General features: G+C 73.8%; 396 protein-coding genes, 1 tRNA gene, 14 pseudogenes and 1 riboswitch. Of the genes and pseudogenes, 185 read left to right on the top strand and 226 right to left on the bottom strand.

Annotation, left to right across the window (positions count from 1 at the left end; genetic code table 11):
• Positions 1–414 precede the first annotated feature (414 nt).
• From BS73_RS39180 to BS73_RS04295, 4 genes are all read left to right on the top strand, one after another.
• Positions 415–1,155: a peptidase dimerization domain-containing protein gene (locus BS73_RS39180; RefSeq protein WP_235215302.1), complete on the top strand. Its 741-nt coding sequence runs from the start codon at positions 415–417 to the stop codon at positions 1,153–1,155.
• Between the two features lie 98 nt (positions 1,156–1,253).
• The gene (locus BS73_RS04290; protein ID WP_051938932.1) at positions 1,254–1,760 is read left to right on the top strand and encodes a flavodoxin family protein; all 507 of its coding nucleotides are present in this window, start codon (positions 1,254–1,256) and stop codon (positions 1,758–1,760) included.
• Between the two features lie 156 nt (positions 1,761–1,916).
• Complete coding sequence (locus BS73_RS38090) at positions 1,917–2,078, top strand: YqaE/Pmp3 family membrane protein (protein WP_161789609.1); 162 nt, start codon at positions 1,917–1,919, stop codon at positions 2,076–2,078.
• A gap of 131 nt (positions 2,079–2,209) precedes the next feature.
• On the top strand, positions 2,210–2,434 hold the full coding sequence (locus tag BS73_RS04295) for a CsbD family protein (RefSeq protein ID WP_037568349.1): 225 nt from the start codon (positions 2,210–2,212) through the stop codon (positions 2,432–2,434).
• A 123-nt stretch (positions 2,435–2,557) separates the two neighbouring features.
• Here BS73_RS04295 and BS73_RS04300 read toward each other — a convergent pair whose 3' ends face one another.
• Together BS73_RS04300 and BS73_RS04305 are read right to left on the bottom strand one after the other, a co-directional pair.
• Positions 2,558–2,947, bottom strand: coding sequence for a hypothetical protein (locus BS73_RS04300; protein ID WP_037569852.1), 390 nt, complete (start codon positions 2,945–2,947; stop codon positions 2,558–2,560).
• 114 nt (positions 2,948–3,061) lie between these two features.
• Entirely contained in the window at positions 3,062–4,705 is a 1,644-nt protein-coding gene (locus BS73_RS04305) for a GxGYxYP domain-containing protein (RefSeq protein WP_084704573.1), read from the bottom strand.
• Positions 4,706–4,890: 185 nt separating this feature from the next.
• Between BS73_RS04305 and BS73_RS04310 the strand changes: the two genes are divergently transcribed.
• Positions 4,891–5,157, top strand: a complete 267-nt coding sequence (locus BS73_RS04310) for a hypothetical protein (protein ID WP_037569853.1) — start codon at positions 4,891–4,893, stop codon at positions 5,155–5,157.
• Between the two features lie 44 nt (positions 5,158–5,201).
• Here BS73_RS04310 and BS73_RS04315 read toward each other — a convergent pair whose 3' ends face one another.
• From BS73_RS04315 to BS73_RS04335, 5 genes are all read right to left on the bottom strand, one after another.
• Complete coding sequence (locus BS73_RS04315) at positions 5,202–6,194, bottom strand: DUF5914 domain-containing protein (protein WP_037569855.1); 993 nt, start codon at positions 6,192–6,194, stop codon at positions 5,202–5,204.
• Entirely contained in the window at positions 6,191–7,189 is a 999-nt protein-coding gene (locus BS73_RS04320) for a phytoene/squalene synthase family protein (protein WP_037569856.1), read from the bottom strand. The genes BS73_RS04315 and BS73_RS04320 overlap by 4 nt, the downstream gene beginning before the upstream one ends.
• Positions 7,186–8,727 (bottom strand): phytoene desaturase family protein, encoded by a 1,542-nt coding sequence (gene crtI / locus BS73_RS04325; RefSeq protein ID WP_037569857.1) that lies wholly within the window; start codon positions 8,725–8,727, stop codon positions 7,186–7,188. The genes BS73_RS04320 and crtI overlap by 4 nt, the downstream gene beginning before the upstream one ends.
• Complete coding sequence (locus BS73_RS04330) at positions 8,724–9,971, bottom strand: polyprenyl synthetase family protein (protein ID WP_063836912.1); 1,248 nt, start codon at positions 9,969–9,971, stop codon at positions 8,724–8,726. Before BS73_RS04330 ends, crtI begins: the two co-directional genes overlap by 4 nt.
• A 160-nt stretch (positions 9,972–10,131) precedes the next feature.
• A complete protein-coding gene (locus BS73_RS04335) occupies positions 10,132–10,779 on the bottom strand; it encodes an RNA polymerase sigma factor (protein ID WP_084704574.1) in 648 nt (215 codons plus the stop codon).
• 98 nt (positions 10,780–10,877) lie between these two features.
• On the opposite strand from BS73_RS04335, the gene BS73_RS04340 reads away from it, so the two are divergent.
• The gene (locus BS73_RS04340) at positions 10,878–11,930 is read left to right on the top strand and encodes a MerR family transcriptional regulator (protein WP_051939416.1); all 1,053 of its coding nucleotides are present in this window, start codon (positions 10,878–10,880) and stop codon (positions 11,928–11,930) included.
• A 151-nt stretch (positions 11,931–12,081) separates the two neighbouring features.
• On the opposite strand, the gene BS73_RS04345 is transcribed toward BS73_RS04340, so the two are convergent.
• The 4 genes from BS73_RS04345 to BS73_RS04365 form a co-directional block, all read right to left on the bottom strand.
• Positions 12,082–13,701 carry an NAD(P)/FAD-dependent oxidoreductase gene (locus BS73_RS04345; protein WP_037569860.1) on the bottom strand — a complete coding sequence of 540 codons (1,620 nt, stop codon included), beginning with the start codon at positions 13,699–13,701 and terminating at the stop codon, positions 12,082–12,084.
• 26 nt (positions 13,702–13,727) lie between these two features.
• Complete coding sequence (locus BS73_RS04350; protein ID WP_037569862.1) at positions 13,728–14,954, bottom strand: lycopene cyclase family protein; 1,227 nt, start codon at positions 14,952–14,954, stop codon at positions 13,728–13,730.
• 62 nt (positions 14,955–15,016) lie between these two features.
• Positions 15,017–15,418 carry a hypothetical protein gene (locus BS73_RS04355; RefSeq protein WP_037569865.1) on the bottom strand — a complete coding sequence of 134 codons (402 nt, stop codon included), beginning with the start codon at positions 15,416–15,418 and terminating at the stop codon, positions 15,017–15,019.
• Positions 15,419–15,723: 305 nt separating this feature from the next.
• On the bottom strand, positions 15,724–17,682 hold the full coding sequence (locus BS73_RS04365) for a hypothetical protein (protein ID WP_051939418.1): 1,959 nt from the start codon (positions 17,680–17,682) through the stop codon (positions 15,724–15,726).
• Between the two features lie 152 nt (positions 17,683–17,834).
• On the opposite strand from BS73_RS04365, the gene BS73_RS04370 reads away from it, so the two are divergent.
• On the top strand, positions 17,835–18,065 hold the full coding sequence (locus BS73_RS04370) for a hypothetical protein (protein ID WP_037569869.1): 231 nt from the start codon (positions 17,835–17,837) through the stop codon (positions 18,063–18,065).
• A gap of 58 nt (positions 18,066–18,123) precedes the next feature.
• Here BS73_RS04370 and BS73_RS04375 read toward each other — a convergent pair whose 3' ends face one another.
• The 3 genes from BS73_RS04375 to BS73_RS04385 form a co-directional block, all read right to left on the bottom strand.
• Entirely contained in the window at positions 18,124–18,519 is a 396-nt protein-coding gene (locus tag BS73_RS04375) for a hypothetical protein (RefSeq protein WP_152617518.1), read from the bottom strand.
• A 318-nt stretch (positions 18,520–18,837) separates the two neighbouring features.
• Positions 18,838–20,391: an SDR family oxidoreductase gene (locus tag BS73_RS04380; RefSeq protein ID WP_051939422.1), complete on the bottom strand. Its 1,554-nt coding sequence runs from the start codon at positions 20,389–20,391 to the stop codon at positions 18,838–18,840.
• A 148-nt stretch (positions 20,392–20,539) separates the two neighbouring features.
• Positions 20,540–23,197 (bottom strand): SpoIIE family protein phosphatase, encoded by a 2,658-nt coding sequence (locus tag BS73_RS04385; RefSeq protein WP_084703790.1) that lies wholly within the window; start codon positions 23,195–23,197, stop codon positions 20,540–20,542.
• Positions 23,198–23,545: 348 nt separating this feature from the next.
• Between BS73_RS04385 and BS73_RS04390 the strand changes: the two genes are divergently transcribed.
• The 5 genes from BS73_RS04390 to BS73_RS04410 all read left to right on the top strand — a co-directional run bounded on the left by BS73_RS04390 (position 23,546) and on the right by BS73_RS04410 (position 27,333).
• The gene (locus BS73_RS04390) at positions 23,546–24,175 is read left to right on the top strand and encodes a DUF1707 SHOCT-like domain-containing protein (protein WP_037569870.1); all 630 of its coding nucleotides are present in this window, start codon (positions 23,546–23,548) and stop codon (positions 24,173–24,175) included.
• A 90-nt stretch (positions 24,176–24,265) separates the two neighbouring features.
• Positions 24,266–24,589, top strand: a complete 324-nt coding sequence (locus tag BS73_RS04395) for a DMT family transporter (RefSeq protein WP_037569872.1) — start codon at positions 24,266–24,268, stop codon at positions 24,587–24,589.
• 220 nt (positions 24,590–24,809) lie between these two features.
• Positions 24,810–26,426 carry a phytoene desaturase family protein gene (locus BS73_RS04400; protein WP_051939424.1) on the top strand — a complete coding sequence of 539 codons (1,617 nt, stop codon included), beginning with the start codon at positions 24,810–24,812 and terminating at the stop codon, positions 26,424–26,426.
• A gap of 119 nt (positions 26,427–26,545) precedes the next feature.
• Positions 26,546–26,941 (top strand): hypothetical protein, encoded by a 396-nt coding sequence (locus BS73_RS34395; protein ID WP_051939425.1) that lies wholly within the window; start codon positions 26,546–26,548, stop codon positions 26,939–26,941.
• 23 nt (positions 26,942–26,964) lie between these two features.
• Positions 26,965–27,333 carry a bleomycin resistance protein gene (locus tag BS73_RS04410; protein WP_037569874.1) on the top strand — a complete coding sequence of 123 codons (369 nt, stop codon included), beginning with the start codon at positions 26,965–26,967 and terminating at the stop codon, positions 27,331–27,333.
• 21 nt (positions 27,334–27,354) lie between these two features.
• On the opposite strand, the gene BS73_RS04415 is transcribed toward BS73_RS04410, so the two are convergent.
• Complete coding sequence (locus BS73_RS04415) at positions 27,355–27,705, bottom strand: hypothetical protein (protein ID WP_037569876.1); 351 nt, start codon at positions 27,703–27,705, stop codon at positions 27,355–27,357.
• Between the two features lie 168 nt (positions 27,706–27,873).
• Here BS73_RS04415 and BS73_RS04420 point away from each other — a divergent pair, with 168 nt between their 5' ends.
• Positions 27,874–28,479, top strand: a complete 606-nt coding sequence (locus BS73_RS04420; protein ID WP_037569878.1) for a TetR/AcrR family transcriptional regulator — start codon at positions 27,874–27,876, stop codon at positions 28,477–28,479.
• Positions 28,480–28,486: 7 nt separating this feature from the next.
• Here the strand turns inward: BS73_RS04420 and BS73_RS04425 are convergent, their stop codons facing one another.
• Complete coding sequence (locus BS73_RS04425) at positions 28,487–29,608, bottom strand: baeRF2 domain-containing protein (protein WP_037569880.1); 1,122 nt, start codon at positions 29,606–29,608, stop codon at positions 28,487–28,489.
• Positions 29,609–29,707: 99 nt separating this feature from the next.
• A complete protein-coding gene (locus BS73_RS04430; protein ID WP_161789644.1) occupies positions 29,708–32,827 on the bottom strand; it encodes a DUF7507 domain-containing protein in 3,120 nt (1,039 codons plus the stop codon).
• 238 nt (positions 32,828–33,065) lie between these two features.
• On the opposite strand from BS73_RS04430, the gene BS73_RS39185 reads away from it, so the two are divergent.
• The gene (locus BS73_RS39185; RefSeq protein ID WP_235215304.1) at positions 33,066–33,326 is read left to right on the top strand and encodes a Rho termination factor N-terminal domain-containing protein; all 261 of its coding nucleotides are present in this window, start codon (positions 33,066–33,068) and stop codon (positions 33,324–33,326) included.
• A gap of 67 nt (positions 33,327–33,393) precedes the next feature.
• Here the strand turns inward: BS73_RS39185 and BS73_RS04440 are convergent, their stop codons facing one another.
• Both BS73_RS04440 and BS73_RS04445 read right to left on the bottom strand, forming a co-directional pair.
• Positions 33,394–35,433, bottom strand: a complete 2,040-nt coding sequence (locus BS73_RS04440; protein WP_152617520.1) for a DUF7507 domain-containing protein — start codon at positions 35,431–35,433, stop codon at positions 33,394–33,396.
• A gap of 258 nt (positions 35,434–35,691) precedes the next feature.
• Positions 35,692–36,234 carry an SH3 domain-containing protein gene (locus BS73_RS04445; protein WP_051939426.1) on the bottom strand — a complete coding sequence of 181 codons (543 nt, stop codon included), beginning with the start codon at positions 36,232–36,234 and terminating at the stop codon, positions 35,692–35,694.
• A 342-nt stretch (positions 36,235–36,576) separates the two neighbouring features.
• Between BS73_RS04445 and BS73_RS04450 the strand changes: the two genes are divergently transcribed.
• Positions 36,577–38,445, top strand: coding sequence for an N-acetylmuramoyl-L-alanine amidase (locus tag BS73_RS04450; RefSeq protein WP_084703792.1), 1,869 nt, complete (start codon positions 36,577–36,579; stop codon positions 38,443–38,445).
• A gap of 96 nt (positions 38,446–38,541) precedes the next feature.
• On the opposite strand, the gene BS73_RS04455 is transcribed toward BS73_RS04450, so the two are convergent.
• From BS73_RS04455 to BS73_RS04465, 3 genes are all read right to left on the bottom strand, one after another.
• Complete coding sequence (locus BS73_RS04455) at positions 38,542–39,072, bottom strand: cupin domain-containing protein (protein WP_037569891.1); 531 nt, start codon at positions 39,070–39,072, stop codon at positions 38,542–38,544.
• A gap of 251 nt (positions 39,073–39,323) precedes the next feature.
• Positions 39,324–39,695, bottom strand: a complete 372-nt coding sequence (locus tag BS73_RS04460) for an antitoxin (protein ID WP_037569900.1) — start codon at positions 39,693–39,695, stop codon at positions 39,324–39,326.
• 277 nt (positions 39,696–39,972) lie between these two features.
• On the bottom strand, positions 39,973–41,829 hold the full coding sequence (locus BS73_RS04465; protein WP_037569902.1) for a glycoside hydrolase family 15 protein: 1,857 nt from the start codon (positions 41,827–41,829) through the stop codon (positions 39,973–39,975).
• Positions 41,830–42,045: 216 nt separating this feature from the next.
• Here BS73_RS04465 and BS73_RS38095 point away from each other — a divergent pair, with 216 nt between their 5' ends.
• From BS73_RS38095 to BS73_RS04480, 3 genes are all read left to right on the top strand, one after another.
• A complete protein-coding gene (locus BS73_RS38095) occupies positions 42,046–43,068 on the top strand; it encodes a hypothetical protein (RefSeq protein ID WP_161789645.1) in 1,023 nt (340 codons plus the stop codon).
• Between the two features lie 382 nt (positions 43,069–43,450).
• Positions 43,451–45,994: a carbohydrate-binding protein gene (locus tag BS73_RS04475; RefSeq protein ID WP_037569904.1), complete on the top strand. Its 2,544-nt coding sequence runs from the start codon at positions 43,451–43,453 to the stop codon at positions 45,992–45,994.
• Between the two features lie 78 nt (positions 45,995–46,072).
• On the top strand, positions 46,073–46,861 hold the full coding sequence (locus tag BS73_RS04480; protein ID WP_037569906.1) for a thioesterase family protein: 789 nt from the start codon (positions 46,073–46,075) through the stop codon (positions 46,859–46,861).
• A gap of 176 nt (positions 46,862–47,037) precedes the next feature.
• Here BS73_RS04480 and BS73_RS04485 read toward each other — a convergent pair whose 3' ends face one another.
• Complete coding sequence (locus BS73_RS04485) at positions 47,038–47,655, bottom strand: TetR/AcrR family transcriptional regulator (RefSeq protein ID WP_051939427.1); 618 nt, start codon at positions 47,653–47,655, stop codon at positions 47,038–47,040.
• Between the two features lie 75 nt (positions 47,656–47,730).
• Between BS73_RS04485 and BS73_RS04490 the strand changes: the two genes are divergently transcribed.
• Together BS73_RS04490 and BS73_RS04495 are read left to right on the top strand one after the other, a co-directional pair.
• Positions 47,731–48,780, top strand: coding sequence for a zinc-binding dehydrogenase (locus BS73_RS04490; RefSeq protein WP_037569907.1), 1,050 nt, complete (start codon positions 47,731–47,733; stop codon positions 48,778–48,780).
• Positions 48,781–48,849: 69 nt separating this feature from the next.
• Positions 48,850–50,280, top strand: coding sequence for a mycothione reductase (locus tag BS73_RS04495; protein ID WP_037569908.1), 1,431 nt, complete (start codon positions 48,850–48,852; stop codon positions 50,278–50,280).
• A gap of 193 nt (positions 50,281–50,473) precedes the next feature.
• On the opposite strand, the gene BS73_RS04500 is transcribed toward BS73_RS04495, so the two are convergent.
• The 3 genes and pseudogenes from BS73_RS04500 to BS73_RS04510 form a co-directional block, all read right to left on the bottom strand.
• A complete protein-coding gene (locus BS73_RS04500) occupies positions 50,474–50,905 on the bottom strand; it encodes a hypothetical protein (protein ID WP_037569911.1) in 432 nt (143 codons plus the stop codon).
• A 176-nt stretch (positions 50,906–51,081) separates the two neighbouring features.
• A pseudogene (locus BS73_RS04505) lies at positions 51,082–51,755 on the bottom strand (class F sortase).
• Positions 51,756–51,827: 72 nt separating this feature from the next.
• Complete coding sequence (locus BS73_RS04510; RefSeq protein WP_037569914.1) at positions 51,828–52,499, bottom strand: TetR/AcrR family transcriptional regulator; 672 nt, start codon at positions 52,497–52,499, stop codon at positions 51,828–51,830.
• 110 nt (positions 52,500–52,609) lie between these two features.
• Between BS73_RS04510 and BS73_RS04515 the strand changes: the two genes are divergently transcribed.
• Both BS73_RS04515 and BS73_RS04520 read left to right on the top strand, forming a co-directional pair.
• The gene (locus BS73_RS04515) at positions 52,610–53,746 is read left to right on the top strand and encodes an FAD-dependent oxidoreductase (RefSeq protein ID WP_037569917.1); all 1,137 of its coding nucleotides are present in this window, start codon (positions 52,610–52,612) and stop codon (positions 53,744–53,746) included.
• A 536-nt stretch (positions 53,747–54,282) separates the two neighbouring features.
• Complete coding sequence (locus BS73_RS04520; RefSeq protein WP_037569919.1) at positions 54,283–54,567, top strand: hypothetical protein; 285 nt, start codon at positions 54,283–54,285, stop codon at positions 54,565–54,567.
• An 87-nt stretch (positions 54,568–54,654) separates the two neighbouring features.
• Here BS73_RS04520 and BS73_RS04525 read toward each other — a convergent pair whose 3' ends face one another.
• Entirely contained in the window at positions 54,655–56,415 is a 1,761-nt protein-coding gene (locus BS73_RS04525) for a bifunctional 3'-5' exonuclease/DNA polymerase (RefSeq protein ID WP_084703793.1), read from the bottom strand.
• A gap of 812 nt (positions 56,416–57,227) precedes the next feature.
• Between BS73_RS04525 and BS73_RS41090 the strand changes: the two genes are divergently transcribed.
• Together BS73_RS41090 and BS73_RS34405 are read left to right on the top strand one after the other, a co-directional pair.
• Positions 57,228–57,623 carry an aggregation-promoting factor C-terminal-like domain-containing protein gene (locus BS73_RS41090; RefSeq protein ID WP_051941322.1) on the top strand — a complete coding sequence of 132 codons (396 nt, stop codon included), beginning with the start codon at positions 57,228–57,230 and terminating at the stop codon, positions 57,621–57,623.
• Between the two features lie 205 nt (positions 57,624–57,828).
• On the top strand, positions 57,829–58,236 hold the full coding sequence (locus tag BS73_RS34405; RefSeq protein WP_051939431.1) for an STAS domain-containing protein: 408 nt from the start codon (positions 57,829–57,831) through the stop codon (positions 58,234–58,236).
• Between the two features lie 53 nt (positions 58,237–58,289).
• Here BS73_RS34405 and BS73_RS04540 read toward each other — a convergent pair whose 3' ends face one another.
• From BS73_RS04540 to BS73_RS04555, 4 genes are all read right to left on the bottom strand, one after another.
• Entirely contained in the window at positions 58,290–58,904 is a 615-nt protein-coding gene (locus tag BS73_RS04540) for a DUF4230 domain-containing protein (protein WP_037569923.1), read from the bottom strand.
• 167 nt (positions 58,905–59,071) lie between these two features.
• Entirely contained in the window at positions 59,072–59,653 is a 582-nt protein-coding gene (locus tag BS73_RS04545) for a hypothetical protein (protein ID WP_037569925.1), read from the bottom strand.
• Positions 59,654–59,657: 4 nt separating this feature from the next.
• A complete protein-coding gene (locus tag BS73_RS04550) occupies positions 59,658–61,310 on the bottom strand; it encodes a helix-turn-helix domain-containing protein (protein WP_407674961.1) in 1,653 nt (550 codons plus the stop codon).
• Positions 61,294–61,656, bottom strand: coding sequence for a PadR family transcriptional regulator (locus BS73_RS04555; protein ID WP_200886643.1), 363 nt, complete (start codon positions 61,654–61,656; stop codon positions 61,294–61,296). Before BS73_RS04555 ends, BS73_RS04550 begins: the two co-directional genes overlap by 17 nt.
• An 85-nt stretch (positions 61,657–61,741) precedes the next feature.
• Between BS73_RS04555 and BS73_RS04560 the strand changes: the two genes are divergently transcribed.
• Positions 61,742–62,494, top strand: a complete 753-nt coding sequence (locus tag BS73_RS04560) for a leucine-rich repeat domain-containing protein (protein ID WP_322987241.1) — start codon at positions 61,742–61,744, stop codon at positions 62,492–62,494.
• A gap of 73 nt (positions 62,495–62,567) precedes the next feature.
• Positions 62,568–62,960 carry a hypothetical protein gene (locus BS73_RS04565; RefSeq protein WP_037569927.1) on the top strand — a complete coding sequence of 131 codons (393 nt, stop codon included), beginning with the start codon at positions 62,568–62,570 and terminating at the stop codon, positions 62,958–62,960.
• Positions 62,961–63,036: 76 nt separating this feature from the next.
• Here the strand turns inward: BS73_RS04565 and BS73_RS04570 are convergent, their stop codons facing one another.
• Positions 63,037–63,234 (bottom strand): hypothetical protein, encoded by a 198-nt coding sequence (locus tag BS73_RS04570; protein WP_152617521.1) that lies wholly within the window; start codon positions 63,232–63,234, stop codon positions 63,037–63,039.
• 164 nt (positions 63,235–63,398) lie between these two features.
• Here BS73_RS04570 and BS73_RS04575 point away from each other — a divergent pair, with 164 nt between their 5' ends.
• The 5 genes from BS73_RS04575 to BS73_RS04595 all read left to right on the top strand — a co-directional run bounded on the left by BS73_RS04575 (position 63,399) and on the right by BS73_RS04595 (position 68,161).
• Complete coding sequence (locus tag BS73_RS04575) at positions 63,399–64,292, top strand: hypothetical protein (RefSeq protein WP_152617522.1); 894 nt, start codon at positions 63,399–63,401, stop codon at positions 64,290–64,292.
• A 67-nt stretch (positions 64,293–64,359) separates the two neighbouring features.
• On the top strand, positions 64,360–65,019 hold the full coding sequence (locus BS73_RS04580; protein WP_051939435.1) for a TetR family transcriptional regulator: 660 nt from the start codon (positions 64,360–64,362) through the stop codon (positions 65,017–65,019).
• Positions 65,016–65,792, top strand: a complete 777-nt coding sequence (locus BS73_RS04585) for an SDR family NAD(P)-dependent oxidoreductase (RefSeq protein WP_037569935.1) — start codon at positions 65,016–65,018, stop codon at positions 65,790–65,792. The genes BS73_RS04580 and BS73_RS04585 overlap by 4 nt, the downstream gene beginning before the upstream one ends.
• A 93-nt stretch (positions 65,793–65,885) precedes the next feature.
• Positions 65,886–66,671, top strand: coding sequence for a crotonase/enoyl-CoA hydratase family protein (locus BS73_RS04590; protein ID WP_037569937.1), 786 nt, complete (start codon positions 65,886–65,888; stop codon positions 66,669–66,671).
• Positions 66,672–66,865: 194 nt separating this feature from the next.
• Positions 66,866–68,161 (top strand): MFS transporter, encoded by a 1,296-nt coding sequence (locus tag BS73_RS04595; protein WP_037569940.1) that lies wholly within the window; start codon positions 66,866–66,868, stop codon positions 68,159–68,161.
• Positions 68,162–68,180: 19 nt separating this feature from the next.
• On the opposite strand, the gene BS73_RS04600 is transcribed toward BS73_RS04595, so the two are convergent.
• The gene (locus tag BS73_RS04600) at positions 68,181–69,635 is read right to left on the bottom strand and encodes a carboxylesterase/lipase family protein (RefSeq protein ID WP_051939437.1); all 1,455 of its coding nucleotides are present in this window, start codon (positions 69,633–69,635) and stop codon (positions 68,181–68,183) included.
• A gap of 51 nt (positions 69,636–69,686) precedes the next feature.
• A complete protein-coding gene (locus BS73_RS04605) occupies positions 69,687–71,186 on the bottom strand; it encodes an MFS transporter (protein ID WP_084703794.1) in 1,500 nt (499 codons plus the stop codon).
• A 191-nt stretch (positions 71,187–71,377) separates the two neighbouring features.
• Here BS73_RS04605 and BS73_RS04610 point away from each other — a divergent pair, with 191 nt between their 5' ends.
• Positions 71,378–71,956, top strand: coding sequence for a TetR/AcrR family transcriptional regulator (locus BS73_RS04610; RefSeq protein WP_037569943.1), 579 nt, complete (start codon positions 71,378–71,380; stop codon positions 71,954–71,956).
• On the opposite strand, the gene BS73_RS04615 is transcribed toward BS73_RS04610, so the two are convergent.
• The 6 genes from BS73_RS04615 to BS73_RS04640 all read right to left on the bottom strand — a co-directional run bounded on the left by BS73_RS04615 (position 71,953) and on the right by BS73_RS04640 (position 80,064).
• Positions 71,953–72,975, bottom strand: a complete 1,023-nt coding sequence (locus BS73_RS04615; RefSeq protein WP_037569946.1) for a LacI family DNA-binding transcriptional regulator — start codon at positions 72,973–72,975, stop codon at positions 71,953–71,955. The two genes, BS73_RS04610 and BS73_RS04615, sit on opposite strands and share 4 nt — an antisense overlap.
• A 144-nt stretch (positions 72,976–73,119) precedes the next feature.
• Positions 73,120–74,817, bottom strand: a complete 1,698-nt coding sequence (locus BS73_RS04620; RefSeq protein ID WP_037569949.1) for a glycoside hydrolase family 13 protein — start codon at positions 74,815–74,817, stop codon at positions 73,120–73,122.
• 127 nt (positions 74,818–74,944) lie between these two features.
• Positions 74,945–75,874, bottom strand: a complete 930-nt coding sequence (locus BS73_RS04625; protein ID WP_037569951.1) for a sugar ABC transporter permease — start codon at positions 75,872–75,874, stop codon at positions 74,945–74,947.
• Positions 75,871–76,851, bottom strand: a complete 981-nt coding sequence (locus BS73_RS04630) for a carbohydrate ABC transporter permease (RefSeq protein ID WP_037569953.1) — start codon at positions 76,849–76,851, stop codon at positions 75,871–75,873. Before BS73_RS04630 ends, BS73_RS04625 begins: the two co-directional genes overlap by 4 nt.
• Before the next feature lie 3 nt (positions 76,852–76,854).
• The gene (locus tag BS73_RS04635) at positions 76,855–78,144 is read right to left on the bottom strand and encodes an extracellular solute-binding protein (RefSeq protein ID WP_037569955.1); all 1,290 of its coding nucleotides are present in this window, start codon (positions 78,142–78,144) and stop codon (positions 76,855–76,857) included.
• A 291-nt stretch (positions 78,145–78,435) separates the two neighbouring features.
• On the bottom strand, positions 78,436–80,064 hold the full coding sequence (locus BS73_RS04640; protein WP_235215306.1) for a CocE/NonD family hydrolase: 1,629 nt from the start codon (positions 80,062–80,064) through the stop codon (positions 78,436–78,438).
• Between the two features lie 192 nt (positions 80,065–80,256).
• On the opposite strand from BS73_RS04640, the gene BS73_RS04645 reads away from it, so the two are divergent.
• Positions 80,257–80,772: a DUF4234 domain-containing protein gene (locus BS73_RS04645; RefSeq protein ID WP_084703795.1), complete on the top strand. Its 516-nt coding sequence runs from the start codon at positions 80,257–80,259 to the stop codon at positions 80,770–80,772.
• Between the two features lie 33 nt (positions 80,773–80,805).
• Here the strand turns inward: BS73_RS04645 and BS73_RS35860 are convergent, their stop codons facing one another.
• From BS73_RS35860 to BS73_RS04655, 3 genes are read right to left on the bottom strand one after another with little or no spacing between them, the layout of a single operon-like run.
• Positions 80,806–81,021: an STAS domain-containing protein gene (locus tag BS73_RS35860; RefSeq protein WP_084703796.1), complete on the bottom strand. Its 216-nt coding sequence runs from the start codon at positions 81,019–81,021 to the stop codon at positions 80,806–80,808.
• On the bottom strand, positions 80,964–81,179 hold the full coding sequence (locus BS73_RS04650; protein WP_037569956.1) for a hypothetical protein: 216 nt from the start codon (positions 81,177–81,179) through the stop codon (positions 80,964–80,966). The genes BS73_RS35860 and BS73_RS04650 overlap by 58 nt, the downstream gene beginning before the upstream one ends.
• Positions 81,172–82,029 carry a SigB/SigF/SigG family RNA polymerase sigma factor gene (locus tag BS73_RS04655; RefSeq protein ID WP_051939442.1) on the bottom strand — a complete coding sequence of 286 codons (858 nt, stop codon included), beginning with the start codon at positions 82,027–82,029 and terminating at the stop codon, positions 81,172–81,174. Before BS73_RS04655 ends, BS73_RS04650 begins: the two co-directional genes overlap by 8 nt.
• Before the next feature lie 149 nt (positions 82,030–82,178).
• Between BS73_RS04655 and BS73_RS35865 the strand changes: the two genes are divergently transcribed.
• Positions 82,179–82,562 (top strand): helix-turn-helix transcriptional regulator, encoded by a 384-nt coding sequence (locus BS73_RS35865; RefSeq protein ID WP_235215307.1) that lies wholly within the window; start codon positions 82,179–82,181, stop codon positions 82,560–82,562.
• 9 nt (positions 82,563–82,571) lie between these two features.
• Here BS73_RS35865 and BS73_RS04665 read toward each other — a convergent pair whose 3' ends face one another.
• The gene (locus BS73_RS04665; RefSeq protein ID WP_037569958.1) at positions 82,572–82,817 is read right to left on the bottom strand and encodes a hypothetical protein; all 246 of its coding nucleotides are present in this window, start codon (positions 82,815–82,817) and stop codon (positions 82,572–82,574) included.
• A 322-nt stretch (positions 82,818–83,139) separates the two neighbouring features.
• On the opposite strand from BS73_RS04665, the gene BS73_RS04675 reads away from it, so the two are divergent.
• A complete protein-coding gene (locus BS73_RS04675; RefSeq protein WP_037569961.1) occupies positions 83,140–83,970 on the top strand; it encodes an acyl-CoA thioesterase in 831 nt (276 codons plus the stop codon).
• On the opposite strand, the gene BS73_RS04680 is transcribed toward BS73_RS04675, so the two are convergent.
• From BS73_RS04680 to BS73_RS04690, 3 genes are all read right to left on the bottom strand, one after another.
• Positions 83,957–84,727 (bottom strand): copper homeostasis protein CutC, encoded by a 771-nt coding sequence (locus BS73_RS04680; RefSeq protein ID WP_037569963.1) that lies wholly within the window; start codon positions 84,725–84,727, stop codon positions 83,957–83,959. The two genes, BS73_RS04675 and BS73_RS04680, sit on opposite strands and share 14 nt — an antisense overlap.
• Positions 84,724–86,241: a M81 family metallopeptidase gene (locus BS73_RS04685; protein ID WP_037569965.1), complete on the bottom strand. Its 1,518-nt coding sequence runs from the start codon at positions 86,239–86,241 to the stop codon at positions 84,724–84,726. The genes BS73_RS04680 and BS73_RS04685 overlap by 4 nt, the downstream gene beginning before the upstream one ends.
• Before the next feature lie 68 nt (positions 86,242–86,309).
• Complete coding sequence (locus BS73_RS04690) at positions 86,310–87,491, bottom strand: ROK family transcriptional regulator (RefSeq protein ID WP_037569968.1); 1,182 nt, start codon at positions 87,489–87,491, stop codon at positions 86,310–86,312.
• Positions 87,492–87,746: 255 nt separating this feature from the next.
• Here BS73_RS04690 and BS73_RS04695 point away from each other — a divergent pair, with 255 nt between their 5' ends.
• The 6 genes from BS73_RS04695 to BS73_RS04720 all read left to right on the top strand — a co-directional run bounded on the left by BS73_RS04695 (position 87,747) and on the right by BS73_RS04720 (position 95,894).
• Entirely contained in the window at positions 87,747–89,567 is a 1,821-nt protein-coding gene (locus BS73_RS04695; protein ID WP_037569969.1) for a peptide ABC transporter substrate-binding protein, read from the top strand.
• A gap of 8 nt (positions 89,568–89,575) precedes the next feature.
• Positions 89,576–90,535 carry an ABC transporter permease gene (locus BS73_RS04700; RefSeq protein ID WP_037569971.1) on the top strand — a complete coding sequence of 320 codons (960 nt, stop codon included), beginning with the start codon at positions 89,576–89,578 and terminating at the stop codon, positions 90,533–90,535.
• Between the two features lie 94 nt (positions 90,536–90,629).
• Positions 90,630–91,457 (top strand): ABC transporter permease, encoded by an 828-nt coding sequence (locus tag BS73_RS04705; protein ID WP_084703797.1) that lies wholly within the window; start codon positions 90,630–90,632, stop codon positions 91,455–91,457.
• Complete coding sequence (locus tag BS73_RS04710) at positions 91,454–93,250, top strand: ABC transporter ATP-binding protein (RefSeq protein ID WP_084703798.1); 1,797 nt, start codon at positions 91,454–91,456, stop codon at positions 93,248–93,250. The genes BS73_RS04705 and BS73_RS04710 overlap by 4 nt, the downstream gene beginning before the upstream one ends.
• 41 nt (positions 93,251–93,291) lie before the next feature.
• The gene (locus tag BS73_RS04715) at positions 93,292–94,260 is read left to right on the top strand and encodes an ROK family protein (protein WP_037578217.1); all 969 of its coding nucleotides are present in this window, start codon (positions 93,292–93,294) and stop codon (positions 94,258–94,260) included.
• A gap of 368 nt (positions 94,261–94,628) precedes the next feature.
• The gene (locus BS73_RS04720) at positions 94,629–95,894 is read left to right on the top strand and encodes a YeeE/YedE family protein (RefSeq protein WP_037569972.1); all 1,266 of its coding nucleotides are present in this window, start codon (positions 94,629–94,631) and stop codon (positions 95,892–95,894) included.
• Position 95,895: 1 nt separating this feature from the next.
• Here the strand turns inward: BS73_RS04720 and BS73_RS04725 are convergent, their stop codons facing one another.
• Positions 95,896–96,795: an IclR family transcriptional regulator gene (locus tag BS73_RS04725; protein WP_084703799.1), complete on the bottom strand. Its 900-nt coding sequence runs from the start codon at positions 96,793–96,795 to the stop codon at positions 95,896–95,898.
• 128 nt (positions 96,796–96,923) lie between these two features.
• Here BS73_RS04725 and BS73_RS04730 point away from each other — a divergent pair, with 128 nt between their 5' ends.
• The 3 genes from BS73_RS04730 to BS73_RS04740 are packed head-to-tail and all read left to right on the top strand — an operon-like array spanning position 96,924 to position 100,263.
• Positions 96,924–98,258 (top strand): MFS transporter, encoded by a 1,335-nt coding sequence (locus tag BS73_RS04730; protein ID WP_051939444.1) that lies wholly within the window; start codon positions 96,924–96,926, stop codon positions 98,256–98,258.
• Positions 98,255–99,130: a creatininase family protein gene (locus tag BS73_RS04735; protein WP_084703801.1), complete on the top strand. Its 876-nt coding sequence runs from the start codon at positions 98,255–98,257 to the stop codon at positions 99,128–99,130. Before BS73_RS04730 ends, BS73_RS04735 begins: the two co-directional genes overlap by 4 nt.
• Positions 99,127–100,263, top strand: a complete 1,137-nt coding sequence (locus BS73_RS04740; RefSeq protein ID WP_037569974.1) for a mandelate racemase/muconate lactonizing enzyme family protein — start codon at positions 99,127–99,129, stop codon at positions 100,261–100,263. Before BS73_RS04735 ends, BS73_RS04740 begins: the two co-directional genes overlap by 4 nt.
• A gap of 17 nt (positions 100,264–100,280) precedes the next feature.
• On the opposite strand, the gene BS73_RS04745 is transcribed toward BS73_RS04740, so the two are convergent.
• The gene (locus tag BS73_RS04745) at positions 100,281–101,174 is read right to left on the bottom strand and encodes an amidohydrolase family protein (RefSeq protein ID WP_037569976.1); all 894 of its coding nucleotides are present in this window, start codon (positions 101,172–101,174) and stop codon (positions 100,281–100,283) included.
• 113 nt (positions 101,175–101,287) lie between these two features.
• On the opposite strand from BS73_RS04745, the gene BS73_RS04750 reads away from it, so the two are divergent.
• Complete coding sequence (locus tag BS73_RS04750; RefSeq protein WP_037569977.1) at positions 101,288–102,688, top strand: FAD-binding oxidoreductase; 1,401 nt, start codon at positions 101,288–101,290, stop codon at positions 102,686–102,688.
• Positions 102,689–103,061: 373 nt separating this feature from the next.
• Here BS73_RS04750 and BS73_RS04755 read toward each other — a convergent pair whose 3' ends face one another.
• The gene (locus BS73_RS04755) at positions 103,062–103,256 is read right to left on the bottom strand and encodes a ferredoxin (RefSeq protein WP_037569979.1); all 195 of its coding nucleotides are present in this window, start codon (positions 103,254–103,256) and stop codon (positions 103,062–103,064) included.
• Positions 103,257–103,284: 28 nt separating this feature from the next.
• Entirely contained in the window at positions 103,285–104,484 is a 1,200-nt protein-coding gene (locus BS73_RS04760; RefSeq protein ID WP_037578222.1) for a cytochrome P450, read from the bottom strand.
• A 369-nt stretch (positions 104,485–104,853) separates the two neighbouring features.
• Between BS73_RS04760 and BS73_RS04765 the strand changes: the two genes are divergently transcribed.
• Positions 104,854–106,107, top strand: coding sequence for a S53 family peptidase (locus tag BS73_RS04765; RefSeq protein WP_037569980.1), 1,254 nt, complete (start codon positions 104,854–104,856; stop codon positions 106,105–106,107).
• A gap of 458 nt (positions 106,108–106,565) precedes the next feature.
• Here the strand turns inward: BS73_RS04765 and BS73_RS39195 are convergent, their stop codons facing one another.
• Positions 106,566–106,823 (bottom strand): hypothetical protein, encoded by a 258-nt coding sequence (locus BS73_RS39195; RefSeq protein WP_235215309.1) that lies wholly within the window; start codon positions 106,821–106,823, stop codon positions 106,566–106,568.
• Between BS73_RS39195 and BS73_RS39200 the strand changes: the two are divergent.
• Positions 106,767–106,970 (top strand): annotated as a pseudogene (locus BS73_RS39200) (styrene monooxygenase/indole monooxygenase family protein); the annotation flags it as partial. The gene BS73_RS39195 and the pseudogene BS73_RS39200 sit on opposite strands and share 57 nt — an antisense overlap.
• Entirely contained in the window at positions 106,925–107,521 is a 597-nt protein-coding gene (locus BS73_RS39205) for a hypothetical protein (protein WP_235215310.1), read from the top strand. The pseudogene BS73_RS39200 and the gene BS73_RS39205, both read left to right, overlap by 46 nt.
• 105 nt (positions 107,522–107,626) lie before the next feature.
• Here BS73_RS39205 and BS73_RS04775 read toward each other — a convergent pair whose 3' ends face one another.
• The 5 genes from BS73_RS04775 to BS73_RS04795 form a co-directional block, all read right to left on the bottom strand.
• On the bottom strand, positions 107,627–108,388 hold the full coding sequence (locus tag BS73_RS04775) for a succinate dehydrogenase/fumarate reductase iron-sulfur subunit (protein WP_037569981.1): 762 nt from the start codon (positions 108,386–108,388) through the stop codon (positions 107,627–107,629).
• Positions 108,385–110,352, bottom strand: coding sequence for a fumarate reductase/succinate dehydrogenase flavoprotein subunit (locus BS73_RS04780; protein WP_037569983.1), 1,968 nt, complete (start codon positions 110,350–110,352; stop codon positions 108,385–108,387). Before BS73_RS04780 ends, BS73_RS04775 begins: the two co-directional genes overlap by 4 nt.
• 3 nt (positions 110,353–110,355) lie before the next feature.
• On the bottom strand, positions 110,356–111,060 hold the full coding sequence (locus BS73_RS04785) for a succinate dehydrogenase cytochrome b subunit (RefSeq protein ID WP_084703803.1): 705 nt from the start codon (positions 111,058–111,060) through the stop codon (positions 110,356–110,358).
• A 232-nt stretch (positions 111,061–111,292) separates the two neighbouring features.
• On the bottom strand, positions 111,293–111,973 hold the full coding sequence (locus BS73_RS04790; RefSeq protein ID WP_037569985.1) for a TetR/AcrR family transcriptional regulator: 681 nt from the start codon (positions 111,971–111,973) through the stop codon (positions 111,293–111,295).
• Positions 111,974–111,998: 25 nt separating this feature from the next.
• Positions 111,999–112,484, bottom strand: a complete 486-nt coding sequence (locus tag BS73_RS04795; RefSeq protein WP_037569987.1) for a hypothetical protein — start codon at positions 112,482–112,484, stop codon at positions 111,999–112,001.
• Positions 112,485–112,667: 183 nt separating this feature from the next.
• Between BS73_RS04795 and BS73_RS04800 the strand changes: the two genes are divergently transcribed.
• Entirely contained in the window at positions 112,668–113,657 is a 990-nt protein-coding gene (locus BS73_RS04800; RefSeq protein ID WP_037569990.1) for a YsnF/AvaK domain-containing protein, read from the top strand.
• A gap of 103 nt (positions 113,658–113,760) precedes the next feature.
• Here BS73_RS04800 and BS73_RS04805 read toward each other — a convergent pair whose 3' ends face one another.
• The 4 genes from BS73_RS04805 to BS73_RS04820 all read right to left on the bottom strand — a co-directional run bounded on the left by BS73_RS04805 (position 113,761) and on the right by BS73_RS04820 (position 117,797).
• Entirely contained in the window at positions 113,761–114,927 is a 1,167-nt protein-coding gene (locus BS73_RS04805) for an L-talarate/galactarate dehydratase (protein ID WP_235215311.1), read from the bottom strand.
• A gap of 123 nt (positions 114,928–115,050) precedes the next feature.
• Positions 115,051–116,073 carry a bifunctional helix-turn-helix transcriptional regulator/GNAT family N-acetyltransferase gene (locus tag BS73_RS04810; RefSeq protein ID WP_051939446.1) on the bottom strand — a complete coding sequence of 341 codons (1,023 nt, stop codon included), beginning with the start codon at positions 116,071–116,073 and terminating at the stop codon, positions 115,051–115,053.
• 138 nt (positions 116,074–116,211) lie between these two features.
• On the bottom strand, positions 116,212–117,156 hold the full coding sequence (locus BS73_RS04815; protein ID WP_200886644.1) for a spermidine synthase: 945 nt from the start codon (positions 117,154–117,156) through the stop codon (positions 116,212–116,214).
• A 56-nt stretch (positions 117,157–117,212) separates the two neighbouring features.
• Entirely contained in the window at positions 117,213–117,797 is a 585-nt protein-coding gene (locus BS73_RS04820) for a helix-turn-helix domain-containing protein (RefSeq protein ID WP_037569992.1), read from the bottom strand.
• Between the two features lie 126 nt (positions 117,798–117,923).
• Between BS73_RS04820 and BS73_RS04825 the strand changes: the two genes are divergently transcribed.
• The 4 genes from BS73_RS04825 (at position 117,924) to BS73_RS04840 (ending at position 120,772) form a co-directional block, all read left to right on the top strand.
• Entirely contained in the window at positions 117,924–118,940 is a 1,017-nt protein-coding gene (locus BS73_RS04825) for a DMT family transporter (protein WP_037569993.1), read from the top strand.
• 100 nt (positions 118,941–119,040) lie between these two features.
• Positions 119,041–119,853, top strand: a complete 813-nt coding sequence (locus tag BS73_RS04830; RefSeq protein WP_037569995.1) for a rhomboid family intramembrane serine protease — start codon at positions 119,041–119,043, stop codon at positions 119,851–119,853.
• A gap of 23 nt (positions 119,854–119,876) precedes the next feature.
• Positions 119,877–120,245 carry a nuclear transport factor 2 family protein gene (locus BS73_RS04835; RefSeq protein WP_037569998.1) on the top strand — a complete coding sequence of 123 codons (369 nt, stop codon included), beginning with the start codon at positions 119,877–119,879 and terminating at the stop codon, positions 120,243–120,245.
• Complete coding sequence (locus tag BS73_RS04840; protein ID WP_051939448.1) at positions 120,242–120,772, top strand: GNAT family N-acetyltransferase; 531 nt, start codon at positions 120,242–120,244, stop codon at positions 120,770–120,772. Before BS73_RS04835 ends, BS73_RS04840 begins: the two co-directional genes overlap by 4 nt.
• A 34-nt stretch (positions 120,773–120,806) precedes the next feature.
• Here the strand turns inward: BS73_RS04840 and BS73_RS04845 are convergent, their stop codons facing one another.
• Both BS73_RS04845 and BS73_RS04850 read right to left on the bottom strand, forming a co-directional pair.
• A complete protein-coding gene (locus tag BS73_RS04845; RefSeq protein WP_037570000.1) occupies positions 120,807–121,565 on the bottom strand; it encodes a bestrophin-like domain in 759 nt (252 codons plus the stop codon).
• Positions 121,566–121,577: 12 nt separating this feature from the next.
• Positions 121,578–123,020: a family 2B encapsulin nanocompartment shell protein gene (locus BS73_RS04850; RefSeq protein WP_037570002.1), complete on the bottom strand. Its 1,443-nt coding sequence runs from the start codon at positions 123,018–123,020 to the stop codon at positions 121,578–121,580.
• A gap of 284 nt (positions 123,021–123,304) precedes the next feature.
• Between BS73_RS04850 and BS73_RS04855 the strand changes: the two genes are divergently transcribed.
• Complete coding sequence (locus BS73_RS04855; protein ID WP_037570006.1) at positions 123,305–123,787, top strand: helix-turn-helix domain-containing protein; 483 nt, start codon at positions 123,305–123,307, stop codon at positions 123,785–123,787.
• Between the two features lie 116 nt (positions 123,788–123,903).
• On the opposite strand, the gene BS73_RS04860 is transcribed toward BS73_RS04855, so the two are convergent.
• Together BS73_RS04860 and BS73_RS04865 are read right to left on the bottom strand one after the other, a co-directional pair.
• The gene (locus BS73_RS04860) at positions 123,904–124,506 is read right to left on the bottom strand and encodes a ClpP family protease (protein ID WP_037570009.1); all 603 of its coding nucleotides are present in this window, start codon (positions 124,504–124,506) and stop codon (positions 123,904–123,906) included.
• A 1-nt stretch (position 124,507) separates the two neighbouring features.
• On the bottom strand, positions 124,508–125,146 hold the full coding sequence (locus tag BS73_RS04865; protein WP_037570012.1) for an ATP-dependent Clp protease proteolytic subunit: 639 nt from the start codon (positions 125,144–125,146) through the stop codon (positions 124,508–124,510).
• 305 nt (positions 125,147–125,451) lie between these two features.
• Here BS73_RS04865 and BS73_RS04870 point away from each other — a divergent pair, with 305 nt between their 5' ends.
• Positions 125,452–127,047 (top strand): MFS transporter, encoded by a 1,596-nt coding sequence (locus tag BS73_RS04870; protein WP_051939450.1) that lies wholly within the window; start codon positions 125,452–125,454, stop codon positions 127,045–127,047.
• A gap of 7 nt (positions 127,048–127,054) precedes the next feature.
• Here BS73_RS04870 and BS73_RS38640 read toward each other — a convergent pair whose 3' ends face one another.
• The gene (locus BS73_RS38640) at positions 127,055–127,636 is read right to left on the bottom strand and encodes a winged helix-turn-helix domain-containing protein (protein ID WP_200886762.1); all 582 of its coding nucleotides are present in this window, start codon (positions 127,634–127,636) and stop codon (positions 127,055–127,057) included.
• A 208-nt stretch (positions 127,637–127,844) separates the two neighbouring features.
• The gene (locus tag BS73_RS40280; protein WP_265736850.1) at positions 127,845–127,967 is read right to left on the bottom strand and encodes a hypothetical protein; all 123 of its coding nucleotides are present in this window, start codon (positions 127,965–127,967) and stop codon (positions 127,845–127,847) included.
• Between the two features lie 99 nt (positions 127,968–128,066).
• On the opposite strand from BS73_RS40280, the gene BS73_RS40285 reads away from it, so the two are divergent.
• Positions 128,067–130,337, top strand: coding sequence for an FUSC family protein (locus BS73_RS40285; protein WP_051939452.1), 2,271 nt, complete (start codon positions 128,067–128,069; stop codon positions 130,335–130,337).
• A gap of 218 nt (positions 130,338–130,555) precedes the next feature.
• Here the strand turns inward: BS73_RS40285 and BS73_RS04885 are convergent, their stop codons facing one another.
• The gene (locus BS73_RS04885; protein WP_051939454.1) at positions 130,556–131,833 is read right to left on the bottom strand and encodes an acyl-CoA dehydrogenase family protein; all 1,278 of its coding nucleotides are present in this window, start codon (positions 131,831–131,833) and stop codon (positions 130,556–130,558) included.
• 167 nt (positions 131,834–132,000) lie between these two features.
• Here BS73_RS04885 and BS73_RS04890 point away from each other — a divergent pair, with 167 nt between their 5' ends.
• From BS73_RS04890 to BS73_RS04915, 6 genes are all read left to right on the top strand, one after another.
• On the top strand, positions 132,001–132,669 hold the full coding sequence (locus BS73_RS04890; RefSeq protein WP_051941325.1) for a TetR family transcriptional regulator: 669 nt from the start codon (positions 132,001–132,003) through the stop codon (positions 132,667–132,669).
• A 201-nt stretch (positions 132,670–132,870) separates the two neighbouring features.
• Positions 132,871–134,133, top strand: a complete 1,263-nt coding sequence (locus BS73_RS04895) for a MurT ligase domain-containing protein (RefSeq protein WP_037570019.1) — start codon at positions 132,871–132,873, stop codon at positions 134,131–134,133.
• Positions 134,134–134,190: 57 nt separating this feature from the next.
• Positions 134,191–134,937, top strand: coding sequence for a type 1 glutamine amidotransferase (locus tag BS73_RS04900; protein ID WP_037570021.1), 747 nt, complete (start codon positions 134,191–134,193; stop codon positions 134,935–134,937).
• Between the two features lie 220 nt (positions 134,938–135,157).
• Complete coding sequence (locus BS73_RS04905) at positions 135,158–136,183, top strand: 6-phosphofructokinase (protein ID WP_037570022.1); 1,026 nt, start codon at positions 135,158–135,160, stop codon at positions 136,181–136,183.
• Between the two features lie 166 nt (positions 136,184–136,349).
• Positions 136,350–137,366 (top strand): 2-hydroxyacid dehydrogenase, encoded by a 1,017-nt coding sequence (locus BS73_RS04910; RefSeq protein WP_037570024.1) that lies wholly within the window; start codon positions 136,350–136,352, stop codon positions 137,364–137,366.
• Between the two features lie 151 nt (positions 137,367–137,517).
• Positions 137,518–138,525, top strand: a complete 1,008-nt coding sequence (locus tag BS73_RS04915; RefSeq protein ID WP_407674962.1) for a cytochrome c oxidase assembly protein — start codon at positions 137,518–137,520, stop codon at positions 138,523–138,525.
• 99 nt (positions 138,526–138,624) lie between these two features.
• Here the strand turns inward: BS73_RS04915 and BS73_RS04920 are convergent, their stop codons facing one another.
• On the bottom strand, positions 138,625–139,305 hold the full coding sequence (locus tag BS73_RS04920) for a DUF1707 SHOCT-like domain-containing protein (RefSeq protein WP_084703806.1): 681 nt from the start codon (positions 139,303–139,305) through the stop codon (positions 138,625–138,627).
• Between the two features lie 63 nt (positions 139,306–139,368).
• Positions 139,369–140,151 (bottom strand): TetR/AcrR family transcriptional regulator C-terminal domain-containing protein, encoded by a 783-nt coding sequence (locus tag BS73_RS04925; protein ID WP_037570028.1) that lies wholly within the window; start codon positions 140,149–140,151, stop codon positions 139,369–139,371.
• A 238-nt stretch (positions 140,152–140,389) separates the two neighbouring features.
• Between BS73_RS04925 and BS73_RS04930 the strand changes: the two genes are divergently transcribed.
• Genes BS73_RS04930 through BS73_RS04940 form a run of 3 tightly spaced genes read left to right on the top strand, consistent with a single transcriptional unit; the run spans position 140,390 to position 145,550 of the window.
• Complete coding sequence (locus BS73_RS04930) at positions 140,390–141,382, top strand: ABC transporter ATP-binding protein (protein ID WP_051939458.1); 993 nt, start codon at positions 140,390–140,392, stop codon at positions 141,380–141,382.
• The gene (locus BS73_RS04935) at positions 141,382–142,770 is read left to right on the top strand and encodes an ABC transporter permease (RefSeq protein ID WP_037570031.1); all 1,389 of its coding nucleotides are present in this window, start codon (positions 141,382–141,384) and stop codon (positions 142,768–142,770) included. Before BS73_RS04930 ends, BS73_RS04935 begins: the two co-directional genes overlap by 1 nt.
• 5 nt (positions 142,771–142,775) lie before the next feature.
• Entirely contained in the window at positions 142,776–145,550 is a 2,775-nt protein-coding gene (locus BS73_RS04940) for a bifunctional YncE family protein/alkaline phosphatase family protein (RefSeq protein ID WP_037570032.1), read from the top strand.
• Between the two features lie 52 nt (positions 145,551–145,602).
• Here the strand turns inward: BS73_RS04940 and BS73_RS04945 are convergent, their stop codons facing one another.
• From BS73_RS04945 to BS73_RS04980, 8 genes are all read right to left on the bottom strand, one after another.
• Positions 145,603–146,502, bottom strand: coding sequence for an SAM-dependent methyltransferase (locus tag BS73_RS04945; protein ID WP_051939460.1), 900 nt, complete (start codon positions 146,500–146,502; stop codon positions 145,603–145,605).
• A complete protein-coding gene (locus BS73_RS04950) occupies positions 146,499–147,410 on the bottom strand; it encodes an urease accessory protein UreD (RefSeq protein ID WP_152617524.1) in 912 nt (303 codons plus the stop codon). Before BS73_RS04950 ends, BS73_RS04945 begins: the two co-directional genes overlap by 4 nt.
• Positions 147,407–148,093: an urease accessory protein UreG gene (gene ureG, locus BS73_RS04955; protein ID WP_037570034.1), complete on the bottom strand. Its 687-nt coding sequence runs from the start codon at positions 148,091–148,093 to the stop codon at positions 147,407–147,409. The genes BS73_RS04950 and ureG overlap by 4 nt, the downstream gene beginning before the upstream one ends.
• A 26-nt stretch (positions 148,094–148,119) precedes the next feature.
• Positions 148,120–148,818, bottom strand: coding sequence for an urease accessory protein UreF (locus tag BS73_RS04960; RefSeq protein WP_037570037.1), 699 nt, complete (start codon positions 148,816–148,818; stop codon positions 148,120–148,122).
• Positions 148,818–150,569: an urease subunit alpha gene (locus BS73_RS04965; protein ID WP_037570039.1), complete on the bottom strand. Its 1,752-nt coding sequence runs from the start codon at positions 150,567–150,569 to the stop codon at positions 148,818–148,820. The genes BS73_RS04960 and BS73_RS04965 overlap by 1 nt, the downstream gene beginning before the upstream one ends.
• A complete protein-coding gene (locus BS73_RS04970) occupies positions 150,562–150,939 on the bottom strand; it encodes an urease subunit beta (protein WP_084703808.1) in 378 nt (125 codons plus the stop codon). Before BS73_RS04970 ends, BS73_RS04965 begins: the two co-directional genes overlap by 8 nt.
• A gap of 8 nt (positions 150,940–150,947) precedes the next feature.
• Positions 150,948–151,250 (bottom strand): urease subunit gamma, encoded by a 303-nt coding sequence (locus BS73_RS04975; protein ID WP_037570042.1) that lies wholly within the window; start codon positions 151,248–151,250, stop codon positions 150,948–150,950.
• Positions 151,251–151,368: 118 nt separating this feature from the next.
• Positions 151,369–151,755: a type II toxin-antitoxin system Phd/YefM family antitoxin gene (locus BS73_RS04980; protein WP_063836914.1), complete on the bottom strand. Its 387-nt coding sequence runs from the start codon at positions 151,753–151,755 to the stop codon at positions 151,369–151,371.
• Positions 151,756–151,878: 123 nt separating this feature from the next.
• Here BS73_RS04980 and BS73_RS04985 point away from each other — a divergent pair, with 123 nt between their 5' ends.
• The 3 genes from BS73_RS04985 to BS73_RS04995 all read left to right on the top strand — a co-directional run bounded on the left by BS73_RS04985 (position 151,879) and on the right by BS73_RS04995 (position 154,093).
• The gene (locus tag BS73_RS04985; protein WP_063836915.1) at positions 151,879–152,529 is read left to right on the top strand and encodes an ATP-dependent Clp protease proteolytic subunit; all 651 of its coding nucleotides are present in this window, start codon (positions 151,879–151,881) and stop codon (positions 152,527–152,529) included.
• Positions 152,530–152,536: 7 nt separating this feature from the next.
• Positions 152,537–152,848: a hypothetical protein gene (locus tag BS73_RS04990; RefSeq protein WP_037570045.1), complete on the top strand. Its 312-nt coding sequence runs from the start codon at positions 152,537–152,539 to the stop codon at positions 152,846–152,848.
• Between the two features lie 207 nt (positions 152,849–153,055).
• Complete coding sequence (locus BS73_RS04995) at positions 153,056–154,093, top strand: hypothetical protein (protein ID WP_051939461.1); 1,038 nt, start codon at positions 153,056–153,058, stop codon at positions 154,091–154,093.
• Positions 154,094–154,123: 30 nt separating this feature from the next.
• Here BS73_RS04995 and BS73_RS05000 read toward each other — a convergent pair whose 3' ends face one another.
• Complete coding sequence (locus BS73_RS05000) at positions 154,124–155,527, bottom strand: SAM-dependent methyltransferase (protein ID WP_037570047.1); 1,404 nt, start codon at positions 155,525–155,527, stop codon at positions 154,124–154,126.
• A gap of 349 nt (positions 155,528–155,876) precedes the next feature.
• On the opposite strand from BS73_RS05000, the gene BS73_RS05005 reads away from it, so the two are divergent.
• Entirely contained in the window at positions 155,877–158,132 is a 2,256-nt protein-coding gene (locus tag BS73_RS05005) for a glycosyltransferase family 39 protein (RefSeq protein WP_051939462.1), read from the top strand.
• Positions 158,133–158,183: 51 nt separating this feature from the next.
• On the opposite strand, the gene BS73_RS40630 is transcribed toward BS73_RS05005, so the two are convergent.
• The 5 genes from BS73_RS40630 to BS73_RS05030 all read right to left on the bottom strand — a co-directional run bounded on the left by BS73_RS40630 (position 158,184) and on the right by BS73_RS05030 (position 161,269).
• A complete protein-coding gene (locus BS73_RS40630; protein WP_037570050.1) occupies positions 158,184–158,435 on the bottom strand; it encodes a hypothetical protein in 252 nt (83 codons plus the stop codon).
• Positions 158,436–158,487: 52 nt separating this feature from the next.
• Positions 158,488–159,126: a hypothetical protein gene (locus BS73_RS05015; protein WP_037570051.1), complete on the bottom strand. Its 639-nt coding sequence runs from the start codon at positions 159,124–159,126 to the stop codon at positions 158,488–158,490.
• 553 nt (positions 159,127–159,679) lie between these two features.
• On the bottom strand, positions 159,680–160,021 hold the full coding sequence (locus BS73_RS05020; RefSeq protein WP_037570053.1) for a hypothetical protein: 342 nt from the start codon (positions 160,019–160,021) through the stop codon (positions 159,680–159,682).
• Positions 160,022–160,148: 127 nt separating this feature from the next.
• Positions 160,149–160,601, bottom strand: a complete 453-nt coding sequence (locus BS73_RS05025) for a GNAT family N-acetyltransferase (protein WP_037570054.1) — start codon at positions 160,599–160,601, stop codon at positions 160,149–160,151.
• Positions 160,598–161,269, bottom strand: coding sequence for a TetR/AcrR family transcriptional regulator (locus BS73_RS05030; protein WP_037570055.1), 672 nt, complete (start codon positions 161,267–161,269; stop codon positions 160,598–160,600). The genes BS73_RS05025 and BS73_RS05030 overlap by 4 nt, the downstream gene beginning before the upstream one ends.
• A gap of 175 nt (positions 161,270–161,444) precedes the next feature.
• On the opposite strand from BS73_RS05030, the gene BS73_RS05035 reads away from it, so the two are divergent.
• Complete coding sequence (locus BS73_RS05035; RefSeq protein ID WP_037570058.1) at positions 161,445–162,086, top strand: NAD(P)-dependent oxidoreductase; 642 nt, start codon at positions 161,445–161,447, stop codon at positions 162,084–162,086.
• A gap of 127 nt (positions 162,087–162,213) precedes the next feature.
• Positions 162,214–163,524 carry a type ISP restriction/modification enzyme gene (locus BS73_RS05040; RefSeq protein ID WP_051939464.1) on the top strand — a complete coding sequence of 437 codons (1,311 nt, stop codon included), beginning with the start codon at positions 162,214–162,216 and terminating at the stop codon, positions 163,522–163,524.
• An 87-nt stretch (positions 163,525–163,611) separates the two neighbouring features.
• Here BS73_RS05040 and BS73_RS05045 read toward each other — a convergent pair whose 3' ends face one another.
• Complete coding sequence (locus BS73_RS05045; RefSeq protein ID WP_063836916.1) at positions 163,612–164,637, bottom strand: DMT family transporter; 1,026 nt, start codon at positions 164,635–164,637, stop codon at positions 163,612–163,614.
• 46 nt (positions 164,638–164,683) lie between these two features.
• Between BS73_RS05045 and pdxR the strand changes: the two genes are divergently transcribed.
• The 4 genes from pdxR (at position 164,684) to BS73_RS05065 (ending at position 169,139) form a co-directional block, all read left to right on the top strand.
• Positions 164,684–166,309, top strand: a complete 1,626-nt coding sequence (pdxR, locus tag BS73_RS05050) for a MocR-like pyridoxine biosynthesis transcription factor PdxR (protein ID WP_063836917.1) — start codon at positions 164,684–164,686, stop codon at positions 166,307–166,309.
• A 79-nt stretch (positions 166,310–166,388) separates the two neighbouring features.
• On the top strand, positions 166,389–167,540 hold the full coding sequence (locus BS73_RS05055) for an ROK family transcriptional regulator (protein WP_037570060.1): 1,152 nt from the start codon (positions 166,389–166,391) through the stop codon (positions 167,538–167,540).
• 112 nt (positions 167,541–167,652) lie between these two features.
• Positions 167,653–168,243 carry a TetR/AcrR family transcriptional regulator gene (locus BS73_RS05060; RefSeq protein ID WP_037570062.1) on the top strand — a complete coding sequence of 197 codons (591 nt, stop codon included), beginning with the start codon at positions 167,653–167,655 and terminating at the stop codon, positions 168,241–168,243.
• A 38-nt stretch (positions 168,244–168,281) separates the two neighbouring features.
• Positions 168,282–169,139 carry an SDR family oxidoreductase gene (locus tag BS73_RS05065; protein ID WP_037570064.1) on the top strand — a complete coding sequence of 286 codons (858 nt, stop codon included), beginning with the start codon at positions 168,282–168,284 and terminating at the stop codon, positions 169,137–169,139.
• A gap of 60 nt (positions 169,140–169,199) precedes the next feature.
• Here the strand turns inward: BS73_RS05065 and BS73_RS05070 are convergent, their stop codons facing one another.
• The 3 genes from BS73_RS05070 to BS73_RS05080 all read right to left on the bottom strand — a co-directional run bounded on the left by BS73_RS05070 (position 169,200) and on the right by BS73_RS05080 (position 171,499).
• Positions 169,200–169,937, bottom strand: coding sequence for a GntR family transcriptional regulator (locus BS73_RS05070; protein WP_407674963.1), 738 nt, complete (start codon positions 169,935–169,937; stop codon positions 169,200–169,202).
• A 196-nt stretch (positions 169,938–170,133) separates the two neighbouring features.
• Positions 170,134–170,940, bottom strand: a complete 807-nt coding sequence (locus tag BS73_RS05075; RefSeq protein WP_037578261.1) for an SDR family NAD(P)-dependent oxidoreductase — start codon at positions 170,938–170,940, stop codon at positions 170,134–170,136.
• 85 nt (positions 170,941–171,025) lie between these two features.
• Positions 171,026–171,499, bottom strand: coding sequence for an SRPBCC family protein (locus tag BS73_RS05080; RefSeq protein ID WP_037570065.1), 474 nt, complete (start codon positions 171,497–171,499; stop codon positions 171,026–171,028).
• 99 nt (positions 171,500–171,598) lie between these two features.
• Here BS73_RS05080 and BS73_RS05085 point away from each other — a divergent pair, with 99 nt between their 5' ends.
• Both BS73_RS05085 and BS73_RS05090 read left to right on the top strand, forming a co-directional pair.
• Positions 171,599–172,090, top strand: coding sequence for a PPOX class F420-dependent oxidoreductase (locus tag BS73_RS05085; protein ID WP_037570069.1), 492 nt, complete (start codon positions 171,599–171,601; stop codon positions 172,088–172,090).
• A 7-nt stretch (positions 172,091–172,097) separates the two neighbouring features.
• Positions 172,098–173,051, top strand: a complete 954-nt coding sequence (locus tag BS73_RS05090; protein ID WP_037570071.1) for an oxidoreductase — start codon at positions 172,098–172,100, stop codon at positions 173,049–173,051.
• A gap of 37 nt (positions 173,052–173,088) precedes the next feature.
• On the opposite strand, the gene BS73_RS05095 is transcribed toward BS73_RS05090, so the two are convergent.
• The 5 genes from BS73_RS05095 to BS73_RS05115 form a co-directional block, all read right to left on the bottom strand.
• Entirely contained in the window at positions 173,089–173,346 is a 258-nt protein-coding gene (locus tag BS73_RS05095; protein ID WP_037570073.1) for a CBU_0592 family membrane protein, read from the bottom strand.
• Between the two features lie 35 nt (positions 173,347–173,381).
• Positions 173,382–173,445: riboswitch (guanidine-III (ykkC-III) riboswitch) on the bottom strand.
• A 38-nt stretch (positions 173,446–173,483) separates the two neighbouring features.
• Entirely contained in the window at positions 173,484–175,721 is a 2,238-nt protein-coding gene (locus tag BS73_RS05100) for a xanthine dehydrogenase family protein molybdopterin-binding subunit (protein ID WP_063837127.1), read from the bottom strand.
• Positions 175,722–175,726: 5 nt separating this feature from the next.
• Positions 175,727–176,767: an FAD binding domain-containing protein gene (locus BS73_RS05105; protein ID WP_037570074.1), complete on the bottom strand. Its 1,041-nt coding sequence runs from the start codon at positions 176,765–176,767 to the stop codon at positions 175,727–175,729.
• Positions 176,760–177,323 (bottom strand): (2Fe-2S)-binding protein, encoded by a 564-nt coding sequence (locus tag BS73_RS05110; RefSeq protein ID WP_084703810.1) that lies wholly within the window; start codon positions 177,321–177,323, stop codon positions 176,760–176,762. The genes BS73_RS05105 and BS73_RS05110 overlap by 8 nt, the downstream gene beginning before the upstream one ends.
• A gap of 178 nt (positions 177,324–177,501) precedes the next feature.
• Positions 177,502–178,893, bottom strand: a complete 1,392-nt coding sequence (locus tag BS73_RS05115) for a S1C family serine protease (RefSeq protein ID WP_051939471.1) — start codon at positions 178,891–178,893, stop codon at positions 177,502–177,504.
• Positions 178,894–179,094: 201 nt separating this feature from the next.
• Between BS73_RS05115 and BS73_RS05120 the strand changes: the two genes are divergently transcribed.
• Positions 179,095–179,628, top strand: a complete 534-nt coding sequence (locus BS73_RS05120) for a GNAT family N-acetyltransferase (protein WP_051939473.1) — start codon at positions 179,095–179,097, stop codon at positions 179,626–179,628.
• 24 nt (positions 179,629–179,652) lie between these two features.
• On the opposite strand, the gene glmS is transcribed toward BS73_RS05120, so the two are convergent.
• The 3 genes from glmS to lnt all read right to left on the bottom strand — a co-directional run bounded on the left by glmS (position 179,653) and on the right by lnt (position 183,505).
• Positions 179,653–181,548, bottom strand: a complete 1,896-nt coding sequence (gene glmS / locus BS73_RS05125; RefSeq protein ID WP_037570075.1) for a glutamine--fructose-6-phosphate transaminase (isomerizing) — start codon at positions 181,546–181,548, stop codon at positions 179,653–179,655.
• A gap of 34 nt (positions 181,549–181,582) precedes the next feature.
• Entirely contained in the window at positions 181,583–181,858 is a 276-nt protein-coding gene (locus BS73_RS05130) for a hypothetical protein (protein ID WP_037570077.1), read from the bottom strand.
• 69 nt (positions 181,859–181,927) lie between these two features.
• Entirely contained in the window at positions 181,928–183,505 is a 1,578-nt protein-coding gene (gene lnt, locus BS73_RS05135; RefSeq protein ID WP_407674964.1) for an apolipoprotein N-acyltransferase, read from the bottom strand.
• Between the two features lie 148 nt (positions 183,506–183,653).
• On the opposite strand from lnt, the gene BS73_RS05140 reads away from it, so the two are divergent.
• A complete protein-coding gene (locus tag BS73_RS05140; RefSeq protein WP_037570080.1) occupies positions 183,654–185,102 on the top strand; it encodes a pyridoxal phosphate-dependent decarboxylase family protein in 1,449 nt (482 codons plus the stop codon).
• Between the two features lie 24 nt (positions 185,103–185,126).
• Here BS73_RS05140 and BS73_RS05145 read toward each other — a convergent pair.
• Positions 185,127–187,185: pseudogene (locus BS73_RS05145) on the bottom strand (prolyl oligopeptidase family serine peptidase).
• Between the two features lie 101 nt (positions 187,186–187,286).
• Between BS73_RS05145 and BS73_RS05150 the strand changes: the two are divergent.
• Positions 187,287–189,092 carry an FUSC family protein gene (locus BS73_RS05150; protein ID WP_051939475.1) on the top strand — a complete coding sequence of 602 codons (1,806 nt, stop codon included), beginning with the start codon at positions 187,287–187,289 and terminating at the stop codon, positions 189,090–189,092.
• 85 nt (positions 189,093–189,177) lie between these two features.
• Positions 189,178–189,699: a MarR family winged helix-turn-helix transcriptional regulator gene (locus BS73_RS05155; protein ID WP_037578273.1), complete on the top strand. Its 522-nt coding sequence runs from the start codon at positions 189,178–189,180 to the stop codon at positions 189,697–189,699.
• Between the two features lie 138 nt (positions 189,700–189,837).
• On the opposite strand, the gene BS73_RS05160 is transcribed toward BS73_RS05155, so the two are convergent.
• From BS73_RS05160 to BS73_RS05170, 3 genes are all read right to left on the bottom strand, one after another.
• Positions 189,838–190,224 (bottom strand): cytochrome c oxidase subunit 4, encoded by a 387-nt coding sequence (locus BS73_RS05160; protein ID WP_037570082.1) that lies wholly within the window; start codon positions 190,222–190,224, stop codon positions 189,838–189,840.
• Positions 190,221–191,927: an aa3-type cytochrome oxidase subunit I gene (ctaD, locus tag BS73_RS05165; RefSeq protein WP_051941328.1), complete on the bottom strand. Its 1,707-nt coding sequence runs from the start codon at positions 191,925–191,927 to the stop codon at positions 190,221–190,223. The genes BS73_RS05160 and ctaD overlap by 4 nt, the downstream gene beginning before the upstream one ends.
• 180 nt (positions 191,928–192,107) lie before the next feature.
• The gene (locus BS73_RS05170) at positions 192,108–193,742 is read right to left on the bottom strand and encodes a carboxylesterase/lipase family protein (protein ID WP_063836919.1); all 1,635 of its coding nucleotides are present in this window, start codon (positions 193,740–193,742) and stop codon (positions 192,108–192,110) included.
• Positions 193,743–193,891: 149 nt separating this feature from the next.
• Here BS73_RS05170 and BS73_RS05175 point away from each other — a divergent pair, with 149 nt between their 5' ends.
• From BS73_RS05175 to BS73_RS05185, 3 genes are all read left to right on the top strand, one after another.
• A complete protein-coding gene (locus BS73_RS05175) occupies positions 193,892–194,827 on the top strand; it encodes a LysR family transcriptional regulator (protein WP_037570084.1) in 936 nt (311 codons plus the stop codon).
• Positions 194,828–194,930: 103 nt separating this feature from the next.
• On the top strand, positions 194,931–195,149 hold the full coding sequence (locus BS73_RS38645; RefSeq protein ID WP_051939476.1) for a hypothetical protein: 219 nt from the start codon (positions 194,931–194,933) through the stop codon (positions 195,147–195,149).
• A 76-nt stretch (positions 195,150–195,225) separates the two neighbouring features.
• Positions 195,226–195,573: a DUF6204 family protein gene (locus tag BS73_RS05185; protein WP_037570087.1), complete on the top strand. Its 348-nt coding sequence runs from the start codon at positions 195,226–195,228 to the stop codon at positions 195,571–195,573.
• Positions 195,574–195,617: 44 nt separating this feature from the next.
• On the opposite strand, the gene BS73_RS05190 is transcribed toward BS73_RS05185, so the two are convergent.
• A complete protein-coding gene (locus tag BS73_RS05190) occupies positions 195,618–197,009 on the bottom strand; it encodes an amino acid permease (RefSeq protein ID WP_037570089.1) in 1,392 nt (463 codons plus the stop codon).
• A gap of 727 nt (positions 197,010–197,736) precedes the next feature.
• Entirely contained in the window at positions 197,737–201,486 is a 3,750-nt protein-coding gene (locus BS73_RS05195; RefSeq protein WP_051939478.1) for a glycoside hydrolase family 38 N-terminal domain-containing protein, read from the bottom strand.
• 230 nt (positions 201,487–201,716) lie between these two features.
• Between BS73_RS05195 and htpX (BS73_RS05200) the strand changes: the two genes are divergently transcribed.
• The 3 genes from htpX (BS73_RS05200) (at position 201,717) to BS73_RS05210 (ending at position 204,626) form a co-directional block, all read left to right on the top strand.
• Positions 201,717–202,619 carry a zinc metalloprotease HtpX gene (gene htpX / locus BS73_RS05200; RefSeq protein WP_037570092.1) on the top strand — a complete coding sequence of 301 codons (903 nt, stop codon included), beginning with the start codon at positions 201,717–201,719 and terminating at the stop codon, positions 202,617–202,619.
• 93 nt (positions 202,620–202,712) lie between these two features.
• Entirely contained in the window at positions 202,713–203,588 is an 876-nt protein-coding gene (gene lgt / locus BS73_RS05205) for a prolipoprotein diacylglyceryl transferase (RefSeq protein WP_037570095.1), read from the top strand.
• A gap of 189 nt (positions 203,589–203,777) precedes the next feature.
• Positions 203,778–204,626, top strand: coding sequence for a lysozyme (locus tag BS73_RS05210; RefSeq protein WP_152617526.1), 849 nt, complete (start codon positions 203,778–203,780; stop codon positions 204,624–204,626).
• Positions 204,627–204,677: 51 nt separating this feature from the next.
• Here BS73_RS05210 and pgi read toward each other — a convergent pair whose 3' ends face one another.
• Both pgi and BS73_RS05220 read right to left on the bottom strand, forming a co-directional pair.
• Positions 204,678–206,342, bottom strand: coding sequence for a glucose-6-phosphate isomerase (pgi, locus tag BS73_RS05215; RefSeq protein WP_037570098.1), 1,665 nt, complete (start codon positions 206,340–206,342; stop codon positions 204,678–204,680).
• A gap of 97 nt (positions 206,343–206,439) precedes the next feature.
• Positions 206,440–207,861, bottom strand: a complete 1,422-nt coding sequence (locus tag BS73_RS05220; RefSeq protein ID WP_051939480.1) for an outer membrane protein assembly factor BamB family protein — start codon at positions 207,859–207,861, stop codon at positions 206,440–206,442.
• A gap of 563 nt (positions 207,862–208,424) precedes the next feature.
• Between BS73_RS05220 and BS73_RS05225 the strand changes: the two genes are divergently transcribed.
• Complete coding sequence (locus BS73_RS05225; protein ID WP_235215312.1) at positions 208,425–209,102, top strand: GntR family transcriptional regulator; 678 nt, start codon at positions 208,425–208,427, stop codon at positions 209,100–209,102.
• A gap of 85 nt (positions 209,103–209,187) precedes the next feature.
• Positions 209,188–210,594 carry a flavin-containing monooxygenase gene (locus BS73_RS05230; protein ID WP_084703812.1) on the top strand — a complete coding sequence of 469 codons (1,407 nt, stop codon included), beginning with the start codon at positions 209,188–209,190 and terminating at the stop codon, positions 210,592–210,594.
• A 7-nt stretch (positions 210,595–210,601) separates the two neighbouring features.
• Here BS73_RS05230 and BS73_RS05235 read toward each other — a convergent pair whose 3' ends face one another.
• Together BS73_RS05235 and BS73_RS05240 are read right to left on the bottom strand one after the other, a co-directional pair.
• Entirely contained in the window at positions 210,602–211,066 is a 465-nt protein-coding gene (locus tag BS73_RS05235) for a universal stress protein (RefSeq protein WP_037570100.1), read from the bottom strand.
• A 49-nt stretch (positions 211,067–211,115) separates the two neighbouring features.
• Complete coding sequence (locus BS73_RS05240; protein WP_200886646.1) at positions 211,116–212,138, bottom strand: DMT family transporter; 1,023 nt, start codon at positions 212,136–212,138, stop codon at positions 211,116–211,118.
• A 317-nt stretch (positions 212,139–212,455) separates the two neighbouring features.
• Between BS73_RS05240 and BS73_RS05245 the strand changes: the two genes are divergently transcribed.
• Together BS73_RS05245 and BS73_RS39215 are read left to right on the top strand one after the other, a co-directional pair.
• Complete coding sequence (locus BS73_RS05245; protein WP_037570102.1) at positions 212,456–212,875, top strand: ArsR/SmtB family transcription factor; 420 nt, start codon at positions 212,456–212,458, stop codon at positions 212,873–212,875.
• A gap of 69 nt (positions 212,876–212,944) precedes the next feature.
• The gene (locus BS73_RS39215; protein ID WP_063836922.1) at positions 212,945–213,916 is read left to right on the top strand and encodes a VTT domain-containing protein; all 972 of its coding nucleotides are present in this window, start codon (positions 212,945–212,947) and stop codon (positions 213,914–213,916) included.
• A gap of 24 nt (positions 213,917–213,940) precedes the next feature.
• On the opposite strand, the gene BS73_RS05255 is transcribed toward BS73_RS39215, so the two are convergent.
• On the bottom strand, positions 213,941–214,591 hold the full coding sequence (locus BS73_RS05255) for a TetR/AcrR family transcriptional regulator (protein WP_037570104.1): 651 nt from the start codon (positions 214,589–214,591) through the stop codon (positions 213,941–213,943).
• A gap of 83 nt (positions 214,592–214,674) precedes the next feature.
• On the opposite strand from BS73_RS05255, the gene hpnH (BS73_RS05260) reads away from it, so the two are divergent.
• The 4 genes from hpnH (BS73_RS05260) (at position 214,675) to BS73_RS05275 (ending at position 218,820) form a co-directional block, all read left to right on the top strand.
• Positions 214,675–215,676, top strand: coding sequence for an adenosyl-hopene transferase HpnH (gene hpnH, locus BS73_RS05260; RefSeq protein WP_037570105.1), 1,002 nt, complete (start codon positions 214,675–214,677; stop codon positions 215,674–215,676).
• 190 nt (positions 215,677–215,866) lie between these two features.
• Positions 215,867–216,697, top strand: coding sequence for a hypothetical protein (locus tag BS73_RS05265; protein WP_037570107.1), 831 nt, complete (start codon positions 215,867–215,869; stop codon positions 216,695–216,697).
• A 91-nt stretch (positions 216,698–216,788) separates the two neighbouring features.
• Positions 216,789–217,823, top strand: a complete 1,035-nt coding sequence (locus BS73_RS05270) for a hypothetical protein (protein ID WP_084703813.1) — start codon at positions 216,789–216,791, stop codon at positions 217,821–217,823.
• A 151-nt stretch (positions 217,824–217,974) separates the two neighbouring features.
• A complete protein-coding gene (locus BS73_RS05275; RefSeq protein WP_037570110.1) occupies positions 217,975–218,820 on the top strand; it encodes a TrmB family transcriptional regulator in 846 nt (281 codons plus the stop codon).
• A 130-nt stretch (positions 218,821–218,950) separates the two neighbouring features.
• On the opposite strand, the gene BS73_RS39220 is transcribed toward BS73_RS05275, so the two are convergent.
• Together BS73_RS39220 and BS73_RS40895 are read right to left on the bottom strand one after the other, a co-directional pair.
• Positions 218,951–219,586: an aggregation-promoting factor C-terminal-like domain-containing protein gene (locus BS73_RS39220; RefSeq protein WP_235215313.1), complete on the bottom strand. Its 636-nt coding sequence runs from the start codon at positions 219,584–219,586 to the stop codon at positions 218,951–218,953.
• A 635-nt stretch (positions 219,587–220,221) separates the two neighbouring features.
• Positions 220,222–220,332: pseudogene (locus BS73_RS40895) on the bottom strand (hypothetical protein); the annotation flags it as partial.
• 302 nt (positions 220,333–220,634) lie between these two features.
• Between BS73_RS40895 and BS73_RS05285 the strand changes: the two are divergent.
• Positions 220,635–222,455: a gamma-glutamyltransferase family protein gene (locus BS73_RS05285; protein WP_037570114.1), complete on the top strand. Its 1,821-nt coding sequence runs from the start codon at positions 220,635–220,637 to the stop codon at positions 222,453–222,455.
• Between the two features lie 101 nt (positions 222,456–222,556).
• Here the strand turns inward: BS73_RS05285 and BS73_RS40635 are convergent, their stop codons facing one another.
• The 3 genes from BS73_RS40635 to BS73_RS05305 all read right to left on the bottom strand — a co-directional run bounded on the left by BS73_RS40635 (position 222,557) and on the right by BS73_RS05305 (position 225,271).
• Positions 222,557–223,555 (bottom strand): MarR family winged helix-turn-helix transcriptional regulator, encoded by a 999-nt coding sequence (locus BS73_RS40635; protein WP_051939482.1) that lies wholly within the window; start codon positions 223,553–223,555, stop codon positions 222,557–222,559.
• A 188-nt stretch (positions 223,556–223,743) separates the two neighbouring features.
• Positions 223,744–224,328, bottom strand: coding sequence for a TetR/AcrR family transcriptional regulator (locus tag BS73_RS05300; RefSeq protein ID WP_037570117.1), 585 nt, complete (start codon positions 224,326–224,328; stop codon positions 223,744–223,746).
• A gap of 82 nt (positions 224,329–224,410) precedes the next feature.
• A complete protein-coding gene (locus tag BS73_RS05305) occupies positions 224,411–225,271 on the bottom strand; it encodes an SIS domain-containing protein (RefSeq protein ID WP_265736851.1) in 861 nt (286 codons plus the stop codon).
• A gap of 192 nt (positions 225,272–225,463) precedes the next feature.
• On the opposite strand from BS73_RS05305, the gene BS73_RS05310 reads away from it, so the two are divergent.
• From BS73_RS05310 to BS73_RS05345, 8 genes and pseudogenes are all read left to right on the top strand, one after another.
• The gene (locus tag BS73_RS05310) at positions 225,464–226,516 is read left to right on the top strand and encodes a phosphotransferase family protein (protein ID WP_051939483.1); all 1,053 of its coding nucleotides are present in this window, start codon (positions 225,464–225,466) and stop codon (positions 226,514–226,516) included.
• Between the two features lie 10 nt (positions 226,517–226,526).
• A complete protein-coding gene (locus BS73_RS05315; protein ID WP_037570121.1) occupies positions 226,527–227,744 on the top strand; it encodes an acyl-CoA dehydrogenase family protein in 1,218 nt (405 codons plus the stop codon).
• 78 nt (positions 227,745–227,822) lie between these two features.
• Complete coding sequence (gene fabG, locus BS73_RS05320) at positions 227,823–228,584, top strand: 3-oxoacyl-ACP reductase FabG (RefSeq protein ID WP_037570122.1); 762 nt, start codon at positions 227,823–227,825, stop codon at positions 228,582–228,584.
• A gap of 175 nt (positions 228,585–228,759) precedes the next feature.
• Entirely contained in the window at positions 228,760–229,959 is a 1,200-nt protein-coding gene (locus tag BS73_RS05325; RefSeq protein ID WP_037570124.1) for an acyl-CoA dehydrogenase family protein, read from the top strand.
• Positions 229,956–231,118, top strand: a pseudogene (locus tag BS73_RS05330) (acyl-CoA dehydrogenase family protein). Before BS73_RS05325 ends, BS73_RS05330 begins: the two are co-directional and overlap by 4 nt.
• A gap of 68 nt (positions 231,119–231,186) precedes the next feature.
• Complete coding sequence (locus BS73_RS05335) at positions 231,187–231,942, top strand: SDR family oxidoreductase (protein ID WP_037570126.1); 756 nt, start codon at positions 231,187–231,189, stop codon at positions 231,940–231,942.
• Positions 231,943–232,350: 408 nt separating this feature from the next.
• Complete coding sequence (locus BS73_RS34420) at positions 232,351–233,451, top strand: phosphatase PAP2 family protein (protein ID WP_235215314.1); 1,101 nt, start codon at positions 232,351–232,353, stop codon at positions 233,449–233,451.
• Positions 233,452–234,075: 624 nt separating this feature from the next.
• The gene (locus BS73_RS05345) at positions 234,076–234,450 is read left to right on the top strand and encodes a roadblock/LC7 domain-containing protein (protein ID WP_037570127.1); all 375 of its coding nucleotides are present in this window, start codon (positions 234,076–234,078) and stop codon (positions 234,448–234,450) included.
• Between the two features lie 31 nt (positions 234,451–234,481).
• Here the strand turns inward: BS73_RS05345 and BS73_RS05350 are convergent, their stop codons facing one another.
• From BS73_RS05350 to BS73_RS05425, 16 genes and pseudogenes are all read right to left on the bottom strand, one after another.
• Positions 234,482–235,114 (bottom strand): GntR family transcriptional regulator, encoded by a 633-nt coding sequence (locus BS73_RS05350; RefSeq protein ID WP_037578304.1) that lies wholly within the window; start codon positions 235,112–235,114, stop codon positions 234,482–234,484.
• Positions 235,115–235,216: 102 nt separating this feature from the next.
• Positions 235,217–236,587, bottom strand: coding sequence for an aspartate aminotransferase family protein (locus BS73_RS05355; protein ID WP_037578305.1), 1,371 nt, complete (start codon positions 236,585–236,587; stop codon positions 235,217–235,219).
• A 76-nt stretch (positions 236,588–236,663) separates the two neighbouring features.
• Positions 236,664–238,712 (bottom strand): 1-deoxy-D-xylulose-5-phosphate synthase, encoded by a 2,049-nt coding sequence (gene dxs, locus BS73_RS05360; RefSeq protein WP_084703819.1) that lies wholly within the window; start codon positions 238,710–238,712, stop codon positions 236,664–236,666.
• A gap of 96 nt (positions 238,713–238,808) precedes the next feature.
• Positions 238,809–239,962 (bottom strand): annotated as a pseudogene (gene ispG / locus BS73_RS05365) (flavodoxin-dependent (E)-4-hydroxy-3-methylbut-2-enyl-diphosphate synthase).
• An 80-nt stretch (positions 239,963–240,042) separates the two neighbouring features.
• Positions 240,043–241,068, bottom strand: coding sequence for an adenosyl-hopene transferase HpnH (gene hpnH, locus BS73_RS05370; protein ID WP_037570128.1), 1,026 nt, complete (start codon positions 241,066–241,068; stop codon positions 240,043–240,045).
• A 12-nt stretch (positions 241,069–241,080) separates the two neighbouring features.
• Positions 241,081–241,770 carry a phosphorylase family protein gene (locus BS73_RS35455; RefSeq protein ID WP_063836923.1) on the bottom strand — a complete coding sequence of 230 codons (690 nt, stop codon included), beginning with the start codon at positions 241,768–241,770 and terminating at the stop codon, positions 241,081–241,083.
• On the bottom strand, positions 241,767–243,851 hold the full coding sequence (gene shc / locus BS73_RS05380; RefSeq protein WP_084703820.1) for a squalene--hopene cyclase: 2,085 nt from the start codon (positions 243,849–243,851) through the stop codon (positions 241,767–241,769). Before shc ends, BS73_RS35455 begins: the two co-directional genes overlap by 4 nt.
• 3 nt (positions 243,852–243,854) lie before the next feature.
• Positions 243,855–244,867, bottom strand: a pseudogene (locus BS73_RS05385) (polyprenyl synthetase family protein).
• 231 nt (positions 244,868–245,098) lie between these two features.
• A complete protein-coding gene (hpnE, locus tag BS73_RS05390) occupies positions 245,099–246,607 on the bottom strand; it encodes a hydroxysqualene dehydroxylase HpnE (protein ID WP_051939490.1) in 1,509 nt (502 codons plus the stop codon).
• Positions 246,608–246,812: 205 nt separating this feature from the next.
• Positions 246,813–247,730 (bottom strand): presqualene diphosphate synthase HpnD, encoded by a 918-nt coding sequence (hpnD, locus tag BS73_RS05395; protein ID WP_407674966.1) that lies wholly within the window; start codon positions 247,728–247,730, stop codon positions 246,813–246,815.
• Positions 247,727–248,698, bottom strand: coding sequence for a squalene synthase HpnC (gene hpnC, locus BS73_RS05400; protein WP_407675125.1), 972 nt, complete (start codon positions 248,696–248,698; stop codon positions 247,727–247,729). Before hpnC ends, hpnD begins: the two co-directional genes overlap by 4 nt.
• A 425-nt stretch (positions 248,699–249,123) precedes the next feature.
• Complete coding sequence (locus BS73_RS05405; RefSeq protein WP_037570130.1) at positions 249,124–250,083, bottom strand: ABC transporter permease; 960 nt, start codon at positions 250,081–250,083, stop codon at positions 249,124–249,126.
• Between the two features lie 186 nt (positions 250,084–250,269).
• Positions 250,270–251,142: a glycosyltransferase family 2 protein gene (locus tag BS73_RS05410; RefSeq protein ID WP_037578316.1), complete on the bottom strand. Its 873-nt coding sequence runs from the start codon at positions 251,140–251,142 to the stop codon at positions 250,270–250,272.
• 91 nt (positions 251,143–251,233) lie between these two features.
• Positions 251,234–251,962 (bottom strand): CDP-alcohol phosphatidyltransferase family protein, encoded by a 729-nt coding sequence (locus BS73_RS05415; RefSeq protein ID WP_037570131.1) that lies wholly within the window; start codon positions 251,960–251,962, stop codon positions 251,234–251,236.
• A gap of 127 nt (positions 251,963–252,089) precedes the next feature.
• Positions 252,090–253,166: an iron-containing alcohol dehydrogenase family protein gene (locus tag BS73_RS05420; RefSeq protein ID WP_037570133.1), complete on the bottom strand. Its 1,077-nt coding sequence runs from the start codon at positions 253,164–253,166 to the stop codon at positions 252,090–252,092.
• Positions 253,154–253,912, bottom strand: a complete 759-nt coding sequence (locus BS73_RS05425; protein ID WP_037570135.1) for a phosphocholine cytidylyltransferase family protein — start codon at positions 253,910–253,912, stop codon at positions 253,154–253,156. The genes BS73_RS05420 and BS73_RS05425 overlap by 13 nt, the downstream gene beginning before the upstream one ends.
• A 595-nt stretch (positions 253,913–254,507) precedes the next feature.
• Between BS73_RS05425 and idi the strand changes: the two genes are divergently transcribed.
• Positions 254,508–255,149 carry an isopentenyl-diphosphate Delta-isomerase gene (gene idi / locus BS73_RS05430; RefSeq protein WP_084703822.1) on the top strand — a complete coding sequence of 214 codons (642 nt, stop codon included), beginning with the start codon at positions 254,508–254,510 and terminating at the stop codon, positions 255,147–255,149.
• Positions 255,150–255,256: 107 nt separating this feature from the next.
• Here idi and BS73_RS37080 read toward each other — a convergent pair whose 3' ends face one another.
• The gene (locus tag BS73_RS37080; protein ID WP_037578319.1) at positions 255,257–255,712 is read right to left on the bottom strand and encodes an ATP-binding protein; all 456 of its coding nucleotides are present in this window, start codon (positions 255,710–255,712) and stop codon (positions 255,257–255,259) included.
• Positions 255,713–256,423: 711 nt separating this feature from the next.
• On the opposite strand from BS73_RS37080, the gene BS73_RS05440 reads away from it, so the two are divergent.
• Positions 256,424–256,508, top strand: a tRNA-Leu gene (locus BS73_RS05440).
• Between the two features lie 107 nt (positions 256,509–256,615).
• Here BS73_RS05440 and BS73_RS05445 read toward each other — a convergent pair.
• Both BS73_RS05445 and BS73_RS05450 read right to left on the bottom strand, forming a co-directional pair.
• On the bottom strand, positions 256,616–257,221 hold the full coding sequence (locus BS73_RS05445) for a dihydrofolate reductase family protein (protein WP_037570136.1): 606 nt from the start codon (positions 257,219–257,221) through the stop codon (positions 256,616–256,618).
• 152 nt (positions 257,222–257,373) lie between these two features.
• Positions 257,374–258,189 (bottom strand): SGNH/GDSL hydrolase family protein, encoded by an 816-nt coding sequence (locus BS73_RS05450; protein ID WP_322987242.1) that lies wholly within the window; start codon positions 258,187–258,189, stop codon positions 257,374–257,376.
• Between the two features lie 484 nt (positions 258,190–258,673).
• On the opposite strand from BS73_RS05450, the gene BS73_RS05455 reads away from it, so the two are divergent.
• Together BS73_RS05455 and BS73_RS05460 are read left to right on the top strand one after the other, a co-directional pair.
• Positions 258,674–260,164, top strand: a complete 1,491-nt coding sequence (locus BS73_RS05455; RefSeq protein ID WP_037570137.1) for a sulfatase family protein — start codon at positions 258,674–258,676, stop codon at positions 260,162–260,164.
• Positions 260,161–260,820 carry an N-acetylmuramoyl-L-alanine amidase gene (locus tag BS73_RS05460; protein ID WP_051939495.1) on the top strand — a complete coding sequence of 220 codons (660 nt, stop codon included), beginning with the start codon at positions 260,161–260,163 and terminating at the stop codon, positions 260,818–260,820. The genes BS73_RS05455 and BS73_RS05460 overlap by 4 nt, the downstream gene beginning before the upstream one ends.
• A 68-nt stretch (positions 260,821–260,888) precedes the next feature.
• On the opposite strand, the gene BS73_RS05465 is transcribed toward BS73_RS05460, so the two are convergent.
• From BS73_RS05465 to BS73_RS05490, 6 genes are all read right to left on the bottom strand, one after another.
• The gene (locus BS73_RS05465) at positions 260,889–263,342 is read right to left on the bottom strand and encodes a family 43 glycosylhydrolase (RefSeq protein ID WP_037570138.1); all 2,454 of its coding nucleotides are present in this window, start codon (positions 263,340–263,342) and stop codon (positions 260,889–260,891) included.
• 62 nt (positions 263,343–263,404) lie between these two features.
• The gene (locus tag BS73_RS05470; RefSeq protein WP_037570139.1) at positions 263,405–264,871 is read right to left on the bottom strand and encodes a sulfatase-like hydrolase/transferase; all 1,467 of its coding nucleotides are present in this window, start codon (positions 264,869–264,871) and stop codon (positions 263,405–263,407) included.
• Positions 264,868–265,848, bottom strand: coding sequence for an aliphatic sulfonate ABC transporter substrate-binding protein (locus BS73_RS05475; RefSeq protein WP_051939497.1), 981 nt, complete (start codon positions 265,846–265,848; stop codon positions 264,868–264,870). Before BS73_RS05475 ends, BS73_RS05470 begins: the two co-directional genes overlap by 4 nt.
• Positions 265,849–265,984: 136 nt before the next feature.
• Positions 265,985–266,770, bottom strand: a complete 786-nt coding sequence (locus BS73_RS05480) for an ABC transporter ATP-binding protein (RefSeq protein ID WP_037570140.1) — start codon at positions 266,768–266,770, stop codon at positions 265,985–265,987.
• Entirely contained in the window at positions 266,767–267,579 is an 813-nt protein-coding gene (locus BS73_RS05485; RefSeq protein WP_037570142.1) for an ABC transporter permease, read from the bottom strand. The genes BS73_RS05480 and BS73_RS05485 overlap by 4 nt, the downstream gene beginning before the upstream one ends.
• Before the next feature lie 34 nt (positions 267,580–267,613).
• Positions 267,614–268,816 carry an ROK family transcriptional regulator gene (locus BS73_RS05490; RefSeq protein WP_037570143.1) on the bottom strand — a complete coding sequence of 401 codons (1,203 nt, stop codon included), beginning with the start codon at positions 268,814–268,816 and terminating at the stop codon, positions 267,614–267,616.
• A gap of 258 nt (positions 268,817–269,074) precedes the next feature.
• Here BS73_RS05490 and BS73_RS05495 point away from each other — a divergent pair, with 258 nt between their 5' ends.
• Together BS73_RS05495 and BS73_RS05500 are read left to right on the top strand one after the other, a co-directional pair.
• On the top strand, positions 269,075–270,418 hold the full coding sequence (locus tag BS73_RS05495) for a family 43 glycosylhydrolase (protein ID WP_037570144.1): 1,344 nt from the start codon (positions 269,075–269,077) through the stop codon (positions 270,416–270,418).
• A gap of 192 nt (positions 270,419–270,610) precedes the next feature.
• The gene (locus BS73_RS05500; protein WP_051939499.1) at positions 270,611–271,888 is read left to right on the top strand and encodes a hypothetical protein; all 1,278 of its coding nucleotides are present in this window, start codon (positions 270,611–270,613) and stop codon (positions 271,886–271,888) included.
• 187 nt (positions 271,889–272,075) lie between these two features.
• Here BS73_RS05500 and BS73_RS05505 read toward each other — a convergent pair whose 3' ends face one another.
• Positions 272,076–273,998: a glycoside hydrolase family 2 protein gene (locus BS73_RS05505; RefSeq protein ID WP_037570148.1), complete on the bottom strand. Its 1,923-nt coding sequence runs from the start codon at positions 273,996–273,998 to the stop codon at positions 272,076–272,078.
• A gap of 172 nt (positions 273,999–274,170) precedes the next feature.
• Here BS73_RS05505 and BS73_RS05510 point away from each other — a divergent pair, with 172 nt between their 5' ends.
• From BS73_RS05510 to BS73_RS05525, 4 genes are all read left to right on the top strand, one after another.
• Positions 274,171–275,283, top strand: a complete 1,113-nt coding sequence (locus BS73_RS05510; RefSeq protein WP_235215315.1) for a LacI family DNA-binding transcriptional regulator — start codon at positions 274,171–274,173, stop codon at positions 275,281–275,283.
• Positions 275,284–275,540: 257 nt separating this feature from the next.
• A complete protein-coding gene (locus tag BS73_RS05515; RefSeq protein ID WP_235215316.1) occupies positions 275,541–276,881 on the top strand; it encodes an extracellular solute-binding protein in 1,341 nt (446 codons plus the stop codon).
• An 11-nt stretch (positions 276,882–276,892) separates the two neighbouring features.
• The gene (locus BS73_RS05520; RefSeq protein WP_037570150.1) at positions 276,893–277,837 is read left to right on the top strand and encodes a carbohydrate ABC transporter permease; all 945 of its coding nucleotides are present in this window, start codon (positions 276,893–276,895) and stop codon (positions 277,835–277,837) included.
• Between the two features lie 12 nt (positions 277,838–277,849).
• The gene (locus BS73_RS05525; RefSeq protein ID WP_037570151.1) at positions 277,850–278,740 is read left to right on the top strand and encodes a carbohydrate ABC transporter permease; all 891 of its coding nucleotides are present in this window, start codon (positions 277,850–277,852) and stop codon (positions 278,738–278,740) included.
• Between the two features lie 49 nt (positions 278,741–278,789).
• On the opposite strand, the gene BS73_RS05530 is transcribed toward BS73_RS05525, so the two are convergent.
• The 4 genes from BS73_RS05530 to BS73_RS05545 all read right to left on the bottom strand — a co-directional run bounded on the left by BS73_RS05530 (position 278,790) and on the right by BS73_RS05545 (position 284,001).
• Positions 278,790–279,215, bottom strand: a complete 426-nt coding sequence (locus BS73_RS05530) for a GlcG/HbpS family heme-binding protein (protein WP_037570152.1) — start codon at positions 279,213–279,215, stop codon at positions 278,790–278,792.
• Between the two features lie 82 nt (positions 279,216–279,297).
• On the bottom strand, positions 279,298–280,503 hold the full coding sequence (locus BS73_RS05535) for an MFS transporter (protein WP_037570153.1): 1,206 nt from the start codon (positions 280,501–280,503) through the stop codon (positions 279,298–279,300).
• 131 nt (positions 280,504–280,634) lie between these two features.
• On the bottom strand, positions 280,635–281,120 hold the full coding sequence (locus tag BS73_RS05540) for a MarR family winged helix-turn-helix transcriptional regulator (RefSeq protein ID WP_037570154.1): 486 nt from the start codon (positions 281,118–281,120) through the stop codon (positions 280,635–280,637).
• Between the two features lie 214 nt (positions 281,121–281,334).
• Positions 281,335–284,001 (bottom strand): glycoside hydrolase family 2, encoded by a 2,667-nt coding sequence (locus tag BS73_RS05545; RefSeq protein WP_037570157.1) that lies wholly within the window; start codon positions 283,999–284,001, stop codon positions 281,335–281,337.
• A gap of 367 nt (positions 284,002–284,368) precedes the next feature.
• Between BS73_RS05545 and BS73_RS38100 the strand changes: the two genes are divergently transcribed.
• Positions 284,369–284,908, top strand: a complete 540-nt coding sequence (locus BS73_RS38100) for a hypothetical protein (RefSeq protein ID WP_051939501.1) — start codon at positions 284,369–284,371, stop codon at positions 284,906–284,908.
• A gap of 60 nt (positions 284,909–284,968) precedes the next feature.
• On the opposite strand, the gene BS73_RS05555 is transcribed toward BS73_RS38100, so the two are convergent.
• From BS73_RS05555 to BS73_RS05585, 7 genes are all read right to left on the bottom strand, one after another.
• A complete protein-coding gene (locus BS73_RS05555; RefSeq protein ID WP_051941330.1) occupies positions 284,969–285,721 on the bottom strand; it encodes an SDR family NAD(P)-dependent oxidoreductase in 753 nt (250 codons plus the stop codon).
• Positions 285,718–287,058, bottom strand: a complete 1,341-nt coding sequence (locus BS73_RS05560) for an FAD-binding protein (protein ID WP_037570162.1) — start codon at positions 287,056–287,058, stop codon at positions 285,718–285,720. The genes BS73_RS05555 and BS73_RS05560 overlap by 4 nt, the downstream gene beginning before the upstream one ends.
• Positions 287,059–287,180: 122 nt before the next feature.
• Complete coding sequence (locus BS73_RS05565) at positions 287,181–288,110, bottom strand: decaprenyl-phosphate phosphoribosyltransferase (RefSeq protein ID WP_051939503.1); 930 nt, start codon at positions 288,108–288,110, stop codon at positions 287,181–287,183.
• Positions 288,107–289,336, bottom strand: a complete 1,230-nt coding sequence (locus tag BS73_RS05570; protein WP_037570163.1) for a phosphodiester glycosidase family protein — start codon at positions 289,334–289,336, stop codon at positions 288,107–288,109. The genes BS73_RS05565 and BS73_RS05570 overlap by 4 nt, the downstream gene beginning before the upstream one ends.
• A 290-nt stretch (positions 289,337–289,626) precedes the next feature.
• Positions 289,627–291,768, bottom strand: a complete 2,142-nt coding sequence (locus BS73_RS05575; RefSeq protein WP_037570165.1) for a xanthine dehydrogenase family protein molybdopterin-binding subunit — start codon at positions 291,766–291,768, stop codon at positions 289,627–289,629.
• A complete protein-coding gene (locus BS73_RS05580) occupies positions 291,765–292,757 on the bottom strand; it encodes an FAD binding domain-containing protein (protein WP_037570166.1) in 993 nt (330 codons plus the stop codon). Before BS73_RS05580 ends, BS73_RS05575 begins: the two co-directional genes overlap by 4 nt.
• Positions 292,754–293,305, bottom strand: a complete 552-nt coding sequence (locus tag BS73_RS05585; RefSeq protein ID WP_037570167.1) for a (2Fe-2S)-binding protein — start codon at positions 293,303–293,305, stop codon at positions 292,754–292,756. Before BS73_RS05585 ends, BS73_RS05580 begins: the two co-directional genes overlap by 4 nt.
• Positions 293,306–293,503: 198 nt before the next feature.
• On the opposite strand from BS73_RS05585, the gene BS73_RS05590 reads away from it, so the two are divergent.
• Positions 293,504–294,121, top strand: coding sequence for a TetR/AcrR family transcriptional regulator (locus tag BS73_RS05590; protein ID WP_037570168.1), 618 nt, complete (start codon positions 293,504–293,506; stop codon positions 294,119–294,121).
• A gap of 19 nt (positions 294,122–294,140) precedes the next feature.
• Here BS73_RS05590 and abc-f read toward each other — a convergent pair whose 3' ends face one another.
• From abc-f to BS73_RS05620, 6 genes are all read right to left on the bottom strand, one after another.
• A complete protein-coding gene (gene abc-f / locus BS73_RS05595; protein WP_037570170.1) occupies positions 294,141–295,775 on the bottom strand; it encodes a ribosomal protection-like ABC-F family protein in 1,635 nt (544 codons plus the stop codon).
• A 312-nt stretch (positions 295,776–296,087) separates the two neighbouring features.
• Positions 296,088–296,768, bottom strand: a complete 681-nt coding sequence (locus BS73_RS05600) for a haloacid dehalogenase type II (protein WP_037570172.1) — start codon at positions 296,766–296,768, stop codon at positions 296,088–296,090.
• A gap of 51 nt (positions 296,769–296,819) precedes the next feature.
• On the bottom strand, positions 296,820–298,472 hold the full coding sequence (locus tag BS73_RS05605; protein ID WP_235215317.1) for a flavin-containing monooxygenase: 1,653 nt from the start codon (positions 298,470–298,472) through the stop codon (positions 296,820–296,822).
• Between the two features lie 3 nt (positions 298,473–298,475).
• A complete protein-coding gene (locus tag BS73_RS05610; RefSeq protein WP_037570176.1) occupies positions 298,476–299,438 on the bottom strand; it encodes an alpha/beta hydrolase in 963 nt (320 codons plus the stop codon).
• Positions 299,439–299,489: 51 nt separating this feature from the next.
• Positions 299,490–300,023 carry a hypothetical protein gene (locus BS73_RS05615; protein ID WP_037570179.1) on the bottom strand — a complete coding sequence of 178 codons (534 nt, stop codon included), beginning with the start codon at positions 300,021–300,023 and terminating at the stop codon, positions 299,490–299,492.
• Between the two features lie 132 nt (positions 300,024–300,155).
• Entirely contained in the window at positions 300,156–300,776 is a 621-nt protein-coding gene (locus tag BS73_RS05620) for an L-threonylcarbamoyladenylate synthase (protein ID WP_037570182.1), read from the bottom strand.
• A gap of 149 nt (positions 300,777–300,925) precedes the next feature.
• On the opposite strand from BS73_RS05620, the gene BS73_RS05625 reads away from it, so the two are divergent.
• On the top strand, positions 300,926–301,255 hold the full coding sequence (locus BS73_RS05625; RefSeq protein WP_407675127.1) for a hypothetical protein: 330 nt from the start codon (positions 300,926–300,928) through the stop codon (positions 301,253–301,255).
• Here BS73_RS05625 and uriT read toward each other — a convergent pair.
• Positions 301,188–302,618, bottom strand: a complete 1,431-nt coding sequence (gene uriT, locus BS73_RS05630; protein WP_235215318.1) for a uridine transporter UriT — start codon at positions 302,616–302,618, stop codon at positions 301,188–301,190. The two genes, BS73_RS05625 and uriT, sit on opposite strands and share 68 nt — an antisense overlap.
• Positions 302,615–303,640, bottom strand: a complete 1,026-nt coding sequence (gene uriH, locus BS73_RS05635) for a uridine-preferring nucleoside hydrolase UriH (RefSeq protein WP_051939508.1) — start codon at positions 303,638–303,640, stop codon at positions 302,615–302,617. The genes uriT and uriH overlap by 4 nt, the downstream gene beginning before the upstream one ends.
• A gap of 173 nt (positions 303,641–303,813) precedes the next feature.
• Here uriH and BS73_RS05640 point away from each other — a divergent pair, with 173 nt between their 5' ends.
• A complete protein-coding gene (locus BS73_RS05640) occupies positions 303,814–304,899 on the top strand; it encodes a LacI family DNA-binding transcriptional regulator (RefSeq protein ID WP_051939509.1) in 1,086 nt (361 codons plus the stop codon).
• A gap of 89 nt (positions 304,900–304,988) precedes the next feature.
• Here the strand turns inward: BS73_RS05640 and BS73_RS05645 are convergent, their stop codons facing one another.
• Positions 304,989–305,336 (bottom strand): DUF1330 domain-containing protein, encoded by a 348-nt coding sequence (locus BS73_RS05645; RefSeq protein WP_037570189.1) that lies wholly within the window; start codon positions 305,334–305,336, stop codon positions 304,989–304,991.
• 273 nt (positions 305,337–305,609) lie between these two features.
• Between BS73_RS05645 and BS73_RS05650 the strand changes: the two genes are divergently transcribed.
• Positions 305,610–306,359: an enoyl-CoA hydratase-related protein gene (locus BS73_RS05650; RefSeq protein WP_037570191.1), complete on the top strand. Its 750-nt coding sequence runs from the start codon at positions 305,610–305,612 to the stop codon at positions 306,357–306,359.
• A gap of 38 nt (positions 306,360–306,397) precedes the next feature.
• On the opposite strand, the gene BS73_RS39235 is transcribed toward BS73_RS05650, so the two are convergent.
• Positions 306,398–308,101 (bottom strand): AMP-binding protein, encoded by a 1,704-nt coding sequence (locus BS73_RS39235; protein ID WP_037578337.1) that lies wholly within the window; start codon positions 308,099–308,101, stop codon positions 306,398–306,400.
• A gap of 258 nt (positions 308,102–308,359) precedes the next feature.
• Positions 308,360–309,142, bottom strand: a pseudogene (locus tag BS73_RS39240) (helix-turn-helix domain-containing protein); the annotation flags it as partial.
• 168 nt (positions 309,143–309,310) lie between these two features.
• On the opposite strand from BS73_RS39240, the gene BS73_RS05660 reads away from it, so the two are divergent.
• Positions 309,311–310,072 carry an SDR family oxidoreductase gene (locus BS73_RS05660; RefSeq protein ID WP_037570193.1) on the top strand — a complete coding sequence of 254 codons (762 nt, stop codon included), beginning with the start codon at positions 309,311–309,313 and terminating at the stop codon, positions 310,070–310,072.
• 146 nt (positions 310,073–310,218) lie between these two features.
• Complete coding sequence (locus BS73_RS05665; RefSeq protein WP_037578339.1) at positions 310,219–312,534, top strand: heavy metal translocating P-type ATPase; 2,316 nt, start codon at positions 310,219–310,221, stop codon at positions 312,532–312,534.
• A gap of 9 nt (positions 312,535–312,543) precedes the next feature.
• Here the strand turns inward: BS73_RS05665 and BS73_RS05670 are convergent, their stop codons facing one another.
• Positions 312,544–313,209, bottom strand: coding sequence for an SDR family NAD(P)-dependent oxidoreductase (locus BS73_RS05670; RefSeq protein ID WP_037570194.1), 666 nt, complete (start codon positions 313,207–313,209; stop codon positions 312,544–312,546).
• Positions 313,210–313,429: 220 nt separating this feature from the next.
• Here BS73_RS05670 and BS73_RS05675 point away from each other — a divergent pair, with 220 nt between their 5' ends.
• From BS73_RS05675 to BS73_RS05690, 4 genes are read left to right on the top strand one after another with little or no spacing between them, the layout of a single operon-like run.
• The gene (locus BS73_RS05675) at positions 313,430–314,746 is read left to right on the top strand and encodes an MFS transporter (protein ID WP_037570195.1); all 1,317 of its coding nucleotides are present in this window, start codon (positions 313,430–313,432) and stop codon (positions 314,744–314,746) included.
• Between the two features lie 10 nt (positions 314,747–314,756).
• Entirely contained in the window at positions 314,757–315,629 is an 873-nt protein-coding gene (locus BS73_RS05680) for a shikimate dehydrogenase (RefSeq protein ID WP_037570196.1), read from the top strand.
• A gap of 23 nt (positions 315,630–315,652) precedes the next feature.
• Positions 315,653–317,674, top strand: a complete 2,022-nt coding sequence (locus BS73_RS05685; RefSeq protein ID WP_037570197.1) for a bifunctional sugar phosphate isomerase/epimerase/4-hydroxyphenylpyruvate dioxygenase family protein — start codon at positions 315,653–315,655, stop codon at positions 317,672–317,674.
• 32 nt (positions 317,675–317,706) lie between these two features.
• Positions 317,707–318,381: a TetR/AcrR family transcriptional regulator gene (locus BS73_RS05690; RefSeq protein WP_037570198.1), complete on the top strand. Its 675-nt coding sequence runs from the start codon at positions 317,707–317,709 to the stop codon at positions 318,379–318,381.
• Positions 318,382–318,401: 20 nt separating this feature from the next.
• Here the strand turns inward: BS73_RS05690 and BS73_RS05695 are convergent, their stop codons facing one another.
• Positions 318,402–319,859 (bottom strand): MFS transporter, encoded by a 1,458-nt coding sequence (locus BS73_RS05695; RefSeq protein WP_152617528.1) that lies wholly within the window; start codon positions 319,857–319,859, stop codon positions 318,402–318,404.
• Between the two features lie 123 nt (positions 319,860–319,982).
• Here BS73_RS05695 and BS73_RS05700 point away from each other — a divergent pair, with 123 nt between their 5' ends.
• The 4 genes from BS73_RS05700 to BS73_RS05715 all read left to right on the top strand — a co-directional run bounded on the left by BS73_RS05700 (position 319,983) and on the right by BS73_RS05715 (position 328,122).
• A complete protein-coding gene (locus BS73_RS05700; RefSeq protein ID WP_322987243.1) occupies positions 319,983–320,924 on the top strand; it encodes a LysR substrate-binding domain-containing protein in 942 nt (313 codons plus the stop codon).
• 257 nt (positions 320,925–321,181) lie between these two features.
• A complete protein-coding gene (locus BS73_RS05705) occupies positions 321,182–322,876 on the top strand; it encodes a hypothetical protein (protein WP_037570200.1) in 1,695 nt (564 codons plus the stop codon).
• A gap of 65 nt (positions 322,877–322,941) precedes the next feature.
• Entirely contained in the window at positions 322,942–326,442 is a 3,501-nt protein-coding gene (locus BS73_RS05710; protein ID WP_037570201.1) for a hypothetical protein, read from the top strand.
• A 90-nt stretch (positions 326,443–326,532) separates the two neighbouring features.
• Complete coding sequence (locus BS73_RS05715) at positions 326,533–328,122, top strand: FMN-binding glutamate synthase family protein (RefSeq protein WP_037570203.1); 1,590 nt, start codon at positions 326,533–326,535, stop codon at positions 328,120–328,122.
• Positions 328,123–328,147: 25 nt separating this feature from the next.
• Here BS73_RS05715 and BS73_RS05720 read toward each other — a convergent pair whose 3' ends face one another.
• The 4 genes from BS73_RS05720 to BS73_RS05735 all read right to left on the bottom strand — a co-directional run bounded on the left by BS73_RS05720 (position 328,148) and on the right by BS73_RS05735 (position 331,080).
• Complete coding sequence (locus BS73_RS05720) at positions 328,148–328,645, bottom strand: hypothetical protein (protein WP_037578346.1); 498 nt, start codon at positions 328,643–328,645, stop codon at positions 328,148–328,150.
• Positions 328,646–328,758: 113 nt separating this feature from the next.
• Entirely contained in the window at positions 328,759–329,436 is a 678-nt protein-coding gene (locus tag BS73_RS05725) for a RipA family octameric membrane protein (RefSeq protein WP_235215319.1), read from the bottom strand.
• Complete coding sequence (locus tag BS73_RS05730) at positions 329,414–330,484, bottom strand: hypothetical protein (protein WP_051939514.1); 1,071 nt, start codon at positions 330,482–330,484, stop codon at positions 329,414–329,416. Before BS73_RS05730 ends, BS73_RS05725 begins: the two co-directional genes overlap by 23 nt.
• A gap of 113 nt (positions 330,485–330,597) precedes the next feature.
• A complete protein-coding gene (locus tag BS73_RS05735) occupies positions 330,598–331,080 on the bottom strand; it encodes a MarR family winged helix-turn-helix transcriptional regulator (protein ID WP_200886647.1) in 483 nt (160 codons plus the stop codon).
• 120 nt (positions 331,081–331,200) lie between these two features.
• On the opposite strand from BS73_RS05735, the gene BS73_RS05740 reads away from it, so the two are divergent.
• Positions 331,201–331,614: an organic hydroperoxide resistance protein gene (locus BS73_RS05740; RefSeq protein ID WP_037570207.1), complete on the top strand. Its 414-nt coding sequence runs from the start codon at positions 331,201–331,203 to the stop codon at positions 331,612–331,614.
• A 31-nt stretch (positions 331,615–331,645) separates the two neighbouring features.
• On the opposite strand, the gene BS73_RS05750 is transcribed toward BS73_RS05740, so the two are convergent.
• Positions 331,646–332,683 carry a phosphotransferase family protein gene (locus tag BS73_RS05750; protein WP_051939516.1) on the bottom strand — a complete coding sequence of 346 codons (1,038 nt, stop codon included), beginning with the start codon at positions 332,681–332,683 and terminating at the stop codon, positions 331,646–331,648.
• Between the two features lie 250 nt (positions 332,684–332,933).
• On the opposite strand from BS73_RS05750, the gene BS73_RS05755 reads away from it, so the two are divergent.
• From BS73_RS05755 to BS73_RS05780, 6 genes are all read left to right on the top strand, one after another.
• Positions 332,934–333,752 carry a sigma-70 family RNA polymerase sigma factor gene (locus BS73_RS05755; RefSeq protein WP_051939518.1) on the top strand — a complete coding sequence of 273 codons (819 nt, stop codon included), beginning with the start codon at positions 332,934–332,936 and terminating at the stop codon, positions 333,750–333,752.
• Between the two features lie 115 nt (positions 333,753–333,867).
• Positions 333,868–335,118 carry an ANTAR domain-containing protein gene (locus tag BS73_RS34430; protein WP_051939520.1) on the top strand — a complete coding sequence of 417 codons (1,251 nt, stop codon included), beginning with the start codon at positions 333,868–333,870 and terminating at the stop codon, positions 335,116–335,118.
• 43 nt (positions 335,119–335,161) lie between these two features.
• Positions 335,162–336,118, top strand: coding sequence for an LLM class F420-dependent oxidoreductase (locus BS73_RS05765; protein WP_037570210.1), 957 nt, complete (start codon positions 335,162–335,164; stop codon positions 336,116–336,118).
• A gap of 71 nt (positions 336,119–336,189) precedes the next feature.
• On the top strand, positions 336,190–337,083 hold the full coding sequence (locus tag BS73_RS05770) for a Rieske 2Fe-2S domain-containing protein (RefSeq protein WP_084703826.1): 894 nt from the start codon (positions 336,190–336,192) through the stop codon (positions 337,081–337,083).
• Positions 337,084–337,110: 27 nt separating this feature from the next.
• Positions 337,111–337,560, top strand: coding sequence for a DUF6343 family protein (locus BS73_RS39245; protein WP_235215320.1), 450 nt, complete (start codon positions 337,111–337,113; stop codon positions 337,558–337,560).
• 4 nt (positions 337,561–337,564) lie between these two features.
• Positions 337,565–338,620, top strand: coding sequence for an iron-containing redox enzyme family protein (locus BS73_RS05780; protein WP_051939522.1), 1,056 nt, complete (start codon positions 337,565–337,567; stop codon positions 338,618–338,620).
• A 35-nt stretch (positions 338,621–338,655) separates the two neighbouring features.
• Here the strand turns inward: BS73_RS05780 and BS73_RS39250 are convergent.
• The 4 genes and pseudogenes from BS73_RS39250 to BS73_RS05795 all read right to left on the bottom strand — a co-directional run.
• Positions 338,656–338,793, bottom strand: a pseudogene (locus BS73_RS39250) (CDGSH iron-sulfur domain-containing protein); the annotation flags it as partial.
• A gap of 19 nt (positions 338,794–338,812) precedes the next feature.
• Positions 338,813–339,466: a HemK2/MTQ2 family protein methyltransferase gene (locus BS73_RS05785; protein ID WP_037570211.1), complete on the bottom strand. Its 654-nt coding sequence runs from the start codon at positions 339,464–339,466 to the stop codon at positions 338,813–338,815.
• A gap of 87 nt (positions 339,467–339,553) precedes the next feature.
• Positions 339,554–341,017: an aminotransferase class I/II-fold pyridoxal phosphate-dependent enzyme gene (locus tag BS73_RS05790; protein WP_037570212.1), complete on the bottom strand. Its 1,464-nt coding sequence runs from the start codon at positions 341,015–341,017 to the stop codon at positions 339,554–339,556.
• Between the two features lie 73 nt (positions 341,018–341,090).
• The gene (locus BS73_RS05795; RefSeq protein ID WP_161789647.1) at positions 341,091–341,330 is read right to left on the bottom strand and encodes a DUF6479 family protein; all 240 of its coding nucleotides are present in this window, start codon (positions 341,328–341,330) and stop codon (positions 341,091–341,093) included.
• A gap of 148 nt (positions 341,331–341,478) precedes the next feature.
• On the opposite strand from BS73_RS05795, the gene BS73_RS05800 reads away from it, so the two are divergent.
• The gene (locus BS73_RS05800; protein ID WP_037570216.1) at positions 341,479–342,741 is read left to right on the top strand and encodes an aromatic acid exporter family protein; all 1,263 of its coding nucleotides are present in this window, start codon (positions 341,479–341,481) and stop codon (positions 342,739–342,741) included.
• 11 nt (positions 342,742–342,752) lie between these two features.
• Here BS73_RS05800 and BS73_RS05805 read toward each other — a convergent pair whose 3' ends face one another.
• Positions 342,753–342,950: a DUF2795 domain-containing protein gene (locus tag BS73_RS05805; RefSeq protein WP_037570218.1), complete on the bottom strand. Its 198-nt coding sequence runs from the start codon at positions 342,948–342,950 to the stop codon at positions 342,753–342,755.
• Between the two features lie 310 nt (positions 342,951–343,260).
• Here BS73_RS05805 and BS73_RS05810 point away from each other — a divergent pair, with 310 nt between their 5' ends.
• The 12 genes and pseudogenes from BS73_RS05810 (at position 343,261) to BS73_RS05865 (ending at position 355,408) form a co-directional block, all read left to right on the top strand.
• Positions 343,261–344,256 (top strand): NAD-dependent epimerase/dehydratase family protein, encoded by a 996-nt coding sequence (locus BS73_RS05810; protein WP_051939523.1) that lies wholly within the window; start codon positions 343,261–343,263, stop codon positions 344,254–344,256.
• Positions 344,257–344,289: 33 nt separating this feature from the next.
• Positions 344,290–345,926: pseudogene (locus tag BS73_RS05815) on the top strand (carbamoyltransferase family protein).
• Positions 345,923–346,927, top strand: a complete 1,005-nt coding sequence (locus BS73_RS05820; protein WP_037570220.1) for a glycosyltransferase family 2 protein — start codon at positions 345,923–345,925, stop codon at positions 346,925–346,927. Before BS73_RS05815 ends, BS73_RS05820 begins: the two are co-directional and overlap by 4 nt.
• Entirely contained in the window at positions 346,924–347,475 is a 552-nt protein-coding gene (locus BS73_RS05825; protein ID WP_037570221.1) for a D-glycero-alpha-D-manno-heptose-1,7-bisphosphate 7-phosphatase, read from the top strand. Before BS73_RS05820 ends, BS73_RS05825 begins: the two co-directional genes overlap by 4 nt.
• A pseudogene (locus BS73_RS05830) lies at positions 347,475–348,481 on the top strand (glycosyltransferase family 9 protein). The gene BS73_RS05825 and the pseudogene BS73_RS05830 overlap by 1 nt, the downstream one beginning before the upstream one ends.
• Positions 348,478–349,424 (top strand): annotated as a pseudogene (locus tag BS73_RS05835) (glycosyltransferase). Before BS73_RS05830 ends, BS73_RS05835 begins: the two co-directional pseudogenes overlap by 4 nt.
• An 11-nt stretch (positions 349,425–349,435) precedes the next feature.
• On the top strand, positions 349,436–350,650 hold the full coding sequence (locus tag BS73_RS05840; protein WP_407675128.1) for a glycosyltransferase: 1,215 nt from the start codon (positions 349,436–349,438) through the stop codon (positions 350,648–350,650).
• Positions 350,647–351,222, top strand: a complete 576-nt coding sequence (locus tag BS73_RS05845) for a D-sedoheptulose-7-phosphate isomerase (protein WP_037570223.1) — start codon at positions 350,647–350,649, stop codon at positions 351,220–351,222. The genes BS73_RS05840 and BS73_RS05845 overlap by 4 nt, the downstream gene beginning before the upstream one ends.
• A 67-nt stretch (positions 351,223–351,289) precedes the next feature.
• Positions 351,290–352,652: pseudogene (locus BS73_RS05850) on the top strand (PfkB family carbohydrate kinase).
• A gap of 64 nt (positions 352,653–352,716) precedes the next feature.
• Positions 352,717–353,643: a glycosyltransferase family 9 protein gene (locus BS73_RS05855; RefSeq protein WP_037570225.1), complete on the top strand. Its 927-nt coding sequence runs from the start codon at positions 352,717–352,719 to the stop codon at positions 353,641–353,643.
• Positions 353,640–354,515, top strand: a complete 876-nt coding sequence (locus BS73_RS05860) for a glycosyltransferase family 2 protein (RefSeq protein ID WP_037570226.1) — start codon at positions 353,640–353,642, stop codon at positions 354,513–354,515. Before BS73_RS05855 ends, BS73_RS05860 begins: the two co-directional genes overlap by 4 nt.
• Positions 354,512–355,408: a glycosyltransferase family 2 protein gene (locus BS73_RS05865; RefSeq protein WP_037570227.1), complete on the top strand. Its 897-nt coding sequence runs from the start codon at positions 354,512–354,514 to the stop codon at positions 355,406–355,408. The genes BS73_RS05860 and BS73_RS05865 overlap by 4 nt, the downstream gene beginning before the upstream one ends.
• Positions 355,409–355,436: 28 nt before the next feature.
• On the opposite strand, the gene BS73_RS05870 is transcribed toward BS73_RS05865, so the two are convergent.
• A complete protein-coding gene (locus BS73_RS05870) occupies positions 355,437–356,129 on the bottom strand; it encodes an HAD family hydrolase (RefSeq protein WP_037570228.1) in 693 nt (230 codons plus the stop codon).
• Positions 356,126–356,746: a hypothetical protein gene (locus BS73_RS05875; protein ID WP_051939527.1), complete on the bottom strand. Its 621-nt coding sequence runs from the start codon at positions 356,744–356,746 to the stop codon at positions 356,126–356,128. Before BS73_RS05875 ends, BS73_RS05870 begins: the two co-directional genes overlap by 4 nt.
• Before the next feature lie 210 nt (positions 356,747–356,956).
• On the opposite strand from BS73_RS05875, the gene BS73_RS05880 reads away from it, so the two are divergent.
• Positions 356,957–357,844 carry a SigB/SigF/SigG family RNA polymerase sigma factor gene (locus tag BS73_RS05880; protein WP_235215321.1) on the top strand — a complete coding sequence of 296 codons (888 nt, stop codon included), beginning with the start codon at positions 356,957–356,959 and terminating at the stop codon, positions 357,842–357,844.
• Positions 357,845–357,904: 60 nt separating this feature from the next.
• Here BS73_RS05880 and BS73_RS05885 read toward each other — a convergent pair whose 3' ends face one another.
• On the bottom strand, positions 357,905–358,822 hold the full coding sequence (locus BS73_RS05885) for a polysaccharide pyruvyl transferase family protein (protein ID WP_037570229.1): 918 nt from the start codon (positions 358,820–358,822) through the stop codon (positions 357,905–357,907).
• Between the two features lie 213 nt (positions 358,823–359,035).
• Complete coding sequence (locus tag BS73_RS05890; protein ID WP_037570230.1) at positions 359,036–359,674, bottom strand: alpha-ketoglutarate-dependent dioxygenase AlkB; 639 nt, start codon at positions 359,672–359,674, stop codon at positions 359,036–359,038.
• Positions 359,675–359,759: 85 nt separating this feature from the next.
• Here BS73_RS05890 and BS73_RS05895 point away from each other — a divergent pair, with 85 nt between their 5' ends.
• Both BS73_RS05895 and BS73_RS38650 read left to right on the top strand, forming a co-directional pair.
• The gene (locus BS73_RS05895) at positions 359,760–360,326 is read left to right on the top strand and encodes a cysteine hydrolase family protein (protein WP_037578367.1); all 567 of its coding nucleotides are present in this window, start codon (positions 359,760–359,762) and stop codon (positions 360,324–360,326) included.
• A gap of 116 nt (positions 360,327–360,442) precedes the next feature.
• Positions 360,443–360,817 (top strand): hypothetical protein, encoded by a 375-nt coding sequence (locus tag BS73_RS38650; RefSeq protein ID WP_037570232.1) that lies wholly within the window; start codon positions 360,443–360,445, stop codon positions 360,815–360,817.
• Positions 360,818–360,932: 115 nt separating this feature from the next.
• Here BS73_RS38650 and BS73_RS05905 read toward each other — a convergent pair whose 3' ends face one another.
• Positions 360,933–362,147, bottom strand: a complete 1,215-nt coding sequence (locus tag BS73_RS05905; protein ID WP_037570234.1) for a MalY/PatB family protein — start codon at positions 362,145–362,147, stop codon at positions 360,933–360,935.
• A gap of 139 nt (positions 362,148–362,286) precedes the next feature.
• Between BS73_RS05905 and BS73_RS05910 the strand changes: the two genes are divergently transcribed.
• Positions 362,287–362,988, top strand: coding sequence for a GNAT family N-acetyltransferase (locus BS73_RS05910; protein ID WP_037578369.1), 702 nt, complete (start codon positions 362,287–362,289; stop codon positions 362,986–362,988).
• 9 nt (positions 362,989–362,997) lie between these two features.
• Here the strand turns inward: BS73_RS05910 and BS73_RS05915 are convergent, their stop codons facing one another.
• Entirely contained in the window at positions 362,998–363,240 is a 243-nt protein-coding gene (locus BS73_RS05915; RefSeq protein ID WP_037570236.1) for a DUF5302 domain-containing protein, read from the bottom strand.
• Between the two features lie 150 nt (positions 363,241–363,390).
• Here BS73_RS05915 and BS73_RS05920 point away from each other — a divergent pair, with 150 nt between their 5' ends.
• The 3 genes from BS73_RS05920 to BS73_RS05930 all read left to right on the top strand — a co-directional run bounded on the left by BS73_RS05920 (position 363,391) and on the right by BS73_RS05930 (position 365,951).
• Positions 363,391–363,612 carry a hypothetical protein gene (locus tag BS73_RS05920; protein WP_037570238.1) on the top strand — a complete coding sequence of 74 codons (222 nt, stop codon included), beginning with the start codon at positions 363,391–363,393 and terminating at the stop codon, positions 363,610–363,612.
• A 223-nt stretch (positions 363,613–363,835) separates the two neighbouring features.
• The gene (locus tag BS73_RS05925) at positions 363,836–364,039 is read left to right on the top strand and encodes a cold-shock protein (protein WP_037570240.1); all 204 of its coding nucleotides are present in this window, start codon (positions 363,836–363,838) and stop codon (positions 364,037–364,039) included.
• A gap of 268 nt (positions 364,040–364,307) precedes the next feature.
• On the top strand, positions 364,308–365,951 hold the full coding sequence (locus BS73_RS05930) for a carboxylesterase/lipase family protein (RefSeq protein WP_161789648.1): 1,644 nt from the start codon (positions 364,308–364,310) through the stop codon (positions 365,949–365,951).
• A gap of 335 nt (positions 365,952–366,286) precedes the next feature.
• On the opposite strand, the gene BS73_RS05935 is transcribed toward BS73_RS05930, so the two are convergent.
• Positions 366,287–366,988: a type 1 glutamine amidotransferase domain-containing protein gene (locus tag BS73_RS05935; RefSeq protein WP_037570242.1), complete on the bottom strand. Its 702-nt coding sequence runs from the start codon at positions 366,986–366,988 to the stop codon at positions 366,287–366,289.
• A 197-nt stretch (positions 366,989–367,185) separates the two neighbouring features.
• Here BS73_RS05935 and BS73_RS05940 point away from each other — a divergent pair, with 197 nt between their 5' ends.
• Both BS73_RS05940 and BS73_RS05945 read left to right on the top strand, forming a co-directional pair.
• Positions 367,186–368,748 (top strand): alpha-L-arabinofuranosidase B, encoded by a 1,563-nt coding sequence (locus BS73_RS05940; RefSeq protein WP_037570243.1) that lies wholly within the window; start codon positions 367,186–367,188, stop codon positions 368,746–368,748.
• A gap of 32 nt (positions 368,749–368,780) precedes the next feature.
• On the top strand, positions 368,781–369,194 hold the full coding sequence (locus BS73_RS05945; protein ID WP_051939533.1) for a VOC family protein: 414 nt from the start codon (positions 368,781–368,783) through the stop codon (positions 369,192–369,194).
• 47 nt (positions 369,195–369,241) lie between these two features.
• Here BS73_RS05945 and BS73_RS05950 read toward each other — a convergent pair whose 3' ends face one another.
• The 9 genes from BS73_RS05950 to BS73_RS05990 all read right to left on the bottom strand — a co-directional run bounded on the left by BS73_RS05950 (position 369,242) and on the right by BS73_RS05990 (position 379,485).
• The gene (locus tag BS73_RS05950; protein ID WP_037570245.1) at positions 369,242–370,675 is read right to left on the bottom strand and encodes an MFS transporter; all 1,434 of its coding nucleotides are present in this window, start codon (positions 370,673–370,675) and stop codon (positions 369,242–369,244) included.
• 46 nt (positions 370,676–370,721) lie between these two features.
• Complete coding sequence (locus tag BS73_RS05955; RefSeq protein WP_084703831.1) at positions 370,722–371,219, bottom strand: MarR family winged helix-turn-helix transcriptional regulator; 498 nt, start codon at positions 371,217–371,219, stop codon at positions 370,722–370,724.
• A 174-nt stretch (positions 371,220–371,393) separates the two neighbouring features.
• Positions 371,394–372,437: an ABC transporter ATP-binding protein gene (locus BS73_RS05960; RefSeq protein WP_084703832.1), complete on the bottom strand. Its 1,044-nt coding sequence runs from the start codon at positions 372,435–372,437 to the stop codon at positions 371,394–371,396.
• Positions 372,430–373,512: an ABC transporter ATP-binding protein gene (locus BS73_RS05965; protein WP_063836924.1), complete on the bottom strand. Its 1,083-nt coding sequence runs from the start codon at positions 373,510–373,512 to the stop codon at positions 372,430–372,432. The genes BS73_RS05960 and BS73_RS05965 overlap by 8 nt, the downstream gene beginning before the upstream one ends.
• The gene (locus BS73_RS05970; RefSeq protein ID WP_051939536.1) at positions 373,493–374,461 is read right to left on the bottom strand and encodes an ABC transporter permease; all 969 of its coding nucleotides are present in this window, start codon (positions 374,459–374,461) and stop codon (positions 373,493–373,495) included. The genes BS73_RS05965 and BS73_RS05970 overlap by 20 nt, the downstream gene beginning before the upstream one ends.
• Positions 374,462–374,468: 7 nt before the next feature.
• Complete coding sequence (locus BS73_RS05975; RefSeq protein ID WP_037570246.1) at positions 374,469–375,458, bottom strand: ABC transporter permease; 990 nt, start codon at positions 375,456–375,458, stop codon at positions 374,469–374,471.
• 42 nt (positions 375,459–375,500) lie between these two features.
• Positions 375,501–377,201, bottom strand: coding sequence for an ABC transporter substrate-binding protein (locus tag BS73_RS05980; RefSeq protein ID WP_037570247.1), 1,701 nt, complete (start codon positions 377,199–377,201; stop codon positions 375,501–375,503).
• Positions 377,202–377,215: 14 nt separating this feature from the next.
• Positions 377,216–378,160, bottom strand: a complete 945-nt coding sequence (locus BS73_RS05985) for an ROK family protein (protein ID WP_051939538.1) — start codon at positions 378,158–378,160, stop codon at positions 377,216–377,218.
• Between the two features lie 113 nt (positions 378,161–378,273).
• Positions 378,274–379,485: an ROK family protein gene (locus BS73_RS05990; RefSeq protein ID WP_037570248.1), complete on the bottom strand. Its 1,212-nt coding sequence runs from the start codon at positions 379,483–379,485 to the stop codon at positions 378,274–378,276.
• A 199-nt stretch (positions 379,486–379,684) separates the two neighbouring features.
• Between BS73_RS05990 and BS73_RS05995 the strand changes: the two genes are divergently transcribed.
• On the top strand, positions 379,685–380,134 hold the full coding sequence (locus tag BS73_RS05995) for a hypothetical protein (protein ID WP_037570250.1): 450 nt from the start codon (positions 379,685–379,687) through the stop codon (positions 380,132–380,134).
• A gap of 7 nt (positions 380,135–380,141) precedes the next feature.
• On the opposite strand, the gene BS73_RS06000 is transcribed toward BS73_RS05995, so the two are convergent.
• From BS73_RS06000 to BS73_RS35905, 5 genes are all read right to left on the bottom strand, one after another.
• Positions 380,142–381,614 (bottom strand): beta-N-acetylhexosaminidase, encoded by a 1,473-nt coding sequence (locus tag BS73_RS06000; RefSeq protein WP_037570252.1) that lies wholly within the window; start codon positions 381,612–381,614, stop codon positions 380,142–380,144.
• Positions 381,611–382,510, bottom strand: coding sequence for a carbohydrate ABC transporter permease (locus BS73_RS06005; RefSeq protein WP_084703833.1), 900 nt, complete (start codon positions 382,508–382,510; stop codon positions 381,611–381,613). Before BS73_RS06005 ends, BS73_RS06000 begins: the two co-directional genes overlap by 4 nt.
• Before the next feature lie 28 nt (positions 382,511–382,538).
• Positions 382,539–383,429: a carbohydrate ABC transporter permease gene (locus BS73_RS06010; protein ID WP_037570254.1), complete on the bottom strand. Its 891-nt coding sequence runs from the start codon at positions 383,427–383,429 to the stop codon at positions 382,539–382,541.
• Between the two features lie 154 nt (positions 383,430–383,583).
• Positions 383,584–384,969, bottom strand: coding sequence for an ABC transporter substrate-binding protein (locus BS73_RS06015; protein ID WP_037570255.1), 1,386 nt, complete (start codon positions 384,967–384,969; stop codon positions 383,584–383,586).
• Positions 384,970–384,993: 24 nt separating this feature from the next.
• Positions 384,994–386,205: an ROK family transcriptional regulator gene (locus tag BS73_RS35905; RefSeq protein ID WP_161789649.1), complete on the bottom strand. Its 1,212-nt coding sequence runs from the start codon at positions 386,203–386,205 to the stop codon at positions 384,994–384,996.
• A 601-nt stretch (positions 386,206–386,806) separates the two neighbouring features.
• Between BS73_RS35905 and BS73_RS06025 the strand changes: the two genes are divergently transcribed.
• Positions 386,807–388,066 (top strand): 6-phospho-beta-glucosidase, encoded by a 1,260-nt coding sequence (locus tag BS73_RS06025; RefSeq protein WP_037570260.1) that lies wholly within the window; start codon positions 386,807–386,809, stop codon positions 388,064–388,066.
• A 32-nt stretch (positions 388,067–388,098) separates the two neighbouring features.
• Positions 388,099–389,184 (top strand): BadF/BadG/BcrA/BcrD ATPase family protein, encoded by a 1,086-nt coding sequence (locus BS73_RS06030; protein WP_051939542.1) that lies wholly within the window; start codon positions 388,099–388,101, stop codon positions 389,182–389,184.
• 231 nt (positions 389,185–389,415) lie between these two features.
• Here the strand turns inward: BS73_RS06030 and BS73_RS06035 are convergent, their stop codons facing one another.
• Entirely contained in the window at positions 389,416–390,489 is a 1,074-nt protein-coding gene (locus tag BS73_RS06035; RefSeq protein WP_037570263.1) for an alkene reductase, read from the bottom strand.
• A gap of 429 nt (positions 390,490–390,918) precedes the next feature.
• On the opposite strand from BS73_RS06035, the gene BS73_RS06040 reads away from it, so the two are divergent.
• Complete coding sequence (locus BS73_RS06040) at positions 390,919–391,341, top strand: MarR family winged helix-turn-helix transcriptional regulator (protein ID WP_051939544.1); 423 nt, start codon at positions 390,919–390,921, stop codon at positions 391,339–391,341.
• A gap of 122 nt (positions 391,342–391,463) precedes the next feature.
• On the top strand, positions 391,464–392,525 hold the full coding sequence (locus BS73_RS06045) for a trypsin-like serine peptidase (RefSeq protein WP_051939547.1): 1,062 nt from the start codon (positions 391,464–391,466) through the stop codon (positions 392,523–392,525).
• A gap of 28 nt (positions 392,526–392,553) precedes the next feature.
• Here BS73_RS06045 and BS73_RS06050 read toward each other — a convergent pair whose 3' ends face one another.
• On the bottom strand, positions 392,554–393,180 hold the full coding sequence (locus BS73_RS06050) for a TIGR03086 family metal-binding protein (RefSeq protein ID WP_051939549.1): 627 nt from the start codon (positions 393,178–393,180) through the stop codon (positions 392,554–392,556).
• 91 nt (positions 393,181–393,271) lie between these two features.
• Between BS73_RS06050 and BS73_RS06055 the strand changes: the two genes are divergently transcribed.
• The gene (locus tag BS73_RS06055; protein ID WP_037570269.1) at positions 393,272–394,333 is read left to right on the top strand and encodes a helix-turn-helix transcriptional regulator; all 1,062 of its coding nucleotides are present in this window, start codon (positions 393,272–393,274) and stop codon (positions 394,331–394,333) included.
• On the opposite strand, the pseudogene BS73_RS06060 reads toward BS73_RS06055, so the two are convergent.
• The 4 genes and pseudogenes from BS73_RS06060 to BS73_RS06075 form a co-directional block, all read right to left on the bottom strand.
• Positions 394,318–394,962: pseudogene (locus tag BS73_RS06060) on the bottom strand (dienelactone hydrolase family protein); the annotation flags it as partial. The gene BS73_RS06055 and the pseudogene BS73_RS06060 overlap by 16 nt on opposite strands.
• Positions 394,963–395,119: 157 nt before the next feature.
• Entirely contained in the window at positions 395,120–395,482 is a 363-nt protein-coding gene (locus BS73_RS06065) for a hypothetical protein (RefSeq protein ID WP_037570272.1), read from the bottom strand.
• A 118-nt stretch (positions 395,483–395,600) separates the two neighbouring features.
• Complete coding sequence (htpX, locus tag BS73_RS06070) at positions 395,601–396,605, bottom strand: zinc metalloprotease HtpX (RefSeq protein WP_084703837.1); 1,005 nt, start codon at positions 396,603–396,605, stop codon at positions 395,601–395,603.
• 1 nt (position 396,606) lies between these two features.
• On the bottom strand, positions 396,607–396,903 hold the full coding sequence (locus BS73_RS06075; RefSeq protein ID WP_037570274.1) for an SHOCT domain-containing protein: 297 nt from the start codon (positions 396,901–396,903) through the stop codon (positions 396,607–396,609).
• A gap of 221 nt (positions 396,904–397,124) precedes the next feature.
• On the opposite strand from BS73_RS06075, the gene BS73_RS06080 reads away from it, so the two are divergent.
• Both BS73_RS06080 and BS73_RS06085 read left to right on the top strand, forming a co-directional pair.
• Positions 397,125–397,613 carry a hypothetical protein gene (locus tag BS73_RS06080; RefSeq protein ID WP_152617529.1) on the top strand — a complete coding sequence of 163 codons (489 nt, stop codon included), beginning with the start codon at positions 397,125–397,127 and terminating at the stop codon, positions 397,611–397,613.
• A 129-nt stretch (positions 397,614–397,742) separates the two neighbouring features.
• Positions 397,743–399,416, top strand: coding sequence for a multicopper oxidase family protein (locus tag BS73_RS06085; protein WP_037570287.1), 1,674 nt, complete (start codon positions 397,743–397,745; stop codon positions 399,414–399,416).
• A gap of 36 nt (positions 399,417–399,452) precedes the next feature.
• Here BS73_RS06085 and BS73_RS06090 read toward each other — a convergent pair whose 3' ends face one another.
• Positions 399,453–400,160, bottom strand: coding sequence for a B3/B4 domain-containing protein (locus tag BS73_RS06090; RefSeq protein WP_037578403.1), 708 nt, complete (start codon positions 400,158–400,160; stop codon positions 399,453–399,455).
• A gap of 225 nt (positions 400,161–400,385) precedes the next feature.
• On the opposite strand from BS73_RS06090, the gene BS73_RS06095 reads away from it, so the two are divergent.
• Positions 400,386–400,973 carry a helix-turn-helix domain-containing protein gene (locus BS73_RS06095; RefSeq protein ID WP_037570289.1) on the top strand — a complete coding sequence of 196 codons (588 nt, stop codon included), beginning with the start codon at positions 400,386–400,388 and terminating at the stop codon, positions 400,971–400,973.
• 22 nt (positions 400,974–400,995) lie between these two features.
• Here BS73_RS06095 and BS73_RS06100 read toward each other — a convergent pair whose 3' ends face one another.
• Entirely contained in the window at positions 400,996–401,877 is an 882-nt protein-coding gene (locus BS73_RS06100) for a LysR family transcriptional regulator (protein ID WP_051939550.1), read from the bottom strand.
• Between the two features lie 238 nt (positions 401,878–402,115).
• On the opposite strand from BS73_RS06100, the gene BS73_RS06105 reads away from it, so the two are divergent.
• Together BS73_RS06105 and BS73_RS06110 are read left to right on the top strand one after the other, a co-directional pair.
• A complete protein-coding gene (locus BS73_RS06105; protein ID WP_037570291.1) occupies positions 402,116–403,579 on the top strand; it encodes a cytochrome P450 in 1,464 nt (487 codons plus the stop codon).
• Between the two features lie 13 nt (positions 403,580–403,592).
• A complete protein-coding gene (locus tag BS73_RS06110) occupies positions 403,593–404,597 on the top strand; it encodes a terpene synthase family protein (RefSeq protein ID WP_152617530.1) in 1,005 nt (334 codons plus the stop codon).
• 42 nt (positions 404,598–404,639) lie between these two features.
• On the opposite strand, the gene BS73_RS06115 is transcribed toward BS73_RS06110, so the two are convergent.
• Positions 404,640–405,323, bottom strand: coding sequence for a TetR/AcrR family transcriptional regulator (locus tag BS73_RS06115; protein WP_037570296.1), 684 nt, complete (start codon positions 405,321–405,323; stop codon positions 404,640–404,642).
• Positions 405,324–405,450: 127 nt separating this feature from the next.
• Between BS73_RS06115 and BS73_RS06120 the strand changes: the two genes are divergently transcribed.
• Both BS73_RS06120 and BS73_RS06125 read left to right on the top strand, forming a co-directional pair.
• Positions 405,451–406,008 carry an NAD(P)H-dependent oxidoreductase gene (locus BS73_RS06120; protein WP_037570298.1) on the top strand — a complete coding sequence of 186 codons (558 nt, stop codon included), beginning with the start codon at positions 405,451–405,453 and terminating at the stop codon, positions 406,006–406,008.
• Between the two features lie 206 nt (positions 406,009–406,214).
• Positions 406,215–407,018, top strand: a complete 804-nt coding sequence (locus tag BS73_RS06125) for a DUF4389 domain-containing protein (RefSeq protein ID WP_051939552.1) — start codon at positions 406,215–406,217, stop codon at positions 407,016–407,018.
• Positions 407,019–407,022: 4 nt separating this feature from the next.
• On the opposite strand, the gene BS73_RS06130 is transcribed toward BS73_RS06125, so the two are convergent.
• A complete protein-coding gene (locus tag BS73_RS06130; protein WP_200886649.1) occupies positions 407,023–407,697 on the bottom strand; it encodes a transcriptional regulator in 675 nt (224 codons plus the stop codon).
• A gap of 34 nt (positions 407,698–407,731) precedes the next feature.
• Complete coding sequence (locus BS73_RS06135) at positions 407,732–409,015, bottom strand: MFS transporter (RefSeq protein ID WP_084703838.1); 1,284 nt, start codon at positions 409,013–409,015, stop codon at positions 407,732–407,734.
• Between the two features lie 201 nt (positions 409,016–409,216).
• Here BS73_RS06135 and BS73_RS06140 point away from each other — a divergent pair, with 201 nt between their 5' ends.
• Positions 409,217–410,203: an NAD(P)-dependent oxidoreductase gene (locus BS73_RS06140; protein WP_235215322.1), complete on the top strand. Its 987-nt coding sequence runs from the start codon at positions 409,217–409,219 to the stop codon at positions 410,201–410,203.
• A 195-nt stretch (positions 410,204–410,398) separates the two neighbouring features.
• Complete coding sequence (locus BS73_RS06145; RefSeq protein ID WP_152617531.1) at positions 410,399–410,695, top strand: hypothetical protein; 297 nt, start codon at positions 410,399–410,401, stop codon at positions 410,693–410,695.
• 9 nt (positions 410,696–410,704) lie between these two features.
• On the opposite strand, the gene BS73_RS06150 is transcribed toward BS73_RS06145, so the two are convergent.
• The 3 genes from BS73_RS06150 to BS73_RS06160 are packed head-to-tail and all read right to left on the bottom strand — an operon-like array spanning position 410,705 to position 415,537.
• Positions 410,705–412,123, bottom strand: a complete 1,419-nt coding sequence (locus tag BS73_RS06150) for a threonine/serine exporter family protein (RefSeq protein ID WP_084703839.1) — start codon at positions 412,121–412,123, stop codon at positions 410,705–410,707.
• Between the two features lie 38 nt (positions 412,124–412,161).
• The gene (locus BS73_RS06155; protein WP_084703840.1) at positions 412,162–413,547 is read right to left on the bottom strand and encodes an MFS transporter; all 1,386 of its coding nucleotides are present in this window, start codon (positions 413,545–413,547) and stop codon (positions 412,162–412,164) included.
• Positions 413,548–413,551: 4 nt separating this feature from the next.
• Positions 413,552–415,537, bottom strand: a complete 1,986-nt coding sequence (locus BS73_RS06160; protein ID WP_037570303.1) for an aconitate hydratase — start codon at positions 415,535–415,537, stop codon at positions 413,552–413,554.
• Between the two features lie 153 nt (positions 415,538–415,690).
• Between BS73_RS06160 and BS73_RS40900 the strand changes: the two genes are divergently transcribed.
• The 5 genes from BS73_RS40900 (at position 415,691) to BS73_RS06180 (ending at position 421,436) form a co-directional block, all read left to right on the top strand.
• A complete protein-coding gene (locus tag BS73_RS40900) occupies positions 415,691–415,783 on the top strand; it encodes an Ms4533A family Cys-rich leader peptide (protein WP_407674968.1) in 93 nt (30 codons plus the stop codon).
• Positions 415,784–415,886: 103 nt separating this feature from the next.
• Positions 415,887–417,602, top strand: coding sequence for an ABC transporter substrate-binding protein (locus tag BS73_RS06165; protein WP_037570305.1), 1,716 nt, complete (start codon positions 415,887–415,889; stop codon positions 417,600–417,602).
• 17 nt (positions 417,603–417,619) lie between these two features.
• A complete protein-coding gene (locus tag BS73_RS06170) occupies positions 417,620–418,651 on the top strand; it encodes an ABC transporter permease (RefSeq protein WP_037570308.1) in 1,032 nt (343 codons plus the stop codon).
• Positions 418,648–419,637: an ABC transporter permease gene (locus BS73_RS06175; RefSeq protein WP_037570311.1), complete on the top strand. Its 990-nt coding sequence runs from the start codon at positions 418,648–418,650 to the stop codon at positions 419,635–419,637. The genes BS73_RS06170 and BS73_RS06175 overlap by 4 nt, the downstream gene beginning before the upstream one ends.
• On the top strand, positions 419,634–421,436 hold the full coding sequence (locus tag BS73_RS06180) for a dipeptide ABC transporter ATP-binding protein (protein ID WP_051939555.1): 1,803 nt from the start codon (positions 419,634–419,636) through the stop codon (positions 421,434–421,436). Before BS73_RS06175 ends, BS73_RS06180 begins: the two co-directional genes overlap by 4 nt.
• 13 nt (positions 421,437–421,449) lie before the next feature.
• On the opposite strand, the gene BS73_RS06185 is transcribed toward BS73_RS06180, so the two are convergent.
• The 4 genes from BS73_RS06185 to BS73_RS06200 all read right to left on the bottom strand — a co-directional run bounded on the left by BS73_RS06185 (position 421,450) and on the right by BS73_RS06200 (position 424,555).
• Positions 421,450–421,899, bottom strand: a complete 450-nt coding sequence (locus BS73_RS06185) for a GNAT family N-acetyltransferase (RefSeq protein WP_037570313.1) — start codon at positions 421,897–421,899, stop codon at positions 421,450–421,452.
• A 95-nt stretch (positions 421,900–421,994) separates the two neighbouring features.
• On the bottom strand, positions 421,995–422,732 hold the full coding sequence (locus BS73_RS06190; protein WP_037570314.1) for a class II aldolase/adducin family protein: 738 nt from the start codon (positions 422,730–422,732) through the stop codon (positions 421,995–421,997).
• Between the two features lie 147 nt (positions 422,733–422,879).
• Positions 422,880–424,082 carry a thiolase family protein gene (locus BS73_RS06195; RefSeq protein WP_200886650.1) on the bottom strand — a complete coding sequence of 401 codons (1,203 nt, stop codon included), beginning with the start codon at positions 424,080–424,082 and terminating at the stop codon, positions 422,880–422,882.
• Positions 424,082–424,555, bottom strand: a complete 474-nt coding sequence (locus tag BS73_RS06200) for a Zn-ribbon domain-containing OB-fold protein (protein ID WP_200886651.1) — start codon at positions 424,553–424,555, stop codon at positions 424,082–424,084. The genes BS73_RS06195 and BS73_RS06200 overlap by 1 nt, the downstream gene beginning before the upstream one ends.
• Positions 424,556–424,692: 137 nt before the next feature.
• On the opposite strand from BS73_RS06200, the gene BS73_RS06205 reads away from it, so the two are divergent.
• The 3 genes from BS73_RS06205 to BS73_RS06215 all read left to right on the top strand — a co-directional run bounded on the left by BS73_RS06205 (position 424,693) and on the right by BS73_RS06215 (position 427,690).
• Positions 424,693–425,892: an amidohydrolase family protein gene (locus BS73_RS06205; protein ID WP_037570317.1), complete on the top strand. Its 1,200-nt coding sequence runs from the start codon at positions 424,693–424,695 to the stop codon at positions 425,890–425,892.
• A 57-nt stretch (positions 425,893–425,949) separates the two neighbouring features.
• On the top strand, positions 425,950–426,714 hold the full coding sequence (locus BS73_RS06210; RefSeq protein WP_037570320.1) for a class I SAM-dependent methyltransferase: 765 nt from the start codon (positions 425,950–425,952) through the stop codon (positions 426,712–426,714).
• A 91-nt stretch (positions 426,715–426,805) separates the two neighbouring features.
• On the top strand, positions 426,806–427,690 hold the full coding sequence (locus tag BS73_RS06215; RefSeq protein WP_200886652.1) for an MBL fold metallo-hydrolase: 885 nt from the start codon (positions 426,806–426,808) through the stop codon (positions 427,688–427,690).
• Here BS73_RS06215 and BS73_RS06220 read toward each other — a convergent pair whose 3' ends face one another.
• Positions 427,691–428,344 carry a class I SAM-dependent DNA methyltransferase gene (locus tag BS73_RS06220; protein ID WP_037570321.1) on the bottom strand — a complete coding sequence of 218 codons (654 nt, stop codon included), beginning with the start codon at positions 428,342–428,344 and terminating at the stop codon, positions 427,691–427,693.
• Between the two features lie 187 nt (positions 428,345–428,531).
• On the opposite strand from BS73_RS06220, the gene BS73_RS06225 reads away from it, so the two are divergent.
• Entirely contained in the window at positions 428,532–429,428 is an 897-nt protein-coding gene (locus BS73_RS06225; RefSeq protein ID WP_037570323.1) for a LysR family transcriptional regulator, read from the top strand.
• 3 nt (positions 429,429–429,431) lie between these two features.
• Here the strand turns inward: BS73_RS06225 and BS73_RS06230 are convergent, their stop codons facing one another.
• The 4 genes from BS73_RS06230 to BS73_RS06245 all read right to left on the bottom strand — a co-directional run bounded on the left by BS73_RS06230 (position 429,432) and on the right by BS73_RS06245 (position 434,866).
• On the bottom strand, positions 429,432–430,202 hold the full coding sequence (locus tag BS73_RS06230) for an SDR family oxidoreductase (RefSeq protein WP_037570326.1): 771 nt from the start codon (positions 430,200–430,202) through the stop codon (positions 429,432–429,434).
• Between the two features lie 144 nt (positions 430,203–430,346).
• Positions 430,347–432,026: an MFS transporter gene (locus tag BS73_RS06235; protein ID WP_051939557.1), complete on the bottom strand. Its 1,680-nt coding sequence runs from the start codon at positions 432,024–432,026 to the stop codon at positions 430,347–430,349.
• 438 nt (positions 432,027–432,464) lie between these two features.
• The gene (locus BS73_RS06240) at positions 432,465–433,577 is read right to left on the bottom strand and encodes a hypothetical protein (RefSeq protein WP_235215323.1); all 1,113 of its coding nucleotides are present in this window, start codon (positions 433,575–433,577) and stop codon (positions 432,465–432,467) included.
• Entirely contained in the window at positions 433,577–434,866 is a 1,290-nt protein-coding gene (locus BS73_RS06245; RefSeq protein ID WP_063836926.1) for a phosphotransferase family protein, read from the bottom strand. The genes BS73_RS06240 and BS73_RS06245 overlap by 1 nt, the downstream gene beginning before the upstream one ends.
• A 178-nt stretch (positions 434,867–435,044) precedes the next feature.
• Here BS73_RS06245 and BS73_RS06250 point away from each other — a divergent pair, with 178 nt between their 5' ends.
• A complete protein-coding gene (locus BS73_RS06250; protein WP_037570328.1) occupies positions 435,045–435,758 on the top strand; it encodes an alpha/beta hydrolase in 714 nt (237 codons plus the stop codon).
• 14 nt (positions 435,759–435,772) lie between these two features.
• Here BS73_RS06250 and BS73_RS06255 read toward each other — a convergent pair whose 3' ends face one another.
• From BS73_RS06255 to BS73_RS06270, 4 genes are all read right to left on the bottom strand, one after another.
• On the bottom strand, positions 435,773–436,795 hold the full coding sequence (locus tag BS73_RS06255) for a sucrase ferredoxin (RefSeq protein WP_037570330.1): 1,023 nt from the start codon (positions 436,793–436,795) through the stop codon (positions 435,773–435,775).
• Positions 436,796–436,883: 88 nt separating this feature from the next.
• Positions 436,884–437,855, bottom strand: a complete 972-nt coding sequence (locus BS73_RS06260; protein ID WP_037570332.1) for an NAD-dependent epimerase/dehydratase family protein — start codon at positions 437,853–437,855, stop codon at positions 436,884–436,886.
• Positions 437,856–437,903: 48 nt separating this feature from the next.
• Complete coding sequence (locus tag BS73_RS06265) at positions 437,904–438,146, bottom strand: hypothetical protein (RefSeq protein WP_051939559.1); 243 nt, start codon at positions 438,144–438,146, stop codon at positions 437,904–437,906.
• A 157-nt stretch (positions 438,147–438,303) separates the two neighbouring features.
• Positions 438,304–439,734, bottom strand: a complete 1,431-nt coding sequence (locus BS73_RS06270) for a sugar porter family MFS transporter (RefSeq protein ID WP_037570334.1) — start codon at positions 439,732–439,734, stop codon at positions 438,304–438,306.
• Positions 439,735–439,848: 114 nt separating this feature from the next.
• Between BS73_RS06270 and BS73_RS06275 the strand changes: the two genes are divergently transcribed.
• On the top strand, positions 439,849–441,864 hold the full coding sequence (locus BS73_RS06275) for a transketolase (protein WP_084703841.1): 2,016 nt from the start codon (positions 439,849–439,851) through the stop codon (positions 441,862–441,864).
• Here BS73_RS06275 and BS73_RS06280 read toward each other — a convergent pair.
• Genes BS73_RS06280 through BS73_RS06290 form a run of 3 tightly spaced genes read right to left on the bottom strand, consistent with a single transcriptional unit; the run spans position 441,861 to position 445,563 of the window.
• Positions 441,861–443,993: a xanthine dehydrogenase family protein molybdopterin-binding subunit gene (locus tag BS73_RS06280; RefSeq protein WP_037570336.1), complete on the bottom strand. Its 2,133-nt coding sequence runs from the start codon at positions 443,991–443,993 to the stop codon at positions 441,861–441,863. The two genes, BS73_RS06275 and BS73_RS06280, sit on opposite strands and share 4 nt — an antisense overlap.
• Entirely contained in the window at positions 443,990–445,021 is a 1,032-nt protein-coding gene (locus BS73_RS06285) for an FAD binding domain-containing protein (protein ID WP_037570345.1), read from the bottom strand. The genes BS73_RS06280 and BS73_RS06285 overlap by 4 nt, the downstream gene beginning before the upstream one ends.
• Positions 445,018–445,563, bottom strand: coding sequence for a (2Fe-2S)-binding protein (locus tag BS73_RS06290; RefSeq protein ID WP_051939561.1), 546 nt, complete (start codon positions 445,561–445,563; stop codon positions 445,018–445,020). The genes BS73_RS06285 and BS73_RS06290 overlap by 4 nt, the downstream gene beginning before the upstream one ends.
• Positions 445,564–445,638: 75 nt before the next feature.
• Here BS73_RS06290 and BS73_RS06295 point away from each other — a divergent pair, with 75 nt between their 5' ends.
• Positions 445,639–446,484 (top strand): endonuclease/exonuclease/phosphatase family protein, encoded by an 846-nt coding sequence (locus tag BS73_RS06295; protein WP_037570347.1) that lies wholly within the window; start codon positions 445,639–445,641, stop codon positions 446,482–446,484.
• A 2-nt stretch (positions 446,485–446,486) separates the two neighbouring features.
• Here the strand turns inward: BS73_RS06295 and BS73_RS06300 are convergent, their stop codons facing one another.
• The 3 genes from BS73_RS06300 to BS73_RS06310 are packed head-to-tail and all read right to left on the bottom strand — an operon-like array spanning position 446,487 to position 448,982.
• Positions 446,487–447,479, bottom strand: coding sequence for a lysophospholipid acyltransferase family protein (locus BS73_RS06300; protein ID WP_037570349.1), 993 nt, complete (start codon positions 447,477–447,479; stop codon positions 446,487–446,489).
• Positions 447,476–448,408 (bottom strand): patatin-like phospholipase family protein, encoded by a 933-nt coding sequence (locus BS73_RS06305; protein ID WP_051939564.1) that lies wholly within the window; start codon positions 448,406–448,408, stop codon positions 447,476–447,478. The genes BS73_RS06300 and BS73_RS06305 overlap by 4 nt, the downstream gene beginning before the upstream one ends.
• Before the next feature lie 52 nt (positions 448,409–448,460).
• Positions 448,461–448,982 carry a hypothetical protein gene (locus BS73_RS06310; protein ID WP_200886654.1) on the bottom strand — a complete coding sequence of 174 codons (522 nt, stop codon included), beginning with the start codon at positions 448,980–448,982 and terminating at the stop codon, positions 448,461–448,463.
• Positions 448,983–449,422 lie beyond the last annotated feature (440 nt).

Consider the following 449,422-nt stretch of genomic DNA (forward strand, 5'->3'; position numbering starts at 1 on the left):
GCGCGCGGACCGGGGCGCTGGACGGACGGAAGGCGCGCCCGTGCGCGGGTCGAGCGGCACGCGGAGGAGCTGATCGCACTGTCCGAGCGGCTGCACGCCGACCCGGAGACCGCCTGGGAGGAGCACGGGCCGCGGCCGCGGTCCCCGAACTCCTCGACCGGCGGCTTCGCGGTGACCGCGCTACCTCGGCCTGGACACGGCCTTCCATGCGCGCTTCGGCCAGGGCCCCCGTCCGCATCGCGCTGTGCGCCGAGTACGACGCGCTGCCGGGCCTCGGGCACGCCTGCGGCACGACCTGATCGCGGCAAGCGCGGTCGGCGCCGCCCTCGGCCTGGCCGCCGTCGCCGACGAGGCCGGGATCACCGTGGAGGTCTACGGCACCCCGCGGAGGAGGGCGGCGGCGGCAAGATCGAGATGCTCGACCGCGGCGCCTTCACCGGGGCCGACCTGGCCATGATGGTCCACCCGGCGCCGGTGGACGTCGCCGAGGCCCGGCCGTTCGCGGTGAGCCACTCGCGGATCTCCTACACCGGCAGGTCCGCGCACGCCGCCGCCTACCCGGAGGCCGGCGTCAACGCCGCCGACGCGTTCACCGTGGCGCAGGTCGCGATCGGCCTGCTCCGCCAGCAACTGCCGCCCACCACCCGCGTCCACGGCATCGTCACCCACGCGGGCGACGCCCCGAACGCCATCCCGGAGCGGGCCGAGGGCCGCTGGTACGTCCGCGCGGAGACGCTGGCCGAGCTGGAGCGGCTGGAACCACGGGTACTGCGCGCCTTCGAGGCCGGCGCCCTGGCCACCGGCTGCGAGCTGGACGTCGAACCGGAGAGCAAGCCGTACGCGGAGTTCCGGGCCGACGAGACCGCCCTCGCGGACTACCGGGCGAACGCCGTCGCCCTCGGCCGGCGGTTCGCCCCGGCGGAGACCGCCGCGCGGATGAACCGCGCCTCGACGGACATGGGCAACGTCTCGCAGGTGGTGCCCGCCATCCACCCGTACATCGGTATCGGCTCCCTGCCGGCCACCAACCACCAGCGCGAGTTCGCCGCCTTCTGCGTCGGCCAGGCGGCCCGGCGGGCGCTGCTGGACGGGGCGGTGGCCCTGGCCTGGACGGCGGTGGACCGGGCGGCGCGGGGGCCGTCGGCGAAGCCCTGAACCGAACACCCACCGACCGGGGCATGTCACATTTCCCGCTGCTGTGATGTCCTCCCTGGGCAAGGTCAGAACGATCTCCACCTGAGGGAGCGTCACCGATGAAGGCCGTCATCGTCTGCGTCTCGGAATCCCACGGCAACACCAGGCGGGTCGCCCAGGCCATGGGCGAGGTGCTGGACGCGCCCGTGGTCGACCCCGCCGAGCTCGACCCGGCCGCGCTCGCCGGCTACGACCTGGTGGGGTTCGGCTCCGGGATCTTCCAGATGAACTTCCACCGGCGGCTGCGGGACTTCGTGGACGCGCTCCCGCACGCGCCGGAGGGCCGGTCGACCCGCGCCTTCCTCCTGGCCACCAGCGGCCTGCCGGAACCCCGCCCGGTCCGGTACGTGCGGCGGCTGACCCGGAGGGTGGAGGCGAAGGGCCTCCCCGTGCTGGACGCCTTCACCTGCCGCGGCTTCGACACCTGGGCCCCCTTCAAGCCGTTCGGCGGCCTCCACAAGGACCGTCCGCACGCCGGGGACCTGGCCGCCGCCCAGGCCTTCGCCCAGGGGCTGCGGAAACTCCAGGAGCCCCCGGCGCGGGCCGGCCGCCGCACGGCATTCTGAGCCGCCCCCGCCCCCGGGCCCGCTCCCGCCCCGGGCCGGCGCCCCGCGTTGCGCTGTTCGGGGCCGCCGCTGATTGAGCGGACGGGGTCCGGGGAGAAGCTGTTCCGGCACGCGGGGAACCCGCGGCCACCGGAGTCCGCACAGGAGGAGGCGATCGTGTTCAAGGTGCTGCTGGTTCTGCTGTGCCTGGTGCTGCCCTGGCTGGCAGTGCTGATCAAGGAGGGGCCGAGTCTGCGGGTGCTGTGGGCCTTCCTCCTCCAGCTCTGCGGCCATGTGCCCGGCGTGGTCTACGGGATCTACCGGGTGGTCAACGACTGACGGGCGCCGTCCCCCGGCCTGCCCGCCGAACGGGTGAGCCGCCCCTCTCGACATGCGCGACCCGGCCCGTCCGCCCAGGCTGGACAGCGATCCCGGCGAGGGCCGCCGGGAAACGCACCGAAAGGGTGGCCATGGGCACCGACGACATGCAGCGCAAGGCGGACGAGGCTCTCGGCAAGGCCAAGGAGAAGGCCGGTGAGCTCAAGGGGGACGAGCGGATGCGGGGCGAGGGCCAGGGCGACCAGGCCGAGGCGAAGGCGGGCCGGCTCGGCGACAAGGCGCAGGACGCGACCGACCAGGCCAAGGAGAAGGCCGAGGGCCTCGCGGACCGCGCCAAGGGGATGCTCGACCGCTGAGGGCCCCGCTGAGGCCCCGCCCGGAGCCCCGCCCCGGGACACCCGCGGCGTCGGCCCCCGACCCGCTCCGCCGGACGGCGTCTCACCGTGCCGGCGGGCGCGTCGGAGGCGAGGCCAGAGGGCTCAGTGCCGGCGGTGGAGGATCCCGCGGCGGGTGCCCTTGAGGGCGTCCTCCCGCCCCTGCGCCTGCGGGCTGGGCTGGGTGCGGCCCACCAGGGCGTCGCGCTCGTCGGCGAGCCGGTCGCGCTCGGCCTCCAGGCGGTCGCGCTGGCGCCGGTGCTCGGCGGCCCGCCGCGTCTTGCGGCGGGCGGAGCCGACCAGCATCGCCAGTCCCAGCAGGATCGCCGCCCCGACGAGGGCACCGATCACGAAGAGGACCCAGCCACTGGTGACCCCCAGACTCTGTCCGAAGATCGTGGGCGCCGGGGAGATCCTCGCGGAACTGTTCTCGATGAGCAGATCGATGCCGAAGACCGCGGCGGCGGCGATGAGCAGGAGCCCGAGGATGATCATTTCGATCTCCCCTTTCCCATCTCTTCGGCGGCCCGCAGGCAGCCGATCGAGCATCCACACGATCGATTATCCGGCGGTGGCCGCGCCCTCGCCGCCCGGGAAGCCCGCTCCCCCTCAGGCCGGCGGGAGGCCCAGCGCCCGGCGTGCCAGCCGGAAGTACTGGTCGCCGCGGACCACCCGGTACCGGGTGTCCAGCGAGCCGGCGATCGTCGCGACGTCGGCCGGCACCAGGTTCCAGGCCAGGGTTCCGATGGACAGGAAGAGCGGGGCGGATCCGTCCCACCCGGCGGACTCCTGCGCTATCGCGTCCTTCGCCTCCTGCACCGAGCTGGTGAGCCGGCTGACCGACAGCGGCACCCGGCCCTCCAGCGCGGTGGTCCGGGTGTAGTCGGTCCAGTGCTGGAGGAGCCCCAGCGGCCGGATGTCGGCCAGGTACTGGAGCGCCTTGGCGTCGGGCAGCGGGACGTCCGCCCCGGAGACCCGGTTGAGGATCACCGCGCTGTCCAGCCCGGTGCGGCGCATATAGCGGGCGGAGAGCTGCGAGTAGACCGGGAAGCTGTCGTCCGGCCAGGGCGTCGGGTACGCGTAGCCGGCGCCCGAGGGGCCGGCCATCAGGTAGTCCCAGGCGGTGCCGGTGCGCTGGTAGTAGGAGAGGAAAGCCGGAGCGGCGTCGGCGAGCAGCGGGTTGGTGGTCCAGTTGATCGGCACGCTGCCGCGCGCCGGGTCGTCCCAGATCTTCCGCATCCGGTGCTGGCCGTACTGGAGGTTGTCGCCCTCGGTCATGGTGAAGGTGACGTAGATCCGGTTCTCCAGGCGCGGGGTCGGCAGGGCGGGCTGCCGTGCCGAGAGCCCGGCCGGCACTCCCCCGAAGACGGTGAGGTTCTGCGACCAGTCCGCGGCCAGCACCACGAGCCCGTGCTGCGACGTGAGTTCGGTGCCGTCGCTCTCGCCGCCGACCCCCGCCGGCCACCATCCGAGGTACGGGGAGCCGGGCGCCATCTGCGACATCACCTGGTCGCCCAGCGCCCGGGAGTCCGCCTGGTCGGGGTGGATCCAGAGCACCAGGGCTCTGGTGGCCACCGCGTAGTCGCGGAGGTAGGCCCCGATGGTGGGGTCGAGCCCGACCAGCAGGCGGTGGCTGGTCCGCGGCCACAGCTCGTCCACCGCCCAGCGGTAGGCGGCCAGTTCGTCGGTGAAGCGGCCACGCAGGTCCTCCAGTACCTCCAGCCGGTAGGGCGCGGCGGTCAGTGCCGGGAGCTGTTCCGGCGAGACCGCCACCGCGTCGCGCAGCCCGGCCAGGGTGGTGGCCAGGTTGACGGTGGCCGGCTGGGCCGGATCGGTCACGATGAGGCCGCGGATCTCCGCGCGGTACTTCGCCAGCAGTGACCGTGGGTCGCCGACCGTGCGGCTGGGCACGCCGATGCCGTCCAGCCAGGTGGTCTCCCCCTCGTCGGCGGGCCGCAGCAGGGCGATCCGGGGCCGAGCGCGGTTCACCACCCCCTGCAGCGTCGCGAACAGCAGCTGATCGGCGGTGCTCGCGGTGGTCAGATCGACCACGTCCAGGGCCGCGGGCGCGGCGAACGAGGGCAGCGCCTGGCCCTGCGGCCAGCGCAGTCCGCCGGCCGGCGACGGCGCCGCGGCCGCCGTGGCCGTGGCCGCGAGCGCCGTACCGGAGAGCCCGGTGCTGAGCGCGGCGCCGGCGCCGGCCGCGCCGAGCAGACCGAGCAGGCGGCGGCGGCTGGGGTGGGAAGGGGACATGATCGAGACCTCCACGGGAACGGCTGTCCGAACAAGCGGGACAACGTTGTCAGGAAGCTCACGGAGGAGTCAATGCCCCGTCGGACAATCGCCGCCCCCGGCCAAACACCCGGTTCCGCATGCCCCACGCGGCCCTGGGCAGGTGAGCTGGCGTACCGCCACCGGAAGCCAGGAGGAAGCCAGTCATGGGCTCGTTCACCGTCACCACCACGACCGAGGTCGACAAGGAGCTGTCCGCCTACAGCGAGGAGCGGCGGCAGGTGCTGCTCGAGGCCCTGGACCGCCTCTCGGACGAATCCACGCTCCTGGAGGGCGAACCCGATACCGCCGGCGCGCATGCCGAACTGGCGCCGGGGGTGGTCTTCAACTGGGTGGTCGTGGTCCCGGCCCGGCTGGTGATCGTCTGGCAGCTGGGCGTCCGCGACCAGGAGCTCTCCACGCTGGGCGGGTGACCGCAGGACTGCCGCGGACCCCCCGGGGCAGTCCGCGCGACTCCTCAGGGCAGCGGGCCGCCACCGGGGAAGCGGCCTTCGGCCCGCAGTTGCCAGCGGCGTTCCGCGTAGGCGAGGTCGTCCCGCCACAGCCGGGCGGCGGTGGCACGCAGCACGGCCCGCAGCACGGGGGCGGCCCGGCGGGCCGCGGCGAACCCGCGGCGCCCCGAGGACGCGATGACGGCCTCGACCACCGCTGTCCGGGGGGCGGTGGCCGAGCGGCGGACGGGGACGGCATGGGTCTCCACCACCGAGCCGGTGCCCTCCCCCTCGGTGATCCGCATGACGACGGTGCGCGGTTCGGGCGCGGTGAACCGGGCCCGGACCGGGACGACGAGCCCCCCGGCCACCTTGAAGGCCACGTCGACGTCCAGGACGTCCCCGTCGCCCGCGGGCGGCCGGACGGTGAGGTCGACGAAGGAGTACGGGTGGAACCAGGCCCCGTGCCAGGGGTCGAGCCGGTTGGCGACCACGTCCTCCGGCTCGCAGCGGCCCTCGACGGTGTAGACCGCGGCCACGCCCTCGCCCGGCGGCGGACGCTCGGGAAGGTACGGAGCCGCCGTCGGTGCCTCTCCCCCGGCGCCGTCCAGGCGGACCCAGAGCAGAACCCCGTCGTCGTGCGCGGGGAACGGCCGCCATCCGGCGTGCGGCCGGCCGGTGAGACGGAGGCCGTGCCAGTGGCAGAGGAGGGTTCCGCAGGCGGTGCGGGCGTCCTTGAGGGGGGCGCCCAGGTGGGGGCAGGCGCCGGGCCCGGCCAGCACCGCGCCGTTCGGCCCGCGCCAGGCCACGACCTCCTGGTCGGCGATGGTGCGGCCGAGGGGCGGGCCGTCCGGGCGCAGCTCGCGGGAGGGGGCCAGGACGTACCAGTTGCCCGAGGGGCGGGCGGTGCAGCGTTCCAGGGCGCGGGCGATCAGGGCCCGGGAGGCCTGCCGCCAGGTGGGCGGCTGGTCCTGCCAGCGGGTGCGGCCGCGGCGACGGCTGAGGGGCAGGGACCTCACGCGGCCCTCCGGGTGTCCGTGCGGGCCAGGGAGCCCTCGGCCGCCGGACCGCCGGCGCCTCCCCGGTGGCGGAGGCGGGCGGCGGCGAGGTGGCGGAGACCGTCTGCGGCCACGGCGATCCGGCGCCGGCGCGACACGGCGGACCTGCGGTGGAGGACGTCGTAGCGGTCGGCGGCGATCGCCCGGAGGATGTCGCCGTAGAGGATGAACGCGGTCCTGACGCAGGGCCGGGAGACAGGGTCGAGCATCTCGATCCCGGGGGCGGCCAGCCGGTACACCCCCCGGGTCAGATCGGCCCCGGCCGCGATCGCGGCCCGGACCCGCCGGTCCCGGGCGCCGGTGCGCCGGCACCACTGCAGGAGCTCGCGGTCCACCCCGTGCGCCCGCAGCAGATCGGCGGGCAGGTAGACCCGGCCGCGGTCGAGGTCCTCGCCGACGTCCCGGAGGAAGTTGGTGAGCTGGAAGGCCACACCGAGGGCGGCGGCGTGTGGAGCGGCCTCCTCGCGGGGGGCGACGGTGCCGAGCACCGGGAGCATCTGGAGCCCGATGACGGCCGCCGAGCCATGGATATAGGAGCGCAGCGCGGTGTAGTCCGGATAGTCGGTGACGTCCAGGTCGCTGCGCATGGCGGCCAGGAAGTCCGCGAAGTGCCGGGCCGGGATCGCGTAGCGGGCGGCGGTGTCGGCCAGGGCCCGCACCACCGGCTGGGCGGCGGAACCTCCGCCGAGGGCGGTGTCCACCTCGCGGGCGAGCCGGTCCAGTGCCCTCTCCCGCTGGGTGCGGTCGGCGGTGCTGTGGAGGTCGTCGACGATCTCGTCGGCCCAGCGGGCGAAGCCGTACAGGGCGTGCACCGCCGGGCGCCGCTCGGTGGTGAGCAGCCGGGTGGCGAGGAAGTAGGTCTTGCCGTGGCGGGCGTTCAGCCGGCGGCACAGCTCGTAGTCCCGGCGCAGCGCGGCATCGGTGATGCCGGCGGCGTCGAGTTCTCGGCCGGTCATGGGGTGGCCTTTCCGGTGGGCGGCACGAGGGCGCGGCGGCGGGCACGGGCGGGACGGCCGCCGGCGCCGGTGATCCGGGCGGCGGCGAGCTTGCCGGAGATCAGCACGGTGGGGACGCCGACGCCGGGGGTGGTGCCGCAGCCGGCCAGGACCGCGTTGGCGGTGCCGCGCACCAGGTTCCGGGGGCGGAAGGGCCCGGTCTGGGCGAAGGTGTGGGCGGCCGAGAAGGGGGTGCCGGCGGCATGGCCCTGAGCGGCCCAGTCGGCCGGGGTGACCAGCGTCTCGGCCTCCACCGACGCGGCCAGCCCGGACAGGCCCCGATGCTCCAGCTCGCGCAGCAGGCTGTCGCGGTAGCGGGGGCCGAGGGACTCCCAGGCCGCGGCCGTCGGGCCGATCTCCGTGTTGGGACAGGGGGCGAGGACGTAGTGGAGCTCGCGTCCGGGCGGGGCCAGGCCGGGGTCGCTGGCGGTGGGCCGGGTGATCAGCAGCGAGGGGTCGCTCATCAGCTCGCCGGTACGGGTGAGCTGGTCGAAGGTGCTCCGCCAGGCCCGGCCGAAGGACAGCGTGTGGTGGCCGAGCCCCGGCCAGCTGCGGGTGGTCCCCAGATGGAGGACGACGGCCGAGGGCGAGTGCCGCAGCGGCAGCGGGCGGCGCGGGCGGCGGCCCAGCAGCCGGTAGGAGAGCGGCAGTTCGGGGGTGAGCACCACCGCGTCGCAGGCGATCCGGCCCTGGTCGGTGCGGACGGCGGTGACCCGGTCGCCGCTGCGCTCCAGCGCGGTGACGGTGTGGCGGTAGCGCAGATCGGCTCCGGCGGCCGCGGCGGCCTCGGCCATGGCGGCCGGCAGGGCGTGCATTCCGCCGCGGGGGAAGTAGACGCCGGCCACGGTGTCCATATAGGCGATCACCGCGTAGGCCGCCAGCGCCCGGGCCGGTGGGACGCCCGCGTACAGGGCCTGGAAGGAGAAGACCCGTTGCAGGCGCTCGTCGGTGAGGAACCGGGCGATCCGCCGGTCCAGCCGGCCGAAGCCGCCGAGCGCCGCCAACCGGGCCAGGTCGGGGGTGAGGAGCTGGAGCGGCGAGTCGAAGTTGGCGTCGATGAAGCGGCTCTTCTGGGCCCGGTAGAGGTGTTCCAGCCAGCCGCGCAGCTCGCGGTAGCCGCGCGCCTGGCCGGGGCCGGCGAACCGCTGGACGGCGTCCTCCATGGCCTCCGCGTCGGTGTGGACGTCCAGCGTGCTGCCGTCCGCGAAGCGGGCGTGGTAGGCGGGGGTGAGCGGGAGGAGTTCGAGGTGCGCCCCCAGGCTGTCGCCGACCGCGGCGAAGGCCTCCTCGGCCAGGTCGGGCATGGTGAGGACGGTCGGCCCGGTGTCGATCCGGTAGCCGCCGCTCTCCAGCCGCCCGGCCCGCCCTCCGGGCAGCGCTCCGCGCTCGACGACGGTCACCCGGCGGCCCGCGCCGAGGAGATGGAGGGCGGCGGAGAGGCCGGCCAGTCCGGCGCCGACGACCACCACATGGTCGCTTCGGTGCAGCGGGTTCCTCACGGGCGGGCTCCTTGGACGGTCAGCGCGGGGCGGCGGGCGGGGATGGCGCCCGCCTCGCCGATGCGGGCGCCGGCGGGGAGGCCGGCGCGGGTCTCGGCGCCCCGGCCGACCGCCCGGTCCAGCAGTGCGGTGAGCCGGGGGCCGGCGACCGGGTCCAGGGCGGCGCGGGAGAGGTGGAGCCGGCATTCCTCGGACAGGTCGGCGATCTTGGCCTGGACGGCCGAGCGCGCCCCGGTCGACTCCAGGACCTCCTGCACGCGGTGGAGGTCACTCGGTGTCAGGTCCGGGTCGCCCAGATGGCGTTGGAGTACGGCCCGCGCCGCCGCGGCCCCGTGGGGCCTGGTGCGGGCGAAGGCCAGAGCGGCCAGATAGGTGGCCTTGCCGGCCCGGATGTCGTCGCCGACCGGCTTGCCGGTCCGCGCAGGATCACCGAAAGCGCCCAGCAGGTCGTCGCGCAGCTGGAAGGCGATACCGGCGCAGCGCCCGGCCGAGCGCAGCAGCCCCAGCGTGTCCGGGTCCACATCGGTGAGCAGGGCGCCGAGCGCGAGGGGATGCTCCACCGAGTACCGCGCGGTCTTCAGATAGGCGATCCGGAGGGCCTGCTCGGCGTCCTGCCGGGCGAGCGCCTGGGCGCGCAGGTCCAGATACTGGCCGGCCACCATCTCGCAGCGCATCTGCCGCCAGGCGGAGCGCACCCCGGCCCGGACGGGGTGTTCCAGCGCGGCCTCGGCGAAGGCGTCGTCCGCCCAGGCCAGGGCGAGATCACCGGCCAGTATGGCGGCGGACTGCCGGAACGGCGGGGCTCCCGGCGGGTCCGGACGGGTGACCGGATACTGCCGGCCCAGCGCGCTGTGCAGGGCCGGTGCGCCGCGCCGCAGTGCGGAGCCGTCCATGACGTCGTCGTGCACCAGTGCGCAGCTCTGCAGCAGTTCCACCGCGCAGGCCACCGTGAGGAGTGCGCGGGCCTGCTCAGGACCGGGAGTGGCGCCACCGGACCTGGCGGCCCACCACAGCAGGTGGGCCCGCATCCGGCTGCCGCCGACCAGGGTGAAGCGGGCCACCCGGTGGGCGATGTCGCGGGCGAACCGCGGGTCTGCGTCGGCGGCGGTGGCCAGCCATTCGTCGAGCATCGGGGCGAGGCGGCGCCGGACGGCGGCCGTCACGTCCTCGTCGATGCCGCGGAGCTCGCTCGAGATGCCGACGGCCGGACCGTTCCGGGCGGGGGGTGAGGACTGGCCGCTCATGGCCGCTCCTTCGGTTCGGGGCTGGGGTCCATCCAACGGCGCCCGTGGGTCGATTCCGCGGAGGCGGGCAGCGAGTCGCCGCGGCCGAACGGGGGACCGAACGGTGAGCCGGATGCCTCGACGTTCGACCGGCGCGGCGTCCGGACGCATCCCGCATCGTTTACGCAGCGTTTCTCTCGGCACCCGCCGCGCTTCCGGCGCTCGCCGGGTGCTCCGCGCCGCCCGCCGCGGCCTCCCGGGCCCGGAACTGCGGGGCCAGGCCGTCCCGCAGCCGCCGCATCGCGCGGCGCGAGTGGCTCTTGACGGTGCCCAGCGGCAGTCCGGTCCGCTCGGCGATCTGGACGTGGCTCAGGTCGGCGTAGAACGCCAGCTGCAGCACCTGCCGCTGGCGGAAGGGCAGCAGGGCGAGCGCGTCGGTCATCGCCAGGCGGTCGAGCACCTCCTCCGGCTCGGCCGGCGGCCGGCCCGAGAGCTCCGGGGAGCGCCGGGCCGCCAGGGACAGCGCGGCGCGCCGGCTGCGCGCCTGCAGGGCGTCGGCGATCTTGCGGCGGGTGATCCCCACCAGCCAGGACCCCAGGGAGCCGCGCTGCGGCCGGTAGCCGGCCCGGCCCCGCCAGGCGGCGACGAAGACCTGCTGGGTGACGTCCTCGGCCTCCCCCTCGTCGCCCAGCGAACGGCGGGCGAGCGCCTGCACCAGGGGCTCCCAGCGGCGGAAGAGCGCGTCGAGGCAGTCCTCGTCACCGCGGCGGAAGGCCTCGGCGAGGGCCGCGTCCGCGCAGCTCCGCTCGGTGGCCGAACGTCCAGCCATGGGCTCCTCCTTCGGATGCGGGACGCCGGTGATCACGTCCGCCCCCTCAGCATGCGACCACAGGCCCGGGGATTAAACTCGCACTGTTTCTGCACCGAATGGAGCCGACAGTGACAGCGGACGAGGGAACCGCCGCCGGGCCGGGTCTGACCACCGGCGCGCTGGCACGCCGCCTCGGCGTCTCCCCCGAGACCCTGCGCAGCTGGGACAGGCGGTACGGCCTGGGCCCCTCGCAGCACCAGGGCGGGCGGCACCGTCGCTGGCTGCCGCCGGACGTGGCCGTGGTCGAGGAGATGTGCCGGCTGACCGCCGAGGGCTATCCGCCCAGCGAGGCGGCCCGGGTGGCCAGATCCCGGGCCTCCGCACCCTCGACCTCCAAGTCCCCGCCCGCCCCAGCCTCGCCCGCCGCCGCCCTGGCCGCCGCTGCGCCGGCCGCCGGCCCGGAGCGGCCGCCGCGCCCCGTCGGCCCGGGCGGCGCCCTGCCGGTCGGCGACGCCCGCCAGGAGGCCCGGGGCCTGGCCCGGGCCGCGGTGCGCCTGGACGGGCCGGCCGTCCAGCGCGCCCTGGAGAGGGTGGTGGCCGGCTGCGGGGTCCTCACCGCCTGGCAGGAGGTGATGATGCCGGTCCTCCACGCGGTCGGACGGAGATGGGAGTCGTCCGGCGACCGATACGTCGAGGTGGAGCATCTGCTCTCCTGGCACATCTCCTCGACACTGCGGCGGATGCCGCAGGCCCGCGAGGCGACCGGCCGGGCCCCGGTGATCGCCGCCTGCATGCCCGGCGAGCAGCACACCCTCGCCCTGGAGGCGCTGGTCGCCGCCCTGGCCGAACGGGCGCTGCCCACCCGGATGTTCGGGGCGGCGGTACCGGCCACGGCCCTGGAGGCCGCGGCGCGGCGGACCGGACCGGCCGCCGTCGTGCTGTGGGCGCAGACCCGGTCCACCGCCAATCTGCCGCTGGCCCGCCATCTGGCCCAGATGGAGTGGGGGGTCCGGGGCGCCCGGAGCGGAGCGGCGGTGCTGCTGGCCGGTCCCGGCTGGTCCGGCCGCGCTCTCCCGGGCCTGCGGCGCCCCTCGGGCCTGCCGGAGGCCGTGCTGGCACTGGAGGAGATCTGCGGAGACCCTCCCGGCCACCGCGACGAGGGGGTCTGAGGCCGGCGCCCGACCGGCAGGACCGCCCATCCCGCCGCTCAACTGCCGGCGTGGGCCCGCCGAAAGCGCGCCGCCGCCGACCGGAGGTCGACGAGCGGCCAAGCCGGAGGTGAACACCGCGTCGGAGAGGGTCATGACGCGGCTCCTGCCGCTAGTGCGGGGACGCTTCACCCCCGATTCCGCCGCCGCCCCCGCCGCGGTTGCAGGGCGTCCCGCCCAGGGCGCGCGCCAGGGCGGAGAGCGCCGGAACCCGGCCGCGGTTCGGCACCGACCACACGGTCTCCCCTGCCACTCCCCAGCGGTGGAGGAGGGTGTCGGCGGCCAGGAAGCCGGTGGACGCGGCCCGCTCCATCAGCGCCGAGGGGAACGGGGTGCGGACGATGTCGCCGGCCATCACCAGCGCCGGATCGGGGGTGACGACCTCCGGGCGTCCGTCGAAGCCGCCGACCGGGAAGAGCGGGCAGTCCGCATGCCATTCGTGCCGTACGTCCACGACCCGCGCCTGGCGGGTCTCCGGGTAGACCCGATGGAGCTGGGCGAGGAGCCCCGCCTCCACCCTCCCGCGGTCGGCGTCCGGGGCGACCGCGTAGCCGTGGAGCTCCAGTACGGAGCCGCCGGTGCGACCGGCCCAGCGGCGGGCCTGGCCCTCCCAGCGGTCCAGGACGCTGATGTTGTCCAGGCCGCCGAAGGCGCTGGTGCCAAGGAACCCCGGTCGGTCCTCGGCCACCGGGCGGTCCAGCCACAGCCGGGAGACCAGGAAGGGCGGGGCCGTGCGCAGGGCGCCGATCCGCTCCCGCCAGGCGGCGTCGCCGAGTTCGGGTGACGCTCCGACCAGCGACCGCAGCCCCGCCACGTCCAGGGCCAGCACCACGGCGTCGCAGGGGTGCGCCTCGGTGCCGGTGGCCACGGCGAAGCCCCCGCCGCGCCCGCGGCCCACCGACTCGACCCGGGTGGCCGTGCGCACCTCCACCCCGTGCGAGGAGAGGTAGCCGCCCAGCGGGTTCCACAGCGCCTGCGGGAAGGGCTCGTCGGGCACGTCGAAGAGGAGGCCCTCGCTCGAACCCAGGAAGTAGATGTGGAACATGACGGCGAGCTCGGCGGCGGACAGCCGGCCCGGGTCGGCGAAGAAACTCCGGGAGAAGACCTCGAAGGCGAGGTGGTGGGCGGCCTCGGGGAAGCCGATCCGGTCGAGGAGGTGCCGTGCGCTGATCCCGTCCAGCTCGGCGTAGACCCGGGGGACGGAGACGTCCAGCAGCCGCATCGCCGGGCCGGGCGACATCCCGAGGAGATCGCGCCAGCGGAAGCTGGGGCTGCGGGCGACGAACCCGAGGGCGTTCCACGGCGGCGTGCGGGGGATCTCGGCGAAGCTGTCGAGCATTCCCCCGCTGTGCACCAGGGGGTAGTCGGGCAGTGGGCGGAGCATTCCCAGCTCCGGATCCACCCGGCGGAGCAGCGCGCGAAGGTTGTAGTACTGGCGGAAGAAGGCGTGGAACCCCCGGCTCATGGTGACCGTGCTGCCGTCCCGCAGCGTCACCGGCCATCCCCGGAGGCGGCCGCCCAGCTCCGTCTCCCGTTCGAACACGGTCACCCGCGCGCCCGCCTCCGCGAGGACGGTGGCCGCGGCCAGCCCCGCGATGCCGCCGCCGAGCACCGCCACCGAGGGCGGGTCGTCCTCGAAGCGGGGCGCCCCGGCGGGGCCCGGGAACCTCCAGGCCCGGCGGTCCCGCGGCGGTCCGCTGACGGGCCTCGCGGCAGGGGTGGCCGGCGGCATCGGGGTCCTCTCCCGGACAGGGCGGTTCACGCGTCGGCCCCGTGGGCCGGACGCACGGGCGGCCGACGGCCGGCGGGGCGTTTGGGCAGCAGCGGCAGCCGGGCCAGAGCGCCGGCCATCGGGCCGATCGGCACCCGGAGGCCGATGGCGAGGTCCTGCCGCCAGCCGGTCTCCCCGTCCAGAAAGCGCAGCAGCCGGGGGGCCGGCACGGTACGAAACAGGTCGGTGAAGAACCGCGGGCCGTCCAGCCGCCCGCTGTCCAGGGCGTGCAGCATCACCGCGTCCAGCAGCCGTGCCCTGGCCGGGTACGCGGCCGGCGGCCGGGGCGTCCCGCCGCGCCGGAGCGCCGCGGCGATCGCCCGGGACTGCCGCTGCACCGCGGCGAAGGTGTAGCCGGTCGAGGGCCGGGTCGCTCCCCCGGCCGTGCCGATCCGGAAGACCCGTGCGCCGGCCTGGCCGGGGAACCGGCCGTCGGTCATCGGGATCACCCCGCTCTCGGTGCTGCCGATCTCGAAGTCCGTCAGTCCGTACGCGCCTCGCAGGTGGCTGCGGAGGGCACGCCGATACGCCTCCGCGGGCAGCGGATCCGCCGAGAAGAGGGTGTACTCGACCAGGGCCTCCCGGTCGCTGAGCGGCAGCGCGTAGACGAACGCCAGCCCCCGGGCCGGCTGCGGGCAGTGGAAGTCCATCAGGTCGGCGGTGGCGGGGTCGAAGACCGGGCGCTCGGAGCGGACGAACCAGCCGCGGAAGTGCTGGAGGAGATGGGTGCGGGCGTCCGGCAGCCGCCGGACCGGACGCGAGTCGAAGACCCAGCGCGCCCGCAGCGCCAGGCGGCCGCCGTCGGCACGTGCCGCGCGGACCTCGGCCCCGTCGGCGGTGTCCCGGACCTCGTCCACGGCGGCCTCGAACCGCCGCACCGAGCGTCCGCGGAAACCGTCCGCCACGAACCGCTCGAAGGCGCCGGAACGCAGCATCTTGTACCGGTACGGCCCGAGGTCCAGGGGGAACGGCGTGCCCTCCCGGTCCTTCACCCGCAGCCGGCTCCAGCGGGCGCTGAGCACCTCGTCGTAACGGCCCGGTCCCTCCTCCCAGAAGCACCAGGTCCGCTCGGGCGGCCGCAGCGGACCCGGCGGTGCCTCGATCAGGGCGATGTCCGGGGCACCTGCGCCGGCCGCGAGGAGGTGGTGGGCGAGCGAGAGACCGGCCGCGCCGGCCCCGATGATGGCGACCTCGGCCTCGGTTCGATCAACCAACGTCCCGTCCGCTCCCTTCGGCCCCGGCCGTCCCGCCGAGGTGACCGGTGTGCTCACGGACGCTATTCGGCCGGTCCGGGGCGTTCGGATGCACCACGGCGGGGGCGGAGCGCCAGTCCGAGGACGGAGAGCGACCCCCAGCCGACCGAGACCGCGACGGCCATCATCCGCCGGCGCCGGCCGGGCAGGGTGGCGCCCAACATGACCGCGTCACCGAGGTCGGCGGCGATCCGCACGGCGCACGCCGTGGCCAGCGCCGGCCCCGCCGGTGCGAGCACCATGGCGGCGCCGCTGGCCGCGTCCCGCCAGCCGACCGGCCGCAGCGCGACCGAGGTGCCCTCCGGCACGCCCCCCGCCTCGTCGGCCAGGCCCGACGGGCGGGCCAGCAGCTCCGGTCTCAGCGCGACCGCGATCCCGTACAGCGACGTGGCGGCGCCGATCGCCCGCAAGACTCCGATACGCATCCCCGCATCATCCTCCCTGAGCGGCTCACCGGTGGTTCGGCGCGGCGCGTACGGCGGATTGCCGGCGGGTCGGGCGATGGGCGGGGCAGGGGTCCGGCTCGTCGAACAGTGCCAGGACGCAGTCCGGGCAGTCGCCGAGGATCACCCGCCGCACCCGGGCGGCGTACCGGCGGCACTGCGGGCAGTCGCCTTCTCCTTCTCCGGCCGGGACGGCGGGGCGCCGGGCAGGGCGTCGGGCAAGGCGCCGGGCGCCGGGTTCGTCGGAGCCATCTGCGGCCTTCCGTCCAGTGCTGGGTGGGCAGGGTTCACCGCGGGCCGCCGGCCGGCGGCAGGGGCGTGATCCACTCCCCCGTGTCGAGCCGGGCGACGAGCCGGTACGGGCCCGGGGCCGCCGCCCTGAGGGCGACGGCGTGGCCGGCGCCCGGGGCACCGGAGTAGCTGACGGCGCCGCTCAGCTGGAGGGACGCCAGGTGCCGACTGCCCGCGGCGAGGAGGTAGTGGACGCCCGCGGGCGAGCTCCACCAGGTGGCGGCGACGGTGTACTGCTGGAAGCGGCTGCAGGCGCGCCCCTCCTGCTCGGCCGCGGTGATCCGGGCGGGGGCGCCGCTGCCCGGCGCCGGGCCCAGGAAGGCCGTCCAGGCGCTGCCGGTGCCGTCCCAGCGGTCCGCCCGGGCGCACACCCACTGGGCCTGGCCGGCGTTCTCCGGCAGCTGCTGGCCGGCGAAGTCCCAGGCGTTGACGGCCTTGACCCCACTGCCGCGCAGCGACCGGAGGGAGCAGCCGAGATGCGACCACAGCTCCAGGGCGTCACTGCCGGTCGCCTCCCGCGGATAGTTCGCCGGGCCGTGCTGCGGCGGCGGCAGATAGGTGAGGTGGGCCGGGACCATCCCGCCGAGGTCGGTGAGGAGGAAGGCGTGGTGCTCGGCGATCACCGGCGAGGAGCGCAGCTGCAGGACGGGCAGCGAGCGGCAGCCACCGGTGGGCGCCGGCAGCGCCGCTGTGAGGCCCTGGTCGGCGGCGACGTCCCGGCTCGGGCTGTCCGGCGCCAGGAGGTCGCGCTGCTGGACGGTGGCGACCCAGGGCGCGAGGAGGAAGCGATCGCCCGAGGGGCCGCGCGAGAGGATGACGGCGCCGGCGGTGGTGACGTCGGACTGGTCCGCGCGGGCGATCTCCAGCCGCGGTGTGGCGTCCGCGGTCACGGCGTACCGGACGAGGCGGCTCCCGTCGTACAGGAGGACCAGGCCGGTGCCGTCCACCTCGCCCGCGAAGAGCAGTTGGGGCCGCTGCTCGGGCGGGCCGGCCCAGGCGCCCGGGTCGATGTCTCGGCGTACCGGCCCCTCGCCCGACCAGGCCCGCAAGGCCCGGTCGATCAGCGCCGCGTCGCCGGTGCGGTCGCCGCGCGCGGGCCAAGCGCTGAAGTCGATGCGGGCGGTGTGCCGCCACAGGTCCGGGGCGGCCCGCAGGACCGTGGTCGGCACTGCGGCGTCGCCGGACACGGCGGAGACGGCCGGGCGCCCGGCTCCGGCCCCCAGGCCGAAGGCCAGCAGCGCGGCGGCGACGGCCCCGGCCGCCGCCGGGACCATGACAGCGCGCCGGCGACGGGTCGGGATGTCGCTGGAGCGGGCGCGCAGGGTGCAGGGGTCGAACTCGGTCGAGCGCGCGGCGACCTCGGCGGTGGCACTGACGGCCGGCTCCGCCACCGCTGCCAGGGCGGCCACCACCTCCTCGTGGCCGAGACCCAGCTCGACGAGGACCGCCCCGGCCTCGTCGGCGCCCAGCCCCTCGACGTGGCGCAGCCCGTAGGCGACCCGGGCCGGGGCGTCCAGCGCGCCCAGCAGCTCCTCCAGGGCCAGTTCGGGTGAGCCGCCCGGCGGCGGGAAGACCCGCATCCCCCACACCCTCGGCAGTGACCAGGGGCGGCGGCGCGGCTCGGCCAGCACGGTCAGCAGCGTCCGGCGCCGCAACTCGTGGTAGATCTCCTGGTGTTCGGCCGCGCGCTCCCCCGCGGTGGCGGGGGGCCGCTCCTTCGACCGCTCCGGCGTCCGGGGGCCCGCGCCCAGCGGCAGGGCGTGCTGCACGGCGTGGTGCGCCCGCAGGACGCGCCGGTGGCGCTCCATCCCGACCGGCAGCGCGAGATAGGCCAGCCGCGTCAGCCGCGGGTAGCAGGCCAGGAGGACGTCCTCGGCGGCGGCCCGCTCCACCCGCCGCCGACCGGAGCGCCCGCCGAGCAACGCGGATCCGTGCCGCAGACCGGTGATCCCCATGACCCCCACTCACCCTCCGCTGTTCACCCGTTCGGAGCACTTTCACGGGGTCAACGACGGATCGCCGCGATGGTCACTGCCGCGGTGCCGCGGCGCGCGCGAGGGGCGCGGCCTCCGGGCGGGGGCGCCGGGGGCGGGGTAGGTTCCGCGGCATGGACAAGGATTCGCCGGGAGCCCCGGAGACCACCACCTGCGAGCTGGACCCGGTCACCTGGGACGCGCTGGTGTCCGCGATGCAGCGGCATGGCGTGGCCGCCGAGGTGGTCGCCAAGGTCTGCCACGACGCTCTGGAAGAGATCAACACGACGCCGGTCGCCGAGCGGGACCGGCGGCTCGCCGAGGCCGACGCCTACTTCGCACGGCGGCAGGCCGGGCTGCTCTGAGCCCGCGGCCGCTCCGACCCGGCGGTCGCTCCGGGCCCGCGGCCGCCCGGGCCGCCGCTCAGGCCAGGAGGGACAGGCCCAGGTACGGCAGCGGGATCAGCAGCATCCCGAGCAGCCACGGGCGGAGCCGCCGGCCGCGGCCGCGCGGCAGGACGACGTCCACCAGCAGGACCAGCCCGAGCAGCAGACATCCGGTGAGCGCCAGCAGCAGCATCATCGGCCCCGCGTGGTCGAGGGTGGTGTGGTCGCAGTCGGCCAGACCGGGGCGGACCACGTCACGTGGGCTGCGGCAGTCCATCGGCAGGTACTCGGTGATCAGCCAGCGCGCGGCCCACAGCGGCACCACCGCCGGGATCCCGAGCAGCAGGTTGACCGGCACCGGCCCCACCGGCGCCCGCCCATGGGCGGTGCTCCCCCGCCCCTCCTCCGCCACCACGCCTCGCCCCTCCCACACGTCCCGCACGATTCGCGGAGTGGGACGGCCACGACGGGCCGGCGGTTGCGCGACGCAGCGGACCGCCTCGGCGGGCCCCACGGGGGAAGGGCACCGGCCGAGGCGGTCACCGATTCAACTACCGGGCCCCGCCGCAGAGTTCCCGGGGGCGGCCGGCGGGCCCGCAGATGACTCTCGCGGCCGCGGGCCCACCGTTGTGTCCCCACACCCGGACAGGATCGTTCGCCCGCGGGCGCTCCGGCAATGCCGGTCCGGGCGGTTCAGAGGAAACCCTGAGGCAGGAGGGGCCGTCGGCCGCCGGGAGCCGGCGCGCGGTCATCAGCCTGGCCGGTCGCCGTCCCGGCCCCGGGCCCGGCCCCGACGCGGTGCGGGTTCGACGCGCCCCGCGGCCCTGGCGATGTTGCGGGCCATGCCGCCGAAGACCGCGGAGTGGAAGGGGGCGACGCTCCACCAGTAGGCGTGCCCGAAGAGCCCGCGCGGATGGAACACCGCCCGCTGCCGGTAGACCGAGCCGTCCGGGCCTGCGGCCTCGGCGCGCATCTCCAGCCAGGCCAGACCCGGCAGCCGCATCTCGGCGCGCAGCCGCAGCAGCCGGCCGGGCTCGATCTCCTCGACCCGCCAGAAGTCCAGCGAGTCCCCGACCCGCAGATGCTGCGCGTCGCGGCGTCCCCGGCGCAGCCCCACCCCGCCGACCAGCCGGTCCAGCCAGCCGCGCACCGCCCAGGCGAGCGGGAAGGAGTACCAGCCGTGCTCTCCGCCGATCCCCTCGATCACCCGCCACAGCCGCTCGCCGGGGGCGGCCACCGCCTGCTCCCGGCAGTCGGTGTACAGGCTGCCGCCGGCCCAGTCGGGGTCGGTCGGCAGCGGGTCGCTGGGGGCGCCCGGGGTCGCCGCCGAGGACCAGCGGGTGGCCACCTGGGCGTCCCGCACCCGCTGCAGCGCCAGCCCGAGCGCCCGATCGAAGCCGAGCGGCCGGTCCGGACCGTCGGGCAGGTACCGGGCGATGTCGTGCTCGTCGCAGACCACCTCGTGCCGCAGGGACTCGGTGAGCGGCCGGGCCACGGCCCGGGGCACCGGGGTGACCAGCCCCACCCAGTGGCTGGACAGCCGGGGCGTCAGCATCGGGACGGGGAGGATGAGCCGGGGGCGGAGCCCGGCGGAGGCCGCGTACCGCGTCATCATCTCCCGGTAGGTGAGGACGTCCGGGCCGCCGACGTCGAAGGCCCGGTTCACCTCCTCGGGGATCCCGGCGCAGCCGACCAGGTAGCGGAGGACGTCCCGGACGGCGATCGGCTGGATCCGGGTGTGCACCCAGCTGGGGGTGACCATCACGGGGAGCCGCTCGGTGAGGTAGCGGAGCATCTCGAAGGAGGCCGATCCGGAGCCGATGATGACCGCCGCGCGCAGCACCACGGCGGGCACCGGGCCTGCCAGCAGGATGCGGCCCACCTCCGCGCGGGACCGCAGATGACGGGAGAGCTCCGCCTCCTCCTCGCCCTTGGGGAGCAGTCCGCCCAGGTAGACGATCCGGCGGAGGCCCGCGGCGGCGGCCTCCTCGGCGAAGGTCCGGGCCGCCTCGCGGTCTGTCCGCTCGAAGCCGGAACCCGAGGAGAGCGAGTGGACCAGGTAGTAGGCGGTGTCCACGCCGGCGAAGGCGCGGCGGAGTGCCGCCGGGTCGGTGACGTCCCCGCCGGCCACCTCGACGCGGTCCGCCCAGGGGTGGTCGCGCAGCTTCCCGGGCGTACGGGCCAGGCAGCGGACCCTGTACCCGGCCGCCAGCAGCTCGGGAACCAGGCGCCCGCCGATATAGCCGGTGGCGCCGGTCACCAGCGTTGTGCGGCCGTCCGTGCGCTGTTCCTCGGTGGTGGTCATGGCCCGCCTCCCGTGCCGTGCCTGCGGTGTCCCCTGGTTGTTTCCGCGGAACCGGGGCCTGCGGATGCGAACGGCGGCCGAAGGGACGGCCCTGTGGGAGACCGCCGGCCGGCCCAGGCCGGCGCGGGCCGACATGGGTCAGCACGGGTCAGGGCGGCCCCGGCCGGTCCGGCGGGGAAGGGCGGAGGGCGAGGAGGGCGATGTCGTCGTCGCTTTCCGCGCCCAGCCGGATGATCAGTTCGTCGCAGAGCGTGTCGAGGGGCGCTCCGCCCAGTTCGGCGGCGTACGCGCGCAGCCGGGCCAGGCCCCGGTCGAGGGACTCGCCCCGGCGTTCGATCAGGCCGTCGGTGTAGAGGAGGACGGTGGCGTGGGCGGGCAGCGGGTCGCAGGCGGTGGCCCGCCGGCGTTCCGGGTCCATGCCGATCAGCAGGCCGGCGCCGTCTTCGAGGTAGCGGGTCTTGCCCTCGGCGGTGATCAGCAGCGGCGGCGGGTGGCCCGCCGAGGCGTGCTCAAGCCGCCACGGGCCGCCCTCCGGTCCCTTGATCAGGCAGTAGACGCAGGTCGCCGTGGCGTCCGGGGAGAGGGTGCGACTGGCCAGGTCCAGGCGGCGGAGCACCTCCCCCGGGGGCTCCTGGCGGTCGACGGCGATGCCGCGCAGCATGTTGCGCAGGGTGCTCATGGCGACGGCGGCCTTCAGGTCGTGGCCGGAGACGTCGCCGATCACCAGGACGGTGTTGCCGTTGGGCAGGACGAACGCGTCGTACCAGTCGCCGCCCACCTTGGCGGTGGTGCTGGAGGGGGCGTAGCGGGCGACCAGGCGGAGGTGGTCGGGCTGGGGCAGGTCGGGCAGCAGGACGTGCTGGAGCTGCTCGGCGGTGTTGTGGACCTCGGTGTTCAGCCGGGCGTGGTCCACGCCCAGCGCGATGCCCCGGGCCAGTTCGGTGATCAGCGGCAGGTCCTGCTTGGTGAACGGATGCTCCCCGCTCACCCGGGCCAGCGTCAGCGCGCCGAGGACCTCCCGGCCGGCCCGCAGCGGGGCCAGCACGGCGCTGTGCGCGCCCAGCCTGTCGAACAGCTCCAGCTGGCGCTGGTTGAGGGCACTGTTGGCCACCTCCGGCGGGGGGATGTCGGTGCACAGCAGCGGGCCCGCGCCGCGCAGCACCCGGGGCAGCGGGCCGCGCGCCCCCTCGGACACCGGCGGCAGCGCGCCGGTGAAGGCGCGTGGATCGAGGGCGGTGGGCTCGCGGTGGACCACGCAGACCCGTTCCACCTGGCCCTGCTCGTCCAGCAGGTCCACCACGCACCAGTCGGCCAGCTGCTGGGCCAGGATCCGGCACGCCCGGCGCAGTCCCTCCTCCAGGTTGGGGGCGCTGTTCAGGGCGCTCTGGGTGTCGGCAAGCAGCGGCAGCCGCTCCACCGCCCGCCCACCCGCCGGACCGCCGGTCGGCTCGCCGGCGGCCTGCCGGGCCGTCCCGGGGAGGCTGAGGGCGTGCGGGACGTCGGGCACCCGCATGGCCGCGTACCGGTGCTCCGCGGGCGGGCTGACCTGGGTGGTGCGGGGCGCGAGTTGGGCGACGAACATGGTGCGGCCGTCGGCCGACTCCTGGGTCTGGATGTCCAGGCGGACCGGGATGTGCCGGCCGTCGCGGTGGAGCGCGGGCAGCGGGATCGAGCGACCCAGGAGCCGCGGCCGGCCGGTGAGCAGCAGGGAGGCGAACGCGGCCCGGTGCCGCCGGCGCAGGTGCTCGGGGATCACCACGGTCAGCGGGCGGCCGACGAGCTCCTCCGGCCGCCAGCCCAGCAGCTCCGCCGCGGGTTCGTTGACCGCGATGATCCGGTTCCAGTCGTCGGCGGCGATCATCGGGACCCGGCTCTCGTGGAGGGCCGCGTCCTCCCACGAGGACAGCTCGAGCGGCCGGGCCCCGGGCTCGCCGGTCACCAGCGTCCAGGCGGTCGGCGGGCCGCCCGCCAGCTGGTCGGCGAGCTGGTCGAGCAGCCAGCGGCGCAGCGCCCGGATCTGCGGCAGGGCGGGGAGGGTGAGGAGGGACGCGTGCTGGGCGGCGGCCTCGGCCCGTTCCAGCACCCGGTGGAGGGTGCGGACCTGGACCGCGGCCTCCACGGGGAAGGTCACCATCAGGGAGAGGGTGTCCGGGGGGCGGGGCTCCCCCTCCAGTGCGGTGGTCATGCAGGCGCCGACCATGTTGCTGGTGTCGTGGGCGACGGCGACCTCCTCCGGGCCCACACCGAGCCGCTCGCCGACCGACGGGGCCAGGGTGAGCTCACGGATCAGGGCCTCCCAGTGCTGCTGCGTCGCGACGTACAGCGCGTAGGGCAGGTCGATCAGCGCCACCGTGGCCGTGTCGCCCCGGCAGGACTCGGTGGTCCAGGCGGAGGGCGGCGGCCTGACGGACGCCTCGGGGCGCCTCATCTCGCACCACACCGTCTTGCGGTCGCCGTCGGCCTCCACACCGTGGCGAAAGGCCAGCTCCTCCACCACGGCCAGCCCCCATTCGGTGGAGGAGTACGGGTGGCGCGCCAGCGGCGGGACCACCGGCCGGTCCGGGCGGTGGTCGGCGACTCGCACCCGCACCGCGTCCCCGTCGGCCTGGACCTCCACCTCCAGCTCCGTGCGGGCGTGCAGCGCTCCGTTCGTCACCAGCTCGCTGACCAGCAGCTCCGCGTCGGCCACCGTCTCGGGATCGGCGTCGCCGAGCACCGACCGCACGAAGCGCCGCGCCAGCCGGACGCTCTCCGGCTGCGGCGGAAACCGCCGGTACCGCGCCCCCGACGCCCTGGAACCGACCATGACGGGCGTATATACCCTGGCCGTCCTTCAAAACGGGCCGGATCACGGGCGCCGGGCGTGCCGGCGGTGCACCGCCGGGCAGCCGGGGCCCTCGGGGTGCTGGGCCGGGAAAGCCGGCGCCGGGTTCGTCCGGCGGGGCTTCCTGGTCGCCGCCGGAGCGACCGCGGCCGCCGTCCACCCGGACCTCGACCCGTGCGATGTCACGGTGGAGCCGGCCGGCGGCTCACCGCGGTGGCCACCGACCCCGTACTGCTGCTCCCGGTGGGCACCTGACGCCCCGTCGGACTCGTCAGGCAGGCGCCGCGAAGGTCGGTCGCGGCAGGCCGAAGGCTGTTTATCCTCTTCGGCATGAGCGATGCCGAGCCCGTTCGCAGGAGATCCGCACAGCCGCCGGCCGACCGTCGGGCCGAAGCCGGGCTCAGGGCCGCCCACGCCGACCGGGAGGCCGTCGCCGAGCGGCTGCGGGAGGCCGCCGGGGACGGGCGGCTGACCATGGAGGAGTTCGAGGAACGGCTGGAGCGCGCGCTCACCGCGAAGACCTACGGCGAGCTCGAACCGCTGGTCGCGGACCTCCCGGAGACCGCGACCGCACCGCGCCGGCCGGAGGACCGGCCGCTGGTCCTCCGCACCGGGGCCAGCAACCTGCGGCAGGACGGCTACTGGCGGGTGCCCTCGCGCATCGACGCCACGGTGGGCATGGGCAACATCCGGATCGACTTCACCCGCGCCGACTGCCCGCACCGCGAGGTCGTCCTCAAGGTGAAGGTGGGGATGGGCAACATCGTGGTCCTGGTGCCGCGCGGCTGGGAGGTCCGCAGCGAGGGGACGGTGACCGGGATGGGCAATGTGGTCAACCGGGTGCGCGAGCGGCCCGATCCCGGTGCCCCGGTACTGCGGCTGACCGGCCGGGTGCTGATGGGCAATGTGAAGGTGCGGCATCCCAGCCGCTTCGAGGTCTGGTGGCAGCGCCACGGTTGACCCCGCGGCTGAACCGGCCGGGCCGACCGGCCCCTCCCCGCCGTGAGCCGTTCGCGGTGGAATGGCAGAGGGAGGGAACGGAGGCCTGCCATGGCCTGGTTCTTGGTCGTGCTGGCCGGTCTGTTCGAGACCGGCTTCGCCGTGCTGCTCAAGCAGAGCAACAGCTTCTCCCGGCCGTGGCCCACCGCCGGCTTCGCGGCCTGCGCGCTGATCAGCTTCGGGTTGCTGACCCTCGCCCTGCGGCATCTGGAGGTCGGTCCGGCGTACGCCGCCTGGACGGGCATCGGGGCGGCCGGGGCCGCGCTGGTCGGCATCTGGCTGCTGGCGGAGTCCGCCTCGCCGGTCAAGCTCCTCGCGATCGCCCTCATCCTGACCGGGGTCGTCCTCCTCTATCTCGGGGGCGTCACGCCGTGAGCGGACCGACCGGCCGGGCGTCGGCTCGGCTGTCCGGCTGCCATGCTGCTCGGCGGGTATTGCCCGGAGATCGCTCCGATGTTAGAAAGTGCCGGTGACCAGGATCCCCGAACCGCACTGGCAGACCGGGCTGTAGCCGGCCCGCTTCCCGCTGAGGGAAGCGCGTGCGCCGTTCCCCGTCCGTACCGCCTCGCCGTGCGTCAGATCCCGGAGATCACCGATGTCCCCGTCCTCCCCCCATGCCCAGCCCGCCCGGCCCTCCCGGCCCTCCCGCGCCTCCTACGACGCGGTGATCGTGGGCGGTGGCCACAACGGCCTGGTGGCCGCCGCGTACCTGGCCCGCGCCGGGCGCAGTGTCCTGGTCCTGGAGCGGCAGGACCACACCGGCGGCGCGGCCGTCTCGGCCCAGGCCTTCGCGGGGCTGGACGCCCGGCTCTCCCGCTACTCGTACCTGGTCAGCCTGCTGCCGGACACCATCGTCGAGGATCTCGGCCTGCGGTTCCGTACGCAGCGGCGCCGGATCGCCTCGTACACCCCCGCCGTGGTGGACGGCCGGGCGACCGGCCTGCTGGTGGGCGCCGACGAGGCGGGCACCCGTCGGTCCTTCCGCGAACTCACCGGCTCGGACCGGGAGTTCGACGCCTGGCAGCGCTTCTACGGGATGATCCAGCGGGTCGCCGCCCGGATCGCCCCCACCCTCACCGGACCGCTGCCGGGGCGGGCCGAGCTGGAGCGGATCGTCGACGACCGGGAGGCCTGGGAGGCGCTCTTCCAGCGACCGCTCGGCGAGGCCGTCGAGGCGCGCTTCTCGCACGACCTGGTGCGGGGCGTGGTCCTGACCGATGCGCTGATCGGCACCTTCACCCACGCCCACGACGAGTCGCTGCGGCAGAACCGCTGCTTCCTCTACCACGTGATCGGCAACGGCACCGGGGAGTGGAACGTCCCGGTCGGCGGGATGGGCGCGCTCACCGGCGCGCTGGCCGAGGCCGCGCGGGCGGCGGGCGCCGAGATCCTGGTGGGCCACGAGGTGGCGGGGATCGCCACCGACGGCGCCGCCGCCGAGGTGCGCTACCGCGCTCAGGACGGTGACGAGCGGGTGGTGGGCGCGGCCTCGGTGCTGGCGAACGTCGCCCCGAGCACCCTCGCCCGGCTGCTGGGCGAGGAGCCGCACCCGGACCGGCCGGCTCCGGAGGGGGCGCAGCTGAAGGTCAACATGCTGCTGCGCCGCCTGCCGCGCCTGCGCGACCGGGCGGTCGACCCCCGGGACGCCTTCGCCGGCACCTTCCATATCGCCGAGTCCTACCAGCAGTTGGAGGCCGCCTACCGGGAGGCAGCGGCGGGCCGGATCCCGGGGACGGCGCCGTCCGAGATCTACTGCCATTCGCTCACCGATCCGTCGATCCTCGGACCGGACCTGGTGGCGAAGGGGTACCACACCCTCACCCTCTTCGGACTGCACATGCCCGCCCGGCTCTTCGCGGGCCGGGAGGGACGGGAGGCCGACTCGGCGCGCGAGGAGGCGCTGCGCGCCGCCCTGGCCCCGCTGGACGCCTGCCTGGAGGAGCCGATCGCGGACTGCCTGGCGCTGGACGCCGACGGCCGCCCCTGCATCGAGGCGAAGACCCCGCTGGACCTGGAGGCCGCTCTCGGCCTGCCCGCCGGCCACATCTTCCACCGCGACCTCTCCTTTCCCTACGGCGGCGAGGGGAGTGGCCGCTGGGGTGTGGAGACCGCCCACCCGAACGTCCTGCTGTGCGGCGCGGGCGCGATCCGGGGCGGCGGGGTGAGCGGCATCCCCGGCCACAACGCGGCCATGGCACTCCTCGGCCGCTGAGCGGGCGAGCGTACGGCGTACGGCGCGGGGGGCAGGGCGGGCGGCGCGCGGGCCGCGGTGATTCGAACGGGTGACCCTGCGGCGTGGGGAGCTGCGCGCAGGGGCGCCGGGTCGCTTCGATGACGGGGAGCCGTTCCTTCGCCGTCCCGGAGCATCCGATGCAGCGTCAACTCCGTCCCCGCCCTCGCCTCCGCCCCCGCACCGCCCTGGCGGCGGCCGGCCTGGCCCTGACCGCCTGGATCGTTCTGGCCGCGCAGGCCGCTCCATCGCACGCGGCCGCGCTGTGCGGGTTCGTGCGCACCTCGCACGCGGCGTACTGGGAGAACTGCACCGGCGGCCCGCAGCATGTGCTCCAGCAGCGCTCCGACGGCAGCCGGTCTCCCGAGTGCGACGCCGCCGGGGAGACCTGGCTGGGACCCGCCGACGCCGTGTCCGACGCCTCGACGACCGGGCCCTGCGCGCCCGGCGAGCCGGTCTCCGGCGGGGGCCCTCTGGACTCCTTCGAACAGGGCTGAGCCCCGGCTGCCAGACTGACGCCATGTCAGGAATCGACTTCACCAGCGTCTCCCCCGTCGTCCCCGTTCGGGACCTCGACGCCGCCCTGGACCGGTACCGGCGGCTGGGCTTCGCGGCCAACGCCTACCAGGGCCCGGAGCGCTACGGCTTCGTCGAGCGGGACGCGGTCGCGCTCCACCTCACCGAATGGGCGGAGCACGACCCGCTCCGCACCGGCTCGGTGGTCTACCTCTATGTGACCGACGCGGACGCCGTGTACGCCGAGTGGACCGCCGCCGGCGTCGACGGGCGTTTCTCCGCACCCGCCGACACCCCCTACGGCCTGCGGGAGTTCGCCTACGTCGACACCGACGGCACGGCCCATCGGGTCGGTTCGCCCGCACCCGCCTGAGCCGGCCCGGGGCGGCTGCTCCTAGCCGGTCTCGGCGGACAGGCCCCGGGTCGCGTCCCTGGCCGACTCGAGGGCCTCGGCCATCATCTGGGCCAGGGCGCTGGCCTCGCCCAGGGCGTGGCTGGAGGTGACGACCAACTCGGTGGGGTGCCCCTCTGCGGCCGTCAACTGGCCGGCCTGGTCGAAGGAGAGCAGGAAGGCGTTCACCAGGTGGAGGGCGTGCGGCAGGCGCTGGGCCATCTCCGTCAGCGAGCACAGCACCGCGTAGGCGTGCTCGGGCCGGGACCAGTCTCCGGTGCCGTCGATGGCCCGATAGCTCAGCCGCCGGATCGCCTCACTCGCGGCGTCCGCCGCCTCCTGCGGTTCGCGCACCGGCGGTCTCCTGACGTGTTCGTGGCTCAACCGTTTTGTATGTTCCCGGATCTGTGGTCCAGTCCAACAGCGTCTCCGCAGATCATTGACGAGGTGTTGGCGGAAACTTTTAGAAGCTCGGTTTTCGCTGGCCGCCAGCACCCCGCCCGGCGCTCTAGGGTGTGGCGCATGCCAGCACGCGGGCCCTACCGGAAGGGCGAAGCCAAGCGAGCCGAAATCCTTCGAACAGCGCTTGAGGTGTTCGCCAACGAGGGCTACCCCGGCACCTCGCTGAGCAAGGTGGCCGCCCGCTGCAACCTGAGCCTGCCGGGCCTGCTCCACTACTTCGCCTCCAAGGAGGACCTCCTCACCGAGGTGCTCAGAGCCAGCGACCGGGCCGCGCTCGCCCGCTTCCCCGACCACTGGATCACCGAGCACGCGGTCGAGGCGATGCGCGCCGACGGCGGTACGCCCGGCCTGGTCGCGCTGTTCCTCGCGATGGCCGCGAGCGCGGGCGACCCCGACCACCCCGCCCACTCCTTCTTCCCGCCGCGCTACGAGCGGCTGCGCGAGGCGGCCCGCCGCCATCTGCGGGCCGGCCAGGAGGCGGGCGAGGTCCGCTCCGACCTCTCGGCCGAGCAGTTGGCGACGCTGATGATCGCGGTGGCGGACGGCTCACAGCTGCAGTGGCTCGCCGACCCCTCCCTCGACAGGGGCGAGATCCTCGCCGCGTTCGTCCGCCTCGTCCGCCTCGACCGCCGCCCCGCCGACGAGAGCGCGGGGTGCGGGCCCTAGCGGGTGGTCAGCCGGCGTACCGGAGGATGGCCGCACAGCCGTCCTGGGCCACAGCGGCGGCGCCGTCAGCGGCGTCCGGCAGGAGTTCGCCGAAGGTGGCACCGGTGAGCACCGCGGCCCGCAGCAGGAGATCGGCGGCGGGCGCGGTGAAGGCGTCCTCGGCGTGCTCCCCCAGCGCCTCGCGGGCGGTGCCCACCATCCGCGGGTCCGCGAAGGTGCCCCACAGCAGCGGGTCCAGGTCGCGATCCGCGCTGAGCATCAGCGCGCTCACCCCGCCCCGCGCGAAGGCCTCGCAGACCTGGGTGATGCCCTGAACGGCCAGCCCCTGCCCGAGCGCCTGGCGGTACTCGTCCATCGCGCGCAGATGGCTCGCCCGGGACTCCTCGGCCAGCGCCCGGTCCACCGACGCCCGCAGCGAGGACTCGGCGTCGCCGCCGCCCCGCCCGCCGGCCACCTCCACCATCCGCACCGGGAGGGAGACCCGCTCGAAGGCGAGGCGGAGGACGCCCACGGCCTTGGGGTCGCCGCCGACGAGGACCAGTCGCGCGCCGACCTCCTCCGCCGCCTCGGCGATCTCGGCCGCGACACCGGCCGCGTTCTCGCTCCAGACGTTCTTGGCCCGGCGGTGGTAGGAGGCCATCGAGTTGCCCCCGGCCCGCACCCGGGTGAGATGCAGGGTGCTCCCGTCGTAGGTACGGCTGGTGGCCGGGTCGAAGGCGCCCGCCGGATAGGCGTCGATGTCCCCGCCCGCGCGGTCCAGCGCCACCACGACGTAGGGCTCCTGGTGGTCGAGGTCGAGGACGGTGTCCAGCGGGTCCGCCACCGCGCCGAGGGCGACCCGGCTGGCGGCCGGCGGGACGGAGAGGGTGAACGCGCCCAGCAGCCTGCCCTCGGCGGCGAACAGCGACTCGCCCTGCGGCCCCACCACGTGCGGGGAGCCGCCGACCGCCTCGTCGAGGACGGCCAGCGTCTCCGCGTCCACCCCCTTCTCCCCCAGGACACCGCGCAGCTCACGCCAGGTCACCTCCAGGCGCTTGTCGGCGTCCTGGTCCTCCCGACTGGTGTCCAGATGCACCGATGCCACCGTGGCCTCCCCGGCGTACAGCGGCCGCAGCAGGTCGAGTTCCATGGGTGCCTCCAGAGGCCTTCGGGGACTGGCCCGTCCACGTTAGGCAGGGGGACGGGCGAAGTGCCTCGCCCGGCTACTCCCCCGGGGCCGCTTCGGCCCTCATGTCCTTCGCCTCCGGGCGGCGGTGGCGCTGACGACGCCCGCGGCCGCGAGCACGGCGCCGGCCTCGGCGGCCAGGACGACCCAGGCGCCGGCGCCGGAGCCGGTGGCGGCCAGCGCGCCGGTGTGCGGCCGGGCCGCGGCTCCCGGGACGGCGACCTCCGCGGTGGACCGGGCCGCGGTGCCCGGGCGGGCACCGGGCGGAACGGTCCCGGTGGCCGTCGCGATGTTCTCGAAGCCGCCGCTCCGGATGTCCTCCGCGGTGACCGTGTAGACCGCAGTGCAGCTGACGGCCTCTCCTGGGGCCAGCCGCTCGGCACCGGCCGGGCAGGAGATCCCCGAGAGGGTGCCGGTACCGCCGAAGTGGAGCTCCTCCGGTCGGACGTCGGTGACCGTGACGTTGCCGGTGTTGGTGATGGTGAAGTGGTAGACCACCCGCTGCCCGGCCGCCGAGACCGTGGAAGGCTCCACGGTCTTGTCCAGCGCGAGCCGCCACAGCTGCGGGATCACCACCTGCGCCGAGGAGGGCCCGGACGCGGTGCCGGTGCCGTCCGGCGCGGTGCCGACCGCCTCGGCCGTGTTGTCGACGGCTCCGCGGTCGACGTCCGCCTGGGTCGCCGTGTACCGCGCCGTGCAGGTCAGGCTCTCCCCCGGGTCCAGGGTGCGGTGGGGGCAGTCGACGGTGGGCGGCGGACCGCCGGAGAAGGCGGTCTCCCGCACGGCCACCGAGTCCAGCGGTACGGCGCCGGTGTTGGTCACCCGGAAGGTGTACTCGACCTGCTCCCCGGCCGCCGTCAGCCGCGTCGGGCTCGCGCTCTTCGCCAGTTCCAGCGTGGCCGGCTCGGAGCCGGCCAGGGCCTCGGCGGAGGCGCTCGGCACCGGGGCGCCCTGCGGATCGGTCCCCTCGGCGGTGATCGTGTCATGGATGGTCCGCCGGTCCAGGTCGCCCTGCTGGACGCGGTAGGTCCCGGTGCAGGTGATCTCCGCGCCGGGGGCCAGCGCGGAGGTGTCGCCGACGCAGTGGACGGCGGGGGCGCCGCCGGAGGCGGTGGTGTCGTCGCTGATCCGCACACCGTGGACGGTGGTGTTGCCGGTGTTGACCACGTGGAAGGTGTACCGCAGGAGACCGCCCACCGCGCTGTACATGGTCGGGGCGACGATCTTGGTGGCGGTCAGCTCGGGCGTGCGCATCGCCTCGACGACCGCCGAGTCCGGGGCGCTGGCGACCGGCCCGGAGTCGAAGTCGCCGGTGGCCTCGGCGGTGTTGTGGACCGCCCCCGAGTCGATGTCGGCCTGGGTCACCGTGTAGCTCGCGGTGCAGTCCACCGCCTGCCCCGGCGCCAGGGTGGTCTCCGGACAGTGGACGACCGGTGCGGTGCCGGAGCCCGTGAAGGCGGTCTCCGCGACCGCGACGCCGGTGACGGTGACGTTGCCGGTGTTGGTGACCCGGTAGGTGTACTCGACGGTGTCGCCGTGGCGCTCCACGGCGTCCGGATCGGGGGACTTGTCGAGTCGCAGCGCCGGGTCCGGGGTGACGTCCGTGGAGGTGCTGTCCACCGCGGTGACCGGTCCGCGGCTGGGCGCCGTCCCGGAGGCGGTGGCGGTGTTGGTGACCCCGCCGGCGTCGACGTCGGCCTGGGTGAGGGTGTAGGTCGCCCGGCAGAGCATCTGCTCGCCGGGCGCCAGCGAAGCGGTCACGGGGCAGTCGACGGCCGGGGGCGTGCCGGTGCCGCTGAAGGCGAGGTCCTGGACGGTGACATCGGTCAGCGGCACATTGCCGGTGTTGGTCACCACGAAGGTGTAGTCGACGGTGGCGCCGGCGTGCTGGCCGTCCGGCTCGCTGGCGGTCTTCACCAGCGTCAGGTCGGGCACGGGGGTGCCGGTGTTCGTCACCGTGCACACCAGGTCCTCGCCGGCGTCCGGGGGGATCGACACCGTCCACACCTGGCCCCTGGCCCCCACTCTGTGCACCGTCACTCCCCCCGTACAGCTCAGCGAGGTCGGGTAGGCGCCCGCGGCGGAGGGAGAGCCGGCGGCGAGGTTGTCGGTGATCCCGTAGCTCCCGCCCGGGGTGACGGGCCAGCGCTGGGTGCTGGCGGTGGTCTCGCTGCCGGTGGTGGTGGCCGAGGTGATCGGCGTGCCGTCCGCGTGGTTCAGGCCGACGGTGAACTGGTCATCGGGCTGCAGGCGTTCTCCCGTGAGCTGCTTGACCACCCGCAGCGTGACGGTCCGGTCGTCGTAGCAGCGGGCGCCGTCGGTGTAGGCGGCGGTGGACGTGGTGGAGAGGAGGTCCGCCCGCATGGTCTGCGGGTCGATCCGGTACACCCGGCCGGTCGCGGAGTCCGCGACGAACAGGAAGCCGCTGGCGTCGGACCAGGAGGCGCCGTAGGTGCCCACCGGCAGCCCGCTGACCGTGCCCATGTTGGACAGCACCGTCGTGGCCCCGAAGTCGAAGCGGACCAGTGTCTGACCGGTTCCGTTGCTGAGCGGCGCCACCCCGAACATGCCGGTGCCGACGCCCGGTTGGGAGAGGTAGGACCAGTCGCCGGGGTAGACCGAGGTACCCAGCGCCGGGCTGACCTGGCCGGTGCGTAGCAGTGTCGCGGTGGGCGCGCTGCCCCCGGAGAAGGCGAGCTCGATCCACCGGCCCTCGGTCGACATCTGCCAGAGATGGCCGGACTGGTCGAAGTCGCCGACCCGGTAGTTGTCGTTCGGCATGCCGGGCGGGCGGGAGATGTGGTTGAGCGAGAGGTCGCCGTTGAGCCGCACCAGCGCACTCGTCGTGCGGCTCCAGCCGTACACGTAGTCGTCCTGGGTGTTGTAGCCCAGGCCGTCCAGCGAGCCGGCAGCGGGGCCGGCCGCCCAGGTCTGTCCGGTCGCCTTGTCCAGGTGCTCCACCGCGGTGTTGGTGCCGTCGCTGCGGAACAGCAAGCTCGCCTGCTGGCAGCTCCACGGCGGTTCGGCCCGCGGCGCCGGTGCCGCGGCGGCGCCCGGAGCGGCCATCGAGGGCAGCAGCACGGCGGCGAGGAGAGCGACCAGGACGGTCAGGCTCCCCCAGAGGAGCCGCCCGCCCGCTCGCTGCTGGGACCCGGATCCGAACGCACGAGTTCCTTGATGCACCACTCTCCCGGGGGTTGCCGCCGCCCCTCGGTACCGGGGCTCTTCCTCGGCTTCCGACAGTAGGGAGGACATCCACCGATACGTCATATTGTGTCCGCGTGTCGCGGCCGCGGACCCGGAATGCCCGTCCGGCCGTCACCCGTCCGGACCGAGCCGCCAGGACGGGAGCGGCGAGCGCGAGAAGGATCGCAGCATGCCGGTTCTGAACCAGAACCGGCGAACACAAAGGAGTGACACCGTGCAGAAGCGTTCCGGCCCGATACGGCCGCACAAGTCCCGCACCGGCGCGAAGACGAGGACCACGGCCCGCCCGAGTGGGCGCCGCACCTCGACGGCGGCACCCCGGGCTGCACACAGGAGCCCGTCCCGCCCCGCGCAGCGCACCACCACCCGCAGCGCGATGACCTTCGACCAGCTCTACGCCGAAGCGCAGCGCCGCCGGGTGCCGGGGCGCTCCTCCATGCGCAAGGCCGAGCTGATCCGCGCCCTCAGCCGCTGAGGCTGAGTTCCGCCCCGTGGGGGCGGCCCGTCGACAGGGCGGGCGCCATCGACGCCGGGAACACCGCTCACTCGGTGTTCCCGGCGTCGCCGTGCCTGCGGGTCCTGCGGCGGCGCGCCCTGAGGGTGAGGGCCGCCGCCCCCGCCGCGCAGAGCGCCGCCGCGGCGCCGGTGACCGGGCCGGGGTCGAAGCCGGTGGCGGCCAGCGGACGGCCGCCGGGGCCGGTGGGGCGGGCAGCGCCGGCGGGCCGGAACGGGCTCGCGGAGGGGCGGGCGCCGGGCGCACGGCTCGGCGAGGGCTTCGCGGCGGGCGAGGAGGGCTGGGTCGGGGTGGGCGTCGGGACGGGATGGGCGACCCGGATTGTGGCTGAGTCGGGCGGGGAGAGGACGTTGGCGCCGCCGTCCCCGGTTCCCCTGGCGTGGGCGTTGTTGGTGGTCGAGCCGGCTTCGGCGTCCGCGGCGGTGACGGTGTAGGTGCCTGTGCACCGGGTGGCCGCGCCGGGGGTGTTCACCGGGGTGAGGGTGGTGGACTCGCAGGTCACATCGGTCAGATGGTCGTCCAGGACGGTCAGGTCGTGGATGGTCTGGTCGGTGGTGTTGGCCACGTCGAAGGTGTACCGGGCCGACTCGCCCGCGTGGTAGGTGCGGGAGTCGTCGACCTCCTTGGTCAGCCGCAGGCCGAAGACGCGGTCGAGCGGCAACTGGACCTTGGACTCCGGGGAGGCGACCTCCGTGCCGCCGCTCCTGCCCTTGGCGGTGGCGGCGTTGTCCACATAGCCGCGCAGCAGGTCCTGCTCGGTGATGGTGTGGCTGCCGGTGCAGGTGGTGGTCTCCCCCACGGCGAGGGTGCTGACCGGGCAGCTGACCCGGCCGACCACCGGGTCGTCGACGGCCAGGTCCGCGATCGGGGTACTGCCGCCGTTGGTGGCCACGAACTCGTACCGGACGACGGTGCCGACGGTGACCGGGTCGGGCAGCGGGGTGGTCTGGTCGATCTGCTTGACCAGGTTCAGCGCCGGCAGCGGCTGGTCGCTGGTGGCGACGACATGGCGTAGCAGGTGGACGTCGGTGAAGTAGCCGGTGGAGGAGCCGAAGCCGAACTTGTAGGTGGCGGGCTCCGGTTGCGGCGCCGGGGTGCTGAGCACCTGCTGCGGCCCCTGCCCGTCGTGGAAGTCCACGGTCACCGTCACCACCGGGTCCGGCACGGGGGTGACGCGCACCCGGATCGTCCGGCGGGAGGCCTCCAGCTGGCTCTCCGCGGTGACCGGATCGCTCGACACGGCGGAGGTCGGGCCCTGCAACTGCCCGCGCAGGGTGCTGGGCCACGGGCGGGCGCTGGTGAAGTTGGTGGTGGAGGCGGTCAGGAAGCAGTAGCCCTCGGTGCCGTCCCCGGGGCCGCGCAGGGTGACCATGTTGCCCGCGTCCGGCGCCGACCAGGTGGTGCTGCCGGCCGGCGAGTGGGTGGCGCAGCCGTAGCCGCGGCGCTCGTAGTCGCCGAAGTAGTTGCCGAGGGTGTCCAGGCCGACGCCGAGGTAGCCCTTGGCCACTCCGGGGATGAAGGTCTGCGCGGGGTCGTTGTCCGGGAGCTTCTGGGCGTAGCCGAGGCTGCCGCCGAAGGCTCCGGGGCGCTCCAGGTCGGCGGCGCCGTCGACGAGGAAGAAGGAGATCCCGTCCGCCGGGTAGCTGGTGCCGCCGTACTGCCACTGGTCGAAGGAGACGTCCACCCCCTCGTTGGCCGGCAGTGGGGAGTTGTAGAGGACCGAGGCCGTACGGTCGTTGCCCGCGTCGGTGAGGCGGAGGTAGCCGTGCGGGGCCGCGTTGTTCGGCGGCACCGGGCCGGTGCCGATCGGGCAGCCGGTCAGGGTCCGGTCGTCCGGCTCGGGATTGGGGTCGGTGGGGGCTCCGGTGAGGCAGGCGGTGCCGAGCGCGTGGAAGCGGGCGTCGGCCGTCGCACCGGTGAAGTCCTCGTTCACCAGGACGGTGCTGGAGGTGGTGGCCGCCCGCACCGGCGCCGTACCGGCCAGCGCGCTGCCGGCCAGGCCGGCGGCCCCCAGCAGGACCCACGTCCGAGCTCTGCCCGACCGTCTGCGACTCGTGCCAGTGCCCATCCCTACCTCACGACCCCTCTGCCCAGGAGTGAATATGACAACAACACCGACAACCTAGAAGCCGCCGGGCCGCCCGGCCGCCACGGTCCGTCGCGACACACCTGCCGCCACCCGAACGGCAGGGTGTTCCGGGGGCCCGGCGATCCGCTCGTACGGCCGGGCCTCGCAGTGGCGGGCAGGACGACTCGCGCCAGTGGCCCGCCGGCGCCCGGTCGGGGCGGCGGCGGGCCACTGGGGGCGACCTCGGTCAGCCGAGGGTCAGCACCACGGCGGGACCTGGCCGATGTTGGCGATGTAGCGCGCCGAGGCCCAGGCGTAGGTGCCGTTGGAGAGCTTGTACCAGCGCGGGTTGCCGGCCACGACCTGGCCCTTCACCTTGCAGCTGATGCCCACCTTCTGGTGGTACCGCAGCGAGCCGATGACCTGCGCCTTGGTGGTGGGGCCGTTGCGCACCAGCAGGCCGAGGCGGGAGATCACCAGGCCCTGGTACGGGGCCTTGGCGGTCACCGGCGCGAGCACCGGCGCCATCACCGCCTCCTCCTCCAGCGTGAACGCCCCCTGCGGCTTCACCGCCGGAGCCTGAGCCGAGGCCGGAGCCGCCGGGTGGGCAGGGGTGAGAGCCGAGGCCGGGGCGGGCACCGCCGGGTGCGCCGGGACGGGCGCCGACGCCGGGACCGGAGTCGCCGGGCGCACCGGGGCCGGCACCGCGGCGGCCTGGGCCGGGAGCACACCGGCCGCGGCGGCGACCGCGCCGGACACGGCCACCAGGGCCGACCTGCGCAGCCAAGTCTTGAACATCATCGAGTTGCCTCCATATCCGCAAGGGCTTGGGACGGTCGCTAGATGTATGGCCGCGTTGCGGACGGCCGCCCCGAACGGGCCCCGGGTTCACCCGACCGGCCCCGCCGGATACCTCCCACCGGCGCAACACCCGAGCGGCGGTCGGGTTCGGTGAGGATTCCGTGATCTTCTGCGCCAGCTGAGCCGAAACGCGGCTTCCGGGGTGCGAGTGCTGCTTAGCGTGCCCTCGGGGGGCACGGTGAGACCTGCCCCGGCCTCCGGCGGCACCGTCGCCGAGTCAACGGTTTCGAGAGGTGTAGATACATCGTGCACAGGCGCAAGTCACGGCGCTCAGTGATCGCAATGGCGGCCGGGGGCGCACTCGCCGTCGGCTGCCTGGCGCTGGTCCCGGCGGTCAGCCAGGCCGCGTGGGGCGGGTCCTCGGGGGACGGAGCGAACGCGGAGCAGTCCCAGTTCGCCGACGCCGCCTCGGAGTTCCACGTCCCCGAGGCCGTTCTGATGGCGGTCGCCTACCAGGAGTCGGCGTGGGAGGCGCATCCCGGGCAGTACAACACCTCCGGCGGGTACGGGCCGATGAACCTCACGGACGTCACCTCGCGGATGCTGGACGGCGGTGAGGTGGGCGCGGCCGGCCGGCACGACCTCTCACCGCTGCTGAGCTCTCCCTCCCTCCACACCCTGACCACCGCCGCCCGGCTCACCGGCGCGAGCGCCGATCAGCTGCGCCAGGACACCGCGCAGAACATCCGCGGCGGCGCGGCCCTCCTCGCCTCCTACGAGAAGCGGCTCACCGGCTCGACCCCGAGCGACCCGGCCGCCTGGTACGGCGCGGTGGCGCGGTACAGCCAGGCCTCGGACCGGAAGTCGGCCGGCCTCTTCGCCGACCGGGTCTTCAGCACCCTGAAGTCGGGGGCCAGCCGCACCACCCAGCAGGACGCCAAGCTGCGGCTGGACGCCCTCCCCTCGCTGAAGCCCCTGATCGACCAGCTGGCCAAGCTGGGCCTGAAGGCCGGCGACAGCGGCGGCGCCGAGTGCCCGCCGGACGTGGACTGCTCGGTGCTGGCCGCGAACGCGGCCGACCTGCAGGTCGCGAACCGCCCCTCGGACGGCGTGGCCATCAGGTACATCGTCCTCCACGACACCGAGTCCTCGTACGACGCGGCGATCAAGACCTTCCAGCAGCCGGGCGGCGACGCCGCGCAGTACGTCATGCGCTCCTCGGACGGCGCGGTGACCCAGATGGTGCCGAACGAGGACATCGCCTTCCACGCCGGCAACTACTGGTTCAACATGCACTCGATCGGCATCGAGCACGAGGGCTTCGCCGCGCAGGGCGCCACCTGGTACTCGCAGACCCAGTACGAGGCCACCGCCGACCTGGTGCGCTACCTCGCCCTCCGGTACGGGATCCCGCTGGACCGCCAGCACATCATCGGCCACGACGACGTCCCCGGTCCCGCGGACAGCTATGTCGCCGGGATGCACTGGGACCCGGGCCCGTACTGGGACTGGAACAGGTTCATGGAGCTGGTGGGCGCGCCCACCGACGCCGGACCGCACGGCGTCGGCCCGGTCGGCACCGCGGTGACCATCTCACCGGACTTCCCGGCCAACAGCCAGACCGTCAAGGTCTGCCCCGCGGACGACCCCAGCGGGAACACCCCCGCCTGCACCGAGCGCACCGAGAACGCCAACTTCCTCCCGGTCCGCACCGCTCCGAGCGCCGACGCGCCGCTCTTCGGCGACCAGGCCGTCCACCCCAAGGGCGGCAGCGGCACCGACGAGATCAGCGACTGGGGCAGCACGGTCCAGGCGGGCCAGCAGTTCGTGGTCGCCGGGCGCAGCGGCGACTGGACGGCGATCTGGTTCAGCGGCGCCAAGGTGTGGTTCTACAACCCGGGCGGCGGGAACACCACCCTCAGCCTCGGCGCCCGGGTGCTGCACACCACCGGCGGCCCGGCCCAGCTGTACGGCTCCGGCTACCCGCAGGCGGACGAGTACCCGGCAGGGCTGAAGGCCTCCACCCAGTCCCCGTACACGGTCTACTCGTTCCCGGCCGGCCAGGCGTACGTGGCCACCCGGGCGGCCGTCCCCGCGGACGACTTCTTCACCGACGGCGACAAGCACGTCAGCGGCAGCGAGAGGTACTACACCATCCAGTTCAACCACCGCCTGGCGCTGGTGAACTCGGCTGCGGTGACGGCCGGCTGACGCCGTGTCGACCCGCGTGGCCCGGGGGCAGCCAAGGGCCGCGCGGGGGCCCGCCTCCGCAACGGGCGCCCGCGGTCGTCCGGCTCGTCGACGAGCTCAGGGACGGCGTTCGGTCTCCGCCGGAAGGGCGTAGAGGCCGGGCAGGTTGACCACGATCGCCTCCTGGGTGCTGCGGGCGATGACGACCACGGCCTCGTCCTCGGGGTCCGGATTCTCCTCGCGATGCGGGACGTACGGGGGAACGAAGATGTAGTCCCCGGGGCCGGTGCGGAGGCGGATCTCCCGGCGCTCGCCGTCCCGCTCCTCCAGGAAGACGAACTCCGGGTGCCCGCTGACGATGTAGATCCCGGTCTCCGACTCGCCGTGGTGGTGGTCGGCGGAGGCGGTGGCCGGGGCCACGTGGGTCTGCCCCATCCACATCCGCTCGGAGCCCACCCGGTCGCCGCTGATCGCCGCGAACCGGCGCATGCCGCCGCTCTGCGCGGTCGAGCCGTCCAGGGAGCCGGCGGGGACGTGGTGGACCCGCGTCGCCGTCTCGGGGAGCGGGCCCGCCGGGCCGCCGGTGCCGAGATCGGGGTGGAAACCGTCGCGGGGCGACTCTGAGGCGGGGGGCGGCTGTGCGGTCATGAGGTGTCTGGTCCCGATCGTGCGAGGGAGGGCGGCGGCGGGGGAACCGATCGCTCGGACGAGGGGACGATAAGAGCCTCCGAGGAGGGTGTCAAAGGGCGGCGGAGCCGGGGCCTCCACCGACGATCCGCCGCTGGAGGCCCCGGCGGCAGGCAGTGCGACGCTGGGCGCGGGCTGCGCGCAAGACCGCACTGCCTGGTGCCGGGTGCCGGGCTCCCGGGCCGCCGGGCCGCCGGGCCGCCGGGCCGGAACTACTGCCAGCCGTCCTGCTGCTGGCCACTCTGGTAGCCGTTGTCCTGCTGGCCCTGGTAGCCCCCGTTGTCCTGGGCACCGTAGCCGTTGTCCTGCTGCCGGTCCTGGGAAGCGTTGTCCTGGTAGCCGTTCTCCTGGGAGCCGTAGCCCTCGGACCGGTCGCCGCCGTCCTGCCGGCCCTGCTGCTCCTGGCCGTCGCCGGTGAAGCGGTTGGCGAGCTGGTCGGCGCCCGCACTGATCTGGTCGTCGAAGCGGTGTCCGGTCTGGTCCTGTGCGAAGGCCTCCGCCCGGTCGATGCCCTTGCGCGCGATCTCCGGGTTGTCCTCGGCCCACTCCTCCGCCTTGCGCGCGAAGTCGCCCAGTCCACTCATGGTTCTCTCCCTCTCGGATTGCGGCACGGCATCCCCGTGTATGCCGTGCCCACAGACGGTCGTGCGCCCGTTCTGTGCAATTGCCACCTTTTGCGGTGCTTTGCGTCGCCGAATATAGCCCCGTCGAGTGAACGGAAGGCCCCGTCCTGCATGACGTCACAAACCGCTCACAGGAACCGCCGGGCCCGACCTCAAGGCCGGTCGGCGACGCACTGGAGAGACTCCGCGGACCCCCCTGCCCTTACGCGACTTCTCGGAGGAATTCATGTGACCTGGGTCACACTCGACCGGCCCCGGTCCCGCCCATCGCCCTGGCGCGCGCGAGGTTGACGCCGCTGGAGATGACCCCGATATGACTGAAGGCCTGCGGGAAGTTCCCGATGAAGGCGCCCGTCGACGGGTCGATCTGCTCCGGCAGCAGTCCCAGCGGCCCGGCCCGGCCGCACAGCGACTCGTACAGCTCCTCCGCCTCGTCCAGCCGCCCCTGCTTCACCAGGTTGTCCACCAGCCAGAAGCTGCACAGCAGGAAGGCGCCCTCGTCACCCGGGAGCCCGTCCGGGGTGTCCTGGTGGAGGTAGCGGTAGAGCAACCCGCCGCCCGCGGAGAGCCGTTCGGCGATCGCCCGGGTCGTGGCGGCCATCCGCGGGTGGTCCGCCGGCAGGACGCCGCGCAGCGGTAGCGCGAGGAGGCTGGCGTCGAGCAGTCCCCCGCCGTCCAGGTGGGCGCTGAGGGTCTGGGCCGACTCGTCCCAGGCCTCCTCCAGGATTCGCCGGCGAAGTCCCTCCGCCTCCGTCCGCCACTTCGCGGTGCGGCCCGGCAGCCCGTGGCGCTCGCTGATCCGCGCCGCCCGGTCGAGGGCGACCTGGCACATCGCCGCCGAGTAGGTGAAGATCCGCCCCGCGCTGCGTACCTCCCAGATCCCCTGGTCCGGCTCGCGCCAGGCGGTGCCGGCGGTGTCCGCGAGGCCGGCCAGCTGGGCCCAGAGGCCCTCCGGCACCGAGCCGCCGGATTCCAGCCACTGGTACGCGCAGTCCAGCACCTCGCCGTAGACGTCGTGCTGGAGCTGGTCGGCGGCGCCGTTGCCCCAGCGGACCGGGGCGGAGCCGCGGTAGCCGGCCAGTTCGGGATCCTCCACCTCGTCCGGGATCGGCCCGCCGTCCAGGGCGTACATGATGCGCGCGCTGCCGCTCCGCTCGAAGGCGTCCAGCACCCAGCCGAGGAAGGCGCCGGCCTCGTGGTCGTAGCCGAGCCGGCGCAGGGCGAACACGGCGTAGGCGGCGTCGCGGACCCAGGTGTAGCGGTAGTCCCAGTTCCGCACCCCGCCGACGGGGGCGGGCAGGGAGGAGGTGGGGGCGGCGACCAGGGAGCCGTTCACCCAGTGATCGCACAGTTTCAGCGTGACGGCGGAGCGGCGCACCAGCTCCCGCTGCGGGCCCCGGTAGTCGCAGGTGCCCAGCCAGCGCCGCCAGGCCTCGGCGGTGTCCGCGAGGAGGGCCGGCGCGTCCAGCCGGTGGTGGCGGTGGACGCGGCACCAGCCGAGGACCACGTCGAGCCGGTCTCCCGCCGCCAGTTCGTGGACGGTGCGCAGCCCTTGCAGCGGCCGGTCGGCGCGGAGGTGGAGGCGCGGGCCGCCGCGGCCCGGGACCCGCACCTCCAGGCCGTCGCTGAGCGGGCGGGCCTGCGCGCCTCCGCGCGGGGCCAGTTCCAGCCGCAGGCGCAGCCGCCCGGACAGCACCTGGGCCGAGCGCACCAGTTCGCAGCGGTCGGCGGGGGCGTCGTCGGTGAGGTCGGCGCCGGGCCGCAGGGCCAGGGCGTCGGTGATCCGCACCAGGCCGGCGGCCGTGCGGATCTCCGTCACCAGCACGGCGGTGTCCGGCTGGTAGTACTGCCGGGCCTGCGGCGACTCGTCCGGCTCGGTCTCGGGGGCGAGGGTGAAGTGCCCGCCGCGGGCGTGGTCGAGGAGGCCGCACAGCAGCGGAGCGTCGTCGAACCGCGGCAGGCACAGCCACCGGATCGACCCGTCCAGACCGACCAGGCCCGCCGTGGCACCGTCACCGATCAGCCCGAGGTCCTCCAGCGGCGGATACCCGCCCTCGCTGCGGACGGGCCGGAACGGCGGATCGGGATCGAGCATCGAGGCAGGCCTCCCAGTGGCGACGGTCGCACCCTTCCACGGTGGCGGTCCCCGGCCCGCGCGGCGACATGGGGCGGCCCCGGCACGGCCCGGCGGGTGACGTCGGAGCGAACGGACGACCGGCGACGGCCGAGTGCGGACCGCTTGCGCTGACACTCCATCAGGTGATCTGATCCACAGCTGTTCGACACGGAATCCACCGAGGGAAGTCACAACATGAGACCTTCGCGCTTGCCGACCGGGTCGCGGACGGTCGCGACCGCCGCCGTCACCGCGGCCACCGTCTCCGCGGTTCTCGGGCTCGCCGTCGCCCCGGCGCAGGCCACCGGCCCGGCGCAGGGCGCCGCCACGGCACAGGCAGCGGGCCCGGCCGTGGCGACGCTGGCGACGCCCACCACTGCTCCGGCCGCGAAGGGCGATACGCCGGCCCCCACGCCCACCCCCTCCAGCACGGCGGGCAGTGCCCGGGCCGCGGCCTCGCCGACCGCCACCGACCAAGTCGACGACGTCGCCGCGGTCGGCGGCCAGGACGTGACGATCGAGCCGGGGAGCAAGCCCGAGCTCACGGTCGGGATCGAGAACCGCGGCACCGCCCCCACCAAGGCGATACCCGCCGCCCCGCCGGGCACGACGGCGGTACTGGTGGTCTACCTCCCCGGCGACGGCCCCGGGGTCGGCACCGCCCCCGCGGCCTGCAAGCCGATGCAGGTCTGGGACGACGCCACCGACTACATGGACTACATCTACCAGGGGCTGCGGCAGGACTCGGGGGCGTTCGCCGGGCAGATGAGCGGCCTGGGGATGCCCTTCGTCTGCGGCGTCGATCATGTGCTCCAGCCCGGCCAGCGCGCCGAGTTCACCTTCGGCCTGACCGCCGCCGCGGCCTACGACGGGCGCACCCGCGGGGCCGTCGCGATGAGCTCGCCGGACGAGACCAAGACCGCCGACAACGCCGTGACCTTCAAGGTCAGCACCGGCAGTGGTCCGACCCCCACCGCCCCCGCGGGCGGCGGCCCCAGCGCTTCGGCCACGGCGACGGCCACCCCGACGGCCACCCCGACCGTCGGCGCCGCGTCCGGCACCCCGGCGCCGTCCGCGAGCCCGACCGCGCAGAGCGGCGCGCTCGCCGACACCGGCGGCGGCGAGGACACCCTGCCACTGCTCGGCGCGGGCGCCGCTGCCGTCCTCCTCGGCGCCGGAGCGGTGGGACTGGCCCGCCGCCGGGGTCGTCCCGAGTGAACAGTGAACCCGGAGGGCACGTGCCCTCGCGCACCCGCGCGAGGGCGTCCGGGTCTGCGCCGATCCTGGACACGTACATGAACACCGATCAGCTTGCTGAACCGTGACGGGGCAAAACGCTAAGGCTGACGAAGCATCAGGTCAACCCCGCCACACAGCCGCATGTTGAGAACTGGTGTCTTGTCATGAACCTTGACCGCAAAAGCCACTCAACAGCACACTGTTCCCCAAGGCACCCTCGTTGGGTGCCGGGCACCTCCGCGTACCGGCAGGCACGGCCGCGTACCGGAGAGCGCCCGTCCCCGGTCGTACCGGCTGCTCCGTGACGAGCGGCGGAGCACTGCCCGGCTCCGCCGCGCCGCTACGAGACGTAGGAGCCCCCATGACCGGTCTCAACCGTCGCGACTTCCTCAAGGCCGCCGGCGTCGGCTCGGCCGCCCTCGCACTGCCCCTCGCCGGAGCGGCCGGCCGGGCCAGTGCCGGCACGCTGCCGCCCGGGCCGATGCGGGCGACGGTCAGTCCCTCGGGTGCCTGGCGGGTCACCGTCGACGGCCTCGGCTGGAGTTTCAGCGGATGGGTCGGCTCGGCGGCCACCGGCATCTCCACCCATACCGGAAGGGACGCCGTCGGCCCGTTCACCGAGACCGTCTTCGACCACCACGCGGGCGCGCGGAAGGGCGGCATCCGGGTCTACCCCGCCACCGCCTCGGTCGTCTTCACCGACACCTACGTCCAGGCCGGGGCGAACGGCAGCCCCTTCCCGACCTTCACCGGCTATCCGGGGCTCCCCCACCACCTCAGCCACAGCGACTGCTTCGCCCGCTTCCAGTTCAACACCTTCGCCGGCGCCTCGGACAGCCCGTGGGTGTTCTTCGACGACCACGGCGACACCTTCATCCTGTCCGCGGCGGACCGCTTCCAGGAGGCGCAGACCTCACAGGCCGCGGACGGCTCGATCGCCGCGGGCGTGCTGGACTCGATCGGCACCCTGCCGGCCGGCTACACCCGGCGGACCATCGTCACCGCCCGGCCCGGGATCGCCGCCGCCCACCGCGCCTGGGGCAGCACCCTCACCCGGCTCGCCGGCAAGCCGCTGCCGCCCAACGACCGCGGAGTCATCCTCAACACCCTCGGCTACTGGACCGACAACGGCGCCGACTACTACTACAAGTTCGACCAGAGCAAGGGCTACACCGGCACCCTGCTGGCCGTCCGCGACGAGTGGGCCGCCCACCGGCTCCCGATGGGCTACCTGCAACTCGACAGCTGGTGGTATCCGAAGGGTCCGAACGCCGACTGGAACGACCTGCCCGACGGCACCTACCTCTACGAGGCGGACAAGGACCTCTTCCCCGACGGCCTCCCCGCCTTCCAGAAGCAGCTGGACAAGCCGCTGATCACCCACGCCCGCTGGATGGACGGGTCCAGCCCGTACCACGGGCAGTACTCCTTCTCCGACAACGTGATCACCGACCCGGCGTTCTGGCAGAAGACCATGGACTACCTCAAGGAGGCCGGGGTCGTCGTCTACGAGCAGGACTGGCTCTGCAGCCACGCCCAGCCCGCCGAGAACCTCACCGACGCCGACGCCTTCTTCGACTCGATGGCCCGGTCCGCGGCCGGCGACGGCCTCGACCTCCAGTACTGCATGGCGCTGCCGCGCGACTACCTGCAGAGCGTCCACTACCCCAACCTCACCACGATCCGGGTCAGCGACGACCGCTTCGACCGCCCGAAGTGGGACATGTTCCTCTACGACTCCCAGTTCGCCGGCGCGCTCGGCGTGTGGCCGTGGGTGGACGTCTTCATGAGCGGCGAGATCGACAACCTCCTGCTGGCCAACCTGTCCGCGGGCCCGGTCGGCGTGGGGGACGCGCTGGGGAAGGTCGACGCCGGCCACCTGTTCCAGGCGGTCCGCTCGGACGGCGTCATCGTCAAGCCAGACGTGCCGATCGTGCCCACCGACGCCACCTACATCGCCGAGGCGGGGGCGGCGGCCGGGAGCCCGCCGCCGATGGTCGCCGCCACCCACGTCGCCCACGAGGGCCTGACCTACCGTTACGTCTTCGCCTACGCCCGGAGCTTCGCCACCCCGCAGCAGCTCTACCAGGCGGAGGACGCCCGGCTCTCGGGCGCGGTCGTCGGGACCGGCGAAGCCGGCTACACCGGCAGCGGCTACGCGGACTACCAGCACGACAGCGGCGACTACGTCGAGTGGACGGTGGAGGCGCCCGCCGCCGGCACCTACACCCTGCAGTTCCGCTACGCCAACGCCTCGTTCACCGACCGCCCGCTGGCGGTCTCGGTCAACGGCGGCGAGGCACGGACCCTGTCCTTCCCCTCCACCGGCTGGTGGACCACCTGGAGCGTGGTGGGGCTGACCGCCGAGCTCACCGCGGGCGCCAACACCGTACGCGCGACGGCGACCGGCGCCGGCGGCGGCAACATCGACTGGCTCGGCGTGACCCGGGGCTCCGTCCCCACCGGCATGGTCCAGCAGGCCTCCTTCGCCCCGGCCGAGCTCGGCCTGACCGGTCCCGCCTACGCCTACGACTACTTCGCCGGGACCGGCGCCCTGGTCGGGCCCGGCGGCCGGGTCAGCGCGAGGGTCACCGGCGGGACGTACTGGATCGTGGCCCCGGTGGGCCCGTCCGGCATCGCCTTCCTCGGCGACGCCGGGAAGTTCGTGGCGCACGGCGCCAAGCGCATCGAGCGCCTGAGCGACGACGGGGTGGTGCACGCCACGGTCGCCTTCGCCGCCGGAGAGGGCCCCGTCACCCTCCACGGCTACGCCCCGCGCAAGCCCACCGCCACCGCCGGCACGGGCGGCGTGGGCCCCGTCTCCTACGACGCCGCGACCAGGCGGTTCAGCGTCACCGTCCACGCCGGGGCGGGTGATCGCGCGGTCATCGCCGTCAAGCCCTGACCCCCGCCCGGCGCACCCGCGCCGCCGGGTACAGTCCTGGGCGGGAACAGATCAACCGTGCGAGAGGTACCCGCCTTGTTGAGCTTCGGCAGCTACTACGAACCGGCGGGCGAGAACCGCTACAAGCCCACCTCGCACGCCGGGGGCGCCTGGGACCCGGAGGAGCTGCACTTCAGCCCGCTCGGCGGACTCGTCGTCCACGCGATCGAGCGGTACCGGGCGGCGGAGCGGCCGGGCAGCCCGCTGGTGCTGGGCCGGATCAGCTACGACATCCTCGGGCGCCTGGCGCTCGAGGAGTGCGAGATCGCGGTCGAGACGCTGCGGCCGGGGCGCACCATCGAGCTGGTGGAGGCCGTGGTGCTGATCGGCGGCCGGGCCGCAGTCCGGGCCCGGGCCTGGTACCTCAGCACGGAGGACACGGAGGCGGTGGCCGGCGGCGCCGAGCCCCGGCTGCCCGCTCCGGAAACGCTGGAGAGCTGGGACCTGGGAGCGGTCTGGCCCGGCGGCTACATCGCCTCGCTGGACGTCCGGCCGGTCGGGCCGCCGCGGCCCGGCCGGACCACGGCGTGGGTGCGCAGCGGTCTCGACCTGGTCGCCGGGGAGCCCTGCAGCCCGCTGGCCTCCTTCGTGACGCTGATCGACACCGCCAACGGCATCGCCGTCCGCGAGTCGCCGACCGAGTGGATGTTCCCGAACCTCGACCTCACCGTCCACCTCCACCGCTCCCCGGAGGGCGGGTGGACGGGACTGGAGACCACGGTGGCCTTCGGCCCCACCGGCCAGGGCATCACCAGCACGGTGCTCCACGACGTCTCCGGCCCGGTCGGCCGCGCCGAGCAGATCCTCACCGTCCGCCCCGCGAACTGAACCGATCCGACCCCCTCCGCCCCGCACAGCTTCGCCGAAGCGCACCCGGGCGGGGCTCGGGTGCGGGCGGGACATGGCGGGCCTCGCCCGCACCCCAATGGAGCGGTCTGCGAGAAGCGACCGGTCCCCACCGGTCGCACGCTCTTCCTCCCCGCATTGCGCACATGTTTTCACGGCTAGAACACATTTGAGGAGGGGCGTGCAGCGCCGCGCCCACCTCGTCCAGGGGACGGCACGGCACCTCGGACCAGCGCCCGGGCCAGTTCGGCGGTGTCCGAGAGGGTGTCGATCCGAAGCGGCCGGGTGGCGAGAACGCCCTCGTGGAGGACGAGAAGCCGGGTGGCGAGGGCGCCCGATTCCGGGCAGCCCGCCGCGTCCGCGAGCCCCCGGAACAGATCGCGCAGCCACAGCTTCTGGTCGACCGCGATCCGGTGGCCGGGATGGGCCGGATCCGGAAGCTCCGCGAGGGCGTTGACGAACGCGCAGCCCCGCCCGCTCCCCTCACCCCACTCCCGCAGCACCTCGAACGGCGCGGTGACGGCCTCGACGGGATCCGCACAGCCCTCGACGGCGGCGCGGACCAGCGACCGCCACCGCTCGTCCCGCTCCGCGAGGTACGCCGCGACCAGCCGATCCTTGGAGCCGAACCGGTTGTACAGGGTCCGCTTCGTCACCCCCGACCGCTCGGCGATCAGGTCCACCCCCACCGCCGTGATCCCGCGTTCGTAGAACAGCTCCTCGGCGGCGAGCAGGATGCGTCGGCCGGCCGCCGACACGGGCCGTGACTCCGGCATCGGACACCCCCTTCACCGATCGGTGTAGCATGGCCAGAAGTTCACAGATCAGTATACCTACCGGAGGTGCGGACGATGACCACCGTCGAGACCATGCGCGCGATGCGGATCACCAGGCACGGAGGGCCGGAGGTCCTGGAGGCGGCGACGGTGCCCGTGCCCGCCCCCCAGGCCGGTGAGGTGCTGGTCCGGGTCGCCGCCGTGGCGCTCAACAACACCGACCTGTGGACCCGGGAGGGCGCCTACGGAAACCCGGAGGACCCGCAGGCGCTGTCCGGCTGGCGCGGTCCGATCGACTTCCCCCGCGTCCAGGGCGCGGACGTCTCTGGCCGCGTCGCGGCGGTCGGCCCCGGCGTGGACGGGGACCTCGTCGGCCGCCGGGTGGTGGTCGACCCGGCGATCTACGACTCCGGCGGACCGGACGCCAACCCGGTGGGCCTGATGGGCAGCGAGCGTGACGGCGGCTACGCGGAGTATGTGACGGCGCCGGCCGAGCTCGTCCACGACATGACGGACTCCCCGCTGACGTTCGATCAACTCGCCGCGCTGCCCACCGCCTACGGCACCGCGCTGGGCATGATCGAGCGGGGACGTCTCCAGGATGGCGAGACCGCCCTGGTGACCGGCGCCTCCGGCGGGGTGGGTCTCGCACTGATCCAGATCGCCCGGGCCCGCGGCGCCCGGGTGATCGCCGTCAGCAGCGCGGCCAAGATCGAGGCGGTGCGCGAGGCGGGGGCGCACGAGGTCCTCGACCGCGCCCGGGACCTCGCGGGGCAGATCCGCGCGGCCGCACCGGAGGGCGTGGACGTCGCCCTCGACGTGGTCGCCGGCGACCTCCTCGCCGACGGGCTGCCGCTGCTGCGCGAGGGCGGCCGATGGGTCGTCGCCGGCGCCCTCGGCGGCTACGGCGCGGCCTTCGACGTCCGCCGCCTCTACCTCCACAACGCCCAGGTGATCGGCTCCGCGATGCACACCCCCCGGCACTTCGGACTGCTGATGGACCTCGCCAGGCGAGCCGCGATCCGGCCCGTCGTCTCCGCCGGCCTCCCTCTGGAGCGGGCCGCGGAGGCGCAGGAGGAGCTCGCCCGCAGGCGGCATGTGGGCAAGCTGGTCCTCCATCCGTGAGGCCCCGCTCCGGTGAGGGTTGAGGCCCCGCTCCGGTGAGGGCCGGGTGTGGGCGGTGATACTGCTGGCATGGAGCAGCATTTCGATCTCGTCGTGATCGGCTCGGGCTCGGGCAACTCGATCGTCGACCACCGGTTCGCCGGACTGCGGGTGGCCCTCGTCGAGAAGGGGGTCGGCTCGCAGGACAGCTTCGGCGGCACCTGCCTGAACGTCGGGTGCATCCCGACCAAGATGTTCGTCCACACCGCGGACGTGGCCCGCGGCGCGGAGCACGGCGCCCGGCTGGGCGTGGACCTGGAGCTGCGCGGCGTGGACTGGCCGGCCGTCCGGGACCGGATCTTCGGGCGCATCGACCCGATCGCCGAGGGCGGCGAGCGCTACCGCGCGGAGGGCAGCCGGCACGTCACCCTGTACCGGGGAACCGCCTCGTTCATCGGCGAACGCCGGCTGCTGGTGCGGACGGCGGAGGGCGAGACCGTCCTCACCGCCGACCAGATCGTGGTCGCCGCGGGCAGCCGCCCGGTCCTGCCGGAGGTCCCCGGCCTGGACGAGTCGCTCGGCTTCCACACCAGCGACAGCATCATGCGGCTGGAGCGTCTGCCGCGCCGCCTGGCGGTCCTCGGCTCCGGCTTCGTCGGCGTCGAACTCGCCCACGTCTTCGCCTCGTTCGGCGTCGAGGTGACCGTGATCGCCCGCAGCGGCCTGCTGCTGCGGCACGAGGACACGGACATCGCCGAGCGGTTCACCGAGACGGCCCGGCGGCACTGGGACGTCCGGCTGGACCGCAAACTGGTCCGCGCCCGGCGGCAGGGCGAGACCGTCCTCCTCGACCTGGAGGGCCCGGCGGGCCAGGAGACGCTGGAGGCCGACACGCTGCTGGTCGCGGTCGGGCGCAGGCCCAACTCGGACCTGGTGGACGCGGTGGCCGGAGGCCTCGCCCTGCACCCCGACGGCCGGATCATGGTCGACGAGCGGCAGGCCACCTCGGTGCCCGGGGTGTGGGCACTCGGCGACATCTCCTCTCCCTGGCAGCTCAAGCACGTCGCCAACCTGGAGGCCCGGACCGTCGCCCACAACCTCCTCCACCCGGACGACCAGCGGACCTCCGACCACCGCTTCGTTCCCCACGCGGTCTTCACCGACCCCCGGATCGCCTCCGTCGGCCTGACCGAGCAGCAGGCCCGGGCCGACGGCGTACGGTACGTGGCGGCCACCCGCAGATACGCCGACATCGCCTACGGCTGGGCGATGGAGGACACCACCGGCTTCGCCAAGGTGCTCGCCGACCCGGCCACCGGGCGACTGCTCGGCGCCCACATCATCGGCCCCGAAGCGCCCACCCTGATCCAGCCGCTGGTGCAGGCGATGTCCTTCGGCCTGGACGCCCGCGCGATGGCCAGGGGCCAGTACTGGATCCACCCGGCGATGCCCGAACTCATCGAGAACGCCCTTCTCGGCCTGGAACTCGACCCCGACCCCGCCGATCCCGTCCGCGACTGACCCCGGCCGCGACTGACCCCGTCTGCGATCCCCGGGGCCCGGAGCAGGCAGCAGCGGGCAGCAGGGGGCGGGTGGGCGGCGCCGGACCGCCGGCCGGGGTGCCGGTGCGCCCCGCCTCCGGGCTCTCCGGCGGCGGGGCGCACCCGGCGCGCCTCGGCGGTGCGCCCGTGGTCGCGGGGGCCAGGCGCGGTGGTCAGACGCGGGCGGCCGGGCGGCGGCGGCCCAGGGCCAGTGCGGTGCCGATGCCGCCGAGGGCCAGCAGGGCGACGCCGCCGGCGACGTCGGCCGAGTCGACGCCCCGGGTGGCCCCGCCGACACCGGTGTGGACGGCGCCGCTGGGGGTGACCGGGCAGTCCCTGGCGGCGTCCGAGGTCGCCAGGTTGGCCGCGTTCTCCAGCATCGACAGGTTCTGCTGCTCCGCCGTCCCCGGGTGGCCGCCGGCGGCGACCTGCTGCTTGTAGGAGGCGAGCGCGGCCTGGTAGGCGGCCTCCGCCTTCTGCTCCATGGCGAGGGCGCGGGAGCAGCCCGCGCTGACGGCCGGAGCGGTCGCCGCCTGGGCGGGCACCGCGAACAGCACGCTGGCACCGATGACGGCGGAGCCGACGAGTACACGGACAGAACGCATGTCGTTCCTTTCAACGGCAGGAGGGCGGCGGTCGCGCCGCGGGAACTCCTGCACACCGCGCGGAACACTCCCCTCCGGGCTCGCGCCCGGCACCCGGCGGGCGGGCGGAACAGCGCGCCCCACCCCGTGTGCCCGGACGTTTCCGCAGCTCACCCGGGGCAAACGGGCGTTCGGGTTCATTGCCGGGAAATCACCCTTGCGGCCGTGAGGTGGGCGTAGACGACCACGTTGCCGAGGTAGCCGCTGGTCCGCGAGAAGCCGCCGCCGCAGGTGATCAGCCTCAACTCCGGCCGCGTGGCGGCGCCGTAGACCTTCGCCGAGGGGAACGCCGTCTTGGCATAGACCTCCACGGCGTCGACGGTGAAGACCGCCGTACGGCCGTCGGCGCGGGCGACGTCGATGTGATCCCCCTTGTGGAGGGCCCCGAGGCCGTAGAAGACCGCCGGGCCGCGCTCGGTGTCGACGTGGCCGGCGATGACGGCGGTGCCGACCGAACCGGGAGCCGTTCCGGCCGCGTACCAGCCCGCCAGGTTGCGGTCGCCGACCGGCGGCGCGGCCAGCGTCCGGTCCCGGTTCAGGGCGAGGCGGACGAGCGGCGCGGAGACGTGCAGCACGGGGATGACGATCCGTCTGGGCACAGACGGCGGCAAGGCGCCCGGACTGCTGGGCGCGGCAGGGGCCGGCGCGGCAGGCGCCGGCGAGGCGGGGCCGGGCTCGCCGCGCTGAACGCGTCCGCGCGGTCGGGCTGCGGCGGCGCATGGGTGGCCAGCCCCTCGTGGAGCAGCCACGCGCCGCTCAGCAGCGCCAGCGCCGGCAGCACGCCGGCCTTCGTCTTCGGGGCGATCGGCACAGCTGCGACTGATCCCCGCGGCGCCGCTGCGGCGAACCCTCCCGGCGCCGGTCTCCCGCTATCGGCCCACGGCTATCGCCCGGCCGTGATCCCGGCGAGGATGAGGTCGATCCCGGCGAGGAACTCCGCCCGGTCGTCGTGCCCGGGCAGTCGGTCGGCGATGCCCCGGACGAACGCGTACCGCCCGGGGTCGAGCTCCGCCCACTCGGCCGCGACCGCGCCGAGGAACGCACTGCGGTCGGTGCCGGGCTCCACCGCCCGGGCGTTCACCGCGTTCTGGCCGGCCACGCCGAGGATGTAGTTGAGCAGCGCGGAGGCCGCGGTGAACCGGGCGTGCTCGGGCACGCCTAGCGCCTCCACCTGCCGTCCCAGGTGCTCGAAGACGCGCAGCAACGGCGGCTTCCAGGAGGCGCGGGCCAGTTGCGCGCCGGCCCAGGGGTGGGCGTCCAGGGCGTCGAAGACGCCGAGGGCGAGGGCGCGGACTGCCTCCGACGGGGCCGGGTCGGCGTCCTCCGCGGGGAGGGCGGCGAGCACCACGGACTCGGTGGCGGCCGCGAGGAGCTCCGCCTTGCCGGTGAGGTGCCAGTAGATCGCCCCCGGCCCGGTCGCGAGGCGCTCGGCCAGGGCGCGGAAGGTGAGTCCGCCCTCCCCCACCGTGTCGAGGAGTTCGACGGCGGCGCTGACGATCCGCTCCCGGGAGAGGGACCCCTGCCGTCGTTCCGGTCGGCGCGTGCTGCTTGGCATACCCCCAGACTAGCAGCCATGGAACATTGTTCCAGCTTGACAAGCCATGGAACGACGTTCCACTCTGGAGGCTCTGGAACGGCGTTCCAGAGCTATGAGAGGAGACCGCCATGACCACCGACCCCACCCCCGTCACGATCATCGGCGCAGGCCTCGGCGGGCTGACCCTGGCCCGCGTCCTGCACGTCCATGGAATCCCGGCCGCCGTCTACGAGGCCGAGCCCTCCCCCGCCTCCCGCGCCCAGGGCGGGATGCTCGACATCCACCAGCGGACCGGCCAACGCGCCCTGGCCGCGGCCGGCCTGACCGAGGAGTTCCGCGCGCTCATCCTGGAGGGCCACGAGGCGACGCGGATCATGGACCGGGGCGGAACCGTCCTGCTGGACGAACCGGACGACGGCTCCCACCGGCGCCCCGAGGTCCAGCGCGGCGAACTGCGGCGGCTGCTGCTGGAATCCCTGCCGCCCGGCACCGTCCACTGGGGGCGCAAGGCCACCGGCGTCCGCCCGCTCGGCGCCGGCCGCCACGAGGTGGCCTTCGCCGACGGCGGCACCGTCGAGACCGGCCTGCTGGTCGGCGCAGACGGCGCCTGGTCGCGGGTCAGGCCGCTGCTCTCCGACGCGAGGCCCGGGTACCTCGGCCGGTCCTACGTCGAGTGCTACCTCTTCGACTCCGACAGCCGGCACCCGGCCGCCGCGAAGGCCGTCGGCGCCGGCTCGCTGACGGCCCTCGCCCCCGGCAAGGGCATCCAGGCGCACCGGGAGGCCGACGGGCGGCTGCACACCTATGTGGCGCTCTCCCGCGACCTGGACTGGTTCGCCGGCGTCGACTTCACCGACCCGGCCGCGGCCACCGCCCGGATCGTGCGCGAATTCGACGGCTGGGCGCCGGAGTTGACGGCACTGATCACCGAGGCCGACACCGCACCCGTGCTGCGCCCGCTGCACGCCCTGCCGACCGGCCACCGGTGGGAGCGGGTGCCGGGCGTGACGCTGATCGGCGACGCCGCCCATCTCTCGGCCCCGAACGGCGAGGGCGCCAACCTCGCCATGTACGACGGCGCGGAGCTCGCCGAGGCCCTCGCCGCCCACTCCGACGCCCCCGAGCGCGCCCTCGCCGAGTACGAACGGGCCATGTTCCCCCGCAGCGCGAAGGCCGCGGCCGACGGCACCGAACTCCACGACCTGATGTTCGGCTCCGCCGCGCCCGAGAGCCTGGTCGCCATGTTCACCGGTCAGGCCGGCTGACCGGCCCGACCGCCGCGGGGCCTCCGCCTCACTCCGCCGGCGTCCGCCCCGGCGACCGGCGGGCGGCGAGGAGGGCGCAGGCCGCCAGCGGGATCCGCAGCGGCAGGCGGCCGTAGGCGAGCGCCCGGTGGGCGGAGGAGCGGTGCCGCCAGTCTCAGGCCGTCTGCACATTGGCCGGGAAGACCGCGGCGATCAGCGCGGCGCCGCTGGCATAGGTGTACGCACGGGCCGGCGTACTTACCGATGGGTAGCCATGCGAAGCGCAGGCGGAGAGTGCAGGCCCCGGGCTTCCGCGTCGAGGGGGGCGAGCGGAAGGCCCGGGGCCTGGCGGGCCGTATGGGAGACGGCCTCGGCTCTCGCCTGTCCGGGGATACCGCGGCCAAACCCCGACCCCCCTTGACGGAGGGGGCAGTTGGGGCGCGGCGCCCGAACGGGTGAGTGTGCCGTACGGTGCCGCGGGCAGGCGGGGCACTGACCGGAAGGGCCGGCGGAGACCGTGCGGTCCACCGACGCAAGGAGACAGGGAGGCACCTGGCATGCTCCTCGACAGCGAGCAGCAGGCGATCACCATGACCATCAAGGACCGCAGTTCCGCCTTCGTGGACGACCACGCGGACGTCTGGGTGACCGGGGAGGACGGCGGTGTGCTGGTCCTCGCCGCGGACGACTGCTCCCTGCTGTTCGACGCCGCCGCGGACTGGCTGCGCGAGGAACCGGAGCTGCACGTCATCGATGCGCAGTGGCAGCTCGGCCCGGTCCCGCCGCGCCATCTGATGCGCCTGCGGCTGCGGCCCAAGCCGGCGGCGGACTCCGTCGGCTGAGTCCTGCGGCCGGGCCGGCGGGGCCGGCGGGGCCGGCGACCGGGCCGGCGGGTGGACCGGCGACCGGGTCCGGCGCCGCGGCCCGGTTCAGACCGCGCCCTCCTCGGCCTCCTCTACGGGCCCGGCCGACTCCGCCTCCTTGGCATCGGCGTAGGAGTCGACCGGCACGGCGTCCATCGGGAAGGGGACCGGGCAGGAGGGGCCGAAGAGGAGGGCCCCGGCCTCCTCCGCGGAGGCCGCGATCGCCGCCAGCACCCCGGGCACCAGCGGCTCCGCGGCATGCACCACCACCTCGTCGTGCTGGAAGAAGACCAGTCGCGGCGGGTCGCCCCCGGCCGCGCCGCCGAGTTCGGCGAGTCGGCGGCGCAGGGAGACCAGCAGCACCAGGGCCCATTCCGCGGCGGTGGCCTGGATCACGAAGTTCCGGGTGAACCGGCCCCAGGCGCGGGCGGAGCCGCTGACCGGGACCGGATCGCCGTCCTCGCCGAACTCCCGGGCGCCCTCCCCGTCTCCGAGCACCGGGGAGACCCGGCCGAGGAGCGAGCGCACCGAGCCGCCGGACTCCCCCGTGCGGGCGGCGGCCTCCACCAGCTCCATGGCGCGCGGGAAGCGGTGCCGCAGCACGTTCACCAGCTGGCCGCCCTCGCCGCCGGTCTGCCCGTACATCGCGGCGAGGAGGGCGATCTTGGCCCGGGCCCGGTCGCCGCCGAAGGCCTCGGCGGCCAGCCCGGCGTAGAGGTCGCCACGGGCCGCCGCCCGGGCCAGCCCGGGATCGCGGGACATCGCCGCGAGGATCCGCGGCTCCAGCTGACCGGCGTCCGCCACCACCAGCCGGTGCCCCGGGTCGGCCACCACCGCCCCGCGCAGCACCCGGGGGATCTGCAGCGCCCCGCCGCCGCGCGAGGCCCAGCGGCCGGAGACCACGCCGCCGACCACATACTCGGGGCGGAACCGGCCGTCGCGCACCCAGCGGTCCTGCCAGGCCCAGCCGTGGGCGGTGTGGATCCTGGCCAGCTCGCGATAGCGGACCACCAGCGGCGCGGCCGGATGGTCCAGAGCCCGCAGCTGGTGCATCCGCAGCGAGGGCAGGCTGATCCCCTGCTCGGCGAAGGCCCGCAGCAGCTGGGCCGGCGAGTCGGGGTTGAGCCGCGGGCTGCGCAGGGCGCGCTGGATCTCCTGGCCGAGGGCGGCCAGCGCGGGCGGCAGCGCCCCACCGGAGGCCGCGGAGGCACGGGGGCGCGGGCCGAGGAGCTCGACCAGCAGGCGGTCGTGCAGCTCGGTGCGCCAGGGCAGCCCGTCGAAGCCCAGCTCGGCGGCGGCCAGCGCGCCGGCGGACTCGGCGGCGGCGAGGAGGGTGAGCTCGCGGCCGGCGGCCCGCAGCCGGCGCAACTGGTCGGCGTGCACCTCGACCAGCGCGGCCAGCGGGTCGACGCCTGGCGGCAGGTTGCTGCGATCGGCGACCACGCTGAACAGGGCGTCCTGGTCCTCGTGCGCGGCGTGGTGGGGTTCCGCGTCGGGCGGCTCGGGGTGGCCGTGCAGCCGGGCCCAGGCGGCGCCGAGCGACCGGGGGCGGCCCAGCGCGCCCTCGGAGCCCAGCAGCAGCCGTTCGGTCAGGGCGACGTCATGGCAGCGGCCGAGCCGGGCGCGGCGACCGGTCAGCTGCGGCAGCAGCCTCGGATAGAGCTCGTCGGTGTCGGCCCAGACCCAGCGGGGATGCCCCTCCCGCTCCACCTCGGCCACGGCGACGGCGAGGTCGGGCACTCGGCGCGGTGCCCCCAGGGCGCGCCCGTCGTCCGCGAGCCACTGGAGCACTCCCCCGGCGCCGTCCAGGTCCGCCACCAGCGCCATTCGCGCCCCTGCCACCACTCCCACCCGGCCGAAGCTATCACCAGGGTCCGACAACGCCGGGCCGACCGGCGGCGCCGCCCCGTCCGCGGGGCCCGGAGGGCGGAAGGCGTGAATCCGACTCCCAAGGACTCCGTAATGCGCCCGTGATTGTGAGCTGGATCGCCCGTATTGTTTTTGCCTCTTTTGCCGGGTTGCGGTAGCCGCGGCCGGGTGGCGGAGTGCGCCAGGTCACTTTCCGGAGCCATTTCCGGGGCCTTGGAGGTGAGGCCGCCCACAGGGCCGCGGGGAACACGAATCGGGATAGTCGAAGGCGCAGGCCCCAGCAGGCCTGGGGAGCGAAGCCGATCGGGTCTGACTACGGAGCTCTCCGTAGATGGGGCATTTGGGCCGGTCCGGGTTCTCTGGCTATCAATGACTCATCGCAATCGCCGCGGTGGAAACGAACCGCGGTCCTGTTCCGCAGGGCACCGATCCCACGGTGTGCCCCGGCGCCCGGAAATCCGATGGCCGCCGACGAAGCGGCCGCCGGCAGAAAAACTTCCGGCGCCCCGACTACCGATTGAGGTTTCGCCCGTATGTCTCGTTCCACCCGCACCACCGCCCGTCTCCGTCTTCCCGCCGCGATCGTCGCCGGCGCCGCCGGCCTCACCGCCCTCGGCGGGCTGACCTCGGTCGCCAGCGCCGCGACCCCGGGGCAGGCGAGTGCGCAGGTGTCCGCGCACCAGCAGCACGTCGCACACCAGGCCCACCTGAACCACCTGAACCGCTCGGTCGCAGGCACCTCCACCGGCGCCTCCGCCCACCAGGCTCACCTGAACCACCTCGCCCACAGCAGCCACGCCGCTGCCGCCGCCGCGCCGGCCGCGACCGCGTCCACCGGTGTGAGCACCCGGGCCGTGAGCGCCACCACCTCGGCCCCCTCCGGCTCCCCGCAGCAGATCGCCGCGCAGTTGGTGCCGGCCGACCAGCTGGCCTCCTTCGAGCAGATCATCTCCCACGAGAGCGGCTGGAACGTCCACGCCACCAACGCCTCCTCCGGCGCCTACGGCCTGGGCCAGGCCCTGCCCGGCTCCAAGATGGCCTCCGCCGGCGCCGACTGGCAGAACAGCGCCGCCACCCAGATCAAGTGGGCCCTGTCCTACATGAACGACCGCTACGGCTCCCCCAACGCCGCCTGGGCCTCCTGGCAGGCCAACGGCTGGTACTAAAACCCCAGCCAACCCCGGCACACGGCCCGCCACCGACCCCCACCAGGGGGATCGGCGGCGGGCCGCCGGCATTCCCGGCCGTCGGCGGTTCCCAGGCTTTTTTCACGGATAACCGCTGGGATCTACCCGCGTCGCCATGGCACCGTAAGAGGCAGCCACTCTCCCTGATCGGGGAGGCCCCGCTCCGGCACCCTGCGAGGGCATCATGACGCTCCATCTCGCCCCCTCGAAGCAGTCCCCCTGGCCCTACGGCGACCCCACCATCCACGTCCGCCGACTGGATTCCGACGCCGTCGCGGTGCTGCTCTCCGGAGAGATCGACATCGCCTGCGCCAACCGCGTCCGCGAAGCGCTCGGCCGGATCGCGAGCGTCACCCGGGACACCGTGGTCGACCTGAGCGCGGCCACCTTCCTCGACGCCACCGGGCTCGGCCTCCTCTGCCACGCCCGCAACGCGGCCCGGGCGCACGCCGGACGGCTGGCCACGGTCTGCCCGGCCGGCCAGCCGCTGCGGGTCCTGCGCACCGCCGACATGGCACGGACGCTCCTGGTCAGGCCGACCCTCGCGGAGGCCCTGGCGGCGATCCGGGGCCTCCCCGGCCTCGCCGCATAGGGCCCCCACCGGCTCGCGGCCGCGGGTCCGGCGGCCGGCACGCGCCCCCGGGTTCAGTGCCCGTCGCCGAAGTCCACGGTGACGTCGGTGTAGCCCAGGGAGTGCAGGAGACCCTGGAGCATCCCGCGGGTGTTCTGCTCGGCCCGCCCGGTCAGGCCGGACGAGGCGGCGGCCTGCTGGATCTTCTGCGCGGCCAGCTCCTGCACCTGCTGCTGGGTGGTGTCGGGCGACGAGGAGAACAGCGAGCCCAGCGCGCTGAAGACACCGCGCTCCTGCGCGAAGACATAGGAGTGCTTGGGGTCCAGCACCGTTCCGCCGAGACGGGCGTGCGGCAGCAGCACCGTCACGGTGTGCGGGCCCGAGACCTTGACGTCGCCGCGGCCGATCCCGCCCAGGTCCACATACGCGTCCACGCTGCCCGCGCCCACGTACAGCGTGCGCGTGCCGACCAGGGCCGACGGCAGGTAGCGGGCCTCCTTGGCCAGGTCCACCACCACCTGGTAGCCGCCCTCCGCCGCGTCGTAGCGGCTCATGTCCTGGATCGAGCGGAGCACAGCGGGACCCGAGCGGTCCACCGTGTGCTCCGCGAAGGGGTTCACCAGTGCGGGCACCCAGCGCAGCGCAGCCGCGCCGAGGAAGAGCGCGGCCGCCAGTGGGACGGCCACCATGACACCCAGCCACCACCTCGGCCGGCGCACGACCCTGAGCCTGCGCCCGTCCTCGTCCACGACTGAGGTAACTCGCCTTGTCTCCATGCCAGAAGACCCCCGATCCGGTCGTCTTCCCTCACCCCCCGTCTTCCCCCGCCGGGCGGTGAACATGGCATGGCGGACCGTCAGGCGGCGAATCCGATGCCGGAGCAGTACTCGTAGCCGCCCCAGTCCGAGCCGAGGTCTTCCAGGACGGCGTCCTGCCACTCCGCCGCGAGTTCCGCCTCGTCGCCCTCGGCCCAGGACTCGACGATGCCCTCCCAGTGCCGGACGTTGACGCTGCGGTGGGTGGTGACGTTGCCGCGCCGGCGCGCGCCCTGGACCTGGGACTGGTCGTGGGGATGGATCTCCACCCTGGTGCCGCGGCCCCGGTTGTTCAGCCGGCGGATCAGGTATTCGGCGACGTTGCGGCGGCGGAGGGCGAGGTAGGCGGCGTCCACCCGGTCCCGGTTGGCGCGGCTGGGGCCGGCTTTGCCCGTCTGCCAGCGCCTGAGGGTGCGTGCGGTGACGGTGACGCCGGCCGCGCGCAGCGCCTGGTCGCCGCCCTTGTGCCGGGCGAGGTAGTTCAGGCGGGCGGTCAGGCCGCGCCGGGAGGTGACGGGTGAGGCGATGCCGTGGGCGATCTCGTCCAGCCGCCGCCCGGCCAGGCGCCAGCCGGGCTCGCCGCGCATGCCGTACAGGTGGGGCTGGAGGTTGTTGTACGGCATCGGCTCAGCCCCTGCCCTCGATCAGGTACTCGTCCTTGACCTTCACCTCGGCCACCCCGCGGCCCTCGGTGAACACCTGCCGCCAGTCTCCGCCGGTGAGGTGGAGCTCGTCGGTGCCCGTCATCCGTACCACGGTCAGGCCGTGGCCGTGCGCCTTGTGGGCCTTCACCCACAGGTTGGCGAAGGCCTGGGAGCGGATGATGTGCATCCAGTCCGGGCGGTGGATCTCCCGGTTGTAGGTCGATTCGCCCATGGTGGAGACGAACTTGGCGTACATCGACTTCACGTACTCCAGCGTCAGGTCGTCCCCGTCGGCGATCGCCCTGTCGCGGGCGTCGCGCAGGGTGGCGCGGAAGCGCTCCAGGATGTTCTCCGAGGAGACCGCGGTCCAGGACTCCAGGATCTGCGGCGGCTCGCACAGCGCGCCGTAGCGCTCGGTGGCGCAGCGCTCCAGCAGGCGCAGGGTGGGGTCGGTGATCCACAGCGGGCCGGGCTCCTCCCGCGCCCCCAGCGGGTTGGGCAGGTCCTCGCAGGTCCACTCCGGCGGGTCGACCAGGTAGATGCCGGAGCGGCGGCGCTTGCGGCCACCGGGGCCGTCCCGGTCGTCCAGCACGTCGCCGGCGCGGTGCTCCAGGGGGCCGATCGGCAGGTGGGCCTTGAGGGCGGAGAGGTAGGCCGCGTTCATGTCCAGCGCCACCACCTCGTGGGTGCCCTTCCCCAGGGCGCGGTTGCGCCACTTCGGGCGGGCCTCCCACACCTCGTCGGCGTCCTGCTTGGAGCGCTTGCGCAGCAGGTCCGGCAGCGGCGGGAAGAAGGTGTTGTCATAGCGGGCGCCGGTGCGGGAGGCCTTGAACAGGGCCATCGCGTCCGGGATGGCCCGCCGGTCCAGCGCGGTGGCGGCCGCCTCGACGTCGCCCTCGGCGGTGGCCAGCTCCTCCGCCACCGCCTGCGGGATCATCTCCTCCAGCTCCATGCCGGGCTGGACCAGCCGGGCGTCCGCGCGGGCGCCGCCAGGACGGCCGGCGGGGGCGGGCGCCGCGTCGGCGGGCCGGGGCGGGCGTTCTGATGCCGTGGCGGGCTCGGCGGCGGGCTCGGGCTTGGTCGCGGGCCCCGGGGCGGCGGCAGGCGGCCGGCCTGCGGATGCGGGCGCCGGTGCCGGTACGGGTACGGGTGCGGACGCGGACGGCGGGTTCGGGGCCGCGGGTCGGCAGAAGTTGCCCAGGTGGCGCGGGCGTCCCGCCGACCGGTACGGAGTGGGCTGCCCGCAGACCAGGCAGGGCCCCGGCGGACCGGTGACCAGTTCGCCGGCGGCGTCCCGGTCCATCGCCGGCAGTGCGTCCGGGCCCTCATGCGGATCGGGCCGCGGGCCCGGCTCGGCGTCCGCCGGCGGCGGCGAGGCGGCGGCGAGGCGCTCGGCCAGCCCCTCCAGCAACCGAAGGTACGCGGCCCGCTTGGCGGTCGGCGGCTCGGTGCGCCCGGCCTCCCAGCCGGCCAGCGTGCTGGGGTGGATCCCCAGGGCGCCCGCGACCTGGGGGCGGCTCAGTCCGGCGTCCTCGCGCAGTTGCCGGCGCACTGCCGGGGGCGGCAGCTCCACCGGCGGCGCGACGCCGGCCAGCAGCGCGTCCACCGCGGCGAAGGGGTCATCGGCCATCGCCATCGTCCTTGCTCCTCGGCGCCTTCGGCCCGGTCGGCCCGGTCGGGTCGCTGGGGTCGCTGGGGTCGCTGGGCGACCAGTACACGGCGGCGGCCGCCGCCAGGGCGCGCGGCGCCGCGTCGGCGCCGCGCGGGGTGAGGGTGTAGTAGCTGCGCACGGGGCGGCCCGCGGCCGAGGGGTCGACGTCCTCGCGCTGACGCGCCAGCCACCCGGCGCCCGCCAGCCGCGCCAGGATCGGGTAGAGCGAGCCCGAGCGCAGGCCCGTCAGCTCCATCAGCTCCATGCCGTACCGGGGCGTGCCCGGCTGGGCGAGCAGGGCGTTGAGCACCCGGGCCGTGGCCGGCGTCATCCGCACCTCCGCACCCCCTATGTACTGGACTCTACAGAGGGAGAACCTATCAGGATCCGGACCCGGGAGGTGGCCCGGCGCGGGGTTGTCGACGGCCCGATCGCCGGAAATCCGAGAAATGCGACCGACACTCGACCTCTGGCGCGCGCACCTCGGCGAAGTGCCCGAATGGGTTTGGCTGCGCACCGAACTCCAGGTGCTGATCCTGGCGGAGAACGACCTCACCGACCTCTCACCCCGGATCTCCCGGCTGAGCCGGCTCACCACCCTGGACCTCGGCCACAACCGGCTCACCTCGCTGCCCCCGGCTTTGGGCGAGCTGACCGGCCTGAGCGACTTCCTCTATCTCCACGACAACGCGCTGTCCCGGCTCCCCGGGGAGATCGGCGGGCTGACCCGGCTGCGCTATCTCAACATCGGGGAGAATCCGCTGACCGCCCTGCCCGAGAGCATCGGCCGGATGGCCGGACTGATCGAGCTGCGGGCCCGGCACCTGCGGCTCACCGCGCTGCCCTCCGGCATCGGCGGGCTCCGCGCACTTCGCGAGCTCCGGCTTCGGGGGAACCGGCTCGCATTCCTGCCCGGGTCGCTCTCCGGTCTGCGCGAATTGCGCCACCTCGAACTGCGGGAAAACCTCTTCGCAGAGGTTCCGGATATAGTGGCCGGACTCCCCCGGCTGCGCAGCCTCGACCTGCGCGCCAATCGCATCGGCCGCATTCCCGATTGGGTCGCGGGCATGCCCGCGCTGGAGAAACTGGATCTCCGCTGGAATCCCTGCGAACCCGCGCCGTCTCTGCTCGCGGCGCTGGACCGGCGGGGCTGCGCGGTACTGCTGTGACGTCCCTCCCAACGCGGGGAGAAACCGGGGCTGCGGGCGCTCGGCCCTTGCCGACCCCGTACGATCGGTGACTATGCGAGTTTCGACCCAATTCGCGGACACCGACGCAGTCCGCGACTACGCGACAGGCCTCACCTTCCAGCAGCTGCAGTGCCGGGACTTCGGCCACAACTGGCGCCCGCACACCGCGATGCGCCGCGACGACGGCGGTTTCGACCGCACCCTGGTGTGCAAGTGCAAGGCCCGCCGCGTGCAGGTCCTGGACTCCTACGGGCGCATCGTCGCCACCCACTACGAATACCCCGACGGCTACCAGATGCCCAAGGGCTCCGGCCGGATCAGCAGCGACGACAAGGGCATCCTCCGGATTGCCAGCATCGAGCAGGACGTCGCCAACCGCGAGGAGCGTTCGGCCGCCCGCCGCAAGGCCCCCAGCAAGACCGCCACCCGCAGGCGCAGCCGCTGACACCGTCAGACCGTCCCCCCAGTGGTCCTTGGCCCCGGTCGGAGAGTTCTCCGGCCGGGGCCACTGTCATGTCGGTTCACACAGAGCTGCCCGCCCGCATCGCCTCGGCCAGCGCCGAGAAGCAGGAGAGGCAGTAGCGGTCATCGTCGGTACGGCAGTCGAGCTCAGCGGGCGGCTCGACCGCGACCAGAGACGACGACAGCGTGCGTCCGCACAGGGATTGCCCGTTCCCTTCATCCAGCACATGCCACAACTGGTCGGTGTCGACTCGCATATGACGCATATGACGCCCGTTCTCCATGACGATCCGGTCTCGCCCGATCCTTGCCGGACATCGGACCGGCCGCATCCCGGCCGTCACCCGAGTGGCAGAAGCCGGGGCCGCGGCCAGGCATTCCGCCCGGGTCGCGGCGGGGCGGCTCGGATAGGGTCGAGACCATGGCCAGCCTGGGGATGCGGTTGATGAGCCGGCGGTTGCGTGCGCACATGGCTCGCGGCGAACGGCTGCTGGAGCACGACGTCGGCGCCCTGCCGGACGGCACCACGGCGGCCCTGCTGGCCAGTGACCGCGCGCTCTACGTCTGCACCACCCGGGGGCGGCAGTTCGAGGCCAGCCGGATCTCGCTGGCCGCGATCGGCTCGCTCCTCGACGCGGGCGCCCTCGACCTGGCCACCAGCGACGAGCGGCGGATGACGGTGGCCGCCGGCGGGGGCACCACGGGGGCGGTGCGGGAGGCGGCCCGGCGGCGGCTGCTGGCGATGCCCGGCTACCGGCGGGACTCGGTCGTCGACGACAGCACGTTCACCGTCAGCTACCGCCCCTGGCGGCCCGGCGCCCGCGCGAGCTGGATCGTGGAGGCGCCGCCCGGCTCCGCCGGCCATGAGGAGGAGGCCGCGGAGCTGGTGGAGTCGGCCGAGCGGGAGGTGGAGGCGCTGGCCGCGGACCCCGCCGGTCCTGCGCCGGACGGGGTGGTGCTGACCCCGCTGTCCGCGGAGGCCGTGGTCGCCGACGCACGGGCGGCCTGGGCCCACGAGCTGGGCGTGCGGCCGGCGGACGTCCTCCTGACCCGGCGCGCCGGCGAGGCCGCCCGGAGCCCGCGGGTCACCTTCCTGGTCCTCGACGAGGCGCGGGTGTGGCTGGCCGAGGCCGACCTCGCCGCCATGGAGCACCCGCGCCTCCACTCCGTACCGCTGGACCAGGTGCGGGTGGTGCGGGCCGACGGCGGCGACTGCGTCGAGGTCGGCGCCGGGCGGCCCGAGGACCGGCGGGTGCCGGGCGCCGCCGAGGACCTCGCGGGCTGGCGGGAGCGGCTGCGGGCGCTCAAGGACTGACCCCTCGCCGACTGTCCCGGTACGCCAACTGTCGCACTGCGACATTTTCCGGAGTACGGTCGGAGCCATGGGCACGACCGAGGGACGACGACAGCGGAAGGTCCGGCACACCCGGGCGGCACTCGCGTCCACCGCGCTGCGGCTGGTGCTGGAGCGCGGTCTCGCGGCGGTCTCCGTGGAGGACGTCACCGAGCAGGTGGACGTCTCCCGGCGCACCTTCAACCGCTACTTCTCCAGCAAGGAGGACGCGGTGCTGGACGGCTGGCGGGCGGACTGCGAGCGGATCAACGCGGCACTCGCCCGGCGCCCGGCCGCCGAGCGGCCGCTGGACGCCTACCGGTCCGCGCTGCGGGCCTGGCTCGCCGACGAGGCCTCCCCGGCACTGCACCGGCGGCCGGAGGGCCGGGCGCTGTTCCGGCTCGCCGCCGAGGAACCGGCGCTGACCGCGGTGCTGCGGAGGATCAACGTCGGCGCCGAGGAGGAGTCGATCGGGATCGTCGCCGCGCGCCTGGGTCTCGATCCGGCCCGGGACCTGCGCCCGGCCGTCGCGGTGGGGGCCGGAGCGGCCGTGCTGATGGCCGCGGTCCGGGCGTGGGTACGCGCCGAGGGCGCGGCCGGCCTGCCGGAACTGGTCGAGTCCGCCTTCCGGGCGCTCGCCGCCGAACCGCCGCCCAGCCCGGACGGCAGGCCCATCCCACCCATTTCAGAACGAAAGGACCCGTCATGACCACCACCCAGAACACCGGCCACGCCCAGGAGTTCACCGGCCGGAACGCCCTCGTCACCGGCGGGGCCTCGGGGATCGGCCTGGCCGTCGCCGCCCGGCTGGCGGCCGGCGGCGCCGCGGTGGCGATCGCCGACTACAACGAGGAGGCCGCTCACAAGGCGGCCGCCGACCTGGCGGCGGGCGGGGTCCGCGCGACGGCTCTGCGGATGGACGTGACCGATCCCGAGTCGGTGCGCGCCGGCACCGAGGCCGCGGCCGAGGCGCTGGGCGGCCTCCACCTGGCCGTGAACAACGCCGGGATCAGCGGGGAGGCGGCGCCCACCGGCGAGTACCCGGTCGAGGTCTGGCGGCGGGTGCTCGCCACCAATCTGGACGGCGTCTTCTACTCCCTGCGCTACGAACTGCCCCTGATACTGGCCGCGGGCGGGGGCGCGGTGGTCAACATGGCCTCGATCCTCGGCACCAACGGCTTCGCCGGGGCGCCGGCCTATGTGGCCGCCAAGCACGGGGTGGTCGGGCTCACCAAGACCGCCGCCCTGGAGTACGCGGGGCAGGGCGTCCGGATCAACGCCGCGGGGCCGGGGTTCATCGACACCCCGCTGCTCTCCGGCATGGACCGGGCCGCCCACGACGCCCTGGTCACCCTCCACCCCCAGGGCCGCCTCGGCCGCGCCGAGGAGGTCGCCGAGCTCACCGCCTTCCTGCTGTCCCACCGCGCCTCCTTCATCAACGGCAGCTACCACCTGATCGACGGCGGCTACTCGGCCCGTTGACAGCCGCTGGACGCTCGACGGCCGGCGGCCGGGCGTAACAGACTGGCCGGGCGTAACAGACGGGCCGAAGCCGGGCGAGTGGGAGGAGCGGCTGTGGGGCGGACGGACGGCGGGCACGAGTCGATTCGGGTGGAGACCCGCGATCGGGTGACGACCGTGGTGCTGGACCGGGCCGAGCGGCGGAACGCCGTGGACGGCCCGATGGCGGCCCGACTCGCCCGCGCCTTCCGGGAGTTCGACCGCGATCCGGAGGCCGACGCGGCGGTGCTGTGGGGTGCGGGCGGACACTTCTGCGCCGGCGCCGACCTCAAGGCGATCGGGACCGAGCGGTCCAACACGGTGGCCGAGTCCGGGGACGGGCCGATGGGCCCGACCAGGCTGCGGCTCGGCAAGCCGGTGATCGCGGCCGTGGAGGGCTACGCCGTGGCCGGCGGGCTGGAGTTGGCGCTCTGGTGCGACCTGCGGGTGGCCGCCGAGGACGCCGTCTTCGGCGTGTTCTGCCGGCGCTGGGGAGTCCCGCTGGTCGACGGCGGAACGGTCCGGCTGCCCCGGCTGATCGGCACCAGCCGGGCGATGGGCATGATCCTCACCGGCCGCCCGGTGGCCGCGCCGGAGGCCGCCGGGTTCGGCCTGGTGAACCGGCTCGTCCCGGCGGGCACCGCGCGCGCGGCGGCGGAGGAGCTGGCCCGGGAGATCGCCGCCTTCCCGCAGACCTGCCTGCGCAACGACCTGCGGTCGACACACCAGCAGGAGGGCCTCTCCGAGGCGGAGGCACTCCGCTACGAGACGGCGGTCGGAGTCGACTCCCTGCGTGCGGACGGCACTTCGGGCGCGGCCCGCTTCTCGGCGGGGGCCGGCCGACACGGCGAGTTCGACTGAGGACGGGCGGACCGCGCGGGCGCGCTGGTGGCCGGAGCCGTTTACCCGCTCGGTGCGCGGCTGTTCGGGGGGCGGGCTTTGGGGGCGCGGGGGGTGGGTGACGAGACGGCGGTGGAGGCGGTGGCTCCGGCTGGGGAGTAGTGGCGGGGAAAAGGCGTTGCGCGGGGGGCCGGGATCAGGCATCACTTACGATCATGGTCGACTCACCCGCCTCGCGCCCGTCCGCGCCCGGCTCGCTCTGGCGCAACCGGGACTTCCTGCTGCTCTGGTCCGGCCAGGGCGCGGGGACGCTGGGACCGCAGGTCGCGCTGGTGGTGCTGCCGCTGCTGGCGCTCGACCAGCTGCACGCCTCCTCCTTCCAGGTCTCCCTCCTCACCTCCCTGGGCTGGCTGCCGTACCTCCTCTTCTCGCTGCCCGCCGGGGTGCTGGTGGACCGGCTGGACCAGCGCCGGCTGATGATCGCCTGCGACCTCGGGCGGATGCTGCTGCTCGCCTCCGTGCCCCTCCTCGCGCTGGCCGGCCGGCTGAGCCTGGGCTGGCTGTACGCCGTGGTCGGCCTCGCCGGGGTGCTCACCGTCGTCTTCACCGTGGCCTACCGCAGCCGGCTGCCGCAGATCGTCAGCCCCGATCAACTGGTGGACGCGAACGGCAAGTTGGGCTTGTGCGAGTCGCTGGCGGAGATCGCCGGGCCCGGGCTGGGCGGCATGCTGACGGGCGCGGTCGGAGCCTCCCGGTCGCTCCTCGCCAACGTGCTGACCTATGCGCTGAGCGCCACCACGCTGGGGCTGATGCGCAGTCCCCGGAAGCCCTCCCCCGCCGTGCCGCCGGCCACCCGCCGGCCGCCGGTGCGGGCGGAGCTCAGGCAGGGGCTGGACTTCGTCCGCCGCGAGCCGGTGCTGCTGCGCCTGCTGCTCACCACCAGCGCGTCCAACTTCTTCGTGACGGCGCAGGGCGCGGTGGCGGTGACCTTCATGGTCCGGGAGCTGCGGGCGCCGTCCTCGGCCGTCGGCCTGGTCTTCGCCCTGGGGTCGGTCGGCGGGCTGCTCTCCGGTCTCCTCGCCCGGCGGATCGCCGACCGCTTCGGCAGCGCACGGATCATCTGGCTGTCGATGCTGCTCCCGGGGCCGCTGTACTTCCTGATGCCGCTGGCCGGCCACGGCTGGGGGGTGCTGTGGTACTCGGTGGGCCTGTCGGCGCTCTCCGCCAACGCCACCCTGTTCAACACCGCCTCGCTCTCCTACCGCCAGCGGGTGACCCCGGCGGCGCTGCTGAGCCGGGTCAACGCGGTCTACCTGTGGATCGCCTACGGGGTGATCCCGCTCGGCTCGCTCACCGGCGGGGTGCTCGCGACGGCGATCGGCCTGCGGGCCGCCCTCTGGGTGTGCGCCCTCGGCATGTGGTCGGGCGCCCTGTTCGTGGTCTTCTCACCGCTGCGCCGGATGCGGGACACGCCCCTTGCGGCGGCGGCCGGGGTCCCGGAGCCCGCCTAGGAGCGGGCCGGGGCACGGTTCACCGCCGGCGCAGCCGGGCCGGCGTGCGGCTCAGGGCGTCAGGGACCTCGCGTATCTCCTCGTCGAAGACCATGGCACGGCGGTCGGCGGGGTCGTAGGCGGTCCAGCCGGGATCGCCGTCGCGGGCGAAGCCCACCAGGGCGCCGTGGAGGGCGTCCGCCAGGTGAGCGGGGGCGTCGGGGCCCAGGAGGCCGGCGGCGCCGGGGGCGTCGAGGTGGTCGAAGACGAAGGGGAGATCGGCGCAGTGGGCCGCGCCCAAGCCGGGGGCGGCCCAGGCGAACTGGTAGGCGTAGGTGGGGATGCCCGCCCGAGCGGCGCCTTCGGCGATACCGCGGGCGGGTTCCCGGAAGGTGCGGTCGGAGAGGGCCTGGGCGAGCGCGTGGCCGGGGTTGTCGGTCTCCAGGGCGTGGAGATAGCGGGTCAGGTCCCGGCCGGTGAGGCCGAGGTTGGCGAATCCCTGGCGGCAGGCCTCGATCGACGGGGCGGGGTCCACCGGGCCGAGGACGAAGTTCCACTCCTCGACGGTGGTGCCGATCATCAGGGCGTCCACGGTTCCCGGCTCGGCCAGCGCGTCCTGCGGCGAGGCGGTGAGGACGCTGCCGTCCAGCGTCGGCTGCCAGCGCAGGGAGCCGCGCCGGGCGCACCGGGCCCGGTCGTCCGGCTCTGCCGCCGGGCCCTGGACCTCCCTCGGCAGCCACGCGGCCTCCAGCTCCAGGCGCTTCCGCGCCGGGACGGCGGCGAGGGCGGCAGCGCTGCGTGGGGTACCGAGGAGGGCGGCGAAATCCTCGGAGAGGGCCTCGGCGCGGGGGAGGGAGGACAGGAGCGGGGTGCCGGCACTCATCGCGGCCAGGCGGTGGAACAGCCCCCGGGCCCCGGGGCAGCCGGAGAGGGCGAGGGCGGCCATCGCGCCGGCGGACTGCCCGGCGACGGTGACATTGCCGGGGTCGCCGCCGAAGGCCGCGATTTCGCCCTGGACCCATCGCAGTGCCGCGGTGATGTCGAGGAGGGCCCGATTGGCGAGGCCGTCGTCGAGGACCATGAAGCCCTCGGCGGCGAGGCGGTAGTTGGGGACGACGAGGACGACTCCGTCCCGGGCGAAGGACTCCCCGCTGTACCAGGGTCCGGCGTTGCCCCCGCTGAAGAACCCGCCGCCGGGCAGCCACACCAGGACCGGATGGGGGCCGGCGGAGTGGGCGGGGGCGTACACGTTGAGGTTCAGGGGGTTGCGGCCCTCGACGACGGGATCGGGGAAGAGCTGCTGGGCGACGTGGGGATGCGCCGCCGTCGCCCCCGGCACGGTGGCGTCGAGGATTCCGTCCCAGGGCTCGGGCGGACGGGGCGGGGCGAAGGCGTGGTCCGGGTAGGGGGCGGCCGCGTAGGGGATGCCGAGGAATTCCGCGCATTCCCCGCGTACTCGTCCCCGGATCCGGCCGTTCGCCGTGGGTACCTGCATGTTTCGTCTCCTTCGGGCGGTGGCGGGTGTCGGGGGGAGGACTGGCGCGGTTCAGTCCTGGGGCTCCCGTGCGGGGACCTTCAGCAGCAGTGCGAGGAGGGCGGTGACCGTGCTCATCGCTGCCAGGCCGTAGAACGCGACGCGGTAGCCGTCGACGACCGCCGCGGAGCCGGTGGCGGTGCTGTGGTGGGTGACCGTGGCGGCGACGGTGACCAGGGCGGCCAGGCCGAGTGCCGCGCCGAGCTGGCGGCACATGTTGATCAGACCGGAGGCGACGCCGGCGTCGCGCGGGGCCACACCGGCGGTGGCGGCGACGACCGCCGGCATCATCGTCACGCTCGTGCCGGCACCGACGACCACAGTGGGGAGCAGTACGTGGCCGACATAGTCGGGGTGGGCGGGCAGCCGGGCCAGCCACAGCAGGCCCGCGGCGGCGACCAGGCCGCCGGCCAGCACCAGGCGGCGCGGGCCGATCACCGGGATCAGCCGCTGCGAGAGGAGGACCCCGACGCTGATCACGGACACCATGGGCAGCAGCGACAGTCCGGTGCGCAGCGCGCTCTCGCCGAGGACCTGCTGCAGATACAGCGAGAGGAAGAACAGCGGAGCGGTGATCACCGCGCCCATCCACAGCGTCAGCACGTTGCCGACCCGCAGGTTGTGGAGGGCGAAGACGGCCGGCGGGATGAGCGGTTCACGGGTGCGGCGTTCGATCGCCACGAAGGCGGCGAGCAGCACGAGTCCACCGATCAGCAGGGCGAGGACCTGCCCGGAGCCCCAGCCGTGGTCGGGGGCGATCGAGACCCCGTAGGCGAGCGCGGCGGCGGCCAGGGTGACGGTCGCGGCGCCGGGGGCGTCGATCCGGGCGCGGTCCCGGGCGGGCGCGGTGGGCCGCAGCAGGAGCAGGCCTGCGGCGAGGAGGCCGGCGCCGATCGGCACATTGACCAGCATCACCCAGCGCCAGCTGAACGAGGCGGTCAGCAGGCCGCCGAGGACGATGCCGGCCGCGCCGGCGCTGGAGGCGGCCACTCCCCACCAGGTCATCGCGCGGGTGCGGCGGCCCGGATCGGCGTGGCTAGCGGTGATCAGGCTGAGGCTGGAGGGGGCGAGGGCGGCCGCGCCCGCGCCCTGGACCACCCGGGCCGCCAGCAGCATCCAGCCGTCGGTGGCCAGCCCGCCGAAGAGACTCGCGGCGCTGAAGACGGCGAGGCCGAGCTGGAAGACACGGCGGCGGCCGAAGAGGTCGCTCGCGCGGGCGGCGAGCAGCAGCAGGCCGCCGAAGGCGATGAGATAGCCGTTGACCACCCACTGCTGCGCGGTGGCGGAGAGGCCCAGCCCCGCCTTCATGGACGGCAGGGCAACGTTCACGATGCTGGAGTCGAGCACCACCATGAACTGGGCGACGCAGGCGATGGCGGCGACGGCCGCCAGGGGGACGCCCGGTTTGGCGACCTGTGGTGCGGAGTGGGTGTCGGACGAGGACGGGGACGGGGACGAAGACGCGGACGCGGACGGCGTGGCGGTTGCCCCGCCGGGATGTTCGTGTGGCATGGCCAGCTCTCCTCTGCGAAGTGGCGCACGGCCCTCCGGGCACGCTCGGCCCGATGGCGGATAGGCTGTCCGCCAACTGTAGAGGATTGCCGGATAGGCTGTCCACCAAGGAGGGCGCACGGCCGGAAGCCGAGCCGGGCAACCCGGCGCAGTCGGGGCGACCCGGCGCAGTCAGGGATCGGAGAGGTGCAGTGAGCACGGACAAGACGGCGTTCCCGGCCAGGCGGGCGGCCGCCGAGCGCAATCGGGACAGGATCCTGGCGGCGGCCCAGGCCGCCTTCGCCGACGGCGACACGGACATCTCCATGGCCGAGGTGGCACGGCGGGCAGGCGTGGGGATGGCCACCCTCTACCGCAACTTCCCCGGCCGCCGCGAGCTGCTCGAGGCCCTGTACGCGGGAGAGGTGGACGCCGTCTGCGAGGCCGCGGTGATCAAGCCCGGGCAGAGTCCGGGCGCGGCGCTCGACGCCTGGCTGCGCCTGCAGTTCGACTTCATCCCCCACAAGCGCCTGATCGTCTCCGAGCTGCTGGTCCACACGGACGAGGAGGGCCTGCGCAGCCGCCGCGAGCAGGCGCTGGCGGCCGGCCGCCCGCTGCTGGCCGCCGCGCAGGAGGCCGGCGAGGTGCGCGACGACCTCGGGCTGGAGCAGATCTTCGACCTGATCGTGGCCATCGCCCGGATCCCCGGCCCGCCGGCCTACCTGGAACCGATCGTCCACACCATGCTCGACGGCCTCCGCCGACCGGCTGAGGGCGTGGTCTCCCCCTAGGAGGCCGGCGCCGCCGCGGTGGAGCCGCGGGCGACCAGCTCGGGCTGGAAGACGAACTCGGTGCGCTGGGCCGGGTTGCCGCGCAGCTCCTCCAGCAGCGCGTCGACCGCCGCCGCGCCCATCGCCTCGACCGGCTGGCGGACGGTGGTCAGCGGCGGGTCGGCGAAGGCGATCAGCGGGGAGTCGTCGAAGCCGACCACCGACACGTCCTCCGGCACCCGCAGCCCGCGCTGCCGGACGGCCCGGATCACGCCGAAGGCCATCAGGTCGCTGCCGCAGACGAAGCCGGTGCAGCCGCGGTCGAGCAGCGGCCCCGCCGCGGCCTGGCCGCCCTCCACCGAGAAGAGCGAGTGCTGCACCAGCTTCTCCGCCTCGTCCGGCGGCAGGTCGAGCAGCGTCCGCATCGCCTCCACGAAGCCCTCGACCTTGCGCTGCACGGGGACGAAGCGGTTGGGGCCGACCGTCATGCCGATCCGCCGGTGGCCGAGTTCGGCCAGGTGCTGGACCGCCATCCGGGCCGCCGCGCGGTCGTCCGGAGAGACGAAGGGCGCGGCGATCTTCGCGTTGTACCCGTTGATCAGCACATACGGCACTCCCCGGCCGGCCAGCCGGGCGTACCGCTCGGTGTCCGCGGTGAGGTCGGCGTGGAGGCCCGAGATGAAGACGATCCCGGTGACCCCGCGCTCCACCAGCAGCTCCACCAGCTCGTCCTCGGTGGAGCCGCCCGGCGTCTGGGTGCAGAGCACCGGGGTGTAGCCGTAGCGGGTCAGGACCTGCTCGATGACCTGGGTGAAGGCCGGGAAGATGGGGTTGTTGAGCTCGGGGGTGATCAGGCCGATCAGCCCCGCGCTGCGCCGGCGGAGCCGGGCGGGCCGCTCGTAGCCGAGGATGTCGAGCGCCGCGAGGACGGCCTGACGCGTCTTCGGCGACACCCCCGCCTTGCCGTTCAGCACCCGTGAGACGGTGGCCTCGCTCACCCCCGCCTGCTCTGCGATGTCAGCCAACCGCGCAACGCTCATGGAACGGAAGCCTATTGCACCTGCCGGGCTTTGGACGGCGGTGCGTGGGCGCCGGCCCGCGCCGCCCGGACCGGGGCCCCGGGCCGAGGAACGCGGCCGGGCGGACGGGATCTCCATCGATCTCCTTCGATCGCTCTGCGACGGTCAGCTGGTCCACCACGCGGTGGTGTCCCGGGCCAGCGGGAATGCCCCCTCGGCGGGGGCGTCGGCCTCCGCGGAGGCCAGCAGCAGGCGGCCGGGGGCGTCGATCAGCACCGTCTCCGCACCGGTGTTGGCGGTGCAGGTGAGGACGGTGCCGTCGGGGGCGGTCCGCCGGAAGGCGAGGACGCCCTCCGGGGCGGGGAGCCATTCGACCGCGTCGCCGGCGCCGAGCGCCGGGTGCCGCCGGCGCACGGCCAGCGCGCTGCGGTAGAACTCCAGCGTGGAGGTGGGGTCCCCGGTCTGCGCCTCCACGGTGTACGCGGCCCAGTCGGCCGGCTGCGGCAGCCAGGTCGGGCTCTCGGGGTCGGGGCCGAAGCCGTACGGCGGCGCGCTGCCGGACCAGGGCAGCGGGACCCGGCAGCCGTCCCGCATGCCGTCCTGCCCCTCGGCGTCGCCGCCGGCCCGCGAGCGGCGGAAGGCGGGGTCCTGGCGGGCCTCGTCGGGGAGTTCGAGCACCTCCGGAAGCCCCAGCTCCTCGCCCTGGTAGAGGTAGGCGGAGCCGGGGAGGGCGAGCATCAGCAGGGTGGCCGCGCGGGCCCGGCGCAGACCGTCCTCGCCCTCCCCGCCGAGGCGGGTGCGGTGCCGTACCACGTCGTGGTTGGAGAGCACCCAGGTCGCCGGGGCGTCGACCGGGCGCATCGCGGCCAGCGAGCGGTCGATCACCTCGCGCAGCTCCTCGGCCCGCCAATCCGCTTGCAGGTACTGGAAGTTGAAGGCCTGGTGCAGCTCGTCGCGGCGGAGGTAGAGCGCGGTGCGCTCCACGGTCGGGGTCCAGGCCTCGGCGACGCCGATCCGGTGGCCGCCCGGGCCCCCGGAGTACTCGTCCAGGATGCGCCGCCACTCGCGGTAGACCTGGTGGACGCCGTCCTGGTCGAAGAAGGGCAGGACGGCGTTGCCGAGCAGCCGGATCTGGTCGCCGTGGCCGATGTCGGGCAGCCCGGGCGCCTTGACCAGCCCGTGCGCCACGTCGATCCGGAAGCCGTCCACGCCGAGGTCGAGCCAGAAGCGGAGGATGGAGCGGAACTCGTCGGCGACGGCCGGGTCGTCCCAGTTGAAGTCGGGCTGCTCGGGCGCGAACAGGTGGAGGTACCACTCCCCCGGTGTGCCGTCCGGGTCGGTGGTGCGGGTCCAGGCGGGTCCGCCGAAGATGGACTCCCAGTCGTTGGGGGGCAGTTCGCCGTCGGCGCCCTTGCCGGGGCGGAAGTGGAAGCGGCCGCGCAGCGGGGAGCCAGGACCCTCGCGGAGCGCCCGCTGGAACCACGGGTGCTGGTCGGAGCAGTGGTTGGGAACCAGGTCGACGATGATCCGCAGGCCCAGCCGATGGGCGTCGGCGATCAGCGCGTCGGCGTCCGGGAGGTCGCCGAACATCGGGTCGACGGCCCGGTAGTCGGCTACGTCGTAGCCCGCGTCCGACTGCGGGGAAGCGTAGAAGGGCGAGAGCCACACGGCGTCCACGCCCAGGTCGCGAAGGTAGCCGAGGCGGCTGCGCACGCCGGCGAGGTCGCCCATGCCGTCGCCGTTCGCGTCGGCGAAGCTGCGCGGGTAGACCTGGTAGATCACCGCGTCCCGCCACCAGTCGGCGGGGGCCGGGGCGGTGGCGGATGCGGGGGCGGTGGCCGGGGTGGCCAGATGCTGCGTCATGGAGTCCCTAGGGTGCGGGGGCGGTCATGGGTACGTAGCGGAGGCGGTGCGAGAGGCGGTGCGAGAGGCGGTGCGGGAGCGTGGTCCGGGAACGTGGTGCGGGATCGGCGCAGGGCCGGTACGGGGCTCAGCCCTTGGTGCTGCCGGCGGTGAGTCCCGAGGCCAGGTGGCGCTGGATCAGGAAGAAGACGACGGCGGCCGGGATGAGGATGATCATCGCGGCCGGTGTCACCAGGTTCCAGTCGGCGCGCTCGGCCGTGGCGAAGGTCTGGATGCCCACCGGGAGGGTGTACTTGTCGCTGCTCATGAAGAGGTTGGCGTAGGCGAACTCGCCCCAGGCGGTGAGGAAGCCGTAGAAGGCGGCGACCGCGATGCCCGGGCGGGACAGCGGCAGGACCAGCCGCCAGAACGTGCCGAACGGGGTCAGCCCGTCCACCCGGCCCGCCTCGTCGATCTCCACCGGCACGGTGTCGAAGTACCCCTTCAGCATCCAGGCGCTGAACGGCACCGAGACCGTGCAGTACACCAGCACCAGGCCCTGGTAGGTGTCCAGCAGGTTCAGCGCCGCCAGGATGTTGTAGAGCGGCACGATCAGCACCGCCGCCGGGAACATCTGGGTGACCAGGAACATCCACATCAGCGGGCGGTGGCCGGGGAAGCGCATCCGGGAGACGGCGTACCCGGCGCTGGCCGAGAGGAGCAGCCCGACCACCGTGGTGGCCACGGCGACCAGCAGCGAACTGCCCATCCAGTGGAGGAACTCGTGGCCGCCGCCGGTGAGCAACGCGCGGTAGTTGCCGAAGCCGAGGTGGCCGAGGATCAGGCCGGGGTCCTGCCAGGCGTTCTTCGGCCCGAGCGAGATCAGCAGCACCCAGGCCACCGGGAAGACGGCCACGGCGGCGGCCAGTACCAGCCCGCCGTGGAGCAGCAGCGAGGCGAGCGGTCCGCGCTCCCCCCGGGGGCGGGGACGGCCGGTCGCGCGGGCGCCACGGGCGGCGCCGGCGGACGGCTGCGCGGGCGCGGTCTCGATCGCGGAGGCCGCCGATGAGATCGTCATGAGACCGCCTCGCCTCGGTTGATCTGCTTGCGGTAGTAGGTGGAGAAGGCCAGCAGCACGGCGAGGATCAGCACGCCGTACGCGGCGGCTCCGGCGTAGTCCGAGACGCCGCTGCCGATCAGCCGGTAGGCCGCGGTGACCAGGATGTCCGCGCTGTCGTCGGTGGTCTGACCGAGCATCAGCCAGATCACCGGGAACTGGTTGAAGGTCCAGATCGTGCCGAGCATCACCACGGTCGCCGTCACCGGGCGCAGCCCGGGCAGGGTCACGCCGGTGAAGCGCTGCCACGGGCTCGCGCCGTCCATCTCGGCCGCCTCGTAGAGCTCGCGCGGGATGGCCTGCAGGCCGCCGAGCATCGCGACCATGTTGAACGGGATGCCGATCCAGACGTTGACGATCACCACCGCGACCTTCATCGCCGTCGGCGAGCCCAGCCAGTCCTGGGCCGGCAGACCGAGGTGGGTGAGGACGGAGTTGAAGACGCCGTACTGGGAGTTGAGCATCAGCCGCCAGGCGAAGACGCTGACGAAGGCGGGCACCGCCCAGGGCACGATCAGCAGCGCCCGGTAGACCGCGCGGCCGCGCACCCTGCGGTTGAGCATCACGGCCAGCGCCATGCCGAGGGAGACCTGGAGGGTGACGCAGCAGACCGTCCAGACCACCGTCCACACCAGGCGGCCCCAGAAGTAGCCGTCGGAGAGGATGTCGGCGTAGTTCTTGAACCAGACCATGTGGTAGGTCGCCGGGATGTGGTTCATCCCGATGTGCCGGGCCACGTTGGACTCGTTGGCGTCGGTCAGCGAGTAGTAGATCCCCTTGCCCAGCGGGTAGAGCACCAGCACGGCCATCACGATGACCACCGGCAGGACCATCGCCCAGCCGTACCAGTGGCGGTCCAGGGCCCGGCGGAGGCGGCGGAGGGGGGACGCCGGGCGGGAGGCCGGCGGGCGGGTCGCGGAGAGAGCGTCAGCGGCCATCGGTCACCCCACGCTGTAGCCGGGCAGCAGGCTCTTGAAGCCCTTGGCCGCGTCGTCCGCGCCCTGCTGCGGTGTCTCGGTGCCCTGCAGCACCTTGATGTAGGCGGTGGCCAGCGGCGTGAACAGGCTGCCGACCTGGGCGACCTGGGCGCGCGGGCGGGCGGTGTCGAGCACCGGGCGGAATCCGGCGATGGACGGGTCGGCCAGCACCTTGGCGGTGTAGGCGGAGCTGCGGGCCGGCAGGGTGCCGTTCTTCAGCGCGATCTGCTGCTCTGCCGCCGTCGAGGTCATGAACTCGGTGAACAGCTCGCTGGCGGCCAGCTGGCCACTGCCCGCGTAGACCACCAGGTCGTGCCCGCCGGTGGGGGCCGAGGCGTGGCCGGTGCTGCCGGCCGGGACGGGGGCGATGCCGAGGTTGGACTTGTCGGCGAAGGCGCTGCCGGTGAAGTCGTCCGCGGTCGACCACGGTCCCTGGACGAGCATGGCGACCTTGCCGGTCTTGAAGGCGGTCTGCATGTTGTCGTAGGCGTTGGCGAAGTCCACCTTCATGGAGGAGGTGTCGTAGACCTTCTTCGCCTCGGCGAGGGCGGCCACCGCCTGCGGCCGGCTGATGGTGATCTTCTTGCTCGCCGGGTCCACCATGTCCGCGCCCTCGCCGTAGAGGAAGGGCAGCAGGAAGTAGCTGTCGGGGTTGAGGTAGGTGCCGTAGGCGCCGGTCTTCTGCTTGATGACCGCGGAGTCGCTGATCAGCTCCTGCCAGGTCTTCGGCGGGGCGGCGATGCCGGCCTTCTTGAAGAGCGCCTTGTTGTAGAGGAGGCCCAGGGTGTCGGTGACCGAGGGGACGCCGTAGGTCTTGCCGTTGACCTTCGCGGTCTGCTCGGGGCCCTTGAGGAAGTCGGCGGGGGTGTCCGCGACCGCGCGGGTGCCGTCCAGCGGGGCGAGGTAGCCGAGGGTGGCGTACTCGTCGACCAGGCCGACGTCGGCGCGCATCACGTCCGGTGCGCCCTTGCCGCTCTGCGCCGCCGTCTTGAACTTCTGCTCGACGTTGGCGAAGGGCACGTTGACGTAGTTGACGTGGATCTTCGGGTACTTGGCCTCGAACTGCTTGATCAGGGCCTGGTAGGCGGGCGCCTCGGCGGTGGCGTCCGAGGTGTCCCAGTAGGTGATGGTGCCGGCGATCGCGGAGGGGTCGCCGGAGGCGCTCTGCCCGTGGCCGCCGCCGCTGCTGCCGCAGGCGGACGCGGCGAGGGCGATCGCCACGGCGAGGGCGGATGCGGCTATGCGACGTTGCATGTGCACTCCTTCGTGGGTGGGCCCCGGCAGGGGGGTGGTGCGCCCGCCGGGTCGAGGAGGAAGGTAGCAGCGGGCGGAGCCGTTTGAAAGGTCTTGCAGCAAACTTCCAACGCGAATTGCCGGGACGGGCGGCGTACCGCACCCGGGAGGAACTCGCGGAAGGCCAACTCACCAGGGCAGAAAGCGCGTTCGGCGCGGCTCTGGCGGCTCGTGCGGCCGGCGCCTGCAAGACCTCCCCGGGAGGTCCCCACCAAGGCTGCAAGTTCTTGCAGGCCCGGCCGGGACGGGCGCTCAGTCCGCCCGGCGGATCGGCAGGATGATCGCGGACGGGTGCTCCGGGTCGTGGAGCACCCGCTGCTCGGCGGCGCGGAGGGTGGTGGCGGAGGCCCGGGGCTCGCCGGTGCCGGGGTTGCGGTTGTAGCGCGGGAAGGCGCCGCTGGAGACCTGCACCCGGATCCGGTGGCCGCGCCGGAACCGGTGCGCCGTCGGCCAGAGCCGGACCTCCGCGCAGACCGTGCGGTCCGCGCCGGCCAGGCTGACCAGCCCGTCGCAGACGTTCACCGAGCGTCCCCGCGGATCGACGTCGCAGAGCCGGACGAAGACGTCGGCGTGGCGCAGGCTGGACCGGAAGTACACCTCGGCTCGCACGTCCCCGACGGCCTCGACGTCCTCGGTCAGCACCGGGGTGGTGTAGGAGAGGACATCCCGCCGGGCTTCGAGGGCGGTGTTGTCCACCCCGCCGGCCCTGGTCAGCATCGCCATCCGGACGCCGCCGGCGGCGGGGGTGGGGTCGGCCGGGTCGTAGCGGTACCGGTCCGGCGGCGCACCGGCCGCCGGCGGCTCGGGGCCGAGCACCCCGCCGGGGTGGAGATGGAAGCGCTGCGGCGAGTAGCCGGGCGGCGGCCAGCACGGGAAGTCCCGCCACCGGTCCTCCCCCATCACGAACAGCCGCACCGGGGCGCGCTCCGGCGGCTCGTCGCCGCGGGCCAGCGCCAGCCCGAAGCCGAGCGCCTCCCGGGCCGCCGCCTCGCCCCAGCCGGACGAGATGTGCGCCCAGGGGCCGACCGTCAGCCGCGGCCGCCGGCCGGCGTCCTGCAGCACCCGGAAGTCCCTGAGCTGCCCCGGAAGGAAGATGTCGTACCACCCGGCCACCAGGCTCGCCGGCACGGTGACGTCGGCGACCTTGGCCCGGTGGTCGGCCGGCGCCCAGTACGGGTCGTCCCGGTCGTGCTCCAGGACGCTCTGGATGTACGCCGACCTGCGCCCCGTGGCCGCCGTGTCCGCATCGCTCAACGGCAGGGTGCGCAGGGCGCGTTGGGCCTTCCGCTCGCCGAGGAACTGGCGCAGCATGGCGGCGCGCCGCTCCTGCCCGGCGATCTGCACCCCCCACAGGAACGGCACCTCCAGGGAGAAGCCGTCCCGGCGGAGGAACTCCAGGGTGATCGCCGACTCGGTGACCACCGGGATGATCGCCTTCACCTGCGGAGGCAGCGCGTCGGCCACCGCCCACTGGACGTAGCCGAGGTAGCTGGCGCCGTAGAGCACCATCGAGTCGCCGAACCAGGGCTGCTCGACCGTCCAGGCCAGGGTGTCCAGGCCGTCCTCGCGCTCGTTCCGCAGCGGGTCGAAGTCCCCCGCCGAGCCGAAGGTGCCCCGGGTGCTCTGCACCAGGGCCTGGAAGCCGCGCTCGACCAGCGGCCGGACGATCTGCGTGACGAACATCCCGCCCCTGCCGTACGGGGTGCGGATGAGCACGGCCGGCAGGCCCTGTCCGCCGCTGCGGGGCTCCCACCGGTCGGCGAGGAGCACCGCGCCGTCCCGCATCGGCACCGGGAGGCCGCGCCGCACCGTCAGCTCGCGGGTCAGCGGCGGCGGCAGATGCTGGGCGAGCTCGATGGACCGGCTGGCGATCTGGAACACGGCTGCCTCCTTGGCCCGGTGCCAACCGCGTTCCCCGCCAAGCCTTCTGACGGGACGTCGGCCGAAGACGAATCTAGCCCGGAACCCCGCACTCCCGACTTCCCGCGAACCGAAATTACAGAATGATAAACAGACTCACCGAACTCTCACATAACTGCCACGCTCTGCCTGCAATCGACAAATCATCGACCCATGGAGCACCGCGTGGACGAGTTCCACCCCGTCTCGGCCCAGAGCCACCCCAACGTCGGCACGGCCTCCGGCGCCGTGGTCCCCAACGTGACCGTGACGGTGCCGGTCGGCCGGCTCACCGGCCTCGCCATGAAGCGCCGCGGCTCGGTGGCGGTCTGGCTCGGCCTGCCGCTCATCACCCTCGGGATCTACCACCTCGTCTGGTACTTCAAGATCCACAAGGAGCTGCAGGAGTACGACCGCCGCCGGGTGCTCAGCCCCGGCGGCAGCCTGGCCGTGATGATCTTCCTCGGCTGGACGGTGATCGCCCCGCTGGTCTCGTACCACAACACCGGCAAGGCGATCGCCGACGCCCAGCGCGCCGCCGGCCTGCCGGTCACCTGCAGCCCGGCCGTCTGCACCTGGCTGGCCCTCGTCTTCGGGCTGAACCTCTGGTACATCCAGCGGCAGCTCAACCTGGTGGTGGAGGCCTACCCGGGCGCCGCCCCCGGCACCGAGGTGCCGCTGGCCGCCTGAGTCCGGTCCGGTGTCCTCCGCCGCCTTCGATCGTCAGGCGGAGGACATCGGCGCCGCCGGCAGCGCCTCCTCCAGGGTGGCCACCGTCGTCAGCCCCCTGGTTATCCCGACCAGTTCGAGGAGCCCGCGGACGAAGCCGGGCGGGCAGACCAGGCGGACGGTGCCGTGCTGCCGGCGCACGTGCGCCTCGATCAGGTGCAGCAGCCGGATCCCGGAGGCGTCGAAGAAGGAGACGCCGCTGAGGTCGATGACGACCCAACGGGCGGGCCCCGGACGGCCCTCTCCATCTGCGGCAGCAGGGTGTCCAGCGCGGCCAGGTCGATCTCCCCGTGCAGTTCCAGCACGGTGAAGTCGTCACCGGTGCGCCGGCGGAGACGGCAGAGCGGGAGCGGATCGATCTCAGTCACGGCACATCACCACCGACTCGGCCAGCGCCCCGCGAAGCGCGTCGCAGGTGCGGGTCAGAATGCGGGACACCTGCATCTGCGACACTCCGATCCGGTCGGCGATCTCTGCCTGGGTCAACTCGGCGCCGAAGCGCAGGGCGAGCACCGTCCGCTCGCGCTCGGGGAGGCCGGCGAGGAGCGGCCGGAGCGACTCCACGGTCTCCACCCGCTCGATCCCGTCGTCCGGCGCGGCCAGCCGCTCGGAGAGCGCCGCCCCGGCGTCCGCCTCCCCGAAGACCGCGTCCAGGGACACGCCGTCATAGGCGTTGACGGCCTCAAGACCGAGCAGCGTCTCCCGCTCGTCCGCGCCCAGCGCCTCCGCCAGTTCGGCGACGGTGGGCTCGCGGCCCGTCCGCTGCTGGAGCTCGTCGGTGCACCGGGCGATCCGCAGCCGGAGCTCCTGCAGCCTCCGCGGCACCCGTACGCACCAACTCGCGTCCCGGAAGAAGCACTTGATCTCACCCTCGATGGTGGGCACGGCGAAGGTGGAGAACTCCACGCCCCGGTCGACCTGGAACCGGTCCACGGCGTGGATCAGGCCGATGCAGCCGACCTGGAGGAGCTCCTCGCTCGACTCGCTGCGCGCCCGGAACCTCCGGACCACGTGGCGGACCAGCGAGAGGTTCAACTCCACCAGCACACCCCGGAGATAGGCGTGCTCGGGGGTGCCGGAGGGCAGTCCGCGCAGCCTGTGCAGCAGGGGCCTGGTGACCGCTCGGGCCCGGGCCGGCGAGGCCGCGGAGGGGGGCGACGGGATCTCGGGGAGATCCCCGGTGGCAGCGGTGCCCTGGGCGAAGGACTCGGCGACCATGGTGTTCCTAGACGGGAGCGTACCGGGCACGGGCGGAAGGGGTCTTGCTGCCCTCCAGAGTGCTCGGGCGACTGATACCTGTCAACTGTTACACGAAAAGTGTGTCGCGTTTTTGTCCACGCGGAGTGATCCGCCCTACGATGACCAGCATGGATCAGAGGCCGGGAGGACGGGACAGCTGGACGTTCCTGACCAATCACGCACGGGTGCTGGCGGCGATCGCCCGGAACCCGGACAGCCGGGTCAGGGACATCGCACAGCACTGCCTGCTCACCGAACGGGCGGTGCAGCGCATCATCGTGGACCTCGAAGAGGGCGGGTACCTGGCCCACACCCGCTCCGGCCGCACCAACATCTACCGGCTCTCCGTCGATTCGGAGCTCCGCCACCCGGCGGACGCCGGCGCCAGGGTGGCCGACCTCCTCAACATCCTCAACACCCATGAGCAGGAGAGCACGCAGACGCTTGACCGCGTGGACGGCGGCGGCCCCGGGGGCGCTCGCGAGTCGCGGGCGCCCCAAGTGGAGCCCTAGCCGGGGCGGTCAGCGGCGCCGCTCCTCCTCACGCCGCTCGCGGCCCCGGGCAGCGCCGAAGTAGTGGCGCTCCTCGATGACGGAGCCGTTCTCCCCCGGCAGCCTGCGCGGTTTGAAGGGGTTGTCCAGGGCGCCGATGATGATCAGCAGCCCGAGGGGGACGGCGAGCCAGGGCAGGACGGCGTTGCCCGGTCCCAGGATCTTTATCGCCCCCCACACCACCAGTCCCGCTCCCACCAGCAGCCCGATCCACACAGCGGCCTCCCCCGGTCGGTTTCCTTCGGACAGTCCGTGCCGTCTTCAACGTCCCACCGCCACAAGGCCCCGACTGATGCCGAACGGCCCGCCATTGGGCCCCGGGGCCCCGCTCCTGGCCGCCCGGGCGAAGACCCCGGCTGAGCTGGGGCTCGGCAGCCCGCGGCGGAGGTGGCCCCATTGACAGGCGGTGCTCCCGACGGCGACTGTGGCCCCGTTCGAGGACTCCGCAGAGGAGTCCGTGGCGTACCACTGAGGGCGGGGGCGGGGCAGCGTGCCGCGGACGAACACGGGCAGGATCGCCGGGTCGGAGGCCGGGGCGATGGCGTCGGTCACCCCGATGCGTTCCGTGCCGGACCATCTGACGCTGCCTCGGCTGCTGGAACTGGAGCAGCTGGACCGCGACCTGTACCGGGGCGACACCGTCTTCGAGGAGCCGCACTCCCTCTACGGCGGGCAGGTCGCCGCGCAGGCGCTGATGGCCGCCGGCCGCACGGTCGCCCCGGACCGGCCGCCGCACTCGCTGCACGGCTACTTCCTGCGCGCCGGGGACGCCGGACGGCCGACCGTCTTCCGGGTCGACCGCGACCGGGACGGCCGGACCTTCTCCGCCCGCCGGGTGGCCGCCGTCCAGGACGGCGAGGTGATCTTCTCCCTCTCCGCCTCCTTCCAGGTCGAGGAGGAGGGCCGGGAACACGTCACCGAGGACCTGCCGGACGCCCCGGGACCCGAGGGGCTGCCGCCGACCCCCGTGCCCCGGCTGTTCTCCTTCGAGGCCCGGCTGCCGCCGCAGCCCTACCCGGACTCCAGGTGGCCGACCCGCTTCTGGGCCCGCTGCGACGCCGGACTCGGCGACGACCGGCTGCTCCACTCCGCGGTGCTGACCTATCTCTCGGACGTCTTCAGCGGGTTGTCGCCGCTGGCCGACCAGGAGTGGTCCTCGCAGTCCAGCCTCGACCACGCGCTGTGGTTCCACCGGCCGGCCCGGCTGGACGACTGGGTGCTGCTCGACATGGTGCCCCGCACCACCGGCGGCGGCCGGGGGTGGTACACCGGGACCATCACCTCGCCCGAGGGCGGACTGCTGGCCAGCCTCGCCCAGGAGACCCTCTTCCGCCGGCGCCGGAGCGCGCGGGGCGTCACCTCGACCTGAGGGCGTCCAATGCCGTGCGGGTCGCGCGGACCAGCGCCTGGTCGGTGACGAAGTGGGTGTCCTCCTCGGCCTCGGCGGTCCCCGCGCCCAGGGGCACCCAGCCACCCGTACGGCGTGCGGGGGCCCGGCGCTTGGCGGAGAGGTGGAGGGCGGCGACGCCGGTGGCCGCCAGCGCGGGCGCCTGCTCGGGAGCCACCCCCGCCCCCGCCATCACCTGGACTCCGGGGGCCGCCCGGACGATGCGGGCCAGTGTCCCGGCGCCCGCCAGCGCCGTCGGCGCGCCGCCGGAGGTGAGCACCCGGTCCACGCCGAGGGCGGGGAGCCGCCCGGCGGCGCGTACCGGGTCGGCGGACTGGTCGACGGCCCGGTGGAGAGTGAGTTCCACCGGACGGCCCGCCTCGGCCCCCGCTTCCCTCGCCGCCGCGGCGAACCGGCGCATCGCGTCGGCGTCCAACTCGCCCTCGGCGGTGAGGGCGCCGACGACCACGCCCGCCGCGCCGGCCGCGACCACCGCGCGGATCTCGGCGGTCATCAGTCCGATCTCCTCCTCGTCGTAGACGAAGTCGCCCGGGCGGCAGCGGATCAGGGCCTGGACGGGAAGGCCGGTGGCGGCCGTCGCCGCGACGGCCGGCCCGCTCGGGGTGAGACCGCCGAGTTCCAGGCCGGTGCAGAGCTCCACCCGGTCCGCTCCCCCGGCCCGCGCGGCCCGGGCGCCCGCCGGGCCGGTCACGGCGATCTCCAGGGCGAGGGACGTCACTCGTCCACCCCGTCCAGCGGCCGGTCGGAGGCGGGGATGAGGCGGGCGCGGAGGTCCGGCTCGGCCATGTCGGGGTCGAAGGGGAACATCGGGCGGCGGATCCGCTCGTGCCCCAGCCGGACCAGGTCCTGGTCGACGCCGCCGGGGCTGAGCGCCAGCTTCCAGTCGGCGGCCATGTCGAAGAGCTCCGGCTCCAGATACCCGATCTTGACCAGCACCAGGTCCGCCGAGCGCGGATCGAGGTCCAGATCGGTGAAGTCGTGCTCGTGGTGGTACGGCTTGCGCAGCCGGGTGATGATCACGCGGACGCTGCCGACCCGGAGCACCACCTCGGTCTCCGCGTCCCGGTCGCCGTGCCGGATCGCGTGGACGGTGCCGGTCATGGTGATCGGTCCGGCGTGCCGGTCGTCCACCTCGGCGCCGGCGGTGACCGTGACGGTCGCGCCGATCCCAGCCTTCTCCGCGGCCTCGACCGCTTCGGGGCCGGGGACGGAGGCGTAGATCACCGTCGGGCCCTCGGGATCGGCGAACTCCGGGCGGGCCAGCACCCGGTGGAGCCCCCAGGTGACGTCGCCGGCGCCGCCCGCGGTGGGGTTGTCCCCGCTGTCACTGATGAAGTACGGACGGGCGGCGCCCGGCGACAGCGCCGCGTCCAGGCAGGCGTCGAGGGTGCCGGTGGGGGCGACGAAGTCGAAGTCGCGGCGCGCCGCCCAGAAGCCGCGGGCCAGCCGCTCGGCACCGGCGGCGGCCGCCGCCTCGTCCGGTCCGGTCACCACCACGGCCGCCCGGTTGCGCGGCTCGTCGGCCCAGGCGTAGCCGACCCAGATGGCGGCGTCGGTGACCCCCGGCATCGCCTCGACCTCGTCCACGGCGGCGTAGACGCTGCGGGCGGGCTCGATCCGGGTGGAGGTCTGCTCGCCGGCCAGGAGCACCGGCACCGGGACCCAGGCCTTGGCCGGCCGGGGAGCGCCGGAGGCCAGCAGCTCGACCAGGTTGCGGGCGGCCCGCTCCTTGGTCTCCATGTGGTCCTCGTGCGGGGCCTTGCGGTAGCAGGTGATCAGATCGCTCTGGTGGACGAGCCCGCGGGAGACGTTGCCGTGGAGGTCCATCGAGGTGGAGACGAGCACGTCCGGGCCGACGACCTCGCGGATCCAGCCGAGGAGGACGGTCTCGGCGTCGTCCAGGCCCTCGACGGTCATCGCGCCGTGGATGTCGTACCAGAGGCCGTCCGGGCGCGGCAGCGCGCTCAGCCGCTCCAGCAGCTCCTCGGAGAGCGCGGCGAAGGCCTCGGCGGTGACGATCCCGCCGGGCAGGGACTTGCCGACCAGCGCGCCCCGCCAGTCGGCGGCCTCGCGCAGCGGCTGCCCGGGGGCGAGGAAGGGGTAGCGGGTCAGCACCTCCTCCCCGCGCTGCGGGTGGAAGGCGGCCGCGTGGGTGCGGGCCGGGGAGAAGGTGGAGGACTCGATGCCGAGTCCGGCGACGGCGATCACGGGGGATGCGGCGGGCGGGGTCAAGGCTGCTCCTGGTCGAGGGGCGGACGATGGGTCGGGTGGGGGCGCCGGTACGCGGCCGGGCGGTGGGTTCACATCCCCTGGGGCTCGGCCACCTCCCGCAGTGCCAGCTCCAGCGCCTGCTGGAGGGCGAACAGACCGGCCCCCACCAGGCCCGCGTCGGCGCCCAGTTGGGCCCGGTCGATCACCAGGTGCTTGGTGACCAGCGGATGGCAGCCCTCGTAGAGGCGGCTGCGGACCGCCGCGACGAAGGGCTCCAGGGTGGAGAGGATGCCGCCGAGGTAGACCGCGTCCGGGTTGAAGAAGTTGACGTTGGCCGCGAGCACCGTGCCGAGGTGGCCGCCGGCCTGCCGGACCGCCCGGGTGGCCGCCGGGTCGGCGTCCTCCACGAGCCGGACGATGTCCTCGGTGGTGTCCGCCTCGGCGCCGGTCTCGCGCAGGATCCGCACCAGCGCGGCGCCGGAGGCGACGGTCTCCAGGCATCCGGTGTTGCCGCAGGAGCAGGGGTGGTCGGCGGCGCCGTCGATGCGGACGTGGGTGATGTCCCCGGCCGCGCCGGTGGCGCCGCGGTAGAGCCGGCCGTCGGCGATGATGCCGGCGCCGATCGCCGAGCCGATCTTCACGGTGACGGACTGGCGGAGGCCGGCCGGCCGCACCGTGTGCTCGCCGAAGGCCATGCAGTTGGCGTCGTTCTCGACGGCTCCCGGCACTCCGAAGCGCTCCCGCAGCCAGTCCCTGACCGGGAACTCGTTCCAGCCGGGCATCCGGGAGGGCAGGGTGACCCGGCCGGCCGCGGTGTCCACCGGGCCGGGCAGCGAGAGGCCGACCCCGCGCAGCCTGCCGGTCTTCCGCTGCTCCGCCAACTGCTCCAGGGAACCGGCGAGTTGGGCGAGGGCGGCCTCCGGCCCCGCGGCGATGTCCAGGGGCAGGGTGGCGACGCCGTCGAGTCCGCCGCCGGGCAGCACCACCCCGATCCGGGCATGCCGGCCGCCGACGTCCGCGGCCACCGCGAAGTCCTCCGCGCCGCCGATCCGCAGCACCTTGCGCGGGCGGCCGCCGGTCGAGGAGGCCGTGCCGCCCTCGGCCACCAGCCCGCGGTCCACCAGCTGCGAGACGGTCAGCGAGATGGTGGAGGGCGCGGCGCCCAGCAGGGCGGAGAGCTCGGTGCGGGACGCCGCCTGTCCGGAGGCGATCAGGTCGAGCACCCGCGCGGCGAGCGGCGCGGATCGCGTCGCCGGACTTTTTTCGTGCATGGAGAAAGTGGCTCCCGGGGTGGCGGATGTGGCGCCGAGATTACGCCCGATCCCCGATTACGGGAAGGCTCGTCCACTCGGATCGGATACGGACCATCGTCTACGAAGCACATTGTTTCGGCAGGCCAGTGCCGCAGCGGCAAGGATTCGGGAGTTTTTTCAGATCGGCAGAAACCGACTTGTTACAGAAAGTTGGCTGTTTTTTCGGGCGATCAGGCCTTTGACTGTCACCGCCACGTCAGCCCGAGGAGAGCCATGCCCCCTGTCCGCACCGCGGCACCCCGCCGCCGATTGCTCGCCGCCGGCGCCGCCCTCGCCGCGGGCGCGCTGCTGGCCGGGTGCGCCAACGGATCGACGAGCTCGTCGTCCGCGGCCACCGACAGCATCGACTACGCCCTGCCGGCGAGCTTCACGCCGAACTGGATCCTCCCCATCGGCACCGCCTCGCACCTCAACACCAACAACGTCTCCATCGCCGAGACCATGTGGGAGCCGCTGGTCGCCTACGACGGCTCGACCGGCGCCGTCGCCTGGAACAAGAAGTCCTCGGTCGCCACCGCCGCCGACTTCGCCAAGGACGACCGGAGCGTCACCGTCACCCTCGGCGACCGGCACTGGAGCGACGGCAAGCCCGTCACCAGCCGGGACGTGGAGTTCTGGTACAACGTCATCAAGGCGAACAAGGCCCAGTGGGCGGGCTACAGCGAAGGCAAGGCCCCGGACGACTGGACCTCCTTCAAGACGATCGACGCCCACCACTTCACCCTCACCTTCGACAAGGCCTACAGCCCGCAGTGGATGCTGGCCAACCAGCTCTCGCTGATCCACCCGCTCCCCCAGCACGCCTGGGACCGGTCCGGAGCCTCCGCCCCGGTCGGCGACCTGGACCGCACGCCGGCCGGCGCCCAGAAGGTCTGGAACTTCCTCAACACCGCCGCGGGGAACATCTCCGGCTACGCCACCGACCCGCTCTGGAAGGTGGTGGACGGCCCCTACACCGTGAAGTCCTTCTCCACCTCGGGCCGGGTGACACTGACCGCCGACCCGCACTACGACGGCGGCGACAGGCCCGGCATCCGCACCGTGAACCTGCTGCCCTTCACCACCCCGGCCGCCGAGGAGAACGCGCTGCGCTCCGGGCAGGTGGACTACGGCTACCTGGACACCGGCGACCTCGGGCTGAAGAGCTACTTCACCGACCACGGCTTCGACGTCAAGCCGTGGACCGGCTGGGCCGTGACCTACATGCCGTACAACTTCCAGAACCCGGCCATGGGCCCGGTGTTCCGGCAGCTGTACGCCCGGCAGGCGATCCAGTACGCGATCGACCAGCCGACCCTCTCCAAGGTCATCTTCAACGGGACCGCGGTGCCGACCTACGGCCCCGTCCCGCAGGCCCAGGTCTCCCAGTTCGTCTCGCCGACGCAGCGCCGAAACCCGTACCCGTACTCGCCGGACAAGGCCAGGGCGCTGCTCGCCGAGCACGGCTGGACCGAGCGGGGCGGGGTGCTCCGCTGCACCGCCCCGGGCAGCGGGGCCCACCAGTGCGGCGCCGGAGTGGCCGCCGGCACCGAGTTCCGGATGCAGGTCCTCTCGCAGTCCGGGTCGACGGTGACGGACAACATGATGGCGGCCATCCAGTCCTCGCTGGACGAGGTCGGCATCAAGTTCGACATCAAGACCGCACCGGTCAACTCCGTTCTGGCGCAGACCCCGCAGTGCAAGCCGAGCGACGCCGTCTGCAAGTGGCAGCTCTCCTTCTTCGGCACCGCGGGCAGCTGGTACTTCCCGGCCTATGCCACCGGCGACGCCCTCTTCCAGAGCGGCGGCGGCTCCAACTTCGGCCAGTACGCCGACCCGGCCGTAGACAAGCTGATCAGCGCCACCACCACCTCCGACTCCACGCAGGCGATGCTCGACTACAGCGCCGCGCTGGCGAAGGAGCTGCCGGTGGTCTGGCTGCCCGAGCCCGACTACCAGATCTCCGTCATCCGCAAGGGCCTCGGCGGGTTCGCCCAGGACTCGCTGGCCAACTTCCACCCGGCGATGTGGAAGTGGACGGGGGCCGGAAAGTGACGACATCCATGAGCACCCTTCTCTACCTGGTGAGACGGATCCTCCAGGCCGCCGTGGTGATCCTGCTGGTGACGGTCGTGGTCTTCCTGCTGCTGCACGCGCTGCCCGGCGGCCCCGCGCGCGGCATCCTGGGGCCGGCCGCCACCCCGCAGCAGATCGCCGAGTTCAACCGCGCGCAGGGGCTGACCAAGCCGCTGCCGGTGCAGTACGTGATGTACCTGAAGCAGCTGCTGCACGGCGACCTCGGCACCTCCTACACCCTCAACGAGCCGGTGAGCGACCTGATCGTGCAGCGGCTGCCGAAGACGCTGGTGCTCACCGTGCTGTCGGCGGCGGTCGGCCTGCTGCTCGCGGTGCCGCTCGGGATGTGGCAGGCGCTGCGCCGCAACCGCCCGTTCGACTACGTGGTCACCACCCTCAGCTTCGTCGCCTACGCGACCCCGGTGTACTTCCTCGGGATCATGCTGATCCTGGTCTTCAGCCAGGTGCTGCCGTGGTTCCCGCCGCAGGCCCCGCAGGGCGACACCCTCGGGGCGGTCTTCTCCGACCCGGCCGGGATGGTGCTGCCGGTGGTCGCCGGGGCGGCCTCGATGGTGGCGGTCTTCAGCCGCTATATGCGCGCGGCCACCCTGGAGAACCTCGGCGAGGACTACGTCCGGACCGCCCGGGCCGGCGGTTCCCGCACCGGCGCCCTCCTGTGGCGGCACGTCTTCCGCAACTCGCTGACCCCGCTGGTGGCCATGCTCGGCTACTACGTGCCGGTCATCTTCGGCGGCGCCCTCGTCGTCGAGCAGCTCTTCAACTACCCCGGCATGGGGCTGCTGTTCTGGACCGCCGCCCAGTCCTCGGACTACCCGGTGCTGCTCGGCTGCGTGCTGGTGATCTCGATCGCCACGGTGATCGGCACCCTCCTCGCGGACATCGCGCAGCGGTTCATCGACCCTCGAGTGAAGGCAGGTCGCGCATGAGCGCCGTGCTGCAACCGGGCACCACGCCCGGCTACCCCGGGCGCCGGCCGGCCCCGCGGCCGGCCCCGGAGGCCGCCAGGCCACCGGCACCCGGCTGGCCCTGCGCCGGTTCGCGCGCAACCGGCTGGCCGTGGTCGGCCTCGCGGTGGTCGTCCTCTTCGTCCTGTTCTGCTTCGTCGGCCCGTTCCTCTACTCCACGGACCAGACCCATGTGGCCCTCCACCAGGTCAACCAGGGCCCCAGCGCCGGGCATTGGCTGGGCACGGACGCCCTCGGCCACGACGAGCTCGGCCGGCTGATGTTCGGCGGCAAGGTCTCGCTGCTGGTCGGCCTCGCCGCCGGGCTGCTGGCCACCGTCATCGGCACCCTGTGGGGGGCCGCCGCCGGGTACGCCGGCGGTTGGGTGGACGCGGTGATGATGCGGGTGGTGGACGCGGGGATCGCCATCCCGGCGCTCTTCATCCTGCTGGTGATCTCGGCGATCTGGACCCCCGGGGTGCCCGGGCTGATCCTGATCCTGGGGGTGGTCTCCTGGCTGGTGCCGTCCCGGCTGATCCGGGCCGAGACGCTGACCCTGAAGAACCGCGACTACGTGCTGACCCTGCGGGCCATCGGCGGCGGGCACGGCCGGGCGATCACCCGGCATGTGCTGCCCAACTCGGTGTCCACCATCGCCGTCGCCGCCACCTTCCAGGTGGCCGACGCGATCCTGCTGGTCGCCTATGTCTCCTACCTCGGCCTGGGCGTGCAGCCCCCGTCCACGGACTGGGGCGGGATGCTCTCGGCCGGGCTGAGCGCCGCGTACTCCGGCCGCTGGTGGCTGATCGTGCCGCCGGGCCTTGCCGTCATCCTGGTGGTCTGCGCCTTCAACGCGATCGGCGACGGGCTGCGGGACGCCTTCGACGTGAGGGGGCGCGGATGAGCGCCGAGCAGAACCCGAGCCGGCAGAAGCCGACCGGGCAGAAGCCGAGCCGGCAGACGCCGACCGATCCGATCCTGCGCCTGAGCGAGCTCGGCGTGGTCTTCCGCACCGAGACCGGCGAGGTGCCGGCCGTCCGCGGGGTCTCCCTGGAGGTCTGGCCCGGCGAGACGCTGGCGCTGGTGGGCGAGTCCGGTTCGGGCAAGTCCACGGTGGCGCTGGCCTCGATGGGACTGCTGTCCTCCAACGCGCGGACCACCGGCAGCGCGGAGGTGGCCGGCACCCAGGTGGTGGGCGCCTCGGAGGGCGAGCTCGCGCGGCTGCGCGGCTCGGCGGTCTCGATGGTCTTCCAGGAGCCGGCCACCGCGCTGGATCCGCTGAAGCGGGTCGGCGCCCAGATCGCGGAGGTGCTGCGGAACCACGGCGAGCTGTCCAGGGCGGAGGCCCGGGCCGAGGCGGTGGAGCTGCTCCGCAGGGTCGGCATCCCCGAGCCGGAGCGGCGGGTCTCGGCCTTCCCGTTCCAGCTGTCCGGCGGCCAGCGGCAGCGGGTGGTGATCGCGATGGCGATCGCCAACCGGCCCGGTCTGCTGATCGCCGACGAGCCCACCACCGCGCTGGACGTCACCGTCCAGGCCGAGATCCTGGACCTGCTGCGGCGCCTCGCCGTCGACTCGGGGACGGGCGTGCTGCTGGTCACCCACAACATGGGAGTGGTGGCCGACTTCGCCGACCGGGTCGCGGTGATGCTGAGCGGCGAGGTCGTCGAGACCGGACCGGTCGAGGAGGTGCTGCTGCGGCCCGTCCACGAGTACACCAAGCGGCTGCTGGCCGCGGTGCCGCGGCTGGCCGTCGCGGAGGCGGGCGCTGACGCCGGGTCCGCCGGGGAGGGAGACGCGTCGGCAACCCCGGCCTCGGCCCCGGCCCCGGCCTCGGAGCCCGTGGTCCGGCTCGAAGGCGTCAGCGTGGTCTTCGGCCGCGGGCCGCGAGCGGTCCGCGCGCTGGACGACGTGTCGCTGAGCGTGCGGCCGGGCGAGACGGTGGGCCTGGTCGGCGAGTCGGGCTCGGGCAAGTCCACCGCGGCCCGGGTCGGCCTCGGTCTGATCGCGCCGTCCTCCGGGCGGGTCACCCTCTTCGGCTCCGACCTGGCCCGGACGAGGGGCCGGCAGCGGCGGGCGCTGCGGGCCGGGATCGGCGTGGTCCTCCAGGACCCGGTGGCCTCGCTGGACGCCCGGATGAGCGTCGGCGAGTGCGTGGCCGAGCCGCTGCGGGTGCACCGGCGCGGGATGTCCGGGGCCGAGCGCCGGGAACGGGTCGCCGAGGTCCTCGAACAGGTGCGGCTGCCCGCCGAGTTGGCGGACCGGGCGCCCCGCGAGCTGTCCGGCGGGCAGCGCCAGCGGGTCAGCCTGGCCCGGGCGCTGGTGCTGGAGCCCCGGCTGCTGGTGGCCGACGAGCCGACCAGCGCGCTGGACGTCAGCGTGCAGCAGACGGTGCTCGAGGTGATCTCCGAGCTGCAGGACCGGCTCGGCTTCGCCTGCCTCTTCGTCTCCCACGACCTCGCGGTGGTGCAGCGCTTCGCCCAGCGGGTGGTCGTCATGCGCGCGGGACGGGTCGAGGAGCACGGGCCGACCGCGAGCGCGCTGCTGCATCCGCGCACCGACTACACCCGGCGGCTGCTGGCCGCCGTCCCGGTGCCGGACCCCGTGCTGCAGCGCCGCCGCCGGGAGAGCCGGCTCGCCGCGGTCGGCGGTACGGCCGGCGGTACGACCGGCGGAACACTCACGGAGGACAAGGCGTGATCTCAGCGGTACCCGGCCGGCGGCCCTCCTGGGCGGAGGGCCTGCTGGCCGGCGTGGACATCGGCGGCACCACCACCCAAGTGGTGCTCTGCGACCCGGAGTTGAACGTCCTCGAACGCATCGGGACGCCGACCCCGGCGGCCGCCGGAGGCCCGGCGATGCTCAGGGCCGTGCAGGACGCCCTCGGCGCCCTGCTGCACCGGCGCGCGCAGAGCCGCGCCCGGTCCGGCTCCCCCCGCCCCGAGCGGCTGCTCGCGGTCGGCGTCGGCGCGGCCGGGGTGGTGGATCCGGTCGCCGGGCGGGTACTGGTCGCGAGCGACTCCTTCGACTCCACCTGGTCCGGCTTCCCGGTGGCGGCTGAGCTCACCGCGGCGATGGGCGTCCCGGCCTTCCTGGACAACGACGTCAACGCCTTCCTCCGCGGCGAGGCCACCCGCGGGGCCGCGGCCGGCGAGCCTGACGTGCTGGGGATGACCCTGGGCACCGGCGTCGGCGGCGCGCTGTGGGTGGGCGGCGAGCTCTACGAGGGGCCGCACGCGGCCGCCGGCGAGATCGGCCACCTCCCGGGCTTCGGCGAACTCCCCTGCACCTGCGGGGGCCGCGGCCATCTGGAGACCCTGGCCTCAGGCCGCTCGCTCGCCGCCCGCTACGCCGAGCGCACCGGGCGGCGGGTCGGCGCCGAGGAGGTCGCGACGGCGGCCGAGGGAGGCGACCGGGAGGCCCGCGCGGTCCTCGCCGCCGCCGGCCGCGGCATCGCCCGGGCGGTGCTCATCACGGCGGGACTGCTGGACATCACCACGGTGGTGATCGGCGGCGGGGTCGCCCGCGCCTGGCACCTCCTCCATCCGGAGATCGCCGCGGCCCTGGCCGACGAGCCCCCGGTCAGCGGCCACCCGGTACGCCTGCTGCGGAGCTCCCTCGGCGAGGACGCGGTCGCGGTCGGCGCGGCGGCCCGCGCCCGCGCGGAACTCGCCGCCGCCCGGCGGCTGCCGGACTCCGGCACGGGGTGAGCCGGGCTTCAGGCGGCGGTGCCCCGTCCCGGGAAACACCGGTGCCCCCGTCCCACTCCCTGGGACGGGGCACCGGCGTCGCTTGACGCTCGGGTAAGGAGCGGGTTTCAATGCGGACGAGTCAATCGTTCGACTCCGGACGAACGGCAGGAGAGGAGGAACGACCCGTGCGCATCACCGCTTTCCGCACCGTCTTCCTCGTCAGCCGCCGTGTCGTGGACTACCGGCGGATCACCGCCAGCAGCTGTCGAACCCGCTGATCCCGCCTGGTCGCCGCCCCCAGGTCACTGATCCCCCAGGTCACTGATCCCACCAGGCCGACCACCCGTCAGCCCAGCTGTTCCCGTCCACACCCGGAAAGCACCTCCATGGCCCTCTCCACCCTGCCGGAGCGCCTCACCCGCACGGCCGGCCGTACCGCCGCGCCCGCTCCGGAGTCGCCGGCCGCGCCCTCGCCCAAGCCCTGGGTCCTCACCGCGGCGCTGCTCCTCTTCGCCGCCCTGGCGGTCTGGACCTTCGCCGCGCACGGCGCCAAGCCGGGCGTCCTGCTGCTGCTCGGCGGCGGACTCGGCTTCACCCTCTTCCACTCCCGATTCGGATTCACCGGCGCCTGGCGGCAGTTGGTGGGCGTCGGCAACGGCGCCGGGCTGCGCGCCCACGCGCTGCTCCTCGGCACCACCGCCACCCTCTTCGCCCTGATCATCGGCACCGGCACCGGCCTCTTCGGCAGCAAGCCGGCGCCCACCGCCGGGCCGCTCGGGGTCGCGCTGGTCCTCGGCGCCTTCCTCTTCGGCGTCGGCATGCAGCTCGGCGGCGCCTGCGCCTCGGGCACCCTCTTCGCGGTCGGCTCCGGCCAGGTCCCGGTGCTGCTCACCCTCGTCGGCTTCGTCGTCGGCGGCACCCTCTACACCTGGCAGTACCCGCTCGTGGAGCACCTCCCCTCGTTCGCGCCCGTGCTCCTCTCCGACCATGTGGGCTGGTGGGGCTCCTGGGCGATCACCATCGCGGCGCTGGGTGCGGTGGTGTGGATCTCCCTGGCCGTGCAGAAGCGCCGCAACCCGCCGCCGGTCGGCGCGGTCCCGACCAGCCGCGGGCTGCTGCGCGCGGTACGCGGCTCCTGGCCGCTGTGGGTCGGCGCGCTCCTCCTCTCCGCGCTGGGCGCCGGCGTCCTGCTGGTCTCCGGCGGGGCCTGGGGGGTGACCAGCGCGTTCAGCCTCTGGGGAGCCAAGCTGCTGCAGGCGCTCGGCGCCCACCCGGAGCACTGGGCGTACTGGCGGGACCCCAAGCAGGCGGCCGCCCTGGCCGGCCCCGTGCTGACCGACAAGACCAGCCTCACCGACATCGGGATCATGGTGGGCGCGGCGGCGGCCGCGGCCGCGGGCGGGGTGTGGACCCTCCACCGCCGGCTGCCCTGGCGCACGGTGGCCGCCTCGCTGCTGGGCGGCATCCTGCTGGGCATCGGCTCCCGGCTGGCGGCCGGCTGCAACATCGGCGCCTACCTGGCCGGCGTCGCCTCCGGCAGTCTCTCCGGCTGGGTCTGGGGCGCCGCCGCACTCCTCGGCACCTGGGTCGGCCTCCGCCTCCGGCCGCTCTTCGGGCTGCCCAACCCCCGCCCGACGGACAGCATCTGCTGACCTAACGCGGGTCCCCCGGCCGTTCCGCCGGCGCGGCCGCGCCCAGCCGCTCGGAGACCGCCCGCGCCGTCTCCCGGACCAGGGCGCCCAGTTCGGCGAGGCGCTCGCGCGGCACCCGCATCGTCGGCCCCGAGACGCTGACCGCGGCCCGGACCGCGCCGGTGTGGTCGAAGACCGGCGCGGCGGCGCAGCGGACCCCCTCCTCGTTCTCGACGTCGTCGGCGGCCCAGCCGCGCTCGCGCACCCGCTGGAGCTCGGCACGGAGGGCGGCCCCGTCGGCGAGGGTGTGCTCGGTACGCCGCTCCAGGCCCGCCCCGATGACCTCGGCGACCACCTCCTCGCCCAGGTGCGCCAGGAAGACCTTGCCGGTGGCGGTGGAGTGGGCCGGCATCCGCTTGCCGATCTCGGAGTGCATCCGCACCGGGCTCGGGCTCTCCAGCTTGTCCACGTAGACCACCTCGGGGTGGTCGTAGATCACCAGGTGGGCGGTCTCCTGGGAGGCGTCCACCAGCCGCCGCAGCTCCGGCCGGGCGGCGCCGCGCAGGTCGAGCCGGGAGAGGAAGGCCTGGCCCAGGGTGGCCGCCCGGGGGCCCAGGTCGAACCGGCCGGACACCGGCTCCTGGACCACCAGGCCGAACTCCCGGAGAGGCTCGAGGAGGCGGAGCGCGGTGCTCTTGTTCAGGCCGAGCCCGGCGGAGATCTCGGCCAGGGTCACGCCGCCGCCGTCCGGCCCGCCGGCCTCGACGTATCCGAGGAGGGCGAGCGCGCGGCGGACGGACTGCGAGCGGTTGCGGCCGGCGGGTCCTGGCGCGGCGGACTCGTCGGCGGCGGCCTCGGTCGCTGCGGCGGCCTCGGTCGCTGCGGCGGTGGCGGCGTTGGCGGCGGCGTCGGTGGGGGTCATCCGGTCTTCTCTTCTCCAGCGGCTCTTGACGGGTGATCACGGTATCCCTAGGTTGACGCACACCAAGATGCAAATCAACGTTTTGCAATGCAAAACTTGGACGGTGGGCGATGGCGGAAGGCTCGACGGTGAGCCCGGCACAGAGCGGCTCCAGCACTGCGGTCGGCGGCAGAGCCGGCGGCAATCTCAGATGGGGCATCGCGGGGCTGCTGGGCACCGGGATTCTGATCAACTACTTCGACCGCGTGAACCTCTCAGTGGCCGGCACGGACCTGCAGCACACACTGCACCTCAGCTCCGGTGAACTGGGCATCCTGTTCTCGGCGTTCACCTGGTCCTACGGCCTGGCCCAGATACCGGTGGGCCTGCTGCTCGACCGGATCGGCGTGACCTGGGTGGTGCGGATCGCCACCCTGCTGTGGTCGGCCGCCACCTTCCTCACCGCCGCGGTCAGCGGGCTCGGACTGATCCTGGTGACCCGGCTGCTGCTCGGCATCGCCGAGGCCCCCGGCATCGTCTCCTCGCAGAAGACCACCAGCTACTGGTTTCCCCGGCACGAGCGCGGGCTGTGCACCTCGGCCTTCGACGGGGCCGCGAAGTTCTCCAACGTGGTCGGCGTCCCACTGATGTCGCTGATCGTCGCCTCCCTCGGCTGGCGGGCCGCGTTCTGGTTCAGCGGCTCGCTCAGCCTGGCCTTCGCCATCGCCTACTGGCTGCTCTACCGCAACCCGCGCCGGCTGCGGGAGACGGGGCGGCTGAGCGAGAGCGAGTACCGGTACATCACCGAGGGCGGGGCGCAGGACGAACGGTCCGTTCCCGAGCGGCAGTTCGCCCACTTCGGGCGGCTGCTGAGGAACCGCAAGGTGTGGGGCCTCTCGCTCGGCTTCGCCTGCTACAACTACGCCTTCTTCATGCTGCTGACCTGGCTTCCCGGCTACCTGGAGGACCAGCTCCACATGTCCGTCCTCACCGGCGGGCTGTACGCGGCGGTGCCGTGGATCGTGGCCACCCTCTCCGATCTGCTGATCGGCGGGCTGCTGGTGGACCGGCTGATCGCGGCCGGGCGGAACCCGGACCGGGTCCGCCGATCGGTGCTGATCGGCGGGATGGTGGTGGGGCTCTTCGTCCTCGGCGGGGCGACCACCCACAGCCCCGTGCTTGCGGTGACCTTCCTCTCGCTGGGCCTCGGCGGACTCTCCGCCTCCGCGCCGGTCGGCTCCAGCTGCGTCGCGCTGATCGCCCCCGAGGGCGCCGTCGGCGCCGTGGGCGGGATCCTCAACTTCCTCAGCCAGCTGTTCGTGGCGGCGGCGCCGATCGTCACCGGCTTCCTGGTCGACAGCACCGGCAGCTTCGCCTGGGGCTTCGTCATCGCCGCCGTGATGGTCGCCCTCGGAGTCGCCTGCTACCTCCTCGTCCTCGGCCGCATCGAGCAAGTTCCGGACTCGGAGGTGGCCGTCGCATGACCGGGCAGACACCGCTCACCCCCCTCGCCCCGCCCACCACGCCCACCACGCCCACCCCGCTCCACCGGCTCGACGAGATGACCCGCGAGGAGCTCGCCGCCGAGGCGCCGGGCAGCGTACTGGTGCTGCCGATCGGCGCCGTCGAGCAGCACGGGCCGCATCTCGCGCTCGGCACCGACACCCTGCTGGCGCGGACCGTCGCCGAACGCGCGGCCGAGCGCGCGGGGGCCGACGGGGTGCCGGTGGTACTCGCCCCGGCACTGCCGTACGGGCACTCCGAGCACCATGTCTTCCCCGGTGCGGGCGCCGCCTCGCTCAGCGCCGACACCCTGGCCGCGGTGCTCCGCGACCTCCTCTCCGCCCTCCACCGCTCCGGCTTCCGCCGCTTTCTTCTCGTCAACGGCCACGGCGGCAACGACGAGACGGCCCGGATGGTGAGCAAGACCGCGGTGCTGGGACTGCCGGTCGCGGTGGGGACGGTGAACTACTGGCAGGCCGGACCGGCCACCGAGCCGGCGCCGGAGGGCGCCGACGTCCCCGGGCACGCGGGCTGGTGGGAGACCAGCCTGGTGCTGGCGGTCCGCCCGGAGCTGGTCCGGCCGGACCGGGCGGCGACCGAACTCCCGGGCCCGCGCGGGCTGTTCTCCTACGAGGCGGTCCCCGGGCTGAACCTCCAGCGGCACGGCGAGTGGCAGCGCTCGGGCGGCACCACCGACCCGGCGGCGGGCGCGGACGCCGCGGCCGGCGCCCGCATCCTCGGCGAGCGGGTCGCCGGCGTCGCCGACGCCCTCCGCCGCTTCCACGAACTGACGGCGGAACCGACCACAGAACCGACGGCAGCACCGACCGAAGAAGGCACCCCCGCGCGATGAGACTCGACGACCTGACGGTCTGGACCGTCAACGTCCCCTACGCCCGCCCCTTCACCAGCTCCTTCGAGACCCGCACCGGCACCACCCGGACGATCCTCCGGCTGCGCACCGACGACGGCCTGGAGGGCTGGGGCGAGACCATGCACGGCAGCCCCACCGCCGCCATCATCGAGAAGATCTACCCGCAGATCCGCGGCACCGACCCGCACCGGCTCCAGCAGGCCGCCGAAACCTTCCACATGGTCCCGTACTTCTACGGCTACCTGGGCGCGGCGGCTCTCGCTGGGATCGAGATGGCCTGCTGGGACCTGATCGGCAAGGCCGCCGGGCGCCCACTCGCCGACCTCCTCGGCGGCCCGGTCCGGGACCGGGTGCCGGTCACCGCGGTGCTCACCCCGGGCCTGGTCGGCGAGCCCACCGGGGCGGTGGCCCTGGCCGACGCCCTCTCCGAGGAGATCCTCCGCGTCCAGGCGAACGAGGGCGCCGGAGCCTTCAAGATCAAGGGCTCCACCGACCCCCTCCACGACGTGGTCCTCCTCGAACGCATCCGGGAGCGCCTCGGCCGCGAGCTGCCCCTGCGGGTCGACCCCAACGCCCACTGGACGGTCCCGCGCACCCTCGAACTCGCCCGGCGGATCGAGGATCTGGGCCTGGAGTACCTGGAGGACCCCGTCCCTGGGATCGCCGGCATGGCCGCCGTCCGCCGGGACCTCCGCGTCCCCCTCTGCACCAACATGTGCGTCACCGAGTTCGACCACGTCGCCCCGGCGATCCGGCTCGGCGCGGTGGACGTGGTGCACGGCGACGTCCACCGCTGGGCCGGCATCTCCCCCACCCGCCGCCTGGCCGGCGTCCTGGAGACCCACGGCCTCGGCATGAACCTCCACAGCGGCGGCGAGATCGGCCTCTCCACCGCGGCCCACCTCCACCTCACCAGCGCCACCCCGCAGATCGGGTACGCCATCGACACCGTGTACCAGTACCTGGAACACGACGTCGTCACCCGCCCCTTCGAGATCCGCGACGGCGCCATGACCCCGCCGGCCGGCCCCGGCCTCGGCGTGGAGGTGGACCCGGAGGCCCTGGCCTCGGCGGCCCGGGCCCACGAGCGGGACGGCGACCTGCTGCTCTGATCCGGGCTCGGCCGCGCTCAGTCCAGCTCGAACAGGCGGGCCGCGTTGTCGTGGCAGACCGCGCGGAGCCAGGCCTCGCCGAGGTCCAGGCGTTCCAGAGCGCGCAGCTGATGGACGTAGGGGTAGGGGATGTTGGGGAAGTCGGAGCCGAGGAGGACGCGGTCGGCGAGGGCCGCCAGCCGGGGCAGGGCGCGGCCGGGGAAGGGCATCAGGTTCTCGGTGAAGTCGGTGAAGACCATCGTGGTGTCCAGCCGGACCTCGGGGTGGCGCTCGGCGAGGGCGAGGAAGTCCTCGTACTCCGGCATCCCCAGGTGGGCGATGACCAGGCGGAGGCGGGGGTGGCGGGCCAGCACCCGGGCGATCGGCTCGGGGCCGGTGTGCTTGCCCGGGGCGGGCCCCGAGCCACAGTGGATCACCACCGGGATCCCGGCCTCGGCCAGCAGGCCCCAGGCCGGGTCGAGCAGCGGGTCGGCCGGGTCGTAACCGCCCACCTGGACATGGGCCTTGAAGACGCGGGCACCGGACTCCACGGCCTCCCGGACGTAGGAACCGACGCCGGGCTCGGGGAAGAGGGTGGCGGTGTGGAGGCAGTCCGGGGTGGCGCGGGCGAAGCCGACCGCCCAGCCGTTCAGCCAGCGGGCCATCCCGGGCTTGTGCGGGTAGAGCATCGCGGTGAAGGCGCGCAGGCCGAACTCCCTGAGCAGGGCGGTGCGTTCGGCCTCCTCCGCACGGTAGGAGATCGGCCACTCCAGACCGCCGGTGAGCGGCCCGAGGGCGTCGAAGTAGCCCCACACCTTGTGCAGCACCCGTTCGGGCATGAAGTGGGTGTGGACGTCGACGAGCCCGGGCAGGCCGAGCCGGCCCCAGAACTCCCGGACCTCGGCGGCCTCCCGCAGTCGATCACCGTTCATGGGCCTACCATCCGCCCTCGGCGGCCGCCTCCGCCATGCCCGCGCGCGAAGCCGCGCTGAGAGATCCGTCACCGGTTCCGCGCTGGTGAGGCCGGTGCGGCTAGGGTCCTTCCATGGACGACGAGGCGCGGCTGGGCGAGCTGATCGGGGATCTGGAGCGGGGACTTCCGGAGGGCCGGCTGGTCTCCGACCCCGAGGTGGCCCGGGGCTACGCCCACGACGAGGCCGAGTGGGCGCCGTACGGGACGCCGGCCGCGGTGGTCCGGCCGCGTACCGCCGAGGAGGTCCGGCACGTGGTCCGGGTCTGCCTGCGGCACGGCGCCCCGGTGGTGCCGCGAGGCGCCGGCACCGGGCTCTCCGGCGGGGCGAACGCCATCGAGCGCGGGGTGGTGCTCTCCACCGAGGCGATGACCCGGATCAAGGAGATCGACGCCCGGGAGCGGCTGGCCGTGGTCGAGCCGGGGGTGGTCAACGACCATCTCCGCGCGGCCTGCGCCGAGCACGGCCTGTGGTACCCGCCGGACCCGGCGAGCGCCCCGTGGTCGACCATCGGCGGCAATGTCGCGACCAACGCGGGCGGGCTGTGCTGCGTGAAGTACGGCGTCACCCGCGACTACGTGCTGGGCCTGCAGTTCGTCACCGGGACGGGTGAGCTGGTCCGGGTCGGCCGCCGCACCGCGAAGGGCGTCGCCGGCTACGACCTGACCGGTCTGCTGGTCGGCTCCGAGGGCACCCTCGGCGTGATCACCGAGGTTACGGTGAAGCTCCGGCCGGCCCGGGCGCCCGAGCACACGGTGGCCGGCTACTTCGACTCGACGGTGGCGGCCGGCCGCGCGGTCGCCGCCGTCGCCGAGGCCGGACTCGAGCCCTCCGCGCTGGAGCTGATCGACCGTCACTGCCTGGCCGCCGTCGACGCCTGGCGCAACATGGGGCTCTCCACCGAGGCGAACGTCGTGCTGCTGGGCCGCACCGACAGCCCGGGCCCGGCCGGCGAGCGGGAGGCCGAGGCGCTGCTCGCCTGCTTCGAGAAGGCCGGCGCGACCTTCGCCGTACGCTCCACCGACCAGCAGGAGGCGGACGCCCTCTTCGAGGCGCGGCGGCTGGCCTATCCGGCGCTGGAGCGGCTCGGCCCGGTGCTGACCGAGGACGTCTGCGTGCCGAAGGCGGCGGTCCCCGAGATGCTCGCCCGGATCGACCGGGCCGCCGAGCGGCACGACACGCAGATCGCCAACATCGCCCACGCCGGGGACGGCAACCTCCATCCGCTGCTGATCACCAAGCCCGGCGACGAGGCCGCGCGGAAGCGCGCGGAGGCGGCCTTCGACGAGATCATCGCCGCCGCGATCGAACTGGGCGGGACGGTGACCGGCGAGCACGGCGTCGGACTCCTCAAGCGGGCCGGCCTGCGCACCGAGGCGGGGCCGGCGGTGCTGGCCCTGCACCGGTCGGTCAAGGACGCCCTCGACCCACAGGGCATCCTCAACCCCGGCAAGATCTTCGCCCGCGAGGAGTGACCGCGCCGGCCGCCTGGCCGCCGGATCTTCAGGCGCCCCAGGTGACCGGCGGCTCGTCACCAAGCAGGCGACCTTGGTGACGAGTCCCAGCACCAACGCCACGGACCCCGATGCGGCGCGAGCCGTGTTCCGGGCCGAGGTGCTGGAGCGTACCCGCGAGCTGGCGATGCCCTGGCGGATGAACGGCCACGCCGCCATCATGATCAAAGACGGCTGGGCGACTCCCGAGGAGATGCTCGGCTATGTCGACGCGCTGGCGCGGTTCGCCTCCTACCTCCCGGAGGCCGCGCCCGATCGGCGCGGTCTTCCTCATTGCCCGGCTGTTGTACGCGGCACGGCTCCGTCCGTGTGCTGCACCAAGGCAACGGCTCGTTCACTCGGCGAGGGAGAGCGCCTGCCCGGGGCAGAGCCGCACCGCCTCGTGGGCGTGCTCCAGCCGCTCCCCCGCCGGCTCCCCGTCCAGCACGAGGACCGTCCCGTCCTCCTCGTCCTGGTCGAAGAGGTCCGGGTCGGTGAGCACACACTGTCCGGCCCCGACGCAGCGCGAGGTGTCGGCGATCAGGCGCATCCGAGAAGTCCCTTCGGTCCCGCGGCCCTCAGTCCCAGGTGACCGGGAGCTCATGGAGACCATAGACGTGGGCGTCGTCCTTGTACGGCAGCTCGTCCGGGTCCACGGCCAGGCGGAGGCCCGGGACCCGGCGGATCAGCGTGTCGAAGACGGTACGCAGCTCCTGCCGGGCCAGGTTCTGGCCCAGGCACTGGTGGATCCCGAAGCCGAAGGCGAGATGGTGGCGGGCGCCCCGGTCGAAGTCCAGCGCGGCCGGCTCGGGGAAGACCTCGGGGTCGTGGTCGGCGACGCTGCTCAGCGCCACCACGCCCTCCCCCTCGCGGATCAGCACCCCGGCGAGCTCGACGTCCTCGGTGGCCACCCGGGCGTTCACGAACTCGGCGATGGTGAAGATCCGCAGCATCTCCTCGACCGCCGCCGGGGTGCGCGAGGGGTCGGCCCGCAGGGCCGCGAGCTGATCCGGCCGGCTGAGCAGGGCCATCACACCGAGCGAGATCATGTTCGCGGTGGTCTCGTGCCCGGCCACCAGCAGCAGGAAGCCGAGGGCGATCAGCGCCTCGCGGTCGACACCGCCGGACTCGGCCTTCTGCCGGGCGATCTGACGACCCATCAGGTCGTCTCCCGGGTCCTCCGCCGCCGCCTTGGCGTCGATCAGCCGGCCGAGGTACCCCCACAGCTCGCCGCGGGCCTGATTCCGCTCCTCCACGGTCGGCACGCGGCTCAGCAGCAGCCCGGACCTGGTCTGGAAGAAGTCGTGGTCGGCGTAGGGGACGCCGAGGAGCTCGCAGATCACCATCGAGGGCACCGGCAGCGCCAGCGCCTCCACCAGGTCCACCGGCCGCGGCCCGGCCAGCATCCGGTCCACATGCTCGTCGACGATCTGCTGCACCCGCGGCTGCAGGGCCTCCAGCCGCTTGACGGTGAACTCGCCGACCACGGCCCGCCGGGCCCGGCTGTGCTCGGGCGGGTCCATCCCGATCAGCGAGATCCGCGCCGGGGCGTGCGCGCTGGGCTGGGTCGGGGCGAAGAACGGGTACTGCGGAAGCCTGCGGTCCGAGCTGAACCGCGGATCGCCGAGGACGGCCCGGACGTCGGCGTGCCTGGTCAGCGCCCAGGCGGTGCTGCCGGTCGGCATCCGCACCCGCACCGCCCGGCCTGCGTCGCGCAGCCGGAGGTACTCGTCCGGTGGAGCGAACGGGCAGCTCCTGACGGCCGGCAGGGTCGGCAGCCCGCCGTCTGCGTCGGCCTCGGCGACGGCCTCGGCACCGGTCTCCGCGACGGCTTCGGCACCGGCCTCGGCGTCGGTCCGCGTGTCGGTCACGCCCTCACCCCCATCGGGGCCGCCGGCGGTGCCCGCGACCACAGGTTCTGGTAGCCGGAGCCTAACCATCGTTGCTGAACAGACGTCAAGTGGCGGATCAGCCGCGTTGTTCGGCGAACAAGCGGAATGCCGTTTAACAAAAACGTCACACCTCCATCTTGTTGACCAGGACACGCCTGGCTACGCTCATCGCGGGCTGCCACCCCAATGAGGGGAGGCAGACCACTGCACGTCGCACGTCACTTCCCCGTTGGCTCCTGTTCAGGAGGCAGTACGTTGCGCACCAGACACGTCCCCCTCGCCGTGGCCGGCGTCGCCGCCCTCGCGATCTCCGGTCTCGCCGCCGCGGTCCCCGCCGGCGCGGCCACCTCCGCCACCACCCCCGCCCTGGTGGCGGCCCCCAACACCGGCGTCTCGCACGGAGTCGCCTGGGCCCGCGCCTGCGCCTCGACCACCAGCGCCGACGCGATGTCCTGCAACGCCCTGCGGGTCACCGGCCGGATCTCGAACGGCAAGACCGCGAAGCCGAACGCCTCCAGCCCGTCCGGCTACGGCCCGTCCAACCTCCTCAGCGCCTACAAGCTAGCCTCCGGCGGCGGCGCCGGCCAGACGGTGGCCATCGTCGACGCCTACGACGACCCCAACGCCGAGGCCGACATGGCGACCTACCGCAGCTACTACGGGCTGCCCGCCTGCACCTCGGCCAGCGGCTGCTTCAAGAAGGTCGGCCAGACCGGCGGCTCGGTCCCGCGGGCCAACGCCAGCTGGGCGGAGGAGATATCCCTCGACCTCGACATGGTGTCGGCGATCGCCCCCAACGCCCACATCGTCCTGGTCGAGGCCAGCAGTGCCAGCATGACCAACCTCGGCACCGCCGTGAACGAGGCCGTCAAGCTGGGCGCCACCGAGGTCTCCAACAGCTACGGCGGCGGCGAGTCCTCCTCGGACACCGGCTACGACAGCACGTACTTCAACCACCCGGGCGTCCCGATCACCGTCTCCTCCGGTGACAGCGGCTACGGCGTGGAGTACCCGGCCGCGTCCCCGAACGTGACCGCGGTCGGCGGCACCAGCCTCAAGACGGCCTCCAACACCCGCGGTTGGACCGAGTCGGTCTGGTCCACCAGCTCCACCGAGGGCGCCGGCTCGGGCTGCTCCGCCTATGAGCCCAAGCCGTCCTGGCAGACCGACAGCGGCTGCTCCAAGCGCACCGTCGCCGACGTCTCCGCGGTCGCCGACCCGGCCACCGGCGTGTCGGTGTACGACTCCTACGGCAGCGTGGGCGGCTGGGCCACCTTCGGCGGCACCAGCGTCGCGGCCCCGCTGATCGCCTCGGTCTACGCGGACGCCGGCAGCCACTCCACCAGCGTCCCGGCCTCCGTGGCCTACTCCCACAGCTCCTCGCTCTTCGACGTGACCAGCGGCTCGACCACCAGCTGCTCCCCGGCGTACCTGTGCACCGCCGAGAGCGGCTACGACGGCCCGACCGGCCTGGGCACGCCCAACGGCACGGCGGCCTTCACCGGCTGACCCGACGGCAGCACCCTCGGACGCCTGGCCCGGACTTCCCCCCGGTCCAGGCGTTCGCCGTCTCCGCGGGCCGGTGCGGATTCCGGCCTGCCCGCTCTGTACACCAGGCACGGGAGTTGGTAAGACCGGAGCGGCGACGGAGGGGGAATCCGATGCGGCGGATCGCGATCGTGGGGGCCGGACAGGCGGGGCTCCAGCTGGCACTGGGGCTCCAGGAGCGGGGCTATCCGGTGACGCTCGTCAGCGAGCGCACCCCGGAGGAACTGCGGGCCGGGCCGGTGCTCTCCACCCAGGTGATGTTCGGCCCGGCACTGGCCCTGGAACGGGAGACGGCACCGGACATCGTGCCGAAGGAGTGGACCGTGGAGGCCCCGGGCGCGGTCGGCCAGACGGTGACGGTGGCCGCTCCCCCGCCGGCGGCGGACGGCCCGATCGCCCTCGCCGTCCGCTACCCGTTCTCAGAACCGGCCCGCGCGATCGACCAGCGACTCAAGCACGCCCACTGGCTGGAACTCGCCGCGGAACGCGGAGTCCAGGTCGAGTACCGGGCGGTGGACCGGGCCGGACTGGCCGCACTGGCCGGTGAGCACGAGCTGACGCTGGTCGCGGTCGGCCGCGGTGAACTCTCCGGGCTCTTCCCGCGCGACCCCGAGCGCTCGGTGGCCGACGCCCCGCAGCGCGAGCTGTCCTGCCTCTACCTCCACGGCCTGCGGCATCCGGACGGCGAGACCCTGGTGCGGATCAACGCGGTGCCGGGGGTCGGCGAGCTGATCGTGATGCCCGGCCTGACCCTCTCCGGCCCCTGCGACATGCTGCTGTGGGAAGCCGTCCCCGGCGGGCCGCTGGACTGCTGGGGCGACCGGCCGGGTCCGGACGAACAGCTGGAGCGCACCCGGGAGTTGGCGGCCCGGGTGGCCCCTGGTTCGCCCCCGCGCTGGCGTCCGCGGAGCCGACCGATCCGCGGGCCTCGCTGTACGGGCGGATCACCCCGGTGGTCCGCCGGCCGGTCGCCGAGGCCGCCCCGGGGAGGCCGGTGCTGGGGATGGCCGACGCGGTGGTGCTCAACGACCCGGTGGCCGGCCAGGGCGCCAACACCGCCGCCCGCTGCGCCGCCGTCTACCTCCGGGCGGTGCTGGAACGCGGCGAGGACGGGCCGTTCGACGAGGACTGGATGCGGGACGCCTTCGAGCGCTTCTGGTCCGACCACGCCCGGCACGCCACCGCCTACACCCACGCCCTCCTCGGCCCGCCCACCGAGCACGCGCTGCGCGCGATGGCCGCGGCCGGCCGCCACCCGGAGGTGGCCCGGCGGCTCGGGGCCGGGCAGGAGGACCCGTCGACCCTCGCCGACTGGTGGTATTCGGCGGAGGCCACCGACGCATACCTGGCGGAGGTCAGCGGGGGCGGCCGGTGACCCGGGGGGCGATGCCGGGCCGGCCGGCGGCCGGCCCGGTCACCGGAGTACCGGAAGCGGGCGGAGACCCGGGCGGACGCCCCTGACCTGCCTGCCGTGCGGCCGTCAGCCGCGGCGCGCCGCGCCCGGCGCCTTGCGGGCCGCGCGGAGGAACTCGCGGTTCATGGTGGCGATGGAGGTCAGCGGGATCCCCTTGGGGCAGGCCGTCGCGCAGGCACCGGTGTTGGTGCAGCCGCCGAACCCCTCCGCGTCCATCGTCGCGACCATGTCCAGCACCCGGGACTCGCGTTCCGGCGCGCCCTGCGGCAGCGTGTTGAGGTGGGTGATCTTCGCCGAGGTGAAGAGCATCGCCGACCCGTTCGGGCAGGCGGCCACGCACGCCCCGCAGCCGATGCACTCGGCGTGCTCGAAGGCGAGGTCCGCGTCCGCCTTCGGCACCGGAGTGGAGTGGGCCTCCGGCGCCGCGCCGGTCGGGGCGGTGATGTACCCGCCGGCCTGGATGATCCGGTCGAACGCGGACCGGTCCACCACGAGGTCCTTGACCACCGGGAAGGCCGAGGCCCGCCAGGGCTCGATGTCGATGGTCTGGCCGTCGCTGAAGTGCCGCATGTGGAGCTGGCAGGTGGTGGTCCGCTCGGGGCCGTGCGCCTGGCCGTTGATGACCAGGGAGCACATCCCGCAGATGCCCTCCCGGCAGTCGTGGTCGAAGGCGACCGGCTCCTCCCCGCGGGAGATGAGGTCCTCGTTGAGGACGTCGAGCATCTCCAGGAACGACATGTCCGGCGAGACGTCCTGGACCTGGTAGGTGACCATGGCCCCGGGCACGTCCGGGTTCTTCTGGCGCCAGATGCGCAGGGTGAGGTTCACGCGTAGCTCCGCTGGGTGGGGTGGACGTACTCGAAGACCAGGTCTTCCCTGTGCAGCACCGGGGGCTCGCCGGTGCCGGTGAACTCCCAGGCGGCGGCGTAGGAGAACTCGTCGTCCTTGCGGGCGGCCTCGCCGTCGGGGGTCTGCGACTCCTCGCGGAAGTGGCCGCCGCAGGACTCGCTGCGGTGGAGGGCGTCCAGGCAGAGCAGTTCGGCCAGCTCCAGATAGTCCACGACCCGGTTGGCCTTCTCCAGCGACTGGTTGAGCTCGCTGCCCTCGCCGGGGACCCGGATCCGCCGCCAGAACTCCTCGCGGATCTCCGGGATCCGGGCCAGCGCCTTGCGCAGCCCGGCCTCGTTGCGGGCCATCCCGCAGTACTCCCAGAGGAGTTCGCCGATCTCCCGGTGGAAGGAGTCGGGGCTGCGGTCGCCGTCGTTGCCGAGCAGCCGCTCCAGCCGCTCGGTGGTCTCCTCCACCACCGAGACCACCTCGGGGGCGTCCTCGGCGACCTCCGGCAGCTTGGGGTTGCGGCCGAGGTAGTCGTTGAGGGTGGCCGGGATGACGAAGTAGCCGTCGGAGAGGCCCTGCATCAGCGCCGAGGCGCCCAGCCGGTTGGCCCCGTGGTCGGAGAAGTTGGCCTCACCGATGGCGAACAGCCCCGGAATGGTGGTCTGCAGGTCGTAGTCGACCCAGAGGCCGCCCATCGTGTAGTGGATCGCCGGGTAGATCCGCATCGGCACCCGGTACGGGTCCTCGCCGGTGATCCGCTCGTACATGTCGAAGAGGTTGCCGTACTTCTCCTCGACCGCCTTGCGGCCCATCCGCTGGATCGCGTCCGCGAAGTCCAGGTAGACGCCGAGCCCGCCCGGGCCGACGCCGCGTCCCTCGTCGCAGACGTTCTTGGCGGCCCGGGAGGCGATGTCGCGGGGCACCAGGTTGCCGAAGGCCGGGTAGATCCGCTCCAGGTAGTAGTCGCGCTCGTCCTCGGGGATCTGCTCCGGACTGCGGGTGTCGCCCTTGGTCTTCGGCACCCAGATCCGGCCGTCGTTCCGCAGCGACTCGCTCATCAGGGTGAGCTTGGACTGGTGGTCGCCGGAACGCGGGATGCAGGTCGGGTGGATCTGGGTGAAGCACGGGTTGGCGAAGTAGGCGCCGCGCCGGTGGGCCCGCCAGGCGGCGGTGGCGTTGGAGTTCTTCGCGTTGGTGGAGAGGTAGAAGACGTTGCCGTAGCCGCCGGAGGCGAGGACGACGGCGTCCGCGAGATAGGTCGAGATCTCGCCGGTGATCAGGTCGCGGGCGACGATGCCGCGGGCGCGGCCGTCGACCACGATCAGGTCGAGCATCTCGGTGCGGGCGTGCATCTCCACATTGCCGGCCGCGATCTGCCGGGACAGCGCCTGGTAGGCGCCGAGCAGCAGCTGCTGGCCGGTCTGGCCCCGGGCGTAGAAGGTCCGCTGCACCTGGACGCCGCCGAAGGAGCGGGTGTCCAGCAGGCCGCCGTACTCGCGGGCGAAGGGCACCCCCTGGGCCACGCACTGGTCGATGATCTGCACCGAGATCTCGGCCAGCCGATGGACGTTGGACTCCCGGGCCCGGAAGTCGCCGCCCTTCACGGTGTCGTAGAAGAGGCGGTAGGCACTGTCGCCGTCGTTGCGGTAGTTCTTCGCGGCGTTGATGCCGCCCTGGGCGGCGATCGAGTGGGCGCGCCGCGGGGAGTCCTGGAAGCAGAACTGGATGACGTGGTAGCCCTGCTCGGCCAGGGTGGCGCCGGCCGAGCCGCCGGCCAGCCCGGTGCCGACCACGATCACCTTGTGCTTGCGCCGGTTGGCAGGGTTGACCAGCTTGGCCTCGAACTTGCGCCTCTCCCAGCGGCCCTCGATCGGGCCGTCCGGAGCCGCGCCGTCGACGACCGGCTCTCCCACGGTGTAGGCGGTGTAGTCGCGGTACTCGTTGAGTTCAGCCATCGGTCAGCTCACTGCTCCGGTCATGACGGCGACGGGAATGGTGACGAAGCCCGCCCAGAGGACGACGGCCAGCACCCAGCTGGCGGTCTTGAAGATCGGGCCACTGCGCTGCCCGTTGGCGCCGAGGGTCTGGGCGGCGCTCCAGAAGCCGTGCCGGATGTGCAGGCCCAGGGCGCACATCGCGACGATGTAGATGACGTCCGCCCACCAGTTCCGGAAGTCGGCGACCACGTTCTCGTACGGGTGGCCGGCCTCGCCCAGCGGGTTCACGGTGCCGGTGGTGAGGTCGAGGATGTGCCAGACGATGAAGAGGGCCAGGATGATCCCGCCCCAGCGCATGGTGCGGGTGGCGAAGGACGGTCCGCTCGGCTGGGCGTGCTGGTAACCGGTGCGCCGCGCCCTGATGTCACGCCGGCTCAACTGCCAGGCGGAGACGGCATGGAGGACCACGCACAGGACGAGGACCACGCGCTGGATCCACAGGTACCAGGAGTGGTGGAGCACCGGCTCACCGATGGTGCGCATCCAGGCCGCGTAGTCGTCGAACGCCGCGGCCCCGAAGAAGATCTTCAGATTGCCGTACATGTGCACGACCAGGAACAGGAGCATGACCACGCCGGTGACCGCCATCACGGCCTTCTTGCCGATGGTGGAGGACCACAGCGTCCTGAGGGTTGACGGCCTAACCGTCCGTATCGCGACTGCCACGTCATAGGACGTTAGGCCCGGGCCGATCGACAGGTCAAAGACATGATCCCGGTGGTTTCCATAGTCGATAACTATGGTTGATCGACCGGCTGTCGCCTCCGTCGGTTGTCATGGCAGGTCAAACCCGTATCCGGGGCCTCGACGACCCTCGGACGGAGGCCGGTTATCCGGGAACGAATTCTCAGTTCGGCCGAGTTCTCCGTTCGGCCGGGTTCTCCGTTCGGCCGAGTTCTCAGTCCGGGGTGGACCGGAGGGCGGCCAGCAGCGCCGTCGACAGGTGGTCGGTGACCCGGCGGTCGCTCCAGCCCTCGGTCAGCAGCAGGTCGCAGAACAGCCGCTCGTCGAACAGGGTGCACCAGAGGAGCACCGCGTAGTCCACCGGCACCGAGGGCGGCAGCTCGCCCTCCGCCGCCAGCGCGGTGATCAGCGCGCCCAGCCGGTCCCGGACCAGGGCGGCCAGGGCGTCGCCGGCCGCCAGCCGGGCGATCAGCCCGTACCGGTCGCGCGGGCGCACCGCCGCCGGGGCGTACTCGGCCGCCCGGCGCACCCACAGCGCGCAGGCCCGGTGGTAGCGCTCCCGCGCCGTCCCGCTCTCGGGCCCGGTCTCCGTCCCGATCTCCTCGAAGAGCGCCTCGACCAGCTCGCGGTGGCAGGCCTCCCGGGCCGCCTCCGCGTCCGCGAAGTGCCGGTAGGCGGTGGCCACCGAGACGCCCGCCCGCTCGGCGAGTCGGGGGAGCTCGAAAGGCTCCTCGGGCACCCGCGGGTCCCAGGGCCGCTCGGCGAGCAGCCCCCGCACCGCGTCCAGCAGCGCGCGGCGGCTGGCCACGGCGTCGCTGCGGGGCCTGCGCCGGCGCGCGGGCTCCTGCCCCGCCGTGGCAGCGGCGGCGGGGCGGGCCGGGGACCGCCGGTTCATCCTCTCCCCGCAAGGACGGAGGGACTCAGGCGGGGACGTGCCACCAGTTGCACTCCTCGCAGAGGTACGGCTCGTCCGCGGGCAGGGTGCGCGCGCGGGCCTGCTGATAGGTCTCGTGCATGATCCGTCCGCTCGGGCAGCGCTCGCGGCGGGTGTCCCGCATGGCGGTGCGCTCCCGGGCGGCCCGCCCGGACTGGACGAGCACCTCGGGGCGGGCGACCAGGGTCTCACCCGGGCGCTTGGGCACGGGGATGCGCAGGTAGTCGGTGCCGCGGGCGTCGAGGGCGGCGAGCACCTCTGCGAGGTACGCCTCCGGCGTCCGCTCACCGGCGTCGGTGCCGCTGATGCTCACCCGGAGCGCGGGGGTGGCGTCGAGCGCCTCGACCAGCGCCTGCGCGCAGGCCTCGGGCGCCGAGCGCCAGGGCGGATAGAACGTGTCGGTCTGGAGTTCTCCGCGCTGAAGGGCCGACTTGAGCAGGGCGCGGCTGGTGCTGTCGGTCTGGTCCGCCATGGGCGCAAGTATGGCGGACGACAAATCTGGACGAAGCGTGGTTTCTCGTGACGAGTTCGGGCAGAACGACAGTGTGCCCGCGTGCGGGCCGCTCGGCGCGGCCCTATACGTATCCCGGGCACGGAACCTCACGGAGAGTAGCCCGAGCGCACTTTCCCTCAGCCTCGGGCCGGGAGGACAGACATGATCACCCGAGAGCAGAGCAGTGCGGTACTGGACCACCCCGTCCTGGACAGCTCCGGTCAGCGGATCGGCAGCGCCGCGCACGTCTTCCTGGACGACGCGACCGGCGCGCCGTCCTGGGTCGGCGTGAAGGCCGGCCTCTTCGGCGGCGGCGAGACGCTCATCCCGGTGGACAAGGCCCGGATGGACGGCGAGAACCTGGCCGTGCCGTACAGCAAGCAGAAGGTCAAGGACGCTCCGCACGTCCACGCGGACGCCCGCGGCCACATCTCCCCCGACCAGGAACGTCAACTGCACGACTACTACGCCGGAGCGATGGCCGCGGGTATGGCGGCCGGCACGGCGGACGCCGGGACGGCCAGCGCCGGAACCGCGACCGACACCGGACTCGGGACCGACACCGAAACCGACACCGACGCCGGCATGGCGAGCGCCGACGAGACGGTGGCCCTGCCGGACCGCGACCTCGCGGGCGGCGAGCCCCGCACGACGGCGGACGCCGGCATGGCCTCCGGCACGGCCAGGGCCGGCATGGACCCCTCGGCCGGACGGTCCGAGGACTGGTCGGGCCGGGCGGACGACCGCGGAACGGTGATGACCCGCTCCGAGGAGCAGATGCACGTCCACACCGAGCGCCGCGAGGCCGGACACGCGGGGCTGCACCGGCACGTGGTCGTCGAGGAGGTCGAGCGCACCGTCCCGCTGCACCATGAGCACGCCCGGCTGGTGCGCGAGCCGATCGCCGACGGCGACCGGTCCGCCGCGCTGGCCCAGCAGGGGACCGAACTGGCCGACGCCGACTACGAGTTGACCCTGTGGGACGAGTCCCCTGTGGTCGAGAAGGAGGTCGTCCCGGTCGAGCGGGTGCGGCTGGTCGCCGAGGACGAGGTGACCGAGGAGACCGTGCGGGCCCGTGTCCGGCACGAGGAGATCGAGATCGACGGCGACATCGACCAAGGCGTCGAGGGGGACGCCGGCCGGCGGATATAGCTCCGCCGGCCCCTGGGAGCCGGTGGGTTCCCAGAGGGCGGTCGCGGCGGCCGGCCGCGGGATCCCGGTGATCCGGGCCCTGCGGCCAGCCGCCGCCGTGCGGTCAGCGGGCGTCGGCCGCGCTTCCGTAGCCGCTGGACTCCACGGTCCAGGCACGGGCCTGCTCGCTGAGGCTGAGGCCGAGCCCGGGGCGGTCCGGCACCACCATCCGGCCGTTGTCCAGCGTCTGGCGCTCGTTGAAGAGCGGCTCCAGCCAGTCGAAGTGCTCGACCCAGGCGGTGCGGGGGTAGGCGGCGGCCAGATGGACGTGGATCTCCATGGCGAAGTGCGGGGCCAGCGAGAGCCCGTGGTGGTCGGCGAGGCCGATCACCTTCAGGAACGGGGTGATGCCGCCGACCCGGGGGGCGTCCGGCTGGATGAAGTCGCAGGCGCCCAGCTCGATCAGGCGGGCGTGCTCGGCGGCCGAGGTGAGCATCTCGCCGGTGGCGATCGGGGTGTCCAGGGAGGCGGCGAGGGCCGCGTGGCCGGCGGCGTCCTGGGAGTCCAGCGGCTCCTCGATCCACACCAGCCCGAACCGCTCCAGCGCGCGGCCCATCCGCTGCGCGGTGGCCCGGTCCCACTGCTGGTTGGCGTCGACCATCAGCGGGACGGACTCGCCGAGGTGGCTGCGGACCTTCTCCAGGCGGGCCAGGTCGCCGGCGGTGTCCGGCTGGCCGACCTTGATCTTGATGCCGCCGATCCCGCGCGCCAGCGCCTGGCTGCTGTTCTCCAGCACCTGGTCGATCGGGGTGGAGAGGAAGCCGCCGGAGGTGTTGTAGCAGGGCACGGCGTCCCGGTGGGCGCCGAGCAGCTTGGCCAGCGGCAGCCCGGCGCGGCGGGCCTTCAGGTCCCACAGGGCGACGTCGAAGGCGGCGATGGCCTGGACGGCGAGGCCGGAGCGGCCCATCGAGGCGCCGGCCCAGGCCAGCTTCTCCCAGATCCGCCCGATGTCGCTGGGGTCCTCGCCGATCAACTCGGGGGCGATCTCTGCGGCGTGGGCGTAGAGCCCCGGGCCGCCGGCGCGCTTGGAGTAGCTGAAGCCGAGGCCCCGGGCGCCGGACTCGGCGGTGATCTCGGCGAAGAGGAACGCCACCTCGGTGAGCGGCTTCTGACGCCCCGTCAGCACCTTGGCGTCGCTGATCGGGGTGGCCAGCGGGAGGACTGACCGGGAGAGCCGGACGGAGGTGATGCGGTCAGCGGTGGCGCGGGCGGCGGGGGGCGTGGGGGGCACGGGCAGGACCTCGGCTCTCATATCTCATATATGACGTGCGGACGCAGGTTATGGCCCGGTGTGAGGGCACGTCAATGGAGCGGGCCGGCCGCGAGGGCCGGTCCGCTCCTCTCCCGCTCGGCGTCAGCGGAGGTCGAGCCGCCAGGTCTGGCCGACGAGGTCGTGGCCGAAGCTGTGGTGGGGGCTGCTCTCGACCAGGGTGAAGCCGGCCCGTTGGTAGATCCGGCGGGCGCTGGTGAGGATGTCGTTGGTCCACAGGACCATCTCGCGGTAGCCGGTGCGCCGGGCGAACTCCAGGCACTGGTCGACCAGTCGGGCGCCGACGCCGTGGCCGCGGGCGGCGGGCTCGACCAGGAGGAGGCGGAGCCGGGCCGTACCGGGCGGCTCCGCGCCGTCCGCGTTGTCCGCGCCGTCCGCGCCGTCCGCCGCGCCGTCCTCCTCGGCCTCCTTCGGCCGGTCGCGCACGCAGAACACCGCGCCGACCGGCTCGCCGTCCAACTCGGCGATCCAGCAGGCCTCGTGGCGCGGATCGCGGTGCTCCGCGTAGTCCGCGACGATCCGGGCGACCAGCGTCTCGTACTCCTCGTTCCAGCCGAACTCCTCGGCGTAGAGGACGGCGTTGCGCTGGATCACCCAGCCGAGGTCGCCGGGCGCGGGCGGGCGCAGCCGGACCTCCCCGCCCTTCGGCCCGGCCTCCTCGTCCAGCAGCCGGCGCACCGTGCGCAGGGCCGCGCGCAGCCTCGGGCGCTCACTCGCGGGCACCCGCCGCAGGACGGCCTCGATGGAGTCCGAGGCGCGGGCGTCGAGGAGGGCGGCGGCGTGCTTGCCGGGCTCGGTGAGGGTGAGCTGCCGGCGTCGGGCGTCGGCCGGGTCCGGGCCGCGCCGGATCAGTCCGTCCTGCTCGGCGCCGGCCAGCAGCCGGCTGAAGTAGCCGGGATCCAGGCCGAGTTCCTTGCGCAGGGCGGAGGCCTCGGCGGTGCCGCGGCGGCGCAGTTCGTAGAGCACCCGGGCCTGGGCCAGCGGATGCCGGGTGTTGAGGTGGCCCTCGTAGTCGAGGGCGCCGACCAGCCGGGTGAAGAAGCGGCTGAAGGCCCGCAGCTCGTCGACGTCCGAGCTGGTGCGGGTGGTGGCTGATCCACGGGTCATGGCGGTCTCCCCGGCCCGGCCGGGGCCGGGCCTACTGCTTCCGGTGCCGTTGCCGGCTACCGCTCGGGCATCCAGCCTATGACCGCGTCATTGACTTGGTCAATGATTTAGGAGGTTTCCGAGGCCGCTCCGGGCCGCTCAGGAGACGGTGAAGGCGCCGCTCGGCGGGGGCGGGGAGGGCCGGGCATCCGCGTCGGTGACCGGCGCCGCGTCGCCGATCAGGGCGGTGAGCGCCGCGCCGTGGACCACCCGGGCCGGGAAGGGGTCGGCGGCGGCCCGGCGGGAGAGCGCGGGCACCGGGAGCTCAGCACGGGAGGCGACCAGGACCAGGTTGCCGTACCGGCGACCGCGCAGCACCGAGGGCTCGGCGATCAGGCACAGCTGGGGGAAGACCGTCGCCGCGGTGGCGAGTTGACCGCGGGCGAAGGCCAGCGCGCCGCCGTCCGCGAGATTGGCGGCGTAGAGGCCGTCCGGGCGCAGCACCCGGGCGGCGGCCCGGAGGAACTCGACCGTGGTGAGGTGGGCGGGTATCCGGTCGCCGCCGAAGACGTCGGCCACAACGAGGTCGCGGGAGGCGGCGGGGGCCGCCTCGGTGGCCTCGCGGGCGTCCGCCACCACCACCTCGGGGCGCGGCTCCGGGCCGGCCCAGGGCAGTTCTGCGGCGATCAGCTCGGCCAGCGGCCCGTCGTACTCGACCGCGGTCTGCCGGGAACCCGGGCGGGTGGCGGCCAGATAGCGGGGCAGGGCGAGCGCGCCGGCGCCCAGATGGAGGGCGTCCAGGGGCTCGCCCGGGCCTGCCGCCGGCGCCAGGTCGGCGGCGTGGGCGATCCGGCGGGCGTACTCGAACTCCAGATGGGTCGGGTCGTCCAGGTCGACGTGGGACTGCGGGGCGCCGTCGAGGATGAGCAGCCAGGCGTTCGGCCGGTCCAGGTCCGGGATGAGCCGGGCCTCGCCGGTGGCGGTGCGGCGGATCCGCGGGACGCGCTCGGGCTCCGCCGCCGGGCCGGACCCGGCCGGACTGTCAGTGCCCGGTGCTTCGATGGACGGGTGGTCCTCGGCGGGCGGCTGGGGGGTGTCGGACATGGCGGGGCTCCGGAGGAGGCAGGGCGGGCCGGGCGGGGCAGGCGAGGCGGCGCCGGTCAGCGGCGGGCGGTGGACGGAGGCGGGACCGAGACGACCATGGTCAGCAGGACGGAGGTGGTGCCGAGGTTGCGATAGGCGTGCGGATGGTCGCCGGGGAAGGAGGCGCTGCTGCCGGCCGGCACGGAGTGCTCCGTGCCGTTCAGGGCCAGGGTGAGGGTGCCCTCGACCACGTGGAGGAGTTCGACCGTGCCGGGCGGATGTGCCTCGCTCTCATGGGCGTCGCCCGGTTCCAGACGCCATTGCCACAGTTCCAGCGGTCCGGGGCTCTCGACACCGGTGAGCAGCGTGCCGGAGCCGCCGGCCGGCGTGGTCCAGAGGGCGGTCGCGCGCTCGGCGGGGTCGATCCGGACGGCGGGGCCGTCCTGGTAGTCGAGCAGCCGGGCGATGCTCAGGCCGAGGGCGTCGGCGATCCGGGCCACGGTCCCGACGCTGGGGTTGGTCCGGCCCTGCTCGATCTGGATCAGCATGGTGCGGCTGACCCCGGAGCGGCCGGCCAGGGCGTCCAGGGAGAGGCCGGCGGTGGCCCGCTGCTTCTTGAGATTGGCCGCGAGAGCGGCGTTGACACGCTCGGGGTCGGACACCCGGGGCCTCCTGTGCGCCGGCTGGGCGCGACTGCTGGTGGAATAAAGCGTTGTGTTCGGTGCGGCATAGTGCACTACGGTGTATGCGACCGTTCGGTTTGCCACAGTGTACTGCGAGGTCGTTCAGTGACTGCTCTCTTCGCCCTGCTCACCAGCCTGATGTGGGGTCTGGCGGACTTCGGCGGCGGGCTGCTGACCCGACGTCTGCCCGGACTAGCGGTGATCGTGATCTCGCAGACGGCGGCGGCGCTGCTGCTGGTGGTCGCGGTCACGGCCTCCGGCGGCTGGGGGGACGGCGGCGTCCGGCTGTGGTTCGCGGTCGGCGCCGGGGTGGTCGGGCCGGTCGCGATGCTGGCCTTCTACCGGGCACTGGCACTCGGGCCGATGGGCGTCGTCTCACCGCTGTCGAGCACGGCGGTACTGGTGCCGATCTCGGTCGGGCTGGCGCTCGGCGAGCGGCCCGGCACCGTGCAGCTCACCGGGATCGGGGTGGCGGGGCTCGGGATCCTGCTGGCCGGCGGTCCCCAACTGGGCGGCGGGCAGCCGGTCCACCGGCAGACGGTGCTGCTGGCGCTGGTCGCCGCGGCCGGGTTCGGCACGGTCCTGGCGCTGATCTCGCACGCCACCGACCCGGCGGCGGGCACCGGGACGGCGGCCCTGCCGGGGCTCTTCCTGGCCCTGCTGGTGCAGCGGGCCTGCAATATCGCCGTCGGCGGAGCGGCGCTGGCGGTGTCGCTGAGGCGGGGCCGTACGGCGGCGGGCGCGGTGACCGAGGGCGCCGGACCGGCCGCTTCGGCCGGACAGGCCTTGCAGGCCGGGCAAGCCGGGCAGGCCGGCCCGGCCGAAGCGCCGGCCGCCGACGTCCTCCCCGCCGGCCGCCCGCTCCGGGCGCTCCGGGCGATCCGGCACCCCAAACTGGCCCCCGCCCTGCTGCTGGTCGGCGCCGGCGACGTGGCCGCCAACGGCACCTATGTGCTGGCGACCCAGAGCGGCCCGGTCGCCGTGGCCGCCGTGCTGGCCTCGCTCTTCCCGGTGGTGACGGCGCTGGCGGCCCGGCTCGTGCTGCGCGAGCGCCTGCGTCCGGTGCAGGCGGCCGGCGCCGGCCTCGCGGTGATCGGGACCGTGCTCCTCGCGGCGCACTGAGCCCGGGTCCTGACGATCCGTGAGCCGCCCCGGGGCCCGAACGGCTCGCCTCCGCCGTCGGTGCGGGCGGCGGCGCGGCCGGTGCGCCATACTCCCTGGTGTGGTCATCCCGGTACACGACGTCAATCCGATCCGGCGCACGCCCTGGGTCACCTACGCGCTCCTCGCCGCGAACGTGGTGGTCTTCCTCCTCACGCCGAGCGCACCGGAATCGGTGACGGGTGCCGCCTCCCTGGCGCAGACCTGCCATCTGGAGGCGTTCATGGAGCACTGGGGCGCCGTACCGCGGGAGTTGATCCACGGTCAGCTGCCGCGGCTGGTGCCGAGCGGGCAGACCGGGGTGGGCGTCTCCGGCCCCGGTTGCGTCCTCGCCCCGCCGGACTACCACAAGTACCCGCCGCTCTCCGTCCTCACCGCCATGTTCGTCCACGGGAGCTGGACGCATCTGCTGGGCAACATGCTCTTCCTGTGGATCTTCGGCAACAACGTGGAGGACCGCCTGGGCCGGATCCGCTACCTCCTCTTCTACCTCTTCTGCGGATACGCGGCCGGCTACGGCTACGCCCTCGTCGAGTCCTCCTCCGCGCAGCCGCTGATCGGGGCCTCCGGGGCGATCGCCGGCGTGCTGGGGGCCTACCTGCTGCTGTGGCCCAAGGCGCGGGTGTGGGTACTCGTGCCGTTCCTGTTCTTCATCCCGCTCCGGCTGCCCGCGTGGATCGTGCTGGGCCTGTGGTTCGTGCTGCAGGCCTTCTACGCCGCCGGGTACGGGGTGAGCGACGCCGGCACGGTCGCCTATCCGGCGCATGTGGTGGGCTTCGCGGTCGGGCTGCTGCTCGCGCTGCCGCTGCGGTCCAGCACTCCCCCGCTCGCCAACCCGCCGCCGCCCAACCGGAACTACGCCCGCTGGGGCTGAACGCGGCACTAGGCTGTCCCGCCATGACGATCGACCACGAGTTCGGACGGCGCTTCGCCGAGCGCTGGGCCGCCGCCTGGAACGCCCACGACCTGGAGGCGGTGCTCGCCCACTTCGCCGAGGACGTGGAGTTCTCCTCGCCGATGATCGCGGTGCTGACCGGCCGCTCCGAGGGCACCCTCCACGGCAGGGCGGCCCTGCGGGAGTACTGGACCGAGGGCCTGGCCAAGCTCCCCGACCTCCACTTCACGGTGGAGGACGTCCGGGTCGGCACGGACACCGTGGTGGTCAACTACCGCAACGAGCGCGGGCGGCAGGTGGCCGAGCTGCTCACCTTCGGCCGGGACGGTCTGGTGGTGCGCGGCCAGGGCGCCTACGGTCCGCCGGCGTGACCGCCTGGGTGGTGCGCCCCGCCCCGGCGGCCGGTGAGCTCGGCGGGCGGCTGCTGGCGGAGTACCTGGACCACGTCGGCCGGCGCTGGTTCCTCGACCGCCTCGGGCGGCCGGCCACCGACCGGGAGCTCGCCGAGGCGCTGTCCGCGGACGCCCTGGAGGACCCGGCCGCCGGGCTCACGCCCCCTCAGGGCGCGTTCTTCGTCGGCTGGCCCGGTGATGACGGCCAGGGGGAAGACGGGAAGGAGCCCGGCGGTTGCGTCGGTGTCCGGCTCCTGGACGCGGGCACCGCCGAGCTCAAGCGGCTCTACGTCCGCCCCGCCGCCCGGCGTACCGGCGGCGGCACCGCGCTCCTCGGCGCGGCCGAGCGCTGGGCGCGGGAATCCGGCGCCCAGCGCATCGTCCTCGACACCCGCCGGGACCTCGGCGAGGCCGTCGCCCTCTACCGCCGGGCGGGCTTCGCCGAGATCCCGGCCTACGGCTCAGGCCCCTACCGCGAGGTCTGGCTGGGCAAGGAGCTCGGCTGACGCCACCTCCGACGCCTCCTCAGCCGAGGCCTCCTCAGCGGGGTGGTGGCAGGCGTTGCAGGAAGACGTCGAAGGCCGTCGGGTCGACCTTGGTGACGCCGGTGAACGGATAGTCCATCTCCTTGATCACCACCAGGCTGATCGCGACCAGCGCGGTGAGGGTGAGCACCATCAGCATGTGGGCCGTCGTGTTCGGCAGCCCGAACAGGAAGGTGAAGCCCACGGTGAGCACCCCGCCCGCGATCAGCACGATCCAGAGCAGCGGCGGCACCTCGTCCTGCACCTCGTTGAGCCGGCTGCGCCGCTCCGAGGCGAGGTCCTCGACATGGGTGACCGCGTGCTCGTAGAGGACCCGCTGCCGCTCCCCCACCGGGTCGAAGTTCAGCACCGCCTGCCGGATCGCGTAGACCTGGTCGGTGGCCGCGGGGCTGGACCTGTGCCCGGCCATCAGCGGCCACTCCTGCTCCAGCACGGTGTGGGCGTACTGGAGGGCGCCCCGCTCTATGGCGGGCCCCGCCGGGGCGGGCAGCTCCCGGGCCACCCAGTAGACCCCGGCCAGGGCGTCGGCCTCCTTGAACGTGGTCTGCCGGGCCTGGTCGACACCGCCCCACACGGTGAGGACGGCGAAGCCGACCAGCATCGCGTACATCACGCCGACGGCCGCGTAGACGAAGCCGGCCACCTCGTTGTGCTGTGCGCGCAGCCCGTGCGGGACGACATGCTGCACCAGATGGGTGCCGACCCCGACGGCGAGCAGCGAGCCCAGCACGATGGCCAGGTCGACCCAGCTCATCCCCCCGGCCCCTCAGCTCCGGTCCCTGGCGATCTCGACGTTCTCCAGCACACCCAGCGCGTCCGGCACCAGCACCGCCGCCGAGTAGTACGTCGAGACCAGGTAGGAGATGACGGCCTTCTCATCGATGCCCATGAAGCGGACGGAGAGCCCCGGCTCGTACTCGTCCGGCAGGCCGGTCTGGTGGAGGCCGACCACGCCCTGGTCGGACTCGCCGGTGCGCATCACCATGATCGAGGTGGTGCCGTGCTCGCTGACCGGGATCTTGTTGCAGGGGAAGATCGGGACGCCCCGCCAGGCCGGCACCGCGTTGCCGTGGACGTCCACGGTGTCCGGGTAGAGGCCGCGCTTGCTGCACTCCCGGCCGAAGGCGGCGATCGCCTTGGGGTGGGCCAGGAAGAACTTGGACTTCCGCCGGCGGGAGAGCAGTTCGTCCAGGTCGTCCGGGGTCGGCGGGCCGCCGTGGGTGTGCACCCGCTGCTCGTAGTCGGCATTGGCGAGCAGGCCGAACTCGGGGTTGTTGACCAGCTCGTGCTCCTGGCGCTCGCGCAGTGCCTCGATGGTCAGCCGCAACTGCTGCTCGGTCTGGTTCATCGGCTGGTTGTAGAGGTCGGCGACCCGGCTGTGCACCCTCAGCACGGTCTGCGCGACGGCCAACTCGTATTCGCGGGGGGCGAGTTCGTAGTCGACGAAGGTGCCAGGCAGCTCCAGCTCGCCACTGTGTCCTGAGGCCAGCTCGATGTCGGCCTCGCCGTGCTTGTTGGCCGACTTGGCCGGGCCGGCGGCGTATGCGGCGAGCTGCTCGCGCAGTGCCGCGGACAGGCCGACCAGTTCGCGGAAGGACTGCCGGGGCAGGATCAGCGCCGTGCCGGCGGTGACCGTGCGCAGTGTCTCCGTCCAGCGGGCCTCCTGGCCGCCGAGGGCCTCGTCGCCGTAGTGCTCACCGTCGGCCAGCACCCCGAGGACGGTGGTGTGGCCGTACTTGCCGTCGCCGAGCCGCTGGGCCTTGCCGTGGGCGATCAGCACCAGGCTCTCGGCGGCCTCGCCCGAGGTCACCAGCTCCTCGCCCGGCTCGAAGTCGCGCTGCTCGAACCGCTCGGCCAGGGCGTTCAGCACCGCGGTGTCCCTGAAGCCGCGCAGCTGCGGGAGCTCGGCGAGGCTCGGTGGGACGACCCGGACCTCGGCGCCGGTCTTGGCGAAGCTCACCCTGCCCCGGCCGACCGCGTAGCTGAGCCTGCGGTTGACCCGGTAGGTGCCGCCGGAGACCTCCACCCAGGGCAGCGTGCGAAGCAGCCACCGCGAGGTGATGCCCTGCATCTGAGGTGCGGTCTTGGTGGTGGTGGCCAGATTCCGCGCGGCGGCGGTGGCCAGGCTGGTCTGCGAGGAACTCGGATCACCGGGGCCGTTGGGCTCCGCTCCCGGCTGCTCCGCTTCGATCCCCGAGTCGACCGTCATCGAGACGCCTCCCTGTGGTGCCTGCGTGAACCGTCGGCGCGCGCCAAGGACGCGGCGCCGCCGACGTGATCCATCGTGACGCAGTGGAGGCGCGCCGAGCCATGACTCGAAAGCGTGAGACTGCCCCGCCATGGCCGACACCGCCCCGAACGCCTGATGGAGACCGGGTGCCCGGACCCGCGCCCGGGCCGCCCGGGCCGCCCGGGCCGCCCGGGCCGCCCGGCTTCACCCAGGGCAGAACGCCGCTCCCTTCCCTGGGCGCCGCGAATCCCTAGGCTGAGGGGGTGAGCACACAGCCGTCGAACGAAGCCCGCGTCATCCCGCTACGCCCGCAGGCCTCGCCGCCGCCCGGCTCCGGTGCGGCGCCCCGCGCCCCGCAGCGGCCGGCCGCCGCACCTGGCGCCCCCGGCTTGCCGGGGGCCCCCGCCGTACCGGGGACGCCCGCCGCGCCGCCGGAGCCCCTGCTGCGCGATCTGGTCGGAGACGTGCTGCGCCGCGAACGGCTGGCCCAGCGGCGCACGTTGAAGGACGTCTCGGAGACGGCCCGGATCTCGATGCCGTACCTCTCGGAGCTGGAGCGCGGGCGCAAGGAGGGCTCGTCCGAGGTGCTCGCGGCCGCCGCCCGGGCGCTCGGCCTCGGGCTCGGCGACCTCCTCTCGCTGGCGCAGGACGAGCTGGCCCGTTACGCCCCGAGCGTCGGCGGCCGGGCCGGCCACGGCCGCACCACGCCCACCGCGCGGTACGACGGGCTCTGCCTCGCCGCCTGAGAGCCGGCCCGAGCATCGCGGCCGAGGGCTCTTCGCCCGAGCACTTGTCACCCAAGAGCCGCCGCCCGAGGGCGCCGAAGGCCGGCCGGCCTTCGGCGCCGCCTGCCCTCCGCCGGTCAGACGAAGGCGAGCCGCCGGCTCAGCACCTCGTCGGCGAGGCCGTAGGCGACGGCCTCCTCTGCGGTGAGCACCTTCTCCCGGTCCATGTCCGCGCGCAGCGTCGCCACGTCGTGGTGGGTGTGCCGGGAGAGCACCTCCTCCACCTGCGAGCGGATCCGGATCATCTCCTTGGCCGCGAGGCTCAGGTCGGAGACCGTCCCCTGCCGCCCGGCGCTGGCCGGCTGGCCGAGGAGCACCCGGGCGTGCTGGAGGACGAACCGCCGGCCCGGGTCACCGCCGGCCAGCAGCACCGCCGCCGTCGAGGCGGCCTGGCCGACGCAGAAGGTGGAGATCGGGGCCTGCACGAAGGACATCGTGTCGTAGATGGCCATCAGCGAGGTGAAGGATCCGCCGGGCGAGTTGAGGTAGATCGAGATCTCCCGCTCGGGGTTCGCCGACTCCAGGTGGAGGAGCTGGGCGATCACCACGTTGGCGACCCCGTCGTCGATCTCGGTGCCGAGGAAGATGATCCGCTCGTTGAGCAGCCGGCTGAAGACGTCGTAGGACCGCTCGCCCTGCGCGGTCCGCTCGATGACGTAGGGAACCGTGTAAGAGCTCATGTCACAACCCCATCCGCCGGCGGGACGCGGCCGGGCGGATGTCGGCGAGCGACTCCACCACCCGGTCCACGATCCCGTACTCCCTGGCCTGCTCGGCGGTGAACCAGCGGTCCCGGTCGCCGTCCCGGGCGATGGCCTCCTGGCTCTGGCCGGTGTGCTCGGCGGTGATCCGCTCGATGGCCTCCTTGGTGAACTGGAGGTTCTCCGCCTGGATCTCGATGTCCGCGGTGGTGCCGCCGATCCCCGCGGAGGGCTGGTGCATCATGATCCGCGCGTTCGGCAGCGCGAACCGCTTTCCGGGCGCGCCCACACTGAGCAGGAACTGGCCCATGCTGGCCGCGAAGCCCATCGCCAGTGTGGAGACGTCGTTGGGGATCAGCCGCATGGTGTCGTAGATGGCGAGCCCGGCGGTGACCGAGCCGCCGGGGCTGTTGATGTACAGGCTGATGTCGCTGCGCGGCTCCTCCGCGGACAGCAGCAGGAGCTGCGCGCAGACCCGGTTCGCCGACACCTCGTCCACCTGGGTGCCCAGGAGGACGATCCGCTGGCCGAGCAGCTGGGCCGCGAGGTGGTCGTCGAAGCGGGTGGCCGCGGTGTCGCCCTCCTCCGCCCGGGGCGAGAGGGTGCTGAGTGGAGTCATCTGGTCTCCTGGTCGAGCCGGAAATCCCGTCGGTTCCACTGTCGGCCAGGTCGGCCGCCCGGATCCCGGTTCTCTGCCTCCCGCAGATTCGCTGCGGGCAGAACGGCTCCGGCGGAGCGGACCGCCTCGCCCCTCGGCCCCCGTGGTCCGCCGTACTCACCGCGTCATCTGTCTTCCCAAGTTTCTGACGGTGCGTTAGAAACACCGGCATGGATGCGCCGTGGGGATCGGAAACGGAATCGAAACGACCGCCCGGAGACGGCGAAGGAGGCTCCGGGCGGCTGGACGGGGCCTCCCCCGCGCGGGTGTACACGGTCATCGCGATCGTGGTGCTGTTCGCCGAGATCGCCGCCCTGCAGTACACCATGGTGGCGTCCGCGGTGAGCCGGATCGCCCCCTCGTTCCCCGGCACGGGCGCCGGGATCAGCTGGATGATCATCATCTTCGGCCTGGTCGGCGGCGCCACCACGCCGGTCCTCGGCAAGCTCTCCGACCTCTGGGGCAAGCGCCGGGTGATGCTGCTCAGCGCGGTCAGCTTCGCGGTGGGCACACTGATCTGCGCCCTCACCTCCAGTTGGGGCCTGTTCCTCCTCGGCCGCGGCCTGGAGGCGGTGGCGATCTGCGCGCCCAATGTGGCCTACGGGCTCTTCCGGGACGTCCTGCCGCGGCGCCACATCCCCGCGGCGGTGGGGATGGTGGCCACCGGGCTCGGGCTCTCCGCGGTGGCGGCGCCGCTGCTCGGCGGGTGGATGCTGGACCACTTCTCCTGGCGGGCCATCTTCTGGTTCCTGCTGGCCTTCGTATGCGTGATGATCCCGCTGCTGGTGCTGGTGGTGCCGGAGTCCCGGCTGCGGGTGCGGCAGCGCCTGGACGTGGCCGGCGCCGTCCTCCTCTCCGGCGGTGTGGCGCTGGTGCTGATGTACCTCTCCAACGGCGCCGAGTGGGGCTGGTCCAGGCCGTCCGCGCTGGCCTGGCTGATCGGCGGCGCGCTGGCGCTGGCGGTCTTCGTCGCCTGGGAGCGGCGGGTGGCCGAGCCGCTGATCGACCTCGGCCTCCTCTTCTCGCCGCGGCTGGGCCTGGCGCTGCTGGCGGCACTGCTCGGCAGCGTCACGATCGGCGTCCAGGGCTACGCCGTCCCCTACATGATGCAGACGCCCAAGCGGGCGGAGCTGGCGCACGCCGTCGCCCAGCAGCTGGCGGCGGCCTCGGGCGGGAAACTCACCCCGGCCCGACTGCCGCTGGTGCACATCGACTTCAACGCCGCCCTCGGCTACGGGCTCGGCGCCACACTGCTCGGCTACGGGCTCGCCTCGGCGATCTTCTCCGGCGGCCTGGGCATGATCGGCGGGGCCGGCACCGGTGAGTGGGCCCGCTGGGCCGGACCGCGCCGGCCGCTGCTGCTGGCCATGGCCTCGTTCACCGTCGCACCCCTCCTCTACGCCTTCTTCTCGCACTCCACCTGGCAGTACGTGCTGTGCGCCTGCGTCTTCGGCGTCGGGTACGGGGCGTTCTACTCCTCCGTCCCCAACCTGGTGGTGGAGGCGGTGCCGGCCAGCCGGCAGGGGATCAGCTCGGCGATGTTCGGCGTGGTGACGGCGCTGGCGACCTCGGTGGGCACGGCGGTGCTCTCGGCCTTCCTCTCCGCGCACCCCGCCCGCTTCCAGGTCCGCCTGCCGGGGGTGCCGGCGTCGGCGTCCGGCGGCTGGCATCCGCTGCCGGGGGTGTACGCCGACGCCGGCTACCGCTGGGGGCTGCTCTTCGGCGCGGCCGCCGGACTGCTGGGGCTGGTCGTCGCGCTGCTCATGCGGCACGGCCGGGCGCCGGCGACCGGCGGCCGGGCCCAGCCGGAGCCGGACGACGCGGCCCGCACGGAGGGCTCCGAGGCCGCCTCGGCGGCCTGAGGACCGGTCAGCTCGTCCCGGCCCCGGGCGCGTACTTGTAGCCGACCCGGCGGACGGTGACGATGCTGCCGCGGTGCCGGGGACCGAGCTTGCGGCGCAGCCGGGCCACATGGACGTCGACCGTCCGCCCGTCGCCGACGTGGCCGTAGCCCCACACCGCGGTCACCAGGCTGTCCCGGGTGTGCACCCGCTGCGGATGGGCGGTGAGGTGGGCGAGGAGCTCGAACTCCAGGTAGGTGAGGTCGAGGGGGCGGCCGTCGACGTGGGCCGTGCGGCGCTCGCGGTCCAGCCTGATGCCGTCGGCGCCGTCCGGCTCGGCGGCCTGCTCCAGGGCCGGCCCGGCGGGCACCAGCACCAGATAGCCCGCCATCGGCGACTCGCCACCGAGGCCGGCGCCGGCGCCGACGCCCTGCCCGTAGGCACGCAGCAGTTCCTCCGGCAGCGCCCCGGGCGGCCAGGCGACGAGGACGGCCGCCCCCTCGGGCAGCGGCACGGCCGGCCGCTCGGGCGGCGTCCCGGCCGGCCGCTGAGGCGGCGTCCCGGACCGCGGCGCCTCCCCCGGCGCGGGGAGGGCCCGCAGCCGGGCCACGGAAGGAGCGGGGGCGGGGGCAGGGGCGGGCGCCGGCGCGCCGGTCCGGCGCGGGCTGGTGAACGGGGTGCTCTGGGACACGACGGGATTCCTCCGCGCGAAGGGCGACGAGTCCCGGCTTCTGGCGCCGGAGCCGGAGAGGACACGGCTCGGCCAGGGCCGGGGGGTTGACGGGTCGTCTGCGCGCCCGAACGGTCGCGGGCTGAGCTCAGCCGCGGGCGGGCGCGCCGAGAGCGCGGCGACAGATCTGGTCGAAGTGGTGCGAGCGGCGGGACGGCCAGAACGGTTCGAGGTCGGTGCGCCCCTGGGTGCCGTCCGGCCTGGTGTCCATACCCCCATTGAAGCAGATCCGGACCGGGTGGGGATCAACGCGGGCGACACGTCGCCCTTCTGATGATTCCTCACTACTTGTCCCCCCTATGCTCGGCGGGTGTCCTGGTTGTCCGCTCTGAAGAAGACCGCGGTGCAGGGCCTGCACCTGGAGCGGGCCGTCAACGAGCCGCTCACGGTGGTGCGCGGGGGCAGCGGAATGGCCCTGGTGCTCTTCTTCTCCCTCGGCGTCGGCACCCCGGAGCTGGCCACCTCGGCCACCATGGGCGCCTTCAACTCCGGGCTCTCCACCTTCCAGAGCAGCTTCCGGCCGCGCCCGCTGCTGGCCCTGGTGAGCGCGGTCGGGCTGGGCGCCAGCACCTTCGTGGGGTATCTGGCCTCGACGCAGCCCGCCGTCTTCGTCCTCGTCCTGGCGCTGTGGACGTTCGCCGCCGGCATGGCCTGGGCACTCGGCCCCACCAGCGGGATGATCGCCGCGCAGACGGTGGCCTCGATGCTGGTGGTCGTCTCCCTGCCGGTGAGCGTGCTCAGCGCGGTGGACCACGCGCTGGTGATCCTCGCCGCCGGGCTGGCGCAGGCCCTGCTGGTGCTGGTCTGGCCGATCCGCACCTGGGGCCGGCAGCGGGACGCGCTGGCGGACGCCTTCGCCTCGGTGGCGGACTACGCGCGGCGGCTGCGCGAGGACCCGGTGGCGCCGTTCGACCCTGAGCCGCTGATGGTGGCGCGGATGGCGTCCGCCCTCAACCGGCCCGACTCGCTGCGCACCCGGCCCGCCCAACTCGGCGGCGGGCGGGGGCCGGTGGAGCGGGTCCGGCCGGTGCTCGCCGCGCTGGCCGACCCGCGGGTGGGGGCGCCGGAGTTCGGTCCGCAGCGCGACCGGGCCCGGGCCCTGCTGGACGCCACCGCCAGGGTGCTGGACGCCCTGGCCTCCGCGGTCCGCCGGGCCCGCGACCCGCGCGTCCCGGACGTGGTCTACTCCACCCTCGCCCCGATCGACGAGGACGACGAGCAGGACGCCCACGCGGCCGCGGCCGGCAACCAGCCCGCGCCGCCCCCCGCCCGAGGCGGCACCGCCTCCATCACGGCCGGAGCGGGCGAGGGGGAGGCCGAAGAAGGGCCCGAGTCCGAGGAGGCGTCCGAGGCCGAGGAGGCCCCCGAGTCCGAGGAGGCGCCCCTGCGCGGGGCCGCCCGCCGCGCCGAGCGGCGGCTGGTGCGGCTGCTCGGCGAGGCCGTGGACTCGGTCGACCGGAACTCCACCGAGGGGAACGGCACCGGGGGCGGCACCGACCGCCGCTCGCTGCTGCGGCGCAGACCGGCGCCGGAGTACTTCCCGATGGCGGCCCACCTCCTCCGCCGCAATCTCCGCTGGGACTCGCCCGTCTTCCGGCACGCGGTGCGGACCGCCTCGGTCGCCGCCCTCGGCGACGCGACCGCGCGGGCGCTGCACTGGAGCCACGGCTACTGGGCCCCGCTCACCGCGGTGATGGTGATGCGGCCGGACTTCGCCCGCACCTACGGCCGCGGAACGGCCCGGCTGGTCGGCACGGTCGCCGGGGTGGTGGTGGCCACCGTCGTGGTGGTGCTCACCCGTCCGGGGCCGTGGTTCTGCGCCGGGCTCGTGGTGGTCAGCCTGGCCGGCGCCTTCCTCACCATGCGGTCCGGCTATCTGGCGACCAGCGCCTGCACCGCCGCGTATGTGGTCTTCCTGCTGTCCATGACGGGGAGCGAGGCGCTGCTCACCGGCGAGCAGCGGGTGGTGATGACCCTGCTCGGCGGCGGTCTGGCGCTCTCCGCCTACGCCGTCTTCCCCACCTGGGAGACCTCGCGGCTGGCCGACCGGCTGGCGGCCTATCTGATGGCCTGCGGCGAGTTCGCCGGCACCGCGCTGGACGCCTTCGCGGACCCCGGGCGGGACCACAGCCGCCCGGTCCGGGAGGCGCTGCTCGACCTCCGCTCGGCGGGGGCCGCGCTGGCCGAGGCGGAGGCGCGGGCGCAGATGGAGCCGGTCCGGGCGCGCGGGGTGGACATCGCCCAGGCCGCCCGCGCCCGCTCGGCGCTGAACGCGATGGGACGCGGGACGATGCTGATGGAGGCGCACCTCCCGGCGCGGGACGCACTGCCGGTGCCGGGCGCGGCCGACTTCGCGCGGACCCTGCGTGAGGGCACGCGGCGAGCCGCGGACCTGGTCCGCAACGGCCGTCCGATCGGCGATCCGGTCGCCGAGGTGCGCCGGGCCTACCGCGTCTGGCGCCGCACCTTCGGCCCGGCCGACGAGGCGCACCGGCTCCCCGGCCCGGACCGGATCGCCCTGGAGGGAGCCGGCTTCACCGTCGACGCGCTGGTGGACGCGGCGGCGGCGCTGAGTCGCTGAAGGGGTGTCAACGGGCGGCGAGGGACGGCGCCCGCGGGCCTGTGGTCGGCCGGGCGGGCAGTTACCCGAGCCCCTTGACCTGCGGCGCACATTGCGGGGCTCGCCGGATTCGCGGCCCGAAGGGCCAGGCGACTCAGGGGCGCGGGGAACTGCGCGACCGGCCGACCACGGACCCGCGGGCGCCGACGAACCGTCGGCCGCGCCCGCGGCCCGCGCGACTACCGGATCGGCAGCCCCGAGATGCGGCGCGCGATGACCAGGCGCTGGATCTCCGAGGTGCCCTCGAAGATGGTGTAGATCGCCGCGTCCCGGTGCATCCGCTCCACCGGGTACTCCCGGGTGTAGCCGTTGCCGCCGAGGATCTGGATCGCGTTGGCGGTGACCCACTTCGCCGTCTCACCGGCGTAGAGCTTGGACATCGAGCCCTCGGCCGCCTCGAACGGCTTGCGGGCGGCGGCCATCCAGGACGCCCGCCACACCAGCAGCCGGGAGGCGTCGATCCGGGTCTTCATGTCGGCCAGGGTGAAGGCCACGCCCTGGTTGTCGATGATCGGCCGGCCGAACTGCTCACGGGTCTTGGCGTACTCCAGGGCCACCTCGTACGCGGCCCGGGCGATGCCGACCGCCTGCGCGCCGACCGCCGGGCGGGACGCCTCGAAGGTGGCCATCGCCGCGTTCTTCACCTTGGCCTTGGACTCGCCGCGGGCCTCCGCCGCCGCCCGCTCGCGGGACCGGGCCAGCCGCTCGTCCAGCTTCTCCTTGCCGCCGAGGAGGCAGGAGCCGGGGATCCGCACGTCGTCGAGGACGACCTCGGCGGTGTGCGAGGCGCGGATGCCGTGCTTCTGGAACTTCTGGCCCTGGCTGAGCCCGGGGGTGTTCGGCGGGATGATGAAGGAGGCCTGGCCGCGCGCGCCCAGGTCGGGGTCGACCGAGGCGACCACGACGTGGACGTTGGCGATGCCGCCGTTGGTGGCCCAGGTCTTGGTGCCGTTGAGCACCCACTCGTCCTTGGCCTCGTCGTAGACGGCCCTGGTCTTCATCGAGGCGACGTCGGAGCCGGCGTTGGGCTCGGACGAGCAGAAGGCGGCGACCTTGACGTCGTCGGGGGTGCCGAACATCTGCGGCACCCAGGTGCCGATCTGCTCCTCGGTGCCGTTGGCCAGCACGCCGACCGCCGCGAGGGTGGTGCCCACGATGGAGAGGCCGATCCCGGCGTCGCCCCAGAACAGCTCCTCCATCACGACCGGGATGGTCAGGCCGGTCGGGTCGAAGAAGCCCTGGGCGTAGAAGTCGAGCGAGTAGATGCCGAGCTTGGCGGCCTCCTGGATGATCGGCCAGGGGGTCTCCTCCCGCTCGTCCCATTCGGCGGCGGCCGGGCGGATGGTGTCGGCGGCGAATCCGTGCAGCCAGTCCCGGACGGTGGTCTGGTCCTCGTTCAGTTCGAGGTTGAAGTTCGTCGACTGCACAGTCGTCTCGCCGGCTGCTGAGTTGGCCATGGTGTTCGTGATCTCCCCTGGTGTTACCTTGGGTAACTGGCTTCTGCGCCGAGTATGGTTACCGAGGAGTAAGAATGTCAACGCCCTCGCCTCGAACGGCTGTCGAAAAGCCCGCCGAGGAGACCGAGGGGACCCCCGAGCGCACCACCGAGGGGATCCCCGAGGGGATCGAACAGGCCGAGCAGACGGAGCAGGTCGAGCAGACCTCGGCCGAACGGCGGCGGGCCGAGCTGCTGGACGCGGCGGAGCGCGTGGTACGGCGCCTGGGGCCGGGCGCCAGCATGAACGCGATCGCCGCCGAGGCGGGCATCACCAAGCCGATCCTCTACCGGCACTTCCGCGACAAGAGCGGGCTCTACCAGGCGCTCGCGCAGCGCCACACCTCCGGCCTGCAGGCCAACGTCCGTGCGACGCTGGGCCTGCCGCTGGAGCGTCGGGACCTGGTCGAGGCCGTGCTCGACACCTACTTCACCGCGATCGAGGCGCGGCCGCAGGTGTACCGCTTCCTCACCCACCCCGAGCCGGCCGGCGCGCCGACCGGGCCGGCCACCGGCGGGCCGCTGGCGCCGGCGCTGCGGGCGATCGCCGAGGAGCTCGCCCGCGCGATCCGCGCCCAGGTGGACCTGGGGCCCGAGACCGATCTCCTGGCCGAGGTCTGGGCACACGGCATCACCGGGATGGTGCTGGCCGCCGGCGACTGGTGGATGGAGTATCCGGGGATCTCCCGTGAGCGGATGGTGCGGGCGCTGGCGGACCTGCTGTGGGGACGGCTGGCCGCGGCGGAGCAGCGCCCGCTTCCGGCGAGGCGCCAGGCCGAGCACCCACCGGAGGACTAGCCCCGGCAGCGCCCTGGCAGCGCCCCTGGCAGGCCCGGCGCCCGGGGGCCGATCCCGGCCCGGGATCCGGGCCGCCGACCGCCCCCCGCCTGCCGACGCTCTGTCAGCTCCCGCCCCATCGGCCGACCACCAGGGCAAAGCGCCGAGCGCGGAGCCGGTACGCTGATCCCGGCCGCCGAACGCGAGGAGGAAGCAACCACGATGTCTGGCAATCCCGGGACCACCGGTCTCTCCGCGCGCGAACCGCTGCCCGCGCGGGCCAAGCTCGCGGTCACCGCGGGCCGGGTCACCGCGGCGGTCTCCCGGCGCGCCGGGCGCGGCAGCGGCTCGGTGATCGGCGGCAAGGTATCGCTCCGGGTCGACCCCGACCTCCTCCGTACCCTCGCCAAGGACCTGGACGTCGTCCTGGTCTCCGCGACCAACGGCAAGACCACCACCACCCGGCTGATCGCCGAGGCCCTGCGCGCCTCGGGCCCGGTGGTCTCCAACGCGCTGGGCGCCAACATGCCGGCGGGCATCACCTCCGCCCTGGCCGGCGGCGCCGAGGCCAAGTACGGCGTCATCGAGGTGGACGAGAAGTACCTGGTCGCCGTCGCCAAGGACACCCGGCCGAAGGCGATCGCGCTGCTCAACCTCTCCCGCGACCAGCTCGACCGGGCCGCCGAGACCCGGATGCTCGCCGAGCACTGGCGCACCGGCCTGCAGGGCACCGACGCCGTGGTGATCGCCAACGCGGACGACCCGCTGGTCACCTGGGCGGCCTCGTCCTGCCCCCAGGTGGTCTGGGTGGCCGCCGGCCAGAGCTACAAGGAGGACGCCTGGTCCTGCCCGAGCTGCGGCGGCGTGCTGCAGCGCCCGGGCGTCGACTGGTTCTGCGCGCAGTGCGGATTCCGCCGGCCGCAGCCGCACTGGGCGCTCCAGGGCGACCACACCATCGACCCGCAGGGCGGCGCCTGGCCGATCCAGCTCCAGCTCCCGGGCCGGGCCAACCTGGCGAACGCCACCTCCTCCGCCGCGGTGGCCGCGGTCTTCGGCGTCCACCCGCAGGTCGCCCTGCAGCGGATGTACGCGGTGACCGCGGTGGCCGGCCGGTACGACGTGGTGCAGTTCCGCGGGCGGGACATCCGGCTGCTGCTGGCCAAGAACCCGGCCGGCTGGCTGGAGACCTTCACGCTGATCGACCAGCCCCCGGCGCCGGTGATCCTCTCGGTGAACGCCCTCTCCGCGGACGGCACCGACACCTCCTGGCTGTGGGACGTGGACTACGAGAAGCTGCGCGGCCACCCGGTGCTGGTGATGGGCCAGCGCAAGCTGGACCTGGCGGTCCGTCTCGAGGTCGCGGGCGTGGACTTCCGGGTGGTGGACACCCTGGAACAGGCGGTGGCGATGGCGCCGCCGGGCCGGATCGAGGCGATCGCCAACTACACCGCGTTCCAGGCGCTCCGCCGCGATGTGCGGGCGTGACCTGCCTGGCCGGCTGACTGGCCGACGGACCATCAACAGCGTTACGGGAGTCTTGAGTTGACGAACGAGAGCAGCCTCAGGCTGGTCTGGGTCTACCCGGACCTGCTGAGCACCTACGGGGACCGCGGCAACGTCCTGGTGGTGCAGCGCCGGGCGGAGCAGCGCGGTCTGCGGGTCGAGCGATACGACGTCCGCTCGGACCAGGCGGTGCCCACCGCCGGCGACATCTACCTGATCGGCGGCGGGGAGGACCGGCCGCAGCGGCTGGCCGGCGAGCGCCTCCGGCAGGACCCGGGGCTCGGCCGCGCGGTGGAGAACGGCGCGATCGTCTTCGGCGTCTGCGCCGGCTACCAGATCATGGGCCGCGAGTTCGTCGACGACCTCGGCCAGCGCACCCCCGGCCTGGGCCTGCTGGACGTGTGGTCGACGCGCGGCGAGAGCGCCCGCTCGGTCGGCGACATCACGGCGGACGTCGACCCGCGGCTCGGCCTGCCGCCGCTCAGCGGATTCGAGAACCACCAGGGCGTCACCCATCTGGGCGCGGGCGCCTCGCCGCTGGCCCGGGTCACCGTCGGCAAGGGCAACGGCACCGGCGACGGCACCGAGGGCGCCTGGAACGACACCGTCTTCGGCACCTACCTCCACGGTCCCGTGATGGCCAGGAACCCGGCCGTCGCGGACATGCTGATCAAGCTGGCGCTGGACGTCAACGCCCTTCCGCCGGCCGACGACACCTGGTACAACGCGCTCCGGGAGGAGCGCTTCGCGGCGGCCCGGGCGAACGCCGCGAGCCAGTCCGCGTAGCGGCGGCGGACCGGTCCCACCGACCGACGAGTTCGAGAAAGGCGCGGCGGCCCCGCCCGGCCGCCCGCTACCGCGCTTCGCGCGGGGGTCCCGAGGACGCGGCTCCCGTGGACGATCCTGCAGGGCCGGACGCAGGATCGGTAAGATCGCGCCTCGGGCCGGGCAGGCTCGCGGGACGCGGGAGTCCGGCCGTCCGGTTCTGCTCGGGAGTTGCTGAGATATGCGTATTGGAGTGCTGACCAGTGGCGGGGACTGCCCCGGCCTGAACGCGGTCATCCGCTCGGTGGTGCACCGCGGGGTGGTGGACCACGGAGACGAGATCATCGGCTTCGAGGACGGCTGGCGGGGGCTGCTCGACGGCCGCTACCGGGACCTCACGCTGGACTCGGTGAGCGGCATCCTGGCCCAGGGCGGCACCATCCTGGGGTCCACCCGGGTGGAGAAGTCGCATCTGCGGGACGGCATCGAGACCGCCCGGGAGCACGTCGCCAAGCTGGGCCTGGACGCCGTCATCCCGATCGGCGGCGAGGGCACCCTGAAGGCGGCCCGCCTCTTCTCCGACGCCGGGCTGCCGATCGTGGGCGTGCCCAAGACCATCGACAACGACATCGCCTGCACCGACGTCACCTTCGGCTTCGACACCGCGGTCTCGGTGGCCACCGAGGCGCTGGACCGGCTGAAGACCACCGCCGAGTCGCACCAGCGGGTGATGGTGGTCGAGCTGATGGGCCGGCACACCGGCTGGATCGCGCTGCACGCCGGGATGGCGGCGGGCGCCCACGCCATCGTGGTCCCGGAGCGGCCCTTCCACATCGACCGGCTGACCGAGGTCGTGCGGGAGCGCTTCGAGCGCGGCAAGAAGTTCGCCATCGTGGTGGTCGCCGAGGGCGCCAAGCCGGAGCCCGGCAGCATGCACTGGGAGGAGGGCACCATCGACATCTACGGTCATGAGCGCTTCTCCGGGGTCGCCAACCAGCTCTCCCGGGAGCTGGAGCACCGCCTGGGCAAGGAGGCCAGGCCGGTGATCCTCGGCCACGTCCAGCGCGGCGGGACGCCGACCTCCTACGACCGGGTGCTCGCCACCCGCTTCGGCTGGCACGCCGTGGAGGCCGCCCACAAGGGCGCCTTCGGCCACCTCACCGCACTGCAGGGCACGGACATCGAGCTGGTCCCGCTGGCCGAGGCGGTCGCCGACCTGAAGACCGTCCCCGCCGAGCGCTACGCCGAGGCCGAGACCGTCATCTGACGGCTCGTCAGGGGTGCTGGGAGGAAGGGCCGTCCGGGCGGCGGCCCTTCGGGAACCGGGCCGGGCAGCCGGTGCCACGGCGTGCCCGACCGTGCCGAGCCGACGGTGCCGGGCCAACTGTGCCGATATATCCGTTTTGCCGGGTGATTGCGGCTAGCGTGTCCGCATGGAGATCCTCGCCTACGGTGTGCAGACGGACGAGCGCCCCCTGCTGGAAGCGGCGTTCGGGGAGAACGAGACGGGCTCCGGCCGGCACCGGGTGCGCTGCCTGGAGGTGTTCCTCAACGCGGACACCGCTCCGCTGGCCCACGGCCACGAGGTGATCAGCACCAGCGTCAACGCCCGCCTGGACGAGCCGGCGCTGCGGGAGCTCGCGGCCGGCGGCACCCGGATGATCGCCCAGCGCTCCACCGGCTTCAACAACATCGACCTGGACGTGGCCGCCTCGCTGGGCCTCACCATCGCCCGGGTCTCCTACTACTCCCCCTACTCGGTGGCCGAGTTCGCCTGGACGCTGGCGCTCGCGGTCGGCCGCAGGGTGATCCGCGCGGCCAACCGGACCCGGGAGTTCGACTTCCGGCTGGACGGGCTGATGGGCCGGGACGTCCACGGCCAGACGGTGGGCGTGGTCGGCACCGGGAAGATCGGCGAGTGCTTCAGCCGGATCGCCCACGGCTTCGGCACCCGGCTGCTCGGCTGGGACATCGCGGAGAACCCGGAATGCCTCGCGCTGGGCATGCGGTATGTGCCGCTGGACCAGCTCCTCGCCGAGTCCGACCTGATCAGCCTGCATGTGCCGCTGCTCCCGGACACCCACCACCTGATCGACGCGGACGCGCTGGCCCGGATGAAGGCGGACGCGGTACTGGTCAACTCCAGCCGCGGCGGACTCGTCGACACCGGGGCCCTGGTGGAGGCGCTGCGCGCGGGCCGGCTCGGCGGGGTGGGCCTGGACGTGTACGAGGAGGAGACCGGTCTCTTCTTCTTCGACAAGTCGCTGGAGACCGTCACCGACGACGTGCTGGCCCGGCTGATGACCTTCCCCAAGGTCCTGGTGACCTCCCATCAGGCGTACTTCACCGCCGAGGCGGTGGGCCAGATCATCGCCACCACGGTCCGCAACGTGGAGGACTACCTGGCCGGGCGGGGCAACGAGAACACCCTGGTGCCGCGCCCGAGCTGACGACCCGCCCGGCGGACGGCCGCCGGGCCGGGCCGGGGCCGGGTGCGGCGGCCGGCAGGGCCGGTTCTACGCTTGTCCGGGGCGCGAACCGCCCCGAACGCAGCGCAACCGCACCGCAACCGCACCGCCGAATCCGAAAGCAGGGCCGCCGATGGGTCACGACATGATCGCGATGTCGGGAATGCCGGGCATGGGCGGGATGGCACATGACCTGGCCCCCTGGAGCGTCGGCCGGCTGCTCGCCGTCCACCCGGCGACGAGCTGGTTCTTCCTCGCGGTCTGCGTCCTCGCCGAGGCCGCCTACCTCACCGGCTGGCTCCGGCTGGTCCGGCGCGGGGACCGGTGGCCGGTCCACCGGCCGATCGTGTGGACGGCGGGCATCCTCACCGTCTTCCTCACCACCTGCACCGGGACGAACGAGTACGGGATGGTGATGTTCAGCGTCCACATGGTGCAGCACATGGTGCTGTCCATGCTGTCGCCGATCCTGCTGCTCCTCGGCGCGCCGATCACGCTCAGCCTGCGGGCGCTGCGTCCCGCCCCCCGCGGGCGGCGGGGTCCCCGCGAACTGCTGGTAGCGCTCCTCCACTCGCGCTACGTCCGGGTGATCTCGTTCCCCGCGGTGACCATCCCGCTCTTCGTGGCCAGCCTCTACGGCCTGTACTTCACGCCGCTCTTCGACTGGCTGATGCGGTACGGCTGGGGCCACACCCTGATGATGGTCCACTTCATCCTGGTGGGCCTGCTCTTCTTCTGGCCGATCATGGGCGTGGACCCGGGGCCGCACCGGCCGGGTTATGTGATGCGGATCCTGGAGCTGTTCGCCGGGATGCCGTTCCACGCCTTCTTCGGCATCGCGATCATGATGTCCCGCTCGGTGATGGTGCACACCTTCGCCCATCCAGCCGCCTCGCTGGGCGTCGACGCCCTCGGCGACCAGCATGCGGCGGGCGGGCTGGCCTGGGCGTTCAGCGAGATCCCCAGCGTCATCGTGCTGATCGCCCTCACCTCGCAGTGGGCGAAGTCGGAACGCCGGGTGGCCAAGCGGGAGGACCGCAAGGCGGACCGGGACGGGGACGCCGAACTGAACGCCTACAACGCGTACCTGGCCTCGCTGGAGGCCAGGTCGCAGGGGCGGGCGCAGGGCTCCGCGTCGTAGCTCAGGGTGCGGGCTCCGCGTCGTAGCTCAGGGTGCGGGCTCCGCGTCATGGCTCCGGGTGCGGGCTCGGCGCGGGGCCGTCAGCCGCCGACGGGGGCGTCAGTCGCCGAGCCCCCAGGGCAGCAGATGCGCCCACGGCGCCTCGCCGGCCCGGGTCACCAGGAGCTTGCCGAGGACGGACCGGCCGGTGAACCGGATCACCGGCCCCTCGCCCTGCGAGCGGCGGCCGGACACCGCGCGCTTGCCCATCAGCGCGGAGCCCTCGTCCTGCACCTGCGCCCCGGCCGGGACGATCACGTGGATCTTCCCGCAGAACGAGCCGGCCTCGATGACCACCTCGCGCCGGGTGAAGACGGCGTGCCGCAGATCCAGGATGATCGCGCCGAACCGCGAGCGGACCACGGTGTGCGGGGCGACCTGGCACTGGCCGCCGCGGCGGATCTTGCTGAGGGTGGCGACCACCGGCTCGCTGCGCGGCTCGGGCACCTCCGGCGCGGCGCCGGCGTCCTGCGGCAGGTCCGCGGTGAGCGGCGCCAGTTCGACCAGGGTGCGGGCGGCGTAGGCCGCCTCCAGGCGCTCGGCGTGCTCCGCCGGCTCGAGCCGGCCGGTGGCGACGGCGTCGGCGAGGACGGCGGCGATCCGGTCGCGGTCGGCGTCCGAGGCGCGCAGCGGCGGCTGGGACCGCGCGGGCTCACCGGGCTTCCCGGGGGTCCCAGAAGCCCCAGGGGTCCCGGTATCAGCGGGTTTCGCGGGTTCGGCGGGGACGGCTGCCAGGGACATGTCTGCTCCGAGTCCGGTCCTCAACTCTGACCCGACTCACGCTATATCGCGACTGTCGCGGCGTCAATCGCCGTCGCGGCGGCCCCGCACGGCGGCGCGGCTGGCCAGCCCGCCGAGGATGACGTCCAGACCGAACTGGAAGCGCTCGTCGCCGACGTTGCGCACCATCGGGTCCGCCATGGTGCGCAGGATGGGGTAGCGCTCGGCGGGCAGCGAGGCGTAGTAGTCGCGGACCCGCTCCCGGTACTCCTCGTTGGTCTCGTCGCCCTCGGCGTTCACCGCGGTCGCCGGACTCGGGCCCCCGTCGGCGCTCCCGCGCAGGCCGAGGGCGCGCTCCACGGCGTCGGCCACGGTGTAGAGGGCGAGGAGGTCCATCGCGTAGGCGGCCTCCTGGCGCTCCACTCCCCCGGCGCGCAGGATGCCGAGCATCGCCTCGGTCACCCGCAGCGCGTTGGGCAGGGTGACCGAGCCGCCGCGCAGCGCCGCGCGGGCCAGGTCGCCGTGCCCGGCCAGGTTGTCCCGGCTGGCCGTCAGCAAAGCCTTGGCCTGCTCCCGCCAGCGGGCCGGATCGGGCGCACCCGGCAGCGCGAGCTCGCCGTAGACCTGGTTGAGGAGGAGTTCGAGGAGCTCCTCCTTGCCGCTGATGTGGGCGTAGAGGGAGGCCGGCCCGGTCCCCAGGCGCTGGGCGACCCGCCGCATGCTGAGCGCGTCCAGGCCCTCCTCGTCCACGATCTCCAGCGCCGCGTCGACGATCGCCTGCTGGTTGAGCACCCGTCTGGGCGGCGCACCCGCGGGCCCCTTGGGACGTCGCGGACTCGGCCAGCCCGGACCGGATGCACGTGCCACGCGCGACTCCTTCCGAATGTGCTCGGATGATCATAGTTCACACGAACCGCGTTCCCTTGCCCGAACAGTGTTCGAAGACGATGAACCACGTTTGCCGCGAGTGACCGGAATTCCCCCGAGGGAAGGATGTCGCCGCTGAGCAGCCCGTCGACTGGCGTTTCTCGAACGTTCAACCGGAAGCCCCTGCTTGGGTTGTGGCGGGGCCCTAGGTTTCCTGAGGGATTTTCGAGAAGGGCTTATGGACACTCAACTCGCGGTGCGCGCACGAGGCTTGACGAAGAGCTTCGGCGACGTGGTGGCGCTGGACGGGGTCGATCTGGATCTGGACGCCGGGCGGATCCATGGCCTGGTCGGGCCGAACGGAGCCGGCAAGACGACTCTCCTCGGCCTGCTGCTCGGCCTCGCCGTCGCCGACTTCGGACTGCTGGAGGTGCTGGGCGCGCCCGGCGGCCGGGCCCTCGCGGCGCCCCCCGGGGTGGCCGGCTTCGTCGACGGGCCCGGGCTCTACCCGACCCTGACCGCCCGTCAGAACCTCGCCGCCCTCGCCGCGCTGCGCGGGCAGGACGCCAGGAGCGGCCGGATCGACCGGGCGCTGCACGAGGTGGGCCTCGCCGAGGTCGCCGACGACCGGACGCGCGGCTTCTCGCTCGGCATGCGCCAGCGGCTCGGCCTGGCCGCCGCGCTGCTCACCGATCCCCGCCTGCTGGTCCTCGACGAGCCCGCCAACGGCCTCGACCCGGCCGGCAAGCAGCAGGTGCACGAGGTCCTCACCCGCCTGGCCGCCGGGGGCACCACCGTCCTCCTCTCCAGCCACCGGATGGACGACATCGAGGCGCTCTGCTCCGAGGTCACCATCCTGGCCACCGGCCGGGTCCGCTTCACCGGCCCGCTGGACAAACTGGCGGCCGAGAACACCGAGCTCGACTACCGGCTCCTCACCTCGGACCCCGCGGCCGCCCGGACGCTCGCCGCCGAGGCGGACGGGATACGGGTGACCGAGCCGGCCCGGTCCTGGCGCGGGGCCGAGGCGCTGGTCGTCCGGGCGCAGCTGCCCGCGCTGGACGGGCTGGTGGCCGAGCTGGCGCGGGCGGAGGTCGCGGTGCGCGAGCTCGCCCCGGTGAGGTCGCCGCTGGAGGCCGCCTTCCTCGCCCTCACCGAGAGCGCCGAGACCTCGGAGAGCGACGCAGGCACCCAGAGCGCCCAGAGCACCGAGACGCAGGAGGCCGAGTGATGTCCGCGACCGTCGCCGACGAGGGCACCGCCCCCGCCGGGACCCGGACCGAAGCCGTCCAGGCGCTCCGCGTGCCGGTCTCCCGCAGCTACCGCTTCGAGCTGGTCAAGCTGGTCTCCCAGTGGCGGATCCGGCTGCTGATGCTGGTCTGCTGGCTGGTGCCCGGGCTCTTCGTGGCCGCGGTGAGCCTGCAGAGCACCCTCCCCACCGACACCCTCTTCGGCCGCTGGATGCACGCCAGCGGCTGGGCGGGGCCGCTGGTGGTGCTCGGCTTCGCCGGGTCCTGGGCGCTGCCGCTGCTCACCTCGGTGGTCGCGGGCGACGTCTTCGCGGCCGAGGACCGGCTCGGCACCTGGCGGCATCTGCTGGTCGCGGTCCGCTCCCCGCGCCGGATCTTCGCCGCCAAGGCGCTGGCCGGGCTCACCGTCATCCTGGCGATGGTCGCCGGCCTGGTGGCCTCCAGCGCCGTCGGCGGCTTGCTCTCGGTGGGCGACCAGCCGCTGGTCGGCCTGGACGGCCATCCGCTGGCCTCCTCGGACGCCGCCGGGCACGTGCTGCTGGCCTGGCTCTGCGTGCTGGCGCCCACGCTGGCCCTGGCCGGCATCGGGCTGCTCGGCTCGGTGGTGCTCGGCCGCTCCCCGATCGGCCTGCTGCTGCCCGCACTGCTCGCGGTCGCCATGCAGCTGGCGCAGATGCTGCCGCTGCCGGTGGCGCTGCGGCTGGCACTGCCCGGCTACGCCTTCATCGCCTGGAACGGCCTCTTCGCCGCCCCCGCCCAGCTGGGCGAACTGCTGATCGCGGTCGCGGTCAGCCTGGCCTGGGCGGTGGCCGCCACCGTCTCCGCGTATCTGCTCTTCGTACGCCGGGACTTCACCAATGCCACCGACGACGGACTCGGCCGGCGGGCGCTGTGGGTCGGACTGCTGCCGCCGGTCGGACTGCTCGCACTGGGCTTCGGCGCGGTGGCCGCGGCCGCCCCCTCGACAACCGGCTCGGGGATCACCCAGGCGAAGGTGGAGCGCTCGGTGGCCACCTCCTTCGCCCACCTCTACCGGCTGCAGACCGAGCAGCTCCACCGCCCCGCGGTGACCGAGGCGCAGCTGCGGACCACCGCGACCTGCGACCGCAGCGACGGCCAGGTCGACCCGACCGGTCCCGGCAACGACTGGCGCTGCGTGGTCACCTGGCACCTCCCCGGCGCCGCCGCCCCGGGGAACGCCGTCTACCAGCTCGACGTCGCCTCGGACGGCCGTATCGAGGCCGACGGCGACGGACCGAAGGAAGTCAACGGCTACTTCCTGGTGCGCTCCGCCCACGCGGACGCGCCGAACCCGCTCTGGCAGTTCGACGGCGACGTCGAGCTGCTGCCCACCTCCCCGAAGGGATGACCCCCATGCAGGTGACTCGCCGCCGACGAAGCGCTGAGCACGACGGGCTCGCCGAGAAGCGGCAGCTCGTGGTGCTCGGCCGGCGAGTGGGCCGGCGGGCGGCACTGCTGACCGCCTGCGTCACCGCCGTCGCACTCGCGACCGGCACCGCCATCGCCCAGACCAACCAGTTCGGCACCCAGCAGGTCGGCCAGACCACCGCGAAGGGCGAGGTGATATCGAGCGACCAGTACCTCGCGCCGTACGGCGACCGGACGGTCATCGACGACGGCAAGATCATGTCCTCCACCGTCAGCCCGGACGGCTCGCACCTGGCGGCGGCGGTGACCGACGGCGACGCCGCGCTGGTCATCATGGACCTCAAGACCGGGAAGGTGCTGCAGAAGGTCGGCAGTGCCGCCGGCACCGACCTCCACATCAGCAGCAGCGCCGTCGGCCAGGAGGGCCCGACCTACTCGCCGGACGGCAAGCAGCTGTGGCTCGGTCAGGCCGACGGCTACACCAAGTTCACCGTGAACCCGGACGGCACCCTCGCCGACCCGGTCAGCGTCCCGATCGCCGCCCAGGGCAGCGAGCACGCACTGGTGGCCGGCGCGGTCTTCTCCGCCGACGGATCCACGGTGTACTCGGCGGTCAACGGCCAGAACCGGGTGGTCGCCATCGACGCGGCGACCGGCGCGATCAAGCAGAGCTGGAACGTCGGCAACGCCCCGCGCGGGATGGTCCAGGTCGGCAGCAAGCTCTACATCAGCAACGAGGGCGGCCGTCCGGCCCGGTCCGGCGACTCCACCCTCAACTCCTACGGCACGCAGGTGCCGGCGAACCCCGAGACCGGCGCCACCACCACCGGCACGGTCAGCGTGATCGACCTGGCCCACCCGTCCGCCACGCCGGCGACCATCGAGGTGGGGCTCCACCCGACCGCGGTCTACGCCAAGAAGGGCGCGGTCTTCGTCACCGACACCGCCTCCAACGACGTCGCGGTGATCGACACCACCCGGGACAAGGTCGTCCAGACGATCTCCACCAAGCCCTGGCCGGAGGCCTCGGTCGGCTACGAGCCGGACGCGGTGACCCTCACCGACGACGGCCATCTCCTGGTCACCCTGGGCCGGGCGAACGCGGTCGCGGTCTACCGCTACACCAGCCCGCAGGCCCCGGTCAGCTACGTCGGGCTGCTGCCGACCGACTACTTCCCGGCGGAGATCACCACCGCCGGCGGCAAGGTGGTCGTCTCCAACACCCGCGGCATCGACGCCCGCCGGCCCACCACCGCGGCCGGGCACGGCACCCACGACACCACCTCCAGCCTGACCCAGTTCACGCTGCCCAGCGACGGCGTGATCCGGGCCCAGACCGCCAAGGTCTTCCAGCAGAACGGCTGGACGCCGAACGCCGTGGCGATGGCGAACAAGCACAGCACGGCCCGGCCGGTGCCGGTCCCGGCGCGGATCGGCGACCCGTCGACGATCAAGCACGTCTTCCTCATCGTCAAGGAGAACCGCACCTACGACCAGCTCTTCGGGGACATCTCCAAGGGCAACGGCGACCCGGCGCTGGCCGAGTTCGGCGAGAACGTGACGCCCAATCAGCACGCCCTGGCGAACCAGTTCGGCCTCTACGACAACACCTACGACATCGGCACCAACTCCGCCGAGGGCCACAACTGGCTGATGCAGGCGGACAACCCGGAGTACACCGAGTCCTCGGCCGGCGAGTACACCCGCAGCTACGACACCGAAGACGACGCCCTCGGCCACCAGGAGTCCGGCTTCCTGTGGACCGGGGCCCAGGCGGCCGGCAAGTCGGTCCGGGACTTCGGCGAGTTCCAGCAGTTCCTGACCAAGCCCACCGGGGCCAGCTGGCAGAACCTCTACTGCGACGCCAAGAACATGGACGCGACCGGTTCCCAGACGGCGTACACGCTGAACTCCTCCTCGCCGATCCCGTCGCTGAACAGCGTCTCGGTCTCGGGCTTCCCGAAGTTCGACACCAGCGTGCCGGACCAGTACCGGTACCAGATCTGGAAGCAGGACTTCGAGAAGAACGGTCCCGCGAACCTGAACATGTTCTGGCTCTCCAGCGACCACACCGGCGGCCCGGCCAGCCCGGCCGCCCAGGTCGCCGACAACGACCTGGCCACCGGCAAGATCGTGGACCAGATCTCGCACAGCAAGTACTGGAAGGACTCGGCGATCTTCGTCGTCGAGGACGACTCCCAGGCCGGCCTGGACCATGTGGACGGCCACCGGGCGCCGATCCAGATCATCAGCCCCTGGGCGCAGCACGGCACGGTCGACGACCGCTACTACACCCAGATCACGATGATCCGGACCATCGAGCAGATCCTCGGGATCAAGCCGATGAACCAGAAGGACTCCGCGGCCACCCCGATGACCACGGCCTTCACCTCCAAGCCGAACTACACCCCGTTCACCGCGGTGCCCAACCGCACCTCGCTGACCGACGGCCTGGCCACCCAGCCCAGCTGCGGCCCGGACACCCCGGCGGCGCAGGACACCAAGGCCGCGGTGGTGCCCTCCACCACGGCCGTCCCGGCGGCGCAGCGGACCGTGGCCGCCGAGTGGGCCAAGTGGAAGTCGCAGCAGCGGCTGACCGGCCCGAACGCCGTGCCGGACTACGCCAACCCGGCCCAGATGAACCATCTGACCTGGTACGAGCGGTACAACTGGACCAAGCCGTACCCGGGTGAGAGCAAGATCTACGCCCCGGGCAGCGTGCCCGGCGCGTACATCCCGTCCTCGGACACCGACGGCTGACGCCGATCCGCCGGGCGGCTCCGCCCGGCACGTCCGCGGCCCCGGGCCGGCCTCAGCGCCGGGCCGGGGCCGCGGCCGTACGCGGGGCGCGCTCGGCGATCAGGAAGGTGGTGCCGGCCGAGGCGATCTCGGGACGGGCGGCCGCGTAGGCGACCTCCAGCTCCGGGCGGTCGAAGCGGCGGACGGCCCAGCCGCGGTTCTCCAGCCAGTCGGCGGCGTCGGTGCCGAGGCCGCCGCGCCAGAGCGAGCTGGCGCCGCGGCCGGCTCGGGCGTCCGCGCCGCGGTTGGCGGCGAGGGTCTTCCGCATGCCGCCGCGGACCAGGGCCAGCCGGCTGCCCGGGGCGGAGAGCCGGCCGACCGTGTTCAGCAGGGCCGCCGAGCGCTCCGGGCCCAGGTAGATCAGCAGGCCCTCGATCAGCCAGGCGGTCGGCCGGTCCGGATCGAAGCCGGCGCCGGTCAGCGGAGTGGTCCAGTCGTCGTTCAGGTCCGCCGGGACCACGGCACGGCGGGCCGTCGGCCGGGCGTCCGGGAGATCGGCCAGGACGCGCTCCTTGAACGCGATCGACTCCGGCAGGTCGAGCTCGAAGACCTGCTGCCCGGCCGGCCAGTCCAGGCGGAAGGCCCGGGTGTCCAGTCCGGCCGCGAGCAGCACGGTCTGGCGGATGCCGTCCGCGGCGGCCCGCAGCAGGTAGTCGTCGAAGAAGCGGGTGCGCAGCACGATGTGACGGGCCATCGCCGCCCTGGCCTCGCGGTCCTCGGGCGGGCGCGGCGCCCCGGACCCCGGATCGGGGGAGGCCGGCGGCCGGTCGGCGGCGGCCACGAAGGCCTGCGCGTACGGATCGTCGAAGAGCCGGTCCTCCCGGGCGCTCTCCTGGGCGCGGACTACGGCGACTCCGAGCGCGGTGCGCCCGACGCCGCCGGGGACTGAGGCGGGTTCACTGCTGCTGCTCACAGCAGAACCATATGGGGTGGTCCGGACAGCGCGCGGCGCAGGTCCAGTCCGTTCGCCGCGAGGGCGGTGCGCAGGGTGAGTCCGCAGTCGCCGGGGAGGGCCAGATCGGCGGACTCGGCGGACCCGGCGGAGGCGGTGGCCTCGGCCGCGAACTCGGCCGCGAACTCGCCCGCCCGCCCGGCGGCTTGGACCGGCGGGCCCGGCGACTCCGTGGTGAGGAGCTGGCCGAGGGCCCGGTGCGGGCCGAGGACCGCCGGCCCGTCCCAGGCGGGGCTGCCCGGGCCGAGGTCGGTCTCCTGGTCGAGCAGCAGCCTCCCGGGACCGCCGTCGGCGGCGGTCCGACGGACCGTCAGGCGGCTGGCCAGCCGCCCGGGTTGGGGATCGGTCGCGCGGCCGAGCACCTGCTCCTCGCGGAGCACCAGGCGGGCGCCGGGTGCCAGCCGGACCCGGGTGTGCTGGCGGAGGTGGCTGCCGGCGGCGGCGATCACCGGTTCGGGCAGCCACTCCAGGATCCCCCCGTCGGCGATGTGGAACTCCAGCTCGTAGCGGGCGGGTTCGAGGGCGGGGGCACCGGGCCCGGTACGGCCGGGGAGGCTGACGGTGGCGGCCGCGCTGGTCACCCGCAGCCGGGCGGCCGGCCCCACGCGGACGGTGATCCGCAGATGGTCGCCGGTGAGCGGGGCGGCCATCGCGCCCACCACGGTGGCCTGGGCGGCGTCCGGGTCCTCCGGGTGGCGGGTGCGGCGGAGCGCCAGCGGGCCGTCCGAGACCAGCTCGCTGAGGACCGTCCGCGCCCCCGGGTACGCGGCCTCGGCGCGCAACCGCGCGTGGGCGCGCAGGCCCGGGCGCGGGGCCGCCACGGGCGCCTCACCGGCGTCCGGACCCGCCTCCGCGGCGGTCGTCCTCACGCACTCCTCCAGGCGGCCAGCCGCTCCCGTACCCAGGCGGCGATCGGCCGCACCCCGTCCGGCGACCTCACCGCGACCAGCAGGGTGGGCAGTTCGCCGCGCTGCCTGCCGGCGTCCCTGGCCATCCCCTCCAGGTCCACCCCGACGTAGGGGGCCAGGTCGGTCTTGTTGATGACCAGCAGGTCGGAGGCGGTCACCCCTGGGCCGCCCTTGCGCGGGACGTCGTCGCCGCCGGCCACGTCGATGACGAAGATCTGATGGTCCACCAGTCCGCGGGAGAAGGTCGCGGTGAGGTTGTCTCCGCCGGACTCGACCAGCACCAGGTCCAGCGGGCCGACCCGCTCCTCCAGATCCTCGACGGCCTCCAGGTTGGCCGAGATGTCGTCCCGGATCGCGGTGTGCGGGCAGGCCCCGGTCTCCACCGCGGCGATCCGCTCCTCCGGCAGCACGGCCTCACGCAGCAGGAAGTCGGCGTCCTCGCGGGTGTAGATGTCGTTGGTCACCACGGCCAGCGAGAGCTCCTCGCGCAGGGTGCGGCAGAGCGCCGCCACGGTCGCGGTCTTGCCCGAGCCGACCGGGCCGCCGAGGCCGATCCGCAGCGCGCGCCGGCTGCCGTCCGGCCGGCGGGTGGTGGGGACGGGCGCCCCCGGCGCCACCGGCGGGTGGTCGTGGTCGAGGTGCATGGTGAGGCCTCCTGGCTGGTACCGGTTCAGGACGCGAAGAGCCGCGGCTGGAGTCCCGCGTGTCGCTCCGCGTAGAGGTCGAGCAGCGGGGACGAGGCGGCGGGCAGCGCGTCCGGCCCCTCGACCACCGCGCGCAGCCCGGCGGCTGACGCCTCGTCGGCCACCGCGTCCAGCTCGGCGGCGAGCCGGGCGAGGACGCCGGTGGCCGCGAACGGATCGAGCCCGAGCAGCCGCACGCAGGCGGTGGCGGGCCCGGAGACCGTCTCGTAGGCGACCGCCGAGGCCGCGTCGGCCGGTCCGAGCCCGGCCGTCCGGGCGGCCAGGCCGAGGACGACCGGCTGGTGCGCCCCGCGCGGCCGGGCCGCGGCCAGCCGCTCCAGCTCGGCCGAGGGCCAGCAGGCCCGGACCGCCCTGACCAGCTGCCTGCCCAGCCTGCGGGCGGCCGCCCGCTGGGCAGGCGAGGGCGTACGGGCGTCCGCGGCCTCGTCGAGCACCAGCGGGTCGACCCCGGCGGCCGCCGCCGCGGCCAGCGCCGCGGCGGTGCGCCCGGCGGTGTGGAGGCGTCCCCGGCAGTACCCGGCCAGCTCCTCGACGCCGGTGATCCGGCCGGCCCGCACCGCCGCCTCGGCGCCGCCGGAGTGGGCGTGGGTGCCGGCCGGGAAGCGGCCGTCGGCCAGCACCAGCAGCGCGGCCCGGCGCGCCGGGCCCTCCGTCCACTCGCCCATCAGAACAGGAAGTAGCGCTGCGCCATGGGCAGTTCCTCGGCCGGGGCCGGTTCCACCACCTCGCCGTCGATCCGCACGGTGAAGGTGTCCGGCTCGACGGTCACCGACGGGCGGGCGGCGTTCTCCCGCAGGTCGTCCTTGGTCACCCGGCGGGTGTCCGCGGTCGCGGTGAACGGCTTGGCCAGGCCCAGGCGTTCGGCCAGGCCGTCGTCCAGGGCCCAGTGGCTGACGAAGTTGACCGAGTTGGACGCCGGGGCCCGCCCGGTGCCGCCGAACATCGGCCGCGGCAGCACCGGCTGCGGGGTGGGGATGGAGGCGTTGGCGTCGCCCATCTGCGCCCAGGCGATCTGGCCGCCCTTGATCACCAGGTCCGGCTTGACCCCGAAGAACGCCGGGGTCCACAGCACCAGGTCGGCCAGCTTCCCGCGCTCCACCGAGCCGATCTCCCGGTCCATGCCCTGGGCGACGGCGGGGTTGATGGTGTACTTGGCGACGTAGCGGCGGGCCCGCCGGTTGTCCGCCCGGGTGTCCCCCGGCAGGCTGCCGCGCCTGCGCTTCATCACATGGGCCGTCTGCCAGGTGCGCAGGACGACCTCGCCGATCCTGCCCATCGCCTGCGAGTCCGAGGAGATGATGGAGATCGCCCCCAGGTCGTGGAGGACGTCCTCGGCGGCGATGGTGGACGGCCGGATCCGGGACTCGGCGAAGGCCAGGTCCTCGGGCACGTTGGGGCTCAGGTGGTGGCAGACCATCAGCATGTCGAGGTGCTCGTCGACGGTGTTGCGGGTGTGCGGCCGGGTCGGATTGGTCGAGGACGGCAGCACGTTGGGCTCGCTCACCACGGTGATGATGTCCGGGGCGTGCCCGCCGCCCGCGCCCTCGGTGTGGTAGGCGTGGATGCCCCGGCCGGCGATCGCGGCCAGGGTGTCCTGGACGAATCCGGCCTCGTTGAGGGTGTCGGTGTGGATGGCCAGCTGGGCGCCGCTCTCCTCGCAGACGTTCAGGCAGGCGTCGATCACCGCCGGGGTGGCGCCCCAGTCCTCGTGGATCTTGAACCCGACCGCCCCGGCCCGCAGTTGGGCTCGCATCGAGTCGGCGGAGACGGTGTTGCCCTTGCCCAGCAGGCCGATGTTGAGCGGCGTGCCCTCCATCGACTCGAACATCCTGGCCAGGTGCCAGGCGCCGGGGGTGACGGTGGTGGCCTTGGAGCCCTCGGCGGGCCCGGTGCCGCCGCCGACCAGGGTGGTGATCCCGGCCGAGAGCGCCTCCTCGGCGAGTTGCGGGCAGATGAAGTGGACGTGGGCGTCGATCGCGCCCGCCGTGAGGATCCTCCCCTGCCCGGCGATCACCTCGGTCTCCGGTCCGATCACCAGGTCCGGGTGGACGCCGTTCATGGTGTCCGGGTTCCCCGCCTTGCCCAGCGCGGTGATCCGGCCGTCCCGGATGCCCACGTCGGCCTTGACCACGCCCCAGTGGTCGAGCACCACCACCCCGGTGATCACGGTGTCCGGGGCGCCCTCCGCACGGGAGGCGCGGGACTGGCCCATGGACTCCCGGATCACCTTTCCGCCGCCGAAGACCGCCTCGTCGCCGCCGGCGGCGAGATCCTCCTCGATCTCGATCAGCAGGTCGGTGTCGGCGAGCCGGACCCGGTCGCCCGCGGTGGGACCGTAGAGCTCGGCGTAGCGGCGGCGGGAGAGGGTGAGGGCGGGGGCGGGGCGCGGGGTGTCCGGGCCGGCGGACTCAGCCATCGAGCGGCCCTCCCGTCTCTCCACGCAACCCGGCCACCACGCGCCGGCCGCCGATCGGGATCAGCTCCACCTCGACCGGCAGCCCCGGCTCGAAGCGGACGGCGGTGCCCGCCGCGATGTTCAGCCGCCGGCCGCGGGCGGCCGAACGGTCGAACTCCAGACCGGGGTTGGCCTCCGCGAAGTGGTAGTGGGAGCCGACCTGCACCGGCCGGTCGGCGCGGTTGAGCACGGTCAGCCGGAGCGGGTCGGCGCCGTGGTTGAGCCCCACGGCGCCCTCGGCGAGGAGGAGTTCGCCGGGTACGACGACGGGGCCGGGGCCGGGGCGGGACGCGCCCGCGGCGCCCTCGGGTGTCTGCCTCTGCTGGGTCACCGGCGGCCTCAGGCGATCGGGTCGTGGACGGTGACCAGCTTGGTGCCGTCCGGGAAGGTGGCCTCGACCTGGACGTCCGGGATCATCTCCGGCACGCCGTCCATCACGTCCGCCCGGCCGAGCACCTTGCGCCCGGACTCCATCAGCTCGGCGACGGTGCGCCCGTCCCGGGCGCCCTCCAGGATGTGGGCGGTGATCAGCGCCGTGGCCTCGGGGTGGTTGAGCCGCAGCCCGCGCTCCCGCCGGGCCCGCGCCACATCCGCGGCGACGTGGACGAGCAGGCGCTCCTGCTCATGCGGTGTCAGTCTCATCGGCACACACCTCTTGCTCTTCGGCTCTCGTCCCGGGTGCTGGGACCTCACCGTAGCGCGGGCCTTCGCCGCTGGTCAGAGGGGGTGGAGGCGGGTTACCTCGATTTAACACGAACGGTCAGCGGCGGCCCGGGGGCTCCCGCCGGGCGGCGGTGACGCCGAACCGCTCGGCGGCAGCGGCGGCCGGGGCCGGGGCCGGGGCCGGTGCCGGCGCCGGTGGGCGGGGCGCCGGGGTGATGCCGAACTCCGACACCGCCCGGGCCACGGCGGGCGCCTCCGGCCGGGCGTCCCGCTCCGGCCGCCGCTCCTGCCCAGCCCGGCGCTCCAGCTCCTCCAGCCGCTCCAGCTCCTCCAGCCGCTCCAGGTCCTCGGCCGGCACCAGCGCGGCGAGCGGGCGGCCGTGACGGGTCATCACGATCCGCTCCCCGCCGTACCGCACCCGGTTGACCAGCTCGGCGAGGGCGGCGCGGGCCTGCGTGACGGGGACCTCGTCGTGAGCGCTCATGGCACCACGGTAGAGCCTCTCCGGGCCGAAAGACCTGTGCGCGGGCGGCCGGGAGGCGTACCGTGCCGAGCAGAGAGGTTCTGTACGTATCCGACGTTCTGTACGGAACGGAGGCGGTCGGCCATGACCATGCGCCCCGGCTTCCCGGGTTCCCCCGCGGACGCCGACTCCCCGCCCTACGGGCGCCTCCTCGCCGAACGGGTGGCGGTGCTCGGCGGCCCGCTGGACGACGAGGCGGCCGGCTCGCTCACCGCGCAGCTGATCATGCTTCAGCGAGCCGACGGAGAACGCGGGTTGAGCCTGTACATCAACTCACCCGGGGGCCGGTTCCCGGCCTTCGCCGCACTCCACGACACCCTGCGCGCGGTGGCCGCGGACCAGCCGGTGGAGACGGTCTGCTTCGGCCGGGCCGAGGGCACCGCCGCCGCGCTGCTGGCCGCGGGGACGCCCGGACAGCGGCTGATACTGCCCAGCGCCCTCGCGGTGCTGCGCCAACCCGAGTACGGGGAGGAGGACTTCGCCCGTCCCCGGGAGGCGGAGAGCGGCGCCCGCCGGGTCGCCGCCGAGCACGACCGCCTGGTCGGCCTCCTCGCCGAGTACACCGGCCGGACGGTCGAGCGGGTGCGGGTCGACCTGGAGCGCCCGCTGCCGATGGAGGCCTCCGCGGCGGTGGGCTACGGTCTGGCCGACCGGATCGCCCACCGCCTCCGGCCGATCCCGGGCCGCCCCGCCGGCCGGCCGGGGAGCCAGGGGAGCCCGGGGACGGGGTGGTGAGCGACGGATGGACCGCGAGGGGACACCGCCGCTGGAACCGCTGCCGGCCCTGACCGCGGCCGAGGGCGGGCTGCTGGACGCCTATCTCGCGGCGGCCGAGGCGCTGGGCCGGGCCAACCCGGCCCGGGTCGAGCAGACCTACTCCGCCCTGGTCGCCGCGCAGGCGCTGGCCGCGCGGGCCGCCGAACTCCGGGACGCGCTGGAGCTGATGTACCGGCGCGGTGAGCGGGAGCTCCACCAGCGCACCCTGGCCCGGGCGCTGCGGCTGCTGGACGGCGAACGGCGGGCCGGCCGGGTGGCCCTGCCGCCGGCGGACTGACGGCGGACCGACGGCGATCGACGGCGGACCGGCCGCGTCCCGTCCCGACCTCGGCTGGCCCACCCCCGCCGATTCCCTTCCTCGGGCAAGGAGTTGGGCCCCAGGCCGTGCCGTGGGCGGCGTTCAGGCGTTAGCGCAGGGCAGACGACAGCATGCGCCCGCCGAGTCCCCGCCCGGGTCGGGTGCCCGCCCGGAAGGCCGCCTCCCATGACCGGAAGCCCGCTCAGACCAGCCCCGCAATCCCTCGAACCCACCGGACGCGCCGCCGCCCGGCGCACCACGCGGACCTGGGCGGGGGCCTGCGTCCTCGGCGCCGGGCTGCTACTGGCGACGGGCTGCACGGCGCGGACGGCTGCCGACGCCCACCGCTCCCCCGGCCCGGACGCGGTGGCCGGCGGCGCGGTCTCCCCCACCGCCCTGCCCGGCACCCCGGCCGCCGCCGCCCAGGCCGCGGCAGCCGCCCGGGCCGCCTCGGGCCGGCCCGAGTACGGCCTCTCCGACCAGTACGGCGGCTTCCGCCTGGACGCGGACACCGACACCCCGGCGGAGAGCCCGGACGCCCGCTACACCTTCCGCATCCTGGCGCCGGACGGCACCCCGGTCACCTCGTTCCTGCCGCAGCGCGGCGAGCCGATGCGGGTCTACGCGGTCAGCGACGACCTCCAGTACGTCCGCTACCTGGTGCCGGCCATGGACCAGGACGGCACCTGGAGCACCGAGCTCGGCCGGCTCGCCCCCGGCGACTGGCGGCTCTACGCCTCCTTCACCCCCAACGGCCGCCCCGGCGACGGCCGCGCCCAGCTCCCCGCGGAGGTCCTCAGCCGTCCGTTCACCGTGGCCGGGAGCGTGGCCGGCGCCTCGCTCGCCCCGGCGACCGACACCGCCGTGGTCGACGACTCGGTGCTGACCGTGAAGGGCGCGCTCACCGCCGGCCGGCCGTCCGCGTTCACCGTGGACTTCGCCCAGCGGGTGCCCACCCCCCAGGGCGAGCAGCAGGCCTGGCAGAACCGCCCGCTCAGCGGACTGCAGAGGTACGACGGCCTCTCCGCCGTGCCGGTGGCCTTCCGCTCCGGCGACCAGGCCTTCGCCCGGATCGACCCGGTGGACGCGAGCTCGGGCGGCCCCCGGCTCGGCTATCGGGGGGTCTTCCCGGAGGCCGGCGACTGGCGGATGTTCATCCGGTTCCGGGTCGGCGGGCAGGAGCGCACGGCGGCGCTCACCCTCCACGTCTCCCCGGCCGGCTGACCGGGTGGCGCCGGCCGCGGGCGCCGGGCCTCAGCTCGCCCGCGCGAAGCCGCCCCGGCGCAGCCGCAGGCCGGAGACGCCGGCCGGCGTGGTGCGCACCGCCAGCAGCTGGTTGACCCCGATCCGGTTGCGCTCGAAGGCCAGCGCGGACGCGGCCATGTACAGCCGCCAGACCCTGGCCCGTCCCGCCGAGACCAGCCGCAGCGCCTCGGACCAGCCGGACTCCAGGTTGGCCACCCACTGACGGAGCGTCAGCGCGTAGTGCTCGCGCAGCGCCTCCTGGTCGCGGACCTCGAAGCCGGCCTGCTCCAGGATGGACACCGTGGTCCCGACCGGCTGCAGTTCACCGTCCGGGAAGACGTAGCGGTCGATGAACTCGTCCACCCGGTACCCGCGCTCCTCGGCCTCGCCGCCGAGCGGGCGCCGGGCGATCTGGTGGTTGAGCAGCCGCCCGCCCTCGCGGAGCAGGGCGTACAGCCGGTCGGCGTACTCCCGGTACCGGACCGCGCCGACGTGCTCGGCCATGCCGATCGAGGAGATGGCGTCGAACGGGCCGTCCACCTCCGGGTCCAGCTCCCGGTAGTCCTGCACCCGGATGTCGATCCGGTCCTCCAGTCCGGCGTCCGCGACCCGCTTGCGAGCGTACGCGGCCTGCTCCCGGGAGAGGGTGACGCCGACCACCGAGACGCCGTACTCCTTGGCCGCGTGGAGCGCCATGGAGCCCCAGCCGCAGCCGACGTCGAGCAGCCGCTGCCCCGGCTTCAGGTCGAGCTTGCGGCAGACCAGGTCCAGCTTGGCGAACTGGGCGCGCTCCAGGTCGGCCCGCCCGTCGCCGGTCCGCGCCTCCGGCTCCTCCCAGTAGGCGCAGGAGTAGACCATGGACGCGCCGAGGACCAGCTCGTAGAAGCGGTTGCCGACGTCGTAGTGGTGGCTGATGGCGCTGCGGTCGCGCCCGAGGGTGTGCCGGATCCCGTGCTGCGGGCGGGCCTCCTCGGCCGGCGGGCGCGGGGGCAGGCCGATTCCGGTCAGCCCGGCCACCTCGCGCAGCTGGGCCCGGAACCGGGGCTCGCGGAGCATTCCCGCCATCCTGGCGGCGCCGCGCAGCCGCCGGAGCGGGGCCGCCACGGCCGATCCGGCGGACCGCGCCTCCGGGGCGGGTTCGTCGCGCTCCCAGATCAGTCCGGCCAGGCGGTCCAGCGCGGCGTAGAGGTCGCCCTCGACGTTCAGCTCACCGGCCACCCAGGCCCGGGCCAGGCCCAGCTCGCCCGGGCGGTAGAGGATCCGGCGCAGCGCCCGCCGGTCGGCGATGACCAGCACCGGGCCGCCGTCCTGCGGCCCCGCCTCGCTGCCGTCCCACGCTCGGATCCGGATCGGCAACGGGGCTCCGAGGAACTGTTCGGCGAGTGCGGCTAGGCGGCCGGCGGCACTGGACATGGCATCCCTCTCGGTCTGAGGCGTCCCGGATCTCTTGGCGAACTCTTGTATCTGATCATCGAACAGACCGTCAGGTCGAGACTATTCCGGGCTTCTCCGGTCGAACAGCGGACCTCGGCCGACCCGGTAACCCGGCACCGGGCCGCTCACCGGGGGTCGCTCACCGGGGGTGACGCACAGCCTGCTGACAGCCTCTCCGCCGTGCCCTGACAGGTACCGCGCCTAGCTTGTGGGGGCAGAACCACCCCCGACCCCAGGAGACCCCCGCATGGCCACCTCACTCTCGGAGCCGCTCCCCCCGAGCGCCGCGAGTCATCGCCTGGCGGACGCCGGCGGTCCAGGACAGCCCGTGCACGGATGGCGCCGGCTCCTCTTCGGCCCCGGTACGCAGCCGCGCTGGGCGCGCCCGGCGCTCTGGGCGCTGCTGCTGGTCACCGCCGTTCTCTACCTGTACGGACTCGGGGCCTCCGGGAACGCCAACTCCTTCTACGCGGCGGCGGTCTGGGCCGGCACCAAGAGCTGGAAGGCGCTGTTCTTCGGGGCCCTCGACCCCGGCAACGCGATCACGGTGGACAAGCCCCCGGCGTCGCTGTGGGTGATGGCGCTCTCGGGCCGGATCTTCGGCTTCGGCAGCTGGAGCATGCTGGTGCCGCAGGCGCTCGAGGGCGTCCTCTCGGTCGGGCTGCTGTACTCGGCGGTACGCCGCTGGTTCGGCCCGGCGGCCGGGCTGCTCGGCGGCTTCGCGCTGGCCTTCACCCCGGTCGCGGCGCTGATGTTCCGGTTCGACAACCCGGACGCGATGCTGGTGCTGCTGATGGTGCTGGCCTGCTGGGCGATGGTCCGGGCGCTCGACGCGGACACCGCGGGACGGGTTCGCTGGGTGGTGCTGGCCGGTATCGCCGTGGGCTTCGCCTTCCTGGCGAAGATGATGCAGGGCTACGTCATCATCCCGGCCCTGGCGCTGACCTATCTGTGGGCGGCGCCGGTCTCGCTGGGCAAGCGGTTCCTCCACCTCCTCTGGGGCGCGCTGGCGATCGTCGTCTCCACCGGCTGGTTCGTGCTGGCCGTCGCGCTCTGGCCGGCCTCGGCCCGGCCGTTCATCGGCGGCTCCACCAACAACAGCGAGTGGGAGCTGGCCCTCGGCTACAACGGCCTCGGCCGGGTCTTCGGCGGCGACGGCAACCCGGGCGGGACCGGCGGGGGCCCAGGCGGCGGGGCCGGCGGGGGCGGGATGTTCGGCGGCGCCACCGGCATCACCCGGATGTTCGGCTCCACCTTCGGCGGCGAGATCTCCTGGCTGCTGCCGACCGCGCTGATCGCGCTGATCGCCCTGCTGGTTTTCACCTGGCGGGCCCCGCGTACGGACCGGACCCGGGCGGCGGCGCTGCTCTGGGGCGGCTGGCTGGTCGTCAACGGGGTGCTGTTCAGCTTCATGAGCGGGATCATCCACCCGTACTACACGGTGGCGCTGGCCCCGCCGATCGCGGCGCTGGTCGGCATCGGCGCGGCCGCGATGTGGCGGCGGCGCGCCGTGCCGTGGGCGCGGATGGTGCTGGCGCTGATGACGGCGGCGGCCGGGATCTGGGCCTTCTTCCTCCTCGGCCGGGACGCGAGCTGGCTGCCGTGGCTGCGCTGGGCGCTGCTGGTACCGGCCTTGGCCGGCGCCATGGCGCTGGTCGTGGCGGCGCAGGCGCGGCGGGCGGTCGCGGTGACCGCAGCCGTGGTCTCGCTGGTCGGCGGTCTCGGCGGGTCCACCGCCTGGGCGGTGGCCACCGCCTCCCAGCCGCACACCGGCTCCATTCCGACCTCCGGGCCGAGCGGCGCGAGCGGTGGGAGGGGCGGCTTCGGCGGCGGGATGCCGGGCGGCGGCCGGACCGGGGCCTCCTCGGAGATGCGCGCATACTTCGAGAAGATGTTCGGCGACCGCGGCGCCGCCGGCTCGGGCCCGGCCCGCGCGGCCGGCGGCGGGACGGGCGGCCCGGACGGCGGCACCGCCGACTCCGCTCTGGTCAAGCTGCTGCAGAAGACGAACACCCGCTGGGCGGCGGCCGTCACCGGCTCGCAGCAGGCGGCCGCGCTTGAGCTCAGCGGCCACAAGTCCGTGATGGCGATGGGCGGCTTCAGCGGCAGCGACGACTCGCCGACCCTGGCCCAGTTCAAGGCGTACGTCGCCAAGGGCGAGATCCACTACCTGATCGCCGGCGGCGGGATGGGCGGCATGGGCGGCATGAGCGGCGACGGCAGGGGGGCGTCCGGCTCGACGGGCTCCTCGGGCTCGGCCGGCAGCGGAATGCCGGGCATCCCCGGCGGCTCGGGCTCCGGCTCGGCCCCGGGCTCGGGCTCGGGCGGCGGCTCCACCGGCCGGATGCCGGGCGGCATGGGAGGGATGCCCGGAACGACCGAGGGCGGCGCCCCCGGTGGCACCGGCGAGATGCCCTCGGGCGGCTCCCCCCGCGGAGAGCGCGCGGGCGGCGGCTTCGGCGGCGGATTCGGCGGCGGGACCGGTAACGAGATCAGCCAGATCGAGTCCTGGGCCAAGGCCCACTACAAGACGATCACCGTGGGCGGTGAGACGGTCTACGACCTGACCCAGCCCAAGAGCTGACCCCGCGTCCCCCAGAGGCCGGCCCGCGCCCACCCTGCGCGGGCCGGCCTCTCACGCGCTCAACTCCCGTTCGCCGCGCGGAGACGCGGGATGACAGGCCGCCCCCACCGCCGGATACTGGGCGAAGAAGCGCTGGCCGCGCAGCCCGACGGCGCTGCGGGCGGCCCTGGCCCGGTCGTTCACGGCACGCAGCACGGCCGCCTCCTCCGGCCCGGCGAAGCCCAGCACCAGTGCGCCGACGCCGAGTTGGGCCGGCCGGGGCAGCACCGGGTGAGGGGCGATGTCGAGAACCGGCGCGCTCACGTGGGCGTACGCGTACCAGCGAAGGGCGTGGTGCTCGACCGCCCAGGTCCGGTCAGAACCAGAGCACCGCGCGGCCCACCGCGAAGGAGACGTCCCTGGTCGGCGTGGACAGCGCGGCGTCCGCCTGGTGCCCGTCCGCGTAGGCGGAGACGGTGACGGTGACGAACCGGCCGACCGTCTCGACCTTGCCGTCGTACGTGCTCTCCGCGGCCTGCGGGGTCATCGCCGGCAGCCCGCCGCCCGGCTGGACGAAGGCGACGTCGGAGTACTGGATCCGGGCCGCGGCCTTCCGCGCGGCCGCCCGGCTGGGGTAGCCGAGCACCGTCACCGAGGTGTAGACGGCGTCCCCGGCGGAGACGTAGTCGCCGCGCACATACCCCTGGCAGGCCGAGCCCGGCGCCGCCGCCGGGCCGATGCCGGCCGCCCGCACCTGGTCGCAGGCGGTGCCGTCCTGCGCGGTGCTGCGGGTGCCCTTGTAGCCGCTGGCGGTGATCGCGGTGTCGGTGAGGATCTCGTCGGCCTTGATCACCGACGCCGCGTCACCGGCCGTCGGCACCGGAGCCGCGCTCGCGCTCGGGTCACCGGACGGGGTGGCGGTGTCCTGGGAGGCGGTGCCGATCTGCGCGGTGGCGTGGTGGCCCCCGGTCAGGGCCAGCTCGCTCCAGGTGCCGGCGACGCCGACGGCCAGCACCAGCGCGGCCAGTCCGGCGATCCGCGGCCCTTTGCCGTGCGCCGAGCCGAACCGCTGCCCCGCGGCGGCCCCGGCGGCCCGGCCGCCGGCATCCAGGTCGGCGGCACCGGCCCCGGCCGCCGCCTCGGGCTCACGCTCGGGCTCGGCGGCACCGGCGCGTACTCGCGGTCGCGGTGCTCGGTGCTCGGGAATGGCGGGTCACCCCTTGTCCTGATCTGGAGTCGGCACGGCCCCGTGGGCGTAACGGGAGTGTATTCCGCCCCGCTGTGCGCACCGCCGCCGGGACCGCACGTGTGACCGTATCCCGACCTGCCCGTCACAGCGATCGCCGTTCCGGAACGTGGAGTTGGGCGCCGGCCGCCATCCGACTCGTCACCCTTCGTCGGGTTTCCTCCCACCCGGCGGCGGGGCCGGGTGAAGAGCGTGGACGAGGTGCACGGAGCCGGTACGGATCCGGTCGACGCGTCCCGAACCCGCGCGCGGGCGGCGCTCGGCCCGCTCCTCGGGCCCTCTCCGGCCCGAGGTCAGCCGTCCTGACCTCGCCGGCCCGAGGTCAGCCGCCGGCCAGGCCGCGCAGCCGGTGCAGCGCCTGGGCGGCGGGGGCCAGCGCCGCGTCGGCCCGCTCCGGAAGCCCGCCGGGCGCCGGATCCTCCCCGTCGATCAGCGGCAGCAGCACCTCGGCGGCGTCCCGCAGCGGCGCCACCGCCTCCTCCGGCAGCCGGGCGCGGGCCCCCTCGCGGAGGAGTTCCAGCAGCTCGGCGGCGCAGGCCCGGGCCTCGGGCAGCCGTTCGTCCGCGCGCACCGGGTCGTCGTCCGCCAGCGACTCGAGCGCCGCGCAGGCGGCGGCCACCCGGGCGGTCAATCCGGCGAGCTGGGCGGCCCGTATGCCGTGCATGGGTGCGTTCCCCCTCGGGGCGTCCGGCGGTGCCCGGCCGGTCCCCGGCGCCGGCGCCCTGGTGCGTCGTGCGATCCTCGATCGGCCCGACACTACGCCCGGGGTACGACAATCCGCCGTCGCTCCGTCAGTTCTCCTGCGCAGTCCGGCCGGTGAGCGGCTTGGTCCAGCGCGTCCACTGCGGTTCCGGGGCGTAGCCGGCGGCCCGCCAGGCGCTGCGGCCCAGCTCGTTCCGGTCCAGCACCATGGCGTCGCCCCGGCGCCCGCCCAGCGCGCGGAACCGCTCCTCGGCGGCGTCCAGCAGCGCCCGGGCGATCCCCCGGCGGCGCAACCCGGGGTCGACGGCCAGCCGGTAGAGGTGCGAGCGCCAGCCGTCCCAGCCCGCGATGACCGTGCCCACCAGCCCTCCCTCCCCCGGGAGTTCGGCGACCAGCAGGGCCTCCGGATCGCGCTCCAGGAGCCGGGCGACGCCGGCCCGGTCGTCACTGATGCTGGTGCCCTCGGCGGCCCGCCGCCAGAAGTCCAGCACCGCGTCGATCTCGTCCGGGCGGGCCCGGCGGATGGTGGGGCGATCACTCATGCCGAGGATCCTGTCAGGCCGTCGAGCAGCGTCCGAACGATTTTCCGGGCGTACTCCGCGTCCCCCGCCTCGCCCAGACCGCCGAGGTCCGCCGGGGCCTCGGGCTCCGCGGGATCGGTGAGGAAGCTGCTCAGGAACGCCCGCTGATAGGCGGAGCCGATCAGCAGCGCGGCTGCCGCCTCCGGGTCGGCGGACGGGTCGATCCGCCCGAGCCGCTGCTCGGTCCGCAGGTATCCGGCGAGCCACTCGGCGGGCTTCTGCGGGCCGTCGCCGCTGCCGCGCAGCTGGTCGCGGTGGGCGGCGAGCAGCTTGGGCTGGGCGTAGAGCGAGGCGGCCATCGGCACGCTCCGCCGGTAGAAGCGCAGCGCCGTGCGCACCGTCTCGACCAGGTGCTCCTCGACGGTGGCCGTCCCGGCCCGCTCGGGCAGCGCTCTGAGCAGCCCGGCAAGCCGGGGCAGGCGCTCGGTGAGCACATGGACGAAGATGTCGGTCTTGTCCCGGAAGTACTTGTAGAGCGCCGCCTCCGAGCAGCCGGCCTCGCGGGCGATCTCCTTGGTGGTGGCGCGGACCAGCCCGTCCCGCTCCATCACCCGCGCCGCCGCGTCGACGATCCGCTCCCTGGTACGGGCGCCGGCTCCGCCACGCGCCGCGGACTGCTCGGGCGTCATCCGCCGCCGCCTCCGATCGGTTCCTCCAGACCCCTCGTCCCGCCGGGACCCCCGCGCTGACCGGCGCGGCTTGACGAGGAGTGAGTACTTACCCACCCTAGTGGAAGGACGGGGTGAGTGAGTACTCACCCACTCCACGCGACCCGTCCCGCATCCCACGAGGGAGACCACCACCATGCGCATCACCGTGCTCGGCGCCACCGGGGGAATCGGCGGCGCTTTCGTCCAGCAGGCCCTCGACCAGGGCCACGAGGTGACCGCCGTGGTCCGCGACCCGGCCCGGCTCACCACCCGCCACCCCCGGCTGTCGGTCCGCCGGGGCGACGTCACCGACCCCGGCTCGCTCAAGGAGGCGGTCGCCGGCGCGGACGCGGTCGTCTCCGCCCTCGGCCCGCGCGGCCTCCGCGGCGACATGACCGTCAACTCCCGCGGCGCCCACGCGGCACTCACCGCCATGCGGGCGGCCGGGGTCGAGCGGATCGCCGTGGTGAGCGCCGGAGCGGTGCAGCCCGCGGGTCCGGGCGAGGGCCCGGCCACCCGCTACCTCGTCCGGCCGCTGCTGTGGGCGCTGCTCGGCCGGCACTACCGCGATCTGCGGGCGATGGAACGGGAGTTGCGGGAGAGCGGCACCGACTGGACCGTCGTCCGCCCGCCGAGGCTCACCAACGGCCCGCACACCGGCCGCTACCGCACCGCGGTCGACGGCGCCGCCCTGCCGCGCGCCCGCACCCTCTCCCGGGCCGACGTGGCCGACGCCCTGCTGCACGCCCTCGGCGACGCCGCGACCCGGCGGCGCGCGATCGCCGTCGGCTACTGACCCTTGCCGATCCGGTGATCGCCCCCGCGCGGCCGCCCACCGTCCGCCCCGGTCGCTACCATGCCGGAGACGGCGGATGCCGGGACGGACGGCAGCGGACGCGCAAGGCGAAGGGGAGGCAGGGCCGGTGGCGGCGATTCACGGGGCCGACCGGACGACCTCGGCGGGCGCCCCCGCCCGCGGGCTGCCCGGCGCGGACGCCCAACGGCCCCCGTCCCTCGGCGAGTTGATGCCCTGGGCGGCGCCGCTCCCGCGCACCGGCCGGGAGTGGGTGCTGGCCCCCGACCCCTCCGTGCTGCGTCGCCGCTGGGAGCGGCTGACCGCCGCCGGCCCCGAGGAGCGCCGGCAGCTCTTCGCGCCCACCCGGGCTCGTACCGCCGACTCGGCCGCGGCCCAGCTCCCCGGCCGGGACTCGCCGACCGGCCCGGTCGCCCGCGAGCCCGGCCCCTGCCCCGCGCCGGTACGGGTACGCCGTGGCGGCTTCGACCGCCCCTGGCTGCTGGCCGACCAGCGGCTGCTGGACACCCCCCGGCCGGAGCTGTGGCGGGTCGCCGACGGGGAGCACCAGATGTTTCTGACCGTCAGCGCCCAGGGCCCGTCCGGCGTCGCCCTCTCCTGGTCGGCGGAGCTCCCGGTGGCCGCGGAGCCGCAGGGGCGCGGGACGGCCCTGGTACGCCCGCTGTTCCGGCGCCCGGAAGGGCGGGAGCCCAACCTCGCCCCGGGACTGACCGAGCTGATCGCCGCCCGGCTGACGGAGTCCGGCGGCGGTTCGGTCCCGCCGGTCACGGCACTGGACGTGGCCGCCTGGACGGCGGCGCTGACGCTGGGCGCCGCGCCCCAGGAGGGCGGAGCGGGCGGCGAGGCCGCCGACGATCCGCCCGTCCCGCTCACCGCGGACCCCGCGCTGTGGCAGCGCGGGCTCGCCCTCGGCCGGCGACTCCTCTGGCTGCACACCTTCGGCGCCCGCTGCGCGGATCCGCAGGAGGACCGGCCGCCCGGCCCGCCCCGCCTCCCGGGCGGCCGCCGCCCGTATGTCCGCCAGGCCGTACGCGGGATGCCGGACACCCTCACCTTCGACCCCGAGGCCGGGGCGCTGCTGCTCGGGCCGGAGGGCCGGATCTCCCCCGTCCCGGCGGCCGCCTGGGAGCCGCGCACCGGCGACGGGGAACGAGTCCTGGAGTCCTGGTTCGCCGCCCGCGGCGGCGCCGCGGCCGGCTCCGGGCCCCGCCGCCGCCCGGCCTCCCCCGGCAGCGCCCCCCGCGACCCGCGCGCGCCTCGCGCACCTCCCCCGGCCAGCCCGAGCTCCTGGCGGTCTCCCCCACCGGGCGGGGCGCCGAGCCGCCTGCCCCGCCTCCGGCCGACCCGGCCCCGCCTGGGCTGGCCGCCCTCGTCCCGTCCCGCCCGGGCACCTGGCCCCGGGAGTGGACCAGCGAGCTGACCGAGCTGGTCTCGGTGCTGGTGCTGCTCGCCGAGCTCGCCCCCGAGGCCCGCGACCTCGCCGTACGGGTCGCCGCGGCACCGCAGATCACCGCTGCCGAACTGACCGCCGCCGGCGTCCTCCCGGCACCGGAGCGCAGCCGCCGCCCGGCCTCGGTGCTGGGGACCCGCGAGGAGGGGCCGGAGGGCCAGTACGCCCTGCTCTGAGCCGCCGCCCGGCGGTACTCCGCCCGGCGGTCCGCCGCCCGCTCCCCCGCCCCGCCAGCACGCCGGCGGTCACCCCGGCCGCCACCAGTCCACTCCCGGCCAGCTGCCCCGGCCCCAGCGCCCCCGTCCCGGCCATCGGCGCGAACAGCGCCGCCGCCACCGGGATCACCCCCGAGAACAGTGCCGCCCGCTCCGGCCCCAACCGCCCCACCGCGTAGTACCAGCAGCAGAAGCCCACCACCGTCACCACCAGCAGCCAGGCCAGCGCCGCCGCCTGGCGTCCGCTCGGCGGCGGCAGCACCCCTCCCCAGCCGTCCGCGACCACCCCCGCCGCCAGGGCCTCGACCCCGGCCAACGCGCAGGCCCCGGCCGACAGCGCCACCGGGCCCAGCGGCCCCCGCGGCGCCACCAGCGGCACGGCGACCAGGCCGAAGGCCGCCTCCCCGGCGAGCGCGAGCAGCGAGTAGCCGAGCCCCGCCGCGTCCGTCCGCCCGAAGCCCTGCACCACCGCGGCCCCGGCCACCACCAGCACGGCCGCCCCGGCCGGCCGCTCCGACGGCCGCCGCCGGTCCAGCAGCGGAGCGGCGATCGCCACCACCAGCGGGGCACAGCCCACCAGCACCCCGGGCACGGCCGGTTCTGCCGTCCGCTCGGCGCACAGCACGGCGACGCTGAAGCCGACCATGCCGCTGCCCGCGAGCACCGCCAGCCGCCCCCACTGACGCGGCGTCAGCGAGCCGAGGGCGCTTAGCCCGCGCCGCCCGGCGAGCGCGGCCAGCAGCAGCGCGGAGAGGAGATAGCGCGCCCCCTGCCCGCCGAGGAAGGGGTAGTGCGTCAGGACGCTCCCGGCCACGAAGGAGGTGCCGACCAGAGTCGCGGCCAGCGCGGCCGCCAGTACGGGTTTCACCCGTTCAGGCTGGACGCGCGGGCGGTCCCGGTTAAGGTCCAATCCCATGGCGCTCTCCCGGACCAATCGGGCCGCCGGCAGCGGCGGCGGCCCGCCCTGGGAGCTGCTCTACTCCGCCGCGGCCGCGCCCCCGCGCCGGCGCACCCGGGCGCTCGCCGACGCGCTGCGCGGCGCCGTCCGCGAGGGGCTCCTCGCCCCCGGCACCCGACTGCCCTCCAGCCGGGATCTGGCCGGTGACCTGGGAGTCTCCCGGGGACTTGTCACCGAGGTCTACCAACGCCTGCTCGCCGAGGGCTGCCTGATCAGCCGTCAGGGCGCGGGCACCTGGGTGGCGGCACTGCCCCGGCCGCCTGCCACCGCGCCCGCGGTCGCGACCGGAGCCGCCGGCCCCGCCGAGGCCGCGGCCCCCGCCGCCGGCGCCGAGGCCGCGTCCACCGACTTCCGCCCCGGCCTCCCCGACCTCTCCCTCTTCCCGCGCGCCGCCTGGGCCGCCGCCCAGCGCGACGCCCTGGCCGCGCTCCCGCACGCGGTGCTGGACTACCCGGACCCGCGCGGCCTGCCCGCCCTGCGCACCGCCCTCGCCGAGCTCCTCGCCCGCCGGCGGAACGTCGCGGTCGGCCCGGACAGCGTCGTGGTGGTCTTCGGCGTGGCCCAGGCGCTCACCCTGATCGGCAGGGTGCTGCGGGCCCGCGGCCATCGGACGGTCGCCGTCGAGGAGCCGGGCAGCCCGCAGGAGAACGCGCTGCTCCGCCAGTCCGGCCTGGACATCGCCGCACTGCCGGTGGACGCCGAGGGACCGGACGTCGCCGCCCTGCGCCGCTCCGGCGCCCGCGCCGCCGTGGTCACCCCGGCCCACCAGTTCCCCACCGGCGTCGCCTGCGCCCCCGGCCGCCGGGCCGAACTCCTGAGCTGGGCGCGGTCGGTGGACGGCCTGCTGATCGAGGACGACTACGACGGGGACTTCCGCTACGACCGCGCGCCGGTCGGGGCCCTGCAGGGCCTGGCGCCCGAACTCGTCGCCTACACCGGCTCGGTGAGCAAGTCGCTGGCCCCCGGCCTGCGGCTGGGCTGGCTGGTGCCGCCGCCCGGTCTGCTGGCCGAGGTGGTGGAGGCCAAGCGGGTGGCGGACCTCGGAAACCCGGTCCCGGAGCAGGCCGCCCTCGCCGAGTTCGTCCGCAGCGGCCGCTACGACCGGCAGCTGCGCCGCTGCGGCCGCACCTACCGGGAGCGCCGGGACGCCCTGATCTCCGCTCTGGAGGCCGGCTTCCCCGGCGTGCGGATCACCGGGATCGCCGCCGGCCTCCATCTGATCGCCGAACTGCCCGCGCCCGTCCCACCGGCCGTCGCGGCCCGGGCCGGCGTACGGCTGCATCCGCTCGCCGAGTACCGCCGGCTCCCCGAGCCCGAACGCCGGCCCGGCGGGCCCGGTCCGGCCGCCCTCGACCGCCGCTACGTCTTCGGGTATCCCCATCTCACCCCGCGCGAGATCACCGCGGCCGTCGCCCGCCTGGCAGCCGAGGCCACGGCCGAGGCCGGAGCCGAGGCCGCAACCGAGCGGGCGTTGTCCGCGCGCCACGTTCACCCCGCCGACCCCGGCCGCACGATCTCCGTTTCATACCGATCCCCCCGCCCGTCCCCGCCGACCTCCCGCGCTCCCGACCGCCCCGGCTAGCATCACCGCACGTGCGCGGGGAGCGGGCGGCGACGCGAAAAGCGCTGGCAGCGCGGACGCGGGCAAGGAGGCAACGGCGTTGACACGGCTCACCGGAGGCGACACCTCGCTCCTGCGGCGGATCAACTCCGCGGTGACCCTGGAGGCCATGCGCGGGGGCACGCCCACCACGCTGACCCAACTGGTCGGCGACACCGGCCTGTCCCGTCCCACCGTCGAAGGGGTGATCGAGGACCTGGTGGCCGGCGGCCTGGTCGCCGAGGTGGACCAGGAGGCCTGCACCCCCCGCGGCCGCGGCCAGCGCGGCCGCCCCGCCCGCCACTTCCGGTTCCGCGCCGAGGCCGGGCACACCCTCGGCATCGAGATCGGCACCCACGGCTGCCGTGCCCTCCTCGCCGACCTCACCGGCCGCACCCTGGACTCCTACGAGCGCCCGATACCGGACGCCACCCCCGCCGAGGAGCGGCTGACCCTGGTCCGCGGCACGGTCGCCGAACTCCTCCGCCGGAGCGGGGTCGCCCGGGACAGCCTGTGGGCGGTCGGCGTCGGCACCCCGGGGGTGGTGGACGCCGAGGGCGTCGTCCAGCTCGGCACGGCACTCCCCGGCTGGACCGGGCTGGACCTGGCCGGCCGGCTGCGCCGCTCGTTCCGCTGCCCGGTCTTCGTCGAGAACGACGCCAACCTGGCCGCGATCGGCGAGCACTGGCAGGGCGCCGCCCGCGGGATGGGCGACGTGGTCTTCGTCCTCGCCGGGCTGAGCCCAGGCGCCGGCTCGCTGATCGACGGGCGGCTGCACCGGGGCTTCGGCGGGGCGGCCGGGGAGATCGGCGCCCTCCACCTCCTCGGCCAGGAGGACGCTCCCGAACAGCTGCTCGCCCCCGGCGACGAGCCGCTCACCCCCCTGGACGAGGACGCCGTCTCCCGGCTGCTGCTGGACGCCAGGGCCGGCGACTCGACCGCCCTCGCCCTCCGCGGGCGGTTCCTCAACCGCCTGGTGCGGGACGTGGCCGCGCTGGTGGTGGCGATCGACCCGCGGATCGTGGTGGTCGGCGGCTGGGCGGCCGGACTGGACGGCGTTCTGGAGCCCCTGCGCGACCGGCTCAGCCGGGCCTGCCTCCGTCCGCCGGAGGTCACCCTGACCGAGCTGGGCGCGGAGGCGATCGCCACCGGCGCCCTCCGGCTCGCCGTCGACCACGTCGAGCAGCGACTCTTCCAGGTCGAGCAACCCTAAATATCAACTTTAGGGTCAGACTTCAGCGCAGAACCCCTCCCCTAGCCGCGGAATCATCCGCCTCTACTTTCGATACGCTACAGTAGCGTATCGAAAGGAAGGATCGCCGCCGATGAGCACACCACCCGGCACGACCGGCCGACCCAGGGACGCCGGCCGCGACCTCGCCATCCTGGACGCGACCCTGCGGCTGCTCACCGAGGTGGGCTACGACCAGCTCTCCATGGAGGGGGTGGCCGCCCGCGCCGGGGTCGCCAAGACCACCGTCTACCGCCGCTACCGCGACAAGGCCGCCCTGGTGGCCGCCGCCGTGGACCGCAGAGCGGGCGGCACCCCGCCGGAGACCGACGCGGGAGACCTCCGTACGCAGCTGCTGGTCCAGGTGCGGTGGCTGGCGCGGCAGATCGCCGAGCAGGAGATCGGCCTCCTCGGCGCGCTCTTCGCCGGCATGCGCGGCGATCCGGCGCTGGCCGCCGAGATGCGGCGGATCCGCCGACGGGACGAGGCGGCGATGACCGACCAGCCGCTGCGGCGGGCGGCCGAACACGGCGAGCGGCTGGCCCCGGCGGCCGCCGAGCTGTTCGCCGAGGTCGCCCCGGCCGTCATCGTCCACCGGATCGTCTTCACCGACCTGAGCTGCGACGAGCCCTTCGTCGAGCACCTGGTCGACGACATCCTCCTGCCGCTGCTGCGCGGCCGCTGACGCCCCCCGCCACCCTCCTCGACCCGAAGGGACATCGCATGATCGTCATCACCGGCGCCACCGGCAGCCTCAACGGCGCCACCGTCGAACACCTGCTGAAGCGCGTCCCCGCCGAGCGGATCGCCGTCAGCGTCCGCGACCCCGCCAAGGCGCGGCACCTCGCCGACCGGGGGGTCCGGGTGCGCCAGGGCAGCTACCAGGACCCGGCCGCGCTCCGGCACTCCTTCGAGGGCGCCGAGCAGGTCCTGCTGGTCTCCTCCAACGATCCGCACGCGGACGCGGTCGCCCTCCACCGGGCCGGCATCGAGGCCGCGGTCGCGGCGGGCGCCCAGCGCATCCTCTACACCAGCCACCAGGGCGCCGACGCCGACAGCCCCTTCCCCCCGGCCCGCGACCACGCGGCCACCGAGCGGCTGCTCGCCGAGTCCGGCGTCGCCTGGACGGCGCTGCGCAACGGCTTCTACGCGCACAGCCTGGGCTGGCTCCTCGGCCCCTGGCGGCAGACCGGCGTGATCGCCGCCCCGGCCGACGGGCCGGTCTCCTGGACCGACCGTGCGGACGCCGCCGAGGCGGCCGCGGTCATCCTGGCCGGCGACCGGCCCTTCGACGGCCCGGTGACCCTCACCGCCCGCCGGGCCGTGACCTTCGCCGACATCGCCGCCCTGGCCACCGAGATCACCGGCCGCGAGGTGCGGCGGCTGGTGCTGGACGACGAGCGCTGGGTCGCGGACCAGGTCGCCGCCGGCACCCCGGAGGAGTTGGCCCGGATGGTCCCGCCCACGTTCCAGGCCGCCCGCGAGGGCCGTCTCGCCGGGGTCGACCCGCTGCTGGCGCAGCTCCTCGGCCGGGAACCGCGCAGCGTCGCCGACCAGCTCACGGAGAGCGACGATGCCTGACGAACGAGAGCGGCGACGCCTGAGGAAAGAGAGCGCCGCCGCCTGACGAACGGTGGGCACTCAGGCGCTGCGGGCCACCTCGACCGGCTCCTGTCCGGCGGCCCCGAAGGTCAGCCGGCAGGTGTCGGCGCGGTAGGTGGAGACGGCGACCGCGCCGGTCCGGCCGTCGCCACCGCCGTAGCGGGTGGTGACCACCAGCACCGGGCTGCCCGGCGGGCGCTCCAGAAGGCGCGCCTCGGCGTCCTCGGCCACCCCCAGCTCCACGGCCCGGGACTCCGGCCCGGAGCGGGCCGCTTCCGGGTCGACCGCGCGCGGCACATACAGCGTCTCGGTGCCGACGGCCCTGCCGTCCACCACCCGCAGCCGCCGCACCGCGTGGACCGAGTCCCCGGCGGCCAGCCCCAGTTCGGAGGCGACCGCGGCCGGCGCCCCGGCCGGGCCGGACTCGACCACCCGCCAGACGTCCCGTTGCCCGTCGTCCACCGCGGCCGGGTCCGCCGTCGCGGCCGGCCCCACCGGGACGCCCATCCGCGGAGCGGCGATCACCGTGCCGATCCCGCGCCGGCGCACCAGCCTGCCCTCCAGCTCCAGCTGGTCCAGGGCCTGACGGAGCGTCGCCCGCGCGACGCCGAACCGGGCGGCCAGTTCGCGCTCGTTGGGCAGCGCGTCGCCGGGTCCGAACTCGGTGTCGATGGTGCGCACCAGCACGGTCCGCAGATACCAGTACTTGGGCTCCTGCGCGGCCGGCACGGCCGCCGGCCTCGCCGCCGGCGCCTCCGCGAGCTGTGTGGTCCCCACCCTGCGCCCTCCGACCGGGAGCGGACGCTTTTTGCGTCCTTCTTTATTAAAGGTCCCTGTACTAAACACGGACCTTAGGCCGATGCCGGGGACTTGGTCAATACCAATGCAGCGCCCCCTCATCCGGTGGCCGACCGTGGCCGGCCGCCGGATGAGGGGGCGTCAACTCGCCGTGGGGGCCTTCGCGACGGCCGGTTCAGATCCCGTATCCGCCGTCGACGTCGAGCTTCTGACCGGAGATGAAGCCGGCCCGCTCCGAGGCCAGGAAGCAGACCGCCTCGGCGACGTCCGCCGCCGCCCCGAACCTCCGCAGGGCGATGTTGCCGCGGGCCACCGCCAGCGCCCGTTCGTCCAGGTCGCCGGTGGAGATCAGCTGCCCGCCCATCCCGTCGGTGAGCATCCCGGGGCCGACGCAGTTGGCCCGCACCCCGTACCTCCCCTCCTCGGCGGCGAGGGCGCGCACCACCTGTTCGACCGCCCCCTTCGGTCCCGAGGAGAGGCCGTCCCGGACCGGGAAGCGGGCGGTGGCCGCCGTGGTGACGGCGACCAGACTGCCGCGCGAGCGGCGCAACGCGGGCAGCGCGGCATGCGCGACATTGAAGAACCCGGCCGCGTCCGCGGTGAGTTGGCGGGCGAAGTCGTCCGGGTCGACGGTGCTGAGGTGGACCATCGGGACGTGCGGCCCGGCCGCGTGGACGACCGTGTGGATCCCGCCGAGCTCCTCCTCGAACGCGCGGACCACCTCGCGGCAGCGCTGAGCGTCCGTCACCTCCAGCTGCCGGACGGCGATCCGCGGCCGCCCGCCGGCCCCTTCCCCGAGCCCGGACCGCTCGGCGGCCTCCGCGGCGGCCGCGACGACCGGTTCGACCCTGCCGCGGGCGCCGCGGTGGGTGAGGCCCAGCCGGCTGCCGCGCTCGGCGAGGAGCGCGGCGACGGCCGCCCCGATCCCGCCGGTGGCTCCGATGACCAGCGCGCCCCCGGGGCGTGAGGAGAAGTCGTCCATGGTCGCGTACGGTACCAAACGCTTGTTAGGCACACGGCCCGACGGATCCCGGAACTCCCTTGCGGGGCAAGCCCGCTGAGCCCGCTCAGCGGGCGGTGGCGAGCAACCGGCCGAGGCCGTTCCGGCCGTGACGCATCATCAGCCAGTGGTTGGCCCGGAAGAACGGCCGCCCGGGCAGCGCGAAGGCCCGCATCAGCGGCTTGCGGACCACCACGTCCTGCTGGAAGACGGCCACGGTGGCGCCGTCCCCGCGGCTGGTGACCGTCCACCGCGCGCTCCCCTCCAGATCCCCGCGCATCGCCGCCTCCAGCACGCCCTCCGCCGGATCCTCGCGCACCGCCGTGGCGACCACCACCAGGTCGTACGGCAGCGCGGAGCGGAAGCGCAGCACGCCGGTGCGCTCGTCGACCTGGCGCACCTCGCGGACCTCCGGCCACCAGTGCGGCCAGCGGCGCGGATCGCGCAGCTCCTGGTAGACCCGGCCGGGCGGCGCCGGGAGGTCCCACAGGCTGAGGAAGCGGTAGCGGTGCGGGTCCCAGGCACCCCCGTCGGGATTCATGCCGATCAGGGTAAACGCGCGTCGAACGGCCGGTAAGAACCGGCGCGGCCCGCCGCGGTCGGTGGTTCCCGGTCAGCCGGGGCACGTACCCTCTGGCGCATGAGTCGACGCATCGCCACCAACACCTCCGTGGACCAGAAGGCCCTGCTGGATTTCGTCCGCCCGCGCAACCGAGCCATCCTCATGACCACCCGGGCCGACGGCCGCCCGCAGGCCTCCCCGGTGACCTGCGGGGTGGACGACTCCGGCCGGATCGTCGTCTCCAGCTACCCCCAGCGCGCCAAGGTGCGCAACGCCCGCCGCGACCCGCGGGTCAGCGTGCTGGTCCTCTCCGAGGAGTTCGACGACCCGTGGGTGCAGGTGGACGGCACGGCCGAGGTGGTGGACGCCACCGAGGACACCGACCCGTTCGTCGAGTACTTCCGCAACATCGCCGGCGAGCACCCGGACTGGGACGAGTACCGCGAGGCGATGGTCAAGCAGGGCAAGTCTCTCCTCCGGATCACCCCGGAGCGCTGGGGCCCGATCGCCACCGGCGGCTTCCCGCCGGAGGCCGCCGGTCCCGAGGACACCTCGGACGAGGGGGCCTGACCAGCAGATGTCCCCCACCACGGCTGCCCGAGAGCGCTGGACCGTCCTCCACATGCCCGACCTCTCCGGACGGACCGCCCTGGTCACCGGCGCGAACAGCGGAATCGGCTGGCAGACCGCGCTGGAGCTGGCCAGACGCGGGGCCCGGGTGCTGCTCGCGGTCCGCGACCAGGAGCGCGGCGCTCGGGCGCTGACCGAGCTGCGCGGGCGCCTTCCGGGCGCCGTGGTGGAGACCGTTCCGCTGGACCTGGCCGACCTGGAGAGCGTCCGGTCCGCGGCCGAGGAGGTCGGCGACCGCCTGGACACCCTCGACCTGCTGGTCAACAACGCGGGGGTGATGGCCGTGCCGCAGCGCAGGACCACCGCCCAGGGCCTGGAACTCCAGATGGCCACCAACCACTTCGGGCACTTCGCCCTCACCGGACGGCTGCTGCCGCTGCTGCTGAAGCGGCCGGGCAGCCGGGTGGTGACGGTCTCCAGCTCGATGCACCGGCTGGGCCGCCTCGATCTGGCCGACCTCCAGCAGGAGCGCTCCTACCGGCCGTGGCGGGCCTACAACGCGGCCAAGCTGGCCAACGCGATGTTCACCCTGGAGCTCCAGCGCCGACTGGCGGCGGCGGACGCCAGAACCGCCAGTCTGGGCGCCCACCCCGGCTTCTCCGCCACCTCGCTGGTCGCCAACGGCCCGGCGGGCAGCGGTGGCCCGCTCGCCCCGATCACCGTCTGGGGCGCCCGGCTGGTCGGCCAGCCCGCCCACCAGGGCGCGCTGCCGACCCTCCGCGCCGCCACCGATCCGGCCGCCCGCGGCGGCGAGTACTACGGACCGGGCGGCTTCCAGGAGATGCGCGGCGCCCCGGTCCGGGTCGAGTACGCCCGGCGGGCGCACGACCGCGAGACCGCACGCCGGCTGTGGGAGGCCTCGGAGGAGCTGACCGGGGTGGTGCCGGCGCTGGGCGGCTGACGCCCCGCCCGGAGGCGCCCCCGCCGCTCCCCGGCGGTCAGTGGCCCGACGCGCGGGGCGACCGTCCGCGCAGCACCTGCGCCAGCCCCAGCGCGGAGACGATCGCCCACGCCCCCTCAAGCAGCAGGAAGCCCCACTGGAAGGTGATCAGGGCGTCCACCGCCATCGCCCCCGAACCGATCAGGTTGAGGACCAGGTAGACCTTGGACCTGGTGTTCATCCGGTCCGCCTGGGCCAGCATGAAGGGGATCAGGACCAGCAGGGAACCGAGGATCTGCACGAGTTGCTCAGCCATCGCGGCGCGCGCTCCTTCGTAGAACTGCGAAGAGTCACGCGCCGTCTTTTCCTGCCGGGTACGGCGCACCTCGTCCGGAGCACGCGGACCGGTGTCCCGTGCCGCCTCCATCCTCGCACAGCCTCAGCCGCGCATCCTCAGCCGCGCATCGCCTCCAGCAGCGCCTCCGGCGCGATCGGCAGCTCGCGTACCCGCACCCCCGTGGCGTGGAAGACCGCGTTGGCGATCGCCGGGCCGATGCCGACCGAGCCGAGCTCGCCGATGCCGCGCCCGCCGACCGGCCCGGCCAGCGGATCGCGCTCCTCCACGAAGGACAGGTCGAGCTCCGGCACGTCGGCGTTGACCGGGAGGAGGTAGCCGGCGAGGTTCTTGGAGACGAACCGGCCCAACCGCGGGTCGGTCTCGGTGTGTTCGAGGAGCGCCTGCCCGATCCCCCAGCTGATCCCGCCGATCATCTGGCTGCGCGCGGTCAGCGGGTTGACGATCCGGCCGGCGCTGTAGACGCCGGTGACCCGGCTCACCCGGGGGATCGCCAGCTCCGCGTCCACCCGCACCTCGACGAAGACCGCGCCGAAGGCGTGGAAGGCGTGGTCCTGGTGGGCCGGGTCCCAGTGCCCGAGCACCGCGAGCCGGCCCTCCGCCTGGGCGGCCTCCCCCGCCTCGGCGAGCAGCGCCGCCAGCGGCAGCCGCTTCCCGCCGTCCAGCACGGCGTCCGCCCCGTCGATGCCGGTGACCGGGCCGTCCCCGCCGGCCAGCTCGCCGAGCCGCTCGCGCAGCCGCGCGCAGGCGTCCAGCACCGCGGAGCCGACGCTGAGGGTGGTGGTGGAGCCGTAGGTCCCGGGCGCCTGCGGCAGTTCGGTGTCGCCCATCTCCAGCTCCACCGCGTCCGGGTCCGCGCCCAGCGCCTCGGCGGCGAGCTGCGGGAGGACGGTGCGCACCCCGTTGCCGATCTCCTGGACGGCGGCCGCGACCACCACCCTGCCGTCCGGGCCGACCGCCACCAGGGCGTCCGAGGGGTTGCGGAAGCTGTCCATCATGCAGCTCGCCACCCCCCACCCGACCAGGTCCCGGCCGTCCCGCAGGGAGCGCGGGGCCATCGGCCGGTCCGCCCAGCCGAAGCGCCGGGCACCCTCGGCGTAGCAGGCCAGAAGCTCCTTGGAGGAGAACGGCATTCCGCTGGTGGGATGGCGGTCGGCGTGGTTGAGGACGCGGAGGTCCAGCGGATCGATGCCCAGCTCGTAGGCCAGCTCGTCGACCGCGCCCTCCAGCGCCACCAGGCCCGGGCCGTCGATCGGCGAGCGCATCGCGGTGGGCAGCACGGTGTGCACCCGGGCCAGCGCGTGCGAGGTCTCGATGGCCGGAGCGGCATACAGGGTGCGGCTGCAGGAGGCCGCCAGCTCCACGTAGTCGGCGTGGGTGGCACAGGAGTTGACGGAGTGGTGGCGGACCGCGGTGAGCCTGCCGTCCCGGGTCGCGCCGAGGGTGATGGTCTGCCGGGTGGGCGGCTGGTAGCCGTGGGCGGTGAAGGCGTCGGCCCGGCTGAGCACCAGCCGCACCGGCCGTCCGAGCGCCTTGGCCGCCATCGGGGCGATCAGCTGGTGCGGCCAGACGAAGCCCTTGCAGCCGAAGGCGCCGCCGGTGAACCGGCACACCACCCGCACCTTCGCCGGCTCCAGCCGGAAGGCGGCGGCCAGCACGTCCCGTACCGCCAGCACGTTCTGCACCGTGTCGTGCACCAGCAGCCCGCCGTCCGGCCGCCATTCGGCGAGGGTCGCGGAGGGCTCGATCGGCGAGTGGTGGCGCAGCGCGGTGGCGTACTCCCGGTGGACCACCGCGTCCGCCCGGGCCAGCCCGGCGTCCACGTCGCCGACCAGGGTCCGGGACGGCGCCCAGGCGACGTCGGGGGCGGGTTCGGCCTCGGCCAGGGCGGAGTCGATGTCGGTCCGCACCGGGCGCCCGTCCCGGCCCGCCGTCCCGCTGTACTCGGCGCGGACCAGCCAGGCCGCCTGCCGCGCCTCCTCCAGCCGTTCGGCGAGGACCACCGCGATCGGCTGCCCCTCGTACCAGACGGTGTCCTCCTGGAGCGGGAGGTATCCGCCGGGGGCGTAGGTGAGGCCGGGCTCCTCGATCCGCGGGGCGTTGCGGTGGGTCAGCACCGCGACGACCCCGGGGGCCCGCTCCGCCTCTGCGGTGTCCAGGGACGCGATCCGCCCGGCCGGCACCGAGGAGGTGACCAGCACGGCGTGCAGCTGTCCCGGCGCCGACAGGTCACCCGTGTAGCGGGCCGCGCCGGTGACCTTCTGCCAGGCGTCCGCGCGGGGCCGCGCGCCCGCCCCGGAGACCGGTGATCCGTTCGAACTCGCGCTGGCGGTCATGGAGTTCACCGTCCTTCCGAGGTTCCGGCCCGGTCGAGGTCCCGCTCGCCGAGCACGGTCTCGACCAGCACACGGGCGGCGGCCCGCCTGGCCAGGTCGAGCTTGAAGACGTTGCCGGGCAGCGGAGCGGCCTCCGCCAGATCCTCCTCCAGGCCGTCGGCGACGGCGTTGCGCAGCACCGCCTCGTCCGCGAACACGCCGGCCAGCGCCCGCTCGGTGGCCGGCAGCCGCCACGGCCGGGCGGCCACCGCGCCCAGCGCCAGCCGGGCCCCGACCACCGTCTCGTCGTCCAGCTCCACCGCCGCCGCGGCCGAGACCAGGGCGAACTCGTAGGAGGCCCGCTCGCGGACCTTGAGGTAGCGGGAGCGGGCGGTGTCCGGGGCGGCCGGCACGGTGAGCCCGGTGATCAGCTCCCCCGGGGCCAGCACATGGTCCTCCTCGGGCCGGTCGCCGGGCAGCCGGTGGAGGTCGCGCACCGGCAACTCCCGCGCCCCGTCCGCCCCCAGGACCTGGACGACGGCGTCCAGCGCGGCCAGCGCCACCGCCAGGTCCGAGGGGTGGGCGGCGACGCAGCGGTGCTCCGGCCCGGTGCCGATGATCGCCGCCGTCCGGTGCTCGCCCTCCCTGGCACTGCAGCCGCTGCCGGGCCGGCGCTTCTCGCAGGGCAGTTCGCGCTCGGCCCGGAAGTACGGGCAGCGGGTGCGCTGCAGGAGGTTGCCGCCCATGGTGGCCATGTTGCGCAGCTGCGGGGAGGCGCTCAGCTCCAGCGCCTGGGCGATCGCCGGGTAGTGCCGGCGCACCGCGGGGTGGGCGGCGACGTCGCTCATCCTGGCCAGGGCGCCGATCCGGAGCCCCTCCGGACCGGCCTCGATCCCGGTGAGCGGCAGCCGCGAGATGTCCACCAGCAGCGCGGGCTCGGCGATGTGCTCCTTCATCAGGTTGACCAGCTCGGTGCCGCCGGCGATCAGCCGGGCCCCGGGCTCGGCGGCCAGCGCGGCGACCGCCCCGGCGGGTTCGCTGACCCGCAGATAGTCGACGTCACGCACCGGCCGTCTCCTCCGCCCGCTGCCGCCCCCGCTGCCCGGCTCCCACCGCGGTCTCGCCGGCGGCCGCCGCGGTCTCCCCGGCCGCCGCCCGGACCGCCCGCACGATGTGCTCGTAGGCGGCACAGCGGCAGATGTTGCCGCTCATCCACTCGCGGATCTCCGCGTCACTGCCGGCGTGCCCCTCGGCGATGCAGGCGGCCGCGGACATCAGCTGGCCGGGCGTGCAGTATCCGCACTGGAAGGCGTCGTGTTCGACGAAGGCGCGCTGCACCGGAGCCGGCGCGCCGGCACTGCCGAGGCCCTCGACGGTGGTGATCTCGCGCCCGTCCTGCATCAGGGCCAGCGTCAGGCAGGAGTTGACCCGCCGGCCGTCCAGATGCACGGTGCAGGCCCCGCACTCGCCGCGGTCGCAGCCCTTCTTCGTGCCGGTCAGGCCGAGGGTCTCTCTCAGGACGTCGAGGAGGGTCTGCCGCGGCTCGACCTCGATCCGGTGGTCCGTACCGTTGACCCGCAAAGTCAGCGGGCGACCGTGCTCCGTCCCGGTGCTACCAGGCATGGCTGCCGCTCTCCGTCACTCATCGGTGGTTCTCGGCGATGGGATCGTGCGATCGTGCCGACGCGCTCGGAACGCACTCAGCATCCCCCGCCGGGCCCGGTGCGCTCAAGCGGCTTCGGGCAACCCATCGGGCTGATCGGGAGAACGGCAGGTGGTGGGGTTCTCGGGCGGTGGCGGCTCAGTCCGGCGGCCCGGAGGCCAGAGTGACGGTTCCGGAGTGGGCGGCTCCGTTGGCGTCGGTCCACTGCACCGCCACCCTGTCCCCCGGGTGGTGGACCGAGACCAGGTCGGTGAGGGTGCTGGGGTCGCTGACACCGTGCCCGTCGAAGCCGGTGATCACGTCTCCCGAGGTGATCCCGGCCGATCCGGCGGGACCACCCGGGATCAGCCCCTCGACCAGCGCGCCGGACTGCGCCCCGGCCCCCGGACCGCCGCCGGAGCCCGAGCCCGAGCCCGAGCCCGACCCGGAGCCGCCCGCGCTCGGCGTGCTGACCTGGACGCCGAGCATCGCGGTCGCCCCGATGTGGACGCCGCCGGACTCGTGCCCGCTGTCGATCCTGGCGCGGGTCTGCACCGCCGTGTCGATCGGTACGGCGAAGCCCTGGCCGGAGCCGCTGGAGCCGCCGCCCATCTGGAAGCCGGCCGAGGCCGCGGTGTCCACCCCGACCACCCGGCCCTGGGAGTCCACCAGCGGCCCGCCCGAGTCGCCGGGCTGGACGTCCGCGTCGACCTCGATCAGGTCGCGGAGCTCCTCGCTGGAGCCGGTGGCCTCGTCCCGTGCGGTGATCGCCTGGTGGAGTGCGGTGACGCTGCCCGGCGCGGCCTGGGCGGCCCCCTGGCCGCCGGCGTTGCCTATCGCCGTGACCTGGTCGCCGACGCCCACTCCCGAGGAGCTGCCGACGTTGGCCGCGGTCAGCCCGGAGGCGTTCCGCAGCCGCAGTACGGCCAGGTCGTGGCCGCGGTCGTAGCCGACCACGTCGGCGGTGTAGCTGCGGTGGTTGCCCAGATCGGTGGCCTTGATCCGGGTCGCCCCGTCGATCACGTGGTTGTTGGTCAGCACTTCGCCCGAAGAGGTGAGGACGATCCCGGTGCCCTCCGCCTGGATGCCCTGGTAGCCCAGGGTGGTGGTGATGTCCACCAGCGACGGGGCGACCGAGGCGGCGACCCCGCTGAGGGTGCCGCCGGGCGAGGCGCTCGGGTTGCGCTGCGGATTCTGCGGGTTCTGGCTGGCGGGCGCGGTCGGCATCCCGGAGGGCTGACCGGCGGGCGGGGCCGCGGAGGCTCCCGAACCGCCCCATACGGCGTGGCCGATGCCTATCCCGGCGCCGACCGCCACGCCGGTCGCGACCAGTGCGGCGAGGGTGTTGCGGGCTCGGTGCCGGCGCCGCGGCCGCTCGTTCCACGGCCCCTGCGGCGGTGGCCAGGACGGATCCGGGTGGAACCACCCCCCGTCCTGTCCGCCGCCCTGACCGGCGGCCCACCGGCCCTCGGACGGGTACCCCTGGTCGCCTTCCGGCCCGGGACCGCGGCCTTCGCCGTGGTCGCCACCGCTTCCGTAACCCTGGCTCATCTCGTCACGCCTCCGAGAGGTCGGCCTCTCACGGCCCTCCTGGCCATCATGCGCGCGGCCCGGTTAAGCCGGGAGTCAAGGCTGACGCGCATGCCGGACCCATCCTCCGGGCAAAGGGGATATTCCGCCACCAATGCATCTTTACCTGGCAGTCACCCGGCGTTCGTGATCGTGAAACACCTGAGGACGACGATAGTCGGCATGGATACCCTGCGCCCGCTGAGGCTCCGTCAAACCACCGCGGCGGACACCCTGTTCATGGTCCGCGCGGCCGACCGGCGGGATCTGGACGCCGCCCGCGAGCTGCACGGCCGCTGCTCGGCACGCAGCCTGCGCAGCCGATACCACGGTCCGCTCCGGGACGCCGACCGATATCTCGACCATCTGCTGGACCGCCGGTTCGGCCGCAGCCTGGGCGTGTGGGCCGACGGCCGGCTGATCGCCCTCGGCCATCTCCTCCGGGACCCGGCCGAACCGGCGGCCGCCGAGCTCGCCCTGCTGGTGGAGGACGCCTGGCAGCACCGCGGCGTCGGCGCCGCGCTGGCCCGCGAGCTCCTGGCGGACGCCCACGACCAGGGGCTGCGCGAGGTCTGGGCACTGGCCCAGACCGCCAACGACGCGATGCTCGCCACCATGCGCGGCCTGGGCCTCCCGCTGGACTACGAGGTCGCGGACGGGACCATCACCGTCACGGCCTCGGTCGGCTCGACGGAGGCGGTGGAGGCCCTGGCCTGACCACCGCCCACGCCCGCCGCCGTGCTACTCCACCGTGACGGACTTCGCCAGGTTCCGCGGCTTGTCCACGTCCCGGCCCAGCGCCACCGCCGCGTGGTAGGCGAGCAGCTGGAGCGGGATGCCGAGGAGGATCGGGTCCAGTTCCGGCTCGTTCCGCGGCACCAGAACGGTGTCCTCGGCGAGCTTGACGTCCGGGGCGGTGTGCCCCACCATCAGCACCCGGCCGCGCCGAGCCCGGATCTCCCCCAGGGTGGTGAGGTTCTTCTCCAGCAGCTCGTCGTCCGGCACCACCGCCACGGTCGGCAGCTCCGGCCCGATCAGCGCCAGCGGCCCGTGCTTGAGCTCGCTCGCCGGGTAGGCCTCGGCGTGGACGTACGAGACCTCCTTGAGCTTCTGGGCGCCCTCCCGGGCCACCGGCCAGCCGCGCACCCGGCCGACGAACATCATCCCGGGGTGGTCGGCGTACCGCTTGGCCAGCTCGGCGATCTGACCGGTCTTCTTCTCGTGGTCGAGGATCTGCCGGATCTGGTCCGGCAGCGCCTTCAGTCCGGCGCAGATCCGCCGCCCGTCGGCCGGCGAGAGGTCGTGCACCCGGCCGAAGTGCAGCGCGATCAGCGCGAAGGCCACCACCGTCGAGGTGAAGGCCTTGGTGGAGGCCACCGAGATCTCCGGGCCGGCGTGGAGGTACAGCCCGCCGTCGCACTCCCGGGCGATCGCCGAGCCCACGGTGTTGACCACGCCGAGCACCCGCCCGCCCTTGCGCTTGATCTCCTGCACCGCCGCCAGCGTGTCGTAGGTCTCGCCGGACTGGCTGACCGCGATGTAGAGGGTGTCGGCCTCGATCACCGGGTTGCGGTAGCGGAACTCGGAGGCCGGCTCGGCGTGGGCGGGCACCCGGGAGAGCTCCTCGATCAGCTGCGCGCCCAGCTCGCCCGCGTAGTACGCGGAGCCGCAGCCGAGGACCTTCACCCGGCGGAAGGCCCGCGCCTCCCGCGGGTCCAGGTTGAGACCGCCCAGGTGGGCGGTGGCGAACCGGTCGTCGATCCGGCCGCTCAGGGTGCGCTCGACGGCGGCCGGCTGCTCGTGGATCTCCTTGGCGAGGAAGTGCTCGTACTCGCCGGTGTCGAAGGAGCCGACCTCCCAGTCCACCGTGGAGGGCTGCTTGGCGGTGGCCCGGGCGTCCTCGGTGAAGGTGCGGAAGCCGTCCGCGCGGACCACGGCGAGTTCGCCGTCGTCCAGGTGGACGACCTGGCGGGTGTAGCGGACCAGCGCGGCCACGTCGGAGGCGGCGAACATCTCCTTCTCGCCGATGCCCAGCACGATCGGGCTGCCGTTGCGGGCGACCACGATCCGGTCCGGCTGCTCGGCGTCCAGCACGGCGACCCCGTAGGTGCCGACGACCTGCTGGAGGCTGCGGCGGACCGCCTCCTCCAGGTCCCCGTCCGCCTCGGCCAGCTGGGCGGAGACCAGGTGGGCGAGCACCTCGGTGTCGGTCTCCGAGAGGAACTCGGCGCCCTCGTCCCGCAGCCGGGCGCGCAGTTCGTCCGCGTTCTCCAGGATGCCGTTGTGGACCACCGCGATCCGCCCGGCGCGGTCGGTGTGGGGGTGGGCGTTGGCGTCCGAGGGCTCGCCGTGGGTGGCCCAGCGGGTGTGGCCGATCCCGGCGCCGCCCTTGAAGCGGGCCGGCACGGTCTCGGCGAGGTCGGCGACCCTGCCCTTGGTCTTGCGCACCCGCAGCTCGCGCGGGGCGTCCTGGTGCGCGCCCCGGGCGCCCTTGGCCGCCTTGGCGCCCTTGGCGCCCGCCGGGGGCGCGACGGCGATACCGGCCGAGTCGTAGCCCCGGTACTCCAGCCGCTGCAGTCCCTCCAGCAGGATGGGCGCGGCGTCCCGCGGGCCGATGTAGGCGACGATCCCGCACATGGGCGGTCTCCTTCCGTTCGGACTCTCCGGTAGGTCACCCGTAGACGAGGCGACGCAGTTGACGCACCGACAGTTCCGGTGCGGCGACGCGGTGGGCGGGCAGCTCGGCCGCGAGGCGGTCGAAGATCTGCGTGTTGGTCAGACCCCGCGCCTGCAGCTCCGCATGGCGCCGGCGGACGTACTCCTCGGTGGTCTCGGAGAAGTACGCGAGGACGTCGGCCACCACCCGGGCGGCCTCGCCGGGACCGAGATGGGTGGTCCGGGTGAGATACGCGATCAGGTCCTCATGGGCCGGGCGGGAGCTGGGCATGGCCAGAGACCCTACGGATTCTCGGAGGGAAGTCAAAGAATCCTGCCCGATATCGGGCAGGATTACGCTCTACCGGCCGTGCGGCAGCCCTATTCGCCGGCCCTGGCGCCGCCTCAGCACCCCGGCGAGCCCCAGCAGCGTGGCCAGCGCGAGGACGGCCTCGCCGCCGTGCGGAACCCAGTCGCCCCAGCGGTCGTAGAGGGTGCCGCCGGTGGCCAGCGGCACCCGGTAGACGGTGGACCCGCTCGTCGAGGTGGACAGCCACTGGCCGACCGGCCGGCCCAGCGGGTCGTAGGCCGCGCTGACCCCGGTGAGGGTGCCCTGCACCACCGAGCGCCCGGTCTCCGCGGCCCGCAGCGCCGCCAGCGAGGCGTGCTGCTCGGGAGCCCAGGTGTGCTGGAAGGTCGCCGTCGAGGACTGCACCACCAGCACCTGGGCACCGCGGCCGGCCAGCGTCCGGCTCATGTCGGGGAAGGCCGACTCGAAGCAGATCAGCGGACCGACCACCAGTCTCGGGGTCCGGATCAGCACCGGCCCTGCGCCCCGCATCCGGTCCTCCCCGGCCGCCTTGGACATCCCGGCCACCCAGCCGAGCAGCGGCCGCAGCGGCACGTACTCGCCGAACGGCACCAGCCGGATCTTGTCGTACCGCTGGCCGGTCAGGCCGGACGGGGAGAGCAGCACCGAGCTCTTGTAGATCCCCGGCCGCGGGCCGCCCCGCCGCGCGTCCACGTTGACCAGCAGGTCCGCGCCGACCGCGGCCGAGTCCCGGGAGAGCCGGGCGAGCTCGGCGGGGTGCCGGGCCAGATCGGAGTCGATGCTGCTCTCGCCCCAGACCACCAGGTCCGGGCGGTAGACGGTGAGCATCCGGGTGAGCACCTCGGCCCGGGCGGTGCGCTCGCGCGCGGAGTCCCCCAGCCCCGGCTGGACCACGCCGACGGCGGCCGTGCCGCGCAGCCGCGGCTGCGGGGCCCAGGCCGCCGCGTTCCCGGCCGTCAGGACCACCGCGACCAGCGCCAGCCAGCCGACCGGCCCCCGTCCGCGCCGGATCACCAGCAGCGCGACCGCGGTGTTCACCGCCAGCAGCAGCCAGCTCACCAGCCAGACCCCGCCGATCGAGGCGAGCGCCAGGGCGGGCCGGAACCGCCACTGGCTGGCCCCCATCAGCCCCCACGGTCCGCCCAGGTACTGCCAGGAGCGCACGGTCTCGATCAGCAGCCAGCCGGAGGGCAGCAGCACCAGCGCCGCCGCCGAGCGCCCCGCCTCGGGCCGCCCGGCCAGCAGCCGCCAGACCAGCCAGCCCCAGGGCGCCCAGAGGAGCCCGAGGAGGGCGGCCAGGCCCAGGATGAAGACGCCCAGGCTGGGCGCCAGCCAGCTCATCACGCCGAGGAGGAAGCCGGTCCCGGCGTACCAGCCGCGCCGGGCGGCCTGCCGGGCGGTCCCGGCCGAGCGCAGTACGAGGATCGCGGGCACCAGCGCGACGCCGGCCAGCCACCACTGACCGGGGTCCGGGAAGCAGAGCAGCGGCAGCGCGCCGGCGGCGACGGTGGCCGCGGGTGCGGCAGCGCGCCGGCCCAGCCGCCCGATCCCGTCCGCCAGTCCGCGCCGGGCCCCGCGCGGTTCTTCGCCGACGACGAGCTCCGTCACCTGCCGCACCCCCTCAGCCGAGTCCATGCATGCCCCGATGAACCGATTCTGACCCGCTGTCAGCGGTCCCGCAGTCGCGGTGCCCGGGGCGCGGGGCCGCTGCGGGCCTCCCGAACGGCCCGCCGGATGCGCCCGTTACCCTGTCGGCATGCTCGAATCCGCAGTTCAGGACAGCTTTCGCGAAGCCGCGGCGCAGGCCGCGGAACTCGTCGCCGACTATCTCGCCGACCTGCCGGACCGCCCGGTCTGGCAGCCGATGCCGGAGGAGGCCCGCGCCGCCCTGGCCGACCAGCCGCTGCCGGCCGCCGGCCTGGCGCTGCCCGAACTGCTGGCGGCCGCGGAACGCACGGTGCTGCCGTACCCGATGGGCAACGGCCATCCCCGCTTCTTCGGCTGGGTGAACGCGGCCCCCGCCCCGGCGGGCATCCTCGGCTCCTTCCTGGCCTCCGCGATGAACCCCAGCTCGGCCGGCGGCGACCACGCCGACATCCACCTGGAGCGCACGGTGGTGCGCTGGATAGCCGAGCTGGTCGGCTTCCCCCACCCGCCCGGGGCCGGGCTGCTGACCTCGGGCGCCTCGATGGCGACCATCGTGGCCCTGGGCGCCGCCCGGCGGCGGGCCGCCGAGCGGGCGGGGCACGACGTCCGCGCGGACGGCCTCTCCGGCCTCCCCCCGCTGGTCGGCTACGCCACCGGGGAGACCCACTCCTGCGTCACCAAGGCCGTGGAGCTCCTCGGCATCGGCAGCCGCAACCTCCGCACCCTGCCGACCGGCCCGGACGGCCGCTTCGACCCGGCCGCGCTGCGCGCCGCGGTGGCCGAGGACCGCGCGGCCGGCCGGCTGCCCTGCTTCGCCGCGGCCTCGGCCGGCACGGTCAACGCCGGCACCGTCGACCCGCTGGCCGAGATCGCCGACGTCTGCGCCGAGCTCGGCCTGTGGCTGCACGTGGACGGCGCGTACGGAGCCTTCGGCGCCCTCGACCCGGAGCTGGGCGAGCGCTACCGCGGCCTGGAGCGGGCCGACTCGCTGGCGCTCGACCCGCACAAGTGGCTGAGCGTCCCGGTGGACTGCGGCTGCCTGCTGGTCCGCGACCCGGAGCAGCTGCGCGGCACCTTCTCCCTGGTCCCTCCGTATCTGCGGGACGACAGCGACCCGTTGGGCTGGTTCTCCGAGTACGGGATCGAGCAGACCCGCCCGTTCCGCTCGCTCAAGGTCTGGGCCACCCTGGCGCACGCCGGCCGGGACGGGCTGCGGGAGCGGATCACGACCTGCACCCGGCTGGCCCGCCGACTGGGCGAGCTCGTCGCCGAGGCCCCTGATCTGGAGCTCCTCGCCCCGGTCGAGACCTCGATCGCCGCCTACCGCTTCGCCCCTGCGGACCCGGCCGTCCCGGCCGACCTGCTGGACAAGGTCAACCACGCGCTGCCGCTGCGGGTGCAGCAGCGCGGCCGCGCCTTCGTCACCGGCACCGTGCTGCGCGGCCGGGAGGCGTCCCGGGCCTGCCTGCTGAACGCCGCCACCACGGAGGAGGACCTTCGGGTGCTGGTCGAGGAGACCCTCGCGGCCGGCCGGGAGCTGCTCGCCGAGCTCGCCTGAGCGGCCCGGCGAGCGCCCTCCGCGCTACGACCGCCAGTCGATCTCGCCCGGCTCCGCCGCCTCTCCGGGGTCGGCCGGCTGGAAGCCGAACACCCTTGAGTAGAGGGCGAGTTCGGTACGCAGACAGGCGACGGTGGTCTCCGCCCGGCGGAAGCCGTGGCCCTCGCCCTCGAAGGCCAGGTAGGCGTGCGGGACGCCGCGCCCGGCCATGCGGGCGAGGAAGCGCTCGCACTGCACGGGCGGGCAGATCACGTCGTCGAGGCCCTGGAGGAGGACGAACGGGGCCTCGACCCGGTCGGCGTGGTTGACCGGGGAGCGGTCCCGGTAGCGCTGCTCGCTCTCCGGCAGCGGGCCGACCAGGCTCTCCAGATAGCGCGACTCGAAGTCGTGGGTCTCGTTCGCCGACCAGCCGCCCAGATCGAAGATCGGGAAGTAGATGGCGGCGCAGGCGTAGGTGTCCGGGCTGAAGACGATCGACGCGCCGCTGGTCCAGCCGCCCGCGCTGCCGCCGCGGATGCCGAGCCGGCGCCGGTCCGCGGCGCCCTCGGCGGCCAGGCCCAGCGCGGCGGCCGCGCAGTCCTCGACGTCCACCACGCCCCAGTTCTCCCGCAGCCGGTTGCGGTACTCCCGCCCGTAGCCGGTGGAGCCGCCGTAGTCGACCTCGACCACGCCCAGCCCGCGGCTGGTGAACCAGGCGGTCTCCAGGTCGGGCACCAGCCGCCGCCGGCTGGTGGGCCCGCCGTGCACCACCACGACATAGGGCGGCAGCTCGCCCTCCGGGGCGGTGAACGCGGGGTTGCGCGGGGGATAGACGACCGCGTGGACCTCCCGTCCGCCGGGGCCGGAGAAGGTCCTGGCCTGCGGCTGCGGCAGATAGCCGGGCTCCACCGCGTCCCGGTGCGGACGTCCGACCACCCGGGCGCTCGGCGCCCCCGAGGCCGGCACGGTCACCTCGACCACCTCGAAGTCGGTGGTCGGCGAGGCGGCCACGCCGACCAGCCGCACGCCGCCGTCCGCGACCTGCGCCGACTCCAGGTGCTCGGCCCACTCGGTCCACCGGCCGGGCACCTCCTCCAGCGTCCCCGGGCGGGGTCGAGGAGGCCGAGCCGGGCCTCGCCGCGCCCGTGGAGCACGGCGATCCTGCCGCCGGCGGCCTCGCCGAGGGGGCGAACCAGCGGAGGCCGAGGTTCCACAGCGGGCCGCCGAACTCCTCCGCCCGGAACGCCTCGGGGACCAGCGGACGCGGCTCCACGCTGCCCTCGGCGCCCGGTTCGAGAGCGGCGGCGGGCAGCAGCTCCAGGTTCCACCAACCACTGCGGTCGGTGGAGAGGAGCAGTCCTGAGCCGTCCGGCGCCCACTCCACCTGGCAGACCGACTCCTCGGGCCCGCCGGCCACCGTCCGCGGCTCGCCGAGGCCGCCGTCCGGCAGCACCTCGGCGACCCGCACCTCGGTACCGTCCCAGGGCATCGCCGGGTGCTCCCAGGCGATCCAGGCGGCCCGCCGGCCGTCCGGGGAGGGCTTGGGCTCGGTGACGAACCAGCGGTCGGCCCGCAGCACCCGCACCCGCGAGGGGTCCTCGGCCGCGGAGCCGTCCAGGGGGATCGAGACCAGGTCGCGGCGCAGCTCGTCGGGGGCGGTGCCGTGGAACGCCTCCCGGATGCACCAGACCCGCTCCCCGACCAGGACCGGGGCGGCGTAGCGGAGGCCGGCCGGCAGCCCGGGCACGGGGGTGAGCGGCTCGGGGCGGGCGTCCGGGGCGTCCGGGCGGTGGCGGTAGAGCCGCTGGTCGGCGAAGTCCGTGAAGACCACAAGCGGTCCATCGTCCAGCATCCGCGCCGTCCAGGCCCGGCCGCCGTACTCGTGCACCCGGTTGCGGACGTTCCACGGCGCGGGCAGCACGTCGGCGGACTCGCCGTCGCGGAGGCGGACCAGTGCCGTGCGGCCGGCCTCCGCCGGGCGGGGCTCGGTCCACCACACCTCGTCGCCGACGGGGGCGGCCCAGCCGGGCCTGCCGCCGTGCTCCGCCGCGTCCTCGGCGCGAATCGGGGACTTCCAGCTGCCGTAGGGGGCGGTTGCGGGCATGCGGCCTCCCGGTCCGTGATCTGACGTTTCGCCAGACGCTACCGCCCCGCTCCCGCGAAGTCATTTCATTTACTTGTAAAACACCTGCTAAACTTATCCCCATGTCGACCACCGCGGCCCAGCTGCCCCGCCCCCGCCGCACCCGGATACGCCCGCTGCCGCTGCGCGGGCTCTTCCGGCTCCGGCCGACCTCCGACACCTGGTACAAGCAGGGACTGAGCGCCGCCCTGACGCTGGCGATGATCACCGTGCCGCTGCTCGCGCTCGACCGGCTGAACCTCGCCGTCTACGCCACCGCCGGCGGCCTCGCCGCCATGTACGGCCACGGCCTGCCCTACCCGGCGCGGGCCAGGAGCGTCCTCGGGGTGGGCCTCGGGATGTTCCTCGCCGCCGCGGCCGCGACCACCACCGCCGCGCTGACCGGGAACGGCTGGATCCGGGTCGCCGTGGTGGCGGTGATCGCCGCCTGCCAGAAGGCCGGCTGCGACGCCTCCCGGATCGGCCCGCCCGGGCCCGTCGTGATGACCTTCCTCTCCTGTGGACTGGCCTTCCTGCCGGGGCGCCTCTCCGACCTGCCGCAACATTTGGCGCTCACCGCCATGGGCGCGGCGCTGGCCTGGCTGGTCTGCATGGCGCCGGCGCTGGTGCGGCCGCACGGGCCGGAGCGGATCGCGGTGGCCCGGGCGCTGGAGGCCGCCGCCCCGCTGGCCTCCGAGGCCCCCTCGACCGCCCAGCGGCACGCCGCCGGCGGGCTGCTGCTGGCCGCCTGGCAGACGCTCGGCCGGATGTCCGCCCGCGGACCGCGGCCGGCCGCCCTCCGGCACTCGCTGGAGCAGTTGCTGCTGCGCGCCGAGACGGTGCTGGCCGCGGCGGACGCGCCGGACGGGCCGGCTCCGGCGGCCACCGCCGAGCAGCTTCGGCGCTGGGCCGCGGACCTGCGCTCCGACCGGCCGCTCCCCCGGTGGGCGGCCGCCGGCGAGCTGCCGCCGCATCCGGTGCCGGCGCCGCCGTCGGTTCGGGCGAAGCTGCGCTCGCTGGCCCCCGGCTCCCCGCTGCTTCCGGTGGTGGCCCGGGTCGCGGTGGGCTCCGCCGCCGGCGGCTGGATCTCGCTGGCGCTCGGGGTGGGCCACCCGTACTGGGGGGTGATCACTGCCGCCGCCGTCTTCACCGGGAACGCCGTGCAGGGCTGGACCCGGGCGGTGAACCGGGTCGCCGGCAGCCTGGCCGGGCTGCTGATCTTCACCGCCCTCCAGCCGGTGCTGCACCTGGGCGGGGCCGTCCTGGTGGCGGTCGCCCTGGTCTGCATGCTCTGCGCCGAACTCGCCATGCCCAAGGGCTACTGGCTGGGCGTCACCTTCGTGACCCCGCTGGCGCTGGTGATGAACGAGTTCGGTGGTCCTCTGCCGACCGGGCAGCTGGTCTCCCAGCGCTGGATCGACACCTGCGTGGGCGCCGCGGTCGGGCTCCTCGGCTGCCTGCTGGTGCCCAACCGGCGGGCCACCCGCCGGGTCCACCGGGCGCTCGGCGCGCTGTCCGCGGCCGACCGCGCGGCCCGCCGGCGGCTCGCCGAACTGCCCGCCCCCGGCGGCCTCTCCGTCGAGCGGCGGCTCCGCGCCCAGCACGCGCTGGGCGACGCCCGGCACACCGTCTCGGCGGCGCTGGTCGAGCTCAGGGCCGCGCTGGAGGCCGCCGCGGGAGAGTGGTGGCAGCCCGCGGGGCCGGCCGAGGACCCCGGCGACGCCCAGGACCGGGCCCGGCTGCTGCTCGCCGAACTCACCCGCAGGCGGGCGGCGCTGGCCTTCGAGCGGCCGGTGGCCTCGGCCGTCCGGGTGCGGATCCCCGAGCCCTCCGAGGGGCCGGTCGCGATCGAGCTCCCGCTGACCGTGCCGGCCGAAGCGGACGCATAGGATCGACCGACGACAGCGAGAGGCTCCGGCGGGCGGAACGCCCGGCCGGCGACCGGAGGTGGACAGCGTGACCGGGGACGACAGCATGCGGGCCGGCGCCCGCGGCCCCGACCTGGTCGCCGGGCAGATCCGGCAGTGGCTCGCGATCCATCCGGACCTGGACACCTCCGGGATGGCCGTGATCGGCCGGATCAACCGGGCCGCCGTCCTCCTGCAGCAGGTCGAGGACGCCTCCCTGGTCGAGGCCGGGGTCTCCCGCCCGGAGTTCGTCACGCTGGCCGCGCTGCGCCGGACCGGCCGCCCGATCACCCCCGGCCAGCTGGCCCGCGAGACCTCCTCCTCGGGCGCGGCCGTCACCAAGCGGATCCGTGCGATGGAGCAGCGCGGACTGCTCCGGCGGCGCAGCGACGACCGTGACCGCCGGATCGCCTGGGTCTCCCTGAGCGAGGAGGGCCGGTCGCTGATCGACCTCCTGCTGCCCGAGCAGACCGGCTACGAGAGCGAACTCCTCTCCGGTCTGGGTCCGGAGAGGATCGCCGAGCTGTCCGCCCTCCTCGGCGACCTCCTCGCCCACCTGGAGGGCGCCCTGCCCAACCGGTCCCTCTGAGCACGCCTCAGGTGGTGGCGGGCCCCTGGTCCACGGCGAACTCGTCCACGCGGTACGGCTGACGGCCTAGCTGGACGCCCACTTCCGGGCCCGGCCTCTCCGTTCGGCCCGGCCCAACTCCCGGCCGTGCTTTGACCCTCAGCCCCGGGAGTACTGGATCACCAGGAAGGCCACCGAGGGCACCAGGATCCCGGCGCCGATCAGCATCAGCCAGACGCCGAACGCCACCCCGGCCGCGACCAGCATCGCGCCGAAGGCGATGGCGATCGGCCAGCCGCTGGTCGGCGCGAAGAAGCCGAGCTCGCCCGCGCCCTCCACCACCTGCGCGTCCTTGCGGTCGGAGGGCCGGCCGCCGGCTCCCCTGCGGTGCTGGACCAGCAGGAAGAAGGTGATCAGCCCGGCCATCCCGAAGGAGATCCCGAGCACCGCGGTGCCCGCCGGATCGTGCGAGAAGTAGCCGTAGACCGGGGTCACGCAGGCGAAGAAGAGGGCGATCGCGCCGAACAGCCAGGTCTCGGTCTTCACGGCCGCCCCCCGGTGTCCCCGGGCGGCAGCCCCTGCGGCGCCGTCCCCCAGTCCGGCACCTCCGGATGGTGGAGGTCGAAGGCCGGGGACTCGGAGCGGATCCGCGGCATCGCGGTGAAGTTGTGCTGCGGCGGCGGGCAGGAGGTCGCCCACTCCAGGGACCTGCCCCACCCCCACGGATCGTCCTCGGTCACCCTGGGCGCGTGTCTGGCGGTGTGCCAGACGTTGTAGAGGAAGGGCAGGGTGGAGGCGCCGAGGAGGAACGCGCCCGCGGTGGAGAGGGTGTTGAGGGCGGTGAAGCCGTCCGAGGGGAGGTAGTCGGCGTACCGGCGGGGCATCCCCTCGGCCCCCAGCCAGTGCTGCACCAGGAAGGTCAGGTGGAAGCCGACGAAGAGCAGCCAGAAGTGCGCCTTGCCGAGGCGCTCGTCGAGCATCTTCCCGGTGAACTTCGGCCACCAGAAGTAGAAGCCGGCGAAGGTCGCGAAGACCACCGTGCCGAAGACCACGTAGTGGAGGTGGGCCACCACGAAGTAGCTGTCGGTGACGTGGAAGTCGATCGGCGGCGAGGCCAGCAGGACTCCGGTGAGCCCGCCGAAGACGAAGGTCACCAGGAAGCCGACGCACCACAGCATCGGGGTCTCGAAGGAGACCGAGCCGCGCCACATCGTCCCGATCCAGTTGAAGAACTTCACCCCGGTCGGCACCGCGATCAGGAAGGACATCAGCGAGAAGAACGGCAGCAGCACCGCGCCGGTGGCGAACATGTGGTGCGCCCACACCGACATCGACAGCGCGGTGATCGCGGTGGAGGCGGCGATCAGCGAGGTGTAGCCGAACATCGGTTTGCGGCTGAAGACCGGGATGATCTCCGAGACGATGCCGAAGAACGGCAGCGCGATGATGTAGACCTCCGGATGCCCGAAGAACCAGAAGAGGTGCTGCCAGAGGATCGGCCCCCCGGTGCCGGCGTCGAAGACCACCGCGCCCAGCCTGCGGTCCGCCTCCAGCACCAGCAGCGCCGCGGTCAGCACCGGGAAGGCGAGCAGTGCCAGGATCGAGGTGAAGAGGACGTTCCAGGTGAAGATCGGCATCCGGAACATGGTCATCCCGGGCGCGCGCAGACAGATGATCGTGGTGACGAAGTTGACCGAGCCGAGGACGGTGCTGAGGCCGGCCATCACCAGCCCCATCGACCACAGGTCGGCCCCCGCGGTGGCGCTGTGGAGCTCCCCGTTGAGCGGAGCGTATGCCGTCCAGCCGAAGTCGGCGGCGCCCTGCGGGGTGAGGAAGCCGAAGAGGGTGAGCACCCCGCCGAACAGGTACAGCCAGTAGGAGAGGGCGTTGAGCCGCGGGAACGCCATGTCCGGGGCGCCGATCTGGAGCGGCATCACCGCGTTCGCGAAGCCGGCGAAGGTCGGGGTGGCGAAGAGCAGCAGCATGATCGTGCCGTGCATGGTGAAGAGCTGGTTGTACTGGTCCTCGGTGACCAACTGGAGCCCCGGACGGGCCAGTTCGGCCCGCATCAGCAGCGCCATCACCCCGCCGACCAGGAAGAAGCCGAAGGCGGTGGTCAGGTAGAGGTTGCCGATGGTCTTGTGGTTGGTCCCGGTGAGGATCGGCACCAGGCGCCGGCCTCCGGCGCGCCTCGGCCGGGACGGCGCTGGGCCGCCGTCGGGCGCCTCCCCCGACTCCTCGCTCCACAGCGTGGTCACCGACCGCCACCCCTCCCCTGGACGACCTGGCTCGGCTGACGTACCGCGTGCGCAGCGCCCACCTTCCTCCGCCCGCGCGGCCGGTGTCCAGGGGGCGTACGGCGCTGCGCCGCCCCCACGGGGAGGGCGGCGCAGGCGAGTTGACGGCGCGTCAGGACATGCTGACAGCCGTCAGGAGAGGTTCTGGGTGACCGGCATGGTGTCCCAGAACGCGCACTGGTGCTCGGCGGCGAACCGGGCGGCGGAGATGTCGGTGCTCTGCCCGCCGGCCCGCAGGGAGATCATCCGCCCGGCGCCCGCCCGGTACGAGGGCCACGGGGCCTGGCCCCCGACCTGCGGGCGCCCGTGGGCGGTGAAGGCCCCCCAGTACCGGGTCATCTCCCGGGAGAGCTGCCGCTCGGCCGCGTTGAAGAGCGGGGCGATCGGCGTGCCGTTGTCGAAGCTCGGCCAGATGTAGGCGAGTTCGGCGGCGTGCCCGGCGCCCCAGACGTAGCCGGGGATCTGGGTGAGACCCGGGCCGGTGCGGTGGTCGAACTCGTAGGAGTAGGTGGTGGTGTGGCGGGCGAGGTCCTCCACGGTCGCCTGGAGGCCGCAGCCGCCGATCCCGGCCACCACCCCGGAGTCGGTCATGATCGCGCCGATCAGGTAGGCGGCGGTGAACCTGTCCGGGTTCGCCGGCCAGGGGTAGCGGGCGAGGACCTCGTCGGCGCGGTCGCCGGCGATGCCGTCGACGAAGGAGGTGTAGGCGTCCTCCCCGGCCCCGATGTAGCCGGCCGCGAAGGTCCTCCCCTCGTCCCGGTTGGCGCCGACCAGGACCGGCACCCGGGCGAAGGCCCCGGTGTCCAGCGCCTGCCGGTTGCCGATCGGGAAGGTCGGCGTGCCGTGGACGAAGGCGGGCGAGAACGAGCCGCTCGCGTCGAGGAGATGTCCGGCCGGTTCGGCGCGCAGGCAGGCGAGGAGGGCGCTCTGCTCGGTCTGGGCACAGCCGGCCTGCTCGGCGTAGGCGGCGCCGTTGGACTCGGCCTGGCTGAGCGGGATGGAGTGGCAGGAGCCGCTCTGGATCATCGCCCGGGAGAAGAGCCCGCGCGAACCCGGGGCGACCAGATGCCCGCAGACCGACCAGCCGCCGGCCGACTCGCCGTCGATGGTGACCTGCCGGGGGTCCCCGCCGAAGGCGGCGATGTTGCGCTGCACCCAGCGGAGGGCGGCCTGCTGGTCCTGGAAGCCGTAGTCGCCGGTGTCCCCGCCGCCCTCGGCGGCGAGTCCGGGCAGTCCGAGGAAGCCGAAGACGCCCAGCCGGTAGTTGAGCGAGACGCCGATCACCCCGGTCTGCCGGACCAGGCTGGACTCGTCCATCTGCGTGCCGCTGCCGTTGACCAGGCCGCCGCCGTGGATGAAGACGTGCACCGGCAGCGGCCGCTCCCCCGCGGACGCCCCCGCGGGCCGCCAGACGTTGACGAAGAGGCAGTCCTCGTCCTCACTGCGCGGACCGTTGGTGCTCGCCAGTGCCGGGCAGGAGCTGCCGAACGCGGTGGCGTCCCGCACACCGGGCCAGGGCCGGGCCGGCTGCGGCGGCCGCCACCGCAGTGCCCCGGTCGGCGGCGCCGCGTAGGGGATCCCGAGGAACCGCTCGACGCCGTCGGAGGCCGCGCCGCCCACCGCGCCCCTGTCCGTCCGTACCACCGGCGTACCGCCGGCCGCGCCCGTACCGCCGCTCGCCGCGTACGCGCTCGCCGGCAGCAGCCCCAGGGCGGCGGTGGCGAGCGCCAGCAGCGCGCCCAGCAGAAGCCGAACCTTACGTCTCACGAGAACGCTCCTCTCAAGCGAAGCCCACCGCGCATCATCCGCAGCCGCGGCCCCCGGCGGAAGGGGGCGCGCAGGCTCCGGATCGTCCACGAGACCCGACCGGTTCCAGGGGGCAACATCAATGCCGGTTGGCCCTATGCTCTGGGCGCATGAATCTGACCCTGCGTGAGCTGGAGGTCTTCGCGGCCGTCGGCAGAGCCGGCAGTTTCACCTCGGCGGCGGGGCGGCTGCGGGTCTCCCAGTCCGCGCTGAGCCGGACGGTCGCCGCGATCGAGCACCGGCTGCACGTCCGTCTGCTGGACCGCACCACCCGCACGGTCGCCCTCACTCCGGAGGGGCAGGAGGTGCTGGTGGTGGCCGAGCGGATCCTCGCCGCCCACCGGGCCGGGATGCACGAGATCGGCGAGTTCCTCGCCCAGGAGCACGGCACGGTCACCGTCGCCGCGCTGCCCTCGGTGGCGGCGGTGCTGCTGCCCAGCGTGGTCGCCGCCTTCCACGAGCGGTACCCGGGCGTCGAGGTGCGGATCCGGGACGGTTCGGCTGCCGCGGTGTCGCGCCGGCTCGCGCAGGGCGAGGCCGATCTGGCCATCACGGTGCCGCAGAGCCTGCCGCCGGACGTGCGGCACGAGCCACTGGTCCGGGACGAGTTCCTCGCCGCGCTGCCGCCCGGCCATCCGCTGGCCGAGCTGCCGTCGGTGACCTGGAGCCGGCTCGCCGAGGAGCGGTTCGTGGCGTTCGGCCGGGACTCCAGCCTGCGGATGCTCACCGACCTGGCCTTCACCGCCGCCGGCGTCTCGGCGGACGAGGTGGTCGAGGCCGGCAGTGAGGCGGGGAGTGTGGCCACGGTGGGCGGGATGGTGGCCGCCGGCCTGGGCGTCACCGCGCTTCCGGCCATGGTCGGCTTCCTCACCAGCTTCGCGGACCTCCGCTATCTGCCGGTCACCGAACCGGCCATCCACCGCCGCCTGGACATCGTCCGCCCGCTCCACGCGCAGCTCACCCCGGCCGCCGCGCGCTTCCTGAAGCTGCTCACCGAGCTCCGGACGACGGCCGGGCCGCCGGCTCCGGGAACCCACTGGGCCTGAGCGGGGCGGAGCGGACGTCAAGGTTGCCTTGACAGGCAGGAGACCGTCAAGGCAGCCTTGACATCACTCACCGAACCGGTCCTCACCCAGCGGAGCCCCACCCATGTCCTACTGGCGCGTGATGCGCTGCCCCGACGGGCACCTCTTCGAGACGCCCTTCCTCCCGATGGTGTCCCTCAAGGCCGTCCGCACCCCCGGCGGCCGCTACCAGCGCTGCCCGGTGGACGGGCGCTGGCGCCTGATGGACCTCCAGATCACCTCGGAGCTGAGCCCGGAGCAGCGGGCGGAGGCCCGCCGGCACCGCACCACCCCGATCCCCTGAGCCCATACGCCCTGACCAGCGGGAAGGCGGCGAAATCGGGTTGAGGCCGAGCGGTCGGCGCCCCTAGCCTCCCACCATGTCCACCCGTACCTTCCGGATCACCGTGCGCGGCGCCTTCGAGGGCCTGACCGCCGGGCAGCGCGCCGAACTCCAGGCGGACGCCGACGAGCACAGCTACCTCTTCGCCGCCTACACCCCCGAGGGCCACCTCAGCTACGACATCGCGGCCCGCCCGGCGTTCACCTTCCGCTACCTGGACAGCGGGGAGGACGAGGAGGACATCCTCCTCGCCACCGAACGCGCCGAGGAGGCCGCCCGCGCCTGGCTCGACGAGCGCGGCTACGGCTACAAGGGCCTTCGCAGCCAGGCCGAGGACCGCACCGCTCCCCCGCTGGGCAAGCGCGGCCGCCGCTCGCAGGGCTGACGGATCCGAGCGGGGCCGCCGCGCCGCCGCCGGGGCCGGGGCGCTCAGCCCCGCTCCGGCTCCAGCGCCTCCTCGGCCAGCTCGCGGGTGGCCTCGCGGCGGGCCTTCAGCCAGACGAAGACCGCGATGCCCAGGAAGAGGAAGATGCAGCCCTGGTAGACCGCCGAGTAGCCGGCGCCCGCCATCAGCCACATCGAGAAGGCGAAGGACAGCACGGCGACCAGCAGGTCGCGCACCAGCCGGCCGGTCCGCACCCGCTCCCGGGCGCCCTTCAGCAGCCAGTACACCTGCGAGGCGGCGGAGAGGACGTACGGCACGGTGCCGGTGAAGGTGGTGATCAGCACCAGGTCGGCGAAGGCCGTGTTGGTCCCGCCGGCGTAGTCGACCAGGATCAGCAGGCTGCCCAGCACGCAGGAGGCGATCACCCCGAAGACCGGCGTCCCGCCCCGGCCCTCGCGGACGAAGGCGGTCGGGAAGAGCCCGTCCCGGGCCGCCGCGTAGGGCATCTGAGCGCTCATCAGCACCCAGCCGTTCAGCGCGCCGAGGCTGGAGACCAGCGCCGCCACCGCGATCAGCACCCCGCCGCCGCTGCCCAGCATCGCGTCCACCGCCAGCGAGAACGGCGCGTCCGCGCCGACCAGCCGGTCGTGCGGGACGGTGCCGAACACCGACAGTGTTCCCAGCAGGTAGACCACCGCGGCCACCAGCGTGCCGAGCACACTGGCCCGCCCGACGTTGCGGCCGGGATCGCGGACCTCGCCGGCCGACACCGCCGCCGACTCCACCCCGAGATAGCTGTAGAGCAGCAGTGCCGAGGCCGCACTGACCGCCCCGATCGGGTCTCCGCCGTGGGCGTTGAAGGGCCCGAAGTTCTCCGGCCTGATGAAGAACAGCCCGCCGATCGCCACCAGCAGCAGCGGCACCAGCTTGAGCACGGTGGAGACCACCTGCACCAGGCCCACCCAGCGGGTGCCGAGGAGGTTGGGGACGGCCGGCAGCCACAGCACCGCCATCGCCAGCAGCGCCTCCGGCACCCGCCCGTGCACCGGCATCAGCACGGTGAGATAGCCGACCGCGGCCACCGCCAGCGCCGCGTTGCTGACCCAGGTCATCATCCAGTACGACCACGCCGAGAGGAATCCGGCGAAGTCGCCGAAGGCGTCCCGGGGGTAGACGTACAGCCCGCCGGTGACCGGGGCGCGCTGGGCCAGCCGGCCGAAGAGGAGGGCCAGCAGCACCGCGCCGACGCTGAGCACCCCGAACGCCACCAGGCTGATCGTGCCGTAGGGGGCGACGCTGGCCGGCAGCGCGAAGATTCCGCCGCCGATGATGTTGCCGGCGACCAGGGCCGTCGCGGTGGCGAGGCCGAAGCTGCGCCGATGCGGTGCGGGGGTCGCCCCGTCGGGTTCGCCGGGGACGGCCTCAGCCTCCGTCATGCGGTCACTCCTGCACTGGACACGTCCGCTTGGCGCGGATTGACGCGGATCACCTGGTTCGGCCCCATCCGGGGCGATCACCCATTATGAGGCCCCGGAGTGAATGCTCCCGGACGCCGCTCCGCTCATCCCTCCGCGGCCGCCACCTCCAGCGGCACGGTCACCGCATAGTGCACCGAGCCGTACGCGGCCACCCGGACCAGCGCCCAGATCCGGGTCCCGGGCCGGGCGGTGGGCGGGGCCGCGACCGTCCAGCGGAGCTCCGCGGGAGCCTCCGGGCCGGCCTCGAACCCCTGCGTCCACGGGCCGACCAGCAGGTCCGCGCCGGGGCCCCAGGTGCCGAAGGGGCTGCACAGCTGGGCCTCACCGTGGACCGGGGAGCCGGTCGGGACGGTGATCCGCAGCCGGAACGAGCCGCGGCCGCCTGGGGCGACCCGCAGCGGCCCGGACCCCGTCCCCGCGCCCTCCACCAGGAACGGCGCCCCCGCCGTGTTCGCACCGAACCCCAGCACGTCCTCCAGCGTCTGGCCGAGCGGATCGCCGATCCGCGCCGCCAGGTGGTAGGGGCCGCCGGGCCGGGTGACGCCCACCCGCAGCGCGAACTCGGCGTGGCCGCCGGGCGGAAGGTCGAAGCCGAGCGGGGCGGCGTCCCGGTCGAGGAGCTCAAGCCCGTCCGGCACGGCGAGCTCGACCGTGCCGGCGGCGGGCTCGGCGGAGGCCGCGACCGTCAGCCGTACCGCGTGCACCCGGCCGTCGCCCGCGTCCCCTCCGCCCTCGGCATGCGAGAGGTGGACGCCCACCGGGAGGTTGCCCAGCGGCGCCGGGCCCCGGTTGTGCAGCCAGTAGCGGGTCGGCACGGGCTGGACCGGCTCGACGGCCGGCCCCAGCGCCGCCGGCCGCGCCCCGGTCGCAGCGCCCCGGCCGGGGTCAGCGCGACCGTGGCCACCTCGGCCGGTCCGAGCGGCAGTTCGGCGCCGCCCTCCCGGTCCACGGTCAGCTCCTCCCGCCGCTCCTCCTCCAGCAGATCGGTCCTGGCCGCCGCGGCGATCCCCGGCCGCAGCCGGAGCCGGGCGCGGACCGGCTGCCCGGTGGACTCGTAGACCCGGGCGGTGAGTTCCACGGGGTCCGCCGCCCCCGGGTCCTCCTCCGCGGTGCGCCCGGTGGCGTACGGATTGCCGCGCGCCTTGAGGGCGCTGAGCACCGCGCTCTCCGGCTCGACCGAGGCCAGGCTCGCCACCGGCGGCAGTCCGCCGCCGCCCGCCGGCTCCACCGCACGGGCGATCAGCCGGTGGTTGTACTCCTGCCCGGCCCGCACGAAGCCGGCCGCCCGCCAGTCCGGGCCGCCCGCGACCAGGGCGTACTCGAAGGTGTGCGACCAGTGCTGGAGCTGGAATCCGCTGCCGTCCGGCGCGGTCCGCCGCTCCCCGTCCAGCCACACCCCGCTCGGCCAGGAGGTGCAGGAGCGCATCAGGCTGAGGCAGAGGGTGCCGTCCACCTCCGCGACGTGGCTCGGCGTCCCCCGGTTGAGCAGCGCCACCGACGCCCCGGCGAAGGGCTCCCGGCTGCCGGGCAGCTCGCCCTGGCGGACCTCGATCACCGCGTCCGCCAGGTCGGCGCAGAGCCGTTCCACCGGGTCGGCCACGATCAGCAGCGGCAGGTCCCGGACTCCGGTCTGCTCGGCGTCCGGCTGCCAGCCGTCCCGCTGGGGGCGCCCGGCGGCCACGAACACCCGGCCGTTCTCGGCCAGCGCCTTGGTGTACGCCGGGTCGAGGTCGCGCAGGACGGCGGCGGTGTAGCCGCTGCGCTCCGGCCCGCCCAGGGCGATCCGCAGGTCGGGGAGGTTGGAGTCGAGATCGGGGGCGCCGTAGCGGGGACCGTCCGGGAGGGTGCCGGTGGCCGTGACGCCCTGCGCGGCAAGCGCCGCCAGCAGGGCCCGGACCTCCGCGGAGGCGTCGTCGCCGGTCTCGGCGTCGCCGTCCGGGTGGACCACCTCGGCGACGCCCACCGCGTGCTCCTCGACCACCCGGTCCGGGCGGTGGAGGGCGATCCGGACGGTGGCGCCGAGCCCGGCCCAGGTGTGCGCGGGGTTGTCCAGCGTCCAGGGATGCGGCCCGGAGTCGGCGTCCGGGAAGCCGAAGGGCCGGCCGATGGCCGCGTATCCGACCTCGTGCACCGGCTTGGCGCCGGGCAGGTCGAGGCCGAAGCGAACGCGGAGCAGCCGGTCGGAGCCGATCGAGCCGTCGACGTGGGTGCGGAAGTCGATCTGCTCGGCCCCGGCCCGCAGGGTCACCTCCTGGGTGACGTCCAGTCCGGCCAGGCGGACCGTCGAGAGCACCCGCCGGCCCAGCGCCGACTCCTCCGCCCGGACCTCGCCGACCAGCTCGCCGTCGGTGCCGCCGCGCAGTCCCGGACCCTTGGGCAGCAGATGCCAGGGCCCCTCGCCCCACCGCGGGTGCCCGGCGTACTCCTCCTGGAGGGTGAGCTCGGCGCCCAGCGCGTCCGGGCGCAGCAGCTCGCGGCCGGAACGGAGGTCGCGGATCGAGCTCAGCGCGCCCCCGCGGACCGGATCGGCCTGCACCAGGAAGCGCTCGTTGCCCGCGGCCGCGCCCTCCACCCGCCGCCAGGGTTCGGGCAGGGTGTCCGCGTCCACCACCCGGTAGAGCCGGTATCCCAGGGCGGGGACCTCGCGGGCGGTCCAGCGCAGGGTGGTCTCGGCCAGGCTGCCGTCCGGATGGCGCCGGGTCGCCTCGCTCACGGCCGGTACCGGCACCCCGTCGTGGGTGAGGACGGCCGCACCGCGCGCTCCGCCGGCCGCGGCCCGGCGGAGGGTCAGCAGGACCTCTCCGTCCCGCGCCCAGGAGAGGGTGTTGAAGGCCAGTACGGGCCTCCCTCCGGGCGGGCCGCCGTCCCCGGTGTCCACCAGCGCCGCCAGTAGGTCGGCCGCCGCCGTCCGCACCTCCTCGCCCAGCTCGTACGCCTCCCGCCAGCCGGCCAGCAGGTCGAGGTAGACCTGGTCGGACTCGCTGCCGGTGACGGCGTCGTGGTGGGCCCCGTAGGCCAGCAGCCGCCAGGCCTTGTCCAGGGCGGCGTGCGGATAGCGGCCGCCGGTGAGGGTGGCCAGCGCGGCCAGCCGCTCGGCGTCCAGGACGGCGGTCTCGGCCGCCCGCTGGGCCTGCTTGGTGTCGGTGTAGGAGACGTCCTTGCCGGTGTAGACCGGGTTCATGTCCCGGGTCTGCGGCCGGAACGGGCGGTCGCCGCGCTCCTCGCGGACGGCGTCCAGGTACTCGCGCGGCAGCGCGACCCGGAACCGCGGCCACACGTACCGCTCGGCCCAGCCCCGGTGGATCCCGGTGGACCAGCGGGAGGGCACCACATGGTCGCCGCCGACCGGCAGCATGAGGTTCCGGGTGGCCGCGGCCGGCTTGAGCTGGGCGTACTGCAGATACGCCTGCTCCATCGCCTCGTCGAGGGTCCCGGCCTGCTGCTCGATGGCCCAGCCGGCCGAGTAGTGGTTGGGCATGTAGCTAGTCAGCAGGCCGCGGCCGCTGGGCGAGATCCACTCGAACTCGGCCGGGAACTGCATCCGCGCGTTGTCCCCGACGTGGGTGCGCGGCCCCCACTGGTGGAAGGGGCCGCGGGCCCAGGAGGAGGCGGTCAGCCCGGCGTCGGCCATCAGCCCCGGATAGGCGGGGTCGTGGCCGAACACGTCCAGCATCCAGCCGGTGCGCGGGTCCCCGCCGAGCACCTCGCGCTGGTAGCCGACGCCCAGGACGGCGTTGCGGGCGGTGGACTCGGGGTGGGTCAGGTTGGTGTTGGGCTCGTTGTAGGTCCCGCCGACCAGCTCCACCCGCCCCTCGCGGAGGAAGCGGGCCAGATCGGCCCGGTCCTCGGGGCGGGCGTCCCAGTACGGCTTCAGATAGTCCAGCTCGGCCAGCACGAACTTGTAGTCCGGATCGTGCCGGGCCGCGTCCAGATGGGCCCGCACCAGGTCGAAGGCGGTACGGACGATCTCCTTCGGCCGGCGCTCCTCGGCCGCCGGGATGTCGTACCAGGTGGCGGTGAAGGCGGCCTGGGTGGCCCACCAGACGGGGTCGTAGTGGAAGTGCGAGACCAGGAACATGGTCCAGCCGGGGACGGCCGCGGTGATCCGCTCCTCGGCCTGCGCCGCCCGCTGCCCCTCCGCGGTCTCCGCGATCACCGTCACCGGGCGGGTCGCGCCCTCCAGCACCGGCGCGGCGAGCTCCACGCCGACCTCCGCGGTGCGCTCCTCCCCCGGCGCCGGCGCCGGGACCTCGGCGGGCTCGGGGGTGCGGACCGCGGGGCCCTCGATCCGCAGCCGTACCGGCTCGCCCACCCGCTGCCCGGGCCCGCCGCCGTCGCCCGCCGGGCCGCCTGTCAGGGTCACCCTGACGACCTGGCGCGGAGCGGCGGCGGTGCCGACGAAGAGATCGGTGGCCTCGATGGCGGTGATGCGCATGCGGCTCCAGACGTGCCGAGGTGGTCCGAACGAGCGGGAACAACCGGCCCGGACCTGGCGCTCCTCATCCTGTACGGGCGCTGAAAGACCGTCAAGAATCCGCGGATCGGGTCGCCCGCCCGGCACGGCGTCCCCGGCGACCCCCGATTTCCCAGCCGACTCATACCCGTGCAGCCTGTTGTTCCGGGCCCCGGGGAGTCACCATGGATGCGAGGAACGGAGGTCCTACGGTGAAGACCCGATTCCAGCCGGACCGCAAGCTGAGCGTGCGGATGGGCACGACCCTGTTTCTGCTCGGCCTGCTCTACGTGGGTTTCGCCGCCGCCCTGATCGTGCTGCTCAAGTCGGTGGCCGCGGTCGTGGTGATCCTCGGTGCCCTGCTCTTCGCCCAGTTCTGGTTCTCGGACCGGGTCGCCCTCTTCGCCATGAAGGCCCGCGAGGTGACGCCCGAGGAGGAACCGGACCTCCACGCGCTGATCGACCGGCTGTGCGCGACCGCCGACATGCCCAAGCCCAAGGTCGCCATCTCCGAGCTCGGCCTGCCCAACGCCTTCGCCACCGGCCGCAACGCCGAGCACTCGGTGATCTGCGTGACCAGGGGCCTGATCCGGCGACTCGACGACGAGGAGCTCAAGGGCGTGCTGGCGCACGAGCTCTCGCATGTGGCGCACCGCGACGTCGCGGTGATCACCATCGCCTCGTTCCTGGGCGTGCTGGCCGGCCTGCTGGTCCGGGTCACCATGTACAGCAGCATGTTCGGCGGCCGGGGCCGCAAGGACCAGAACACGATGATGATCCTGCTGGCGGTGATGGCGGTCTCGATCGCGGTCTACTCGCTGAGCTTCGTGCTGATCCGGGCCCTCTCCCGGTACCGCGAGCTGGCCGCGGACCGCTCGGCGGCGCTGCTCACCGCGAAGCCGTCGGCGCTGGCCTCCGCGCTGACCAAGCTCTCCAGCGACATCTCCCGGATCCCCAGCGAGGACCTCCGCACCGCCGGGGCGTTCAACGCCTTCTTCTTCACCCCGGCCGCGGCCGAGCGCGGCGCCTCCGGCGGCGGGCTCTTCTCCACCCACCCCTCGCTGGAGAAGCGGCTGGAACAACTCGCCCGGATCTCGCGGGAACTGGGCGAATGACCCGGCGCTGAGCGGAGGCGGACGCGCGGTACTGTGGAGCCCCTCGCGGCGGAGGGCCCGCCGTGATCAGCGCCCGGATGGATGGCAGCTCGGATGGAATTGGCCTACCTCCCCAGCCCGTCGCAGGGCGTGTGGCACGTCGGGCCGGTCCCGATCCGCGCCTACGCGCTGTGCATCATCGCCGGGATCGTGGTGGCGGTCTGGCTCACCCAGCGGCGCTGGGCGGCACGCGGCGGCAACCGCGAGGACGTCTTCGACATCGCCCTGTGGGCGGTGCCGTTCGGCATCGTCGGAGGCCGGCTCTACCACGTCATCACCGATCCCGAGCTGTACTTCACCCGCGGTGAGCAGCCGATCCGGGCGCTGTACATCTGGGACGGCGGCCTCGGCATCTGGGGCGCGGTGGCGCTGGGCGCGGTCGGCGCCTGGATCGGCTGCCGCCGCAAGAACATCCGGCTCTCCGCGTTCGCGGACGCGCTGGCGCCGGGCCTGATCCTGGCCCAGGCGATCGGCCGCTGGGGGAACTACTTCAACCAGGAGCTGTACGGCGACCCGACGAAGCTGCCGTGGGGCCTGGAGATCCACAAGGCCATGCCGGACGGCACCGTCGTCCACGGGGTCTTCCAGCCGACCTTCCTCTACGAGTCGCTGTGGGACGCGGCGGCGTGCGTCGCGCTGCTGCTGATCGACCGCAGGTTCCGGCTCCACTCGGCCCGGCTCTTCGCGCTGTACGCGGCGATCTACACGGCCGGGCGGGGGTGGATCGAGGCCCTCCGCAGCGACCACGCCAACCACTTCCTCGGCCTCCGGCTGAACGACTGGACCTCGCTGGTCGTCTTCCTCGCCGCGATCGCCTTCTTCCTGGCCACCCGCAAGCGCCCGGTGCCGGAACACGGCCTCCGGCTCCGCGCGCCCTCGGAGCCGGACCCCGAGCCGCAGCAGGCGACCGCGGCCGCGCCGAGCTCCTGACCCCTCAGCGGCAATACGGCACGTGGCAGCGGCCACCGGGCTCCCACCCGGTGGCCGCTGCCATGTGTGGCGCCGTCGCCCGACGCACTCTTGTGATCACGCGTTGAATCGTCGCACTCTGAACACCGCACCCCAACGCGCCTCTCACCCCTCGTCCACCCCACGGGTGGCCACCCAACGGAGGAACTCTTGAGCGCGATTTGTCATGCCCATGGCATTTGGCGCACCATTGCCAAGCCGCTCGCCCTCGCCGCGCTTGCGGCCTCCACCGTGCTGGGGTTCGCCGGCACGCCGTCCAGCGCGGCCCCCGCGAACCACATCACCCACCCCCAGCTGGACTGGGCGGGCTCCCAGGTCGCCAAGCACCAGCCGGCCGCCGTGTCCGCCCCGCCCGCGGTCAGCCCGTTCGCGACCCAGACCCCCGGTCTGGACGTCAGCGCCTACCAGGGGAACGTCGCCTGGTCGACGGTGGCCGCCGACGGCGCCAGGTTCGCCTACGTCAAGGCGACCGAGTCCACCAGCTACACCAACCCGTACTTCTCGCAGCAGTACACCGGCTCCTACAACGCCGGGATCATCCGCGGGGCCTACCACTTCGCCACCCCGGACACCTCCTCCGGCGCCACCCAGGCGGACTACTTCGTCGCCCACGGCGGCGGCTGGTCGGGCGACGGGAAGACCCTCCCCGGCATGCTCGACCTGGAGTGGAACCCGTACGGCGCGACCTGCTACGGGCTCTCCGCCTCCGGGATGGTCAACTGGGTGCTCTCGTTCAGCAACGAGTACCACGCCAAGACCGGGCGCTGGCCGGTGATCTACACCGCGACCAGCTGGTGGAGCCAGTGCACCGGCAACCTGGGGGCGTTCGCCTCCACCAACCCGCTCTTCATCGCGAACTACAACGGCAGCCCCGGCACCATGCCGTACAACTGGACCTACCAGACCATCTGGCAGTGGGCCGACTCCGGCACCTTCCCCGGCGACCAGGACCGGTTCAACGGCGACTACAGCCGCGTCCAGGCCCTGGCCAACGGGTGACCGCAGGGCGCGGGGCCGCCGACCGCGGCTCCGCGCCCGACCCGACCGGCCTCAGCCGCGGCCGCGCAGCCGGCGGTACTCCCCCACCAGGTTCGCCGTGGAGGCGTCGAGACCTGGCACCTCGGCGCCCTCGGTCAGGGCCGGCTCGACCCGCTTGGCCAGCACCTTGCCCAGCTCGACTCCCCACTGGTCGAAGGAGTCGATGTTCCAGACCGCGCCCTGGGTGAACACCTTGTGCTCGTAGAGCGCGACCAGCTGGCCGAGCACCGAGGGGGTGAGCGACTCCGCCAGGACGGTGGTGGTCGGGTGGTTGCCGTGGAAGGTCCGCGCGGTGACCTGGTGCTCGGGCACGCCCTCGGCCCGCACCTCCTCCGCGGTCTTGCCGAAGGCCAGCGCCTGGCCCTGCGCGAAGAGGTTGGCCATCAGCAGGTCGTGCTGGTCCTTGAGCATCGGCTCCAGCTCGGCGACCGGCTGGGCGAAGCCGATCAGGTCCGCCGGGATCACCTTGGTGCCCTGGTGGATCAGCTGGTAGTAGGCGTGCTGGCCGTTGGTGCCCGGGGTGCCCCAGACCACCGGGCCGGTGGTCCAGTGCACCGGCTCGCCCTGGCGGGTGACCGACTTCCCGTTGGACTCCATGTCCAGCTGCTGGAGGTACGCGGTGAACTTGGACAGGTAGTGGGAGTACGGCAGCACCGCGTGCGACTGGGCGTCGAAGAAGGCGCCGTACCAGATGCCGAGGAGGCCGAGGAGCATCGGCGCGTTGCGCTCCGGCGGGGCGGTGCGGAAGTGCTCGTCGACGGTGTGGAAGCCCTCCAGCATCTCCCGGAACCGGTCCGGACCGATGGCGATCATCAGCGAGAGGCCGATCGCCGAGTCGTAGGAGTAGCGGCCACCGACCCAGTCCCAGAAGACGAACATGTTCTCCGGGTCGATGCCGAACTCGGAGACCTTCTCGGTGTTGGTGGAGAGCGCCACGAAGTGCTTGGCCACCGCCTCCTGGCCGGCGCCCAGGCCGTCCAGCAGCCACTTCCGGGCGGAGGAGGCGTTGGTCATGGTCTCGATGGTGGTGAAGGTCTTGGACGCGACCAGGAAGAGGGTCTCGGCCGGGTCGAGGCCCTGCAGAGCCTCGTGGAGGTCGGCGCCGTCGACATTGGAGACGAAGAAGAAGTTCAGGTTGCGGTCGGAGTACGGCCGCAGCGCCTCGTAGGCCATCGCGGGGCCGAGGTCCGAGCCGCCGATGCCGATGTTGACGACGTTGCGGATCCGCCTGCCGGTGGAGCCCTTCCACTCGCCGCTGCGCACCCGCGTGCTGAACTCGGCCATCTTGTCCAGGACTTGGTGCACCTCGGGGACCACGTTGACCCCGTCGACCTCGATCACCTCCTCCGGGTGGGAGCGGAGGGCGACGTGCAGCACCGCGCGGTCCTCGGTGACGTTGATCTTCTCCCCGCGGAACATCGCGTCCCGCAGCTCGGCGACCCGGCGGACCGCCGCCAGCCGGCGCAGCAGCTCCAGCGTCTCATCGGTGACGAGCTGCTTGGAGTAGTCGATGTACAGGTCCCCGACCCTCAGGGTGTACCGCTCGGCGCGGTCCGGGTCGGCGGCGAACAGCTCGCGCAGATGGGTGTCGCCCAGCGCCTCGCGGTGCTTGCCCAGCGCCTCCCATTCCGGCAGCTTGTCCAGCCGGGCCTGGGCCTGCGCAGTGGATTCCGACACGGTTCACTCCTCGTGCGTCCAAGTGGTGCGGTCGTGCGGGTCGTACCGGTCGTACGACGCACCCCACACTCTGCCACTCGGGTCTGACGGCTGCTGCTCATGCCCCGCCGATCGCGGTGACCCCGGCCGTGGTACCGACGTAGGCGCGGCCGCCGGCCAGCACCGGCGAGACGAAGTGCGGCAGCGTTCCCAGCGCGAGGGAGGCGAGTTGCCGGCCGGTCGCCGCGTCCAGCACGTGGAGTGTCCCGGTCCCCCAGTCCGCGACCCAGACCGCGCCGCCGTGCCCGCCGGGGCCCGGTCCGAGGACCGGCGAGCCGCCCTGGCCGAGGGGGAATCGCCAGCCGGTGCGCAGGGTGCCGTCCGCGCCGACGGTGATCTGCTGGAGGCCGCTGCGGCAGGGCAGATACACCGTCAGGCCCCGGACGGCGGCGGCGCCGTAGGCCGGGCAGGACTGGATGCCGGCGAGCTGACCGCCGATCCCGCCGAGGTGGCGGGCGTCCAGCAGGTAGACCGTTCCCGACTTCCCGGCCTGGAGGAGGAACCGGCCGACCCGCACGGGGGTGAGCGAACCGAGGTCGGAGTCCGAGGCGTTGTCCTTGGCCCAGTCCGCCGGGGCGAAGGCGCCGACCCGGCGCAGGGTGGGCGTGGCGAGCGCGGTGACCGAGTCCGAGCCGTCCCAACTCCCGCCGGTGGCGGCGCCGTTGCCGACCGCCACATAGAGCAGGGAACCGTCCGCCACCGGGCCGCCGGGCGCCCAGATGCCGCCCTCCCGGGAGGTGGGGACGGTGAAGGAGTAGACCGGGCCGCCGCCGGTGACCGGCACCGAGAGGACCGAGCCGAGGTACCGCCCGCAGTCCCCGTTGAGGCCGCCGTAGGCGATGTACACCCGGCCGCGGGAGACGGCGAGCGCCGCCCGCTGCTGTTCGGCGGTGCGGTCGCCGTGCGGCGGCTCGACCTCCCGGCTGAGCCGCAGGGCGCCCGACCCGGCGTCGAGGCCGAGGAGCCAGTGCCGGGCCCCGGTGGTCTCGGCGACCACCAGCACCATGCCGGTGGCCGGGTCGTAGGCGGGGGTGCCGGTGATCCCGAGCGGGTCGATGCTGCCGCAGGGCAGCTCGGAGAGCGGGACGGGGGTGCCCAGGTGGCGGCGCCACAGGACGTGGCCGGTGGCCGGGTCGAGGGCGTAGACCGAATCGTTCTCGGTGGCGGCCAGCACCCGGCCGCGGATCAGCAGCGGCTGGCCGTAGACGGTGCCGTCCAGATGGGCGGTCCAGTCGGTACGGAGCCCGGCCGCCGGCGCGGGCCCGGCGGCGGCGCCGGTGCGCAGGGGGTCCCTGTGGTAGACCGGCCAGTCCCCGGGGGCGGCGGGCCGCGGGGGGCCGAGGGCCGAGGCGCCCGGCGTCAGCGGAGTGGGCTGGGCGCCGGCGGTGCTCCCGGCCTCGCAGCCGGTCAGTGCGGACAGCCCGACCAGCAGCAGGACCAGGGCGAGCAGCCCGACGCCGCGCCTCGTGCGATGGCCCATGCCCGTGCCGCCCCCTCCCGGCGCTCCTCAGAAGATGATGCGGGGAGAAGGTGACGGGACGTCAAGTCGCGGGTGCCGAACGGGGGCGGGGACGGGCGGCCTCGATCTGGAGAGCGGTCCCGGCGCCGCCTCCGGATCGCCGGGCAGGGGCCCGGGCAGGCGCCTCACTCAGGGGGTCCGCCGCGACGCGGCGGTCAGCCGCACCGTCCGGACGTGGGTCGCGGTGGTCGCCGCCGAGGCCGAGCCCTTCGTTTCCATGGTCGAATGCGGCTCCGCCTTCGAGACCGCGGGTGGGCCGTCGAGAAGTCCCCGAACAGCCGGTGGGCGCGACCCTCCGCTGTCCGCCGGACGGGCGGGGGTGGTGATCCGGCCCGCCCGCACCGCCCGGACCTGGGCGTCCGCCCTTTCGAACCTTCTGAGATGATGCGTTCGCACGGCGACAGCGCGTCAACACTCGGCTGCACGCTGGCGTTCCCGTGCTGGTCACCCGCGGGTCCAGGTTGCATACTGGCCGCCCGGGGGCCAGAGCCCGAGGTAACGGACCTGATGGAGAAGGTGATCTGATGGGCGGTCGGCCCTCGGCGATGGAAGGCGCGCCCACGCTCACCCGCAGCTCGCTGCGCGAGCAGGTGCGAGAACTCCTCCTGGAGGGGCTCCTCTCCGGCCGGTGGCAGCCCGGTGAGCGGATCGTGGAGCGGCGGGTCGCGGCCGAGCTGATGGTGAGCCAGGCGCCGGTGCGCGAGGCCCTGCGCGAGCTGGAGACCCTCCGGCTGATCGAGACGGTGCCCGGTAAGGGCGCCCGGGTCCGCAACTTCACCCCCGAGGATCTGGCCGAGACCTTCCCGGTACGGGCCGGCCTGGAGCGGGTCGCCGCCGAGCTGGGCGCGGACCGTCTGGCCGAGGACCCCAAGCAGCTGGAGGAGCACGTCGAGGCGATGCGGCACTCGGTGTCGATCGGCGACACCGACGCCGAGCAGCGCGAGGTGCTGGCCTTCCACCGGGCCATCGTGGAGGCCTCCGGCAACAGGGTCCTGGTCTACTCCTGGGAGTCCCTGGGCATCGAGGTGTGGAGCGCCCTCTCGCTGCGCTGGTTCCGCCCGCACACCCATGACAACGCCGCCGAGCACCAGCCGCTGATCGACGCCTTCCGGCGCCGCGACCCGGACGTGGCCGACCAGGTCTACCAGCACGTCCTGAACTGCTCCCCGGCCGTCCCCGGCACCTCGCCCGCCGAGGACTGACCGGCCCGGAGACGCCGGGCCCGACCGGCCCGGAGACGCCGGGCGCCCCGGGAAGACGGCCGCTCCCGGCGGTGTTGTCGCCGATATGAAGGTTGCGGATTCAACGACTTCCGGGTCGTCCACCCCACCGCTGGAGACCGTGGTCGTCGGCGCCGGCCAGGGCGGGCTCTCCGCCGCCTACCATCTGGCCCGGCGCGGCCTGGCCCGCTGGACCGAGCTCCTGGTCCTGGACGCGGACGCCGCTCCGGGCGGCGCCTGGGCCCACCGGACGCCGTCACTGACCATGCGGGACGTCAACGGGCTCCATCCGCTGCCCGGCGCCCCCGTTCCCGCCTTCGCCGAGGACGCCCCGGCCCGGGACGTCGTCCCCGCCTACTTCGCCGACTACGAGCGGCGGTTCGCCCTCCCGGTACTCCGGCCCGCCCCGGTCGCCTCGGTCACCGACGGCCCCGGCGCACTGCTGACCGTGCGGACGGCCGACGGCCGCAGCTGGACCACCCGCACCCTGGTCAGCGCGACCGGCACCTGGACCCGCCCGTTCCTCCCCCACTACCCCGGCACGGAGCTCTTCCGTGGCCGGCGGCTGCACAGCGCCGAGTACCGCGGCCCGGAGACCTTCGCCGGCCGGCGGGTCCTGGTCGTCGGCGGGGGACTCTCGGCGATCCAGGTCCTGGCCGAGATCCGGGAGTTCGCCCCCGGCGCCGAGACGATCTGGACCACTCGCACCCCGCCCCGGTTCCGCCCGGAGCACGACGGGTTCACCCCCGAGGACGGCCGGGCCGCGGTCGCCCTGGTCGAGCAGCGGGTGCGGGCCGGCCTGCCGCCGCAGCCGGTGGTCGCGGTCACCGGCCTGCCGCTCACCAGCTATCTGCGCCGGGCCCGTGAACTGGGCGTGCTGAACCGGCGGGAGATGTTCCACCACCTCACAGAGGACTCCGCGGTCTGGGCCGACGGCCGCCGGGAGCGGATCGACGCGATCGTCTGGGCCACCGGCTTCCGCCCGGCCGTCGGCCACCTCGCGCCGCTGGGCCTCCGCGGTCCCGGCGGCGGCATCCGCCTGGACGGGGACGGGGACACCCGGGCGGCCGCCGACCACCGCGTCCATCTGATCGGCTACGGCCCCTCGGCCTCCACCATCGGCGCCAACCGGGCCGGCCGGGCCGCCGCGGCCGGCGTACTGCGCAGCCTGGGACGGAGCGGGCCGCGCACCCGGGACGGGGTCGCGGCCTCCGCTACCGCTGATCCGGGCCGCCGTGCGGACGGCCCGGTCGGCCCGGTCGGCCCGGACGACCTGGTTCGGCCGCACCCGGGCCGGATATCGGCAGGTTCCACAGCACGCCCGGCGTCCCCGTCTCCGACTGCGGTCGCGGCCGCAGCAGCCGCTCCCACAGGCGCACCCGCAGCCGGCGCAGCGCCCGATGGGTCCGCCGCAGCTCGGCCGCGGACCGCCGGGCGGCTCGCAGCAGCCAGCTCGGCGGTCCCGGCGGGCTGAACCCTCTTCAAGGGACGACCGTCACCGGCCACCGGCCGTGCTTCACCAGGCGCACCGCGACCGAGCCCACCAGCCGGTGGCCGGCCTGCTCGGAGGCACCGATCACCACCGCGTCCGCCCGCATCTGGTCGGCCGCCTGGGCGATGCCGGTGTACGCCTCGCCGGGGAAGGTGTGGAACTCCCAGCGCAGCTGCCGGGACCACCCCGACCGCTCGGCCGCCTCCCGCACCTCCCGCTCCAGCTGCTCGGCGAGCTGCTGGCCACTCGCCACCGCCGCGGCACCCACCCCGGGGGCGACCGACCCGGACAGCGGCTGCACATACACCAGGGCCAGCAGGGCGTTCTGACGGCGGGCCAGCCCGGCCGCATACGCGGCGGCCCGCCAGGACGACTCGGACCCGTCCAAGCCCGCCACGATCACCCGTGGTCCGTCCGTACCCAGTTCGAAGCCGTGTTCCCGTTCCGCGCTCACGGCCCAAGAGGCTAGCGACCTGCGGCTTCCTTGGACACCTGAACGAAGATCACGTCTCGGTGTCGACGGTCTGCCGAGGCCGTACGGGCGACTCCTCGGGACGCTCAGAACGCTCCCCGCGGGACTGCGGGCCCGGCCGCGGCCCCGGCTCCTGGACCGGCGGCGGGCTTCCGGCGGCCACCGTCCTGGACTCCGAACCCGCCTGCGTCATCAGCGACTTCATGCTGGGCATCCGGGACAGCGCGATCGCCCCGAAGAGCACCAGACCGGCACCGATGATCTCCGGCACCAGGAACCAGCCGGTGCGCACGGTCTCCGAGTAGAGGGTCACGCCCAGGGAGAGGGAGATCAGCGCGTCGCCCAGGGTCAGCGCCGGCTGCGAGGCCACCAGCGGCCCCGACTGCATCGCGTTCTCCAGCAGGAAGAGCCCCAGCACCCCGACGGCCGCGAAGGCGTAGGTCTGCCAGGCCTCGAAGAAGGCGGCCACGCCGTGCCGGTCCAGGGTGTCGGTGGCGGACTTCATCAGCGCCGCGGTCAGCGCGTAGGCGATGGCCGTGGCCAGTCCCAGGCAGGCCGCCCGGGCGGGACCGAAGGGGCGCCGCAGGGCGGCGACGCAGAGCACGAAGACCGCGCCCAGGCAGCAGACCAGCGACAGTATCCAGAGCGGCATCGGCGCCTGCGGCGTGCCGCCGGTCGGCCGCGCCGCCACCAGCGCCATGGCCAGCCCCGCCACGATGCAGGCCACCGGGACCCACACCTGACGGGTCATCGACTTCCGCCACACCAGGCCGGCGATGAACAGCGCGCAGGGCAGTTCGAGCACGAATATCGGCTGGACCACCGCCAGCGGGCCGGTGGCCAGCGCCGCGGCCTGGAAGAGCGCGGCGAAGATCACCGCCAGGATGCCGCCCAGCCACACCGGATGCTTGACCAGGTCGATCATCAGCCGCAACCGGAAGCTGTCCGCGGACGGCACGGTGAGGGCCGCCCGGCGCTGCAGCACCGTGCCTGCCGCGTTGCTCCCCGCGGCGAGCAGCGCGAACACCACGGACAGAGCGGATGTAACGGACACCCGGTGTCCCCTCCCGTTCCCGATTCCGATCCAGAGCGACGACCCGTGGCCCGGGACGTCTGCGCCCCCGGAACGCCCAACCCAGGTCAACCGCCGGGCGCTCAGGTTTCTTCCGCCGTATTTACCCGGCTCTTAGCTTCCCCGCTCACAGCGTCCCACACGGGTCCGACAGAAGCGGTAGGGGTATCCCCCGTCGTGCGCCGGGGGGCCACCGCCCGTGCGCAGGTCACGGCCTGACGGTGGGTCTACCGGATCCCTCCCTCCGTTCCGGGCGGATGTATGAACGCGCGTTCAAGCCCCCTGGGTACGATGGCCGCATGGGCCATGCGAACGCGACGGGCGGTGCGGAATCCGCCCCCGCCACCGAGGAGAGCCGCCGACGGCTGGACGCGGCCAGCGCCGCCACCGTCGCGACCACCCTGCAGGCCCTCGCCACGCCCTCCCGGCTGCTGATCCTCTCCCGCCTCCGCGAGGGGCCGTGCGCGGCCACCGAGCTCGCCGCCGAGGTCGGCATGGAGCAGTCCGCCTGCTCCCACCAGCTGCGGCTGCTGCGGAACCTCGGGATGGTGACCGGGGAGCGCCACGGGCGCAGCGTCGTCTACGCCCTGTACGACGACCATGTCGCCGAGCTGCTCGACCAGGCGGTCTACCACGTGGAGCACCTGCGCCTCGGCCTGCGGGACACGCCGCGCCCGACCGGCCCGGATAAGGCGGAAGCGGCGGTCGCCACCCCATAGGGTTGGGAACCACACCAGCCGCACCGGGAGTTCGCACTACGCCCGGCAAGCGACGGACCGAGGACGGCGATGGGTTCGATCACCGAATGGCTGCGGAGCCTCTCCGGCCCCGTCGTGTACGCGGTCGTCGCGATGCTGGTCTTCGCGGAGGACGCGCTCTTCGTCGGCTTCGTGCTGCCGGGCGAGACGGCCGCGGTCCTCGGCGGCGTGATCGCCAGCACCGGCGGCGGGGTGAGCATCTGGCTGATGGTCCCGGTGGTGGTCTTCTCGGCGATCGCCGGCGACTCGGTCGGATACGAGGTGGGGCGGCACTTCGGGCCGAAGATCTTCCAGTCGCGGATCGCGCTGAAGCACGAGGTGCGGATCGAGAAGGCCCGGGGGTTCATGCGCCGGCGCGGCCCGGCGGCGGTCTTCCTCGGCCGGTTCGTGGCGCTCTTCCGCGCGCTGGTGCCGACCATGGCCGGCGCCTCGCTGCTCCCCTACCGCACCTTCCTGCTCTTCAACGCGCTCGGCGGGCTCGTCTGGGGCGTGGGCTTCACCATGCTGGGTTACGCCGCGGGCAACGCGTACGCCAGGGTGGAGAAGGTCGCCGGGCGGGTGGGCGCGGTGGTCGTCGCGGTGATCGTGATCCTCGCGCTGATCGTCTGGTCGGTCCGCCGCCATCGCGCGGGCGACCAGCCGGAGAAGGCCTCCGAGGACTCCAGGGCAGGCGGAGCCCGGAACGGGAGCGGCAGGACCAAGGCCGCCGTCGCGGCCGACCCGCATCCGCCGGAGCGCGAAGCGACCGCGACACGCCCGGAGCGTCCCTCCGACCCGCCGGATTCCGACCGGCCCTCGTACAACGGCTCCACGGCCGCCGACCCGACTCGACTCGCCGAGCCCGGTGGCCCTAACGAGCCCGGTGGCTCCAACGCGCCCGGTGGCTCCGCCGGGCGCAACGGCTCCAACGCTTCCGCCGGGGGCAACGGTGCCGCCGGGGCCAGCAACTCCGCCGAAGGCGGCGCTCCCGCCGAGCGCCGGCGCGGCGATGACGGCGGCTGAGCGGTTCTCCGCCGGCCCCCGTGCTCAGCCCTGCTGCGCGGGGATGCGCTGGGGCTCGGCGCCGAGGCCGGCCAGCAGCCGGTCCAGCACGGCGCCGGCGTCCGCGCGCGCCTTGCCGGTGTCCTCGGCCCGCGCGATATAGAGGCTGGCCTCGGAGATCAGCGAGGCCAGCATCCGGGTGAGGGGGGCGACCGGCAGCGGTTCGATTCGGCCTTCCTGGATGGATTCGGTCAGCGCCTCGGCGAGCAGCACATAGCCGTGCTCCTCGACCAGCTTGTCCCAGGCGTCGTGCCCCAGCACGGCGGGCCCCTCGACCAGGACGATCCGCTGGAAGTCGTGGTCCGTACAGGCGTCCAGGAAGGACTGGAAGCCATCCCTCAGCAACTGCCAGGAATCGCCCGGATGCTGCTCGGCACGCCGGATCTCCTGGGCCACCAGGCGCTCCGCCATCTCCTGGGCGGACTCCGTCATCACCGCGCGGAACAGGTCGGCCTTGTCCTTGAAGTGGTGGTACAGCGCACCGCGCGTGACCCGCGCAGCAGCGACGATGTCCTCGGTCCCGGTCGCCGAGTAGCCCCGGTCCGCGAAGAGCTCGCGGGCCGCCTGCACCAGCGCGGAGCGGGTATCCGCGACGTGATCGTCCCTGCGGCGCCGAGTGGCGCGAATCCGAGCCATACCCTCATCCTGTTCCATACAGCGTGTATGTTTGTCGATTGTAAGGCCATCCTGTACAGCTATCCGTACTGGAGTTATGGATCATGGGACTCCCGCTCAATCTCACCGTCAAGATGGGCAGCTACCTGGTCAAGCAGAAGCTGCTGCGCCGGGAGAAGTTCCCGCTCATCGTGGAGGTCGAACCCCTCTTCGCCTGCAACCTGAAGTGTGAGGGGTGCGGGAAGATCCAGCACCCGGCAGGCGTGCTCAAGCAGCGGATGCCGGTCGCCCAGGCCATCGGCGCCGTCGAGGAGTGCGGCGCGCCCATGGTGTCGCTGGCCGGCGGCGAGCCGCTGATGCACCCTCAGATCCACACCATCACCGAGGAACTGCTCAAGCGGGGCAAGTTCGTGGTGCTGTGCACCAACGCCGTCCTCCTCCCCAGGCACCTCCACAAGTTCAAGGCGCACCGCAACTTCGCCTGGATGGTGCACATCGACGGGCTGCGCGAGCGGCACGACGAGTCGGTCGCCAAGGAAGGCGTCTTCGACCAGGCGGTGGAGGCCATCAAGATGGCCAAGGCGGCCGGCTTCGCCGTCTACACCAACTCGACCTTCTTCACCCACGACACCCCGCAGGACATCATCGAGGTCCTCGAGTACCTCAACGACGACCTCAAGGTCGACCGGATGGAGATCTCCCCGGCCTACGCCTACGAGAAGGCGCCGGACCAGGAGCACTTCCTCGGCGTGAAGCAGACCCGCGAGCTCTTCTCCAAGGCCTTCGCCGAGGGCCGGCGCAAGAAGTGGCGGCTCAACCACTCCGAGCTGTACCTCGACTTCCTCGAGGGCAAGGCCGACTTCGAGTGCACCCCGTGGGCGATCCCCTCGTACTCGCTCTTCGGCTGGCAGCGCCCCTGCTACCTGATGGCCGACGGCTACGCCGCGACCTACAAGGAGCTGCTGGAGGAGACCGACTGGTCGAAGTACGGCCGCGGCAACGACCCCCGGTGCGAGAACTGCATGGCGCACTGCGGCTACGAGCCGACCGCTGTGATGGCCACCATGGGCTCCCTGAAGGAGAGCCTGCGCGCCGTCACCGGCTGAGGCCCCGGCCGGCCCGACCGCCGGCACCGCCGCGGCCGCCGTCCGGCCTGTGGCTTCGGCTCCCCGCACCGCCCGGGAGTCGGTAGTCTGACCCGGCATTCGAACAGTCATCGGCACGGAGGGTCCGCCCCCGCCCGCCCCCACGGCGGCGGTACGGTCCCTGCGCGCCGCCGGGGAGGAGAGCAGCGCGGTGTCGGAACCCAGCAGCGATGAACACCAGGACACGGAAGACGCCTTCTATGTACTGACCGCAACGCTTCTGACCCCGGGTCAGTTCCCCAGCGTGCTGGGCGACGACTACGAGGAGGCGTGCGCGGTACTCGGCCTGGAGCCGTGGAGCTCCGGTTACGGGCTGCTCTTCGGCCAGGACCGGGCGGGCGCCCGCTGGACCGTGGTCTCCAACGACGCGGCCCTGGTGGCCGGGGCGATAGCCGCCTGGGACTGCGGCCTGCCCTACGACCTGGCCCCGCCGGACAAGACCGTGGTGGAGTCGCTGCCCGGCTGGCCCCTTCCGCTGGCCACGCAGTCCCCCGACCTGCCGGATCCGCACGACCCCCGCCCGGAGCCGAGCGGGCGTCCCCCGCTCACCCCGCCCGACCCCAACGGCTGGGGCCCGGCGCAGCGCCGGCTCGGCGCCGACGAGGTGGCCCGGGAGTGGCACACCTGGCGGGCCCGGGTCTCCGAGAGCGTCACCTTTAACCAGCAGGACGGAAACCCGGGCCCGGAGGGCGCCGGGGCCAGGCGGTCCGGGCCCGCCGGGCCGGTGGGCCGGGTGCTGGAGGAGGCCCGCGGCTACCTCTCGGAGCCGCCGCCGGCCGGCCGGATCCGCTCCGCCCCGGCGGGCGGCGACGCCCGCGCCATCCGGGCGGACGGCCCCGGCTGGTCGCTGGTCGCCCGCACCGACGACATCGCTCTGGTGCTCCTCGACGAGGCCCCCGGCCAGGTGCTGCCGATCGGCCGGGGCAGCGAGCTGCCGGCCCTGCTGGAGTCCCTGGACCGGATGGCCCGCCAGTCGTTGTAGGCCGCAGGCCCCGGCGGCCGAGGGGCCGCAGGCCCGGCTCCGGCGTTTCGCCGTTGACGTCCGATGGGCCCGGGGCGGGACACTGGCAGGCATGACACCGCGTCAGAACGCCGTTCACCGTCCCGGGTTGACGCGCAGGGCGGTGCTGGCCGGCGCCACCGGCGGTCTCCTCGCCGCATGCGGAGGCAACGGCGGCGAGGGCGGCCGTGGCACCCCGGCCGCCGGGGCCTCCCCCGGCTCCGCCGCCGCGTCCGGGCGGCCCTCCCCGTCCCCGTCCTCGTCCCCGTCCCGGGGCTCCTCGCTGCCCGTCACCACGCCCTGGCGGGCCGGCCCCGGGGAGATCCAGCCGCAGGTCAAGGCGCGGGCCACGCAGATCGTGGAGGCGCTCGGCGGCTGGGCGTCCGGGCACGGCGGCCGCGCCGAGGCGAGAGCCCGGCTGAGCGCGCTCGGCGTCGATCCGGCACTCGCCGACCAGGCGGGCGGCCTCCGCCCGGCCGCCGACAGCGCGGCGCTCGCGGTGGTGGACGCGCAGTACGGAGGGATCCTCCCGGACTCGGCCTCGGTGCTCGTCGTCTGCCGGCAGTGGACCAGCTCCTCGCCGGGCGCCCCGGTCACCGCCGGAGGCACCACCGTCGACGTCCGGCTCACCGCCGCCTCCCCCGCCTGGCGGGTGACCGCCCTCCATCCCGCCGTCCCCGGCCCTCCGCTGGCCGCGCCGCCGGCACTGGTCCGCGAGGTGCTGGCGAACCGCAGGATCCTGCTGCCGCCGGACGGGGTGGCGGATCTTCGCAGCGGACGCATTCACGACAGCGTGCTGACCGCGATGCTCACTCTCTCCCGCCGCTACACCCTTGAGGTGAGCGTGGTCCGATCCGGCCATCCGATCGACGTCTTCGGCACCTCGCGGCCGAGCGACCACCCGCGCGGGCGGGCCTTCGACACCTGGCGGATCGACGGCCGCGCGGTGGTCGACCCGGCCACCCCGAAGTCCCTGGTCGACGGCTATATGCGGGCGGCGGCCGCGGCCGGTTCGTACAACGTGGGCGGCCCGCGGCTGCTGAGCGGGTCTCAGTTCTTCTCTGACGACACCCATCACGACCACGTCCACGCCGGCTTCCTCACCTGAGTTGTGGTCAGATCATCGGGCCGCAGTCCGCCCGGTCCGTGCCACTTGCCGTATTCCGTGGTGTTTCCGCAGTTCAGGGATGGGTCACGGGCTGGTGCCAACCCGTCGGGGACCGTAGCACCGCCGACCCCCACGGCACTACGGTGCAGTCATGCAGACGGACGACAGACGTGCGGCGGAACTGGAAGAGCTGGGGCTGACGAACTACGAGGCGCGGGTCTACCTCGCGCTGATCCGCCGTGACGTCTACACGGCGGCGGAAGTCGCCCGCGAGGCCAGGGTCCCCCGGCAACGGGTGTACGACGTTCTCGACGGCCTGACCCGGCGTCAGCTCGCGGTCCTCCACCCCGGCCGAGTGGCCGGATACTCCGCCGTCGCCCCCGAGATCGCCATGGACCGCCTGGTCGAGCAGCAGCGCCGGTCGCTCTCCAGACTGGAGCGGCTCTCCGGCGACCTCGCCCGGGAGCTCCTGCCGACCTGGAACAGCGGGCGCACCCACACCGACCCGCTGGACTACGTGGAGGTGCTGCGCGACCGGGAGACCATCAACGAGCGGTTCGCCAAGCTCCAGCAGGAGGCCGAGCGGGAGATCCTCACCTTCACCCGGCCGCCCTACTTCGGCGACCCGGACGAGAACGAGGCCGGTGTGGACGCGACGGCACGGGTGGCCGCCGGCGGCGGCACCGTCCGCAGCCTCTACACGCCGGAAGCGCTGGAGGACGCGGGGATGCGGGAGCACATCCGCCGCTTCCAGCAGGCCGGTGAGGACGCCCGGGTCGCCGGCGAGCTCCCGCTGAAGCTGGTGATCGTGGACGGCTCGCTGGTGCTCTGCGACATGCCGGACCCGGTCGCGGGCACCGGCGCCACCACCTCGCTGGTGATCCGCCACCCCTCGCTGGCCGAGACGCTGCGGCTGGCCTTCCAGTCGGTCTGGGACAGCGCCCGGCCGATCCCCGAGGTGGAGGCCGAGCAGGCGCTCGCGGCCGAGGCCGACTGAGCCGCGTCGGCGGGGAACGGGCGAAACCCGGCGGGGCCGGTGCGCGAGGTGCGCACCGGCCCCGCCGGGTTCATGCCGGCTCAACCGATACCGGGGTGATCGGGGGCTGCGTATCCGCAGCGAGGGCCGATCAGTACCAGTTGTTGGCCTGCCAGAAGGACCAGGCGGCGTTCGGGGAGCCGTAGCGGTCGTTCATGTAGGAGAGCGCCCACTTGATCTGGGTGGCGGCGCTGGTCTGCCAGTCCGAGCCGGCCGAGGCCATCTTGGAGCCGGGCAGGGCCTGGCCCAGGCCGTAGGCGCCGGAGGAGGCGTTGGTCGCGTAGACGTTCCAGCCGCTCTCGTGCGAGATGATCTGGTCGAAGGAGGCCAGCTGGTCGGCCGGCACCAGCTGCGCGGCGATCTGCTGCGGCGAGCCGGAGGGGGCCGAGGTGGAGTACGCGACGTCCTGGGTCTGGACCGAGGAGCTCGCGGAGGCGTTCACGTGGGCCAGGTGAGCGGCGTGCGAGGCGTGCGCCGCGCTCGCCAGGTGGGCCAGGTGCTGCTCGTGCGCGAGGTGGCCCTCGTGCGCCAGGTGCGCCAGGTGCTCCTCGTGGGCGAGGTGCTGCTCGTGGGCCACGGCCTGCACGTGGGCCACGTGCTGCTGGTGGGCGCTCGAGGTGGCGGCGGACGCGGAACCGGCGGCGGCGACGGAACCCAGGGTGGCAAGGCCGACGGCGCCAAGCGCCACAGCGGCGGTCTTGCGCAGGCCAGAGGTGGTGTTCGACATGGAGAGAAGACCTCAATCGGTTGGCTCGGCAGCTTCGGACCGGCTGCGGGGTTCCGCACTGCCGGACAGGGGTCAGGCGGATCAGCCGTGCCGAAGCGTTGGGCACCCCCGGTTTCGGTAGGTGGTGCCGGGAGGGGACGTTCCGGGATCTGCCCGGTCCGCCGTTCGACGTCGGCAATTCTTAGCGAGCCATCTCGGAGCTGACAAAGGTCCCAATTACGACGCATCGTCGTAGCCGAACGACGTTCGCAAACCGCTCCCCGAGCCGTGGGAGCCTGCGCCGCCGACCGTCGCCGGGGGATTTTCACAACTCGCCACGGACCTTCTCATGGCGCTCTCATCCCCGTGCCGGAGCGAGCGAGGGACGCTCCGGGCCTTCGGCCGCCCCCCTTCGACGGAGGGCGGTCATCCTGAAGTAGGAGACCGCCCCCGAGGCCGAAAGGATCAACTACGGGGCATCGTGGACCCCTCGGGGCCTGTGAGCGGCCTCACCGAGCGGCCCCGTTTACCGGGGCGAAATGTCCGATTCCCCAAGGCGTGACAAGTCTCCGGCCGCCTACCCGGGGTAGGCCGGAAACACTCCTCCCGGACGGCCGAACGGCCTGAACCGGTGTGGTTTAGACCGATTTGCCCGCTTAATACGAGCCTCCTCGTAGGCCGGGCCGTGCGGTGGTCCGGCCCGCGGCCCTGTCGCCGGTGAAGTAGGAGAGCGGGTGGCCGCTATAGGTCACCTGGCGGCCGCCGTCGGCTCCCGCTGAGGTGCGGAAACCGCATGGTGCTCTCCCCCTCCGTCAGCACGGCCGACCGCCGGCCCGCCCGCACGGCGGAGGGGTTCGGCGACCACCCGTGCAGACGCGCCTATATATAGGGGAGCGCCACCGGTCCCAGGAGGCCGCCCGCCCCGCGCTCTTCCCAGCGGACATCAGCCGATGAATCATCGGTTGTCACGCGTCGCACCACGGCCGTGGGCCCCGCCCTCTCCCGCCGGGCCCCCTTCTGGCCTTACGCTCCCGACACGGCTCAAGATCGACGATCAAGGAGTGCGCGGATGTTCACCTCCAGGCCCACCCTCCAGGGGACCTTCGGGATGGCGGCCTCGACCCACTGGCTGGCCTCGCAGAGCGCGATGGCCGTACTGGAGGGCGGCGGCAACGCCTTCGACGCGGCGGTGGCGGCCGGCTTCGTCCTCCACGTCGTCGAACCGCACCTGAACGGCCCGGCCGGCGAGGTGCCGATCATCCTCGCCCCGGCCGGCGGCGAGGTGCGGGTGCTCTGCGGGCAGGGCCCGGCCCCGGCCGGCGCCTCCGCGGCGCACTACTCGGGCCTCGGCCTCGACCTGGTCCCCGGCACCGGCCCGCTGGCCGCCGCGGTGCCCGGGGCCTTCGACGCCTGGATGCTGCTGCTGCGCGACCACGGCACCCGCTCGCTGCGCGAGGTGCTGCAGTACGCCATCGGCTACGCGGAACAGGGCCACCCGCCGGTCGAGCGGATACGCGCCACCGTGGAGAGCGTCCGGGAGCTCTTCGAGACCGAGTGGACCAGCTCGGCCGCCCTCTACCTGCCCGCCGCCGAGCCGGGGGCCCTGCTGCGCAACGAGGCGCTCGCCGCGACCTGGCGCCGGCTGCTCGCCGAGGCCGAGCCGGCCGGCGACCGGGAGGCGCAGATCGAGGCGGCCCGCCGGATCTGGTCCTCCGGCTTCATCGCCGAGGCGATGGTCCGGGCCTCCGGTCAGCCCACCATGGACACCTCCGGCGAGCGCCACCGCGGCACCCTCACCGGCGACGACCTGGCCGCCTTCCGCGCCGGTTACGAGGAGCCGGTCCGCCACGACTGGAACGGCTGGACGGTCTGCAAGGCCGGCGCGTGGAGCCAGGGCCCCTCCTTCCTCCAGCAGCTCGCCCTCCTCCCCGAGGACTTCGGGAAGCCGGGCGGGGCCGAGTACGGCTCCGCCGACTACATCCACACCGTGGTCGAGGGCTGCAAGCTGGCCATGGCCGACCGGGAGGCCTGGTACGGCGACGCCGACCTGGACTCCGTGCCGCTGGCCGAGCTGCTCTCCGGGCCCTACACGGAGGAGCGGCGGAAGCTGGTCGACAGCGGCTCCGCCTCGCGCGAGCTGCGACCGGGCTCCCCCGGCGGGCGGACGCCCCGGCTGCCGAAGTACGCCGAGCGGGCGGAGGAGGCGGCGCGGCTCGCGGCGGCCGGCTTCGACTCGATGTCGACGGCGGGCGCCGGAGAGCCGACGGTCGCGAAGGACGGCGGGACCCGGGGCGACACCTGCCATGTGGACGTGGTGGACCGCTGGGGGAACATGGTCTCGGCCACTCCGAGCGGCGGCTGGCTCCAGTCCAACCCGGTCATCCCCGAGTTGGGCTTCCCGCTCGGCACCCGGCTGCAGATGACCTGGCTGGAGCCGGGCCTGCCGAACACCCTCACCCCCGGGCGGCGCCCGCGGACCACCCTCACCCCCTCGCTGGCGCTGCGGGACGGCGAGGCGGTGCTGGCCTTCGGCACTCCGGGCGGGGACCAGCAGGACCAGTGGAGCCTCAACTTCTTCCTGGCGGTGGCGCTGCGCGGGAAGGTGCGCGACACCTGGGACCTCCAGGGCGCGATCGACGCGCCGAACTGGCACACCGACGCCTTCCCCTCCTCCTTCTACCCGCGCGGTATGCGGCCGGGCAGCCTGGTCATCGAGGACCGGACGGACCCGGCGGTGATCGCCGACCTGCGCCGGCGCGGCCATCAGGTGGAACTCGCGGACCCCTGGTCCGAGGGCCGCCTGAGCGCCGTCGCGCGGGATCCGCGGACCGGGGTGCTCAGCGCGGCGGCCAACCCGCGCGGGATGCAGGGGTACGCCGTGGGCCGCTGACCGGGCCCCCGCGGGGAGCCCGCCCTGCGGGGGCTCCCCGCGCCCGGACGTGCGCCTGCGGCGCTGCCTCCGGGCGCGGGGCCGGGGCACGCCGCCCGGGATCACTCGGTCAGGCGGGCCGCTCGGCGCAGCAGCGACATCGCGTCCTCCCGCGCCGACGGCGGGACGCCGTCCAGGACCCGTTCCTGGACCTCCCGCACGCCCGGCCCCACACGGCGCAGCAGCTCGGCCCCCGCCGGCGAGGGCGCGAGCAGATTGCGGCGCCCGTCGGCCGGGTCGCGCCGCCGCAGCACCAGCCCCCGCCGCACCAGCCGTCCGATCAGCTCGGCCATCGTCGCCTTGTCCAGGGAGGCCCGCTCGCCCAGCGTCCGCTGGTCCATCCCCGGCTCCTCGGCCAGCGCGACCAGCACGGCGTACTGCGGGGCCGTCAGCTCGCCCGGCACCAGCTCGGTCCACAAACGGGTGTGGACCTGCTGGGCCACCCGGATCAGGTGCCCGACGGTGCGGGAGCGCATCGCCGACTCGTCGACGGCCGCGTCCTCCCTCCCGTCCTCGCCCGGCTCCGTCCCCGCCTCGGCGGACTCCTCGGCGGACTCCGCCATCGCCCGCAGGGCCTCCAGCAGCCGTCCCCGCTCCTCCTCAGTGAGCGGGGCCAGCAGGAGTTCCTGCACCTCCTCCACGGTGGCCGCGGCCTGCCGCAGCATCGTGGCGCCCTGCGGCGAGAGGGAGAGCAGCTTGCGCCGGCCGTCCACCGGGTCCCGGCGGCGCAGCAGCAGGCCGCGCTGGACCAGCCGGACCACCATCTCGGCCATCGTGGCCTTGTCCAGGGAGGCCAGCCGGCCGACCGTGCGCTGGTCGGCGCCGGGCTGCTGGGCGAGCGCGCTGAGCGCGGAGAACTGGGGGGCGGTCAGCTCGACGGTGACCCGCTCCGCCCAGAGCCGGGTGTGCACCTGCTGGAAGACCCGGAGGAGGTGCCCGGGGGCGGTGGCGAGTTCTATCAGGTCGGCGTCCGGTACGGCGGGGTCCGCGCTCCCCCGGCCGTTCCCGGACTCGTGTCTGCTCTGGGACTGTCGGGGTATCGCCCCTTGTATACGCAGCATCATCCCGTCCCCGGTGGTACGCCCGTGCGTGGTCCCGGAGCGGGCACACGGGCGGCGCTTCGGCGGCGGGAGAGGCTCCGCCGAGCAGCCGTCGGCTCGACTGCTGGCGGACACTATACAAACGCGGCGGCCCGCTGCCGCCCCGCTCCGCGAACTCGGTCCGCACCGCCTCCGGGGCGCGCCCCCGCTCAGCGCGGTTCGAGCCCGCGCAGCAGCAGATCGGCGTAGGTGTCCCCGATCTGAGTCGGGGTCAGTTCGCCGTCCGAGTGATACCAGCTGCCCAAGTGGTGTACGCCGCCGAAGAACTGATGGACCGCCAGGTCCGCGTGGGCGTCCTTGCGGAAGACCCCGGTGCGCTGGCCCTCCTCGATCAGGCCGCGAAAGCGCTCGTGGTAGCGGCGGCGGTCGGCGCGGATCTCGGCCCGCCGGTCGGCCGGCAGCATGTGCATCGACTGGAAGACGACCACCGCCTGGTCGAGGTGCTCGAGCGTGGTGACCACGACGTCGGCGGCGGCCTGGTAGAGCCGCTCGCGGACCGGCAGGTCGAGGTCGGCGATGGTCTCCAGCCGGGCCGCCTGCAGGGACAGCAGCTGGGCGTAGATCTGCTGGAGGAGCTCGTCCTTGGAGCCGTAGTAGTGGTACATCGCGCCCTTGGTGACGCCGGCTCGCTCGACGATCTCCTGGACGGACGTGGGGGCGAATCCCCGTTCGGCGAAGAGCCGGGTGGCGGCGGCGAGCAGCCTGTCCCGAACCGGGGCGGTTGGTGCGGCCACGTGCTTCGTCTCCTTCGGGGGCCTTCGGGATCGCTGACCGAGCACCAGGGTAGTGCCCGCACCGACCGGTCGGTCTGCCGCCTCAGCCGACCGCGGTACGGTGCAGCCGCCCCTCGTAGCGCCGCTCCAGCAGCAGATTGCGCTCGAACCCGCCCGGGACGTTCGCCGACGCGTACACCGGGGCCGGGATCCCGCGCTCGACGAGCCGGCCGATCGCCTCGGCGACCACCATCTGCACCAGCAGGGCGCTGGTGAGCGAGGATATCCCGCAGACCGCGGGGGGCTGCGCCGCGCCGGGGTCCCCGTCCTCCGGGCCGCCGCCCGCCGCCATCGGCAGGACGGCGTCGCCCAGCGGCGCGCCGTTGTCCAGCACCACGTCGGCGAGGTCGGCCAGCCGCCGCCCGCTGGGGTGGCGCGGCTCGACGGCCCTGGTGTGGGCGAGCGAGGTGAGGGCGATCAGCCGGTGGCCGCGCTCCCTGGCGAGCAGGGCCATGTCCACCACGGCACCGTTCACTCCGGAGCTGGAGACGATGAAGAAGAGATCGCCCGCCCTGACCCCGGCCAGTTCGTAGAGCCGCGCGGCCAGGCCCGGGCGCCGCTCGAGCAGCGGGTCGGCCAGCGCGTCGCGGTCGTCGCCGCCGCGCAGCACCAGGTCGGCGAGGGAGATCCGATTGCTGGGGACGAGGCCGCCGGCCCGGCCGGCCAGCTCCAGGGCGGCGGCCTGCGAATGGCCGGTGCCGAAGGCCTGCAGCACCCCGTCCGCGGCCACGCAGTCGGCGACCAGTCCGGCCGCCCGGCGGACCGGGTCCGCGTTCCGCGCGGCGACCAGGTCCAGCACCGACCTGGCCCGCCCGAGGAAGGCCGCCGCGCTGGGCACCTCGGCCGCTGCCGATGACGCGTCAGATCCGTTGTCCGGCACGGCGGACGGGGACGGTTCGGGCACGCGCCCTCCCGAGCGACTGGGATTGGTCGAGACCATTCGGCGATCAAGGCTGCCGTCTTCCCGACGACCCGTCAAGGTCCGCTTCCGGACGCTTCGGCGCGGGCGTGATCCACGTCTCTCTAGCCCGCATACCTACCAGTCGGTATGGTGGCGCTGTTCGATGCACCGCCGGGCACGAGGAAGGGAACCCGCATGGCCGATCAGCCACCCGGGCTGGATTTGGACCGGATCCGCCGGCACCTCGACGCGGTCGACCCGGATCTGCTGGCCGGGCCGCTCTCCGCCGAGCTGATCAGCGGCGGCAAGTCCAACCTCACCTACCGGCTGACCGACGGCTCGCGCCGGCTGGTGCTCCGCCGCCCTCCGCTCGGCCATGTCCTGGCCACCGCCCACGACATGGGCCGCGAGTACCAGGTGATGAGCGCCCTGGCCGGGACCCCCGTGCCGGTCCCCCGCACCCGGCTGCTCTGCCGGGACGAGGAGGTGGTGGGCGCGACCTTCTACCTGATGGACGAGGTGGAGGGCCGGGTCTACCGGGACGCCGCGGACACCGCCGACCTGGGCCCGGAGCGGGCGCAGGCCATCTCCCGCCGGCTGATCGACGTACTGGCCGAGTTGCACGCCGTCGACCCGGCCTCGGTCGGGCTGGAGAAGTTCGGCCGCCCGGAGGGCTATCTGGAGCGCCAGGTCGCGCGCTGGCACCGGCAGTTCGAGTCCAGCCGGAGCCGGGAGATCCCGGGCGTCGAGGAGCTGCAGCGGCGGCTCACCGAGGGCGTCCCGGTCAGCCAGCGGGCCACCATCGTCCACGGCGACTACCGCCTGGACAACACCGTGGTCGGCGCCGACGACGAGATCGCCGCCGTCCTGGACTGGGAGATGGCCACCCTCGGCGACCCGCTGGCCGATCTCGGGCTGATGAAGATCTACTGGGAGATGGGCGAGCAGCAGCCGGAGAACCCGGTGGCGCACGGCGTCAGCCCGCGCGCCGGCTTCCCGCCGATGGCCGAGATCGAGACCCGCTACGCCGAGCGCACCGGCCTCGACCTCACGCCCATGCCCTGGTACACCGCGTTCGCGCGCTACAAACTGGCGGTGATCGCGGAGGGCATCTACTACCGCTACCTCCAGGGCAAGACCGTCGGCGACGGTTTCGAGCAGATGGGCCGGATCGTTCCCGGCCTGATCGCCGCCGCCCTGGAGACCCTGCTGGGCAACGCACCTGACAGCCAGTCAACCGGCGACTGAGGGAGAGACGATGGAGTTCTCGTACGACGCCCGGACCCTGGAGCTGAGGGAGAAGCTTCAGGCGTTCCTGGACGAGAGGGTCTACCCGGCCGAGGCGGTCCTGGCCGAGCAGGTCGCCGATCCCGGCTACCAGCAGTGGACCCGCCCGCCGATCATCGACGAGCTCAAGGCCGAGGCCCGCAGCCGCGGTCTGTGGAACCTCTTCCTCCCGGACCAGCGCTTCGGCGCCGGCCTGACCAATCTGCAGTACGCGCCGCTGGCCGAGCTCACCGGGCGCAGCCCCGCGCTGGCCCCGGAGGCGCTGAACTGCGCGGCCCCGGACACCGGGAACATGGAGGTCCTCTCCGAGTTCGGCACCCCCGAGCAGCAGGACCGCTGGCTGAAGCCGCTGCTGGAGGGCGAGATCCGGTCGGCCTTCTGCATGACCGAGCCGGACGTGGCCTCCTCGGACGCGAGCAACATCAGGACGCGGATCCAGAGGGACGGCTCGGACTACGTCATCAACGGCCGCAAGTGGTGGTCCAGCGGCGCGATGGACCCCCGCTGCAAGATCTTCATCGTGATGGGGCAGACCGACCCGGAGGCGCCCAAGCACCGCCGGCAGAGCCAGATCCTGGTCCCCCGGGACACCCCGGGCGTCGAGATCAAGCGCGGGATGAACGTCTTCGGGTACACCGACGGCACCCACGGCGGCCACGCCGAGATCGTCTTCCGGGACGTCCGGGTGCCGGCCGCGAACCTGATCTCCGGTGAGGGCGAGGGCTTCGCCATCGCCCAGGCCCGGCTCGGTCCGGGCCGGATCCACCACTGCATGCGGCTGATCGGGATGGCCGAGCGGGCCCTCGAACTGACCTGCCGCCGGGCCCTGGAGCGGGAGCCCTTCGGCAAGCCGCTGGCCGAGCAGGGCGTGGTGCAGGAGTGGATCGCCGAGGCCCGGGTCCGCATCGAGCAGCTGCGGCTGCTGGTGCTGAAGACCGCCTGGCTGATGGACACCGTGGGCAACAAGGGCGCCCACACCGAGATCCAGTCCATCAAGATCGCCACCCCGGAGACCGTGCAGTGGATCCTGGACAAGGCGATCCAGGCGCACGGCGCCGGCGGCGTCTCACAGGACTTCCCGCTCGCCCAGCTCTGGTCCTCGGCGCGTACGCTGCGGCTGGCGGACGGCCCGGACGAGGTCCACCGCCGCTCGCTGGCCCGCCGCGAGCTGAGGCAGTACCAGAAGTAGCACCCCGCTCAGCGGTTCACCGATCCACCCGGCACCCCCGAGCAAGCCCCACCCCCAAGAAAGAGAGCTGTGGAAGACATGAGCGAGCAGACCCCCCGCGTAGCGGTCGTCACCGGCGCCGCCCGCGGCATCGGCGCCGCCACCGCCGTCCGCCTGGCCGCCGACGGCTACGCGGTGGCCGTCGTGGACCTGGAGGAGTCAGCCGGCAAGGACACCGTCGAGAAGATCACCGCGGCCGGCGGCAAGGCCATCGCGGTGGGCGCGGACGTCTCCAACGCCGACCAGGTGGCCGCGGCCTTCGAGCGGATCGCGGCCGAGCTCGGCGGGCCGACCATCCTGGTGAACAACGCCGGGGTGCTCCGCGACAACCTGCTCTTCAAGATGTCCGAGTCGGACTGGGACACCGTCCTCGACGTCCACCTCAAGGGCGCCTTCCTGATGTCCCGGGCGGCGCAGAAGTACATGGTGGACGCCGGCTACGGCCGGATCGTCAACCTGTCCTCCTCCTCCGCGCTGGGCAACCGCGGCCAGGCCAACTACTCGGCGGCCAAGGCCGGCATGCAGGGCTTCACCAAGACCCTCGCCAAGGAGCTGGGCAAGTTCGGCATCACCGCCAACGCGGTGGCCCCGGGCTTCATCGCCACCGACATGACCGCGGCCACCGCGAAGCGGGTTGGGATGGACTTCGAGGACTTCAAGAAGGCCGCCGCCACGGCCATCCCGGTCCAGCGGGTCGGTACCCCCGAGGACATCGCCCACACCGTGTCCTTCCTGGTGAGCGAGGGCGCCGGCTTCGTCTCCGGCCAGGTCGTCTACGTCGCGGGCGGACCGCTCGACTAGTCCTGGGCCATGGCCCGACCAGGGGGCGCGGGGAACCGCCCGGTTCCCCGCGCCCCCTGACGCTCCCTCACCCCACCCCGTGGGGCCCCGCGCCGTGGGAAACCACCTCGTGGAAACCACCCCGTGGGGACCCAGCAAGGCCGGAACCCGTCTCACCGTCGAGAGGGACTCTCGCATGAGCAACGCCCCCGCCCCGGACGCGGACGCCCTGCGCCGCCGCGTCCGCGACTTCCTCGCCGCCCACGATCCCGCGACCACCCCGCCCACCGAGTTCCTCGGCGCCCGCTTCGACGCGGGGCTCGCCTGGGTGCACTTCCCGGAGGGGGACGGCGGCCTCGGCGCCCCCCGCGCGCTGCAGCAGGTGGTGAACGAGGAGTTCGCCGCCGCCGAGGCGCCCGAGCCGCCCGCCCACGCGGTGATCGGCCTGGGCATGGCCGCCCCGACCATCCTCGCCTTCGGCACCGAGGAGCAGCGCAGGCGCTACCTGCGCCCGCTCTTCTCCGCCGAGGAGATCTGGTGCCAGCTCTTCAGCGAGCCCGGCGCCGGCTCGGACCTGGCCGCCGTCGCGACCCGGGCGGTGCACGACCCGGAGACCGACGTCTGGACCGTGGACGGCCAGAAGGTGTGGACCTCCTTCGCCCACATGGCCGACTTCGCGATCCTGGTCGCGCGCACCGACCCGGACGTGCCCAAGCATCGCGGGCTCTCCTACTTCGTGCTGGACATCCACGATCCCGGCGTGGAGGTCCGCCCGCTGCGGCAGGCCACCGGCGAGGCCGAGTTCAACGAGGTCTTCATCTCCGGCGCCCGGATCCCGGACGCCGACCGGCTCGGCGGGGTCGGCGAGGGCTGGAAGGTCGCCAACACCACGCTGATGAACGAGCGGGTGGCGATCGGCGGCCGGGCGATGCCCCGGGAGGGCGGGATGCTCGCCCCCGTCACCGCCGCCTGGCGGGAGCGCCCCGAACTGCGCACCCCCGGCCTGCAGGACGACCTCCTCCGGCTGTGGGTGGACACCGAGGCGGCCAGGCTCACCGGGGAGCGGCTGCGCCAGCAGCTCGCCGTCGGCGCCCCGGGGCCCGAGGGCTCCGCGGTCAAGCTGGCCTTCGCCGTGCTCAACCAGCGCACCACCGGCCTGGAGCTGGAACTCCTCGGCGACGAGGGACTGCGCTACGACGACTGGACGTTCCGGCGCCCGGACGGCACCGGCTGGAACGAGCGGGCCGCCGGCTTCCGCTACCTGCGGGCCAAGGGCAACTCGATCGAGGGCGGCACCTCCGAGGTGCTCCGCAACATCATCGCCGAGCGGGTCCTCGGCCTTCCGCAGGAGATCCGCGTGGACAAGGACGTCCCCTGGAAGGAGCTCCCCCGATGAGCACGGAAACCGCCCCCGCGGCCGCCCCAGCGGCGACGGAGCCGAGCCTGCTGTCCACCGAGGTCGAGGACGAGCTGCGGGCCAACGTCCGGGCCCTGCTGGCGGCCCGCTGCGACTGGAAGTCGGTGCTGGACCGCACCGAGTCGGACGCCCAGGTGGACGCCGGGCTCTGGCAGGCCCTGGTGGGCGAGCTGGGGGTGACCGCGCTGCCGGTCCCCGAGGAGCTCGGCGGGGCCGGTGCGAGCTGGCGCGAGGCGGCCGTGGTGATCGAGGAGCTGGGCCGTGCGGTCGCCCCGGTGCCCTTCCTGGGCAGCGCGGTGCTCTCCACGGCCGCCCTGCTGGCGCTCGCCGAGGCCGCCCCGAGGCGGCGGAGGTCCTCGGCGCGCTGGCCCGGGGCGAGCGTACGGCGGCCCTCGCCCTCCCCTTCGCCACCGCCCCCGGCGCCCCCTTCCCGTCCGCGGTGACCGCGGACGCCTCGGGCGCGCTCACCGGTGCGGTGAACGGCGTGGGCGACGCGCGGATCGCGGACCTGCTGCTGGTCCCGGCCACCGAGCCGGACGGCGGCCCGGCGCTGTACGCGGTGGAGCTGCCGAGCGCCGGCGCCGAGCTCACTCCGGTGGTCTCGCTCGACTCCACCCGCCCGCTCACCGACCTGGTGCTCTCCGCCGTGCCCGGCCGCCGGCTGGCCGCCGGGGCCCCGGCCGCGGCGGCGCTCGGCGCGGCCCTCCGCACCGGCGCCGCCCTCCTCGCCTCCGAGCAGCTCGGCACCGCCGACTGGGCGCTGGCGACGACGGTGGCCTACGTCAAGGAGCGCCACCAGTTCGGCCGGGCGATCGGCTCCTTCCAGGCGGTCAAGCATCGGCTGGCCGATCTGTGGGTCTCGGTGGCGCAGCTCCGCGCGGTGGCGCTGGCCGCCGCGGACTCGCTGGCCACCGGCTCGTCCGAGGCGGGCCTCAACGCCGCCCTGGCCCAGGCCTTCGCGTCCCCGGTCGCGGTGACCGCCGCCGAGGAGGCCGTACAGCTGCACGGCGGAATCGGCTTCACCTGGGAGCACCCGGCGCACCTCTACCTCAAGCGGGCCAAGAGCGCCTCGATCGCCCTGGGCACCGCCGACCGGCACCGGGCGGCGATCGCCGGGATGGTCGGCCTGGGGCTCTGAGTTCCGGCCGCTCTCCCCCACCCGATTTCATTCGCAGTTACGCAGTCACGACGAAGGAGTTGACGCTGATGACGGCCGAGAGCAGCAAGGTGGCCCTGGTCACCGGCGCCAGCCGGGGCATCGGCCTGGCGATCGCCCGCGCCCTGGTGGGCCGCGGCGAGCGCGTGGTGATCACCGGCCGCGACAAGGGCAGCCTGGACGAGGCGGTGGCCGCCCTCGGCGGCCCCGACCACGCGCTGGGCGTGCCGGGCAAGAGCCACGACGCCGGCCATCGCGAGGAGGCGGTCGGCCAGGCCATGGAGCGATTCGGCCGGATCGACCACCTGGTGAACAACGTGGGCACCAACCCGGTGTTCGGTTCGATCACCGACGTCGACCTGGACGCCGCCCGCAAGATCTTCGAGATCAACGTGGTCTCCACGCTGGGCTGGGTCCAGCTGGTGCACAAGGCCTGGCTGGCCGAGCACGGCGGGGCGATCGTCAACGTCTCCTCGGTCGGCGGCCTCGGCCCGGCGCTGGGCATCGGGATGTACGGGGCGAGCAAGGCCGCGATGATCCAGATGACCCAGCAGATGGCGCACGAGCTGGCGCCCTCGGTGCGGGTGAACGCGGTGGCCCCGGCGGTGGTGAAGACGAGGTTCGCGGAGGCGCTCTACGTCGACCACGAGGAGGAGGTGGCCGCGCACTACCCGCTGAAGCGGCTCGGCGTGCCCGAGGACGTCGGCGGGGCGGTGGCCTTCCTCCTCTCCGACGAGGCCTCCTGGATCACCGGCCAGACCCTTGTTCTGGACGGCGGCGCGACGCTCGGCCGCGGGCTCGGCTGATCCGGCGAGGGCCATGGGAGTTCGCGGAGGCCCCCCGGGGTTTTCCGCGAACTCCCGAGCAGTCCCGGAATTACACCGTGAATTCGATCACACCGAAGCGGGGCTGACCGAACGGTAATTCCGGGCCACCGGACGGAAATGCCCTCTCCCAAGTGGACGCGCCGCATTCATCGAACTCTTACCGGCCGGTCATTGGGAATCCATCCCTTCTACCCCCTCCACCTGCGCTTCATCCCTCAGGATCCGGACAATCCCGGCGCTTCGCACGAGGGCTTCACATCTCCTGCCGACGGCCCCCCGGCGAGCCCGCCGGATTGATATCGAATGCGTAATCCAACAGGTCACATCGTCATTACGAAGGCCGTTCGGCAGCCGGAGCACTCTGTCACACGCTGTAACGTCGAAAGGGTGCGTAGTCAGAGGAATGAGGGAGCGGTACTGGACCGCCCCGCTTCGGGGAGGAACCAGCGGCCGCCGTCTCCGGAGTTGCGGTGGCCGCCGCTGAGCCGCACCCACAAGATCCTCTTCGCCGTGACCATCGCCTGCTACCTGGCGATCACGGTCGCGGTGCTGACCACGTCCTCCCTGGTCGCGCTGGACTGGCAGCTCTTCACCCTGAAGCCCTTCGAGCGCTTCCCGCAGTACTTCGACTTCTTCAACACCTACGTGATCCTGGGCCAGCGCGGCCCGACCGCGATCCTCGCCTTCGCCTGGCTCTTCTGGCGCGCCTGGCGCACCCGCAGCTGGCGTCCGCCGCTGGTGATGGCGGTGACCCTGCTGCTGGTCAACGTCACGGCGGGGGCGGTCAAGATAGGCATAGGGCGCCTGGGCCCGCACTACGCCCATGTGGTCGGATCGGCCGCGCTCTTCCAGGGCGGCGACATCTTCCCGTCCGGGCACACCGCCAACGCCGTCGCCACCTGGGGCGCGCTGGCGTACCTGGCCGTCCGGTGGCGGCGGATCGGCGGGGTGATCGCCGGCTTCCTCGGCGTGACCATCGGCCTGACCACGGTGTACCTCGGCACCCACTGGTTCAGCGACGTCCTCGCGGGCTGGGCGGACGGTGCCCTGGTGCTCCTGCTGCTGCCGCTCTTCGAGCCGATCGTCTCCAGCACCGATGAACGGCTGCAGGACTGGTGGCGGCGGAGAGCCGAACTGCGGGCCACGGCCCTGCGCAAGCTGGGCGGACAGCCGGCCGCGGCGGCAGCCGGGGCTCGCGCTGGGGCCCGCACCGGGACGGCGCCGGCCGGGCGGGTTCCCGGCCCGGCGGGCGCCGGTCGCCGGACCGGGGCCGCGGGCGCCTCGGAGGCACCACGCCCGGCCGGACCCACCGCCGCCCACCACGGCCGCGGCGCCGGCGGCGCGACGCACGGAGCTGCGCAGGGCGGCTCGGCGCAGGGTCGCGGGCACCACAGACCCGAGATCCCCGGCCACGAGGGGGCCTCCGCCCACCCCGGGAGCCGGCGGCAGCGACCTCCGCGGCCGCGCGACCATAGCGGACATTCGTGACTTTGGTCATGTAACGCCCAGCTCGACGGTTCACCCATCCGGGTGGTCTCGCTCACAAGCCAGACCCTTCACCCAAATGTGGAGATTCCGTGTAATAGCGGCTCTCACGGAGTGACTTTCGGCGCTCCCGCCGCCCTTCCCGGCAATAGGCCACTCGGCGCACTCCGGGCGAAATTCGCCACCCCCGCGGAGTAGGCCGTCTCGGTCGCCGGAGATTTTCCGCGGCCCCTCCCTTACCCTCCCCTTGCCCGCCGGCCGGCATCCTGCCCGTATCCGGTCGGCATTATCCGCACTCGTACGGCGCAATCCCGGTTGAATCCCGTCGCCTTGTCGACCTGTCGGCCTCCACCGGGCGCCCCATCCGGCGGCCGGCGGCGGGGTTCGCCCCGTCCGCCCCTCCGCGCAGCCGCGGGCGGCGCGAGGACGACGATCAGGTCCGAGCCGGATGTCGGCAGATGCGGTCCGGCTGCGGCGGGAAGGCTTTGATCCACTGATCAGAACCGGTCATCCGGCTCGGTCCGCGGTCCCCCGCGCCTACCGTCGTGACATGTGGCAGTCCCAACCTGTCCGCATATGACCGCCCGATCGCCATCCACCGGTGCCTCATTGGAGGAGTACTTCCGTATGCCGAACCTGGAGACCGCGCTCAAGGACGCCCTGGCCATCGACGGCGCCTTCGGCGTCGCCCTGGTCGACTACAACAGCGGCCTCGCCCTCGGTTCACTCGGCAACTCGCCCGATTTCGACCTGAACATCGCCGCCGCCGCCATCACCGACGTCGTCCGGGCGAAGCTGCGCGCCCTGGAGATGCTCAGCCTCCACCAGGAGGCACTGGAGGACATGCTGATCACCCTGTCCGGCCAGTACCACGTGGTCCGGCCGATGACCGCGCAGTCCGGCCAGGGCATCTTCCTCTACCTGGCCCTGGACCGGGCCCGGGCCAATCTCGCGCTGGCCCGCCACCAGATGAAGCTCATCGAGCAGTCGCTGGAGCTCTGAGGCGCTGAGCCCGGCCCGGAGGCCTCCCGGATCACTCCACGTGCTCGGCGAAGGCCGCGATATGGCGGCGCAGCAGCTCCCCGGCCCGGTCGGCGGCGCCGGCCCGGGCCGCGTCCAGGATCTCCCGGTGCTCGGCCGCGTCCCGGTCCCATCCGGGGTGGGTCTCTCTGGCCGCGAGGGAGACCAGTGCCGCCTGGTCGCGCAGATCGTCCAGCATCCGCACCAGCAGCGGGTTGCCGCAGGGGAGGTAGAGCGCGCGATGGAAGTCCCGGTTCGCCTGGCTGCGGTCGGCGGGGTCGACCGCGACGTCGGCCGCCAGCAGGGCCTCCTCGGCGGCCGCCCACTCGACGCCGGCCAGCACCGTGCGGCGCAGCGCCTCCGGCTCCAGCAGCTGGCGGACGTCGCAGACGGACTGGGCCAGCGCCGCGTCCACCACCCGCACCTGCGCGCCCTTGTACTGGCTCATGGTGACCAGACCGGTGCCGGCCAGGGTCTTGAGCGCCTCCCGGACGGGGGTCTTGGACACCCCGAGTCGGGCCGCCAGCTCCGTCTCGACCAGCGGCTGCCCCTGCACCAGACGCCCGGTGAGGATCGCGTGCTTGATGGATTCCAGCACCACCACCGTCCGCGAGGGAAGGGGGCCGGAGGACGGCCCCAGGCTCAGGGGCAGCGGCTCTGTGGTATCGCTGGGCACGGGCTGGACCCTAAGCCGCCCCTCCGCGGCGCGTCAACTCCCGCCCTGCTCAGGGCGGGTTCTGACGCAGCGTCAGCCGCGGTTCGCCACCGCCTGCTTGATCAGCGTGCGGCCGAAGTCGCGCATCAGTCCGGTGCCGGCGTGGGCCTCGTCCATGATGCTCGTGAAGGCGTCGACGAAGCGGTCTGCCTCCTTCTCCCCCACGATCAGCGGCGGGATCAGCTTGATGACCTCGATGTTGTCCCCGGAGACCTGGGTGAGGATGCGGTGCCGCTGGAGCAGCGGGACCACCACCATCTGCGCGAACAGCCCCTTGCGGGCGGCCTGCAGGGCGGTCCAGCCGGTGCGCAGCTTCAGCGACTTGGGGCGGCCGAACTCGATGCCGATCATCAGCCCGCGGCCGCGGACGTCGGCCAGCATCTCGTAGCGGTCCTTGAGCGCCGCGAGCCGGCCGCGGAAGTAGTCGCCGGTGCGGCGGACGTGCTCGGTGATCCCCTCGTTCTCGATCACGGTGAGCGCGGCCAGCCCCGCCGCCATCGCCTGGGCGTTGGAACCGAAGCTGGCCGAGTGGACCAGCACCCGGTCCATCGAGGAGTAGACCTTCTGGAAGATCCAGTCCTTGCCCAGGGTGGCGCCGACCGGGATGTAGCCGCCGGAGAGTGCCTTGGCCGCGCAGACCAGGTCGGGCTCGACGCCCTCCTCGTGCTCGTAGGCCCAGAAGTCGCCGGTGCGGGCGATACCGGTCTGCACCTCGTCGGCGATCAGCAGCGCCTTATGCTTGTGCAGCAGGTCCTGGGCAGCCCGGAGGTAGCCGTCGGGGGCGATGTGGACGCCGTGGCCCTGGATCGGCTCCACGATCAGCGCGGCCACGTCGCCCCGGCGCAGTTCGCGTTCGAGCGCGTCCAGGTCGCCGAGGGGGACGGCGGTGTCCGGCAGCAGCGGGCTGAAGCCCTTGCGGAAGCTGTCGTCGCCGTTGACCGAGAGCGAGCCGGTGGTCAGGCCGTGGAAGGAGTGGGTGTTGTAGAGGATGCGGCTTTTGCCGGTGGCGCAGCGGGCGAACTTCAGGGCGGTCTCCACCGCCTCGGTGCCGCTGTTGCCGAAGAACACCCGGTCCAGGTGGGGGGCGTGGGAGAGGAGCTTCTCGGCGAGCAGCCCGGGCAGCGCCTCGCAGTGGAAGCGGGTGAGGTTGGGCAGGTCCAGCTCCATGACGTCCTCGATGGCCTTGCGCACCACCGGGTGGTGCCGGCCGAGGGCGAAGATCCCGAAACCGGCCAGCATGTCGAGGTAGTCGTTGCCCTCGGCGTCGTAGAAGTGCGCGCCCTCGGCCCGGGTGTAGGTCTTGTCGAAGCCGATGGTGTGCAGCATCCGCGGCAGCTGGTGGTTGAGGTACTTCGCGTGCAGCTGGTAGGCCTCCCCGCCGCGCGCCGCCAGCAGCGCCCCGATGTCGAAGCCGCCGGAGGCGCGGTCGCCGGTGGCCGGCGGGACCTCGGTCCCGGCGGGCGCTGCGGGAGCGGCCTGGTCAGATGCCACGGGAGGGGTCTCCTTCTTCGATCGGGGCGGCGGCCGCGGACCGGGCGAGGGTCTCGGCACGGGCGGAGCGGCGGGCGGCGGCGCGCTTGCGGGCGGCCGCCCGGCCGGCCGCGGCCCGCCGCTGTTCGCGCAGCAGGTCCGCGGTGGCGGAGGCGATCCCCGGGCCGGTGAGCCCGGCCTGCTCCAGGATCTCGTTCCGCGAGGCGTGGATCAGGAACTCCTGCGGGAGCCCCAGGTCGCGGGCGGGGGTGCGGACGCCGGCGTCGCGGATCGCCTGGGCGACGGCCGCGCCGGTGCCGGAGGCCCGGCCGCTGTCCTCGACGGTGACCACCATCCGGTGCCTGGCGGCGAGTTCGGGGATGGCGGGGTCGACGGGTTTGACCCAGCGGGGGTCGACGACGGTGCAGCCGACGCCGTCCACGGCAAGCCGCTCGGCGGCGTCCAGGCAGGCCTCGGCGGTGGTGCCGACCGCGACCAGCAGCACGTCGGCGTCCAGGCCGTCCGCCGGCGCGGACCCGGACGCGGACGCCTTCGCCGGCGCCGCCGTACGGGCCAGCACATCCACGCCGCCGACCCGGTCGATCGCGGGGATGGCCGGGCCCACGGTGGCCTTGGGGTAGCGGAGCACGGTCGGGGCGTCGTCCACCTCCACCGCCTCGCGCAGCTCGGCGCGCAGCTGGTCGGCGTCGCGCGGGGCGGCGATCCGCAGCCCGGGGACGACCCGCAGGATGGAGAGGTCCCACATGCCGTTGTGGCTGGGCCCGTCGCTGCCGGTGGTGCCGGCACGGTCCAGGACGAAGGTGACGCCCAGCCGGTGCAGGGCAACGTCCATCAGCACCTGGTCGAAGGCCCGGTTGAGGAAGGTCGAGTAGACCGCGAAGACCGGGTGGAGCCCGCCGGTGGCCAGTCCTGCGGCGGAGACCGTGGCGTGCTGCTCGGCGATGCCGACGTCGTAGAAGCGGTCCGGGAACTCCTCGGCGAACCTGGTGAGCCCGAGCGGTCCCGGCATGGCCGCGGTGAGCGCGACGATGTCCTCCCGCTCGCGGGCCAGGGCTAGGAGCTCGCCGCCGAGCACCGAGGTCCAGGAGGTCCCGGAGGAGGCGGAGAGCGGCTTGCCGGTCTCCGGGTCGATCGCGCCGACCTGGTGGAAGTGGTCGGCCTGGTCCTCCTCGGCGGGTCGGTAGCCGCGGCCCTTCTCGGTGATGCAGTGGACGATCACCGGGCCGCCGAACCCCTTGGCCCGGCGCAGCGCCGACTCCACCGCCTGCTCGTCGTGGCCGTCCACCGGGCCGACGTACTTCAGCCCGAGGTCCTCGAACATCCCCTGCGGGGTGACCGCGTCCTTGTAGCCCTTCTTGGCCCCGTGGAGGGCGTCGTAGAGCGGGCCGCCGAGCAGCGGCGTGCGCTGGAGCTGCTCCTTCCCCCAGGAGAGGAAGCGCTCGTAGCCGCGGGAGGTGCGCAGGGTGGCGAGGTGGTCGGCGAGACCGCCGATGGTCGGCGAGTACGAGCGCTCGTTGTCGTTGACCACGATCACCACCGGGCGGTCCTCGGCCTCGGCGATGTTGTTGATCGCCTCCCAGGCCATCCCGCCGGTCAGCGCCCCGTCGCCGATCACCGCGACCACCGCGCGGTCGGTCCGGCCGCGCAGCTTGTTGGCCTTGGCCAGGCCGTCGGCGTAACCGAGGACGGTGGAGGCGTGGGAGTTCTCGATCACGTCGTGCTCGGACTCGGCGCGGGACGGGTAGCCGGAGAGGCCGCCGGACTTCTTCAGCCGGGAGAAGTCCTGCCGCCCGGTCAGCAGCTTGTGCACATAGCACTGGTGGCCGGTGTCGAAGAGGATCCGGTCCTGCGGGGACTCGAAGACCCGGTGGAGGGCGATGGTCAGCTCGACCACCCCGAGGTTGGGGCCGAGGTGGCCGCCGGTCTTGGCCACCTCGCTGATCAGGAAGGACCGGATCTCCTCGGCGAGGTCGGGCAGTCGGTCCGCGGGAAGAGCGCGCAGGTCCTTGGGGCCGGTGATGGCGGGGAGGAGTGACACGGACTCACCTTCGTTCAGAGAGGTTGCGCGACTTCTTGTCGACGGGAGGGGGGCTGACGGGCCGCGGCCCCTGCCGCGCGGCTCGCGGGGCGGTGGTCAGGCGACGGGGGTGACGACGGGTTCGCCCTCGGCGTCGACGCCCATCTCCTCGGCCAGCTTCATCGCCTCGTCGATCAACGTCTCCACGATCTTCGACTCCGGCACCGTCTTGATCACCTCACCGCGCACGAAGATCTGCCCCTTGCCGTTCCCCGACGCCACCCCCAGATCCGCCTCACGCGCCTCACCCGGCCCGTTCACCACACACCCCATCACCGCCACCCGCAACGGCACCTTCAACCCGTCCAGGCCGGCGGTGACCTCCTCCGCCAACTTGTACACATCCACCTGCGCCCGCCCGCACGACGGACACGACACGATCTCAAGCCCCCGCTGCCGCAACCCCAACGACTCCAGGATCTGCGACCCGACCTTCACCTCCTCCACCGGAGGCGCCGACAAAGACACCCGGATCGTGTCCCCGATCCCCTCCGCCAGCAACGCCCCGAACGCCACCGCCGACTTGATCGTCCCCTGGAACGCCGGACCCGCCTCCGTCACCCCCAGATGCAACGGATAATCACACGCCGCCGCCAACTGCCGATACGCATTGATCATCACCACCGGATCGTTGTGCTTCACCGAGATCTTGATATCCCGGAACCCGTGCTCCTCGAAGAGCGAGCACTCCCACAACGCCGACTCCACCAACGCCTCCGGCGTGGCCCGCCCGTACTTCTCCAGCAACCGCTTGTCCAACGACCCCGCGTTCACCCCGATCCGGATCGGCACCCCCGCCCCCGACGCCGCCCTCGCGATCTCCCGCACCTTGTCGTCGAACTGCCGGATGTTCCCCGGATTCACCCGCACCGCCGCACACCCGCATCGATCGCGGCGAACACGTACTTCGGCTGGAAATGAATATCCGCGATCACCGGAATCGGCGACTTCCGCGCGATCGCCGGCAACGCCTCCGCATCATCCTGCGACGGCACCGCCACCCGCACGATCTGACACCCCGACGCCGTCAACTCCGCGATCTGCTGCAACGTCGCATTCACATCCGTCGTCGGCGTCGTGGTCATCGACTGCACCGACACCGGCGCACCCCCACCCACCGGCACCGAACCCACCATGATCTGACGACTCAACCGCCGCTCAGCCAACGGCTGCGGCGGGACGGACGGCATTCCGAGGGATACAGCGGTCATGGCAGGACACCTCAATCAAGCGGTCGTACGCGGAACTCGGGTGCGGGGGGGGCGAGGGGCGGCGCGGGATCGGCCGCTCGTCAGACGCGGTTGGCGAGGACGGTCTCCTTGGCGCTGCGGATGGTGTCCCGCAGCGAGCCCATGGTGGCCAGGACCGCCGTCGGCTCGTAGCCGCAGTGCGCCATGCAGTTCTCGCACCGCGGGTCCTTGCCCCGGCCGTACTTGGACCAGTCGGTCTCCTCGACCAGTTCCCGGTAGGTCGGGACGTAGCCGTCCGCCATCAGGTAGCAGGGGCGCTGCCAGCCGAAGAGGGAGTAGTTGGGGATCCCCCAGGCGGTGCACTCGTAGTCCACCTTGCCCTCGAGGAAGTCCAGGAAGAGCGGCGAGTGGTTGAGCCGCCACTTCTTCCGGCGACCGTCGGCGAAGGACTTCTTGAACAGCTCGCGGGTCTGCTGGACGCCGAGGAAGTGCTCCTGGTCGGGGGCCTTCTCATAGGCGTAGCCGGGCGAGATCATCATCTCGTCGACCTTGAGCTCGTCGTTGAGGTAGTCCAGCACCTCGATGACGGTCTGCGGGGTGTCGGTGTTGAAGAAGGTCGAGTTGGTGGTGACCCGGAAGCCCCGCCGCTTGGCCTCCTTGATGGCCTCCACCGCCTCGTCGAAGGTGCCCTCCTTGGCCACCGAGGCGTCGTGCCGCTCGCGCAGGCCGTCGATGTGGACGGTGAAGGCGAAGTACGGCGACGGGGTGAACTTGTCCAGCTTCTTCCGCATCAGCAGCGCGTTGGTGCAGAGGAAGACGTACTTCTTCTTCTCCACCAGCTGCCGGACGATCTCGTCGATCTGCGGGTGCATCAGCGGCTCTCCGCCGGCGATGGAGACCATCGGCGCGCCGGACTCCAGCACCGCGCCGACCGCCTGGGCGACCGGCATCCGCTGCTTGAGTACTCCGGCCGGGTGCTGGATCTTTCCGCAGCCCTCGCACTTCAGGTTGCAGGCAAAAAGCGGTTCGAGCTCCACCAGCAGTGGAAACTTCTCGCGCCGCTTCAGCAGTTTCTGCTGCATCAGGTAGGTGCCGATCCGCATGGACTGGCGCAGCGGCATGGCCATCAGGCGTGCTCCTTAGGAAGGACGTTCAAGTAGAGGTGAGGGCAGGGGATGCGGGTCGCGGTACCAGGCGCCGAGCGCGGGCCCCAGCCGGCGCAGCACCCGCCAGGCGCGCAGGCCGCCGGTGAGGGTGGCCGGCCGGAGGAGCTCGCGCTCGGGGGTGTCGACCACCACGCGCAGCGCCGCGACGGGGAGTTCGGGCCGCAGGTTCCGGGCGGCCCGCAGGGCGGCGGCGGTCTCCATGTCGACGCCGAGCACCCCGCGCTCGGACAGCGCGGAGCGCGCGTCGCCGCGCACCACCCGGTCCGCGGAGTAGAGCGGGCCCGTGTGCACGGTGCACCCGGCCCTCTCCAGGGCGTCGACGAGCGACTTCACGCCACTCGTCGCACCAGCCGTACCGTCCGCATCCTCCACCTCATCGGCAACCAGGACGTCACCCGGCCGTACTCCCGGCCGGACGGCCGCCCCGAATCCCACGAAAGCCAGTGCGCCATACGGGAGTTGACGCGTCGTCAACTCCGCGCGCACGGACCGGCCGCTGCGCTGGGGACCCATCCCGGTGCACAGCAGCCGTACCTCGGGGCCCGGCCCCGGCCCGTCGCCGCCCGGCGCCCCGTCCGCACGGGCGACCGCCCGCGCGACGGGGCGCAGCGCCACGCGCTCCGCGGAGAGCGCGCAGGCCAGCAGCAACGGACCGGCGGTCATGCCGGGTTCGCCCCCGCGGTGGCACGGTGCTCGCCGACGGCTCCCAGGGGGGTGCCGTGGACGTAGCGGCCGAGCGCGGTGAGCGGCCAGACCAGGCGGTAGAGGTGGTAGTTGAGGGAGAAGTCCCACGGGAACCCGGTCCCGGTGAACTCCGGCTCGTCCCAGCCGCCGTCGGCCCGCTGGGTGCGGCTCAGCCAGTCGACGCCGCGGTCCACGACCTCCCCCTTCTCCCCCGCGGCCAGCAGGGCCATCAGGGCCCAACCGGTCTGCGAGGCGGTGGAGTTGCCGCGCCCGGCCCAGGACCGGTCGACGTAGGAGCGCATGTCCTCCCCCCAGCCGCCGTCCTCGTTCTGGTGCTCGCGCACCCAGCGCACCGCGCGCCGGACGGCGATGTGGTCCCGCGGCACACCTGCCGCGACAAGGGCGGGTACCACCGAGCCGGTGCCGTACACGTAGTTGGTGCCCCAGCGGCCGAACCAGGAGCCGTCCGGCTCCTGCTCGCGCAGCAGCCAGTCCACCGCCCGCCGGGTGCGCGGGTCGTCGGCCAGGCCGACCTCCGCGAGGAGTTCGACGATGTGCGCGGTGACGTCCGCGGAGGGCGGGTCGATGACCTCGCCGAAGTCGCAGAACGGCGGCTTCGTCGGCAGGGTGTTGGTGTTGTCCACGTCGAAGGCGCCCCAGGCGCCGTTCTTGGACTGCATCGCCCACAGCCACTCGACCCCGCGCCGGATCGCCGCGTCCCGCCGCTCCGGGTCGCTCACCAGCACCCGGCGCAGCGCCAGCATGACCTCGGCGGAGTCGTCGGTGTCCGGGTAGTTGTCGTTGTCGAACTCGAAGGCCCAGCCGCCGGCCGCGGCCCCGGGCCGCTGCACCGCCCAGTCGCTGCGCTTGGTGATCTCCTCGTCGAGCATCCAGTCCGCCGCCTTGACCAGCTGCGGGTGGTCGGCCGGAAGGCCGGCGTCGGCGAGGGCGATGGTGGCCAGACAGGTGTCCCAGACCGGGGACTGGCAGGCCTCGATCATCCGCCGGGTGCTGCCGTCCTCGGAGGCGTAGTGGATCGAGTAGCGCTCCAGCGAGGCCAGGCCCTTGACGATGACCGGGTGGTTCAGCGAGTAGCCCATCAGATGGAGGGCCATGATCGAGTACACCGTCGGCGGCTGGATCCCGCCCCAGCAGCCGTCCGCCTCCTGCCGCTCCACGATCCAGGCCGCGGACTGGCGCATCGCCAGCCGGCGCAGCGGGCGGACCGCCCGGTGGTGGTAGAGGTGGAGCACCCGGTCCAGGCGCTCGAAGAAGCCGTCCCAGGTGTTGGCCGGAGAGAACGGTTTCCTCGGAAACGGATTCGACGGGTCCGTGTGCAGCTCGCTGAGCGGGAACGGCCCCGGCCGCACCGGCCGGAACGCGGAGACGATGGTCAGCGGGACGATGGTGCCCCGCGCCCAGCTGGCGAACGAGTAGATGTTCAGCGGGATCTGCTTGGGCAGCAGGATGACCTCGGGCGGCAGCTCGGGCAGCCGGTCCCACGGGTACCAGCCGAAGAGCGCCAGCCAGATCCGGGTGAAGACCCGGGTGGCGGCGATCCCGCCCTGCTCCCGGATCCACTCCGCGGCCTTCTTCATGTGCTCGTCGTCCGGATCGTCACCGGCCAGCTTGAGCGCGGTGTACGCCTCCACCGTCGCGGAGAGCTCCGGCGGTCCGCCGTAGAAGGTGTTCCAGGTACCGTCCGGCTGCTGCTGCGAGCGGATCCAGTTGGCCGCCGTCTCGGTGACCTCCGGCGTGCGGATCCCCAGGAACTCCCGGAGCAGCAGGTCCTCGGCGTCCATGGTGACGTTGGTCTCCAGGTCGCCCTTCCACCAGCCGGTCTCGTCCTGCAGCGAGAGCAGGTACTCGCCGGCCCGGCGCAGCGTCTCCGCGGCGTCCGGGACCGGTGTCCCCCCCTTGGTTTCAGAAGCCTCGTCGGCGGCCTCGTCGGCGGCCGCCGGCACTGTGGACGAAGCGCCCGCCCCGGCGTCCGGCGTCGCGTCCACGGTCGAATCGGCTTCGTTCCGGGAGTCGAGTCGGCCGTCCGCAGTTGATGTCATTCTTCACCTCTCCCGTACTACGACGAATTCGGCGAGCGCGGCGAACCTGTCCCGCACCTCGGGGGACATGTTCACCTCGTCCAGCGCGGCCAGCGCGGTCTCGTGCTGCCGCCGGGCCTCGGCCTGGGTCCAGTCCCGGCCCCCGCCTCCACGATCAGCGCGGCACGCGCGGCCAGCTGCTCCTCGTCCTCGTCACCGCGGCCCGACGGGTCGGCGAGGAGGTCGGCGAGCTTGCGTGAGGCGGCCCCGCCCTCGGCGAGGGCCGCGGAGACCGGCAGGGACTTCTTCCGCTGCCGCAGGTCGCCCCAGTGCGGCTTGCCGGTCACCTCGGTGGCGCCCCAGATGCCCAGCAGGTCGTCCACCGCCTGGAAGGCCAGGCCGAGGTGGTAGCCGAAGCGCTCCAGGGCGTCCGCCTCGGCGTCCCCGATCCCGGCCAGCACGGCCCCGATCGAGGAGGAGGCGGCCAGCAGGGCGCCGGTCTTGTTGCCCTCCATCTCCAGGCACTCCTCGACCGTGACCCGGTCGCGCTGCTCGAAGGAGAGGTCCTGGGCCTGACCGTCGATCAGCTTCCGGGTGGCCAGGGTGAGCCGGCGCACCGCGCGCCCGCAGTCCACCGGCGCGAAGGTGCCGGGGCGGAGCTCGTCCGCCGCCTCCAGCAGCACCTCGTTGGCGAGCGCGAAGAGGGCGTCCCCGACCAGGATGGCCTGCTCGGAGCCGAAGACCGTCCAGACGGTCGCCCGGTGCCGCCGGGTCTCGTCACCGTCCATCAGGTCGTCGTGCAGCAGCGAGAAGTTGTGCACCAGTTCGACGGCCGCGCCGCCGGGGATGCCCGCCTCGGGCGGCGCGCCGGCGGCCTCCGCGGAGAGCAGCGCCAGCGCCGGGCGGACCGCCTTGCCGGCGTCCGCCTGGACCGGCTTGCCGTCCGCGTCGATCCAGCCGAAGTGGTACGCCGCCACCTTGTCCATGGGCGGGGCCAGTCGGGCGCAGGCCTCCCGCAGGAGGGGGGTGCACAGCATGCGTCCCCGGTCGAGCAGGGCGCGGACGTCCACTGCCTCGCCGGCGGTTACCTGATCAGAGCGCGCAACCACGCTTGCTCCCTCTCCGTTCGCGTCGTCGACTTCCCGGGGCTTTCCGACGACCGGCACGGCCGCCCACGGTGTCTGCTGGGTCTGGGTCTGAGGTGCGGTCCGGGCCCGGTCCTGCCGGGTCTCCGGTTCCGCCGCGGTCCTCGGGGGTCCTCGGGCCCGTCACGGCCTGCTCCCCTCAGTCCACCGGGCTCCCTCCGCCGCCCCCCTCGGCGCCTCCCGCGAGCCCCCGGAGAGTGCCTGGTCGGCGGCGGCGTGACCGCTGCGGACGGCGCCCTCCATGGTCGCGGGCCACCCGGTGGCGGTCCACGCCCCGGCCAGGTAGAGGTCCGGGATCCGGGTGCGCGGCCGCGCCCTGAGCGGCGCCGAGCCGGGGACGGGTGCGAAGGTCGCCTTGCGCTCCCGGGTGACGAAGAACTCCGTGACCCGGGCGGTCCGCGCGGCCGGCAGCAGCCGCTCCAGCTCCGGCAGATAGCGCCGGCGCAGCTCGCCGACCGGGAGGTCGATCTCGTCCTGCGCGGCCGACTGGGAGAGCGCCAGGTACTGGCCCCCGCCGGCGAGACCGGAGTGCTCGGTGCGGTCGAAGACCCACTGCACCGAGGAGCCGAGGGCGGCGAAGAACGGCCGCCGCAGCACCTTGCGGTCGTACAGCACGTGGACGTTGAGGATCGGCGCGGTGCCGAGGGCGTCCAGCCGCTCGGGGTGTTCGAGGGCTCCGGGCGGAAGCAGCTCCCTGGCGGTGTCCTGCGGAACCGCAAGCACCACGGTGTCCGCCTCCAGCCGCTCCGATCCGCCGGGAAGGCGCTCGCCGGTCAGCAGCAGACTGTGCGAACGCCCTTCCGAACGGCGATCATAACGCTGTTCGTGTGTGGGCGAACTGTAGGGGGTGGCTTCCGAGGACTTGAGCTCCTCGACCCGGGTCCGGAGGAGGACCCGCACCCCGGCCCGGTCCAGCGCGGCCCCCGCCGCGTCGTGGTGGATGGCGCCCAGCGGGACCCGGGACCAGCCGATGTCCGCCGCCCCCGGCTCGCTCAGCAGCCCGGTCTTGAAGACCATCGCCGCCAGCGCGAGCGACACGTCGTCGGCCCGGGCGTTCAGCGTGGCCACTCCGACCAGGTCCCAGAGCGCCGCGACGGCCCCCGGGGACTGCCGCTGCTCGCGCAGCCAGTCACCGAAGGAACGCTCGTCCAGCGCGGGGTCGTCCAGGTCCAGCGTTCGAAGCGCGAGGGCGGCGCGCGCCACCATCGCCCGCTCCCCCACGCTGAGGTGCGGATAGCGCGAGAGGGAGCCGCTGAGATGCAGCGGAACCGGCAGACCGGACCGGCGCAGCCGGCCCAGCCGCAGCGGGGAGTCGGCCGCGCTCTCGCCCCGCTCGCGCAGCGCCAGCACCGGAACGTCCAGCCTGCGCTGCAGATGCACCAGGCCGGTCGCGTCGAGACGCTGCAGCAGCCCGCGGTACGCGGTGCAGCAGCGGAGGAAGACGTGCTGGCCGTTGTCCACCCACAGATCGCCCGCGGCCGAACCGCGGCGGAAGGAGAAGGCCAGGCCGCCCAGCCTGGGCCGGCCCTCCACGAGCGTCACCGACAAGCCCGCGTCGGCCAGCCGCAGCGCGGCCGTGATCCCGGCCAGGCCGCCGCCGACGACCACGGCCGTACGTTGACGGTCCGTCATACCGGCCACCCCCTCGGCGTACTGGCCGTACCCGCCATACCGGTTGTACTTGACGTACTACCCGTCCGAGAAGCCGTCAGTGCCGGGGACGCGAGAAAACCGCGAGTGGTTCCACGATCACCCATGGTGATCGCCGGATCATCACACCCGTCCGCCGGTTCCGCCCCCGCGGTGCCCGCCGTGCCGTCGCCGCATGGTCCGCACCTCAAGAGGCACGACCCCCGACCAGCCCGGAGACCGCCACATAAGCCTTCTCCCACGGCGGCAGGGAGACCCGGCCGCGCAGCACGCCGCCCGGGTCCTCGGCGATCCGCTCCAGCAGCCGGTGGTAGATGCCGGCCATCGCCGCCACGCAGGCGCGGCTGCGCCGGTCCAGCATCGGCAGCAGGCGGAGCCCCTCGTCGAAGTACTCCTGGGCGCGGCGCGCCTCGAAGGAGACCAGGCCGGCGAAGTCGGCGCCGGGCGAGGGGACGGCGGCGCCGAAGCCCTCCTGGCAGCCGAACCGGGCCAGGTCCTCGGCGGGCAGGTAGGTGCGGCCGTTGCCGGCGTCCTCCCGCACGTCCCGCAGGATGTTGGTGAGCTGAAGGGCGAGGCCGAGGCTGTCCGCGTACTCGTCCGCCTGCTTGGGGTCGGAGGAGCCGAACACGCCGAGCGACAGCCGGCCGATGGTCCCGGCCACGCAGCGGCAGTAGGTGCGCAGCTCGTCGAAGGTGCGGTACTCGGCGCCTCGCACATCCATCTCGACGCCGTCAATCAGTTCGTCGAACGCGTCGATGGGGATGTCGAAGCGGGCCACCGAGTCGGCCAGCGCGACCTTCACCGGATCGATGTCGTCCGGGTCGACGCTGCGCGACCGGAGCTCGTCCAGCAGCCGGCGGGTGGCCAGCAGCTGCTCGGCCTTGCGGTCGTCGTCCCAGCCGCCGTCCCCGATGTCGTCGATCCGCCGGGCCAGGGCGTAGACCGCCTGCATCGCCCGGCGCTTGGGGCCGGGAAGAAGCCTGATCCCGTAGGAGAAGTTGCGAGCCTGGTGGCTCGTCACCGCCTCACAGTACTTGTAGGCGGCCATCACCTGAGGGATGGCCTGAGGGAATGCCGGAGATGGTCCCTCCACTGCCCGGCTCACCTTCCTCTCACCAGTGTCACCGCCGCCTGCCGCAGCAGACGGCCCTTGCCCGCCTTGGGCGCCCCGGCGAGCACGTCGTACCCGGCCGCGGCCACGGCGTCGAGCGCCGCGTACCCGCCGGCCGCGAAGCCGGCCAGCAGCACCCGCAGCCGTCCCGACACCGAGCCGACCAGCGGGGCCCCCTCGTCGAGCAGCGCCCGGGCGCGGCGCGCCTCGAACGCGATCAGCTCGCGAAGCGGCCCCGACGCGGTACGGGCCGCGAGGTCGCGCTCGGTGACGCCGAACTTCTCCAGGTCCTCGGCCGGAAGGTAGATCCGGTCGCGGGCCAGGTCCTCGGCGACGTCCTGCAGGTGCTCCACGATCTGCAGCGCCGTGCAGATCGCGTCCGACCAGGCCACCCGCTGGGGGTCGGCCCGGTCGGCGAGTTCCAGCACGATCCGACCGACCGGGTTGGCGGAGAGCTCGCAGTAGTCCAGGAGCTGCTGGTAGTCCTGGTAGCGGGCGATCCGCTGATCGACTCGGTTGGCCTCGATCAGATTACGAAAAGGATCAATCGAGAGCCCGCGATTTACGATCACCGGCCGGAGGGCCTGAAGCAGAGGATGCCGGGGGGACCCGGTCACGGAAGAGGGACCATCGACCGCACAGGCGCGTCGAAGGTCCTCCTCGAGAGCATCGAGCAGAGCCGAGCGGAAGGCGGGCTCGGCGTCCCCGGCCGCGGAGTCGAACTCCTCGCGCGGCGGCGCGCCCAGCACCCGCGCGGTCTCCGCGGGGTCGGCGAGATCGCCGTCCCCTATGTCGTCGACCAGGCGGGCGAAGCCGTAGACGGCCATCAGGCCGTCCCGCAGCGAGGTCGGCAGGAAGAACGGGGCGACCGGGAAGTTCTCCAGGTCCGCCTGGTCCAGCACGGCTCCGGTCTGGGCTGCGCCCCGGGCCTCGGAAGCCTCGCTCTGCAAGGTCACCTTCACCGCCACACCCCCCGTTCTACACCGATCATGACAGCGTACCCACAGCGGACACGCCCGTTTGTTCCCTTCGGGCCGGGCCTGCGACCCGGCCCCCCGAACGGCCCCCTCGGAACCCCTCGGGACCCGGCGGCGGGCTCAAGCCTTCCACCCGCCGGTGCGGCTCCGCAGCCGAGAAGGACACGATTCGGTTGCGCGTCGCCACCGTCCCCCCGGCCTGGCGGGCCGAGGATCTTGCCGCCAACTTTATGCTGTCCTTACTCCGATCGTGTAAGGGGGGTGCCAGTTGAGGCGTCCGGAGTCGCGAGAGGAGCCAACGCTCGATGTCCGCGGATGATTCCACCCGCATGTGAAAAGATCATGAGCGTGCCGGACGCCCCCTCAGGGAGCGGTGTGCACCGGCTTTGTGACGCCCCCTCAGTCCTCTGTCAGCCGCGCCCGTACTCCTCCTCGGAACGCCAGAAGAAGACGTAGCCGCCCACCCCGACCACCAGCGCCCAGGCCAGGGCGAGCGGCCAGACATGGGGCGGGAGGGTGTTCGCGGTCTGCGACTCGATCAGCGCGTAACGGATCAGTGAGATGTAGACCAGCGCCGGGTTGGCGTTGAGCACCGTGGAGACCCAGTGCGGGGCGTGCTCGGTGAAGACGTTGAGGTTGTAGAAGACGCCGGAGATGTACATCCAGGTCCGCATCACGAAGGGCATCAGCTGCGCGGTGTCCGTGGTCTTCGCGCCGACCCTGGCCATCAGGAGGGCGAGCCCGGTGTTGAAGACGAACTGCAGCAGCAGCGCGGGCAGCAGCAGGAACCAGCGCAGGGTGAACGGCTCCCCGGTGAGCAGCACGATCACGCCCAGGACGAACATCGAGAAGATCAGCTGCTGGAGCTGAATGACCGTCATGGCGATCGGCAGGCAGGCCCGCGGGAAGTGCAGCGCCCGGATCAGCCCCAGGTTGTCCGCGATGGACCGGGTGCCGGCCAGCACCGCCGACTGGGTGAACTGGAAGACGAAGATGCCGGTGCAGAGGTAGGCGATGAAGTTGGGGATGCCCCGGTTGGTCTTCAGCAGCAGGCCGAAGATCAGGTAGTACACGCCCGCGTTCAGCAGCGGGGTCGCCACCTGCCAGACCTGGCCCAGCTTGGCCGTGGTGTACATGGCGGTCAGCCGGGCGGTGGCGTAGGCGAGGATGAACGAGCGCCGCGACCACAACTGACGGGTGTAATCGGCCAGACTGGGGCGCGCGCCGGAGACCGCGAGCCCGTAGCGGGCGGCCAGCTCGGCCGGGGCCAGTCCGGCGTCCGGATCCTGCGCTTCTGCCGTCGTCACCACCGGCGCGGAGCCGAACTCGGCGCCACCGGACGGCTGCTGCTGGTTCGTCACACAAGCCATCCTGGGGCAGGACGGCGCGCGCCGCAGGGAGGACAGGCCGTCCGGCTGCCCCCCGATGCGGCCGGACGGAGCGGCGGACCGGCCGCCGTAACCCGGCGCCCCCTGCTCAGCGGGCGTCGGGGCCTGCGGGACAGGGGGCGTCGGAAGCGGCCCGGAACAGGTTCGGTGCGGGCTCGCGGAACGGGTTCAGATCACCGGCGGGCGGCCGAGCCGGGTGAGTCGCCACACGGTGCGCCAGCTCATCGGACGGCGCGGGCCGCAGGGCTTGCGCCACCCCTCGCGGAAGCCGCCGATCCAGGCCCGCAGCGCGTCCTTGGACGGCCGGCGGGCCAGGGTGAGCAGCACCCAGGTGCCGAGATAGAGGGGCACCAGCGGGGCGGGGAGGTTCCGCCGGGCCAGCCAGACCCGGTTCCGGGCCACCATCCGGTGGTAGACCGCGTGCCGGCTGGGCGAGGTCTTCGGATGGTGGAGGACGATGTCCGCGCGGTAGTCGATCGCCCAGCCGCCGTCCAGGGCGCGCCAGGCCAGGTCGGTCTCCTCGTGGGCGTAGAAGAACTCCCCGGGGAGCTCCCCGACCTGCTCGAAGACCTTGCTGCGGACCGCCGAGGCGCCACCGAGGAAGGTGGTCACCCGGGAGGAGCGCAGCGGGTCCGAGGCGCGCAGCCGCGGCACGTGCCGGCGCTGGGTCTCGCCGGTCTCCGGATCGGCGATCCGGAAGCTGACGATGCCCAGGCCCGGGTCGGCCGCGAAGGCCTCGCGGAGCTTCTCGGCGGCGTCGTCCTGCGGCAGCAGTCCGTCGTCGTCCAGGAAGAGCACCACGTCGACGTCCGAACCGTGCTCCCCGAAGGCCTCGATGCCGACGTTGCGGCCGCCGGGGATGCCCAGGTTGTCGTCCAGCTCGATCCCTCGCACCCCGGGCGGGAGCTCGGGCAGCGGGGCGCCGTTGCCGACTACCACGACGTCGACCGCCGGGCCGCGCTGCACGGCCACCGACTCCAGCAGGGCGTTGAGCTCCACGGGGCGGTTTCCCATGGTCAGCACCACGGCGCCGAGGCGCAGCGCGCCGGTGGACGCCGCGGCGTCCGCGCCCTCCGCTCCCCGCAGGCCGTCCATCCGGTCCGCCCGGTCCAGGTTCGCCGTCACCCCCGCCTCACCTCAGCCTGCTGGAGAGGACGATGCTGAGCAGGTGGAGCAGCGTCTGCACGACCGCGATCGCGGCCAGCACGCACACCGCCACCCGGGTGGCGAGGAGGTCGCCGCGCGCCACATCCACGATTCCGGCCGCCAGCATCACCAGTGAGGCCTCGACCCCGCCGATCAGCCGGTGGAACTTGAAGGCCGCGGCCAGCCTGCGGGCCCTGGCCACCCCGGTCGCCCGCGGCACCGAGGCCTCGTCGTCCACGGCCGGCAGGCCCTTGCGGATCCGGGCCACGTCGACCAGGTCGGTCTCGGACTTGATCAGGATCGCGCCCAGCGCGGAGACGGTGCCGATGAAGGCCCACTGCCAGGCCGGGCCGCCATGCCGTCCGAAGACGTCAGCCGCCCGCACGCCGAAGCCGGTCAGCAGGGCCGCCTCGGAGACGTAGTGGCCGACCCGGTCCAGGTAGACCCCGGTGATCGAGGTCTGCCGACGCCAGCGCGCCAGCTCGCCGTCCACGCAGTCCAGGCCCAGGTAGACCTGGATCAGCAGGGCCCCGAGGATCGCCCCCCAGATCCCGGGGACGATGAGCACGGCTCCGGCCGCCACCCCGGCCACCATCATCAGATAGGTGAAGCCGTTGGCGGAGAGCGGGAAGTCGATCAGGTGCCGGCTGATCCGGGAGGAGACGCGGCGCATGTAGAGCCGCCCCGCCCAGTGCTCGCCGCTGCGCCGGTCCATGAGGCCGGCGGGGTGGGCCACCGCGCGGTACTGCGCGATGGTCGGCCGCGCCGGTCGCTCGCCGGGGAAGGGATCGGCGGCGTCCGGCTGGGGGCTTGGCTCTTCGTGCCGCCCGGCGGCGTTCTGGTCAGCCGGCGAGGCCGGCGGTGATGTCTTTGACATAGTCCGAGTACGCGTCCCGAATGGCGTGGGGGTCGAGGTCGAGGTGTTCCAAGATGGTGAACCGGCCTGGCCGGGTCTGTGGAGCGTACTGCACGGCCTCCGCGAACTCTTCCGCGGAGAACCCGAGTTGAGCGGCCGTCACCGGGAGCCCGTGCCGGTGGAGGGTGGTCGCTATCTGACCGGCCACCTCCCGCTCCCCGCGGAGGAAGCTGGCGAAGGCGGCGCCGAAGCCGCACTGCTCCCCGTGCTCCCGGCTGCGCTCCGGATAGAGGAGGTCCAGCGCGTGGCTCATCTCGTGGCAGGCACCGCTGGACGGCCGGGTGCTGCCGGTGATGTTCATCGAGATCCCGGAGAGGACCAGCGCCTCGGCCAGCGCCACCAGCAGCCCGTCCTCCTTGATGGTGCCGGGGTGGCGCAGCAGGGTCTCGCCCGCGCTGCGGGCCATCGCCACCGCCAGGCCGTCCACCGGCTCCCCGGTCTCGCGGTGGGAGAGCTCCCAGTCCGCGCAGGCCGAGATGTTGGAGAGGACGTCACCGATGCCGGAGGCCACGAAGCGGTCCGGGGCCTCCCGGATCACGTCCAGGTCGATCACGATGCCGATCGGGCTGGGCACCCCGTAGGAGCCGCGCCCGGCGTCGTTGTCCAGCGTGGAGACCGGGGAGCAGAGGCCGTCGTGGGCGAGGTTGGTGGCGGCGGCCACCACCGGCAGACCGACTCGCGCGGCCGCGTACTTGGCCACGTCGATGATCTTCCCGCCACCGAGGCCGATCAGCGCGTCGTAGCTGCCGCCCTTCTTGATCTGGTCGGCCAGCGTGACGGCGGCGTCCAGGGTGCCGTCCGGCACGGTGTACCAGTCGGCGCCGGGCAGCTGCGGACTGAGCCGCTCCCGCAGCCGGGCGCCGGAGCCGGCGCTAGCCGCCACGGCGATCCGGCCGTTGGCGGAGAGCCGCTGGTCGGCGAGGACGGCGCCGAGGTCCTGGAGGGCGCCCGCCCGGATGTCGACGACCAGGGGCGACGGGACGAGTCGGGTCAGTACCGGCACGCGATCTCCTTGCCCCTGGCCAGGTCGTCCAGATTGTCGATCTCGACCCACTCGATGTCGCCGACCGGCTGGACGTCGATCCGGTGGCCGCGGTCGACCATCTCCTGGTAGCCGTCCTCGTAGTACTTCTGCGGGTCGCGCTCCCAGACCGCCTGCAGGGCGTCGGCCAGCTCGGGGCCGGCAGACGGGTTGATCAGGGTGAGGCCGATGTACTCACCGGAGGCCTCGGCCGGGTCCATCAGCTTGGTGATCTTCCGCATCCCCTTCTCGGGGTCCACGATCACCTTCATCTCCTCGTCCGCCAGCTTCTTGACGGTGTCGAGGGCGAGGAGGACGCCGGGGGTGCGGCCCTCGGCGGTCATCCGCTCGTTCGCGGCGATCAGGTCCTGCTCGACCGAGACCGGGTGGACGGTGTCGCTGTTGGCCAGGATCACCGACTCCGAGGAGAAGACCTCGCGGGCGCACCAGAGCGAGTACACGTTGTTCCAGCGCTCGGCCTTGGGGTTGTCGACGATGTGCAGCTTGACGCCGTACGCCCGCTCCAGCTTCTCCTTGCGCTCGAACACCGCCTCCTTGCAGTACCCGACCACGATCGCCGCATCGGTCAGCCCCACCTCGGCGAAGTTGCGGAGGGTGAGGTCGAGCACGGCGCGGTCGCCGTCCACCGGCACCAGGGCCTTGGGCAGCGTCTCGGTGTACGGGCGGAGGCGGCTGCCTGCGCCGGCGGCCAGAACGAGGCCGATCATCGGTGTCTCCTGTGGTCATGGGGCCCGCTGGACCCGCGGCTGTGCGTGGTGGCCCGCGGGGGACGGCGAGTCCGGCTGTACTGCCGGCGCGCCGGCACGACACGTGCCGTTGGCCTGGGGGTGGCCTGGTCGAGGCCTGCTCGCAGCCTGCCTGCCTTGCGATCGTAGGCGAAAGCCGCCTTCCTACCACAAGCAGCTCGGACGGGCCGAGGGATCGGACCGCGAGAACCCGCAACCGCGAGAACGGTGCACCCGGTATACCGGAAGCCTCCGACAGCGCTCCAGCCGGGGCCTGCCGGGACCTGGGCCTGACGAGGCCTGGGCGTGCCGGGGCCTGGGCGTGCCGAGGCCTGCCGAATGTCGATCATCATGGCGGACCCGCCCGCCGCGAACAAACCCGTGCAGCGACCCGTGGCCCTTCCGGTCCGTTCCAGACCCGGCGGGGAGCCGGTTCGATCGGGCTCGAAACCGCACGCAATTGCCCGCATGCCTTCCTTCGCCTGCAATCGGCGGGCGCCGCTGCGATCTTGTCCGTCCGGTACGGCAGACTGGTCGCCGCAACCAGCACCACGCAACCACACGCTCAAGGGGTTCCATGTCGACGCCGACCAGTAGCTCACAGTCCTCGTCCCCCGCTGCCGCCGCCACCGCCGCTGCCGCTGCCGCTGCCGCTGCGGACGCTGAGCAGGCCCGGCCCGCGGAGATCCTGCTGGAGCTGGTGGACGAGCAGGGGAACACGATCGGCGTCGCGGAGAAGCTCTCGGCCCACCAGCCGCCGGCCCGCCTTCACCGCGCCTTCTCGGTCTTCCTCTTCGACGCGCAGGGCCGGATGCTCGTCCAGCAGCGCGCCCTGAGCAAGTACCACTCCCCCGGCGTGTGGTCGAACACCGCCTGCGGGCACCCGTACCCCGACGAGCCCCCGTTCGTGGCCGCGGCCCGGCGCACCGGCGAGGAGCTGGGCGTCGCGCCGGCCCTGATGACCGAGGCCGGGACGGTCACCTACGACCTGCCGGACGAGGCCTCCGGACTGGTGGAGAAGGAGTTCAACCACCTCTTCGTCGGCCGCGTGGACGCCGCGCCGAACCCGGACCCGGCGGAGGTCGGCGCCACCCGCTTCCTGACCCCGGCGGAGCTGGCCGAGCTGCGCGCGGAGAAGCCGTTCTCGGTCTGGTTCCAGACCGTCCTGGACGCGGTCCTGCCGACCGTCCGGCGGCTCTTCCCGGAGGCCGGCTGGTAAGCGGTCATCGGGTACCGGGTACTCGGTACCGCTGCCGCCACCGCTCCACCGAAGCGGGGTGGAGCGGCGCGGGCCGCTGCCGCCGCCCGCGCTGCTCGGCTGCTCGGCTACCAGGCCTGCCCGGGGAGCGGCAGCGCGGCCCAGATGACCTTCCCACCGGCGACCGTGCGCTCGACGTCGCAGCTCCCACCGGCCTCCTCGGCCATCGTCTTGACCAGCAGCAGTCCTCGGCCGTTCGTCCGGCCGAAGTCGTTCTGCAGGGCGGTCGGGCGGTAGGGGTGGCTGTCCTCGACCGAGACCCGCAGCCATCCTCCGCCGATCACCACCTCGATCACGATCTGCGGCGAGAGCACCGCTGCGTGCCGCACCGCGTTGGTGACCAGCTCCGAGACGATCAGCAGCACGCTCGCCACGAAGTCCGCGTGCTGCGCCCGGCCGCCGCCGATGCCCTGGGCGGCGAGGAGATCGCGCACGGCGTGCCGGGAACGCGGCACCCACACCTCGGTGGCCGGCGCGGCGAACCGCCACACGCCCTCCACCGGCTCCCGCCAGCCGCCGGGCAGTCCGTCGACGTCCGCCGCGCCGTCGGGGCCCGTGCCGAGGAGGCCCAGGGCGGCGGCCCCGGGACCGGCCCCCACGACGTAACCGTCCAGCTCGTCCAGGCTGCCGAAGCCGGCGACGTCACCCAGGCCGTCCGCGCCGTCCGCGCCACCCCCGCGGCCGAGGCCGTGGCCGAGATGGAGGTTGTGGCCCTCCGAGCCGTCGGACCGCTCGGCGCCGTCGCACGGCCCGTCGAAAGCGTCGTCGCCGACCATCCCGACCACCTCGCCGCCCGAGTTCTCGCTGCCGGTGCCGGTAGCGGTGCCGGCGCCGTCGACAGCCGGGCCGGCGAATCGCCAGGCCCGCGGCCGGGTCGTCCCCGGTCCGTTTCCACTCATGTGCATCCCCGTCGCCACCTCCTGGCCGCGGTCGCACACCACCCGCGACTGCCTGTCCCCACGCCACGGGCCGTAACCCGCTGTGCCGAGCCTATGACCGGCCTGCGACGCGGCCGAGCATCTGAGCGCAACTCGTCGCATCCCGATCACCGCGGCGTCCTCTGCGTCCGAATCCGTCCGCCGATGACCGCCCCGCCACCCCTTCCGGCTGCGCCACCCACCCCCACCTCGCGCGATGCCTCAGCCCGCCCACCTGGCGGCTGGTGAAGCACTGGCTGATTTCTTGGTATGGTTGTCCACGTCGCCGCAGGGAGACCCGCGTGCAGACGACACCTCGTCCGGGTGGCGGAATGGCAGACGCGCTAGCTTGAGGTGCTAGTGCCCTTTATCGGGCGTGGGGGTTCAAGTCCCCCTCCGGACACACATCAGAAAGCCCCTGACCAGGGGCTTTCGTCGTTTTCCTGCTCGGCCGGTGCCGGCCGCCCGACCCGGTCCACGCCGGTCGCGCCCCGGAGCGGAGGAGCACGCCTAGTAACTGTCATAGCTGGGCCTGCCGTTCGGCCGGTAGACGCCGACGACGGTGCCGCCCTTCGTCGTCGAGACGCTGACCGGCTCCAGCGCGGTGGGGATCGCTCCGTCGGCGAAGAGCCGCTTGCCACTGCCGATGATCACCGGATGGACGGTCAGCCGGAACTCGTCGACGAGGCCGTTCCGCATGAGGGTCTGGGCGAGGTCGCCACTGCCCACGACGTTGATACCGCCGCCGTCGGACGCCTTCAACTCCCTTACGGCATCGACGACATCGCCCTCTAACAGCGTGGAGTTCCGCCACTCGACGGAGGACAGGGTGCGCGAGGCCACGTACTTGCGCATGCCGTTCATCCGCGCGGTGAACGGGTTGCCGGGATCGGCGTTCGGCCAGTACGAGGCGAAGAGTTCGTAGGTCTTGCGGCCGAGCAGCATCGCGTCGGACTGCTCGTACCAGCCGGCGATGGCCGCCCCGACCTCGTCATCGGACACCGCCTTCTGCCAGCCGCCGTGCTCGAAGCCGCCCTCGGCGTCCTCGTCCGGCGCACCCGGCGCCTGCATGACACCGTCCAACGTCAGAAACGTGCAAATGATGATCTCGCGCACGATGCGCTCCCTTCGTCGACCGGTAGACCTCGCGGCCGCCGGAGACTCATCGGGGTAGCGCGCCGGACGCGTGATCCCCGAGTCATCCATCCTGACGCGTCGGGGATACCCCCGCGGCGGCTGGCGGAGCAATGCCGGGCGCCCCGCGGCGCTCAGACGCCGGCCTCCAGGCCCGGCAGGTAGGCGTTCGCCTGCCCGGCCGCGCTCGGGTGGTAGGCCCCGCCGAAGTCGTACCAGTTGTTGATCCAGGGGGTGGAGTCGCAGATCTCGTGTCCTGCGAAGCGGGAGCGGACGTCCTCGTAGGTGAAGCCGGAGTACTTGGCCACCTCGGTCTGGATCACGTTGTCGAGCAGGTCGGACCCATTGTCCAGGGCGGTGCGCTTGGTGGCGTCCATGGTGTCGGAGCAGGAGCTCTGGCCGCGGTCGTAGAACTCGGGGTAGCCGAGGATCACGACGTGGGCGTTGGGCGCGGCCTGGCGGATGTCGGAGTAGGTGGTGTCCAGCTTTGCCGGCAGCTGGTTCTGGGCCGTGCTCTCGGCGGTGGCGACCGCGCTCAGGCAGGTCGCGTCGGAGGAGAGGAGGCAGGTCTGCATGACGTTGGAGAAGCCGACGTCGTTTCCGCCGATGGTCATGCTCACCAGCGCGGTCGAGGAGTTGAGGCCGCCCAGCTGGTTGTCGATGACGTCGGTGGTGACGGCCCCGGCGCAGGCCGCGAAGTCGAAGCTGCTCGGGGAGGTGGCCTGGGCGTAGAGGTAGCCGTAGGCCGCGGTGCTGGTGTCGCAGGTGCTGTCGATGTAGGTGCTGCTGGCACCGTAGCCGGAGGAGTACGAGTCGCCGAGGGCCGCGTACGCGCCACCGCTCGCGTTCGCGGAGGCGGCGGAAGCGGAGGCGGCACCGAACAGTGTCGCCAGCAGTGCCACGACCGTCAGGGCGAGGCCGCGAAGTCGAAGCAGTCGGATGGGGTTCACTGGAGCATCCTTCCCCTTTGGGCATGTACAGGTCATCAACCTGGACACACGTGATCGTCGAGCGGGGATGTGCTGTGCTCACTGCGCTGCGCGCTCGGATGCGTCTCGCCGCCGTCGCGGCGGGCTCTGGGGAGATTGAAGGTTCTCAGTGGGAAAGAACCACATTCGTTATAGCGCCGGGTACCGGCCGGTAGCAATACTCGTGACGCTTCAGCGCACGTCCCCATCCGCGGAGAGCCCCCAGCCCGGCCCCGCGCCCTCCTCGGTCCCGAGCAACCGGGTGGTCCGGATTAATTATCCGGCCTGTTGACGATAATCGCTCAGGTTTCCCATGCTGAGCTCAGCGCATCAGAGACCCCGCGCCGACACAGCCCTGTCCGAACGTGCCACCGCCGGCTGCCCCCGCCCCTGCCGCATTGCTCCGCTCCGCAGGGGTTCGACTTCTCCCCTGCCAGAAGGTCGGGGAATCCTCCAAGGAGATTCGGTGACCTGCCCGACCGCTCCGAACATCGTCTTCGCCATGTCCGACCAGGTCCGCGCCGATTTCACCGCGGGCATGGGCTTCGAGCTGGACACGATGCCCTTTCTCGACTCCCTCGCCGCCGAGGGCACCCGCTTCCGACGGGCCTACACCACCGCCCCCGCCTGCGTCCCGGCGCGGACCAGTCTGCTCACCGGCAGATGGCCCAGCACCCACCGGATACGGCAGAACTCCAACACCAGCCCCACGCTGGTGTCCCGCGGCGACGACCTGATCGATGTGCTGCGCGGTGCCGGCTACCAGCTGTTCTACTCCGGCAAGACGCACATGTACCGGAACAGCCCGGCGGACTACGACGCCTTCTCCGAGTACGGGCACACCTTCGGGCCGGACACCACCGACGAGCAGCGCGCCTTCACCGCCTATCTGAACTCCATCGACATGGGCCCGACGACCGAGGCCACCCCGTTCCCGGCCGAGCAGCAATACCCGTACCGGATCGTCTCCGACGCCATCCGGCAGATAGACGGCCGCGACCCCGCCAAGCCCTTCTTCGCCTTCGTCTCCACGCCCGAGCCGCACAACCCGTACCAGGTGTCGGAGCCGTACTTCTCGATGTTCGCCGAGGAAAGGATCCCCAGTCGGCTCTGCGGCCCCGAGGCCGCGGAGGCCAAGGGCGGTGCCTACAAGTGGCTGCGCGACCTGGTGGAACAGAAACGTCCCGGCTATGACGGCCTCGCGCAGCGCTACCGCGCCACCTACTGCGGCATGCTCCGGCTCATCGACGACCAGTGGCGCCGACTCGTCGACCACCTCAAGGCCGAGGGCCTGTGGGAGAACACCCTGGTGTTCTTCCTCGCCGACCACGGCGACTACGCCGCCGAGTACGGCCTCCAGCGCAAGGGGGCCGGCATCGCCGAGGTCCTGGCGCACGTCCCGATGATCGTGCACGGTCCCTGCATCGCGACCAGGGACAACAGGACGGACTTCGTCTCGATCGCCGACATCCTGCCCACCGTGTGCGAGGCGATCGGCCGCCCGATCCCCCTGGGTGTCCAGGGCCGCAGCCTGTGGCAGATGCTCACCGGTGCCGACTACCCGACCGCGGAGTTCGAGGACATCGTCACCGAGCGCGGCTTCGGCGGCCTCCCCTATCCCGACGACGCCCGGCCACCGCTGCACTTCCCCTACCCGGGCACCAGGTACGACGAGCTGAACAGCGTGACCCAGAGCGGCTCCTCGCGGATGCTCCGGCACGACCACTACAAGCTCTACGAGCATGTCTCCGACGGCTGTGAGCTCTACGACCTCGACAAGGACCCGATGGAGCTGGACAACCTCTGGGACGAGCCGAGGATGCGCAAGGTCCAGGCCGATCTCGCACAGCGGCTGCAGCGGTGGTCGGTCCGGCTCACCGACGATCTCCCCAAAGGCGTCTACAACGCCAACCTCGCCCCCCACAACTGGTACCGGACCACGGAGGAGGACGCATGACCCCGCCGGTTCCCCGCGGCGACGACGACCGGCGACCCCTCCCCTCGCGACGTACCGTCCTGCGTGGCGCCGCCGCCGTCACCGCGGGCACGGCGATCACCACCGCGGTCGCGACCGGAACCGCTTCCGCGGCCGAGGCCACCCCCTCCCCCGCGATCGTCGACCATCCGGGGGCGCACTGGCTGCCGGCCGACCCCGCCAACTACCGCACCGCTCAGCGCCCTCGCAGCCATCCGATCGAGTACGTGGTCATCCACGTCACTCAGCAGCACTTCGACGACGCCGTCGCCGTCTTTCGGAACCCCGCCCGGGGCACCTCGGCGCACTATCTGGTCCGCTCGGCGGACGGCCGCATAGGCCAGTGCGTCCGGGAGAAGGACATCGCCCGGCACACCGGTGATCCGGACTTCGACAGCCGCAGCATCGGCATCACCCACGAGGGCTGGGTCCATTCCACCGCCTGGCTGACCGAGGCGATGTACGCCTCGTCCGCGGCGCTCACCGCGGCCGTGTGCGCACGCCATGCGATCCCGGTGGACCGTGCCTACATCCTGGGTCACCACGAGCTGCCCGGCGCCACCCACACCGACCCCGGGGCCAACTGGGACTGGGGACGCTTTCTCACGCTGGTGCGGAAGGCGAGAACGCCGGCCTGAGAGCCGTCCGCCCGCTGGGCCCCGGACTCCCGGGGCCCAGCGGGCGACTGCGAGCGAACGGCCGCCGTTCAGTCGCGGTAGACGTGGACGTAGTCGAAGCGCGCGACCGCACCGGCCGTGTTCATGGAGACCAGGCCGATCCTGAGCGGTCCCGTGATCGGCAGGGTCCAGACACCGGTGTCGACCCAGTGGCTGCCGTCCGTGCTCGTCGCGGCGCTCACGTCGTTCTGGTCGCGGGCGGCGTCCGCGTGGTACGTCAGGCGCAGCCACATGGTGTCCGCGGTCGGACCGCCGAACATCCGGCCGTAGGCGACGGGTTGCGGCGGCGTGTAGGTCGGGCGCTCGCCCTCCTTCCCGAATTCGGTGACGTCCACCTGAGCGCCGTTGCCGTCGTTGAGCGGCAGGGCGGTGTGGGTGAGCTTGAAGTAGCGATCGTCGTTCTGGTAGAGCACCAGACCGGCCTGCTGGGCCGCCTTCGTCGGGGCGAAGTGGATCTCCGTCTCGACCGTGTAGTCACCCGGGGGCGCGGGCCGGGTCAGGACGGAGGCGTTGTCGGTGGTGAGGTTGAGGTCCCCGTTCTGCGTCGGCCAGGAGAGTGCGCCGTCCGCCATGGAGACGCCCGCCGCGGGGCCCCGCACCCAGCTCCACGGCGAGTCCGGCGTGGTCCCTGGCACCGTGCCGCCGGTGAAGTCGTCGCTGTAGGCGGGCAGCAGGTGTTCCGGTCGCCGGGTGGGCACCCGGGAGGTGACGGGGGTGAACAGCTTGACCGCGCCCACGTTGTCCGAGGCCGTCGTGCCGCCGCGGGAGGCGGTGCCCACCGCTCCGGGCCGCGCCGCCGCGGGAGGAAGCCGACGCGTCTGGTCGGTCACGGCGTCGTTCAGCCGGTCCGCGCTGACCTCGGTGGTCATCACGCCGCCGCGCACCTCGACGGACACGTTCTGCCAGGTGTCCCACGAGAAGTCCGCCGGAAGAGCGGAGGACTCCCGGTGGTGGACGCCGTTGACGACCGCGTCGGTCACCAGGGCGCCCGCCGGCCTGTCCAGCCACGCGGCGACGTAGTCGTCGGCGTCCCTGTAGTCGACGGTCAGTCCGGCGGCTCCGGAGGCCGAGGGTACTTCGAGATCGGCTTCGGCCCGCAGGTCCGCGGACGTGGAGGTGGACGTGGACGTAGACGCGTGGGCGGAGGAGACGAGGAAGGCCGGGGCGGCGTCCGTTCCGGTGTGGGTGACGTACCGCCCGGCGTCGGGTCCGGTCGTCAGTGACCATCCGCCGGGCTCCGTCCCGGTCGGCCGCCAGCCGGAGAGCGAGCCGTCGTTGAACGTGCTGCCCGCGTCCCACCCGGTGACCGGTGCGGTCTGCCTGCCCTGCGAGGGGCCGGCGCCGGCCCGGACCGTGGGCCAGCCGTCGATCCAGTCGAGCCGGTCGATGAGCATCGGCCGCCTGGTGAGCTCCAGTGTCCCGTTGTCGGCGGGCTTGAGGTCGGGGTCGTCGGAGGGGATGGCGTGGTAGACGAGCCAGTCCTGTCCCGAGAGGTCGGTCGCGACGGACATATGGCCGGGGCCGATCCATCCGTTGCCGTTGGCGGTGACCACGATGCCGCCCTTGCTGGTCAGGTCCATCAGGCCGACGCCCTGGGGGTCGGTGAACGGGCCCGTCGGGCTGGTGGAACGGCCGACCTTGACCTGATAGCCGCTGTAGGCGCCGTCGCAGCAGTTGGCGTCGGAGTAGAAGAGGTAGTAGTAGTCGCCCCGCCGGACGACGTAACCGCCTTCCATCCTGCGGCCCCGCGCCACCTGGGTGACGGCGCCCACGACGCGGGTGCGGTCGGCGTTCATCCGGGCGACGCAGATGGTGTCGTAACTCCCCCAGTACATATAGGGGGTGCCGCCCTTGTCGGTGAACTGGGCCTCATCGATGTTGCCGGTGGGACAGCCGCTCGGGCTGGGCAGCACCTGGCCGCCGTCGGTCCAGGGGCCGGTCGGCGTGGGACCGGTGGCCACCGCGACGGTGTTGAGGCCGGGCACCGCGTAGTACAGGACGTAGTGGCCGTCGACGTAGCGGATGTCCGGTGCCCACAGCCGGGAGCCCTTCTCCCAGGCGGGCTGCGTCTGGGGGGTGAACGCCTGGCCCGCGTAGGTCCAGTGCACCATGTCGGGCGAGCGCAGGATCGGCAGGATCCGCTCGCCGTCCTCGCCCTTGCTCTGGAACACCGGGTTCTGGGTTCCGTAGGCGTACCACATGCCGTCCTTGCCGCGGATCATGGACGGGTCCGGGAACGTGTCGACCACCCCGGCGGTCACCGGGTTGGTGAAGGTGCCCGCGGACGTGCCGGCCGCTGAGGTGCCGGCCGCTGAGGTGCCGGCCGTCGACGTGACGGCCGCGTCCGGCTCCGCTGCCGCCTGCGCGGTGGGCGACATGCCGGTCTGGGGCAGGACGGCGGCGGCGAGTGCGCATACCAGGGCCGTGATGCCGAGCAGGGGTGACCGCAGGCGTCTCAGCCTGCGGCCGGGTATCCGGTTCATCGGCGTCTCCTTGTGGGCCGGGAGATTGCGGATGGTGCTGCGGGTGGCGCGGACGGCGCGGTTCAGGCGGTGCCGCTCTGCTCGAAGGAGCTCAGGGTGACGTCGTAGTCGGAGGCGCCGATCTCGTACATCGAGGTCATCCAGTGGTAGAAGTTGTCGCCCCGCTCGCGCAGCAGGTCGTACAGCCGGCGCATGAGGCGGCCGCGCACCTGCCGCATCTCCGGATGCCGGTAGCGGTTGTGGAGTTCGTGCGGGTCCTCGACGAGGTCGTACAGCTCGTTGACCGACTCGGGGTTCACCACCAGCTTGTAGCGCTCGTCGCGCAGCATCCGCTGCGGGTAAGGGAAGTGGTGCCCGTGGAACTCGGCGACGAGTTCGTCGGGCCACTCCGGGCTCTCCCCCCGGACCAGCGGCACCAGGCTGCGGCTGTCGACGGCCGGCGCGGTGTCGCAGCCGGCCAGTTCCAGGATGGTCGCCGTGCAGTCGGTGAGGGAGACGAACTCCTCGCGCACCTGCGGAGGCGCGCCGGGGATCCGGACGATACCGGGGATGCGGTAGATGTCCTCGTACATCGCCGGGCCCTTGTCGTGCAGCCGGTGGGCGCCGGTGAACTCGCCGTGGTCGGCGGTGAAGAGGACCGAGGTGGAGTCGGTCAGCCCGAGTTCGTCCATCCGGTCCAGGATGCGGCCGATCTGCTCGTCGATCAGGGTGACATAGCCCCAGTAGACGGCGATGAGCTTGCGGGTGACCTCGATCGGCATGGTGTCGAAGGTCCAGTGGGCACTGTAGTTGCGCTGGACCGGGGGCTTGCCCTCGAAGGTCTCGGCGATGGACGGCGGCAGCTCGACCAGGTCGGGGTCGTACATGTCGAAGTACTCGTCGGGCAGCAGGTACGGCAGGTGCGGTCCGAAGAAGTGGGTGGCCAGGAAGAAGGGCCGGCCGTCCGCGGCGTACTTCTCCAGCTGCTCGATGGCCCGGGTGGCCAGGTAGTGCTCGAAGGTCGCCTCCACGGGCTGGTGGAGCCGCGCCGCCAGCAGGTTGCCCGGGTTCCCGTTGGGGGTCGTCCCGCGGATCAACTCGGAGATCTCGTACGGGGGCAGGCCTCGCTCCTCGAGGAAGGCGAGGTAGTCGGGGTGGTCGACGGGGTTGTGCCAGCCGGGCAGGTCGGGCCCGTCGAATCCGTACGAGGCCGCGTTGCGGTGGGTGCCGCCGTGCCACTTGCCGATGAGGCCGAGCTGGTAGTCGCGTTCCGCGAGGGCACCGGGGAAGGTGAAGGCGTCGTCCCGCAGGTCCTCCAGGTAGCCGACGTTCCGCTCGTAGTTGGCGAGCAGCCGGTGGCGGAAGGGGGCCTGTCCGGTGAGGAGGCTGGCCCGGGCGGGGGTGCAGATGGCCGTCGGGGTGTAGAAGCGGTCGAAGCGGGTGCCGGTCGCGGCGAGCCGGTCCAGGTTCGGCGTGGCGACGTGCGGATTCCCGTAGCAACCGAGGGTGTCGACCCGGTGCTGATCGGTCATCAGGAAGAGGAGGTTCACCGGGTGTAGGCCTTCGTGTAGAGGTCGCCTTCGTAGTACGTCGACGCGGCGGGCGCCTGCTTGAGCTGGCCGCTCTGCACGAAGAAGCCGGAGAGGCTGTCGAGCCACTTGCCGACCGTGCCGTCCTTCGTGGCGGCGACCAGCTGGGCGGTGGTCATCGTCTTCACGTTGGCGGCGTCCCGCGTGGTCTCGGCGGTGCTGACGTGCAGCATGGCGGCCGCGAGGCTGATCGACTGCGCGGGGTGGGCGGAGCGCCAGTCGTTGGCCTCCTGGAGGACCTTCTCCACCTTCGACACCAGCTTGGGGTCGGTCTTGTTGCCCGCGACGAAGGCGGTCGGGAAGGAGTCCTGGGGGAAGTCCGTGTCGCTGGCGATCTCGTGGAGACCCGGCCGGTTCTTCTTGATCGTGTCCAGCAGCGGATACCAGATGCCGGCGCCGTCGATCTTCCCCGCGTCGAACGCCGAGACGATGGTCGAGGCGTCCATGGGGATCACCTGGAGGTCCTTCTCGGTCATCCCGGCCTTCTTGAGCGCCAGGTCCAGGACCATCTCGCCGGAGGTGCCCTGCACGACGCCGACCTTCTTGCCCTTGAGCGCCTGTATCGAGTCGATGCCCGGCTGGCCGATGACGCGGTCGGCCGTGGTCAGCGTGTCGATGGCGATGACCTTCGACTTGCCGGAGGCGGGCAGCCACATCGCGCCGGGGCCGATGTAGCCGAAGTCGAGGTCGCCGGCGCCGAGCGCCTGGATCTGGATCGGGCCGTTGTTGAACACCTTGACGTCGGGCTTCAGCCCGGCCTTCTTCCACAGCCCCTCCTTGTCCGCTATCGCGAGGAGGCTGGAGCCGTTGTAGTCGCCGATGTATCCGAACCGCACAGTGCCGTCGTTGCCGGAACCGCCGGAGCAGGCCGTGAGGGACAGTGGGAGCAGCAGGGCGGCGGCGCACAGCAGAGCGGTGCGGCGAGCTCTTCTTCTCATGACGGGGACCTTTCTGGACCGCGCGACGGAGTCGCGGAGGACGGGTGGGTTCGCGGCGGCGTGCCAGGGGGCGGCGCGGCGGAGCGCCGCGCCGGTGGGGTGGTGCCTTCGGCATCCCCGTGCCGCCGGCGGCGGGTCAGGCGGTGGCGTTGGAGGGCGTCGGCGTCTGGTGGTAGACCGCGTGCCAGACGTCGTTGCGGATGGCGCTGAACTCGGGCGAGAGCCGGATCTCCTCCGTCCTCGGGTACGGCAGGTCCACGTCGATGACCGAGTGGATCCGGCCCGGGCGGGCGGCCATCACCACGACCCGCCGGGCGAGGTAGACCGCCTCGTCGACGTCGTGGGTGATGAACATGATCGTGCGGCGTTCCCGGTTCCAGGTGTCGAGCAGCTGGTCCTGAAGCTGCACCCGGGTCAGCGCGTCCAGGGCCCCGAACGGCTCGTCCATCAGCAGCACTTCCGGGTCCACCGCGTAGGCGCGGGCGATCGCGCAGCGCTGCTTCATGCCGCCGGAGAGCGTCTTGGGCAGCGCGTCCGCGAAGTCGGAGAGGCCGACCAGGTCGATGGCCCGCTCGGCGCGCCGCCGGCGTTCCTCGGCCGGCATCGACGACAGTCTCAGCCCGAACTCGACGTTGCGGCGCACGGTGAGCCAGGGGAAGAGGGCGTACTGCTGGAAGATGACGCCGCGCTCCGGGCCGGGTCCGCGTACCGGGACGCCGTCCACCAGCGTCTCGCCCGAGTCGGGGTGGACGAGTCCGGCGGCCATGTTCAGCAGCGTGCTCTTGCCGCAGCCGGAGGGGCCGACCACGGTGACGAACTCCCGGTCGTCGATGTCGAGCGACACCCGGTCCAGCGCGGTGAAGGTGGTGTCCTTCATCGGGTAGGTCTTCACGACCTCGCGGAACGAGATCTTGGCGGTCATCGGCGCTCCTGCCAACGGGTGAGCCGCCGCTCGGCCAGGAGCAGCAGCCGGTCCATGACCAGGCCGAGCACCCCGATGGTGATCAGCCCCACGAAGATGGTGGTGAGGTCGTAGTAGGTCTCGGCGTGCTGCATCTCGTATCCGAGGCCCTGCTGGGCGGCGATGAGCTCGGCGGCGACCAGGGTCGCCCACGCGGAGCCGAGCCCGATCCGCATGCCGACCAGGATGAACGGCGTCGAGGCGGGGATGACCACCTTCAGGAAGATGGTCCAGTCCGAGGCGCCGAGCACCCGGGCCGCGTTGATCAGTGTCCGGTCGACGTCCACCACGCCCTGGAAGGTCGCGACGACGCAGGAGAGGAACGCGGCCAGGAAGATGACGAAGATCTTCGGCGTCTCCCCGATGCCCATCAGCACGATCGCGAGCGGGATGATGGCCAGCGGCGGGATGGTGCGGAAGAACTGGATGTACGGCTCCAGCAGTCCTCGCGCGACGGAGTACCAGCCCATCAGGAAGCCGACCGGGACGGCGAGGGCCGTGCCCAGGACGAAGCCGATCAGCACGCGGCGGAGGCTGGCGAGGGCGTCGGCGGGCAGGGTTCCGTCGCCGATCATCTGGCCCGCGCGGGAGACGACGGAGACCGGTCCCGGCAGGCTCTGCACGCCGAGGGCGGCGAGGAGGGCCCAGATGCCCACCCCCACCACCACGGCCACCAGGTTGAGTACGAGCGGGTGGGTGACCCGGCGCCGCCCGGCACGTTTGGCGTCCGACTGAGCCGCCGTCTTCTCGGTAGTGGTCATCACGGCCATGAATGCCTCGATCCGGTCATGCCTCTCGTGCCTCTCATGCCTTCTCCTCGGGTTTGGACTCGGCCGGGTAGTGGGTCAGTAGGGGGGACTCGTGGAGCACCAGTGCGATACCGCCGAGGGCCGCGCCGGCCTCGCCGAGCTCCGCCGGACGCAGGCTCATCCGCCACCGGGACACCGGCAGGATGTTCGCGCTCAGCGCGCGTTCGACCGGCTCGGTCAACGCCCGTCCCAGTGCCGCGAGTTCGCCGCCGACGACGATCACCGCCGGTCCGATGGCATTGCACACCGCGGCGAGCACGGAGCCGACCCGGGCGCCGGCCTCGCTCACCACGGAGCTCGCCCGGGCGTCACCGGACGCGATCGCCTCGATCAGCGCCGGTACGTCGTCCGCCCGACCGCCCTGGGCGCGATAGGCGCCGAGGACGGCCCCGACGGAGGCCACCGTCTCCAGGCAGCCGGTGCCGCCGCAGCCGCACGGCGCGCCCTCCGGGTCCACGGTGATGTGGCCGAACTCGCCCGAGAGCCCCTCGGCGCCGCGGTGGAGTGCGCCGCCGACGACAAGGCCGCCGCCGACGCCATGGGAGAGCCGCAGATAGAGGACGTCCTGCTCACCCGTGGCCGCGCCCCAGGTCGACTCGGCGAGAGCGGCCAGCCGGGTGTTGTTGTCCACGAGCACGGGGACCTCGAAGCGCTCGCGGACGAGCGCGGCCAGCGTGTCCCCGTTGTGCCCGAGACCGGCCTCCTCGCCCGGCCGGCCCACCGGTCCGACCACGCCCACGCCGATGGCGCCCAGCGCGCCGAGGCGCAGCGCTCCGCCGGTGAGCCTGCCGACCAGGCGCTGGGCGACGTCGACCCGCTTGTCCTCGGACATCTCCGAGCCGTGGGTCTCGCTCGCCGTCCCGACGATCTCGTGCGCCACGTTGACCACCGCGACGTGGACCGCCCGTCGTGCGAAGTCGATGCCGATCGCCTGCCCTGCCTGCGGGTTGAGGGTGAGCCGCTCCACCGGGCGCCCCCGCCCGCGGTGGGCGGACTGGGGTACCGACGTGACCACGGCACCGCTCGCTACCAGGGCACTGATGATGTCGTAGAGAGTCGTACGGGAGAGCCCGCACAGGCCTCCCAGCTCGCCCCTGGTCATCGGCCCCTGCTTGCGCAGGAGGTCCAGGACGAGGCGCTCGTGATCTCTGCGCAGCCGCGACAGAGGACCCTCGTTCTGTTGCATGGCGAACAGCATGGGACCGCCGGTAATTTTCGTCAACGCTACGGAAAAATAAATTTCGCCGAGCCGCGGATCGCGGACACCGCCGCCTCGACGGGCACGCGGGCGCGCGTCGGGGCGTGGCCGAAACGCGGCGGACCACCGCGCCGGCCGCCGTTACCCGATCGTGACTCCGAAGGTCCGGATTAATTATCCGGATGGTTGACGAAAATAACCGCCCCTTCACATGCTGTCCAAGCACCGGCGCCAGGACGACGAAGGAGAGCGTGATCCATGACCAGCACCGAGAGCGGGTTCCCCCGGCGGTCCCTGTTGGCCGGCGTCGCCGGCCTGGGCGTGGCCGCGGCCCTGCCCGCGGCCGCCGCGCAGGCAGCGCCCGCACCGACGTCGAGCGCGTCGCCGAAGGCCTACCCGGCCAACTGGCCCGACCTCCAGCCGTACGGCCTCGCCGACACCCGGGTGGACCTGTGGCCGCGCAGGGACGACTCCTTCGTCCTCCCACTCGAACTGCGGCCTCGTGACAAGGCACTCGGCCGGGTATGGGTCCGGGACTTCTACGTCAACTGCTTCGTGGTCGACAACCGCCCGGTCTATGTCGCCACGGCCACCACTCGCGTGCCCGGGCTCACCGCTGCCGCGCCCTGGAACGACGGCATCTTCCTCTGGGTCTCCCCCTCTCTCAAGGGCCCCTGGAAGCTGGTCGACACGACCAAGATCCGGCCCGGCGCCGAGAAGGGCAAGGTGTGGTCGCCCGAGTTCGTGGACGAGAACAGGCCGGGACGCACCGTCGTCGCTCCGTGGCAGGAGTACTGGTACGACGACCAGTTCGGCAAGCGCGGTGAGGTCTGGGCCCCCGAGGTGCACTACTTCCAGGGCAGGTGGTACATCGTCGCGTGCATGGGCGACCACTCCACCAAGGTGGGGTCTTTCATGATCGTGAGCGAGGGCGGGCTCGAGGGGCCGTACCGGCTCATCGAGGGCAACGTCGACAAGCCCTTCGGCGACTCGCTCACCGGAGGGCCGGCGTTCATCAAGCCCGGCGCCTACTACCACATCGACGGCAGCTTCTTCTCCGAGGGCGACAGGGCCCGGCTCGTGCTGCACAACGACCTGTACGCCGAGTTCCGGGACGACATGGAGGACATCGTCCCGGCCACCGGCCTGCCGACGTTCCAGCAGACGCCCTACTCCCCCGAGCCCTACCGGGAAGGCGTCTACGTGTTCAAGTACGGCGGCAAGTACTTCCTCTCCCAGGCCACCTGGGACTGGAAGTCGACGAACCCCGACGGCACACCGCGCTACGCCTACGACACCCCCGGGGCGGGCCGCGTCCAGTACCAGTACGACTCGGTCCTCGCCGTCTCGGACACCTTCGAGGGCCCGTACTCCGCGCGGTACACCGCAGGCGTATCGGCCGGCCACAACAACTACTTCGAGGACCACCACGGCGGCCTGTGGGCGACGTTCTTCAACAACGGGAACGCCGGCTACTGGTCCGATCCGTCGCGCGTCGCCCAGGCGTCCGTGGCCGGCGTCGCGCGGGTGGAGTGGACCGGCCCGGCGGGGAACCGCCTGTATTTCCAGCGCCGGAGCCCCGGGCAGTCGAAGACCGGCTGACAGCGCGGTGCGCGGCGGCCGGACACCTCCGCCCCCGGAGGACCGACCGCCGCCACCCCCAGCGCCCCAGAACACGGCCCGCTCAGCCAGACGGGCTTCGAGAACCGACGCAACGTGCCCCGAGACACCGCAGCCCCGCACGGGTGAGGGCTGTCTTCGCTGATGAGACCCGACGGAAGGGCAGGCACACCCATGCAGGAGAAAGGTCCGGAACTCGGCGGCGGGCCGCAGCGCGGGACGACGACCCGGCGCCGGTTGCTCAGCCTGTCCGCGGGCGCCGCACTCGCGGCGGCCGGGCTGGTGACCCGCGGCGCCGACCCGGCGTACGCCGGCAGCGCCGGGGCCCATCCCCGCGGCGCCTCGGAGTCCGCGCCGTCCGGCACGGTCCTGAACCAGGTGACCGCGCCCCCCGCCGCCAACGTCCTCGCCGCCAACGTCAACGAATCCCTGGACATGATCGACTACGCCGAACTGGGGGCGGTCTCCGCCACCTGGATCCGCGGCTTCTACCTGATGTCCGACGCCGACCAGAGCGACCCGGCGACCCAGACCGGGATGGCCAAGCTCCTGCAGGCCTCCGCCGACGGCTACGGCACCGTGCTCTCCACGAAGTTCCAGTACCAGAACACGACGATCCCCGTGCCCGGCACCGCGGCCATGGACACCGCCCTGACCCGGCTCGACAAGGTCCTGGCCGCGGTGCTCGACAAGGTCGACCTCCTCACCATCGGCAACGAACCGTTCTACGAGACGAGCCCGCAGGACCGCACCACCTCCGCCATCAACGACTTCTACGAGGCACTGGCCAAACACGCCATCCAGTACCGGACGGCGAACTTCGGGACGACCTGCAAGACAGCCTTCTACATGGGGGCACTCAACGGCCTGGAAGACCCCGCGAACCAGAACACCCAAACCGAGCGCTGGATGACCTTCGTCGCCGGCAATGCCGGCATCGCCGGTGTGGACATCCACCCCCACGTGGCGGGCATCGACGCGGCACAGAAGTACACCGACTTCATCCTGCCGTACCTCCGCCCGGACCAGACGTTCCTCGCCACCGAGTTCTCCCTGATCAAGCTCTGGGAGGAGCATATGAGCGACCCGGTGGACCCCTCCTACGCGAGCGCCTACGGCGTCCCGGCCGGCACCCTGGTGTGGCAGGTCATCCACGACGCCGCCAACAACCCCTTCACCGAGCAGAAGTGGAACGACTTCCTGCTCTCCAACACGTGGTTCGCCAACCACTCCACCTTCATCACCAACGAGATGGCCGACCTGCGCAACACCGGCAAGCTCGCGGTGGCGGGCTACGGCATCACCGAAGGCGCGCCGATCCCCGACTTCGGCGCGAGCAGCCCGCCCTGGGTGCTCAACAGCATCTTCTGCCCCTACGTGTGCCAGATCGGAACGGGAGGCCTGCCCGGCCGCGACCGCACCTGGGCCGCCTCGTTCCGGGCCGCACAGTAGAGCGGCAGGACGCCTCCAGCCACGCCGCGCGGCCGGGTCGGTCCAGCCGGCGGCGCTGGGAGCGGCATCCCGGGATCGCGACCTGATCCGGCTGCGTCGGGGGGACGGGGCAGCCGGATCAGCTTCTGCACGCCCTGTCCGCCCCGCCGCAGTCGACCCGCCGCAGTCGCCCCGCCGCAGTCGACCCTTACTGCCGAGGGCGGGTGCCGGTGACGATCTCGTGGATGGTGTCCATCGGGAGCTTCGGCGTCCCGTCGTCGAAGAGGAGTCCGTTGGTCTCCTGGGCGGTGTCCATGAACTGGGTGTAGCAGAACCCGGCGACCAGCGGGCTGTCCCGGAGCGCGGCGAACAGACCGCGCAGCAGCTCGCGGTACTGCTCGTCCGAGCCGGTGCGGGTGTAGGAGAAGGCGTCGTCCTCCGCGCGGAGCGAGAGTCCGCCGAACTCGGTGACCATGAGCGGTGCTTCGCCGGCCGCGTACCGTTCGGTCTGCGCGCGGGTGACCGAGAGCCGCCGGCCCTGCGGTCCGGGACCGGCCAGCAGGCGGTCGAACGCGGCCGGGTCCCCGTACCGGGCGGCGAGTACGGCCGGGTCGCCGCTGTAGTCGTGGACGCCGAGGATGTCGCTGTCCGCGTGCTCCCAGCCCTCGTTCGAGACCACCGGGCGGCTGGGGTCGACGGCCCGGGTCAGGTTGGCCAGGGCCACGGTGTAGTCGCGCTGCGCCGGGTCGGCGGGGATGTCCGAGGCTCCCCAGCTCTCGTTGACGGGGACCCAGGTGACGAGGGAGGGGTGGCCGCGGTCGCGGCGCACCAGGTCCAGCCATTCGCGGGTGAGGAGCTCCACCGCGTGCGCGCCGAACTCGTAGGCCGCGCCGGTCTCCCCCCACACCAGCAGGCCGAGGCGGTCGGCCCAGTAGAGGAAGCGCGGATCCTCCGCCTTCTGGTGGATACGGACCGCGTTGAAGCCCATCTCCTTGATCAGCTCGACCTCGCGGCGCAGTTCGTCGGTGCCGCGGTTGGCCAGCAGGGTCGCGGGGCGGTAGCCCTGGTTGAGGACCGAACGCACGAAGTAGGGGCGGTCGTTGAGGAGGAAGGCGCCCTTGCCGACGCCGGCGCTGCGCAGGCCGACGTAGCTGTCCACCGCGTCCAGGGTGCCGTCGCCGCCGTCGCCACCGTCGCCGCCGGTACCGTTCGCATCACGCAGGACGACCCTGGCGTCCAGCAGGGTCGGGGTCTCCGGGCGCCACAGCAGTTCCTCGCGGTCGATGCCGTTGGCGAGGGCCGGAATCAGCACCTCGATCCGGGCGCGCGGAGTGGCGGTGACCGCGCCGGCGCGGGCGAGGAGCCGTTCGCCGTGCCGCAGGGAGATCTCGATCTCCACCGGCTCCTCAGGGACCCGGGCGAGGGTGATCTCGGCCAGCACCCCGCGCTTCGGGTCGGGCGTCCACTGCAGTTCGGCGATGCGCTGGGCGGGCACGGTCTCGACCCAGACGGTCTGCCAGATTCCGGTGGTGCGCTCGTACCAGACGGCGTGCGGGCGCTCCTGCCAGTCCTGCTTGCCGCGCGGCTGGGCCAGGTCGGCGGGGTCGTCCTCGGCGCGCACCACGAGCAAGTGCTCCTCGGCGCCGGGCGCCAGGACGTCGGTGACGTCCGCGCTGAACGGGCTCTGGCCGCCGACGTGTTCGGCCACCAGTCGCCCGTCGAGCCAGACCCGCGCGCGGTGGTCGACGGCGCCGAAGTGGATCAGCGTCCGCTCCCCCGAGCCGCCGGTCTCGCCCGGCAATGCGGCCAGCACGGAGTGCGGCACCCGGCGGCGGTACCAGACGACGCGGTGCGGCGCGGTCTCGCCGATGCCGGAGGCCGGGGCCTCGGGCGGGAAGGGCACGGTGATCTCGCGGTCGAAGGGCTTGCCCGCGACACCGGGTCCGCCGGGTTCGCCGAGTCCGCCGGGTTCGCTGGATTCCCCCGACTCGCCGGGGAGCGCGTACCAGGCTTCGCGCTCCCCGACGTCGGCGTCGTCGTAGCCGAACTCCCACACGCCGTCCAGGCTGGTCCAGTCCTCCCGGCGCAGCATCGGGCGCGGATAGCCGCCGTCCTGCTGGCTCGCGTTCATGTGTGCCTCCTCCTGCCGAACCGGCAGACGCCTTCGGGGATACGGATCAAGGGGGATCGGCAGGCGTGCTCGTATAGGATGAGACGCCGCTGGTGATGAGCAGTGGGTTCATCATGAGCGATCGTTTGCAACGATGCAAGAGCCGCTTCGTCGGGCAGGAGGTGGGGCGCTGGTGGCCAAGGTGCGAATGCGGGACGTGGCGGAGCACGCCGGCGTCTCGGTGCGGACGGTGTCCAACGTGGTCAGCGGCTATGCGCACGTCAGCGCCGCCACCCGGGCCAAGGTGCAGCGCTCGCTGGACGAACTCGGCTACCAGATGGACTACCTGGCCCGCGGTCTTCGCTCCGGCCGCACCGGGTTCATCGCCCTGGCCGTGCCCTTCCTGGCCGAACCGTACTTCGCCGAGCTGGCCCAGGCGGTCGTCCGGGCCGCGGCCCGCCGGGGTCTGACCGTGCTGGTGGAGTCCACCGACGGCGACGCCGAGGTGGAGCGCAGGATCATCGCCGGCGGGTTGACCAACGTGGCCGACGGGGTGCTGCTCAGCGCGCTGACCGTGCCCGAGGACGCGGCTTCCGGCTCCTCCTCCGCCCCCGACTTCCCGCTGGTCCTCCTCGGCGAGCACGGCGTCGGCGACCGGTTCCCCCGGGTCGGCATCGACAACGTCGCCGCCGCCCGCACGGTGGTGGACCACCTGCTGGAGCAGGGCTGCCGCCGGATCGTGGCGCTGGGCAGCAACGGCAGCGAGAACGGGCGGCAGCGCACCGAGGGCTACCGGGAGGCCATGGCGGCCGCCCGGATCCGCCCGGCGAACCAGCTGATCGTCCCCGTCCAGGACTGGACCCGCCGGCAGGGCCACGAGACGGTCCGCAAGCTGCTGGACGGAGAGGGCGGACCGCTGCCGGACGGCGTCTTCGCCTACAACGACGCGCTGGCCATCGGCGCCCTGCGGGCCCTGGACGCGGTCGGGGTGCGGGTCCCGGAGGAGATCGCGGTGGCCTCGATCGACGACGTGCAGGAGGCGGCCTACGCCCACCCGCCGCTCACCTCGGTCGCCCCTGACCTGGACGTCATCGCGGAGCGGGCGCTCACCCTGCTGGAGGAGCAGGCCGGACGCCATGGTGCGCCCGGCGGCGGGACCGGCGGGGCGGGCAACGCCGGCCAGGCGGCCCAGGCGGCCCAGGCGGCCGAGACGACCGAGGCCGAGCGGATCGGCAGCGCGCAGACGCCGGCGCCGTTCCGGCTGGTCGTCCGCGAATCCTCGCGGCACGCACGCCGGCAGGACTGAACGGAACGCCCGGGGCGCGCGGCCGAGCCTCCCCTGCTCCCACGCGGCCACCGACACCGCGACACCCTGCCGCCCCCACCCCGCCACCGCGCGAACCCTCGCTTCCGCCCCCTCCCCCGCAGCCCTGCGCCCAGCCGCCGCCCTCCCCCTCGATATCAGCTGTTACACGGTTCCTTCTCGGCTATTGCATCGATGCAAACTGTGTGCCAATGTTCCCGCCATCCGGTTCACATCGCAGTAACGAGGTGGATGCCCCCATGAGCGGAACCATGGCGCGGCGGCGGTTCCTGGGCCTAGGCGGCGGCCTCGCGCTGACCGCCGGGCTGGCGGCGTGCTCGACACCGCTGGCCTCCGGCCTGGTCGGCGCCCAGCCGAACACCGCGGATGTCATCTTCTGGAACCTGTTCACCGGCGGCGACGGCGCCAACATGGTGCTGATGGAGCAGGACTTCCGCAGGACCCACCCGGGTGTCACCGTCGAGGCCACCATCCTCGGCTGGGGCAACCCGTACTACACCAAGCTCGCACTGGCGACGGCCAGCGGCACACCGCCCGACGTGGGCATCACCCACCTCTCCCGGCTGCCCCTCCTCGCCGCCTCCGGTCTCCTCACCCCCATCGACCGGACCGGCCTGCCCGAACTCGGCGTCACCGCGGACCACTTCACCCCGGCCGCCTGGCAGAAGGCCACCCTCGACGGCACCGTCTACGCCGCCCCGCTGGACACCCACCCCTTCGTCCTCTTCTACAACGCCGATCTGGCCCGCAAGGCCGGCCTGCTCAACGCCGCCGGCGACGGGCTGAAGCCGATGAAGGGCGCCGCGCAGTTCCTGGACGCGGTCAAGGCGATGAAGGAGGCCAGCGGCCAGTACGGCGCGGTCATGTCGATCACCGCGGACCCCTCCACCGCCTGGCGGTACTTCAGCATGGTCTACTCCGGCCTGGCCGGACCGATCGTCACCGACTCGGGCACACGGATCTCCATCGACGACGCGGCCATGGAGGAGTCCTTCGCCTTCGTCCAGAGCCTGACCAAGGCCGGCCTGATGCCCAAGGAGCTCAACGGCTCCGGCGCCAACGCCCTGTTCAGCACGGGGAAGGCGGGCTTCCTCTTCGACGGAGAATGGCAGATCCCCTCCTACCGGCTGGTGAAGGGCCTGAACTTCAACGTCGTCCCCTTCCCCGCGCTCCTCGGCCCCCGGCCGGTGGCCTACGCCGACTCCCACGCCCTGGTGATCCCGCACGACCCCCAGCGCTCGGCGGCCCGCACCGCCAACGCCGCCCGGTTCATCAAGAGCCTCCTCGACGACAGCGCCGTGTGGGCGCACGGCGGGCACGTCCCGGCCTGGCTGCCGACCCAGCGCAGCAAGGCGTTCCTGAGCCAGTCGCCGCAACGCAACTACGTGCAGGCCGCCTTCAACGCCCAGTACGACCCGTCCGCGTGGTACACCGGCGCGGGCTCGGACTTCCAGAACACCGTGGGAGCCACCATCATCGAGGCCCTCGGCGGCGGGATCAGTCCCCGGCACGCCACCGCCGCGATCCGCGCGGACCTCAAGCGCTACACCACCGCCCGACCGCCGGTCACGATGAAGTAGGAGGCTGACCCATGACGACCGTCGCCGTACCGCGATCGGCCCCCGAACCCCTCGTGCGCAGTGGACCGGCCCGGACGCCGAGATCCGAACGGCGGGCCGGGGTGCTGCTCAGCGCACCCTTCATGATCGTCTACCTGCTCTTCCTGGTCGGCCCGCTGCTGGTCGGCATCGTGCTGAGCTTCTTCAACACCACCACGGTCAAGAACGGCCTGGGCTCCTTCGTCGGCTGGTCCAACTACGCCAAGGTGTGCCAGGATCCGCTGTTCTGGCAGGCCATGTGGCACTCGGTGCTCTTCACCCTGTTCACCACCCCGCCGCTGGTCGTCCTGGCGCTGGCCGCGGCGGTGCTGGCCGGACGGATGCGGCGCGGCCGGGTCTTCTACCGGATCGCGTTCTTCGCGCCGTACGTCGTCCCCTCGTCCGTGGTCGCGCTGATCTTCCTGTGGATGTACACCCCGCAGATCGGCCTCTTCCCCAAGGTCTTCTCGGCGCTGGGACTGCCGGTGCCCGACTTCCTCGGCAGCACCCCCGGCGGCTGGACCGCCGTGGTGCTGATGACCCTCTGGTGGACCTTCGGCTTCAACTTCGTGCTGTACACCGCGGCCCTCCAGGACATCCCCGGCGACCTCTACGAGGCTGCCGCCCTGGACGGGGCGGGGCCCTGGCAGCAGATCCGGATGATCACCGTGCCGATGCTGGCGCCGACCACCAGCCTGGTGCTGATCCTGCAGATCCTGGCCTCGCTCAAGGTCTTCGACCAGATCTACCTGCTGCTCGGCGGCGGTCCCAACCAGTCCACCCGGCCGGTCATCGAGTACATCTACGACACCGGCTTCACCTCCTACCGCGGCGGCTACGGCGCCGCGGCGACCCTCGTCTACTTCCTCATCATCGTCGCCGTCAGCGCAGCCTGGTACGGGCTGCGCAAGTGGCGCACGACCAGCAGTGCGGCCTGAGCGGAGGACAGCGTGACCACCACCTACACCACCGCGCCGGGCGTCGGGGCCCAGCAGGTCCAGGCCCCGCGCAGAGGCGGCGTCGACGGAGCGAAGCTCTTCAACCGCCTGTGCGCGGTCTGCCTGACGCTGTTCGCCCTGATCTGGCTGGTGCCGTTCTTCTGGGCGCTCGCCACCTCGCTGCGCTCGGACGGCTCGATCACCCAGAACCCCACCTCCCCCTTCGCCGGCGGCTGGTCCTTCCACGCGTACTCGTTCGCGGTGGGCAACTACCCGATCGGCTGGTGGTATCTGAACAGCCTGATCATCGCGACCCTCGCGGTGGTCCTCACCGTCGGCTTCTGCTCGATGGCCGGCTTCGCGCTGGTCTTCCTCCGCTTCCGCGGCCGCTCGGTGATCCTGGCGCTGGTCACGGCCGGGCTGATGCTGCCGACCGAGGCGCTGGTGCTGCCGCAGTTCGTCGAGTTCCGCGCGCTCCACCTGCTCGGCACCTACTGGGCGCTGGTGCTGCCCACGGTCGCGGCACCGGTGTCGGTCTTCGTCTTCCACGCCTTCTTCCGGTCCATCCCGACCCCGCTGATCGAGGCGGCCCGGATCGACGGGGCGAGCTGGTGGAAGGTCTACGCCTCGGTCTGCATGCCGATCAGCCGGCCCGCCGCGGCGACGGTGGCCATCCTGACCTTCATCAGCTCCTGGAACGCCTTCCTGTGGCCGCTGCTGGCGCTCAACCAGACCAAGTCGCAGACCATCCCGGTCGGCCTGGCCTCCCTGGTGAACAACAGCAACATCCAGTACGCCGAGGTGATGGCCTCCTCTGTGCTCGGGTTCCTGCCGCTGATCGCCGTCTTCCTGATCTTCCAGCGCCAGATCACCCAGGGGGTGGCCACCACCGGCATCCGCTGAGCGGCGGGCCTCCGGCCGCCGCCGCCCCGCCACCGGCATACGGCTCGCGTCAGGAGCCGCCGAGCTCCTCGACGGCCGCGCGCGCGAAACCGTCGTCCTGAGCGGGCGTCCCGCCGCCTACGCCGACCGCGCCGATCAGGCGGCCGTCGCGATGGAGCGGGCGTCCGCCGGCGATGAACAGCAGCGGGCGGTCGAGCGCGGTGGGCAGGGAGTGGAACGGTCCGTCCGGCTTGACCAGGTCGACCAGGTCGGCCGTCGGCGCGTCCAGCTGCAGGGCGGTGTAGGCCTTGCGGGTGCTGGTCTCCCCGGAGATCAGGACGGCGCGGTCGTCGCGGCGGAAGGCGAGGAGGTTCCCGCCGGCGTCCAGGACGGTGACGCTCACCGGGACCCCGGCCGTCTCGGCGGCCCGGCGGGCGGCTTCGATCAGTGCTTCGGCGTCGGCGGTGGCGAGGGGGGTGGTCGCGGTGGTGCTCATGGCGGCGCTTCTCCTGTGTGGCTGGCAGAGGCAGGTGCAGGGGTAGAGGTAGGAGTGTGCAGGGGCAGGGGCCTCCTGCGGATCAGTGGTGGGCGGGGACGCGGACCTCGCCCTCGGAGACGTCCGGCACCGCCGCGCTTCCGGCGGCGCGCCGCTCGAGCGCGGCGGACCAGAGGGCCAGGACGAGAGCGGCCGCGGCGAGGACCGCGCCCACCCAGTTCGGCGAGGTGTAGCCGAACCCCGCGGCGATCACCATGCCGCCGAGCCACGCGGACAGCGCGTTCCCGAGGTTGAAGGCACCGATGTTGACCGCCGAGGCCAGCGTCGGCGCACCGTGCGCCTGGTCGAGCACCCGCTTCTGCAGCGGCGGCACGGTGGCGAACCCCAGTGCCCCGATGAGCGGGACGGTGGCCGCGGCGAGGATCTTGTCGTGAGCGGTCAGGCTGAACAGGACCAGAACGACCGCCAGTCCGCCGAGGGCGGTGAACAGCATCGGCATCAGCCTGCGGTCGGCGAACCGCCCGCCGACCAGGTTGCCCAGGAACATCCCGACCCCGAACAGCACCAGCAGCCAGGTGACGGCCCCGTCCGAGTAGCCCGCGACATGCGTCATCATCGGCGCGATATAGGTGATCGCGGCGAACACCCCGCCGAAGCCGAGGACCGTCATCGCCATCGCCAGCACCACCTGCGGATTGCGGAAGGCGCTGAGCTCCCGCCGCAGATGAGCCCCCTCGGGCCGGGGCATCGGCGGGACCAGTCTGGCGATGCCCAGCAACCCGAGGACGCCGAGTCCGGCGACGATGAAGAAGGTCGTGCGCCAGCCGGCGGCCTGCCCGACGAAGGTACCCAGCGGCACACCGACGATGTTGGCGACGGTCAGTCCGGTGAACATCAGGGCGATGGCCCCGGCCTTCTTCTGCGGTGCGACCAGCCCGGCGGCGACCACGGACCCGATCCCGAAGAACGCGCCGTGGGCGAGGGAGGCGATCACCCGGCCGGCCAGCATCAGGCCGAAGTTCGGGGCGAGAGCGGAGACCACGTTGCCGAGGATGAACAGACCCATCAGCAGCATCAGCATCCGCTTGCGGCCGACCCTGGTGCCGAGCACGGTCATCAGCGGCGCCCCGACGACCACACCGAGCGCGTAGCCGCTGACCAGCAGTCCGGCGGTGGGGATGGAGACGCCGAAGTCACCGGCGATCTGCGGCAGCAGCCCCATGATCACGAATTCGGTGGTCCCGATCCCGAAGGCTCCGATGGCCAGAGCCAGGAGTGCGAGAGGCATGGGCTCGACCCTTCTTTCCTTGCTTGAGCGTGTTCGAGCTTGCTCTCACAATAGTTGCAGACGCGCTATACATGCAAGCGCGCACTAAACCTGCCCGCACAGGTTGGGTCGGGGCGCGCCCCTCCGGGCCATCACCGCCGCGCCGGGGCGGCCTCCACCGCTTCAACCGCCTCCACCGCTTCAACCGCCCTGACCAGCGGGGCCAGCGCGGGATTCCGGGCGGCCTCGTCGAGGGCCTCGTGGAGCGCGGCCTCATTGGTCGGCCGGGCCTCGGCGAGGAGCCGGCGCCCGGCCTCGGTGACGTCGGCGTAGATCCCGCGGCGATCCGTCGGGCACAGGTAGCGGGAGAGGAGACCGCGGTCTTCGAGGCGGGTGACCAGGCGGGTGGTCGCGCTCTGGCTGAGCACGACCGCGTCGGCCGCCTGCTTCATCTGCAGATGGCCGCCCTCCCCGTCGTGCTGCCGGCCGAGCACGTCAAGCAGCGCGTACTCGCGGACGCTGAGCCCGTGGCGGGACTGCAGGGCGCGCTCGACATGGGTCTCGATCCTGTCGTGCAGCAGAGAGAGGGCGCTCCAGCCGTTGGCGAAGGCGGTCAGCGCAGGATCCGTGGCGGTCATGGCCCCGGCCTCCTTTCTGGATGTCTGCCCTTCAGGTTAGTCCACTGGGTAAACTATCGGCGTATGCATATATAACGCCCCCGCAAGCACTGGGATGAGAGCGCGACCGTAGCCGGCGTCGGCGTCCGCCTCGCCGGACATCGGAAACGGCTCGCGCCCACCGCCCGGTGTGCCGGGGCGGTGGGCGCGAGCCGTGGGCGCGGGTGAGTCCGCGTCAGCTTCCGCCGGCCGCGGCTCCCGCCGCGATCACCTTGCGGTTGATGTCCCGCACGGGGCCGGGTTCGACCTTCATCACCGCCCTGTCGTACGTCAGCAGGCCGTTGAGCTCGCCCTCGACGTCGCTGAGCTGGGTGAAGACCGAGCCGGAGAGGGTGGTGGCGGCGTTCGGCAGCAGAAGGCTCGTGTTGTCCACGTAGGCCTGCGTCATCTCGGCGATGCTGCCGGGCCCGTCACCGTAGTCCTGGCCGCCCGCCGTGCCGGCGATGTGGCCGGGGACGGTCAGCGAGTAGCCGCCGTGCTCGCCGTCGACGGCGGCGCGGGTGGCGTCCGGCTGCGGGTTCGCCGGCCCGTGGTAGACATGCCAGTCGATCACATCGCCCCGGCCCGAATCGCCGTGCGACGCACAGCAGTTGACACCGGAGTGGGCGTCGACCAGGCGCGACGGGTCCTGCGCCTTGACGGAGTCGGCGAGTGCGCCGGTGGCCTCCTTGCTCTGCTCGCCCCAGCCCTCGTTCATCATGTTCCACATGACGATGGAGGGGCTGCTGAGGTGCTGGTCCACGATCTCGTGGACCTCCTTGTCGAACTCCGCGTCGTCGGCGGCGCTCGCCGGGGCGGCGTTGCGACTGGGCATGTCCTGCCAGACCATCAGCCCGAGCCTGTCCGCCCAGTAGTACCAGCGGGCCGGCTCGACCTTGATGTGCTTGCGGACGGTGTTGAAGCCGAGCTCCTTGTCCGCCTGCAGGTCGGACTTCAGGGCCGCGTCGGTGGGCGCGGTGTAGATGCCGTCCGGCCAGAAGCCCTGGTCGAGGTTGGCCAGCAGGAAGGTCGGCTTGCCGTTGAGCTCGATCTTCTCGACGCCGCCGACCTTGGCGAGCGAGATCGACCGCATGCCGAAGTAGGAGCCGACGCTGTCGTGCGAGGCGCCGTCGTTCAGGGTGACCTTCAGGTCGTAGAGGAAGGGGTGGTCCGGGCTCCACAGCTCGGGGTGCGGGACCGCCAGCCGGAGCGCGGTGCCGGCGGCGCCGGTCACCGAGCCGATCGGCCGCCCGTCCCGGTACGCCGTGGCGGTCACCCGCGCGGAGGCCCTCGTGCCGGCGCTGGGGCGCGCCGTAACGGCGACCGAGTCGTCCTTGAGGTTCGGGGTGAGCACCAGGGAGTCGATGCTCTCCTCGGGGACCGGCTCCATCCACACCGTCTGCCAGATGCCCGAGGTGGAGGTGTACCAGATGCCGCTCGGGTCCGAGGACTGCTTCCCGGTCGCCTGCGAGGGGCCGGTGGTGTCCTTGACCTTCAGCAGCACGGTCTGGGTGCCGCGGCCCTTGACGGCCTCGGTGATGTCGGCGGTGAACGCCTGGTAGCCGCCCAGGTGGTGGGCCACCGGCCGGCCGTTGACATAGACCCAGGCCTCGTAGTCCACCGCGCCGAAGTTGAGGTGAAGGCGGTTGCCCGAGCCGATCCGCCAGCTCCGCGGGACCTGGAAGGTGCGCTGGTAGAGCGACCAGTCGTGGTGCTCGGCGACGCCGGAGAGGGGCGCCTCCATCGGGTAGGGGACGAGGATCCTGCCGTCCAGCCTGCTCTTGGGGAGCGCGGCGTCCTGCGTGGTGGCCTGGAACTGCCAGGTGCCGTTCAGGTTGGCCCACTGCCTGCGGGTCTGCTGCGGACGCGGGTAGTCCGGCAGGGCGTTGGACGGGGAGACGTCCTTGGCCCACTTGGTGGCGAAATACCAGGTGGATTCGTTCTGGGCGATGCTGGAGAAGACGTCGAGCGGGCCGGCGGAGGTGGCCAGGCCGTCCAGGCCGTCATAGCCGATCCGCACCTTCGCCTTCATGGCGGCCGGGATGTCCGAGGCCGCGGCGGTGAGGACCAGCTTGGAACGGTCTGCCGGGTCCAGTGCCGCGGTCGGCGACCAGCGGTGGTCACCGGCGATCACCGAGACGTGCTTGGTGAGGTCGGCGGGGAGGGAGTCCACCGGGCCGGGGAGGTCCACAACGGCCTTGCGGCCGGTGGTGTCCACGGTGCTCGGCAGCATGAGGGGCGCGTACCCGTCGGGAAGGTGGAGGGCGGAGTCCGGCACGGGCTGCCGGGCGATGCCGGGGCCCGACCACTCCGTCTGGATCGAGGCGCCCCCGCTCTCCTGGTTGTAGTCGAAGGCCAGCCGGTGCGGACCGGCGGTCAGGGTCACCGGCTGGGACTGGGTCTGCACGTCCCAGTCGGTGGTCCAGTGGTCGATGACGGAGGCCCCGTCCAGCGACATCCGGAAGCCGTTGTCGCCCTTGATGTAGAACGTGTACGCGCCGTCGGCCGGGACGTCCAGGAGGCCGGTCCAGTGGACGGCCACGTTGGTGGTGGTGCCGGCGCACTCGCGGAGTGCCGGGACGAGGTCTGCCACGTTCAGTGAGGGCTGCACCGTGGTTCCGCCGTAGGTGGCGAAGTCCATCGCGGTCCCGTTGGAGCTGAGGTAGCAGTCACTGCGCAGGCCTTGGGCGGTGGTCGCGGCGCTGGTCGCGGCGGTGGAGGCGGCGCGGGCCGCGACGGCCGCCGGTGCGGCAGCCTCCGCCTGGGCGATCGCGGCCGGCGCCAGGAGAGCGCCCCCGAGGAGGATCGGAACCGCGGTCGCCAGTCCTCGGAGGAGGGTTCTGCGATGCCTTCGGGTACTCACCAGGGGTTCACCTTTCGTCGGAGCCCGTCGGTGCGAGGGTGGAGGAGAAGCTGCTGACAACGTTGGAAACGAAAGCAGCCACATGACAGCACGCCTCTGACAACGCTGTCCACCCCCTGTGCGCACCCTGATCGGGCTGGCCGAACTCGGCCTCCTCAGGGCGGTTTCGGCCACGCCACGGTGGATCGGGGAGCCCGAAGACCATGGCCTCGTGCCCACAGTGGAGGGCCGGTGGGCCGGCCTTTGCGCCCCTGCGCCACCCGCCGATTTTCCAACGTTGTAACGACCCGCCAGGACGATAAACGGCGACATATCATGGCAGTACGCTCGCGCGGGCGCATGGGACCACACCCCCAGGGGGTACCTCATGAATCTCCGAACCGGCCTCTCCGTCGGCGCCACCGCGGCAGCACTCCTCCTCGGCGCGACCGCCTGCGGCTCCGCCGCGACACAGCACAACGCGGCTCCCCCGAGCACGACGACCGCCCCGGCCACGTCCCGGCCGAGCTCCCCACCCGCCACCACGGTGACGCCCACCCCGCGCCCCACCGTGACCGTGACGGCGCCGCCGGCGACCGGCCCGCCGGCCGCCGCCACCACACCGGCGCCGGCCAACATCAACGCCGGCGCGGTGGTGGAGCAGTACTACCAGGACATCAACGACCAGAACTACGCGGCGGCGTGGGCGCTCGGCGGGAAGAACATCGCCGGGACCTCATACTCCGACTACGTGGCCGGCTTCGCCACCACCGCGAGCGTCAGCCTCGGCACGACCAACGACTTCGGCTCCGACCAGGTCTCCGCCGTCCTGTACGCCACCCAGACCGACGGATCGGTCAAGGTCTACCAGGGCACCTACACCGTGGTGCAGGGGGTGATAGTCGCCGCGGACATCAAGCAGGAGTGACGCTCCCGGGGAGCACACCCGAGAGACCTCCCGAGAGACCTCCCGATGGGCCCGGCGGGCTCACCGCGGCAGGCGGCGCCAGAGCGGCCGTGGCAGCAGCCGCATGGCCAGGGCCAGCAGGGCCAGCCGGCGGGGGATCCAGAGGGTGCCGGTCCGGCGGGTGAGGGCGGTGGCCACCGCCGCGCCGACCTGGGCGGGGGTGACGGACAGCGGGGCGGGCCGCATCCCCCGGGTCATCCGGCCGGTCACGAAACCGGGGCGGACCAGCAGTAGCCGGACGCCGCTGCCGTGGAGGCTGTCCCGCAGTCCCCGCGCGAAGGCGTCCAGTCCGGCCTTGGCCGCGCCGTAGACGTAGTTGGCGCGGCGGGGCCGGACGGCGGCGACCGAGGACAGCACCACCAGGACGCCGTGCCGGCCGGCGCGCATCCGGCGGGCCAGCGCGAGCAGCACGCTGACATGGCCGGTCAGATTGGTGGTCACCAGGAGTGCGGCGGCGGCCGGGTCGGCGTCGAGGTCCGGCTGGGGCAGGAGGACGCCGGCCGCGGAGACGGCCACGTCCAGCGGCGCCGCGGCGAAGACCTCCTCGGCGAGCCGGTCGTGGGCCGCCGGGTCGGCGGCGTCGTAGGGGAGCACCGTGACCCGGCACGGCAGCTCCGCGCCGGCCTGGACCAGCCGCTCCGGATCGCGCCCGGCCAGCAGCGCCTCGTCCTCGGGGCCGAGCGCGAGGGCGCGCAGGACCGCGAGGCCGATCTCGCTGGTTCCGCCCAGCAGGAGCACTCGGCGCGGTGGCCGCCGAAGCGGAGTCGCGCTCATCCGCACAGCCCGAGACGCCGGCCGAGGTCGGAGCGGAAGACCCCGTGCGGGTCGAGTTCCGCACGGGCCTCCTGGAAGTCCTCCAGGGGGCCGTACATGTCGCGGAGGCAGCCGCGGTCCATCCGCGCGTCCTTGGCCAGGTAGACCCGGCCGCCCGCGGCGGCGACCTGCCGGTCGAAGTGGTCGAGCAGCTCGGCGGTATGGCGGCGCCCGGCGGGCATGTCGAGCGCCAGCGACCAGCCCGCACGGGGGAAGGAGAGCGGATGCCCGTCCCCGGCGCCGAACCGCTTGAGGGTCCCCAGGAAGGTCGCCGCGCCCGCCCGGCGCAGCCCCTCGACCACCTGGGCCAGCAGCGGCGCAGAGGCGTCCGGGACGACGAACTGGTACTGCCAGATTCCGGCCGGGCCGAGGGCGCGGCTCCAGTGGGCGACCGCGTCGAGCCGGTGGAAGAAGGCGGACGCGGTGACGGTGCCCTCCCGGCGGGGCGGCGCCTTGCGATACCACAGGGCGTTGAACGCCCGGGCGGTGAGCGGGCGGACCGGGCTGAACGGCAGCCGGGGCGCGGGGAGGACCGGGCCCGGGGCGTACCGGATCCCGGCGGGCTCGCGGCGCGGATCGGGGGCCGGCAGGTGATCGCCGGCCTCGACGATGCCGCGTCCCAGCGACCGGCCGCCGGCCGTGCCGTCGATCCAGCCGACCGCGTAGCGGTGGCGCTCGGCGGCCTCGGCCAGCCCGGCGAGGAGGGCGTCCAGGTCGGCGGCTCGCTCGGTGGTCACCCGCAGCAGGGCGCTGCGGATCGGCAGCAGCCGCAGGGTCGCGCCCAGGACGACCCCGGTCAGGCCCATTCCGCCGACGGTGGCCCGGAACGCCGCCGGTTCCCGGTCGGGGGTGAGGGAGCGGACCGTACCGGTGCCGTCCAGCAGTTCGACCGCGGTCAGCCCGCTCGCCAGGGCGCCCTCCCGGTACTGGTTCTTGCCGTGGACGTCCGCGGCGACCGCGCCGCCGACCGTCAGATGGCGGGTCCCGGGGAGCACCGGAGGCAGCCAGCCGTGCGGGACGGTGTGCGCCAGCAGTTCGGCGAAGGTGACCGAAGCGCAGGCCCGGACGGTGCCGGCGGCCGCGTCCAGCGCGATCCGGGGCGCCTCGGGGCTCGGGACCGGCGCCACCACCAGACCGCCCGTGTTCAGGGCCGCGTCCCCGTAGCTGAGGCCCGCACCCCGGGCCAGCAGGCCCGCCGCGGGCTTGCCGGCGATCAGTGCCCGCAGCTCCTCGGCGCCGGACGGGGCGACCAGGCGGGAGCGGCCCGCCGTGCTCCGGCCCCAGCCGGTGAGGAGCACCTCTCCGGTGTGCGAGGGACGTGGCGCTCGCCGCGCTTCGCCTGGTCGTCGCGGGCCCGGTGATCCCAGTCGGCCCAGCGACCCCAGCGGGCCCTGCCGCCCAAGCCCTCGCACGGCCCCCCTCACAGCGCCGGCCCGAGGAAGGCGGCCAGCCACACCAGTTCGGCCGCGACCATCAGACGATCCGTCACCATCAAGTCCTCCACCCGGGCGCCGGGACGGCGCGAGGCGAGCCGGTCGAAGCGTAGCAAGGCGAGAAGGAGGGGGAGGACGCTCAGCAGGTGCCAGATCCGGAGGGGCGTCGCGGCCGCCCCGAGCGCCCAGCCGAGGTAGGCGGCCGGCACCGCCGCGATCAGGCATCTGCGGGCCGCCGGCAACCACCCGCCGCGGTACCAGCGGAGCACCGGCCGGTGCGCGGCGGCGGCCGCGCCGAGCAGTGCGACCTCCGCGCCGCGCTTCTCGACCGCCATCAGCAGCGCCCCCAGGCTGCACACCAGCACGAACCAGGCCGAGGGCGGCACCCCGGCGGCCGCCCCTCCCCCCACTGCCCGCAGCACGAAACCCGAGGCGAGGACCACTAGTTCCAGGCCCGGGACGTGCTTGAGCAGGACCGAGTAACCCAGGCTGAGCAGGAGGTAGCAGCTCAGCACAGCCGAGAACGCCACCCGCCCGGTGGCCACCCCGAACAGTTCGCCGGCCAGGACGCAGCCCGCTCCGCAGGCCAGTGCCGCTCGCGCACTCAGGGCGCCCGAGGGCAGCGGGCGCAGCCGTTTGACCGGGTGCCGGCGGTCCCGCTCCAGGTCGACCAGGTCGTTGACGAAGTACAGCGCGGAGGCGACGCAGACGAACGCGGCGACGGCCAGCGCCAGTTCGCCCGCCGCGAGCCGGCCCCGGCCGGCCGCCCACGCCGCCAGCGGCGCCGCGAGGACCAGCAGGTTCTTGCTCCACTGCCGGGGGCGGGCGGTCCGCACGGCCGCCACGGCGGTCGTGCGGAACCGTGCCCCCGCACGGGCCTGTGCGTCGGCGGCGACCGTGCGCAGTGCCGCGGTCATCGGGCGAACACTGCGACGAAATCGCGGCTGGTGGGCGTGTAGTAGCGGTCGGCGGGACGCTGCTGCCCGGCGAGCAGTTTGACCGGCACCGGATCGGCCGCCCCCACCGGCGGCCGGTAGTACATGAAGGACATCCAGGCCGGGTTGATGTCCAGCTGCATCGCCTCCACGCAGCCCGCCCGCTGCAGCAGGTCGGCGAGGGTGCGTACGGACAGCGCGGGGCCGTAGACGAAGACCACCCGGCCGTCGGCGGTGACCCCCACGCCCGAGCGCCACACGAAGTACTTCCCGCCGATGGTCAGCCCCCACCCGGACTCGATGTCGCTGTTCACGCCGGAGGGCACCCGGCCGTGGTCGACGACCAGCCGCAGGTTCTGCCGCACACCGACCACCTGCGGGGACATCGAGACCTCCGACCCCCAGGTGCCCACCGCGACCCTGCCGTCGCGGTAGAAGACCAGGGAGGCCGCGCCGGGCTTGAGGGCGCCCTTGGTGACCCCGCCCAGGAGGAAGCCGCCGCCGGACTGGTTGATCTTGAAACCGCCGTTGAAGGTGGCCACCAGGCCGGAGCGCGAGGCCGGCGGCACCGAGTAGGGCACGCCCCAGTTCGCCGGGCCCGGGTCCGCGGTGCCCGGATGGAGCTCGAAGCGGACCAGTGCGGGGTCCATGGAGGCGACCGCGGCGACGTAGGAGGTGTGGGTGGCGTCCGGCCGCAGATAGGCGCCGATCACGGCGGGCCTGCCGTGGACCGTGCGCAGCACCTGCCAGGCGCCCTCGCCGGGCAGTGCCGGGCGGGCGGGAGAGACCAGCCGGGGCGGCAGCGCGACGGCGGCCGCCGAGTGCGCCGAGTGCGGCGAGGGCGCTGAGGCCGTGCCGGGGGCAGTGCCGCCATCGGGACGCAGAGCTATCGACGGGGTGCCGCCGGTCTTAGGCGGATGGAGGTTGTACTGGGCCGTCTCCAGCCAGGCCACTACCACGCCCAGATGGTGATCGCGCCCCCACTCGGCCACCCGGGCGGCCACGCTGTCGTCACCGGGCGCGGCCAGTGCCCGCCCCATCGACCAGCAGAACCAGGCGAGGAAGACCCCGAAGAGCGCCAGCGACACCCGCATCCAGCGCCGCCGCAGCAGCCGGCGAAGCCGTCCCGGGCCGCCGCGCCGGCGCCCGGGCGGGGCCGCCTTGGAGCCGCTCGCCGTTCGCCGCCCTCGTCCCAGCAGTTCCGACATCCGCCCACCTCAGGTCGCGCCAGTCCTGTACGACGCCGACCTCAAGTCTTGGACGGCAAATCTTCAAATCTCTACCGCCGACTTCTTCAGAAACCTTTAAGGCCGGCCCGGTGGGGCGGAGTCGCCGTCCGCCGGCAGACCGTAGCCGTGGCGGTGGGCCCGGGCGACGGCCTCGGCGCGGGTGCGGACGCCGAGCCTGGTATCGAGGTGGTCGAGATGGCTGTCCCAGCCCGAGCGACCTCACACCCGGGGCCCTCGGGCGGGTCCGGGTGTGAGGTCGCTCGGCCCTGTCAGGCGTCCGGCAGCGCGGTGCCCGCCTGGAGGACGCGGTCCGGGCGGATGGGGAGGTGGCGGTAGCGTACGCCGGTCGCGTGCCAGACCGCGTTGGCGATCGCGGCGGCCGCGCCCACGATGCCGATCTCGCCGACGCCCTTGATGCCGACCGGGTCCTCCGGGTCCTCGTCCGCCACCCAGTCCGCCTCGATGGGCGGGATGTCGGCGTGCGCGGCCACATGGTAGCCGGCCAGGTCGGGGCCGTAGAGCCCGCCGCTGGCGCGGTCCCGCACGGCCTCCTCGTGGAGGGCCATGGAGAGCCCCCAGGCCATCCCGCCGGCCAGCTGGTTGCGGGCGGTGAGCGGGTTGACGATGCGGCCGGCCGCGAAGATGCCGAGCATCCGGCGGACCCGCACCTCCCCGGTGGCCGGGTCCACCGCCACCTCGGCGAACTGGGCGCCGAAGGAGTGCCGCTCCTTGGGCGCCAGGGAGCCGACGGCCTGGGTGGTGTCCGAGCGGACGGTGATCCCCTCCGGCGGGATGTCGGCGCCGAGGGCGAGCCGCTCGCGCAGCTCCGCGGCCGCGACCGTGATCGCCCAGGCCCAGGAGCGAGTGCCCATCGAGCCGCCGGCGATCGAGGCCGGGCCGAAGTCGCTGTCGCCGATGTGCACCCGGACCCGGTCCGGGGTGGTGTCCAGCGCGTCCGCCGCGATCAGGGTGAGCGCCGTACGGGCGCCGGTGCCGATGTCCGCGGCGCCGATCCGCACCGTGAACCCGCCGTCCGCCTCGGCTGTGACGGCCGCGGTGGACGGCAGCGCGCCCGCGTGGAAGGAGGCCGCGGCGGTGCCGGTGCCGAGCAGCCAGCGGCCGTCCCGGCGGACGCCCGGGCGCGGGTCACGGTCGGCCCAGCCGAACCTGCGGGAGCCCTCCCGGAAGCAGGCGAGGAGGTTGCGGCTGCCGAAGGGCAGTCCGGAGACCGGGGCCCGCTCGGGCTCGTTGCGGACGCGCAGCTCGACCGGGTCGATCCCGCACTTCTCGGCCAGCTCGTCGAGCGCCGACTCCAGCGCGAAGGACCCCGGGGCCTCCCCCGGCGCCCGCATGAAGGTGGGCGTCGGGACGTCGAGCCGCAGGACGCGGTTGGCCGTGCGGTGGGCGTCGGCGTCGTACATCACCCGGGCGACCCCGGCGCTGGGCTCGATGAACTGGTGGACGGTGGAGGTGAGGCTCAGCGAGTCGTGCTCCAGCGCGCGCAGCCGCCCGTCGGCGTCGGCGCCCAGCCTGACCCGCTGCACGGTGGGGCTGCGGTAGCCGGTGAGCGAGAAGACCTGACGGCGGGTCAGCACCACCCGGACCGGCCGCTGGAGGACGGTCGCGCCCATCGCGGCGGCGACCTGGTGGGCGCGCAGGCCCTTGCTGCCGAAGCCGCCGCCGACGTGCTCGGAGCGCACCCGGACCGAGGAGAGGTCGAGCGAGAACATCTTGGCGAGCTCGTCGGCGACCCAGATCGCGCTCTGGTTGGAGTCGACCAGGTCCAGCCGGCCGTCCTCCCAGCGGGCGGTCGCGGCGTGCGGCTCCATGGAGCTGTGGTGCTCCTCCGGAGTGGTGTACTCCTCGTCCACGACCACGGCGGAGGCGGCGAGTTCGGCCGCCTGGTCGCCCTTCTCGGTGATCGCGGGCATGAAGCCGTCGACCGGGTACGCGTCCGGGCGCCCGGCGGAGAACTCGACGTCGTGCGGTTCCGTCCGGTACCGCACGACCAGGGACTCGGCGGCCTCCCTGGCCTGCTCCGGAGTCTCGGCCACCACCATCGCCACCGGCCAGCCCAGATGCGGCACCCGGTCGTGCTGGAAGACGGCGGCGGTCGGGTCGGGGGGGCCGACCATCCCGGCGTAGTCGGTGTCCACCCGGGGGGCGTTGCCGTGGTGGAGGACCGTGATCACCCCGGGCATCTCCAGGACCGGCCCGGTCTCGACCGACTGGATCCGGCCCCGGGCCACCGTGGACAGCACCAGCCAGCCGTAGGCGAGTTCGGTGAAGGGGATGTCGGCCGCGTAGCGGGCCGCGCCGGTCACCTTGTCCCGGCCCTCCACCCGGGTGTGGGCGGTGCCGACGGCCCGGTTGGCCGAGGGGGCCGCGGCGCCGGTCGTGGTGGTGGTCATCGGGTGGCCTCCTGGGTGAGTTCGGTCAGGACGGCGACCATGAGGTTGTGGAGGAGGGTGACCTTGTAGCCGTTGTGGGGCAGGGGTGCGGCGGTGGCCAGTTCGGCCTCGGCGGCGGCCGTGAAGGAGGCGGGGGTGGCCGGGCGGCCGGTCAGCGCCGCCTCGGCGGCCCGGGCCCGCCAGGGGTGGGAGGCGACCGCGCCCAGGGCCAGGCGCACCTGCCGCACCGTGCCCCCCTCGACCGCCAGGGCGGCCGCCACCGAGCCGATCGCGAAGGCGTAGGAGGCGCGCTCGCGGACCTTGCGGTAGCGCGAGTGGGCGGCGACCGGGGCCGGCGGCAGGACCACACCGGTGATCAGGGCGCCCGGCGGCAGCGCGGTCTCCCGGTGCGGGGAGTCCCCGACCGGGAGGTAGAAGTCGGTGAGCGGCAGCCGCCCCTCGCCCTGCGCGGTGCGGTAGGTCACCACGGCGTCCAGCGCGGCCAGCGCCACCCCCATGTCGGAGGGGTGGACGGCCACGCAGTGCGGGGAGGCGCCCAGGATGGCGTGGTTGTGGTGCTCGCCCTGGATGGCCGGGCAGCCGCTGCCCGGGACCCGCTTGTTGCACGGGCGGCTGACGTCGGTGAAGTAGCCGCAGCGGGTGCGCTGCAGCAGGTTGCCGCCGACCGTGGCCATGTTGCGCAGCTGGCCCGAGGCCCCGGCCAGCACCGCCTGCGCCAGCAGCGGATAGCGCCGCCGCACCTCCCCATCTGCGGCCAGGTCGCTGTTGCTGACCGTGGCCCCGATCCGCAGCCCGCCCTCCGCGGTCGACTCGATCCCGCCCAACGGCAGTTCCCGCACATCCACCAGCAGCGACGGCCGCTCCACCCCGGACTTCATCAAATCCACCAGATTGGTCCCCCCACCGAGGAACCGCGCCCCGGGATCGCCGTCGAGCAGTGCGACCGCGCCGGAGACGTCAGTGGCGCGTCGGTATCCGAACTCCTTCATCGGGCCGCCTCCTCGGTGCGGGCGCCGGCCGCGCGGCCGATCGCCTGGACGATCGACACATAGGCGGCGCAGCGGCACAGGTTGCCGCTCATCCGCTCGCGGATCTCCTCAGGGGTGAGCGGCGGAGGTCCGGCCTCCGGGCTGAGGTCCCGGGTGGCGGCGCTCGGCCAGCCGGCCGCGTGCTCCTCCAGCATCGCCACGGCGGAGCAGATCTGCCCCGGCGTGCAGTAGCCGCACTGGTATCCGTCCAGATCGAGGAAGGCCTGCTGCACCGGGTGGAGCTGTCCGCTCTCCTCGGCGATGCCTTCGATGGTGGCGATCTCGCGGCCCTCGGCCGCCACCGCCAGCTGCAGGCAGGACAGGGCCCTGCGGCCGTCGACGAGGACCGTGCAGGCGCCGCACTGGCCCTGGTCGCAGCCCTTCTTGGTACCGGTCAGATCGAGGCGCTCGCGCAACAGGTCGAGCACAGTGGTGCGGTGGTCGACGGGCAGTGTGTGCTTCTCGCCATTGATGTGGAGAGTGATATCGCTGGACGTCGAAGAGTCCATGCTCGGCCTTCTTTCAGGCATCCGGAAGACGACGAGATAAGACGAGGCAGGAGGTGGTGGAGGCGGCTGCGGAAGGGGCCGCTAGAGTGGGCTCGAAGTGGACAACTGTCCGACTCCGAGAGAAGCTAGTGGACAATTGTCCGCTTGGCAAGGGCGACCCGACCGGCTCCGGAAGCGGGACGGGTACGGGAGAAGAAGGTGGACGACAAGAAGGCCTCCGCCCCGCAGCGCTCGGACGCGCTGCGGAACCGCCGGCGCATCCTGGAGGTCGCGCTGGCCGAGCTGACGCGCTCGGACCAGGTCCCGCTGAGCGCGATCGCCCGGAAGGCGGGCGTCGGCCAGGGCACCTTCTACCGCAACTTCCCCAGCCGGGAGGCGCTCGTCCTGGAGGTGTACCGCTACGAGGCCCAGCAGGTGGCCGAGAGCGCGGACCAGCTGCTGGCGACCAGGGAGCCGGACCGGGCGCTGCGCGAGTGGATGGACCGGCTCGCCCGGTTCGCCGCCGCCAAGGCCGGCCTGGCCGACGCGATCCGCCAGGCCACCAGCGGCGCCGGGGAGGTCAAGGAGCAGGGCTACGCGGCGATGACGGCCGCGGCGGAGCGCCTCCTCCGCGCCTGCGAGGAGGCCGGGGCCGTCCGCCCCGGGCTGACCGCCGAGGACTTCTTCCTCCTCATCGCCGGCCTGTGGCAGCTGGCCGGCCAGGAGAACGCGCAGCCGCAGCTCACCCGGCTGCTCGACCTGATCATGGACGGCCTGCGGGCCGGTGCGGCGGCCGGCGGGACCGCCCCGTCCGCACCGGCCGCACCAGCGAGTTGAGCCGCTGCCGCGTGGCGGCTCACCGCCCCGGGGCGCCCGCCTCCTCCAGGACTCCGTCGGTCAGCCGCAGCCACCGGTCGACCCCGATGCCGGCCAGGAACCGTTCGTCGTGGCTCACCACCACGAACGCCCCCTGGTAGGAGTCGAGGGCACCCTCCAACTGGCCGGCGCTCACCAGGTCGAGGTTGTTCGTCGGCTCGTCGAGGAGGAGCAGCTGAGGGGCCGGCTCCCCGCACAGCACGCAGGCCAGGGTGGCCCGCAGCCGCTCGCCGCCGGAGAGCGCCCGGACCGGCAGATGGGCGGCGGCGCCGCGGAAGAGGAAGCGGGCCAGGAGGTTCATCCGCTCCACGGCGGGCAGGTCGGGGGCCGCCGCCGCGAAGTTCTCGGCCACCGTGCGGTCCTGCTCCAGCAGGTCCAGCCGCTGGGACAGGTAGGCGACCCGCCCGTCCGCCCGCTTGATCCGGCCCCCGTCCGGGGCCAGGTCACCGGTCAGGACGCGGAGAAGGGTGGTCTTCCCGGTCCCGTTCGGGCCGACCAGGGCGATCCGCTCGGGACCGCGGATGGCCAGATCCACCCCCTCCCCCGCGAAGAGCGGCCGGTCCCCGACGAGGACCTGTAGCTTTTCGCCGGAGAAAAGGTCGCGCCCGCTCGGCACCCGGGTGCCGGAGAGGTCGAGGGTCAGCCGCTGCTCCTCGCGCAGGCCCCGCTCCGCCTCGTCGAGCCGGGCCTTGGCCTCGCCGACCCGGGAGGCGTGCAGCTGACCGGAGCGGCCTGCCGACTCCTGGGCGCCGCGCTTCATGTTCCCGGCGAAGATCCGGGGCAGGCCGGCGCTCTTGAGGTTGCGGGCGGCGTTGCTCGCCCGGCGTTCCGCGCGCTCGCGGGCCTGCTGCAACTCCCGCTTCTCCCGCTTCAGCTCCTGCTCCGCGTTCCGGATGTTCTTCTCCGCGACCTCCCGCTCGGCCTCCACGGCCTGCTCGTAGGCGGTGAAGTTCCCGCCGTACAGGCGCAGTTCGCCGGGGTCGAGCTCGGCGATCCGGTCCATCCGGTCGAGCAGCGCGCGGTCGTGGCTGACCAGCAGCAGGCAGCCGGAGAAGTCCGCGAGGACCTCGTACAGCCGGTGCCGGGCGGCCAGGTCGAGGTTGTTGGTGGGCTCGTCCAGGAGCAGTACGTCGGGCCGCCTCAACAGCTGGGCGGCGAGGCCGAGTTGGACGACCTGCCCGCCACTGAGGGTGCCCAGCGGCCGGTCCAGGCGGACTCCGCCCAGGCCCAGGCGTTCGAGCTGCGCCAGGCTGCGCTCCTCGATGTCCCAGTCGTCGCCGATGGTGGTGAAGTGCTCCTCGGCGACGTCGCCGGACTCCACCGCGTCCAGCGCGCGGATCCGCTCGGCGACGCCGAGGACCTCGGCGACCGTGAGGGCGGCGGTCAGCGGCAGGTCCTGCGGGAGGTAACCGGAGGTGCCGCCGACCGTCAGCGACCCCGCGGACGGGGTCAGTTCGCCGGCGATCAGCCTGAGCAGCGTGGTCTTGCCGGAGCCGTTGGGCGCGACCAGGCCGGTGCGGCCGGCGCCGACGGCGAAGGTCAGGTCCTGGAAGACGGGGGTGTCGTCGGGCCAGGAGAAGGACAGGTGGGAGCAGACGACGGAGGCGTCGGACATTCAGGGCGATCCAGGGAGGAATGGGCGGAGACGGCTCCGCCGGGGGCAGACAGGTCTCGAACGGGCACGACGAAGCGGGCCGTCACGCAGGGCGCCCAGCGCCCGCGACGGCCTCAGGACCGGGTATCACCCGGAGATGTCGTCGTCACCCGCCATGTCTGCTTCCCGTCCTTGGGGGGAAATTGCCGTCGGTCAGGTTAGCAGCCCGGCCCGGGCGCATCGAGGACGGCGGCCCGCACGGCGGGTCGGGCCCGCACGGCGGGTCGGGCCCGCACGGCGGGTCGGGTCCGGACGGCGGGTCGGACCCAGCCGTCAGCCCAGCACGGCGGCGAGTTCCACCAGGTCCCGCGCGGTCACCCCGGGTGGGGTCAGCGAGCTGGGGTAGGCCCTCGGCCCGGCTCCCCGCCGGATCCAGGCGCCGAGCAGTCCGGCGCGCTGCGCCCCGTCCACGTCCCAGGGGTGGACGGCGACCAGCATGGCCTGGTCCGGGCGGACACCGGCCCGCTCGACCGGGTAGTGGTAGGCCGCCGGATGCGGCTTCCACCGGCCGGGGCCGCGTACGCCGTGCAGCGCCTCGAAGCAGTCCCGCACCCCGGCCCGCCGCAGCAGGCCCTCGCTGAGGTCGGGACTGCCGTTGGTCATGGTGACCAGCCGGAAGCCGGCCGCGCGCAGTGCCCTTACCCCGTCGGGGACGTCCGGGTGGACGTTCAGTTCGGCGAAGCCGGAGACGACGTGTTCGACGGCGGCCTCCCCCTCGGCCTCCGCCCACTCGGCCGGCAGCAGGGCGCGGAGGCCGTCCCGGGCCAGGTCGGCGAAGTCCGCGTAGCCGCCGGCCGCGGCGAGGGCGATGCCGTCCCGGAGGATGCCGGCGAACCACAGCGGCATCCGGTCGGCGGGCAGGCCGGCCTCCGCGAAGCGGTCGCCCAGCGGGCTCAGGTCGCTGAGGGTCTCGTTGACGTCGAAGACGAGGACGGACGGGCGATTCTTCGGCATGGTCGCCAGACTAGGGGCCGCGGCCCGGGGACCTCTCCGGGCGCGGACCGCTCAGCTCAGTTCGAAGCCGTGGTAGCGGGCCACCGCGACCCCGTCGCCGATCTGGCGATAGGTGCCGACCCCGCCCACGAAGGGCATGAACACCCGTTGCTTGCCGGGGATGTTGGCGCCCATGTACCAGGACGCCGCCTGCGGCATCAGGGTGAGGGCGGCGACGTCGTTGGTGGTGTTCACCCAGTTGTCCTCGGCCTCCGGCTCCGCCTCCATCCGGGTCAGCCCCCGCTCGCCGAGATGCCCCAGGGCGCGGGTGATCCAGTCCACGTGGTACTCGATCGAGGTCATCATGTTGGACAGCACCGAGGGGCTCTGCGGGCCGGTGATCATGAACAGGTTGGGGAAGCCGGCCGACATCAGGCCGAGATAGGTGCGCGGGCCGTGGGCCCACTTCTCCCGCAGGCTCTGGCCGCCCTCGCCCCGGACGTCCATCGAGGTGAGCGCGCCGGTCATGGCGTCGAAGCCGGTGGCCAGGATGATCACGTCGTGCGCGCGATCCTCCTCGCCGGCCAGGATGCCGCGCTCGGTGATCCGCCGGATGGGGTGCTCGTTGATGTCGACCAGGCCGACGTTGTCCCGGTTGTAGACCTCGAAGTAGCCGGTGTCCACGCACATCCGCTTGGAGGCGATCGGATAGCCGCGCGGGGAGAGCTTCTCGGCCAGCTTCGGGTCCGCGACCTTCTCCCGGATCCGGGACCGGACGTACTCCGCCGCCCTCTCGTTGGCGTCGGGGTTCCGCAGGACGTCCCGGTAGGCGCTGGAGAAGCACAGGCCGCCGTCGGCCCACCGGCGGTCCAGCTCCCGCCGGGCCTCCTCCGGGTCCGTCTCGGCCAGCAGGGCGGTGCCCTCCTGGCACTGGAAGCCGATCCGCGAGTCTCTGCTGTAGGCGCGGATCTCCCGGTACCGCTTCCTGGCCTCGGCCAGCCGGTCCTGGTTGGGCCCGTTGTGGGCCGGGACGGCGAAGCTCGGGGTGCGCTGATACACCGTCAGCTCGCCGACGAGCGGGGCGATCGCGGTGATGGTCTGGAGTCCGGAGGAGCCGGTGCCGATCACGGCGACCCGCTTGCCGGCCAGGTCGACCTCCTCGTGCGGCCAGCTCGAGGTCCAGTACAGCTCTCCGGAGAAGTCGCCGAGACCGGCGAAGTCCGGCCGCGAGGGCACCGAGAGGCAGCCGGTGGCGGCGATCACGAAGCGGGCGGTGCGGGTGCCGCCGTCCTCGGTGCGCACCGTCCAGCGGCCGGCCTCGGCGTCCCACTCCAGGCCGGCCACGCGGGTGTGGAAGGTGATGTCCCGGCGGAGGTCGTAGCGGTCGGCGACGTGCCGGGCGTACGAGAGGATCTCCGGCTGGGCGGCGTATCGCTCGCTCCAGTCCCACTCCTGCTCCAGCTCGGGGTCGAAGGAGTAGGAGTACTCGATCGACTCGATGTCGCAGCGGGCGCCCGGGTAGCGGTTCCAGTACCAGGTGCCGCCGACGTCGCCGCCCGCCTCCAGGACGTGGGCGCGCAGGCCGAGCCGGCGCAGCCGCAGCAGCTGGTAGAGGCCGGCGAAACCGGCACCGATGATGATCACGTCCTGCCCGGAACCGGGCGCCGGCCGAGGCGTGGGCCGGGTCATCGGCTGAGGCGTGGGCCGAGGCGTGGGCTGGGTCATGGCTCAGGCTCCTTCCGCGGAACTGCCGGGGAACGCCGCGACGAAGGCGTTGACGTGGTCGGCGACCAGCCGCACGCCCTCCTCGTAGCCGGGCAGGATCTTGGCCATCTGGAAGTACGCGTGCATCTGCCCGGCGGCCTCCTCCAGCACCACCGGGACCCCGGCGTCCTTCAACGCCCGCGCGTAGGCGACCCCTTCGTCGTGGAGGGGGTCGTACTCGGCCACGTAGACCAGCGCCGGCGGCAGCCCGGCGTGGCTCTCGGCGCGCAGCGGGGAGGCGTCCGGATGGCTGCGGGCCGCCTCGTCCGGCAGGTAGTGGCGCCAGAACCAGGCCATGGTGTCCCGGCTGAGCAGCAGCTGGTTCTCCGGTGCCAGGCTGGACTCGGTGTCCAGGTCGCAGTCGGTCACCGGGTAGACCAGCACCTGGTAGTCGATCCTCGGTCCGCCCCGGTCCCGGGCCCAGAGCGTCATCACGGCACTGATGTTGCCGCCGGCACTGTCCCCGGCGACGATCAGCGGGGCGCCCTCGGCGGCCAGTTCGCCGGCGTGCTCGGCGGCCCACCGCAGGCCGGCGTAGCTGTCCTCGATCCCGGCCGGGAAGGGGTGCTCGGGGGCCTTGCGGTAGTTGACCAGCACGACGGTGGCACTGGTCTGGTTCGCCAGATCGCGGCCCAGATGGTCGTACTGCAGGTCGATGTCGCCGATCACCCAGCCGCCGCCGTGGAAGTACACGATGACGGCCCTCGGCTCGCCCTCGGGCCTCAGCACCCGGACCCGGAACCGGCCGCCGCCCCAGCCCGCCAGCTTGAGGTCGCGGACCTCTCCCACCTCGGGGCCGGGACCGCTCAGCCCGGCCAGGACGGGACCGCTCATCCGCGCGATCGCCGGGGTGGACTCGTGGATGGGCGGGGCGTCGCCCTCGGCCATCAGTGCCAGGAAGGCCTGCGTCACCGGTTCCAGCGGCATGGCTCGCTCTCCTCCGTTGCGTTGCCGGCGTGAGACGTACCGTGCAGGTCCTCAGGGTCGGCGGAGTAGTCCGGTACGGACGGCGGGCCGGCCCTTGCGGACGGCGGCCGAGCGCCATCGGCGCCGCGCGCGGACCGCGGCCGCCGCGCCCGGCCGGTCCAGCCGCTCCCGCGGCCTCCGCCCGCACTGGGCGACACCCTCCCGGGCGTTCAGCGGACTGCCCGGCGGCAATGGCGGGGTCGGGTGCTCAGGCTCGAAGGCCGGCCTGCTCTCCGCGGCCCCGAAGTCCACCGGGGCCCCGTGCGGCGGCTCTACGGCCGCCCGGGGGGACGCCGGGCGCACCGCGAGGAGCAGGAACTCCCCTGCGCCCCACGGCTCCTGACGCATGGTCACGAGGGCCGCGAGATCGCGCTCGACCAGAAACCGCCGGCCGGGGCGGTCGCCGCAGGACGCGAGGAGGTCGCGGGCCGCCGCGATCTCCCGAGCGGCCGCGCTCCGCGCCCCGGGCGCGCGGCGGCCCTCCATGAGGCGCTCGGAAGCGTCGCAGAGCGGCGCTTCGATCCGAGCCCCGGAGCCGTGCACCACGCGTTCTCCTCCTGCCCGCCACTCGGGAGGCGGGCCGCCGTGGCCATGGTGCCGCACCCGACCGGAGATGTCACCGGTCGGGACGCCCTGCTCCGCGCCGCCGCGGGCCGGTCGGGCTGCGGCCGCGCGCGGCTACTCGAACCGCGAGACGTCGCCGGCGCCCTGGCGGACGATCTCGGGGGCGCCGTCGGAGAAGTCGATGACGGTGGTCGGCTCGGTGCCGCAGTCCCCCGAGTCCAGGACCGCGTCCACCACGTGGTCGAGCCGCTCCTTGATCTCCCAGCCCTGCGTCATGGGCTCCTCCTCGTCCGGCAGGAGCAGGGTGCTGGAGAGCAGCGGCTCCCCCAGCTCCGCGAGGAGGGCCTGGGTGACGACGTGGTCCGGGATCCGCACCCCGACGGTCTTCTTCTTGGGGTGGAGCATCTGCCGCGGCACCTCACCGGTCGCCGGGAGGATGAAGGTGTAACTCCCGGGCGTGGCCGCCTTGATGGCCCGGAAGACGTTGTTGTCGATGTGCACGAACTGGCCCAGCTGGGCGAAGTTCTGGCAGACCAGCGTGAAGTGGTGGCGGTCGTCGAGGTGACGGATCGACCGGATCCTGGAGAGCCCCTCGCGGTTGCCGAGCTGGCATCCCAGCGCGAAACAGGAGTCCGTGGGGTACGCGATGAGCGCGCCGGACCGGATGCTGTCCGCCACCTTGCCGAGGATGCGCGGCTGCGGGTTCTGCGGGTGGACGTCGAAGTACTTCGCCATCCGCCGAGCGTAGGGGATCGGGAGGCGCCGGCCACCGGGGGCGCGCCCGCCGATGATCCCGCCGCCGCTGCCGGGGGATTCCCCTGCCCGGCCCGGAGCGGGAGTCCCGGCACTTCCCGTTCGCCGCCCCCCACCGTGCCGGAGCACGGCTGGCGATGGGTATCGGCTGGTTGGGGCCGGTCACCGACCCCAACCCGCTCTGGGCCGTCCACACCGCGGTGACCAGGCTGGGGCCGCCCGAGGTCCCCCACGCGATCGGCCCGGACGCCCTCGCCCGGCCCCTGGAGCCCGGTCAGGCGCTGGACCTGGACGCGGCGCTGGACGCCTACCCGGCAGGCTCCGCCTACGCCGACCACGCGGAGGCGGTGGCCGGCACGATCGCCCCGGGCCGGCCCGCGGACCGCGGCTCCGCTACGCCCGCACCTCGGCCTCCGAGGGGCGCGGGATCAGGAAGGAGGCGCCGAAAGCGGCCAGGGTGATCAGGAACCCGGCCACCACCACGAACAGGTACGAGGTGCGGGTGTCCACCGCCGCCTGGGTGGCCTGGTGGACCGCCGGCAGGACGAGGAAGCTCAGCCCCGCCCCCAGGTTGAAGGCGCCGGCGTTCATCCCCGGCAGGAAGCCGGGGTTGCCCTCCGGGGAGAGGACCACACCGAGCCCGTTGAGGATGATGTTCGCCGTCCCCGCGTAGGCGATGCCGAGCAGGGCGGTGCCCACCACCATCGCCGGCAGGCTGATAAGCCCCAGCGCCCCGACCACCACCAGGGAGAGGAGGCTGCCGAGCAGCCCGATCCGCAGCACCCTGCGGTAGCCCAGCACCGGGGCGAGCCGGCCGCTGAACGGGCCCACGATCCAGCCGAGGAGCGCGTACGGGGTCAGGATCAGCAGCGAGGTCGCCGTGGCGCCGACCGAGAAGCCCGGCGAGGCGGCCTGGACATAGGCCGGCACGATCCCGTTCACCACCGCGAAGACACCGGTCATGGTGAGGACGGTGGTCAGCAGCGGGGCCCAGGTCGCGCGGCGGCGCAGGTGGACGATCTCGACCATCGGCTGGTCCGCGCGCTTCTCCACCGCCCAGAAGCCGGCGAAGGCCGCGGCCGCGACCACCGCCAAGACCAGCGCGGTCACCAGCGTGCCGGCGCTGTAGGCGCTGAGGAGCCCGGCCCCCTCGTCCAGCGCGACCAGGGCGGCGCCGACAGCGACCACGATGCAGAGGACCCCGGCCCAGTCCATCCGGGTGCCGCGCCCCGGGCGGGTCTCCGGCGCCCTGACCGCCACCAGGACGGCGGCCACCGCGGCCAGTCCGGCCATGATCCAGAAGAGGCTGCGGAACCCGTAGTGCTCGGTGAAGAAGCCGCCGACGAAGGAGTCGACGCCGGCCACCCCTCCGTTGACCGCGGTGATCAGCCCCATCAGCGCCCCGTAGCGGCGCGGGTCGGGCACGGCGGAGCGGAGCATCAGCAGGCAGAGCGGGACGGTCGGGCCGGAGACGCCCTGGATGATCCGCCCCGCGAAGACCCAGCCCACGTCGGGGGCCAGCGCGGCGATCACCGAGCCGGCCGCCATCAGCGCCATCATCCCGGCCAGCACCCGCTTGCGGCCGACGATGTCGCTCAGCCGCGGCAGGAAGAGGGAGAACAGGGCGGCCGCGGTGAAGAACCAGGTCTGCGAGAGGTCGACGGTGGCCGCGCTGGTGTGCAGCTCCTTCTGCATCGACACCAGGGCGGGGCTGAGCATCGAGGCGTTCAGCTGGAAGGCGATGCAGGCGACCAGGAGGGCGGCGGTCAGGACTCCGGTCCTGGCGGGGGCGGTCGCGGCCGTGGTCTCGGTACGCACGCTCACCGCCCGCTCCCCTGCGGCTCGTCGCCCGCGCTCTCCGCGCCGGGCTCGCCGATGGCGCGCACCGCGTCGACGACCAGGTCCCAGAACCTCTCCCGGTCGAGGTCGACGGCGACCGAGGTGTGGCACTCCTCCGGCGCCGGGGCGCGGAAGTCGGCGACCGTCATCCCGAGCGTGAGGGTGCCGGTGAGCTCGATGTTCACCGGGGCCCGCCGGGTGGTGACGATGCTGGGGTCGATGACGTAGGCCACCGCGCAGGGGTCGTGCACGGGAGGGTGCTCGAAGCCCTGGTTGTCCCGGTAGGCGGCGGCGAAGAAGTCCATCAGCTCGACGACGAACCGCGCGGGGCGGGTGCCGATCGCGGCGATCCGCTCGACCACGTCCGGGGTGGCCAGCGCCTGGTGGGTGAGGTCCAGGCCGACCATGACGAGCGGCCAGCACTCGTTGAAGACGATATGCGCGGCCTCGGGGTCGATCTTTATGTTGAACTCGGCGACCGGGCTCCAGTTGCCCACGTGGTAGCCGCCGCCCATCAGCACCACCTCGCGCACCCGCTCGACGATCCGCGGCTCCTTGCGGGCCGCCATCGCGATGTTGGTCAGCCCGGCGGTGGGGACCAGGGTGACGGTCCCGGGCTCGTGCGACATCACCGTCTCGATGATCAGGTCGACGGCGTGCCGCGGGTCGAGGGCGAAGGACGGCTCGGGGAGGTCGGGCCCGTCCAGGCCGGAGTCGCCGTGGATGTCCGGCGCGGTCTCGACCGTGCGGACCAGGGGGCGGGGGCAGCCGGCCGCGAAGGGGACGCCGGTGATCCCGGCGACGGCGGCCACCGAGAGCGCGTTTCGGGTGACCTTCTCCAGCGTCTGGTTGCCGACCACGGTCGTCACCGCGAGGAGCTCGATACCGGGGTTCCCGTGGGCCAGCAGGAGGGCGACCGCGTCGTCGTGACCCGGATCGCAGTCCAGGATGATCTTGCGCGGCGAGTCCGCCGAGGCGGGCGCGGGCGGTGGCGGGGGCACGGGCATCGGTAGGGCTCCACATCGTTGGGGGCCGAGGCTGCGGGACGCAGTCGGTCGAGCTTCGGACGGGGTGACTCTGACAGGCCGGGCGAGTCGACGTCAAGCGTTTGACGTCAAGCGTTTGACCCCGTGCTCCGCGGCCGTCTCCAGGCCGCCGGCCGGCGCGTAGGATGACCGCCATGGTCAGCACGGCAGACGAGGCCCCGCGCCCCCGCGCCCGCCGCCCGGACTCCCCGCGGGTGACCGCGGCGACGGTCGCCCGGGAGGCCGGCGTCTCCACCGCGACCGTCTCGCTGGTGGTCAGCGGAAAGGCCCGGGGCCGGGTCTCGGCCGGGAACCAGGCGAAAGTGGAGGCGGCGATCGCCCGCCTGGGATACGTGGTGGACTCCGCGGGCAGCACCCTGTCCAAGGGCTTCAGCCCGGTGGTCCTCCTCATCGCGACGGACATCACCAACCCGTTCTACGCCGGGCTGATCGCCTCCGCCCGGGCGGCGCTCGGCGAGCGGTACGAACTCCTGCTCTCGGTCAGCGATCCGGGCAGCCCGACCGATCCGGCGAGCATCCCCCGGCTCCTCTCTCAGCGCCCGGCGGGCTGCCTGATCCACGCGCCCAGCGCCGAGTTGGTCGCCCGCCTGCCCGCCGGGACGCGGGCGGTGCTGCTGGACGCCCCCGGGCTGGCCGCGGACTGGCCCACCGTAAATCTCGATGTGGCGGGCGGGGCAAGCGAGTTGGCCCGCCACCTGGCCGGCCTCGGCCACCGGCGGGTCGGCTACCTGGACAGCGTCGTCCCCGCGGAGACCTTCCGGGTGCGGCGGGAGGCCTTCCGGGCGACGGCGGCGGAGTCGGGCCTGGAGGTGGCGCACCCGGTCCGCTCGCTGACCGACGCCGGGGACGCGGCCAGGGTGTTCACGGAGCACTGGCCGGCGTGGCGGGACGCCGGCGTCAGCGTGGTGGTCGGCTGCACCGACACCCACGCCCTCGGCGTCCTCTCCGCGGCGCGGGCCGCGGGCATCGGGATCCCCGCCGAGCTCGCCGTCGCCGGCTTCGACAACCTCCCGTACTCCCGCGACGCGAGCCCCGGCCTGACCACCGTCGACTTTCCCGCCGAACGCCTGGGCCGGGCCGCGGGCGAGGCCCTCCGCTCCCTCATCGAGGGCGACCCCGCCCAGCCGCCGCCCCGGATCACCCTGGAGAGCCGCCTCATCCCCCGCGGCTCGACGCTGGGGCCGCGGGGGGACGACCGGGCCGCCGCGGACAGCAGCTGACGGGCCGTCAATTCAGCGGCGGGGCGGGCCGGCTCCGCCATCCACGCCCTCCGCGACACCGGGCGACCAGGCGTCCGGGCCCCGGCCGCCTACTCGGCGGCCATCGCCTCGCGCATCGCCTTGGCCGTGCCGGCCGGGTCGTAGCCGTCCGGGACGCCGGGGACCAGGATGATGTCGCCCTCGATGTGGCGGGAGCGGAGAGGGGCGATCCGCCGGTAGTCGGGCGAGTCCCACCAGGCCCGCGCCTCGTCCATGCCGGGGAAGGAGATCACCACGACATGGCCGGGCCAGCTGCCCTCCTTCACCTCGTGCTGCGCCGCGTGGACCAGGAAGCGGCCGCCGTACGGCTCGAAGGTGGCGGAGATCCGCTCGATGTACTCGGCGGTCTCCGGATGCGGGGCGGCCTCCTGAAGATGGGCGATCGCATAGGCGGGCATGGCGTCCTTCCGGTCGATCCAGCTGCGGACACCGGGAATCCTGCCATGCCGTGGGCTCGCGGTCCGGGGATTTTCGTCGCCTTGATCCATCCGAGCCGACTGCTCAACTCCCTTGTCGACGCGGCACGTTGGGCGCAGGCCGGGAGCCTCGGCCGGCGCCTGGACGGCGTCCCGCGCCTCCCGTCGCCCGGCGGAGCGGCCGGACGGGGTCGATAGGGTGGACGGCCGGGCCGTGCGCGGCGCGCCCGATCGTCCGCCGAAGGGGCTTGATCCATGACCGTCCGCCTGGAGCGCCGGGGACCGATCGCGGTCCTCACCCTCGATCGCCCGGAGAAGCGCAACGCCTTCGACGCGGCCGCCACCCAGGCGCTGGACTCGGCCCTCAACGCGTTCGAGGACGATCCGGGGCTGCGCGCCGCCGTCCTCACCGGCGGGCCGCGGTTCTTCTCCGCCGGGACGGACGTCAGGACCTGGGCCGGCACGCCGACCGAGCGCGGCGGCCCGTACGGCATCGCCGCCCGGGCCCTGCGCAAGCCGCTGATCGCCGCGGTGGAGGGGGTGGCGGCGGGCGGCGGCTTCGAGATCGCCCTGAGCGCGACGATGGTCGTCGCCTCGACCGAGGCCCGGTTCTCCTTCCCGGAGGTGGGACTCGGCCTGGTGGCCGAGTGCGGCGGCCTGTTCCGCGGGCCGCGGGCGCTGCCGCTGAACGTGGCCCGCGAGCTGCTCCTCACCGGCCGCCCGCTCACCGCCGAGCGCGGCTACGCCCTCGGCCTGGTCAACCGGCTCACCGAGCCCGGCGGCGCGCTGGACGCCGCCCTGGCGCTCGCCGAGGAGGTCGCCGCGCAGGCGCCGGTCGCCGTCGCCGAGACGCTGGCCGCGGTCGAGGCGGCCTACGCCGAGGCGAACGCCGCCGGGTGGGAGAGCACGGCCGAGTCCGCCGTCCGGGTCCGGGCCACGGCGGACGCCGTCGAGGGCGTGGCCGCCTTCCTCGAACGGCGGCCGGCCCGCTTCTCCGGGCGCTGATCCAAGGCCCGCTCTCCTCCCCGCCGGCCGGGGTCCTGTCAGGTCTGGTTCCGCAGCTCCGGGAACTGGTCGTCGCGGTAGTCGGTGGCCTCGCCGGCACCGCCGGCGGCGGCCCGCGCCTCGCGTTCGCGGAGGTCGACCCGGCGGATCTTGCCGGAGATCGTCTTCGGCAGATCGTAGAACTCGACCCGGCGGATCCGCTGGTAGGGGGCGAGCTTCTGCCGGGCGTGCCGGAGGATCGAGCGGGCCGTCTCCGGTGTGGGCTGGAAGCCGACGGCGAGCTGGATGTAGGCCTTCGGCACGGAGAGCCGGAGTTCGTCGGGCGCCGGCACCACCGCGGCCTCGGCCACCGCCGGGTGCTCGATCAGCACGCTCTCCAGCTCGAACGGCGAGATCTTGTAGTCCGAGGACTTGAAGACGTCGTCCGTGCGCCCGATGTAGAAGATGTAGCCCTCCGCATCGCGGGAGGCGACGTCGCCGGTGTGGTAGTAACCGCCCGCCATCGCCTCGGCGTTCCGCTCCGGGTCGCCCTGGTAGCCGGTCATCAGGGAGACCGGCCGCCTGGAGAGGTCGACGCAGATCTCGCCCTCGTCGGCCGGCAGTCCGGTGAGCGGGTCGACCAGCACGATCGGCACGCCCGGCAGCGGCGGCCCCATCGAGCCGGGCTTGACCGGCATCCCCGGCACGTTGCCGACGGCGAGCGGCAGTTCGGTCTGCCCGTAGCCGTCCCGGATGGTCAGCCCCCAGGCCTTGGCGACCTGGTCCATCACCTCGGGGTTGAGCGGCTCGCCCGCGGACAGCAACTCGCGCAGGCCCGGGGGCCGTTCGGAGAGTTCGGCCTTGATCAGCATCCGCCATACGGTCGGCGGGGCGCAGAAGGTGTTCACCCCGGCCCGGCGGATCTGCTCCAGCAACCGGGCCGCGTCGAAGCGGGCGTAGTTGTAGACGAAGATGGTCGCCTCGGCGATCCACGGCGCGAAGAAGCAGGACCAGGCGTGCTTCGCCCAGCCCGGGCTGGAGATGTTCAGATGGACGTCGCCCGGCTTGGCCGCCACCCAGAAGGAGGTCGCCAAGTGCCCCACCGGGTATGAGATCTGGGTGTGCTCGACCAGCTTGGGCCGGCTGGTCGTGCCGGAGGTGAAGTACAGCAGCTGGGGGTCGCCCGGCGCGGTGCCCGGGTGCTCGGCGGGCGGCACGTCCAGCCGGTAGGCGTCCCGATAGGCGATGCATCCGGGGGGCGCCTCCCCCACCGCGATCCGCTGGTAGTCCCCGGGAACCTCGGCGAACTTGCCGGTGTCCGCGGCGTTCGCCAGGACGTGCCCCACCCGCCCGCGCTCGATCCGGTCGATCAGCTCGGCGGGGCCGACGGCGGTGGTGGTGGGGAGGATCACCGCGCCGAGCTTCATCACCCCGAGCATCGACTCCCAGAGCTCGACCTGGTTGTCGAGCATCAGCAGCACCCGGTCGCCGCGGCCGACGCCGTGCGCGGCCAGGTGCGCGGCGACCTGGTCCGAGCGGCGGGCCAGCTCGTCGAAGGAGTACCTGGCCTCCGAGCCGTCCTCCTCGACGATCCACAGCGCCGTGCGCTCCTGGCCCCGGGCGACGGCGTCGAACCAGTCGATCGCCCAGTTGAACCGGTCGCCGAGGTCCGGCCAGGCGAACTCCTCGACCGCTCGCTGGTAGGCCAGGTTCTGCAGAAGGTCGCGGGCCGCGCGGTAGGCCGCCGTGGTGGGGGACACCATCGTCTCCAAAAGGAAGTGCGGGGACTCGATCGGCCCCAGTCTGGCCTGCCGGGCGGCCACCCGGCCAGCACTCGCCGGGGCCGCTTCCGCGGTTCGCCCCCGGCGGGTCCGCTCAGCGCGTGCGGTCGGACGGACGGGTCCTGCCCGGCTCGTGCCGTTCCCCCTGCGCCCTCTGCTCCCCCGCTCCTCCCGCTCGCCCCGCTCCCGCGCCTCGTCGGCCCGGTCCGCGGTGAGCGCCGTGGAGGCGAGGAGGCGCAGCTTCTCGTCGCTCTCGCTGCCCTGGTCGGCGTAGTAGAGGACCAGCAGCAGCCCGTCCACCGGAAGCTTGTCCCGGTGGAGGCGCAGCTCGCCGACGACCGGGTGGCGGACGGTGGTGGTGCCGCCGTCCATCGCGCGGACGTCGTGCCGGGCCCAGAGGGCGCGGAACCGCTCGCTCGACAGCGCCAGCTCCCCCACCAGTTCCACGAACCGCGGATCGTCGACGTCGTCGCCGACGGACTTCCTGAAGGCCGCGACGAACCCCTCGGTGGCGCGCGCCCAGTCCTGATGGAAGGCCCGCTCCTCCGGGTCGAGGAGCAGCGAGCGCAGCCTGTTGCAGCCGGGCCGGAGGCGCGGGGAGAGGGCGACCGCCAGCCGGTTCGAGGCCAGCACGTCGAACGCCCGCCCCTCCACGAAGGCCGGCACCTGCACGCTCGCCAGCAGCTCGTGGAGGCGCGCGGGCACCCGCTCCGGCCTCGGCCGCCGCTGCCGCCGGGGGCGGGGGGCGGCCAGGCCGACGAGGTACTCCTGCTCCAGCTCGTCCAGCCGCAGCACCCGGGCGAGGGACTCCAGCACCTGGACGGACGGGTTCTTGTCCCGGCCGCGCTCCAGCCGCAGGTAGTAGTCGGCGCTGATGCCCGCGAGCATGGCGACCTCCTCCCGGCGGAGTCCGGGGACGCGGCGGTTCCCGCCGGGAGGCAGCCCGGCCTGCTCCGGGGTGACCAGCCCCCGCCTGGCCCGGAGGTAATCGCCCAGCGGATTGGCGCGGTCCCTGTCGCTCATGTCCGCATCGTAGATCAGGACGGAACGGGCAGAGGGGGTCCTGCCAGGACCCCGGAAGACGGGGGCACTGCCGCGGGCCCGCGGCCGGACCAAGACTGGGGACGTGGCCGCGAGAGCGTGCCCGGCCGGTCGGCAGGACGCCGCCGGCACCCCGAACAGGAGCAGTCCATGGACATCAGCAACCGCACCGTCTTCATCGCCGGCGCCACCTCGGGCATCGGCCTTGAGCTGGCCCGCCGCTTCACCGCCGCCGGCAGCACCGTGGTCGTCGGCGGCCGCCGTACCGACCTGCTGGAGAAGCTGGCGGCGGAGGGGTTCGGCACCGTGCCGATCGACGTCACCGACCGGGACAGCGTGGACCGGGCCCGGGACGAGGTCCTCCGCGGCCATCCTGAGCTGGACACCGTGGTGACCATGTCCGGCGTGATGATCCCGGAGGACCTCCGCGACCCGGCGCACTTCGAGGCCGCACGGCAGACCGTGGAGACCAACCTCCTCGGCACCATCCGGGTGATCGACGCCTTCACCCCGCATCTGGTCGGACGCGGGGCCGGCCGGATCGTCACCGTCAGCTCGGGGATCGGCTTCCTGCCGTTCCCGGCGATGCCGACGTACGCCGCCACCAAGGCCGGCGTCCACGCCTACTCCGAGGCGCTCCGGGTGCAGCTGGCCGACACCGGCGTCGGCGTCTCCGAACTGGTCCCCCCGGCGGTCGCCCTCACCCCGGAGCACAGCCGGCTCAACCCCCGCGCGCTGCCGCTGGAGGCCTTCGCCACCGAGGTGATGGACCTGCTGCGGGCCGAGCCCACCCCGGACGAGATCCTCGTCGAGGGCGTCATGATGCACCGCTGGGCCGAGCGCGACGGCACCTACACCGAGCTGGTCGCCCAGCGCGCGCAGGCGCTCGGCGCCCTCCTCGGCCGGCGCTGACACCCGGCGGCCTCCGCCCGCTCTCCAGCCCTTGCGTCTGATACCCCCCAGGGGTACAAAGGAGCCGAGTTGATACCCCCTGGGGGTACCCGACCCCTTGGTCGGCCGGGCCCGAGCGGACGATGAGAGGCGTGGAGGAGACCGGGATGAGTACCGCGGCAGCCATGGACCGATCCGAGGTCGAACTCGCCATCGGCGGGATGACCTGCGCCTCCTGCGCGGCCCGGATCGAGAGGAAGCTCAACCGGATGGACGGCGTGGCGGCCACCGTCAACTTCGCCACCGAGAAGGCGCACGTCGCCTACCCGGACGGGGTGGACGTGGACGAGCTGATCGCGACCGTCGTGAAGACCGGGTACACGGCGGAGGTGCCGCGACCGGCCGAGCCGGAGCCCGGAGGCCCGGAGCCCGGAGGCCCGGAGGCCGCGCACGGCGGCAGCGGCAGCGGTGGGGGCGGGAGAGCCGGCGACCGGCCCGCCGACTCCGCCGAGCTGGTGGCGCTGCGTCAGCGGCTGCTGGTCTCGGCGGTGCTGGCGGTGCCGGTGATCGTGCTGGCCATGGTGCCGGCCCTGCAGTTCACCTCCTGGCAGTGGCTCTCCTTCGCCCTGACCGGACCGGTGGTCGTGTACGGCGGCTGGCCCTTCCACAGGGCGGCGGCGGTGAACGCCCGGCACGGGGCCGCGACCATGGACACCCTGGTGTCGGTGGGCACGGTCGCCGCCTTCGGCTGGTCGGTCTGGGCGCTCTTCCTCGGCCACGCCGGGATGCCGGGGATGCGGCACGGCTTCGACCTGTCGGTGGGCGACGCGGACCCGTCCTCCAGCCTCTATCTGGAGGCCGCCGCCGGAGTGACGGCGTTCATCCTCCTCGGCCGGTACCTGGAGGCGCGGGCCAAGCGCCGCGCCGGGGCCGCCCTGCGGGCGCTGCTGGAGCTGGGCGCCAAGGACGTCGCGGTGCTGCGCGGCGGGCGCGAGGTACGGGTGCCGGTCGGGCGGCTCGCCGTCGGGGACCGGTTCGTGGTCCGCCCCGGCGAGAAGATCGCCACCGACGGAACGGTGGTCGAGGGCACCTCGGCGGTGGACGCCTCGATGCTGACCGGAGAGTCGGTGCCGGTCGAGGTCGGCGCCGGGGACGCGGTCACCGGGGCCACGGTGAACGCCGGCGGACGGCTGGTGGTCGAGGCGACCCGGGTCGGCGCCGACACCCAGCTGGCCCGGATGGCGAAGCTGGTCGAGCAGGCCCAGAACGGCAAGGCCGCCGCCCAGCGGCTGGCCGACCGGATCTCCGCGGTCTTCGTCCCGGCCGTCCTCCTCATCTCCCTTGCCACCCTGGGCGTCTGGCTGGGCGTCAGCGGCTCGGCGGCGGAGGCGTTCACGGCCGCGGTGGCGGTGCTGATCATCGCCTGCCCGTGCGCCCTCGGGCTGGCCACCCCGACCGCGCTGATGGTCGGCACCGGCCGGGGCGCTCAGCTGGGCATCCTGATCCGGGGCCCGCAGGTGCTGGAGTCCACCCGCCAGGTCGACACCATCGTGCTGGACAAGACCGGCACCGTCACCACCGGGCGGATGACCCTCCTCGCCGTCCACACCGCCGAGGGCGTCACGGAGAAGGAGGCGCTGCGGCTGGCCGGCGCCCTGGAGCACGCCTCGGAGCACCCGATCGCGCAGGCGGTGGCCGCCGCGGCGAGCGAGCGGCTGGGCGAGCTGCCGCCGGTCGAGGAGTTCGAGAACGTCCCCGGCCGCGGGGTGGAGGGCGTGGTGGACGGGCACGCCGTCGTCGCCGGACGGGAGGCGCTGCTGGCCGACTGGGCGCAGCCGCTGCCGGCCGGACTGGCCGCCGCCAAGCGGCGGGCCGAGGCCGCCGGCCGGACCGCGATCGCGGTCGGCTGGGACGGGGAGGCCCGCGCGGTCCTGGAGGTGGCCGACGCGGTGAAGCCGACGAGCCGTCAGGCCATCGCCGAACTGCGGGAGTTGGGACTGACCCCGGTGCTGCTGACCGGGGACCACCAGGCCGTGGCGCGGTCGGTCGCGGACGATGTGGGGATCACGGAGGTGATCGCCGAGGTGCTGCCGGAGGACAAGGCCGCGGTGGTCTCCCGGCTCCAGTCCGAGGGCCGCGCGGTGGCGATGGTCGGGGACGGAGTCAACGACGCCGCCGCGCTGGCCCAGGCGGACCTCGGACTGGCCATGGGCACCGGTACCGACGCGGCCATCGAGGCCGCCGACCTCACCCTGGTCCGCGGCGACCTGCGGGTCGCGGCCGACGCCATCCGGCTCTCCCGCCGCACCCTGTCCACGATCAAGGGCAACCTCTTCTGGGCCTTCGGCTACAACGTCGCGGCCCTGCCGCTGGCGGCCTTCGGCCTCCTCACCCCGATGATCGCCGGCGCCGCGATGGCCTTCTCCTCGGTCTTCGTGGTGAGCAACAGCCTGCGCCTGCGCCGCTTCCGGGCGCAGGCCTAGTGCCGGCGGTCAGTCCGGCATCGGCTCGGCGTAGTGCCGGAAGCCGGTGCGCTCGCTGTGGATGGCGTACAGCAGCTCCGCCAGCGCGGCGGGGCTGCTGTGCGCCGCGTCCGGGCGGATCGCCCCGGGGACGATGAGCTGGGCGGCGTGGATGTTCTCCGGGGCGAGCGCGTCGTGGAGCATCCGGGCGTAGGCGCTCTCCGCGGCGAAGGCGATCGAGGTGCCGGCCCGCTCGGCGTTCGGCCGGACCGCCGTGCCGCCGTTGACGAAGAGAAGGGTGCCCCGGCCCAGCTCGCGCATCCCGGGCAGCACCGCGTTGACGCAGCCGATCGCCCCCAGCAGGGAGAAGGCCAGCGGGTCCGCGAGGTCGGCGGCCGCGGTGTCCAGGACCGGCTTCATGAAGTCGGCCCGCACCGACGGGCTGTACTGCAGGACCTCGACGGGCCCGAGTTCCGCCCCGGCCGCCTCCAGGGCGCCGGTGAGCGAGTCCGGGTCGAGGACGTCGGCGGCGAAGCCCCGGGCCGTGACGCCGGCCGAGGCCAGCTCGTCCACCAGCTCCTTCCGGCGTTCGGCGGTACGGGAGAGGAGAGCGATCCGGTGGCCGGCGGCTCCGAAGCGGCGGGCGGCGGCGAGGCCGAGGCCGGGCCCGGCACCGATGAGGGCGAACGTGGTCACAAAAGCGTCCTTCGGGGGAGTTCGGGAGAGAGCGTCGGGGTGGAGCGGTTGCCAGGGCGCCACGCTAAGCCCCGGAACGGCCCGCCGCGAGGGCTTGACAGCACGGCCCGGGGGCAAGACCATCCTCCCCGAGCCGTTTTAACTATCTGGTGGGTTAACTCACCGGCGCGGTGGGACGGCCGCCCTCCTGCCCCTCCCGAGTACTCGACGAGGAGTACCCATGAGCAACGGCAAGTCCAGAACCGCGGCAGCGGGCGCGTGGATAGGCAGCGCGCTGGAGTACTACGACTTCTTCATCTACGGCAGTGCCGCGGCGCTGATCTTCCCCAAGGTCTTCTTCAACCCGGACGACCCGTCCACCGCCACCCTCACCTCCCTGGCCACCTTCGGCGTCGCCTACGCGGCCCGCCCGGTCGGCGCGCTGATCCTCGGCCACTTCGGCGACCGGCTGGGACGCCGCCGGATCATGGTCTTCACGGTGGCCCTGATGGGCCTGGCCACCTTCCTGATCGGCTGCCTCCCCACCTACCGCCAGATCGGCGCCGCCGCCCCCGTCCTGCTGGTGGTGCTGCGAGTGCTGCAGGGGCTGTCCGCGGCCGGGGAGCAGGCGGGGGCCAGCAGCCTGACCCTGGAGCACTCCCCCGAGGGGCGGCGCGGCTTCTTCACCAGCTTCACGCTGATCGGCACGCAGTTCGGGCAGATCATCGCGACCCTGGTGTTCATCCCGGTGGCCGACCTGCCGGAGCGTCAGCTCCTCTCCTGGGGCTGGCGGATCCCCTTCCTGGTGAGCGCGGTGGTCACGGTCGTCGCGTATCTGATCCGGCGCCGGCTGGACGAGACCCCGGAGTTCCGGCAGGCCGCCCAGGAGGGCCGGCTGGCCCGGCTGCCGCTGGCGGAACTCCTGCGCCGCCATTGGACCGCCGTCCTGCGCATCGTCCTGGCCAGCACCATCGCCACGGCCTCCACCGTCTTCACGGTCTGGGCGCTGAGCTTCGGCGCGGAGAAGGAGGGCCTGGACCGCTCGCTGCTGCTGTGGGTCGGCGTCGCCGCCAACGTGGTCGCCGTCTGCGCCATCCCGCTGTGGGCGCGGCTCTCCGACCGGATCGGCCGCAAGCCGGTCTTCGCCGTCGGCTGCTTCGGCAGCGCGGCGCTGTTCTACCCGTACGTCTGGTCGCTGACCACCCGAAGCTATCCGCTGGTCTTCCTCTTCGGCGTGCTCTTCTTCGGGGTGGTCTACAGCGCCGCCAACGGGGTCTGGCCCAGCTTCTACGCGGAGATGTTCAGCACCCAGGTGCGGCTCTCCGGACTCGCCGTCGGCACCCAGATCGGCTTCGCGGTGGCCGGCTTCGCCGTCACCTTCGCCCAGCAGATCCAGGACGCCCACGGCTGGCTGGGGGTGGCCGGCTTCAGCGCCGTCATCTGCGTGATCGCCGGGCTGGCCGGGCTCACCGCCCGGGAGACCCACCGGATCCCCACCGCCGCCCTGGGCCAGGGCATCCGAACCGAGGCGGCCGCCCGGCCGCTGACCACCACCTGAAAGGCCATCGGTGCGCACCTCCTTCCTGACCGGCCTGATCGGCACCGGCATCGGCCCCTCGCTCAGCCCGGCACTGCACGAGCGCGAGGCGGACCGGCACGGTCTGCGGCTCCTCTACCGCCGGCTCGACCTGGACGAGCTCGGCCGGCGCCCGGAGGACGTCGGCAGCCTCCTGGGAGCCGCTCGCGAGCTCGGCTTCGACGGCCTCAACATCACCCACCCCTGCAAGCGGCTGGTCATCCCGTACCTGGACGAACTCGACCCGACCGCAGCCGAGTTGGGCGCGGTCAACACCGTCGTCCTGCACGGCGGCCGGGCCGTCGGCCACAACACCGACACCACCGGCTTCGCCCGCAGTTTCGCCCGCGGGCTGCCCGACGCCGCCACCCGCCGGATCGTCCTCCTCGGCGCGGGCGGAGCCGGCTCCGCCGTCGCCCACGCCCTGCTGACCCTGGGCGCGGACCGGCTCACCGTGGTGGACGCCGACCCCGCCCGGTCCACCGCCCTCGCCGCCGAGCTGGCGCAGCGGTTCGGCCCCGGCCGGGCCGAGCCGCTGCCGGCCGCCGCGCTCACCGTTGAAGGCCGCGGGCTGGCGGGGGCGGACGGGCTGGTCAACGCCACTCCCATCGGCATGGCCGGCCATCCGGGCCTTCCGCTGCCCGCCGAGCTGCTGCACCCCGGGCTGTGGGTGGCGGAGGTGGTCTACCGCCCGCTGGAGACCGAGCTGCTGCGCCGGGCGGCCGAGGCGGGCTGCCGCACGCTGGACGCCGGCGGGATGGCGGTCTTCCAGGCCGCCGGCGCCTTCCGGCTCTTCACCGGCCGGGAGCCGGACACCGCGGCGATGCTCGCGGACCTGGCGGAACTGGCCGCCGCTCCCCGCTGACCCACCCTCAGGAGCCCTTTTCCATGCGCAACTCCATCGCCACCGTATCGCTGAGCGGCACCCTCACCGAGAAGCTGGCCGCCGCCTCCGCCGCGGGCTTCGACGGAGTGGAGATCTTCGAGAACGACCTCCTCTCCTGCCCGCTCAGCCCGGAGGAGGTACGCGACCGGGCCGCCGACCTCGGCCTGCGGATCGAGCTCTACCAGCCGTTCCGGGACTTCGAGACGGACGACGAGGCGGCCCTCGCCGCCCATCTCCGGCGCGCCGAGCGGAAGTTCGAGACGGTCCGGCGGCTGGGCGCGGATCTGCTGCTGGTCTGCTCCTCGGTCGAGGCCGACGCCCCCGCCGAGGACGCCCGCACCGCCGAGCAGCTGCGGCTGCTGGCCGAGCGCGCCCAGCGGCAGGGCGTCCGCATCGCCTACGAGGCGCTGGCGTGGGGGCGCCGGGTGAACACCTATCCGCACTCCTGGCGGATCGTGGCGGCGGCCGACCATCCGGCGCTGGGGCTCTGCCTGGACAGCTTCCACATCCTCGCCCGCGGCGGCGATCCGGCGGGGATCGCCGGCATCCCCGCCGAGAAGCTCTTCTTCCTCCAGCTCGCGGACGCGGCGCCGATCGCCATGGACGCCCTGCAGTGGAGCAGGCACCACCGCTGCTTCCCCGGCCAGGGCGGACTTCCGGTGGCCGAGGTGGTGGCCGCCACGCTGCGGGCCGGGTACCGGGGGCCACTGTCGCTGGAGGTGTTCAACGACGTCTTCCGGCGGGCCGACGCGGGCCGCACGGCGGTGGACGGACTGCGCTCGCTGCTCGCCCTGGCCGAGTCGGCGACGGCGGTCGCCGGACCTGACGCACCGGCGGCAGCGGCCGCGGCGCCCGCCCCGGCAGCCCAGGCCGCACCGGCGGCACCGGCAGCCCAGGCCGCCCAGGCAGCACCAGCCACACCTGCGCCGTCGCCCGCCCCGGCCCTGCCGGCCCGGCAGGCCGGAAAGCCGGAGCCCGCCGGGCCGCCGGCCTCGATCTCCCCGACCGGGGTCGCCTTCGCCGAGCTGGCGGCCGCCGACCCGGAGCCGCTGCGCTCGCTGCTCGCCGCCCTCGGCTTCGTCCGCACCGGCCGCCACCGCGGCGGCAAGCCGGTGGAGCTCTGGGAGCAGGGGGAGGCCAGGGTGGTCCTCAACTCCTCGGCCGACGGCGGTCCGCACGGGGAGCCGCGGCTGGCCGCCCTCGGACTGGAGAGCCCCGATCCCAGGGCGGCCGCCGAGCGCGCCGAGGCGCTCCTCGCCCCCGTGCTGCCGCGCCGGCTCGCCCCCGGGGACGTGCCGCTGGAGGCGGTCGCCGCTCCGGACGGCACCGAACTCTTCTTCTGCTCCACCGGCCACCCCGAACGACCGGACTGGCGCGCGGACTTCACCGACCTCCGGCGGACCGGCACCGCCCCCGGCCTCGCCGGCCCGGCCCCCGGCTCGGAGGTCGGCACACCGCTGGTGAGCCGGATCGACCACATCGCCCTCACCCAGCCCTGGCACCGGTTCGACGAGGCGGTGCTCTTCTTCCCGGCCGTCCTCGGCCTGCGCCCCCAGCAGAGCCTGGACCTGGCCGACCCGTACGGCCTCTTCCGCAGCCGGGCCCTGGCCGGCCCCGGGGGCGGGCTGCGCCTGGCGCTCAACCTCGCCCCCGGACCGGACTTCGACGAGGAGCGCCCGCAGCATCTCGCGCTGGCCGTCACCGATCTGGAGGCGGCCGTACGCCGGCTGCGCGCGAGCGGGATCGCGACGCTGGACATCCCGGCCAACTACTACGACGACCTGGAGGCGCGATTCCCCCTGCCGGAGGGCGAGTCGGCCGGGCTGCGGGAGCTCGGCATCCTCTACGACCGGGAGGACCGGGGCCGGCGCGTCAGCGAGTTCCGGCACGCCTACACCGCCGCCTACGGCCGGGTCTCCGTGGAGCTGGTCCAACGCGGCGGCGGCTACCGGGGCTTCGGCGCCGCCAACGCCCCCGTCCGGCTGGCCGCCCAGCGGGCCGCCCGGCCGGCCCGGCGTCCGTAGACTCTCCCCCACCGTCCCCGCAGAGGAGCAGCATGGCCACCCGAGCGTCCTCCCCCTCCGAGCCGAAGCGCACCCGCGACCCGGTCCGCACCCGCGCGGAGATCCTGGCGGTGGCCACCGAGGAGTTCGCGGCCAAGGGGTACACCGGCGCCCGGGTCGACGAGATCGCCGAGCGGATCCGCACCACCAAGCGGATGATCTACTACTACTTCGGCAGCAAGGAGCAGCTGTTCACCGCGGTGCTGGAGCACGCCTACGCGGAGATCCGGCTGCGCGAGCAGCAGCTCGCCGAGGACGAGCCCGACCCGGTCGCCGCGCTGCGGCGGCTGGTCGAGCTGACCTTCGACCACCACGAGGCGCATCCGGACTTCATCCGCCTGGTCAGCATCGAGAACATCCACCGGGCCGAGCACATGGCCGCCTCGGAGACCCTGGGCAAGCTCAACCACCCGGCCATCGAGGTGCTCTCCCGCATCCTGGCGGCCGGCCGCGAACGCGGGGTCTTCCGGGCCGACGTCGACCCCATCGACCTCCACGCGATGATCAGTTCCTACTGCTTCTTCCGGATAGCCAACCGGCACACCTTCCAGGCCCTCTTCGACCGCGACCTCGCCGCCCCGGAGGACCGGGACCGCTACCGCACCATGCTCGCCGAGATGATCGTCAGCTATCTCCGGCCCGAGGCCGGCCCCGCCCAGGTCGGCTGACCGGAGCCGGCCCGCCGGGCTCACTCCCCCGGCGGGCTCCAGCGCAGTCGCCGGGCCCGCGCTCCCCCGGCATCCGGGCCGCCGCACGGCCGGGAGGTGAGGACCACCCGGGAGGCCGGGGCCGCACTCACCGGCTGGACGGCCTGCCGCCACGGCCGCAGCAGCAGCGCGGGCAGGAGGAGCACCGCGGCGGGCAGCGCCCCCGCGATCCCCAGCCCGGCCCGGGGGCCGAGGTGCTGGTCGACTGCGCCGAGCAGCGGCCCGCCGACGGCCCCGCAGCCGTAGGTGGCCGGCAGGTAGACGCCCATCACCCGCCCCCGGAGGGCCGGCCCGGCGGCGAGCTGAACGCTGGCGTTGGCGCCGGTGTAGAGCTGCTGGGTGGCCATGCCGACGGCGGCCACCACCACCGCGAGTCCCCACACCGGAGGCACCGCGCCGGCCACCGGGTAGAGCCCGGCCACCGCGCAACCGGTCAGGGTCAGCCCGCGCAGGGTGATCCGGGTGCGCCCGGCCGAGACCAGCGCGCCCAGGACGGAGCCCAGGGCGAGGGCGGCGGTCAGCAGCGCGTAACCGCCGGGGCCGCCGTGGAAGGCCCGGGCGTACGCGGCCAGGGTGACCGCCGAGTTGAGGCAGAACACGCTGAACGCCCCGGCCAGCACGATCGGCCACCAGATCTCCGGCCGCCGCAGCGCGGTGCGCAGGGCGGCCCGCGACTCGGCACCGGAGGCGGGAACGGGGGTGGGGACGGGGACGGCGGCCGGATGGTCCGGGTGAGCCGGATGGTCCGGGTGGGCCGCGAGGGGATCGCAGCCCGGCCGCGTACCGTCCTGCCGCCCCGGGCCGCGGCGGATGCGCGCGAACGCCGTCAGCGGGACGGCGAAGGAGGCCGCGTTCAGGGCGAACGCCCAGCCGGGCCCGAAGAGGCCGACCAGCACTCCGGACAGCGCCGGCCCCAGGAAGCCGCCGAGGTAGAAGAGGGAGTTGCTGAGGCCGATCGCGCTGTGGATCTCCGCCCGCCCGATCAGCTCGGTGGCGAAGGACTGCCGCACCGGCTGGTCGACACCGGTCACCACGCCGACCGCGGCCGCCAGCGACTGCACCTGCCAGGCCGCCACCTGGTGGCTGAGGGTGAGGACGGCCAGCAGTCCGGCCAGAGTGGCCGCGGCCAGCTGGGTGGCCTGGAGGATCCGGCGCTTGGGGTGGCGGTCGGCGAGCCGGCCGCCGAGCGGTCCGACCACCAGCATGGGCGCCCACTGCAGCCCCATGGTGACGCCGACCGCCGTCGCGCTCCCGGTGAGGTGGAGCACCAGCCAGTCCTGGGCGATGCGCTGCACCCACAGCCCGGTGGTCGTCACCCCCTGGCCCAGCATGTACAGCCGGAAGTCCCGGTGGCGGAGTGCCGCGAACCTGCCGTGTCGTCGGGTGGATCGTGCGGATCGGGGACGGGTGAGGCCGCTCGGGTCGGTCGCCCTGGTCACGGCGACGTACCTCCTAGGTCGAGGTCTGCCCCTCCATCCTTTCGACGCCGCTCGTGTTCGCAGAAGAGAATTGATCCAATAATTCTCATTGCGGATCGTGATGGGTCGGCCTAGCGTGGAGCCGTGCTGTTCCCTCCCGAGCAGGTCCGGACGTTTCTCGCGGTGGCCCAGTCGCTCAGCTTCACCCAGGCCGCGGCGACGCTGGGGCTCGGGCAGCCGACGGTGAGCCAGCACATCCGCAAGCTGGAACAGGCGGTCGGACGGCCGCTCCTGGTCCGGGACACCCGGACGGTGACCCTCACCGTGGACGGCGAGGCGATGGTCGGCTTCGCCCGGGCGATCCTGGCGGCGAACGCCACCGCCTCGGACTACTTCAGCGGCGCCGGGGTGAGCGGCCGGCTGCGCTTCGGAGTGACGGACGACCTCGCCCTGACCCAGGTGCCGCGCATCCTCCGGGACTTCCGGCATCTCAATCCGAGCGTCAACCTGGACCTCAGCGTCAACTCGCAGGGCGCGCAGCTCCAACGGCAGGTCGAGTCCGGCCATGTGGACGTCGCCTTCATCAAGACCGCCGCCGGCGACGGGCGCGGCCGGCTGGTCCGCCGCGACCGGCTGGTGTGGGCGGTCGCCGACGCCACCGGCCTGCGCTGGGACGAGGGGCGGCCGCTGCCGCTGATCGTCTACCAGGAACCGAGCCCCAGCCGGGCGCTGGCCGTGCAGGCGCTGGAGCAGGCGGGGATCAGGCATCGCGTGGTCTGCACCGCCCGCGGGGTCAACTCCGCCCTCGCGGCCACCCGGGCCGGCCTCGGCGTCGCGATCTTCGCCCGCAGTCTGCTGCCGAGCGACCTGGTCGAACTGCCCAGCCCGGTGGGGCTTCCGGAGCTCGGCGAACTCGACCTCGTCCTCCTCACCAACCCCCGGGCGCCCGCAGAGCCGGTGGAGGCGCTCACCAGCACCATTCTGGCGCATGCGAACCGGGTCCGGTCCATTCACGACAGCCGCCACTGGTCCCCCGCAACAGCGGGCCCCGCAAAACCCAGGCCTCGCCCGCAGTCTTCCGCTTGAACGCGCGTTTCGCAGTCGAACGCCGTCGAACTGGCATTCCCGCAATCGTCCCCGACCTTGCGGCACATTCCCCAAGTGGAATCCGATCAGCCGAAATCCGCATGAGAGAGCCCCGTTGACGAGCCGTCAGCCGGGCAGTAGCTTTCGGCTGGCATTCACCGCGACGGTGTGGGTTTCCCGGTATCTCAGGCCGGACCTCTGGAATTCCTCTGCGAATTCGTCATTTTCCGCTGCGCGCGTCCCGAGGCTGTGAACCGATGAGTGCGAATTCCTCTGACCTCTCCAACTCCCGCTACGGCTACGACTTCGTGGTGGCCACCACCCAGGGCAGCATCAACGCCACCCTCAAGTCGTTCCTCTCCCAGCTCTCCGAGCCGGTGGTGACCGTCTGCTATATCGCCGACCCCCAGGGCAAGCCGATGGAGATCGACTACGACGAGCTCAAGAAGCGGGCCAACGACTCCGACCCCTTCGCGATCCCGCCCGGGGCCGACCCCACCAGCGACCCGGACCTCCGCAACCTCATCAACGCCCGCTTCATGATGGGCTTCCAGGCCCAGCTCGGCCTTCCGCCCGGCCTGGCCCCCACCGCGATCCCGGACATCGTCACCCTCGGCTCGGACACCGCCTCGGTCGTCTACAACCTGCTGTGCTCGCAGTTCACCGTGGTCCAGCTGGACCCGGGCGGCGGCTACTCCCCGCCCACCTGGTTCACCCAGTCCCAGCCGCCCGGCGCCCCCTGGGTCTTCACCTCCAAGGTGGACCTGCGGCTCTCCACCGTCGACCAGAGCCGCTACTCCACTCTGCCGCCGGCAGTGCAGGCGCAGATCAAGAACCTCGGCAGTACCGCCTTCAGCGTCCAGCAACTCCTCTTCGACCTGGACAACGCGGCACTGGAGACCACCCCCACGATCAGCGGCGTGACCCCCGGCACCCCGCTGTACCTGGTGCTCGGGCAGGCCTTCCTGGGCGCCTACTTCAGCAAGCTGACCCGCGACGGCTCCCCCCTGCTGGGCTGCACCATCCAGCAGCCGGGCGCGCCCACCTCCACCCTCACCCTGACCGACCTCAACCTGGAGGTCTCGCCCCTGCTGGACGCCAACGGCAACACCATCGTCAACCCCGACCAGGACCAGCAGAACCTGGGCACCCTCAACTACCTGTGCGCGGCCGACGGCGACCACCTGCCGGTGGCGGTGCGCTTCGGCTGGAACTGGGTCGAGCCGAGCGAGAGCGCCGACTTCGACGGCGTGGTCTCCATCAACCGCTCCACCTTCGCCAACTACTTCCGCAACCAGCTCAACCCCTACATCGCCACCAACTGCTACCTGCCGTCGGTCACCGTCACCTATGACGCGGCCACCGCCGAGACGCAGTACGCCTGGAGCCTCCGCCGCGGCCAGGCGCCCACCGTCACCACCCCGGCCACCGGGCCCACCGTGCTGACCTACCACTACGACGCGGACGCGGCCGACCAGGCCGGCCTCAACGGCGACATCGGGCGGATGGAGCTCCACCCCACCTACGACGTCACCGTCTCGTTCAGCGGCAACACCGTCAAGATCGTCCAGCACCTGGTGATCTACCTGTACGTCAGGTCGCTGGCCACCGCCGCCGACGGCAACGTCGTGGACGTCACCATCACGGACACCTACACCATCGCGGTCACCCAGGACGGCCGGCTCACCTCCAGCCTGGCCACCCAGCGGCAGGACAACTCCACCAACCCGTCGGTCGACCCCTTCCTGAACTTCTGGACCGGGGTCAACGACATCACCACCGCGGTCGAGGGCTGGCTGCGCAACGTCACCTCCACCGGCCTGACCGACATCCCGGTGTCGGTGACCCAGGACTTCGTCTTCCCCGGCGGCCGCACCTTCGCCTTCAAGTCCGCGGCCTTCTCCGACTTCGGCGACCTCGCCTCGCACATCACCTACACCGACCCGAGCTGACCCGCCCCAGCCGACCCGCGCCCAGCCGACCCGCGCCCAGCCGCGCGAACGAGGGAGACCCGCCGATGAGCGGCTACCAGCTGGCCTACTCCAGTGAACTGATGCGCAACTACCTGCAGGCCGAAGTCCTGGCCCCGGACGCCGAGTTCGAGGCCCTGCAGGCCGAGGACGGCAGCTCGCTGCTCTTCTCGGTCGGCGGGGACGACACCCTGTACCTCACCCAGGAGGTGCCCGCCGAGCGCAGCGGCTGGCGGCGCACCGACCTCAGCACCGACCGGATCCGCCAGGACTTCCCCGGCCGCTCCGGGGTCGCCGTCCGCACCTTCGCCGCGGCCGAGTCCGTCTTCGCCTCCCCGCCGATGATCCACCTGGCGATGGTGGTCGGCGACGGCACCCAGGACCACCTGTACCTCAGCCTGTCCAACCCGGCCGACGGCAGCGCCTGGCCCGGCCCGCCGCAGTGGACCGCGTACCCCTTCGACGACCCGGCCCACCAGCTCTCCCAGCTCAGCATCGCCGGGGTGTTCGTCAGCGAGGCCACCGACGCCGAGTACGTGGTGGTGGACGTCCTCCGCAACCCGGGCAGCGGCCAGCAGCTGGTCTTCCGCTACTACATCGACCCGGCGAAGACCGGCGGCTACGCCTGGCACCCGCACGACCTCGCCATCGACCTGGAGGCCGGCCGGTACTCCAGCTGCCTGGGCCGCCGCTACGCCCAGTACGTGGACGGGCTCTACACCATCGGCCGGGTGGACGGCTCCCCGCAGTTCCAGTACCAGCCGCTCTACAACGTCTTCAACCCCAAGGTGCCGCCCTCGCCCAGCCTCTACCAGCTGCCCGGCGGCGCGGTCCCGGAGGCCGTCGCGGCCTGCCGCAACCCCGACGACTCCACCGACCTCTACATCACCGCCGCCGGCACCCTCTACCGGCTCGGCTCCCGGCAGCAGCAGAACGGCGCGGTGGCCGCACCGGTGCTCAGCAGCCCGCGGCTGAACGGGGTGCGGGAGCTCTTCGCGGAGAGCAACGGCACCGAGGTCACCGTCTGGGGCCTGAACGGCAGCAACGAGGTCTTCTACACCGCCGCGGCGGCCAACCAGGTCGGCTCCGGCGCCCTCGCCTGGTCCAACCCGCTGCCCATCCTCACCGGGGTGGAGCAGGTCTCGCCCTACCTCGACCGCGCCAACCGGGTGAACACCTTCTTCGCCCACACCGGGCGCAACCAGCTCACCAAGGCGGTCAAGTCCCCCGACACCGGGCTGTGGAACACCTGGCAGATCACCCTGGACCCGCCGAACCCCAACGCCCCCGCGGAGGCGTTCAGCTCCTACACCACCCGGATCGAGGTCACCGACACCGACACCGGCCAGCCCGCCGTCGGCGTCCCGCTCACCCTCACCGCGATGGACGTCACTGCCGCCTACATCGACTACGGCTACTACGTCCTGGGCCCCAGCCCGATCCAGGTGACCACCGACCAGACCGGGGCGGTCACCGTGGTCGAGCCGGTGACGGCGCTGGCCGGCACCCGGCTGACCGCCACGGCCGGCGCGGCCGTGCTGGACATCAACCCGATGGACCACGCCTTCGCCAAGGCCTCCGCCCTCACCACCCCGGCCGCCCTCACCGCCGCCGTGATCACCGCCCCGGACGGCAGCACCACACCGCTCATCCCCCCGGGCACCGACCCCGGCCTGCTCCGCGCGGTGGCCACCGGGAACACCCAACTCGCCCAGGCGTACGCCCAGTTGCCGGCCGCGACGGCGGCCCTGCAGGCCCGCGGGATCCGCGCCCGGCAGGTGATGCCGGCCGCGACCACCCTGGCCGACCCCTCGGCGTTGCTGGTGGACGTCGGCGACCTGTTCTCCTGGCTGGGCGAACAGGTCGAGGAGGGCATCGACTTCGCCGTCCAGCTGATCCAGGACGCGGCCACCCAGCTGTGGAACTTCGCGGTGACCATCGGCGGCCAGGTCTACCAGTGCGTCCTCAGCTCGGTGGAGGCCGTGGTCGGCGCCGCCCAGTGGCTGTACTCCGCGCTCGCCACCGCGGCCGAGGACCTCCTCCACTACCTGGAGTTCGCCTTCGAGTGGACGGACATCACCCGCACCAAGCGGATCCTGGCCAACCTCACCCAGCTCAGCCTGAACCACGAGGTGGCCCAGATCTCCGTGCTCAAGGGCCAGTTCGACCAGCTGGTGGCCACCGTCGAGCAGGCGGTCAACAACTGGGCCGGGGTGGGCGACTGGTCCGGCCTGGGCACCGACGGCACCGCCGTCCCGGACACCACCTCCAACCCGGGCGCCCAGCAGACCGCGCCCGGCTCGCTCCTCGCCCACCACCTGCAGAACAACGGCAGTTCGCTGACCACCCTCCAGCCGCTGCCCACCGTCCCGGCCACCTCCAACCCGATCGCCGCACTGCTGGCCGCCATCGACCAGGAGGGCCAGGTCATCGGGGACACCATCGACCGCCTCCAGCAGCTGGCGGCCGACTTCGACCGGCTCACCGTGGTGGAGATCCTCAAGGAGCTGGCGGCGGTCTTCGCCGACCTGGTGCTGGAGAGCGCGAAGGTGGTGGTGGACACCCTCTTCGACATCCTCCAGCAGATCGCCACCGCCGCGGTCGCGGTGCTGTCCACCCCGATCCACATCCCGGTCGTCTCCGACGTCCTCAACGACATCGGGGTGCCCGACTTCTCCTTCCTCGACCTGGCCTGCTGGGTGGTGGCGGTGCCGGCCACCGTGGCCTACAAGCTGGCCCAGGGCACGGCCCCGTTCCCGGACACCCCGGAGTCCACCTTCCTGGCCACCGTCAGCGACTACGACACCCTGGTCAACGCCTTCCAGAGCAAGACCGCGGCCAGCCTGCCGAGGACGCCCGCGGCCAGGCGGGCCAAGCGCTCCGCGACCAGGCCGGCCGAGGCCGCGGTGCCCGAGGTCGAGGTCGTCGTCCCGCCGGACGTGCAGACGGCGGTGCACATCATCGGCCACGCCGTCTCCGGGTTCTGCTCGCTCTTCGGCGGGACCTTCGTGTCCGGCTTCGAGGCGGCGGCGCCGACCGGCGAGAACCCCTGGGCGATCCCGTCCGCGGTGCTCGGTGTGGTCGGCGCGGTCAGCGGCGGGCTGGCCAACGTGCTGGTGCCGCACGACCCGATCGAGAACGGCTATGTGTCGGCGCTGTCCACCGGCACCACCGGGATCCGGATCCTGGGCAAGCTGATCTTCTCCGGGCCGGCCCAGAAGCAGTTCGCCGCCTCCAAGACGCTGGGCACCCTGGCGGTGAGCGACGGCCGGGGCGTGGGCGCGGTGGTGGACGCGATCCTGGTCATCCCGGGCGCGGTGTGCAGCATCTACCACTTCTACGAGCTCTCGCAGAAGCCGGCCGGCGCCACCCGCTCGATCGCCATCGTGGACGAGACCAGCAACCTCACCACGGACATCTCCCGGATCTCGTACGCCGTCGCGGTCAACACCGAGGCGCTGCCGAAGGCGGTGGCCACCGGCGTGTTCGTGGGCGCCAACATCTGCACCGGAGGGCTGCAGTTCGCGGAGTGCCTGATCCAGGGCTGACGGTCCAGGGCTGACGGCAGGCGGCGGTGTGCCCGAGGTCGCACCCCGCGGACGTTGAGGCCTCCGACGGCCCGGCGGTAGGTTCCGTGAGTGATCAGAATCGCAGCGATCGTGCTCATCTGGATACTCGCGGCCGCCGCCGGCGCCGCGGCCGCGACCGCCTCCCCGTGGTGGTGGTTCGCGGCCGTGCCGTGCGCGGCGGCGGCCGGCCTCGGCAGCTACGACCTGCTGCAGAGAAGGCACTCGATCCTGCGCAACTACCCGGTGCTCGGCCACCTCCGCTTCCTGCTGGAGTCGATCAGGCCGGAGCTGCAGCAGTACTTCGTCGAGCGCAACTACGACGGGCGCCCCTACGACCGCGACGTCCGCAGCCTGGTCTACCAGCGAGCCAAGTGCATCGAGGCGGAACTGCCGTTCGGCACCGAGCGGAACGTCTACGCCGAGGGCTACGAGTACTTCGAGACCTCGATGCGTCCGCAGCCGCTCGCCGAGGAGCAGCCCCGGGTCCGGATCGGCGGCCCGGACTGCACCAGGCCCTACGACATGGCGCTGCTGAACGTCTCGGCGATGAGCTTCGGCGCCCTCTCCGCCAACGCCGTCCTGGCCCTCAACCGGGGCGCCGCCCTCGGCGGTTTCGCCCACGACACCGGCGAGGGCGGCCTCTCCGAGTACCACCAGCGGCACGGCGGCGACCTGGTCTGGGAGATCGGCACCGGCTACTTCGGCTGCCGCACCCCGGACGGCGGCTTCGACCGCGCGCGGTTCGCCGAGAAGGCCACCCGGGACCAGGTCAAGTGCGTGTCGCTGAAGCTCTCCCAGGGCGCCAAACCCGGTATCGGGGGCGTCCTGCCGGGTGAGAAGGTCACCGCCGAGATCGCCCGGGTGCGCGAGGTGCCCGAGGGCCGGACCGTCGTCTCGCCCTCCTACCACCAGGTCTTCAGCACCCCCAGGGAGCTGGTCCGGTTCGTCGCCGAGATGCGCGAGCTGGCCGGCGGCAAGCCGGCCGGCTTCAAGCTCTGCGTCGGCTCCCGGCAGGAGTTCCTCGCGGTCTGCAAGGCCATGCTGGACGAGGACACCACCCCGGACTTCATCATCGTCGACGGCTCGGAGGGCGGCACCGGCGCGGCACCGCTGGAGTTCGCCGACCACCTGGGCAGCCCCCTCACCGAGGGCCTGATCACCGTGCACAACGCCCTGGTGGGCGTGGGCCTGCGGGACCGGATCAAGATCGGCGCCGGCGGCAAGGTGGCGACCGGCGCCGACATCGTCAAGCGGATGGTGCAGGGCGCCGACTTCACCAACGCGGCCCGGGCCATGATGTTCGCGGTCGGCTGCATCCAGGCGCAGAGCTGCCACACCAACACCTGCCCGGTCGGCGTGGCCACCCAGGACCCGCGCCGGGCCCGGGCGCTGGACGTCGGGGACAAGTCGCTGCGGGTGCAGCGCTTCCAGGCCGCCACCGTACGCAGCGCCCAGCAGATCATCGCCTCGCTGGGCGTCCGCGACCTCTCCGAGCTGCGTCCGCACATGCTGCGCCGGCGGATCGACCCGGTGACGGTCCGCTCCTACGGCGAGCTCTACGAGTGGCTCTCCCCCGGCCAGTTGCTGATCGAGCCGCCCGAGTCCTGGGCCGACGACTGGAAGGCCGCCGACCCCGACCGGTTCACCGTCGCCCGCTGACCGGTCGCCCGGGCGGCCGGTCCGGTCAGCCGTCCCTGCGGGCGCCCGCGGGCCACACCACCCGTACCGGGACGCCCAGCCGGTGCGCCTCGGCGACGGCCGCCGCGGTGCCGCCGCCCTTCTCGGACGGCCGGCCGTTCCAGACCGCGACCAGCAGGTCCGCCCGCTTCACCAGCTCGGTGTTGGCGGCCTCGAACGCGGCCAACTCGGGGCCGGAGTAGGGCATCTCGGCGACGGTGATGGCGGACTTCAGCAGATGGTCGAAGCGCGCCCGCTCCAGCGGGTCGGCGAAGCAGGCGCCGTAGTCGTGGAAGGGCAGGACCACCTCGAGTTCGCCCCCGGTGTCCAGCACCGCCTCCGCGAAGAGGGTGTCCGCCCCGGGCGCCAGGCAGGAGAGGCCGTAAAGGGGCTCGCCGCCGCCCTCCGCGACCAGCGCCTCCAGCAGCGCGCGCAGCTCCGCCGCGACGGGCGCCTCGGAAGAGGGCGACAGGTCCATGTGCCCGGTCACCGCGACCGTGTGCATCACCCTCGCCTGCCCTTCGCCGTGCGCTCGCCGCCGGATCCCCCGGCCTCCATCGTGCCTCCGCGCCCCTCCCACCGTAACGGACGTTCAGGACACCGGCGCGGCACGGGTGTTCACCCCACGGCCGCCGCGTACCCGAGGAGGTACGCCACGGCGAAGAAGATCGGGATGCCCTGCTCCACGATGGTCAGCGGGATGTAGCGGCGGAAATCCCGCCCTCTGCCCAGCATGCCCCACTCGGCGTCGGAGTAGGCCCGGGCCGGAAGCCGCCGTTCCAGCAGGCCGATGACCTCCCATTTGGCATGGTTCAACTGCCGGTAGGAGCGCATCATCAGGAACCAGGCCAGGCACTCGCCCAGCAGGATCAGCAGCCCGGCGAAGACCAGCAGCGGCGGCGCCTGGCGCCAGCCGTGCCCGGCGACCGCCGAGGCGGCGGCGACCACGGCGCTGTTCAGCGAGAGGAAGAAGGTATTGGCCAGATTGCGTCTGGCGCTGACCCGGTCGGCCATCTCCACGCAGAGCTTGTACTGCTCCATGACGGCCGACTGGTACTTCTCCCGGCTGCGGGTGTAGTGCCGCTCGGTGACCCCGGCGTTCCATAACCCGTCGGCGGCGGCCGCCGGGACCTCCGGCCCTGCGGGGACGGCGAAAACGGCGGCGTCGGTGGTGCCGGCGGGACCGGCGGGACCGGCGGCCTCCGCCGGAACCGCGGCCTCCCCGGAGGCCGGCGGCCCGGTGCGCGGACGGAGGAACGACCGGGGCGGCCGGTCACTCCCGTTGCGAAAGCTCATTCAACTGCTCCATCACTGGCTCGAGTTCACGACCGGCCAGGCGCCGCAGACCCACGGCGGACACCAGGCGCAGCGCGGTGGGGTCGACCCGGCGGAAGGCCGGGGCACGGTCGGCGGCGAGGAGGATCACACCCTTGAGGGCGTAGTCCCACTCCAGCCGCCTCCGCCCGCCGTTCAGCAGAACCTCCCAGCGGGAGCGCCGCGGCCGCACGGGCGGGGGGTAGTCGGGCAGTCGGGGCGGTTCGGGCCACTCTCCGGTGGCCGGATCACCGGGCTCCAGAAGGGAGCGCCGGGTGTACTCGGCTTCCGCCGCGGCCCGGAAGCCGGCGTACTCCTCCGGTCCGCAGCACACCAGCAGCACCAGGCGCTCGGGCGGCAGCAGCCGCAGCGCCTCGGTGTACTCCCAGACCGTGCTCGGACCGGATCCGACGGAGAGGAGCACCGCGTGGGCGGCGGCGATCAGCCCGCTCACCGCGGGCTGCCAGCCCTCGTCCGGCAGATAGGCCCGGCTGGCCCCGGGCAGCGGGAGGCACTCGCCGGGCCGGCCGATCGCCACCACCCGCCCGTACGGCTGGAAGCGGCGGACCAGGGACTCCTCGTAGGTCAGCCCCGAGGCGAAGAAGACCGGCCCGGCGGCCCCTCCGCCGCCGGCCACGTCCGGAGGCAGCGCCGCCAGTCGGGCGTCCAGCCGGAAAGGCCGCAGATAGAGGAGGTAGCGGGAGCCCAGCCAGGCCTCCGGGGTGGCGATCCGCTGGGCGTACTGCTTGCCGCGGACGATCGTCAGCCGGCCCACCGCGAAGATGACCAGCCCGTACCCGAGAGCGGTCAGGCCGCCCAACTCGCGGAGCCACCACTCGGCGAGGAGGGGCGCGGTGAAGGGGAAGTTCTGCGCCGAGGCCCGCAGCACGACGGACCCGCTCAGGCCGATCGCCATGCCGAGGACGCGGACCGCCGTCCCGGCCGCGATCAGCCGGCGCCCGCGGGCGAGCAGGCGGCGGCTCAGCCGTGCGCCTCCCTCGTCCGGCGCGCCAGGTACTCCCGCTCCCATCCCCCGGCGCCCCCCTTCGCTCCTGCGAACCGCGCGTGCACATGACGACGCGTGGCCGGGCGTACCAGTTCCGCGAGCGGAGGATTCCGGTCAGCGGCAGGTCCGGCGCGGGGTCATCCGCAGTCCGGACCGCCGTCCAGGGAGGCCGCGTCCAGGGTGCGGGTGAGCCGGTCCAGGCGCTGCCGCAGATCGTCGATCTCGGCCGGGTCGAAGCCGGTGGCCGCCGCGATCCGGCGCGGCACCAGGACCGCCTTCGCCCGCAGCTCCCTGCCGGCATCGGTGGGCCCCACCCAGACCGAGCGCTCGTCCTCGGTGCTGCGCCTGCGCCGGACCAGACCGGCCGCCTCCAGCCGCTTCAGCAGCGGCGAGAGGGTCCCCGAGTCCAGTCGCAGATGCTCGCCGAGCCGCTTCACCGGCAGCTCGCCGTGCTCCCACAGCACCAGCATCACCAGGTACTGGGGATAGGTGAGGCCGAGGTCGCGCAGGAGGACGCGGTAGAGCCCGCCGAAGGCCCGCGAGGCGGCGTGCAGCGAGAAGCAGATCTGCCGGTCGAGGCGGAGGAGCTCCTCGTCCGGCACGGCATTGAGGTCGGTCACGGCATCCAGGCTAGCAAGAACGCGATTCAGTTGTGCACAACTGAATTGTGTGCTTCACTTCTCTTCGTGAGCACGGCGGCCGCACCCGGCCGCCGGCCGACGCGAAAGGACCCCAGCACCATGGACGCCCTCTACACCGCCGTCGCCACCGCCACCCACGGCCGCGACGGCCGGGCCTACAGCTCCGACGGCCGCCTCGACCTCCAGCTCGCCCCGCCGGTCGAGCTGGGCGGCAGCGGCCAGGGCACCAACCCCGAGCAGCTCTTCGCCGCCGGCTACGCGGCCTGCTTCGCCAGCGCCCTCGGCGTGGTGGCCCGCCAGGCGAAGACCGACCTCAGCGACGCCTCGGTGACCGGCGAGGTCGGCATCGGCAAGCAGGGCGACGGCTTCGCCCTCGCCGTCACCCTCCGGGTGGAGCTCCCCGACGGCGTCGACGAGGAGACCGGCCGCAAGCTCGTCGAGCAGGCGCACCAGGTGTGCCCCTACTCCAACGCCACCCGCGGCAACATCCCGGTGGACCTCGTCATCGAGTAGGGCTCCCCGCCGCAGCGCAAGGCGCCCCGCCTCAGGCCAGGGCGTCCCGCGCGGCGAGCAGCAGCCGCTCGCCGCGCTCCGCCGAGTGCGCCGGCGCCTCGCGGTATCCGTCGTCGGCCATGTGGCCCGCCGCGTAGCGGGCCTCCACCCCCGCGCCGATGCAGGCCGACCGCCAGCGCGAGAAGGCCACCCAGTACGGCAGCTCCGACACGTCCCGGCCGGAGAGCCGGGCGTAGCGCTCCACCACCTCGTCCCGGCCGCCGAACCCGGGCGCCTCGGCCGGCCCGGACGTGGTGGCCGGCAGCTCGTCGCCCGGCTCCTGCCAGCCCGAGACCAGCCAGCCGAGGTCGGCCAGCGGATCGCCGGTGGTGGCGAGCTCCCAGTCGAACACCGCCAGCGCGCTGCCGTCCGGCGCGAAGGCCATATTGCCCGGACGGTAGTCGCCGTGGACGATCCCCCGAGCGGGCTGTGCCGGGACGCGGCGGACCAGCAGGTCGTGCACCTCGTCCAGGAGCGGCAGCCCGGGGGCGTCGATCGCGTGCACCTGCGCGTGCCAGCGCCGCAGCTGCCGCTCGGCGTACCCGGTCCTGCGGACGAACCGGCCGAGCCCGATCCCGCCGGGGTCCAGCGCATGCAGCGCGACCAGGACCTCCACCGTCTGGGCCGCGGCCCTCGGCCGGGCCTCCGCGGCCATCCGCAGGCCGGCCTCGCGATCGGCGAGCACCCGTCCCTCGACGAAACCCATGAGGTAGAACTCGGCCCCGGTCACCGAGGCGTCCTCGCAGTAGGCGACCGGCACCGGGACCGGCACCGCGGTCGGCGCCAGCGCCGAGAGATACGCCCACTCCCGGCCGAGGTCGTGGGCGGTGGCCAGCACCCCGCCGGTCGGCGGCCGCCGCAGCGCGTACACCGCTCCGGCCGCGTCGGTGACCCGGTAGGTCAGGTTGGACCGCCCGCCGGAGACCAGGCCGAGCTCCACCGGCCCGACCAGCCCTTGGACGTTCCCGGCGAGCCACCGCCGGACCCGCGGCAGGTCGATGCCCGCAAGACTCGGCTCAGCGACCGACATCTGTGCTCCTCTCGTCGTCTCCGCAGCGGTGCCGCGTCGCCTCCCCCTCCGCAGCCTCCTCGGTCTCCGGGCCCCCGAACAAGGGGGAGTCCGTCACCCGATCGGCCGTTCCGCTGTTTCGGCGCTCCGGAACCGGGCAATCCGACCCTCTGTGCTTCGGCCCAGAGGCCCCGCACCGCGTGCGGCGGTGGGCCCCACCCCCGTCCCCGCCGGTGGCCCACCCCTCTGCGGCCCTTAGCGAGCACCGTCCATGACGCCCCGACTGCGCCCCAAGCATTCGCACCACGATGCCCCTGACACGGCCGAGGCCTTCCTCCGACTGCGCACCCTGCCCCCGGGCCCGGAACGCGAACGGCTGATGGGGGAGATCGTCACGGCCTGGCTGCCGATGGCCCACCGGCTGGCCCTTCGCTACCGCTCGAGCGGCGAGCCCCGGGACGACCTCCACCAGGTCGCCGCCCTCGGGCTGGTGAAGGCGGTGGACCGGTACGACCCGACGGTGAGCCCTGCCTTCGCCACCTTCGCGGTACCCACCATCGACGGCGAACTCCGCCGCCATCTCCGCGACTTCACCAGCCTGGTACACGTCCCCCGGCGCCTCCAGGAGGTCCGCGACCGGGTCCGCGCCGTCCTGGGCGAGGCGGGCTGCGAGCCTGGGGACACCGGCGCACCGGCCGTCATCGCCAAGCTCACCGGACTCACCGAGCAGGAGGCCGTCGCCGGCCTGGAGGCCCTGCGCAGCGGCTCCGCCCTGTCCCTGGACGCGGCCGGCCTGACGGACACGGCGGCACGCCCGCTGCTGGAGAGCATCGGGGCGGTGGACGAGCGGCTGCGGACGGTGGAGGAGCGGGAGGCCGCCCGCCCCCTGCTCCGCAGCCTCCCCGAGCGCGAGCGCACCATCCTCTACCTGCGCTTCTTCGAGGACCGCCCGCAACGGGAGATCGCCGACCGGTACGGAATCTCGCAGGTGCACGTGTCCCGCCTGATCCGGGACACCTGCCGGTACGTCCGCAGGCACGTGGAACGCGAGGAGCCGGACCCGCCGGAGGAGGGAGCGCCCGCCACCTGATAGAGGGACAACCCGCCCTGTTTCCTTGCCTTTTGGGGTATGACACCGGCAGAGTTGCCCAGCAGACGGACGGTCAGGCAACGGCCGGGTTCCTGTTCGACGGCCGAGGTGTGCCATGAGCCCGCGATCCGAGCAGCCCCGCCGCCTCCGGGCGGCCACCGCGGCCTGTGCGGTCGGGGGGACGATGCTGGTGCGCCTGGGCGGCGCGGCAGAGCCGGAGAGCGCCGCCGAGACGGCCTTCAGGGCCGAGCAGTGCGCGCAGGCGGCGCGCGCCCTGGGCCAGTCCCTGATCCTCGACCTCAGCGACACCACCGTGATGAGCGAGGCGGACGTGGCCGCCCTGGAGGCGGCCGTCCGGCAGGCCGACCGTGCCCCGGCGGCCGTGGTGGCGCCCGACCCGCGCCTCCGCAAGCTGCTGAAGCGCCGGCTGGGCCCACGCGTCGGCCTCCACCCGAGCGTCTCCGAGGCCCTGGCAGAGCTGGCCCGCGCCCAGCCCGGCGGCCCGGCCGAGCCGGCCGCCCCCGCCCGGAGCGCCGCCTCCGAGACCGTCCCGGAGCAGGCAGCGGCTCCGGTCTCCCGGCTGCGCCAGGAGATCTACGGCCTGCGCGCCAGGGCACGCAGCTACGGCCTGATCGACTACGCCCAGGGGGTCCTGGCCGCCCGCTACCGGCTCGCCGATCCCGAACAGGCGTTCATGCTGCTCCGGGAGGCCTCGCAGCGGCACAACGTACCGCTGCGGGTCTTCGCCTCCGCCATGGCCGGCGCCCCGGCACCGCCCGAGGAGGGGCCGTGGTTCCCCCGGCGGCTGCGCCTCCCGGTGCCCAGCGGGCCCTTCCGCACCAGGCGGCGCGCCCACCCCACCGATCGCGCCGCCGTCCTGCTGGCCGCCGTCGACGAAGCCATCGAGCTCACCGCGGCCGACGCGGGCACCGTCCACCTGGCCGACCTCGCCCGGCGGAGCGTCCTGGTCCTGGAGGCGCACCGCAACCACGGCTCGGCCTATCTCGACGCCTACGCCCGCCTCACCCGGCCGGCCACCGCCGCCGCCAGGGCCTGGGCCCAGGGCCGGGCGACCAGCGCCGTGGAGGACCCGCCGACCCCCGACCCCGAGGACGAGAGCCCCCTGGGCCAGGGCCCCCACGCGGCCCACGCCACCCCCCTCGCCCCGCCCACCGGGCCGCGCCAGGGCGCCCTCACCGTCCAGCACCGCGACGCGGACCACCGGCTCACCCCCGACCAGCGGACCGCCCAGCTCAAACTGGCCAAGGACCTGGCCGCCTGGCTCTCCTGGTACCGGCGCACCGTCATCCTCGACGCCCTGGAGCACCTCCACGACCGGGCCACCGCCCTGCAAAACCGTTCCTGAGCCGGCGGCGTATCCCGGCCCGCGCTCCGGATACCCGGGCGGCATGACCAGTTACGGATACTTCCTCTCCTCGGAGGAGTTCGGCCCCGCGGAGCTGGTGCGGCAGGCCCGGCTGGCCGACCAGGCCGGCTTCACCCATCTGGCGATCTCCGACCACTACCACCCGTGGAACGACGAGCAGGGCAGCAGCCCGTTCGTCTGGTCGGTGATCGGCGCGCTGACCCAGGTCACCTCACTCCCGGTGACCACCTTCGTCACCTGTCCCACGGTGCGGATCCATCCGGCGGTGATCGCCCAGGCGGCGGCCACCTCGGCGGTGCTGACCGAGGGGCGGTTCCGCTTCGGCGTGGGCAGCGGGGAGGCGCTCAACGAGCACATCCTGGGCGACCGCTGGCCCTCCGCCCCCGAACGGCTGGAGATGCTGGAGGAGGCCCTGCAGATCATCCGGCGGCTGTGCACCGGCGAGGAGCTGAGCCACCGCGGCCGCCACTACTCGGTGGAGAACGCCCGCCTCTACACCGTCCCGGAAAACCCGCCGCCGATCCTGGTCTCCGGCTTCGGCCCGCAGGCCGCGGAGCTGGCCGGCCGGATCGGCGACGGCTTCGTGACGATGACCCCGGACCGGGACCTCGTCGAGCGCTTCTACCGGTCCGGCGGCGCCGGCAGACCGGTGATCGGCGGCACCAAGGTCTGCTGGGGCCGGGACCGCGCGGCCGCCGTGCGGACCGCCCACCGGCTCTGGTCGACCCAGCTGGTACCGGGCGAGCTGGCCCAGGTGCTGCCCACACCCCGGCACTTCGAGCAGGCGGCGCGGCTCGTCACCGAGGAGATGACCGGGTCGCAGATCACCTGCGGCTCCGAGGCCGAGGAGCACGCCGCGACCCTGCGCGCCTACGCCGACGCCGGCTTCGACGAGGTCTACGTCAACCAGATCGGCCCCGACCAGCAGGGCTTCTTCGACTTCTACCGGACCGAGGTGCTGCCCCTGCTGCGGGACTGAGACCTGTCCGAAAAGTCGCTTTCACCGTCCCGGGCCGTTTCAGTTCCGCCGCCCCGGTTAGTCGAATCGGCATGAAGGACTACCTCGGCCCGCCGGCCGCCGCCCCGACCGACGCCTTCGAGAGAGCGCTCACCAAGGTGGAGGACGCCGCCGTGCTGGATCAGCCGGCCGGCCCGCTCCGCCGGCTGGTCCGCGGGCTCCCGCTCGGCCCCTGGCGGGACCGGCTGCACGGGACCTGGCTCGGCCATCCCGTGCACCCGGTGCTGGTGCAGATCCCGATCGGGATGTGGTCGAGCGCCGCCGTCCTGGACTGCCTCCCGCACCGCCGGCGCGCCTCCGCGCTGCTGGTCACCCTCGGCCTGGCCGGCGCCGCCCCCGCGGCACTGGCCGGCTGGGTGGACTGGGCCGAGCTCCACCAGCGGCAGGCCAGGACCGGGGTGGTGCACGCCGCGGCCAACAGCGCCGCGGTCGGCCTGTACTCCCTGTCGCTGTGGAAGCGGCTGCGCGGCAGGCCCAACGCCGGACGGGCGCTGGCCTTCGCCGGACTGGGCGCGGCCACCCTCGGCGGCGCCATCGGCGGCCACCTCTCCTACCGGCAGGCGGCCGGGGTGAACCACACCGAGGCGGTGCCGTACCTGCTGGACTCCGGCTGGCAGCGGATCGGCGCCGCCGCGGACTTCCCGGCCGGGGAGCTGCGCCGGGTGCCGCTCGGCGAGGTCCCGCTGCTGGTGGTGCGTCAGCAGGGCGGCCGGCTCAGGGTGCTGGCCGACCGCTGCAGCCACCTCTCCGGGCCGCTCTCGGAGGGGTCGCTGGACGGGGACTGCGTGCGCTGCCCCTGGCACGGCAGCACCTTCCGGCTGGACGACGGTTCCGTCGCCACCGGTCCGGCCACCGCGCCCCAGCCGGTCTTCGAGGTCCGCGAGGAGGACGGGGACGTGCTGGTCCGTCCGCCGAGGAAGGACTGACCGGCGAACCCGAGAGGAGGGACCCCCATGAGGCATCAGCCCGACCACAAGACCCAGGCCGAACACGAGCGTCCCGACACCGACGTCGGCGGCGGCAACTACGGCGCGGGCAAGGTCTGGGGCGAGGAGACGCCCCTGCGCACCGACGCCCACGGCCGCCCGCTGGAGGGCCCGAACGCCCGTCCCCGCGCCCCCGAGCCGGCCGTCAAGACGGACATCACCGGACGGCGCCGGCGGACCGGTTCCGAACCCCGTACCGCGCGCAGCGACCTGGACCTCCGGGTCTTCCTCTCCTCCGTCTTCGCACCGCTCTTCCTGATCGGCACCGGTGTCTTCGCCTACCTCGCGGCCCGGGCCGGGGCGCACGCGAGCCCGCCGCAGGGGCTGTGGATCGGCCTCGCGGCGGCCTGCGCGGTGCTCACCCTGGCCGCCGCGGCGGACATCGTGCTGGTCCAGCGGCGCCGCCGCCGGAGCTGAGGCCATGGGCGTCACCCCGGCCGGCCCGCCGAGCCTGCCCACCGCCCGCGGCCCGGTCACCGAGGGCCTCCTCGCCGGCCTCCGCGCCCGGCCCGGCACCGCGCTGCCGGGCGCCGAGGGGGGCGACGGCTGGGACGAGGACCTCCAACTGGCCCTCTACCTCTGCTACGAGCTCCACTACCGGGGCTTCCAGGGGGTGGACGACGACTGGGAGTGGGATCCGGAGCTCCTGCGGCTGCGCCGGGATCTGGAGAGCCGCTTCACCGAGACCCTCCGCGCCGAGCTCGGCCCCGTCCCCGACGTCCAGGAGCAGCTGGACGGACTGCTGGTCGAACCGCTGCACGGCTCCGGCCCCTCGTACTTCCTCCGCGACCGCGGCGAGCGCTGGCAGGCCCGCGAATACCTGGCCCACCGCTCGCTCTACCACCTCAAGGAGGCCGACCCGCAGGCCTGGGCGCTCCCCCGGCTGCACGGGCGGGCCCAGGCGGGCCTGCTGACCGTCGAGTTCGACGAGTACGGCGACGGGCGCCCGGAGCGGATGCACTCCCGGCTCTTCGCGGAGATGATGGCCGACCTGGGCCTGGACCCCTCCTACGGCCGCTATCTGGAGGCCGCCCCGGCCCCGGCCCTGGCGGCGGTCAACCTGATCTCGCTCTTCGGCCTCCACCGCGCCCATCGCGGCGCCCTGGTGGGCCAGTTCGCCGCGATGGAGATCACCTCCTCGCCGGGCGCCGACCGGCTGGCGCAGGCGCTGGCGCGGCTGGGCGCCGGCGAGGCGGGCATCCGCTTCTACCGGGAGCACGTGGAGGCGGACGCGGTCCACGAGCAGTTGGTGCGCCGCGAGGTGATCGGTGGCCTGCTGGCCGAGGAACCGGAGCTGGCGGCGGACGTCGGCTTCGGCCTCGCCGCCTCCGGTCTGGTCGAGCAGCGGCTGGGCGACTACCTCGTCTCCTGCTGGGAGGCGGGCCGCAGTTCGCTCCGCGTGCCGCTGCCCGAGGAGGCCGCCGTCCCGTCCGAGGCCGCCGCCGCGCCCTCCGCCCCGTCCGCGCCGTCCGCCTGACGCCGGCGGGCGGGCGGACGGCGGCGGTGGCTGGTGTCGCAGAACGGGTAGCGGGCACTGCGCCGGCAGGCGCAGAGGGCGACCACCGGGCGCTCGCAGAACTCGACCCCGCCGTCCGGCAGCCGGACCTCCAGCGGCCCCTCCACCAGGAACGGACCGGTCCCCTCCGGCATCGTCACCCGCACCCGCGGCTCAGTCGGTTCTGGCACCCCTGATCACCACCACTTCCTCCTCGCGCTGCCCGTGCCGGGCCATTCCGCGGCGCTCCAGCCAGGTCGCCTGCCCGCGCAGCACGGGCCCGTACGGCTGCCGGGCCCTGGCCACCACGGAGGTCGTGAGCCCGGCCGCCCGCAGCGCCGCACAGGTGGCCTCCACCCCCGCGAAGGCGGACTGGACCACCAGCAGCACCCCGCCCCGCGCCAGCAGGGCGGGCGCCTCGGCGCACAGCCGGTCCAGCAGCCGGCGCCCGTCGGGGCCGCCGTCCCAGGTGTGCCGGGCGCCCAGCCGGGGGGCGCGCTTGGCGATCGCCGGGACGTAGGGCGGGTTGGTGACCACCACGTCGAAGCGGCGGTCCGCGACGGGCGCCAGCAGGTCGCCGCGGCGGACGGCGATCCGCCGGCCGTGGAGGGCCGCGTTGAAGGCGGCAGCCAGCAGGGCCCGCCGGGAGACGTCGACCGCGGTGACCCGGGCACCGCGGCAGGCCGCGGCGACGGCGAGCGGGCCGCAGCCGGTGCCCACGTCGAGGACACTGCGGCCGCGCCCGAGATCCTCGGCGGCCAGGCTGCTCAGCAGCAGCGAGGTGTCGCCGCCGGGACGATAGACCCCAGGGGGACGAATCAAAAACATATGTCCCGGGTGCCCCGTTTTGTCGAGAAAATTCCTCCGTCATCGCCCGGGCCGTCGCCCGGGCCGTCGCCCGGGTCTTCGCCTCGGTCAGTCCTCGACCGCCACCCGCACCGACCCCAGCTCCGGGTCGGCGGCGTCCGGCACCACCATCCCGGCCCGCAGACCGGAGGCCAGATAGCGCAGCACCGGGCGGTTGAGCCGCTCCCCCGGGAGGGCGACCGGGATGCCGGGCGGATACGGGGTGAGCATCTCAGCCACGATCCGGCCGGCCGCGTCCTCGACGGCGACCCGCTCGGTACGGCCGAAGAAGGCGTCCCGGGGCAGCAGCACCTGCTCCAGCCGCAGCTCCTCGGGCGGGGGGATCTCGACCGTCTCGGCGGGGCGCAGCTCGGCGGCGTGGTCCGCCACCCGGGACAGCGCGGTGTAGAGCTGGTCCGCGGTGGAGTCGTCGTCGGCGATGGTGAGCTGGGTGTTGATCCGCCGGTGGTCGGCGAGGTGGACGTTGATCTTCTCGCGCTCGTAGAGCCAGTCCGCGACGCGGTAGCCGGTGACGCCGAGGCCGCTGACGTCGATGACGGTGGGCAGCGGGTCGAACTCGGCCGCCATCCCCGGCGCGGTGAACTCCGAGCCCAGCACGTGCAGTCCGTCGATCTGCTCGATCCGGCCGCGGACCTCCTCGGTCAGCGCGAGGGTCCGCCGCAGCAGCTCCTTGCCGTCCTCGACCATCTGGCGGCGCCAGCCGTCCAGAGCGGCGTAGATCAGCACCGAGGGGCTGGTGGTGCCGAGGAGGTCGGCGCACTGCTTCAGCTCGACCGGGCTGATCAGGTCGCCCTGCAGGTGGAAGACGGAGCCCTGCTCAAGCCCGGTGCCCATCTTGTGCACCGAGGTGACGCAGACGTCCGCCCCGGCGTCCATCGCCCAGCGGGGCAGCGACGGATGGAACGGCAGATGGGCGCCCCAGGCCTCGTCCACCAGCAGCGGTTTGCCGCGCCGGTGGCAGACCTCGACCAGCTTCTCCAGATCGGCGCAGGCACCGTACGGGCTCGGGCTGGTGACCAGGGCTCCGCGCGCCTCAGGGCAGCGCTCGAAGGCCTCCTCGAACTCGGCGGGGCCGGGCGGATGCGCCAGCCGCAGCTCCCGGTCCCAGCGCGGCTCGACCCAGACCGGCCGGATGCCGGAGAGGATCAGCCCGGACACCACCGACTTGTGGACGTCCCTGCCGATCAGCAGGTACTCGTGCGGGCGGGCCACGGCGAGCATCGCGCTCTTCACGGAGAGGGAGCTGCCGCAGGTGGAGAAGAAGGCGTGCTTGGCGCCGACCGCGTCCGCCATCAACTCCTGGGCCTCTTCGAGGATTCCGTGCGAGGAGACGCGATCGTCCAGGCCGGAGAAGGCCAGGACGTCCGAGGCGAAGACGGCGTCTCCGATCGCCTTCCGTACCCGGGGGTCGGCCCCCCTGCCCTGTTTGTGGCCCGGTGGACTGAACGGCGTCCGGCCACATCGCCGATACGCCTCCAACGCTTCCAACACGGGCGCCCGCGAATGGTCCATGGCGCGCGGCTACCCGTGTCCCAGGAGGTCAAACGGTCGTACGGGGCCGCCGGGCGGGCCCGGGCCGGCCGGCTCAGCGCTCTCCGCGCTGCTCCTCGTCGGCCCGCTGCTCCGGTGTCGACCAGGAGTCCTGCCCGGGCTGGCCGGGCGGTGGCGGCGGTGGCTCGTCGGCCTTGCGCCGGTGGCCCACCGCGAACGCGGTGATCAGACCGATCACTACCAGGACGCCGACCACGACGCCGATGATTCCGGCCACCGGATTGGAGCGCGCGGCGACTTCAACGGCCAGGGGAAACCAGGATGTCGAAGACATAACGGGCGGGTTCCCGGGATTCCGCGATCGACACCCGCGGTGGGTCACTCCGCTCCGGCTCCGCTCCGGGCGCCGTTTGGGCGCTTCGACCCGTGGTACGCGATGCCCCGATCGTACACGTGGCCCGTACCCGGGAAGGGGGCGTTCGATGACCGGGGTCCGGGAGCGGTTCCAGGCCGGCAGCAGGCGCGCCGCCGCGATGCCGGGCGCGGTCGCCGCCTACACCGGGCGCGCCCTGCGGCATCCAGGCTACGAGCGGGACGATCTGCTGCTCCAGGCGAAGGCCGTGTTCGCTGCGACGCTGGCCTGGTGGGCGGCCTCCGTCGCGGGGCTGTCCACGGTGGGCGCCTTCGCCCCGCTCACGGCCCTGCTGGCGCTTCAGCAGACGGTGTACCACTCGCTGCGGGAGACCGTCCGTTATGTGCTGGCGATGGTCCTGGGCGCGGCCCTGGCCGCCGCCTTCGGCGGCACCGCCGGCGTCCACACCTGGACGCTGGCACCCCTGGTGCTGGTCGCCCTGCTGCTGGCCAAGGCGCCGGGGCTGGGCGCGCAGCGCGCGCAGGTGCCGGTGATCGCCCTCTTCGCGTTCGCCTCCGGCGGCGGTCAGGACGACTACCTGCTGCGCCTGGCGCTGTCCGTGCTGCTCGGCGCCGGCTGCGGGCTGGGGGTCCATCTGCTGCTGGCCCCGCTGACCCACACCGACCGCGCCCGGCAGCGGCTCCGCCAGTCCCAGCGGACGGCGGCGGACCTGCTGCGGGAGCTCGCCGATGCGCTGCGCGAGACCGGCGGCGGGGCCCGGGAACAGGACGCGGGCGAGGACGAGGACGGGGACGAGGAGGAGGAGCGGCGAAGGCGGCGGGAGGAGCTCGCCGAGCGCTCCCGTCAGTGGCGCGACTCCTGCCTGGACCTGCTGACGAAGACCGCCGGCGTCCGCTCGACGCTGGCCGGGGAGGAGGAGAACCTGCGGCTCAATCCCCGCCGCCGGCTGGCCCGCGCGCCCCGCGGGCTCGGCTCCTGGTACCCGCTGGCCGATCTCGTGGAGCGGATCGCCCGCCATCTGCGGTCGCTGGTCGAGGCCGAGGTCTACCTGCTGCGCTCCTCCGTCGAGGAACGGCCGGGCGAGCGCGAGCGGGAGTTCCTGGCCGGCCACGCCGATCTGCTGGACCACTGCGCCGACGCCCTCCTGCGGTGCACACCGGAGGAGGCGCCGGACGAGCGGTCGGCCGTGCGGCGGATCGCCGGGGAGGGCCTGGACGCCCTCGACGACCTGGCCGCCCAGGGGATCGGCGAGACGGAGCCCGAAGGGTTCTGGCCGGTCTACGGCACCATCCTGAACGACACCAACCGGATACTCGCCGAGCTGTTCGAGTTCGCCGGAGAGCCGTCCGAGGCGGGGACCGGGGACGGCTGACCGGCGCTCGCTCAGCGCTGGGCGGAGAAGACGGCGTGCTCGACGTCGGCCGGGCTGGAGAAGCGCTCCGCTTCGGCCTCCGAGAGCGCTCGGACGATGTCCTCGTCGGCGTCGTTCCGGCGGGCCCGGCCGACCAGGTCCTCCCTGCTCACCGGGTACTCTGCGCCGGCCAGCGCGCGCTGCAGTTCGATCGGGTCGAGGTCTGCCATGGGGCAACTCCCTTCTCAGAAAACAACTTTCGGATACCTCACGGGTCGAGCCGACGGCCCCCCACGGTGGGCCCCGCTCCCAGGCAGCCGAGAGAACGGGGCCCACCACTCCGGGGTGGACGAGTCGGACGCCCCCGGTACCGAGCGGTTGTCCCACCCGACAGCGCGCAGACGCCGAGGGGCGGCTCATTCACCCGAATGTCCCCACCCGAGGACGATCCCGTGACTCTTGGAACGTGTAGAGAGCGGACTCCCGGGCACCCGCCCTTATCGGCACTCGGTTTGTCCTTATTCGTATGAATGGTCCGCCATGAACTCACCTGGCACTGACCGACGTTGGCGGCGGGCGCTGGTCACCGGCGGCGCCGGGTTCCTCGGCTCCCACCTCTGCGAGCGGCTGCTGGACGAGGGGACCGAGGTCGACTGCGCCGACAACCTCCTCTCCGGTTCGCGCTCCAACGTCGAGCATCTGGAGGACCGGGCCGGCTTCCGGTTCATCGCCTGCGACCTGGTCCGCGCGCACAGTGTGGAGGTCCTGGACGGCCGCTACGACCTGGTGCTCCATCTCGCCTGCCCGGCGTCGCCCGCCGACTATCTGGCCTATCCGCTGGAGACCCTGGACGCGGGCAGCGCCGGCACCCGGCACGCCCTGCAGATCGCCGAGCGGGACGGCGCCCGCTTCCTGCTGACCTCCACCTCCGAGGTGTACGGCGACCCGCTGATGCACCCCCAGCGCGAGGACTACTGGGGGAACGTCAACCCGGTCGGCCCGCGCAGTGTCTACGACGAGTCCAAGCGCTTCTCCGAGGCGCTGAGCACGGCCTTCGCCCGGCGGCTCGGCACCAATGCCGGAATCGTGCGGCTCTTCAACACCTATGGACCGCGGATGCGCGCGGACGACGGCCGGGTCGTGCCGACCTTCATCCGCCAGGCCCTCAACGGGGAGCCGTTGACGGTGGCCGGGGACGGCACCCAGACCCGCTCGCTCTGCTATGTCGAGGACACCCTGGACGGGATGCTCAAGGTCGCCGCGTCACGCTCGGTGCGGCCGGTCAACATCGGCGGCGGGGACGAGGCCACGGTGCTGGAGATCGCCCGCAAGGTGATCGAGCTGACCGGCTCGCAGTCCGAGACCCGCTTCGTGGAGCGCCCGGTGGACGACCCCGAGCGGCGCCGGCCGGACACCACCCTGGCCCACGAACTCCTCGGCTGGCAGCCGCAGGTGCCCTGGCTGGAGGGCCTCCGGCGGACCATCGACTACTTCCGCGACACCTCCCCGCAGCCGGTCTCCGCCCCGGCCGTCTGAGCCCCAACCGTCCGAGTCCGAGGAGGAAACGACATGCGCGTGCTGGGCATCAACTCCCTCTTCCACGACCCCGCGGCCGCCCTCGTCGTCGACGGCCGCACGGTGGCCGCGGCCGAGGAGGAGCGCTTCAGCCGACGCAAGCACGGCAAGCGCCCGGTGCCGTTCTCCGCCTGGGAGCTGCCGGAGCAGGCCGCCCGCTGGTGCCTGGCGGAATGCCCGGCCTCTCCCCCGCCGAGCTGGACGCGGTGGCCTACTCGTACGACCCCCAACTGGCGCTGCCCGCAGATCAGTTGGGCCTGAACGACCCCTTCGACCATCTGCGCCAGGAGTACGCCCGCCGGGCGCCCTCCTTCCTCGCCGAGGCGCTGCCGGGACTCTCCCCCGACCAGGTCCGCTTCGTCCCCCACCATGTGGCGCACGCGGCCTCCGCCGGGCTCGCCTCCCCCTACCGCGACTGCGCGGTGCTGGTGCTGGACGGACGCGGCGAGTGCGCCTCGCATCTGGCCGGCCACTACCGCGACGGCGAGCTCAGCCCGCTCGGCACCCAGCCGCTGCCGGCCTCGCTCGGGCTCTTCTACGAGGACCTCACCGAGCATCTCGGATTCCTGCGCAGCAGCGACGAGTTCAAGGTGATGGCCCTCGCCTCGTACGGCACCCCGCGCTCCGCCGAGCGGCTGCGCGAGTACGTCCACGGCGACGGCGAGGGCGGGTTCCGCACCCGCCCGGTCCCCTGGGCGGAGTTCGCTCCCCGGCGCGCTCCCGGGGAGCCCTGGCGGCAGGAGCACGCGGACCTGGCCGCCTCGGCCCAGCTCCGTCTGGAGGAGGTGCTGCTGGAGCTGGTCCACCGGCTGCACGAGCGCACCGGCGAGCGCACCCTGGCCATGGCCGGCGGGGTGGCACTGAACTGCGTGGCCAACTCCCGTCTGCGGCAGGAGAGTCCGTTCGACGAGGTGTGGGTGCAGCCGGCCGCGGGGGACGCCGGCACCGCCCTCGGCGCCGCCCTCCACGTCGCCTCGGCCAAGGACGCGGTGGAGCCGATGCCCGGTCCGGCGCTCGGCCGGGGCTGGGACGAGGAGGAGCTGCGGGCGGTCCTGGAACGCGCCCGCCTGCCCTACGAACGACCCCCGTCCATCGCCGCCGCGGTGGCCGAGGCGCTGGCCGGGGACGCCGTGGTCGGCTGGTTCCAGGGCCGCAGCGAGTACGGTCCGCGGGCGCTGGGCCACCGCTCGCTGCTCGCCCACCCGGGCCGGGAGGCCAATCTGGACCGGCTGAACGCCGTCAAGGGCCGCGAGGAGTTCCGCCCGGTGGCCCCGATGCTCCTCGCCGAACGGGCGCCGGAGATCCTGGAGGGGCCGCTGCCCAGTCCTTACATGCTCTTCGTGCAGAACGTCCGCGAGGAGTGGCGCTCCCGAATCCCCGCGGTGGTCCACGTGGACGGCACGGCCCGGGCGCAGACCGTCACCCCGGAGGAGGAGCCGCTGGTCGCCGAGCTCCTCGGCGAGTTCGAGCGCAGGACCGGGCTGCCCGTGCTGGTCAACACCAGCTTCAACACCGCCGGACGGCCGATGGTGGACACCCCCGCCGAGGCCCTGGAGTGCTTCGGCTCGGCCCCCATCGACCTGCTGGCGCTGGGCCCCTTCGCGGTACGGCGGGCGGAGGCCTTCCGATGAGCGCCGACTACACCGTGGTGGTCCCGACGCTGGGCCGGCCTTCCCTGCGGGACTGCCTGCGGTCGCTGGCCGAGACCAGCGGCCCCCGGCCGGACTCGGTCGTGGTGGTCGCCGATCTGCCGGACGCCTCCCCCGAGTCGCAGCCCGAGCTGCCCGCGCTGGACGGGGCCGGCCCGCTGGCCGGCCGGGTGCGGCTGCTGCGCAGCGGCGGCCGGGGCCCGGCCGCCGCCCGCAATCTGGGCGCCCGGTGGGCCGAGACGCCCTGGGTGGTCTTCCTGGACGACGACGTCCAGGTCACCGAGGACTGGGCCGAGCGGCTCGCCGAGGACCTGGCCGGGGCGCCGTCGACGGTCGCCGGGGTCCAGGGCCGGCTGCTGGTGCCGCTGCCCGCGGACCGGCGGCCGACCGACTGGGAGCGCGGCACCGCCGGCCTGGAGGACGCCGCCTGGGCCACCGCGGACATGGCGTACCGCAGCCCGGCGCTGGCCGAGGTCGGCGGGTTCGACGAGCGCTTCCCCCGGGCCTTCCGGGAGGACGCCGATCTGGCGCTGCGGATCCTGGACGCCGGCTGGGAGCTGACCCGCGGCAAGCGGCGGACCCGGCACCCGGTCCGGCCGAGCGACCCGTGGGCCTCGCTGCGCGCCCAGCGCGGCAACGCGGACGACGCCCTGATGGTCCGGCTGCACGGACCGAACTGGTGGGACCGTGCCGAGGCGCCGCGCGGCCGGCTCCCCCGGCACTCCGCGATCGCGCTGTGCGGGCTGGCCGCCCCGGTGGCCGCGGCCCTCGGGCGGCGCCGCACCGCCACCGGGCTGGCGGCGGCCTGGGCACTCGGCACCGCCGAGTTCGCCTGGGCGCGGATAGCGCCCGGACCCCGCACCGCTCCGGAGGTGGCCGCGATGCTCGCGACCAGCCTGCTGATCCCGCCCGCCGCCACCGGCCACTGGCTGGCCGGCCGCTGGCGGCACCGGCGGGCCGAGCCCTGGCGGGGGGCGCGGTGACGGCGAGCCGGAACGCACCCGCAGGCCTCCCCCGGGCGGTCCTCTTCGACCGGGACGGCACGCTGATCGAGGACGTCCCCTACAACCCCGATCCGGCCCGGGTCCAGCCGGTCCCGGGCGCGGTCGAAGCCGTGCGCGAACTGCGGGCCGCCGGCCTGCGGACCGGCGCGGTGACCAACCAGTCCGGCATCGGCCGCGGCCTGCTGACGACCGATCAGGTCCGCCGGGTGAACGCCCGGGTGGACGAGCTCCTCGGCCCGCTGGACGTCTGGGAGGTCTGCCCGCACCGGCCCGAGCAGGGCTGCGACTGCCGCAAGCCGCGGCCCGGCATGGTGCTCTCCGCCGCACGCAGGCTCGGCATCGCGCCGGAGGACTGCGTGGTGATCGGCGACATCGGCGCTGACCTGGCCGCGGCCCGCGCGGCCGGTGCCCGCGGGGTCCTGGTGCCCACCCCGGCCACCCGGCCCGAGGAGTACGCCGGGGAGCAGGGGGTGGCCGCCGATCTGCTGCTCGCCGTGCGGCGGGTGCTCTCCGGGGGGTGGCCGTGATGAAGTCGCTGGTGGTCCGGCTGGACAGCTTCGGCGACGTACTCCTCTCCGGCCCCGCCGTGCGCGCGGTCGCCCGGGGGTCGGACCGGATGGCGATGCTCTGCGGGCCGCAGGGCGCGGATGCCGCGCGGCTGCTGCCCGGGGTGGACGACGTCCTGGTCTGGGCGGCGCCCTGGGAGGGCTTCGACCCGCCGAGCGTGGCCGATTCGGGTCTGTCCGCACTGATCGAGCGGATCGCCGCCGAGCGGTTCGACTGCGCGCTGATCCTCACCTCCTTCCATCAGAGCCCGCTGCCCACCGCCCTGATGCTCCGTCAGGCCGGGATACCGCGGATCGCCGCCGACAGCAGGGACCATCCGGGCAGCCTGCTGGACGTACGCCACCGCCGGCTCCCCGGCCGGCACGAGGTCGAGGCCGCCCTCGACACCGCCGCGGCGATGGGCTTCCACCTGGAGCCCTGGGACGACGGGCGGCCGCGGGTACCGGTCTCCCGGGACACCGCCTCGCTCACCGGCCACGGCCCCTATCTGGTGGTCCACCCCGGCGCCCGGGCCCCGCCCGGGCCTGGCCGCCGGAGCGCTGCCGGGAGGCCGTGGCGGCCCTGGCCGAGGCCGGCCACCGGGTGGTGGTGACCGGGACCCCGGCCGAACGGGGGCTCACCCGCCTGGTGAGCGACGGGATCGGGGTCGACCTCGGCGGCAGGACCGACGCCGCCTCGCTGGCCGGCGTGCTGCGGATGGCCGACGCCGCCGTCTGCGGCAACACCGGCCCGGCCCATCTGGCCGCCGCGGTGGGCACCCCCGTGGTCTCGCTCTTCTCCCCGGTCGTCCCGCTCGAGCGCTGGCGGCCCTACGGGGTCCCGCTGGTGGTCCTCGGCGACCAGCGGGCGGAGTGCGCCGGCAGCAGGGCGCGCGAATGCCCGGTGGCCGGGCACCCCTGCCTCTCCGACGTCACCGCCGGCGATGTCGAGCGCGCGGTGCACAAACTGCTCCAGGAGGCCCGATGAACATCCTCGTCTGGCACGTCCACGGCTCCTGGCTGACCGCCTTCCTCCAGGGCCGGCACGACTTCCTCATCCCGGTGACCCCGGACCGCGGGCCGGACGGCCTGGGCCGGGCCCGCACCTGGACCTGGTCGGCCCGGGCCCGGGAGGTCCCCCCGACCGGCTGCGGGACGCCCCGATCGACCTGATGGTCCTGCAGCGGCCGCACGAAGTGGAGCTGGCCAGGCGCTGGACCGGCCGCCGCCCCGGGATCGACGTGCCGGCCGTCTATGTCGAGCACAACACCCCGGACCAGTCGCCGACCGGCACCCTCCATCCGCTGGCCGACCGCGCCGACGTCCCGATCGCCCACGTCACCCACTTCAACCGGCTGATGTGGGACAACGGCCGGGCCCCCAGCACCGTGGTGGAGCACGGCATCCCGGATCCCGGACCGCTGTGGACCGGCGAACTGCCGCGCGCCGCCGTGGTGGTGAACGATCCCCTGCCGCGCGGCCGGGTGGTCGGCACCGACCTGCTGCCGGGCTTCGCCCGCACCGTGCCGCTGGACGTCTTCGGGATGCGCACCGCCGCGCTGGCCGATCGGGACCGCGTCACCGCGGCCGACCTGCCGCAGGCGGAGCTCCACCCCGCGATGGCCCGGCGACGGCTCTACCTCCACCCGGTGCGCTGGACCTCCCTCGGCCTCTCCCTGCTGGAGGCCATGCTGCTCGGGATGCCGGTGGTGGCGCTGGAGACCACCGCGGTACGCGAGGCGGTGCCGTCCGGCGCGGGCGTGGTGAGCAACCGGCCGGAGGCGCTGCGCTCCGGGATCCGGGTCCTCCTCGCCGACCGCGAGCGCGCCCGGGAGCTGGGGCAGCGGGCCCGTACCGCCGCCCTGGCCCGCTATCGGCTCTCCCGTTTCCTGAGCGACTGGGAACGGCTGATCAAGGAGGTCACGCGATGAGCGAAACCGGGTTGAGGATCGCCCTGGTGTCCGAGCACGCCAGCCCGCTGGCCGCGCTCGGCGGGCCGGACGCCGGCGGCCAGAACGTCTATATCGCCGCGCTCGCCCACCGACTGGCCGTCCGCGGCCACCAGGTCGTGGTCTACACCCGCCGGGACGACCCGGCGATCCCCGACGAGGTGCCCTGCGAGCACGGCTACACCGTCTCGCACGTCCGGGCGGGACCGCCGCGCGCCCTGGTCAAGGACGAACTCCTGCCGCACATGCCGGAGTTCGGGGAGCGGCTGGGCGGGCTGTGGCGGGACGCCCCGCCCGACGTCGTCCACTCCCACTACTGGATGTCCGGGCTGGCCGCCCTCCACGCCGCCGGGCCGTACGGCGTCCCGGTGGTGCACACCTACCATGCGCTGGGCTCCGTCAAGCGGCGCCACCAGGGCTCCGCGGACACCAGCCCGGCCTCCCGCGTCCAGCTGGAGACCGCGCTCGGGCAGCGCTGCCGGCAGGTCCTGGCGACCTGCGCCGACGAGGTCGCGGAGCTGACCGAGCTGGGCGTCCCCGCCGACCGGGTGCGAGTGATCCCCTGCGGAGTGGACGCCGAGCACTTCTCCCCGCGGCCCACCCCGCGGCAGCACACCGGCGGGCTCCTGGCGGTCGGCCGGATGGTGCCCCGGAAGGGCTTCGACCGGGCCGTCCGGGTACTGGCCCGGCTGCCCGGCGTCGAGCTGACCATCGCCGGCGGACCGCCCGCCGCGGAGCTGCAGAACGACCCGGAGGCCGAGCGGCTGCGGAAGCTCGCGGCGGAACACGGGGTCGCGGACCGGGTGCGGCTGCTCGGCGCCGTACCCCACGAGGAGATGCCCGAACTGATGTCGCAGGCCGCCCTGGTGCTCTCCACCCCGGTCTACGAGCCCTTCGGGATCGTCCCCCTGGAGGCCATGGCCTGCGGCACCCCGGTGGTGGCGACCGCCGTCGGCGGGCAGCTGGACACCGTCGCCGACGGGGAGACCGGGCTGCTGCTCCCCCCGGAGACCGGGGACGGCGAACTGGCCGACGCCGTCGGCGCGCTGCTGGCGGACCCGCGGCGGCTGGCCGAACTGGGCGCCGCCGGACGTGCCCGGGTCCTGGACCGCTTCACCTGGCAGCAGGTGGCCGCGCAGGTCGACCTGGCCTACCGCGAGGTGGCCCGGCAGCCTGCCGCATCGCATCCGGACGGAGGAATCCGATGAACCCCACCGTGCACTCCCGGCACTGCGACGAACTGCTCGCCGCCCTCGCCGGGTTCCGCGCCGACTGCGGCACCGTCCAGCGCTGGGGCGGCGAGCTCGCCGGGCGGCTGTCCGGCGGGGGGCGGCTGCTCGCCGCCGGGAACGGGGGCAGTGCCGCCCAGGCGCAGCACCTCACCGCCGAACTCGTCGGCCGCTACCGCGAGGACCGCCCGCCGTTCTCCGCCCTGGCCCTCCACGCCGACACCTCCTCCACCACGGCGATCGCCAACGACTACGGGGTGCAGGAGGTGTTCGCCCGGCAGGTGCTCGCCCACGGCCGGCAGGACGACGTACTGATACTCCTCTCCACCAGCGGCGCCAGTGCCAATCTCCTCTCCGCTGCCGGGGCGGCCCGGCGCTGCGGGATGCGGGTCTGGTCGATGACCGGACGCGAGCCCAACCCGCTGGCCGCCACCGCCGACTCGGCGCTGTGCGTGGACGCGGAGAGCCCCGCGACCGTCCAGGAACTCCACCTGGTGGCGGTGCACATGCTCTGTGAGGCCTTCGACCACGCGGTCGACGGCTCCCCCTGACCGGGACCCCTGACCGGGACGCGGAGAGGACCCGAGAAGCCCAGCCAAAGAAAGTCGAGGATCTGCCGTGCGCACTCCCCTGCTGGTCGTCGGTGACGCCCTGCTCGACATCGACCTCTGCGGCGCTGTGGAGCGCCTCGCCCCGGACGCCCCGGTACCCGTCGTGGACGGCCTGCAACGGCTGCCGCGCCCCGGCGGCGCGGCGCTGGCCGCCTGCCTGGCGGCGGCCGACGGCCGCCGGGTCACCCTGGTGACCGCCCTCGGGACCGGAGCCTCCGCGGACACCCTGCGCCGGCTGCTGGCCGGCCGGGTCCGCCTGGTGGAGATCCCGCTCAAGGGCACGCTGTGCAGCAAGACCCGGGTGCTGTCCGGCGAGCATCCGCTGCTCAGGCTGGACGACGGGGACGGTCGCGCGGACGGCGCCGGCCCCGAGGCACTGGCCGAGATCGCCGAGGCCTCCGCGATCCTGGTCTCCGACTACGGCCGGGGCACCGCCGAGGTGCTGCGCGAACCGCTGGCCGAGGCGGCGGCCCGCCGTCCGATGGTGTGGGACCCGCATCCGCGCGGGGGGCCGCCGGTGGCCGGCACCCGGCTGGCCACCCCGTCCGCCGCGGAGGCGCTCCGCTTCGCCGACGGCGACCACACCGACGAGGGCGACCTGGCCGGCGAGCTGGTCCGGCGCTGGCACGCGGCCTCGGTCGCGGTCACCCTCGGCGACCGCGGCGCGGTCCTGTCCTGCCGCGGGGAACCGCTGCTGGTGCCCGCGCCGACCCGGGCCACCGGCGACCCCTGCGCGGCCGGCGACCGGCTGGCCGCCACGGCCGCCGGGCTGCTCGCCGACGGTGCGCTGCCGGAGACCGCGGTACGCGGCGGGGTCGCCGCCGCCACCGACTTCGTGGTCCGGGGCGGCGCCCGCGCCTTCCAGCGCCAGGGCTCGGAGCCCGGGCTCGACCACCGGCCGGAGCAGCCGGCCAGCCCGTTCGAACTGGCCGCGGGCGTGCGGGCCGGAGGGGGAAGGTGGTCGCCGCCGGCGGCTGCTTCGACCTCCTCCACGCCGGCCACATCGCCCTGCTGGAGGCGGCCCGGCAGGCCGGGGACTGCCTGATCGTCTGCGTCAACTCGGACGAGTCGGTGCGCCGCCGCAAGGGCCCCGGGCGCCCGCTGGTCCCGGTCGGCGACCGGGCGCGGTGCTCTCCGCGCTCGGCTGCGTGGACGGGGTGGCGGTCTTCGACGAGGACACCCCGGAGCAACTGCTCGGCAGCCTCCGCCCGGACATCTGGGTGAAGGGTTCGGACTACGGGGTGGCCGACCTCCCGGAGGCGGCGCTGCTGGAGAGCTTCGGCGGACGGGTGCTGCTGGTGCCCTATCTGGACGGCCGCTCCAGTTCCACCCTGGCGGAGCGGGCGGCCCGGGTCGGGAGCGGGTCATGACCGCGCCCTTCCCCGCCTCCGCCCCGCCGGCCGCCGCCGCCCCGCCGCCGGGGAGCGGCCGCGGCTGCTGGTGCTCCGCGCCCTCGGCCTGGGCGACCTGCTGACCGGGGTGCCGGCGCTGCGCGGACTGCGCAGGGCCTTCCCCGACTACGAGCTGGTGCTGGCCGCCCCCGAGCAGCTGCGGGAGGTGGCGGCCGAGATCGACGCGGTGGACTCGCTGCTGCCGGCCGACGCCCCGGACCGGGGCGTCCCCTCGCTGCTCCACTGGTCGAAGCCGGCGCCCGCGGTCGCCGTCGACCTCCACGGGAACGGGCCCGAGAGCCGGCTGGCGCTGGCGGAACTGCGCCCCTGGCGGCTGCTGGCCTCCACGGACCCGCAGCTGACGGCGGATCCGCCGTGGCGGGCGGAGGACCACGAGCGGGTCCGCTGGTGCCGGCTGCTCGCCGCCTACCGGATCGCCGCCGACCCGGACGACGTCCGCCTTCCGCGGCCCGAGCGGTCGCCCGCGCCCGGCGCCGTGGTGGTGCATCCCGGGGCCAACGCGCCGGCCAGGCGGTGGCCGGTGGAGCGGTACGCCGAGGTGGTCCGGGGGCTGCTGGCCGCGCTCCCCGGGCGCCCGGTGGTGCTCAGCGGCGGCCCCGGGGAGGAGCCGCTGGTCCGCGAGCTGGCCGGGCTGCTGCCGCCGCTGCCGGTCTACTGCGGTCTGCCGTTCCGGGAGTTCGCCGGGCTGGTCGGGCAGGCCTCGCTGCTGATCGGCACGGACTCCGGACCGGCCCATCTGGCGGTCGCCTACGGCACCCCCTCGGTGACCCTCTTCGGCCCGGTCGCCCCGGAGATCTGGGGACCGCCGCCGAACGGCCCGCACCGGGTGGTCTACCACCCGGGCCCGCCCGGCGACGCCAACGGCGCCGTACCGGACCCCTGCCTGCTGGACATCGGCGCGGACGAGGTGCTCAAGGAGGCGCTGAAGGCCGCCGAGGGCGCCCGGTGAACCCCGGCGCCGCGGCCACCGTCGCGGTGATCACCCGCAACCGCAGGGCCGAGTTGCTGCGCACCCTGGACCGGCTGACCGCGCTGCCGGAGCGGCCCGAGGTGATCGTCGTGGACAACGCCTCCAGCGACGGAACGGCCGAGGCGGTCCGCCGGCTCCACCCGCGGGTGCGGCTGCTCACCCCGGGCCGCAATCTGGGCGCGGCCGGCCGCAACCTCGCCGTCTGGCACGCCGCCACCCCGTTCGTCGGCTTCAGCGACGACGACTCCTGGTGGGCGCCCGGATCGCTGGCCAGGGCCTGCGCCGCGATGAACTCCTGCCCCACCCTCGGCCTGGTCGCGGCCCGCACCCTGGTCGGCCCGGACGAACGGGAGGACCCGCTCAGCACGGAACTCGCCGGGTCCCCGCTGACCGGCGACGGCGCGGTGCCGGGCACGCCCGTCCTCGGCTTCCTGGCCTGCGCGAGCGTGGTGCGCCGGGAGGCCTTCCTGCGCTCCGGCGGATTCCATCCGCTGCTCTTCTTCGGCGCCGAGGAGACGCTGCTCGCCTACGATCTGGCCGCCGACGGCTGGGAGGTGCGCTACCTCCCCTCGGTGGTGGCCCACCACCATCCGGCGGCCGGCGCCCGCGGCGGCCGGTCCGCGGTGCTGCTGCGCAATGCCGCGCTGACCGCCTGGCTGCGCCGCCCGGTGCCCACCGCGGCCGGCCGGACCGCCCGACTGGCCTGGTCCGGGGTCCGCGGTGACGCGGCCTCGGTCGCCGCCCTCGGCGGGGTACTCCGCCGGCTGCCCGCGGCGCTCCTGGCCCGGCGGCGGCTTCCGGAGGCGGTGGAACGGTCGGCCCGGCGACTCGAGGAGGCAGAACCGGCATGACCGACGGACGGACCACGCTGGTGGTGATCACCCGGAACCGCCGCGAGGAACTGCTGGGCACCCTGGACCGGCTGGCCGGGCTGCCCCAGCGGCCGGAGGTGATCGTCGTGGACAACGCGTCCAGCGACGGCACCGCGGAGGCGGTCCGCACCCGCTTCCCCGCGGTCCGGCTGCTCTCCCCCGGCCGGAATCTCGGCGCGATCGGCCGGAATCTCGCCGTCCGGCACGCCGGAACGCCGTACATCGCCTTCAACGACGACGACACCTGGTGGGAGCCGGGCTCCCTGGCCGCCGCGGCCGACCTGCTGGACCGCCATCGGGGACTGGCCGCGGTCAACGGCCGCATCCTGGTGGAGCCGTCCGGCCGCGAGGACCCGGTGGTGGCCGAGTTGCGGGACTCGCCGCTGAAGGGGCCGGACTGGCTGCCGGGGCCGGCGATCGGCTCCTTCCTGGCCGCGGCCACGGTGGTCCGGCGAGAGGCCTTCGACGCCGTCGGCGGCTTCCATCCGCGGCTGTGGTTCGGCGGCGAGGAGGAGCTGCTGGCCACCGATCTGCTCAGCGCCGGCTGGCAGCTGTGCTACGTCCCCGCCCTGACCGTCCACCACGCCGCCTCCGGCGCCCGGGACTCCACCGCGCGCCGGATCGTCGGGCTGCGCAACACCCTGTGGTTCACCTGGCTGCGGCGGCCGGGCCGGTCGGCGCTGCGGCGGACCTGGCGGCTGGCGCGGACGGTGCCCAGGGACGCCGCCTCGGCCCGCGCCTTCCTGGCGGCCCTCCGCGGGCTGCCCTGGGTGCTGCGCGAGCGCCGCCCGGTGCCCGCCCGCGTCGAGACGGCACTGAGCGCACTGGAGGACGCCCGCCGGGACTCCCCCGCCCGGCGCTACGTGGGCTGAGCCGGCGGGCGGGGGCGGGGGCCGCCGGTCAGCTGCCGCGCCTGAGGAGGATGCTGGACTCCAGGCGCTTCGCCAGCTCGTCCGGCCCGGAGTAGACCTCCACCGCGCCGGCCTCGGTCAGCTCCGCCTTCGACCATCCGCCGGACTGCACCCCCACGCAGGGGACGTCCGCCCGGCGGGCAGCCTCCACGTCCCAGCCGGTGTCGCCGACGAACACCGCGGCCTCCGGCCCGGTCCCGGCCCGTTCCAGGGCGCGCTGCACGAGGTCCGGTTCGGGCTTGCTGGACTCGACGTCCCCGGCGCAGGTGGCCGCGAAGACGGCGTCGTCCACGTCCAGCGCCCGGCGCATGGCCGCGAACTCGGGGCTCTGCGCGGAGCTGGCCAGGACCACCCGCAGGCCGCGCGCGGCGCAGGCGCGCACCAGGTCCGCCGCGCCCGCCAGCGGCCTGAGGGCCGGCCAGTACTGGGCGAAGAGCGCCCCGTGGGCGGAGTTGACCGCCTCGTCGGCCGAGCGGTCCCGGTCCTCGCCGAGGAGGTGGTCCAGCAGATGGTCGGAGCCCATGCCGATGGCCCGGTGGATGCGGGCCATCGAGACCGCCCGGTCCTGCTGGCTGAACGCCTGCCACCAGGCCACGGTGTGGAGATAACTGGTGTCCACCAGCGTGCCGTCGACATCGAAGAGCACGGCGGCCGGCGCGCCCCCGTTCCCGTTGCTGCTCATCCCTCTGCCTCCTCCTCTCGCCGCCGGCGGACCGCGGCGCGTACACAACGGATGAACTCCTCCCCGTAGGGGAGGCCCACCAAGCCCACCGCCGCGAGGGCGTAGGCGAGGAGGTAGCGGCGCGGGAGCGGCCGGCGGCGGCGCACCAGCCGGAGACCGGCCTCGGCCGGGCGGCCGGTCAGCCGGCGGCCCAGCTCCCGCATCTGGTCGGCGTGGAGGCAGGCCAGGGCGGACAGCGCCATGATCGGCAGCGAGCCCAGGAAGTTGTGGATGTACTGCTCCGCCACCCGCACCTCGCGGCCGGAGCGTTCGGCGGTCCGCAGATCCCACACCGCGGTGGCCTCGTGGGCGCCCGCCGCGGAGAGGAGGACCGCCAGCAGGGCCGGATCGACCTCGAAGGCGAGGGCCAGCGCCAGGGGCAGGCCCACCTCCGCCATCATCAGCGCGTGGATGGCGGACTCCGGCACCCCCGCGTTGTCCTCGATCCTGGTCCGCCGGTGCATCACCCAGTCCGCGATCCCCGGGACGAACCAGCCGGGCAGCACCCCGTACATCAGATAGCGCAACGTGGCGTCGTCCACGGCGTCGGAGCCGGGCTGCGGCCGCAACGGCTCCATGGCCGCACCTCCCACTCTCCCGCTCGGGTCAGAACCCCCCGGGTACCCGGACTCGACCAGGGCAAACACCTGGCAAGGCATATGGGTGCGAACCGGTTTCGCTCGATTGCGAGGGCCTCGTACGTCTCTACGGTGGTTGGGGGGAAGCCAGTCCTCGATGACGTCCGGAGCACCCTTCTTCCGGCTTGTGGAGACAGACAGGAGACTCGTATGTCCGCACGATGCCCAGGAGGCGCCGAGGCTGCCCTGGACGGACTCCCGGAGCTCCCCGCGGTGCCGGCCGCCGTCTCCACCAGGCAGGCCCGCGAGCTCACCCGCATCCTGCTGGCACGTCTCGCGGTGATCGAGCCGGGCACCGCCGCCCACACCTACCTGCGGCACGTCCTCATCGAGTTGAACCTCTCGCTGGTCAAGTACGTGGCGGCGCGCTTCCGCTTCCGCAGCGAATCGCGGGACGAGCTGGTGCAGGCCGGATCGATCGGGCTGATCAACGCCATCGACCGGTTCGACGTGAGCCGGGGGGTGGAGTTCACCACCTTCGCCATCCCCACCATCGAGGGGGAGATCAAGCGGTTCCTGCGGGACACCACCTGGTGCGTCCATGTGCCCCGCCGGCTCCAGGAGCTGCGGCTGAACCTGATGCGCGCCACCGACGAGCTGGAACAGGCGCTCGACCGCCGGCCGACCGCGGCAGAGCTGGCGAAACTGCTGGACACCGACGAGCAGGAGGTCAACGAGGGGCTGTCGGCCTGCCAGGCCTACAGCGCCAGCTCACTGGACGCCAGCGAGGGGATGCGGGAGTTCGCCGACGGCGCCAGGGCCAGGAGCCTCGGCGCGGACGACTCCGACGCCGACATCGAACGGGTGGAGAACCTGGAGTCGCTGCGGCATCTGCTGGCCGAACTCCCGGAGCGGGAGCGGACGATCCTCTCCCTGCGCTTCGGCGCCGACCTGAGCCAGTCCCAGATCGCCCAGCGGGTCGGCCTCTCCCAGATGCACATCTCCCGGATCCTCTCCCAGACCTTCGCCACGCTGCGCGAGGGCCTCCTCAAGGACCGGGTGACGGACGGCCGCCGGCGACGGGCACCCGCGGCCTGACCGCAGACCGCAGACCGCAGACCGCAGACCAGTGGCCACTGACCGCCGCCGACCGCGCGGTCACCGCCGCAACTCGTCCAGTACCGCCGCGATCAATCCGCTGCCGGACGGAGCGCCTGGCAGCCCGGCGCGGAGCGCGGCCGCCCTGCCCTCCGGGCCGAGGCACCATCGCAGCCAGGAGTCGAGTACCCCGCCGCCCACCTCGTCCGCGGCGAGCACCGCCGGCCAGTTCAGCGCCTCCGCCTGGGCGCTGACCTTGGCTCCGCCCGCCACCGGGTCGACGGCGATCGCCGGGACCCCGGCGCGCAGCGCGAGGACCAGCCCGTGCAGCCGATTGGTCACCACGGCGTCCAGCCGGGCCAGCACCGAGTGGAGCTGCGCCGGGGTCCGCATCAGCCGCCAGTCCGCGCGGTCCAGGCGGGTCTCCAGCTGCAGCCGGGCGGCGTCGACCCCGCCCAGCCAGTCCTCGACGCCCGCGATCACCGCCTCGTGCCGCCGGCGGCCGCCGTACTCCTGCTGGCCGCGGGTGAGGATCACACCGAGGACCGGGGGTCCCGGCGGCTCGACGGGGGCCGCGTATCCGGCGAGGTCGCGGCCCGGACGGCCCTGGCCGTCCCGGGCCAGGACCCGGTGGAAGCCGAGGACCGCCGGATCGGCCGGATCCTGTACGGAGACCCCGGCCGCGATCCGCCGGAGGTCGGCATAGCGGCGATGGAGGTCGAGGATCGGGGCGGGCGGCCGGGAGTGGAGGGGGCCGCAGACGAAGAGGAGGTGGCTGAAGTCCCGGGGGTCGCAGTCGTCGAGTCCCGGCCGGTCCGGGCGGAAGCCCGGGGACCAGGCCGCCCGGTGCTCCACCCCGGCCGCCGCCAGCGCCGTGCCCATGGCCTCGGCGGCCAGGACGTCGCCCGCGGTCGCCTCACCGTGGAGGAAGCTGAACCAGCCGGTGAGCAGGACCCTCGTCGGCCGCCGCGGGATCACCGCACCGCGCCGGAGAGCGCCGGTTCGGGCCTGGCCGGCCGGTACTCCCGCAGCCGGCACTCCTGCGGCCGGCGGGCCTCGGCGGCCTCGCACTGCGCCTGGTCGGGGCTCATCGGGGCTCCTCCGCTCCTGCTGACCTGGACGGCGTCGTCGGATCCGGGTGCCCGACGGGCCGGCGGGCAAACCCGGCGGAGGGCTCTGGCGGGCGGGCGGTCAGCGCACCCCGCTGGTGCGGAACTGGATGCTGATCCTGGCCCCCGCGTCATGGGCGGTCTTCGGGATCGCGTGCTCCCAGGTGCGCTGGCAGGAGCCGCCCATCACCAGCAGGTCGCCGTGGCCGAGGGGGCGGCGCAGCGCCGGGCCGCCCCCTCCGGCCGGTCGCAGCAGCAGGTCGCGGGGAGCGCCGACCGAGAGGATGGCGACCATGGTGTCCTCCCGGGCGCCTCGACCGATCCGGTCGCCGTGCCAGGCGACACTGTCCCGGCCGTCGCGGTAGAGGCACAGCCCGGCGGTGGTGAAGGGCTCCCCGAGCTCGTCGGCGTAGTGGGCGCTCAGCGCGTCCCGGGCGCGGGCCAGGAGGGGGGCGGGCAGTCGCTCGCCCTCGCCGTAGAAGGCGAGGAGGCGGGGGACCTCGACCACCCTCTCGTACATCCGGCGCCGCTCGGCGCGCCAGGGGACGTCGTTGAGCAGCTGTTCGAAGAGTACGGAGGCGCCGTGGAGCCAGCCGGGGAGGACGTCGATCCAGGCCCCGGCGCCGAGCTCCTCCCTCGACAGGCCGTCGAGACCGCCCAGCGCCACCTCGTCGACGCTGTCGGCCTGGTCGAACAGCGACCCCTGGAGATGCACCGTCATAGCACCACCCTAGCAAATTCAGGAACATCTGTTCGAATACGTGCGCGAGGTGCGTTCCGGCGCGTCCTGCGGGACGGTGGAGGGCATGCCCGGCAAGGAGAACGGCGAGCACGCCGAGAAGACCGCCCTGATCGTCATCGACATGATCAACACCTATGACCATCCGGACGCCGACGCCCTGATCCCGTCCGTACGCGAGGCCCTGCCGGCCGTCACCGGGCTGCTGGACCGGGCCCGTGCCGTCGGCCTGCCGGTGGTCTACGTCAACGACAACTTCGGGCGGTGGCGCTCCCACCACGACGAGATCCTGGACATCGCCCTCTCCGGCCCGCATGCCGACCTGGTCGAACCGATCCGCCCGGACGCGGACTCGCTGTTCGTGGTGAAGGCGCGGCACTCGATCTTCTACCAGACCCCCCTGGAGTACGTCCTCCGGCACGAGGGCATCGGCCGGGTAGTGCTCTGCGGGCAGGTCACCGAGCAGTGCGTCCTCTACTCGGCGCTCGACGCCCACATCCGCCACCTGGACGTCTGCGTGCCGGACGACGCCGTCGCCCACATCCACCCCGACCTGGCCGACGCCGCGCTGCGGATGATGGCGCGGAACATGGCCGCCGACGTCCGGCCGGCCAAGGAGGTCGTCCTGGAGTAACAACTACCGCAGGAGGATGGGTAGTTGGGGAGCATCGCATTCCGGCCGCAGCCGAGGCGGACTCATAGGACCCCGCTCCGTGGGTAGGCGAGCCATCGACAAGGAGGTGCGTTCGCATGTTGCTCATGGGGCTTCTGCTGGTGTGCGCAGTGGCTGCGTTCACCGGGCTCGTCATCGCCGACAATCTGGGCGGCGGGCCGTCGTACGGGGTCGACATCCTCGGCAGTCATGTGGCGACTTTGAACATGCTCGAGGCGTTCCTGTGCGGGCTGGCGCTGGCACTGGTCTTCTGCGCGGGGCTGTGGCTGCTCTTCTCCGGTGGTCTGCGCACCCGGCGCCGCGCCGCGGAACTGCGCGCGGCCAGGAAGGAGGCCGCGGCGGCCGCGAAGGAGCGCGACAAGCTGCTGGCCGCGCAGGACGGCACAGCCGCCACGGCGACCACCGCGGAACGCCGCCGCGGCGGCAACAGGATGCATATCTTCGGCCACTGACACCGGACCGGCTCCGAGCCGATGCATCCGCGAGTGCCGGGTCCGGCGGGTTCGCCCGCCGGACCCGGCACTCGCGCTCCCCGGCGGTCCCGACGCGGGCGGAGGGTCTGCGGCGTCAGCCGCGCAGGGCCGCCACGGCGCCGGTCAGCCGTCGGATGGCCTCGTCGAGCGTGGAGCGGGGGCAGCCGAGGTTGACCCGCATGTATCCGCGGCCCTCGGCGCCGAACTTCTGTCCGCGATCCAGCCACAGCCGGGCCTCGATGAGGAGGAACCGGTCGAGGGCCTCGGCGTCCAGGCCCAGTCCACGGCAGTCCATCCAGGCCAGGTAGAGGGCGTCGGCCGGAAGGACCCGGAGCGGTGCGGCGGCGGATTCGACGGCCCGGGCGAAGTGGGCGTGGTTGCCGCGCAGATAGTCGAGGAGCCGTTCCAGCCACGGCTCGCCGTGGGTGTACGCGGCTTCGGCCGCGACCATCCCGAGGAGGTTGACCACCGGGAAGAGGTTGCGCTCGTACTGCCGGGCCAGTTCCTCGCGCAACCGCCGGTCGGGCACGAAGGCGTTGGCGCACTGCAGGCCGGGGAGGTTGAAGGTCTTGCTGGGCGCCGTGCAGGTGATGCTGTTCGCCGCGAACTCCGGGCTGAGGGAGGCGAACGGGACGTGCCTTCTGGCCGGGTTGAGGACCAGGTCCTGGTGGACCTCGTCGGAGACGACCAGGACGCCGTGCCGGGCGCAGATCTCCCCCATCGTCCGCAGTTCCTCCTCCGACCAGACGTTGCCGGTCGGATTGTGCGGGTGGCTGAGGATGAACAGCCTGGTGTCGGGGCGGACGGCGGCCTCGAAGACCTCCGCGTCGAAGCGGTAGCCGTCCTCGGTGCGCCGCAGCGGGGCGTACGCCAGGTGCCGGCCGTTCAGCCGGACGTCGTCGTGGAAGTGGGCGTAGACCGGCGGCTGGATCAGCACCGAGTCGCCCGGCGAGGTGAAGGCCTGGACGGCGGTCTTCAGGGTGGTGATGACCCCGGCCGTGGGGACCACCCACTCCCGCGGCACCTCCCAGCCGAACCGCCTGGCCTGCCAGCCGGTCACCGCGTCCAGGTAACCGTCGGTCGGCCCGGCCGGGTAGCCGAAGACGCCGTGGTCCACCGCGCCGTGGAGGGCGTCGAGCACCGGCTGCGGGGCCCTGAAGTCGGTGTCGGCCACCCACATGGGCAGCGGGTCGGCGGCGGCCTCGTCCGGGGCCAGGAGCTCCCGGGCGGAGGACCACTTCATGGAGTTGGCCGCCCTCCGGTCCACGACCTCGTCGAAGGGCGGATCTGCGGCGGCTTCGCTCGGCATACGTCGGAATGTTAGTGCCGGTGGCGGTGGTTATCGTCCTTCGGTCCGCGCCACGGCGCTCGGCCCTCGGCAGACGGCACACGACGGACGGCACACGACGGACGGCACACGACGGACGGCAGGCGGCAGGCAGATGACGATGGCGGGTCCTGACACCGGCGTACTGGACGACCCGGTGGGCGAGTCGCTCCGCGGGCGGCACGCCCATCTGGCGCGCGGGGTGGGGCGGGTGGCGAGCTATCGGCCCGGGGTCTCGACCTTCTCGTCGGTCTCCCCCGACGCGGGCCCCGCGGACTGGGACGACCTGGCCGGGCTGCTCGGACCCGGCGGACTCGCCGACCTGTTCAGCTGCCCGGCGACGCCGCCCGCCGACTGGGCGCCGGTCTTCGACCTGGCCGGCCGGCAGCTGGTGGGGAGCGGCGAGGCCGCGGTCCGTACCCCCGGCGGGGCCGAGCCGGTCGAACTGGGCGCGGAGGACGTGCCCGAGATGCTCGACCTGGTCGCGCGGACCCGGCCGGGGCCGTTCTGGCCGCGCACCCACGAGCTCGGGACCTACCTCGGCATCCGCGACCGGGCCACCGGCGCCCTGCTGGCGATGGCCGGCGAACGGCTGCGCCCGCCGGGCTGGACCGAGATCAGCGCCGTCTGCACGGCCCCCGAGGCGCGCGGGCGCGGCCACGCCGCCCGGCTGATCCATGCGCTCGCCGCGCGCATCGCGGCCCGCGACGAGCGCCCTTTCCTTCATGTGGCCGAGTCGAACACCGGCGCGATCGCGCTCTACGAGCGGCTCGGCTTCACGACCCGGCGGCAGGTGACGTTCCGCGGCTACCGCGTGCCGTGAGGAGCGGGATCAGCCGCCGCTCTTGCGGCGGAAGGACCGCTGGCTGGCCGCGGGCCCGTGGGCGCCGTGCACCTTGGAGGCGTTCGGCCCCGCACCACCGGTGCCGGCGTCCGTCGGGGTGCCGTTCTTGCGGGCCAGGGCCTCGCGGAACTTCCGCTTGAGGTCGTAGCGGCCCTCCTCGTCCGGGGACACGTCGGTGCCCTCGGCGGCCTCCGGCCGTTCGCCTTCGGTCGGTTGAGCGTCAGCACCCATCGTGTCCTCCTGGGATCGGGGATTACGCGTACAGCTTGACACGCCGCCGGGTGGACGCGGTGCTCACACGGCCCGCGGGGCCCCTGGCGGAGGATTCGCCGCCGAGGACTGGACGCGGGAGCGCCCTGAGGGCCGATACTGATCCGTACGATGACCAAGCCACATGTTCCCAGACGCCATCTGCCCACCAGTCCCTTCAAGGCCCCGGTCGTGGAGCCGATCGAGGAGTTCGCGCTCGGAGACCGGGTCACCCATGACCGCTACGGCCTCGGGGTCGTCTTCGGAGTCGAGGAGGACACCGCCGTGCTGGTCGACTTCGGTTCCGAGCGGCGCCGGATCTCCAGTCCGTACAAGGGGATGAACAAGCTCTGAACACGACTGCTCCGGCAAAACGAAACCACCACCGGATCTTCGGTGTGTGCTATCGTCGATGCCAGTTGCAGTCGTGGTTCCCAAAAGCTTCAGGCCCCTGACTGGTCCCATCCACACCAGTGGGGGCTCTTTTGTTTTTCCGGTGCGTCCGGAGGGGCAATCATCACGGCGACGCTGGGTCCGCACAGTGCGGACCAGGGCACCCGCCCCGAAGGAGATAATTATGGCTACCGGTACCGTGAAGTGGTTCAACTCGGAAAAGGGCTTCGGCTTCATCGAGCAGGACGGCGGCGGCCCCGACGTCTTCGCTCACTACTCGAACATCGCCACCCAGGGCTTCCGTGAGCTCCAGGAGGGCCAGAAGGTCACCTTCGACGTGACCCAGGGCCAGAAGGGCCCGCAGGCGGAGAACATCGTTCCCGCCTAAGCATCAGGCGTATGCGGCCTGGGGCCCGCTCCCTTCGGGGGGGCGGGCCCCAGGCCGTTTTTGTCGCGGCATCGGGCGGCGGGATTTTCGTCCCGTCCTTAAGTCCCATTTTCTGAATTTATCGGCCATATACTCCGGACTCGAATGATTTCGGGCGGCTCCGCATCCGGCAGCGCACAAGGCTGGAGTCGCCCCGGCGGACGCAGCAAGATGGGTCCGCACCAGGGGCATGACAGAGTCGCTCGCCGAGGGATGCCGGGAGGGGTCGATGTTACGAACCGTCAGCCGCCTTGTCCGTCACGGTGCCTGCGCCGCCGCGCTGGCCGTGGTCCTCACCGGGGGAGGCACGGCCGCCGCAGCCGCGCCCTCCGGGCCGGGACAGGGGCGGGCAACGATCGCACAGACGCGGCCGCAGGCGCAGAGCCAGTCGCAGGGCCAGGGGCCGGTCGTCGCCACCGACGCCGGCGCGGTGCGCGGCCTCGCGAGCGCCGGCGTGGACGAGTTCCTCGGCGTGCCGTACGCCGCTCCGCCGGTCGGCCCCCTGCGCTGGCGGCCGCCGCAGCCGGCCTCCCACTGGTCCGGGGTTCGCGAGGCGACCGCCTTCGCCCCGCACTGCGCGCAGCCCGCCACCCCCTACGGCCGGGGCAGCACCTCGGAGGACTGCCTCTACCTCAACGTCTTCACCCCGAGTCGGACCGCCTCCGCCGGACGGCGGCTGCCGGTGATGCTCTGGATCCACGGCGGGGCCCTGGTCACCGGCGAGAGCGACGACTACACCCCCCAGCGGCTGGTCCGCGACGGGGCCGTCGTGGTCAGCATCAACTACCGGCTGGGCGCGCTCGGCTTCCTCGCCCACCCCGCGCTGGCCGAGAGGAGCGGCGGGCCCTCGGGCGACTACGGGCTGATGGACCAGCAGGCCGCGCTGCGCTGGGTGCACCGCAACATCGCCCGGTTCGGCGGCGACGCCTCCGACGTCACCGTCTTCGGCGAGTCGGCGGGCGGGCTGAGCGTCCTCTCCCAGCTCGCCTCGCCGGGCGCCCACGGGCTCTTTCAGCGGGCGATCGTGGAGAGCGGTGCGTACAACCTCGACCAGGCCTCGCTGAGCAGCGCCGAGGCGGCCGGCGAGTCCTTCGCCGCGCAGGCCGGCTGCGCCGACCAGAGCGCGGACTGCCTGCGCGGGCTGCCGGTCTCGACGATCCTGGCCGACGAGGACACCTCCGGTTACACCCCGGACGTGGACGGCGCGGTCCTCCCCCGCACCCTCAGGTCCGCCTTCGGCACCGGACTCTTCAACCACGTCCCGGTGCTGGACGGGACCAACCACGACGAGTACCGCCTCTTCGTCGCCGCGGCCGAGCTGGCCGGGCAGAAGGTCACCGCGGCCAACTACCAGGCCTCGATCGCCGGGCAGCTCGGCGTTCCGGCGGCCACGGCCGCGGTGATCGCGAAGGAGTACCCGGTGGGCGACTACCCCAGCCCGCCGGTCGCCCTGGGGGCGGTGGGCACCGACGTGGTCTTCGCCTGCCCCGCGCTGACCGTGGACCGGCTGCTGGCGCCCCGGGTGCCGACCTACGCCTACGAGTTCAACGACGAGAACGCTCCGCAGGCCCTGCTGCCGCCGGTCAGCTTCCCCTACGGGGCCGCCCACGCCTCCGAGCTGCAGTACGTCTTCAACACCGCGACCGCGCCCACTCCTGGCGGTCTCGACGCCGGGCAGCTCCGGCTGGCCGGCGCCATGCAGCGGGAATGGACCGGTTTCGCGGCGAGCGGCCGGCCCGGCTGGGCGCCCTTCGCCGCCGGGGCCGGCGGCACGATCGCCTCGCTGGTCCCGCCGGCACCGACCCGGGAGACGGCGTCCGGCTTCGCCGCCGACCACCACTGCGCCTTCTGGGCGGCGCTCACCGGCCGGTGAACCGGCGGCCCGCCGTCCAGGGGCCCGGCGCTCCGGGGTGGTCGCGCGCCGGGCGCGGCGGCGGGCGCGGGCGCGGCGGCGGGCGCGGGCGCGGCGGCGGACGCGGGCGCGGCGGCGGGCTCAGCCGAGGCGCTTGAGCACCTCGGCGGCCAGCGGCGCGGAGGAGGCCGGGTTCTGGCCGGTGAGCCGCCGGCCACCACTGCGCCTTCTGGGCGGCGCTCACCGGCCGGTGAACCGGCGGCCCGCCGTCCAGGGGCCCGGCGCTCCGGGGTGGTCGCGCGCCGGGCGCGGCGGCGGGCGCGGGCGCGGCGGCGGGCGCGGGCGCGGCGGCGGGCTCAGCCGAGGCGCTTGAGCACCTCGGCGGCCAGCGGCGCGGAGGAGGCCGGGTTCTGGCCGGTGACCAGGTTGCGGTCGACGACGACGTGCGGCGCCCAGGGCTCGCCCTCCACGTAGTCCGCGCCCATGGCCACCAGGCGGTCCTGGAGCAGCCACTTCGCCTTGTCGGCGAAGCCGGCCTGGGCCTCCTCGGCGTTGCTGAAGCCGGTCAGCCGGTAGCCGGCGAACGGCGAGTGGCCGCTACCGTCCGCCTCGCCGGCCGCAAGCAGCGCGGCCGGGGCGTGGCAGACCACCCCCAGCGGCCGGCCGGAGGCCAGCGCGGCGGTGAGCAGCCGGCCGGAGTCCGCGTTCACCGCGAGGTCCTCCATCGGCCCGTGACCGCCGGGGTAGACCACGGCGGCGTAGTCCGCCGGATCCACCTCCTCCAGCTTGAGCGGCCGGTGGAGCTCGACCATGCCGGCCAGCGCGTCCGCGATCCGGTCGGCGTTCTCCTGACCGCCGTTGACCTCCGGGGCCAGGCTGCCGCGGTCCACCGGCGGGACCACGCCGCCCGGGGTGGCCACCACGATCTCGTGGCCGGCCGCCTTGAACGCCTCGTAGGGCGCGACGGCCTCCTCGGCCCAGAAACCGGTCGGGTGCCGGGTGCCGTCGGCCAGCGTCCAGTGGTCGGCTCCGGTCATCACAAAAAGGATCTTCGCCATGGTCCCGACGGTAGCCCGGCCCAGGCGCCCGCGCCCGACGGGGGCGCCTGGGCCGGCAGTCTCGGAGAGTGACTTCGGCACGGCCGCTGACAACGTTGTAACGAAGTATTGTCGATACGCCGTCAAGTGCCGTACCGTCCGGAACGCCGGTCCCTGTGGCTTCCTGTGGTCTCCCCCGCGACGGAAGGGCCCTGACGATGACTCCCACGGCTGGATCACTCCCCCTCCTGCGGCGCCTCCTCCCCGCCGTGTGCGCCGCGCTGCTGCTCGCCCTCGGCCTGCTGGCCGGGGGCGGGCGGCCGGCGCACGCCGCCGCCTCGCTGCCCTGCGACGTCTACGGCGCGGCCGGCACCCCGTGCGTGGCCGCCCACAGCACCACCCGGGCCCTGTACGCCGGTTACGACGGGCCGCTCTACCAGGTCCAGCGCGCCTCCGACGGCGCGACAGCGGACATCCCGGTGGTCGCCGCGGGCGGGGTCGCCGACGCGGCGAAGCAGGACTCCTTCTGCGCCGGCACCAGCTGCCTGATCACCCGGATCTACGACCAGTCCCCGCGCCGCAACGACCTCACCATCGAGGGCGCGGGCGGTGCCGGGGCCGCCGACCGGGGCGCCCCCGCCAACGCCCTGCCGGTCACCGTCGACGGCCGGACCGTCTACGGGGTGGAGATCTCGGCCGGGATGGGCTACCGCGACGACAGCACCAGCGGGGTCGCGGTCCACGGCCAGCCCGAGGGGATGTACATGGTCGCCTCCGGCACCCACGTCAACAACGCCTGCTGCTTCGACTACGGCAACGCCGAGACCAACAACCTGGACAACGGCAACGGCCATATGGACGCCGTGAACCTCAGCACCATCTGCGGCTTCTCGCCCTGCTACGGCTCCGGTCCGTGGGTGCAGGCCGACCTGGAGAACGGGCTGTACTCCTCGGACACCGGCGGCAGCCCGAGCAGCTCCGACACCGGCACCGGGCCGCTGCCGTACGTCACCGCGATGCTCAAGAACAACGGGCAGAACCACTTCGCGCTGGCCTGGGGCAACGCCCAGTCCGGCGGACTGACCACCACCTACTCCGGCCCCGAGCCGTCGATCAAGAGCGGCTACTCGCCCATGCAGCAGGAGGGCGCGATCGTCCTGGGCACCGGCGGCGACGACAGCAACGGCTCGATCGGCAGCTTCTTCGAAGGGGTGATGACCGCCGGCTACCCCTCGGACTCCGCCGACGCCGCCGTCCAGGCGAACATCGCCTCGGCCGGGTACGGCGGCGCCGACGGCGTCCCCGGCGGGTCGCTCACCCCCGGCTCCGCGATCTCGCTGCAGGCCACCACGGCGTGCTGCACCGGCGACTACCTCCGCCACCAGAACGGCGGCGCGATCATCTCGCCGATCGGCTCCGGCAGTTCGGCGCTGGACAAGTCGGACGCCACCTGGATCGTCCGGCGCGGGCTGGCCGACGCCTCCTGCGTCTCCTTCGAGTCCTTCAACTACCCCGGCGACTACCTGCGGCATTCCAACTGGCAGCTCTACAAGCAGCCGGACGACGGCAGTTCGCTCTTCGCGCAGGACGCGACCTTCTGCCCGCAGGCCGGGAACAGCGGGCAGGGCGAGTCCTTCCAGTCCGTCAACTACCCCGGCCACTTCATCCGGCACTACAGCGGAACGGTGTACATCGCCTCCGACGGCGGCTCCAACGCCTGGGACAACGCCAACCTCTGGCCCCAGGACACGAGTTGGCTGGTGGACCAGCCGTGGGAGTGATCGGCGGGCTCGGCGGGCCGTAGGCTCGGGGGATGACTGACGAGACCCCGATCGGGGCGGCCACCCGGGTGCGGGTGGCCCGCCCCTCCCGCGACCTCGCCGCCGCCGAGCGGTTCTATGTCACCGGCCTCGGCCTGGACGTTTTGTGGCGGACCACCGAGCACGTCCCCGGCCGGCACGACCTGCTGATGGTCGGCCCCAGGGACGGCGCCTGGCACTTCGAGCTCACCCGCGACCCGGAGCGGCCCCTCGACCCGAGGCCCACGGTGGACGACCTGTTCGTGGTCTACCTGGGTCGGCCGGTCGACGAGGCCGTGATCGAGCGCCTGATCGCGGCCGGCGGCCGCCGCGTCCCCGCGCACAACCCGTACTGGGACGAGCATGGGGTCACCATCGCCGACCCGGACGGCTACCGCCTGGTGCTCTGCTCCCGTACCTGGCCCTGAGGAGGCGGCACGCGGCCACCGCCCCTGACGGGGACGGGGCGTCGGACTCAGTCGCCGGCGTCGGTGCGGGTCGGCAGGGTGCGGTCCAGGACGGAGACCAGGAGGAGGACGAGGCTGATCCCGACCATGATCCAGGCGATCAGGTGGACTCCGCCGTCGCTCACGCTGGAGTGGAAGACCAGGCCGGTGACGGCCGAGGAGGCGATCGAGCCGACGTAGCCGAAGGTGCGCAGCAGCCCCGAGGCGGTGCCGAGTTGCTCGGCCGGCGCCTGGGCGTACAGGGCGGTCTGGTTCCCCGCCGCGGCGAAGCCCACGACGAGGCCGAAGAACAGGGTGATCACCACGACCCAGCCGATCCAGGCGGACGCGCTCAGGAGGAGCACCCCGGCCGAGCCGACCAGGCAGGCGACCGCCGCGGCGACCACCGGGCCGCGGACCAGGTTGCGCCGCGAGACGGGTGCGATCACCAGTCCGGAGACCAGGGTCATCGGGAGCAGCAGCAGTCCGGACTGCGTCTCGGTGAGGCCCCGCACCCCCTCCACCCACTGGGTGATGCCGTACAGCACCACGTACTGGCACAGCAGCGCCAGGCCGAAGCGCAGGTAGGTCCGGGACAGCGCCCGGTCGGCGGCGAGCATCCGGACGTCCAGGAAGGGGCTGCGGGCGCGCAGCTCCCAGCAGACCAGGGCGGTCCACAGTGCCGCGGAGACGGCCAGCAGGTACCAGTGGACGCTGGGCAGCAGGAACAGGAAGAGGAGCAGTGCGATCATCGCGAGGGCGAATCCGGCGATGCCGCCGGCATCGAGCCGGGAGGCCAGCTCGCGCCCGCGCAGTGGCCGTTGCAGCGGCCCGTCCGGGGAGACCCAGAGCAGCGTCGCGGCGAACGCGATCAGCGCCACCGGGACGTTGACGAAGAGCACCGAGCGCCAGCCGAGCGCGCCGACCAGCACCCCGCCGATCGGCAGGCCGAGGGAGGCGGTGGCGATGCCGGAGATCTGCAGGCCGCCCAGCACTCCGCCGGGCGGCTTCTCGAGTCCGGCGTCCGCGGCCCGGCGCCGGATCAGCAGCATCGCGGTGGGATAGGCGCAGGAGGTGCCGAGGCCGATCAGGACCCGGCCGAGCAGCAGGGTGACCAGGTCCTGGGCCAGTCCGCCGAGCACTCCGCCGACGCCGACCAGGACGATCCCGGCCAGGAAGACCCGGCGGGCTCCGAGGACCTCGGCGGCCTTGCCCGCGGTCGGCTGGGCGATGGCGCTGGCCAGGTAGAGCGCGGTGACCAGGGCCGCGGTCTGGCCGATCGGCACCCCGATGCCGTGGGCGATCGGCAGCAGCGCGGTCGCGATCAGCGAGCTGTTGACCGGGTTGAGGGCCGAGCCGATGAACAGCGGCGTGGTGAACCGCCAGGAGAAGGCGCGCTCCGGTGGGACGGCGGCGTCCCGGCCCGTGGCGGCGGAGGCGTGCGCCCTGGGCGAGGCTGGCATGACGGCTCCAGATCCAGAGGTACGGGGAAGGCGGTCGGGTGCGGTGTCAGAGCTGTTCCGCGATCCGCTCGATCAGCGGTGCCGCGGCGGAGAGGAGTTCGACCTCCGAGTCGGTGAAGGAGTCCTGGAGGACCGCGGTGACCCGGTCGACCACGGCGTTCCGCCCGGAGTGGACGGCCGCCCGGCCCTCGGGGGTCAGGCTGAGGATCGAGCGGCGGGCGTCCGAGGGGTCGGCGCTGCGGGCGACCAGGCCCAGCCGCTCCAGTCCGGCGACGGTCGTCCCCATCGCCTGCGGACTGATCTGCTCGCGTCTGGCCAGCGCGGCGGTCGTCATCGGCCCCAGACGGTCGAGCCGGGAGAGGGCGGTGAGCTGCGGATTGCTCAGCTCGCCGCCGGTCGAGGTGTCCTGCAGACGGCGCTTGAAGGCGCCGACGGCGATGCGCAGCCGGTTGGCGGTCGCGCGTCGGACGTCCGGCGCGGGTCCGTCGTTCGGGCGCGGGCGCGGGCGCGGGCGCGGGGACGGGGGCCGTTCGGAAACGCTCATATTTGCCAGGCTAGGCTTAACAAGCTGACTTGGCAAACCTGGGTTGGCAAACCTGGGTTGGCAACCTGGCTGGCAAACCTGGGTTGGTAATCCGGGGTCGGCCCACCTCGGCCGGCAACCCTGGGTCGGCCCACCCGGGCTTTCCGAACGACGCTGCCCCTCCCCGCCGCCGACTCAGTCCGCCTCGGCGACGTGGCAGGCGGCGGAGTGCGCCGGGCCCAGCTCGCGCAGCCGCGGAGTGACCCGGTCGCATGCGTCGACGGCCAGCGGGCAGCGGGCGCGGAAGCGGCAGCCCGGTGCCGGGTCGATCACCGCGGCCGGCTCGGCCTGGGCGGCAGCGGTGCCGACGTCCAGCGGGGCTCGCGGGTCCGGCACCGCGGAGAGCAGCAGCCGAGTGTACGGGTGCCGCGGCTCGGCGAGCACCGCCTCGGTGGGGCCCGACTCCACGATGTGCCCGCCGTACATCACCAGCAGCCGATCCGAGACGTACCGGGCGCTGGCGATGTCGTGGGTGATGTACAGGAAGGAGACGCCCTCGGCGGCGCGCAGCCGGGCCATCACGTTGAGGAGGCCGATCCGGATGGACACGTCCAGCATGGAGACCGGCTCGTCGGCGAGGATCAGCGTCGGGCGGTAGGCGAGGGCCTGGGCGAAGCCGATCCGCTGCCGCTGGCCGCCGGACAGCTCGTACGGGTAGCGGCCGAGTACCTCGCCGGCGGGGGTCAGGCCGACCGCGGCGACCACCCGCTCCGCCTCGGCCTGCCGTTCGGCGCGGGAGAGTTCCGGCCGGTGCAGCCGCAGACCGCGGAGGATCCCGTGGGACACCCGGTAGACCGGGTTGAGCGAGCTGAAGGGGTCCTGGAAGACCATCGGCACGTCGCCGCGGTACCGCAGTTGCGCGCGGCGCCCGCGCAGGCCGGCCAACGAGCGGCCCTGGTAGCGGATCTCGCCGCTGGTCGGCCGGTAGACCTGGGCGAGCAGCCGGGCGATGGTCGACTTGCCGCTGCCGCTCTCCCCCACCAGGGCGACGATCTCCGCGCGGCCGATCACCAGGTCGACGTCGTCCACGGCGTGCAGCGTGCTGCGGGAGTAGCCGGCGCCGACCTTGAAGTGCCGGCTGAGGCCCCGGGTCTCCAGCAGCGGCGCGGAGTCCGGCCCCGCTGCCGGGGCCTCCCCAGCCGCCGGTCCGGCGGAACGGGTCCGCGGGGCGTCAGGCATCATGCGGCCTCCTGCGGTGCGGGGGTGGGGGCGGTGGTGTCGGTGCGGACGCGGGCGCCGACTCGGCGGCGGCCCTCCTCGGCGGGGCCAGCCGCCCCGGCTCGCGGAGGAGGCAGCGGGACCGGGACGGGCCTACCCGGTAGAGGTCGGGTTCGCGTTCCCGGCACTGCTCCTCGGCGACCGGGCAGCGCGGGTGGAACCGGCAGCCGGAAGGCGGCCGGGCCAGGTCGGGCGGGCTGCCGGGGATACCGGTGAGCTCCACCCGCGGCCCGTGGATGGAGGGGAAGGCGTCCATCAGCCCGCTGGTGTACGGATGGGCGGGCGCCTCGAAGACGGTGCGGGTGGGGCCCGCCTCCACCACCTGCCCCGCATACATCACCAGCAGTTGGTCGGAGAAGTGGCTGACCAGCGACATGTCGTGGGTGACGAAGAGGACGGCGAAGCCCAGCATCCGCTGGAGCTCCTTGATCTGCACCATCAGCGAGCGCTGGGCGACCACGTCCAGGGCCGAGGTGGGCTCGTCCATGATGACCAGGTCGGGGGTGAAGAGGAGGGCCATCGCGATCATCGCCCGCTGCCGCATCCCGCCCGACAACTGGTGGGGGTAGCTGCGGAGATGGACCGGGTCGATGCCGACCAGCCGGAGCACCTCGACGGAGCGTTGGCGCACCTCCTGGTCGGTGACCGAGGCATGGGCCTCCATCGCGTCCTTGAACTGGGCGGCGATCGAGCGCACCGGGTTGAGGGCGTTCATCGCGCTCTGCATCACCACCGAGTAGTCCCGCCAGCGCAGCACGTTGAGCTGCTTCTCGGTCATCGCCGCCAGGTTCCGGCCGTGGAAGAGGACGCGGCCGGCGACGGTCCGCGCGGGCGGGCTCAGCAGCCGGGCGACCGCGAACAGCAGCGTCGACTTGCCGCAGCCGGACTCGCCGACCAGCCCCACGAACTCGCCCCGGCGGACGGTCAGTCCGACATCGCTGACGGCCTCCACCGGGCCGCGCGCGGAGGCGTACTCCACGCTCAGGCCCTCGACCCGGAGCAGCACGGACTCGTCCCTAGCCGTTTCGCCGGCCACGTCGCCGCTCCCTTCCGCGCCCCCGCCGGCCCGCTCCCGGGACCGGCCGCAGGGCCGGATTGCCGATCTCGTCGAAGGCGTAGTTGATCAGCGCGAAGGAGGCCCCGAGCAGCGCCACGCACAGCCCCGGCGCGAGCGACCACAGCGGCATCCCGGTCTGCAGGGCCTGCTGGTTCTGCGCCCAGTAGAGCATGGTGCCCCAGCTGGCCGAGTTGGGGTCGCCCAGGCCCAGGAACTGCAGCCCGGCGGCGCTGAGCACCGAGTACAGCGCCGCGCCGAGGAAGTTGGCGACGATCAGCGAGGTCATCGTCGGCAGCATCTCGAAGACCACGATGTACGACCGGCGCTCCCCGCGGACCCGCGCGGACTCCAGGAACTCGCGGTTGCGCAGGGAGAGCGCCTGCGCCCGCAGCTGGTTGGCGCCGTAGGACCAGCCGGTGACGATCAGGACGGCGAGGAGGACGGTGAGCGAGCCCTTGCCCGCGTACTTGGCCAGGATGATGACCAGCGGGAAGGCCGGGATCACCAGGACCACGTTGGTCAGCATGGAGAGCAGGTCGTCGGAGACGCCGCCCAGGTAGGCGGCGGAGACCCCGATCAGCACCGAGAGGACGGTGGCGAAGAAGCCGGCGATCACCGCGATCTCCAGCGACTGCCGGGTGCCGTAGACGAGCTGGGAGTAGATGTCCTGACCGAGTCCCGTGGTGCCGAGGAGATGGGCGGTGGACGGCCCCAGCTTGGGCGGGAAGCTCAGTTCGTCGGGGTGCCGGACGCTGGTGAACAGCTGCGGGAAGAGCGCCACGACGGTGAAGAGGAAGAGGATCACCGCCCCCGTCATCGCCTTGCGGTTGCCCCTGAGGGCCCGCCAGAACCCGCTGCCGGCGCGGCGGTCGGCCCGCGGCCCGCCCGCCGCGGCGGCGCCCTCCCCGGTGATCAGCGTGGTGGCCATCGGCGCCTCACCCCTTGGCCCGGGCGCGCGGATCGAGCCACAGCGTCGCCAGGTCGCAGACCAGCACGGCGACCAGGACGGCCACCGTGAAGAGCATGAACAGCACCTGCATCAGGGGGTAGTCGACGTTCTGCACGGCGTTGTACAGCAGGTAGCCGACCCCGGGGTAGTTGAAGACGTACTCGATCAGGATGGCGCCGGAGATGACGAACCCGAGCGACATGGCGAAGCCGGAGAGGTTGGGCAGCACCGCGTTGCGGGCCGCGTAGCCGTACATGATGCGGCGGTTGGAGAGCCCCTTGGCGCGGCCCATCCGCACATAGTCCTCGGCCAGCGTGGTGATCATGTTGTTCCGCATGGTCAGGATCCAGCCGCCGATGGAGGTGATCAGCAGGGTGGCGGCGGGCAGGATCGCGTGCTGCAGCACGCTGCCGACGAATCCCGGCGAGAAGCCGGGGACGATGTCGTTGTCGTAGTTGAAGTCGCTGGGCAGCAGCCCGCCGGTGCTCACCGAGAAGACCAGGATCAGCAGCAGCGCCACCCAGAAGTACGGCAGCGCCGAGGTGACCACGAAGACCGGCGGCAGCACCGCGTCCAGCCGGCCGCCGCGCCGCCAGCCGGCCACGATCCCGATCAGCGTGCCGAGGACGAAGGCCAGCACGGTGGTCAGCCCGACCAGGCCCAGCGTCCACGGGAGGGCCTGGCCGACGATGGAGGTCACCGGCTCGCCCAGGTTCTGCCCGATCGAGCGGCCCCAGTGCCCGCTGAGCATGTCGCCCAGGTAGTTCAGGTACTGGATCCCGACGTTCTCGTGCGGCTTGAAGCCGAACGAGGCGAGCATCTGCTCCAGCACCGCGGGCGAGACCTTTCCGCGGGTGCGGTCGTGGAGCGCGGTGACCGGGCTTCCCGGCATGAACCGCGGGATGAAGAAGTTCAGCGTCAGCGCGGCCCACAGGGTCAGCAGGAAGAAGCCGAGACGCCGCAGCAGGAACTTCACCCGATCCCCCTCCCTTCGTCCAAGATTCTCCGAACCGCCCCTCTACTGCGCCGACCTGGAGTAGAGGTGGGTGAGCACCTGGCCGGTGTCCGGGAAGGCGTAGGCGGCCGGCTGGGCGTACGGGTCGTCCGGGGTCGGCCAGCCGGCCAGGTCCGCGGTGTTGTACTGGAACCAGTCGACCGCCTCGGTCACCGGGATCAGCGGCACGTCCTTGATCATGTAGCCCTCGACCTGCTTGACGATCCGCACCTGCTGGGCGTCGTTCGCCGTCGAGTACTGGTTGAAGAGCGCGTCCACCGCGGGGTTGCGGTAGCGCTCGTAGTTGCCGTTCGCCGCCTTGCCCAGCGGCGCGGTGTTGGACGAGTCCAGCATCTCGCGCAGCTCGTAGTACGGGGTGGGCCCGCCGGTCGGCTCGCCGTAGTAGGCCAGGTCGAAGTCGCCGTTGTAGAGCTTGCTGTCGAAGGTCTGCTGGGCCAGGTCCTGCACGGTGAGGTTGATCCCGACCGCCTTCAGCTGCTGCTTGATGACGGCCAGCGAGGCGTCCCAGTCGGTGTAGCCGGTGATCGTGATGACGGTGAGGCTCAGCGGGTGCGAGGGCGAGTAGCCGGCGCCCGCCAGGAGCTGGGCGGCCTTGCCGGGGTTCGGCCTGTCGTAGCCGGCGGCGCTCACCGCGGCGGCGTCGTAGAACTTCTGGAAGGTCGGGGTGACCACGCCGGACTGGTTGCCGCCCGGCTCCTGGCCGTCCTCGCCGATCTGCGCGACCCGGGCCCGGTCCAGCGCCGCCGCGATGGCCTGGCGCACCGCCAGGGTGCTGGTGGCCTTGTGCGAGGGGTCGAGGTTGGGGAAGAGCGAGACGTTCAGCACCGGCGGCGACCAGGTGTGGTTGTCCTGGGACTTGGCCAGGTAGAAGGACTTGATGCCGGGAATGAACTGGCTTCCCCACTGGGCCTTCCCGTTGGCCAGGTCCAGGTTGGCCGGCCCGTTGTCCAGGTAGGCCGGGTACTCCACCTTCTGCACGTACGGCTTGCCGGCCTGCCAGTAGTAGGGGTTGGCGGTGTACTGGATGTTGTTGGAGTGGCAGGGGTTCACCTTGAACGGCCCGGTGCCGACGGGGTTCGGGTCGGCCCAGGTGTCCGGGTGGGCGGCGGCCGCGCCACTGCCGAAGACATGCTGCGGGACGATGCCGACCTGGTCGGCGAAGTAGTAGAAGTACTGGCCGGCGGGCTGTTTGAAGGTCAGCACCACCTGGTCTCCCGAGGCGGTGGCGCTGCGCAGGCCGGCCGCGGTCCACAGCGAGTAGAGGTCGGTCGAGGGCACCCGCTTCATCAGGTTGAAGGTGAAGGCCACATCGGCGGCGGTGAACGGCTGCCCGTCGTTCCACTTCACGCCCTGGCGGACGGCGAAGGTGATCTGGGTCTTGTCCGCGTTCCAGTGGTAGCCGGTGGCCAGCATCGGCGTCTCGGCCTGGTTGTTCAGCTCGTCGACGAAGACCAGCGGTTCGTAGACGAAGCCGAGCGAGGTGTTGTAGACGGCCGGGTTGAACGGGTTGAACTGGCAGGTCCAGGTCTGCCCGGCGACGTTGGCGATGGTCACCGTGCCGCCCTTCTTGTGCGGCCCGCCGGTCCCGGCGGCGCCGCTCGCACCGGAGCTCGCTCCGGAGCCTCCCCGGTGCTGGGTGGAGGAGCAGGCCGTGAGGGCGAGGCCCACGGCCAGCCCCACGGCGATCAGTCTGGTGCGCCTCATTGCCGACGGTCCCTTCATGACCGGCCTCCTGGCTCGGAGCCGGATACGGGTGTGCGGGTGCGGAGCAGGCCGCGGGCCAGTGCCAGCGCGCCGAGCAGTGGCGCGTCGAACGGGTAGGCGGCGGGCACGAGCGGGGGCGGGTAGGGCACGGCCGCGTCCAGCGCCAGACGCAGCCTGTCGTGCAGCAGGTCCCAGGCGCGGACCATGCCGCCGCCGACGGCGATCCGCGCCGGATCGACCGCGATGGCGAGGTTGACCAGGTGGAAGGCGAGCTCGTCGAGGAAGTCGGCGAGCAGCCTGGCGAGTCCCGGGTGCTCGCGGGCGCCGGCGAAGAGCTCGGCGGGCCCGGCGGCCGGCGGGAGATGGCGGCCGGCGCTGAGCATCAGCGCCCCACCGCTCACCGCCTCCTCCAGCGGCACCCGCTCCCCGGGGCGGCGGCCGACGTCCGCCAGCCGGCGCAGGTTGTAGCCGATCTCGCCGGAGGCGCCGTTGCGGCCGGCGACCACACTGCCGCCGACCACCAGGGCGATGGCGAGCCCGGTGCCGAGGTTGACGTAGATACCGGGATCGCAGCCGGCCAGTGCCCCGGTGTCGGCCTCCACCTGTGCGGCCGCCTTGACGTCCGTGGCCAGCGCGAGCCGCGCTCCGGGGAAGGCCCGGCGCAGCTCCCGGCCGAGCGCGATCCCGCCCCAGCCGGGGATGTTGGGGGCCAGCGCGACGCCGTTCTCGCCGGGGATGCCGAGGGTGGCGACGCCCACCGCGGCCAGTTCGCGACCGGGAGCGGCGTCCGCGAGGAGGGTACGGGCGGCCTCCACCGCGCGGGACAGGCTGGCCGCCGCGCCCTCCTCCGCGCGGGTCTCCACGGTCAGCGCGCCGAGCCGGACACCGTCCGCCTCGGCGACCGCCAGTGCCGTCTTCGTCCCCCCGAAATCGAGGGCGAGCACCACCGGTGTGGGCACACTCAGCTCCTCTGGGAGAAAGCCCGGGCCGATTAAGTTAGGAAGCTAAACTAGGGCCGTCGGCCAGGCAACCACCGCGGCCAAAGGATCAATAACGTATCCGCAACGCGCTTTCACAGCACCGCCGTTCGCCGCTCGAAGACCAGCGGCCGGGCCGTCCCGAGCGCCGTCGCGATCGCCCCGAGCAGCACCGCCCCGTCCCCCAGCGCGCTCGGCGCCACCCTCGGCCGCAGCGGCGTCAGCCGGGGCAGCGTCTCGCGTACGGGACCCAGCAGCAGGTCCGCGCTGTGCGCGACACCGCCGCCGAGCACCACCAGGTCCGGGTCGAGCACCGCGGAGACCGAGGCCACCACCACGGCCAGCCGCTCCGCCTCCTGACGCACCGCGAGCAGCGCCGCCGGATCGCCGGCCCGGGCCGCCTCGAAGACCTTCTTCGCGGTCAGCGATCCCGTCATGCCGGCCGCGCGGGCCGTCCGGACCACCGCGTCGGCCGAGACGGCGTCCTCCAGCAGCCCGCGACGCGGCGCCGTACCGCCCTCGGGCGGCCGGCCCGCCGCCGGGGGGCGGTACGGCAGGTACCCGATCTCGCCGGCCGCGCCGTGCGCCCCGGCGAACAGCCTCCCCTCGGCCACCACCCCCATCCCCAGCCCGGTGCCGACCAGCACGTACACGAAGAGCCGGCTGCCCGCGCCCGCGCCGAAGGCGTACTCCCCCAGCGCCGCCAGGTTGGCGTCGTTGTGCACCGACAGATCGAGGCCCAGTCGCCGCCGCATCCGCTCGAAGAGCCCCGGGCGGCCCCAGCCGGGGAGGTTGACCGCGTACCGGACGCGCCCCGCGCCCGGGTCGAAGACCCCCGGCGTGCCGGCCGCCGCGTGCACCACCTCGGCCGGGCCGACACCCGCCTCGGCGAGGGCCAGCTGTGCCGCGTCCACCACCGCGTCGGCCACCGAGGCGGCACTGCGGCCCTGGTTGGGGCGGTCGACCCGGGCGATCACCGCCCCGGACAGATCCGCCACGGCGGCCCGCAGCCGGCCCCGGCCGATGTCGAGGCCCAGCACATGCCCGGCCGCCGGATCCGGCTCGTACAGCACCGCGCTGCGGCCCCGGTCCGGAACCAGCGTCCCGGCCTCGCGGACAAGACCGGCCCGCGCCAGCGCGGCCAGCGCCGCGGAGACGGTGGGCTTGGACAGCCCACTGTCCCGGGCGAGCTGGGCCCGGGACAGCGGGCCGGCCGCCCGCAACCGCTCCAGCAGCAGCCACTCGTTGTTGCTCCGCATCCGCCGCCGGTTCCAGCGGTACCCGTCCCCGGCCACCCGCTCGTCCATCGGTTCCCGGCCCCCCTGCCCCGGTCCCGCGGTCCGGGACCGTTCCGACGCCCAGGCCAGAGTGGCACGCCCGGCGGCGGGCCTCACTCCCCAGGAGACGTCGCCCACGGGAGGTGACATGCCCCCTGGGCGCGCACCGGGACCTTCTCATACCTTGTGGGCCGCGGAGAACGTCCGCGCCCTTGCGAAGGAGTCGCCGATGCCGTTCAGGGAGCTGTCCTGCGCCTACCGACTGGCCGCCGGGCGCGCGCGGGTCGTCGCCCACCTGGCGGAGCCCGCCAACTACGTGGGGCTCTCACCGCTGGTGGTGGCGGTCCGGGAGGTGCGGGCGGAGGAGGACGGGCTGGTGCGCTACACCGCGGTCGAGCGCTTCCGCCTCCTCGGCGTGCTGCGGCACGACAACGCGATCGAGGTCAGCCTCCGGGTCTCCGCCGCGGGCGACGCCGTCTCCGGAGAGGTCCGCAGCCCGGCCGGCGTGCGGATGGAGTACCGCTTCGAGGTGGCCGACGAGCCGTCCGGAGGGCCCGGCTGCCTGCTGACGGACACCCTGCGGCTGCGCGCACCGTTCGGACTGCTGCGGTTCGCCGCGTCGCAGGCCGCTTCGGTGCAGCGCAGCCGGGGCCGGGTGCTCGCCGAACGGCTCACCTGATCCGGCGTCAGGCGGTCGGCGGGTCCGGCGGGCGGTAGTGGACGCCGAGCCGGTCGAGCAGCGGCAGATGGGCGCTGAGCCGGCGGCGGAAGTCCGGGTGGTCGCGCTCGGCGCCGGACCAGCCGACCTCGGCCACCGCCGCCAGCCTGGGGAAGGCCCGCCACTCCACCAGCTCCGGCGTGGGCAGGTACTCGCTCCAGAGATGGCCCTGGACGCCGAGGACGGTCTCCGGCGGGCGATAGGCGTAGACCCTCTCCAGCGGGAGGGAGCTGAGGATGGCGAGGGGCTCCTCGGGGCCCTCGCCCTCCGCCCAGTCCAGGTACAGGTGCTCGTACGGCGCGGCCACCACGTCGTGCCCGGCCCGCAGCCCCGCGTCGACGCGGGGCAGGCCCTGCCAGGCGAAGACGGCGGCGCCCGCCGGGACGCCCCGCTCCAGCAGCTCGTCCCAGACGGCGGCGCGGCGGCCGCGCGCGGCCAGATGGCCGGCCAGCCGGGAGGCCCACCAGCCGACCAGCTCCCCGGCCCCGCCCAGCCCCTCGGCCGCGATCCGCCGCCGGGCGTCCGCGCTGGCCTCCCACTCGTCGGTGGGCACCTCGTCCCCGCCGATGTGAACGTACTCGAAGGGGAAGACGTCCGTCAGCTCGTCCAGCACGTCGCAGACGAAGTCCACCGCCGCGTCCGAGACGTTGAGGACATGGCGGGAGACGCCCCAGGCACGCCGCACCGGCAGCCGCCGGTCCGGCCGGTTGCCCAGCCACGGGTACGAGGCGACGGCGGCCTGCATATGGCCGGGCGCGTCGATCTCCGGCATCACCCGCACCCCCCGCCGTCCCGCGTACCGCACCAGGTCGCGCAGCTCCTCCTGGGTGTAGAAGCCGCCGTGCGGGACGTCGTCGGTACGCCCCTGGTCGGCGTGGCCGAGGCTCGAACCGGCGCGGAAGCCGCCGACCTCGGTCAGCAGCGGGTACTTCCGCACCTCGAACCGCCAGCCCTGGTCGTCGGTGAGATGGAGATGGAGGGTGTTCAGCTTGTGCAGCGCCAGCAGGTCCACGTACCGGTAGAGGAAGGGCAGCGGATGGCACCAGCGGGCCACGTCGAGGAGCGAGCCGCGCCAGCCGAACCGGGGCCGGTCGAGCACCTCCACGCAGGGCAGCCGCCCTTCTCCGGCGGCGAGTTGGCGCAGCGTCTGCACCGCCCAGCGCAGACCTGCCGGGGCGGCCGCGTGGGCCTCCACCCCGTCCTCGGTGACCTTCAGCCGATAGCCCTCGGCGCCGAGCGCCGGCTCGTCGACCAGCCGCAGCCGCAGCTGGTCGCCGCTGCCGGAGACGCCCAGCAGCTCGCGGGCGAGTCCGGCGGCGTCGGCCGCCTCGGCCGGGGCGCGGACGCCGGTCTCCGGGGTCAGGGCGAAGTGCCCGGGCCGGACCGTCAGCGACTCCGGCCTGGGGACCACCGCGGGCGTCGGAAGCGGTGCCGGGCTCATCCCTTCAGCCCTCCGAAGGACACGCCGCTGATGATCTTCTTTGAGGCCACCGCGAAGACCGCGAGGATCGGCACGATGGAGATCATCACCCCCACGTACTGGGCGCCGTAGTCGGTGTTGAACTGCCCCTGCGTCAGCTCCACCATCACCGGGAGCGTCTGCTTGGAGTCGTCGAAGATCAGGATCAGCGGCAGCAGGAAGCTGTTCCACGCGCTGATGAAGACGAACACCCCCAGGGTGGCCACCCCCGGGCCGAGCATCGGCAGCACGATCCGGTGGAAGATGGTCAACTCCCGCGCCCCGTCCACCCGGGCGGCCGCGAGGATCTCCACCGGGATCAGGGTGTCGCACATCTGCTTCATGAAGAAGATGCCGAAGGCGTTGGCCATCGCCGGCAGGATCAGCGGCCAGTAGGTGTTGAGGAGGTGGAGCGACATCGTGAGCTTGAACATCCCCACGATCTCCAGCTCACCCGGCACCATCATCGAGGCCACCACCACCCCGAAGAGGATGTTCTGGCCGCGGAACCGGTGCCGCGAGAACGCGTAGCCGCCCAGCGCGGAGAAGTACAGCGTCAGGGCCGTGGTCAGGACGGCGACGATGACGCTGTGGGCGAAGCCCTGCCAGATGTTGATGAAGGACATCAACCGGTGGTAGTTGGAGGCCAGGTCACCGCCCGGGACCAGGGTGAACTTCGAGGCGATGAAGAGGCTGCTGTGGGTGGCGTCGACCAGCATCCCGTAGAACGGGATCAGGCAGCCCACGGCCACCACCAGCAGCAGCAGATAGACGAGGAAGCGCGAGACCAGGCGCCTCGCCCGGCGCTCCCGGGGCCAGTCGTCCCCGGGCCGGTGCTGCTCCGGCCGTCGCGCGCTCGGCAGCGAGGTGGTCGTCATCGTGCGGCCTTCCTTCCGTCCTGGGTCCTCATGCCGCCGTCGCCTCCCGATCGCGGGTCAACCGGAAGGAGACGGCGGAGAGGACGGCGATGATGACGAAGGTCGCCACCGCGATCGCCGCACCGTAGCCGTACTGGTTGTTGGTGAACGCCTGCTTGTACAGGTAGGTGACCAGGGTCTGCAGGGAGTTGTCCGGTCCCGAGCCGACGCCGAGGGAGAAGGGCACCGCGAAGATCTGCATGCCGCCGATCACCGAGGTGATCACGGTGAACACCAGCACCGGCCGGATCATCGGGAGTTTGACCCGCAGGGCGATCTGCCAGGCCGAGGCCCCGTCCACCTGTGCCGCGTCGATCAGCTCGTGCGGCACGGACTGCAGTCCGGCCATGTAGAGCAGCATGTTGTAGCCGAACCACTGCCAGCACATCACTCCGCCGACCAGTATCTGCGCCAGCAGCGGATGCCCCAGCCAGTTGATCGGGTGCTGCACGATCCCCAGTGAGACCAGTACCCGGTTGATCGTCCCGGTCTGCCAGTTGAAGAGAAGGCTGACCAGTACCCCGATGCTGACCGGGGTCACGATGTTGGGGAAGAAGAAGACCGCCCGGAAGAACTGCTTTCCGCGGACGAACTTCTCGTTCAGCACCAGCGCGAGCCCCAGCGAGAGGAACAGCTGGGGGACGATCGAGATCAGCCAGATGACGAAGGTGTTCCTGATCGCCCCGTAGAAGAACGGGTCGTGCAGCAGCCGGGTGTAGTTTCCGAGGCCGACGAATCTCGGCGACCCCACACCGTTCCACTGCGAGGCGCTCAGATAGAGCGACTGCAGGATCGGATAGAGGTACCAGACCAGGAAACCGACGAAGAACGGCAGTACGAAGTAGTACCCGACCTTTCGGCTTCCTCCGAGGTAACTCACCCTTTTCGGCGGGGAATCCCGCCGGGACGCATGCGACGGCCGGCGCGCGGCGGCCGTACCGGGCGGCGTGGCCGTACCGGCCGGCGCGCCGGCGACTCCGCCGGGTCGGCTTTCCAACTGGGACATCCTGTGCCCTCCGTTGCCCTGGAAGCGATCAGAACTTGACGTCGGGAAGCTGGCTCCGCACCGCCGCCTTCAGACTGTCGAAGATCTGCGCGTTCGTCCGTCCGGCCCGCATCCCGTCGCTCACCGCCGTGTTGAACAGCGCCTCCACCGATTCCGAGTCCGGATTCGCCGGGCGGGGCGGAATCGCCAGCGCGATGGGCTCGTAGACGTCCAGGATCGGCTGGCCACCGAAGAGCGCGGGCTTGTACGTGGAGCGGTTCTGCTCGAACACCGACTTGAGCCCCGGCATGTTCTGGGTCTGCTGCAGGTTGTAGTTCTGCCATTCCGCCCCGGCCAGGAACTCCAGGTACTTGTAGGCGAGCTTCTTGCGCGGCGAGTTCTTGTACACGAACGTGTAGCGGCCGCCCTCGTACTCGGGCGACGGGCCCTTCGCGAGACCCCAGTCGTCTCCGGTGGCGTGCGGGTCGATGTTCGAGGACGCGGCCCAGGACGGCCAGCCGAACATCACCACGGAGGCGTTGTTCCAGGCGGCCCCCCAAGGCGCCGAGAACGCCTCCAGCTTGGCGTCCAGCCCCTCGTCGTAGACGGTCCTGGCGATGTCCAGGATCTGGTTCCAGCGCGGGTCGACGGTGAACTTCTTGTCGGTCACCCAGGGGTCCATCTGGTGCCGGGCGTCCTGCACGATGATCGCGTAGTCCGCGATCAGGTGGACCTTGCCGCCGCCGGCCTTCTTCACCTCGCGGCCGAGGGTGACGACGTCGGACCACTGGGTGAGCTGGGCGCTGAGCTGTTCCGGGGTGTCTATGCCGAGGTACTTCTTCGCCAGGCTGCGCCGGTAGAGGAAGCCGGCCGGGGAGGAGTTGTCGGTGACCCCGCGCAGCCGGCCCCGGCTGTCCCGGCCCAGTGCCGACACATACGGCACATAGTCCTTGACCAGGTTCTCCGCGCCGTAGGAGGTGAGGTCCTCGGGGAAGTCGTCGATGTACTTGCCGAGGTAGTCGGCGTCCATGTCGAACAGGTCCGGCGGGTTCTGGTTCGCCCCCAGCACCAGCTGGAGCTTGGTCTCGTAGTTGTCGCCGGGGAACACCTGCATGTCGATCTTGATGTCGGGGTTGCTCTTCATGAACCGCCCGGCCGCCAGTTTCGCCTGGTCGAAGTAGGTCCAGGCGACCAGCGTCCCGCTGCCGGAGGAGCCGCTGCCGCCGCTGCCACTGCTGCTCGACGTGAACTCGGCACAGGCGCCGAGCAGCGGGACGGCGGCGGTGAACCCGCCCGCGGCGGCGCCCATCCGCAGCAGGCGGCGGCGGGAGAGGGCGCCGGATCTGCCGGCGGTGCCGAGGTCCGGGCGGGCGGCCGGGCCGTCCTGGTCGGTGCGGCCGCCGTGCGCGGCTGGGTTGTCCTGGTGGCGCTGCATCGGGCACTCCTTGGTTGGTGTGGTTCAGCTGTAGACGGCCTGGCGCTGCTTGCGCTGCTGCTCGTACCGGCGTTCCGTGGCCGGCAGTGACCGGTGGAAGACCAGGGTGGCCGCACCGATCGCGTTCGCCTCCTCTCCCAGGTCCGAGACGGTCACCCTGGTGGCGGTGATATGCCGCCGCAGTACCCGGCGGCCGACCGCGTCCCGGAGCGCCGGCAGGAAGACCGGCGCCACCGCCGCGAAGTGGTGGCCGCCCATCACGACCTCGTCCACGTCGAACAGGTTCACCACCGAGACCAGCGCATTGCCGAGCAGTGCGGCGGCCCGGTCGACGACGGCGGCGACGGGTTCGGAGCGGAGGCGGTCCGCCATCACCTCCGCCAGGGTTTCGTAGCGGCCCCACTCCCGGGCCGCGTCGAGGACCGCCTGCACCGAGGCCTCCGCCTCCAGGCAGCCCCTGGCCCCGCAGTGGCAGAGCCGGCCGCCGGGTTCGACCACGACATGGCCGATCTCGACGGCGTTCCCGGTGGTCCCGCCGTACAGCGCGTCCTTGAGGACGAGCCCGCCGCCGATCCCCATCCCCCAGTAGCAGTAGACGAACGAGGCGCGGTGCCGGCGCCGCCGCCACTGCACCCCGAGGGCGGCGGCGCTGGCGCTGTTGTCCACCAGCACCGGCAGATCCACCGTGGACGCCAGGGCCTGCGGGATGTTCACCCGGTCCCAGCCGGGGAAGTTCGGCGGGGACACCACGGTGCCCTCGGGCATCCGCAGCGGGCCGGGCGCGGCCACCCCGATCCCGGCCGTCCGGTTCCGCTGGGCCGCCCACTCCGGTTCCACCAGCACCGCCGCGACCTCCTCCCCGATCCGCGCCAGGGTCACCTCCGGGGCCTCCCCCACCGGCAGCGCGGTGGACGTACTCCAGCGGACCTCGCCGGTCAGGTCGAGCAGCACGCCGGTCAGCGCGTCCCGCTCCAGGCCGAAGCCGAAGGCCCAGGCGCCGTCCCGGCGGATCCGGAAGCCGGTGGGCGGCTTGCCCGGCCTGGCCGGCCGGTCCAGCTCGACGGCCTCGATCAGGTCGTCGTCGGTGAGGGACTGGATGATGTCCCCCACCGCCTGCACGGAGAGCCCGCAGCGCTCGGCGAGCACGGGGCGGGTCACCGGCCCCTCGGCTCGTACGAGTTGGAGGATCAGCCGTTCATGGGCAAGGCGCAGCCGCAGCTGAGGAACCGAAACCAAGTCATCCCCTTGGGTTCGCCGGTGGACCGGCGGTGACGTCCGGGGTGCGGCTGGGCGCACCCCGTTGAGCCGACCCTCGGTGGCGACGGGGTCCGCGGTGGCGGGTGGCCGGTCCGGTGGGACAGCGGCCCGGGAGGCCTCAGCGCGCCGGGGCTCCCCTGCGGGACTCCGGCCGGCCGAGCGGCGCTCCGTGATTAGTTCATCAAGTGGCAGTACGTATACACCGGGGCCGGGGTGCTCACAAGGGCTCGGGCCCGGCCCGTACCGAACCGCCACGCGTTCACGGCCTCGGCCTCGGTCGACCGCACCGGTGAATCCGCAGGTGAGGCCCCTCTCGGAGAGGTGACCCGGCCATGGTGGCGGGAACCGGGCCGCCTTGGTGAGAAGAGCGGAACCCGAGCGCAGACCCCTTGACGAGCCCGCCGCGGGCCGCATACCGTGCGGCGCATTGTGGTAACGATGCCACATGGTTTTCCTCCGGGCGGCGGATCCGGTCGAAGGGCGCAGTGCCGGAGGGCGTGGCCGACAGTGGCGGTCGGTCGCCCCTCGGGCCCGCACTCCTGGCCGGCCCGCCGAAGACCCCACCCCTGAAGGGCAGGCAATGAAGCTCACCATCGTCGGCGCGGGTTCGACCTACACCCCGGAGATCGTCGACGGACTCGTGCGGATGCCGGAGCGCCTCGGCGTGACCGAGCTCGCGCTGCACGACGTCAGCACCGAGCGGCTGGACCTCCTGGCCGCGATGACCCGCAGGATGCTCGCGGCGGGCGGCCATCCGGCCGCGGTCACCACCCACACCGATCTCGCCCCGGCCGCCGAGGGCGCCGAGTTCGTCCTGGTCCAGCTGCGGGTCGGCGGCCAGCCGGCCCGGTTGCAGGACGAGACGCTGCCGCTGCGCTGCGACTGCCTGGGGCAGGAGACCACCGGGGCCGGGGGCCTGGCCAAGGCGCTGCGCACGGTCCCGGTGATGCTGGACGTGGTGAAGCAGGTCCGCGCGGCCAACCCCACCGCCTGGGTGGTGGACTTCACCAACCCGGTCGGTATCGTGACCCGCGCCCTCCTCCAGGCCGGCCATGAACGGGTGGTCGGCCTCTGCAGTGCCGCGGCCGTGTTCCAGCGGCACTTCGCCGGGATCCTCGGTGTGGAGCCGGACCGGATCGCCCTCGACCACGTCGGCCTGAACCATCTGACCTGGGAGCGCCGGGTGCTGCTGGACGGCGAGGACGTCCTCCCCCGGCTGCTCGACGAGGAGGCCGACCGGGTGGCGCCGGCCACCGGCCTGCCCGCCCAGCTGGTCCGGCGCCTCGGCACCGTCCCCTCCTACTACCTCCACTACTACTACGCCCACGACGAGGTGGTGGCGACACAGCAGGAGCAGGGCGTCCGGGCCCAGGAGGTGATGGAGATCGAGCGGGAACTGCTCGCCCAGTACGCCGACGAGCGGGTGACCGGCAAGCCCGAGCTGCTCTCCCGGCGCGGCGGCGCCTCCTACTCCGAGGCCGCACTGGACCTGATGGCCTCACTGCACGCGGGTGACGGCCGGACCCACATCCTCAACGTCCGCAACGGGCGGACGCTCCCCTTCCTCCCCGAGGACTCCGTCATCGAGGTGCCGGCCACCGTCACCCGGGAGGAGGTGGTGCCGCTCGCCGCAGAGCCGGTGGAACCGCTGCTCGCCGGGCTCATCGCGCATGTCACCGGCTATGAGCGGCTGGCTCTGGAGGCCGCCGTCCACGGCGGCCGGGACCGCGTCTTCCGGGCCCTGCTGGCGCACCCGCTGATCGGCCAGCACGCGGTCGCCGACCGCCTGACCGACCTGCTGCTGGCCGCCAACCGCGCGTACCTGCCCTGGGCCGGCTGATGCCGGGCCGGCCGGGACGACCCGCCCGAGCCGTGATCGCGGTGGACGGCGGCAACTCCAAGACCGACCTCGCACTCCTCTCCCCCGGCGGCGCACTGCTCTCCTGGGTACGCGGCCCCGGCTGCGCCCTCGGACCGCGGCGGGCCGCCGAGCTGATCGCCCGGCTCACCGCCGCAGCGGCGGCCGCGGCCCGTCCGGGTCTCGCCGCCGCGGATCCGGCCCCCGCGGACCTCGCCGAGGCGCACGCCTCCTGCCTGCTGGCCGGCGCCGACCTCCCCCACCAGATCGAGGCACTGCACTCCGCGATCGCCGCGACCGGCGGGTACGGGTCGGTCAGTGTGGACAACGACGCCTGGGCGCTGCTGCGGCTGGGCGCCCCGGCCGGGGCGCCCGCGGTCGCCGTGGTCTGCGGCGCCGGGCTGAAATGCGTGGCCCGGTCCGGCGCCATCCGCTACGAGTTCCCCTCCCTCGGCTGGCAGACCGGCGACCTCAGCGGCGCCGGGGACTTCCTGGCCAGGGAGGCGGTCCGGGTGGCCGCCCGCGCCGAGGACGGCCGGGGCCCGGCCACCTCGCTGCGGGACGCGGTCCGCGCCCGGCTCGGCGTACCCGAGGTCGCGCAGGTGGCGGAGCGGCTGCTGGACGGCACCCTGCGGGAGGACCGGCTCGGCGTCCTCGCGCCGGACGTCCTGGCGCACGCGGAGGCCGGCGATCCGCCGGCGACGGCGATCGTGCGCGGCCTGGCCGAGGAGGTCGCGACGCTGGCAAGGACCGCGCGGCAGCGGGTGGAGGACGTGGCCGCGGCTTCGGTCGGCGAGGCGGCCGCAGCCTCGCCGGGCTGGACGCTGGTCCTCGGCGGGGGGCTGTTCACCGACCCCTCCGGGCGGCTGCTCTCGGCGGTCCGCTCCGCCGACCCGCTGCTGGCCGAGGAGTTCACCCTCCGGGTCGCGGACGCGCCCCCGGTGGTCGGGGCCGCACTGCTCGGCTTCGACCAGGGCGAGCCGGTGGGGCCTGCCCTGGAGCGGGCGGTGCGAGCCGCCTTCGCCGGGGCGCGCCCGCTCCGGGTCGAGGAGACGGCGGAGGCGGCGGCCTCCGGGGGTGCGGAGGCCGCCGCCTCCTGACGGACGGCCTGCGAGGCGGGCGACCGCCGACACCGCCGTTCCGGCGGCGGGCGGCGTGGTCGGAGGTGGGGCGCTTCGCCGGGAGCTCATCTCCTGCGCGCGAGGTCGTCGCTTCCTGGCCCTCACCCCCTCGCAGGCTGCTTCCAGCGTGCGCCCGCGCCGCCCCGCCGTCGAGGGCCGGACGGCCTCGCCGCGGCGCCGGCCGGCCCGGCCCCGCCGCGGCCGCCCGCGTCAGCCGAGGGCCGGGTAGTCGGTGTAGCCGCGGTGGTCGCCGCCGAAGAAGGTGGCCGGGTCCGCGCTGTTGAAGGGGCCGTTCTGGGCGAGCCGGGCCGGCAGGTCCGGATTGGCCAGGAAGAGCGCGCCGTACGCGATGAGGTCGGCGGTGCCGTCCTCGATCAGCTTCAGCGCGTCCGGGCCGGTGGGCTCCTGGCCGGTGAAGGGGTTGAGGACGAAGGCGCCGGGCCAGGCCTTGCGCAGCCGCTGGACCAGGTCGCGGACCTCTGCCGCCTCCATCTGGTGGAGGTAGGCCAGACCCAGCGGCGCGAGGGCCTCGACCAGGGCGGTGTAGGTGGCCTCGCGGTCCGCCGGGTCGCTCTCGTCCATGTCGTTGTACGGGTTGGCCGGGGAGATCCGGAAGCCGACCCGCTCCGGGCCGATCGCCTCGGCGACGGCCTTCGCGGTCTCCACCGCGAAGCGGATCCGCCGGTCCGGGGAGCCGCCCCACTCGTCCGTCCGCCGGTTGGTGTTGGGAGCGAGGAACTGATGGATCAGGTAGCCGTTGGCGCCGTGCAGTTCCACGCCGTCGAAGCCGGCCTCGACCGCGTTGCGGGCGGCGGCGGCGAAGTCGGCGATGGTCGCGCGGATCGCGGAATCGCTCAGCTCCTCCGGGGTCACGAAGTCCTTGGGCCCCTCCTTGGTGTACACCTGCCCGGCGGCTGCCACCGCGGACGGCCCGACCGGAGTCCGCCCGCTCAGGGACGGGTGGCCGATCCGCCCGGTGTGCATCAGCTGGAGGTAGATCACCCCGCCCTCGGCGTGGACGGCGTCGGTGACCCGGCGCCAGGCGGCGATCTGCTCGGCGGAGTGGACACCGGGGGTGTCGGGGTAGCCCTGGCCGACCGCCGAAGGTTGGGTGCCCTCGGTGATGATCAGCCCGGCGCTCGCCCGCTGCGCGTAGTAGGCGGCCATCAGCTCGGTGGCGCTGTTCCCCGGGCCGTGGGCGCGGCTGCGGGTCATCGGCGCCATCGCTATCCGGTTGGCCAGGGTCTTCCCGGCGAGGTCGTAGGAGTCGAAAGCGGTCGTCATGGTCGTGGCCCCTGCTTCTGGTCGTCGTCAGTCTGTCGGGAGGATCGCGGCGACATTACCTGTTCGAACAGCTAAATCCGCCGGGCGCATTCCCGGGCGACTGTGACCTGCCTCACAACGCCGGGTCGGGCGAGGGGCCCTGCCGCTCTGCCGCCCCGCGACCCCGAGGGCGCCCCTCCGCGCGCAATGAGCTGACCTGGGCGTTAACCTCATACCTGTTCGGGCAGCCGATGGGGTGACGAGAGCAGATGACCGGGTCGAGGAAGCGGAACGGGAACGGGCGGACCGGGGACGCGGACGGCCAAGGCCCCGCCGACCGGGCGGAAGGGCCCGCCGCCGTACCCGGGACCACGCCCCCGCCGTTCCCGCGCCCACGCCCCCGCCGGGCGCCTCCCCGCCTCCGCCCAGGCCGGCCCGCTCAGCCATGCGATCTTCCGGGTCGCCCGGCTGCACCGGATGCTGGCCGGGCAGCTGCTGCGCCGGGTCGGACTCCACCCCTCCCAGGAGCTGGTGATGATGGAGCTCTGGGATCGCGGCCCGCAGCGGCAGACCGACCTGGTCCGCCTCCTCGGCTCGGACGCGGCGACCATGACCAGGACCGTCCGCCGGCTGGAGAACTCCGGTTTCGTCCGGCGCAGGCCGTCCCCCACCGACAGGCGGGCCACCATCGTCGAGCCCACCGCCGCCAGCCTCGCCCTGCGCGAGGAGGTCGAGCGGATCTGGGCCGAGCTGGAGAGCGGCGTCACCGCCGGGCTGACCCCGGAGGAGCAGGCCGGGGCGGTACGGCTGCTGGCCCGTATGGAGGAGAGCCTGACCCGCGCCGCCGAGGACCCTCCAGGCGACGGGTGCTGAGTACCAGACGCCGGAGCCCCGATACCCACTCCCGCCCGACCGGCGCCGCGTCTCCTCCGTATGCTCATGTACCGTCAACTGTCGCTCGAACGCCAGGAGTTCCCGAGGAAGGGACGTCACGCGTGCTGAAGCCTCGACTCTCCGGGGCGCTGTGCGCCGCCGCCGCGCTGCTGCTTTCCGCGGCCGGCTCGGCCGCCGACAGCGCCTCGGCCGCCGGCCCCCCGTCCTCGTCCGCCTCTCCTTCCCCGACCGCGTCCCGATCCCCGTCCCACTCCGGCGTCCAGAACGCGGCCGCCCGGCTGGACGCCTACTGGACCCCCGCCCGGCTGCTCGCCGCCGCGGGACCGGCGGACGGCACTGCCCCGGAGTCCCCCGGCCACGCCTCCACCACTGCCGCGTCCGCCGCGCCCGGCAGCGGCCCCGGCTACGACGGGCCACTGCCCGGGGAGTACATCCCGCCCAGCCACCCGTTCACCGGCGTCCCGCAGGTCGGCACCTTCTTCTGGACGGACGCCTCCGGCTCCGGCCGCACCTGCAGCGGCTCGGTGGTGCACAGCCCCGGCGGCGACCTGGTACTCAGCGCCGGGCACTGCCTGGAGGGGTTCGCCGGCCCCTCCCCCGCCCGCTCCCTCGCCTTCGTTCCGCGGTACCACGACGGGCTCAAGCCGTTCGGCGTCTTCCCGGTGCGGGCCGACGGGGTCTACGTCTCGCGGCGGTACTACACCCTCGGCCGGGACGCGGGCGCCGAGTACGACTTCGGCTTCGTCCGCACCCTCCCGGACCAGCGGGGGCGCAGCCTGGAGCGGGCCCTCGGCACCCCCGGCTACACCCTCCTCACCGGCACCGGCTACGTCCACGCCCCGGTCCGGATGATCGGCTATCCGGGCGGCCGTCCCGAGCCGATCGAGTGCCTCTCGTACAGCGCGCCCTGGCGGAGCACCGACCCCGCCGACCCGGGCGTCTATCCGCGCGTCCCGTGCGCGGACTTCATCGACGGCACCAGCGGCGGCCCGATGACCGTCGCACTGCCCCACTCGCCGTCCGGCACAGGTGTGTTCGGCGTCGTCGGCGGGCTGCACACCGGCGGCGACACCCCGTCGGTCTCCTACAGCGCCACCTTCGGCGCCGCCACCCGCGCCCTCTACGACCAGGCGGTGGCCGGCGCTCCCCCGGCGCGGCCGTGAGCCGTGCCGGCCGGGGGGCCGGGCACGGTCAGCCGATCACCCTGCGGCCCAGCCAGCCGGCCAGCCGGGCGTAGGCGTCGGCGCCCTCGGGCACCGGCTGCACAGCGTCGAACGGGACGCCCTCGCCGCGCCGGTCGGCCGGCAGCACCTGCTGGGCCGTGGCCAGCGCGAACTCCGCCAGCTCGGGGTCGAGTGCGAACTCGCCCTTGGGGTCGAGCACCCGGGCCGCGTCCCAGGTGTGGGTGGCGATCTCCTGGACGTAGACGGAGAGGACCGCCCGGCCGGGCGCGGTGCCCCAGGGCGCCTCGATCATCCGCTCCAGCCGCGCGTCATCGGCCCAGGCCGCGACGCAGCGGGTCCGGGCCCGCCGCACGGCGCCCGGCCAGTCGTCGTCGGCGACCTGGCCGACCGCGGCGGCCACGTCGCCCATCCGGCCGCCCTCGCCGGCGTAGGCGATCCGGTGGGCGGCGCCGACCAGGTGGCCGAGCAGCGTCCGGAGGTCGTACTCGGTACACGGCGTCGGCGCCCCGAGCAGTTCCGGGGTGAGCGGCGAGGAGTGCCGCAGCAGCGCCTCCGCCTGGTCCAGGGCGCGTCGGAGCAGTTCGCGCGGGTCGCTGCCCGACTGGGTACCGGCCTGTGCTGGGTTCGCTGACATCTCGTTCGACTCCTTCGGTGCGGGTTCTCCCGTCGGTGCGGACTCTGCCCGGCATACCTGACATCCACCGTCAGGTTTTAGGCTGACCGCCATGAAGGCCGACCGGCTCCTCTCGATCCTGCTCCTGCTCCGCACCCGGGAACAGGTCTCGGCGCCTGAGCTCGCCGAGCGCCTGGAGGTCTCGGTGCGCACGGTCTACCGAGACGTGGAGGCGCTCTCCGCGGCCGGCGTCCCGGTCTGGGCCGAGCGCGGGCGGACCGGCGGCATCCGCCTCCTCCCCGGCTACCGGACCGACGTCTCCGGGCTGACCGGAGACGAGGCCAGGGCGCTCTTCGTGCTGGCCGCAGGCGGGGCCGGCGGCACCCATGAGGCGCTCGGACTGGGCAGCGCCTTCGGGTCCGCACTGCGCAAGCTGATGGCCGCACTGCCGGCGCCGCACCGGCCGGCCGCCGAGCTGGTCAGCGAGCGGGTGCTGGTCGATCCGGAACGCTGGCTGGTCGGCGGGCCGGCGGCGGGCGCGGGCGCCCGGGGGCCGTCCGGTCTGGGGGTGCTGCAACGAGCCGTCTTCGCCGATCGCAGGCTGCGGCTGACCTACCGGCACAGCGGCGCCGACGCGGACGCCCGCTACACCGTCGACCCCTACGGCCTGGTCAGCAAGGCCGGTACCTGGTACCTGGTGGCCGATCTGCACGGCGAGCCGCGGCTCTTCCGGGCGGACCGGGTGGGTGCGGCGGAGGTCGCGGAGGAGGAGCCGGTGCGGCGCCGGCCGGGAGTCACCCTGGGGCAGGCCTGGGCGCTGCTGAGGGACCGGGTCGAGCACCGGCCGCTCCCCTTCCCGGTCCGCTGCCGCGTCCGGCGGGGTAGCTGGGGGCTCTTCCGGCGCCTCCACGGGACGTACCTCCGGTCGGGCGGCCCGCCGGGCGGCGACCACGACGGCGCGGAGGGCGGCGGGGAGGGCGGCGGAGACGTCGGCGCGGTGGGCGGCAGCGGCGAGGACGGGTGGTACCAGGTCGAGCTGGCCTTCCCCGCGGCGGCCGCCGTGCGGACGCTGCTGCCCCTGGCGGCGGACGTGGAAGTACTCGACCCGCCCTCCGCCCGGGCCGAACTGGCCGCCGCCGCGGCCGAGGTGGTCGCCCTCTACGCCCGGTCCTGAGCCGGCCGCAGATGGCCGGAGAACCACCGCTCGGCGAGGTGGGCCACGGCGGCCAGAGCCCCCGGCTCCCGGAAGAGGCGGCCGGCGCCCGCGAGCACCTCAAGGCGGTTCTCGCAGCGCAGCCAGGCCTGAGCCCCGCGATTGAGATCGAGTACCAGCTCGTCGTCCCCGCCCACGATGAGCAGGGTCGCCGCGGTCACCGCGGGCAGCCTGGGCTCCGCCAGATCGGGGCGCCCGCCCCGGCTGACCACGGCCCGCACCGGGGCGTCCGGCTCGGCCGCCGCCCACAGCGCGGCGGCGGCCCCGGTGCCGGCACCGAACCAGCCGATCGGCAGTCCCGCCGTCTCCGGCCGCTCCGCCAGCTCGCCGGTCGCCTCGGCGAGGCGGTCGGCCAGCAGCGGGATGTCGAAGACCTCCGCCCGGTCGGCCGCCTCCTCGGGGGTGAGGAGGTCGAAGAGGAAGGTGGCGAGCCCGGCGTGGTTGAGCTCTGCGGCGACGGCGCGGTTGCGCGCGCTGCGCCGGCTGCTGCCGTTTCCGTGCGCGAACACCACCAGCCCGGTGGGATGTTCGGGCACTGTCAGCGAGCCGGTGAACCGCCCGCCGCCGGCGGTCCTCGCCTGTTCGCCGCCGCCGTCCGGCGGAGCGCCCCTCCGACGGTCCTGGAACACCATCCGTCATCCCCTCATCCGGAGCCGAAGCCGAGGCCGTGCGCCCTTACAGGCGTCTGCCCGCCGAGGACGGAAAGGCACGCGGCCCCGGAGGCCCCCGAGGCCCCAGCGCGGCCGGTCAGACGACCCGGCTCCATCCGGAACCGTCCAGGTACTCCTCGGACAGGACGCGGACCCGCGCCTCCCGCGCGGCCAGCAGCCGGTCCTCGGCCCGCCGCCGCGCCCTCGCCCGCAGCCGCCAGCACCGCGGCCGGCGCTCCCGCCAGGCCTGGCGGGAGATCCGGGCGCACAGGTCCTCCACCACCAGCAGCATCACGTCCGGCAGCAGGATCGCGGCCTCCTCGGGGATCTCCCGGTCCGCGCACTCCAGCCAGAGCCGGCCCGGCCGGCGCCGCCGCGCCCGGCGGCCGTCGACCACCTCCCGCCCTCCGCTCGCCCGGGACCGCCGCTTGCCGCCATCGCCATAGCCGTCCGAGCCCATCGCCCCTCCCGAGCCCGTGCCCCGTGCGGGGCGCTCCGCTCCTTCTCCGATGCTCGGGACTCACGGCCCAGCGGCGGGAGGGGCCGGGAGGCGGAGCGGGCTGGGCTCAAGGGCCCTATCAGCCGCCCGGTCCCGCCGGGCGGCCCAACTCGACCGCGATCCGGGCCAGTTGGTCCAGCCGCCGGTCCAGGCTGGGGTGGGTGGAGAAGAGGCCGAAGATGCTCGCTCCGCGTCCCAGGGCGGGCGTGAAGAAGAAGGCGTTGAACGGCTGCGCGGTGCGCAGGTCCCGGGTCGGGATGCGGGCGATCTCACCGATCACCTTGGTCAGCGCGGAGGCCAGCGCGGAGGGCCGGGCGGTGAGCAGCGCCGCCGAGCGGTCGGCGGCCAGCTCCCGGTACCGGGAGAGCGCGCGGATCAGCAGAAAGCTGATCGCGTACACCACTGCCGACACCAGCATCACCAGCCCGAGGAGGGCGGCGGTGTTCTGGTCGTTCCGGCTCCGGCCGCCGAACAGCTGGGAGTAGAAGGCGAAGCGGACCATCAGCCCGGCCAGCACCCCGAGGAACGAGGCGATGGTGATCACCGCGACGTCCCGGTGGGCGACGTGCGACAGCTCGTGGGCGAGCACCCCCTCCAGCTCGTCGGCCTCCAGCCTGCGCAGCAGGCCGGTGGTGACGCAGAGCACCGCGTGGTCCGCGTTGCGGCCGGTGGCGAAGGCGTTGGGCATGTCGGTCGGGGAGATCGCGATCCGCGGCTTGGGCATGTTCGCGGTGGCGCACAGCCGGTCGACCGCCCCGTGCAGCCGCGGCTCCCGATCCGGGCCCACCTCGTGGGCGCGCATGGCGTACAGCGCGATCCGGTCGGAGTACCAGTACTGGACGAGGAGCAGGCCCGCGGCGATCACCACGACCAGGACCCATGACCTGAGCAGCGCCAGCAGGGCCGCCACGAACGCGACGTAGAGGAGGCCCAGCAGGAACATGGTGAGCACCATCCGCACGGTCAGCTGCCGGTCCGGGCGGAACCGGGTCCGCCCGGAGGCCTGCCTGGAGGCCCGCCGGTGCCCGGCCCCGCCGGATCGTCCGGCGCCGGATCGGCCGGCGCGGCTTCGTTCGGTGCTCATCTCAGTCGAGGTCCCTCGGCGGGTTGCGGAGGGTGGCGAGACGGCGGCGGTACTCGTCCTCGTCGATCTCGCCCCGGACGAAGCGCTCGGCGAGCAACTGCTCGGCGGTGGGCCGCACCTCGGGCGGACGGGGGTCCGTCGTCCGCCCGCGGTGCCCGCCGTTGGCCGAGCTGGTGCTCAGCGCACGGAAGAGGACCACCCCGGCGCCGATCACCACGGCCCAGAACAGCAGCATCCCGAGGGTCATGCCGGCCCAGCCCCAGCCGTTGATCCCGTTCTCGTGCCCGTACCAGAACATCACTGCGGTTCACCTCCTGGGCGGCGGCGCGGGGCGACGAGTCGACGTCCCCGGGCCCGCACCGCCGTCAGGTCCAGCGTCCGCCCTGGTGTGCGCGCCCGCTTGGGCCCTTGAGGGGCGCGCGGCGGGCCGAACGCCCTACCCCGCCGGGGTACCCGGTAGCCTGGCCGCGCGGCGGCCGGCCCGCCGCACCGGGCCAGCACACAGATCGGCAGTTCGGAATGGCAGCACGGGTACCGCGGACCGCCCGACGGGCGGCCGGTGTGCTGCTCGCGCTCTGCGCCGCGCTGGCCGTCCTCGTCCACCACGACTCGCAGGGCGCGATGGGGCCGGCGATGAGCGGCCCCCTACGAGCGGCGTCCGCCGCGGGGGCCGTCCAGGCGGGCGAAATGGCGGGCGACGATGCGGGCCGCATGGCGGAGCGGCAGGGTGCGGCCGACGGGATCCACGAGGCGCGGATGACCCACGGAGCCGCGGCGGACGTCGCGACGAGGGCGGGCGTCGCGGCCGGGGCGGCCGCGGCGCAGGCGCCGGGTTGCCCCGACGGCAGCGCCATGTGCACCGCGGCCGGGATCGTCCAGCCGCCGGCCGCGCAGCCCCCGCAGGCCGCGCCCGCCGCCGCGATCGCGGTCGGCCGCAGGGCGCTGCTCCTTCCCCCCACGACCGGGCCCCCGCGCGGACCCGGCAGCTCGACCGTTCTGCGGATATAGGCCGACGGTTCCTGCCGCACGCCCGAATCAGGGCGTTTCGCGGCGTTCATCCGTCCTCCTTCCCCCATGCGACGGTGTACGGCGGCCCTGCCGTCCTTCCGCCGCAGGCGCAGAAAGCAGCGATCACCCATGCACAGCACCTCTCGCCGCGCCCTTCTCGGCGCGGGACTCGGCATCGCGGCCGGCGGAGCCCTCGCCGCCTGCTCCAGCTCCGGCACGGCCGGCATGAAGAACATGAAGGGGATGAGCGGTACCGGCTCCGCCTCCCCGGGCGCCTCCTCCTCCGGGGCTCCCACCGGCGCGCTGGTCAGCCCCGACGGCCCGCAGGTCGCCGCGCGCGACCGGCAGCGCGACCACACCGGCCACACCGTCACGGCCCGTCTCACCGCCACCGCCGGAATGGTCGACCTCGGCGGCCCGATGGTGCGCACCTGGACCTTCGGCGGGCAGCTCCCGTACCCGCGGCTCCGGATCTCGCGCGGCGACACCCTGGTCGCCCGGCTCGCCAACCACCTCCCCGAACCGACCTCGGTGCACTGGCACGGGGTGGCGCTGCGCAACGACATGGACGGCGTCCCGCCCATCACCCAGCACCAGGTGGCGCCGGGCGCGGACTTCGACTACCGGTTCAGCACCGACGTGCCGGGGACCTACTGGTTCCACCCCCACGTCGGCCTGCAGCAGGACCGCGGTCTCTACGGCGCCCTGATCGTCGAGGACCCCCACGAGCCGCTGAAGTACGACGACGAATGGGTCGTCGTCCTCGACGACTGGCTGGACGGGGTGCGCGGCGCCACGCCGGACTCCGTCTACACCCAACTCCGCAAGGGCATGGCCGGGATGAACGGCATGGCTCCGGCCTCCGCGACCCCCTCGGCGAGCAGCTCCATGAGCGGCATGAGCGGGATGGACGGCATGGGCGGGATGGACGGGACGGACAAGGGCTCGGGCGGCTCCTCCGCCTCGGGCTTCGTCCTCTCCGGCGCGACCAGCGCCCTCCTCGGCGGCGACGCCGGCGACGTGAAGTACCCGTACTACCTGGTCAACGGTCGGGTTCCGGCCGCTCCCGACGTCTACTCGGGGAAGCCCGGGAGGCGCCTGCGGATCCGCATGATCAACGCCGGCGGCGACACCGCCTTCCGGGTCGCCCTGGGCGGTCACCGGCTGACCCTCACCCACACCGACGGCTACCCCGTCGACCATCAGGAGGTCGACGCCCTCCTGATCGCCCCCGGCGAGCGCGACGACGTCCTGGTCACCCTGGGCGACGGGGTCTTCCCGCTCACCGCCCTCGCCGAGGGGAAGAACGCCGCCGCTCGCGCCCTCGTCCGCACCGGCTCCGGCAGCACGCCCCCGGCGGACGCCCGGCCGGCCGAGCTGGACGGCCGGATCCTCGGCTCCACCGGACTGCGCGCCGCCGGCACGGACCGGCTCGCCGCCCGCAGCGCGGACGTCGTCCACCGGATCGAGCTCACCGGCGGCATGAACTCCTACGAGTGGACCCTCAACGGCAGGCCGTTCGACATGAACCACGCCACCGCCCACCCCTTCACGACCCGTCAGGGCCAGCGCGTCCGGATGGAGTTCGTCAACCGGACCACCATGTGGCACCCCATGCACCTGCACGGGCACACCTTCCAGCTCGGCGCCGACGGCCCGCGCAAGGACACCGTCATCGTCCTGCCCGGTAAGACGGTCGCCTGCGACCTGGACGCGGAGAACCCCGGCCGCTGGCTGCTGCACTGCCACAACGTCTACCACGGGGAGGCGGGGATGATGGGCCTCCTCGGATACGTCGCCTGACCCGCCCGGCCGCCCTGCCGTCCTGCCCCGCCCGCCTCAGACATCCGCCTCCGGCTGGGCGGGGCTCAGGTAGTGGACGCCGACCCGCTCGGCGTGCGGGGCCAGCAGCTCCCGCAGCTCCTCGGCGGCGGACTTGACCAGGTGCCCGTCGCGGTCGGCGCGGACCGTCTCCAGGATGAAGACCACGTGCACCGAGTCCTCGGTGACCCGGGTGCGGTGGGCGTCGCGGTGGTTCCAGTGGCGGGTCAGCACGCCCTCGGCGTCGGCGTAGACGACCTCGCCCGGCTTGGGCCGCTCGACCGTGCCGGGCTCGCCGAGCGGGGTGAACTCCTCGTCGCCCACGGCGTACCGGATCTCCACCTCGCCGCCGGCCCGGTCCAGGTCGAAGGCGCCGGCGGGCAGGCCGCTGCGGACCGACACGGCGTTGTAGGAGTCGACGGGCCGGTTGATCCGCGGCAGGGCGCCCTTCTTCGCCAGCCGGCGGCCGAGGGCGTCCACGCTGGGGCGGATGCGGCGCGGGTTGGTGCCGAAGGCGCGGTAGGCGGTGTGCCAGGCCTCGATCCGCGGGTCGGACTCGTCGGCCGGCTGCCAGCGGCCGTCGGCGAGCCGCCGCTCCAGGTCGGCGAGCGCGCTCTCGGTGGCCGGCCAGGGCTCCCGGCCGCGCAGCGCGGCGGCGGTGACCAGGGCGATCAGGGTCTTCGGAAAGGCGTCCGCGACGGCGGGCGCGAGGCGGAAGACGGTCATGGGCGGATCCGGCTCCTTCGTGGCGATCAGCTCGGCGCCCACCCGCGGCGGCCGACACCCGCACGAGCGAGCTGCCGAGAGCCGGCACGGCACTTTCACTGGTGAGTCAATGGAACGACCGCACCGTACAACGAAACAACCGCACGGATCAACCGATCGACCGTACAGGCCATTTGATTGGTACGATCGCCCCCTGACCCGCAGCCCCCTCTGGAGGACACCCCGGTGACCGAGACGGACCCCACCCTGCGTACGGTCGCCCACAACGTCCGGGCGGCCCGCCTGCGCGCCGGGCTCTCTTTGGAGGAGCTGAGCAGGCGGGCCGTGGTGAGCAAGGGCGCGCTGGTGGGGCTGGAGAAGGCGCAGGGCAACCCCAACCTGGCCACCCTGGTCCGGCTCGCCGACACCCTCGGCATCTCCGTCTCGGCGCTGATGCAGGGCGCGGCCGAGGGCCGGGTCCGGATCGTCGACGAGGCCTCCGTCCACCCGCTCTGGACCGGCGAGCGGGGCAGTCAGGCCCGCCTGATGCTGACCACCTCCGGTCCCGCGCCCGTCGAGGTCTGGCGCTGGACCCTGCAGCCGGCCGAGGAGTACCCCAGCCATCCCCACCAGGCGGGCGTGGTGGAGACGGTCAGCGTCACCGCCGGCCGGATGACCCTGACCGTGGACGGCACCGAGCATCCCGTCGAGGCAGGCCAGACCGCCACCTTCGACGCCGACCTCCCGCACACCTACCGCGGCACCGGTCCCACTCCCTGCCACCTGATCATGACCGTCCACCTCCCCCCGGGCCCGATCGGCGGCACCGCCTGACCACGGCCCCGGAGCCGCCGGTTCAGCCGACGGGGACGTCCGCGCCGACGCTCGCGGCCGCCGCCGCGACCGCCGCGTCGACGAAGGCGGCGAGGAGGGGGCGGCGGTCGTTCTGGGACCAGGCCAGGACCAGGCGGCTGGGCGGGGCGTCGATGACCGGGCGGTAGGCGAGGTCGGGGTGGCGGGGCTGCAGAAGGGAGTCCGGGAGGACGGCCACCAGGCGGCGGAGGATGACGAGTTGGAGGAGCTGGGGGACGTCCGCCACCACCGGGCCCCGGCCGGAGTCGTCGGTGCCCGGGACGCCCTTCCAGCGCGGGAGGGTCTCGCCGGCGAGGTCGGCGAGGTGGAGCTCGCCGCGGGCGGCCAGCGGGTGGTCGGGCGGGAGGACCGCGACCCGCCGCTCGACGTGGAGGGTCTCGTGGTCGAGGCCGGTGAGGTCGTCGAAGGGCGCGTAGAGGAGGGCGAGGTCCGCCCGGCCGTCGCGGACCCGGTCGGCCCGGTCGGTGGCGCCGCCGAAGATGACGTCGACCCGGCGGGCGTCGGGCGTTCGGCCGTACTCGGCGAGGATGGCGGAGAGGAGGTTGCCGTCCCCGCCGGGCTTGATCACCAGCCGCAGCTGCGGCTCCGACTCCGCCTCGCCGGCACGCCGGGCGGCCTGCGCGGCCGCCGCGACGGCGTTGAGGGCGTGCCGCCCGTGGTGCAGCAGGGCCTCTCCGGCCGGCGTCAGCGACACCTGCCGGCTGGTCCGCAGCAGGAGCTGCACGCCGAGCCTGGACTCCACCCGGCGGATGGCCTTGGAGAGCGCCGGCTGGGCGATGGCGAGCCGGGTCGCCGCCCGGCCGAAGTGCAGCTCCTCGGCGACGGCGACGAAGTACTCCAGCTCGCGGGTGTCCAGGTCGACCATGAACCGAGGTTATCGCCGGAAGCCAGGGGGCTTGGACGGGGAGGGGCGGCGGCAGGATCATGGCCGGGTGGCGGTCCGCCACGCGGCGTACGGCACCCCCGGGCGGCGCGGGGCGCGCAGGGAGATCGCAAACCACCTGGCGCCTCCCGATGCGCCCCTGCCACGGCCTTGTTGAGCGCTCCGGCGAGGAGTTGGGTGAATGGCTTCGCACCCGCCCAGTTCGGTCAGGAGCCCACCGATGAGACCAGCCCCGGACGGGATACCCAGCGCGCCAGGCAGGTTGCCGGTGGTCGGCCACGTACCGGCTCTCCTCCACCACCCGCTGGCCTTCCTCTCCGCGCTCCCCTCGCCCGCGCGGATCGAGATCGGCCCGCTGAGCGCGGTGGTGGTCAGCGATCCCGAGCTGACCCGGCAGGTGCTCCTCGATGACCGCACCTTCGACAAGGGCGGGACGCTCTTCGAGCGCCTGCGCGAGATCGTCGGCGACGGCCTGGCCACCTGCCCGCACGCCCGGCACCGCCGCCAGCGGCGGCTCTCCCAGCCCGCCTTCCACCCCGCCCGGCTCCCCGGCTACGCGGAGACCATGACCGCCTGCGCCACCGCCCTGCGCGACGGCTGGCACGAGGGACAGGTCCTGGACGTGCGGCAGGAGATGATGGGTCTCACCATCGGCATCCTGATGGAGACCATGTTCTCCGGCGGCCTGCCGGCCGGCCGCCTCGACCAGTGCGTGCGGGACGTCAACACGCTGATCGCCGGCGTCTACCGGCGGGCGATCCTGCCCCCGGCCCTCAACTCCCTTCCGACCCCCGGCAACCGCCGCTACCTCCGGGCCACCGCCCGCCTGCGGGCGACGGTCGACGAGGTGGTGGCCGAGCGCCGCCGCGGACCGGCCCAGCCCAGGCGGCAGGATCTCCTCTCGGCACTGCTGAGCGCGCAGGACACCGGGGAGGAGGGGCGGGAGCGGCCGGCCGGGGCCGAGGGCAGTGCCGGCCCGGCCCGGCTCAGTGCCGAGGAGATCAGTGATCAGGCGGTCACCTACTTCCTGGCCGGCGCGGAGACCGGGGCGATCGTCCTGGCCTGGGCCCTCCACCTCCTCTCCCGCAACCCCCGGACCGCGGCCCGGGTACGGGCCGAGGCGCAGGCCGTCCACGGCGGCGGCGACGGCCTTGGCCACGGCGGCGGTCACGGCGGCGATCACGCCGGTCACGGCACTGGTCATGGCGGTGGGCCGACCGGTCTGGACCGGCTGGCGAAGCTGGAAGTCACCGCCCGGGTGGTGCAGGAGACCCTCCGCCTCTATCCCCCCGCCTGGATGCTGACCCGGACCACCACGGCCGACACCCGGCTCGCCGGGCATCCGGTCGCGGCCGGCACGACGGTGGTCTACAGCCCCTATCTGGTCCACCACAGCGCGGACTCCTACCCGGACCCGGAGCTCTTCGACCCGGACCGCTGGGACGGTGCCCGTCCGCAGCCGCCGCGGCACGCCTTCATCCCCTTCGGCGGCGGTGCGCGCAAGTGCATCGGCGACCGCTTCGGCACCGCCGAGGCGGTGCTGGCACTCTCCGCCATCGCCGCCCGCTGGCAACTGGAACCTCTTCCCGGTCGCCCGGTGCGACCCGCCACCGGCCTCACCCTGAGCCCACGGGGTCTGCGGCTGCGGGTCACCGCCGGGGACCGGTCTCCCTCCCTCCCCTGAAAGGTCGTCACCCATGGCAGTGCAGGCAGCGAGTACGGCACCGGGTCCGGCGGGACCCCCGGCGGTCGAGCAGGTCTGCAGCGCGGGGGCCCGGCTCTCCATGCCCTTCCCGGTACGGGTCAACCCGGCCCTGGAGGCGGTCCAGGACGGTTCGCTCGACTGGGCGGAGGCGCACGGGATCGCCGCAGGCGAGCGGCTGGACTGGATCCGCCGCTCGGAGATCAACCGGCTGACCGCGCTGACCAACCCCTTCGCCCGGAGCGACGACCTGCGCCTGATCAACGACTGGTACGTGTGGCTCTACGCGTTCGACGACGGGGTCTGCGACGAGTCCGCGGTCGGCAGCGCTCCCGCCCGGCTCTCCGCACTGGCCATCGAGTTGAACCTGGCACTGGACGGCGGCGGTGAGCCGGCCGGCGGCGCCTTCGGCTCCGCGCTGGCCGACCTGGCCACCCGGATCGCCCGCGCGGCGCCGCTCTGCGGCTGGCCGCAGTCGGTCCGCGACTACCTCTGCGGTCAGCTGTGGGAGTGCGCCTACAAGGCGGCCGGCACCGTCCCCGGCCCCCGCGCCTACACCCGGCTGCGGGAGTTCTCCTCGGCCTGTGCCAGCGTCTTCACCCTGCTCGGCATCGCCAACGGGCGCCCACTGCCGCCGGCGCTGCTGGACCGGCCCCCGGTCGCGGAGCTGGTGCGCTGCGCCAACCACATCATCGGCTGGGACAACGACCTCTACTCCTATCCGAAGGAGCAGGGCGACCACGACGCGCTGGCCAACATCGTCACCGTCCTCCAGCGCCACCACGGGTGCCCGGTGGAGGAGGCCGTGGAGCGGGTGCTGGCCCGGCGCGAGACGGAGTTGCGCCGCTTCCTCGCCGTCGAGCGCCGGCTCTGCCGCCGCGGCCCGGACCCGGACACGGCGGTGCTCATCCGCGGTCTCAAGCACTGGATCAGCGGCAGTCTCGAGTTCCACCGCACCAGTCCGCGCTTCCGCTCCAGCGCCCGCGGAGCCGCGGACTGACCCGGCGTCAGGGGCCCGGCGGGCCCGGGGCGGGCCGCGCGGTCAAGGACAGCCGCAGGTGATCCGGTCCACCAGGTCCGCCCAGCCGGCCTCCAGGCGCTCCAGCGGCATGCCGCGCTGCTTGACCAGGTGGTACACCAGGGCCGGGTCGAGGTAGCCCAGGAGCGCCTGGGCCAGCAGCTCATGGTCGGCCTCCGGCAGGATCCGGCGCAGCAGCACCATCACGTGGATGGCGTTCGCCTGCCAGGCGGGGTGGGCGAACCGCCGGGAGGCCTCCGGCTGCGCGGCGAGCTGCAGGTCGATCTGCTCGTAGGTGCTGCGCAGCACCGCGGGGCCGAACGCCCGCAGTCGCTCCACCGGCGGCGCCCCGGGGCCGAGCGGCGGCGGCCCGCTGAGGAAGTCGGCCTGGAGCTTGGCCGAGGAGTGGTCCAGCAGCGCCATCAGCAGCCCGGTCCGGTCGCCGAAGCGGCGGAAGACGGTGCCCTTGCCGACCGAGGCCGCCGCGGCGACCGCCTCCATGGTGACCCCGGCCGCGCCGTGCTCGGCCACCAGGCGGGACGCCGCCTCCAGCAGCCGGGCGCGGTTGCGCGCGGCGTCCGCGCGCAGGCAGGCCGCGCTCATCCCGGTGGCGGGGGCCGGGTCGTTCGGGGCGCCGAGGTCGAGCAGCTGCGGTCGGCCGTCGGGCTCCGGCGGGGTGGGCGCGAGGGGAGACGGAGGGGTGGGCATAGGGCCAGCTTAGAGCATGACCAGCGAAACTGGACCCCGGTCCGCTTAGCGTGGTACAAAACTAACCGGACCCCGGTCCGGATGATTACCCCGCTGTTTCCGCATGTTTCAGCACCCTGGAGACCCCATGTCTGTCCGTATCCTCGCGCTCGTCGGCTCGCTGCGCGCCGGTTCCACCAACCGCCAGCTGGCCGAGGCCGCTGCCAAGCACGCCCCCGAGGGCGCCGAGGTCGAGCTCTTCGAGGGCCTGGCCGACATCCCCTTCTACAACGAGGACATCGACGTCGAGGGCAGCGTCCCGGCCGCAGCGGCCCGGCTGCGCGAGGCCGCGGGCAACGCCGACGCGTTCCTCTTCGTCTCCCCCGAGTACAACGGCACCATCCCGGCCGTCCTGAAGAACGCCATCGACTGGCTGTCCCGCCCGTACGGCGCCGGGGCGCTCACCGGGAAGCCGGTCGCCGTCGTCGGCACCGCCTTCGGCCAGTTCGGCGGGGTGTGGGCACAGGACGAGACCCGCAAGTCCGCGGGGATCGCGGGCGGCAAGGTCCTGGAGGACGTCAAGCTCTCCATCCCCGGCTCGCTCACCCGCTTCGCCGAGACCCACCCGGCGGACGACGCCGAGGTCGCCTCGCAGATCGCCGAGGTCGTCTCCCGTCTCCACGGCCACGCCACCGCCGCGGCCTGACGGACGGACGCGTCGCCGCGAGAGGCCCGGGCCGTACGGCTCGGGCCTCTGGCGTCCGCGGCGAACGCCGGCGCGGACGGGACGGGATCGGCGCGCCCGAGGCCGCGGCGGTCACCTGGTCGGACCTCCGGACACGCGGCGGCGGCACGGCGGCCGAAGACTGACGGGGAGTCAGAAGGAGTCGGCGCCCGAGAAGAGGAACCGTCATGTCCACAGCCGCTGCCGCCCCGCACCCCGGCACCTCGGCGGTGGAGCCGCTGCCGGAGCTCGACATCCCCGACGCGGCCCGGCAGAACCGGCTGACCGTGCTGCTCCGCGTACTGCTGCTGGTCCCGCAGCTGATCGTGCTCTTCTTCCTGGGCATCGCGGGCTTCTTCGCGACCGTCGCGGCCTGGTTCGCCGGGCTGGTGCTGGGCCGGCTGCCGGCGGGCCTGGCCGGATTCCTCACCGGGGTGCTGCGCTACGACACCCGGGTGACCGCCTCGCTGATGCTGCTGGTCGACCGCTATCCGCCGTTCGCCCTGGAGGACCGGGCGGACTACCCGGTACGGATCGAGGTGCGGCCGGTGCCGCTGAACCGGCTCGCGGTGTTCTTCCGGATCCTGCTGATGATCCCGGCGGTGATCGTGGAGTCGCTGGCGACCGGCGGCTGGTGGGCGGTCTCGTTCCTGATCTGGCTGGTCGTCCTGGTCCTGGGCCGGATGCCGAAGCCGCTCTTCCAGGCCACCGCGGCGATCCTGCGCTACCGGATGCGGCTCGGCGCGTACCTCATGATGATCACCTCGGCCTATCCCAAGCGGCTCTTCGGCGACCCGGTGCCGGTGGGCGCCGCCTGGGGGCGGCCGCAGTCGGCCACCCGGCCGCTGCTGATGGGCACCGGCGGCCGGGTGCTGGTCATCGTCTTCCTGGTGCTCGGCCTCCTCAGCGGGGCGGGCAGCGGCGGGGGCGCGAGCACCTCGGACACCGACGGGGGCACGAACGCCGCCGCGCGGCTCACCCCCGCCGGCTGAACGGTCAGCGCCGGACCTGGGCGAGGGTCTCCCAGAAGAGGCGCTCATAGGACTGGAGGAGGCCGCCGTACTCCAGGGCCAGCCCGCAGTCGGCGCCGTCGATGGCGGCGAACGCCGGCTCCTCGGGGGCGGGCTCGGCGAAGAGGTCGAAGAAGCCGCAGGCCTCGGCGGAGAAGCCGTACTGCTCGCGCAGAGCGCGCGACAGCCGGGCGCAGTAGCCGCCCCAGGCCGAGAAGTTGGCGGTCAGGGCGAGCGCGGTGGAGGCCGGATGGCCGTTGAGGGCCAGCCAGGCCTGGTACGCCGGATAGGCCTGGCAGCCGGCCAGCGGGGAGCGGCTGAACAGCGCGATGTCGTCCGGCAGGCCGCAGGCGGCGCCGAGCGCCGGGAGGAGCTCCAGGGCCCGGGCCTCCCCCGCGGCCAGTTCGGCGAACCAGTGCCCGGCCGGGGTGTCGGCGGCCCGGCCGGCCAGGAAGAGGAAGCTCCGCCGGTCGGAGGCGATCACCCGGCGCTGCTGGGCGGCCAGTTCGCCGATCACCGAGACCGGCGCGCGGCCCGTCTCCACCAGGGGCAGCAGCGGGTTGGCGTCCTCGGCCGGGGTGAGCCGGGAGCGGAGGATCTCCACCAGCTCGGCGGGATCGTCGGGGTGCTCGCAGACGTGCTGCGCGGTTTCCGCGGACATGATGCTCCCTGGGCCGGCGGTCGTCCTGCTCGGGTCACTCCCCTTCAGCGTAGGACGGGATCCGCCGGCCGCGGAGGTGACGCACCGTCGAGTACGTCCAGACGACGAGGCCGGCCAGGGGCAGCGCCGCCGCGAGAAGGCTGACCCCGCCCCAGCCGTAGGACTCGTCCACCGCTCCGGCCGCGGCCGAGGCGATCGCGCCGCCGACGAAGATGGTGGTCATGAAGACGGTGTTCACCCGGGCCCGGGCGTCCGGGCGGAGCCCGTAGATCTCCCGCTGGCTGAAGACCTGGTGGCTCTGCACGGCGAGGTCCAGCAGCACGCCGGCGACGGCCAGCAGCACCACGCTGCCCGAGCCCACCCGGGCCAGCAGCAGCGCGAGGACGGCGAGCGCCAGCGCGATCCCGCTGCCCGCGCGCCCCAGCCCGCGGTCGCCGAGCCGTCCCGCGACCGGTGCCGCGGCTGCCCCGCCCGCGCCGACCAGGGCGAAGACGGCGATTCCGAGCTGGCCCATGTGATGCTGCCGGATCAGCTCGAAGGAGATCGCGGTCCAGAAGCAGGAGAAGGCGCCGAACATCATCGCCTGGCAGAAGGCCCGCCGGCGCAGCGCCGGCTCCTCCCGCACCAGGTGGCCGATGGTGACCATCAACTGGGCGTAGCTGCTGCGGTGTTCGGGCTTGCGCCGGGGCAGCACCCGGACCAGCAGCGCGCCCAGGGCGAGCATCAGCACGCCGGAGACCAGGTAGATGGTCCGCCAGCCCCAGGCCGCCGCCACCAGGCTGGAGACCGTGCGGGCGAGGAGGATGCCGAGCAGCAGCCCGCCCATCACGGTGCCCACCGCCCGCCCGCGCTCCTCCTCGGGCGCCAGGTGGGCGGCGAGCGGCACCAGGATCTGCGCCACCACCGAGGTGACGCCGACCAGCACCGACATGGCCAGGAAGACCCCGAAGCCGGGGGCCAGTCCGGCGGCGAACAGGGCGGCGGCGGTGACCAGCAGGGTGCGCGAGGCGAGGGCCCGGTTCTCCAGCAGGTCGCCGAGCGGCAGCAGGAACAGCAGGCCGATGGCGTAGCCGAGCTGGGTGAGGGTGACCACCAGCGTCGCGCTGCCCTGCGAGACGCCGAAGGCGTGGGCGATCGGCGCCAGCAGCGGCTGGCCGTAGTAGAGGTTGGCCACCGTCAGACCGCAGGCCACCGCGAGCACCAGCATCACCAGCCGGAGCCGCTCCGGGGTGAGCGGGCCGGCGGCGGGCCGCGCCTGGGGCGCCTCGGGGCCGGGTTCGCGGGCGACGGTCCGGTCCTCGGATATCGGGCGCTGCATACCGGGTGCTTCCTCGTCTCTCCCTGGTCGGTTCCTCGGTCATCACGATAAGTGATCATCGGACCCGCCCGGCCACCCCAGCCTGGTACTCCTGGTTCCCCCCTGCGCGCCCGCGGGTCCGGGCGGCGCACAATGACCCGGCGGGGACGCGATCAAGAGGGACACGAGCGAGCGGGACCAGGTCCCGGAGGAGGACGGCAGGTGGACGCGTTGGCGGCGCTGAACGGGATGCGGCCGGAGCGGCTGACGGGCGCCCGGGTGGTGGTCGGCCCGGAGCTCTCGGAGGAGCTGTGCGCCGGGCTCGCCGGGGCCCTCGCCGGAGACGGCGTCCCGGTCTCCCGCTGGGACCCGGCGGACGGCGGGGACGGCCCGCTGGTCTACGTCGGCGGGCGCCCGGCGGCCGAACTGCGCGGGGATCCGCGGCTGGTCTGGTTCCACAGCGCCAGCGCCGGGGTGGACGCCGCGCTCTCCGGCGGGTGGCCCGAGGGCGTGCTGCTGACCCGCACGGTCGGGCGGATGGCGGAGCGGATGGCCCAGTACGTCCTCGGCTGGGTGCTGGCCGAGGCCCAGCACGTCCCGGTGTATCTGCGGCAGCAGGCGGACCGGGTGTGGCTGCGCCGCCCCGGGGAGCTGGTGGCCGGGCGGACGGCGGTGGTCTTCGGCGCGGGCAGCATCGGCTCGGAGATCGGCGGCCTCCTCCGGCGCTGCGGCGTCCGCACCGTCGGGATCGCGCGGACAGCCCGGCCGGACCGCTCCGCGGAGGGGTTCGACCGGCTGCTGACGCTGGATCAGGCGGCCGCGGAGGGCGTCCTCGACGAGGCCCGCTGGGTGGTCGGCGTGCTGCCGCTGACCGCCGGCACCCGCGGCTACTTCGACCGCGGCTTCTTCGACCGGCTGGGCGCCCGCCCGTCCTTCCTCAACCTGGGGCGCGGGGCGGCCGTCGACCTGCCCGCGCTGGCGGCGGCGCTGGAGTCGGACCGGGTCCGCTCCGCCGTGCTGGACGTGGTGCCCGAGGAGCCGGCCGGCCCAGACGCCCTGTGCTGGCGCCTTCCCCGCACCGTGGTCACCTCGCACTCCTCCGGCGTCACCGACGACGAGGACGTGATCCGGGACCTCGTCGCCGCCCGCCGGGCGCTGGCCTCCGGCGGCCTGCCGGCGCTCACCGTCGATCCCGCGCGCGGGTACTAGAGGGCCCCCTCGGCCCGTCCCGCACAGCGGGCAAACGGGCACCAATCACCGCCGCGATGGTCACAGTTCGCTCACAAGGACGGGGTGCGCACGGAAATCCCCAAGGACCTGGCATGAACGCCGCTAATCTGCGGGCTTCGCCGGGCCGGCGGACCCGCCGGCCCGCTCTCCTCGACCAGCACTGTGGGGGTCACCGTGAACATCGATTTCACTCATGAGCCGCTCTTCTCCTGGTATGTGGTCCTGCTCGTCTTCAGCGGCATCGTCACGCTGGCGACCGTGGCGGTGAAGCCGCAGGCGCAGAAGCTGGGTTGGCGGATCCTCAGCATCGTGGTCGGTGCCGGCTTCATCGGGTACGGCATCTATCTCGGCTTCGTCTTCAAGGGCGGCCACTACATCATCTTCTTCAAGGCCTTCATCGTGCCGATCGTGCTGGTCGTCAACGCGGTCCGGTCGATCACCGCCAAGCGCCGGGTGGCCGCGGCCGCCTGACGCCGGGGCTCAACCGGAACCGCCGTCGCGGGGACCGTTCTCCGAGCCGCCTTCGGGCGGTCCGGCCGGGACGGTCTCCGCGCCCGCCAGCGCCGGGAGGCGGTGGACCTGGGCGTGGCCGCGGCGGCGGACGCCGCGGACCGGGCGGAGATGGCCGATCTCCCGGCGCAGCGCCGGAGCGAGCTGCGGACCCAGCACCACCCCGCAACCGAGGGCTATGGCGATCCCGGACGCGGTGACCAGGGCCGACATCCCCGGCAGGTACTGGCCGGTGCTCAGGTCGACGAAGCCCCGGTACAGCGAGAGTCCCGGCACCAGCGGGAAGATCCCGGCCATCACGATCACCAGCGGGGGCACCCGCAGCCGCCGCGCGCACAGCGCCCCGGCAAGACCGATGCCCAGGGCGGCGGCGAAGGAGGCGGCCACCGTGTTCGCGCCCACGACCGTGGCCAGCAGATAGAGCAGGGAGCCCGCGGCCCCGGCGGCGCCCGCCGCCGCGGCGGCCCGGAACGGGGCGTAGTTGGCGATCGCCGCCGCCCCCGCGCCGACCGCTCCGGCCAGCATCCGGGTGGGCACGCTGACCAGCGCGACCGGGAGCTCGGGGGTCACCCGCACGTCGACCCCGGCGAAGACGCCGCAGCGGACCGCGATGCTGACCCCGATCAGCACCCCGATCGAGGAGAGGAGGATCTCCACCCCGCGCGAGGTGGCGGTGAGGAGATAGCCGGTGATCGCGTCCTGCACGGTGCCCACCGTGGCCAGTCCGGACAGCAGCACCGCGATGTTGGCCGCGACGACCAGCGAGGGGCCGGTCCCCGAGGGCAGCCGGCCGGCGGCGTCCAGCGCCACCGTCACCCCCGTGGCCAGCGCGGCCCCGATCACCTGCTGGAAGAAGAGCGGCACCCGGCGGGCGTTGAGCGCCCGGCCGACCCGGTCGATCAGCGCGGTGGTCACCCCCGCCACCAGCACCACCAGTGCCCCGGCGCCGAGCAGCAGGGACATGCTCGCCGCCATCACCGCCAGCGCCGCTGTGGAGACCCAGCGCGCGTACCGGTGGCCGCCCTTGGCCAGCTCCACCAGTTCCGGCTCGACCTGGTCCAGCGGCGGCCGCTCGGCGGCGATCCGCTGGGCGAGCTCGGTCGCCTCGTAGAGCCGGCTGTAGTCCGGGGAGCGGGAGGGGACCAGCCACATCGCGGTGACCGGCGCCCCGGGGACCCCGCGCGGCACCGAGAGGGTGATGGTGTCCCCGGTGACGCACACCTGCGGCTCCGGCACCCCGTACGCCCGCGCCGCGGCCAGCACCGAGTCGGCCGTGTCGGCGCTGCCGGCCTGCCTGGCCAGCAGCGCCTCCCCCAGCCGCAGCGCCACGTCCAGTACGCGGCGGACATGGGCCTCGCTCGCTCGTGCTTCCGTGCTACCCGTCTCCATCGCAACCACGGCGAGCGCGTTCCCCGGACGCCACGGCGCTATTCCGGATTCCGGGCCGAACCGTCGGGATCCGGCCGCACCACCGGGGTGCGGGCCGCGACCCCCGCGCCCGCCAGGCACAGCACGGCGGCCAGGCCGAAGCAGAGGGCCCAGCCGGGGGCCGCGGTGCCGGCGACGAGCAGGACGGCGGCGCTGACCTGGCTGCCGAGGCCGCCGCCGACCCGGCGGACGGTGCTGTTCAGGGCGGTGGCGACGGCGGCATGCTCCTCGTCGGCGCCGAGGGTGGCCAGGGCCCCGCTCGCGCCGATGGCCAGCCCGGCCCCGCAGCCGAGGACGAAGCCCGCGGCGCCGAAGCCGACCGCGGTGGCGCCGCTGCCGAAGGCCATCCCGCCGGCGCCGAGCGCCATCAGCGCCAGCCCGATCGCGTACGGCCGGCGCGGGGTGGCGGCGCCCTGCATCCGGCGCAGCGCGGGGGCGGCGAGCAGTTGGCCGACGGCGATCGGGAGGAGGTAGAGGCCGATCACCGCGGTGCCCGCGCCGAAACCGTGCTTCGGATCCGCCACCAGCCGTGGCAGCAGGTAGTACACGCCGAACAGGGCGTAGCCGACGGCCAGGGTGGCGCCGTTGGTCCACAGCTCGGTCGGTGAGCGCAGGGTGCCGGCGTCCACCAGCGGCGAGGCGGCGCGGTTCTCGTGGCGCAGCCACAGCCCGCCTGTGGCCCCGGCGGCGATCAGCAGGACGGCGGGCAGCGCCCAGCCGAGGCCGTGCTGCTTCGGGGCCACGGTCAGGGCGACCAGCAGCAGCGCCAGCGAGCCGCCGAGGAGGGCCCCGCCGGGCGCGTCGACTCCCCCGGTGGAGGGGCCCGGGCGACGGGGCACCCAGCGCAGCAGGGCCGGGATGGCCAGCGCCACCACGGCCGCCCCCACGGCGAAGACCAGCCGCCAGGAGACCGCCGCGGTGAGCGGTCCGGCGGCGGCGAAGCCGAGGGCCGTGCCGATCCCGAAGCCGCCGGTCAGCAGGCCGGTGGCGAAGGAGACCCGATCGGCGGGCAGCTCCTCGCGCACCACCGAGAGGGAGAGCGGGTAGACCGCCCCGCCGACGCCCTGCAACGCCCGGAAGGCGATGATCACGACGGCGTCGGGGGCCAGCGCCGCGCCCACCGAGCCCGCCAGGAAGACGCCCATGCCGAGGACCAGCATCGGCCGCCTGCCGTACCGGTCGGCGAGCCGTCCGACCACCGGCGCGGCCACCGTCGCCACCAGCAGGTATCCGCTGAGCAGCCAGGCCCCCCAGCTCTGGCCGATGCCGAGCGCCCGCTCGATGTCCGGGATGACCGGCACCACCGCGGTCTGCTGGTAGGCGAAGGCGATGTCGGCCGCGGCCAGGGCGGCCAGGAACGGCATGCCGGCGGTTCGAGCCGACATCCCGTCAGCTCCGGGCCAGGGACGGGATGATGCCGCCGGCGCGGACGACGGCGCGCTGCCGGGTGGAGAGCCGGTGCCGTAGCCGGTACTCGGTGCCGTCCGCGCCGGTGGCGAGGATCACCGGTGGAGCGTCCTCGGCCAGCGACTGGTGGAGGTCGTCGAGGATCAGCTCGTCGTCGCGGTCCAGGCGGTCGTAGTCCGCCACGTCCTCGAACTCCAGGGGCAGCACGCCGAAGTTGACCAGGTTCTGCCAGTGGATCCGGGCGAAGGACTTGGCCAGCACGGCGTGGAGGCCGAGCAGCCGGGGGCAGATCGCCGCGTGCTCGCGGGAGGAGCCCTGGCCCCAGTTCTCACCGGCCACGATGGCGTGCCCGCCGTCCTCCCGGCTCGCCGCCGCCCGCTCCGGGTAGTCGGGGTCGATCCGGGTGAGGGTGAACTCGGCGAGCTTCGGCAGGTTGGAGCGGTACGGCAGGGCCTTGGCGCCGGCCGGGGAGATCTCGTCGGTGGAGACGTCGTCGCCGGCCTTCAGCAGCACCCGCAGGGCCAGCCGGTCCGGCAGCGGTTCCAGCTCGGGCAGGGCGGAGATGTTCGGACCGCGCTCCAGCTCGGTGTCCACCGCCCGCTGGTGCGGCGGGGGCTCCTCGAGGGAGGTGAGGTTGACGGTGTAGCGGTCGGGCTCGGTGAACCGGGGGTACTCAGCCTTGTTCTCCTCCGCCCAGCGGCGGGGGTCGGTGATCCGGCCGGTCAGCGCGGAGACCGCGGCGGTCTCCGGGGAGCACAGCCACACCGCGTCCTCCTCGGTGCCGGAGCGGCCGGGGAAGTTGCGCGGGAAGGTGCGCAGCGAGTTGCGGCCGGCGGCCGGCGCCTGCCCCATGCCGATGCAGCCCAGGCAGCCGGCCTGGTGCAGCCGCGCGCCGGCGGCGATCAGGTCGAGGACCGCCCCGGAGCGGGCGAGGTCCTGGAGGAGCTCGCGGGAGGTGGGGTTGACGTCGAGGCTGACGCCGGGGGCGGTCTGCCGGCCGGCGACGATCCCGGCGGCCACCGCGAAGTCCCGCAGTCCGGGGTTGGCGGAGGAGCCGATCACCGACTGGGCGATCTCCTCGCCCTCGACCTCGCCCACGGGCACCACGTCGCCGGGCGAGGAGGGGCGGGCGATCAGCGGCTCCAGGGTGGAGAGGTCGATCTCCTCGGTCTCGTCGTACCGCGCGTCCGGGCCGGCGGTGAGCATCGCGAAGTCCTCGCCGCGGCCCTGGGCCCGGAGGAAGTCGCGGGTCACCCGGTCGGAGGGGAACACCGAGGCGGTGGCGCCGAGTTCGGCCCCCATGTTGGCGATGACGTGCCGGTCCATCGCCGAGAGGTGGTCGAGTCCGGGGCCGTGGTACTCCAGGATCCAGCCGACCCCGCCCTTGACGCCGTGCCGGCGCAGCAGCTCCAGGATGACGTCCTTCGCCGAGACCCAGGGCGGGAGCTGGCCGGTCAGCCGGATGCCCCGGATCCGCGGCATCACCAGGTGGAGGGGCTGCCCGGCGATGGCGAGCGCGACCTCGAGTCCGCCGACTCCGACGGCGAGCATCCCCAGCGCCCCCGCGGCGCAGGTGTGGGAGTCGCTGCCGGCCAGCGAGCGGCCGGGGACGCCGAACCGCTGCATGTGCACCGGGTGCGAGACGCCGTTGCCGGGTTTGGAGTACCACAGGCCGTAGCGGTGGGCGGCCGAGCGGAGAAAGGCGTGGTCCTCCGCGTTGCGTTCGTCGGCCTGGAGCAGGTTGTGGTCCACGTACTGGACGCTGACCTCGGTCTGCGCCCGGTCCAGGCCCAGCGCCTCCAGCTCCTGCATCACCAGGGTGCCGGTGGCGTCCTGGGTCAGCGTCTGGTCCACCCGGAGGGCGATCTCCTCGCCGGCGGTCATCCGCCCCTCGACCAGATGGTCCGCGATCAGCCGGTACGCCAGCGAACCGTTCTGCGCGCTGCGCGCCTCCTGCTCGGCGGTCATGGCGGCCTCCTCCCTGACTACGTCTCCGTACACGCCTCAGTCGGCGCGGGTACCCGGACGGGAGCGGCCCAGACAGGCGATCGCGGGGTCGGAAGCAGGGCTGCCATCAACCCGACTTTGACTTTCGATAAGAAATCATTCAATCTTCTGGTCATGTCCTGTGATCACGCCCCGCTTCGCGCCGCCCATCGGCTGGCTCTCATCGGCGTGACCGGACTCTGTGTGGCCGACGTCCACTGTCGCTGAGGGCCCCGCCCCGCACCGCGACCTCCGCCACCCCTCTTCTTCACCCCTCACCACACTTCACCGGTCCCGTGCCTCTCCACGGCCGCGAAAGGCCCGTACAGCCATGTCCCACAGATCTGCCCTGCTCCGCCCGCTCAGCGCCGCCGCCGTCACCGCGGTCCTCGTCGGGGGGCTCGCCGCCTGCGGGCCGAAGGGCTCCGGCTCCAGCGCCGATTCCGCCCCGCACAAGGGCGGCACGCTGACCGTCCTCGATCAGGGGACGCAGAGCGACTTCGACCCCGCGCGGCTCTACACCACCGGCGGCGGCGACGTCCCGTCGCTGGTCTTCCGCACCCTCACCACCCGGGCCCGGGTCAGTGGCGAGGCCGGCACCAAGGTCGTGCCGGACCTGGCCACCGACACCGGCGAGCCCTCCGCCAACGCCACGGTGTGGACCTACCACCTCAAGCCGGGGCTGAAGTTCGAGGACGGGACGGCGATCACCAGCGCCGACATCAAGTACGGGATCGAGCGCTCGTTCGCCCCCGAGCTCTCCGGCGGGCCGCCGTACTTCCGCGACTGGCTGGTCGGCGGCGCCTCCTACCAGGGCCCGTACAAGGACAAGTCGAAGGACGGGCTGGCCTCGATCGCCACGCCGAACGCCACGACCATCGTCTTCCACCTGACCAAGCCCGAGGGCGACTTCCCCTACCTCGCCACCATGTCGCAGTTCGCGCCGGTGCCGAAGGCCAAGGACACCGGGGCGGACTACTACAAGCACCCGGTCTCCTCCGGCCCCTACGAGGTGGTGGAGAACCAGAACGACGGCGTGCAGATCGACTTCAAGCGCAACCCGTACTGGTCGGCCGGCACCGACAGCCAGCGCAAGGCCTACCCGGACCGGATCGACTACACCGGCGGGCTGGACGCGTCAGTGATCAACCAGCGGCTGTCGACCAGCGCCGGCGCGGACGCCGACGCGGTCACCATCGACACCAACCTCGGCCCGTCCGAGCTGGCCCGGGTCCGCAACGACAAGGACCTCGCCTCCCGGGTCGCCACCGGCCACTTCGGCTACACGGACTACCTCGCCTTCAACCCGAAGGTGAAGCCGTTCAACGACATCCGGGTGCGGGAGGCGATCTCCTACGCGATCAACCGCACCTCGGTGGTGAACGCGGCCGGCGGCTCGGCCCTGGCCACCCCGGCCACCACCTTCCTGCCGAACCAGAAGGCCTTCGGCTACACGCCGTACGACGCCTTCCCGGCCGGGGCCACCGGCAACGCGGCCAAGGCCAGGCAGCTGCTGGCGCAGGCCGGTTACCCGCACGGGCTGACCGTCACCCTGACCCACTCCACCTCGGACTCCAGCAACGAGGGCCCGGCGGTGGCCAGCGCGGTACAGGACGGCCTCAAGGCCGCCGGGATCACCGTCAAGCTCGCCCCGATCCAGGACAGCGACTACTCCAGCACCGTCGACTCGGTGAAGACCGAGCCGGGATTCTTCCTGGCCGGGTGGGGCGCCGACTGGCCGTCCGGCGGGCCGTTCCTGGCCCCGATCTTCGACGGCCGGCAGATCGTCGCCAACGGCGCCAACTTCAACTCGGCGCAGTTGAACGACTCCTCGGTGAACGCGGCGATCGACCGGATCGACGCCATCACCGACCACGCCAAGGCCGCCGAGCAGTGGGGCGCGCTGGACAAGCAGCTCGGGCAGCAGGCGCTGACCGTGCCGCTCTTCCACCCGGTCTACGAGCGGCTGTACGGCAAGAACATCCGCAACGTCGTGATCAGCGACTGGGACGGCCGGGTCGACGTCGCCGACGTCGCCGTGAAGTAAGCGGGCCGGAAAAGCAGATGAGCACGACCGACGTACTCTCCGGGGCGGCCGAGCGGGTCGCCCCGGCCACCGGGGCCCGCCAGGTGTGGCAGCGGCTGCGCGCCAACCGCGCCGCCATGGCGGGCCTGGTGGTCCTCGTCCTGCTGGTACTGGTCGCGGCCACCGCGCCGCTGCTCGCCTCCCTGGAGGGGCAGAGCCCGTACGCCTACCACGACTCGCTGCTGGACTCGGCGCTCGGCGGTTCGCCGATCGGGTCCTTCGGCGGGATCAGCGGCTCGCACTGGCTGGGGGTGGAGCCCGGCAGCGGGCGCGACCTGTTCGCCCGGCTGGTCTACGGGGCACAGATCTCGCTGCTGGTCGCGGTGGGCTCGACCGTGGTCCAGGTGCTGGTCGGACTGGCCGCGGGGCTGGCGGCCGGGCTGGGCAACCGCCTCCTGGACCAGGTGCTCGGCCACACCACGGACGTGATGCTGGCGCTGCCCTCGCTGGTCTTCGCCATCGCGCTGATGGCCGTGGTGCCGTCCGGGTTCCCGCGTCCGCTGCTGCTGATGCTGGTCATCGGCCTCCTCGGGTGGGGTGGAACGGCCCGGGTGGTGCGGGCGCAGACGCTCGCCCTCAGGGAGCTCGACTACGTCGCGGCGGCCCGGCTGGGCGGCTCCGGCCCCTGGCGGATCGCCCGCCGGGAGCTGCTGCCCTCGCTGGCCGCTCCGGTGATCACGTACGCGGCGCTGCTGCTGCCGTCCAACGTGGTCAGCGAGGCCGGGCTGTCCTTCCTCGGCGTGGGTGTCAAGCCGCCGACCGCCTCCTGGGGGCAGATGCTGTCCTCGGCGGCCACCTGGTTCCAGTCCGACCCGATGTACGTCCTGCTGCCGGCCGTGCTGCTCTTCGTCACCACCCTCTCCTTCACCGTCGTCGGCGACGCGCTGCGAGCCGCGCTCGACCCGCGGTCGGCCTCCAGGGCCGGGCGGATCAGGCGGCTGCGGCGGAAGCGGACGGCCGCCGAAACCGCGGTCGACGGTGCGGGCCCGACTACCGGAGGTGCGGCATGACGCGCTTTCTGCTGCGCCGGCTGGCCGGCATGCTGGCCGTCCTCTTCCTCCTCTCGGTCGTGGTCTACGCGGTCTTCTACCTCGCCCCGGGCGACCCCGCGCAGCTGGCCTGCGGCCCCAAGTGCAGCCCGGCGCAGGTCGCGCAGGTGCGCGAGCGGCTGGGCCTGGACGCCCCGGTGTACCTCCAGTACGCCCACTTCCTCCAGGGCCTCGTCGCCGGGCGGACGTTCAGCACCGGCACCGGCCTGATGAACTGCCACGCTCCCTGCCTGGGCGTCTCGTACCACACCGGCGAGCAGGTCACCTCGATGATCGCGAGCCGGCTGCCGGTCACCGCCTCGCTGGCGCTCGGCGCGATGGTGCTGTGGCTGGCGCTCGGCGTCGGCACCGGGCTCCTCTCCGCGCTGCGCCGGGGCGGGATCACCGAGCGGGTGCTGACCGGGCTGACCCTGGCCGGGAACGCCGTCCCGGTCTTCGTCATCGGCCTGCTGCTGCTCCTCCTCTTCTGCGCGTATCTGCAGTGGCTGCCGTTCCCGAGCTACGTCGGGCTGACCGAGGACCCGCAGCAGTGGTTCTGGGGACTGCTGCTGCCCTGGGTGTCGCTGGCCCTGATCGAGAGCGCCAAGTACGCCCGGCTGACCCGCTCCTCCATGCTGGAGACGCTGGCCGAGGACCACATCAGGACCTTCCGCGCCTACGGCGTCAGCGAGCGGCGGCTGGTCACCCGGCACGCCCTGCGCGGGGCACTGATCCCGGTGATCGCGCTCAGCGCGATGGACCTGGGCACCATGTTCGGCTCGGCGGTGCTCACCGAGTCCCTCTTCGGCCTGCCCGGTCTGGGACGGCTGCTGGTCTACTCGGTGAGCGTCATCGACCTGCCGGTGGTGGTCGGCCTGGTGCTGGTGACCGGCTTCTGCGTGGTGCTCGCCAACGCCTTCGCGGACGTGCTCTACGCCGCCGCCGACCGACGGGTGGTGCTGACATGACCTCCGCTATCCCCGAGCAGGGCCGCGCGGCCTCGGACGGGCGGCCGCTCGTCGAGGTGTCCGGTCTCGTGGTGGACTTCCCGGTGGACGACGGGCCCGCGGTCCGGGCGGTGGACGGCATCGACTTCACCCTGATGCCGGGTCAGGCCCTGGCGCTGGTCGGCGAGTCCGGTTCCGGCAAGAGCACGGTCGCCTCGGCGCTGCTCGGCCTCCACCGCTCCACCGGGGCCCGGGTGGCGGGCAGCGTACGGGTGGCCGGGGTCGATCCGCTGACCGCCGAGGGCGAGGAGCTGCGCCGGCTGCGCGGCGGTCTGGCGGCGATGGTCTTCCAGGACCCCCTCTCCTCCCTGGACCCGTACTACTCGATCGGGGACCAGATCGCCGAGGTGTACCGGGTCCACAACCGGGTCGGCCGGCGGGCGGCCCGGGCCCGGGCGGTGGAGGTGCTGGACCGGGTCGGCATCCCGGACGCGGACCGTCGCGCCCGCTCCCGTCCGCACGAGTTCAGCGGCGGGATGCGGCAGCGGGCGCTGATCGCGATGGCACTGGCCTGCGAGCCGCGGCTGCTGGTCGCGGACGAGCCGACCACCGCCCTGGACGTCACCGTGCAGGCCCAGATCCTGGACCTGCTGCACGAGTTGCGCGCGGAGACCGGTGCCGGGCTGCTGCTGGTCACCCACGACCTCGGGGTGGCCGCGGGCAGCGTGGACCGGGTGCTGGTGATGAAGGACGGCCGGGCGGTCGAGGACGGCGAGGTCGGCGACGTGCTGGGCTCGCCGGCCGAGCCGTACACCCGGCGGCTGCTGGACGCGGTGCCGCGGGTGGAGACCGCGGAGCGGGCCGAGATCGTCGAGCGGGTGGAGACCGTCGAGCGGGTCGCGTCGGTCGAGCGTGACGCTGCCGCGGGAGCGGCGGAGCCGGTCGCGGAGGACGCCGGGCCGGGCGAGGTGCTGCTCCGGGCGACGGATCTGCGGCGCGAGTTCCATCGGCGCGGGGCGCCCAGGATCGCCGCCGTGGACGGCGTCTCGCTGACCGTCGGCGAGGGCGAGGCACTCGGCGTGGTCGGCGAGTCCGGCAGCGGGAAGACCACCCTCGGCCGGATGCTGGTCCGCCTCCTCGACCCGACCTCGGGCCGGCTGGAGTACCGGGGCCAGGACATCGGCACGCTGAAGGAACGTCAGCTCCGGCCCTTCCGCAGCGAGTTGCAGATGGTCTTCCAGGACCCGGTGGCCTCGCTCAACCCGCGCCGCAGCATCGGCGAGTCCATCGCCGACCCGCTGCGCGCGGCCGGCGTGCTCGACGAGCGGGGGATCACCGGCCGGGTGCGGGAACTGCTGGAACGGGTCGGCCTCGACCCCGACTGGTACAACCGCTACCCCCACGAGTTCTCCGGCGGGCAGCGCCAGCGGGTCGGCATCGCGCGGGCGCTGGCGCCCGAGCCCCGGCTGATCGTCTGCGACGAGCCGGTCTCCGCACTGGACGTCACCACCCAGGCCCAGGTCGTCGAGCTGCTCGGCGAACTCCGGCGCGAACTGGGCCTGTCGCTGGTGTTCATCGCCCACGACCTGGCGGTGGTACGGCAGGTCAGCGACCGGGTCGCGGTGATGCGGGCCGGGCGGGTGGTGGAGAGCGGCACCGTCGAGCGGGTCTTCGAGGCGCCGGCGCACGCGTACACCCGCTCCCTGCTGGACGCCGTGCCGGTCCTCGACCCGGCGGAGTCGGCGGTCCGCCGGGAGGCGCGCCGCGCGGCCCGCCGGGCGCCCGCAGAGGCGGACGCCCTTGCGGGGCAGGCCAACTGACCTTCCGTCAGGATTACCGGTGCGGGCCCGGTCGGCGCACCATGAAGACGTCGACCGGGTCCTCCGCCTCCACGGTGAACCCGTGCCGCTCGTACAGCCGTTGGGCTGCGCTGCCCCGGAGGACGTTCAGCCGGACCGGGGCGCCGGCGGCGTCGGCCCGCCGCAGCAGGGTCCGCAGCACCGCCGTGCCGATGCCGGCCCCCTGGCAGGACTCGGCGAGGTAGAAGTGCTCCAGCCACCAGCCGTCCTCCTCCGGACGGAGGGTGACCGAGCCCGCGAGAGCACCGCCGACCAGGACGATCGAGGTGTGCCGGCTGGAGAAGCCGTCCCGCAGCCGCTGCCTGACCCGGTGCTCGTCGTACCGCCCCAGGCGTTGCAGGTCCGGCCGCATGACGACGGCCCGCAGCTCAGCGATCGCCTCCACGTCCGCCGGCTCCGCCGCGCGCAGCTTCCAGTCCGCCATGGCCGCGAGTATCCCAGTGGCCGGCGGGTCGGCGGGGCGGGGGCGCGGGGAGGGGTGCGGGGAGCGGACGCGGTCACCGCAGGGGAGGGCTCACGTCAGTCGAGGAGGGTCGGCTCGGCCTCCAGCTCGGCGCGGACGGCGGCCTCCCAGAAGCCGATGAAGCGGTTGCCGTCCCCGCGCGCCGAGCGCTCCCGCCACCACTGCGGCAGCCTGCTCTCCGCCATGCTGCCGGCCGCCCGCACCATCCACGCGTTGCGGCAGCGCTGTTCGAGCGAGACCGCGCGCTGGTGGACCGCACGGACGGTGGAGCCCAGGACGAGGACGCCGTGCCCGGCGAGCAGCGCGAGCTCGGCGCCGCCCATCGCGGCGACCGCCCGGCCGGCCGCCTGCGGCGAGTCGACCCCGCCGCCGTACTCGTCGACGAGCACCAACTCACCGCCCCCGCCCAGGCTGGAGCTCTGGTCGTAGGCCTGCGGGACCTCCGCCATGTCGGCCCAGACGGTGCCGAACCGCGGGTGGCTGTGCACGGCGACGCCGATCCCGGGGCGCTGCCGGTGGAGCGCCAGATGCAGCGGGATGCCCAGCGGCACCGGCCACTCCCCCTCGACGACCTCGCCGTCCAGGTCGATCCTGATCACCTCGCTGGGGCGGAGCTCCCGCCAGGTCAGCAGCCAGGGATTGCAGAGGAGGGTGCCGTCGCCGAGGTTGTAGGTGATGTGGCCGGCCAGGTGGTCGTCGTAGCCCTCCCGCCAGAGGGCGCGGGCGAGGAGGGCGATCTCCTGGGCCGGCGTCAGGTCGGGGATCAGCTTGTCGGGGCTGGGGACGAACGGCATGGTCCTCTCCTCGCCGGTCCAGTCTGCTTGCCTGGGCGGTTCTGCCGGGTCTGCGGGGTCTGCGGGGTCTGCGGGGTCTGCGGGGTCTGCGGGGTCTGCGGACCCTTCGGGCCCTTCGGGCTTTGGGCACTGAGGGGGGCCAGGGGGTCAGGCCGCCGCCCGCTCCAGGATGTGGACGCCGCAGGCCGAGCCCAGGCCGATGACGTGGGCCAGGCCGACCCTGGCCCCCTCGATCTGCCGGTCGCCCGCCTCCCCGCGCAGATGGTGGGCGATCTCCCAGACGTTGGCGATACCGGTGGCCGAGATCGGGTGGCCCTTGGACTGCAGCCCGCCCGAGACGTTGACCGGCAGCCGGCCGTCCCGCCAGGGCGCCCCGGAGGCGAAGAAGTCCACCGCGCCGCCCTCCTCGCAGAGCCGCAGGTTGTCGTAGTGCACCAGCTCGGCGGTGGCGAAGCAGTCGTGGAGCTCCACCAGATCGAGGTCCTCCGGGCCGACGCCGGCCTGTTCGTAGGCCTGGTCGGCGGCGTTCCGGGTCAGCGTGTTGACGTTCGGCAGCACCTGGCAGGCCTCCTCCCAGGGGTCGCTGGTCAGGACGGAGGCGGTGATCTTGACGGCCCGCCGCCGCTGACCAGGCGAGAGGGTGCGCAGCCGGGTGCCGCCGACCAGTACGGCCGCCGCCGCGCCGTCGCAGTTGGCGGAGCACATCGCCCGGGTGTTGGGGTAGGCGATCATCGGCTCGGCCATGATCTGCTCGGCCGACATCGGCCTGGTGTACGCCGCCAGGGGGTTGAGGGTGGAGTGGGCGTGGTTCTTCTCGCTGATCCGGGCGAACAGCTCGAAGTCCGCGCCGCCGTAGCGGTGCGCGTACTCCATTCCGACCTGGGCGAAGACGCCCGGCATCCCCTGGGTGCCGATCCGGCCGTCGGTGTCGCCGACCGCCCCGAAGCGCCCTGTCCTGGTCCACTCCTCGGGCTCGGCGCGGCGCGGGCGGGCACCCAGATGTCCGGCCCCGGCCAGCTTCTCCACCCCGACCGCCAGCCCCATGTCGGCCTCGCCGGCCTTGATCGCCATGGACACCGTACGCAGCGCGGTGGCGCCGGTGGCGCAGGCGTTCTGCACGTTGAAGACGGGGATGCCGGTCTGCCCGATCTGCTTCTGCAGCAACTGGCCGACGCTGCCGCCCATCCCGAGGAGGTTGCCCGCGGCCAGGACGCCCATCTCCTTCATGGTCACCTCGCCGTCCCGGAGGGCGCCGAGAGCGGCCTCCGCGGCCAGGTCGATCAGGTCCAGATCGCGGTGCTTGCCGAACTTCGTCATCGTGGCGCCGAGCAGCCACACGTCCTCAGCCATCAGTTCCGTCCTTCCGAGGCGCCGTCCTCGAGGGGTGCGAAGCCGAAGTTCACCGCGTCCACGCCCTTGCCGTCGGTGCCGGCCACATAGGTGGAGAGGGCGACCCTCATGCCGAGCCGGATGTGCCCGGGATCCGGCTCGGTGCCGATGATGTTGCCCGCCACCTTGGTCCCGCCGCAGTCCACCACCGCCGCCGCGTACGGCACGGGGATGCCGGGGGCCGCCGCCGTCACGATGGTGAAGGAGGTCACCTCGCCGGTGGTGGGGAGGTCCGCCGGGGCGAACTCGGTGCCGCCGCAGGACGCGCAGGCGTTGCGGCGGTCGAAGTAGCGGGCGCCGCACTCCGCGCACTCGTGGGCGACCAGGTGCGGCTCCGGGCCGAGGACCAGGTAGTCGACGTAGGGAATCCGACTGATCTGGCCGATCTGACTGGACTGACCGAACTGACTGCTCCGACCGATCTGAGCGCTCACCAGGATGGCTCCTTCCGCCCCCGGCCGGCGCCGGGCCGCGGCCGTATCTGACGACCCGTCAACTCTTCTTGAGCGCAAGGTAAACGGATATTGTATGTTCTTCAAGCCCGCGCCATCGGGAGCGACCGGGAGTGAGGATGACCCAGCGACTGGACTCGGAGCTGTTCCTGCCGGAACCCGAGGCGGCCCGGCTCAGATACACCGTGATCTCGGTGGACGACCACGTGGTGGAGCCGCCGCACCTCTTCGCCACCCACCTCCCGCCCGCCCTGCGGGACCGCGGCCCCAGGATCGTGGAGACCGGATCCGGCGCCGAGGTATGGGAGTTCGAGGGCGCGACCTACTCGCAGGTCGGGATGAACGCGGTCGCCGGACGGCGGCCGGAGACGGTGGCCTTCGAACCGTTCCGCTTCGACCAGATGCGCCCCGGCTGCTACGACGTCCACGCCCGGGTGCGCGACATGGACCTGGGCGGGATCTGGGCCATGCTCAACTTCCCGTCCCAGATCACCGGATTCTGCGGCCGGGTCTTCAGCTTCGCCAAGGACCCGGAGGTCGGCCGCGCCTGCGTCCGAGCCTGGAACGACTGGCTGTACGAGGAGTGGTACCTGGCCTATCCGCAGCGGATCATTCCCTGCGGGATCGCGTACCTCACCGACCCGGCCGAGGCCGTCCGGGAGATCGAGCGCAACGCGGAGCGCGGCTTCACCTCGGTCACCTTCCCCGAGCGCCCGCACAACATCGGCCTGCCCTCGCTCTGGGACCGCGAGCACTGGGACCCGATCATCCGCGCCTGCGTCGAGACCGGCACCGTCGTCTCGCTCCACGTCGGCAGCTCCGGCCTGTACGACATGCCGGACGGCAGCCCGAAGCTGCAGCTGGGCGCGACCATGTTCGGTCAGCTGTCGCTCGGCGCCTGCAGCGAGTGGCTGTGGTCCGGATACCCGCTGCGGCACCCGGAGTTGAAGATCGCGATGAGCGAGGGCGGGATCGGCTGGGTGCCGATGCTGATCGACCGCCTGGACAACATCATCGACCGCTCCGGGTACGGTCTCGGCTGGCACGAGCGGCCGGCCGACGTGCTGCGCAGGAACTTCTGGTTCTGCACCCTGGACGACCCCTCGACGATCGCGCTGCGCCATGTCATCGGCGTGGACAACATCATGCTGGAGACCGACTACCCGCACGGCGACGGCACCTGGCCGCACACCCAGGACGTCCTGGACCGCTACTGGAAGGACATCCCGCCGGCCGAACTGCGGCAGATGTGCAGCCTCAACGCCGCCCGGCTGTACCGGCATCCGCTGCCGCCGGTGGTCCTCCCCGCCGACACCTGACCCGGCCGGCTCCCGGGGGACGCCCCGGAGAGCGCGGGCGACGGTCAGGGTGCCCCGATGGAGCGCGCGACCGAGAAGCCGAGACGCCAGGACGAGTCCGCGGAGCGGGACCGGGTCAACGACTACGACGGCTTCGCCGAGGCCTACGCGGCGGAGAACGAGGACGGCCTGGCCAACGCCTACTACGACCGGCCGGCGATGCCGGCCCTGGCCGGGGAGGTGACCGGACGTCAAATCCTGGACGCCGGCTGCGGTTCGGGGCCGCTGGCCGCCGCGCTCCGCGACCGCGGCGCCACCGTCACCGGCGTCGACTCCAGCGCCGCGATGCTGGCGCTGGCGCGGCGCCGGCTCGGCGACGGTGCTTCGCTCCACCTGGCCGACCTGCGCGACCCGCTGCCGTTCGGCGACGGCGCCTTCGACGACGTGGTCGCCTCGCTGGTGCTCCACTACCTGGAGGACTGGGGTCCGACCCTGGCCGAGCTGCGGCGGGTGCTCCGGCCCGGCGGCCGGCTGATCGCCTCGGTGGACCACCCCATCGCGGCCTACGGCCTCCAGGACCCCCGGCCGGACTACTTCGCGACCACCAGCTACACCTTCGACTGGATGCTGGACGGGCGGCCCGTCCCGATGAGGCTCTGGCGCAAGCCCCTCCACGCGATGACCGACGCCTTCGGCGCCGCCGGCTTCCGCCTCGGCACGATCGCCGAACCGCGGCCCGACCCCGCGGCCCGCGACCGCCACCCCGACCAGTACCGCGTCTTCGCCACCCGGCCGACCTTCCTGTACTTCGTCGTGGAGGTGCCGCGCGATCGCGATTCGTGATCGCGCGTTCTCGGGTCGACGGTGGTTCGCGGCCCGCCGCCGGTGTGGAGTGGGGGTGAACCGTCCACGTCCACGAAGCGGGAGCGACACCATGTCCACGACGGCCCTCGACGAGCGGCTGCGGCGGCCCGCCGTACTGCGATCGATCCGGCTCGGCGAACTGAAGGTGACCTGTCTTCCGGACGGGGCGGTCGAGTTGGACGCCCGGGCCTGGCTGCCGGAGAGCACCGAGGAGACCTGGGCCGCCCATCCCGAGTACCTCGACGCGGCCGGGAACCTGGTCTGCGGAGTCGGCGGACTGCTGGTCGAGCGGGGCTCCAGGGCGCTGCTGATCGACGCGGGCTTCGGCCCGTATGCGGTGCCCCCGCAGCCGGGGAACCCGCGCCGGGCCATCCATGGCGGCGCACTGCCGGAGAGCCTCGCCGCCGTGGGGCGCGCCCCGGAGACCATCGAGGCGGTGGCGATCACCCATCTCCATCTGGACCACATCGGCTGGGCCTACAGCCCCCTCCCCGGGACCGGCCGGCTGCCGTTCGGCGGCTGCGACCTCCTGATCGCCGCCCCCGAGTGGGAGCACCGCCACCTGCTCCGCGAGCGCGGGGTCACGCCGGAGATCCTCCGCACCCTCGCCCCGCGGGTGCGCACCGTCTCCGACGGCGAGGAGGTCTTCCCCGGCGTGCGGGTCTCCCTCAGCGCGGGACACACGGCGGGGCACGCCTCCTATGTGATCACCGGCGGCGGCCGGCGGCTGATCGCGTTCGGCGACGCGATGCACTCCCCCATCCAGGTCGACCACCCCGAGTGGTCCGCCGCGGCCGATCTGGACCCCGAGCGGGCCGCCCGGGAACGCCGACGGCTGGTCGCCGAGCTGGCGGAGCCGGACACCCTCGGCTTCGGAGTCCACTTCGCGGACGTGGTCTTCGGCCGGGTGGTCCCGGGCGCCGGGGACGGGCCGGCCTGGCGGCCGATCGACTGACTACGACCCCTTGCGGGCGAGGAGGTGGACCTCCCGGAACTGCCTGCGGTCGGCGGGCGTCGGCTCGATCACCAGCCGGGCCGTCTCGGCGAGCCCGTGGTCGCGGAGGAGCTCGGCGAGGCGGTCGGGGTGCCAGCGATAGGCCGTGGTCACCGTGTGGTCGTAGGCCTGGGTCTCCGCATGCGGCCCGTCGGTGGCCGGGAACTCCATCAGCAGCTGACCGCCGGGCGCCAGCACCCGGGCGAACTCGGCCAGGAGGGCGGGCAGTTCCTCCGGCGGGGTGTGGATCACCGACCACCGCGAGAGCACCCCGCCGAGTACGCCGTCCTCGATGTCCAGCGCGGCCATCGAGCCCACCTCGAACCGCATGCTGGGATGGGCCTCGCGAGCCAGCGCGATCATCGCCGGGGAGGCGTCGACGCCGAACGCGTCCAGTCCCAGGGCGCGGAGATGGGCGGTGAGCGGACCAGGCCCGCAGCCCAGATCGGCGACCCGCTTCGCTCCGCCCGCCGCGGGCACCGACTCCGCGAAGGCGCTCAGCAGGGCGCGCTCCAGCGGCCGGTCGGCCAGCGGGTCGTGGAAGCGCTCCGCGTAGACGGTGGCGATGGCGTCGTAGGCCTCGCGGGTGGCCTGCAAGGTCTCGGAATCATTCACCGGCCCGACCCTAGCGGGGGCGGCCGCGATGCCGCCACGGCGCCGGAGCCGGGCTTCCGGGGCAGATCGCCTACCATTCTCTTGCGAGGAAGAGGCAGCGGCTGCGGCTGCGGCTGCGGCTGCGGCTACGGAAACGGCGGCGGCTGCGGAAACGGCGGCGGCAGACGACGCGGGAAGGACGGGCCGGGTGAGCCTTCGGCAGTTCGAGTACGCGCTGGCCATCGCGGAGCACGGCTCGGTGACGGCGGCGGCCGAGGCGCTGCGGGTGGCCCAGCCCTCGGTGTCCCAGCAGATCCGCGGCCTGGAGCGGGAGCTCGGCGTGGAGCTGTTCGCCCGCACCCCCACCGGGCTGGTGCCCACCGTCGTCGGACGCGCGTTCCTGCGGGAGGCCGAGGCCGCGGTGGAGGCCGCGCGGCGGGCCCGGGCGACCGCTCGGGCCGGCGCCGAGGAGCTGGTCGGCGAGCTGGTGGTGGCCGCGCAGATGGGCTTCGGCACCAGGCAGCTCCCCGGCGCGCTGGACGCGCTGCGCCGCCGCTTCCCCCGGTTGGAGGTCACCGTCTTCGAGGAGCCCAGCTCCGCCGAACTGGACCGGCTGTGCCGGCGGGGCGTCCTCGACCTCGCCCTGATGGCGGCCTGCGAGCGGTCCCCCGCCGACGCCCACCGGCTTGGCGAGGAGGAGTTCGTCGTGGTGCTGGGCGCCGGCCATCCGCAACTCGCCGCCGAGCGCGTTGAGTTGACGGCGCTTCAGGGCGAGCCGTGGGTGCGGTTCGACCGCGACAGCGCACTCGACGGCGTCCTGGTGGAGGTGCTGCGGGGGAACGGGCTGACGCCGGCCACCGCCGCCCGCGTCTCCCAGACGGCGACGGCCGTGCGCTGGGCGGCCCACGGTCTCGGGGTGACGCTCGTCCCGGCGTCCGCCGTGCCGCACGGCTACGAGCACCTGGTGCGGCCGGTCTCCCCCGCCGTGTCGCAGCCCGTCATCGCCGTGGTCCGCAGCGGCGCGGGGCCGGGCGAGACGGCCCTCCTCGAACTGCTCCGCCGGGAGAGCTGGCGCGAACCCGCCTTCTTCGCGCCCGAGCCCTGACCCTCACCTCCGGGGGAACTCACCCCCGTCCACGACGAGAGCGCTGCCGGTCACCCAGCCCGCCCGCGGGGAGACCAGGAACAGCACCGCCTCGGCGATGTCCTCCGGCTCGCCGACCCGCCCCAGCGGAACCATGGCGCCGTCCAGCCCCTGGGAGGGGTCCAGGCGCGCCCACCGCTCGCGCGTCTCCTCGCCGCCCGGGGTGGCCACCCGGCCCGGCGTCACGGTGTTGACCCGGACCCCGAACGGCGCCAGTTCCAGTGCCAGCCCGCGGCTGTAGCTCTCCAGCGCCGCCTTGGCCGCCACGTAGTGGAGGAACGGCCCCACCGGAGTGAGCACCGCGGCCGAGGAGACGTGGACGATCGCCCCGGCGCCCTGCTCCCGCATCCCGGGGGCGAGCAGCGAGTCCAGCCGGACCGCTGCCAGGTAGTTCAGGTCCAGCGCATCCTGCCACTCCTCGGCCGGGATGTCCGAGGCACTCCTGTAGGGGCTCGCCCCGCCCGCGTTGTGGACCACGATGTCCACCCCGCCGAGCACCTCACGAGCGGCGGCGGCCAGTGCCTCCGCCCCCTCCCGGGTCCGCACGTCCGCCGCCACCAGGGCGGCCCCCTTCGGCGCCTCGCTCGACGCCGACCTGGCGGTGGTGAGCACCTCCGCTCCGGCGTCCAGGAAGCGGCGCACCACGGCGGCGCCGATCCCCCGCGTACCACCGGTCACCAGAGCCCGCTTTCCGGCGAGTTCGAGCGCTTCCACACCATTGCCGACCACAGTCATCACCCTGTTCCTCTCCCTCGGCTGTTCGCTGTGACTCACCGTACGGAGGGAACGGAAAGCGGGGCAAAGACCAAATTCCACCAGGGCCTATAGGGCGTTCCTATGTCCTACGCCCCTTGTCCCTGTGCCAGGCCCCGGACCGGCTCAGCCGGCCAGCGAGGCCTCCGGGGCCGCCGCCTGGTCCTCGCCGGCCCGTCCGCCGGTGGCCGGCCGCCGGCCGTGCCGCATGGCGATCGCGATCACCAGGGCGACCAGCGAGGAGGCGATGCCGATCGCGTAGATCAACTGGGCGCCGTGCCAGGTGGTCAGGGTGCCGGTACGGGCGAGGTCGACGGTGGCGACCGTCTGCGGGCCCAGGCGGACCCGCATGATCAGCGGATTGGCGAAGATCACCGCGGTCACCACGGCGGTGCCGATCGCCGTCCCGGCCGAGAGCACCACGCTCATCATCCCCGTGCTGACGCCCTGTTGGCGCTCCGGCACCGCCTCCATCACCAGGGTCGGGGCGGTGGCCAGCAGAGTGCCGAAGCCGATGCCGTAGACCGAGCCGCTGAGGGCGTAGAACCAGACGCCGTGACTGGTGGTGGTGAGGAAGAGGGCCGCGCCCGCGGCGGAGAACGCGCCCGCGCCGATCAGCAGCCGGCGCGGCCCGATGCGCCCGGAGAGCCAGCCGCTCACCGGTCCCGCCGCCATCGCGAACCCGCCCTGCCACAGCGCGCCGTACAGCGCGAAGCCGATCAGTGTCAGCCCGCCCGCGAAGGCCAAAGTGCTGTTGAAGTCGACCTGGAGGAGGCTCGCGGTGGCCGCCGGCACGTGCTGCTGGGTCACGGCGGCCGCCCGCACCTGCGCGGTGAACCGGGCCGCCGTCGGGGTCTGCAGGAAGAGCGGCATGGCGTAGGAGATCAGGCCCAGCACGATGCCGCCGAAGAGCGCCGCCGAGAGGGTGGTCAGCATCCGTCCGCCGAGCAGCAGCCGCAGGTCGACGAGGGGCTCCGGCACTCTTCTCTCGACCAGGACGAACAGGGCCAGCAGCGCCGGGCCGCCGAGGAGGCAGCCGAGCGCCGCCGGACTGGTCCAGCCCCAGCTGTGCCCCTCGCTCAGATACAGCAGGCTGAGCGCGAGCCCGCCACTGAGGAGGAGTGCGCCGAGGACGTCCAGCCGCTGCCGGCTACGCAGCCTGGTCTCGGGCACCAGCAGCAGGACGCCGGCCATGGTGACCACGCCGTAGCCGGCCATCGTCCAGAAGATCGACCGCCAGCTCCAGTGGTCCAGCAGCCAGCCGCTGAGCAGGGGGGCGGCGAGCGCGGAGAGCCCGAAGCCGGTGGCCAGGAAGCCGACCGCGGTCGGCACCAGCCGGCGCGGCAGCAGGTCGCGGAAGAGGCCGTAGGTGACGGTGGTGTTCCCCAGCGCCATCGCCTCCAGCGCCCGGCCCACCAGGAACGCGGTCCAGCTGTGCGTCAGGCAGCAGACGAGTGAGCCGGCCAGGAACAGCACCCCGGCGACCAGCAGCATCCGCTTCTTGCCCCACAGGTCGGAGGACTTGCCGAGCAACGGCGCCGAGACCGCCCCCACCAGAGCGAAGATCGTGGTCATCCAGGCGATGTTGGCGCCCACCCCGGGGAAGGCGGGCGCGATCCGGATCGCCGCCGGGCTCACCATCGTGTACTGGAGCCCCGCGGTCTCCGCGAACAGTGTGGCGGTGACGATGACGACCCACGCCCGGCGAGTGGCCCCCTCGGGCAGCCGACCGGTGGTGTCCCCGGGGCTCTGGGGGCCTCGCGGATCTGGCGCGACGGGACGCGACGGGTCCGTGCTCGCGGACATCGGTGCTCCTCGGACTCTGGCGGGCAGTACGGGACTTGAGCAGCTCGGGGACCCTGCCGACCACAACGCCTGTGCCGTCCCCGCGAAGGTACTGCGGGCCTTTTGCAGCAGCAAGCGAGGAGCGGCGCCCGAGCGAGGCCGCGGGAACGCGCGGCGCTTCCCCGCCGACCCGCCGAGACCAGCCGACCCGACCGACCGACGACAGCCGGCGAACTCCCCCACTCACCGACCCCGCCGAGCCACTCACGCCGTGCCGCCGGAAACGCCCGACTCCGGGGGCAAGGATGGCCGGAGCCAGGGCCGGCCGCAGCCGAGGGTCACCGGGGCCGAGGGTCACCGCCGTCAAGGCCAGGACAGGCGTCAGGGCCGGCCGGCCAGAGGCGCAGCCGCCACGCGTAGCCGCCAGACGCAGTCGCCGCGCGCGGCCGCGCTGCCGGATCAGGGGGCCACCGAGGACCAGTCGGTGAAGCCGCTGGGGTCGTGGCGGCCCAGCGAGCCGTGCTCGAAGAGGCCGAAGCCCTCGGCGCCCTCGCAGACGGCCCGGGCGACGTGGTCGACGACGCCGAACATTGCCTTTCCGGCGACCGCCGGGTCCGCGAGGTCGTAGGCCACCCGCTCGGTGAAGTCCGGTCCCTTCCACAGTCCGTGGCTCCAGTCGGCGTCGCCGCCGTAACCGGCGCCCAGGTGCAGCGGGACGGCGAGCCTGGACTCGATCTCCAGCCGCAGCCGGCGGCCGCCGCGCACCGAGCAGTCGATCGAGGCTCCGGTCGGGATCCGGGTGCCGGAGGCGTAGTGGACGGTCACCTCCGGCCAGCCGAGCTGCTCGGTCCTGCCGTCCTTCCAGATCCTGGTGCAGTCGTTGAGGGTGCGGGTGCCGTCCGGTTCCTCCTGCACGACGAGGACGACGGCGAACTCGTCGAAGCGCAGGGGGGCATAGGTCCACCACATCCCCTCGAACGGCGGGTCGGCCGGCCGGCCCTTGGGTTCCGCCTCGCCGACCGGGCGGATCCCCCAGGAGCGGTCCCGGGTGCCCACCCAGCGGTCCCGGCTGATCGCGATCTCCTCGCCGTCCAGCAGCAGGGTGCCCTCCCAGGTGCCGAGTTGGGCGAAGCGCTGCGCGTTCAGGGTGGTCCTGGCACCGTGCCGCAGCAGGTGCGGCTGCTCGCGCAGGACGTCGAAGGAGCCCTCCCAGACGAGGTCGAGGCCGATGCCCTCGGTCTCCTCAAGGACCACCCGCAGTCGGCGGAGCGGTTCCAGCACCTCGATCCGGTAGCCCCCGACCCGCTGGTCCAGCCGGTTGTCGTCGATGGCGTCGCCCAGGTGGACCGCCGTCTGCAGATCGCCCCGGCGCACCAGCACGAAGGCGTCCTTGGTGCCGAGGTTGGGGTAGTAGCCGAGGCCGCTGATCACCGCGAGTCCGCCGGTGCGGTCGTTGGCGTGGAGATAGCACCGGTCGTAGAAGTTGCGGTCGCTGGTGGCGACCCAGGCGGCGGGCAGCGGCGCCTGGTGGAGGGGGAACTCGTCCATCGGGCCGATCATCTGACTGCTCATCAGGCGGTTGCTCCTCCGTACGCTGCATCACCGGCAGCTTCGGCGGTCCCGGCTGCATCGCCGGTCCCGGCGGCTTCGGCGCCCCCACCGTCCCCCGCGTCATCGAGCAGCCGTTCCAGCAGCGCCCGGTGGTAGAAGAGCGCCTCGGTCTCCGGCGGCCGGGCGATCTCGCCGAAGTGCAGCTGGCGCGCCCCCGTGCGCAGGAAGACGCAGCACCACATCACCGCCGAGTAGACGTGGAACCACCGCAGGTCGTCCGCGCCGACCCGGATTCCGGTACGGCGTGCGTAGGCGTCCAGCACGTCCTCCTCGCGCAGCAGGTGGGCGATGCCGGGCAGGCCGGCCGACTCGGCCATGTGCTGGAACACCCGGTGGGCGAAGACCAGCCAGGAGAGGTCCAGTTCGCGCGGACCCACTGCCGTCATCTCCCAGTCGAGCACCCCCACCGGCCGGAAGTCCTCGTAGAGCACATTGCCGATCCGCGCGTCCCCCCAGAGCAGCACCGGATCCCGGCGGTCCGCCTCGGTCGGCCAGTTGGCCTCCAGCCAGGTGAACGCCCGCTCCACCAGCGCGGACCGGCCGATCCCGGCGGCGCCGTACTCGTACCAGCGGCGGCACCAGTCCAGGTGCCGCCGCAGTGCCGTGTCCCCCCGCCGGCCCTCATCGAGGAAGGCGAACCGCTCGGCCGCGTCCGGGATGCCGTGCACCTCGGCGAGCACCGAGACGGTCTCCTCCTGCAGCCGCCGCTGGGCCTCCGGCGGGCCGTCGAAGAGCCAGTTGCTGCCGAGGGTGTACGGCAGGACGTCCGGGGGGACGCGGCCCTCTACGTGCTCCATCAGGAAGAAGGGCGCCCCGAGCACCTCGCCGGTCGGCTCCATCCAGCGGACCGGCGGCACCGGTACCGAGGTCAGTTCGGCCACCGCGCTCATCACCGCGTACTGGTGGTCCAGCCGGTAGTTCGGGAAGACCGGGACGTCGTGCTCCGCCGGCGCCACCCGGGCGACGAAGCGCCGGGTGCGGGCGGCGCCGCACTCCCGCCAGGTGACCTTGCAGATCAGGGTGTCGGAGGACATCCCGTTCTGGTCGATCCCGGCCTCCACGGCGACCTCCGGTTCCGCTCCCGCCGGCAGCACCTGGGCGAGGAACTCGGCCAGCCGTCCCGGGACTTGGGCCGCGTCCCGGCTGCTGCGCCGGAGTCGGAGAGCTTCCGAGTCGTCGTCCGGGACATCCTGCGAGCGCGTGTCGGACGGGTCGGACGGACCGGACGGGTCCAGGGGCACGGTGATCACCTGATTCGGGTGGCAGTGCAGGCTGATCGGGCCGCACCCCAGTATTTGCAGCGCCCTTCAGAAGTCAATGCCCAGGACCGCCGCCGGGGAGCCGGCCAGCGGCCGGTCAGCGGCCGGGCCCGCTCTGCCGTCAGCCGAACCGGCCGCCGAACGGCCGGATCCGCGCCACAATGCGGGGATGCAGCCGATCTTCGTCCTCGTCCACAGCCCCTCGGTTGGCCCCTCCACCTGGCGTCCGGTCGCCGACCGGCTCGCCGCCGACGGCTACCGGGTACGGGTGCCCGAGCTCCTCGACGTTGGCGCCGGAGAGCCGCCGTTCTGGCCCAGGGCTGTGGCGGCCGTCCGCGCCGATCTGGAATCGGTCCCCGCCGACGCCCCCCTCGTCCTGGTGGCGCACAGCAATGCCGGGCTCTTCCTGCCGGCGATCCGGCAGGGCCTGCGGCAGCCGGTCGCGGCCTCGGTCTTCGTCGACGCGGCGCTGCCCGCGCGCGGCGGATCGACCCCGGTGGCCCCGCCCGAACTGCTGGACTTCCTCCGCCCGTTGGCCGTCGACGGCGTGCTGCCGCGCTGGACGGACTGGTGGGACGAGGCGGACGTGGCACCCATGTTCAGCGATCCGGAGCAGCGCCGCACCGTCGTCGAGGAGCAGCCGCGGCTGCCGCTCTCCTACTACGAGCAGCAGATCCCGGTCCCGGCCGGCTGGGACGACCACCCGTGCTCCTACCTCCTCTTCGGCCCGCCCTACGAGGAGTTCGCCGACGAGGCCAGGGCCCGGGGCTGGCGGGTCGCCCGGCTGCCCGGCGAGCACCTCCACCAGATCGTCGACCCGGAGGGCACCGCCCGCCAGCTGGCCGAGCTCACCGGATCGCGCCCCAGTCCCTCGATTCGCTGACCCGCCGGCCGCGCTCAGGCGTGGTCGAAGGAGCGCAGCACCAGCTCCGGCGAGGTCTTCCGGGCCTCCTCCGGCGGGGACCCGCAGACCAGGACGGGGAGGTCGCGGGCGATCCCCACGGTGGCGACGGCCGCGCCCTCGCCGGACGGGCCCTGCCAGCGGAGTGCGACCACGGCCGACCGGCCGTCCGCAGCGGGCTCGGTGCGGACCGAGGTCAGGCGGTGCTCCAGCCACCCCCAGCCGTGCCGCTCGAAGAGGGCGCGCTCGGCCACCTGGGCCCACATGTCCAGCTCCAGGCTGCCGCGGTAGTGGCCGCGCAGCGGGGGCGCACCGCGCCGGTGGACGATCGCGTCCAGGGTCTCCTCGTCCAGGAAGCCCCAGGCGCGCCCGTCCGGGAGGGTGAGACCGGTGGGGGCGAACCGGTGCCCGCCGGTGTGGCTGCAGCGGCGGACCCTGACGGCGGAGCCGACGGACCCGCACCCACCGGTCCCGGCCGCCGCGCCTGTCTCGACCGCCCCGGCCGCCACGGCCGCCCCGGCCGAGACAGTCGCTCCGCCGACCGCACCCGTCTCCGCGCCCGCGTCCAGCGCCAGCCGGGTGCCGAGCCGCCCACAGCAGGCGTCCCGAGCGCCGTGCCCGCAGATCAGCACCTCGGGCGGGGCCGGAGCGCCCTCAGCGGCCGCCCGTTCCGGGTGCTCGACGAGCCCGGCGACGGCCTCCGCGAGCCGGCCGGCCGGCAGCAGATGATCGGTGCCGGCCATCCCGCCGTCGGCGGACCGCCGCCAGAGGGTGACGCCCACGGAGCCGGCCGCCCTCCCCTCCGCCGGCCGGACGGCCAGCAGCCGGGTCCGCCGGTACCCCCGCTGCAGCAGCTCGGCGAAGGCCGGCAGCTCGCCGACGTCCCGCGGCCACGGCGGCGGGGTCTCGATCAGCACCAGGGTGTCGCAGGTGAGCGCCGAACCGATCGGATCCGCGCCCTGGGCACGGGTCCAGGGCGCGCAGCGGTGTTCCGTCTCGGACCGGGCGGGGGCACTCACGCGGCGGGCACCTTCCTCGAAGGAGAGTTCGGTTGCGGACTCGCGCGAATGATAACCGGCGGAGATCGGAAGCCGGCCGGTCAGCGGCTCAGACGCACAGCGGCCTGGCCACCTTCAGCTCCTCGCGGGCGATCAGCCGGCGGACCGACTCGAGGACGGCGGCGTCCGGCTCGTAGCGCGGGGCGTAGCCGAGCCGGGTCCTGGCCTTCTCGATGGAGAAGTACTGGCTGCGGTAGAGGTGCTCCCAGCTCACCTCGGCGTGCTCGGGGGTGGTGCTCCGGCGGAACTCCTCCCAGGTCACCGACTCCAGCTCGGCGCTCTGACCGAACCAGCCGGCCGCCGCGACGGCGTATCCGCGGACGTTCAGCGCGCTGGGGGCGACGATGTGGAAGTCCTCCCCCGCCGCCGCCTCCCGCCGCTCGATCGCCAGCTCGAAGGCCTGGGCCACGTCGTCCGCGTGGACGTGGTGCATCAGCTCGACGCCCAGCCCGGGGATCCGCAGCGGCTCCCCAGCGGAGAGGGTGTACCAGACGTCCGGGTCGAGGTTGCCCAGCGGCCCGATCGGGTGCCAGCCCGGGCCGACGATGTGGCCCGGGTGGAGCGAGGTGGTCGGCAGGCCGCCGGAGGCCGTCTCCCGCTTGAGCATCCGGGCGATCCGGTCCTTCTGGACGCCGTACTCGCCGAACGGCTCGGTGCCGTTCTCCTCGGTGATCGGCAGCCGGTGGCTCGGCCCGCAGCGCCAGACCGAGCCGCAGTGCAGCAGGTGCCCGGCCCGCCCGCGCAGCCGCTCGACCAGCGCGGTCGCCGAGTCCAGGGTGAAGCACACCAGGTCGACGACGACCTCGGGGTCCAGCCCGGCGACGGTGTCCCCGAAGACCCCCTCGCGGTCCTCGCTCTCCCGGTCCGCGACCACCCGGCGCACCTCCTCCCACTCGGGGGATTCGACGTAGGCGGCCCGGTTGCCGCGGCTGATGCTGACCACCTCGTGGCCGGCCCGCACCAGCCGGGGCACCAGGAAGGTGCCGATGTGCCCGCTCCCGCCGATCACGACGATTCGCATGTCTCTCCCATCGATCATCGATGACGAACGGGCCCATCGTCTCAGCGCTCAGTCGTAGTAGCGACGCTCCTCGATGAAGCTCCCCGGGTGGTCACCGTGCCGGTGCTCGTCGGGAGGCGGCGGAGGGAGGCGCCGGCGGTAGATCCCCATGAACGCCATCAGGCCGATCACCCCGGCGATCATCATCACCACCCCCGCCACATGGATGTTCACTCCCGGAAAATGCCAGTTCGCCGCGAAGGCGAGAATCGCGCCAGCGGCGATGAGTGCCACGCAGCCGCCGATGCCCATGTCGTTCCATCCCTTTCCGGGGTCGTAGTGAAGTCGTGCCGGCGGTTCTTCCCGCCCGTCCGTTCCTGCGCCTGCCCGCTCCCCCCGGCCGGAATCACGGCCGCCCTGGCCCGTCCTGGCCGGGTCGGCCGGTCTTCGCCGGCCGGGTGAGCTGCCGTCAGGCCGCCGCCTGCCGCTCGAAGACGGCGGTGATCTCCTCGACGGAACGGCCCCTGGTCTCCGGCAGGAGGCGGTGGACGAAGACCACCGCCAGCACGCAGAGCGCCGCGAAGCTGACCATCACCCAGCCGAGTCCGACCCCGCTCTGCCAGATCGGGATCACCTCGATCAGCGCGAAGTTGGCCACCCAGTCCACCGCCGCGCCGATCGAGGCCGCCTGCCCGCGCACCGCGGTCGGGAAGACCTCTCCCTGCAGCAGCCAGCCGGTGCCGCCCACGCCGATCGCGAAGGCCGCGATGAACAGGCTCAGTCCGGCCATCACCACGACGACCTTCGCGGTCCCGCTGAGGAACCCCAGCCCGGCCGCGGCGACCAGCGCCATCACCCCCATCCCGAGGTAGCCGCCGATCGCCAGCTTCCGCCGCCCGATCCGGTCGATCCAGCGGAAGGCGAGATAGGTGGCGGCCACGTTGACCGCCGTCATGATCGCGGTCACCTCGATCCCCGAGGTGGTCTGGGCCAGCTTCGAGCCGTTCTCCTGGAAGATCGGCCCCAGCAGGTGCGGCCCGTAGTACAGCGGCACGTTGATCCCGGTGATCTGCTGGAAGACGAAGAAGACGCAGACCACCACCAGTGCCCTGCGCACCCCCGGGCTCCAGCCCCGCCTGCGGTCCCGCTCGTACCGCCGGTCGGTCTCCTCCAGCTGGTGGGCGGTCCGCTCGACCTCGTCGAGCCCGGCCTCGACGCCGAGCCGGCCCAGGGTCCGCCGGGCGTCCTCGTAGCGATGCCGGCGGAGGAGCCAGCGCGGGGACTCCGGCATCCGGGCCCTGAGCACCAGCCCGAGCAGTGCCGGGACCGCGCCGAGGCCGAGGATCAGCCGCCAGTCCAGCGAACCCGCGCTGCGGGGCAGCGTCTTGAAGATGACCAGCGCCACCAGATAGGCCACCAGGATGCCCACAGTGATCATCCACTGCTGGAGGATGGAGAGCGCACCGCGCCGGCCGCTGGGGGCGTACTCCGCGATGTAGGCGGTGGCCACCGCCGAGTCGGCGCCGATGGCCAGCCCGATCAGGGTCCGGGCCACCAGCAGCACCTCGGCGTTGGGCGTCAGCGCGGAGAGGATCGCGCCCAGCGCGTAGATCAGCGCGTCGGCGACCAGCAGGCTCTTCCGCCCGAACCGGTCGGTGAGCGGACCGGCCGCGAGCGCTCCGACGGCGGCCCCGAGGGAGGCTCCGGAGACCAGGTAGCCCAGGGCGAACCCGCCCATCGGGTACGGCACGAAGTTCAGCGCCGAGCCGATGTTCGAGGTGTCGTAGCCGAAGAGGAAGCCACCCAGGGTCGCCAGCAGCGTGAGCGACCAGTAGAACCTGGTCGGTACCCGCCGGTCGAGTTCGGACAGTACGCCCGTCGTGGTGGTGGTGTCAGCCACGGTCCCCTCCCCTAACGTGTCGTCGGTTGCCACGCCTACCACCGGCGGCAGCGGGCAAACGCCGACCGCGCCGGGCGCCGTTTGCCGGGCCGCTGCCGGGTTAGCCGCCGGTCCATGGACACCACACCCACATCGGCCCTGCTGGTCGAGGAGCGATCGGACCTCGGCGAGGTGGCCGAGCTGGCCCGGCGGCTCCGCGTCGACTCGCTGCGGTCCAGCACCGCCGCCGGTTCCGGACACCCCACCTCCAGCCTCTCAGCGGCCGACCTGCTGGCCGTGCTGACGGCCCGTCACCTGCGCTTCGACTGGTCCCGCCCGGACCTTCCGGAGAACGACCGGCTGATCTTCTCCAAGGGCCACGCCACCCCCCTGCTGTACTCGGTCTTCGCGGCGGCCGGCGTGGTCGGCGAGGAGGAGCTGCTGACCGGCTACCGCCGGCACGGCTCCCGCCTCCAGGGCCACCCCACCCCCGTCCTGCCCTGGGTCGACGCGGCCACCGGCTCACTCGGCCAGGGCATCGCCTACGGCGCCGGCATGGCGCTGGCCATCCGCCGGCTGCAACGCTCGCCGGCGCGGGTCTGGGTGCTCTGCGGCGACAGCGAGATGGCCGAGGGCTCCGTCTGGGAGGCGCTCGACCTGGCCGGCCGGGAGCGGCTGGGGGGCTTCGTCGCCATCGTCGACGTCAACCGCCTCGGCCAGCGCGGCCCCACCGCGCTCGGCTGGGACCTGGACGCCTACGCCGCCCGCGCCCGGGCGTTCGGCTGCCGCGCGCTTACCGTGGATGGCCACGATCTGGCCGCCGTCGACGAGGCGCTGAGCACCGCGGGCGACGGGCGGGAGCCCACCGTGGTGATCGCCAGGACGGTCAAGGGACAGGGGGTGGCCGAGCTCGCCGACCAGGAGGACTGGCACGGCAAGCCGCTCACCGAGGACCGCTGCGCCCAGGCCGTCGAGGAGCTGGGCGGCGTCCGCGAGGTGACCGTACGCGGCCCGCTGCCGCCCGAGCCGACCCCGTCGCCGGTCCCGCCGACCACCCCGACCCCGGCGAGGGCCACGGAGTCCGGCGGGCCGGCCGAGGCTGCCGGGTCCGGCGGGTCCGGCGAGGTGAAGCTGCCGGTCTTCGAGCCCGGGGAGTCCGTCTCCACCCGCTCCGCCTTCGGCAAGGCGCTGGCCGCCCTCGGCTCCCGGCCCGACGTGGTGGTGCTGGACGCCGAGGTGGGCAACTCCACCCACGCCCAGGACTTCGCCGAGGCCCATCCGGACCGCTACTTCGAGCTGTACATCGCCGAGCAGCAGATGGTCGCGACCGCGGTCGGCATGGCCGCGCGCGGCTACCGCCCGTACGCCGCGACCTTCGCGGCCTTCCTCAGCCGGGCGCACGACTTCCTGCGGATGGCCGCCGTCTCGCAGGCCGACATCGCCCTGTGCGGCAGCCACGTCGGGGTGGAGATCGGCGCCGACGGCCCCTCCCAGATGGGCCTGGAGGACCTCGCGATGATGCGGGCGCTGCACGGCTCGACGGTCCTCTACCCGGCCGACGCCACCGCCGCCGCCGCGCTCACCGCGGAGATGGCGGACCTCCCCGGCATCTCCTACCTCCGCACCACCCGCGGCGGCTACCCGGTGCTCTACCCGGACGGCGAGCGCTTCCCGGTCTGCGGCTCCAAGACGCTGCGGCGCACCGACGCGGACCGGGTGACGCTGGTCGGCGCGGGCGTCACGGTCCACGAATGCCTGTCCGCCGCCGACGAGTTGGCCCGGCACGGGATCCCGGCGCGGGTGATCGACCTGTACTCGGTCAAGCCGGTGGACGCCGAGACCCTGGAGTGCGCCGCCGAGGAGACCGGCGCCCTGGTGGTCGTCGAGGACCACCGCCCGGAGGGCGGCCTGGGCGAGGCCGTGCTCTCCGCGCTGGCCGAGCGGCGGCTCTCCCCTGCCGTGGCCCATCTGGCGGTGCGGGTACTCCCGGACTCGGGCGGCACCGCCGAGCTCCTCGATTTCGCGGGCATCTCGGCCGCCCACATCACCGCCGCGGCCCGCGACCTGATCTGGTCCGAGACCGACGCCGGCGCCGACGCCCAGACCGACGCCGGAGCCGGCGCGAAGGGCGCGCGGACCAGCGCGGGCTAGCTGAGGCCGAGGCCCGCCAGCAGGGCGTCCGGGCGCACCGGCAGGGAGCGGACCCGGATGCCCGTGGCGTCGTGGACGGCGTTGGCGACGGCGGCGGCCGAGCCGACGATGCCCAGCTCGCCGATCCCCTTGGTGCCCATCGGGTTGAGCTGCCGGTCGTCCTCCTCGATCCAGTGCGCCTCGACATGGGGCACGTCCGGGTGGACGGCGACGTGGTAGGAGGCCAGGTCGCGCTGGGCGTGATCGCCGAACTCCGGGTCCATCGAGCTGAACTCGGTGAGCGCCATCGAGAGCCCCATCACCATCCCGCCGACCAGCTGGGAGCGGGCCAGCCTGGGGTTGAGGATCCGCCCGGCCGCGAAGACCCCGAGCATCCGCGGCACCCGCACCTCTCCGGTGTCCGGGTCCACCGTCACCTCGGCGAAGTGGGCGCCGAAGGCGTGCCGGGCGAACGCGGCGCCGAGCTCCAGGTCGTCGGTGGTGTCGGCCTCCGCGGCCAGCCCCTCGACCGGCAGCGGCCGCCCGTTGTGCTCGGCCAGCCGGTCCCGCAGCAGCGAACCCGCCTTGTGCACCGCCCAGCCCCAGGAGGCCGTCCCGGAGGAGCCACCGGCGACCGAGGCCGGCGGCAGGGTGCTGTTGCCGATCTCCGGCCTGATCCGCCGCGGGTCGACGCCCAGCGACTCGGCGGCGATCTGCGCCATCGCGGTCCGCGCCCCGGTGCCGATGTCGGTGGCGTTGACCAGGATCCGGAAGGTGCCGTCCGGCATCGCCCGGGCCTCCGCCCGGCCCGGGTTGACCAGCACCGGATAGGTCGCGGCCGCCACCCCGCGGCCGATCAGCCGGCGACCCGGCCGCTCTCCCCCGTCGGTGCGCCCGGCCGCCGCCCCGCCGCCGGGCCAGCCGAACCGCCGCGCGCCCTCGCGGAGGCACTCCGTCAGATGCCGGCTGCTGAACGGCCGTCCGCTGTCCGGCTCGGCCCCCGGATCGTTCCTGATCCGCAGCTCGACCGGGTCCACCCCGCAGGCCTGGGCGAGCTCGTCCATCGCCGTCTCCAGCGCGAACATCCCCGGGCACTCCCCCGGCGCCCGCATCCAGGACGGCGTCGGCATGTCCAGCCGGGCCACCCGGTGCTCGGTACGGCTGTTCGGCGAGCGGTACATCACCCGGGCCGGCACCGCGGCCTGCTCGACGAACTCCTTCAGCTGCGAGGTGCAGGTCTGCACCTCGTGCACCAGGGTCTGGATGGTGCCGTCCGGCGCGGCGCCGATCCGCACCCGGTGCCGGGTCTCCGCCCGGTGCCCCACCAGGGCCGGCATGTACCGCCTGGGGAGGGCGAGTTGGACCGGCCGCCCGGCCTCCCGGGCGGCCATCGCGGCCAGCACCGCGGTCGGCCGCGGGGTGCCCTTGCTGCCGAAGCCGCCGCCGACGTGCTCGCTGACCACCTCGACCTGCTCCGGTTCGAGGCCGAAGAGCTGCGCCAGCGCGGTCTGCACGGCGGTGGTGCCCTGGCTCGACTCGAAGAGGAGCAGCCGGTCGCCGTCCCAGGCGGCGGTGCCGGCGTGCGGCTCCATCGGATGGTTGTGCAGCGGCGGGACGTGGTAGCGCCGGTCGATCCGGACCGGCGCGTCCAGCAGCCCCGCGTCCGGCTCCCCGCGCTCCCGGACGGCCGGGTGGCCGCCGTTGACCTCGTCCGGCAGGTACAGCCCGGGGTGGTCCGCACCGAGCAGCACGTCGTGCGGCTCCTCCGCGTACTCCACCCGTACCCGGTTCGCCGCGCAGCGGGCCGCCTCCAGCGTGGCGGCCACGGCCAGCGCGACGACCTGCCCGCGGTGGTCGACCCGGGCCGACTGGAGGACGTTGAGCATCGGGTCGTCCGGCGGGGCCAGCCGGGGCGCGTTCTCGTGGGTGAGGACCAGCAGCGTCGCCGGGTCGGCCAGCGCCTCCGCGCAGTCCACGGCGGTGACCCGGCCGCGGGCGATGGCGGCGACCACCGGCCAGGCGTAGACGAGGCCCTCCGGGTGCTGGTCGGCGGCGTAGCGGGCGGCACCGGTGACCTTCTCCCGGCTCTCCAGCCGGGCCGGGAAGGCGGCCTCGGGGTGCGTCCCGGTGTCGGTGTGCGCTGCGGTCATCGGCCTGCTCCTGCTCCTGATCCTGCTCCTGCTCCCGGCGTCGGTTCGGCGGCCAGTCGGTCGAGGAGAGCGGTCGCGGTGGACACCGCCAGCCCGACCTTGAACTCGTTGTCGGGCAGCGGCCGGGCGCCGGCCAGCTCCCGTTCCACGGCCCGGCGGAACGCGTCCCTCCCGGCCGGTCCGCCGCGCAGCGCCTCCTCGGCGATCCGGGCCCGCCAGGGCTTGGCGGCCACCCCGCCGAAGGCCAGCGCGGCCTCCGCCACCACGCCGTCCTCGACCCGCAGCACGGCGGCGACCGAGACCAGCGCGAAGGCGTAGCTCGCCCGGTCCCGCACCTTGCGGTAGGCGGACACCGCGCCGGGCACGGGCGGGGGCAGCCGGACGGCGGTGATCAGGTCGCCGTGCTCCAGCACGGTGTCCCGCTCGGGGGTGTCGCCGGGCAGCCGGTGGAGTTCGGTGACCGGCAGGGTGCGCCGGCCGCCGGCCGCCGTCAGCACCTCCACCTCGGCGTCCAGCGCGGCCATCGCCACCGCCATGTCCGAGGGATGGGTGGCCACGCAGTGCTCGGACCAGCCGAGGACGGCGAGTTCGCGGTGCTCGCCCCGGACGGCCGGGCAGCCGGTGCCGGGCTCCCGCTTGTTGCACGGCTTCCCGGTGTCCTGGAAGTAGAGGCAGCGGGTGCGCTGGAGGAGGTTGCCGCCGACCGTCGCCCGGTGGCGCAGCTGCGGCGAGGCGCCGTTCAGCAGCGCCTCGGAGAGCACCGGGTAGCGCTGCCGGACGGCGGGGTGGACGGCGGTGGTGCTGTTGCGCGCGGTGGCGCCGATCCGCAGCCCGCCGCCGGGGGTCTCCTCGATGCCGTCCAGCCCGAGCCGCCCCAGGTCCACCAGCCGGGTGGGGCGCTCCACGTCCAGCTTCATCAGGTCGACGAGGTTGGTGCCGCCGCCGAGGTAACCCGCTCCGGGTGCGGCGGCGACCGCGGCCACCGCCTCGTCCGGGCTGTCCGCGTGCTGGAAGCCGAAGGGCCTCATCGGCTCGCCTCCAGCACCGCGGCGACGATCCCCGGATAGGCGGCGCAGCGGCAGAGGTTGCCGCTCATCCGCTCGCGCACCTCCTCCTCGGAGAGCCGCACCGGGGTCTCCGGCGGCCCCGGCGGGGTGACCGCGCTCGGCCGGCCCTCGGCCGCCTCGCGGATCGCCGCCACCCCGGAGCAGATCTGCCCGGGAGTGCAGTAGCCGCACTGGAAGGCGTCGTGGTCGATGAAGGCCTGCTGGAGGCGGTGGAGCCGGCCGTCCGGTTCGGCCAGCCCCTCCACGGTGACGACCCGGGAGCCGTCCACGGAGGCCGCGAGCACCAGGCAGCTGTTCACCCGCTCGCCGTCGAGCAGCACCGTGCAGGCACCGCACTGGCCGTGGTCGCAGCCCTTCTTGCTGCCGGTCAGTCCGAGCCGTTCGCGCAGGGCGTCCAGCAGCGTGGTCCGGGTGTCGAGGGACAGCTCCCGCCGCTCGCCGTTGACTGTCAGTTCGACGGGCAGCTCGACGGCCTGTGCGACGGTCGGGGTAGTGGAAGGCATGCAGCCACGTGTAACCGAGGGCCGCCCGGTGCAAACGCCGCAGAACACCCGGACCGCCGCACACCTGGAGGAGAGATGACCACCGCCCGCACACCCGGACCCGAGGCCGGCGCCCGCCTCCGCGTCGCCACCCTCAACCTCTGGGGCACCCGCGGCGACTGGCCGGCCCGGCGGGAGCGGCTGGCCGCCGGCTTCGCCGAGATCTCCCCCGATCTGGTGGTGCTTCAGGAGACCATCCTCACCGACGAGTACGACCAGGTGCGCGACCTCCTCGGCGAGGAGTACCACGTGGTCCACCAGAGCAAGCGGGAGCCGGACGGCCAGGGCGTGAGCACCGCCAGCCGGCTGCCGCTCGGCGAGGTCTCCGAGGTGGACCTCCAACTCACCCCGCGCACCCTCGACTTCGCCTGCACCAGCCTCCTCGCCGAGGTGCTGGCCCCGCCGCCGTTCGACCGGATCTGGCTGCTCAACCACTTCCCCAGCTGGCGCCTCGACCTGGCGTACGAGCGGGAGCGGCAGGCCGTGGTGGCGGCCCGGGTGCTCCAGGACGCCGCCGCCGCCCGGCCCGGGCACCAGCTGGTGGCCGGCGACCTGGACGCCGACCCGGACTCCTCCTCGATCCGGTTCTGGACGGGCCGGCAGTCCCTGGAGTCGACCAGCGTCTGCTTCCGGGACGCCTGGGAGAGCACCCACGGCCGGCACTCCGCCGACCGGTTCGGCCACACCTACGTCCCGGACAATCCGCACAGCGTGGACTGGGACTGGCCGTTCCGGCGGATCGACTACCTCCTGGTCGGCTGCGGCCACCACGGCGGGCCGACCCTCGCCGTCCGGCACTGCGTCCGGGCCTTCGACCGGCCCTGGGACACCGTCAGCGACCACTACGGCCTGGTCGCCGACCTGGTGCCGGCACCAGGCTGAGCTCAGGACCGCTCGCCGCCGTGGTCTATCCAGGCGTCCACCTCGCTCCACCGGGCCAGCAGCCAGTCGCCCAGCTCCCGGGACTCCGCCGGGATCCGGGCCCGGTCCAGCGGCCGCCACTCGACCCGGACCGGCTCGCGCAGCGGCAGCCCGTCCCACAGGGTGCGCAGCGAGACGACCCCGTCCAGGCCGGTGTGGGCGAGGAGCACCGGCTCCGCCCGGGGGGCCGCGCCGAGGGCGGCCGAGGCGCCGGCGGTGTGCGGCGGCAGTACGTGCCGCAGCCGGGCGGCGGTGCGCGCCTCGCGGGGCCGCCCGGCGGCCCGCAGGCGGGCGACGGCCCGGGCCCGGCGGCCCGGGGTGAAGGTCCTGCCCTCGACGAAGATCAGCAGCGCGTCGTCCGGGCCCAGCCCCTCCGCCAGCTCGGCGACGGCCGCGCTCCGCGCGTGCGGGTCGGCGTTCCGCTGGGCCGGCAGGTAGCAGTGCGGAATCCGTCCGATCAGCAGGTCCAGCGCCGGGTCGAAGCGGAGCGCCGCCTTGAGCACCGGGCAGGGGCGCAGCCCGGCCTCCGCCAGCAGCCAGTGCACCAGCAGGAAGGAGTCCCCGAAGCCGCCGTGCCGGGCGAGCACCACGGCCGGGCCGCTCGGGTCGCCGTCGTCCCCGTGCCGGTCGGTCTCCACCCGCAGGCCCAGCGCCCAGCGGGCGTACCGGTGGAGGGTGTCGAGGAGGGTGCGCAGCCGCCGGTAGGCCCACTCGGGCTCCGGCCGCCGCCGGCAGCTGTCGTACGCCGCGGCCAGCACGCCCGCCGCGTCGACCAGCAGGTAGAGCAGCAGGCAGCCGGCGAATCTGAGCGGCCGGGCCGGGGTGGAGAAGAGCAGCGCCACCGGGCCGTCCAGCAGCGCGGCCACCAGCAGGAGGGCGGCGGCGAGCGGCAGCAGCACGGCGAGCAGACCGATCATCAGGGTCCGCCGGGCGGCCGTGCGCCAGGCGGCGGTCACGCCCCGCCCCGGTCCGCGCCGGGGGCGCCGGGCGCCCCGGGGGCCCCGGCAGCGCCGGTGCCGCTCTCGGCGAGCGTTTCCAGGTAGCCGAGGGAGGCCCGGTAGGCCCGTTCGATCCGCTCCTCGGCGGCGGCGAAGGTCTGGTGCCGCCACCAGCCTCGGCTGCCGGGGCGGGCCTGGCCGGCCGCGCCGGTCGGCAGCACATGGACGGCGACCGAGCCCGGCAGGTCGGACATGTCCCGGGCGAACCGGTGCCGCCGGGCGATCTCGAAGGCGACCGCCGCCACCTCGGCCGGATGCCTCGGCGGTTGCAGCGCCTGCTCCACCCGCCCCACCTGGAGGACGAAGACCTCGCGGGCGCCGAGCGCCACCGCCCGCCCGACCGGGATGCTGTTCACCAGGCCGCCGTCCAGGAAGTGGCGGTCGCCGATCCGCACCGGCGGCAGCAGGCCGGGCACCGCGGAGGAGGCCAGCACCGCCGGCACCACGGGCCCCTCGGTGAACCAGTGCTCGGAGGCCTCCTCGATGCAGGCGGCGACGCACTGGAAGGGGACCGCAAGGGACTCCATCGGTACCCCCGGCAGGTCCTCCTCGAGCATCCGCCGCAGCGGCTCGTGGCTGTAGAGGTGGGTGCGGGAGCGGGCCGCCGTCCCCACCCGCCGCCAGAGCGGCGCGGAGAACACGCCGGCCCGGCCGAGGCCCGTCCACAGCTCGGCCAGCCGCCCGACCGCCCGCACGCTGGGATCGGCCGCGACCACGGCGCCGTTCACCGCGCCCACCGAGGCGCCCACCACCAGGTCCGGCCGGTAGCCGGCCTCCAGCAGCGCCTTGAGCATCCCCACCTCGTACGCGCCGAGGGCGCCTCCGCCGCCCAGCACGAACGCGCACCGGTGCCCGCCCTCGTCCGCCCCGGCCACCGCCCACCTCATCCCGCTCCGTCCGACGTGCGTCCGACCGCACACCTACCCGGCGCGGACCGGATCAGTAGCGCTGGGCCTGGGCGACCCGGGCGGTGAGGGTCTTCCCCTCGTCCTTGGTGCTGAAGGCGACCGGCTGGGCCCTGCCCCCGGCGGCGACCTTCTGGGCGCCCACGACGTCGCTGTCCACCACCGCGCCGGAGGGGTCCCGGAACTCCACCTTCACCGCGTAGTCCGCCTCGGAGCCGCTGTGGTTGGTGATGTTGACGACCACCGCGTGGAGCCCGCCGGTCTGCGCCTTGGGCACGCCGGTGAGCTGGATGTCGCCGGTCGCGTTGCCCGCGCCGGAGACCTTCGCCAGCTCCGCCTTGGCGGCGTCGGCCGCCTGCTTGGTCTGCGCCGAGACGGAGGCCTCGAAGGAGGAGGCCGCGGCGGAGGCCGAGGAGGCCGCCGCGGAGGCGGAGGCCCGGGCCGAGGCGCTGATCGAGGCGAAGACCGAGTGGCTGGGCGTCGAGGTGACCTGGGTCGGCGTCGGGCTGCCCGAGCCGGAACCGGAGGAGCCGCCGCAGGCGGCGAGCGCGAGCACGGCCGCGGCGGCGAGCGCGGCCCGCCCGCGACGCGGATCCGGCGGCCGGCGCGGATCCGGCGGCCCTCGCGGTGCGGCACGGGCACGAGGGGGACGGCAGGGGCGGGGGCGGTGCGGGCGCCGATGCGGCTCATTCGGCTTTCCTCCGATGACGGGCTGTCAGGCGGGCGAGCGGCTGCTCTGCTCCACGCTGACGCCTGGTCACCTCCCGCGCAGTCCGCATGCCGCCGGTCGGCGTACACCGGCCGACGCGGCCGGGGCCACGGCGGACCGGCGGCGGCACCGGCGGCGGACCGGCGGCCGGCCGGTCGCCGAGGGCGCGGCAGGGGCAGCGCGGGGCCGGCTGAGACCGGCCCCGCCCGGCCCCCGGCCCGCGGCCGTTCGGCCCCTCCTCCGGGGGAGCGCCGGGGCCAGGCTGAAGCCGAGGAGTCTCAGCGGAA

It is taken from the genome of Phaeacidiphilus oryzae TH49 (assembly GCF_000744815.1).
Taxonomy (GTDB): Bacteria; Actinomycetota; Actinomycetes; order Streptomycetales; family Streptomycetaceae; genus Phaeacidiphilus; species Phaeacidiphilus oryzae.

Bases quoted from the DNA above. Each gene is read 5' to 3' on its own strand.
- BS73_RS39180 (WP_235215302.1), top strand. From the start codon at position 415: ATGCTCGACCGCGGCGCCTTCACCGGGGCCGACCTGGCCATGATGGTC.
- BS73_RS04290 (WP_051938932.1), top strand. From the start codon at position 1,254: ATGAAGGCCGTCATCGTCTGCGTCTCGGAATCCCACGGCAACACCAGG.
- BS73_RS04295 (WP_037568349.1), top strand. From the start codon at position 2,210: ATGGGCACCGACGACATGCAGCGCAAGGCGGACGAGGCTCTCGGCAAG.
- BS73_RS04300 (WP_037569852.1), bottom strand. From the start codon at position 2,947: ATGATCATCCTCGGGCTCCTGCTCATCGCCGCCGCCGCGGTCTTCGGC.
- BS73_RS04305 (WP_084704573.1), bottom strand. From the start codon at position 4,705: ATGTCCCCTTCCCACCCCAGCCGCCGCCGCCTGCTCGGTCTGCTCGGC.
- BS73_RS04310 (WP_037569853.1), top strand. From the start codon at position 4,891: ATGGGCTCGTTCACCGTCACCACCACGACCGAGGTCGACAAGGAGCTG.
- BS73_RS04320 (WP_037569856.1), bottom strand. From the start codon at position 7,189: ATGACCGGCCGAGAACTCGACGCCGCCGGCATCACCGATGCCGCGCTG.
- BS73_RS04330 (WP_063836912.1), bottom strand. From the start codon at position 9,971: ATGAGCGGCCAGTCCTCACCCCCCGCCCGGAACGGTCCGGCCGTCGGC.
- BS73_RS04335 (WP_084704574.1), bottom strand. From the start codon at position 10,779: ATGGCTGGACGTTCGGCCACCGAGCGGAGCTGCGCGGACGCGGCCCTC.
- BS73_RS04340 (WP_051939416.1), top strand. From the start codon at position 10,878: ATGGAGCCGACAGTGACAGCGGACGAGGGAACCGCCGCCGGGCCGGGT.
- BS73_RS04345 (WP_037569860.1), bottom strand. From the start codon at position 13,701: ATGCCGCCGGCCACCCCTGCCGCGAGGCCCGTCAGCGGACCGCCGCGG.
- BS73_RS04355 (WP_037569865.1), bottom strand. From the start codon at position 15,418: ATGCGTATCGGAGTCTTGCGGGCGATCGGCGCCGCCACGTCGCTGTAC.
- BS73_RS04365 (WP_051939418.1), bottom strand. From the start codon at position 17,682: ATGGGGATCACCGGTCTGCGGCACGGATCCGCGTTGCTCGGCGGGCGC.
- BS73_RS04370 (WP_037569869.1), top strand. From the start codon at position 17,835: ATGGACAAGGATTCGCCGGGAGCCCCGGAGACCACCACCTGCGAGCTG.
- BS73_RS04380 (WP_051939422.1), bottom strand. From the start codon at position 20,391: ATGACCACCACCGAGGAACAGCGCACGGACGGCCGCACAACGCTGGTG.
- BS73_RS04385 (WP_084703790.1), bottom strand. From the start codon at position 23,197: ATGGTCGGTTCCAGGGCGTCGGGGGCGCGGTACCGGCGGTTTCCGCCG.
- BS73_RS04390 (WP_037569870.1), top strand. From the start codon at position 23,546: ATGAGCGATGCCGAGCCCGTTCGCAGGAGATCCGCACAGCCGCCGGCC.
- BS73_RS04395 (WP_037569872.1), top strand. From the start codon at position 24,266: ATGGCCTGGTTCTTGGTCGTGCTGGCCGGTCTGTTCGAGACCGGCTTC.
- BS73_RS04400 (WP_051939424.1), top strand. From the start codon at position 24,810: ATGTCCCCGTCCTCCCCCCATGCCCAGCCCGCCCGGCCCTCCCGGCCC.
- BS73_RS34395 (WP_051939425.1), top strand. From the start codon at position 26,546: ATGACGGGGAGCCGTTCCTTCGCCGTCCCGGAGCATCCGATGCAGCGT.
- BS73_RS04410 (WP_037569874.1), top strand. From the start codon at position 26,965: ATGTCAGGAATCGACTTCACCAGCGTCTCCCCCGTCGTCCCCGTTCGG.
- BS73_RS04420 (WP_037569878.1), top strand. From the start codon at position 27,874: ATGCCAGCACGCGGGCCCTACCGGAAGGGCGAAGCCAAGCGAGCCGAA.
- BS73_RS04425 (WP_037569880.1), bottom strand. From the start codon at position 29,608: ATGGAACTCGACCTGCTGCGGCCGCTGTACGCCGGGGAGGCCACGGTG.
- BS73_RS04440 (WP_152617520.1), bottom strand. From the start codon at position 35,433: ATGGGCACTGGCACGAGTCGCAGACGGTCGGGCAGAGCTCGGACGTGG.
- BS73_RS04445 (WP_051939426.1), bottom strand. From the start codon at position 36,234: ATGATGTTCAAGACTTGGCTGCGCAGGTCGGCCCTGGTGGCCGTGTCC.
- BS73_RS04450 (WP_084703792.1), top strand. From the start codon at position 36,577: ATGGCGGCCGGGGGCGCACTCGCCGTCGGCTGCCTGGCGCTGGTCCCG.
- BS73_RS04455 (WP_037569891.1), bottom strand. From the start codon at position 39,072: ATGACCGCACAGCCGCCCCCCGCCTCAGAGTCGCCCCGCGACGGTTTC.
- BS73_RS04460 (WP_037569900.1), bottom strand. From the start codon at position 39,695: ATGAGTGGACTGGGCGACTTCGCGCGCAAGGCGGAGGAGTGGGCCGAG.
- BS73_RS04465 (WP_037569902.1), bottom strand. From the start codon at position 41,829: ATGCTCGATCCCGATCCGCCGTTCCGGCCCGTCCGCAGCGAGGGCGGG.
- BS73_RS38095 (WP_161789645.1), top strand. From the start codon at position 42,046: ATGAGACCTTCGCGCTTGCCGACCGGGTCGCGGACGGTCGCGACCGCC.
- BS73_RS04475 (WP_037569904.1), top strand. From the start codon at position 43,451: ATGACCGGTCTCAACCGTCGCGACTTCCTCAAGGCCGCCGGCGTCGGC.
- BS73_RS04485 (WP_051939427.1), bottom strand. From the start codon at position 47,655: ATGCCGGAGTCACGGCCCGTGTCGGCGGCCGGCCGACGCATCCTGCTC.
- BS73_RS04490 (WP_037569907.1), top strand. From the start codon at position 47,731: ATGACCACCGTCGAGACCATGCGCGCGATGCGGATCACCAGGCACGGA.
- BS73_RS04495 (WP_037569908.1), top strand. From the start codon at position 48,850: ATGGAGCAGCATTTCGATCTCGTCGTGATCGGCTCGGGCTCGGGCAAC.
- BS73_RS04500 (WP_037569911.1), bottom strand. From the start codon at position 50,905: ATGCGTTCTGTCCGTGTACTCGTCGGCTCCGCCGTCATCGGTGCCAGC.
- BS73_RS04510 (WP_037569914.1), bottom strand. From the start codon at position 52,499: ATGCCAAGCAGCACGCGCCGACCGGAACGACGGCAGGGGTCCCTCTCC.
- BS73_RS04515 (WP_037569917.1), top strand. From the start codon at position 52,610: ATGACCACCGACCCCACCCCCGTCACGATCATCGGCGCAGGCCTCGGC.
- BS73_RS04520 (WP_037569919.1), top strand. From the start codon at position 54,283: ATGCTCCTCGACAGCGAGCAGCAGGCGATCACCATGACCATCAAGGAC.
- BS73_RS04525 (WP_084703793.1), bottom strand. From the start codon at position 56,415: ATGGCGCTGGTGGCGGACCTGGACGGCGCCGGGGGAGTGCTCCAGTGG.
- BS73_RS34405 (WP_051939431.1), top strand. From the start codon at position 57,829: ATGACGCTCCATCTCGCCCCCTCGAAGCAGTCCCCCTGGCCCTACGGC.
- BS73_RS04540 (WP_037569923.1), bottom strand. From the start codon at position 58,904: ATGGTGGCCGTCCCACTGGCGGCCGCGCTCTTCCTCGGCGCGGCTGCG.
- BS73_RS04545 (WP_037569925.1), bottom strand. From the start codon at position 59,653: ATGCCGTACAACAACCTCCAGCCCCACCTGTACGGCATGCGCGGCGAG.
- BS73_RS04550 (WP_407674961.1), bottom strand. From the start codon at position 61,310: ATGGCGATGGCCGATGACCCCTTCGCCGCGGTGGACGCGCTGCTGGCC.
- BS73_RS04555 (WP_200886643.1), bottom strand. From the start codon at position 61,656: ATGACGCCGGCCACGGCCCGGGTGCTCAACGCCCTGCTCGCCCAGCCG.
- BS73_RS04565 (WP_037569927.1), top strand. From the start codon at position 62,568: ATGCGAGTTTCGACCCAATTCGCGGACACCGACGCAGTCCGCGACTAC.
- BS73_RS04570 (WP_152617521.1), bottom strand. From the start codon at position 63,234: ATGCGAGTCGACACCGACCAGTTGTGGCATGTGCTGGATGAAGGGAAC.
- BS73_RS04575 (WP_152617522.1), top strand. From the start codon at position 63,399: ATGGCCAGCCTGGGGATGCGGTTGATGAGCCGGCGGTTGCGTGCGCAC.
- BS73_RS04580 (WP_051939435.1), top strand. From the start codon at position 64,360: ATGGGCACGACCGAGGGACGACGACAGCGGAAGGTCCGGCACACCCGG.
- BS73_RS04585 (WP_037569935.1), top strand. From the start codon at position 65,016: ATGACCACCACCCAGAACACCGGCCACGCCCAGGAGTTCACCGGCCGG.
- BS73_RS04595 (WP_037569940.1), top strand. From the start codon at position 66,866: ATGGTCGACTCACCCGCCTCGCGCCCGTCCGCGCCCGGCTCGCTCTGG.
- BS73_RS04600 (WP_051939437.1), bottom strand. From the start codon at position 69,635: ATGCAGGTACCCACGGCGAACGGCCGGATCCGGGGACGAGTACGCGGG.
- BS73_RS04605 (WP_084703794.1), bottom strand. From the start codon at position 71,186: ATGCCACACGAACATCCCGGCGGGGCAACCGCCACGCCGTCCGCGTCC.
- BS73_RS04615 (WP_037569946.1), bottom strand. From the start codon at position 72,975: ATGAGCGTTGCGCGGTTGGCTGACATCGCAGAGCAGGCGGGGGTGAGC.
- BS73_RS04620 (WP_037569949.1), bottom strand. From the start codon at position 74,817: ATGACGCAGCATCTGGCCACCCCGGCCACCGCCCCCGCATCCGCCACC.
- BS73_RS04625 (WP_037569951.1), bottom strand. From the start codon at position 75,874: ATGACGATCTCATCGGCGGCCTCCGCGATCGAGACCGCGCCCGCGCAG.
- BS73_RS04630 (WP_037569953.1), bottom strand. From the start codon at position 76,851: ATGGCCGCTGACGCTCTCTCCGCGACCCGCCCGCCGGCCTCCCGCCCG.
- BS73_RS04635 (WP_037569955.1), bottom strand. From the start codon at position 78,144: ATGCAACGTCGCATAGCCGCATCCGCCCTCGCCGTGGCGATCGCCCTC.
- BS73_RS04645 (WP_084703795.1), top strand. From the start codon at position 80,257: ATGGAGCACCGCGTGGACGAGTTCCACCCCGTCTCGGCCCAGAGCCAC.
- BS73_RS04655 (WP_051939442.1), bottom strand. From the start codon at position 82,029: ATGGTCGCCGAGTCCTTCGCCCAGGGCACCGCTGCCACCGGGGATCTC.
- BS73_RS35865 (WP_235215307.1), top strand. From the start codon at position 82,179: ATGGATCAGAGGCCGGGAGGACGGGACAGCTGGACGTTCCTGACCAAT.
- BS73_RS04675 (WP_037569961.1), top strand. From the start codon at position 83,140: ATGGCGTCGGTCACCCCGATGCGTTCCGTGCCGGACCATCTGACGCTG.
- BS73_RS04690 (WP_037569968.1), bottom strand. From the start codon at position 87,491: ATGCACGAAAAAAGTCCGGCGACGCGATCCGCGCCGCTCGCCGCGCGG.
- BS73_RS04695 (WP_037569969.1), top strand. From the start codon at position 87,747: ATGCCCCCTGTCCGCACCGCGGCACCCCGCCGCCGATTGCTCGCCGCC.
- BS73_RS04700 (WP_037569971.1), top strand. From the start codon at position 89,576: ATGAGCACCCTTCTCTACCTGGTGAGACGGATCCTCCAGGCCGCCGTG.
- BS73_RS04710 (WP_084703798.1), top strand. From the start codon at position 91,454: ATGAGCGCCGAGCAGAACCCGAGCCGGCAGAAGCCGACCGGGCAGAAG.
- BS73_RS04720 (WP_037569972.1), top strand. From the start codon at position 94,629: ATGGCCCTCTCCACCCTGCCGGAGCGCCTCACCCGCACGGCCGGCCGT.
- BS73_RS04725 (WP_084703799.1), bottom strand. From the start codon at position 96,795: ATGACCCCCACCGACGCCGCCGCCAACGCCGCCACCGCCGCAGCGACC.
- BS73_RS04735 (WP_084703801.1), top strand. From the start codon at position 98,255: ATGACCGGGCAGACACCGCTCACCCCCCTCGCCCCGCCCACCACGCCC.
- BS73_RS04740 (WP_037569974.1), top strand. From the start codon at position 99,127: ATGAGACTCGACGACCTGACGGTCTGGACCGTCAACGTCCCCTACGCC.
- BS73_RS04745 (WP_037569976.1), bottom strand. From the start codon at position 101,174: ATGAACGGTGATCGACTGCGGGAGGCCGCCGAGGTCCGGGAGTTCTGG.
- BS73_RS04750 (WP_037569977.1), top strand. From the start codon at position 101,288: ATGGACGACGAGGCGCGGCTGGGCGAGCTGATCGGGGATCTGGAGCGG.
- BS73_RS04755 (WP_037569979.1), bottom strand. From the start codon at position 103,256: ATGCGCCTGATCGCCGACACCTCGCGCTGCGTCGGGGCCGGACAGTGT.
- BS73_RS39195 (WP_235215309.1), bottom strand. From the start codon at position 106,823: ATGCCGCAGGCCGTGGAGGTAGAGGCAGGACAGCTCGCGCTGCGGGGC.
- BS73_RS04780 (WP_037569983.1), bottom strand. From the start codon at position 110,352: ATGGCTGAACTCAACGAGTACCGCGACTACACCGCCTACACCGTGGGA.
- BS73_RS04790 (WP_037569985.1), bottom strand. From the start codon at position 111,973: ATGAACCGGCGGTCCCCGGCCCGCCCCGCCGCCGCTGCCACGGCGGGG.
- BS73_RS04795 (WP_037569987.1), bottom strand. From the start codon at position 112,484: ATGGCGGACCAGACCGACAGCACCAGCCGCGCCCTGCTCAAGTCGGCC.
- BS73_RS04800 (WP_037569990.1), top strand. From the start codon at position 112,668: ATGATCACCCGAGAGCAGAGCAGTGCGGTACTGGACCACCCCGTCCTG.
- BS73_RS04810 (WP_051939446.1), bottom strand. From the start codon at position 116,073: ATGACCCGTGGATCAGCCACCACCCGCACCAGCTCGGACGTCGACGAG.
- BS73_RS04815 (WP_200886644.1), bottom strand. From the start codon at position 117,156: ATGTCCGACACCCCCCAGCCGCCCGCCGAGGACCACCCGTCCATCGAA.
- BS73_RS04835 (WP_037569998.1), top strand. From the start codon at position 119,877: ATGACGATCGACCACGAGTTCGGACGGCGCTTCGCCGAGCGCTGGGCC.
- BS73_RS04845 (WP_037570000.1), bottom strand. From the start codon at position 121,565: ATGAGCTGGGTCGACCTGGCCATCGTGCTGGGCTCGCTGCTCGCCGTC.
- BS73_RS04850 (WP_037570002.1), bottom strand. From the start codon at position 123,020: ATGACGGTCGACTCGGGGATCGAAGCGGAGCAGCCGGGAGCGGAGCCC.
- BS73_RS04860 (WP_037570009.1), bottom strand. From the start codon at position 124,506: ATGAGCTCTTACACGGTTCCCTACGTCATCGAGCGGACCGCGCAGGGC.
- BS73_RS04865 (WP_037570012.1), bottom strand. From the start codon at position 125,146: ATGACTCCACTCAGCACCCTCTCGCCCCGGGCGGAGGAGGGCGACACC.
- BS73_RS40280 (WP_265736850.1), bottom strand. From the start codon at position 127,967: ATGGACACCAGGCCGGACGGCACCCAGGGGCGCACCGACCTCGAACCG.
- BS73_RS04885 (WP_051939454.1), bottom strand. From the start codon at position 131,833: ATGGCCAACTCAGCAGCCGGCGAGACGACTGTGCAGTCGACGAACTTC.
- BS73_RS04895 (WP_037570019.1), top strand. From the start codon at position 132,871: ATGTCTGGCAATCCCGGGACCACCGGTCTCTCCGCGCGCGAACCGCTG.
- BS73_RS04905 (WP_037570022.1), top strand. From the start codon at position 135,158: ATGCGTATTGGAGTGCTGACCAGTGGCGGGGACTGCCCCGGCCTGAAC.
- BS73_RS04910 (WP_037570024.1), top strand. From the start codon at position 136,350: ATGGAGATCCTCGCCTACGGTGTGCAGACGGACGAGCGCCCCCTGCTG.
- BS73_RS04915 (WP_407674962.1), top strand. From the start codon at position 137,518: ATGGGTCACGACATGATCGCGATGTCGGGAATGCCGGGCATGGGCGGG.
- BS73_RS04920 (WP_084703806.1), bottom strand. From the start codon at position 139,305: ATGTCCCTGGCAGCCGTCCCCGCCGAACCCGCGAAACCCGCTGATACC.
- BS73_RS04930 (WP_051939458.1), top strand. From the start codon at position 140,390: ATGGACACTCAACTCGCGGTGCGCGCACGAGGCTTGACGAAGAGCTTC.
- BS73_RS04935 (WP_037570031.1), top strand. From the start codon at position 141,382: ATGTCCGCGACCGTCGCCGACGAGGGCACCGCCCCCGCCGGGACCCGG.
- BS73_RS04940 (WP_037570032.1), top strand. From the start codon at position 142,776: ATGCAGGTGACTCGCCGCCGACGAAGCGCTGAGCACGACGGGCTCGCC.
- ureG (WP_037570034.1), bottom strand. From the start codon at position 148,093: ATGCACCTCGACCACGACCACCCGCCGGTGGCGCCGGGGGCGCCCGTC.
- BS73_RS04960 (WP_037570037.1), bottom strand. From the start codon at position 148,818: ATGGGCGAGTGGACGGAGGGCCCGGCGCGCCGGGCCGCGCTGCTGGTG.
- BS73_RS04965 (WP_037570039.1), bottom strand. From the start codon at position 150,569: ATGGCTGAGTCCGCCGGCCCGGACACCCCGCGCCCCGCCCCCGCCCTC.
- BS73_RS04975 (WP_037570042.1), bottom strand. From the start codon at position 151,250: ATGAGACTGACACCGCATGAGCAGGAGCGCCTGCTCGTCCACGTCGCC.
- BS73_RS04980 (WP_063836914.1), bottom strand. From the start codon at position 151,755: ATGAGCGCTCACGACGAGGTCCCCGTCACGCAGGCCCGCGCCGCCCTC.
- BS73_RS04985 (WP_063836915.1), top strand. From the start codon at position 151,879: ATGACCATGCGCCCCGGCTTCCCGGGTTCCCCCGCGGACGCCGACTCC.
- BS73_RS04990 (WP_037570045.1), top strand. From the start codon at position 152,537: ATGGACCGCGAGGGGACACCGCCGCTGGAACCGCTGCCGGCCCTGACC.
- BS73_RS04995 (WP_051939461.1), top strand. From the start codon at position 153,056: ATGACCGGAAGCCCGCTCAGACCAGCCCCGCAATCCCTCGAACCCACC.
- BS73_RS05000 (WP_037570047.1), bottom strand. From the start codon at position 155,527: ATGTCCAGTGCCGCCGGCCGCCTAGCCGCACTCGCCGAACAGTTCCTC.
- BS73_RS05020 (WP_037570053.1), bottom strand. From the start codon at position 160,021: ATGCACGGCATACGGGCCGCCCAGCTCGCCGGATTGACCGCCCGGGTG.
- BS73_RS05025 (WP_037570054.1), bottom strand. From the start codon at position 160,601: ATGAGTGATCGCCCCACCATCCGCCGGGCCCGCCCGGACGAGATCGAC.
- BS73_RS05030 (WP_037570055.1), bottom strand. From the start codon at position 161,269: ATGACGCCCGAGCAGTCCGCGGCGCGTGGCGGAGCCGGCGCCCGTACC.
- BS73_RS05035 (WP_037570058.1), top strand. From the start codon at position 161,445: ATGCGCATCACCGTGCTCGGCGCCACCGGGGGAATCGGCGGCGCTTTC.
- pdxR (WP_063836917.1), top strand. From the start codon at position 164,684: ATGGCGCTCTCCCGGACCAATCGGGCCGCCGGCAGCGGCGGCGGCCCG.
- BS73_RS05060 (WP_037570062.1), top strand. From the start codon at position 167,653: ATGAGCACACCACCCGGCACGACCGGCCGACCCAGGGACGCCGGCCGC.
- BS73_RS05065 (WP_037570064.1), top strand. From the start codon at position 168,282: ATGATCGTCATCACCGGCGCCACCGGCAGCCTCAACGGCGCCACCGTC.
- BS73_RS05075 (WP_037578261.1), bottom strand. From the start codon at position 170,940: ATGGACGACTTCTCCTCACGCCCCGGGGGCGCGCTGGTCATCGGAGCC.
- BS73_RS05080 (WP_037570065.1), bottom strand. From the start codon at position 171,499: ATGAATCCCGACGGGGGTGCCTGGGACCCGCACCGCTACCGCTTCCTC.
- BS73_RS05085 (WP_037570069.1), top strand. From the start codon at position 171,599: ATGAGTCGACGCATCGCCACCAACACCTCCGTGGACCAGAAGGCCCTG.
- BS73_RS05090 (WP_037570071.1), top strand. From the start codon at position 172,098: ATGTCCCCCACCACGGCTGCCCGAGAGCGCTGGACCGTCCTCCACATG.
- BS73_RS05095 (WP_037570073.1), bottom strand. From the start codon at position 173,346: ATGGCTGAGCAACTCGTGCAGATCCTCGGTTCCCTGCTGGTCCTGATC.
- BS73_RS05100 (WP_063837127.1), bottom strand. From the start codon at position 175,721: ATGACCGCCAGCGCGAGTTCGAACGGATCACCGGTCTCCGGGGCGGGC.
- BS73_RS05110 (WP_084703810.1), bottom strand. From the start codon at position 177,323: ATGCCTGGTAGCACCGGGACGGAGCACGGTCGCCCGCTGACTTTGCGG.
- BS73_RS05115 (WP_051939471.1), bottom strand. From the start codon at position 178,893: ATGAGCCAGGGTTACGGAAGCGGTGGCGACCACGGCGAAGGCCGCGGT.
- BS73_RS05120 (WP_051939473.1), top strand. From the start codon at position 179,095: ATGGATACCCTGCGCCCGCTGAGGCTCCGTCAAACCACCGCGGCGGAC.
- glmS (WP_037570075.1), bottom strand. From the start codon at position 181,548: ATGTGCGGGATCGTCGCCTACATCGGCCCGCGGGACGCCGCGCCCATC.
- BS73_RS05130 (WP_037570077.1), bottom strand. From the start codon at position 181,858: ATGCCCAGCTCCCGCCCGGCCCATGAGGACCTGATCGCGTATCTCACC.
- BS73_RS05140 (WP_037570080.1), top strand. From the start codon at position 183,654: ATGCTCGAATCCGCAGTTCAGGACAGCTTTCGCGAAGCCGCGGCGCAG.
- BS73_RS05150 (WP_051939475.1), top strand. From the start codon at position 187,287: ATGTCGACCACCGCGGCCCAGCTGCCCCGCCCCCGCCGCACCCGGATA.
- BS73_RS05155 (WP_037578273.1), top strand. From the start codon at position 189,178: ATGCGGGCCGGCGCCCGCGGCCCCGACCTGGTCGCCGGGCAGATCCGG.
- BS73_RS05175 (WP_037570084.1), top strand. From the start codon at position 193,892: ATGAATCTGACCCTGCGTGAGCTGGAGGTCTTCGCGGCCGTCGGCAGA.
- BS73_RS38645 (WP_051939476.1), top strand. From the start codon at position 194,931: ATGTCCTACTGGCGCGTGATGCGCTGCCCCGACGGGCACCTCTTCGAG.
- BS73_RS05185 (WP_037570087.1), top strand. From the start codon at position 195,226: ATGTCCACCCGTACCTTCCGGATCACCGTGCGCGGCGCCTTCGAGGGC.
- BS73_RS05190 (WP_037570089.1), bottom strand. From the start codon at position 197,009: ATGACGGAGGCTGAGGCCGTCCCCGGCGAACCCGACGGGGCGACCCCC.
- BS73_RS05195 (WP_051939478.1), bottom strand. From the start codon at position 201,486: ATGCGCATCACCGCCATCGAGGCCACCGATCTCTTCGTCGGCACCGCC.
- lgt (WP_037570095.1), top strand. From the start codon at position 202,713: ATGGAATTGGCCTACCTCCCCAGCCCGTCGCAGGGCGTGTGGCACGTC.
- BS73_RS05220 (WP_051939480.1), bottom strand. From the start codon at position 207,861: ATGGGCCATCGCACGAGGCGCGGCGTCGGGCTGCTCGCCCTGGTCCTG.
- BS73_RS05225 (WP_235215312.1), top strand. From the start codon at position 208,425: ATGGGCGGTCGGCCCTCGGCGATGGAAGGCGCGCCCACGCTCACCCGC.
- BS73_RS05230 (WP_084703812.1), top strand. From the start codon at position 209,188: ATGAAGGTTGCGGATTCAACGACTTCCGGGTCGTCCACCCCACCGCTG.
- BS73_RS05245 (WP_037570102.1), top strand. From the start codon at position 212,456: ATGGGCCATGCGAACGCGACGGGCGGTGCGGAATCCGCCCCCGCCACC.
- BS73_RS39215 (WP_063836922.1), top strand. From the start codon at position 212,945: ATGGGTTCGATCACCGAATGGCTGCGGAGCCTCTCCGGCCCCGTCGTG.
- BS73_RS05255 (WP_037570104.1), bottom strand. From the start codon at position 214,591: ATGGCTCGGATTCGCGCCACTCGGCGCCGCAGGGACGATCACGTCGCG.
- hpnH (WP_037570105.1), top strand. From the start codon at position 214,675: ATGGGACTCCCGCTCAATCTCACCGTCAAGATGGGCAGCTACCTGGTC.
- BS73_RS05270 (WP_084703813.1), top strand. From the start codon at position 216,789: ATGACACCGCGTCAGAACGCCGTTCACCGTCCCGGGTTGACGCGCAGG.
- BS73_RS05275 (WP_037570110.1), top strand. From the start codon at position 217,975: ATGCAGACGGACGACAGACGTGCGGCGGAACTGGAAGAGCTGGGGCTG.
- BS73_RS39220 (WP_235215313.1), bottom strand. From the start codon at position 219,586: ATGTCGAACACCACCTCTGGCCTGCGCAAGACCGCCGCTGTGGCGCTT.
- BS73_RS05285 (WP_037570114.1), top strand. From the start codon at position 220,635: ATGTTCACCTCCAGGCCCACCCTCCAGGGGACCTTCGGGATGGCGGCC.
- BS73_RS40635 (WP_051939482.1), bottom strand. From the start codon at position 223,555: ATGCTGCGTATACAAGGGGCGATACCCCGACAGTCCCAGAGCAGACAC.
- BS73_RS05310 (WP_051939483.1), top strand. From the start codon at position 225,464: ATGGCCGATCAGCCACCCGGGCTGGATTTGGACCGGATCCGCCGGCAC.
- BS73_RS05315 (WP_037570121.1), top strand. From the start codon at position 226,527: ATGGAGTTCTCGTACGACGCCCGGACCCTGGAGCTGAGGGAGAAGCTT.
- fabG (WP_037570122.1), top strand. From the start codon at position 227,823: ATGAGCGAGCAGACCCCCCGCGTAGCGGTCGTCACCGGCGCCGCCCGC.
- BS73_RS05325 (WP_037570124.1), top strand. From the start codon at position 228,760: ATGAGCAACGCCCCCGCCCCGGACGCGGACGCCCTGCGCCGCCGCGTC.
- BS73_RS05335 (WP_037570126.1), top strand. From the start codon at position 231,187: ATGACGGCCGAGAGCAGCAAGGTGGCCCTGGTCACCGGCGCCAGCCGG.
- BS73_RS05345 (WP_037570127.1), top strand. From the start codon at position 234,076: ATGCCGAACCTGGAGACCGCGCTCAAGGACGCCCTGGCCATCGACGGC.
- hpnH (WP_037570128.1), bottom strand. From the start codon at position 241,068: ATGGCCATGCCGCTGCGCCAGTCCATGCGGATCGGCACCTACCTGATG.
- BS73_RS35455 (WP_063836923.1), bottom strand. From the start codon at position 241,770: ATGACCGCCGGTCCGTTGCTGCTGGCCTGCGCGCTCTCCGCGGAGCGC.
- shc (WP_084703820.1), bottom strand. From the start codon at position 243,851: ATGACATCAACTGCGGACGGCCGACTCGACTCCCGGAACGAAGCCGAT.
- hpnE (WP_051939490.1), bottom strand. From the start codon at position 246,607: ATGACGGACCGTCAACGTACGGCCGTGGTCGTCGGCGGCGGCCTGGCC.
- BS73_RS05405 (WP_037570130.1), bottom strand. From the start codon at position 250,083: ATGGCTTGTGTGACGAACCAGCAGCAGCCGTCCGGTGGCGCCGAGTTC.
- BS73_RS05415 (WP_037570131.1), bottom strand. From the start codon at position 251,962: ATGGACCGGCGCAGCGGCGAGCACTGGGCGGGGCGGCTCTACATGCGC.
- BS73_RS05425 (WP_037570135.1), bottom strand. From the start codon at position 253,912: ATGATCGGCCTCGTTCTGGCCGCCGGCGCAGGCAGCCGCCTCCGCCCG.
- idi (WP_084703822.1), top strand. From the start codon at position 254,508: ATGTCGACGCCGACCAGTAGCTCACAGTCCTCGTCCCCCGCTGCCGCC.
- BS73_RS05460 (WP_051939495.1), top strand. From the start codon at position 260,161: ATGACCCCGCCGGTTCCCCGCGGCGACGACGACCGGCGACCCCTCCCC.
- BS73_RS05465 (WP_037570138.1), bottom strand. From the start codon at position 263,342: ATGAACCGGATACCCGGCCGCAGGCTGAGACGCCTGCGGTCACCCCTG.
- BS73_RS05475 (WP_051939497.1), bottom strand. From the start codon at position 265,848: ATGAGAAGAAGAGCTCGCCGCACCGCTCTGCTGTGCGCCGCCGCCCTG.
- BS73_RS05480 (WP_037570140.1), bottom strand. From the start codon at position 266,770: ATGACCGCCAAGATCTCGTTCCGCGAGGTCGTGAAGACCTACCCGATG.
- BS73_RS05485 (WP_037570142.1), bottom strand. From the start codon at position 267,579: ATGGCCGTGATGACCACTACCGAGAAGACGGCGGCTCAGTCGGACGCC.
- BS73_RS05490 (WP_037570143.1), bottom strand. From the start codon at position 268,816: ATGCTGTTCGCCATGCAACAGAACGAGGGTCCTCTGTCGCGGCTGCGC.
- BS73_RS05495 (WP_037570144.1), top strand. From the start codon at position 269,075: ATGACCAGCACCGAGAGCGGGTTCCCCCGGCGGTCCCTGTTGGCCGGC.
- BS73_RS05500 (WP_051939499.1), top strand. From the start codon at position 270,611: ATGCAGGAGAAAGGTCCGGAACTCGGCGGCGGGCCGCAGCGCGGGACG.
- BS73_RS05505 (WP_037570148.1), bottom strand. From the start codon at position 273,998: ATGAACGCGAGCCAGCAGGACGGCGGCTATCCGCGCCCGATGCTGCGC.
- BS73_RS05515 (WP_235215316.1), top strand. From the start codon at position 275,541: ATGAGCGGAACCATGGCGCGGCGGCGGTTCCTGGGCCTAGGCGGCGGC.
- BS73_RS05520 (WP_037570150.1), top strand. From the start codon at position 276,893: ATGACGACCGTCGCCGTACCGCGATCGGCCCCCGAACCCCTCGTGCGC.
- BS73_RS05530 (WP_037570152.1), bottom strand. From the start codon at position 279,215: ATGAGCACCACCGCGACCACCCCCCTCGCCACCGCCGACGCCGAAGCA.
- BS73_RS05535 (WP_037570153.1), bottom strand. From the start codon at position 280,503: ATGCCTCTCGCACTCCTGGCTCTGGCCATCGGAGCCTTCGGGATCGGG.
- BS73_RS05540 (WP_037570154.1), bottom strand. From the start codon at position 281,120: ATGACCGCCACGGATCCTGCGCTGACCGCCTTCGCCAACGGCTGGAGC.
- BS73_RS38100 (WP_051939501.1), top strand. From the start codon at position 284,369: ATGAATCTCCGAACCGGCCTCTCCGTCGGCGCCACCGCGGCAGCACTC.
- BS73_RS05555 (WP_051941330.1), bottom strand. From the start codon at position 285,721: ATGAGCGCGACTCCGCTTCGGCGGCCACCGCGCCGAGTGCTCCTGCTG.
- BS73_RS05565 (WP_051939503.1), bottom strand. From the start codon at position 288,110: ATGACCGCGGCACTGCGCACGGTCGCCGCCGACGCACAGGCCCGTGCG.
- BS73_RS05570 (WP_037570163.1), bottom strand. From the start codon at position 289,336: ATGTCGGAACTGCTGGGACGAGGGCGGCGAACGGCGAGCGGCTCCAAG.
- BS73_RS05575 (WP_037570165.1), bottom strand. From the start codon at position 291,768: ATGACCACCACCACGACCGGCGCCGCGGCCCCCTCGGCCAACCGGGCC.
- BS73_RS05580 (WP_037570166.1), bottom strand. From the start codon at position 292,757: ATGAAGGAGTTCGGATACCGACGCGCCACTGACGTCTCCGGCGCGGTC.
- BS73_RS05585 (WP_037570167.1), bottom strand. From the start codon at position 293,305: ATGGACTCTTCGACGTCCAGCGATATCACTCTCCACATCAATGGCGAG.
- abc-f (WP_037570170.1), bottom strand. From the start codon at position 295,775: ATGTCCGACGCCTCCGTCGTCTGCTCCCACCTGTCCTTCTCCTGGCCC.
- BS73_RS05600 (WP_037570172.1), bottom strand. From the start codon at position 296,768: ATGCCGAAGAATCGCCCGTCCGTCCTCGTCTTCGACGTCAACGAGACC.
- BS73_RS05605 (WP_235215317.1), bottom strand. From the start codon at position 298,472: ATGACCCAGCCCACGCCTCGGCCCACGCCTCAGCCGATGACCCGGCCC.
- BS73_RS05610 (WP_037570176.1), bottom strand. From the start codon at position 299,438: ATGCCGCTGGAACCGGTGACGCAGGCCTTCCTGGCACTGATGGCCGAG.
- BS73_RS05620 (WP_037570182.1), bottom strand. From the start codon at position 300,776: ATGGCGAAGTACTTCGACGTCCACCCGCAGAACCCGCAGCCGCGCATC.
- uriH (WP_051939508.1), bottom strand. From the start codon at position 303,640: ATGCCCGTGCCCCCGCCACCGCCCGCGCCCGCCTCGGCGGACTCGCCG.
- BS73_RS05640 (WP_051939509.1), top strand. From the start codon at position 303,814: ATGGTCAGCACGGCAGACGAGGCCCCGCGCCCCCGCGCCCGCCGCCCG.
- BS73_RS05645 (WP_037570189.1), bottom strand. From the start codon at position 305,336: ATGCCCGCCTATGCGATCGCCCATCTTCAGGAGGCCGCCCCGCATCCG.
- BS73_RS05650 (WP_037570191.1), top strand. From the start codon at position 305,610: ATGACCGTCCGCCTGGAGCGCCGGGGACCGATCGCGGTCCTCACCCTC.
- BS73_RS39235 (WP_037578337.1), bottom strand. From the start codon at position 308,101: ATGGTGTCCCCCACCACGGCGGCCTACCGCGCGGCCCGCGACCTTCTG.
- BS73_RS05660 (WP_037570193.1), top strand. From the start codon at position 309,311: ATGGACATCAGCAACCGCACCGTCTTCATCGCCGGCGCCACCTCGGGC.
- BS73_RS05665 (WP_037578339.1), top strand. From the start codon at position 310,219: ATGAGTACCGCGGCAGCCATGGACCGATCCGAGGTCGAACTCGCCATC.
- BS73_RS05675 (WP_037570195.1), top strand. From the start codon at position 313,430: ATGAGCAACGGCAAGTCCAGAACCGCGGCAGCGGGCGCGTGGATAGGC.
- BS73_RS05685 (WP_037570197.1), top strand. From the start codon at position 315,653: ATGCGCAACTCCATCGCCACCGTATCGCTGAGCGGCACCCTCACCGAG.
- BS73_RS05690 (WP_037570198.1), top strand. From the start codon at position 317,707: ATGGCCACCCGAGCGTCCTCCCCCTCCGAGCCGAAGCGCACCCGCGAC.
- BS73_RS05705 (WP_037570200.1), top strand. From the start codon at position 321,182: ATGAGTGCGAATTCCTCTGACCTCTCCAACTCCCGCTACGGCTACGAC.
- BS73_RS05710 (WP_037570201.1), top strand. From the start codon at position 322,942: ATGAGCGGCTACCAGCTGGCCTACTCCAGTGAACTGATGCGCAACTAC.
- BS73_RS05720 (WP_037578346.1), bottom strand. From the start codon at position 328,645: ATGCACACGGTCGCGGTGACCGGGCACATGGACCTGTCGCCCTCTTCC.
- BS73_RS05725 (WP_235215319.1), bottom strand. From the start codon at position 329,436: ATGAGCTTTCGCAACGGGAGTGACCGGCCGCCCCGGTCGTTCCTCCGT.
- BS73_RS05730 (WP_051939514.1), bottom strand. From the start codon at position 330,484: ATGGGAGCGGGAGTACCTGGCGCGCCGGACGAGGGAGGCGCACGGCTG.
- BS73_RS05740 (WP_037570207.1), top strand. From the start codon at position 331,201: ATGGACGCCCTCTACACCGCCGTCGCCACCGCCACCCACGGCCGCGAC.
- BS73_RS05750 (WP_051939516.1), bottom strand. From the start codon at position 332,683: ATGTCGGTCGCTGAGCCGAGTCTTGCGGGCATCGACCTGCCGCGGGTC.
- BS73_RS05755 (WP_051939518.1), top strand. From the start codon at position 332,934: ATGACGCCCCGACTGCGCCCCAAGCATTCGCACCACGATGCCCCTGAC.
- BS73_RS34430 (WP_051939520.1), top strand. From the start codon at position 333,868: ATGAGCCCGCGATCCGAGCAGCCCCGCCGCCTCCGGGCGGCCACCGCG.
- BS73_RS05765 (WP_037570210.1), top strand. From the start codon at position 335,162: ATGACCAGTTACGGATACTTCCTCTCCTCGGAGGAGTTCGGCCCCGCG.
- BS73_RS05770 (WP_084703826.1), top strand. From the start codon at position 336,190: ATGAAGGACTACCTCGGCCCGCCGGCCGCCGCCCCGACCGACGCCTTC.
- BS73_RS39245 (WP_235215320.1), top strand. From the start codon at position 337,111: ATGAGGCATCAGCCCGACCACAAGACCCAGGCCGAACACGAGCGTCCC.
- BS73_RS05780 (WP_051939522.1), top strand. From the start codon at position 337,565: ATGGGCGTCACCCCGGCCGGCCCGCCGAGCCTGCCCACCGCCCGCGGC.
- BS73_RS05785 (WP_037570211.1), bottom strand. From the start codon at position 339,466: ATGTTTTTGATTCGTCCCCCTGGGGTCTATCGTCCCGGCGGCGACACC.
- BS73_RS05790 (WP_037570212.1), bottom strand. From the start codon at position 341,017: ATGGACCATTCGCGGGCGCCCGTGTTGGAAGCGTTGGAGGCGTATCGG.
- BS73_RS05795 (WP_161789647.1), bottom strand. From the start codon at position 341,330: ATGTCTTCGACATCCTGGTTTCCCCTGGCCGTTGAAGTCGCCGCGCGC.
- BS73_RS05800 (WP_037570216.1), top strand. From the start codon at position 341,479: ATGACCGGGGTCCGGGAGCGGTTCCAGGCCGGCAGCAGGCGCGCCGCC.
- BS73_RS05805 (WP_037570218.1), bottom strand. From the start codon at position 342,950: ATGGCAGACCTCGACCCGATCGAACTGCAGCGCGCGCTGGCCGGCGCA.
- BS73_RS05810 (WP_051939523.1), top strand. From the start codon at position 343,261: ATGAACTCACCTGGCACTGACCGACGTTGGCGGCGGGCGCTGGTCACC.
- BS73_RS05820 (WP_037570220.1), top strand. From the start codon at position 345,923: ATGAGCGCCGACTACACCGTGGTGGTCCCGACGCTGGGCCGGCCTTCC.
- BS73_RS05845 (WP_037570223.1), top strand. From the start codon at position 350,647: ATGAACCCCACCGTGCACTCCCGGCACTGCGACGAACTGCTCGCCGCC.
- BS73_RS05865 (WP_037570227.1), top strand. From the start codon at position 354,512: ATGACCGACGGACGGACCACGCTGGTGGTGATCACCCGGAACCGCCGC.
- BS73_RS05870 (WP_037570228.1), bottom strand. From the start codon at position 356,129: ATGAGCAGCAACGGGAACGGGGGCGCGCCGGCCGCCGTGCTCTTCGAT.
- BS73_RS05875 (WP_051939527.1), bottom strand. From the start codon at position 356,746: ATGGAGCCGTTGCGGCCGCAGCCCGGCTCCGACGCCGTGGACGACGCC.
- BS73_RS05880 (WP_235215321.1), top strand. From the start codon at position 356,957: ATGTCCGCACGATGCCCAGGAGGCGCCGAGGCTGCCCTGGACGGACTC.
- BS73_RS05890 (WP_037570230.1), bottom strand. From the start codon at position 359,674: ATGACGGTGCATCTCCAGGGGTCGCTGTTCGACCAGGCCGACAGCGTC.
- BS73_RS05895 (WP_037578367.1), top strand. From the start codon at position 359,760: ATGCCCGGCAAGGAGAACGGCGAGCACGCCGAGAAGACCGCCCTGATC.
- BS73_RS38650 (WP_037570232.1), top strand. From the start codon at position 360,443: ATGTTGCTCATGGGGCTTCTGCTGGTGTGCGCAGTGGCTGCGTTCACC.
- BS73_RS05905 (WP_037570234.1), bottom strand. From the start codon at position 362,147: ATGCCGAGCGAAGCCGCCGCAGATCCGCCCTTCGACGAGGTCGTGGAC.
- BS73_RS05910 (WP_037578369.1), top strand. From the start codon at position 362,287: ATGGCGGGTCCTGACACCGGCGTACTGGACGACCCGGTGGGCGAGTCG.
- BS73_RS05915 (WP_037570236.1), bottom strand. From the start codon at position 363,240: ATGGGTGCTGACGCTCAACCGACCGAAGGCGAACGGCCGGAGGCCGCC.
- BS73_RS05920 (WP_037570238.1), top strand. From the start codon at position 363,391: ATGACCAAGCCACATGTTCCCAGACGCCATCTGCCCACCAGTCCCTTC.
- BS73_RS05925 (WP_037570240.1), top strand. From the start codon at position 363,836: ATGGCTACCGGTACCGTGAAGTGGTTCAACTCGGAAAAGGGCTTCGGC.
- BS73_RS05930 (WP_161789648.1), top strand. From the start codon at position 364,308: ATGTTACGAACCGTCAGCCGCCTTGTCCGTCACGGTGCCTGCGCCGCC.
- BS73_RS05935 (WP_037570242.1), bottom strand. From the start codon at position 366,988: ATGGCGAAGATCCTTTTTGTGATGACCGGAGCCGACCACTGGACGCTG.
- BS73_RS05940 (WP_037570243.1), top strand. From the start codon at position 367,186: ATGACTCCCACGGCTGGATCACTCCCCCTCCTGCGGCGCCTCCTCCCC.
- BS73_RS05945 (WP_051939533.1), top strand. From the start codon at position 368,781: ATGACTGACGAGACCCCGATCGGGGCGGCCACCCGGGTGCGGGTGGCC.
- BS73_RS05950 (WP_037570245.1), bottom strand. From the start codon at position 370,675: ATGCCAGCCTCGCCCAGGGCGCACGCCTCCGCCGCCACGGGCCGGGAC.
- BS73_RS05955 (WP_084703831.1), bottom strand. From the start codon at position 371,219: ATGAGCGTTTCCGAACGGCCCCCGTCCCCGCGCCCGCGCCCGCGCCCG.
- BS73_RS05960 (WP_084703832.1), bottom strand. From the start codon at position 372,437: ATGCCTGACGCCCCGCGGACCCGTTCCGCCGGACCGGCGGCTGGGGAG.
- BS73_RS05970 (WP_051939536.1), bottom strand. From the start codon at position 374,461: ATGGCCACCACGCTGATCACCGGGGAGGGCGCCGCCGCGGCGGGCGGG.
- BS73_RS05980 (WP_037570247.1), bottom strand. From the start codon at position 377,201: ATGAGGCGCACCAGACTGATCGCCGTGGGGCTGGCCGTGGGCCTCGCC.
- BS73_RS05990 (WP_037570248.1), bottom strand. From the start codon at position 379,485: ATGGACGAGCGGGTGGCCGGGGACGGGTACCGCTGGAACCGGCGGCGG.
- BS73_RS05995 (WP_037570250.1), top strand. From the start codon at position 379,685: ATGCCGTTCAGGGAGCTGTCCTGCGCCTACCGACTGGCCGCCGGGCGC.
- BS73_RS06000 (WP_037570252.1), bottom strand. From the start codon at position 381,614: ATGAGCCCGGCACCGCTTCCGACGCCCGCGGTGGTCCCCAGGCCGGAG.
- BS73_RS06005 (WP_084703833.1), bottom strand. From the start codon at position 382,510: ATGACGACCACCTCGCTGCCGAGCGCGCGACGGCCGGAGCAGCACCGG.
- BS73_RS06015 (WP_037570255.1), bottom strand. From the start codon at position 384,969: ATGCAGCGCCACCAGGACAACCCAGCCGCGCACGGCGGCCGCACCGAC.
- BS73_RS06025 (WP_037570260.1), top strand. From the start codon at position 386,807: ATGAAGCTCACCATCGTCGGCGCGGGTTCGACCTACACCCCGGAGATC.
- BS73_RS06035 (WP_037570263.1), bottom strand. From the start codon at position 390,489: ATGACGACCGCTTTCGACTCCTACGACCTCGCCGGGAAGACCCTGGCC.
- BS73_RS06050 (WP_051939549.1), bottom strand. From the start codon at position 393,180: ATGTCAGCGAACCCAGCACAGGCCGGTACCCAGTCGGGCAGCGACCCG.
- BS73_RS06055 (WP_037570269.1), top strand. From the start codon at position 393,272: ATGAAGGCCGACCGGCTCCTCTCGATCCTGCTCCTGCTCCGCACCCGG.
- BS73_RS06065 (WP_037570272.1), bottom strand. From the start codon at position 395,482: ATGGGCTCGGACGGCTATGGCGATGGCGGCAAGCGGCGGTCCCGGGCG.
- htpX (WP_084703837.1), bottom strand. From the start codon at position 396,605: ATGAGCACCGAACGAAGCCGCGCCGGCCGATCCGGCGCCGGACGATCC.
- BS73_RS06075 (WP_037570274.1), bottom strand. From the start codon at position 396,903: ATGTTCTGGTACGGGCACGAGAACGGGATCAACGGCTGGGGCTGGGCC.
- BS73_RS06080 (WP_152617529.1), top strand. From the start codon at position 397,125: ATGGCAGCACGGGTACCGCGGACCGCCCGACGGGCGGCCGGTGTGCTG.
- BS73_RS06085 (WP_037570287.1), top strand. From the start codon at position 397,743: ATGCACAGCACCTCTCGCCGCGCCCTTCTCGGCGCGGGACTCGGCATC.
- BS73_RS06090 (WP_037578403.1), bottom strand. From the start codon at position 400,160: ATGACCGTCTTCCGCCTCGCGCCCGCCGTCGCGGACGCCTTTCCGAAG.
- BS73_RS06100 (WP_051939550.1), bottom strand. From the start codon at position 401,877: ATGGTCGACCTGGACACCCGCGAGCTGGAGTACTTCGTCGCCGTCGCC.
- BS73_RS06105 (WP_037570291.1), top strand. From the start codon at position 402,116: ATGAGACCAGCCCCGGACGGGATACCCAGCGCGCCAGGCAGGTTGCCG.
- BS73_RS06110 (WP_152617530.1), top strand. From the start codon at position 403,593: ATGGCAGTGCAGGCAGCGAGTACGGCACCGGGTCCGGCGGGACCCCCG.
- BS73_RS06115 (WP_037570296.1), bottom strand. From the start codon at position 405,323: ATGCCCACCCCTCCGTCTCCCCTCGCGCCCACCCCGCCGGAGCCCGAC.
- BS73_RS06120 (WP_037570298.1), top strand. From the start codon at position 405,451: ATGTCTGTCCGTATCCTCGCGCTCGTCGGCTCGCTGCGCGCCGGTTCC.
- BS73_RS06125 (WP_051939552.1), top strand. From the start codon at position 406,215: ATGTCCACAGCCGCTGCCGCCCCGCACCCCGGCACCTCGGCGGTGGAG.
- BS73_RS06130 (WP_200886649.1), bottom strand. From the start codon at position 407,697: ATGTCCGCGGAAACCGCGCAGCACGTCTGCGAGCACCCCGACGATCCC.
- BS73_RS06135 (WP_084703838.1), bottom strand. From the start codon at position 409,015: ATGCAGCGCCCGATATCCGAGGACCGGACCGTCGCCCGCGAACCCGGC.
- BS73_RS06150 (WP_084703839.1), bottom strand. From the start codon at position 412,123: ATGGAGACGGGTAGCACGGAAGCACGAGCGAGCGAGGCCCATGTCCGC.
- BS73_RS06155 (WP_084703840.1), bottom strand. From the start codon at position 413,547: ATGTCGGCTCGAACCGCCGGCATGCCGTTCCTGGCCGCCCTGGCCGCG.
- BS73_RS06160 (WP_037570303.1), bottom strand. From the start codon at position 415,537: ATGACCGCCGAGCAGGAGGCGCGCAGCGCGCAGAACGGTTCGCTGGCG.
- BS73_RS40900 (WP_407674968.1), top strand. From the start codon at position 415,691: ATGTCCTGTGATCACGCCCCGCTTCGCGCCGCCCATCGGCTGGCTCTC.
- BS73_RS06165 (WP_037570305.1), top strand. From the start codon at position 415,887: ATGTCCCACAGATCTGCCCTGCTCCGCCCGCTCAGCGCCGCCGCCGTC.
- BS73_RS06170 (WP_037570308.1), top strand. From the start codon at position 417,620: ATGAGCACGACCGACGTACTCTCCGGGGCGGCCGAGCGGGTCGCCCCG.
- BS73_RS06175 (WP_037570311.1), top strand. From the start codon at position 418,648: ATGACGCGCTTTCTGCTGCGCCGGCTGGCCGGCATGCTGGCCGTCCTC.
- BS73_RS06180 (WP_051939555.1), top strand. From the start codon at position 419,634: ATGACCTCCGCTATCCCCGAGCAGGGCCGCGCGGCCTCGGACGGGCGG.
- BS73_RS06185 (WP_037570313.1), bottom strand. From the start codon at position 421,899: ATGGCGGACTGGAAGCTGCGCGCGGCGGAGCCGGCGGACGTGGAGGCG.
- BS73_RS06190 (WP_037570314.1), bottom strand. From the start codon at position 422,732: ATGCCGTTCGTCCCCAGCCCCGACAAGCTGATCCCCGACCTGACGCCG.
- BS73_RS06195 (WP_200886650.1), bottom strand. From the start codon at position 424,082: ATGGCTGAGGACGTGTGGCTGCTCGGCGCCACGATGACGAAGTTCGGC.
- BS73_RS06205 (WP_037570317.1), top strand. From the start codon at position 424,693: ATGACCCAGCGACTGGACTCGGAGCTGTTCCTGCCGGAACCCGAGGCG.
- BS73_RS06210 (WP_037570320.1), top strand. From the start codon at position 425,950: ATGGAGCGCGCGACCGAGAAGCCGAGACGCCAGGACGAGTCCGCGGAG.
- BS73_RS06215 (WP_200886652.1), top strand. From the start codon at position 426,806: ATGTCCACGACGGCCCTCGACGAGCGGCTGCGGCGGCCCGCCGTACTG.
- BS73_RS06230 (WP_037570326.1), bottom strand. From the start codon at position 430,202: ATGACTGTGGTCGGCAATGGTGTGGAAGCGCTCGAACTCGCCGGAAAG.
- BS73_RS06235 (WP_051939557.1), bottom strand. From the start codon at position 432,026: ATGTCCGCGAGCACGGACCCGTCGCGTCCCGTCGCGCCAGATCCGCGA.
- BS73_RS06240 (WP_235215323.1), bottom strand. From the start codon at position 433,577: ATGAGCAGTCAGATGATCGGCCCGATGGACGAGTTCCCCCTCCACCAG.
- BS73_RS06250 (WP_037570328.1), top strand. From the start codon at position 435,045: ATGCAGCCGATCTTCGTCCTCGTCCACAGCCCCTCGGTTGGCCCCTCC.
- BS73_RS06260 (WP_037570332.1), bottom strand. From the start codon at position 437,855: ATGCGAATCGTCGTGATCGGCGGGAGCGGGCACATCGGCACCTTCCTG.
- BS73_RS06265 (WP_051939559.1), bottom strand. From the start codon at position 438,146: ATGGGCATCGGCGGCTGCGTGGCACTCATCGCCGCTGGCGCGATTCTC.
- BS73_RS06275 (WP_084703841.1), top strand. From the start codon at position 439,849: ATGGACACCACACCCACATCGGCCCTGCTGGTCGAGGAGCGATCGGAC.
- BS73_RS06280 (WP_037570336.1), bottom strand. From the start codon at position 443,993: ATGACCGCAGCGCACACCGACACCGGGACGCACCCCGAGGCCGCCTTC.
- BS73_RS06285 (WP_037570345.1), bottom strand. From the start codon at position 445,021: ATGAGGCCCTTCGGCTTCCAGCACGCGGACAGCCCGGACGAGGCGGTG.
- BS73_RS06290 (WP_051939561.1), bottom strand. From the start codon at position 445,563: ATGCCTTCCACTACCCCGACCGTCGCACAGGCCGTCGAGCTGCCCGTC.
- BS73_RS06295 (WP_037570347.1), top strand. From the start codon at position 445,639: ATGACCACCGCCCGCACACCCGGACCCGAGGCCGGCGCCCGCCTCCGC.
- BS73_RS06305 (WP_051939564.1), bottom strand. From the start codon at position 448,408: ATGAGGTGGGCGGTGGCCGGGGCGGACGAGGGCGGGCACCGGTGCGCG.